Genomic DNA, 461,373 nt, shown 5'->3' with positions numbered 1-461,373 from the left:
AAGGAAATCCTCTGACATTCTTTGCAGGAAAATATGGCCAGATTACTGCACCACAACTAACTTAACATAAAAGGGGAGGGCAAACGATGGAGACGATTTATATCAAAAGTTCAATGGATCAATCAACATTCACTGAAATGGAAGCTTGTGTTTTGGCTCTCGGTTTTTTTGATGGCGTTCATATCGGTCATCAAAAAATTCTTGAAACAGCAAAACAAATTGCTTTGCAAAAACAATGCGCCTTTGGTGTTATGACGTTTTATCCACACCCAAAAGATATACTCTTTCCTCATATGGAGCCAATGACTTATTTAACTCCGCTTCCTTTGAAAGAAGATCGATTTGAAAAGCTGGGGGTTGAAAAGTTATTTGTTGTTGAGTTTAGCCCTGAGTTTGCCCGTCTTTCTCCTAACGATTTTGTTGAACAATACATTATTGGACTTGGATGTATACATGTTGTAGCAGGCTTTGATTATCATTATGGCTATAAAGGACTCGGTAATATGAAAACGTTAGCGGAGTATAATCCCGGAAGTTTGGGTGTAACGACTGTTCCAAAAATCCAACATTCTGATGAAAAAATTAGTTCCACAGCAATCCGAAAATTGCTTGATGAAGGTCATGTGCAAATGATTCCTATGTATCTTGGTGATTATTATGAAATTAATGGGGAAATGAATCAAAGTTCTCTTTTTAACAAAAAACATCAGTTTCTTAACTTAATAGTAAAAAAGAGATACCGAATGCCTAAACCTGGTATTTACCATATTCAAGTTGAAATAGATGGCACTCATTATGATGGAACTTGCCACCAAATAGCTAGTAATGGGCAACACACTTCATTGTTAATACAATTAAAAGATTGTTCTGTATTCCCATATAAGAAGCGGATAAAGGTAAAGTGGCTAAGCTATCAATATGGCAAGCAGAATGAGTCATACGACATGAATGAATATATGAAAAAAGATGAGCTAGTGATCTAATTAATAGTAGGCTATAACAGAAAGGAGTAGACTATGAATTTAAAAGTACAAGCAAGAAAGAAAAACTTATATATTGATGGTCAATGGCAACAAGCCACTGAACAGGCATCTCTAACATCTCCATATTCTGGAGATGTTATTGCATATATTCCTAAGGCTAATGACAAAGAAGTGAATGAGGCAATTGAAGCTGCAGTTCGTGCAAAAACAGTCATGGCGAAAATGCCAGCTCACGAACGTGCAGCTATTTTGGAACGTTTGGTAGCTTTGTTAGAGAAACGTTTAGATGAAGCGGCAGAAATTATCGCTTTAGAGGCAGCTAAACCAATTGCTACTGCAATCGAAGAAGTGAAACGGACAATACAAACGTATAAGTTTGCAGCTGAAGAAGCAAAGCGAATTCATGGAGAAACACTTCCATTGGATGCTGCACCAGGTGGAGAAAAACGAGTAGCATATACGGTGCGTGAACCTATTGGAGTTATTGGAGCGATTACTCCATTTAATTTTCCGATGAATTTAGTTGCCCATAAAGTAGGTCCTGCCATTGCCGCAGGAAATACAATTGTATTAAAACCAGCAAGTCAAACGCCACTATCTTCTTTCTTTTTAGCAGAGTTGTTACAGGAGGCCGGTTTACCGAATGGAGCTCTTAATGTGATTACTGGAAGCGGAAGAGTCGTGGGAGATAAAATCGTGACCGATGATAGAATTGCAGCCATTACATTTACCGGAAGCCCAGCAGTTGGGATTGGTATTCGAAACAAAGCAGGACTGAAGCGTGTGACATTAGAACTGGGTTCAAATGCAGCGGTTATTATTGATAAAGGGATCGATATAGATTCAATTATTAATCGTTGTGTGAGGGGAGCCTTTTCTTTCCAAGGTCAAGTATGTATATCATTACAACGCATTTATATTCATGAAAGTTTGTACGAAACATTTGTGCAAAAATTCGTTGAAGCAACTCAACAACTCAAAATTGGTGACCCGTTAGATCCACGTACGGATGTTTCAGCGCTTATTTCAAAAGAAGATGTGGAACGTACTTTAGATTGGATTCATGAGGCGACACAACATGGAGCAGAAGTAGCAACTGGGGGAATCGCCAAAGGAAATATTCTATTGCCAACGGTCATATTAAATGCAGCGTCTTCTTTAAAAGTTTCGTGCCAAGAAGTGTTTGCTCCAATTGTTATTATCAATAAAGTTCAGACAGTAGAGGAAGCAATTGAACAAGTAAATGATTCGCGATATGGTCTTCAAGCAGGGATTTACACGGATAATGTTCATACAGCGTTAACTGCAGCTGAAAACCTTCATGTTGGAGGCGTAATGATTAATGATATTCCAACGTTTCGTGTAGATAACATGCCTTATGGTGGTGTGAAGGAAAGTGGAATGGGAAGAGAAGGAATAAAATATGCTGTAGAAGAAATGACAGAGCTAAAACTAGTGGTTTTTAATAGAAATTAAAAATTGAAGAATTAGAAGCATGTAAGAACCCTATTGAATTATTAGGAAAGAGGTGCTATCAATTTGGAGCTAGTAAAAGAACAGCGTAGTGTAAAAAAAGACATCGAACAACAAGATAACAAACAAATAGATTATGACAAAATTTCCACTTCAGAGGATTTTAAACAACTACTTTTAGATAAGAAAAAGTTTATTATTTCATACACAATTTTTTATTTGGCTTATTCACTAGCTTTACCATTCCTAGCCTTGTTTACAAATATTTTAAACGTTCAAGTAATAGGAGACATTACGTTGGCGTGGATTTACGGTATTTCAATTATCTTTATGTCATTTGGGGTATGCAGTGTTTATGTAAAGAAGTCTGCTGAATTTGACGAAAAAGTAAAGCAAATCATAGTAAAAGAGGGGCTGTAGACATATGGGATGGGACATTATTCTTCTTTTTGTACTCATGTCAATAGGGGTACTTTTCATTACGTACTATGCTTCCAAAAAAACAAAAACGGCAGGTTCTTTTTATACAGCTGGAGGTGGTCTGACTGCTAGGCAAAATGGACTTGCTTTAGCTGGAGACTTTATGTCTGCATCTACCTTTTTAGGGTTAATTGGAGCCTTTTCTTTAACGGGATATGACGGATTTTTCCTTATGTACGGTGCCCTCGTTTCGTTTCTTGTCATTTTATTTTTAGTTGCTGAACCATTAAGAAATCTTGGGAAATATACGTTAGGTGACATGATTACTGCTCGATTTAAGTTTAAACAAGTACGAGGTGTAACGGCCTTCAATACGATTATTATTTCAGTTTTTTATATGCTTGCACAGCTCGTAGCTGCAGGAGCTTTATTCAAATTATTATTAGGTATTCCGTATAATATTTCAGTCCTTATTGTTGGTGTGGCTATGTTAGCCTTTGTTTTATTTGGAGGAATGACCGCAACAAGCTGGGTTCAAATTATTAAAGCCATTCTTTTAGTAGGCGGAACCTTTATTATGTTTGTCATGGTTATGTGGAAATTTAATTTTAATTTTATTGGCATTTTTACAGATATGAAAACCGCCACTCCTTTTGGAATTGATTTCTTAAATCCAGGTTTAAAATATAAAAACGGTTGGGATGCTGCTTCTTTAACACTTGGGCTCATTCTTGGGACAGCAGGTCTACCTCATGTATTAGTTCGCTTTTTAACTGTACCTAATGCCCAGGTTGCCAGAAAGTCAGTTGTTTGGCTTATGTGGATAATGGGCATGTTCCATATTATGGTCATTTTCCTTGGGTTTGGCGCAGCGAAGCTAGTTGGAACTTCGAGTATTATAGAGGCTAACCCAGCAGGGAATATGGCAGCGCCATTATTAGCAAAGTATATTGGCGGAGATTTTATGTTTGCTTTCATTTCTGCGGTTTCTTTTGCTACTATACTTGCAGTGGTTGCTGGAATTGTAGTTACGGGAGCAACAGCATTTTCCCATGACTTTTATAACGAAATTTTAAAAGACGGGAAAGCAACTGAAAAACAGCAAATGTTTATGGTACGTCTTGCTTCGATTGTCATCACTGCTATCGCCATCGCCTTATCACTATTTTTGCAAAATTTTAATGTTGCCTTTGTAGCCTCAATTGCTCTTACATTAGCAGCGAGTTCGAATTTACCAGTTATTTTATTAACTATTTTTTGGAGAAAGTTCAACAAAACGGGAGCAATCTTTGGGATGCTTATAGGCTTAATTAGCACGATTGGTCTAGTAATGGTAAGTCCAAATGTTTGGAACCCAGAACCAGGTGTAGCCCTATTTACTGGTCATCCTATTTTCCCTCTAGCATCACCAGGAATTCTTTCGATACCGTTAGGTTTTTTAGGCTGCTATATTGGTACCCTTATAGGGGCCCGTAAGTCAAAAAATGCAGCAGATAATTTTCCAGAAATCATCGTTAAGTCAAATATAGGTAATGATGTTAAAGGTGTAGTTAATCATTAGTGATCTTTTACAAGTTCAATAATCATCAGAAAAATTTACGAGTTTATCTTCATTCAGCAGAAGACTCCCACCTCTATAGGTGGTGAGATGAAATGCGATTTTGGTACCTTTGCAGTGGGTGTCCAAACACCTACTGAAATAGAGGAACCCAGGCTAAGAACTTCACATCCTGTGAAAAAGCCTGAGTGACCAACATCGTGTTGGCCTAAAGCCTCCGGCGGATGTCACGGATTTTCAAAGGAGGCCTGCACGATGTAGGTCAGTTAACCGTTGTCACAGGAAGTGACGTTTTTAGGTTAACTTCCTACAAATGGCACAATTCAAAATCCGGACGCTATTACGCCAAGGCGAAATTGATAAGAGGAGTGAATCGTTATGAGTAAGGCAATTATTAAATTTAGTGAAACCCTTCATACAAAAGAGGTGGAAGTAGATCCTCAAAGCAATACAATTATTCTCGGTGATCGAAATGTAACCTTAGAGCAGTCTTCTTTGGAGGCGCCAATATCGGGTACAGTATATGGGGCTTTATTAAATTATAGGGGCGAGCTTGAGGCATTAGGTTCATCTTTAACGAAAGAACCATATAAAGAGCCTCCCAAAGCGCCTGTGTTATATATAAAACCGGTAAACACGATTACTGGATTTAAATCTTCCATTCCATTACCCGAGGATACATCTCAACTGCAAGTAGGTGCCTCATTAGGCATTGTCATTGGGAAAAAGGCTACTCGTGTAACAGAAGAAAAAGCTTTAGATCATGTATTAGGATACACCATTGTAAATGATGTAAGTATTCCACATGAGAGTTTTTATCGACCAGCTGTTAAACAAAAAGCGAGAGATAACTTTTGCCCTGTAGGTCCATGGATTATCGAACGCGATGCAATCTCTGACCCTAATAAGTTAACGATTACTGTATTCGTTAATGATGTATTAAAACAAAAGAATACAACGGCCAATTTAATTCGTCCTGTATCACATCTAATTTCTGAAATTTCGGAATTTATGACGCTGTATGAGGGAGATGTTTTACTAGTTGGGGTACCTGAAAATCCTCCGCTTGTGAAAGAGGGAGACCTGGTACGAATTGAAATCGATGGAATCGGTTATTTAGAAAATACAGTTAAATGAGAATCTCATTGTTTGGTAAAGGAGCGCGATTATTATGAAACATGCACGTGTAGTATTTCAGGATGTTATTCATCACGCAATTGAAACAAATGATGGTCACCTGAAACTAGATAATGGACAAATTGTTTCTGAAGAGGAAGTTGTCTGGCTACCACCTGTACAACCTAGAACTGTTTTTGCTTTAGGGCTAAATTATGCAGACCATGCAAAGGAACTTGCTTTTCAAGCACCAACAGAACCTTTAGTTTTTCTAAAAGGTCTTAATACTTTTATTGGTCATCGAGGTCAGACTTACCGACCAGCTGAGGCTACCAATATGCATTATGAATGTGAACTTGCAGTTGTCATTGGTCGTTCCGGGACAAACATTAAACAAGAAGACGCTTATGATTATGTTGCAGGATATACCGTTGCAAATGACTATGCCATCCGTGATTATTTAGAAAACTATTATCGTCCGAACTTAAAAGTAAAGAATAGAGATACTTGTACACCAATCGGTCCATGGCTAGTCGATGCAAAAGATATTAACGATCCTATGAATCTTACTTTGCGTACTTATGTAAATGGAAAAGTGACACAGGAAGGCACAACGAAAGATATGATTTTTAGTATTCCGCAATTGATTGCATATTTAAGTAGTTTTATGACATTAAATCAAAACGACATTATCCTTACAGGTACGCCTGAGGGCTTAGTTGATACAAAGGTAGGGGATGAAGTCATTACTGAAATTGAAGGTGTGGGACGACTAGTAAATACTATTATTAGTGAAAAACAGTTCTTAAGAACAGAAAGTAAGAACGCCATTTTTAGTAAGTGAAAGGGATGAAAACATGCCGCATTTTATTGTTGAGTATACCGATAACATAAAGAAAGAAGCAGACATTCCAAATTTGCTAAAAAAAGTGAATGATGTTTTGATTAGCCGTAGTAATCTTTTTCCGACTGGAGGCATTCGATCAAGAGCAATTGAACTTCAAGATTACCGAGTAGCAGATGGAGCAGAAGATGATGCATTTGTTCATGCTATATTAAAAATTGGGGCGGGAAGATCGGCTGAACATAAGAAAGAAACTTGTGACGAACTTTTCGAAGTAATAAAGGATCACTTTGCTGATCTATTTACTAGTCGATATCTAGCATTATCGATGGAATTGATTGAATTCAGCGAGGAAGGAACTTATAAATATAACAATATTCATAAGCGTTTTAAAAAGTAAGAAGGCAGTTAGCCCTATCTAGTTTTGTTTTAATTATCATTTGATAATGGTAGTTCCGCTTTTTACAATAAAAAACAATTAACAGCACCTACAATTTAGGTTACATCGCGTTAAGTATAGATTTTATTTCAGGAAGGGGACTTTAAATGACAAAAAACCAGGCTTTAGATGTGAACTGCATGGAATGGGCAAGTACACTAAACAAAAGTTATATTGGGGGTCAATGGGTAGAGGGGGGAAGTAAAAGAACGTATGCAATAAAGGATCCATATGATCAATCGACTATTACATCTGTAGAATTAGCGAATGTTGAGCAAATAAAAGAAGCATATCACAAGGCAAAAGCTGCACAAAAGAAATGGGCTAAATCTACTCCAGAACAACGAAGAGAGGTTTTAACGAAAGCATTAGACTATTTAGAGAAAAATAAAGAATATATTTTGGCATTAATTACACGGGAAACAGGTGGAACACTACTTAAAGCTCAAATTGAGTTTGGCTTCGGGGTTAGTGACATTAAAGATTCTATTAATATGGTAGATGAAATATACACACCAAAAAATTATGCATCTACTACACCAGGAAAGGTTAGCCGTGTATATCGATTACCTTTAGGTGTTATTACGTCCATCACACCTTTTAACTTTCCATTTAACATGGCAACAAGAACAATTTTCCCTGCCATTGCTCTCGGGAACAGTGTTGTTCATAAGCCAGATCTCCAAGTTGGAATAGTTGGTGGGCAAGTTTTTGCAAAGGCTTTCGAAGAAGCAGGACTTCCTGCAGGAGTGTTTAATTCAATTTTAACCGATCTTCAAGAATCAGGAGATGAATTCCTGTTAAATACGAATTCTTCGTTTATCAGTTTTACAGGATCAACTGCAGTAGGAAAACATATTAATAAGGTAACAGGCGGAACATTAAAACAAATGGCATTAGAACTAGGAGGCAATAATCCTTTGGTAGTTTTAGGAGATGCCGACGTAGAACAAGCAGTGAGAGTCGCCATCTTCGGAAAATTTTTGCATAGTGGCCAAATCTGTGCGATTATAAACCGAATTATTGTTAATCGAGATATTTATGATGAATTTGTTGCTAGATACGTAGAAAAAGTAAAGGGATTAACAGTAGGAGATCCCAAGGACCCTAACACAATTATTGGACCTGTTATAAATGAAAAACAAGCTGATAAAATTATGGATTTAGTTAATAAAGCAAAGGAAAGTGGATTAAAAGTTGCCGTAGAAGGTGACCGTACAGGGAATGTTATTTCCCCATTTGTATTTGTTGATGTACCTAATGATTCATGTCTTGCATCTTGTGAAATCTTCGGTCCTGTTGCACAAATTATTCCGGCTGAAAATGATGAAGAGGCCATTCGTTTTGCGAATGACACGGAATATGGATTATCCTCTGCCATTATAACTAGTGACTTAGAAAGAGGAGAAAAATTAGCCCTTGAGATCGAATCTGGTACAACACATATAAATGATATGCCTGCAGTGTTAGAAGGAAATGTTCCATTTGGTGGAGTGAAACAAAGTGGAATTGGGCGTTTTGGATATGAATGGATTGTAGATGAGTTTACTGTTGCGAAATGGGTATCTGTACAGACGAGTAAATTAGATTATCCGTTTTAGGATGGCAGCAAGATTTATAAACCTGTTGTTAGAAAAGCCTGTAACCTTCAGTGGATAAGGAATACAGGCTTTTAAAATAGTGATCGATAATATTTATGAATGGGAAAAGCGCTTTTAATAGCTGTTTTAAAATTTTCCCGCTAAAAAATAAGAAACTATGGGGGAGGATGATTAATTATCGAAATTTTCCGATAGTTCCGTTGAGTATTTTTCCTTTTTTTACACTAATTTATGAACGTTCGTAAAGAGGTGGCATATGAAATCTCTACTAAGTAAGAACAAGTTAGGTAATCCAAGAAGAAATTTCTGTAAATCGTTGATTCAGCTGTTATTCGAAATTAACTGAGGAAATTATCACATATTAAGCATCGATTTGTAAGCGTTTACGAATTTGTATTAAAGGTGGTATAAAATTGATTAATCCTTTAAATTCGAAAATAATTAGTTACTTGCCGTCTCAGCCTGACTTTGAATTTCAAACAGATTACTATACTGAACAAAAAGTTAGAATGAAACCAAATCAACCATCTATTCTGTTTTACCAATTTAAAATGGGAGGGGTAAGTAATCAAATTTCTGTTATCCCGGATGGGTGTATCGATATTCTCATTAATTGTGATCAGCATTACGGTAATATTTGTGGAAGCGTTACTAAAAGTAGAGTGATTAACCTTGTCCCAAACAGTACATACTTTGGTATTCGTTTTCTGCCATGCCTAGATATTAAGACACTAAAATTCGGTATAAAAGACCTTACAGATAAAGAAATTTCCTTAAATGAAATGTTTCCTGTAAATACGAATATTTTAGAACAGGTAGTAACCAATGAAAGTTTTATGGAGAGAGTCAATATATTCAATGAAATATTGGAAAGTCAAATTTTTGAGATTGATAAATCATCAAAACTAATAAAACAAGCATTATATAATATATACGTGACAAGAGGTAATATTACCATAACTCAACTTGCAGATGAAGTAGGATATTCAACTAGATATTTAAGAAAACAATTTGAAGACCATATTGGTATTTCCCCAAAATTATTTAGCCAAATAGTAAGATTTCAATCATCCCTAAATATGCTGCTGAGGACAACCCACTATACGTTAAATGATGTTATTCATGAGAATGGTTATTATGACCAAGCCCATTTAATTCATGAGTTTCGTAATTTTGGATGCATGACACCTTATCAATTAACTGGACAAAAAAGTTGCCTGAAAACGAGCTAAATAATGTTTGTAAAGCTAAAGAAGCTGGGATATAACAAATAACTCTTTGCGAAAGCCGAATTCTTTTAAATAAATGAAGGAATATATTAGAAAACCCGAACAATGGCAAAACACCGTATGAGTGTCTTGTAAATTTGTTCGGGTTTTACTTTAGTAGTTAAAATACTATTGTCCCAGCCCCTTTTTTAAGTGCATTCAATATGCGCATAATTAGTGGTTGAAAATTTAGAATGTTCCGATTCTTACAATATGAAATTATCATAATCTGATAATCTGTAATTACTATAAAGAATGCTTATTTTTCCTACTACAGTTCAAAGGAAAAATCGGCAATCAACAAAACAAAAGAGGGGAGTCAGATAAAAGACGAAATACGAACTGTTTATTAGTGGTAATGGGTTCAGATTGTGTTAGGCAGAACGTAAATGTCGTATTACCCGAGGCCTAACCAGAAGTTGTGGACCTTACAGACAAAGCTGCTAGGAAAGCTTTAGACGGATGCCCTGGAAAGAGCAAACGACACTGTTTAGGGCGCTAGCATTTGGGGTTTGGATCAAAATGAGTTAAAGTGTGGCATCGAATGGCCCGTGTTATAAAAGTAGAAACAGTTATGTATACAGTTTTTTAAACCATACAACATCTTTCGAAGGGATGAAACAAATGGTTTCGGACGTGAAGTAGGAGTGCCGGCTATGGACAGTTAGACAAAGCATACCTGAACTGGTATGGAGGGTAAATTACAAAATTATAATATGCCAATGGGGGTAGGGATTATAGAAACACAAAAATCAATAGAGAACATTCAAATTTTATCAGATGGGCAAAGTCTAAAAAGAAGTTTAAAAATGCGAGATTTAGTTATTTTTGGTCTTGGCTTTATGGCACCAGTTGCAGCGATGTCAATGTTTGGAATTATCACATTGGTATCACAGGGCCATTCTGTCCTGTCATATGTTCTTGGTTTTGTTGCAATGTTATTTACGGCGTATAGTTTCGGTAAAATGGTTGAAGCTTACCCAGTTGCAGGCTCAACCTATACCTACGCCCATAAAGCGCTACACCCTAACATAGGATTTATAGCTGGATGGGGAATGCTCCTAGATTATTTGTTGATACCTATGCTAACTTTTTTGATCAGTGCAAGTTTTGCAAACGCCCTTGTACCAAGCATCCCGGTTTGGGGTTGGGTTCTCATCTTCGCTATCCCAATCGCGTTTGTAAATATAATTGGCATTGATATAGCTACTAAGTTGAATTCAGTTTTAGTGCTCCTCATGATTATCGCGGTGATTGCCTTCGTTGTCTGCGCAAGTCACTATATTATAATGGGTGATTTAACTTTAATAAACTATAAGGCAATTTATGATAGTGAATCATTTTCAATAGGAGCAGTTATTGGCGGGGCAGCTATTGTTATTGTCGCTTACTTAGGTTTTGATGCTATTACAACCTTGGCTGAAGAGACGAACGTAGGGGGGAATAAAATTGGTTTGGCCATTTTGTTTACCTGTGTCATTCAAACGGTATTTTATGTTTCCGTAACTTATTTAGCAGTGATTCTTTTAGGAAACTATTTAGCTATTGATAATCCCGACACAGCCTTCTTCAACGTTTTAGAGACTATAGGGGGAGGGTTCCTTCAGACATATATTACACTTACGATTATCGCATCTGGAATTGCAAGCGCCTTAGCTAGCCAATCAGCTTCAAGTCGTCTGCTTTTGGGGATGGGACGTGACAATGTCATCCCTCAAAAATTTTTTAGCTATATCCATCCAAAGTATAAAACACCGATTAATAATATTTTATTAATGTCAATAATCGGAATTATTGGTGCAGTATCTTTGAATTTGCAAATTGTATCCGACTTAGTTGCATTTGGTGGATTATTAGGATTTGCTTTCGTGAATATTTGTGTAATGAATCACTACTATTTAAAAAATAAGCAAAAAAATATCGTTAAATATTTGATTATTCCGTTAATTGGAATGTCGGTTTGTCTTTATATTTTGTGGGGGCTTTCAACAGCTGGAAAAATGGTTGGATTTATTTGGATGGGAATTGGTGTTTGTTATTTAGCGATAAGATCTATGTATTCAAAAGAATCCAAGAAACTCTTAACAGATATAGAAGGGCAGAATATTAGTTAAATAAAGTAACAATCTTTCTACTCATTCAGAAAATATCGTGAGCAAGGAGAGAGACACAAAGGATATAAAAAAATGCGGCTATTTATATACCCTATTGAGAGCCTGCTAGAGGATGAAAACGTAACTTCAATTAGTAAAACAAAATCTCTATTCTTGGAAAAATTTATTGATATCGCAACTTAGGAAAGCTTCATTATATTTGTCTATTAAAGGAGGAATAAAATATGCAATACGTTACAAAGCGAAAAAACCTAAGTAAATTGGAATTATCAGAACTTGATAAAAAACATTATTTGCATCCAACTACACCACCGAGAGCCCATTTTTTATCAGGGCCATCAACAATCTTTACAGAAGGTAAAGGAATTTATCTGAAAGACATAGAGGGGAAAGAGCGTATTGATGGGGTATCGATGCTTTGGAATGTTAACCTTGGCTATGGGAATGAAGAGCTTGCTGAGGCAGCAAAACAGCAGATGTTAAAACTTTCTTACAGCTCCTCATTCAGCGGACAATCCAATGAACCCGCTATCCTTTTAGCACAAAAAGTGGCCTCATTAGCACCTGGCGATCTGAATGTTTGCTTCTTCACATCGGGAGGCTCGGAATCTAATGATACAGCATTTAAACTGGCCCGTTTTTATTGGAAAGTAAAAGGCCAGCCAGAGAAAACTAAAATTATTTCTCTTGAACAATCATTCCATGGGGTTACAGTAGGTGCCACAAGTGCTACCGGAATCGAGGGATTCAACAAATTTACGACTTCCAATGCTCCGAACTTCCTTACAGCTGCAGCGCATGTTTTGAATGCAGAACTTGGTGACAAAAGTGATCCAAATTACTCGCGTTCTATTCGTGGGATAATTGAATCAGAAGGATCCGACACTATAGCCGCTGTCATTTTGGAGCCAATCCAAGGTGCAGGCGGGGTAAGATTCCCTCCTGACGGATACCTTCAAGCTGTTCGCAAACTTTGTGACGAACACAACATTTTGCTTATTGCAGATGAGGTGATTTGTGGGTTTGGAAGAACCGGAAAGACCTTTGGTGTAGATAATTGGAACATTGTTCCGGACTTTTTATGTGTTGCAAAAGGAATCTCAAGTGGCTACGCTCACCTAGGTGCTGTAATTATGAGAGAGCATGTAAGAGAAGCATTTATTCAATCAGATGAAATGATGTTCCATGGATTCACCTATAGTGGACATCCGATGGCTTGCGCGGTTGGCTTAAAGACACTTGAAATATTAGAAAGAGATCAAATTGTTGAGAATAGTAGGCTTCGTGGTGAAGAGTTATTAAAAGGACTTAAGTATCTCGAAAGAAATTATAAACATATAACGAATGTCAGAGGTCTTGGTCTACTGGCCGGTATTGAGCTAATTAAAGATCCTGAAAACGGCATCCCATTTGACCCTACGGTACATGCCGCAGCTCTATATACTGATATATGCATGGACTTAGGGCTGCAATTACGTTACTTCGATTGGAAGGGAACAAATACGGTTGCTCTTGCTCCACCGCTTATTATTACAAGCCAACAGGTTGACGAGATTATTAACAGAATGTCTGAGGCTTTTAAAAGGTTCGAAAAACAAATTTAATTCACCCTAGCAAAAGCTAATAAAACTATCTCAAGAATAACAGATAATAGAAGTAGATCATTATTCAATTATAGGACACTTTTCCTAAGTATAGGAGTGTCCTTTTTCATGTATTTTATAAATACAAGATTCAGTAATTTATATGATTTGATTCTTCCAATATGCGCGTATGAGAAAGACTCACCTCGGACAGCATAAATTCTAGATTAATAGAATTCGACAGCGGATCACCAGTAATGGTCATGTAAACCTAAACGATAAAGGGTCACTAGGCAGGAAGCGACCCTTTAAAGAGGTGAGAAAGACTAATAGTTTTGTACGGATGCTAACAGTTTTCATTATTTATGAAAGTAGCGCCGATAATAATTAGAAGAATGAATAGAACAACAATCAGCGCAAATGATGAACCGTAGCCACGGCCATAGCCACCATAACAGCCACAGCCTACGTTTCCATAGTATCCCATAATAAAATCCTCCTTTCTACACTATATAATATGTAGGCTGTAGCGAAGGAGTGGGGTATTCATCCAGTCACAATAGGCATTAAAAATTTATCAAGCAAGTAATATTTTAGTGGGGTACGACAATAAAAAAGGTCACTTGGGATTGGAGTGACCCTTCATACTAAAGGAGGATAATTGCTTTACATGAAGTAAAAGTTATTTTGCATAGTGAATAGCCTGAGAAATAAATTAAAAATAAACACTGTAATGAAAGAAGATACTGTACCTTAGCTTCTGCTAAAAGAAGCTAAATTTCTTATTTATATTATCTGAAATTGCAGCACCCAAGCTACTAATATAGGAATGGGGATAGCATGTTCAGTTGTAAAACTTCCACTTCATCCAATTAGAAATTTTAAACAATAGTAATTCCTGCACTTGCAGTACCAAGAATAAGGTCAACGGTAGTATCTCCTGGTAACGAAGAAATATAAAATACCATTAATAATTGGTCACCTGGAGCTACTGGTACTGGTGGAATATTAGCGGATGCAAATACTAACAGACCTAAAGGTATAGGTTCTGTAATTGTTGGCGCTAAATCAACGCTAGCACTTGTACCTGTAAAACTATTACTTCCTATAGGGGCACGAAAAATTTGAGCACGGATTGTGACAGATCCTGATTCAACCTGTCCCCCTAATGCAGTATATGAAGCTGAAATAGCAGTAATATTTCCTGCACGTGGGACGGTGAAGGCTTCAGTTAAAAGTCCAGTTAAATTAATTGTATTATTTGCAATAGGTACAAGGTCTATAGCAGTACCAAACCCTATAAGACTAGCAAGATTATTGCCGAGTATATTTTCAACTACAGTTTGTGTATTTCCAGAGGAAAAGGGAATGATTGAACCGCCGTTGTTTTCTTCGCCGTTTTCGATTTCCGAATTTATACAATTAAAATTTTTAGCCACAAACGGTCCAAAGTTATCACATTCTTTTCTCGTTGATAAACAATTACAATTATCTTTATTAATACACATAAATTTTTCTCCTTTCATCGCTATGATATGTCCGAGAAAGTACGGGAGAAGGGCTATTAACTTGATAATAATATTGTTGTAATACATATCTTACGGTAGGTTATACCGAATTAAATGAACATGAAGATGCCCCTGTAGTTGCTACTTTGTTATTTGTAGGGGCATAAGAATGTTGAGCGATTCTGTGGAGAATAAAGCACACAGAGAACGTCCAGTAAAAATACACAGACATATAAAACCCCTTATATGATTTTCATGAGCTACTCCAAACTGTCTTATGCCATTTTGAAATTAGTGATGGTCTTCCACAATATAAAAATAATAGACGGGTATTTTAGATAATTGGCTACTTTGGTAAAGTATCTTTATACTGAGAGTTAGTATTTATGTAGAAAGGTTTGGTTTTGTGATAAAGATACTTCCTGCTAAAGAAATTTACCTGAAAGGTAATAATCACGCTGTATTACTTTTACATGCATTTACAAGCCATACTAGAGATATGAAGAAGGTTGCTATTGAATTTCATAAAAAAGGTTATACATGCTATGTACCACTTTACCGAGGACATGGGTGTGCTCCAGAACAGTTACTACAATATAATGTAAATTATTGGTGGCAAGATGTTGTGAATGCATATCAATTTTTAATTAGCGAGGGATTCCAAAAAATTTCTGTTATAGGTTTGTCTATTGGCGGGATATTTACATTGAAACTTGCACAGATTGAAAAAATAGAGCGAGCAATTGTATTATCAGTACCGATCGATAGGGAGCCAGAACGACTAAAAAAAAGAATTATAAATTACGCATACAATTACAAAAAAGTAGAGGGGAAGTCTTCATTTCAAATTTCTCAAGAAATTGCTATGTTTAATCAAATGCCCTTAGATACATTAATTGTATTTCAACAATTTATTAAGTCTACCATTCAAAATCTTAATAAAATATTAGTTCCAATTGCCATTTTTTATGGTGAACAAGATGATGAATTGTACACACATAGCGCTAATGTTATTTATAATAATGTCAATTCAAATGTAAAAAAGATAAAAGGTTATAAAGAATCCAAGCATTTAATGACATTAGGTAAAGATCAAGAACAACTAGTAAAGGACATTTTGGAATTTTTTAATTGTTAAAGTGTAATCTCTATAAAAAGACCACTTCAAATGATGTCATATCCTAAGCTGTATGTAGAAAATATATGGAAGATTAAAGAGGGGGCTACAACGTCTTAAAATGGTATTTCCTCTAAGGCGCAGTTTTTCGTAAATAAAATGAAGACCCCCTTTTTCCATTTTTAATAATTATTTGCACCGAATTTTACTTGCACATTTGCATCCTCGCATTCTTTTTTTACTAGATAAATAATTTCATTTGCTCGAGATTTTGATAATTTATTGGCCACCACAGTTACGGAAATGTTTGCTCCTTCTATTCGTACTAAAGCATCGGGAAAGCCTAATGATTTGATTTGCATCTCAAGTAGTGCCTCTGTAGATTCTTCCTTAAGGAGAGTATCGATTTCCATAGACGCTGTATTTTGTTCGTCAACAAAATACTCACCTGACGTTATTTTTTGCGTTAACTTTTGGCGAAGTTGATTTCTTTCGTTACTAACTTGTAGACGAGTTTCTTCAAATAAAGGGCTAGATGAAGATACTTCCTTCGAAACAGTCTGTATTGCAGCTTTTTGATCAGCTTCTGCTGTCGAGGTAATAGCCTCTTTTGATTGTTTTGGTGAATCCAACAAAGAAAACATTGAAATAACCGCTACTAGAGTTAATAATGCAAGAAACCAAGACGATTTTTTTTGTAAGTGCATTCATTGTCACTCCCTCAATAAATCTAGTTAAAAACCACTATGCAACTTTTCAATGTCTGTTTTATAAGAAATTTATTTATAAATATGCTAACAGTTAAACGAAAACAACTCGAAGCAGTTTAAATAGTGAAATGAAGTTTGGTCGCATTTAAAATAGGGGTCCGAGGAAAACATCTACTGTCAACGACAAATAAAAGGGTACTAGAAAATTATGATTCAGTACCCTTAATTGATCATTTTTAATTTAACTAGAAGAATAATAAGCCAAATAAAGAAAGGAGTAGAGAAATTCCAAGAATTGTCCCAACAATTTTCATATGTCTTTTTCGCCCCATTACAACAATTGCAACATATTCACGAACCATTGCGTTGGGCCAATAATAAAAAGCTGTTTTTGAGCCGATACCTTGGCTATTCAAGCCAGCTTGTCTAGCGTATAGACCAGAACGGAAAAGGTGGAAATTATTCGTTGTAAAGATGCTGTTGTATTTACCATCTGGTTTTAACGTATCCATAATCCGTTTCGAAAATAACATATTTTGATAGGTGTTTACAGAACGATTTTCTTGCACTGTATGCTCAAGGGGAATGCCTTTTTCAACAGCATATTTTTGCATCGCTTCCGCTTCAGGTAGATTTTCATCGGGACCTTGTCCTCCAGAAAAAATAATGGTTGGTGGTGCGTTAACTGCTGCTTGTTTCTGATAAAAATCAATAGCTTTATTAATTCTACTTGCAAGAAGTGGTGGTACTTTATCGTTAATTAAACCACTGCCTAGCACGATGATAAAATCTTGGTTATACTTTGGTTTATTAAACTGATAGAGAAAATATGCAGATAGAAAGTTGGATAAATGAATCAAGAAATAACAAGCAATAAGCGATATTCCTCCAAAAACAGGCTGAAATATATTAGATAACAAACTAGATGGACTAATAATAGGCATGACAATAAATAATAAAATAATAATAGCTACTATTAATGTTAAGGAATTTGCTAGGCGTCTTCCTTCTCTTTTCATTAAAATTCTTGCATTAAGAAATAGGCCGAACATTAAAGCTACAATTCCAAAAGGTATCAAAAAGAAAAGTGCTATTAAAGGAATAATAACTAAAAGCTTTATAGTATTGTTTTCAGATGCTAAAGAAACAATCGTACAAAATAAAAGAAATGAACAGAAAAAAATATTAAATAAAAAGCCATTTACTATTTTTCTAGGATCTTTCAAGTAAGAATACAAAAAAATAAAAAATAGGATAAGCGGAATAATCCCGAAATACATAAAAAACCTACACCTCGCCTATATAGTATTGATCGTTTTATTTTTAAACTCCTATATATATATATTTTTGTAAATACGGAATGATTCTTCTAAACTAGAATGGGGATCAAGAATTTACATATTTAAGGGGTGAACTAAATTGATAATTATGGAAACAGAAAGGTTAGAATTGCGAGAATTACATGATGATAATATGTCTGTCCTTTACGCCATTTTTTCTGATGCTGAAACAATGAAGTATTATCCGTCTCCATTTAATTTAGAACAAACAAAAAATTGGATTTTAAAAAATAAACAAAGATATCAAGAAGATGGATATGGCTTATGGGCAGTATATTTAAAAGAATCGAATGAATTAATTGGAGATTGTGGCCTCGTTAAACAAATAGTAGATGGAAAAACTGAAGTGGAAGTGGGCTACCATATTCATAAAAAATATTGGTCTAAAGGATACGCAACTGAGGCAGCTAAAAGTTGTGTGGAATATGGATTTTCACAGTTAGGACAAGATAAATTAATAAGTATTATTGATCCTAAAAATGGACCATCAATTCGTGTGGCTGAAAAAAATGGTTTTATGAAGGAAAAGGAGACGTTTATTTTTAATAAAATTCATCATATATATTCCCTACAACGATCAGAAATTTAACTTCCCTTCAGTAAATTTTTTGTAGCGTAAGTGAAATGACAGTTACAAAAATTTTTTTAGAATCGAAAGCGAAGCGACAGCAACACCGACTGAGTGACCTCCTGCTGATGCTGCGCTTTCTGACAAAAACATCTGTTCATTAATTTTCATTCTTCGTTTCAAATAGTTACAAGGAAATTTTGTAAGACTATGATAGATCCTTTTTTAAATAGTAGTGTTTATAATCCCTCCCGACATTGTCCAATGTACCGTAGATTTGATATCCGTGATTTTGATAAAAATCTAATGCTTGAAAACTTAAAGTATCGACCTTTATAAAATCACATTTGTTATTTAAAGCAATTCGTTCGATTTCTACTAACAATTTAGATCCAAGCCCTAATCCGCGAATATCCTCATCGATCATAAGTGTATGTATCTCTAACCAATTCCAACAAACTTCTCCCAAAATGCCACCACGGATTTGATCCTTTTCATCTGTAAGGAACAGGTTGATTTCTTGATATCTGCCTCTTAGATCTTTTGGGAAATGATTCAAATTGTATTCGTAAAGCTTAACATTAATGAAAGATTTTTTACGTTCATTTTTCTCTTGAGAAATGTTGTATTGCATTCATTTTTTCCTCCTCTGTTATAATGGGAAATTTCGTTACCAAACCAGATGATGGGTATTTTCATTAATAATGCTTCAGTAAAAAGTTTTGCTTCCCCAAAGCATCGTCCTTTTGAAAAAAGTTACATGCATTTAGCGATAAAACAAATAACCAGGTACTTTGAAAAACCTGGTTATTGGCATCATTCATTTATTTTTTCATTCTCCGGTTCTAGGTGAATCAGAATATTGGCTTGATGAAAATGGGTATTAATCTTTTCTTCAATACGATCACATAAATTATGAACGGTTTCAATGCTTTCATTTGATGCTACGACTAAATGGAAATCGATGTATTCTTCCGCCCCTGAACGTCTAGTTCGAAAATCGTGATACTCAATGTATTCATCTTTAAATGATTCAATAATTTGAATAATTTGCTCTTCCTCTTCCATCGATAATCGTGCATCCATTAAAGGAGGAAATGTTTCTTTCATCAGTTTGAAAGCTTCCATCATAATATAACTTGCTAATAATATTCCGATGATTGGATCTAAAATATACCAACCAGTTAAATGGACAATCAATAAACTCAATGCAACACCTAATGATGTATAGACATCTGTAAGTAGATGCAGTGCATTTGATTTCATGGCAACAGAGTTAGTATTCTTTGCAGTTCTATAAACAATTCTTGATACAAAAAAATTAATCAAGGCGCCAAATAACATGACTAGTATTCCTAAAACTGGGAGTTTTATTGGTGTGGGAGCGATAATTTTATGAATACACTCGTAAATAATCCAAATGCCAGCAACAAAAATTAAAAGTGTTTCAATTGTTCCAGAAATATTTTCAACCTTTCCGTGTCCGTAGGGGTGTTCTTTATCGGCTGGTTTACTGGAAATCCGTACGGAGAGAAAGGCAATAAAAGAGGCGAGTAAGTCTAGAAGTGAATGGATTGCCTCCGATACAATTGCAACTGATCCTGTGAACAATCCAACAATAATTTTTAATATGACAACAGTTGAATTACTTAAAACTGATAAAAATGCAATTTTTGATGAATTCACCAGAAATCACCTCCTGATAATATGATACCAAGTAAACTTTGAGTGGGTCTATAGCAACGTTTTTTCCTATCTCCGATTAAATAACTAGTGTGAAAAAAAGTTGTGTAAAGGAAAGATAAAACCATCTTTTTTAATGCAGTTACGTATGTTAAAGCGATAGAAGAATAATGACTATATTATGTGTAGATACGATAAGGTTTACTTAAAAAAATAAAGTGATAAATTTATTTAAATTGTTCGCTTTTTTGTCGTGAACTCCAGATTATAGACTATCCATTTTCTACCTTCGATATACTAAAATAGTAGTATCAAATTAGATTAGTAAAGAGGCGAAAAGTAAAGTGGATTATATTCAAATTACTAGAAATAATATTGAACAGGAACATATATGTTGCGCACTCGGTTCAAAGCAATACGAAGAAGCGGTAAAGGAAAAGAAAGAATGGTTGATGAACCGTATGGATGAGGGGCTAGTTTTTTATCGTTTAAACGCCCGGGCAAAAGTGTTTATTGAATATTTACCGGCAAATCAAGCTTGGGTTCCTATCGATGCACCGAATTATATGTATATCAATTGCCTATGGGTTTCAGGGAAATTCAAAAATCAAAAGCATGCTAGACAATTGATTGAAAAGTGTAAGGAAGATGCATTAGCGCAAGGTATGGATGGCATCGTCCATATAGTAGGAGAGAAAAAGCTTCCATTTCTAAGTGATAAGCGTTTTTTTGAATATTTGGGATTTGAAATGGTAGATCAAGCAGCACCTTATTTTCAGCTAGCTGTCTATAAATTTAACGATTATGCCGACGATCCTTCCTTTAAACCGCGGGTGAAAAATGCTTTATCGAATAACAGTGGTATTGTGATCTACTTCACTGCCCAATGCCCTTTTGCAGTTGGCGTTATAGATGATTTAAAAAAAATGGCTGAGAAAAGGGGCATTCCTTTTCATGCATATCAACTAAGGACGAAAGATGAAGCACAGAATGCACCTATCATATGGACAACCTTTGGATTATTTTACAATGGTCATTTTATAACACATGAAATACTGAGTGCCAACAAGTTCGAAAAATTTTTAAATACTTTATGAAAAGGGGATTTATCTCCTTTTCATGAACATTAAAATTAGAGCAAATAAACAAATACCTACAATAGAACCTACAGTAAACGACCAGGAAAAATAATCGAAAAAGATATATGCAATGAATAATGCCAGCACATAGCCGAGAGCAGTGCCCAGCAATTGTTTTTTGATATGCAACGATTCCACTCCCTACTGCGTCATAGTAAAAATACTTATTTTATATTTTATAGAAATATTAGGAAAATATCCATAATAATCAAAATAAAAGGAAGGTGAAATCAGTTTTGAAAATTAGACAACAAGTTGCAGAGCATTACAGACGGGGAGAACAATGTGATGGTTGGCATTTAGTGAAAAATAATATCTCAGTATTATTCATGAGCGTATGTTTGCTAAAACAGTAGAGGTAAATCATGATCACCATCATGCACAACAATTTTTCGTTGTACTATCTGGAACAGCAACAATGGATATCGACGGAGAGCGAATGGTGTTACAAAAGAATGAAGGAATTGCAGTGCCGCCCCTTAAACCGCCCTAGATGCCGTAGTGATTCGATTTCACAACCAAATAGCGAGGGGATCGTCTCCAACTATAAAGTAATTTTCATTCTTTTGCATGAGGAAGATATTTATTTTAATAAGTATAGTAAATGTTAATAATTGCAAAGGAGATGTTTTACGAATGAAGATTACAAAGGTGATACTATATGTGTATGATATACATAAAATGAAGGAATTTTACTGCAATCATTTAGGATTTTCATTAATACAGAATAAGGATAATTTTTTTGATATAGCTGTTGGTGAAAGTGTTATTACTTTTGAAAAAATACCGTATTTGGTAAAAAAACAATATCATTTTGCGCTAAATATTCCATGTAATTTATTTAAACAAGCGAAAAGCTGGGTAAAAGAATATGCAGAATTATTATTGTCAGAGGGGCAGGATGAAGTATATTTTGATACATTAAAAGCTTATTCTTGTTATTTTTATGATCCGGAAGGAAATATTATTGAGCTTATTTCAAGGCAGGAAGTAAATCCAAAACAGGATGCAGAGAATTTTTCACCCGAGCATGTACTAAATATTGCCGAAATGAATTTAACGACGGATGCTATTTATTTAGTAGCTGATCGTTTAAAAGAATACGGTATAACGCCAATGAATCATAACGAGATTCGCTCAAATGCTCTCACATTTATGGGGAATTATGAGGATGGAGCAAATTTACTGTTAGGACCAAGTGAACGTGTTTGGTATTTTTCTAATAAAAAAGCAATTGTTAGTCCTATTAAGATAGAAATTAATAAAAACTTGCAAATATGTATGACCGAAGACGGTGATTTTACCATTTCACAGCTTTAAAACACCATCAGACCATTAAATCTCCTTATAATTGTCATTGAATAAAAAAGTATTTTTTTCGAAAGTGACGCAATGGAATGGGAGAAAAATCGCTCAGAAAGCCCGATGCAGAAGACAATGATCAGGATAAGGAAAATCTCTGGAAGGTTTCATTTTGGAGTAGTTGCAAAAAATGCTATTAATCAATTATAAAGGAGTTAATTTTTTGAAAGCTAAAAGCATTAAATTATATGAATTTGGAAGCCCTCGGGAAGTTCTAAAGTTTGAAAATAAAACGATTCACCCCCCTCAAGAACAAGAAATTCTTGTTCGAATGCTGGCGCGACCTATTAACCCTTCAGATTTAATACCAATATGGGGGAGTTATGCTCATCGAATTTCTTTACCAACTATTCCTGGCTATGAAGGGGTTGGTATTGTAGAGGATGTAGGTCCGTATGTTTCTCAGGATCTTATTGGAAAGCGTGTATTACCTTTACGAGGAGAAGGAACTTGGCAGGAGATTGTAAAAACAAGTGCAGAATTTGCAGTGCTTATTCCAAATTCAATAGATGATTTTACTGCAGCCCAAATGTATATCAATCCAATGACAGCTTGGGTAACATGCACGGATATATTACAATTACAGCCAAATGATGTTTTATTAGTGAATGCCTGTGGGTCCGCAATTGGGCACATATTTGCTCAGCTAGCAAAATTGTTAGGTTTTCAACTAATCGCGGTAACGAGAAATAATAGACATACGGACGATTTAATTCAGCTTGGCGCTTCCTATGTAATAGATACTTCAGTAGCACCGCTCTATGAGAAGGTAATGGAACTAACAAATGGCAATGGGGCTAATGCCGCAATTGATTCTATTGGGGGAACAGCAGGTAACGATCTTGCCTGCTGTCTGAAAGCTGGAGGGAATTTTTTAGCGATTGGTCTTTTATCAGGTGTACAAGTGAATTGGCAAAGAATCGTTAAAGAGGCATATGTAAAGGCAAATATGTTTCATTTACGTCATTGGAACAAGCAAGTTTCGATAGAAAGATGGCAAAGTACATTTCATCACTTAATCAATCTAGTTAATAGTGGTAAGTTAAAAATGATGGCAGTGGATTCTCATTATGATTTATTAGACATTAAAAATGCGATAACTGCCGTTGAATCGTCTAAAAAAACTAAAGGAAAGATTTTTTTAACAAGTTATTGAAATGAACGAAGGGTAAGTTAATTTACCCTTCGTTTTTTATAAATGTCTAAACTACTTTGTATTCCGATGCGCTTGTTTTTAAAATAAATCAAGTAGACCACAATCCATTTCCATTTGTTCTCTGGACGTTTTGCAAGGGCTGTAGCGGTAAATAGAGCGGCCCCTAAATGAAGTACCTACTAATATACGATCTGACTTCACAACAGCACGTGCCGCCTCATAAGCTTTTCAGTTTCCACCCCGAGTACTTCATCAATTATTTCTAAATGAACATTCGATAGCGCGCGAGCCTCGTCAGCATCGGAGAAGCGGTGGTGATTTCAATGATATCTGGATTATCCACTGCTGCAATGGAATTAACAGCAGGCCCTATACCAATAATCTGAATAGCTTTATTTTTAGATTTTAAATATGCATCAGCTCCACTTATCGTACCACCTGTGCCAATTGCTGCTACAAAAATATCAATTTGTCCGTCTGTATCCTCCCAGACTTCAGGATTAGTTGTTAACTTATGAATATTTGGGTTGGCATCATTATCAAGCTGATTTAAAAATACAACATTTTCTTCTTGTTCAACGACTGTTTGTCGAAATACATTAATCGTTTCAACAAAGTCACCATCTGTTTCCTCAAAGGCAGTTACCATTTCTGGAACATCTGAAAATGGTACAACCTCTGTTCAGTTTAACTACCTTTGTTCGCTCTTCAGTTACACTATCCTGCATGTGAATTCGAAGCTTATAGCCTTTTGCAGCTGCATTTGCTGCTAGAGCAATACCTGTATTGCAACTAGTTGTTTTAATTATTGTTTTATCCTTTGTCAACACGCCACGAGCTTCAGCATCCTCAATCATCGCTTTAGCAACATGGTACTTCACACTATTAGCAGGATTAAAATACTCTAGCTTTACAATAATTTCGGCTTCTAGCTGTTGCTCTTTTTTGCTGGGATCATATCAATATAAATCCAAATCAACGATAAAATCACTAATAGAAGTATTAAATAATTTGAAAAAAATATTAATCAAAAATTATTCTTGGTTTAGTACTGCGAGAAATACGAATTATTCTTGACTATCTATGCGAAAGCGAGTAACTCGAAATACAAATTGATGTCTTCATAGAAAGTAATAGTGCATGATTATATGTATATTTGGAGGAATTTACTTTAAATTTGCTAATTAACGATATTTTGGAATAATAATTTGTTAAAATGTAAGCCTTGTATAAAAGTTGGTTAGAGTGGAAACCGATGACTACTTAAGACCAGCGTAAAAATGAGTTATTAAATTAGCTTGATGTTGTTTGGGAGATGAAAGTATGAAAGAGACAATTTCTTCAGTTTGTATTACAGCTGAAACAAAAATTAACATGATGAAGCAAAAGCCTGCTAATTATTTATTGTTAGCTATTTTCGGCGGACTTTTTATTGGATTTGGCATTTTGCTCATCACTACTATAGGGGGCTTATTAAGTCCAGCTGGGGTACCAAGTATGAAGATCGTACAAGGGTTATCATTTGGTGTGGCACTTAGTATGGTCATGATGGCTGGAGCCAATTTATTTACCGGTGATAATCTAGTTTTAACGGTTAGTACACTATCAAAAAAATCATCACCATTAGAGATGTTGGGCATTTGGACATTTAGTTACATAGGAAACTTTTTTGGTTCTTTGTTAGCAGCCGCATTATTTTTTTACTCGGGGCTAGCAGGCGGAGACATAGCAGCTTACATTGAAAAACTAGCTACAGCTAAGATGAGTGGTAGCTTCGTTGAACTTTTATGTCGAGGTATTTTATGTAATTTACTAGTATGCTTGGCCGTATGGTGCACTTATAAATTAAAAACAGAGACTGGGAAATTAGTGATGATTTTCTGCTGTATTTTCCCATTTGTTACAATTGGATTTGAGCATTGTATAGCAAATATGACATTGTTTTCTCTTGCGCTCCTCATACCTCATGGTGAACTAGTATCGTTTAGTGGAGCCATTTCGAATTTATTACCTGTTACAATAGGTAATATTATTGGTGGAGCTGTTATTGGTTTTGTTTATTGGGTAAATGGCAGAGATTAATAAATCACTAGATATTGCTAATGCAGTTAGTTTCATTGGAGTAAAATACTGGTGCCATGGTAATTTGAGAAGTGATTGTAAGGATCTGTTTATAATAGGAATATAAAGTGATACGATTATATCAAGTGAAATTAACGGATGAAAAATTAACAAATTCCATCTCTTAATACTTTGACTTTAAGATAAATCGTAGATAGAATGAAGGTAGAGTTGCTTATGTAACTCTACCTATTTTTATTGTGATTAATGCGTGAAATTAATAGATAATGTAATAAATATAAAAGAGAGGAGGAACTCAAAAATGGAACAAGAAGTCAACCAACATACGATTCTTCAAGCAATTTTAGAGCTTTCAAAGCAAATGCAAGACATGAAATCGGATCTTCAACAACAAATCGAAGCAGTTGAGAAGAGATTAGAAGAAAAAATCGAAGCAGTTGAGAAGAGATTAGTAGGAAAAATTGATGTAGGTGAGAAACGACTGGAAGAAAAAAACGAAACGTTGGAAAAAAGATTAGACAAAGTTGAACAAAATTTAAGTCGAAAAATTGATCTTGTAGATGCAAAATTTGATATTATATCATCGGATGTAATAACGACAAAAGCTGAAGTATCTATGCTTAAACAAGTAAAATAGTATTAAATATGCCCCGGCATAATTTCGTGACACACGCTACTGTATCCCTAAAGGTTACGGTATTTTTTTATGGTATAATGATGTCACAAAGGAGTGAAAACATTGTTAAAAACGGAAGTATTTGAACAATTAAAACAGGCAATGAGAGAAAAGAATGTATTAGCAAAAGGCGTACTATCGCTTTTGAAGTCTGCTCTAGATTTAGCTGAAAAAGAAAAGGGGGAGGCTTTATCGTCTGAAGAGGAAATGGCTATTATAAATCGTGAAGTGAAACAAACAAATCAGGCTTTAGAGGGTGCTCAAAATGCAGGGCGAGCCGACTTAATTGAAAAAGAGGAAGCAAAATTAGCACTTTTAAAATCATTTTTACCGAAGCAATTAACAGAAGAAGAAATTGCAGAAAAACTTGTGGCAGCAGGCATTGCGAAAGGAATGAACATGGGGGAAGCAATGAAAATTGCAAAACCTTTGTTAACTGGTCAGGCAGAAGGCGCTGTTATTTCAAAAGTTGTGAAAAGTTTAATTTAAAGTTGTTAGAAACAATCTCCTACTCTCAAGTGGTAAGAGATTGTTTTTTAGCTCCTGAAATTATTTTTGTTCCATGTTCGTGTCATATTGAAAAAAAATGAAAACAACTATATACTATTTATTAACCACCGGTCAATAAGGGGGATAATTATGTCGCCACGTAAGCCGTCAACAAAAGATTTGACGAAAGAAATGATTATAAATGAGGCTCATAAGCAATTTATCACCAAGGACTTTCACCAAGTATCAATGCGTAGTATTGCGAAAGAGCTTGGTTGTAGTCATGGGGCTATTTACTATCATTTTAAAAATAAAGCAGAAATATTTTATGCAATAGTAAGTGACTATTTTTCTGAACTAAATAATACTTTAGATGAAAATATGAACGGTCCTGAAGATCATAACATTAAATTACTGAATGTTTTTGTAGGTTATATGGCGTTTGGTTTAAATAATCAAAGTCAGTATGAATTAATGTTTATAATGAGGGATAGTGAAATTGATGGGCTTTCGCAAGAGGCAGCGAATCTTAGTTATGAAAAATTTGCACAAGCTGTACAGTGCTTATCAAGGAAAGAACTGCTGATTTCAGATATACATTCTACATTTATTGCTCTTCATGGATTTGTTACACATTATCGTCATTATGTAAAAAATTATGAGGAAGCGAAAGAAGCGGTGGATATACATGCAAAATTTCTTATTAAGGCTTTAACACATATTGAAAGTAGCTCTAGTAAAAAAATCTAGAGCTTCATTTAATAGTTATTTTGACCACTGGTTAATTAATAGGGGAGGTAATTTAATTTGCAAACAGCATTGGTTATTGGGGCATCTGGTGGTATGGGATATGCACTAGTAAATGAACTAGTAAGTCGAAATATACAGGTGAAGGCATTTGCTAGAAATAAAGAAAAGTTAGTTGCACTTTTTCAGCATCACAAAAATGTAGAAATCATTTCGGGTGATGTATTTAATGAACAGGATTTGATGAAAGCTTCAAATGGTGTAGATATTATTTTTCATGCTATTAGCTTTCCGTATCAAGATTGGGAAAAACTCCATATACGATGCGTAGACATGGTGATTAACATAGCAGAAAGGAGAGGAGCGAAAATTGCACTAGTAGATAATATTTATGCCTATGGAAGACAATCAACAAACCCTGTAATAGAGCAAGCTAAAAAGGAACCACAAACGAAAAAAGGGAAAATTCGTTTAATGATGGAAAATAAATTAAAAAACAGTAATATACCCTCGTTAATTGTTCATTTCCCGGATTTATACGGACCAAATGCAGAGAATACAATGCTCTATGAAACGGTAAAAAATATAGCACAAGGTAAAAAAGCTAATTTTGTAGGAAATATGCAGGTGGAAAGGGAATTCCTTTATACAGTTGATGGCGCAAAGGCTATGGTTGAGCTTGCTTTACGTGACGACACATATAATCAGAATTGGAACGTGCCAGCCGTTCATCCAATTACAGGGGAAGAACTAGTAAAAATTTTACGTGAAATTACAGGTTACAAAAAAGGCGTTCGTACAATTTCTAAAGGCATGATCCAATTTATTGGAGCATTTAACCCTAATATGAGGGAAGTGGTCGAAATGTTGTATTTAACCGAAGAACCAGTCATTTTAAGTGGGAAAAAATACGAAAAGGAAATAGGCCCTTTACCACGTACCTCATATCGAGAAGGGCTAGAACAAACGATTGCCTGGATGAACAAGAGGACATTAAAATTAGAGAAGAACTTTTAAGCGTTAATGAAAAAATCCGCATAATCTTCTAAAGGCAAAACTTCCTTTAGAAAATATAGCGGATTTTTGATATTCGTTATTGTTATAATTTGAATTTTTGTATGATATTACGAAGTTCCTGTGCCATCTCAGCTAAATTATTTGAAGACGCCGTAATCTCCTCAATACTAGCTGACTGCTCCTCGGAAGCGGCAGCTACATTTTGAATGTTTCCTGATGCTTGAACAGCGATTACACCAACTTCTTCTACAGAAACGGCAATGTTGCTAACCCCGTCATTAATATTGGAAATGATATTATTGACAGCATCCATTTCTTGAGTAAGAGAAGTAATATGCGAATATATTTCTTTAAAGGCTTCACCTGATTCATTAAACGTAATGGAGCTTTCTTCAAGGTTACTGTTACTAATTGCCATAGATTTTACAGCTTGTACAGACTCTTCCTTAATCGTTTCAATACGTGTTCGAATACTGTTGGTTGCCGCTAATGATTGGTCAGCAAGTTTTCGTACTTCTTCAGCTACAACCGCGAAGCCTTTACCATGCTCACCAGCACGTGCTGCTTCAATAGAAGCATTTAGAGCGAGTAAATTTGTTTGATCTGTAATCTCATTAATTAAGGTTACAATGTCGCCAATCTCATTTGAGTATGTGCTTAAACGTTCCACAACTTTTGAAGCCTCTTGAATAGCATTAGATGTGACAACCATCTTGTCTGTAGCACTTTGAATCGTTGTATTGCCTTTTTCTGAAATTGAAGAGGCACTAAATGCTTTAGTAGTGGCATCATTCACGCTCGATACAACTTCTGACATCTTTGTAGAGATTGTCGTAATATGACTTTCTACTTCTTCAATAGCGGAAGTTTGTTTATCTGATCCTGCAGCTACTTCTTGCATTGAAGATGTAATTTGTTGAATTGAGGCACTTGTTTGCTCAGAACCTGCCGATAATTCTTCAGACATAGCAGCTACTTGCTCAGCATTTTCGGCAATTTGTTGAATAAGTGAGCGTAAGTCTTCTGTCATATTTTCAATGCCTTCAGAAAGCTGGGCAATTTCATTAGAACCCTTTATTTGAAGAGGTTCAACGGCTAAGTCTCCTTGTGCCACCTTACCAACATAGTTAGTCATATTTTTAATTGGCTTTATAATGCCTTTACTAATGAAATAAGCCACAATAAAACCGAATATCAAAAACATCACGGTCATAATGATACAAGTCCAAAGAGTTTTCGTTTGAAGTTTAGAAATGAAGGAAGCGTCCATATCTAAACCAAAAAGAATATCCGTATCTTTAAATGGTATAAAAATGGATTTATGAATACCGTATTCATCTTTATAAATATCACTAGATTGAACGGTTCCAGTATTTAGCGCTTCATTCATGTCCTTAGTAAAAACATAGCTCTCTTGATAATCATCTTTCTTACTTAATGCCACAATATGTTCTTTGCCATTTGCACGTGAAAGAATGTAAGCATTTTGAATATCGTACTCGTTCATTGTTTCATTTAACTTATTTAATATTCCTTCATATTTATCTTTTTCGCCGTTATCTGCAGCTTTGACATCTTCTTTATCTATATCATCAAAAATTGTTTGAGATATTACCTCTAATGATGACTCAAATTGTGTAATAACAAAATTATCGATAATCTGATAAGACGAAATAAATAATACGATACTAAATATTACCGAAATAATAGCAATTGGAATAGTAAAACTAGCAATATATTTATAGAGTAAAGAGCTTTTAAATTTTTTGACTATACTCAACTTTAACATCCTCCAATACTTTCACTTTTTGTTGTAAAAAATGAATCATATCACTAATATGTTCTGTCTCTGTATAAGGAGAGATTGAAAAGAATTTTGCGGCAGCGACTGGAATTTGTTGTTTTGTATCGCTAGTATTGACAGTGCAAACTCGTGTAGTATCACCGAAAAATACTTCGTCGCGACCTTCTCCTATAATTTCAAATAAAGAAGCGTTAAGGCCATTAATATATTCAATCTGATCTTGTGTATAGCTACCTGATTGTTCAGCTTTCCAATTAAAGCCTTCAGGATACAAACGAAATGCTGTAACTGGTCCAATATTAGACTCATTGACTACTTGTAACATTGGCGTTTTCTCAGCTAACTGCGTACGGAATGCTAAATTTACACGCACATAATTTGCTAATATTTGTTGGTAACCTTCTTTACCAAACGCCTGTAATGCAGCGTAAATAGCAATTGAACTACCCATACGAGAGCATTCTAATGTATAACCTGTATGATAAGAACCATAGCCTCGGTTACCAACATAAGGTGTGTCGAAGTCCTCGATATCTAATAGTTGTAAATGCTTTCCTTCTTTTATTAGGAATAAGCTTGTTAAATAAGGCGTTTGACCAAGCTTTTGGAAGTCGAAGCAAAGACTATCTGCAATAGGTAGATATTGCATACGTTCTTTAATTTGTTCCAGTGCTTGTAAAACATTAGTCTCTAACTGAAGTGGATTTGCCTTAAAATCATAATCGTTGAAAAATGCGTAAAAACCACCTAAAGCTGAATCAGCGTGAATATGTATAGGTTTTAATGAATGTTTTTGTTCAAGGTCAGTTGTAACTTTTTTGATTGCTTGTACATCATCAATGGCAAACTGATCTGTAGCGCCTGTTGTAGCAACTACGTACACTGGAATACCACCATTTTCGATCACTTCAGTCATACGCATACGTAAATCTTCAATATCCATTGAATGGTCTTTGCCAGCTTTAATACGAATTAAATGTTTGCTACCGATGCCTACTGCTTCAATTGATTTTAATAAGCTGTAATGTGCATTTTCTGAAGCAAAGCAATATAAATTATTTGGTACGCCATCTTCTTTTGCGTTAGGGAATTGTTTAGCAATGGCAAGACGTAGCCCACTGAAAACAGCCCCTTGTCCACCCCAAGTTGTGTAACCAAAGCTTTGAGTATAGTCGTAGCCAACTAATTTCGACATCATTGCTACTACCTTTACCTCACATTCTGCGGCAGCAGGTCCGTATACATCCCATAGATTGTTACCGTTAAGCAGCGCATTTGTAAATTGTCCTAATATACCAGGAATGCTAGCCATCGGTAAAACATTTGTTACAAAGTTACGTGTATGGTAAGGATGTCCTTGCATCAATTGCGTTAAATCATTCACAACCTGATCAAGTCCGACACCTGAAGTTGGTACTTGATTTTCTTGCATTAACTCTTTATAGAAATTGTCAGAGCGCTCTTTCATTGGTCCAAGAGTTGTTGTTTTTGGGTTTTTTAACTCATCTAATGATGTAACAATTTTCTCTAATAGGGACAAAAAATTCTCTCTTTGTTCGATATTACCATCTTCGCTTTGGAATAATTGTTGGATTTTTTTCATGGTCATCATCCTTTTTAGTTCGTTTTTCCTCTATTTTTTAGTTAACAAAAATAGGTCGTTTTACTAAAATAATAATAACATATTATAACAAAAAATGAATTTATATTTTATAGGATAATTATTTTCAGTCATTTCCAAATAATCTGATTTAATGTGGGGTGAAATATTTGGAAAAATATTATAATAGATTATGTTCGTAAATGTTGAATTAAAAAGGTTTTTATGACTTTTTTAATAAATAGTTATAAAGCTAGTGCTATAAGGCGGCAAAAATCATTTACAATAAATACTATTTTAAAAATAATATTGATTTATTTAAGAGTGGTGAATGTTTTAATGCTTTATGACTATTAAGGGTAATAAATATCTATTAATCTATTTTTAGTTTTTCATGGGTGCATATCATCATAAACATGTCTTACAATACCGATAATTTTTTCACTGATAAACCATACTAATATTGAGGTGAAAAAATGTATAAATTGCTATCGCATAATGATTTAGATGGAGTAGGTTGCGGGATTTTAGCCAAGCTTGCCTTTCAAAATCAAGTAAAGGTTAAGTACAATTCAATTTCTGCGTTGGACCGCGAAATTGAGTATTTTTTAGACAATAACGATCAAGATACATTTTTATTTATTACTGATTTATCTCCAAACGAGGAAAATGAAAGGAGGTTAAACGACTATTATATCGCAACGGGCAAAGTTCAATTGCTTGATCATCATAAAACGGCTTTTCATTTAAATGATTATGAATGGGGTAAAGTATCGATAGAAGATGAAAAGGGCAATTTAACATCCGCAACGTCTTTATTTTATCAGTATCTTGTTATACATGGATTTTTAGAACAAAGGAACTCCATCACAGAATTTGTAGAGTTAGTGAGACAGTACGATACGTGGGAATGGGAAAAGAATGATAATCAGCAGGCACGTCGACTCAATGCACTCTTTTTTTTAGTATCCATCGAAGAATTTGAAGAAAAAATGCTTGAACGTTTACAGACTAGCGAACATTTTGACTTCGATGAATTTGAAAAGAAAATTTTAACAATGGAAGAGGAGAAGATAGAACGGTACATCCGTCGAAAAAAAAGGGAGTTAGTGCAAACATCAATAGGAGACTATTTTACAGGTGTGGTTTATGCAGAATCGTATCATTCAGAGCTTGGTAATGAATTAGGAAAAGAAAATGTACACCTCGATTTTATAGCTATATTAAATATGGGTGGCAAAAGAATTTCATTTCGTACGATTCATGACCACATAGATGTTTCGGCAATTGCAGCAGAATTCGGAGGGGGAGGGCATCAAAAAGCAGCGGGTTGCTCTTTAACAGATGAAGCTTATGAGCAGTACGTGGCACAAATATTTCATATAGCACCGATACCAGAGGATGCGAAACGAAATCGCTATAATTTAAGGTTCTCTTCTTTTGGGACAATGTATAAAAACCTTAAGGAAGAATTTTTCCTCCTATATTCAATAAGTGATTTTGATTGGGTAATTGAAAAAAATAAACTTCCATTGGATCAAATCTTTACAAGTTTTTATGAAGCAGAATGGTTTTTAAAAAGAAATTATCAAGCATGGTTAGTGAAAGATGAGTTATTTGTAGATTATTTAATGGAAGAAGTCAAAAAGGTTCGTCATCAAGAGTAGGATAAAGGATTTACGCACAGTTTTGTGTGTAAATCTTTTTTTACTCCTAGGAAGTTGGATGTCGATAAAAGGGAGATAAATCGTAAAATTCAAAAGTTGCGCGATAATTCCTCAATGTGTTCGGATAAAACTAAAATTATACATAGTGAAATCAGCCAAACCTTGACATCGTTAGAGGTTATATAATGTCCAAATGAAAACTACAATAAATAAAAAGCATTTGTAAAGACATACTTTCTTAAAATGAGGTGTACATGGTGTCCAATGATATGCTTCTTGTCGAGAATGAGCCTAAGGAAAATCGAGGGCGGAAAATATGGTTTATTGTTGTATTGCTTTTATTGGTAGCTACTTGTGTTATTGTTTATTATTTTTTGTTTAAGAAAGATTTAAATTTTGAAGCTTACAAAACAGTGATCGATAAAACTGCTGAAAATGGTCTCGGACGTTTAACGCTAAATGAAATAATAATTGATGATAATCAAATACTACTGAATGCTACCTTTAAGCCAGTAAAAGGCTTAAATTTCGACTACCAGACCTTTTTCTTTCCACAGGTTTTGGTGAATGGAAAAGAGTTCACTGTTAGAAATGGAGGACAGACTATCCAGCAATCTGATAAAACCTATACAATCTATAGTAGTGTGAAATTAAGTGAACTACCAGATGATAAAATATTAAACTTAGATATTCGTTATAACGACTGGAACGGCGAAAAAAAGATTGACGCGCCGTGGGAATTTCAAGTGGAAGCTTCACAAGAGCAATTACAAGAAGATAGAAAGGTCTTCCCTGTTGAGAAAAAAGTAAAGCTTTTAGATGGTCAGGAAATAACAATAGAGGAGGTTGTTTCTACACCAATATCAACAACGATATACTTTCATTCAGAGAAAAGCTTACTAAATGAAGCGTTGCATTTTAAAATCCAATCAGCAGCAGGGGAATCTTGGCCATTTAACGTAGCATATCCTTTGAATGAAGAGTATACAAAGTGGGGTGTTCGCCTCGATGCATTATATTTAACGGGAAAGAGCTATGAGCTTATTCCGGTAGCTGCAAATGGAAGTGAGCTTGGCTCTGCCATCAAGATTGGAGATTAAGAACAAACATAACGCCCATATTAAAACTTTACAATATCTTAAACCAAACGGTTGATTACCTCTAGTACTATAAATATAGACGACATGGAAAGTAGTTGAAAATAGTGCGAAGGTTATGGGAGATTTTTTTAGTTTCGCTTACATTAGGTTGTACATCTTTTGGTGGCCCCACTGCACATTTAGGGTATTTTCAAAATGAATATGTTCAGAAGCGTAAATGGTTATCTGATCATGACTACAGTCAGCTTGTTGCACTCAGTCAATTTTTACCTGGGCCAGCATCGAGCCAGGTAGGGATGGGGATTGGCTTATTAAGAGGCGGTTTATTTGGAAGTATAGTGTCATTTGTTGGTTTTACATTGCCGTCAGTTTTGCTACTTATGGCATTTGCGTATTTCTCTGTACATACAGAGATGGATATCGGGTGGATTCATGGTTTAAAATTGGTGGCCGTTACGATTGTTGCACAAGCTATTTTTGATATGTCAAAAAAATTAATCCTTAGTATTCGTCATCTTATAATCGCTTTGTTGGCACTGATGGCAGTGCTTTTGTGGGTCCATCCACTTGCTCAAGTGATGACTATTATTGTGGCTTCTTTTCTCGGCTATCAATTTTTAAAGAAAATCAATCATAAAGAGAACCCAGAAGAAACGGTTGTCCCTATTTCAAAAACGACAGGTAAATGTTTTTTAGCATTGTTTATTATACTTCTTGTTGGTTTACCAATTGTTAGCCCACTCATTCAATATGAATGGTTTACAATCCTTGAAAAGTTTTATCTATCAGGTGCATTAGTGTTTGGTGGAGGTCATGTCGTATTGCCTTTACTAGAGGCACAGTTTGTCCAAAGTGGGTTAATAAGTTCTTCAGATTTTTTAGCAGGATACGGATTGACACAGGCAGTCCCAGGTCCATTATTTACCTTTGCTTCCTACATAGGCATGGTCATTGCTGGAGTACCTGGGGCTATTATCGCTACGATAGCTATTTTTTTCCCGGCATTTTTGTTAATAATAGGGGCAATGCCTTTTTGGTTAGCTCTTAATCGTTTTGCCGGATTAAGAGGGGCTATGGCTGGTGCAAACGCAGCAGTTGTTGGAATACTAGCTGCAGCTTTTATTCATCCGATTGTGACACAGACAATTCAAAATGCTCTAGACATAGTACTTGCAGCCGCTTTATTATGGTGCTTGATGCGTTGGAAAGTTCAACCTTATTTGCTCGTACTAATTGGCATTTTCGTAGGAATTGTATGTTATTAAGGATATAAAAAAACAAAACCATTTATTGCATTGGTTTTGTTTTTTTTGTGTGAAATGAATGAAAGCTTTTTCGAATCGCTAGTTTCTTCATATAATGTTGTAGAGATTGGCGAGAAATTTAATGGTTAGCAGCGGCTGAAATATTGCCGTTACAAGCTTTAGAATTTTGCGGAAAATAGTGTGCTTGAGGAGTCCTTCAAGCATACTATTTTTTTGCGTTTCTTTACGATATTCTCTAATTGCTGTTCATACAGAAAGTGTCTCAAGTTCAAATGTTGTATATTGTAAAAATTCAAAAGATTGGTATTAACGCAACATAGTTTTGATTTAGTTATTTTACTAACTTGATTCATGGCGTTCCGTGCCGCTATTGTTTATAATGAGGAAATGGAAAAGACTAACGAGAAAGAAGGGATAGCTATGGCACGAGGTGTTTACATTCATATTCCTTTTTGTCATCAAATTTGTAATTATTGCGATTTCAATAAATTTTATTTTAAAAATCAACCAGTGGATGAATATATAGAAATGCTTGGCAAGGAGATGGAGCTTGCGACAAAAAAATATCCCGAGAGTTTTAAGCACATCGAAACAATATTTCTTGGTGGCGGTACACCAACAGCACTATCACCTAAACAAATAGATAGACTTCTTGAGCTTATTCGTACGTATATTCCGATGGACAATGTGACAGAATTTACATCAGAGGCCAATCCGGATGAGCTTTCAGAAGCAAAAATGCAGGCATTGTTTGACGGTGGTGTAAATCGCTTAAGTATGGGTGTACAATCCTTTGATCAAGAGTTGTTAAAGAAAATCGGTCGTACTCATAGCAACAATCATGTTTATGAAACAATTGCCTTGGCGAAAAAGGTAGGCTTCAGAAATATTAGTTTGGATTTAATGTACGGGTTGCCGGGTCAGACGATGGCACAATGGCAGGACACCTTAGAAAAAGCGTTCGCTCTTGAAATACCACATTATTCTGCTTATTCACTAATAGTGGAGCCAAAAACGATTTTTTATAATCAATACACAAAAGGGAAGCTTCATTTACCAACTGAAGATCTTGAAGCAGATATGTACGATGTGCTAATGAACCAGATGGAGGCGCATGGACTTCAACAATACGAAATAAGTAACTTTGCTCAATCTGGTTTCAGTTCTAAACATAATAAAATATACTGGGAAAATGATGAATATGCAGGCTTTGGTGCTGGTGCTCATGGGTATTTAGCGGGCCAGCGTTATTCAAATCATGGACCATTGAAAAAGTATATGGATGCAGTAAATGCAGGGGAACTACCAATAGTCTATGAGCATGTTGTAACAGAGAATGAGAAACGCGAAGAGCAAATGTTTTTAGGTTTGCGTAAAACAGAAGGAATTACACACTCTATATATGAAGAAAAATTTAACGAATCAATGTATAGAGATTACTCAAATGTCATAGAAAAGTTAGTTTCAGAAGGTCTTTTGGAACAGGATCCTAAAGGAATTCGACTTACGCGAAAAGGTCGCTTTGTAGGTAATGAAGTATTTCAACAATTTTTACTAGAAGATTGAGCGATATCATTGACATAAAATGTAGGATTTGATAACTTAATAATAGTATTAGCACTCCTCTTAGTTGAGTGCTAACAGAGGTGATAATCATGCTAACAAATCGGCAATTACAAATATTGCAAGCTATCGTAGACGACTTTATTATGTTTGCACAGCCGGTAGGTTCTCGCCAAATCTCCAAAAAGCAAGAGATTACATTTAGTCCAGCCACAATTCGAAATGAAATGGCGGATTTAGAGGAATTAGGCTTCTTAGAAAAAACGCACACTTCCTCTGGTCGAGTGCCTTCGGAAAAGGGTTATAGATTTTATGTAGATCATTTGTTGAATCCCCAAGGCATTAATTCAAGGGATATTCAGCAAATCCAATCAATTTTTAACGATCGCTTAGTAGAAGTAGAGCATATTATCAGAAAGTCAGCCAATATTTTATCAGAACTGACCTCGTATACATCGATTCTTTTAGGACCAGATGTTCAAAGACATCGAGTAAAACGATTTTCAATTGTGCCACTTTCTAGCGACACAGCAGTAGCGATTATCGTAACGAATAATGGGCATGTTGAAAATCGCATGTTTAGTCTACCGCCTAATTTTACCGCTTCTGATTTAGAGAAAATGGTTAATATCTTAAATGAACGACTAGTTGGTGTTTCATTAGAGGATATTCATAAAAAACTCGAAGCTGAGGTGTTAACTGTATTACACCAGCACGTTCAATCAGCGGATGATTTTATTCACGCTCTCGTGACAGCGACGATGCATAATTCGGAAAGTAAAATTTTCTATGGTGGTAAAACAAATATGTTCAACCAACCTGAATTCCACGATTTAAATAAAGTCCGAATGATTTTGGACTTAATGGAAACGACTAGCCAAGTGCAGTCACTCTTCCATCCTAATGAATCGGGCATTCACATTCGTATTGGTTCAGAAAATAAACAACTAGAAATGGAAAACTGTAGTGTCATTACGACCACTTATTCTATTGGTGAAGATCAGCAAGGGGCTATAGCAATTATTGGTCCAACACGAATGGATTATAAACGTGTTGTTGCTTTACTAGACGTAATGCGCTTGGATTTAACACAAGCCTTTACGAAGAATCGTAGTGATTGATAATGAGGAGGATAAAAGTGACGGAAAAAACTGAAAGCAAAGACCTTGTACAGGATTTACAAGCTGAAAATGAGGTAGAAGAAACAGAAGTAGTAGAAGAACAAAAAGCCGAATTAACAATCGAAGAACAGTATGAAGCAAAGCTAGCTGAGTTACAAGCAAAGCTAGACGACGAGGAAAATCGTCATCTACGCTTACGTGCTGACTTCGATAATATTCGCCGCCGCAATCAACTTGATCGTGAGGCTGCTGAAAAGTATCGCGCGCAAAGCTTACTGTCTGATTTATTGCCAGTAATTGATAATTTTGAGCGTGCCTTACAAGTTGAAGCGACTTCTGAAGAAGCTGCTTCCATCGTAAAAGGTATTGAAATGGTGTACCGTTCTCTGATAGAAGCTGCTGAGAAGGAAGGCTTACAAATTATTAAAGCTGAAGGTGAGCAATTTGATCCTAATGTTCACCAAGCTGTCATGCAGGAGCAAGATAGTGAAAAAGAGACAGGTGTTGTCTTACGCGAGCTTCAAAAAGGCTATATGTTAAAGGATCGTGTATTACGCCCAACAATGGTATCTGTAAACGAATAGGCTTAGTACTATTTAATTAATTACATTTAGTTAGAAAACGCATTATTTGCGTTTAAATAATAGGAGGAAATTTTTATGAGCAAAATTATCGGTATTGACTTAGGAACAACAAACTCTTGTGTTTCTGTACTTGAAGGTGGAGAACCAAAAGTAATTCCAAATCCAGAGGGGAACCGTACAACACCATCTGTTGTCGCGTTTAAAAATGGCGAACGTCAAGTTGGTGAAGTAGCGAAACGTCAATCAGTAACAAATCCTAACACAATTATTTCTATTAAATCTAAAATGGGTACATCTGAAAAAGTTAAAGTGGAAGATAAAGAATATACGCCACAAGAAGTTTCTGCAATGATTCTTCAATACTTAAAAGGCTATGCTGAAGACTACTTAGGTGAAAAAGTAACAAAAGCAGTAATTACTGTACCTGCTTACTTCAACGACGCTCAACGTCAAGCTACTAAAGATGCTGGTAAAATCGCAGGTTTAGAAGTAGAGCGTATTATCAACGAACCAACAGCTGCTGCACTTGCTTATGGTTTAGACAAACAAGATACAGATCAAAAAGTATTAGTATTTGACCTTGGTGGTGGTACGTTTGACGTATCTATTCTTGAATTAGGTGACGGTGTATTTGAAGTATTAGCAACAGCTGGTGATAACAAACTAGGTGGGGACGACTTCGACGATGCTATCATCGAGTATCTTGTAGCAGAATTCAAAAAAGAAAACGGCATTGACCTTTCTAAAGATAAAATGGCTATGCAACGTCTTAAAGATGCTGCTGAAAAAGCGAAAAAAGACTTATCAGGTGTAACATCTACTCAAATTTCTTTACCATTCATTACTGCTGGTGAAGCTGGTCCATTGCACTTAGAAATTGCTTTAACTCGTGCAAAATTTGACGAAATTACATTACCATTAGTAAACCGTACAGTAGGTCCAGTACGTCAAGCATTATCTGATGCAGGTCTTTCAACATCTGAAATTGACCAAGTAATTTTAGTTGGTGGTTCTACACGTATCCCAGCAGTACAAGAAGCTGTACGTAAAGAAACTAATAAAGAGCCACACCGCGGTGTAAACCCTGACGAAGTTGTAGCGATGGGTGCTGCTGTTCAAGGTGGCGTTTTAACTGGTGATGTAAAAGACGTAGTTTTACTTGACGTAACTCCACTTTCATTAGGTATCGAGACTATGGGTGGCGTATTCACAAAATTAATCGACCGTAACACGACGATTCCAACATCTAAATCACAAGTATTCTCAACTGCAGCGGACAACCAACCAGCAGTAGATATTCACGTACTACAAGGTGAACGCTCAATGGCGGCAGACAATAAAACTTTAGGTCGCTTCCAATTAGCAGATATTCCACCAGCACCACGTGGTGTACCACAAATCGAAGTAACATTCGATATTGACAAAAATGGTATCGTATCTGTTAAAGCGAAAGACCTTGGTACAAACAAAGAACAAACAATTGTGATTCAATCTGATTCTGGTTTAACTGACGAAGAAATCGAGCGTATGGTAAAAGATGCTGAAGCAAATGCTGAGGCGGATACTAAACGCAAAGAAGAAGCAGATCTTCGCAACGAAGCTGACCAATTAGTGTTCCAAGTTGACAAAACAATTGCTGACTTAGGCGAACAAATTACAGAAGATGAGAAAAAATCTGTTGAAGATGCTCGTGATGAACTGAAAAAAGCGCTTGAAGCTGGCGAATTAGAAGGCATTAAATCTGCTAAAGAAAAACTAGAAGGCGTATTACAGCCATTAGTTATGAAAGTATATGAACAAGCTGCAGCAGCTGCTCAAGCAGCTCAAGGTGGCGATGCTGGTGCAGATGCTGGCGCTGGTAAAAAAGATGATATCGTAGACGCTGATTTTGAAGAAGTAAAAGACGATAAATAATAGTAAGTAACACAGTTAAGTGAAGAAGCCAAAGACCGCTTGCGGCTTTGGCTTTTCTCTTTATCTTAGATATATCCACTTACATTTAATCGTCTAGATGCATAGGTTATGAATGAGAAATGTGAAAAAATATATATGCAACATTTTTAATGAATATTTAATAATAAAATAGAGGCAGTTTTTTTAACTGCGTGATACAATAGATTTTATGCAAAAAGAGCGGAGTGTGAATCATGGAGAAACGCGATTACTACGAGGTGCTTGGTTTAACGAAATCGGCTTCTAAAGATGAAATTAAAAAAGCATACCGTAAATTATCAAAACAATACCATCCTGACCTTAATAAAGAGCCGGGTGCAGATGAAAAATTCAAAGAAATCGCTGAAGCTTATGAAGTTTTAAGTGACGATCAGAAAAAAGCACGCTATGATCAATTTGGCCATGAAGATCCAAATGCAGGCTTTGGTGGTGGCTTCGGAGGCGGCGGCTTTGGCGGCTTCGAGGATATTTTCAGCTCATTCTTTGGCGGTGGCGGTCGCCGTCAGGATCCGAATGCACCACGCAAAGGTGACGACCTTCAATATCGTATGAATATTACATTTGAAGAAGCAATTTTCGGGAAAGAAACAGAAATCGAAATTCCTAAAGATGAATTATGTGATACTTGCCACGGTTCGGGTGCAAAACCAGGTACTAAACCTGAAACATGTTCAACATGTAAAGGTGCGGGTCAAGTAAATCAAGCTGTAGATACACCTTTCGGCCGTATGATGAATCGTCGTACTTGTTCTACATGTCATGGTACAGGTAAAATCATAAAAGAAAAATGTTCAACTTGTCGTGGCGAAGGGAACGTTCAGAAACGTAAGAAAATTAAAGTGAACATTCCAGCAGGTGTGGATGACGGTCAGCAAATCCGTGTGTCTGGTCAAGGTGAGCCAGGTATAAATGGCGGCCCGGCGGGGGATTTATATATTATGTTCCGCGTTCAAGGACATAAAGAGTTTGAACGTGATGGCGATGATATTTATTACGAACTAAAACTGACATTCCCACAAGCAGCTCTTGGTGATGAAATAGAAGTCCCAACGGTTCATGGAAAAGTAAAACTACGTATTCCTGCGGGAACACAGTCAGGTGCACAATTCCGTCTAAAAGACAAAGGTGTCAAAAATGTACATGGCTATGGTACGGGGAATCAATATGTAACAGTAAAAGTTATAACGCCAGAAAAATTAACGGAAAGACAAAAGCAATTACTACGTGAATTTGCGGAAATCAGTGGTGACATTCCTGAAGAACAAGGAAGCTCACTATTCGATAAAATTAAGAAAAAATTCCAAGGTGAATAATTAGAGGAGCTGAAGAGCTACGTGAAGTGGTCAGAATTATCCATTCATACAAAAAATGAAGCGGTAGAAGCAATTTCGAATATTTTGCATGAAGCAGGGGCAAGTGGTGTAGTTATTGAGGATTCTGCAGAATTTGCGAAGCCACGAGAGGATCAGTATGGTGAAATTTATGCGCTAAATGAAGCGGATTTTCCGAGAGATGGTGTTATTGTTAAGGCGTACTTATCGGAGTCTAGTTTTTTAAATGAAACAGTCGAAGAAATTAAGGCGGCTATAACAAATTTAACGAACTTCAACATCGATATTGGTGAAAATGTTGTATCGATTGTAGAGGTTAACGAGGAAGATTGGGCAACAGCATGGAAGCAATATTATCATCCTGTAAAAATTTCTGAACGCTTTACAATTGTGCCAACATGGGAAGAATATGTACCAGTAGCAACAGATGAATTAATAATTGAATTAGATCCTGGTATGGCTTTTGGTACAGGAACACACCCTACAACTGTTATGTGCTTACAAGGGCTTGAGAAGGTTGTAAAAGAGGGCGATACGGTGATCGATATCGGCACGGGTTCAGGCGTTCTATCAATTGGTGCAGCTTTACTAGGAGCTAAGAGCGTACATGCACTTGATTTAGACGAAGTAGCTGTTCGTTCAGCACAAGAAAATGTTGCATTAAACAAAGTAGATGATAAAGTATCTGTATTCCATGGAAATCTATTGGATACAGTTAAGGAACCAGCTGATGTCGTTGTGGCTAATATTTTAGCAGAAATTATTATGTCCTTTACTGACGATGCATTTTCAGTTGTTAAACCGGGTGGATTATATGTCACTTCAGGCATCATCGGTGCGAAACGTGATGATGTAAAAGCAGCACTAGAAGCTTCAGGGTTTGTAATCGAAGAAGTATTACTAATGGAAGATTGGGTAGCGATCATTGCCCGTCGACCACAATAAATTGATTGAGGAAGCGCCAAATCGTGAGCCGAGTGCTGGCGATTTGGCGTTTTCTCTTCTGCTATAAAGGAGTATGGTAACATGCAACGCTATTTTATTGAGACGACCATTGAGGAAGCACGTATTAGTGGCGAGGATGCGCGACATATTGAACGAGTAATGCGTATGAAAGAAGGCGACAAAATCGTTGTCGTTGCACAAAATACCGCTCATATATGTGAAATTATAGCCTTCGACGCCGATGAGGTACACGTTCAAACTACAGGTGAAATTATTCCTTCTCCAGAGTTACCTGTTCATGTAACAGTGGCATGTGGTTTGCCAAAGGGCGATAAACTAGAACTTATTACGCAAAAGGCAACGGAGCTTGGAATGTTTGCCCTAATGCCATTTGAAGCAGAGCGTTCCATCGTTAAATGGGATAAAAAGAAAGGTGCCAAAAAGCAAGAGCGGCTACAAAAAATTGCAAAAGAAGCAGCTGAGCAATCCCATCGTACACATATCCCAGAAATTTATGAACCAATCTCTTTTAAACAGCTACTGGAACAAGTTGGTCATTTCGACGCCGTATTTATAGCAGATGAAGAGGATGCAAAAGCACAGCAACGCACAAGATTTGCAGAGAAGTTAAAAAAAGTGTATGACAAGAAGTCGAAATCCGTTCTTATTATCTTTGGTCCAGAAGGTGGCATTGCTAGAAAAGAAGCAGATGCACTGCTTCAAGCTGGTGCCCAAACGATGTCATTAGGACCCCGCATTTTACGTGCAGAAACAGCGCCACTATATGCACTGTCTGCAATATCTTATGAATTTGAATGAAATAGGCATTTAACCTTGTCAAAAGAGCCTTTTCAAACAATGGCTGTGCATAGTTAAACTGCAATATAATGACGTGTAAGTGCAGTCAGGTTTGAGGAATAGGAAAAGACGACAAGGACTGTTTTTTATTAATAATCCTAACAAAAAGAGCCGATTCAAAAAATTTGAATCGGCTCTTTTACATTGTAGTCTAAAACAGACTCGTTAGAATGGTTTATGGGGTAGATTCTCCCTATTATCATTGACATTCATTTTATTTTAGGAACTTGGCAGTTAGTTATTTTTAAAAGAAAGCTCTAAGAAATAATGAAGCATCTCACTTAATTATTTCTAGTTGTACTTCTATCATAAATTATATTTTTCAAAACATAGGGCATTCACCTTTTTGTATAGTTTAAGGTTTCGTCGTGACAAATATACGATTTTAAAGCTCGTTTTTTATTGTTTTAACTCTCGTGATGAACTGAGGTAAATATCTTAATAATAATTATTTATTTTTGTAATTTCTATAAATCTATTCTGCAACCTTAATTGCTACAGGTTATTTGTTTACATGAAGAAAGTGAATATTCAGCGATTTAACTGTAGCATTCAGATGAGGACCGAGTTTAAAGAAAAGCTTTAAAACACAAATTAGATTCAACTCATTTTTATTATAAGTAAATAACTAGTATACAAGTCCATATATAGTTTTAAGTTCTTCATATTCTAATATAGAGCGCTCCTAATACTATAAAAAATGAAAAGAGGGAATTTTTTTGAGTGATCCATTAGATTTTCAAGTTAATCAAGTCGAACCTTGTCCAGTAACATCAACAGAACAAATTCCATTAACTACTGAAGTTACTCCAATAGTCGCTACACCGTTAGTGACGCCAACTGTTAAAGTTCCGGTTGTACTTGCAGAACCAACACTTCAAATTGCTGTGGAGGCGGATATTACGCTTACTCCTGCAGCAACTGAAATCAAAAGAGTGAAAAAAAACGTATTCCTAAATCAAGTGAAACTAGTGCCTGTTGCTTTTGCACGTATTGGCACTACTGACTTTTTTGCGGTAACAAGAGCCAAATTATTTGTAGCAGGACATATTCGTAAAAATATAGAATATGCTACAGCAGCATGTAACGCGGCACTCCAAGATAGAATTGCCGATGTTCCGTTTTCAGGTTTTACAGACCTTACGTTCCCACAAACACTTGGAGGCCCTACTCCGATTTTAGGAATTTCTGAGTTTGCCGAAGCGAACTTCCTTAATGAAACTACGCAAATGGATGCTCGATTGGATAAAGCATTCTTCCAAAATCTAGTTAAATACAATGAACAACCATTTGGCGAGTTAGTAGCTGCAAACTTCTTTGAACTTGATTTTTCACCAGTTATGGCAACACCAGAAGGCACTTTCGACACATTACGTGAAAAAATCGTGCTAGAGCTTACAGTAAAAGTACTGCAAGTTCAACAAATTCGTCTTGGAGCAGGCACTAGTGTTATAACTCCTGTTCTTACAGGGCTTACTCCTCCAGTTAGTCCTCCAACTCCTACGCCAACTCCGACTCCTCCTTCTAATCCTTGTTGTTAATCTCGGATTTAGAGGAGCAAAATAGACAAGAACGGGCATTTCGTAGGCACTAAAAAAACCTTAAATGGCAGTTGAAAGTTCGGATAAATCCAACTTTCAACTGCTTTTTGTATTAAAAATAGTGGATAGATAAAATTTTGGGTGCTATCGTCTCTCAAACATATGGGTATCTTAATTGCTACCTGAAAATTTGGAAAGTACTCTGTGACAAAAGAAAAAATAAAGCATAAAATGGATTGTAACTAGTGCAATACCTAGATCAAAATAAAAGTAGCTCATAATCGTTTGACAATATTCAAAAAAGGGGGACATTCATTAAACTTTACACATCTATAAATATATTCGAGCAAAAATGGAAGAAAAAGTGTTTAGCTGTTTTATCCTGAAGAAAACGACTTTTGAACATGTTCCCCTATCGTAGAATTTTATGGATCAAATGTTTCACAATAAACATTATTTGGGAGTGAATAAATGCAAACTCCATGGATTAACTATAAAGTGATGAAAGAGATAAGTTCCGAACAAAAATATAATTGTCAAATTGAACCCATCGAAATGGATCAAGCATCCCAACAGAATCCTCCTTATTCCGATTTTATAAATGATTTACTTGATATAGACAAAGAAAGTGAATCCGGCCTCGCACCACATGTCATTCCTTCTGAAACGAATGTAGGGGATGAAATGGATAATCCTCTTGATGCAGACGATGTAGAAGAAACCAAGCCTGTGGAAGAAATGAATGATCCTTTTGATCCAGAACATATAGATGAAACCAAGTCCATGGAAGAGCAGGATGTTGTAGCTTGTTTAGATTCCGTCATTCCTCCTGAAACGAATATAGAGGATAAAATGAATGATCCCCTAAATATAGAACCTTTGGAAGAACAGGATTTTGCATCACATGTAGATTTCGATTGTGAACTATCTAATCCTTCTGAAACGAATGTAGGGGATGAAATGAATGATTCCCTTGATTCAGACGATGCAGAAGAAACCAAGCCTGTAGAAGAACAGGATATTACAACCCAACTAGACTCTAAACGTGAAACTTGTAGTCCTTGTGAATCCGATGTTGGGAAGAAAATAATATGTCTTATCGATTCAGAAGAAATGGGAAATAGCAATTTTACAGATCGTGTTCATGCATTTCCTCGGTCAGTACAAGGGGAAGTACATTCTAAAACGAAAAAAAGCCCATTCTCTACTCATGTAGAAATTGATGATTTTCTTCATGCTCCTATCTGTGGGGAGGTTGTTAAAAATACATTTGATTTTCTTGAGCCAAACAATCATCTTACTCCGCAATTTGAAACGAAATTATTTAGTACTACAACGGATTATCCTGAACAACCTGATTGTCGTTTAGTTCACTCAAAAATTAATCAAATTACATTTTTAATGAAAACTGATACTTATGATAAAAATAATCAGAAGAGTAATCCGTCTAAATCAGTTGTTGTTCCCTTACATAACACACAATCAACTAAAAAAGGAGAAACCGAATATCACTCTTACAATTCCGGTGACTTTATGCACATTAGAGCGCCAGTTGTAGTTGGGGAATATAAAATAGAAATATGCCTTGAAGAGAAGATCGTATTTGAAAAAGGAATTGAGGAGGTTAAAGATATCTCGAATGAGGTAGTTTTAACCAATTGTAGATTCGTTCCTCATCAATTTTCTCAATCATTAGGTAATGGGACATGTTCAGCATTGAGGGGGAATTTATTTATTGAAGGTTATATTCATCAGAGTATTGAATATACAGTATCCCATATTGGGAATGCAGTACTTGCACAAAATGAGTCATTAATTCATTCAAATCAAATGTGTCAAAACATAGTATTAGAAATAATCATTCATTTGCTACAAGCACAAAAAATTCGAGTGCCTAAGATCTAAAGGATGCTTAAGCATATATCTCTGCTCAAAAAACTCTTTTTTAAAAAAACTAGTGTATATGTCCATATATGGATTAAATCCCGACATATTCTAGCGATATGAGTACTCTCATAAAAAAAAAGAAAAGAGGGAACATTTTGAGTGAACAATTAGATAATCAAGTAAATAACGTTAGTAAAGGTGAACCTTGTCCAGTGGCGTCAACTGAACAAATACCATTAACTAGTGCTATTACTCCAGTAATCGCTACACCGGTTACGGCTCCAACTATTAAAGTTCCAGTTGTACTTGCAGAACCAACAGTTCAGATCGTTGTGGAGTCGGATATTACGCTTACTCCTGCAGCAACTGAAATCAAAAGAGTGAAAAAAAATGTATTCTTAAATCAAGTAAAATTAGTACCGGTTAGCTTTGCACGTATTGACAACACTGACTTTTTTGCGGTAACAAGAGCTAAATTATTTGTAGCAGGACATATTCGTAAAAATATAGAATATGCTTCATCTGCATGTAATGGGGCACTTCGTGATAGAATTGCCGATGTTCAGTTTTCAGGTTTTACAGACCTTACTTTCCCACAAACACCTGGAGGTCCTACTCCGATCTTAGGAATTTCCGAGTTTGCCGAAGCGAACTTCCTTAATGAAAAAACGCAAATGGATGCTCGATTGGATAAGGCTTTCTTCCAAAACCTGGTGAAATATAATGAACAACCATTTGGCGAGTTAGTAGCTGCAAACTTCTTTGAACTTGATTTCTCACCAATTATGGCAGCACCAGAATGTACTTTCAGCACATTGCGTGAAAAAATTGTACTGGAGCTTACTGTAAAAGTTCTACAAGTTCAACAAGTCCGCCTTGGAGCTGGCACTAATGTAATAACTCCTGATCTTTTCGGACTTACTCCTCCTACTAGTATATGATAATCTCTAGTTTTTAGAGGAGCAGAACAAATAAAGGTAGTTCTCTTTAAAAAATGTATCTGGAAAAACAACAACTATGTAATATTTAATGAGCACTAATAAAAATCCAATATTTGAGTAGGCAGTTGAATGTTAGGTTGCATCTAATGTTCAACTGCCTTTTTTAATTTTATACCCAAAGGAATTAATTTCTTACAAGGGTGGATTAAGAGGACAGGAATGATGTAGGGAATAGCAGGGCCTTAAAATAAAATGGAGCAAGGAGGATTTTGGTTTAGTGGAACAGCTTATGATCAAGCAGGTACTCAATACTATAGTGCCTGTTTTTTTATTCGAAAAAATAAGCTTAGCCAAAAAGCTAGGCTCATTATATTTATTTGTGCTATTATAAGACACGTTAATAATTTTATTTATTGTAGTGTACTCTTGAAAGGATGATATATATTATGAGTAACGAGCGACCGAAAATCGTGAGTTTCCATACTCTAGGTTGTAAAGTGAATCATTATGAAACAGAAGCGATTTGGCAGCTATTTAAAGAAGAAGGCTATGAACGTACGGAGTTTGATCGTCAAGCAGACGTTTATGTCATTAATACATGTACAGTTACAAATACAGGGGATAAAAAATCACGTCAAGTTATCCGTCGTGCTATTCGTCAAAACCCAGACGCTGTCATTTGTGTAACAGGATGTTATGCTCAAACATCTCCAGCTGAAATTATGGCGATTCCTGGTGTTGACATTGTTGTAGGTACACAGGATCGTACAAAATTAATTGGCTACATAGACCAATATCTTACTGAACGCCAACCAATTAATGCAGTCCGCAACATTATGAAAAATCGCGTTTATGAGGAATTAGATGTACCGGCATTTACAGACCGTACACGTGCATCTTTAAAAATACAAGAAGGCTGTAATAACTTCTGTACGTTTTGTATTATTCCATGGGCACGTGGGTTAATGCGTTCTCGAGATCCTCAAGAAGTATTGAACCAAGCTCAACAATTAGTGGATGCAGGGTATCTAGAAATTGTTTTAACGGGTATTCATACAGGTGGCTATGGACAAGACTTAAAAGATTACAATTTAGCTCAGCTACTACGTGATTTAGAGGCAAATGTGAAAGGCTTAAAACGTCTTCGAATTTCTTCGATTGAGGCAAGTCAATTAACAGATGAAGTGATTGAAGTTTTACGCGAATCAAAAATTGTTGTTAATCATTTACACATTCCAATCCAATCTGGCTCTGATACCGTTTTAAAACGTATGCGTCGTAAATATACAATGGAATTCTTCGGTGAACGTTTAACTAAACTACATGAAGCTTTACCAGACTTAGCTGTCACTTCTGACGTAATCGTAGGTTTCCCAGGAGAAACTGAGGAAGAGTTCATGGAAACATATAACTTTATACGTGATCATAAATTTTCTGAATTACATGTATTCCCGTTTTCTCCACGTACAGGTACACCAGCAGCGCGTATGGAGGACCAAATTGACGAGGACATTAAAAACGAACGTGTTCACCGATTGATCGCATTAAATGACCAATTAGCAAAGGAATATGCTTCTCGCTTTGAAGATCAAGTACTAGAAGTAATTCCTGAAGAATTCGTGCATGATGGAAGTGAAGAAGAGGGGCTATTAACAGGTTACACAGATAATTACTTAAAAGTAGTCTTTGAAGGTCCTGAAAGCCTAATCGGTCAGCTTGTAAAGGTGAAAATTGTTCAAGCTGGATATCCACATTCTAAAGGACAATTTGTTCGTGTTTTAGAAACTGTAAAATAAAAATAGTAACTATGAAGAGAAGCACCGTCCGAACTTTGGACGGTGTTTTACTTTTTTGATTGAAGAGATGTCGTTTATTAACTTATAGAAATCCCTTACTATAAAAGAAATTAGACGGAAACGTTAAAAAATGTTATGATGCCAAAGAGGTACGTACAACTTGTTGGTAGAGGAGAGTTTATTAAAATGGAACAAAATTTTGCGCGTATGATTGATCACACATTATTAAAGGCTGAAGCAACAAAAGAGCAAATCGAAAAATTATGTGCGGAGGCAAAACAATTTAACTTTGCTTCTGTTTGTGTAAATCCAACTTGGGTAAATTATAGCAGCGAGCTTTTACAAGGCTCAGAGGTCTTAGTTTGTACTGTAATTGGCTTCCCTTTAGGTGCTAACACGCCAGCAGTTAAAGCATTTGAGGCGAAAGATGCGATTGCTAACGGTGCTAAAGAGGTAGACATGGTTATCAATATCGGTGCGTTAAAGGATAAAAATTATGACCTTGTGCAAGCAGATATTGCTGCAGTTGTTGAAGCGGCGAAAGGCAATGCACTTGTAAAAGTAATTATTGAATCTTGCCTTTTAACGGACGAAGAAAAAGTAAAAGCATGTGAGTTAGCTGTGGCAGCAGGTGCTGATTATGTGAAAACATCAACTGGTTTTTCTACTGGAGGCGCAACAGCAGAAGATATTGCATTAATGCGTAAAACAGTAGGCCCAGATTTAGGTGTAAAAGCTTCTGGCGGTGTCAGAAGCTTAGAGGATATGAAAAAGATGATTGAGGCTGGAGCAACTCGTATCGGAGCAAGCTCTGGTGTTGCTATTATGAACGGATTAATTGCAGATTCTAATTATTAATAGTAATGAAAATCCTTATATAGTAAGGTATATGGGGCTGTTCGTTAAGAACTAGCCCCCTATACATTTAGAATTGAAAAACCCCATTAACCCCCACGCTTAAAATCCTTCAGCAATTTATAACAAATATTTAATCAATCGATCTATTGTTATTATTTCATCCACATCCCCCTCTTTTTAACTTATAGTAGATGATGTATTATTGAGAGTAATTGCAAAAATGTCTAGGAAGGAATATGATAAATTTTAGGTTTTACAATAAAGTTTTAATAGATAAAAAATATAGTTATTGGACTGAAATTTTTTCTTTATAGGAACTTTGTATAGATACGAACCGACTTCTTACATAATTTAGTAACATCGATAACATAAAGTATCGTAAAATCAACGGGTCAATCACGTTAACTACTATATTTTCGTCTGAGTTGCCTCTCAAATTTTTAACTTCTTTCAACAAATGTTTTGGCAACGAAAGCGAAGCATCAGTTACAAAAGTCAATGCGGAATTAAGTTACTTTTCAGCGTGTGTACAAACATCTGCTATTATGCCAAGGTATAATTGATTCATCATCCCGGTGTTTTAATAAGCAAAAATGGGGTAATATAGATATTTGATAAAAGTAACGAATTGTATTAAAAAAGGAGAAACTATCCGTGGAATTCATAAGCAGTTTTATAAGTCAATATGGATATATTGCTATATTTTTACTTTTATCTTTAGGGATAATTGGCTTACCTGTCCCAGATGAAATCTTGATGACGTTTGTGGGATATATGTGTCAAGATGGGCATTTAAACTATTTATTGAGTATACTTTTAAGTTTTCTAGGCTCAGCTACTGGTATGATCATTAGCTATTTAATTGGTAATAAATTAGGGAAACCTATAATATTAAAATATGGGAAATGGATTGGTCTCAATAATAAACGGTTTGTTAAAGTTGAACGATGGTTTCATCGTTTTGGACCATGGACAATAATTATCGGATATTATGTTCCAGGTATTAGACATGTTACAAGTTACATGTCTGGAATAACTCAGATGAAATTTAGGACTTATCTTGCTTTCGCTTGTTTTGGCGCTTTGACATGGGTCATTATTTTTATTTCTATAGGTTATTTCCTTGGTATAACTTTATAAAAATGCATAAGAGGTACAAAAAACAGCTCGCGTTTTCGAAATGCGAGCTACTTTTGTGTTCTTTGTACGCGAGTGCTTACTAAATGTCACTTCCTTCTGATCAAAACACTACTTTGAATAAAAATTTCATCTACCTCATATACTCCACTGATGTAATTGATTACAGAAGGGAGGATACAATGTTCACTCAATTTAAATATTGGAAGCCTTATATTAGTCCATTCGATCCATGTCCACCTATAAGGGTAAAAAGTTTTTCTACTCCACCCCAATTGTATATAGGTTTTCAACCACCTGGGCTACCACAATTTCAAACCCCTCAAGAAGCTCTTAGATCCGGCACATTATGGCCTCAATTATTTAGCCCCTATCCAAATCCCCAAAAAGGAGGGATGAAGAATGAGTAAAGAAATGCCACCAGAATTTTATAAGCTACTTGAAGAAATACAAGCAATTGATTTTGTAATAGTGGAATTAAATCTTTATTTAGATACTCATCCTTACGATTATGATGCTATCCAGCAATTTAATGAAAACACTGAAATAAGCATGCGACTTAAGGTTGAATTTGAGCAAAAATTTGGTCCGCTTATGAATTTTGGGAGAAGTTATTCAAATTATCCTTTTAATTGGATAGATACACCTTGGCCATGGCAAGTTTAACTTTATTAGCAAATGTTTGGGTAGCGAAAGCAAAGCGGCAGCTATAAATGTTTGGGTAACGAAAGCAAGCTATAAATGTTTTGATATTATGCCTAGGTATAATTGATTATAAGTAACTAGGAGGAATTTTTTTGTGGTATTACGAAAAGAAGCTCCAGTATCCAGTAAGGGTGAGTACATGTAACCCAACGTTAGCTAAGTATTTAATTGAGCAGTATGGTGGTGCGGATGGAGAATTAGCAGCGGCACTTCGATATATGAATCAGCGCTATACTATCCCTGATAAAGTGGTTGGTTTGTTGACAGATATAGCTACAGAGGAATTTTCTCATTTGGAAATGATTGCTACGATGGTTTATAAACTTACGAAGGATGCCACTCCAGAGATGCTGAAAGAGGCAGGTCTTGGAGAACATTATGTCAATCATGACAGAGCATTATTTTATCAGAATGCAGCTGGAGCACCGTTTACGGCAACTTATATTCAGGCTAAAGGGGATCCGATTGCTGATTTGTACGAGGATATTGCGGCTGAAGAAAAGGCACGAGCGACATATCAGTGGATTATTGATTTATCAGATGACACAGATTTGAATGATAGCTTGAAATTTTTACGCGAACGAGAAATCGTCCATTCTCTACGTTTCAGAGAGGCGGTAGAGATTTTAAAAGACGATAGGGATAGTAAGAAAGTCTTTTAATTGCCTCCATCCATTATTTTTGTAAACGACAGCCAATCGATAGGTACAAGTGTTAGTGTCTTTTCAATGGAAGTTCAAACCGCTACTGACATAGGAGACTCAGTCTAAGAATGCCGCGTCCTGTGGAAAAAAATCGTGCAAGGCAAAGCACAATGTCCACTATAGACGGTTTGTTTATCTAGGTGACAATGACAAATGTTTACTGTCCGAAAGCAAGGCGACAGCGGCGATCAAGCCGAAGCAATAATCGATAAAATATAGCCAGGCTGTTTCAGGGGGAAATTACCTTTTGGCGCAGCCTTTTTTAAATTTATGCTTTTTCTATTCAATATTTGAAAATACAGTGAGATCCTTTCTATGCCCAATCATAACTAATATATCTTTTTCTTCAATAATTTCATCTGGAGAGGGTAAAATGGTAATATTACCGTCTCGAACTATGGCGATAACACTGACATTATATTTAGCCCGAATGTCTAAATCCCGTAAATTATGGCCAGCCATGTTAGAAGGAATCATAATTTCCTCTATACTGTATTCTTTTGACAATTCAATGTAATTTAGCATATTCGGTGAAAGTAGCTGATTGGCTACACGTTCCCCCATATCCCTCTCAGGGTAAATAACCCATTCAGCACCCACCTTATCTAAAACTTGTCCATGTCTTTTTCCAAGAGCCTTTGCAATTATTTTTTTGATACCTAGCTCCTTTAATAAGGAAACAGTTAAAATACTGGATTGCATATCAATACCTATAGCAACAATGACACAATCGAAATTTCTTATCCCAATGGAGTTAAGAGCTTTTTCTTCTGTCGTATCGGCAACTACTGCATGTGTAACATATTGTTCGGCATCTTCAACTCTTTCCTCGTTAATATCGATCCCTAAAACTTCGTGCCCAGCTTCATACAATTTGCGTGCTACACTAACGCCAAACCGACCAAGACCTATAACAGCATATTGTTTGATAGACATTGTACACATCGCTCCTTAATCATCGTTATCCAATCATAATATTTCCTTTTGGATGACGGAAAGCCTCTTTTTTCCGTCGATTTGTAATGGCAAAAGCAATTGTTAAAGGGCCTAATCTTCCGATAAACATCGTTAATATGATAAGAAGACGGCCACCAATTGATAGCTCGGGCGTTAGCCCCATTGAAAGTCCAGCTGTTCCAAATGCAGAAGTGGCCTCAAATAAATACATCATAAAACTATGACGTTGTTCAATGATACTTAAGACAATGGTAACAAGTACGACAATCATCATCCCACACATTGTGACTGTTAAAGCTTTTAAAATTGTTTCATGAACGATTCTACGTCTAAAAAGCACAACATCTTCTTGCCCTTTTAATTGAGACCACATCGTAGCAACTAAAACAGCAAAAGTCGTTATTTTAATACCGCCAGCTGTTGATCCAGAACCGCCTCCGATGAACATTAGCCAAATGATTAAAAATAATGTTGAATGTGTTAAATCACTAATAGGAAGGGTATTAGAGCCAGCAGTTCTTGGTGTAACCGCTTGGTATAATGAACCAAGAATTTTGCCCCATCCAGATAGTTGCCCAAAGGTTTTACTATTTCCGTATTCAAATAAGAAAATTAAAAGTGTCGAGCCGACTGTTAAAATAAGCGTTGTCGTTAATACAATTTTTGTATGCACTGAAAGTCGTTTCGTTTCACGGTATTCATAAAGTTCATTTATAACAATAAACCCTAAGCCTCCAATCGTAATAAGTGCACAAATAGTTATTACTACGAAAGGATCATCTACGTACTCTGTTAAGCTCTTAAACCCACCCATTAAATCAAATCCTGCATTATTAAAATTCGATATAGCATGGAAAAATCCGAAATAAATGGCCTTACCTACTGGCATATCGAATGAAAAACGAATAGATAAAATGACACCACCTATAAATTCAATCAGTGCGGTAAATAACAGTATCCTTTTAACTAATTTAACTAGACCAGCAATTGTAATGTTATTAAACGCTTCCTTTAACAAAAGCCTTTCTTTTAAAGAAATTTTTTTCCCTAATAGCAAAAATAATAACGTCGCGAACGTCATAAAGCCCAATCCACCAATTTGGATAAGAAACAGAATAACTAATTCCCCAAATATCGAAAATGTATCACCGGTATCTACAACAACGAGTCCTGTTACACAGGTAGCAGAGGTCGCAGTAAATAAAGCATCTAAAAATGAAAGACCTTTACTATCGACAGTTGCAACGGGGAGCATTAACAAAAATGTTCCGATTGAAATGATGACGGCGAAGCCTAGCACAAGTATTTTTGGAGGATTTAATTTATTTTTAAATGTTTTCATTTTTATCTCCTCATTAAACCTTTCATTAAAATTCTTTCAGCAGATGTCTAAACATCCGCTGGAAAAGAACAGCACGCCCTGTGGCATTTATCTACAAGTTATCGCTTCTGCTCAAAAACATCTGTAGCTGTCGCTTTGCTATCGCTACAAAAAACATCTGTAGCTGTCGCTTTGCTTTCTCGCACATCAACAGGTCTAAGCTCAAAGCTAATTCCGGACGCAATTATGCCGAGATATAATTGATCACTTTGTATGTTTATGGTGTCCAAAAGCAAGCTGAAAATTCTTAAGGTAATAAAACCAAAAATTCATCGGATTAATTCGTACACTTTCTATTGACCATTTTTAGACAATACGTTATAATTCTTTAGTACACAGCAAATGGTTATTTGCCTATTTGTGTATTGACGTGTGTTCGGAGGGAGGGAAAGAGAGATGTCAAAAACTGTCGTTCGCAAAAACGAATCGCTTGAAGATGCTCTTCGCCGCTTCAAACGTACTGTATCAAAAAGTGGTACAATTCAAGAAGTTAGAAAGCGCGAGTTCTACGAAAAACCTAGCGTAAAACGTAAAAAGAAATCAGAAGCTGCACGTAAACGTAAGTGGTAATTTAATTTCCCATTAAAAATCCCTACGTTCATAACACGCAATTGTATGATTCACTGAGCAGACAAAGATATACCTGAAATTAATCGCATGTCGGTTAATTTCAGGTATTTTACTTTAAACACTCAAATTTACGTACATATTGAAGAAGCCGAATGTGATCGCTGAGATTCATTCGGCTTTTATGTTATATTCTGATTGTATAAACGTAAATTAATAATTCACGGTATAATAAAATTATTAGGATTTTTGAAACTTTTCGGTTAGTTAGTCGTATATACAGGAGAGAAGCATGTTAGAAGGGAGGGAAAAAGATGCGGAGACGAAGAATCCTCAGTTATTTAATAGTTATTTGGATGACATTTTTGTTAGCGTTTCCATTAACGTCGGCTTTTGCAAGTAGTAAGGTGTACCACATACCTATTCATAATGAAGTAGAACGAGGACTTCACGCATTTTTAGAACGAGCTTTTAAAGAGGCGGAAGAAAACTATGCAGAGGCGATTATTTTAGACATTCATACGCCCGGCGGTTTCGTGAATGCGGCAGGTGATATTGCTATGCTTATGGATGCAACGGATATACGTACGATTGCGTATATTAACAAAGACGCGCATTCTGCAGGTGCCTTTTTAGCCTTACATGCGGATGAAATCTATATGGTGCCAAATGGAACGATCGGGGCGGCTGCAGTGATTGATTCAGCAGGAAATGCAGCAGACTTAAAGGCTCATAGTGCATGGGTTGCTCAAATGGAGGCAGCTGCAGAATCGAAAAATAATCGTAAGCCGATTTATGCACGAGCGATGGCTGATGCATCTGTTGATTTACCAGATTTTCGAGCAGGAAAAGGGAAATTATTAACTTTATCTGCTTCGGAGGCAGAAAAAGTTGGTTATTCTAATGGAACGGTTTCGAATTTCCAGGATCTTTTAAAAGCTACCCAACTAAATGGTAGTGATATCATTCCAGTTGAACCTACTTTTGCTGAAAAACTGGCTCGATTTATTACGAATCCGATTATAGTTCCGATTTTATTGTCGATTGCAAGCTTGGGACTTGTAGTTGAGCTTTATTCGCCAGGTTTTGGTGTTCCAGGTATAATGGGATTGTCAGCACTTGGATTATTTTTCTTTGGTCATATGGTGGCGGGTTTAGCAGGTTATGAGACATTACTTTTGTTTATTGTAGGCTTAGCGCTTATTATAGCCGAGTTTTTTGTCCCCGGAGGTATTGTTGGTATTTTAGGTGGTGTGCTAATATTACTAAGTCTAATACTGGCAGGTGCAAACATGATGCAAATGATTATAGCGATTTTCATTGCGCTTGTTGTAGCGATAATAGGAATGGTGATCCTGATGAAATTTTTTGGTAAAAAATTGCATGTTTTAAACAAGCTAGTCTTGATGGATGCGACAACAACGGAAGAGGGCTATGTCTCTAACGTGAATCGCACAGAGCTACTTGGAAAAGTGGGTAAAGTGATTACACCACTTCGTCCGGCGGGTACAATGCTATTTGGTAGTGAACGCATTGACGTAGTATCGGAAGGTGGCTATGTTGATGTTGAGAAACATGTAGAAGTTATTAAAGTAGAGGGCTCACGTATTGTTGTGAGACAAACAGAAAAAGAGATGGAGGAATAACAAATGGGTATTGATTTTGCATTAATAGGTCCAATTGCGGGGCTAGTCTTATTATTCATTGTTCTCGCGGTATTCTTTACCTTTGTACCAGTGGCGCTGTGGATTTCTGCACTTGCTGCAGGTGTCCGCGTTAGTATTTTTACATTAATCGGTATGCGATTACGTCGTGTAATTCCATCACGAATTGTAAATCCGTTAATTAAAGCACATAAAGCAGGTTTACCTGTTACGATCAATCAACTTGAAAGTCACTATTTAGCAGGTGGTAATGTTGACCGTGTAGTAAATGCGTTAATCGCGGCTCATCGTGCAAATATCGAGTTAACATTTGAACGTTGTGCGGCAATTGATTTAGCAGGTCGTGATGTATTAGAAGCTGTACAAATGTCTGTAAACCCGAAAGTCATTGAAACACCATTTATTGCAGGTGTAGCAATGAACGGGATTGAAGTAAAAGCGAAGGCACGTATTACAGTGCGCGCAAACATCGAGCGTTTAGTCGGTGGTGCTGGTGAAGAAACAGTTATTGCCCGTGTAGGTGAGGGGATCGTTTCTACAATTGGTAGCGCCTCTAGTCATACGACAGTTCTTGAAAATCCTGATATGATTTCTCAAACTGTATTAGCAAAAGGCTTAGATTCTGGTACAGCATTTGAAATCTTGTCGATCGATATTGCAGACGTTGATATCGGCAAAAACATCGGTGCTGAATTACAAATTGAACAAGCACAGGCAGATAAAAACATTGCCCAAGCGAAAGCTGAAGAACGTCGTGCAATGGCTGTAGCGAACGAGCAAGAAATGATTGCACGCGTACAAGAGATGAAGGCAAAAGTAGTAGAAGCAGAAGCTGAAGTACCGCAGGCGATGGCCGAAGCTTTACGTTCGGGTAATCTTGGTATTATGGATTATATGAACTACCGCAACATTCAAGCAGATACAGCGATGAGAGATTCCATTTCTAAAGTAAGCTCAGATAAATCAGAAAAAAATGAACCTAACGAATAAAAAACGGAAAGGAGCAGTACTAATAAGTGGAACAATTAATTATATTTGTGATAATTGCCATAGTCAGCTCTATTTTCGGTAAAGCAAAAAAGAAAGAACAAACAACACCGATGCCTCCTTTTAATAAGGATTCACATGTTGAGCCTCCTGTTAAAACAGAGATGACTTCAGACCGACCTGCTTCTAAACCACAGAGCTTTGAGGACTTTGCACGTGAATTTTTAGGTGAAAGGAAAAATGAACAGCCTAAAGTGGAAGAGCCGAAAAAAATTGTCGAAGAAACAGGGAATAAGGACATTCCAAGCTATGCAGCTCCGCCGTTAATCCCAACTGACAAAGTGAGTCGTACTTCGAATCGAGAAAGTATCGGTCGATTAGCAGCTGGGAAAAAAGCTGCGGGAGTAGCTGAATCGCAATCTGCTTTTCAATTACCAACATCAAAAAAATCATTAATGCAGGCTGTTGTAATGGCAGAAGTTTTAGGTCCTCCTAAAGCAAAAAGAAAATAACTAGCATGTCCTCCTTTTTCGATGCATATATTGCCGAAGAAGGAGGCATTTTTTATGAGAAAACTATTTCAATTAACGCCACTACTTGAATTATTACAATATGATACATTAAAAATCATTGGCCCATATCGTTTTCTACATGCTGATGCTTCATCATGCTCTTTTATTTATGCAGACTATCATATTACTGTGCGTGGGAAATCAGTGGAAATTAATGCTCTTAAAGAAGAAATGCTTCATCTTTCTGTAGAGGATTTGCAGGAGCTTCATCTGAAAATGACAAAGGATATGGGTGTGAGCGATAATGTGGAATAATCGGCCAATTATCATACGTATAAAGCGCCATGAAAATGTTCATCCTTTTATTCAAGCATTGCATGCACAACATGTGCCATTAAAGCGGATTGTCTTTCGTGAGCAAGAGGTTACTTTTGAAACAACGATGCATTATTTACCAAAGATACGCCGTGTACGTAGTCGATACCGACTGAAAATGGCTATCTACTATGCAGATGAGCTTCAAGTTTTTCGAGCGCAGCTTTGGACTTTACTTGGTCTAGCGTTGATGATAGTAATACCATTGCTATGTGCACAGGTTATTTGGCGTATTGATATTAAAGCGGCAACGCCTGAGTTAGAGGAACGTCTAGGAAAGACCTTTCAAGATACATTTCAACTAGAAACACCTATTTCTAAAAAAGACTTACCCTCAGATGCTGTTATTCGTCAGAAGCTATTAGAAGGGCATCGGGATCTTTCATGGGTGCATATTGAAAAGCATGGTGGACGTGTAACTTTACGGCCTCAGGAATCCCCGAAACAAACTAAACAAACGAATGAGAAACTAGCGACGCATTTAGTGGCAACAAAAAGTGGTGTTATTACGAATTTTAATATTCAAAATGGTGAACGGAAAATTTCAGTCAACGATACTGCTTACGAAGGTGATGTTCTTGTCAGTGGCGTAATTGAAAGTGGCGAAGATCAAGTTTTTGTTGGAGCAAAGGGAGAGGTCTACGCTGATTATTGGCTCGAATGTTCATTTAAAATTCCAACAAAGCTAACGATGGAAACGCTACAACAGAAGCAGTGGCGTGTATTAGTGAAAGGCATTCATCAAGAAAAAGAAAAAGTTGACTATGTGCAAAAGAAAGATTTACCAAGCTGGCTCGATCAGTATGTGTCAATTGTTGAAGAGCAGTTCACTAAAAAAGTGCAAGTGGAGCTTGATGAATCCAAAAAAGATTCACTACTCTTACCATTACTTCATGAAAAGGTAATACGTTCATTACCTGCGAAAACGGTTATCAAAAAAGAAAACCTTTTACAGGTAAAGTGGGGGAATGGTACAGTTGAAGGGAAAGTTCTATTTTTAGTCAATGAAAACATTGCCAGTCCAATACAAGGCCCACAAGGAGAATGATTATGTCAGAACATTTAACTGTATTACAAGTGGATAATCCAAACGAAGCGGTTATGCTACTCGGAATTTCCGATGCAAATATGAAGTTAATCGAAGAGGCACTACAAGTCCACATTATTACACGTGGTGAACAAATTCAGCTTGCTGGTGAAGAGGATGCAAAGGAACATGCGACATTCCTTTTACATGCTCTTCTAAAGGTCATTCGTAAAGGAATTAATATTGATCAGCGTGATGTTGCAACTGCTATTGAAATGACACAAAAAGGAACGATTGAATATTTTGCAGAACTTTATGATGAAGAAATTGCACGCACGACGAAAGGAAAGCCTATTCGTGCAAAAACAATCGGTCAACGTGAATACATACAAGCAATCCGTCATAAAGACGTTGTTTTTGGTATCGGTCCTGCTGGTACTGGGAAAACGTATTTAGCGGTAGTCATGGCAACGCAGGCGCTAAAAAATGGGCACGTTAAGCGTATTATTTTAACACGCCCTGCAGTAGAAGCAGGAGAGTCTCTAGGCTTTCTTCCGGGGGATTTGAAGGAAAAGGTAGATCCTTATTTACGACCTCTCTATGACGCTTTAAACGATATTTACGGGACAGAACAAACTCAAAGACTTATTGAACGAGGTACAATCGAAATTGCACCTTTAGCGTATATGCGAGGCCGTACATTAGACGATGCCTTTGTTATTTTAGATGAAGCTCAAAATACGACACATCAGCAAATGAAGATGTTTTTAACGCGACTAGGCTTTGGCTCAAAAATGGTCATTACCGGCGACAAAACACAAATTGACCTCCCGAAAAACACGGAATCTGGGTTAATCGTAGCAGAACGTACGTTAAAGTATGTAAAATCAATACATTTCCAAATTTTAGAACAAGGCGATGTTGTACGCCACCCAATCGTAGCAAAAATCATCAAAGCCTACGAAGAACAGCAACTTTAATAGGACCGCTAGCGGTCCTATTAAAGTGTGCACCGAAAGTGAAGTGAAACGGAACGACAGGTGCAACTGGGTTTTAGAAAGTCAGCACCGAAAGTAGCGGCTGTATAAAATTAAACAAACATGAAAATATTTGGAAAATGGAAAAATTTGTGACAGCTATACAAATTGTATAGCTGTTTTTTTGCTTTCTTATACATTTTTCGGGAAAATTGTTTTTTGAATTGGTATTATAGTAGATAGATAGAGGAGGTGCCGGATGGAGAAACAATTAAAAAAATTTACAGAACTTATTGGCTTCCGCTACTTTTTAATTGTCGTTCTCATCTTAACAGGAGCCCTACAATTTGCTTTTATGTATGGCAATGTTAAAGGTGTTACATATGATTTTAAACCATTACAATTAGCGCCTGAAACAGTACGATCTACTAAAACGATAGAAGATACTTATAAAACACAGCAGGAACGAGAAAAAGCAGCAAATGCGGTTGCGCCAGTCTATCAATTTTCTGCGGATGTTGCTAAGCAGCGAGCTGCGATTGTAACGTCTTTATTTGACTATGTTCTTGACGTAAAGGCGGATGTTGAGAGTAGCAAAGAACCTATTCCAATTGCCGACCAAGTATCGAAGCTCCGCAAAAAGTTTGAATCCATAGATTCAGAGCAAATGCCGATTATTTTTACCGATTCACAGCTAGAAGGATTGTTAGTACAAAGTGAAGCAGATTTAAAAAGAACTAGTACGCAACTTTCAAAATCTGTGCAGGAATATTTGCAAAAATCTATTCGATCAGAAAATGTATTTGCGGGTCAAAATGATTTTGAGACAAAAATTCGTGGACAACGTGGCTATCCAGATAAAATATTTAATACGGTAGTTTTAATTGGACGGACGAGTATTATCGAAAACGAAACTGTAAACGAAGAACAAACGAAAATTCGAAAGGATCAAGCGAAGGAATCGGTTGAACCAACTCGAATTCTTCAAGGGCAAATCATCGTACAGGAAGGTCAAATTATTGATAATGAGGCATTTCGTCAATTAGAACTTCTAGGTATGGTGAGTAATAAAGCATCGATGAAACCGATTGCAGGGCTGATTATTTTAATACTTTTGGAAATGACGTTTATGTTTGTGTTATTTGAACGTTCGGATACAGATGAGCACAAAAAACGTAATGCCTTGTTGGTGACAGTAATTGTTTATGGTTTATCCATCTTGCTGATGAAATTTATAAGCCTAGTATCAGGTGGTTTCGATGTTACGGTTGCCTTCCTTTTCCCAACAGCTTTGGCAACAATGCTTGTACGGCTCTTAGTGAATGATCGTGCTGCGGTACTCATTACGGTTATGACAGCGGCATCTGCAGGTGTTATTTTTCAAGAGGGTTATTCATCTGTTATGCAGATGGAAATTACATTGTATATAATTTTTGGAGGCTTTGCGAGCTTATTCTTTTTAGGTAGTATGGAAAAGCGTTCGCATATTCTACATGCTGTAGGTGTTATAGGGCTAGTAAATATGTCGTTTATCGCATTTTATTTACTAATGACACAATCTACTTACGGCTTGTCAGAGTTATTGTATTACTTTATAGCGGCATTGATATCGGCTCTATTATCAGGTGCTCTTACAATGGGTCTGTTACCATTCTTTGAATCAGCATTTAGTTTATTGTCGTCGCTGCGTTTAATTGAATTATCAAACCCAAACCATCCGTTGCTGAAAAAATTACTAATGGAGGCTCCAGGAACATATCATCATAGTGTAATGGTGGCGAACTTAGCGGAGGCAGCATGTGAGGAAATTGGAGCAGATGGATTACTGGCTCGTGTAGGATGCTATTATCATGATATTGGTAAAACGAAGCGTCCTGCCTTTTTCATCGAGAATCAAATGTCTGGTATTAACCCACATGATTCATTGCCCCCAGAAAAAAGCGCGGAAATTATAATTGCGCATACAACTGACGGAGCTGAAATGCTAAAACGTTATAAGATGCCACAGGAAATTATCGATATTGCCTTGCAGCATCACGGATCTAGTCTGTTAAAGTTCTTCTACTTTAAAGCGAAGGAAGAAGGAAAATGTTTAGATGATACAAAGTACAGATATCCAGGTCCGAAGCCACAAACGAAGGAAGCGGCAGTGATTAGCGTTGCAGATAGTGTTGAGGCAGCGGTGCGATCGATGAAGGAACCGAATGCAGAGAAAATTCAAAAGTTAGTACGCGCTATAATTGATGATCGAGTACAAGACAATCAATTTGATGAATGCGATATTTCAATAAAAGAGTTAAAATGTATAGAGCGAGTACTTTGTGAAACGTTGAATGGAATTTTCCACTCACGAATTGAATATCCAAAGGCAGATAAGTAGGAGGATCTATGATTTTAACAATTGATTTTACAGATGAAACAAATGAAGTGGCTGCTGAGCATATGGAGCTTGTTGAAAAGCTTTTGCAGCATGCTGCGAAAATAGAGAATATGGAGCCGGAAACAGAAGTGTCAGTAACGTTTGTTACAAATGATGCGATTCAAGAAATCAACCGAGAATATCGTGACAAGGATCAACCGACAGATGTTATTTCTTTTGCCTTGGAGGAGTTAGGTGAGGGAGAAATAGAAGTAACATTTGAAGGGATGCCCCGTGTGTTAGGAGATATTATTATTTCAACAGATCGTACGAAAGAACAAGCAGAAGAATACGGGCATACTTTTGAGCGGGAATTAGGCTTTTTAGCGGTTCACGGTTTCTTACATCTACTTGGCTATGATCATATGGTGCCAGAAGATGAAAAGGTGATGTTCGGTAAGCAGGATGAGATTTTACAAACTTTCGGCTTAGGACGAGAATAAATGAATGTGCGCAAATTCGTACGCTCCTTTGGGTATGCCTTTAAAGGTATCATGACAGCCTGTACCGAGCAAAATTTCAAGTCCCACTTGCTAAGTGCAGGAATAGTTTTGATTGCTGGCTATTTTACGGATTTATCACATATTGAATGGTATATAGTGTTGCTATTAATAGCACTAATGTTAGTGCTTGAAATGATTAATACTGCAATTGAACGAGTAGTGGATTTAGCTTCACCTAATATCCATCCGCTTGCAAAGCAGGCTAAAGATCTTGCAGCAGGCGCAGTACTTGTATTTGCGATATTCAGTGCTATAATCGGATTACTCATATTTATACCAAAATGGTTTTGATAGTACAAAAAATCATTAATCGGTCATGAAGTAGTAACAGTTGTGCTGAAGAAATATGATTTATTCAATTACGCCAAGGCGAAATGGATTTGTAGGGGAGAACATAATGACAATTGATATGCATGCATTACTAGAAGAATCAAAAAAAGCGCGTGAAAAGGCTTATGTACCTTATTCAAAATTTAAAGTTGGCGCGGCGATTTTAACGAAAAATGGAGAGGTTATTCATGGTTGCAATATTGAAAATGCTGGCTATAGTATGACCAATTGTGCTGAACGTACAGCCTTTTTCAAAGCTGTGTCAGAAGGTATTTATGATTTTGAGGCGATCGCTATTGTAGCTGATACGGATGGGCCATGTGCGCCATGTGGGGCTTGTCGTCAAGTGATGATGGAATTTTGCAAACCATCTATGCCTGTATATTTAACAAACTTAAAAGGTGATGTCACGGTAACGTCTGTAGGCGAATTACTACCGTTTGCATTCACAACGGAGGATTTAGAGAATGCTGGAAAATAACAATGGCTATAAGTCAGGTTTTATCTCCATAATCGGTCGACCAAATGTAGGGAAATCAACATTTTTAAACCGTGTTATAGGTCAAAAAATTGCGATTATGAGTGATAAACCACAAACAACACGAAATAAAGTACAAGGTGTACTAACAACAAATGATAGCCAAATGATTTTTATAGATACACCAGGAATCCACAAGCCAAAACATAAGCTAGGGGATTTTATGCTTAAGGTTTCTAAAAATACTTTGCGTGAAGTGGATGTTATTATGTTCATGGTAAATGCAGAGCAGAAACTTGGGAAAGGTGACGAATTTATCCTTGAAATGTTGGCGGGTAATCCAACGCCTGTCTTCCTAGTGATTAATAAAATCGATCAAATTCATCCTGATGAATTAATGGGGATTATTGAAAGTTACAAAGAGCGTTATGACTTTGCTGAAATAGTTCCGATTTCCGCATTACAAGGGAATAATGTTGAAAATTTATTAGCAACATTAACGAAGTATTTACCAGAAGGCCCACAATATTACCCAGCAGATCAAGTAACAGATCATCCTGAGCGTTTTATTATTTCAGAGTTAATTCGTGAAAAAGTGTTACATTTAACGCGTGAAGAAATACCCCATTCCATTGCTGTTGTTATTGATAAAATTCGCCGTGATGAAGAAAATGAAGATAAAATTCGTGTAGCAGCAACAATTATCGTGGAAAGGGATTCTCAAAAAGGGATTGTCATTGGTAAACGTGGAGCGCTATTAAAAGAAGTAGGGATACGTGCAAGAAAAGATATTGAAATGCTTCTTGGTTCAAAAGTGTATTTAGAGCTTTGGGTAAAGGTACAAAAGGATTGGCGAAATAAATCAACACATTTACGTGACTTCGGTTTCCGTGATGATGAATATTAATAGGAAAAGCTGTTAAGTTCCAAAGCAACTTACCAACATTCCTTATCGCTGTAGTTTTAAATGGAGCTGTCCAATAATTATTGGAGAGCTCTATTTTCACTTCTTTCAGCAGATATTTTTTTGTAGCGAAAGCAGAGCTACAGATATTTGGACACCGCTGAAATAGAGGAACGCAGTTTAAGGATGCCATATCTTGTAGCAATATAGCTGTGCGAAAGCGAACGACTGTGCAACACATGACTGAGCACTAAAGCCTCCGGACGCAATAATGCCGAGGCATAATGGATTGCGAAGCTTGTAGAAAGGAGGAGGATCGATGCTTCATAAATGGGAAGGAATTGTCCTAAAGGTGCGTGCCTATGGGGAATCAAATAAAATTGTAACATTACTAACAAGAGAAGCGGGAAAAGTTGCAACAATGGCTCGTGGAGCGAAGAAGCCTTCCAGTAGACTAGCATCTGTGACACAGCCATTTACGTATGGCATGTTTATGGTACAGCATCATACCGGTATGGGGACATTGCAACAAGGAGAGCATCTAAACTCAATGCGTCATATTCGTGAGGATATAATGGCAACGGCCTATGCAAGTTATATAATGGAGCTTGTCGAACGTGTAGTGGAAGAGGGGAAAACAGAGCCACTTGCATTTGATGTGCTCCTTCAAGCATTACAAGCAATTGAGGAAGGTTACGACCCGGAGGCCATTACATTGTTCGTTGAATGGAAAATGCTACCCTATACAGGTGTGCAGCCTATATTACATGCTTGTGCTGCTTGTGGGGCAGTAGACGGTGAATTTGCATTTTCTTTTGTGCAGGGAGGTTTTTTGTGTCATCGTTGTTATCATCATGATCCTTATATCATTCGATTAACACCGACTCAGCTTAAGCTTATCCGAATGTTCTATACTGTACCAATTGACCAAATTGGGAAATTAGAATTAAAAAAGGAAACCAAATATTTTATTAAAAAAATAATTACAACAATTTACGAAGAACAAACAGGAATTCGTTTTAAGACTAAAAAGTTTATTGAACAGCTTGAAAGAACGCCTGAATTTCAGTTAAGAACGAGTACCGATCAAGAAAAAAAGCCAGAAGACCATTAATTATGATCTTCTGGCATTTTACCTTTTATATTACAATATATTAATATTCTTCTGGATCTTCCAAGAACTCGTAAGAAGCAGCCCATTTATTAGCGATTTTTAGAAAATCAATATATAGATAAGCAGTTTCACCATTTTTACCTGTTATATGTAAAATAGATGTACCTTCTGCTAATGGTGTAACATTTACTTTCTTATCCTTTATTGTCGCTTTCACAGCAGCTGGCTCAGAATTAAATTTTTCTAAGGCAACATGTGTTGGCTCGAACGATAGATCGCTACTTGAAAACGTTAACTCATCTGTAACTTGATACAAATCAATACTACGCACGAAATCATATGTATTGACATCAGCAGCCATTGTTTGTTGTTGAGTACCGTTAGTGAAAGTAAGCATATATTGACCATTTTTAAAGATAGAAAGTGTAGCAGAATTATTCGTTGATTTAAAATTATATAATTCAGGAGATAAAGCTTGACCATCTGCAGTTTGAATACTTACCTTAGTAGGAACAAATTTTAAATTACTTTCCATCAAGTCTAGCGGTAAGTTTTCTGCATAATCCTCTTCTTTCACTTTTTGAAGCGTTGTTTGTAGCTTTCCGTTTACTTTCTTCACATTTACTAAGTAATAGACCTCGGTAAATTCTTCCGTATCCTCTTTAAAGCCCGTAATAACTAATTTTCCTGTGCCTTCTTTAAGCGGTTTAATTGTAATGGACTCTGTCATATAATCTTCTTCATCTTCAACCCATGTAAAGATATCCTCTGCAGGGTTAATGCCGCCATAAGAAGCAAAGATATAGTCTTGCTTAAATTGGCTAGCAAAAATTGTGACGTTGCCTTGAGCTTTTTCAGCACGTACAACAAAAAGTGCTAACTGGGAGCGCTTTACATTAGTTTGTGGTCCGAAGGTAGTAGGCGTTGTACCTTTTGTAATGCTATTGGCAAAAAGTGTTTTTATATATGGTTCGTATTCGCTACCTTCGTCGACATCATCGAAAGGAATGTAAATGCCGTTTGTAATTGGTAATTTAAAACCTTTCACAATCATTTTTGACATTTGTCCACGTGTAATATTTTTAGTTGGGTTGAAATAGCCATTAGTTCCGCTAATAATACCTGCATTTGCTAAAGCAGCAATCGCGCCGTAATTTGGATCGCCGGGTTTTATATCCTTAAAATTTGGATTTTTTACATGAACCGTATCTAGCTTTAAAATACCAGCTAAAATTTTCGCAGCTTGTGTACGAGTAATTGAATTCTCAGGTTTAAAAGTGCCATCGGGGTAGCCTGATATAATGCCACGTTGAGCTAAGTTAATAATAGCTTGACCTTCTTCAGATGACACATTTTTCACATCAGAGAATACCGATGCAGCATGTGCTGGGGGTGCAATGACAATAGCGCTTGTTGCTAGTGCTGATGCCATAGCGATGTGATAAAAACGATTGCTTTTCAAAAAAAATTCCTCCAAAGTACATAAAAAATTTTTATAGCTAGGACCATTCTGTTAAATAGGTTGGAATCTCCATGGATTGTTAAATTATTGTTATTTAACATTTAAGATTAACTATAATACTTTATTTATATCAAAATGATGAAGATGAGAATAGAGGGAATTATATGATGTTAAAAATTAACATGGATAAAATGCTTGTTCATCAACAAATATTAGATATCATTTCCTTATCGATTGGGACGTATTTTAGGTGAGATAAAATATATAAATGATTTCAACGTTTCCTAATGTAAAATTTTCTTGAATGGAAATCTAGTAGTATTAGGACAAATAATATTTGTGATATAAATTTAACTATAAATTATAAAAATATGCTTTTAGTTCTATTGTATAGGATTTTATATCTTTTTTATGGTTGTTAATAGCTGTTATTAAAAGAATGAATTGGATATAAATTACCGAATTTTGGTTAGTTTTTTAACATAAACATAGTAATAACGATTCATTTGTATACCATAAACTAGTTGAAAAGCCATTTTAATCTATGATATTGTAAAAATAGATGATCTTTAACTTCTTTCAGCGTATGTCCAAACATCCGTTGAAAGAAGTTAAAGCCTCCAAAACGCAAGTATGCCGAGGCATAATTGATGAACAACGCAGTCTATCGAAGAAGGAGGGAGTCACATATTGCTTGGATATTGCATATGTGGCAGAAAATATGCTAAGAAAAGTGACGTTAAGTATTGATGAAGTTGAAGCCAATGATATTTTAGCTGAAGATATTTTTTCTGATTATTGTTTACTCGCTAAAAAAGATTTAGTTTTAACGGAACGAATTATTGCTTTACTTAAGCTTAGAAAAGTAGACGAACTATCTGTATATTTACCAACTAATTCAGTCCGAATTGTTCATGATTTAAGTATGCAGCGTACAAAGGATTGCTTGGATATATTTGCACCACTACTCGATAAGAAGGATGACGTAGAGGAGTATAAAGATAAGGTGAATAACCTTTTTATGACTACATTAGAAAATGCTGTGCATGAATTGCGCTATGGTCAAATTTTAAAAAGTATCCAAGATACTACTTATGTACAAGGTGTTTTTGCACAAATTTTAGAAAAAAAACATCGCTATGAATTACTTATGCGCTTAAAGGAATGGGATGAGTATTCCTTTGTTCATTCATTTGATGTTTTCGTTTTAGGAACTATCTTTGCACGTTATTTAGGTTTAACGGATATTGTAACGCTAGCAAGGGGTTATTTGTTCCATGATATTGGGAAGGTGTTTATCCCGCAAGAAATACTAAATTTAAAACGAAAATTATCAGAAGATGAGTTTGACATTGTTAAAACTCATACGACTAAAGGTTATGAATTGCTCTTAGAAAATGGGGAAGAGGATATTGCCTATTTAGCACGTGATCATCATGAACGCTTTGCCGGTAAAGGTTATCCGAATCAGCTTTGTGAGGATGATATGCGTGAAGGAGTTCAATTACTGCAAATTATAGATGTTTATTCAGCTATGACATCAAAGCGTGTATATCATTCGGGATATGCTGCAACAGATGCATTAGCTGTTTTATATCGTGATCGACATTTATATAACGAGAAATTTATGCACAAATTTGTAGAGTGCTTAGGGATTTATCCTGTTAACTCGGTCGTTCAATTATCAAATAATCGAAGTGCACAAGTAGAACTTGTCTATGATTTATTCCCCACGTTGCCTAAAGTTAAGTTGTTGGATGAACAAAAGTCAATGATTTTACCTTTAAATTATAATGTGAAAATTGCGAAAATGATTGATTATCGTGCGAACAGCTTTGAAGAAATTTTTAATTTATTTATAGAACAATTAATTCGTTGTGACGAAAATGGCTTAAGAGTCTACTTTAATAAATTAATAGATCATTTACATCCTAAAGAAATTATTTTAAAAATATTTTTACCTGCCTTTCGAATTCTACGTTTATTAACAAGGGAAATTCAAACAGATGTGAAAAAATACAGGAACTCTATTACTATATTAAAGAAACTGTTAGAAGAGCAATTACATATATTGTATATGGATTATCAGCATGAGAAAACAACAATCTTAGTTGTGGAAACTTCACTACGTGAAAATTTCTTTATTAAACTTGTGCAAAGTATTTTGTATATTGATAAAATTGTGCCGTTCTTTATTAATCCAGATGATGACCTGAGCATTACGCAATTAATGGAACATTGTAACGTAAATGTAGCGTACTTTATTGGGGAAGAGCTGACAGTTGATAAGAGAGTTCGCACGATGCGAGAAGGAACATTCCTTTTTTATTCGCTTGTAGATATTGAGGAACTACTTATTAGCTTACTAGGCATGAATATGAAAAGGTTTTCATTTGAGGAGAAAATGCAAGAGCGCTTGTTTTCATTATTAAAGACATAAGGAAGAGGGAGTCGCTTAAAATGCGACTCCCTCTTTATATACTGATGAATTTTAGAACTGAAGATGTTTTTCGATGTATGCTTTCACATCTGTAATTGGCATACGAACTTGATCCATTGAATCGCGATGACGAACTGTAACTTGACCATCCTCTTTTGAGTCAAAATCGTAAGTAATACAGAATGGTGTACCAATTTCATCTTGACGACGGTAACGTTTACCGATTGATTGTGACTCGTCAAAGTCAACTGGGAACGATTTACGAAGCTCTGCCCAAACATCTGTAGCTTCATCCGAAAGCTTTTTAGAAAGTGGTAGAACTGCAGCTTTAAATGGTGCTAGAGCAGGGTGGAAGCGTAACACTGTACGCTTATCATCGCCTTCAAGCTCTTCCTCGTCATAAGCATCGCAAAGGAATGCTAATGTTACACGGTCTGCACCTAAAGAAGGCTCGATACAATATGGAACATAACGTTCGTTTGATACTGGGTCAATGTAAGTGAAATCTTCACCAGAATGCTCCATATGCTGTTTTAAATCGAAATCTGTGCGATCCGCTACGCCCCATAGTTCGCCCCAACCGAATGGGAATTTAAATTCAATGTCAGTTGTAGCATTTGAGTAGTGAGACAATTCGTCTTCTTCATGATCACGAAGACGCATAGAATCTTCCTTCATGCCTAAATTTAATAACCAATTTTTACAAAATTCTTTCCAATATGCGTGCCATTCAAGGTCTTCTCCAGGCTTACAGAAAAATTCAAGTTCCATTTGTTCAAATTCACGTGTGCGGAAAGTGAAGTTACCTGGTGTAATTTCGTTACGGAATGATTTACCGATTTGTGCAATACCGAATGGTGTACGTTTACGCATTGAACGTTGTACGTTTTTAAAGTTCACGAAAATACCTTGTGCTGTTTCTGGGCGTAAATAAATTTCGTTAGTAGAAGATTCTGTTACACCTTGGAATGTTTTAAACATTAAATTAAATTGACGAATATCTGTAAAATCAGCTTTACCACAATCCGGGCACACTACGTCATACTTAATCATCGTTTCTTTCATTTGATCAAATGTCATACCATCAACAATGATTTCATCGCCTTTTGCGAGCGCAGCGTCCTCGATGATTTTGTCAGCACGATGGCGCGCTTTACATGCTTTACAATCAATCATTGGGTCATTAAAGTTGCCAACGTGACCAGAAGCAACCCAAGCTTTTGGGTTCATTAAAATTGCAGCATCTATTCCAACATTGTGCTCTGATTCTTGGACAAACTTTTGCCACCACGCTTTTTTAACATTGTTTTTTAATTCAACACCTAGTGGACCGTAATCCCAAGTGTTTGCTAAGCCTCCGTAGATTTCAGAACCAGGGAAGACAAAGCCGCGATGCTTCGCTAAAGATACGATTGTTTCCATTGATTTGTTTGCCATAAAAAATAGCCTCCTTCATAGTTTTCACAGAGTGAACATTGATTTTGTTTTAGCGAATTTATGCAATTCGCTAGAGATTTTTTTAATTTAGGTAGGACTAAATTAAAAATAGCACCCGTCTCCGGGCACAATGAATGCCCAGGGACGAGTGCTAAAACCCGCGGTTCCACCCTGATTGTTTTAAACGCGTTGTTTAAAACCTCTTTTCAAAAAAGTTAGCTCAAGGAGTGCCTTTTCTCTGTTACTATGTAGACTTTCACCATCTTCTACTCGCTTTAAAGTGGAACAGATACTTTTTTCCTATCATCGCCTATAAAACGCAAATCGCTCGAAAATACATTTAGAGCAAGCGTATGTGTCAATATTGTAGCATGTAGTTCTTTTCTTCGCAATAATTATTAAAATAGTATATAATAATTGGAGCATAAGTATAACACTATTAGATTTGAGGCGGTGAGTCCAATCGAACTCAATAAACGTCAGGAAGACATTTTACAAATTGTGAAAGAAAACGGCCCAATCACAGGCGAACATATTGCAGAACGTCTCAATCTGACAAGAGCAACTTTAAGACCAGATTTAGCAATACTCACAATGGCGGGCTTTTTAGATGCTAGACCTCGTGTTGGCTATTTCTATTCAGGTAAAAAAGCATCCGTTACGTTAACGGATAGTATTAACAATTTAAAAGTGAAAGATTTCCATTCAGGGCCAGTTGTTGTACCGGAAACAATGACTGTTTACGATGCGATTTGTTTCATGTTTTCAGAGGATGTTGGAACACTCTTTGTTGTAGATAAAAATGAGTTTTTAACAGGGGTACTTTCTCGAAAAGATTTACTAAGAACAAGTATTGGCACGCAGGATTTAAACAAAATTCCTGTACATATAATTATGACACGAATGCCAAATATTTCGTACTGTGAAAGAGCAGATTCTTTAGTTGTTGCAGCGAATAAACTAATAGAACGAGAAGTTGATTCGCTACCAGTAGTAGAGCCACAAGAAGGTGGTTTGAAAATCGTTGGTCGTCTTACAAAAACAACGATTACACGAGCTTTCTTATCGCTGGCACAGAATGACTAAATAGTTGAAGGAGAGCAGCATGAAAAGACTACGGGTTTTTGTTGTATCTGATTCAGTCGGTGAAACTGGTGATCAAGTAGCGAAAGCGGTTATTAGCCAGTTTCGACCTAGTTTGGAAAACACAGTAATTCGCCGTTTTCCTCATATACAATCAGAAGAGCTCATTCGGAAAATTGTATGCCTTGCAGCGAAACAGAATGCATTTATTGTATACACGCTTGTTCGCCAGGAGATGCGATCGTTATTACATGAACTGTGTGAGCATGAAAATGTCTATGCTGTCGACATCTTAGGGCCTGCTTTAAAAACAATGACAACATTTGTGGAAGAATTCCCATTAGAAGCACCAGGAATTGTTCACCAGCTAGATGATGATTATTTTAAAAAAATAGAGGCTATTGAATTTGCAGTAAAATATGATGATGGTAGAGATCCACGTGGTCTTTTACAGGCTGATATTGTGTTAGTCGGTGTTTCACGTACCTCTAAAACACCTTTATCACAATATTTAGCACATAAACGCTATAAGGTGGCGAACGTACCTTTAGTACCAGAAGTGGAGCCACCAGAAGAACTATTACAAATTGATCCGAAAAAATGTTTTGGTTTAATTATTTCTCCTGATAAATTAAACTCAATTAGAAAAGAGAGACTAATGTCTCTTGGGTTGAATGATGATGCTATCTATGCGCAGCATAATCGAATATTAGAAGAAATCCAACATTTTGAAAAAATTGTCGCTACAATCGGTTGTAAGGTTATTGATGTGACAAATAAAGCTGTTGAGGAAACAGCGAACGTCATTATTGAGCATATCTCGAACTGTAAATAAGCAACGTATGATATAAACCACCTCATGTATAGAGGCGGTTTTTTTGAGTCGGTTTTGAAAATAGTATAGATAAAAACTAATTTTTGTTTTATAATAATAAAATTGTGGTAAAAATATTTATTAAGAGAAAAATCCTATTTTTTTGTCGAGAAATAAAGGATTTTTAAATCGGATAGCGAATTGTGTTTTAGAACGTAATTTAAAAGATGGTGATAAGATTTGGCAGGGAAGATTCCTGAAGAAGTGATTGAACAGATTCGCTCACAATCGGAGATTGTTGATGTCATAAGCGAATACATGCAGCTTACAAAGCGTGGGCGCAATTGGTTTGGGCTCTGTCCATTTCATGGAGAACAAACGCCATCTTTTTCTGTGTCATCAGACAAACAAATTTTCCATTGCTTTGGTTGTGGTGCAGGCGGTAATGCTATTACTTTTGTTATGGATATAGAAGGTATTTCTTTTCCTGACGCTGTCGTGAAACTTGGTGAACGTGCTGGCATACAGTTAGATATTGGGCCAAGTTTACCTGAAGTAACGAAAAAGGTATCTAAAGCGGAAGAAAGGATGAAAGAAGCTCACGCTTTTGCAGCAGATTTTTTTCATCATTTACTGTTAAATACTGAAGATGGTGAAGAACCTTTAAATTATTTGCTAGAAAGAGGATTTACAAGGGAACTTATAGAATCTAATAGCATTGGATGGTCTCTTCCAAGCTTTGATGCATTAACGATATTGCTTGAAAGAAAAGGTTATAACTTACAAGAAATCGCGGAAAGTGGTTTAGTAATCAAGCGTGAAGGGGAAGAACGCTATTTTGATCGTTTTAGAGGGCGTATTATGTTTCCCATTCGTGATGAGAACGGAAAGATTATAGCATTCTCAGGACGAATCCTTGCATCTACTGGTGAAGAGGCAAAATATTTAAATAGTCCAGAATCACCAATTTTTCAAAAGAGTGAAGTGCTATATAACCTAGATAAAGCACGAACCTCGATTAGAAAAAATCGTCAAGTAGTATTGATGGAAGGGTTTATGGATGTTTTAGCAGCAACCTCTGTAGGTGTAACGAATGCTGTAGCAACAATGGGCACTTCGCTTACGAATCAGCATATCACAAAGCTAAAGCGCTTAGTAGAGCAGATTACGATTTGCTATGACGGTGATAATGCCGGGTTTGATGCGGCGAAAAGAGCAGCACAGTTACTTCAAACGGAACGTATGAAAGTCAATATTGCGGTGTTACCAGATAAGCTAGATCCCGATGAATACATTCGTAGTTTAGGTGGACAAGCCTTTAAAGAACAAATTTTGGAAAACCCTCATGCGTATATTGCTTTTATGATGATGCATGCTAGACGAAATAAGAACTTTCAGTTTGAAAATGATACGCTTCAATATATTCAAGAAGTTCTTGAACAACTGGTAGGTAGATCATCACCAGTTGAACGAGATTTGTATATAAGACAGCTATCGAAAGAAACAAACATCTCGGAAGAAGCGATTTATGCTCAATTCCGAAAGCTAGAGGCCAATCAGGTTCGTTCTGCAAAAGTAGAAATACCTGTTCAAACGCCTTCGATGCCGGTCACTCAGCAACATAAGCCTATGGACGCAGCTGAACGTGCCGAACGTTTATTACTGGCTCATATGCTTCATAATATAGATGTAGTGGACAGGGTATTACGTAGTGAGCAAAAAGATCCATTTGTACGAGATGCTTATATGGCAGTTTTTGTTCGCTTAGTAGGATTTTATGAGGAATATGGTCATCCTGATTATCAGCGTTTTGTTGAGATATTAGATGACGCTGAATTACGCAAGATTGTAATGGAAGCGGCATTAGCGGAAAGAGATCCCGACCAAGCAGATGCAGAGGTCACAGACTCCATACGTCAGCTGCAAAAATATAGAATTGAGCAAGAAATTCAACAAAAGATGCATGAGTCAAAGGAAGCGGAGAAGATGCATGAGTATGCGCGTGCACTTGAAATCGCCCAACAGATTATTCATTTAAGAAAATCGTTATCGGCGATTTAACCCGATTCGGTTGTTTAGAAGGAGGAAGGTTTATGGCGGACAAGTCAGAACGTTCAAAAGAGGTAGAAGTAGAAATTACATTAGATGAAGCAAAAAAAATACTACAAGAAAAAGCAAAAACAGAAGGTGAAATTTCTATGAAAGAAATTTCAGAGAAATTAGCGCCTTATGAATTGGAGAACGAAGAGATTTTCCACTTTGCTGAGGATCTTGAAAAGGCTAAAGACATTCAAATCATTGGAAAAGAAGAGTTTGAAGAAGAAAGCTTAATGAAAGAAGAAGCAAACGAAGAGACTTTTGATTTAAATGATTTGAGTGTACCACCAGGTGTTAAAATAAATGACCCTGTACGTATGTATTTAAAAGAAATTGGTCGAGTTGATTTACTTTCTGCCGAGCAAGAAATTGCCTTAGCTGAGCGTATTGAGCAAGGTGACGAAGAAGCACGTAAACGCCTAGCTGAAGCGAACTTACGTCTTGTTGTATCGATTGCAAAGCGCTATGTTGGCCGTGGAATGCTATTCCTTGATTTAATTCAAGAGGGGAATATGGGTCTTATCAAGGCTGTTGAGAAATTTGACTACCGTAAAGGTTTTAAATTCTCTACTTATGCAACATGGTGGATTCGCCAAGCGATTACACGTGCAATTGCGGACCAAGCACGTACAATTCGAATTCCAGTGCATATGGTAGAAACCATTAATAAATTAATTCGTGTACAACGCCAATTACTACAAGACTTAGGTCGCGAGCCATCTCCAGAAGAAATTGGTGAGGAGATGGATTTAACACCTGAAAAAGTACGTGAAATTTTAAAAATTGCACAGGAACCAGTATCTCTTGAAACACCAATTGGAGAAGAAGATGATTCACATTTAGGAGACTTTATTGAGGATTCAGAAGCTCAATCTCCATCTGACCATGCAGCTTATGAATTGTTAAAAGAGCAATTAGAGGATGTGCTAGATACATTAACTGACCGTGAAGAAAATGTCCTTCGCTTACGTTTCGGTTTAGATGATGGTCGCACACGTACATTAGAAGAGGTAGGGAAGGTATTTGGTGTAACACGTGAACGTATTCGCCAAATTGAAGCGAAGGCTCTTAGAAAGCTACGTCACCCTTCTCGCAGCAAACGTTTAAAAGACTTCTTAGAATAAAGACAAACAGTTGGGCTATCTAATTAGTAATGACTAATTGGATTGCCCTTTTTTTAGGCTACTATTATATTCGCATGAAATAGGAGAATACGTGTGAACGTAAGTAAATACCCACGCAAAATTTTCATCATTTTCCCTAGAACCTACTAAACATAGTAAATATTTTTTCGATAAATGTTATAGCGAGTAATTATCATGAGTCAATCTTGATTTTTTTTGCTACTTTATACAGATGTGTTATTAACAATTTTAAGATAAAATTGGAATAACAACCATTATTAAGCAATGTTTGGAGTATACACTATGACAAATCCTCGAAAAAAAATAATTTTAAATGAGATTTTGTTTTGGAAGCAAAATAAGCTATTACCAGAGCATTACTGTGATTTTTTAGCGGCTCTATATGCAGAGGGGTCAGATATAGAGGAGTTAGAACCAGTACATCATAAACAGGCTATATTCCCTTCAGAAAAGAGAAGGCTACTACTTATAATTGCAGGTATATGTATTGCAATGATTACGTTGCTGTCTATTTATTTTACAATATCGTCCTTAATGATAATTTTAACGGTTGTCGTTGGCATAGCTGCAGTGATATTATTTTTGACGGCATTTCGAATGGCAAGAAAAAATGATCTTCTAGCCCCTGTTTTTCATTTGTTAGGTGCTATTTTATTATTTAGTATGTCTATTCGAATTTACACTACATATTTTAATGGCAATAATAGTGCATTGTTTTGCTTGATTGCAGCAAACTGTGGGGTTTGGCTTTGGTCAGGTTTAAAAATGAAGCTACTTTATTTTACGGTCTCAGGTGTCCTAGGTTTTCTGGCATTGATTAGCTACTATATCATAAACGTTTGATTGGAACTCATTTTGTAAAATAGTTTCGCTGACAAAGACAAGAATCTGTTTGCTTTCCAATAGCTAACGGATTCTTTTTTGTTTTAAAATTAGGTCTGTAATGGAGCCTACACTATGTTGATGAAGACTATAATCGTATAGCTTATTTAGCGAATGGATGATTACATAAAGAAATTTTGATTTTCTTGGTATATGACTGTGCAAAGAGAGGAAAGATAACAGCGTGGAAGGAAATCGTTCATAAGTCCAGATATTGGGGATTTCAAGACATATTTTATCCAATAGTTACAGAAATGTCGAAATTGTTACAAACAAAGGAAAACTTAGCGAATAGGCTTTTCGTTTTATGGTTAATGAAGTACAATATTAGATGTTGACTGATTCTATATTATCATAGAAGTAGATTTACAATGAGGAGGGGAAACATATGAAAAACAATCCAGTCGTTCCTTACATCTTAATTTTAGCATTTGGTATTGGTCTTATTTTCTTTATGTCTTTAATGGGCGCAGAGAACAAAAAGGAAATCACTGCTGAAAAAGAGGGTGGTGGCGAAAAAACAGAAGCTACTGATGACTCTGCATTAGTACAATCTTGTGTTAGTTGTCATGGTACTGACTTAACTGGTGGTATGGGTCCAAATCTACACGGCAAAGATGAAGCTCGTATCGTAGATGTTTTAACAAACGGAATCCCAGGAACTCCAATGACGCCTGGTATGAAAAACGAAGCGGAAGCGAAAGCAATCGCTAAGTACATTTCAACTCTAAAATAGTCTAAAAAAGTAGCTGTACTGAAAGCGTTTAATCGTAATCGGTACAGCTACAATTTATTTATTTTCATTTCAGTTAATGAAAAATGGGGTTGCTCAAAATTTGAGTCAACTCCATTTGTTTTTTTTCACGACATCATACATACTAAGAAAGAACACTATTTAAGACAGGCGGTAAAAATAAATGAACGCACAAAAATTATCAAAGCGATTAGAAACAGTAGCAAAATATGTACCCTCTGGTGCAATTGTAGCCGATATTGGTAGCGACCATGCATATTTGCCATGCTACTTAATTCATAAAGGTATTGCTTCTTACGCAATAGCAGGGGAAGTTGTGAAAGGACCATTTGAATCAGCAGTTGGACAAGTGCAAAAAGAAGGCTTAACAGAAAAAATTACAGTACGGCTCGCGAATGGCTTAGCGGCTGTCGAAGAAGCTGACCATGTAGATACAGTTACGATTGCCGGAATGGGTGGACCTCTTATTGTTTCCATTTTGGAGAAGCATCCTGAAAAATTGCAAGGGGTAACAAGGCTTATTTTGCAACCAAATATTCATGCTAAAGTGATTCGCGAATGGGCATTAGCAAATAATTGGGCAATCCAGGACGAAGAAATTTTAGAGGAAGACGAAAAAATTTATGAAATTCTTGTTTTGCAAAGAAGCACAATGACGTTATCGGAACCGGAAATTTTATTTGGTCCGAAATTAATGCAACGAAAATCACCATCATTTATAAAAAAATGGTCACGTGAAAAAGAAAATTGGCAGCGTGTATTAAAGTCCATTGAAGGGGCAGATCAAACACCTGAAATTGAAGAAAAACGTGCTGAGTTAATAGCTCTACTCAATTTAGTGGAAGGGGTTCTATGAGATGAAAACAGTTAACGGTCAGGAAATTATACAATTGTTCGAATCATGGTCGCCTAAAAAACTAGCATGTATGGAAAATGACCCAATAGGTCTTGCGATCGGTACATTAAATAAACCTGTCAGTAAAGTATTAGTCACATTAGATGTTAATGAAGCAGTAGCTGAGGAAGCTATTGCTCAAGGATGTGAGCTAATAATAGCGCATCATCCACCGATTTTTAGACGACTTTCAAATATTCGTACGGACAATCCAGCTGGGCGTTTATATGAAAAGCTACTAAAAAATGATATTGCCGTTTATGCTGCACATACGAATTTAGATGTAGCTGAAGGCGGTGTTAACGATTTACTAGCGGATGCTCTACAGCTTGAAAACCGTTCTATTTTAGAAGAAACATATGCGGAAAATATGTTGAAGCTAGCAGTTTTTATACCGATTACAAATGCCACTGATTTACGTGAGGCATTAGCAAAAGCTGGAGCAGGTCGTATTGGAGATTATGAAGCGTGTAGTTATACTACATTAGGAGAAGGGCGTTTCCGTGCACTAGAAGGTGCAAATCCACATGTGGGTTCTATTGGTGAATTACATGTTGAAGAAGAAGTGAAGGTAGAAGTTGTATTTCCGGAATCTATAAAAAATCGTGTATTAAAGGCAATGTTAAACGCACATCCATATGAAGAACCAGCTTATGATATCATTCGCTTAGACCAGCAAACGAATGTAATGGGCTTAGGACGAGTTGGTTATTTACCACAAGAAATGACGCTTCATGAATTTACGCAATTCGTTAAACAGCAGCTAGACGTACCCGCTGTCCGCGTTGTTGGTGATTTACAGTCGAAGGTGAAAAAAGTTGCGCTTGTCGGTGGCGACGGCAATAAATATATCTATTCTGCGAAGCGAGCTGGGGCAGATGTATTTTTAACAGGAGATATGTATTTCCATACTGCACAGGACGCTCAAGCAATTGGTCTACAAATCGTAGATCCAGGACATCATGTGGAGAAAGTGATGATTGCAGGAGTAGCTAACAAGATGGCAAGAATGTGTGAGGATAAAAAATACTCTGTTGAATTTGTACAATCTACTATTCATACAGAACCTTTTTTATTCGTGTAAGAGAGGGGAATATCTATGGCGAATGAAAGACCTGCTGGCAATAAGGCCGGCAAGTTATGGATGATAGTTGGTTTGCTGATTGCTGTGTTTGGGGTAGGATTGACATTGATGACGAATACGATGAATGCCAAAAAAATTGATACTATGACAGAGCAATGTGAAAAAGGCGGTGGAGAAGCCATCGTCTCAAAGGAAAAGAATTTCCTATCAACAAACTATTCATTTAAATGTAAACAGTAAGAATAACAAGGCTGAATTATTGTATTTAATATAATTCAGTCTTTTTGTGTAGAAAACAAAACGCTTAAGGAAATCTTTGTGAATGTTGTGCTCTAAAAATGAGGGTGATTTCCATTCCAGGCTACTCGCTCTCCTGTGGGCGAGCGTCGAGCCGTCCTCCGCTAAAGGAACGAAGGCTAAGTGCGTCACATCCTGTGACAATGCCTTCGTGACCAACATCGTGTTGGCCTCAGGGTCTCGCCTGTCTCGCTTTCCCACGGGAGTCGAGTAGCCTTCCACCCAATCAGCAATAGCGTATAACTTTTATAAATTTTATTTATTTCAAAAGTGAACACTATTACTATTCACCATAATCAAACAGAAAAGGCTTATAACAGTGACGCAATTGTAAACCTATTATTGCTAACGCTAAGATTTCGCACAAAGATGCCGTCGCTGTTTCGTTGTATCATTATTAATAAGAGCAACATGCCAATAGATACATGCTAAATGGTTGATTGTAGTGGAGGCTGGGCGACTCCTTGGGGATCAGCAATAGAGGAACGAAGGCTAAAAGCATCACATCCTGTGATAACGCCTTCGTGATCAACATCGTGCTGCTTTCGCTACGTTGCACTCACGCTTTCGCGCAAAAAACATCTGTTGGCCTGAGACCCTGGAGCGAGCTTCGCGAGTGAAGCGGCTCACCGGACGCCCCAGGAAGCTCTGCTCTGCGCGAAAGCGAAGCGGCAGCAACAAAGCGCCCAGCCGGAACGGAAATCAACCCCTCGTTTTGCCGAAGAGCCAAACATAATTTATTGTGAAACTTTAATATAATTGACATAATACGGAATATGAAGACTGAATTATAGTATTTAATATAATTCAGTCTTTTTATGTATGCATGAATTAATTTTAGAGTATTATGATAGGTGAGTATAAATTGCTATGAGAGGGGATTTTTGGGTTGTTTATTCGTTTAACAAAAGAACAACAGGAAACAATAATCGCTGATATTCAACGTTTTTTCTACAATAATCGTGATGAGGATATTACAGAATTTGAAGCAGAAAGAATATTAGACTTTATAAAGGAAAATATTGCTCCACATATTTATAATGCGGCAATCTCGGATGCAAAATATGTCATAGAAAGACAATATGCATCGATTGAGGATGAACTTGCAGCATTAGAAGCATTAGAAAGACCAATTAAAATAAAATAAGTTAATCCGAATTAAATAACTGGAAATTTTTATAAGTATATGATATTTTTATCTTGGATTAAAGATAATTTAATTCGAAGTAAAAAACTGGTTTCATTAACCTTGTACAACATGGCTAAGAGAACCGTTTTTAGTATTAAATGAATGATTCGGTCACAATTAGAGGGATGAATGAAGGAGGAACAACATGTTGAAAATAGGGGTAATTTTAGGGAGTACGCGTGAAGGTCGTTTAAGTCCACAAGTGGGCGAATGGGTAAAGGAAGTCGCTGGAAAACGCGGTGATGCGGAATATGAAATTATTGATATTGCGGATTATAAACTACCACTTCTAGGTGAGCCAGGTGGAGATGCTTCAGGAGCAGCTACATGGTCACAAAAAGTTGCTGCATGTGATGGCTTTGTTTTTATCGTTGGAGAGTATAACCATTCTATTACTGGGGCATTAAAAAATGCATTAGACTACTTACGCGTGGAATGGAATAATAAGGCGGCAGGTATTGTTTCTTACGGTTCTGTTGGTGGTGCAAGAGCAGCTGAACATTTACGTGGAATTCTTGGTGAATTGTTAGTAGCGGATGTTCGCGTCCATCCTGCTTTATCCTTATTTACTGACTTCGAAAACGGCACGGTCTTTAAACCGAAGAATGTGCAAATAGATTCAGTCAATCAAATGCTTGATCAACTTATTCCTTGGGCAACAGCATTAAAAACAATTCGATAAAAGCTTTAGCAATATGTACTGTAAGGAGTGCATATTGCTTTTTTTATGCATTTGTTATTGCATGGTTTAAAACAAAAAGAATAGGCATTTGTAAATAAAGGGTTATTAATAAAATGATTTTTACTGATGTTTTGCGTGTTTATGACCATTTTTAGCTGATTACAGCATAGGGCTACCCGAGTACGCTGTCACTCTGCTTCTCCCGAAGAAAGCGAGTAGTCCTTAGCGGAAATCAGCGCTTAAAATTAATAAAAATGGATAAAGATGATACATGTCTGCATAAATCAATGATTACTAGCAGGAGATTTATATTGTTGCACTAAAAGTTTTTATGATATTCACAGATTAAGAGAATTATCTAATTTTGTCGAAAAATACAGTATAATAATCTGAATTATCTTTCTATTTAGAAAATAGTGTGATATTATTAAAAAAATTTCACTTATACTTTAAAAATTGCAGTGTAATTAAAAAAGAGGTGGCTATTTGGAAGAAATACATCAAATCATAAAAAAAACGAGAATAGAGCAAGACATGACGCTAAAAAACTTAAGCGAAAAGACTAATCTATCGATTAGCTTTCTGTCACAAATTGAAAGAGGTTCCTCATCATTAGCTATTACTTCTTTAAAAAAAATAGCTGATGCTTTTTCAGTACCTATCACTTATTTTTTTGAATCGGTTTCAAATAATACGTATGTTGTGAAGGAGGAGGATCGCAAACCTTTTAAACTAGAAGGGTCTTCAGTAGAGTATACGCGTCTCAATGGTAATTTTAGTGGTCGAAATCTTGAGCCATTACTAGTAAAGCTTGCTCCAGGTCAGATAGAAAAAAATCAAGAATCAATTCACCCCGGTGAAGAGTTCTATTATGTCCTAAAAGGTGCAGTACTTTTTAAGGTAGGTGGACAGGAATATTTTCTTCGAGAAGGTGAGACGATTCATTATCCTTCTGAAGTACCACATACATGGGAAAATCCTTTGAATGAAGAAAGTATTGTTTTATCTGTTTTAACGCCAGTAATTTTCTAAAAAAATAATAAGGAAGGTTGGGTGTATGAAATGAGAGTTGCAACAGATATAGGGGGTACATTTACTGATTTAGTATATGTGGATGGGCAGGGGAACTTTGGCTATGAGAAAAGTAATACAACGCCGCCATTTTTTGAACAGGGAGTCATAGATGTCATTCAAAAAAGTGCTATTAATCAAACACAATTAGAAATGTTTATCCATGGTACTACGGTAATCATTAATGCATTGACAGAGCGTAAGGGAGCCAAAACGGGGTTAATTACAACAAAAGGTTTTAGAGATGTATTAGAAATTGCACGTGGAAATCGGCCAGATTTGTTTAATGTCAAGTACCAAAAGCCACAACCGTTTGTAGAGCGTTATTTACGTAGAGAAGTAACTGAGAGACTTAATTATAAAGGACAAGTATTAGAAGAGATAAATGTTACTGAGCTTGAAGAAATCGTGGACTACTTTAAGAAAGAGCAGGTAGAGGCGATTGCCGTCTCCTTTTTACATTCTTATGTTAACAATGAACATGAAAAAACGGCAGTGCAAAAAATTAGGGAATTATGGCCAGAGATACAAGTAACTGCTTCAAGTGAAATTACACAAGAATGGCGTGAATATGAACGAACAAATACGGCAGTATTGAATGCTTATGTGCAGCCAACTGCTACAACATATATTGATCGTCTTGAGCAAAAATTACAGGAAACAGTGAATATTGAACAAAGCTATGTTATGCAATCAAATGGGGGGACAACAAAGTTTGATAATGCAAAGCGTTCCCCAATAAACATGGTGGAGTCTGGCCCAGTTGCTGGTATTTTAGGTGCAGCTGTACTTGGTGAAATATTAGATGAAAAAAATATTATTGCTTTTGATATTGGGGGGACAACAGCGAAGTGCTCTTTAATTGAAAATGGCGAAGTGAAGGTTTCAACAGATTATTATATTGAGAAAGATAATCGTCATGCAGGCTATCCGATTAAAACTCCTGTTGTTGATATTGTAGAGATTGGTAACGGTGGTGGCTCTATTGCTTGGATAGATAGTGCAGGCTCTTTAAAAGTGGGACCACAATCCGCAGGCGCTTGTCCTGGCCCAGTTGCCTATGGACAAGGTGGAACAGAACCAACAACAACCGATGCCAATTTATTAACAGGTAGATTGACGCCGGAAAATTTTGATTTTAATGTCAATCTCGATAATGTTAAAAATGTAATTGAGAAAAAAATAGGGAATCGGTTTAACATGTCTGCTGAAGAAGCTGCACTCGGGATAATTCGTATTGCGAATTCTAATATGCTAAATGCACTAAAGTTAATTTCAATTCGGAAAGGTCATAATCCTCAAGACTTCACAATGATTGCATTTGGTGGAGGTGGTTCGATGCATGGCCCTGCTTTAGCACTTGAATTAGGCGTTAAAAAAGTCATTATTCCAATTGCATCACCTGTATTTTCTGCATGGGGAATGCTTATGACAGATTTACGCCACGATTATATACAAACATATATTAAACGAATGTATGAACTTGATTTAGTAGAAATGAATAAAGTATGGGCGGAGATTGAAAGTAATGCTATTCAACAATTTGAAACTGAGAGTATGAGTAAGGACAAAGTGTTTTTTCAACGCTTTGCCGATATGCGCTATTTAGGTCAAGAACACACTGTTAAAGTGCCTGTAGATGGTGGTCAATGGAATCAAGCAACAATTGATGAAGCGATTGCAGATTTTAATCATTTACATGAGAAAAATTTTTCGTTTAAATTGCCGGAAGCAGAGACAGAAATTGTCAATATCCATGTGACAGCTTTTGGTAAGGTTCATAAGCCGAAGCTGAAGACAATAAATCGTCATAGTAGCTTACAAGATGCTTTGCTAGAACAACGTGATGTTTATTATGAGCAGGATGGTTGGGTGAAAACAAATATTTATGATCGCGAGTTATTACCGATTGGAGAGAAGATAAAAGGTCCAGTTATCGTAGAAGAAAAAGCTGCAGCTACTGTGATTTATAAAAGTCAGTCGCTTTATATAGACGCTTATGGAAACATCGTTATTGAAAAGGAGGAAAAATAATGTTTACATTGAACACGCAAATGGATCCTTTTACATTAGAAATTGTGAAAGATGCGCTGCTATCTGCTGGAGATGAGATGTTCGTTGCTTTGGCTCGAACTTCTATGAGTCCTATTATCTATGAGGTTTTAGATTATGCGAGTGGCTTAACAGATGCAGAGGGTAATTTGCTAACACAGGGTAATGGTGTTACAGGTTTCATTGGTATGCTGACTTTTATGGTTAAGGAAACGTTAAAAAAATATCCAGGTGATAAATTAAAGGAAGGGGATATTATTATTATCAATGACCCTTATCAAGGAGGGGGTTCCCATTTGTCAGATGTCGGACTCGTTATGCCGATCTTTTATCAAGGGACATTGATTGCTTTTTCTGCGAATAAGGCCCACTGGACAGAAGTTGGAGGTAAGGACCCAGGTTCGTTTACCAATGACTCGGTAGATATTTTCCAAGAAGGTCTTCAGTTTTCGTGTATAAAACTCTATAACGAAGGTAATTTAAACGAGGCAATTGTCGAAATTATTCGGTCAAATGTACGATTTCCAGACCTGTCGTTAGGAGATATGTTTGCCCAAGTTGCTGCTCTTAGAACAGGTGAAAAACGCGTCAAAGAATTATGTGATAAACATTCAGTAGAAACTATTTTAGCAGCGATTGATTATCATTTAGCACATGGTGAATTGATGGCAAAACAAGAGCTCGTGAAGCTTCCAAAGGGTGAATTTTATGCGGAGGATTTTATCGATACTGATGGCATAGGAAATGGACCATTTCCTATTAAAGTTAAGGTAACCATTACAGATGATGAATTTATTTGTGATTTTAGTGGAAGCTCGCCACAAGTACCGGGTCCAGTCAATTGTTCTTATACTGGATTAGTATCAGCTGTACGTGGCATTTTTTTAGCTATTACAAATCCAGCTCAAGATGTTAATGATGGTGTATTTAAGCCATTAAAAATTATCGTTGCTCCACAATCAATTATGTCTGCCGAAAGACCAGTACCTGTTTCCAATTACTTTGAAACATTGCTTGGTAGCTTAGATTTAGTATGGAAGGCGTTAGCTCCACACATTCCGAGTCGATTAACAGCTGGTCAATTTTTATCGGTTTGTGCAGTGACATTAAGCGGTACACACCATGATACAGGAGATCCATTCTTAATCGTTGAACCATCTGTAGGTGGATGGGGTGGTGGAAATGATGCAGATGGTGCATCTGGACAATTCTGCTTTTCAGATGGTGAAACTTACAATGTACCAATAGAAGTAGCAGAAACACGCTATGGCGTATTAATTGATGAATATAGCTTAAGAGAGGATAGAAATGGAGCAGGTGCTGGAGAATATATTGGTGGTAAAGGGGTAATTCGTTCCTATAGAGCAATGACAGATAATCAAGCGGTGACTGTAACATTTGGACGGAATAAATTTTTACCATGGGGGATTGATAATGGCAAATATGGTTCACCAAATGAGTTTTACATTAAAAAAGCATCTGGTGAAATTGATGGTCCATATGGTGTATACCCAAGATATAAATTAAATAAAAACGATGTAGTTCAATTAATAACTGGTACTGGTGGAGGCTATGGAAATCCGCGTAATCGCCCAGCTGCACAAGTAGCGCACGATGTTAAAAATGGCTACTTTTCGAAGGAGGAAGCGGAAACATTCTTTTGTGTTCGAGTAGATGAAACGGACTATAGTTACGAGGAACTGCCAAAACGAAATGCTTAGTATAAGGAGAACTGCCATGATAATTAAAGAGATTATGCAAGAAGATATTGTTCAGCAAAATTTATTTCAAGATCAGTATAAAGAAAGCGAAATTAAGTTTGGCTTCGTCAAAATAAAACCTGGTGAACGATTGCCATTATCGGGAACTACATCACATATAGAGAATGAGTACTCCTTTATTGTGAGAGGTTCTCTAACAGGAGAATCTGGAGGGAAAAACTATCGAATTTCTCAAGGGGAGGCATCCTTTATTCCAGCTGGGGAACCGCATTGGTGTATGAATGATAGTGAAGAAACAGTGGAGCTTGTTTATGCATTATTAGATATTAAATAGATTGAATATTCTGATTTATAAAGAAAGAATCAAACATACTAAAATAATAGCATTGGATAAAGTAAGGAGGTTAAGTAGAAATGGAAAATGAAGTGAATTCAGAAAAAACATCAATGCTTGGTAAAGACCCAGCATTAACAGCAATACCAGAAACTGATCGTCAGCATTGGATTACACCAACCATGATTTTTGGTGGCCTGGAGTTTACAATTCCAGTTTTAATGGTAGGAGCTAGTTTAACAGCAAGTTTTGGGTTAAGCAAAATTCTGCTAATTTTGATTATCGCATTATTTGGTTTTCAATGGTTAGGTAATACATTACAAGGCTATATCGGGGCTAAAACAGGTCTTCCATCTTCCGTAATAGCAAAAACAAGCTTTGGTACTATTCAAGCTAAATTAATCGTTGGCTTAACGATATTTGTAGTTTCTCTTGGATGGTGGGCCTTGCAAACGGCTGTTGCTGGTAATGCAGTTGCTGCCATGTTTGGAATCGACTATAAGCATAATTGGATAGCTTGGGCAGTGATCACGACTATAGCAGGTCTTTCTTTTGCAGCACCTTCAATTATCGGTTACGGTTCTATGAAATGGACAGATTATTTAGCTGTTCCATCAGGATTGCTATTAATTGTTGGTGGCATTTACTTGGCGCTAAAAAATACAGGATGGGAAACAATTTCATCTTGGAATCCTGAACAGTCGATGACTATAACAGCAGCAATTAGTCTTATAATTGGCGTAAATGTCTCGCAATGGGTAATTGCATCCGATTATACACGCTATGCAAAGCCATTATGGAAAGATAACTTATTAATTCCAAGTGGTATCGTTTTAATCGGATTCCCGTTATTTATCGTAGGTGCAATCATGTCTGTTGGAGTGGGCGATGCTGATATCGTTAATGTCATGATGAATCTAGGTTTCCCAGTTTGGGGGTTCTTCATTTTATGGTTAGCAACTTGGACATCACAGCTTGTTAATAATTATAGTATGGGTCTAGCATTAGCAAACGTTTTAAATGTTACTTCCGGAAAAGGACGGGCTTTCATTACATTTGTTGGTACAATTATTGCGATTATTATCGCGCTGATGGGGATTCTAGATTACTTCACAGATTTCCTATACTTAACTGCATTACTTTATCCAGCAATTGCGGGAGTAATGTTTGCTGACTTTTTCTTTATTCGCAATAAGCAATGGAAAGAAATTAAGGGCTGGAACTGGGTGGCTACGATTGCTGTAGTTGCAGCAGTGGCTGTAGGCTACTACTCCCAATATGTTAATCAAATGGGCTTACCTGCAGTGCAATCTTTAATTGTTTCTATGATTGTCTATTTAATAGCTATGAGAGCGAAAAAGCAATTAGCGCCAGATGAATTTACAGGTTTCATAATTGAACAAGAAGTAAGGAAAGCTGAGTAGAGAATTAAACACCTTTATCTTGTTCTAAAACTAAGAATTAGTGCTGAGGCAAAGAGTCTCTGCGCTAATTCTTTTTATTATATTTTATATAATTATTTTATATAATCATTTTAAGAATAATGGAACTTTCCTCGGTGAATTCGTATCCATTAATGTAAGGAAATTGGATATTAAATAAGGTATATTATGGACGTTTGAAAGGCTGGGCACGTTAGTTTTAGCGTAGCCAAGCTTTGCTGTAAAACTTAAATAAAGAGAGGAAAAGTAGCTTGCCCAATCCATTGGACTAACAGAGGAAGCGATACATCCTGAATTACCGATAGTCTATGGAAGTACGGGAATTTGGACATTGCTAGTACCTATAAAAAATTTATCTTACTTTGAAAAAATGACTCCACAAACTACAGATTTTCCGGATGTCCTTAAAGAAATGCCAAAAGCATCCGTGCATCCTTTTTGCTTAAAGGCATTTGATAAGTATGCAGATATGCATGCACGACATTTTTCATCACCTTATTCTGGAACAATTGAAGATATACCTACAGGTACAGCCTCTGGTGTAATGGGAGCATATTTTGCAAATTATATCGATCGGAAACTCAATTGCCAAAAACATTTATTGTAAACAAGGTCAGGAGCTTGGGAAGGATGGGCGTGTCCATGTATATGTAAAAAACGATGAGGGGAACCTGAATATTTCGATAACAGGTACTGCTGTACATGTGAAGGAATTAAAAGTGCATATTTAAAAAGGGGCCGCTTACTTTATTTTTATTGTTTAGGAAGCAGCCCTTTTTGATATGCCATCCATTTCATTAATGTTTTATTTCTTCAATGACTTTTTCTTTTAAATCTGCATCCATAGAGGAAAGTTTAACGTTATTAGTGAGACGTTCTTGTAACTCTCTTTCTGTCATAATACCGCGTTCCTCTAGAATTTGAACAAGTAAATCTAGCGTCATTAAATTTTTAATGTCTGCTGCTTTTGTATCCATGTTAAATGCCTCCAAATGTATAGTATTTCTACCTCTTTAGTGTACTCCTTTTATAGAAGAGCTGCGTAAAATGGTCAAAACAAAGCGAATTTATTTCGTGTCCCGGAAGATATTGATTGATTCTAGTAGTAGTAAAAGGCATAAAAGAGCTAACTTTTACGGGAAATCCGCGACAAGTAAGCACAAAAACTCCTAATATTAGGAGTTTCTTTGTTCATCATCTATTTAAACCGTATGTTATGTATACAATCACTTAATTACTCATAGAGAATAATGCCTGATACAGAGTTGCTAGCAAAGCAACAAAGAGAGTATCGTCAGAGTTAAACAGTTTAAAAGCTATACCAGTACGCACAAGCTCAGTTTCTAGATTACTAGCGCTTGCTATTTTTTCATCATTACAATATAAATAGGCGGTTGAAGTAAAATCCCTTTCAAAGCGAAAAGCGAGTCCATCCATTGTAAAAGAGTAGGAAGATTCAAGTAATTGAACCGTCTTCCGTTGTATCGGTAAAATGGATCCATCTGGCATAATAAGCTGATGGCTAACACCCTTTGTTAGTAGTGTAGATTGCACTTGAAAAAGTGGTGCTCCTAACGTAGTGCGTGATTCGTAGCGATGTGGTAATGACTGTTGTGCAGCAACTAGCATAACAGCATTGATTACTTTTCCAACGGATGAACGTTCCACCTTTTGTAGCACACAAACAGTCTCATGTTGTTCATTCACAATAGGAATATTTGAAAAGCTTTCGAAAGCTTTTGGATAGGTAAGGGTAAATGTAGTCATAAAAAAGCCTCCAATCTACTTACTATACGGAGAAGCTTTACGCTAGGTTTCATCTTCAATAAAAATTTTGATAGTTAAAGAGGTCCATTCAAACGGTTTAAAGGTCGGATCATTTTTATTAACTACATGGTAATTAAAAGATACTAATTTTGCAAATAGCAGTAAATGATCAAAAGTTTATAAATCAGGTCGGCTAGATTACAAAGGAATGGAATAAGTTCGCGTATAAGTAAGACACTAATAACAATATCAAATCCATTGAACAAAAAGACTATAATACTTTAAATCAATTAACATAAGAAACGTATGATGACGATGATATGCAAATGAATTACATCTATGATCAGGTTGGTAATCGTCTTTCAAAAACGGTGAGTAAAGCAGGTACATACCAATATAATGGAGCTAATTAATTAGTATATGTGAATTATCAGCAGTCGTATAAGCCGATGATGATGGAAATTTAATAAGTGATGGTGTATATTCGTATGAATGGAATGCGTTTGATCAGCTAACGAAAGTAAAAAATAATGCCGTCATCGCGGAATATCTCTATGAAAAAAGGTTTATTTTAATATAAGGGGGATTAAGACAATGATAGAAGACCTACTATCAGGATTAGTGCCACAAGGAAGTAATGCATTAGATACCCAGAAAATTGATAAACATATTAATTATTTATTAAGTGAAAATTGGTTTAAAGAACTATATGAAAACGAAAAGTATAGACATTTATTATATACGAATCGAAAAGTTAGATCCTATTTAGAAAGTAAAAGAAGAGTAGAAAAATTAATAGTGAATGATAAAAAAAGAAAAAAATTAATAGAATTAATGGCGAATCAATTGAAAAATTAGAATAATGCAGTTTCGAAAAGTTAGATTGACTTTTTATGCAAGCAACAAATGGTGTACATTAATGGAATATGGAGTTTAACACTGAAAAAGGCTGGCCGATAATGTGAATTTCCTCACTACCGGACAGCCTTTCATTTTAATGTTGAGTTGTGACTTCTCCTGCAAGAGCACGTTTTTCTTGCTCTGTATCGAATTCTTTTTCCATTTTTGAAACGACAACTGTTGCTACACCATTACCAATTAAGTTTGTAACGGCGCGAGCCTCTGACATAAAGCGGTCGACCCCGATTAAAAGGGCAATCCCTTCTACTGGAATCATTGGGAATGCTGCTAATGTTGCTGCGAGTGTAATAAAGCCAGAGCCTGTTACACCGGCTGCACCTTTAGATGTTAGCATTAAAATAGCTAGTAATGTAATTTGATGCCAAACATCTAAATCCACTCCATAAGCTTGTGCGATAAAAATAGCCGCCATAGATAAGTAGATGGACGTACCATCTAAGTTAAAGGAGTACCCCGTTGGAATAACAAGCCCAACAACTTGTTTAGAGCAACCATAGTTTTCTAATTTACGCATCATCGAAGGTAGGGCAGATTCTGATGATGATGTTCCAATAACGATAAAAATTTCATCTTTAATATATTTAATAAACTTAAAGATACTGAATCCAAAGTAACGTGTAATAAGACCAATGATGACTACGATAAAGATAAACATTGTAATATAAACGGAAAGCATTAAAAATCCTAAGTTTCCTAGTGATTTAAGTCCGAAGTTTCCGATTGTGTAGCTCATAGCGCCAAATGCACCAATCGGGGAAACTTTCATGACCATATTAACAATTTTAAAGAATATATCTGCAACTTGTTCGAAAAATTTAATAACTGGTTTAGCGGGTTCACCAATAGCTGCAGCAGCTATGCCGAATAAAACAGCGGAGAATAAAACAGGTAATAACTCGCCATTTGCAAGTGCTCCGACAACATTATCAGGTATAATTTGCATGATAAATGCACCAATTCCATGCTCTGTAGCGGCTGCTGCCTCTGTATATTGGGAAACATCTGCACCGTTCGCAGCAGCTGTATTAAAGCCTTTACCAGGTTTTACGATATTGACAACGATTAAACCGATCGCTAATGCGAAAGTAGAGACAATTTCAAAATAAATTAATGCCTTCCCGCCAATTTTACCAACCTTTTTTACATCGCCCATACTACCAATTCCAATAACAACTGTTAAGAAAATGATAGGAGCTATTAACATCTTAATTAATTTAATAAAAATATCTGCTAATATTTTCAACTTCGCTCCGAATTCAGGGAACGTAGCACCTACAATAATACCTAGCACAATAGCAATCAGGACTTGTACTGTTAAGTTTTTAAAATTTATACGCATAAAGTTCTCCCCTAACACTGTTTATGAATATTATGTGAACGCTTTCATGAAGTTATCTTAGCTGAAATTTTCCGACAATAGTTTTTATGACCGTAAAGTTTCTATTGTTCATTTTGTTCAATTTTAGTTGGGAGATCAATAAAACTAGTGATATCAAGGGTTTTAACTGTTTTATAGTAGTTTTGTAATTTTAGAAACTATTATAATACACAAGAAAAAATCCCCACGCTAGTGAGGATTTTATCATTAATGAACAAAAGTATGAATCGCACAGTAATACTTTAAGGAGAAACAATTTTTTCAATTTCCGATAAAACATCATTTTCTTGTACTTTGTTTCTATAAAAATCATAAACAGGCGCTAGTTTGTCCTTAAAGCGTTGGCGTTCCTTATTACTCATCGTATAGATTTCAAAGTTTTCCTGTTGCTTAAGTTTTTGCAAATCTTCTTCGTTCATTTCTACTGCTTGTTCAAACTGCCAGTCTGTTGTTTCTTTCATAGCCTCCATTATCTGTTGTTGGATAGCTGAAGGTAAGGATCTCCAAAATTTGTCATTCATTAAAACAGCGTATCCTAAAATACCGTGCTTAGTTAATGTCATATGTTTCTGCACTTTATAGAAACCTTTAGAATAAATATTTGACGCTGTATTTTCCTGAGCATTAATCGTATTCGATTCTAAATCAGTAAAAACCTCGCTAAAAGAAGTCGGGATTGGTGTAGCCCCAACTACCTCGAATTGCTTTTCAAGGGTTTTACTTGGCATTGTACGGACACGTAAGCCTTTTAAATCCTCAAATGTATGAATAGGGTGATCGACAGAGGTTAAATGTTTAAAGCCATTATGCCAAAAGCCCAGTCCTTTAATATGAAAAGGCTTAAGCTCTTTTAACAATTGTTCACCGATCGAACCTGTCAGTACCTCATGTACTTCATCATCCGTATTAAAAAGGTAAGGTAAATCAAGAACCTGCCAATTTGGTATATAGGATGTCATCTTTGAGAAAGTAGGGATAATCATTTCTACTTGTCCATTTTGCAAAGCCTGAAACTCATTTTCATCATTAAACAAGGAGGAGTTTGGGTAAACGTGTACCTTCACCTTGCCATTTGTTTTTTTCTCAACAAGCTCGGCGAATTTACTTGCCGCCTGTCCTTTTGGTGTATTCTCAGCAACAACATGACTTAAATGAATCGTAATTTGCGTATTCAAACCTTTTTGCTCATCGTCATAGGGAAGAGGCTTGGCGAATAGTAAGCCTTGTTGAACACCAAATGCTATCGTTAACAATAAAACAGTTGCAATTGTACCAATAATAAATTTTTTCATCTATTACACCTAATTTATTCGTATTTTCTGATGTTTTTGTTATTCTAACATATGGAGTAAGTTAAAATATAGTAAGAGGGAGGCGTACATCTTGAAATTTCAAAAAATATCGATGAAGAGAAAAATTATGTCTCTGACTTTTTTTATTCTCATGCTCTCCTTTAGTATAGGTGGAACATTTTTGCTAGGGTTCGTCATGACTGTGCAAAAGGATAAGCTTGGAGATCAGGCTTTACTTGTGGCAAAAACAGTATCACAGCTTCCCGAGCTAAAAACTTACATATCGAATAAAAATTTTAACGAGGCTACGAAACACATAAATCCTGTAGTGGAGGAAATACGTGATATAAATGGCGCACAATATATTGTTGTATTAGATATGGAAAGGCGTAAATACTCACATCCAAATACAGGGGAGATTGGGCAAATCTCGGAGTCAGGAGATCTAAACGCTGCGTTTTCTGAGCATTATTATACATCCATTGCACATGGTGAACATGGAGATATGGTACGAGCATTCGTCCCAATCATGAGTAAAGAAGGTAAACAAATAGGCGTAGTAGTAGTAGGCTATAGTGTTTTAACTGTGCCAGAGTTGCTACAATCTATTCAAACAGAATTAATGATTACTATTTTATTATCTTTGTTCTTTAGTGCATGGGGGGCTCATACATTAGGGCTTCATATGAAAAAGCAAATGTTTGGGTTAGAGCCCCACGAAATTGCTAAAATGTATGTAGAAAGAACCGAAACATTTAACGCGATGCATGAAGGGATCATTGCTATTGATAATGATTTGACAATCACAATATTTAATGAAAAAGCATGTGATATTTTGGGGGTTCACAAAAAACCTTCAACATTAATAGGGAAGAAAATTTTTGACGTTTTACCTGATACGCGATTACCGGAAATATTGGAGTTAGATCAACCCATTTTTAATCGAGAGCTCTATATTAATGAAAACAATATTATGAGTAATCGTATTCCAATACAAGTTAATGGAAAAACGGTTGGGGCTGTAGCCATGTTTAAGGATCGTACAGAAGTGAAAAAGCTTGCAGAGGAACTAACGGGTGTTAAGGCATTTGTACAAGCATTACGCGTACAAACACATGAGCATAAAAATAAATTGCACACAATTGCTGGTCTATTACAACTTGGACATCATGAACAAGCACTTTCTTATTTAACACAAGTAAAAGAAGAACACGATGAAATTACAAACTTTCTAAATGAACGGATTAAAAATGAAAATATTTCCGGGCTATTGCTTAGTAAAATTTCCTATGCAAAAGAACAGGGAATTCTACTGGAGATTGATAGGGAAAGCCGTTTGACAACATTTCCTAACAATTTAGATCATCATGATTTCGTTATTTTATTTGGTAACTTAATCGAAAATGCTTTTGATGCATTAAGGGATGTACAAATTGAAGAAAAAAAAATTCATGTTTCTGTTGATGAAGATGAGGACGTGCTGGCAATATTAGTAACGGATAATGGTATAGGCATGACGAATGAAGTCAAGGCACATATTTTTGATAATGGCTATTCGACAAAAGAGAATAAAGGTCGAGGCATTGGACTTTTTTTAATACAAGAAATTGTACAAAAAGGAAAGGGAGAAATCGAAGTCATAAGTGAACCGAATAAAGGAACAAGCTTTTTAATAACTTTTTACCATACTTAAGAGGCTCATTAACAATGCTGGACGACTCATGATGTCCCTAAGAAAGCGCTTGGTTGGATGAAATCAATTCTGTGAGTAATGAGTTGAAATAGCAGCGAGAACTTCTATGGGAACAGTGTGGCGCTCTCATGGATAGCTTCTTTAAGTAAAAATTTGCACATATAGAGATAGAACAAAGTGTATGGAGGACTAACAGTGACACAAACAAAGGTTTTATTAATAGAGGACGATCCAATGGTGCGAGAGGTTAATCGCCAATTTATTGAAAAGATAGTTGGATTTGAAGTAATTGGACAAGCCTCAAATGGAGTTGAAGGGATTGCGCAAATTCAAAAACTTAAACCAGAATTAGTATTTATGGATATTTTCATGCCAGAGCAAGATGGCGTGACAAGTTTACGAAAAATTCGTGAACTCAAGTTACCGGTAGATGTAATTACAGTAACAGCTGCTAATGATATGGAAACTGTAAAACAGGTCTTACATCTTGGCGTCTTTGATTATATTATGAAACCTTTTTCATTTGAACGAGTGCAAGGAACGCTTGAAAATTATTTGCGCTTCAAAAAGCAAATGCAATCGGAGCGTGAAATAACACAAGGAGAGCTGGATGAGTTATTCCATTATCACGGGGGACATAATGAAGCTCAGCAATCAAACGTCTTACGGTCAGAAAAAAGTTTACCTAAAGGTTTTAATCGCGCAACGCTAGAGAAAGTGGTGCACTATTTGCACTCTGTAGAAGGAGCATCAGCAGAAGAAGTAGCCAGTGGTGTAGGTATTGCGCGTGTAACAGCAAGAAGATACTTAGATTATTTAGAGAAGCAAGAGGAAATTACGATGGATGTGCATTATGGTGGTATTGGTCGTCCAGTCAATTATTATTTTAGTAAATAATGAGAAATCCTGATTGTCAACATAGACAATCAGGATTTTTTTCTACTATAGATCGTCTAGACTAAAGCGCTACTTCCTCGAGGTCGTTTCGATTGTCGTGCAAACTGGTGAGCGTTTACTGTTGCTTCTGGCTCTCCGGTGCTTGTCGGATGTAAACGAGCACTTTAGCGCATTGTTCTTAGTAAGGCATAATTTTATCAACAGGCTTTGGCGATTTAATTTTAGGTAAAATTTTATCTAATGTAACTGTACGCTCAATGATATGTGTTGATTCATCATTTTCATCGAAATGCTCAAGGAATGAAATAACCTCTTTTACAATGGGTGTTGGCGTAGAAGCACCTGCTGTAACAGCGACAGCATTAATTCCTTTTAACCATTCAACTTTTAGCTCAGAAACGTCAGCAATTCGATAAGATGGTGTCCCTGCTATTTCAACTGAAACTTGCGTTAAACGATTCGAGTTATTAGATTTTGGGTCACCAACAACAATAAGTAAATCTGCCTCCCCAGCTTGCTGAGCAACTGCCTCTTGGCGGACCTGGGTTGCCAAACAAATTTCCTTATGCACTTCAATATGTGGGAATTTCTCTTTTAAACTATCCATTAAATGAGCGACATCCCATTGACTCATCGTCGTTTGATTTGTTACTAGTAATTTATCATTCGTTAAATTTAATGCATCAATATCAGTAGATGATTGCACTAAATGCACATGATCAGGTGCAACCCCAATTGCTCCCTCTGGCTCGGGATGGCCTTTTTTACCGATATAGATAATATCATAGCCATTTGCTGATTTTTCACGAATTAAATCATGTGTAACCGTTACGTCAGGACATGTAGCATCAATGGATACTAAGCCTTTTCGCTTTGCAATTTCACGAATTTCAGGTGAAACACCATGTGCTGTGAAAATAACAGTGCCAGTTTCAACTTGTTCGATAATTTCTAAACGATTCTCGCCATCTAATGTGATGATGCCATCTTCTTCAAAGGCATCCGTGACATGTTTATTATGCACAATCATACCTAAAATGTAGATAGGTCTTGGTAATGTTTTATCGAGTGCGGCGTTTCGAGCGATGACCATCGCATCAACAACACCGTAGCAATAGCCACGTGGATTAATTTTTAATACTTGCATGGTTGTGACTCCTTTCAAGCTTACCTATCTACATTATAACGGACAGGGACGGTGAATACAAAGAAACCTTATCTACATAGGCGGCTGGAATATACGGGGCTTTGATGGAAGTGGTTCAGCAGGAGTAAATGATCTATTTTGTCGAGACGCTTTTCGACTTTTAGTAGAACCAGATCCGCTAGCCGCTGCTTCAGCTGCTACTGCTCCAGCCCCTGCGGCAGCTCCTGCAGCAGGAAGACCTTGAAATCCTTTATACAATTTTAAAAGTGACGGAATATTTTTTACCATTGGCATTGCTTGCTGAATGTAAGGTGTATATGTTTTCGCGGAGTTAAATAAATTATTCGCCTGCTGCAAAAATGAACCGATTTTTGAAGGTTCCTGCATTGGCATTTGTCCTCCAAATGAACCTATTCCACTGGACATAGGAAAGCCACCGGGAATTCGTGGCTGATTTGGGAAGCCTCCAGGCGGGAAAAAGGACTGCGGTGGCATTTGTGGAGGTGTTGGCATTTGCATTGGCATTTGCATCGGCATTTGCATCGGCATTTGCATTGGCATTTGCATGGGCATTCTCATGCCACCAGGATACATCGGGAACTGTGGTCTAAATACCATAACGATCTCCTTTCGATAGTGATTTAACATTGATGACATACTTGATTATAAATATGATATGCAGATGGGTAAGCTAGCGTTCGACACGCACAAATAAATAACTAGATCCGTTGTAAATGTTTTCACTGTATCCTGTAATGTTTACTTATTTCATCTATTGTAATAAATGATGAAAAATTCTTGAAAACTACACATTTTTTCATTTTTCCGGTCGATAAGAAAGGTATAATATTTTGTTGGTAAATCATTACGTGGCAAAAATGGTGATTTCGAAGTTAGTTTGGTAAATATGTTACATTAATGTAAATAAATTGTTAAAATATTTTCTATCAGACTAAACTATTAGAGGTTAAAAATAGGAGGTATTTTGTGTCAATTAAAGTAAGAAGTATAGTGTCGTTTGGCCTTATCGTAGTATTAGTTTTAATTATGGGGGTATTTCAGCAACAAAATGCTAAATCTCAACTGGAACAAGTACATTTGATGAAAGAAAAAACACTTCAAACGACGTTATTAGCAGATGAGATGAAGTTAGCAGTTGTACAGGTTCAGCAGTATTTGACTGATATTAGTGCCACAAGAGCACTCGATAATTTAGATGATGGATTTGAGCAAGCAGAAAAATATAGCAAAATCTTTTATAAAGATTTGGAACAAGTGAAAAAAATGCATCAGGAAGACCAGGAAAGATTAGATGCGATTAAAATAGCGTTTGATGAGTATTATAGTACGGGTCAGAAAATGGCTCATCGTTATATTCAAGACGGGCCTGAGCAAGGGAATAAAATGATGCTTGAATTTGATACTACTTCAGTTGAGATTAATGACAAAGTAGATTTGTTTCAACAAGAAAATATTACAGACATGCAAAATTCTTTAGCACATGTGGATAAGCTTATTAATAATAATAAACAGTGGTTCTTATGGATGTTCTGCATTATTTTATTGATTTGTGTAGTAGTTGGGATTATATTTGTGCGTTCCATCGTTGTCCCTGTAAATAAGCTAACTTCTGCAGCAAGGGTCATTGCTAAAGGTGATTTATGTCAAAAGGATATCGAAGTTAAAACGAAGGATGAAATTAAAGATTTGGCCGATTCTTTTAATTTGATGAAGTCTAATTTACATTCACTAATACATAGCATGACGGCAAATGTTGTGCATACATCATCAGCGGCTGAAGAACTAGCAGCAAGTACAGAAGAAATTTCAAATTCCTCACATGATATTGCAAACCTTGTAGAGAGAATGGCGATTAGTGATACCCAAGCGGCTGTTACAGGTCGTGAAAGTTCGATAGCAATGGATGAAACCGCTCAAGGTGTTCAACGTATTGCTGAGGCTACTCAAATGCTTCATTCTAAAGCAGTAGACACACAATCTATTGCAAATGATGGTGAAAAAACGTTGCATATTGCAGAAAACCAAATGTCAATTATCCAACAATCTTCAAATACAACAAATGAACGTATTAAGAAGCTAAGTACGCAATCAGCTGAAATTGTTAATATTACGAAAGTAATTACTGACATTACTGAGCAAACAAATCTTTTAGCATTAAATGCTGCGATTGAGGCGGCTCGTGCAGGAGAACATGGTAAAGGCTTCGCGGTCGTAGCAGATGAAGTGCGTAAATTAGCAGAGCAATCCAAAGCTTCTGCCAATCAAATAGTAGATGTAATAGCACTTATTCAGCAAGAAACAAAAGAAGTAGAAAATGCCGTAAATGTAACAGTATTGAATGTAGACGAAGGTGTCACATTTATTCAGAATGCCCAAAATGCCTTCGATGGGATTTTAAAGGCGATTAGTGATATGACATCTCAAATCGAGGATGTATCTGCTTCTACGCAACAAATTTCTGCGAGTACTGAAGAAGTGACAGCATCGGTCAATGAAATGTCCTCTTCTTCCAAGCATGCTGCACAACAGTCTGAAACAATAGCAGCGACAATAGAAGAGCAAACTGCGACTATTCAAGAAATTAACGCTGTTGCTAAGGCATTAAGTGAAGAAGCGGTGTCCGTGAAGGAAGAAATCAATAAATTTAAAATATAAGGATCATTACCCAAATGTGTAGTTTATTTCCGTTCAACTGAACGCTTTGCTTTCGCGTAGAGCAAAGCTTCCTGAGGGTGTCCAATGAGCCGCTTTCACTCGCGTTGCACGCTCTAGGTTCTTGGATCAACAGATGTTTAAAGCGGAGCGGCAGCAGTAACAAACGATGTTGGTCGCGAAGGCGTTATCACAAGATGTGATAACGCCTTCGTTCTGATCCTCAAGGAGTTCAGCCCAGCTTCACTATACACAGTAACAAATGTCATCACTAACTTTTGGTGATGAAACATTTAAAGTACGTTTCTAATACTTAGGCTTTAGAAGAAAGCACTTCATGTCTAAAAGCTCACAAAAAAGTGAGGTAGTTCCAATGGAATTTTCCATTTGGAATTACCTCGCTATATTTTATTTATTTAGTATTAAAATCTTCCAATTTGGTAGGAGGGACACAAACGTTAGAGGAACAACTCTTCTGTAATGAGCATGATGCGCATTTGCCCTTTTTCTGCTTCTTAATGCTCTTATATAAAGTAATACCAGCATAGCCAAATATAATACTACCGATTAAGATATTAATTAATAAAGTCATCCTCTACACCTCACATCAATAAATTCCCAATACCATAAATCATAAGTGCAATGAGATAAGCTACAACAAATGGATAGATGGTTGCAAATAAAGTCCATTTCACAGACTGTGTTTCCCTTTTTATTGCGCCTACTGTTGCTAAACAAGGCATATAAAGTAATACAAAGGCCAAGAATGTATAAGCACTTAAAGCAGTAAAATGAGTTGTCATTGTAGCGGATAATACACCTTCACTTACACCATAAATAATCGCCATTGTCGAAACAATTACTTCTTTTGCCAGGAATCCAGCAATAAGGGATGCACCGGCTTGCCATGTTCCAAAGCCAAGAGGGATAAACAGCACACCAAAAGCGCCCCCAATAATTGCTAAAAAGCTGTCATCCATATTGACATTAGCACCATGTGGTCCAAGATAAGAAAGAAGCCAAATAATAACGGAGCCAGCAAAGATAATAGTACCAGCTTTGCGGAAAAAGCCTTTCCCTTTTTCCCAAGTGGAACGCCAAAGTGTTTTAAGTTGTGGTACATGGTAGGCTGGTAACTCAACGAAAAATACGGAAGTTTCATTTTTTAAAATCGTCATTGATAATATTTTTGTTACAATAAGCGCTATGACAATACCCATAACATATAGCGAGAATACTACTAATGATTGATGTGCAGAAAAGAATGCAGCACCGAACAAAGCATATACAGGTAGCCTTGCTGAGCAGCTCATAAACGGCGCAACAAGAATTGTTAATAGTCGTTCTCTCGGCTGTTCAATTGTACGCGCAGCCATTACACCTGGAACATTGCATCCAAAGCTTACAATCATCGGAATAAAGGCTTTCCCGTTTAGACCGAAAAATTCCATAAGGCGATCCATTACAACCGCAATTCTCGCCATATACCCTGAATCTTCTAATAGTGAAATAAAGAAAAATAGGACAAAGATTTGCGGAATGAAAACTAAAACACCGCCAACACCTGCAATGATACCATCACATATTAAATGAACAATAAAAGGAGCTGCACCAATAGCTTCTAAGCCATGAGTAACAGCATCTGAAAGAGGGCCACTTACAAAGCCATCCAGGAAATCCGAAAGAGGGGTACCAATCCATGCAAACGTTGCTTGAAACATTAAAAACATAAGCGCTAGGAAAATCGGAACACCTAAAATTGGATGTGTTAGAATTTTATCAACTTTCTCTGACCATTGAGTTTCACTTTTCTCTTGTATAATTACTTCGCTATTGATGGTAGAAATATATAAATCACGTTTTTTAGCAATCGCTTTATTTACTGGTTCTCCTATTTGCTTCTCTAAAGCATCTCGCATAGAAGCTAGCTTTTCAAAGTATTCCTTGTCTTGCAAATAAGCGTCAACAGCGTCATTTCCCATTAAAAATTGAATCGTACACCATCTTCTTTGTTCTTCAGGAACATGCTGTAACAATGCTTCAATTTTTGAGATACCTTTTTCAATGACGTCATCATAGGCTAATGTAAAACGTTGTTGAGTACGATCTGAGGCTTGAATAGCAGCATAAATACCTTCGACACCTTTACCCGTACGAGCACTTATTGGAACAACAGGTACTCCTAAAGAACTTTGTAATTTCTCGACATCAATTGAGATGCCTTTCTTTTTCGCTACGTCTATCATATTTAAACAGATGAAAACAGGCTTTCTAAGTTCAAGTATATCTACTGTTAATTGCATATTTCGTTCGAAATTTGAGGCATCGATAATATTTAAAATTCCATCTACCTGATCCTCCAGTAAAAAGGAAGTAACAACACTTTCATCCTTTGAAATAGGGTTAAGCGTATAGACACCAGGTAAATCAATTATTTCTTTTTGTAATTTTTTTACTTGTCCTACTTTTTTTTCAACGGTTACGCCACTCCAATTGCCAACATATTCATATGAATTTGTCAACGTATTGAACAATGATGTTTTACCGATATTCGGGTTTCCTATTAAAGCTAATCTACTCATACTTGTTCGACCTTTATATCCATTAAATCTTTTTTTCTAAGCCCGATTTTTTGTCCTTGACATTCTAATATACAAGCTCCAGAAAACCATCCTTTTTGGATCATACAAACCTGACAACCTTCTTTAATACCAAAAGCGTTTAAACGTTTACATAAAAGAGTGTCAATTTGCTGTAGATCTTTCACTTTAACTTTTTCACCCAATTGAACAGCGTGAAGGTTCATAAGATCTACCTACTTTCTTGTCAGTGATAATCATTATCAAATAAATAGTATCATTTTTTATCCAGTCAATCAATAATAAGTTTGCCGTCTAAAGTAATATTAGAATAGCTATGCTTCATCGTGACAACGAAGCATTCTGTACCCAACGCGGACATGTGTTTGGATGAACTTTGGATTAGCTGGATTATCCTCTATTTTCTTTCGAAGAGTAGCCATAAAAACTCTTAAACTCGGAACATCCGATTGAAGTGCGTTATGCCAAACTTCCTTTAAAATAAAATTATGCGTTAAAACTTTGCCGACATGCTTTGATAAAATAACTAAAAGCTTATATTCAATAGGTGTCAAATGTACTTCTTTGTCATGTACAAACACTGTATTTGCCGCGTAGTTTATTTGTAAATGGCCATTTACAAAGATAGAGGGTTCATTTTCTAGCTGATGCTCAAATGACATTCTTCTCAAAGCTACTCGAATTCGGGCTAATAGCTCTTCAACACTGAAAGGCTTTGTAACATAATCGTCTGCACCGGCATCTAAAGCATTGATTTTATCGTGCTCTTCGCCGCGTGCACTAACTACGATAATAGGTGTTTGAGTCCAGCTTCTTATTTTCGTAATAAGCTCTACACCGTCTATGTCTGGTAGTCCTAAATCCAAAATAATAACGTCTGGATTCATGGCGAGAGCCTTTTGTAAAGCACTATTACCATCTCTAGCAATGTCAAATTCATATTGCTGAGTAGTTAATGTCATTTTAATTAAATTGCCAATGGCTATATCATCTTCTACTACTAGAATTCGTTTATTCATCGAAATTCATTACTCCTTTTTAGTTTCATCACCATAAACGTGTCGTTGATTTCAATACCGACTCGTGCTTTTTGGGGCATTCGCTTAGGATAGCCTCTGTGGCACTATGTTCTACTCCAATCAACTTATACAAACGCTTAATAAATATTATCGCTAACCTTTGGTAAAGGGCTTTTTTTCAGTGAAAAATTAAAAATTGTTCCTTTTGGTTTATTATCCGAAACTGTTATTTCACTTCCGTGTAATTTTAATATAGTTTGACATAGCGCTAGGCCTAAGCCTAAGCCTCTTCGACTATCGCTCCGCTGTACTTTTCCGGTAGTAAATGGCTCAAAAAGGTTGTTTTTTATAGAATCGTCAATGCCAGGGCCATTATCTGCAATGCTAAAGTTTACGAAACGTTCAGATTCTTTGACCATTATAGTAATAACACTGCCTGAAGGTGTATAGGTCAATGCATTATCAATAATATTAATTAGAACTTGAATAATCAGTCGTGCATCCATTACAGCAAATAAAAATTCTGGTTCAATTTGATAGGATATTTCATGTGTATTGTTTAGACGAACGACATGCGTTAATGCCTCTTGAATAATATCTTCTACAAGTTCCAATTGCATCTCCATTGCAAATTGTCCATCTTCTAACTTAGACACAGCAAGTAAGTTTTCAACCATTTGTACAAGCCATTTCGAATTTTTATAAATATCCTCATATATTTTGCTTTTTTCATCCTCTCGAATTTGAGATGCACTAGATAGTAATATATCTGCATTACCGGAAATAGCAGTTAACGGTGTTCTTAAATCATGAGAAACTGCGCGCAAAAGGTTTGCTCGCATTTGCTCCATTTCAGCTTCTCTAGCTACTTCTGCATTGAGTTTTTGTAAATACCATTTATCAAGTGCGAATGAAAAATCATTCATAATGGCATGCAAAATATTACGCTCAAATGCAGGTAATGGTGATTGCTTAGACAGTGCAATACCGATAACGCCTTTAACACTCCCGTTTGAAATAACCGGTAAATAGTAGGCATTCACTTCAGGAAATATGTCAGTGGAGACGCCTGCGACATGCTTATTATTGATAACCCAGCTTACTACACCATGCTCATTCGGATTGTCAAAGAGGGATGCTATCTTCTTATTTTCAATACTAGATATGCTCTCGGTACGGAAAAAAATAGAGTTCACAATTAAGTTATTTTCTATCTCAAAAAATTGTACTGGTTTTTCTACTAATTTAACGATTTGTGACATGCCTTCAATAATAATTTCTTCTATTGACTTAGCATGTTGAAGTCTACGATTTGTATCAAGGAGCACCTCCATTCGATAAGATTTACGAACAGCGACAATGGTTTGCTCCTTTATTTTTTTCGTTAAGCTACTCGTAATCACTCCTGAAAGGAACATGATCACAAAGGTCATCGGATAATCACGATGATAGGCGTTAAATGAAAATCGCGGTTCTGTAAAAAAATAATTAAAAAGTAGTACTGCTAGGATGGAGCTAATAATGCTCATCATCCATCCCGATGACCAAATGGCAAGAATTAAAACACCTAAAATGTAGATAGTGATAATGTTTGAGTCGCTAACGCCAATTGTGAAAAAATATAGCCCTACAACTGATACTATGCCAAATACAACAGCCATTTTTAATAAGTCATGCCATTCAAATGACAGCTTATTTTTTACAGTAGGGAAGTAGAATTGTTCGTTTTCCTGATCAGGGACTATATGTATGGCTAAATTCGGCACAAATTCGTTGAGTCGATCGCTAATTTTGGTGTTTGGTCGCCACCATTTTTTTCTCATGCTAGTTCTACCGATGACTAATTTTGTAACACCACTAATTTGTGCATAGTTAGCAAGGGCGACAGCTACATCATCTTCCTGAACAATTACGACATGGCCCCCAAGCTGTTCAACAAGCTTTATATGCTGCTGAAGTCGTTCAGAATTTGCGTTACTCCTGTCGTGCTCCTGAACGTTTTGAACGTAAAGAGCTGTAAATTTCCCATGTAATGCCTGTGCTAATCGCGCAGTAGTTCGAATAACTTTGGCATTCGTAGGAGAGCTACTAATACCCACAAGTAAATGCTCTTCGATTTGTACAGGATGCTTTATAGATTCGTCGCTGTTTACTTGCTTATAGTTAATCGTATCTGCAGCTCTTCGTAATGCAATTTCTCGAAGTGCTACTAAATTTTGTTTGCGAAAAAAAGATTGCAACGCTTTTTCAGCTTGTTGTTTTACATAAATTTTGCCTTCTTGTAGGCGTTGAATTAACTCATCTGGTTCAATATCGACAATTTTTATTTGTGCAGCTTGATCAATTAAATAATCGGGAATACGCTCTTGAACCTTTATTCCGGTTATTTCTTCTACTAAATCATGTAGGCTTTCTATATGTTGAATATTTACGGTTGTATAGACATGAATGCCCTTTGCCAGTAATTCCTCTACATCCCCAAAACGTTTCTTGTGACGCATCGTTAGAACATTGCTATGTGCCAATTCATCTATAATGACAATTTCGGGTTTGCGCTTTAGTACTTCATCAATATCTAATTCCTGAAAAGGTTTCCCTTTATAAATTATTTTTTTCGTAGGAATTTGCTCAAGTCCTTCGAGTAAAGCTAACGTATCTGGACGAGGATGTGGTTCTACATAGCCAACTACCACATCTTTACCAAGTTTTTTTGCTTGATGTGCTGCATCTAGCATTGCATAAGTTTTACCTACGCCAGCAGCATAACCGAGAAAGATTTTTAACTTCCCTATAAATTGTTCTTCCTGTTGAAGCCTCGCTAAAAACGTCTCTGGAGTTGGACGTGTATTTTCCATCCTCTTTCACCTCAATTGTATTATAGCGTTATCTTCCATTAAGAAAGTATTAAGATTTTTCCTCTTTATAGTTTCTTAATAGAAAAAGAGATTTCCTAACACTACATTAATTTGAAAGTCAGTATGATGAGAGCATCCAAATAAAGGAGGGTGCACGATTGATGGACTTTTATATGATTGGCTTACTCATCATAAGCTTTGCGAGTCTATATGCATTAACAGCTTGGTGCTTTAGGTTAGTCGGTGAAAAGTAAGGAGGAATAAAAAATGTGGATTGTTATGGGGATTGTACTTGTATTCCTTTTCGGTTATCTAGGGCATGCATTACTTTATCCTGAAAATTATTAATAGGCTTGTAGGAGGTATTGCGGTATGTGGCAAATCGCCATCGTATTAATTATTTCTTTACCAATCGTTATTTTAACCGGTCATTATTTATTTCGGGTGACGATGCAACAAAAAACATGGCTTGATCCAATAATGGACAAATTTGATGGATTTATTTATAAAATATGTGGCATTAAGCAAGTAGATATGACTGGTAAACAGTATGTACTTTCATTAATTTTGTCGAATGCCTTTATGGTGTTTATTGGATACTTTCTTTTACGAATTCAAGCTATGTTGTTTTTAAACCCAAATGATATTGACAATATGGAAGCAACACTGTCATTTAATACCATAATTTCATTTATGACGAATACCAATCTTCAGCACTATAGTGGCGAATCAGGACTAAGTTATTTATCACAAATGCTAATCATTATTTTTATGATGTTTACATCTGCAGCTACTGGTTATGCAGCTTGTATGGCGTTCTGCCGTCGTCTTGTTGCTAAAACCGACACGATTGGTAATTTCTTTGTGGATTTTGTGCGTGTTATCACACGTGTGTTAATGCCTATAGCTATTGTTGTGGCCATTATTTTAGTCTCTCAAGGTACACCACAAACCTTGAGTGCGAATAAAACTGTACAAACAATAGAAGGTAAATTACAAGATATTGCACTTGGACCTGTAGCTTCTCTTGAATCTATCAAGCATGTTGGAACAAATGGTGGTGGCTTCAATGGGGCGAATTCAACAACACCTTTTGAAAATCCAACGGTCATTTCTAATATTGTGGAGATGCTTTCTATGATGCTATTACCAGGTGCTTGTGTAGTTGCCTTTAGTTTAATGGTTGCATATGGAAAAAGGAAAACGATCTTTGGAAAGCAAGGGCTCGCCATTTTTGTGGCAATGAGTGCGCTGTTCCTAGTTGGATTGGTGACAGTATATGTTGCGGAGAGAGCGGGTAATCCAATCATTCATGAGCTCGGAATGGCACAGGACCTCGGAAGTATGGAAGGAAAAGAGATGCGCTTTGGGGTGGCACAATCTGCGTTATTTACGACAGTGACCACTGCTTTTACAACGGGGTCTGTCAACAATATGCATGATACATTAACGCCGCTTGGTGGTCTTGTACCGATGTTTAATATGATGCTAAATGTTGTGTTTGGAGGCAAGGGAGTCGGCCTGATGAACATGATGATGTATGTGTTATTAACAATTTTTATCGCCTGTTTGATGATTGGTCGAACTCCTCAGTTTTTAGGTAAGAAAATTGAAGAGAAGGAAATGAAGCTAATTACACTTTGTATTCTCATCCATCCTGCTATTATTTTGTTATTTTCAGCGCTTGCAGTACTAACACCGTCAGGAGTAGCAGCCATAACGAATCCTGGTGCACATGGGTTATCTCAAGTTCTTTATGAATTTGCATCTGCCTCAGCAAATAATGGCTCAGGTTTTGAAGGATTAGCTGATAACTCAACATTTTGGAATGTGACGACAGGGCTTGCTATGTTCTTCGGACGTTATTTGACGATTATTATTCAACTAGCAATAGCGTCCCTACTAGCGAAAAAAATGATTCACAGTGACTCGATAGGGACATTGAGAACAGATAATACTATTTTCACATTTTTACTTGTTGCTATCGTTTTAATGATTGGTGCTCTTACATTTTTACCGGCATTAGCACTTGGGCCAATTACGGAGCACTTACAACTTTATTTTCATTCAGCTTAAGACTCCGCCTCTGAATGTGGTGAGATGAATGCGGATGTGGTTCCTTTTAAATTACTACTGAAATAGAGGAAAGTCTAAAAACGCCACGTCCTGTGGCAATTTATCTGCGCGAAAGCGAAGCGTCAGCGGCAATTACGCCAAGGCGAAATTGATTTTTAATAAGGAGAGACACCTATGGAAACAGCTAGAAAAGGTTTGCTTACGGGCAATATGCTAAAAAGCTCGATTATAGACGCTTTAAAAAAATTTAGTCCATTATATATGCTGAAAAATCCTGTTATGTTTGTAGTAGAAGTAGGGTTTATGTTTGTGCTTCTATTAACCCTCTTTCCGAATATGTTTGGTAGTGAAGTGGTAGAACATGCTCGATTGTATAATGCAATCGTCGCTAGCATTCTTTTTGTAACTATTCTATTTGCAAACTTTGCCGAGTCGATTGCTGAAGGGCGAGGAAAGGCACAAGTTCAAACGTTAAAAAACACAAAAACAGTTACACAGGCTCGTGTTTTACTTAGTGATGGCTCTGAAATACTTAAACAGGCGCATGAACTAAAAAAGGGCGATATTGTTTTAGTTCAGGCAGGTGAGGTTATTCCAAATGATGGTGAGGTTATGGAAGGCATTGCGACAGTAGATGAATCGGCGATAACAGGTGAATCTGCGCCTGTTGTAAAGGAGCGGGGAGGAGATTTTTCATCAGTTACAGGTGGTACGACGGTTACGAGTGATTGGTTGATGATCGAAATTACTTCGATGCCTGGAGAATCATTTTTAGATAAAATGATCACACTCATCGAAGGAGCCAGTCGTAAAAAAACGCCAAATGAGATAGCACTCAATACACTTTTAGTAAGTTTAACGATTATTTTCTTATTAGTTGTTGTGACGCTCTATCCAATGACAGCTTATTTAAATGTACCGATTTCCATCGCAACATTAATTGCCCTTACAGTTTGTTTAATTCCTACAACCATTGGTGGATTATTGTCGGCAATCGGTATTGCAGGAATGGATAGAGTTACTCAGTTTAATGTGATTGCGATGTCTGGAAGAGCCGTAGAGGCGTGTGGAGATGTAGATACATTAATTTTAGATAAAACCGGAACTATTACTTATGGAAATCGCATGGCAGCTGAATTTCTCCCAGTAATAGGGGTGGAAAGTAAAGATTTAATGCAAGCTGCATGGCTTAGTTCTTTAACAGATGATACACCTGAAGGAAAGTCTATTTTGTCACTTGCTTGTGAATTAGGCGTGAATATAGACGGTGAAGAAGACATTATTAAGTCAAGTGAACATATTCCCTTTACCGCACAAACTCGTATGAGTGGTTTGGATAGGAAGGATGGCACAAAAATTCGAAAAGGAGCCTATGATACGATAAAAAAAGAGAGCCTAAAAGCAGGTCATAGCATTCCTACAAATTTGGAACAGCTGATTCAACAAGTATCTTCTGTTGGTGGGACACCACTCGTAGTAGCGTTGAACAATAAAATTTTAGGTGTCATTTACTTAAAGGATGTCGTGAAGGCCGGACTCAAGGAACGCTTTGAACAGCTTCGAGCAATGGGTATTAAAACGATCATGTGTACAGGAGATAATCCACTAACCGCAGCAGCCATCGCAAAGGAGGCAGGGGTGGACAGCTTTATAGCAGAAAGTAAGCCAGAAGACAAAATTCAAGTGATTAAAGATGAGCAGGCACAAGGGAAAGTAGTAGCTATGACTGGTGACGGGACGAACGATGCCCCTGCATTAGCACAAGCTAACGTAGGTCTTGCCATGAATTCGGGAACGAATGCAGCAAAGGAAGCTGCGAACATGGTCGATTTAGATTCAAATCCTACTAAAATTATTGAAGTTGTAGAAATAGGAAAACAGTTGCTCATGACGCGGGGGGCATTAACAACTTTTAGTATTGCAAATGATATCGCAAAGTATTTTGCTATTATTCCAGCCATGTTAATGGTCGCAGTACCAGAGATGGGTAAATTAAACATTATGAATCTCAATTCGCCATCTAGTGCAATTATTTCTGCTTTAATTTTTAACGCAGTGATTATACCACTATTAATACCTATTGCAATGAAGGGTGTAAAGTATGAGCCGATGAGTGCTACAAAGTTATTAAATAAAAACTTACTTGTTTATGGTGTAGGTGGAATTATTGCTCCCTTTATTGGCATTAAATTGATTGATTTACTAGTGGGACCACTATTCCATACGTTTGGCTTATAGGAGGAAGGTACATGCAGAAATTTTTTGAGAACTCAAAGCAAGCATTACTCATCACAATGACAATGTTCGTGTTATGTGGTTTTATATACCCATTTGCAGTAACTGCATTAGCTCAAGGGTTATTTCATCATAAAGCAAATGGAAGCTTAATAGAAGCGGGTGGGGAAGCTGTTGGTTCAGCATTAATTGGTCAAGCTTTTACTGCCCCGGAATATTTCTGGGGGCGTGTTTCATCTGTTAACTATAATGTCTATACGAAAGAGGATACGATACCAGATGAAAATGGCCAGGTGAACTATAGTGGTGTTAGCTCTGGAACATTTAACTATGCACCATCCAACCCAGCGTTAAAGAAACGGATAGAAGCAGATATCGAGAAGTTTTTACTAGCAAACCCATCGGTAAAACGACAAGACATACCTGCTGATTTAATGACCGCTTCAGGCTCAGGTTTGGATCCACATATTAGTGTGAAGGCTGCAGAAATACAAGTCGACCGAATTGCCCAAGCAAGTGGGCTTGCGAAGGATGACATTGAAGAAATTATAGAAGAAAATACAGAAAAACGTACATTAGGTACTTTTGGAGAAAATAAGGTGAACTACCTAATGGCCAATTTAGATATTATGAAAAAAATGGAGAAAAAAGAGGGTTAACAAAATTAAAAACAGGTAGAGAAAAGATTCTTCGTTTTCTCTACCTGTCACTCTATATATTAAGCTTGTGAATTGACAAGGATTTTAATATGGTTTTTTTCTTTCATTAGTGCCTCGAAGCCTTCTGTCACGACTTCATCAAGAGCAATTCGTTTCGTTACAAGTTTTTCAGCAGGGAAGTAACCTTGTTTCATTAATTCCATTACGGCTGGGAAAATATCGCGATATGCAATGATACCTTTTACAGAACGCTCTGTTAGTACGATATTGTTTGGCAGAATAGAAGCTGCAGTTTCCCAAATTGACACGATAATTGTTTCTCCTTCAAATGTTGTAGAATCAATAGCTTGCTGTAATACTACAGGAACACCTGTTACTTCAAATGCGACATCTACGCCACCATTTGTTAATTCATGGAGACGAGCAACTGCATCCTCATCTTTAGGATTAATAACTGCCGTAGCGCCAAGCTCTAATGCTTTAGCAGCACGCTCGGCAGAAAGCTCCACCGCATAAATTTCGGCTGCTCCAGCTGCACGTAATGCTTCGATTACAAGAAGACCGATTGGCCCAGTACCGAAGACAGCTGCTGTATCGCCAGCTTTTAGTTTACTTTGACGAACTGCATGTAATGCTACTGCCGCTGGTTCAACAAGTGCACCTTGTTCATAGGAAAGACCCTCAGGCATTTTGTGTACCATTTTTTCATCTACCATTGTATATTCAGAGAAACCACCACCACCGCCAGAAAGACCGTGGAACCCTAAGTGTTTACAAATATTGTATTTCCCTTTTTTGCAAGCTGCACATTCGCCACATGCAAGAATAGGTTCTACAACTACAGGATCTCCAACTTGAACTTTTGTCACATGTTCTCCAATTTCTACTACTTCACCAGAGAACTCATGTCCCATAACAATTGGCGCAATATCTTTACTTACATAGTGAGGTTGTTCCACTGGTATGAATATCGGACCGGCTGCGTACTCATGTAAATCACTGCCACAAATCCCTGTCCAATGTACTTTAATTTTTACTTTTCCAGGTGAAATTACTGGTTCTTCAATGTTTTCTACACGGATGTCTTTTGCTTTATACCATCTTGCTGCTTTCATAATAAGTCAACCTCCTCTAGTATCTTACATTTTTATCGTAACATATGGTAATTCCTCAAGGCATTGGTTAACAATAAATTGACATAAAAAATACTAATTTTTGGCTGTTTCCAACAGCATTATAGTGCTTTGAATATAAAATTATAGGTTGAGTCACTTCGATTGGGTACTCTCACGGGCTTGATTTCAATTCCAGCGTCATAAGTACGAGTAACTAACAGCAGCAAAATAGTATTAAAGCTATGGTAAACATATGAATAAACGTGATTAAATTATAATGGAAGCAAACTATAGAAGTTTCGCGAAATGGGAATGTCGAGGTCTTACGATAAAATTACGACAATGTAATCAGAACGTAGCGTTTGTCACAGGTCTTAGCGCTTTTTTTATTGCATATTTACTGCATTTCGAGTAACTTTGATAAGGGCTTCGCTACAGCTATGATAAAAATATAAAATTATGTTCATGCTTAGATAATAGGACGTTAATATACCTAAAAGTTGAATCATGATACAATGGGAAAGATGTTAGGAGGAACGAATTATGTCAAAATATACTGATTATAATTTTCAGCCATTTTTGCAGGACGCAATTGCAAGACTTGGCTTTACAGAACCAACGCCGATTCAAAAGGAAATCATTCCGCTACTATTAAAAGGAAAAAGTGCAATCGGACAAGCACACACAGGGACGGGAAAAACACATAGTTTTTTAATTCCGATTGTACAACGAATTAATGCTGACAAGCAGGAAGTACAAGCTGTTATTACTTCACCTACACGTGAGCTTGCGCAACAGATTTTTGATGCGTTAAATCAATTAATAGAAGGAACAACTATTCAAGCGAAATTATTTATTGGGGGTACGGACAAACAACGCTCCATTGATAAGTTAAAAACACAACCACAAATTGTTGTCGGGACGCCAGGACGTATTCGTGATCTCGTTGCAGCGCAAGCGTTATTTGTGCATACGGCGCCAATTTTAGTTGTTGACGAGGCAGATTTAGCCTTCGATATGGGCTTTGTAGAAGATATCGATGGTTTTGCTTCTCAAATGCCAGAAAAGCTTGAAATGTTTGTGTTCTCAGCAACAATTCCAGAAAAGCTTCAGCCTTTCTTAAAAAAATATATGGAAGCACCAGTTCATATCCAAATGAATGATAAACGCCCTGTCGCAGAAGGAATTGACTTTGTACTTGTACCAGTGCGTTCTAAATCACGTAACAAACGTTTGTTGGAAGTCATTGAAGGAATTAATCCGTTTTTAGCAGTAATTTTCACCAACACACGTAAAACAGCAGAGCACGTTGCTGGCTACTTAAATGAAAATGGGATTCGCTGTGGTCAAATTCATGGTGACTTAAGCCCACGTGATCGTAAGAAGATGATGAAGCAAATTAGAGAATTGGACTATCAATATATCGTTGCAACTGATCTTGCAGCACGTGGTATCGACATTCAAGGAATTTCACATGTCATTAACTACGAAATCCCAGAGGACTTAGAATTCTTTATTCACCGTGTGGGACGTACAGCCCGTGCAGGGAATAAAGGAACTGCTATCACATTGTTTGAGCCATCAGATGAGGATGCAGTAGTACGTGTCGAGAAAATGGGTATTCCATTTGTTCAAAAAGATGTGAAAGATGGCGAATGGACTGAACTGAAAGATCGCCATGCACGTAAAAATCGTGTGAAGCATGAAAATGAAATCGATGCGAAAGCGAAATCATTAGTGCGTAAGCCGAAAAAAGTAAAACCAGGCTATAAACGTAATATGAAATGGGAAATGGAAAAAATTAAAAAGCGTGAACGTCGCTTAAAAGCTCGCGGTAAAAAATAAGGAGGCTTTCAAATGCTACTTGGATCACATGTTTCAATGAGTGGAAAAGAAATGCTACTCGGATCAAGTAAGGAGGCCCTTTCATATGGGGCAAATACCTTTATGATTTATACAGGGGCACCACAAAACACTCGTCGTAAGGCAATTGCTGACCTTAATATTATGAATGGTTTATTACACATGAAAGAGCATGGTATGACGAATATTGTTGTCCATGCTCCATACATTATTAATATTGCGAACACAGAAAAGCCTGAAACTTTCCGTTTAGGTGTAGATTTTTTACAATCTGAAATCGAACGTACAGCGGCGTTGGAAGCAACACAAATTGTGTTGCATCCGGGTGCCCATGTAGGTGCTGGAGCAGACGCAGGAATTGCCAAGATTATTGAAGGTTTAAATGAAGTACTGTCACAGGATTACCCTGTACAAATCGCATTGGAGACAATGGCGGGGAAGGGAACTGAATGTGGCCGTTCCTTTGAAGAACTTGCAAAAATTATAGATGGCGTAACACATAATGAACGTCTTTCAGTTTGCTTTGATACATGCCATACTCATGACGCTGGATATAACATTGTAGAGGATTTTGATGGCGTCTTAAATGAGTTTGATAAACTAATAGGTGTTGATCGTATCAAAGTCCTGCATATCAATGATTCAAAAAATGTCCGTGGTGCAGGAAAAGACCGTCACGAAAATATTGGCTTCGGCCATATTGGCTTTGACGCATTAAAAAATATTGTGCATCATCCACAATTAATGGAGATTCCTAAAATCCTAGAAACTCCATTTGTTGCTTTAAATAGTGATGCCAAATCAAAATCGGCTCCTTATAAGCATGAAATTGAAATGCTTCGTAATGGAGAGTTTAATCCAGCATTAATCGATGCTCTAAGAGGATAGAATAAAAAGCCCGATATCAGCGTATTCTGCTGATTTCGGGCTTTTTTTATCTCCATGGTGATGAGATAAATGCTGATGTAAACCTTTATTCAATGGGTGTCTAAACACATACTGAAATAGAGGAACGCTGTCTAAATTTGCCACGTCCTGTGGCAATTTAACTGTGCGACAGCGGCAATGCCTACTGCGCGAAAGCGAAGCGACAGTGGCAAATGCCTACTGTAGTGAAAGCAATACGACAGCTACAATTACGCCAAGGCGGAAATGATTATTTCGTAAACAATGCAATTAGTTGTCTGGAACGCTTTCTACCTAAAACAGCTTCTACCTCTACAAGAATATCTTTTGGAATACCTAAAAAGAGCCACGTAAATGAGAATTGCTCCAAATAAGGACGGAGTTTTCTTACTTCAGAAGTAGTAATTTCAAATCCTTCAGCACGTGCAATCGCAACAACTTCCTTATCACTACTTTGTGTTAATTGCTGTAAAAATTGAATACTCAAAGCCAATCCTCCTTTGTTTAGTTTCTTGAACAAAATCACTCTTGGGAGTCGTGACAGTTATGAAAACCCTTCACATTAAAAGTGTTAGAATCAATGCCTGTTACAAAATAGCGCGGTTCAAATCGAGTCGGACGGAAATCAACCACCTCGTTATGGTGATGATTTTATTTTCTTTACAAAAACTGTACTTTCATTTATACTTACAACTTGTAAATCGTAATGATTTTGAATTAGAAAGAAGAGAACATACATGAAAAAATCATTAATTGACATTAAAAACGTGTCATTTCAATATGACTATACGCAAGTATTAAAAAATATCTCTTTTCGTGTAGAAGAGGGAGATTTTTTAGCACTTCTTGGTCCGAATGGTTCAGGGAAATCTACATTATTAAAAATTATTTTAGGATTACTTAAACCAATGTCTGGAGAAATAAAGCTATTTGGTGTACCAAGTTCAACTTTTAAGCATCGTGAATGGATAGGGTATGTGTCACAAAAATCGAATGCCTTTAATTCGGGTTTCCCAGCAACTGTCCAAGAAGTAGTGAAAAGTGGATTGTCGAAAAAATTAGGATTATTTAAAAGACCTGGACGAGATGCCAAGGAAAAAGTGTTAGAAGCATTAAAAGCTGTTGGAATGGAAGCATTTATCAATCGTAATATTGGTGAGTTATCTGGTGGGCAACAGCAACGTGTCTTTATTGCAAGAGCATTAGTGAGTGAACCGAGGTTGCTAATTTTAGATGAACCAACTGTCGGCATTGATCATGAGAATGTGCAGTCATTTTATGATATGCTGGCGAAATTGAATCGGGAACAGGGAATTACAATGATTCTTGTTACACACGATGTTGATACAGTGTCGAATCGTATCAGTCATGTGGCATGTTTAAATCAAACTATACATTTCCACGGTTACAAAAATGAATTTGATACAATTTCACATGATGCGCTAGATGCTTGGTATGGCCATTCTGTGAGAAAGATTCACTAGAAGGAGAAGGCATAATGATTGAAGCAATTTTTAACTATGAATTTTTACAAAATGCCTTTTTCTCTGGGCTATTAATTGGCATATTGGCACCGCTATTAGGTGTTTTTATTGTCGTTCGCAGGCTTTCACTTATTGCTGATGCTTTGTCACATGTGACACTGGCGGGAATAGCAGGAAGTTTATATATCAGTCAATCTGTTACAGCATTTGCGATGCTAAATCCGATTTACTTAGGCATACTAGCCTCTGTCAGCGGTTCAATTTTAATTGAGCGTCTTAGACGATTATATAAGCACTATGAAGAGCTTGCTATTCCAATTATTATGTCTGGTGGCATTGGTATTAGTGCTATTTTTATCTCGCTTGCGAGTGGCTTTAGCACGGATTTAATGAGCTATTTATTTGGTTCAGTGTCAGCTGTATCACGTCAGGATTTATGGGTAGTAGTTGGAATTGCTGCCGTTGTCATTATCTTTTTATTTATATTTTTTAAGGAACTTTTTGTTTTATCTTTCGATGAGGAATATGCAAAAGCTAGCGGTCTGCCTGCACGTTGGATTCATCTCTTGTTTATGATCGTTACAGCGCTTGTTATTGCTGCAAGCATGCGCATCGTCGGCATTTTACTTGTATCATCACTTATGACGTTACCAGTGGCTGCTGCAATGCGGCTCGCAAAGGGCTTTAAGCAAACAATTATTTATGCAATTGTCTTTGGCGAAACGGCTGTGTTAATCGGTTTAGTTAGTGCTTTTTATTTAGATTTAGCACCCGGTGGTACAATTGTCGTTACTTCTATCTTAATTTTGTTGCTTGTAATACTAGTGAAGAAAATAGTGTTTAAAATGGCTACAAAACGGGAGGAGGTAGCGCAGTGAATGTTTCAAGAGCGTGGGATATTTTAAAAGAAAACGGCTTTAAAAAAACAGATAAGCGTGAGTTAATATTAGATATGTTTGCAGCAACAGATAAATATTTAACTGCTCGAGATTTATTAGATGTTTTGAAAAAAGATTTTCCAGGTATGAGTTTCGATACGATTTATCGCAACCTTTCAACGTTTGTGAAGTTAGGAATACTGGAGGAAACTGAGCTATCTGGGGAACGAAATTTTCGTATGCATTGTGAATCTGAACATCATCACCATCATTTTATTTGTATGGATTGCGGCAATGTTAAGGAGCTAAATCTCTGCCCTATGGAAATGCTTGGAGAAAAGCTACCAGACTATGAAATTGAAAATCATAAATTTGAAATATATGGTAAATGTCCGGAATGTAAGCATGAAACTTTGTGAATTCTGACCTGACAAAATTTGAAGAGAGGGGTAGTTCCGAATGAGGATTCAGTTGGAACTACCTCTTTTATTGAATTTTTTTGTACAAGAACTTTTCCGACTAGTATTGCGCATCACTTTAATAATCTATGATATTTGAGTGAAAGGAGATTGGTAATATGTCCGTTAGGCATTTAAAAAGATGTATTTCCTTAAATAATAATAAAAAGACGAATGATTACGTTAAGTAAATCATTCGTCGATTTTTTATCTTTATTCAGTAAAAGGGGTCCAATCTTTGAAGATGAATGGCGAATGTGCGGTCCCTTTTTACTAGGATCCAAACACTTACTGAGATAGAGGAACGAACGCCACGTCCTAGGCGAAATTGATTATTTTTGATGTTTTTGTTGGAATTCTACCATAAAGTCACGTAATGCTTCACAAGCCTCTAATGGTACAGCATTGTAAGTAGAAGCACGGCAGCCGCCTACAGAACGGTGTCCATTAAGTCCAACAAATCCAGCTGCTTTTGCTTCAGCAAGGAATTGTTTTTCAAGCTCTTCATCAGCAACACGGAAAGTGATGTTCATTAAAGAACGGCTTTCAGGTGTTGCATGACCTGTATAGAACCCATTGCTATTGTCAATAGCATCATAAATTACTTTTGCTTTTAATTCATTATGCTTGGCAATTTCAGCAACGCCGCCTTTTGATTCTACCCATTTTAATACTTCACCTAACATATAGATACCAAAAGTTGGTGGTGTATTGTATAAAGAGTTGCTGTCAGCATGCGTTGAATATTTAAGCATTGTAGGAATATTTTTATTCGCTTTCTCTAGTAAATCTTTGCGAATAATGACTACTGTTACACCAGATGGACCAAGATTTTTTTGAGCCCCTGCATAAATAAGACCAAATTTACTTACATCTACTGGTTTAGAAAGAATATCACTAGACATATCCGCAATTAATGGTACATTACCTGTTTCAGGGAATTCCTTCCATTGTGTACCGTAAATCGTATTGTTAGAAGTGATATGTAAATAGGCATCATCTTCATTGAATTCGAGGTTTGCTAAAGTTGGGATATTGCGGTATTTATTTTCTTTTGTACTAGCAGCTTCAACAGGTGTACCAAATAATTTAGCCTCTTTGAAAGCTTTTTCAGACCATGATCCTGATAATACGTAGCTTGCTTTTTGATCTGCTTGTAGGAAGTTCATAGGTATCATAGTAAATTGAAGACTAGCTCCACCTTGTAGGAAAAGGACTTCATAGTTCTCTGGGATAGCATAAAGCTTTTTCAATAAAGCAATTGCTTCATTATGTACTTCGTCGAAAATGGCACTACGGTGGCTCATTTCCATAATTGACATGCCTGAGTCACGGAAGTTTACTAATTGTTGTTGGGCTTTTTCTAATACCTCTAGTGGTAGGGCAGAAGGGCCTGCGTTAAAATTGTATGCTCGTTGTGTCAAAGTGGTACACTCCTTGTTTGTTTTATAAGGTCAAACCTTAATCAGTTTAGTCCTTACTAATTGGTTAATGAATCTATCGGGCTTTTACAATCCGTTCATAGTCATCTAGCTAACTTTTTTAATGTAAAGATAATAGAATAGGCGGATTACTGACCGTTAAAAGCACTTTACTGGATTATAACTCAATTTTCAAGAGAAAAAATAAAATTCTCGCTATTCGAGCAGAATAATGACAGGCTCGCAACAAAATGTACACAATTGAGTTAAAATTCACAATAGCGTTTTAGCTTTAAATACGAACAAACTGAAATGTAGTCGTACATATATGAGTTAATATTTCGTGATTTCCATATTGCTAAAACGGTGTGATAATAAAATGTTCGTGTTTGTGTAAATGAAATTTCTTCTGTTAAATAAGCACTCGCTTGCACATTCCACCCCAGAAGGACGCTTTCCGAGCCTAAGTTCTTATAGGGTAAAGATGGATACATTTACAGGCAGAGAGGAACACACTAATTAAGTTAAATGGACGAAATATCGCTAACCGTGAACATAAACCAAGTAACTTTAGGTATAATGAATTGTGAATACTGCTATAAGGGGTGTTTTAAATGTTTACAATAGAAGAAGCGTGTTTAGTTGTCGTCGATGTACAAGGGAAGTTAGCGACAATTGTTGACGAAAGTGAAGCGGTAATTGAAAATGTGGCCAAGCTGGTACAAGCTATGCAAGTATTAGAGGTACCTATTTTATGGCTCGAGCAAAATCCTAGCCGTTTAGGTGGGACAGCGTTAAATATTGCTCAGCATATTCAAGGTCAACAACCTATAGCTAAAATGGCTTTTAGTGCATGCCAGGAACAAGAGTTTGTCGATGCAATGAAGGCAAGTGGTCGTTCTCAATTTATTGTGACAGGTATCGAAACACATATTTGTGTCTATCAGACGGCCATACAGCTAAAAGAACAAGGGTTTGAGGTTGAAGTTGTTGCGGATGCAGTGTCCTCTCGTACTAAGGCCAATAAAGAGATAGGGCTTGAGAAAATGAAGGCACTTGGAATTTTACCAACAAGCGTGGAAATGATTTTATACGAGTTATTACAACGTGCAGATCATCCACATTTTAAAACGGTGCTACAGCTCGTTAAATAACAAAAAACTCATCAAATGATGAGTTTTTTTGTTATTAAGCAGGCATATCAGTCGGTGTTGGTTTTGCATAGCCTTCTTTATATGTGTCATCAATTGTTTGACGAATTTCTTTCAGGCTCATACCATCTTTATGCATTTTTGCAGACTGTACAGCAATCTCTAGGCAAACGAGACAACGGGTACCGTGATCATCCCAAACAATGGTGCCATCCTTACGTTTTTCCTCAATAAAGCAGTTTAAATTGCTTTTATGTCCAGCTGATTCACCACATCCACAATAGCATGGCATCCATTCTAAAATGTCAGTAGACTGACCAGCAACTTGATACACTAAGCGAATATCTTCTGATTTATTGTTTAAAAACGATGGTAAAATATCAGAAGATGCAGTTTCCTCCTGAATATCTCCGGAAGCATGTCTATGTTCTTCATGTGAAACTTCTTTTTGCGCTGCATTTTTTTCAACAACCTGTTTATCTTCACCACAAGCACTCAACACTAATAACGACAAAGTAAAAATAGATAGTAGTTTTTTCAACAAAAGCGCCTCCTACATGTTTACAATACTTCCATTATAACATTGTTCGTTTTAGGATTTACAAGAAGCACTAGTGAAAATTAATGAAAAATATCTAATCCGCGTGTTTTGTTCATTAAAAGTTCCATTTTCTCACTCAGTAATTTTTTCATGAAGAAACCAAATAGTATGAAAATGAGCCAGAAGAAAGATAAAAAGGCAAGATCAATCCAAACCTTTGACCAAATAATACCACCAACTGCCTCTCGCATCATCCCAATTGCATAAGTGAACGGCAGAAATGGATTTATCATTTGGAAAAACTTCGGAAGTAATTCGACAGGATATGTGCCACCGGAACCTGCAATTTGCAATACTAACATGACAATGGCTAACGCTTTTCCAACATTTCCGAATACGGATACTAGCGTATAGACAACTGTAATGAACACTAAGCTAATAAATAGCCCAAATGGAATAAAGAAGTAAGGAGCACTAATTGAACCATCTAAAATAACAATATCGCCAATTGTTATAATGAGCGTTTGAATAAATGAAAAAGTTGCAAATGTTAATAAACGTCCAAAGTATATTTGGCGAATACTATATTGAGTATTGTCGTGAATATCTACAGATAATAGAGAAATTAATAATAAACAACCAACCCAAACGGAAAGCACAGTGTAAAACGGTGTCATAGCTGTTCCATAATTAGCAATTGGAAACATTCTATGTTCCTCAAGTTTAATGGGCTCCTCAAAAAAATCTCGCTCAGCGTTAACGTCGTTTTTCAATAATTGAACGATTTCAGAAATGTCAGCTTCGCTTTCTAATTTTCTCAGCTTGTCTGCAAGAGCTTTAATTTTTGTACTTAATGCAGGAAAATCTGATTGTACTGTACCAATGGTCTTATTAGCTGTGGCTAACATATTTTTAGCATTTGTTAAACGATCTGTTGCTTGAGGTAGTATACTTTTTACTTTTGTTAACATGGTTGAAGCATTCGTTAAAGTATTTTTCGCAGAAGTCAGTGTCGTATGAATTTGTGGCTCTAGATGATCGTTATAATTAGTAAGGAATTGATGAAGATTGTTCGAAGCATTTTGAGCAACACTTTGAACATCAGCAAGATCTTTTTTTATCGTTTCGACATCAATATTATTTAATTGCTGTATTTTAGTTGAGGCGTCCGCTAATAAAGTATTTAGCTGATTTAATGCTGTTAAAGAGCTTAAAGAATAATCAGTAAAACTAGGATTTGCCTGTAAATCTCCACGTATAGCTTCAAGTTGTTCAATAATTTTATTGTTAGTTAGCAAAGTCTTAACATCTTCAGAATTGCTTTGCTGTAGCGCCGTCAGGATGTTTTGCACCTTGTTTTCAAGCTGCTTTCGAGTCGAAGCATCAGCTTGTGTTAATTTTTGAAGTGCTTCAAGTGTTTGGATGCTAGTATTTACTTTCTCACGAGATGCATCTAGTTGGTTTTTTATCGTATCCTTTATTTGTGCAATGGCAGCTGTATCTATATTAGCATTTTGTAGCTTCCCTATAATATCTGTAAATCGTTGAGCAATATTTTGCACAGATTCTAGATCTTTCTTTACGATAGGGGACAGCTGGTTGAATAATGTATCTGCTTCATTAATCAATTTTAAACCTGAGTTGATCGTTGTTAGACCATCATTTGCTAGTTTTTCAACCTCAGGAACTTGCGTAATCGTATGATTCAGTAATGTCTCAGCTTCTTTTCCGCCATTAGCAGTTTTCGCTAAAAACGTTCCGATATCTGGAAGATGATGTTCAATCGTAAAAATGTAATTTTCGAATTTTTTAAAATCTGGAATTTCCTTTTCCATCTCAACACCGACCGTATTAAAAATAGAAAAAAGTGTTCCATTAACGGTTGAGATAAACTCGCTAGATACTTGTTGCGTCAGGCCACTAGCACCTTTACTTGTGATTTTAGGTGCAATTGGATTTATTTTTTCATTTACATAATAATCGATATGCGCTTTAGTAGGCACTTTTGATAGTATGGAGGTAAGTTTTTGAGAAAAATCACTAGGGATAACTATAACCGCAAAATAGTTCCCGTTTTTTAAATAATTAAGTGCCTGTTCATGAGAGGTAAATTCCCAAGTAAAGTTTTGATTGCTACTTAAATTGTTTACTACCTCGTTACCGACATTAATATCTTCTCCTCTAACATTCGCTCCTGTGTCTTCATTGACAATAGCAATCTTCATGTTGGATGTATGAGCATAGGGATCCATAGATGCATAAATATTGAGCCAAGCATAAAGAGAAGGTAAAAAAATGAGCCCACCAATAATGACAGCAACTACCCAATTTGTTAAAATATTATGGATATCACTTTTATAAATTTGAAAAATATTTCGGATAGTGTGTTTCATATTAACCACTCCATATTCGTATTGAGCATTATATATGTATGTTTCCAAATTTGGGCCAAATTATGTTTGAATTATGGAAAAACTTATTTTCAAAGACTTATTAGTTTACTAGGTTTTAAAAACACTTTATAATCAATTGCGAATACACTAAAACTAGGGTTTTTTAGTGTGGAAAGGGAGGAATACATTTTCGTGAAAAAACTACTAATTATTGGCTCAGTAATTGTTTTGTTATTTGCAGTAATTATTGTGCTAACAAATGTATCGAACAAAAGTAAGGTAGCAAGTGGAAATAATCCTTACGGTGACAAAAAACTGAAACAAGAAACAATTGATCAATTAGATGATAAAAATTACCAAAATATTATGTTGCCAGATGAGCTTGAAAAAAAGATAAAAGCGGGTGAAGATGTAAATGCTTATTTCTTCAGTCCAACATGTGTGCACTGTAAAGCTTTTACACCTAAGTTAATGCCGATTGCCAAAGAGCTTGGTGTTGATATTGCTCAATTAAATGTTTGGGAATATCAAGATTTATGGGATAAATATCATATTAATGCGACACCAACTTTTATTCGTTTTGAAGGTGGTAAAGAGGTTCAACGCTTTGAAGGTGCCTTACCAGATGAAGATTTACGTACATTTTTAAATAAAGAAGTATTGAAAAAATAAGTAAAGCTGAGACTGTATCAAAAGTTATTTTTGATCAGTCTCTTTTTTATTCTTTATAGGAAGTGTATTGGCAAAGAAGAAGCGGCAGTTACTGAAGTTTTCCACCTCTATTGTTGGAAGAAGTAAAAGCCTCCAGCCAATTTTGGGGGCAATTATGTCGAGGCATAATTGCTTTTTGTAGTGTATACTAAATATACTGAAGAGTTGTACATTGGAGGAATATTAAATGACAATGGATGATTATTTTTATAATGGTGAACTAATGAAGTGTTATGAGGCGGCTAAGCAAATTACAGATGAAAATGAGAAAGCGTTAGCTGATAAATATATTAAATTATTAGAAGAGTATGATTTTGCTTGCTATCCAAAGCCTGCATTGGATGTTGAAACTCAACATGCTGAACGAGCGGATGAAAGTTATCCTGAATCGGATAGCGTAGTCGAAATTCGTGCGATCAAAGATGAAACAGAGTTTACAAAGCGTATTAAAGAACTTGAGGATGTAGCAACAACAGGTACCCCAATTGAAAAGGCACAATCATATTTTACACAAGGTGAACTGTTTTTGTTTGCACATCATTATAATGAGAGTGTCCATTGTTTTAGACAAGCTGTAAAAGAAAACCCTAACAAGGCGTTATATTGGGGCATCACGGGTCAAACGATGCACCGCTTTGGATGGATGCCATTCGATGCACTTGGTTACTTAGAGCAAGCTATTAACTTAGATTCGAAAAATGCGCGTTGGAAATGGAATAAAGCACTTGTTCTTATTCAATTAGCGAAAGATTTGCAGATGGCACCGTTTATGGCAAATGCTGCAATTACATTAGAAGAGGCCATAGCTGATTGTGGCGAACATCAGCGTTCCTTAAAAGATGCTATCCAAAATACAATCGATAATATGGATAGCTATGTATTTTCCTAGTAGATAGAAGATGTCTCAAAAGCTGGAGGGCACTGAAAAACTTACGTTTTCATAAAAACGAACCTTTCTCAGATAAAAATAAGGCACTTCTTGTTCAAAATTGAACAGGAAGTGCCTTATTTCTGTCTTATTCCTTATTTATTTTCGTTTAATAGCTTTAATATCCGTTTTAAATTGACAGCGAATATCGTTGTAGCACCTTGAATTTCCATGCCAAATAGACCCGCAGTCGATGCCGTATCGTACCCGTGTCCGTTTTTTAACTCACTCTTCGCTACTACTTTGTAGCGATTTGCGGCTAATTGCTTAAATGCTTCCGTATTTTGAAATGCCTCTTGTTCGGCATGTGTATCCGACTTAATTGTGACAGAATATGTTTTACTTTTTGCGCCTTCTTTATAACAGCCATCTCTCATTGGACATACTTTGCATTTTTCAATGTCAAAATAATATGTCTGACTTTGACTCATACTCGTTCCTTTTTTACCCGTGCGTGCTTTTCTTGTCGCGAGATGACTGGTCTTACAAACAAACATTCCAGCGTCTTTATTAAACTCAAACTTGTCTTCTTCTTTTCGTGGTTCTTGTGTAAGAATAGGATTCAACTTTGCCACAAGCGCGATTTTCTCTTCTTTTGTATATTCGATATTGCCTTTTCAGAGTAAGCTGCGTCTCCAATAACCGTATTAATTTTCATACCTGCTTTTGTGCTTTTTTCAATTAACTCTTGAAGATATTTTCCATCGCTTTTTTCACCTGTTGTAATGACAGCTGCTGTAATATTCGTTCATCACTCAACGCGATATGTGTCTTATACCCGAAGAAAGAAGATGTACTTAAACATATGAATTGGAGGAATGGCATTTCGTCCATTGTCTAAACAATATTTTGTTTTTAACTCTTCTAAAATGAATGAAAAATCAACAAGTTCATTGATTTGGCGAAGTATATTATCTTTTGGCACAACAATATCGTAGATCGCCATATATGGACTAAAATGAAGGGTTTCTTGATTTGAAATCATCGGGGGGCACCACCTGCACATTAATTCTTTTATTATAAAGGAAAGCGTGACTAAAATAATAGTGTGATACATTGCGTTGTTTGGAGAAGCATCGCTCGACTCCTGCGGGAAAGCGAGACAGACGAGACCCCGCACGAAGCGAAGCGTAGGAGGAGGCTCGGCGCTCGCCCGCGGAAAGCGAGCGGAATGCTTCGGAAAACAACAGTAGAGTCACAGTGCCAAATGAAAAAAGCGAGGTATTCAACGATTTACTCGTTAAATACCTCGCGATGTGAGAAGATATAGACTTTTTCAGTGCCCTCAAAAGCTGAGGCATCTTTTTTTTGTAACGATAAGCCCAGATTTAATAAATAGTATAGGATGAAGAACCCCCCCTATTGATTAAAGTTTCCCTTAATTTTATTTTTAGTCCTGAATTTTTATTCTTCTTTTTGGTTAAAAAGTCAATACTTCATAATAGTTTTATAGTATAATTATCCTAAATCCATCTATAAAGCAGTAGATGGAGGAAATTATTTAGAGCTTAAGAAGGGAGTTATGATGTGGAAATTTAATGAGGATTTTTCATTTGTGAAGCAGGGTAATCAATTCATCCTATTATCAATGATTTTAATAATCGTAATGGGTTTGGGTAGCGATAAATTTTATGGGATATTTGGAGAGAACAATTATGTAACGATTCATTTAATGATGGAAATGCTCATAACTGTAGTGACAATGTCTATTTCCATTCAGACATGGTTAATTACGCCGTATATTTTATCGAACAGAGTGCTCTATATTGGGGCATTATTTTTAATGATTAGCTTATTAGAAATGGCGCATGCACTTTCCTATAAAGGAATGCCATTTTTTATTACAGAAAGTACGCCGTATGCATCAACATGGTTTTACATGTTTTGTCGATTACTATTATCGATTGGTTTTCTCATTATTTTTTTTATAAAGGAAAAGGAAATAAAATCAAGTTATCGTTGGTTTATTTATAGCTTGCCATTTGCCATAATCATTTGTTGTTTTGGCGTTCTCTATGGTCCAACGCCAATTTTGCCCCCACTTATAATGGAAGGTGAAGGTCCAACTGATTTAAAAAATATTTTACAATATACAGCTGTTGCGCTTCAGTTGGTGATTATGGTTCTATTACTTAAAAATTTTAAGAAAGCACCTAAAATTATATTTTTTTTATTATGTAGTTCCATTTATTTAATTATGAGCGATTTTCTTTATACAATTTATCAAGATGTTTATGATATTAAAAACTTCATTGGACATATTTTTGAGTTAGGTGCTTCTTATCTTTTATTTAGAGCTATTTATTTTTCATCTATCGAAAAACCTTTTCAGCAGTTAGTTGATACACAAGAGCATTTAGAAAAATCTCGCGAAAAGATGCATCATATGGCTTACCATAATGAGATTACGAATTTACCAAATGAACGTTTTTTAATGGAATCATTAAAGAAGGATTTATACATATCTAAATCCCAAAAGGCAATTCTTGCGATTGGTATAGAAAGAATTCCTGCGATTAAAGCGTCTTTAGGTAGTACATATGCAGACCAAATGATATGTCTAATCGCGCAAAGATTGAAAAATGTTTTACCAGAGAAATATTTACTGTGCTTGCTGAGAGAAGATTATTTTGTCGTTTATATTGATGAGGTGAATAATACCCATCAATTGACACAGCTTAGTCAGCAGCTTCAATATGTCATGGAAGAATCATTCCAAATACAACATTTTTCTCTCAATAGTCAATTAAATATTGGTGTTGCTTTATTTCCAACAGATTCTTATAGGGAAGAGGAACTTGTTAGATTTGCACTCTATGCTATGCATGAAGCGCAGAAATCTCCAACTCGTCTACGCTTTTATGAGTCCTCAATATCTAAAGAGACGACGGAGCAACTTTTATTAGAAAATGATTTACATGATGCATTAGCGAATCAAGAGCTTTTTTTAGACTATCAACCACAACTAGATTTACATACGGGCCAAATTAAGTCAGTAGAGGCTTTAGTCAGATGGCAGCATCCAAAGAAGGGGTGGATTTCGCCGGGAGTCTTTATACCAATTGCTGAGGAATCGGGATTAATTATTCCTATCGGACAATGGGTACTAGAAACAGCCTGTCAACAAGTAAAGGAATGGGAGGCAGCGGGATTGCCACCGATTAAAGTAGCGGTCAATCTGTCATTAGGTCAACTTTTTCAACAAAATTTAGTTGAGATAATTCATCATGTTCTTGAGAAAACACAATTAGAGCCGAAATATTTGCAGCTAGAGATAACAGAGAGTATGACCATCAATATAGATCATATGACGACGATTTTACAAAAATTGAGGGCGCTTGGGGTTACGATTGCAGTAGACGATTTTGGGACAGGCTATTCATCATTATCTTATTTAAAGGATTTTCCTATAGATTGTTTAAAAATTGATCGATCTTTCGTTCAGAAAATACATTCGAACTCTACAGATAAAGCATTAGTTGACATGATTCTCTCTATGGCAAAGCATCTACAGTTAAAGGTAGTTGCAGAAGGAATAGAAGAGATTGAACAGCTGACTTATCTATTAGACGGTAAATGTGATACTGTACAGGGCTTCTTATTCAGCAAACCTGTACCTCCACATATATTTCAGGAGAACTATCAAACGCTTCACAAAAATGCAAAGTTTATTTTAAATTCAATTGCTACATCTAAAGTATAAAATGTTCATACAACATCCTTGCTTCATCTTATGGCGAGGATGTTTTTTAGTTCGTTGAAAAAAGTATGAGAGCCTACATGGCAGACCTATACGCTACCCGTTTCTTTCTATTCTACAATCATGGTATGATAGTGAGGAAATGATTTGTAGACATAAAGGACGGGTTTTTTCATGGCACAAGAAGTGGCAAATAAATTTATTGAAAATGTATGTAATCATTTAGTGCGCAATATGAATATTACGAAGGTTGAGGAGCACTTTAAAGAAGTAATAGAGATGCAGCGTAAATCAGCACAGTCTCAAATTGATTTTTGGGATATGTTAATGATGAATATGCTGTATTTTACTGAAAATGAGCAAATTTGGGAAAAGGAATTTTTGAAGATGCTCGAAAAGAAAGAATGGTTAAAGACCACTGTACTTGAAGAAGAACTATTGATGCATCAAATGCGAATTCGTCAGCAAGTTGCAGAACAAATGGATGCCGCTAAAGAATTGTTTCATAAGCAGTATACGACAGACAATGTGACAGAGGAAGATATTGTTTATGATTATGCTTATAGCTCTGCTGGACATTCAATGCGCGTAGATTTATTAACGGTACTTGTCTCAACTCCAGAGCAATCAAAAGTGCTATTTAACGCAGATCCACAAGAAACGATTCGTATAATTAATGGCTATATTGCTTATCACACTGACGGGATTATAAATAAAACAAAATTACTATAATATGACTCATTACAAAAGTTGAAATATTAGTTGTCTTGTATATAAGTCGATCGCAGTACATTGAGCAAACCGATAGAAGAACACGTTCTATTATTACGATTTCGTACATAAAAACATTGTGTTCCAAGTGTCTGCTCGTACGTCCCAAAAACTATTTATGATAACGAAGCAATCCTGTTTTTGTCTAACTATTTTTTGCAGTATAATAAGGTGACACTAAGTTCACCTGAAAGGAATTTTTGCATGAATACACCATTTACATTTAAACATACACAACCAACGAATATGGATCCAAATAGAAAATATCCAGCCATTTTTTTATTGCATGGAATGGGAAGCAATGAAGATGACTTACCACAATTAGTGCAGGACTTTAAAGAGCAATGTCATATCTTTAGTTTACGAGGACCTATTACGCAAAAGCCTGGCTATGCTTTTTTCACAATCCAAGACATCGGTAAACCAGACCGTGAAATTTTCGATAAAGTATTAGTGGCGCTACAACGATTTGTGTTAGAGGCAATTGATGAATATCAAATCGATCCACATAAAGTGTACATGCTTGGATTCAGTCAAGGAGCAGTTTTGGTACAGTCACTTGCTTTTGCAATGGGTAATTTAATTACAGGAATAGTAGCTTTAAGTGGCTACACGCCAAAATTCGTGACAGAGGAATATGCAATTCGCCCAATCAATCACTTACATGCATTTATTTCTCATGGGGATTATGATTATGTCATCCCGTCGCAATGGGGCGCTGAAAGTAAAGAACTATTTGAGCAATTTGGAGCTACTGTGACATTTAAGCAGTATCCAGACGGTCACGGTGTTACACCAGAAAATCTACAGGACCTAACTGCATTTTTAGCACAGGAATTACAAGATAATATTCAATAAAATGAAAAGCCGAGACACGAATGATGTCTCGGTTTCGTTTTATTTTTTAGTAGATCAATCAAGCTTTATTTTGATAAGCTTCGATCTTTATTAGTCACTGCAGCGACTGCATCGTGAATCGTTGTTTCAAAATGATTGCTTTGTAATGAAGATACACCTTGAATAGTTGTTCCTCCCGGTGAGCATACCTGATCTACAAGTGCCCAGGGATGTTCCTGAGATTGTATTATCATTTTGGCACTGCCGAGTACTGCATTTGCTGCAATATCAAGAGCCATGCTTTTGGGCATTCCTTCACGAACAGCGGCACGTGCTAACGCGTCAATATACATATAGGTGAATGCTGGTGATGCACCACCGATCGTTGTAAATATGGAAAATAGGTGTTCAGGCACCTCGATAATTGTACCAACTGTTTCAAACAATGAAATGACAGACTGTAGCTGTATATCTGATACTTGTTCACTTGCTGTAAAGCAGCTTGTAGAGGCACCGATAAGTGCATTAATGTTTGGCATTACACGAATAATGGGGGTAACTTCAGATAGATAACCCTGAAAATATGAAATATTTTTACCTGCAGCAATGGAAACAATGACATGGTTGTCTTGTAAATGCTTTTTCACCTCTGGCAAAACATCTGGTAACATTTGGGGTTTGACACCGAGGATAATGACGTCACTATTCGACATAATATCTTCAATAGAGCTTGCGGCTTGAATACCGTAAGAGGTTGTTAATTTTGTTGTTTTTGCTTTGGTACGATTATAGCCATAAATAAAAGTAGGATTAAAATCTCCGCTTTTACACATTCCTTTAATAATGGCCGTTGTCATATTTCCAAGGCCGATAAATCCGTATTTCACGTGATAGACACTCCTTTATATAGTTAAAAGCATACACCTTAGTATAGAGTAGATTGTTTTACTTGAATAGTAATATGCAAAGAATCAAGCCAATTAGGTTCAAATTCATGTCAGTCGGTGGTATCATAGAAGATGTTGTGAATGAACGTGTACCACTATGTTCTTTAAGTAAAATATAAAGAGTAAGAAAATCATGTACTTTATGTGAACATTGAGACAGACTCTATCTAAAAGAGGTAGAATAATAATTTGATATGTCTAACTTATTTCAGCGAAATCGGCAGTTACAATTGTTTTTTGTAGCATCCTATAGATGGTGATAAATGCAGGTGTAAGTGCCAAAATCCGCTGAAGATGTCAAGGAATCGGTAAGGCGTTTTTAGTGTAAGCACAAAAGCAGATTCCGGACGCAATTATGCCGACCCATAATTAATCGCATGCAAAATTTGTCGCTTTCTAATGGTAAAGCGTGTAGAAATTAAGAGAGAAAAGGAATTAAGATGAATGGAACAAAATCTAAAAACGGAGCATAAACTACAATCTTCCAAGAAGTCCTCGCGCTCGTCTATTTTAGCGCAGACAGTAAAAACAGGGATCATTAAATCCAATTTAATTCCTATGTGGGCTGGTTTAACGCTAGGTATGTACAAAAATAAAATGACTTTTGTAGAAAATATACCTGAAATTATTTTCGCAACGATTGGCTCAGCGCTCGTTATTGGTGCTGCTGGAACATTTAATAATGTGTATGACCGAGACATTGATGCGATAATGCCTCGTACGCAAAGTCGACCAACTGTAACTGGTGAAATGTCAGCTAAAACAGCGTTAACTTTAGCTTTTGCTATGCTTATTCTCGGGGCAGCTGTGTTGGCACTTGCTTCACCATTAGCTGCAGGATTTGGTCTCTTAGGGGTATTTTTATATGTAGTACCTTATACAATGTGGACAAAACGTCGCACGATTTATAATACGGAAATAGGGAGTATAGGCGGGGCAGTCCCAGCTTTAATTGGTTGGGCAGCTGTTTCTTCTGATATTACACATCCTGCGATACTTGGCCTATTTTTAGTTATGGTTATTTGGCAGATGCCTCATTTCTATGCCATTGCCATTCGTAAGCATGCTGATTACGAAGCAGCCGGTGTTCCAATGCTTCCGGTTGTGAAAGGAATGCGTCGTACTTATTATCAATCGAACTTTTATTTAATCTTATTGATATTATCAAGTTTTTTATTTGGCACTTTAAGTGTTGGTATTATGCTTGTTGCTCTATTGCTAAGCATTGCATGGCTTGTGATGAGTATTTACGGCTATCATAGTAATAAAGATCAAATAAAGTGGGCGACAAAAATGTTTGTTTTCTCACTTATCCATATGACAATTTTATTTACAACAGTGATTGTGTACTCTTTAGTAGGTGTTATTTTTAAATTGTATTAAAACTTTTGTCTTTATTTTAGCACGAAAAGCCAACAGGTTATTCTACACTTGTTGGCTTTTCCTTTTCCACCGATATGATTTGATGACTTGGCCATTCTAATGCGTGTAATTGCCCTCCAAAAACAGCTCCACCATCTATACCGATGATATTATTTTCGCCAAAATAGACACTGTAATCTGTTGGATTATGGTGAAGTCTATAGGTAGGTGTATGGCCAAAGATTACAGTTTTTTCGCCTTGATAACCTACATGAAACTCTTCACGAATCCATAAAAATTGCCAGGGATCTGTTTCTGCCAAAGCTAGGCCAGGAACTACACCGCCATGTACAAAAATGGCATCCTCTAATTCGATATAAGTATCAAAGGTTTCGATAAGCTGTAAATGTTCTTCGAGCTTTGGTAAAGATTGAATAAAGCTAGGTAATGTCTCATTTTCAATGACTTCCTTAAAATCTTCTAACTGATAACCATAGCTTGCAAGAGTTGCTTCACCACCGCAAAGTTCCACCCAATGATTCCACGGCTTAGGTTCGCCAGAGCGACAGGCTTTTAGCATAATGGCTTCATGATTTCCTAATAGCACACGTGCACCTTGTGCTTGCAATTCTCCGACTAGGTTTAAAACACCACAAGATGCAGGCCCACGATCAATATAATCACCAAGTAAAAATAACTGATCTTGCACAGTATCATAATTAGCTTTTAATAATAATTCTTCAAAAAGTTCTAATTCCCCATGTATATCACTAATTGCTAGTATTCGATCCATAAAAGAGCATCCTTTCCAGTATTAGAGAAGTTATTATTTAGTATTTAGTATAGAGAATAGTGTTAGAAATTTCGACTAATGAAACTTTTAACCAGAAGTTTAGTTGTCATGTTATTACGCCATACTATCGGTTTCTAGTTATACTTTATCATATGACGAAGTGATTTCATTTCTGTATTCATTCGTCTAGGTCTGGAATAACGAAGGGAGAGAATTTGCTATTATATTATAGTAGAACTAGGAGAGGAGAGAGTGAGAATGCAAGAAAGTAGTACAACAAAACAGGAGATGAATATTGAAGAAAACGGGCGCCATCACTGGCAGTATTGGCAGGATCCTAGTACTTCTGCGCATAACGTAGAGGTATTTGGATGTAATGCTTCTACGTTATGTGCGAATACAGTACAATAATTATTCTCGGAAATTTTCCCATGATTGCCTAGCTATTGACTCGTCGAATGTTGATAGTAGTCGATAGTTGTTTGTATCTAAAATTCGAAAATGCTGACTAATGACATTTTGTTGTAGACGATAACCTTTGTACTCGCTAAGATTTTTCCACCATATGTATCCACCCATCGTCTTTTCCTTAGGATATAATGTTCCGTTATTAGCGATTAAGTCGACAACCTCAAGTGGGTCCCCGCCAAGCTCATGCTGTAAAATGGAGCTTTCTCTGCATAATGCACAAACTGCCACCGTTGTAGTCCAGCCAGTATAAATACGACCTTTTTCAATTTGAACAAGTGTTTTTTTAGAAAGTCCTAGTAAATCACTCATCTGATCCTGTGTTAAATCTTTTTCGGTACGGATTAATTTCAGTTTTTCCGAAATAAGTGTGATTAATTGTTCACGATTCATCCAAACACCCTTTCTTTCAGATCATTAAATACCATTATACATGAAAGTGGTAGGAGATGTTTTTTGTTACGAGGGTGACTATAGTTAAATAATGGGGAAAATGCTGACTATTTGAATCGTAAAAACAGACTATCCGCAATTTATTGGACAGTCTGTTAAATATTTAAATCTCGTATTTTTTCGTGTCAGAAATAACGCGGAAATGGATACCTTTAATTTGAGCGCTTACTTTATGACGTAATGTATCAATATCTACTAGCTTTTCATTTTCATTGACACATTCTGCAATCTCTTGTAATAGCTTCGTAAATGCCTCTTTGAAGAGTAAACGCATATTATCAAAATCTAGGCTACGAAAGTTTCCGTCAATATCAAATGCCTCCACTGAATTTAATTGCTTGGAAGCACCAGCAAAACGATCATCGTATACTGTGTAGTTTTCATCGGTTACTACGATAATATATAATACTTCACCTGTAATTGTTTTTAATTCAATGTTAGTTTTGTGTTTTTTGACGTCAGTAATGATATGAATACCGTCCGAATGATATAGTTTAAACAATTTCATATGTATTGCCCCCTGAAAATAGAATCATATCCATATATTTATTATATATGGATATGCCTAATAATGGAATAAGAAAAAAGTATTTGGAAAAACTAGAATGGTCCCATTTGAATGATCCTATGGAGATAAAATTGTTATAAACTATTAAGAAAACCATATCAGTCAGAATAGGCCTCTAATACAGTAGGCACAATATTGCGAAGGGGACGAACTTCGATGTAATGAATACGATGGCCTTGCTGCTCATAAATACTAAATATATATGGGGCCAACTCAATATTTTTAGTTGCTTTAATGCCATTATTGACTGTTAAAAACCAACCGCCCAATGTTTCGACTTCATCTGCTTCAAGTGTTACATTTAATAGTTTTTCAACATCTTCAATGAGCATTTTTGCGTTTAAAATATAGTGATTATCACTTACTTTTCGGATTTCTGCAATTTCATCATCATCAAACTCATCGCGAATCTCACCTACTATTTCTTCTAAAATATCCTCGACTGTTACAAGCCCTGATGTCCCGCCGTATTCATCCATTAAAATAGCCATATGAATGCGCTCTTTTTGCATACGTACAAGTAATGCTTGAATAGGAATCGTTTCAATGACTCGTATAACAGGATTAATGAAATCTTCAAGAATTAATGAATCATCTGTAAGTTGCTCAAGCAAACTGTGTGTAAACAATTCCTTAACGTTGATAAAGCCTAAAATATTATCACGATCACCATCATAAACAGGATAGCGAGTATATTTTTCAGCGGCGATAAAATGAATCATATTTGTAAAAGATTCATTTTTTTCAATGCCAACAATCTCTGTTCGAGGAACCATAATTTCACGAGCAATACGTTCATCAAATTCAAAGACATTATTCACAAACTTTAGCTCTGTTTTATTGATTTCACCACTTTCAAAGCTTTCAGATAGCAGTAATCGTAATTCTTCCTCTGAATGTGATATCTCATGCTCTGAAGCAGGCTTCATACCAATTAGGCCGATTAATACTCGAGCTGAGCCGTTCAAGAACCAAATAAATGGATACATCACTTTATAGAACAACATAATAGGTTTGGCAAAATGGAGTGTAATCGTTTCAGCCTTTTGAATCGCAGCAGTTTTTGGTGCCAACTCCCCGACGACAACATGTAAAAATGTAGCGATGGCAAAAGCACTACCAATTGTAAAAATCGTCATATACTTATCTGAAATGCCTATCATGTTAAATAGAGGGTGTAGCATAAATTCAAATGTTTTTTCTCCGACCATCCCGATACCAAGCGCTGTTACAGTAATACCAAGCTGACAGGCAGATAAGTACTCGTCTAAATGATTGACAACATACTTTGCAGATACGGCTTTTTTATTGCCCTCCGCAATTAATTGGTCAAGCCTTGATGAACGTACTTTTACAATAGCAAACTCCGTTGCTACGAAAAAGCCAGTTAATGCTAATAAAATTGTAAAAATCGATAAGTTGAGTATGGTCTCCAAATAGTCGTTCTGTATGAACAGAACGTCACCTCCTAATTATGAATAAGTAAAAGTAAAGATTGCATGAGTGCAATACTTTCGGGTGAAACATTTTTTTTAATTTTTTCAATATTTTTGTTGTCTTGTTTGTTTATTTGTTCAAGTAAAGAAGTTACATCCTGCTCTAGGTCTTGCATTTTTACACGTAGCATTTGTACATCAATTTCTTCATGTGGAGCGATGTTTAGTTCATGTTGGATATCAATAAGTGAAAGACCTTGCCGTTTGCGTTGCTCGATATAATGAAGTCTTTCGATCATTGCAGGAGCATAGTAGCGATAATTGGATGCAGAACGTTCGGCTTCTAATAAGCCGATGTTTGTATAATAGTCGATTGTTCTTTTTGTAATGCCTGTTTTTTCTGCAAGCTCGCCAATTTTTAATCTCTCTGTCCCAATGCAAACACCTCCAAACCATCACGTGATACTTTGATTATAACTTGTTGGCTTTAAAAGTTTCAATTAGGAGAGTCCGATATTTCAAAATTGTAAGATTTTTTTCGGTGGAGGGGCTTATTGCTGAAGAACATCGATTCGACGTTTGTACATCTACTGTTGGCTGTTCCCTCGTTACCGAAGTTTCGCTTTCGCTAGAAATTAAAAGTGGTTGGAGTGAGGCTAAGGCGACTCCTTTGTGTTCGTCGGATGCCGGTTAGGTGAAGAAAAATTGGAACATCACATCATTCCGTTCGTCTTACTATAGATTGGATTATTAAGATTAAAAGGAGAGGATAATGTGTTGTATGAATTTAATCGTAGAGTATGAAAAGAAATGTATGCAATAGTATCTATCGCTTACATTGTTATTTTTTGCTCATGTGTCTTTTAAATGATTCGATTCTTTTGCAGCTTCTTATTCTTCTTTTGTCATTGTATCTATAGATAATTTTATTTCCTTCGCCTCTAAATGCCACCGGGCGAGATTATTTTAGGTGCAGGTGTTCTATTTATATTTTGGACATCAACAATACAATTTTTTATGATGAGCGTTAACAGTCGTTTTATATTCAACGATCTTTTAGAAAAAAATAAAAAACAAGCTCATATATTAAAATTTGCTACCGATAATTTACATAATGTCAATCGTTACAGTGAATATGGAGGTTATTATGAAGAAAGTATTCAAGCTCATCACTATATTGCTCGCGGTAGTACTTGTTTTTTTTCTTTGCCTACACTTACTTATCGTGTCTCAAGGCAAAAATACTGCGATAGAAAATGCAGATTACCTCATTATTTTAGGTACACGATTATCGGGGGATCAACCGTCTAGTCTGCTGTACGAGCGCATTACGACCGCAGCTGCATACTTAAAAGAAAACGAAAATACAATGGCAATCGCTTCAGGTGGTCAGGGGCAGGACGAAATTGTGTCTGAAGCTTCTGTCATTAAAGAATCATTAATGCAATTAGGTATTGATGAACAACGAATCATCACTGAATCCAATTCTACTCGTACTCTTGAAAATTTTCAGTATTCAATGGATTACATAGACAAAGATTCCACAGTTGTAGTTGTAACTAACCGATTCCATCTATATCGAGCCGAATCCATTGCTGAAGATTTAGGACTTAACGTTACCGGCTTACCAGCTGCAACACCATCAGAATTTCGTATTAAGTACTACTTTAGAGAATATTTAGCTATCGTGAAGTATTATTTAGAAAAAATACATATCCTCACCTAGCATCACAGAAACAGCCCTAGAACAAGCTGTAACTAGTCAATAACACCAACAATTAAACAAACAATTTTCGATTCGCAATATATTAGAACAAAAAGACAGAATTTAATCTAGACGTTTTGTAGATTAAATCTGCCTTTTTTTTAAACAATCTTTGAAAGAACAGCCTTGTTTAAAGGCTACGGAGCTTATTTTTGTAAATATGTATCATATAGGTGATGAAGAGCGTCCTCGCCAGTCATTTCTAGAATCGTTTCGTCATTAAAAATAAGTGTTACATTTGTGAGAGCGCTATCAATTTTATTGTTGTTTATAGTGCATGTTACCTTTACTACACCTGTTTCTGCTAGTTGTTTTTTCTTCGTATCATCCCACGGTTGCTCAGAAAATAGTGGTGCTTTCCAAGTGCCTCTCACATGAAGCTCACTTTTTTCAGCGTCATAATCCCAGCGTACGTCACGTAAAATAGTTTTAAATAGGTCATTAACCGTAAAAGATGTATCTTTATAGTTAATGGCAATTGCTCGTACAGCATGTACATCACGACTAACTGCACTGGCTGCATTTTCTGCTGCTGAATTTATGCCTGAAACCGCGTCTTTAATTTCTGATAATCGATTATCACAGCCAGTGAGCAACGCGCAAAGACATGTTATACAAGCTACCTTTGTCATCCATCTCACAAGTAGTCCCTCCAGTTTTGTAAGTTGATACTACTATATTAACGAAAAGAAAACTATGAAAAAAGGGCATGGAGGCGGCAGATTGTGACGGTTTTGCAACTATGCGAACTCCGCTAGAATATTCGAGGAATTGGAAGTTTAAGTATCTGAAAATTCAGTGAAAAAACTAAGGGAAGGGAGCAGTTTGCGATGAAGATTAATGATGAATTACTTGAGCGATTAGGAACTTATTTTGTTTACCATGCTGTTTATGAAAATTATGGCATTACCTTTGAAAATTTTGTGGAGCGTTGGTTACGAGGGATACTTGATGTATAAAGAAGAAGAGTCGTGTTCAATACATGAACACGACTCCATTTTGTTTATTTAAAATAATTTGTGATAAAATGGTTGGCTTCTTGCCAGTTATAAACACGTACAACATTGTCCGGAACAGCAAGACGATTATACGGAGTGTCAAATAATACAACCGGTATTTTTAATTCCTCTGCAAGCATAACCGCATTATCATGCTTATCTTCAAAAAATGCATCTACACCATGTTTTTTTGCTACAGAAATTTTATCATGACTACCGATGAGTTCGATATGATCATACGGAATAGATTGTGATTTAAACCAATTTACCGTAACATCTGATACATTCTCACCACGAGCAGAGATGTAATAAAGTTCGTAGTTTTCTTTCCACGTATTTAAAATATCTTTCGCATCTTTAGCTGCCTCAGAAACTTCATACATAAATGGTTCATTTTCTTTAAACCATGTATTAAATGCTACACGATCAACAGGATGAGGAAATGCTGATAAAAAATCATATTCGCACACATCGTCGAGTGTAATATTTATATTGTATTGTTTATTAATATGTGGAATGAGAGTACTAGGACATGTTACTGTTCCATCGATATCAATACCAAAGCGAGGCTTTTTCATACTAGCACCTCCTTAGGCGTTCGCTTTTGCTGCTTCTTCAGCAGCACGTTTTTCTGCCATTTCAGCTGCTAATTTATCGATTTCTTTTTTCAACTCTTCTACCATTGTTTCTTCAGGCACTTTACGAACAGTTTTGCCCTTCATAAATAGTAAACCTTCACCACGAGCACCAGCAATACCGATATCGGCTTCACGTGCTTCACCAGGACCGTTTACCGCACAACCAAGAACAGCTACTTTTAATGGTACATTAAGTGTAGAAATATATTCTTCTACTTCATTGGCAATTGAAATTAAATCAATTTCGATACGACCACAAGTTGGGCAAGAAATAAGTGTTGCCATATTAGAAGCAAGACCGAATGATTTTAATAGCTCACGTGCTACTTTCACTTCTTCGACAGGGTCTGCAGATAGTGAAATACGTAACGTATTACCAATACCTTTTGATAGGATTGCGCCAAGGCCAGCCGCTGATTTTACAGTACCCGCAAATAATGTACCTGATTCAGTAATTCCTAAATGCAGAGGATAATTAAAGGCTTTAGCCGCTTTCTCATAGGCCTCAATCGCTAGATTTACGTCTGATGCCTTCATTGATACGATAATATCGTGGAAGTCCAAGTCTTCCAAAATTTTAATATGGTGAAGGGCAGATTCTACCATACCGTCTGCAGTGGGATAACCATATTTTTCTAAAATATGACGCTCTAATGAACCAGCGTTTACCCCGATACGGATAGGAATACCTTTAGCCTTAGCTGCATTAACAACAGCTTCTACTTTTTCCTTACGCCCAATATTACCTGGGTTAATACGAACTTTATCGATACCATTTTCAATTGCTTTTAATGCTAATTTATAGTCAAAGTGAATATCAGCTACTAATGGAATATTAATACGTTTTTTAATATCTGCTATCGCATCAGCTGCACGTTCATCTGGTACTGCGACGCGAACGATTTGACAGCCTGCTTCTTCAAGACGAAGAATTTCTGCGACTGTTGCTTCAACATCATGTGTTTTTGTTGTACACATACTTTGAATGAATAATTCATTACTACCACCTATTGTTAAATTACCGACACGCACGGGACGTGTATTTGTACGGTGACAAATTTCACTCATTAACTTTCTCTCCTTTTCGGGCCATACTTTCGACCGTCACTGACATTTATTTTAGCAGTGTAAGAAAATAAGGACAAGGAAGAAACGTTAACTTTTCATTTTCCGCATTTGTTTTCTAATTCAAATGACAGAGGAAGCTTAATATTTTCACCAGGAACAAGAGCCTGTAATTGTAAATGTGGATTTAATTCATAAAATAGTTGCAAGCGTTCAGGGAAGGTCATTGGTACTTTGGCGGGATGAAGTGCAAATAAACTATGAATCGAATCGCCTTGAATAGTCTGTATAGTAATATAATTTGGCTCTCGCTGCTTTTCACAAAGGGCTTTGTCAGTATCTTTCGGATAAATGGCAGCAAGGTGTAATGAACCTTCTGTTAAATCTACTTTCACAACAAAAGCAAAAATAATAATGATAGCTGTTAACACAAAAGCACGCAAAAAATCCCCTCCTTTTCTACACTATATTTAGAAGAGAGGGGATTCATGCACATTATTTTATGTTTGGTTGTTGTGGATATTTTGTGATGGCTACGATTAGTAGAGTTACAGTTAAAAATAAAGAAAAAACAGAGATAATTGTACTGTTAATCGGTAAATAATCTGCTAGCATGCTTATTAGAATTGCCCAAGTCATGGCAAATGTCGTAGTACGCCAAATATGACGGTATTCACCGCGACGCTTCATGACTTTTAAAATCAGTAGACCTGCTAAGGCATAGAGAGCAATTTGTGCAAAAATAAGCATCGTTGTAAAAACAAAAAGCATAATGAATGTCACGGGATACAATACCCATTTAACACCTTCTATGTATTCAGTAATACCATTTAAACTATTCATATCAAATGTATCAACAGACATTCCGGCCGTAAAACGACCAAAAGAGAAAACTGTAACGACAGTAATTAGCAGAAAAGTATATTGAATGACTTTTCCGATAGGTAATAAACGATAGGCAGCAAGTTTTTTTGGATGAATTAAGCTATCGATAAATAGTTGTGAGTGTTTCATAAGCATATCTCCTCCAATCGCTATTCTACCATGTTCAACTTTGACAAGATATGAAATAAGTAATAATAACTGAGAATACGATGATGAAATGTTAATATTGTGTAAAGAAGTTAAAGGTTTTCTTTACTTTTTCTAAACTATCATTTAAAGATTAGGAATAGGGAAGTAGAGATGTAGGAATTGGAGCGAATACAATTGACAATAGATTGGCAAAGCATACTGTTTCAATTTTTAGGCGGTTTAGGAGTCTTTTTATTTTCCATTAAATTCATGGGGGATGGGCTTCAAAAATCAGCAGATGATCGATTGCGTGAATGGTTGAATCGTTTTACAACAAATCCTTTAATGGGTGTGTTAGTGGGCATAATTGTGACGATTTGTATCCAGTCGAGCTCTGCAACTACGGTGATTACTGTTGGGCTAGTGAGTGCAGGTTTTTTAACATTACGTCAAGCAATCGGCGTCATTATGGGGGCAAATATTGGCACGACCATAACCGCATTTATTATTGGTATTAATATCGGCATATATTTTTATCCGTTATTGGCGCTAGGTGCAGGGTTGTTATTTTTCTTTAAGAAAGCGACGTATCAGTATATCGGGCAAATATTGTTTGGCTTTGGGGGATTATTTTTAGGATTAGAGTTAATGAGTGCAAGCATGCAGTCACTCCATCAATTAGCGGACCTAGCATCATTAACCCTTCATCTCAAGAATCTGCCTATTGTAGGGATTTTTCTAGGGGCAGTTTTTACATTGCTTGTCCAAAGCTCAACAGCAACTGTTGGTGTGTTACAGGGCTTATATGCGGAGCATTTGATTGGCTTAGATAGTGCTTTACCAATTTTATTCGGTGAAAATATTGGCACGACCATTACAGCAGTATTAGCTTCACTGGGTGCTTCTATATATGCTAAGCGTGCAGCGGCGGCACATGTACTATTTAATATTATAGGAACGATCATTTTTATGGTGTTCTTTACACCGTTTATACATTTCGTTCAGTGGATTAGTGGTCTGTTCCATTTAGATGCGAAAATGCAAATAGCGCTTGCGCATGGCTCATTTAACATCATTAATATGATGATTCAGCTGCCATTTATCGGAGGGTTGGCTGCACTTGTCACGAAGCTAGTTCCTGGGCATGATGGAAATATTGATGTGACAACGAAGCATTTAGATCCATCATTCATTGATTCCTCTCCGGCGATTGCACTCGGGCAAGCGAAGGAGGAAGTGTTACGTATGGGAGAGCATGCACTGCATGGTTTAGAAGAAACATTTTTATATATGAAAACGGGTGAAGCTGCCCATATTCCTACAGTTTTACAATTAGAAGTAGCGCTTAATCATTTAGATAAGGAAATCACGAATTATTTAGTGATGGTGTCTAAGCAACCACTTTCTCGAGCAGACTCAGTAAGACACCATACACTGCTAACAAATGTACGAGACATTGAACGGATTGGCGATCATTTTGAAAATATTTTAGAGCTTTTACAATATAAAGATCATCATGAGGTAAATTTAAGTAAATCAGCACGACAAGATTTAATAGGCATGTTTAGCTTGGCGATTGAAGCTGTACGAAAGAGCATAGCGGCTCTGGATACAGCCAGTTTGAGCTTGGCGCAGGAAGTAACGGAGCTCGAAAGCTTGATAGATGATATGGAAGATAAACTAAAGCAAAAGCATATTGCGCGCTTAAATACGTACGAATGCAATGGAGCGGCGGGAATCGTCTATACGGATATTATTAGTAATTTAGAACGTATTGGAGACCATGCTGTAAATATAGCTGACTCTATTTTAGGAATTAGACATTAGATTAATTGCGCCTTGACGTCATTGTAGCTGACGCTACGCTTTCGATACAGGGAAGATTTGTAGCTGAAGTTGCGCTTTCGCTACAGAGAAGATTTGTAGCTGAAGCTGCGCTTTCGCTACAGGGAAGATTTGTAGCTGAAGCTGCGCTTTCGCTACAGGGAAGATTTGTAGCTGAAGCTGCGCTTTCGCTACAGGGAAGATTTGTAGCTGAAGCTGCGCTTTCGCTACAGGGAAGATTTGTAGCTGAAGCTGCGCTTTCGCTACAGGGAAGATTTGTAGCTGAAGCTGCGCTTTCGCTACAGGGAAGATTTGTAGCTGAAGCTGCGCTTTCGCTACAGGGAAGATTTGTAGCTGAAGCTGCGCTTTCGCTACAGAAAATATCTGTAGCTGAAGTTGCACGTACGATACAAACGAAAATAACTGAAACCTATAGCTTTGTAAATCCGTAAAATAGGCAATGCACGATAAAAGGAGAGAATTTTCATGGAAGTTGTTGGTTGGATCTTAGTGATTGCCTGCTTTATCATTTCATTCGTTGGATTGGTATACCCGATAATTCCAGGTGTGATTTTTTTAATCGGTGGTTTTTTAGTATATGGATTATTTTTTTCATTTGCGGAGCTAAGCTGGTTGTTTTGGGCGACTGAAATACTATTTGTTGTCATTTTATTTATTGCTGATTCTGTGGCAAATGCCTTTGGTATTAAAAAATTTGGTGGTTCAAATGCTGGTATGTGGGGGAGTACCATTGGTTTATTAATTGGACCGTTCGTCATTCCGGTAGTAGGTATACTAATCGGTCCATTTTTAGGAGCTGTTATTGCAGAATTAATCGTGGAGCGTCGTACATTCAAAGAGGCTGTGAAAAGCGGTGTTGGCTCTCTTGTTGGCTTCTTAACATCCACACTCGCAAAAGCAGTCATTCAAATCGTTATGATTGTCGTGTTCTTTATAGCGGTTTTCGCTATTTAAATTCTTTCAGCCGGTGTCCAAACATCCGTTGAGAGAAATTAAAGCCTGCGGTGGATGTCACTCCTTTCCAATTCCGGATGCAATTATGCCAAGGCATAATTGCTAAAACAACAGGGTAGTATAGTAATCGTATTGGCTTTTCAGTCAAAAGGCTGAAATCTTTAATTTGAAGTATTTTTCGTTGAATGGTTTGACCAATTTTGATAATCTAAGAATGTATTAATTATTTCTTTATTTTAGGGAGGAACTTAACAATGGCTTACGAATTACCACAATTAACTTACGCTTATGACGCATTAGAACCACATATCGATGCAAAAACAATGGAAATTCACCATTCTAAACACCACAATACTTATGTAACAAACTTAAACGCGGCAGTAGAAGGCACTGAATTTGCTGAAAAAGACATTAACGATCTTATCGCAAACATTGATGCTCTTCCAGCTGACAAACAAACTGCTGTACGTAACAACGGTGGTGGACATGCTAACCACTCATTATTCTGGGAAGTAATCGCTCCAGGCGGTTCAAAAACTCCAGTTGGCGAAGTTGCAAAAGCAATCGATGCTAAATTCGGTTCTTTCGATGCATTCAAAGAAGAATTTGCAAAAGCTGCTACAACTCGCTTCGGTTCAGGCTGGGCTTGGTTAATCGTCGATGGTGACTCAGTTGCTGTTACATCTACTCCAAACCAAGACTCTCCAGTTATGGAAGGTAAAACGCCAATCCTAGGCTTAGACGTTTGGGAGCATGCTTACTACTTAAACTACCAAAACCGTCGTCCAGATTACATCGGTGCATTCTGGAACGTAGTAAACTGGGATGTAGTAGAAGCTAAATTCCAAGCTGCAAAATAATTAATCTTTATTAAAAGGCTATGTCAAAGGTGATAAGTCACCGAGGCATAGCCTTTTTTGCTGCTTTTTTAATATAAGTTGGAGGTAAATGCCCCAATACGCCAGTTGGGCTGAAGGGAAGGGAACTATTGCCCGAACTTTGGAGTGCTCACCCCACAATAAAAAACTATTTTTCTAGCAATCGTTAAAAAACAGAAACTTTTTATCTTAAAGTGCCGTCAAATAAATGATGTTTTCCATCATTAATTCTCAAGTGCATGCTTTCCTGTCGTATCTTCGAATGGTAAACTAAATATCGTGTATTTAAATTGTAATTAGATGAGGAGGGGAATACATATGCGCAAAGCACCGGGAAAAAATCGCGCGACGAGTGTTAAAGCAAAACATCACTCTAATTTAACATTTCGTATGAATGTCCTTTTCTTTGCTATATTTCTAGTATTTTCAATGCTAATTTTTAGACTTGGCTATATGCAAATTGTAAAAGGGGAAGATTATGTACGCGAATTAGAGCGTAAAGAGGAGGTAGCTGTCAATACAAGTGTGCCAAGGGGACGAATGTATGATCGATATGGCCGTATTTTAGTGGATAACCAACCGGAAAATGCCATTACGTATACAAAAATGTCAACGACAACAACAAAGGAAATGGTAGACATAGCCGAAAAGCTGGCACAATTGATTGAGCAGCCAACGAAACGTGTTACATTACGTGACAAACAAGATTTTTGGATTATAAAAAATAAAGACGCTGCCTATGAAAAAGTAACAGATAAAGAAAAAAAGAAAATTAGGGCACAAGAAAATGTAACGGAAAGTCAAATCAATGCGCAAATAGATAAACTTGTTCGTGAACGAATTACAAACGAAGAATTATTACAATTGACAGATAAGGACTTAGAAGTACTAGCAATCTACCGAGAGATGGCATCCGGATACAATTTATCACCGCAAATTATTAAGAGTGAAAATGTATCTGCCGATGAATTTGCGCGTGTCTCTGAGCGATTAACTCAATTAACAGGCGTTAACACAACAACTGACTGGAAGCGTTTGAAATTATCTTCACTTGCTATTTTAGGACGCACAACAGTACCGGCAAAAGGGATTCCAAAAGAAAAGCTGAATTATTATTTAGCTCGTGATTATTCACGAAATGACCGTGTTGGCGAAAGTTATATTGAAGCGCAATATGAAGATTTACTGCAAGGACAAAAGTCAGTTGTTAAAAATATTACGAATAAAAAAGGGCAGGTAGTCGATACGGTTACGACTTATGAAGGCGAGCCTGGTAAAGATTTAAAACTGACACTTGATAGTGAGCTACAATTAGAAACAGAAAAAATTGTTGAGCGGGAATTGCTTAAATTAAAATCCCAAGGCGGTTCGTATTTACTTGATCGTGCCTTCTTAGTAATGATGGACCCGAATACAGGTGATATTTTAGCGAATGTTGGTAAGAAGATTGAGAAAAATCCTGAAACAGGAAAATATGAAGTGGTCGATTATTCATATGGTACATTTACAACAGCTTATGAGGCGGGGTCAGCAGTTAAGGCAGCAACTCTTCTTACTGGTTATAATCAAGGAGTTGTTTCAATGGGTACTACAATGGGAGATGAACCTATTGTATTAGCTGGAACTAAAGCAAAAACTTCAATCTTTAACCGAAGTGGTTATATTACGCTAAACGACTTAACAGCTTTAGAACGTTCATCAAATGTTTATATGTTTAAAATTGCTATGCTTATTAATGGAACACCATATAGCTATAAGATGCCACTTCGTTTAAAAGACGATACATTCCCGAAAATGCGTAATAATTATGCGCAATTTGGCTTAGGTGTAAAAACAGGTATTGACTTGCCGAATGAATTTAGTGGTGTACAGGGTCCATCTGGTCCAACGATGGGTGGTAAAACACTCGACTTAGCGATTGGACAATATGATACGTATACACCTTTACAATTGGTACAATATATCTCGACAATCGCAAATGGCGGCTATCGTATTCAGCCACATATTGTGAAAGAGGTGCGTGAGCCATCAAATGATGGACAACATTTAGGTCAATTAGTGACTGAAATAGGTCCAACAATTTTAAATTGTATCGATAATCCTACAGAAGAAATAGATTATGTAAAAAAAGGATTACGTCGAGTTTATACAGGTTCGCAAGGTACTGCGCGAGCACAATTTGCAAATGCACCTTATACAGCAGCAGGAAAAACAGGAACAGCTCAGGTAGTATACTATGGACCTTTAAGACAGTATTATGGTACTGATACACTTACCTTTACTCATGTTGGATTTGCCCCTTATGAAAATCCTGAAATTGCCTATGCTGTTGTTATTCCATGGGCGACGACTAACACAGGTGCACATTTAACTAATAATAATGTTATTGCTCGAGAATCTCTAGATAAATATTTTGAGTTAAAAGCAAAATATCAAGCTGAAAAAATGACTGATAGTAATGTAAAACAACCAATTTTACCAGCTATATCAAAAGACAAAATTGGTGAAGATGAGCAAAAATAAGAGAAACCGCTAGCGCATTTATATGCCTAGCGGTTTTTTTGTATCGTTTGAAACCCCCTTGCTATGCGAGGGGTTCTAAAGAGCCTCTAACTATGGAGAAAAAAATCCCAGCCGTACAATGAATTCAGGTCTGGTCAACCAAGGGGATTCAAATGGATAATAAACACGGAAAGAAGAGCCAGAGCGACGGAAAGAAGAGCCAGAGCGACGGAAAGAAGTGCAAGAGCGACGGAAAGAAGAGCCAGAGCGACGGAAGGAAGAGCCAGAGCGACGGAAGGAAGAGTCAAAGCGACGGAAAGAAGAGCCAGAGCGACGGAAAGAAGTGCAAGAGCGACGGAAAGAAGAGCCAGAGTGACGGAAGGAAGAGTCAAAGCGACGGAAGGAAGAGTCGAAGCGACGGAAGGAAGAGTCGAAGCGATGGGAAGAAGAGCCAAAGCGACTAAATGATGTTTTCCATCATTAATTTTCAAGTGCTTGCTTTCCTGTCGTACCTTCGAATGGTATACTAAATATCGTGTATTTAAATTGTAATTAGATGAGGAGGGGAATACATATGCGCAAAGCACCGGGAAAAAATCGCGCGACGAGTGTTAAAGCAAAACATCACTCTAATTTAACATTTCGTATGAATGTCCTTTTCTTTGCTATATTTCTAGTATTTTCAATGCTAATTTTTAGACTTGGCTATATGCAAATTGTAAAAGGGGAAGATTATGTACGCGAATTAGAGCGTAAAGAGGAGGTAGCTGTCAATACAAGTGTGCCAAGGGGACGAATGTATGATCGATATGGCCGTATTTTAGTGGATAACCAACCGGAAAATGCCATTACGTATACAAAAATGTCAACGACAACAACAAAGGAAATGGTAGACATAGCCGAAAAGCTGGCACAATTGATTGAGCAGCCAACGAAACGTGTTACATTACGTGACAAACAAGATTTTTGGATTATAAAAAATAAAGACGCTGCCTATGAAAAAGTAACAGATAAAGAAAAAAAGAAAATTAGGGCACAAGAAAATGTAACGGAAAGTCAAATCAATGCGCAAATAGATAAACTTGTTCGTGAACGAATTACAAACGAAGAATTATTACAATTGACAGATAAGGACTTAGAAGTACTAGCAATCTATCGAGAGATGGCATCAGGATACAATTTATCACCGCAAATTATTAAGAGTGAAAATGTATCTGCCGATGAATTTGCGCGTGTCTCTGAGCGTTTGACTCAATTACCGGGCGTTAACACAACAACTGACTGGAAGCGTTTGAAATTATCTTCACTCGCTATTTTAGGACGCACAACAGTACCAGCAAAAGGGATTCCAAAAGAAAAGCTGAATTATTATTTAGCTCGTGATTATTCACGAAATGACCGTGTTGGTGAAAGTTATATTGAAGCGCAATATGAAGATTTACTGCAAGGGCAAAAATCAGTCGTTAAAAATATTACGAATAAAAAAGGGCAGGTAGTTGATACCGTTACGACCTATGAAGGAGAGCCTGGTAAAGATTTAGTCTTAACACTAGATAGTGAGTTAACGGCTGCAACTGAAAAAATTGTTGAGGAAGAGTTGCTAAAGTTAAAATCACAGGGAGGTTCCCGTTTACTTGATCGTGCCTTTTTAGTAATGATGGACCCAAACACAGGCGATATTTTATCAATGGTTGGTAAGAAAATTGAGAAAAATCCTGAAACAGGGAAAAATGAAGTCGTCGATTTTTCATATGGAACCTTCACAACAGCTTATGAGTCTGGATCTGCAGTTAAAGCAGCAACATTACTTACTGGGTATAAATTGGGAGTCATTCAGCCAAGTACTATATTTGGAGATGAGCCGATTCAATTACTGAATACTAAAAAGAAATCTTCTATTTTTAACCGTAGTGGCTATATTACAATGGATGGTTTAAGAGCCTTGGAGCAATCTTCTAACGTTTATATGTTTAAAACAGCTTTGCTTATTAATGGAACGCCATATAGCTATGGGATGCCACTTCGATTAAAAGATGATACATTCCCTAAAATGCGTAATTCTTATGCACAATTCGGGTTAGGTGTAAATACAGGGATTGATTTACCTAATGAATTTAATGGGGTACAAGGTCCAACTGGTCCAACCTATGGGGGTAAAGCACTCGACTTAGCGATTGGGCAGTATGATACGTATACACCGTTACAATTGGCGCAATATATCTCGACAATCGCAAATGGTGGCTATCGCATTCAGCCACATGTTGTGAAAGAGGTACGTGAGCCATCAAAAGATGGGCAATCGCTAGGCCAATTAGTAACAGAAATAGGACCAACAATTTTAAATCATATTGATAATTCATCAGATGAAATTAACTATGTAAAACAAGGGCTACGACGTGTTTATACGGGCGCAAATGGTACAGCAAAAAGACAATTTGGAAATGCACCGTATACAGCAGCGGGAAAAACGGGGACAGCAGAGGTAGTTTATTATGGACCATTACGTGATTATTATGGTACAAGTACGATTAACTTAACACATGTTGGCTTTGCACCGTTTGATAGTCCTGAAATTGCCTACGCAGTTGTTATTCCATGGGCAACGACCTACACGACTCAGCATTTATCAAATAATAATGAGATAGCTCGTCGTGCTGTCGATAAATATTTTGAGTTAAAAGCAAAATATAACACTGAGAAAGTGACTGAAAGTAATGTAAAACAACCGATTTTACCAGCTATTTCAAAAGACAAAATTGGTGAAGATGAGCAAAAATAAGAGAAACCGCTAGTGCATTTATATGCCTAGCGGTTTTTTTACAGTTTTAGAGTATAATTGACTACCCGCGAAAAAACACGGTATGAAAGATCACCATCTCATACCGTGTTTTATTAATTTTTATATAAAAGGCCTATTGTACAGATAATTGTTGAATAGCTAATTCAAATTGTTGTTTCGGCTTTAATCCATAAAGCTCTATATTATTACAGAAATAAGTCTCTACCATAAAATCAACGGCTTCCTGTAGAGTATATTCACGATGTTCCATAATAAGTGTTAAATACGTTTTAAAGTAATCGGTATTTTGTACTTTTGTATGTTTAATCACAAAGTCAAACTCCTCTTAGATTATTTCCTGACACAATTGCTTATTATAGCATCTTTCCAAAAGGAAGCAAGTTTATCTGATGATTAAAGGAAAACGGCTATTAGACCTACATCGGTAAAAACGCCATGCGTGTGGCATTATCGAAATCGCGACAATGTGTCAGATCTAGTGGAGCCTAGGCACACTTCAAAATCTGGATGCATTGTTAACCTGGCGACAGCTACAATTGTAAATTCATCTTTACAATCGTTTACAAAGCATTACATTCCTTTACGTCTCTTTTACGAACTGTTTATACGACTTCAACATTTAGTCATTATAGTAAAGATTGTAAGACAAATAACTATAAAAATGTTAGTGACGGAGGCAAATGAGATGAAAAAGTGGAAGTACTTAACGATGACAGCGGTAATGGGTTCAGCATTAATGCTTGGGGCGTGTGGTAGTGACTCTGCACAAAATGGAAAAAATGCAGAAACAAATGCACCAGCGAGCTCAGGACAAGACGCTGCAGACAAAAAACTGCAAGGGGCTGTAGCTGGGGATGGTTCATCAACAGTTGCACCAATTATTGAAGCAGTTGTTGAAGAATATGCAGGGACTCAACCGAATGTCAAAGTATCGGTAGGTGTTTCTGGTACTGGTGGTGGCTTTGAAAAATTCATCGCAGGTGAGACAGACTTTTCAAATGCATCTCGTCATGTAAAAGATGAAGAGAAAGCAAAACTAGAGAAAGCAGGAATTGCTTTTACAGAGCTTCCTTTAGCATATGATGGCATATCTATTGTCGTGAATCCTGAAAATGATTGGGCGAAGGATTTAACTGTTGAGCAATTAAAGAAAATCTGGATTGAAGATGGTAAAGCTAAAAAATGGTCTGATATAGATCCATCTTGGCCAGATGAAAAGATCGTGTATTATTCACCAGGCACTGATTCAGGAACGTACGATTACTTTGATGAAACGATTTTAGACGGTGCTGATCTAGCAAAATCAGCAACATTATCAGAGGATGATAACATGCTAGTTCAAGGTGTAGCAGGTGACAAAAACGCAATCGGCTTCTTTGGCTACGCTTATTACCTAGAAAATAAAGATAAATTAGGGCTTGTAAAAGTAAATGGCGTCGAGCCAACAAATAAAACAATTGAATCTGGTGATTACGCACCGCTTTCACGACCACTATTTGTATATGTGAAAAATAGTGCTATGAAAGAAAGCGAAGCAGCATATGACTTTATCAAATATACACTTGAACACGCAGGAGATATGGCAGAAGCAGTAGGTTATGTCAGTCTACCAGAAGATAAATATAGTGAGGCTTTAAAAACTTTAGAAGGCTTAAAATAAGTAGACATGCATAGAGGGAAAGAGATGTATGCTCTTTCCCTCTCTTATTTGAAAGGAGCACCCAATGGTTTCTCAAAAAGAAAACAAGACTTCATCTGTGCAGCAATTAATTGCAAATTCGCGCAATAAAAAAATAAAGAAAATAGTGGAAAAAGCAATGCCAACCCTATTATTTTCTGCAGCTCTTATCTCTATATTGACGACATTTGGCATTGTTTTCACCCTTATTTTTGAAACGTTTGAATTCTTTAAACGTGTTTCGATTACGGATTTCCTATTTGGTACACAGTGGCTACCGTTTTCAGGAAAGGAACCATTATTTGGAGTTTTACCTTTAATCGCTGGAACATTGAAAGTCACACTTATTGCAGTTGTCGTAGCAGTACCATTTGGCATTGCTTCTGCAATCTATTTAAGTGAATATGCAAGCGAAAAAGTAAGACGTACGGTTAAACCTATTTTAGAAGTGTTAGCAGGTGTACCAACGATTGTTTATGGCTTTTTTGCATTAACATTTGTAACGCCGTTGTTACAGCAAATCATTCCAGGGCTGAAACTTTTTAATGCACTTAGTCCGGGGATTGTTGTAGGCATTATGATTTTACCAATGATAACGTCACTTTCTGAGGATGCGATGTCATCTGTCCCGAACAGTATGCGTGAAGGAGCGCTAGCTCTCGGAGCAACAAAGTTTGAAGTAGCTATAAAAGTAGTATTACCAGCTGCATTATCAGGCATTATTGCTTCAGTTGTCCTCGCTATTTCCCGGGCAATTGGAGAAACGATGATCGTATCACTTGCTGGTGGATCTACACCTAAATTCGATCTAGATGTGACAGACTCGATTCAAACGATGACTGCGTATATAGTACAAGTTGCAACAGGTGATGCTGGCTATGGTACGACAATTTATTATTCGATTTATTCAGTAGGATTCACATTATTTATCTTTACTTTAGTGATGAATTTACTTGCACAATATATTTCGAAACGCTTTAGGGAGGTTTACTAGCATGCGCTATATTGATGACACGGTCGTCATGAAACGAATGACAAAGCGTATTATATTCAATAAAGTTTGGAAGTTTTTCTTCTTCTTAGCAACGACCTTTGCATTAGTGACACTAGCTATTTTGCTTTATCGTATAGTAACACAAGGTGTCGACTATTTATCAATCGATTTTTTAACAAATTTTGCTTCGCGTTTTGCAGACAAAGCGGGCATTAAGGCTGCTTTAATTGGTTCACTTTGGCTGATGGCAGTTGTTGCGCCAGTGTCGATTATTATAGGTGTAGGAACTGCGATCTATTTAGAGGAATATGCAAAGAAAAATAGACTAAACGACTTTATTCGTATGAATATTTCCAACCTAGCAGGTGTACCGTCCATTGTTTTTGGTTTACTTGGGTTAACAATTTTTGTTCGAATGTTGGGACTAGGGAAAAGTGTTTTAGCAGCCGGTTTAACAATGAGTTTATTAATTTTACCAGTGATTATTGTTGCGGCGCAGGAGGCTATTCGTGCAGTGCCGAATGAACAGCGCGAAGCTTCTTACGGTATGGGCGCGACCAAATGGCAAACGATATTGCATGTTGTGCTACCAGCAGCTATTCCTGGAATTTTAACAGGAAGTATATTAGCGATGTCTCGCGCGATTGGTGAAACAGCACCACTTGTTGTTATTGGAATTCCAGTAATTTTACAATTTTTACCTAATGGTCTGTTAAGCCAATTCACAGCTTTACCAATGCAAATTTACGATTGGGCAAAACGTCCGCAAGAGGCATTTCAATATGTAGCGGCAGCGGGTATTTTAGTTCTTATGACAGTGCTTTTACTGATGAACTCTATTGCCATCTTTATTCGAAATAAATTCCAAAAACGTTATTAATGAGGTGACCTTATGGTACTGGAAATAAAAGAGGAAAATTCAATTGTTAAATCGATTCATACGGCGATAAAGCCATTGACTGATGCTGCTAAAACAGTAGTATATGATACACGTAATTTAAATTTATGGTACGGTGATCATCATGGTTTAAAAGATATCAATTTAAGCATCTACGAAAATGAAGTAACAGCTATAATTGGCCCTTCAGGCTGTGGTAAATCTACCTATTTAAAAACGCTAAATAGAATGGTAGAGCTTGTACCGAGTGTTCGAACATCTGGTGAAATAGTATATCGTGAGCGCAATATTTTAGATAAAAGCTATACTGTTGAGGAATTACGCACTCGTGTAGGTATGGTGTTCCAAAAGCCAAACCCATTCCCGAAGTCAATTTACGATAATATTGCATATGGCCCACGTATCCACGGCATAAAAAATAAAAAAATTCTTGATGAAATCGTTGAAAAATCATTGCGAGGTGCGGCAATCTGGGATGAAGTAAAAGATCGCTTAAATCAAAATGCATATGGTTTATCAGGTGGTCAGCAACAACGAATTTGTATGGCGCGTTGTTTAGCGATCGAACCAGATGTTATTTTAATGGATGAGCCAACATCTGCACTTGATCCGATTTCAACATTAAAAGTTGAGGAGCTTGTACAAGAGCTGAAAAAGGATTATTCAATTATTATCGTGACACATAATATGCAGCAAGCGGCAAGGATTTCTGATCGAACAGCATTTTTCCTACATGGAGAGGTTGTTGAGTACGATAAAACAGACGTTATCTTCCAAACACCAGCAGATCAACGTACTGAAGATTATATTTCAGGTCGTTTCGGTTAAGGGGGGAGACTAGATGGTAGTGCGCGAACGTTTCGAACAGGAATTAAAAGAAGTCCAAGAACAGTTTATCGAGATAGCCAATAGTAGTATCAATGCTCTTAAAATAGCATTTGAAGCATTATTAAATCAAGATTTAGAGGCATCCTTGAAGATTCTTGAGGACGATATCATCATCAATCGTCTTGAAGAGGAAATCAATGACCATATTATTTTAATGATTGCTAAGCAGCAGCCTGTAGCTACTGATTTACGTCGTCTTATGGTGCTAGTCAAAGCAGCATCTGATATGGAAAGAGTAGGGGACTATGCAGTAAATATTGCAAAAGAGACGATTCGTATCGGCAAAGAACCACTTGTCTTCCCTACATCAAATTTGCAAACGATGTGTAACAAGACAGTTGAAATGCTAGAAAGTATTATCAAAGCTTTTACAGAGGAAGATACTGTTCATGCCAAGGAAATTGCTGAACTAGATGATTACGTCGATGATTTATATGGAGCGACAATCACGCTATTGATGCGCGCCGGTGCAGAAAATCCAGCACATATTTCTCAAATCACACATTTAACCTTTGTTTGCCGATATTTAGAGCGCTCAGCTGACCATGCAACAAATATTGCTGAACACTTATTTTATTTAGTCAAAGGTAAACATTATGAATTAAATAATTAGTAACAGAAGAGCCAGTTATAGGCTCTTTTTAATTTGTCGACATAAAGTGTATCAAAAAAACAAAGGTTGATTTTCACTCTTAGTTGGCGCTTTCCGCTGGCTTGGCCTCAACCTCCTCGTCACTTCGTTCCTGCGGGGCTTTCTGCTCAAGCTCATCCCGCTAGAGTCGCCACTCTCCGTGAATCAACAGTTCCTATCGACAGTATGAGTAAATATAAAACTTTATTCATTAGGAGGAACGTTTGTTTTACGGTCTGATAAGAGCCAATTATAGGCTCTTTTTTTCATAGTGTTGAAAATGTGCGAAAGCGGAGCGCTCAGTCGGAACGGAAATCACCCCTCGCCTTGCTGAAAAGCCGTATTTTAATAATACTAAGTAACAGCAACATTTTATTAAAAATAGCGTCAAAATACTGCAAGCGTTATTGTATTGTCAAAAAATTATTTTGGTTATACTATAGACATTATCCGAAAAATTGTGTTGAAGAGGTGCTGCTTGTGAAAGACGCTGTAGAATCACTCTTAGAGAAATTTGATCTGGCATTCACGTCAGAACAATGTGACTTTTTTCGTTTTCTATATGAAAACTTACATCTTGAGGAATTAAGTAACATCGAACAACATTTTTTTATAGATTTTTTTTACAAGAGTGAAACATTGCGAAGTATGGCAGCATTTGCACTTGAATTGGCAGATATCATGCATGAAATTTATGAAAATATACCAGCTGTTGAGCATGCCGAACGATTGGCCAATGGAAAAGAGCAGCGCTTGTATAATGAGCGAAAGTGGCATATAGCTAGGCGTCGAAAGCTTAATCGTCAAACCATAAAAAAAGGAAATATCCTATATGTTCCGTTTGATGAATATAAAAAAGAAACAGGTCCAATTATTATCTGCCTTGAGCAAACAACGGGTATGGCGGCATATTCTGACCTTTGTAAGAGCATAATTTTACCGTTATTTATGAGTGCGCATCGTGAACGTCGAGATTTATATATCGTTCCATATGACTGTCAAGTTCATGTACATTTTCGATTTGAAGGCGGCCATTTAAATTTATCCGATTTTAAGGGTTTTATAAATTATAGGGCAAAGGGAGAAGCGGAAATTCTGCCTGTGCTCCATTTTGTAAAGGGCTTGCTCCAAGAAAATCAACATTGTACAGAAGCAGATATTATTATTTTTACAGAAGGCACTCCTATTGATGGGCAGCATCTTGTTGAAAAGCAAGCAAAGGCTGTACTTGAGGAAATGAAGCGTAAGTACCATGCTGAATTTTCGGTCATCGTTATGCATGAACATAATTTTAATGAGCAGCAATTTTGGTTTGCTAATAAGGCTTTTTTTGCGGATGATGCAATTCAATAAAAACGGAGCTGATCGTCATTGCTGATCGGCTCCTTTTCTGTGAATATACATAGTAGTTAGAGGAGAATGAAATATGAATTCATTGAAATGGATATTACCTAATATTTCAACCCCAACGTGGATGGAAATTATTATTGCCGTTGCACTTTGTGTAATTGGTTGGCTTTTTCAGCAGTTTGTTATAAAGAAAATTATTAATCGTACTGTTACATTTTTGAGAAATCGTCAGCGTTACTTTCAGGCAACAGTACTCGCACAATTTAATAAAGCGATTCGCTATGCATTTATGTCTGCAATAATTGTACTCAGCTTATCAATTTTATTAGAAATCTTTTTATTTACACATGTAGCAACTAAAAATTTTGTATGGTCTATTATGGTCTTTTTTGCGTTCAAAGGCGTATACGATGTTTTAAATTATTATACAAAGCAGCCACTGCCGTTGAATAACGATGAAGAACCAAATGTTCTATTACCTTTTTTCCTTCGTATAGGAAAAGTGCTCATTATGATATTGGCAATGTTTACGATTGCTTCTTTTTGGGATTTTAATTTGAATGGCTTTTTAACCGGGATTGGCTTAACTGGTGTCGCGATTGCTTTTGGTATTCGAGATACACTAGCACATGTTTTTGGTGGGATGTCAGTCGCATTAGATAACCCCTTTCAAATCGGCGATTGGATAGCAACGGAGGACCAAAAAATTGAAGGAACTATCGAAGATATTAATCTTCGAAGTACTTTAATTCAAACGGGGGATAAAGGTCTAGTATATGTACCTAACTCCTATTTGGTAAATCGACCAATCTATAATTTATCGAGACGAGAAAAACGAAAATGTGAGCAATTTTTATTTGTAGCTGCTGAAAATGAAGAGGAAAAACTACGAAGTGCTTTAAGTACCATTCAAAAGGAAATTTATTTGCATGCTCAAACAGAAAAAGAAATGATTCATGTATTTATAGATGAGTTTTATCCAACCTCGTATCGTGTCCTTGTGCGTTTCTATGTAACAACAAATGATACGGCGGAGATGCTAAATGTGCGACAAGATATTTTATTTGCTATACGTCAAATCTTTCAAGAACTAACTATTATACTAGCAAATCCAGCTGAAGATGAATGGTTTCGTAATAAAAAATAAATTGAATTGTTAGTTTATTTGCTTTACAATGAATACATGTTATCAGCTTTGATGAAGAGTAGTAACTATTATTATTTGTTATAGAGAGCTAGTGCTTGGTGGAAACTAGTACAAATAAATAGTGAATGGACTTCGGAGCTCTAATCCTGAATAAAGTATGGATTAGCGTCTGCCTACGTTACAGGGTATAGAGTGGGTCTTTTAACTCCTTCAGCGAGTATTCAAACGTCAGTTGAATGTAATTATGCTGGGGCATAATTAATAAAGACCAATGAAGGTGGCACCACGGCTTTTCCGTCCTTTTGCGATGGAAAGGCCTTTTTATATGGTTTGGCTGAATGAATAGTGTTTTACACAGTTTCAAATTCCGGACGCAATGTTTATAGAAGCGAAAGCGTCCATTTCGCCGAAGCCTAATTGATTATTTTGGTGTAGAAGAGCAGAGCAAAGAAGAGGAGAGAAAGAGTATGACAGTTGAGCTTAGAAAGTTTGCCATGAAGGTATTACAGGGTGATATGATGACGCCAATTTCCGTTTATCAATCACTTGAAGGGGAGCATAAGATGCTTTTCGAGTCGTCTGCCAAGCATGAAGAAAGTGGACGTTACTCATTTATAGCCGTCAATCCAATTGCAGAATTGATTGGAGATAAGAATGGTTATTCTTTTTCCAAAGGTGGAGAAACAGAAAAATCGAGTGCCAATGTATTAGAAAAATTACAGCAAGTTATGCCGTTTCATCAGGCGCAATACCCGTTTGCCTTTTTTGGAGGAGCAATTGGTTTCTTTGGTTACGAAACAGCATTTTATTCAGAAAAAATAGGCGAATACTTACAGGATGATTTAGAAATGCCGGATGTCCATATTTTTTTCTATGATACATTCATTGTTTTTGATCATTTAAAGCAAGAGATTACATTAGCGGCAATCGATTTATTTGATGAAGGGCGTTCTCTTGAAGCGATGGAATTGGCTATTTCTATGATAAAGGAGCAGCTATATGCTGGATCAACATTTGACGATACGACGTTTGGAAAGCTAGATTTCAGACCAATGATCGCCAAAGAAAATTTTGTAGCATTGGTTGAATGTGCCAAACAGCATATTCGTAAAGGCGATATTTTTCAGATTGTTTTATCACAACGCTTCACTTCACCATATACAGGTAACCCTTTTGCTTTATATCGTCAATTACGTACTTCTAACCCTTCACCATATATGTTCTATATGGATTTCGGCACGTATACCATTTTAGGAACATCTCCTGAAAGTCTCGTTAAGGTGAAAGAGCGAAAGGTAACGACCAATCCTATAGCTGGTACGAAGCCAAGGGGTAAAACTGTGGAGCAGGATAACGTGATTGCGGAAGGTCTCTTAAATGATGAAAAAGAAATCGCTGAACATCGGATGCTGGTGGATTTAGGGCGAAATGATCTTGGACGTATTGCCAAAGTGGGTTCAGTAAAATTGATGAAATATATGCATATTGAGCGATATAAACATGTTATGCATATTGTATCAGAGGTTATCGGAGAATTACATGATGATGTACATGTTTTGGATGTTCTTCGAGCTTGCTTACCTGCTGGTACAGTATCAGGTGCGCCGAAAATTCGTGCTATGCAACTTATCAATGAGCTCGAGCCTGTGAAGCGTGGTGTCTATGCAGGTGCGGTAGGCTATATTTCTGCTACAGGTGATATGGATTTAGCTTTAGCCATTCGAACAATGGTCATCAAGGATCATCGTGCCCATGTACAGGCAGGTGCTGGTATTGTTTACGATTCAGTGCCCTTGTCTGAATACGAAGAAACGTTAAATAAAGCTCGAGCGTTATTGGAGGTGAAAAAATGATTTTACTGATCGATAACTATGATTCATTCACATATAATTTATTTCAGCAAATACGAATGCTTGGGAAAAATGTAAAAGTAGTACGGAATGATGAAATAACAATTGAAGACATTCAGAAAATGCAACCTGAAGCCATTATTTTATCACCCGGCCCAGGTAGGCCGATTGATGCAGGAATAACAGTGGATGTCATCAAAGAGCTTTATACGAAGTTTCCGATTTTGGGCATTTGTCTTGGACACCAATCGATAGGGCAAGCATTTGGAGGAAACATTGTTCAAGCTAAAAATATAATGCATGGAAAATTATCACCTATTCAATATGAAAAAGCAGGCTTATTTGCTCAGTTAGACGGTAAAATCGAAGTAATGCGTTATCATTCTCTCGTCATTGAGCAAAGCACGTTACATGAGGATTTTAATATTTTAGCAAAGTCTAGTGATGATAGTGAAATTATGGCAATTCAACATAAGGAGTACCCACTCTTTGGGCTGCAATTTCATCCAGAATCCATTGGGACAAAAGATGGCAGTATCATGATGCGAGCTTTCATCGAACAAATTTCATAAATGAAACAAAAGAGGCTGTCATCGAAAATCAGTAGTTGTGATTTTTGATGACAGCCTTCTTTATTAATCGAATCGTACTATTATTGCTTTTTCCCGGTAATTAATTTTGCAATTTCCTCTAAAGACATCGAAGAATTGACTTCGTAAGAGCCAATTTGTAAGCTTCGCGCGTATTTAGGGTTAGCAAGTAGCAGTTCCATTTCAACACTATTGTCAATAATACCACCATCTTCAAGCTTTTGCGCCACGATATATGGTGTGATACCACTGTAAATTTGGAGTGACATAGTTGTAGCTTTTGCCGGTGCACCTGCTGATTTTTGATTTTCTTTAGCCGTTGTTTTAGGAGTATCTGTCTTCGTTTCCTTTGAAGGTTGCTTAGCGTGTTCCTTTAATAATGCAATTTCTTTATTTGCCTGGTCGAGCTTTTTTTGCAACTCCTCAACATTTTCTGCATTTGGGGAAGCTTTAGTTGGAAGACCGATATTGAGATCGAAACGCGCCGCTAAAGCTAGCAAAGCTCCGACAAGAAAAAGCGCAATACCAAATGCACGGATAGCGGACATTTTCATGAATTACCGACCTCCGTTTGCAATTACTTGGCGGACTTGCTCTTCAGTTAAATTTGAACGAATACTGATATCTGCTGTAGATAGACCCTGCTTATTTAGTTCAAGCACCTGACTTACAATAATTTGATGTATAGGTTTCGTTTTTGGTGCAGCCTGTCCTGTTTTCGATGCCTGAGCAGCCTGTTGAACAGCTTGCATAACTTGTTGAACTTTTGGGTTTGGTATCGCGTTATTTTGTGCTGGCGGTGATTTAACCTGGAACTCTGGCTCTAATAACAGTTCTTCCTCAACAATTTTCAGACGACGTTTTAAATTATTTGTTTCTTGAAAAATAGAGATGGATAGCTCCTCTACATCTTGTTCGACCTTTTTCGCGCTATTTTTGAAAAAGAACGAAGTAATAATTAGAAGAATCCCTACAATCATAAGTATGATGGATAAATCCAATAGTTTCACCTCATTAAGTATGTAATTATAAGGTATTTTACCATATGCAAACTTAATATGAAATGAAGCTAGATTTTTTTTTATTTTATGTTATAATGGGTTAGTCGTATAAATCATGCTCAAAATTTAAATTCTTGATATAGAGTGGGAGGGTTAATAATGCGCGTAAACATTACTTTAGCTTGCACAGATTGCGGCGAACGTAACTACATTTCTAAAAAGAACAAGCGTAACAATCCAGAGCGTCTTGAACTTAAAAAATATTGCTCTCGCGAGAAGAAATACACTCTTCACCGTGAAACTAAGTAATCGCTCATTAAGCCAAAACCACTTGTGGTTTTGGCTTTCTACATTTTAGGAGGTAGCTTAGCATGGAAAAAACAACTTTGCGGAACGAGGTAAAGGAAGCTCTTGCAAAAATTAGCGAAGTAGCTTACCGCGATCAATCAAATGCTGTAGTTAAAAAAGTGCTACAGGAACCATATATAATAGAAGCAACTACAATTGGCATTACTATTTCCAATAAGCCAGAAGTCGACACAATTCAATTAATTGAAGAACTATGGCAACTTGGTAAAAAAGTCGCTGTGCCTAAATGCAACTCAAAAACAAGAGAAATGTTTTTTTATGCCATTGACTCGTTTGCCCAGCTAGAAACTGTGTATATGCATTTGCGTGAGCCAATTCCAGAGCAGTGTGAGTTTGTTGACGCAAATGAAATGGACGTCATACTTGTTCCAGGAGTTGTTTTTGATAAGCTCGGCTATCGTATAGGCTATGGCGGTGGTTATTATGATCGCTATGTATTAAACTATACAAAGGGTAAGCTCATGTCTTTGTTATTTAATGAGCAGCTATATGAACGTGTACCTACAGAGGCACACGATTGCCCAGTAGATATCATTGTGACACCGACAAAACGTATTGACTGTGTAACACAACGAGGAGCGAACAAAAATGGATAAAATGTTAGATATTTATGAATTATTAAAAACATATGGTACTTATATTTACACACGAGATCCCATTGGTGATTTGATGTTAATGGAGGATGAAATTCGTGAGTTGTATAAAGCGAATGTACTAGATATTAAAGATTACCAAATGGCATTATTACTAATTCGACAAGAAACAACAAAGCTGCGCATGAAAGAAAATAATAAGTAATGTTTTAAATATAATTTATTTGTGGTATTGTAAAGATAATGTAATATGTATGTAATATTCTTAAAAAACAGTGGTTTTCCACTGTTTTTATGATTTACGAAACTTTTTACAAACGAAAACGTATATATTACTATCCGGCCCATTTACGAACAAGGGGCACAGTTTTTCCTAAAATATATCTATTGATTATCTGTAAAAAATGGATTAAGATATATTTTGTTTCAGTAACAAATTGTTAAAAATATTATTTTTTTGTAAGAAAGTAGGGAGGATGTTAAGGATGAAATCAATAAAGTGGCCTAAACATTCATTTATGATACTAGCAATCGTAGCAACTTGGATAAAAACGGTCATTGTTTATCACACAAGCTTTGAGATGAAAATCGAAAATGCGATGCAACAATTTATTTTGTTAATTAATCCATTAAGCTTCGTGCTATTTGCTTATGGTATATCGTTATTCTTTAAATCGCCAAAAGTTAAAAGTCGTTATATAATAACTATCAGTGTTATCTTGTCAATCGTCTTATACGGCAATGTTGCGTTCTATCGCTTCTACAACGACTTTATTACGTTACCGGTATTATTCCAAACAAATAACTTTGGGGATTTAGGAACTTCAGTAGCAGCGATTGTTAGCCCTTGGGATTTATTATATTTCGTTGACGTACTTATTCTTATTTTAGCTAATAAATATTTGCCTATGATGAAAGATGCAGTAAAAGTAAACGTGGAATTCCGCCGTGCGTACTTCGTATTAGCGATTGCTGTGTCGTTCTTAAACCTAGGATTAGCTGAAACAGAGCGTCCACAATTGTTAACACGTAGCTTTGATCGTGAATTACTTGTAAAAAACATCGGTACTTATAACTACCATTTATATGACATTTATATTCAATCAAAATCTTCTGCTCAACGTGCATTAGCGGATGGCAGTGAATTAGTAGAAGTGAACAACTATATTCGTTCTAATCAAGCAGCAGTCAACCCTGAAATGTTTGGTAAATACAAAGGTCGTAATTTGATTGTTGTATCAATGGAGTCTTTACAGAACTTTGTGATTAATAACCAAATGGATGGTCATGAAATTACACCGTTCTTAAACTCTTTAACAAAAGATAAAGATACGTATTATTTCAGCAACTTCTATCACCAAACTGGATTAGGGAAAACTTCTGACTCGGAGTTTATTTTAGAAAACTCATTGTTCGGCTTAGGTCGTGGTGCGGTATTCTTCACACATGGTGGAAATACGTATAACTCAATGGCTGAGCGTCTTGGTGATAATGGCTACTTTACAAATGTCATGCATCCGAATAATAAATCATTCTGGAACCGTGACATAATGTATCAATCATTACACATTAATAAATTCTATGACATAGATTCATATAAGATTGGCGAAGGGCAAGCTGTTAACTGGGGTATGAAAGATATCCCATTCGTAGAGCAATCTGCAGCATTAATGAAAGATATGCCACAGCCGTTCTATTCTCGACTAATTACTTTAACGAACCATTATCCATTCACATTGGATCCAGAAGACGTAATGATTCCTGAATACACTTCAAACTCAGGTACATTAAATCGTTATTTCCAAACAGTTCGTTATATGGATGAAGCACTTAAAGACTTCTTCCAAAGTTTAAAAGATCAAGGTGTATATGATAACTCTATTATTGTCATGTATGGTGACCATTACGGTATTTCAGAAAATCACAACAAAGCGATGGCTCAATATTTAGGAAAAGATAGCATTACACCATTTGATAATGCAATGCTACAAGAAGTACCTTTATTTATCCATATTCCTGGATCAGGTGATGGTAAAGAAATGACAGAGATTGCTGGACAAATGGATTTACGTCCAACAATTCTACACCTTCTTGGCGTTGAAACGTCAAAAGATATGCAACTTGGTGCAGACCTATTCTCACCAGAGCATGAAGACTTCATTGTTTTCCGCGATGGTCGTTTTGTAACAGATAAATATTTATATGCTGGTGAAGCTTGTTATGACAAAGCAACTGGTGAAGAAATTGATGGTGAGCCATGTCAGCCATACGCTGATCGAGCTACGAAAGAACTTGAAAGTTCGGATGCCATCATTAACGGTGATTTACTCCGCTTCTATGACCAAAAGACAGGTAACTTGAAGCAAGGAGCAGCCAAGTAACAACAAGAGAGATCTCATTTAATGGAGGGCACTGAAAAAGCCCATATCTTCTCACATTGCGAGGTATTCAACGATTTAATCGTTGAATACCTCGCTTTTTTCATTTGGCACTGTGACTCTACTGTTGTTTTCCGAAGCATTCCGCTCGCTTTCCGCGGGCGAGCGCCGAGCCTCCTCCTACGCTTCGCTTCGTGCGGGGTCTCGTCTGTCTCGCTTTCCCGCAGGAGTCGAGCGATGCTTCTCCAAACAACGCAATGTATCACACTATTATTTTAGTCACGCTTTCCTTTATAATAAAAGAACTAATGTGCAGGTGGGTGGAGGAGGCGGTGGTGGAAATACAGGTGGCGCTGGTGGAGGCGGTGGTGCCGGAGGTCAAGGCGCCGGTGGATCTAGTTGCTTTAGGAGAGCTATATCAGTACAGCCAGGCAACCAATACAATATAGTTATTGGGGTTGGTGGTGTCGGTGGTGGTGGAGGTGCTGAAGCAATAACTCATGGCGAAAGAGGATCTACTGGTGGTACAGGTGGTACAGGTGGAGTAACATCGTTTGGTTCTGTATTTACTCTAATCGGTGGCAATGGTGGTGCCGGAGGTCAAGGCGGTATGGGTAATACTAATGGTAATGCTAGTGGTGGCAATGGTGGTGCTGGTGCTATTGGAAGCACTGGCACTAGTTTCTATGATTCTGTAGAAGGAGTTAAAGGAAATTCTGGAGGTGCTGGTACCTCTTATAATAGAGGTGCAGGAGGTATTGGAACTATAGAAAAATTCAGAACCCCCCTTTTCTATTTCGGACCTGGCGGCGCAGGTTCTGGTGGAGGCGGTGGAAATGGTGGTCAAGGAGCTCAACCAGGTAGGATTGATGGTGATACTGGTTTAACTGGTAACGCTGGTAAAAATGGACATGTACTTGTGGAATGGTGAGGTGATAATATATGAAATTTGCACAAGTTTTGTACAATAAAGCGTATTGGATTTTTGAAGCAGAGGGAAAGCCAGACTTTGCACCTGATATTGTTCTAGTTGATATTACAGGACGAGATGATATTCAAGAGGGTTGGGACTATAACAAGGAAACAGGCGAATTTACAGCACCAGTCATAGTTGAACCAACACCAACAGAACCACAGATAGATGAAATACAAGCTAAGATTTTAGTTAATACAGAAACGCTTATTTCTATGAAAGAGATGGAGGTATAAGCATGAATAGCCTTACTTATCGAGCTTGCAAAAAGTTGGCAGAACGAGAAAACATGACAGAGACGCAAAAGAATGAATTGTTAACAAGCATGGATTTATTTGTTCTGACAAAACGTATCACGCAAAACGAATATAAAGAGTTATGTACATTAATAGACGAACATCAAAACCAAGTAGAAGCATCAACTGTTTAAAAACCTTTTTATTTTCCAATCCTTAATCCCATAAGGAGTGATTGATATGGAAAATAGATTTTTTATAGGGGTCTTTAACGGCTTAATATTAAGTATTATTTTATGGACTTCTATTTTTGGATGGATACGAATAATTAAAAATTTACTATAAAAACGCAAGCAGAAGCTTAGCGTTATTTTTTATGCCTTCCACAGATGATTGTGGAGGGCTTTTATTATGCAGAAATAAGGAGTGACAATATGGGAGGAATGGATTTGGATTATTTAGAAGTAGCACATTTATATTTATTTGGTGGGGTGAAATTCCTACACCTGTTGTTATTGTTAATGGGATTAGACATTTTAACAGGGATTTTTAAAGCCATTAAAAATGGTAACCTGTGGAGCCGTAAATCACTTTTTGGCTACGCTCGTAAGTTACTAGTTTTAATCGTTGTAATCACAGCAAATATAATCGATCAAGTGCTGTCGTTAAATGGAACACTCACATTTGCGACGGTACTTTTTTATATTGCAAATGAGGCTTTGTCCATTGTAGAGAACATGGCGCAACTTGGAGTATTAGTGCCTCAACAGTTAGCAGAGAAGTTAAAAGTCATTGAGAATCAATCAGAAGAGAAATTTTCGAATGAAGTTCTAAATGAATTAGCTGGTAAAAACGTTGATAAAGAATTAGAAAATAAAAAGGACGGTGAAAAGTAATGGTTAGCGTAACGGAAACATGTCGAGATTTAAGCGAATTAACTGTAGCTGCACAATTAGCATGTAGACTTTTATTCCAGGAGTGTGTAAAAGCCGGAATTGATGATATTTTTATTACAGAAACATATCGCTCGCAAGAACGACAAAACTATTTATATGGACAAGGTCGAACACGTCCTGGTTCCGTTGTTACTTGGACACTTACAAGCAATCATACATCAAGAAGAGCGTGGGATATTGCTGTAGCACCTCCGAAAAATCTATATGATATTAAGACTCTTTCTAGAGTAGGGGCAATTGCTAAAAAGTTAGATATCACATGGGGAGGGTATTGGACAGCAAGTACCTATGATGCACCTCATTTTGAAATACCTACTACTTGGAAAGTACCTTCAGGTTACAAATTAGAAGGTACTGTTATTGTACCGAGCAATAGCAAAATAAAAGTCCAACTAATCGTTAAAGATAAAGAACAAGCTGTGGAAGGCGTTAATGATGGTAAGTTGTATCGAGTTCAATCAGGAACATATACTACACAAGCTCAAGCGAATGCAGCTAAGCAAGCGTTAGGTAAATACAACATTGCTAAATCTGATTATGTACGAGTTGTTCAGGATGATAACAAGTGGCGATTTATTACTGGCACATATGCTACACAGGCAATTGCTAATAATGCAATTACTGAAATGAAGCGTCTTGGTATTTTATCGTATGCTGAGTCAATTCAAGAATAATTATAAATCCCAGGCACTCAATTAATTTTGAACCTGGGATTTTTTTATTTCCAAAAACTTTTTCTTGCCAAAATACAAACATCTGTTCTAATATAATTACAAACAAACGTTCTTATTTGAGGAGTGTAGAATGATGAAAGAACAACTAATTAAAGCAATGCAACGCAATCAATTTGTGAATATGATGTATTTGGCTAAGTCGGGTGAAGTATCAAAAAGGCGTATCAAAATCATTAAGATTGTTGGTGATTCGTTCCAAGCATATTGTTTTACAAGGCAAGCCAAACGTACATTTATGATTGATAGTGTATTGGCGGTTGTTCCAGTCTTCTACAAGGAGCGAGAGGTTGTATGATTAGCTTTGAACAAAGGCGACTAATGCACAAATATGTAGTTTATGATATGGCTGTTCAGTCGTTACAGCGTGACTATAAAGTGATTGAAAACCTTAAGTTGAGCAAAGTATATTTACCAATTCTTGATAAGCTTTTAAAAGACATTTCACAAGAATGTTACAATGCTAAAAGGCTGTTGGCCAAAGATAAAATAAGAGTCGTGAAGTGGGTAAAGGTCGATGAATACTTTAGTGATTTAATTATTGCCACCGCTGGAGAGGACCAAGTATTTACCTATGCTAATATGGCTCTGAAAACACAGGTAGAGAAATTACTTTTAAGTCATACAAACGAAGGCACTGATTAAACGAGTGCCTATTTTTTATGTAATGAAAAAAGCCACTCGTTTGAGTGACTAAAATTTCATTATTGTTTAATTTGATATTCTTGTTTGCCTAATTCTTTACCACCAAGACCTTGATTCGCTACTAACGTAACTGGTGTCTCTAAATCATCTAGTTGATAAGCAATAGCATTTTCTACAGTTCCATCTTTTTTAATCTTTTCTAATTGAGTATCTCTAAATCTACTGTCTGGTAACAATCCAACTTCTAATTTATTGATAGCATTTGGATTGTTATCTTGAATTACTGAAAAGACTACAAACCATGCGTCCATTGGATCAATACCTTCATCAATTAAATTTGTTGTTTCATACCAGATTGCGAATACAGGTTTTTCCCCATGTTCATTTCCTTTTTCACCAACTGGAATCACTTTAGTTTCGGTAATTTTTATTTTTAAACTCTCTAATTTTGCCTCGTTATCTTTAAAATAAACCTCTTTATCAACTGTTTTATCGGTAGAAGCAGTTGTTTTTGTTTCCTCTTTAGGTTTATCTTCCTTAGATGAATCTGCTCCGCAACCAGCCAATCCTAAACTCAATACTAATGCTGCACTAAAAATTAATTTTTTGTTCATATATAAAATCCTCCCTCTATATTTCCATTTTAGGAAATTATGATTGAAAAGTACATAATAAAAAACAGACAACTGTGATTAGTTATCCGTTTCCTCATCATCTACTATCATCATTAGTTCGTTCATGTCTGTTATCCCAAATGCGTTCACTAGTTCATCAATTGAATGTTTTGTGTAACTTTTAGTTTTGTTGTTATACAGCTCACTTATTGTACGAGCTGAAAGTGTAGTACGCTCCGCTAGATCCTTCTGTTCCCACTCACGTTCTGCAAGTAATACCCTCAATCTTAGTTTGACCTTTTTCACCATTCTACTCACCACCATATTTATTTATTCGTATTTAAATTATAAAATACTTCTTTCGATTACGCAATTTTTATTTGACTTACGAATTTCGTAAATGTATTATGTATTTATAGAATTAAATCGTAATTGATAACCGAATTGCGAAATTGAATAACGAAAGAAGGTGAAAATACAAATGGCATTCGAATACCTAGCACAATACATAACATTCAACTCAGTAACAGATATGGATAAGAGTGTGGAGGACCACATGGCGGTTCATTATTATGATTTAACAGAATCGGAACGTGCCATCATTTTCAAACTTGCTTCACACAGTTTAGAGCATACAGGAGTATGTCATTTGAAAGCTGCAACAATTGCTACATCATTGGAGATCAGTACAAAGACTGTTTATCGCAGCGTAAAGAAATTGGTTGAGTTAGGTATTATCGAAAAGTTACCAGGAACAAAATTAAACGGCATAAAAGGTGCTAGTATTTATCGCATTTTACCTTATGTCCCATCGAGCGTGTCCCAACGAGAGACAGTCGATGAAGCTAGTAATGACGCGGTTTGCCGTCCACAATCTGAAAACCAAGCATTTAATTCTTTTAATCTTTTAAGTTCTAAACAAGCAAATAATATTATGAGTCTTGAAAATGAATTGGCTTTGCAAGCTGAAGAGAAAAAAGAATACATGAATGAGTATCAGCAAATGCTATTTGATTTCATGCACTCACTGCCATTAGCAGATAACTTAAAAGATGAATTGCACAAAGTTGTATTAGCTACTCAAATTCAAAGTACAACTGACTTCATTAAAGCTAAGAACGTACTATTCAAAATTGCTATGGATATTAAAGAAGGAATATTGACGGTTACAAGTACATTAAGAGCCGTATTTGTAGGGGCTTATAACAAGGCTGTGGAGCGATTAAGTAGTAAGTCAAATAAATCTTCATCTATAGAAGAAACTCCATTTAAAGAACGTCCTGTGCCTTTCTACAATTGGTTGAAAGAACGTGATGGCCATTCACAATCAAATACAAGTCCGACAATCGATAACTGTTTGTTGTGGTAAAGGGGATATATCAATGACACACTTTGAGTACATGCAACAGCAAGGTCAATTAACGATTTATGATTTACTGGATCAATACGAAGAAATGAAGTTTAAAAAGCCATCCACAAATGTTAATAAGCCTGTTGATAAAAAGATGTATATCGAGCCTCGTAGGAGGGTGTATATTGTTCGGTGATATTTATGCCCATTTCTATACCCGATATGGTGCCTAATTGAATGCCATACGAGTATTGAAGTGGGCATATATGAAATGCTGTTGTATCAATAGTTTGAGTGCTATTTTTAATTGCTCGATGTAAGCAACTCTTACTACGTAAGATAACCGTGACGCTCATTAATTTAAGAAAGGATGAAAGTGTGCTGTTTGAAATTTTAACAACATCGCTAATGGGTGGAATTGCTTTAAAAGCATTTTCGAAACATAAAGGACTTTCTTCTAATGATTCCGGGAAGATTCAGCGGATCATGTCGCTGTCCGGATTGAATGTCCGAGATGGTAAAGATACATTAACCACACAACTTGTTAAGAAAAAACAGTTTGAATGGGGATGGGAATATAAGTACCGTATTCCTTTAGGTCGTTCATTCAGTGATTATGAAGCCAAGCAAAAGGTATTTGAAGATGGATTGAATAATCGTCGCAAAAATGTAACCTTCAATGACTTACGTCAATTAAGATTAGACAGCGATCTTCTTCTGCAACTAAAAAAACTGTGGAAGGCAAAGCTGACTGAACAAAAGGAAATTGAGCTATCCTACGATGGATTATTAATCGTTAGGGTGTATGATAAGCCATTGGCAAAAGAAGTACCATTCATTACAGGTGAAGGTTGGAGAGTGCCAGTAGGTGTCGCCAGAGCAATGAACGAGTTTAAGTATCATGACTTTGAATTGGTGCCACATCTAGTCCTTGGCGGCGCTACACGATACGGCAAAAGTAATTTCATTAATTCTACGATTTGTAGTTTGATTACTTCGCAATCTGATTATGTTCACTTTTATTTAATCGATCTAAAAGGCGGAGTGGAACTATGTGACTATGAAAATATAAAACAGACCATTTCCATTGCATACGAGCCGTATGAGGCCCTCCACACTTTACAGATGGCATATGACAAGATGCGCGATATTCAACGTCAATTAAAGCGATTAGGAAAGAAAAACGTACAGCAGGCAGGAATCAAAGAACGTTACTTTGTTGTCATTGACGAGGTAGGGGAGTTAAACGCTTCTGAATCTGTTACACGTGATGAAAAATTATTAAAGCAAGAATGTCAAACAATCATGAGTCAAATAGCAAGGCTAGGCGCTGGACTTGGATTCCGTTTAGTCGTAGCTACACAATACCCCGTAGGTGATGTAATTCCACGACAGGTTAAGCAAAATGCAGATGCAAAGCTATGCTTTAGAGTACAGTCGGCAGTTGCTTCAAGGGTTGTACTGGATGCAGAAGGGGCTGAGTCATTACCTATGATTAAAGGCCGCGCTATTTATCAAACAGCCGATAAACGAGAAACACTACAAACTTTACTAATAACACCACAAATAATCCACGATACTATTCAACCTCACATTATTGAGAAAGGGGAGCGCGTTGAAGAAACAGCTATCATCGAGAGACGAGAGCATACTGTTACTTTTGAAGAAGTTTGATTTTATGACGCGTGATCAACTCAGTAGATATTTCAATTTAGGAAAGAAGCGAAATACAAATAGGGTCCTCCACAATTTATCAAGCTATCTATCATCCATTCGGGATGGTTACGAAACGATTTATTACCTCAACAATTTAGGCCGTCTATATGTTGAGTGTGATAAGGTCCGTAAAAAAGGTGGGCATGTACAACACACCATCATGCGTAACGAATTCTGGATGTTTTACAAATGTCCGAGGGATTGGAAGAATGAAGTGAAAATATCTGATGGTACTACAAGTATCATTGTGGACGGCATGTTTTCAAGAAATGGATTTCAACACTTTCTTGAAGTAGATAACCTACAAACCATGAAGGAAAACCGTGAAAAGATTAAACGATACAAATTGTTAATGGATAGCCTGGTTAAACAGATGGGCTATTATCCAACTGTTGTTTGGCTTACCACAACTGAGTTAAGACGTAAACAACTAGAAGAATCCTGTGGAGGGCTAAAGTGCAAGGTGTACACAATAAACGATATTCATTGAGGAGGAATATAGATGTTTAAAAGACGTATTAAAACTGAGGTAGTACCTGTAAGTGAGTACACGGATTATTCGGATCGATTCGAAGGTGATGAAAAATATGCAACTTTAAAACATGTAGCCATTGCTGCATCGGTACCAGCAATTACTGCTGTTGGTACAGGATTATTTATGTTCAATAAATTCAATGCTACTTATCCCTCCACAAACATACCTATAAACGTTCCTATCCAACAACCTGTATTAGAACCAGTAATGGCCCAAATGCCTTCCACAATTCCTATTACTACTATTCCTCAACAGACTGGAATAATTGCAGATAAATCATTAGAAATGTTAGCTACAATTTTAGATCCAATGATTCAAGTAATGGTAGCAATTTCTTTCCCTGTTGCTTCAGTGATTATGATTGGAGCTTGTTTCTTCTTTATGTTCGGAAACAGTGAACGTGCTTGGAATACAATTATGAACGCTGGATTAGGTTATGTATTGATTCAGATGTCACCTTTATTTTTGGAGATACTTAGAACAATTGGTAAGGCTGTTTAATAGAAAAGACCACTCCGTGATGGGTGGTCTTAATTATTGTTCTTTTATATAGAAGAAAAGCGATATTTTAATACATTCATTGAAACGTTAAATAGTTTAAAAATATACTTTTAGTGTATTAATTTTAATAACAATCCCTAATGTTACGAAACATTTTGCCACCGTCGATGAGAAGGGCTGTAAAGCGTATATCTCTATGGTGCAGGGGCAGGTAGAGGCATATCGCGTAGATTTTATGACTTATCCAACAATTGAAAATCTGGTGGAAAAAGGTTATTTAAAGAAGGGTGAAACGACCTGTCCTAATAAAGAAGAGATAATGATTACTAATGATGGAGAGGTACGATTGATTTCTTCTAATAATGGCTCTGGTAACTGATGGATACTATAAAAAGTGAGCGTGGTGTTACGTTTGTTGAAATGCTCAGTGTATTATTCATCGTTATGTGTTTGTCAGCGATTGTCATAAAGTACTCGGTTAAAGCTGAGGAGACTAGGGAGATTGAGCGATTTTTCACACAAATTCAATTAGATATACAATATATACAAACGTATAGTATGCACAAAAGAGAATACATTTCGATAAAGTTTGAGGGCTCATCAAAAAGATATATCATTAAAAAGGATTTTTATACAGAATTATATGAGCGACCTTTTCCAAAAGGGGTTGAGGTCGTTCTTTCTTCAAGTTCAATTAACACGATTATATACAATTACAATGGAAACGTCATGACCCCAGGGACTGTTTATTTTAAAACGCCTCAAGGTACTAAAAAGGTTGTGATTACGTTAGGACGAGGGAGATCGAGAGTTGAATGAATCTGGTTATTCATTTGTAGAAACGATTTTATCAATAGTCATTGTTATGTTATTATGCACGACCTTAATACCGATCAGCTACATGATGAAGTCGACTCTTTATAACAAGAAGTTAGAAGTTATCGCAGCTGAAACCGCCTATGAAGGCTTAAAGCGTTATCGCTACTTACAGCAAACTGAAGGCACTAATACCGTTGAAAATGTAGATTTCCAATGGTCTATGAATGGACAGGGGATATGTGTAAGTTTTCAAAACTTACGGGAATTACGTAAAAAATGTATACAACTGACAGGTGAAGTCGATGAATGAACGAGGCTATACATTAGTAGAAGCGATATTTCAATTAGTTGTTTTTGTGCTTATTGCACACCTTGTTGTGTTCATTATGCTGTGGTTTGCAGAAATGAAAACAACCGTACTATCTGATGAACAATCGAAGTGGGAGCTTTTTGTTTATGATTTGAATATGTATTTAAATGATATTTCTTCATTTACGATTCGACAAGACCAAAAGAGAATAACCTTCCAGAAAGGGAATACTATTCATAATATTGATTGTTATAGCAATTTAATTCGTGAACAAGTAAATGGTGGTCATGTACCAATGCTAATTGGTATTAACAAATGTCAGTTCCAATTTGAAAAAGATATGTTAACAGTAGCTGTTGAACTTCCAAGTGGTATCAAAAAGGAGCGAACTTTCTATGTTCCAGTTATTGAAAAGTGACAGAGGGGCTATATTTTTAATCGCAATTGCATTATTATTTTTTGTAACTACTTTTGTTCTAACGTATTGTACGTCTTATGAGATTCAGTTTCGAACATATAATGACCTAGAAAAGCTGAATATTCGAGCTACGATAAATTTATTAGGACAAATTTTGTCAGACAGTGTAGAATCGTAGTTATAAGAAGGTGATTCGAATGCGAAAAATATATTTAGTTGGTTTTATGGGCTCCGGCAAAAGTGCGTTAGGAAGACGTTTAAGCTATTTGTTAAAGATGCCTTATTATGATATGGATCATGAGATCGTTCGGCAGCAGGGAATGACAATTCCACAAATATTTGAAAAATACGGAGAAGTACGCTTTCGAGAAATAGAAACAGAATTTTTGAAAAATTTCCGGGACGAAGCTTGTATTATTTCAACAGGTGGTGGCGTTGCAATCAATGCTGAAAATCGAAAAATAATGAGACGCAGTGGGCTCGTGTTTTTTTTAGATGCGACATTCGAAGATATATACAAACGAATACAGCATGATCAGAACAGACCAATTGTACAAAGTTCAACGAAAGAGGAGCTAGAGAAGCTGTATCATTACAGAAGAAGATTCTATCGTGAAACAGGACATATACAAGTGTTAACAGAGGGCAGAACACTCCGCCAAATTCTTGAGTATTTAGTATTCCAAGTCAAAAGGTTGAAAGGCGAACATTAATTAAAATAAATTATTTAAACGTTCGTGTTTTTATATAAATTAAAAAATGATTGCCTTTTCAATGCAATTAATGTTAGGATATAGACAAATAAGTAACTAAATGTTCATTGAATACTAAATAGTACCAAGATGAATCTTGGGCGGATGATTGTGCGGGGAGAGCACGTGTAGACGTCACCGAAGGAGCAAATAACAAAATGTTATGAATCTCTCAGGTAAAAGGACTCGTACAAGACGCAACTCTGGAGAGAGCTGTAGTACTACAGCCACCAAAGGGGAAAGCCGGCTGTTTGGCATTGTAGGTATGCGAGCCAGTCTGGTGTAACTTTCAGGTTTAAGGACAGAGAATCCCGAAAAGGGGTTCGTCTGTCTTTTTTTATGTCTAAATGTTTTGCCTAATGTTGCTAGTTCTTTTTCCTTAATTGAATGAACAAACAGGGGAAGCATGATTGCACTTATAAAAAGCAGACGAACTACTACCAGTAAAAAATGTAACTACCATTAAGGGGGCAAAAATAATGACGAATGAATTAAAGCGTACACCTCTATTTGAAGAATATGCAAAGTATGGTGGTAAAACAATCGACTTTGGCGGATGGGAATTACCAGTGCAATTCTCTTCTATTAAAGAAGAGCATGATGCAGTACGTAATCGTGCTGGCTTATTTGACGTATCACATATGGGTGAAATTTTAGTAACTGGACCTAATTCACTAGAATTTTTACAAAATCTTTTGACAAATGATATTTCAAAAATTGCAGTAGGTCAAGCGCAATATAATGCAATGTGCTATGAAGATGGTGGCGTTGTCGATGATTTATTAACGTATAAATTAGCAGACAATCATTATTTATTGTGCGTAAATGCGGCAAATATTGAAAAAGATTATGATTGGATGATGGAAAATCAACATCAATATGATGTAACGATCGACAATCAATCAGATGCTTATGCACAAATTGCCCTTCAAGGTCCATTAGCAGAAGAGGTTCTTCAAACGTTAACAGACACTGATTTAAAAACGATTAAATACTTCCGTTTCCAAGCAGACGTTGAAGTTGCTGGTCATAAAGCATTAGTATCTCGTAGCGGTTACACAGGGGAAGATGGTTTTGAATTATACGGATCTCCAGAAGATATTAAAGCTTTATGGAATGCAATTTTAGAGGCTGGAAAAGACAAAGGCGTTGTACCAGCAGGTCTAGGTTGCCGTGATACACTTCGTTTCGAAGCAGGTCTTCCATTATACGGGCAAGAGCTATCAGCCACAATTTCACCTCTAGAGGCTGGTATTGGGTTTGCTGTGAAGTTAAATAAAGAGGGCTTTAATGGTCATGATGCATTAGCGGCACAAAAAGAAAATGGACTGTCACGTAAAATTGTAGGTATTGAAATGATTGATAAGGGAATTCCTCGTCATGGCTACAAAGTGTTTAAGGATGGTAAGGAAATCGGTGAAGTGACAACAGGAACACAGCTTCCTTCCTCTAAACGTAATGTTGGTCACGCATTAATTGACAGCCAATTCGCAACTATTGGAACTGAATTAGAAATCGAAATTCGTGGTAAGCACTTAAAGGTAGTAACAGTTGAAACACCGTTTTACAAACGTTCAAAATAAAAGTTGAAAAGAGGGACCTACATTTATGAAACATCGTTATTTACCAATGACGGAGCAAGATAAACAAGAAATGTTAGACGTAATTGGCGTATCCTCAGTTGATGAGTTATTTGGGGATATTCCAGAAAAAGTACGTTTTAAAGGCCTATATGATATTAAAGATGCAAAATCTGAATCAGCTTTATTAAAAGAATTAACGGCACTTGCTGCGAAAAATAAAGATACAAATGCTAACGTATCGTTTTTAGGTGCAGGCGTATACAACCACTATAAACCAATTATCGTGGACCATGTTATTTCTCGTTCAGAGTTTTATACAGCGTATACTCCATATCAACCAGAAATTTCACAAGGGGAATTACAAGCAATTTTTGAATTCCAAACGATGATTGCAGAGCTTACAGGTATGGATCTTGCAAACTCTTCTATGTATGATGGAGGAACGGCATTAGCGGAAGCGGGGATGCTAGCAGCTGGACATACGCGCCGTAAGAAAATTTTAGTATCTGAGGCAGTTCATCCTGAGTATCGCGATGTCGTTGCTACATATGCATACGGTCAATCCATTGAAATTGTTACTGTTCCACAAAAAGATGGTGTAACAGATGTAGAAGCTTTAAAGGAACTAATGGATGACAATACGGCAGCTGTTATTGCACAATATCCTAACTTCTTTGGCCAAATAGAGGACTTACAAGTAATTGGTGATATTGCACATGAAGCAAAAAGTTTATTTGTCGTATCTGCAAATCCACTTTCACTAGGGGTTTTAACACCACCTGGTAAGCTAGGTGCTGATATTTGTGTAGGGGACGCACAGGTCTTTGGAATTTCTGAAGCATTCGGTGGTCCGCACTGTGGTTTCTTTGCAGTAACAACGAAGCTAATGCGTAAAGTTCCAGGTCGTCTTGTTGGTGAAACAGTAGACGGTGAAGGACGTCGTGGTTATGTTTTAACATTACAAGCACGTGAGCAACATATTCGTCGTGATAAAGCAACATCTAATATTTGTTCGAACCAAGCGCTTCTTGCACTTGCCGCTTCTGTAGCAATGACTGCTCTTGGTAAGCAAGGTGTTCGTGAAATGGCTATGCAAAATATTGCGAAAACTCGCTATGCTAAAAATGCCTTTGAAGCTGCAGGCTTCACAGTAGCATTCCAAGGTGCACACTTTAACGAAATCGTTGTAAAGACAAATAAATGTGTGAAAGAAATTAATAAAGGCTTAATTGAAAAAGGTATTATCGGTGGTTATCCTTTAGGTCAAACATATGACTCTCTTAAAAATCACGTGCTAATCGCTGTAACAGAATTACGCACGAAAGAAGAAATTGATGCACTTGTTGCGGAAATGGGGGCTCTTAATGCATAACGAAAATCAATCACTCATTTTTGAAATTTCCAAAGAAGGTCGCGTAGGTTACAGCTTAGAAGCACTTGATGTACCAGAGATTGATCTCGCAGATTTACTGCCAGCAAACTTAGTACGCGTGGAAGCAGCGGAATTACCAGAAGTATCTGAGCTTGATATTATGCGTCACTATACAGCACTTTCTCGCCGAAACCACGGTGTGGACTCTGGCTTCTACCCTCTTGGTTCTTGTACGATGAAATATAATCCTAAAATTAACGAGGCAGTTGCCCGAATTTCTGGTTTTGCAAATGTGCACCCATTACAGGATGAGTCAACAGTTCAAGGTGCAATGGAGCTTCTTTATGATCTACAAACTTCATTAGTTGAAATTACAGGTATGGATGAAGTGACATTACAACCAGCGGCAGGTGCACATGGTGAATGGACAGCATTAATGATGATTCGTGCTTTCCATGAAGCAAACGGTGAAGGTCATCGTAATAAAGTTATCGTTCCTGACTCTGCTCACGGTACAAACCCAGCATCGGCAACTGTTGCAGGCTTTGAAACTATCACTGTTAAATCAGATGAAAATGGTTTAGTAGATATTGAGGATTTACGCAAAGTAGTTGGTGCTGATACAGCGGCATTAATGCTAACAAATCCAAATACACTTGGTCTATTTGAAGAAAACATTATCGAAATGGCAGAGCTTATCCACTCTGTTGGCGGTAAAGTATACTATGACGGTGCAAACTTAAACGCAGTTATGAGTAAAGCACGTCCTGGTGATATGGGCTTTGACTGCGTACACTTAAATTTACACAAAACATTTACAGGTCCTCACGGCGGCGGTGGCCCAGGTTCTGGTCCAGTTGGTGTAAAAGCAGATTTAATTCCATTCCTTCCAAAACCAGTTTTAGTAAGAACAGAGGAAGGAACATATCACTTCGATTACGACCGTCCACAATCAATCGGTCGTGTTAAACCTTACTACGGTAACTTTGGTATCAACGTACGTGCATACACTTATATCCGTACAATGGGTCCAGATGGCCTAAAAGCTGTTACAGAATACGCTGTACTAAACGCAAACTACATGATGCGTCGCTTAGAGCCATTCTACGATCTACCATATAACCGTCATTGTAAACATGAATTTGTATTATCAGGTCGTCGTCAAAAGAAACTTGGCGTTCGTACTTTAGATATCGCAAAACGTCTGTTAGACTTTGGCTACCATCCACCAACAACTTACTTCCCGTTAAATGTGGAAGAGGCGTTAATGATTGAGCCAACAGAAACGGAATCAAAAGAAACATTAGATGCATTCTGCGATATAATGATCCAAATTGCAAAAGAAGCAGAAGAAAATCCATCAATCGTACAAGAAGCACCACATACAACAGTTGTATCTCGTTTAGACGAAACACGCGCTGCTCGTACACCTGTGCTTCGCTACCAAAAAGCATAATTAACTACCATAGCGTCCAATGAGTATTTAAGTACTTGTTGGACGTTTTTTTCTATTCTTTTTTTTGATAGCAAAGTGGCGGGGAGGAGACAGAGCGATGGAAAGAAGAGCTGGGGTGACGGAAAGGAGGTTGAGAGTGACGGAGAGAAGGCCAAGGTGACGGAAAGAGATTAGAGCGACGGAAAGGAGGGCTAAGGCGACGGATGGAAATTAGAGTGACGGAAAGAAGGGCCAAGACGACGGAAAGAAATGGGAGTGACGGAAAGAAGATCCGAAGAGACGGAAAGAATGGTCCAAGCGACGGAAAGAAAGTCGAGAGCGACGGAAAGAAGGGCCAGGGCGACGGAAAGAAGTTAGAGTGACGGAAAGAAGATCCGAAGAGACGGAAAGAATGGTCCAAGCGACGGATAGGAATCAGAGCGTCGGAAAGCAGGACCAAGGTGACGGAAAGAAATTAGAGTGACGGAAAGAAGAGCCGAAGAGACGGAAAGAATGGTCCAAGCGACGGAAAGAAAGTCGAGAGCGACGGAAAGAAGGGCCAGGGCGACGGAAAGAAGTTAGAGCGACGGAAAAAAGAGCCGAAAAGACGGAAAGAATGGTCCAAGCGACGGAAAGAAAGTCGAGAGTGACGGAAAGAAGGGCCAAGACGACGGAAAGAAATGGGAGTGACGGAAAGAAGATCCGAAGAGACGGAAAGAATGGTCCAAGCGACGGAAAGAAAATCGAGAGCGACGGATAGAACAGGCGAAGCGATGGATAAAACCATCAAAAAGATGGATAGAACCAGCAATGTGGCAGGAAAAAAGAACGCAACGGTTTCACATTGTGCCTACCCCCACTATTCGATGTAAATCTATTAAAAGATAACTATTTAATAAAAGGGTGTATATTGATATACTTACATTAATTTGTATTTTAGTTAAAATAACGAATCATAACTTAACATGGTGGATGCCTTCGTGACATACTTCGTGCTGTTGCACAGCCTCATCGTTATTGGTCTGCTAAAATCCTGAAGCCGCCGCCGCGTGCTATAGGTTTGTTAAATCCTGTTGCGCTGCCGCGTCGTTAACGGTGGGCTAAAACCCTGAAGCCGCATTCGAGTCGCAATCGCACGGAAAAACCCTGAAGCCGCATTCGAGTCGCAATCGCACGGCTAAAACCCTAAATCCGAAGCCGAGTCGCAATCAATGCAGAAAAACCCTGTTGCGGTCGCTACGGCAGCACTACGCTTTCGTGCAAAAATTATCTGTTGATCCGAGACGCTACAGTGAAGTGAATTGGAAGCCTACAGTCGGAACAGTAATCAACTACACGTTATGAAGGTGATCTAAAAAAATTATATTTCATATTAAAAATGTAATAAATTGTTCATAATTCAAATGTTGAAAGGGATGATAGAACGAAAATGCAAGCGACTGAAGTTGAGTTGGGCTTACCGGCAAATAGCGTTTTGAACGATACATATAAAATAAAAGAAGTTATTGCTAGTAGTAAATTGTCCTTTGTTTATCGTGCAGAAAATACTTATGAAGGGAATCAGGTAATTATTAAGGAGTTCTTTCCAAATGATATAGCTTTACGGGATTTAGATAATAAAACAGTCGTTAATCGTTTACCTTCATCAAAGGAGAAGTTCTGGAAATTAAAAGCTATTTTTCTAAATGAAGCGTTAATTATGCAGCAAATAAATCATCGTAATTTGGTCAAATATATGGACCACTTTGAAGAAAATGAGTCGATTTATATCATTATGGAGTATTATGAAGGAACGTTATTGGATCAATATTTAAAGGATTATCCCATTAATGAGAGGGATCATTTATACACTACTATTTTTCTCCCTCTTATTGATGCTTTAAGCTATTTACATAAGAAAGGCATACTCCATCGTGACATTAAACCAAATAATATTTTGATTGATTCTGAAGGTAATCCATTCTTACTAGATTTTGGTTCTGCGACTTTTTATAAAACAGATGAAAATTATCAAATATTTACTAGTCCGGGATTTTCTCCGCTTGAGCAATATTCGACTATATCTGAGCAAGGTGTATATACAGATGTTTATAGTTTAGCAGCAACATTTTATTATTCTCTGACAAATGTTATTCCACCTGATATATCGCAGCGGTTGATAGAGGATAATATTAAGAATGTAAGAAAATACAATCATAAGGTGAGTACTCTTTTATCTCAAACTATCATGTGGGGGCTGGCCGTGCAAGCGAAGAAAAGATGTTCTTCACTAAAATATATGAAGTTAGTCATTACTATTGAAGATATTGTCAATAGGATAAGGAACTATTTTAAGGAAAATAATTCAAACTGACCAATAATTTAGGTGATGTGATTCTATATTATCATTTTGTGGTTAAAGGTAGGTGCTTACGAAGCAGCATATGGAGTATTAAAAATACGCTATAGGCTGTTTTTTTTAGTAAAATAAAACGAATACAGACACTTTTTTCGTTAAAATATCATAAATTTCTCGATGCTTATTTTTTACCATACACCCAATTAAATACATTTATTTTACATAATATTCATATGTAAATATTGACAATAAAATTAGATATTGTATAGTTACTTTGTGATACATAATGTCTTCAGTGATGTAGAAGTAGGAGGTAAGAATACAATTCTAGTTTTACTAACTGTAAATTCTTTATCTTACGTTACCATTTTATGACTAAATAGTGAATTTTTAATTGTTACTCGCTGAAGATTATGCTTACTCGAAATTTGTTACAAAAGGGAGGGATGGCTGTATAATCATACGGCCGACTGAATGGAGATTATTAGTCAAACAAACAGAACCATGCTCTTTGAGGAAATTAATCCTGAAAAAATGGATTTAATTACGCTGGTTGGAGATGTAAAAGGGATTGACAGCCTTAGTGATGAAAAGATCAAAGAAATGAATGAATATCTTCTTGTCAAAAGCTTCGATGAATTTTTAGACAAGTTTTCTCCAACGGTTTATTCATTCTACAATGCTGCGAACCAAAAGGTTATGTATACATTAAAAAAACCAGAAGGAATTCAAGATGACTGTATTTCTGAAATAGCCATTGACCAAAATAATGATTTTTTAAAAATGCTATTTACACTTATCGATACGAAAAGAAGTCAGGGCATTGCGAATGTTGATTTTAAGTTTGAAAATTTGCTTGATATGATCTCTCCTAAAAAGGTTATGGACGATATTCGACAAGTCCGAAAAGAAATCCATTACCTATACGGTGAATATGACAAATTAGATGACGACGATCCAAAAAAATTGGATACAGGGGACAAGCTAAACCTGATGTTTGAAGTAGCGAGTCGAAATTACAACAATGTCATGGCGATGCTTCCTTTAGCAATTGAAGATATTAAAACAAGACTATTGCTAGGTGTTAATCAGGATGAAGATGAATCTGAAAAATTACAAATTGGGACACTATCTATCGGTGATAATGGTGAATTAAAAATCATTGAGGCACCTCAAAATAATAGCTCAGAACTAATGGTTATTGAAGAAAATAGTAACTATGGTTTGAGCACAGTTTTTGAAGAGGATTATGAGGCGATTACAGAATCACCATCCTCCTATGTTAAAGATTTAGTCGTTAGAACTTTCTCTCCTTTGCCAGCTGTGAAGGCAGAATTTGATGTAGAGACAGAAGTACAAAATTACAATACATACTTAGAATTCTATAAGGATGCTAAGGATGAATTTGTAAAAACAGTGAAGCCATTAGTGGAAAAGCTATTGGGCGTAAAAATGTACTTTGATCAATATACAACTAAAAATAAAGGTATGCAGCCTTCGTTACTAGTAACGAACACAAAGTTAGATATGCTCGTTAAAAGTAATAACCTACCACGATTACGCACGTATTTAAACACAGTTAACTCCAAAAATGACTTTACAGATACGGTTTGGTATGGAATTGTTCCTTCTCTGGAACTAGAGGCATCTGGAAAAATGAAAGTAAGCAGAGCTAGATTTAAAGGGAACGATAAAGTGGCTAAGCAAGAAGGCAATACAATGGAGTCGTTATCAATTCTTTTAGATACTGTGAAAGATTATAAAGTACAGATCTTCTTCAACTTCATGGCGGAAGAAGAAACGACATTTAATGGAATTGCTACTGCAGGTATCGATCGCCTAATCGATAAATGCTCGGTGCTTGTTCGAAAAGATTATAGTGAGTTTGCGATACCATGTTTACCGAACTTCACGATTATTCCTAAAGATAAATCTGGTGTGATCATTGATACAAGAATGCAGACAACAGAAAATGGAGCACGATTATCTAAAGAGAAAGAGGATATTCTAAAGCTTTGGATAGAGGGCGTCTATGTAGGTGCTAGCTATGTGGCAGCAGGTATCGTTTCAGCTTATCAATGTCCAGAATATTTGAAAGACTCGTTCAGAAATGTTCAAAGAAATTATCCTGGTGTACGTTTCGATATCGAAGCGGGTGATAACTCACTTAAAGCCGTTACAACAATGGCAAAAGAAATCTCAGGATTTACTAATAACATTAAAGATGCTATTAACAGCAGAAGCTTTGGCTTTGTATTCTCTTCTGAAAATGCGCAGCTGCAAGATAAAGATATTAAACGTATTACTGTGTATAAAGCTAGAAGTTTAGCAATGGAAGAAGATGGATTTGATTCCATCTACAAAACACAAGTTAGTACGTATATTGAGAGAATTTTACGATTCCAATCAGGTGACTTTAAGCATGAAAATATCGTTCGATTCTTTAGTAATAATCCAAGTAGCCAAAAAAGCAAATGGCTTCAAGAGAAAGGCTATGTAAACTCCATTATTCACGATGGAGATGACATCGGCTACATTATCGATGAAAAAACAAGCACATGTCAGATTGACCTAGTGTTTAACGGTAATGTGAAGAATCTTGAAGTTATGATTACAAAGGCAAGTAGTGCTGTTAAGGCCTAACAAGTTTACACATACACTAAAAAATTTTTTAAGTCGTATGTTTAAGATTTTTTCATAAATCTTTTAACATAAATAGAATCCTCCATTAATTGTAAGGTGAAAACATTACATATTTCTCTATGCTGCATGTATTTTGCATTAGGCATGGAGGAATGTATACAACTAGTTATACACTTCACCTAAAACGATTTTTTGAGATGATTCAAACAAATTTTAGGAGGTACTGAGAATGGGTTTTGTATTAAAAGTAGAAGGATCAGAAGCAATTGAATTAGGGTTAGATAGCATTATGTCTGTTCAGTATGAAACAGATACGCCAAATGATTCTAACGCACGTTCAACAGATGTAGGGGCAACTTTAAAAGTAAGAGGTAAAATCCTTACTGCAACTGATGGTGATAATTCTGATGATACGATGAAATTAGGATTATGGTCATTAGTACCAGCTGAAAAAGCTGACTGTTACCGTAAAGTAACATTAGAAGTTATTTCTGCTGATCAAGTAGTACGAAAAATTCATTTCCCAAATGCTTTCGTTGTTGACTATTCAGAACAGTATGGTGACACAGAAGGTATTGGTGAATTTTTCTTATTCATTAAGCAAAAGAAAGACAAAACAGACTTGGCGAAAATCGAAGGCGGCTACGCTGTTTAAGATTGTTGCTTGATAGAACTCCACATTATCTAAGGGACTTTCATAGTTCCTTAGATAATTTTGAATAATCCTAATACTGGGGATGAAAAACATGAAAACGCATTATGAAACTTTAGGTGTCAGTAGAGATGCTACACCCGAACAAATAAAACTCGCTTACCGAAAGCTTTCAAAAAAACATCATCCAGACGTGAGCGGTGGAAACAAAGAATCTGAAAAGATTTTTTTAGCAGTGACAGAGGCATACAAAGTACTGAAGGATCAGGCTTCAAGAGAAGCATACGATGCTCAACTAGATGGGGCTGGTCAAAGTTGGCGTAATGGACAGACGTATGAAAAACAATCTACACGCCAACAAGCTACTGAAAAAAAGCCAGATTTTAATATGGGCAATATTGAAAAAAACTTTGAGCATTTTTTTGGCTTTAATCCTAAAACGAAAGAAATGGGATCTACCCTTAACAAGAATGCCAAGAAGAATCCACTAGATACAACAGATTTATTTGAACGTTTTTTTAACAAGTAAAACGAAGCCATAGCTAGTATGAAGGAGTGTGATACCATGTATGGTCAAAATTCAACGGATACATACACTGAAAAAGCAAAGAAACAAATGATTATAAAAGTTATGGATATCATTATTGTCATCATCGCCTTCTTTTTCATTTTATACGTATTTGTCATGAATCAGAATTTTATGTTGAAAACAATTATTGGACTTATGTTGGTCATACTAGCAATTGTTTATGGCTCTGTTAAGTATGAAGCAAGAGATAAAAAAGATGTTGTGACAAACAAGAAAATTCGAAAATTAGTTCTCCTCAATGATCGAGGAGCTGAAATAGATGAATGGGAGATAGATGACCAAACATCATTACTTATTGGGAAAAGTTCAGCTGACAATAAGGCAGATATCGATTTAAGCGGTACAGAATATGAATCGCTTATCAACTATGAACATGCCGTATTAAACAATGTTTCTGGCGTATGGTACATAGAGGATATTGATTCAGTAAATGGTGTTGGTATAAAAAAAGCTCATAAGCGCGTTAAAAATAGAATTCAACACGAAAACCCTTACCCAATCGGTAATGGAGACATGATATACATAGCAAATACGCGAATTTTAGTGAAATAGAGACAAGTAAATTCGTAACATAGACGGGGGATAGCGAAAATGAGTTTGATTAGATGCACGAATGGTCACATGTTTAGTTCAAGAAGACATAGAAATGTTTGTCCATATTGCAATGTAATGGTGGAACAGGAGCAAAGACCAAGCGGTCAGCAAGTAGCTGTAGCTGAGGTAGATGATAAAACAATGCCATATCTCGGAGAAATGGATGGCATTGATCCGGTAACGGGATGGTTAGTTTGTATTGAAGGGCCACAAATGGGGCGAGACTATCGGATTTTATCGGAAAAAAACTTTATTGGTAGAGCAGAAGATATGCACATTCGCATTGTTGGAGATAATTCGATTTCTCAGCGAAACCATGCAGTCATTGTTTATGATCCTAAAAAAAGAAACTTTTATCTACTTCCAGGAGATGCATCAGGCTTAGCTTATCTGAACAATGAAGCGGTTTATACGCCAACAGAGCTTGCGGCGTATGATGTTATTCAGTTAGGCAGAAGTATGTTTCTTTTTATTCCCTTATGTGGTGTTCATTTTGAATGGGAAAACAACAACAGTGAGGAATGATGACAAATGGATCCGAAACTACTGCCATACATAATTTCGCTTATTTTTATCGTTGTACTCGTTGCCTTATTAATTATTCGAAACATGCTTGCGCAACAAAATGAAAAAAACAAAATAGAAATCGGAAATGGACAAACGATTGGCAGACGTGATGAGCAAGATGATTATTTCTCTACAGCTGAAACGAATAATGGAACAATTGCTGTCCTAGCAGATGGTATCAGTGGTTTAGCCAACGGTAGGATGGCAAGCACTGTTGCTGTCAATACATTTATAGAAGAATTCAAAAAGCTTAGCGGTCTAAATACGCTAGAAAAATTTTTTAAGGAGGCCGCTTTTGCAAGTAATCATATGATTGTCGAAAATTTAAATGGCTCGAATGGTGGGACTACATTAGTGGCAGCCGTTATTGATGATAACGGATTTCTTCACTGGGGAGCCGTTGGAGATAGTGTCATAACTATTTTTCGAAATGGAGAATTCAAGGCAATCAATCAAAAGCATATTTTTGAATCAGTGTTAACTGAGCGATATATATCTGGTGAAATATCTCAGCTTGAGGTGCAGGAAAATCCTTTGAAAAAGAGACTTATCAATTATTTAGGGTATGAAGGCTTTAAAAATATGGATATAGGAAAAAGTCCGATCCAGCTAAATAGAGGAGACAAGGTATGTCTATTTAGTGATGGAGTCTATGATACTTTAACAGAGGTTGAAATGGAGAAAATTCTTTCTCAGCAAGCGACTCCCTATGATATTGCTCAAGACATTATTAAGGCCGTTGAACAAAAACGCTTAAAAAATCAAGATAATGCAACCATCGTTATTTTAGAAAAAACATGGTAATCATTTTACTTGTCGTCTTTAAATGAGTCAGTAAATAAGGAGGAGTAATCATGAGAAAGGAAAATAGCAACTTTAAAACAAGCTTTTTATCCGAAGCGGGCTCATTTTTGCAAAATAAAGATTACTTTGCCTATACAGAGCTGGACGATGTAGCCTGCTGGGTAGCTATAAAAGGGTTAGATTCTGATCAGGAAATAAGTAGTGCAGAGCTTGCTGTGAAGGCAATTTTAGAAAAATTTATGGAAAAGCCATCCATGTCTAGAAGAAGCATTAAAAAATATTTGAAAAATGCGCAAGACATACTTCAAGCTCAAAGCTTAAGGGTAAGATTGAAGGCTAGTATTGTCATGGTCGTCTCAGATTACTCTAAGATGATTGTGGCAGTTGCCGGAAATTCGAGGCTGTATCATTTCCGGAATGGTACTTTAACGTATAAAAGCACGGATCAAAGCTTAGCGCAAGAGATCGTCAATACTAGGAATCGTTCGCTCGATATTAGCCAGCATGAGGAAAGAACTAATTTATTAAATTATCTTGGTAAACCAAAAGATTTTCAGCCTTTTGTTTCAAAGAAAATGAAATTAATGGATGACGATGTACTAGTGCTTTGTACAGCTGGCTTTTGGGAAGATGTCAATGAAATTGAAATGGCCGATGCGTTGGAAGAAGCAAAAGAGCCTGAACAATACATTGATTTACTAGAAGAGATACTGTTAAGTAGGCAAAAGAAAGTCGTCAATAATTACACAATCGCAGCTATATTTGCGAACAAGGTTTATCAGGAAACAAATAAGAAAAAAATGAAATACATCAAAATGATTGCAGCTGCATTAGTGCTAGCTTTGGTCGTAGGTGGAGGCACGATTTTTTATCAGGTGAAGCAAGCTAAAAAAATGGCTGAATTAACCGTAGAGATGAAAGATCATGAAAAGAGCGGAAACCAGTATTTTCAAGATGGAACTTATGATAAGGCACTGTTGGAATATAGTGAGGGCAGAAATGCGGCGAAAAAATTGAAGGATCCAATACATAGAAATTTACTAGCTAAAAAATTAAGGGTTACCGATTTGATTATCAACGGAGATAAAGCAGCGGAAGAAGGTAAATTTAACGATGCGCTTGAGCAATATGAAAAGGCTAAAAAAGAAGGAAAGCTTATTAAAGACTTTGGGAAAGAAGTAGTTGAACAAAGAATCGCCAATATGGATACTATTGTACAAATTGCTGAAGCTGTAAAAGATGGAGATTTCCGATTCGAGGCAGAGGATTACAATGGGGCTCTTGAAACGTATCAAAAGGCAAGAAAAAAAGCCCTGACAATTGCCTATACGGGCGAACCTGAAATAAAGACAAAAATAGAAGATACAGAGGCTAAAATTGCTGAATTGAAAAAGGCCCAAAAGGAATTAAAGGCTGAAGGCTTAGAAAAAAGTGGAGATCAGAGCTATGCACGTCAAGAGTTTGGGAAAGCGATTGAATATTATACACTTGCACAGGAAATTTATCAGGAGACAGAGCTGCTGTCGAAGGTTTTAGGTCTTGAGCGAAAGGTTATGAATGCCAATGATAAATTGAATCCACCTCCTCAACCGCAAACTGCTGATAATGCAGCGCCGCCTACGAATGAAGGAACAGCTGCCGGTGAGCCATCTAATGCTGAAGTGATGAAAGAGGGAAAATAAATTGATGAAAGAGCTCATGATTGAACGGTTACGCAAAATAGAGGATTTAGAGCAACGTCAACTGCTAAAGGATATTGTCAGTGGCGTTTTTGTAAATTTAATCGATTATCAGAATGACATGAACAATAGGCTCGAGGAGCGCATATTCAACGAAATGGATGATGTTGAGAATAGGTTTGATATTTACGTGACCCTAAGTTCTAAGGAGGATGTTGACCCTATTCATGAATGCTTATTCCCGATGCGATCAGCTGATTTAGAAAGTAAATCTATCAATATAAAAAAAATGCTTGAAGCGTTTAAAAACAAGGAATCTGCAGAACTGTTCACATTATTTCTAGAATGTGATTCCATGCAAATTCAACAGTTACTTGCAAAGCAGCGACTCTTTAGTGGAAAGCTCGTAACGACAAATGGACAAGTAGAAATAAAGGTTAGCCTTACCCAAAATACGGATTATTTACAAGAGATGAACAAGCTATATCCGCTTTTCCAAATAAATGGCCTACCATGGAAAACGATTAATCATCCTTTCGTTTATAAATTTTTTAATATCAATTTAGTAGATTGTCCACCTTTAGATGAGAATGCTGAAATTACTGAAATAATTGTTGATTTAGAAGAGTATGAGGACAAAAAACGCCTAAATATGGTTCCGTTATGGAATATTGAACGTCATGAGGTCAAAAATGTCGGTTTTCCCATCCCTGCAATTGATAAGGTGAATTATGAGCATGTCCTTTCCATACGTAAAATCGGCAACGAGCATGGCTATCTTGTTGAGGCCGATGAGGAAAATGTTCGTTACGTTAAACGCTCAGACAATGAATTAACAATTGTCTCACCCCGCGATAAGTCGGGGGTTTGGCAGCTAATCAAAATTGCAAAAATGGCAGATGAGAAAATTGGGAAATTACATTATGAGCTTGTATCAAATAGAAGAATTGAGCATTTTATACACAAATTTGCTAACAAGTATACGGCTACTGTTAAAACGAAGGGCGAAATTACACGTATGATTAATTCCTTCGAGGCTGCTAACAGCTTTGAGCTTGTTGATATCGAAATAGTGGACGCCTATTCTGGAACAAGCTTTACTCATTCTGTGAACACTTTCTTAACGGAAATGATAGGAGAAAATAATCATAAAAAAACGATGCTATTAAAGTTTAAGGCGAATGAGGAGAGAAGCTTTATTGCAAACGATATTTTGAGCTTCCTCGTATCAGAAGTACAACGACATTTCTTCGAATATGAATGTGTAGGTGTTTGGCTATGAACTATATTTGGGATTTGCTTATTAAAGCTGAGGATGAAGGTCTTTCTAAAAAGGATATATATTTTCATCTTGCCGAAGCCTATTCACCATATATGGAGCTTAGTCCACAACTATTAAATGCACAGTATGTTGAACAGCATGTTGAAGTAAATCCGTATTATCGTTATTACGGCATTTTTAATGGTCTGTTCCATCCAGATAATTCTTCAGATTTAGAGTTTAGAAATTATCTTTTAGATACCGTATTGCATTTTTTAGCTGAAATTGATCGTATGCAAGGCATGAATAAAAGAGAGTTCTATATTCGTTTTATTTTAAGAGAAATCGAAGCGAATGTATGTGGAAAATTGGTACGCGACAATATGCATGCCTTTACGAAAAAGGAGCAAGAAATAGTTGCACTAAATATGCTCAGACTTTATCAGACAGGTGAAGAAATTTACTTATTAAAGGATACGCTGAAAAGGCTCTTTAAAAATTGCATGATTTATGTGAAATCGGAGGAGCAGGATGAGCTGCTTGTATACATCCGTCAAAAGCAGACAGAACAGAATGAGCGAAAGGTCCGGCTTGTCCAAGAAATTTTCCTGCCAATAGGTTTTCATATGGAGGTTTATTGGCGATATCACTTCGGCATTATTGATGCAGAGGAAACAATGAAGCTAGATCGAATAGCTCTTTACTAAATAGGGCAGAGGAGGCATTCCAATGACAACTAAATATTCATATAAGCTGTATGCCAATAAGCGTAATACAGACAAGAAATATATGACCTATACACGAGTAGAATTAATGGAAATGACAACCTTCCAGCTTAGAAATATTTGCTATAAGGAAAAGCTTGTGACCGGGCTTATTAATACACTGACAAGAGATGAGTTAATCGACAAGATTTTAAGATATCGTGGCTCTGAAGAAAACCCTCTTATTAGGGAAAAAAAGGATGGTGGCTTTGAACGAGTAGAAGCGGCTATGCAAGAGTATTTAAAAACACCGATGTCTGACAATGGTGACATTAAAATTCCTGCCAAAATGAGCTTATATAGTGGGATGAAAATCGATAAACCCGATCAGTATTTCGTTGAAACAGGCGGCTTTCTTGTTGAATCCAATGTACTACTAGTCAATGAGCAGCTAGATCTTTGCGGCATTCTTAATATCCTTAAAGACGACGAAGTCCCAAATCAATATTATTTCGCAGCTGATCAAGCAATTGGTATTCGGAAGACAAATAATAAAAACTACAGCTTTATTTTTTTAAGAAAGCAAGATTCCGAATATATCTTTAAGACTTACTATCAGGAAACCCCACTTCCGCCAACAAATCTTCATTACTATAAGGTGCCAATACCAGATTTAGAAATAAAACAGCTGGAAACAACTAATGCTATTCTTGCTATTGATTTCGGAACAACAAATACAACGGCTGGTGTCTATTTAGAGAGTGATTATGTGTCCTCTCCTTGTAGTCATGATTTATTAAATAACAGAATTCAGCTAAATAGCATTAATTTTGTACAATTTCCAGATCCACTTCATCAAAACGAATGGATTGAAGTAGTACCGACAGTCATGACTGTGGCAGATTGCTCCAATGCAGATCAAGTAGGCTATCACTTTGGTTATGAAGCATTAAAAATGATGAAAAAAAATAGCTATACATCATTGGCTACGAAATTCCAAGGTATTAAACGCTGGGTTAGTAATTATGCCAAGCTGGAAGAGGTGATGGATGCTAACGGGAATACGGCACTTGTTCCACGGAGCCAAATTATAAGAGAGTTTATGCTTTATGTTATTCGAATGGCAGAGCATCAATTTAAATGTCGCTTTAAGCATTTACATATTTCCAGTCCTGTTAAGCTGAAAACACAATTTTTAGATATGTTTCGTGCGATTTTACCTGAATATCAGATTGAAACGGAGCATGCTCTCGATGAAGGAATGTCGGTTCTTTATAATACGATTGCCAATCAAATAGAGAATAATAGTTTTCTCGATGGCAAGGAATATAAAGCACTCGTGATCGATTGTGGTGGCGGAACAACAGACCTTTCTTCCTGTAAGTTTCGGATAGAGGACGGACATATTTCTTACAAAATTGATATTCATACTACCTATGAAAATGGGGATACGAATTTCGGAGGCAACAATATTACGTATCGTATTTTCCAATTTATGAAAATCGTCTTTGCCAATTATTATAGTCGAGGAAAGAATGATTATGATATCGATGCATTAATCGATATTCCAGGTAAGGATATTTATCGATTTGTAGACGATCATGGTGTGGAAGCAGTGTACGAGCAATTCGAAAAAGCCTTTGTAGATGCCGAAAATATTATCCCTACGCGCTTTAAAGAATATGAAAATCGCACACGTGATGAATACCTACGTGTCCGCAATAATTATTATTTCTTATGGGAAATGGCAGAAGAGATGAAGAAGGAGTTTTTCCGCAAAACAGGTATATTAAGAAGTCGTTTCTACGCGGATAGCGATATGCAGCACGATAGTGATTTAAATGTCACAGCAGTAGACCGCTGGTGCCTGTCGTTGGTAGAAAACAATCAATTTAAGGAAGTTTATGATTTCCCAAATGTCTTTTTCAACATTAAAGAAATCAATCATCTCATAAAGGCGGATATTTATGATATCGTGCGAGAGTTTTTAGAGGAATTTTATGAGAATGGCATACTAAGTGACTACTCCATCATTAAATTAACGGGACAATCCTGTAAAATAGACGCATTTCGCGAGGCTTTAAAGGAATTTGTCCCAGGACGCAGCATTGAGTTTAGACAAAAGGCAGAAAATATTGGGAAAGTTCCAGAGTTAAAGCTTGCTTGTTTAAGGGGAGCACTTCGTTATTTAAATGCTAAGAAAATCGGCATGATCGAAACAGAAGTGACGAATCATGCGCCAGTTGTCCCTTATGCTGTCAGTGCCTTTACACATAATCGTCAGGAAAAATTACTCATTAGTAGCTTAGAAAGACTGAATCAAATTCACGGTACGATTTCTCGCCCATGGGGTGTAAAAGAAGTTGAGTTTTTCCTAACGGGTAGTGACAATCACACATCGTATAAATACACGTACTTTAATCGTCAGGAGGAATATGTGCCTGTTCTTTATGAGAATATCGCGATGCATTATCAAGATAAAATCCCACAGGACGAGACGGACTCCATCACGAATGGAGAAGTAAAGTTCTTCGTCTTTGCAGGCGAAGATCATTGGGGCTTCCATGTAGTTCCTGTAGCAAGGAAAGACGAGCAGCTGTTTATCGGTAGCAAGGAATTCTTTGCCTTTGAGACCGATTTGTCTGAGCTAGATTTCTTTGATGGATTAAAGTAAAGCAGCCTCCGGCGGATGTCATGGAATCAGCTTTGTATAACACAAAGCTGATTCCTGGACGCATTGTTTGTCTGCGCGACAACGGCAAATGTTTTCTGTGCGAAAGCGAAGCGACAGCAGCAAATGTATTCTGTAGCGATAGCGGCAATGACGCCGAGACATCATTGATCAGTGAAAAACAAGAAAAGAGGTGGGTGACAGCTTGTTTGCCAATCAATATCCACATTTTCAAAAAGGCCGCATTTTAAAGCGAGAAATGCTAGAAAATTTGCGAGATTACCCAAGAGAATTTTTAGATTTATATTTCCAAGATTATTCGAATGGCATTATTTCCGGTGCCAGAATTATTGTAGCAGATACAAGCCTCATCATTACAAAAGGCATTATCAAGCATAATGGAAAGCTTTATATGCTGCATAGTAGCTATGAGCTTCCTTATGAAGCAACAGGAAGCGAAACAATTTTAAAAGTACGATTTGCTGAAGAAGTGAATGAATTAGATTTTAGAAGCCTCACGACAGAGATTGTGCTAGATGATTCACTAGAGCTTGCACATAATGAGCTAGAGTTAGCGCGCTTTAAATTAAAATCCGGTGCCAAACTGCGTTCAGAGTATATTGATTTTCTTGATTTTGCGACAGAATACAATACGGTCAATTATCTTCACTGTCAGTATGCAGGTTTTCAAAAAAGCACATATCATCCAATCATTTTGCACTATTTTGCACGAGAGCTGTTAAAAAATCGGCCAGTGAATCCGTATGATATAGCCTTTGCTTTAGAGTGCTTAAATCAAGAGCGCGTTCAACGAGAAGCAATTGATTTCTATATTTGCAATCGGCTAGAGCTTGATTACCAAACATTTTCTAATAGTCAAATTCATAAATACTTGAACCGTATTTTATTAGAATCAAAGCGCGGTGGTCGTATGACAGGGCACAGTCAAGGGCGACCTAAGCGCATGATTGTTGACTAGCTACTGGTCTGCTGAAAAAACGTTCATGAAACGGAAGGTGAATGGGTTGAAATTTTTAGATGAAAAAATTATTGCTCTTAGAAATGAAATGCGAGAGCAAGAACAACATGAATTAGCTCAAAAGCAAGCTGCTTTGAAAGAGGAGCAAGCGCCGCCTGAGGAGCCTTTACAGGAGGAACAGTCTGAGCTACAAGCAATTGACCTTTACCAGGATTTTGTCAATATAGATGAGCAGGAAGTGCCGGTCATTGATCAGCGTGTGATGGATGGAAAAATTTCGTTCCGAATGCCGAAGCTCTTTTCAATCATGCCAGCTGAGTTAGCCTCATTAAAATACCCGTCAGAGCGCAGACCAAATATTATTTATACGGATGAATCATCTACTATCAATTTAGCCTTCAACAAGACATCACATTCCTTATCTGATGAAGGTGTAGCTGAGTTTCAGGAAAATATGATTGACGTTCTTGAGCAAGCTCAGCCTGCAGCACAATGGTTTGATACAGATGTGATCAAAATAGATGACAAAACAGTTGGCTTTATTGAGGTCATGACACCTGCTATTGATGGCGAGATTTTTAATTTAATGTTCTTTGTATCGATTGATGAGAAAGCACTTATTGGTACGTTCAATTGTACGGAGGAGGATACTGAGACTTGGCGTCCTATCGCTAGAGCGATGATGGAAACGATGCAATTCGCTTCTAACGGAAGGGGAGGCGTATTACGATGAGTGGATTAGTAACTGCCTATCATAATATACAAATATTGCCATTTAAACTAGTGAGCGTTCAAGATCTTACACTCACAAAGAAAATGAATGAGCACACAACTTTACACTTCACAGGCATTGTACCTGAGGAAGTTCGAGATCAGTACGTGGAAATGACAGAGGTTTATTCATCCATCGAAGTGAATCAACTCGATCATTTAGGTGCACCTACCCCTTTATTTAAGGGGGTTATATTAGGCGTCAAGATACATGCGGTTAGAGGGATATACTACATGGAAGTCGAAGCTGCCTCCAACACCTACTTCCTTGATATTCAGAAAAAAAATCGCTCCTATCAAGATAAAGAGCTAACCTATTCATCTCTATTCAAGCTCATGAGTCCTTATTATCCTGGTCTCGATGTCATCGATGAGGCTACTAAGGGAGGGAAATTAGGCAAGTTTACTCTACAGTACCGAGAAACCGATTGGGAATTTTTAAAACGTCTTGCCTCCCGCTATAACACTGGACTAGTTCCTGCTGCTACTTTTGATAAGCCAAAGTTCCATTTTGGTGTCCCTGCTGGTCATGCAAAAGGAAAGCTAGAAGACTATCATTATACGACAAGAAAAAAACTAGCAGATTATCTTCTCTATACATATAACGGTAATCAAGGTATGGGAGAGCATGACTTTTTATACTATGAAGTGGAAACCGATAAGGTACTTGCTATAGGAGACTACGTAACATTTCATGAGCAAACACTCTATGTTTGTGAGGCCTCTACGTCGATGAAGGATGGCTTACTTAAGCATTGTTATACACTTTCAACGAAGAATGGTATGAACAAGAGTGAAATATTCAACGATGAAATTTCTGGTGTCTCTATTGAAGGTAAAGTGTTGGAAGTTGCCAAGGATCATATTAAAGTCCATCTAACTATTGATGAAAAACAGGATAAAGGTAAAGCGCATTGGTTCCTTTATGCAACGCCTTTTACAGCTGAGGGGCATAGTGGCTGGTATTGTATGCCTGAAGTGAACGACTTTGTTCATGTGTATTTCCCTTCGCATCGAGAAGAAGAGGGAATTGCTAGCAGCTCGATTCGAAAAAATTTAAACAGTACCGCGACTAATAAGCTAGATGATCCTTCGACGAAATATTATAGAACAGCCTTTGGCAAAGAAATTAAGATGAGCCCAACAGAAATTGTCATTACAGCACAGGATAACGATATTTTTATCCGTTTAAATGAAGCGAGCGGTATTGAAATTTTTAGTAAAAAGGAAATTAAGCTTATTTCCGAGGCAGACATTTCAGTCAATGCAAGCAAGAAAATTCTGTTGTCTGCAGAGGAGGAAATTTCATTAAAATGCAAAGAAAGTAAAATAACGATGGATGGCAGTGTGCAAATTTTCGGGAAAGAAGTAAAGGCCAATTAGAAAGAAGGAGACACAGATGCAAGCAGAGGGAGTTTTACAGCATTTTTATGAAACGGAAGTAGAGAAAAGACGGTTGACCCATCTCTTAGCATTAGAGGATTTTTTCCAATCCTCAAAGGATGAGCTTGCTGAAGAATTTAGAAAATCCTTCCAAATCATTTGTCAGCAGCTACAGCAGCAACAATCCCTTCAACAGAAAGGACCAATTGGACATATTACGTTTTCCATGCTGCGCACAGAACTACTGGAGGGACGCCATCATTATCTAGTAGAGGGGACAGATGAGGATTGGTTCTTTGACGTCCGACCTATTTTAACGACCTATGATGCAAGCTGGGCTCTAAGCTTTTTAGAGCAATTCGTTGAAGAATTATATGTATACAGCAAAACGTTCATGGGAGCTATTTCCCAAGCGGATATTGAGCACATCAAGCTAAAGGAAGCGACTCATTTTCATCAATATGTTATTAGCCTTGCTAGATATGCATTACCAGACATTATTAGATGTCCAGAATATTTAGCACTTGATCGGGATGATGCTGTAGAAATTCGTATAGGTGAATTTATGGACGTCAATGAAGTTGTCTATAGTGAGGACTTCTCATCGAAGGATAGTGAAGAAATCAAAGCTTGGCTGGCTCAAAAATTAGAGGATGAATATTCGTATGAAGTATTTAGCAAATTAAATCTAGCTGGTGGCAACTATGAAAACTTAGATATTCGATATGCCTTTTTCCAGAAAACGAATTTAGCACAGAGCCAAATGCGTAATTGCTTACTCATTGGCGCCAATCTTAGGAATAGTAAACTAATGGACGTTGATTTAAGCTTCAGCACGATTCATGAGGCTGATTTTAGCAATAGTCAATTGCAAGGTGCTAACTTCCAACAAACTCAGGGAGCAAGCGGACTAACTAATCGACAGCAGTGGGAAATGCCCGGCTATCTCCCAGTGAACTTTACTGGTGCTAATTTAGAGGATGCTGATTTTGAGCTAGCTAATTTACGAGGTGCTTGCTTTATCGGGGCTAACGTCAAGAATGCTCATTTCGAAGGAGCTAATTTAGAAAAAGCTGTGTTCTCGAAGGAAGCACGGGAGCATCTGAAGCTAGATCCATTCCAAATAGAGAGTGTCATTTGGAAATAGATGTCGTGAAAAAGGAGAAACAAGATGAACTATTTTATTCTATCTCAGGATGAGCGTATCTCGAATGCTGTAGAACCAGTTGGACTATCAAAAATTATTAAAAAAGAACTATTAACAGTGGAAAGAATGGAGGAGCTAGAGGAGCTAGATCGTCAATTTCCTGTATTAGATAAAAGTGAAAATGACTATATCGATTTTATCGAAAAGCCAATTGCTCTTTTAGCTGATCCAGTAAAGCAGCTAGTAGAAAAATATGAGCCACGCCTACCGTTTAAACCAGTTGTTCTCGTAGATATGCCGAAATTAAAACAGACGTTATATTGGCTTTCCATTCCTCCAAAAGTGGCCTGTCTTTCAGCACAAACCGAATTTCATCTAGATGGAACGCTAAAAAAGCTCGTTATTGATGAGACTTTAGCCGCACCATACACTTTCTTTCAAATTGAAGGGATAAAAGAGGATTATATCATTGTCAATATTGAGCTCGCAGAAAGTATATTGCGCCGTTCGTTTCGAGGTATTCGATTACGCAAAGTGCAAACGGAAGGCAAATGGAACGAGCTCCTTCCTTCAAGGTAACTAGCGTAGCAAGAAAAACATTATTTATACAGTTTGTTTGAGGAAGGCAATGATAAGTCGACGAAATCATTAATTAGTTTGTAATTTCGGCATTACCTATTATTTCGCTTTTGAGTATGCAAAAGTGAAGCGATGTGAATGGACGTTTCTGATAGAAAGGGTGATTTCTAATGGCGGATGAAATGCAGACAAAAGGCGATGAGCAGCGCAGTTATGTAGTTGCTGGCGCCCAATTATCATGCTCACAGGGCGACCAAACAAGCATTTTAAAGATGCCAGTAAGCCATGGCGTGTATACAAAAAACAAGGCACAGATGAACACAATGGATTATAAACCCAATGTTAACATCCAGCCCTTTGGTTTATGTCAAACATTATCAAATCCTACAGTGGCAGCAGCAACAGCGGCTAATAATGGTGTTTTGAAACCGATGCCCTGTACTCCAGTGGTTACGATGCCATGGATTAATGGAAAATCTGATCAGTTGATTGAGCGTTTTCCCGCACTTACCAATCAATCTACGAATATGTGCCTATATTGCGGGACGATAAAGGTAGAAGATGATGGTCAAGAATAAGCCATCATCCCTGAGGAAAGAAGGGTATTCATGTGAACACGTATGAGGAAGTAATTGGATACGGAGAGCTTGAGCTTGTATCCCCCTATGAGGTTCAGACGTTGCATGATCTCAGCTTGACCCAAACTGTGAATGACCATGCAAGGTTATCAATTACGGGATTTATCCTGGAGGAGAAGAAAGATCGCTGTATGCAGATTGCCAGCAGTTCAGATCAAATAGAGCTCTATGAAAAGCGCAATGGACAGCGTGTACGGCCGCTTTTTAAAGGGCAAGTATCCGAAGTGGCAGTTCGTATGGTGAGAGGCGTGTACCAAATTGAGCTAGAAGCGGTGTCATCTACATTTACCTTGGATTGTAAACGCAAAGCTCGCTCTTTCCAGCATGACAAGATGACGTATAATGCCATGCTCAAGCAAGTACTTGCTAACTATCCAGGTGCAGATGTTATTGATACTGCATCGAAATCTACTCCTCTAAAGCAATTTATATTACAATATAGAGAGACTGACTGGCAATTTCTAAAGCGCATGGCCTCTCGTTTTCGATCAGTACTCGTACCAGCAGTAGATGCCGATAGACCTAAGCTATGGTTCGGTCTGCCGGAAGGTCGATTAGAAAAACTGTCAGCTACTAGCTATACAATCACCAAGGATCGCTCCAAGTATTTACATACGCTGCAAAATGACATTGAGCGACCAATAGAGGAGCGGGATACAGTTTCCTATGTAATCGAGTCCAAAAAAACATTAGCACTCGGTGACCGTGTCCAGATCCAAAACAAGAAGTTAGTTGTGGCCAAATCCATAGCACGCATGCAACAAGGTGTCCTTACATATGAATATCATTTACTGCCCGAGTCAGGCATTCATCAAGAAAGACTAAATATTCTTTCCCTGTCAGGCATAGCAATTGAGGGTAAGGTATTAGAGGTCAAGAAGGATCAAGTCCGCTTACACTTATCTATTGATGAGGCTCAAAAAAAGGAAGAAGCCACCTGGTTCTCACTTGCTACGCCGTATACAGCAGAAGGACATAGCGGCTTTTACAGCCCACCAGAGGAAGGCGATAGCGTTCACCTTGCCTTCCCGACGCATCGGGAGGAAGCAGCCGTTGTTCGTCACAGTGTACGAAAGAGCGGCGACTCCAACCCAAAAACAGCCGATCCGAGAACGTCCTACTGGGGCACACCAAAAGGCAAGGACATCAAGATAGACCCACAATCGGTGACGTTTACCGCACAGGAAGGCGCCGTTTTCCTAAAGCTTAATCAGGGCAGCGGAGTAGAAGTACATAGTAAGCATCCGCTTACATTAAAAGCCAATGATACAATCACCTTTGCTGGGAAAAGCATTTCCATGAGTGCTACAGAATCCATGCATTTAACCTGTGGCTCCAGCAGTCTCGTTCTTGACGGCAACACCGATATGCAAGGGCAGATTGTGACAATGGAAGGCTCGAACAAAGCACCTGTGTCCATGTCCAATGCACCAGAAGACGGAGCAGACCTTGAATCTGCCCTAGACGTCATGGGCAGTATCCCTGTTGGTGGGGGTGGTGCTTAATGGCGAAGAAGGGGAAAAGTAAGAGTATAGGTTTTTTTGGAGCGATAGGCAGCCTCCTTGGCTGTATTCCCGCTGTTAGAAATGTTAAAAAAGCAATAGGAAAGGCCTTCAAAAAGAAAATCAAAAAGGCGAAAAATAAATTAAAATTAAAGAATCTCTTCAAAAAGCTTAAGAAGAACTTTAAGAAGAAGAGAGGAAAGGTTTTTACAAAGGCCAGGAAGCTTAAAAATAAATTATCCAAGAGAAAATTGTCCAAGATGTTTAAAAAGGCTGTGAAAAAAGCAGTACTTGCACAGAAAAAAGCTGATAAAAGGGCTACTACAAAGGGCGGAAAGGCGTCAAAAGCTGCTGTCAAACAAGTCAAAAAGTATGAAAAGGCCCAAAATCTTAAACTAGTTTCTTTGGGGTTGAATTGTGTTCCTATTTTTGGAAATATCAAAGCCTTATATGAAATGGGCACGGGAAAAGACTTAATTACTGGGCAAACTAAACAAACTGGGAAAAAAATCATAGATGAAGCAGAACTGGAGAAATACTTAAAAGAACGACAGTCAGTTTCAAACGGAGATAGAAATTCAGTACATGCTGGAGAGCCCGTTACAACACTTGAGGACTTGCGTAGAGTCATAAGTGCTCCTTCAACAGTATATCCAGATGGTCTAGCCCCAATTACAGTAATAAGTGCCAATATGGCTTACGCTTTGCTAATCGAAGATATTGTCAAATTCGGAAATCCAAACTCTACGCTTCGAGAACAAAATGAAGCAACTCTTTCACTTCTCAGCCCTTTTGGTAAGGCTGGAAAAGCAAAAAAAGGTGTGGAAACCTTGAAGGATTTAGAAAAAGGTCTTGAAGCAGCTTATGATCTCGCCAATAAAACAAAAAAGGTGAAGGAAGTACAACATACTCAGAAAGAAATAGAGCAACTTGGAGAGTATTTGAAGAAGATTGATAAGGGTACGGGTAAAGTTGATTTGACTAAAACAACTAACCCTGAAGATTTCTTAGATGAAGTAATGAAGCGACAAGGGCTAGATGAATTACCTGGAAGATTCAAAGAAAAGTGGGTTGATGGTGATTATAAATACGAGATAAGAGCTCACGAAGCTGAAACTCAGTATGGAAAATCGGGAAGTATTTATAGAGTGGGGAGACAGAAGCCTGGTAACGGAACAGAATATATGGATTCTAATGGGAAATGGCACCATGAAAGTACATTAAAGGAAACGCATAAAGATGGGCGGCCGAACCCTTTATTTAATGAAGAGGCTGCAAGAGATACGCATATTCAGTTAAATAGATAAGGAAGTGATAATATTGAGTGAACAAAGATTTTTTATGAATGAAAATGAAGTACTTCAAGTAATAACGCGAATCAATGAATATGCTTCTCAAGAGCTATGGATGGATTTTGATGTTGCTTTATCAAATGGATGGGATTTAACAATTATAGGTCGGTTGGATAATACCACAAAGAAGGTTAATATTGAGATTAATTTTGAGCAAGTCCACTTTGTTTCTCTGCCTTTTGGCTGGAAAACAGATACATCATATCCCGTAATTAGATTAGCTACTGAGGAAGAAATAGAGAATTTAACAGATAAATTTGAAGTGGATAAAGGTAATTATATTTTTAAGTTCATTGCTGAAGGTTTCGATAGTGAAAAATATTACTTTGTTGGAGCGAAAAAAATCTCCTGTCTATTGCTTGATAAGCAGACTAATGAGTTAAAATAACATATCAAGTTTAATCTGGAAGATTTATTGAACAATAAGAACAGGGATAGCGAGAAAAGAACGAAAATTGGGCGAGACCTTTTAAATGGAAAGGGTAGTATAAATATGGAATAACAAACAAACTAACGAGAATGACAAAGCTCGTGGTGATAAACAAGGAAATAATAGTTTTTTAATTGTATACAGTAAAAGATATCCTTGAATTTGAATTAATAACTCATGAAGGCTAGACCATCAAGGAGTGCTATTTTAACAATAAAGCAATAAGAGCGAGAATAGGCGAGATGACAATTTGTTTACAAGGACCACTGTATGGGTGGCATAAGCAACAAACATACGAGATTAAACAAGCTAAAGGGTTTAAACGTTACACTTGCCATGTGGTAAAAAAGATGTCATACTGTCAATACTAAAATAACTTATAAAACTTGCAAATATTAATAAACTTATAAAATTTATAAACTTAAAGCACTTGATTGTCTATAACAGGCGACAAGTGCTTTTTTTGCATGTTTAGTTACGTAAATTGAAAAGATTATGATTATTAATTAATGTACTAAGTGTTAAATTTTAAACAAGTACGAAAATACAAGGAGAAGAACAGGCGATGGAAATAGAGGTTTCGATAGATAAGTTTGTAATAGATTATAAGGATGTACCACATTCAGCATTTTTACGTGTTTATATGGTGGGAGTGCAGAAATATAAAGTGAAAGTGAAGATATATAGTGGAACATATAGCTATGAATTGCACATATGGAAAAGTGACGATGTATACATTCATATATATTTTAAAAACTTTAGAGAAACAGAAGGACACTTACATACCCTAAGGATTGAAACAAGGCCAGAGCATTACTCGCATTTCAGAGAAATACTAGAGATGATAGGGAAGCGGGCAAGCCAAGTAGAATTTGTGAGCTGTGATGTAGCGTATGATATACAAACGGGGTTAGAAAATATAGTGGTGATACCGACAGACGCACGGAGGAATATGACACACTTTGATACAACACGGTATTTTGGTAGAAGCGACCAACGTAAACGGAATGGTTTTTGTAGGGTTTATGATAAACGGCTAGAACTAGCAAGGAATAAAGGAATTTATTTAGCCTATGAATTAAGCCGAATAGAAGTGGTGTACAAGGTAAATGAGCAAGTATTGCTTAAAGATCTAATGAAACACCCGCCGAAACAGAATGAACATTATTTTGCGGCTGTAGTGATAGATTGGCAAATACTTAAAAACAAGCAACGAGAACGGGTAGCTAGCATGCGAGATGGAAGAGATATGTATACACAGTATATACGGAGGGAAATAAAAAAGACCCTTACGAATCAGTATCGATTGGACTTCGACGAATTAGCAAGGGTGGAATGGAAAAGATTGATAGAAGAACCAAGTTCAATAGTTCTGCGAGTGAGTTAATCGTTTATCTCCAATACAAGTAGGTCTTGGATAGAGACATGTAATGTGTCGCACAAAGCTGAAAGAGTACTTATATGCAGACGTTGTATGGGTTGTGTACATAAATCATTGACGGTATTAGGACGCAATGAGGTTTGCTTGGCCAGTTGCCGACGGCTCATTTGTTTTTCAATTAAAATTTCATTGAGACGTAAACGAATAGTAGAAGACATAATAAAAACACCACCTCTTTTTTTGATTGTAACGGTTACTTATAGTGTACGACCCTACTAGAGAAAAAACGACTGTAAAATAAAGGGTTGTGCATAATTTGGGTAAGGTCGTACAGTATGTTGTAACGGATATACGTTACACACAAGTTATCCGCAAAACACGGGTAAGCGTTACAGGGACTTTAATTGCTGTAACGGGAGGGGCATTATGAAAGAAAAAGTAGTTGGTTATGTACGAGTTTCAACAGAAGGGCAAGTACGTGAAGGATATAGTTTAGCATATCAAGTAGAAGAAATTGAAAGGTATTGTGACGAAAATAAGCTACAACTGCTACACATATACGAAGATAGAGGACTCAGTGGAGCGACAGTTGATGAAGATGGATTAACTATTGAGCGAGAAGGCTTGCAAGAGCTATTGGCAGATATAGAATATCACCAAGTGAGCCAAGTAATTGTATTAAATACGTCTCGTTTGTGGCGCTCTGATATGGCAAAAGTATTGATACAAAGAGAGTTGAAAAAATATAACGCAGATGTGAAAGCGATTGAGCAGCCAAATTACAGCATATACACACATGAACCAAATGATTTTTTAGTGAATGGGATGTTGGAGCTATTAGACCAATATCAACGATTAGAGATTGCATTGAAACTAAGTAGGGGCAGAAAGAAAAAAGCTGAACAAGGTGGCTATGCAGGTGGTGGTGTCATGTTTGGTTATACAGTACAGAAAGGGCGAAAAGTATTAGAAGTGGATACGGAGAAAGCAATCGTTGTACGGAGGCTATTTGAATTAAGACATTTTTTTAAACATTGGTCACTATCTAAATTGGCAGAACAGCTCAACATGGAAGGCCATCGAACAGAGAAAGGGAAACGATTTACAAAAGTGCAAGTGAAGCGCATTTTAGATCGTGAGAGCTTTTATCGGGGAATTTATACATATGGACAAATACAAGCAAATGGCAAACATGAGGCTATAATTTAAAAAGTTACTTAAAAAAGGGGCTCATTTACTTATATAACCTCATATAACGGTGAAAATGGATAGGCTTTCGTACCAATGCGCACCAGTTGGTGAACGCTCGAACTAAGGTTGCCGGCATTTTCATTCCATTGAATAGGAGGATAAGTTAATGCACGAAAGACAGAAACATTTTTATGTGGGAGTAGATTTACATAAGCAACACCATGTGGCGGTTATTATTAATTGTTGGCAAGAAAAACTAGATGAAATAAAGTTTGAAAATAAACCGTCTGCTTTTTCAACATTTTTACTGGATATTTATAAACATATGGAGGATGGTTTGACACCTATTTTTGGTTTAGAAGATGTTGGGGGCTATGGGAGAGCGTTAGCTAAATATTTAGCAGACCATGAGCAAATTGTAAAAGAAGTGAATCCAGCTCTTTCATATGCTGAACGAAAAAGCCATATGACCACACAAAAAAGCGATAGTTGGGATGCAGAATGTGTAGCCAGAATTTTGGTGAACAAACTAGAGCAGTTACCAGATGCTAAACCACATGATTTATATTGGTCGATACAACAGCTGGTCAGTAGAAGAAATGCCTTAGTAAAGGCACAAGGTGCTTTAAAGAACCAACTGCATATTCAATTAAGTCACGACTATCCAAGCTATAAAAAGTTTTTTTCAGAAGTAGATGGAAAAACAGCATTGGCATTTTGGGAGCGATACCCGTCTCCACCGTGTTTAGATGGTGTAAGTGTTAATCAATTGACCATATTTTTATTAGAAGCCAGTAGTAATACATGTTCGGTGAAAAAAGCGAGTGAGATTTTAAAGTTGGTGAAAGAGGATGGAAACACAATAAGAGAACACCAAGAAACACGAGACTTTCTAGTAAAGAGCATCGTCAGAGACATTTCATTTAAGAAGCAGGAAATGCGATATGTGGAACGAGAATTAAAAGGGTTAATGAGTTTACTAGACGTTCAATTAGACACGATGCCAGGCATAGATCTCGTGACAGCTTCGGCTTTAATTGCAGAAATAGGTGATGTACGCCGTTTTCCGAATGCCAACAAATTAGCACGATTTGCGGGCATTGCGCCAGTTTACTTTGGCTCTGGTGGGAAAGGAAGGGAACAAAAAAGCAAGCAGGGAAATCGGGCGCTACACGCTTTATTTTACAACTTAGCTGTACAGCAAGTACAGGTGGCAAAAGGAAGTAAGCTGCCAAGGAATCCAGTATTCCATGCATACTATCAACGGAAGCTAAAAGAAGGCAAAACAAAGGGACAAGCATTAGTTTGTATCATGAGAACGCTTGTAAACATTATTTACGGCATGATGAAGCACAAAATAGCCTATGAATTGCCGAAAATAAAAGAGAAAGAAGTAGTTTAATAAGGTTTTTAGATAGGATGTTTTTTATAAGTAGATTTTAAGATTACAACATAGGGTACGGATAAAGTTATCAGTAATGGTAAAGTTACAGTTAAAACAATTGAATCAAACCCAAGAGCATTTAGTGGTAAGAGTGTAAATGAAATTGCCGAGGTTTTAAAGAGCGAAGGTTATGATGTTACAATAAAAGTATCTACTAAATCTCGATCTGGTGCACAGATAATTCAAATTAATAATCATGGTAACGGGAGAAATATAACACAAGTACAAGTATCACCTGGTGGAGGGAGACATGGGGATAACCCTTATGTAAAAATCAGTACAAGTGACGAAGGTATAATTAAAATTGTAGATGGAAAAAAGGACACTTATAAAACTGATGGAAAAGAGAATGCTAATATTATTTTTACGGAGAGGTGATATATTTGATTGATTTACAGGCGCCTATCGTTCCTTGGATTGGAATGGGAAATATAAAGTTGTATAGTCATATTAATGATTTATATTCATTAATTGAGCAACAATGTAAGCAACCAACACTTTTAGGAAACTTTTTAATAAGATACGAAATAGATAATTCAATTGATTTATGGTTTAATTTGTTAAACGGTAAAATATTTAAAATAACTACTTTAGAAAATTATAAAGGTACTTTATTTAATAAAATAAGTGTAGGAATGCATATTGATGAAGTTATTAAGTTAGAACCAAGTTTTATATATGATGAATTTGAAGAGGTGTATTGTAGCTCTAAAGGAGTTTACATTGAAACAGACCCTGTGAATAACACAGTATTATGGATTTCAGTATTTATAAAAGAAATAGATGATCCAGATTTTATAAGAGGGGGATGGTAGAAAACACCTTTTAAACCTTGATTGGCTATATTGTCACCTTCGAGAAGAAGAAGGAACAATAAAGATTAAAGATTAAAGATTAAAGATTAAAGAATGGACCCAATGAACAATAATTGTTTGAGAATCGAGACTTCATGAAGGCAGAGCCATCAAGAGGTGCTATTTTAGCACTAATGTAATAAGAGCGAGAATAGGCGAGATGACATTTTACTTACAAGGGACCACTTATGGATGTCATAGGGACGAAACCCACGAGATTAAACAAGCTAAAGGGTTTAAAAGGTACACTTGCCATGTAGTAAAAAAGATATCATACTGTCAATACTAAAATAACTTATAAAACTTGCAAATATTAATAAACTTAGAAAATTTATAAACTTAAAGCACTTGATTGCCTATAACAGGCGACAAGTGCTTTTTTGCATATTTAAATACGTAAATTGAAAAGATTACGATTATTTAATTAGTGTACTAAGTGTTAAATTTTATACAAGTACTAGCATACAAGGGGAAGAACAGGCGATGGAAAGAGAGGTTTCAGTAGATAAGAATAGAAGGAAACATGAAAAAAATAAAACTATACTTGGAATATCAGTGCTATCCAATGTGTAATTACGATTGGGCGAAAACAAAATAACTCTTTGAGAGTTTATTACCTTGACTAGCTTTATGCCTTTCAAGGTTTTTTCTTAACCCAAAGAAGTTTGTGGTTAAAAAGTAAGCTGATATTTGATTCGAAAACTCATGAAGGCTGGGCCATCAAGGAGTACTCTGTAAACAGTGGTCTAGGAAGAAAAGTGTGAGAATTAGGCGAGATGACATTTTACATGCAGGAGGTAGTTTTGTATGGAATAGTGACTAAATAAACGATAATGACAAAGCTCGTGGCGATAAACAATGGTTAATGTGAGAGGGAATTATTTGCTTTATATAGTCAAATATTTTTAAGGTTGTATTTTTACTAGAGACGGTCGTATAATACTCGCTATTCGTTAAAAGCGTTACGAAAATTACAATTTATGTAACGGGAGGTTGAGAAATTGAACGTTGTTGGGTATATACGAGTCTCGACTCAAGGGCAAGCAAGAGATGGATATAGCTTGAGATATCAAGTAGATGAAATTAAGGCATATTGCAAGGAACAAGGCTTGAACTTGGTCCATATTTTTAGAGATGAAGGAATAAGTGGTGCCAAACTGAATGAGGAAGCACTAGAAATAGATAGGGTGGGCTTACAGGAGATGTTGGCTCACCTTTCGTCTGTCCAAATAGGTTATGTGGTTGTACTGAACACAAGCCGATTATGGAGGTCAGATATTGTAAAAGTACTGATACAACGAGAACTAAAGAAATATAGCTGTGATATTAAAAGTATTGAACAACCATTTTACAGTATCCATAAGAAAGACCCCAATGATTTTTTGGTAAACGGCTTAATGGAGTTATTAGACCAATACCAACGGCTTGAAATTGCGCTGAAACTAACGAAGGGAAGAAATAAAAAAGCAAAGGAAGGAGGATATGCAGGAGGAAGGGCGACGTTTGGTTATATAAAACATAAAGGTGAAAATGAACTAAAGGTACATGACGGTCAAGCACGTGCAGTAAAACGAGTATTTGAGCTTAAGGAACTACATAAGAAATGGTCCCTTTCTAAGTTGGCAGAAGCATTAAATAAAGAGGGGTATCAAACAACACAAGGAAAAGCATTTACGAAAGTGCAAGTGAAACGAATTTTAGACAGAGAAAGTTTTTATCAAGGGATATATACATATGGACAAATACAAGCAAATGGGAAACACCAAGCAATAATTTGAAATACTTAAAAAAGGTGCTCATTTTCTTATAAGTTCTTATGTAACAGTGAAAATAGATAGGCTTTCGTACCAATGCGCACCAGTTGGTGAACGCTCGAACTAAGGTTGCCGGTATTTTCATTCATTAAAAATAAATAGGAGAATGTATGATGCACGAAAAACAGAAACACTTATATATTGGAGTGGATTTACATAAGCATCACCATGTAGCGGTGATTATTGATTGTTGGCATAAGAAGTTAGGTGAAATAAAGTTTGAAAATAAACCTTCTGCTTTTCCAACATTTTTACTGGATATTTATAACTATATGGAAGATGGTTTGACACCTATTTTTGGTTTAGAAGATGTTGGGGGCTATGGACGAGCATTAGCTCAATATTTAGTAGACCATGAACAAATTGTAAAAGAAGTGAATCCAGCTCTATCATACCGTGAACGCAAAAGCAAGATGACCACACAAAAAAACGATAGTTGGGATGCTGAATGTGTAGCTAGAATTTTGTTGAGTGAACTAGACCAGTTACCTGACGTTAGACCCCATGATTTATATTGGTCGATACAACAACTGGTCACTAGAAGAAATGCATTAGTAAAGGCACAAGGTGCTTTAAAGAACCAACTGCATATTCAATTAAGTCACCACTATCCAAGCTATAAAAAGTTTTTTTCAGAAGTAGATGGAAAAACAGCATTGGCATTTTGGGAACGATACCCGTCTCCACCTTGTTTAGAGGGTGCAAGTGTTAAGCAATTGACCACTTTTTTATTAGAAGCCAGTCACAATACATGTTCGGTGAAAAAAGCGAGTGAAATTTTAAAGCTGTTTAAAGAGGATGGAAACACAATAAAAGAACACCAAGAAATACGAGATTTTCTAGTGAGAAGCATCGTTCGAGACATTTTGTTTAAAAAGCAGGAAATACGCTATGTAGAACGAGAATTAAAAGGGTTAATGAATTTACTAGACTTTCAACTAGACTCTATGCCAGGAATTGAACTCGTAACGGCTTCTGCATTAATTGCAGAAATAGGTGATGTATGCCGTTTTCCAAATGCTAACAAATTAGCGCGTTTTGCGGGTATTGCGCCTGTTTACTTTGGCTCTGGTGGGAAAGGAAGGGAACAAAAAAGCAAGCAAGGAAATCGGGCGCTACACGCTTTATTTTACAACTTAGCCGTACAGCAAGTACAAGTGGCAAAAGGAAGTAAGCTACCAAGGAATCCAGTATTCCATGCATACTATCAACGGAAGCTAAAAGAAGGCAAAACAAAAGGACAAGCATTGGTTTGTATAATGAGACGGCTTGTAAACATTATATACGGCATGATGAAACACAAAACAGCCTATGAATTACCGATAATAAAAGAGGAAGAAGTAGTTTATTGAGGTTTAAGATAGATTGTTTTTTTATTAGCGGATTTTAAGATTACAACATAGGGTACGGGTGATGTTGGTAAGGGAGCCAGTGTAGCTGATGATATTTTTAAACAAGGCAAAAAGGTAGTTGATAAATTTAATATTGATGACGCATATGTCAAACCAAAGCATTTATCAACAACTAAAGGTAATGGAGCAAAGTTTTTAGGAGATTCTAAAGGTGCTGCCGAGCAAATATTGAAGGATTCAATGAAAAATGGAACAGTCCAGTCAATAACAGATAATGGATTAACTAAAATGGGAAAACAAAGTTACTCAGTAATAATTGACGCTGGAAAAACTATAGGAACAAAGGGAGAAAACTTAATTAAAGTTGTATTATCAGAAGATGGAGGCATGTTATCAGCTTATCCAATAAAATAGAAAGGTGAGATTATTATGAATGTTTTAGAAGGATTTTTGCAGGCAGAAATTAATACACAGGAATTATACGAAGATATAATGTCTTTTATAACTTCATATCATATCAGATGTGGAGAATTTGAAGGGAATGAATATATAATAAAAAAAATGGATCAAACAAATTTTATTTTATTTCCGGAATATATAGATGCAGATGGTGAAAAAGAAATACACGGAGCAATATCAGTTTATAGAAACAATTTAATCAAAGAGATTAATGACTGTGCTCAGGTTAAAGGAATACAAGTAATTGATGTAAATTAGTAGTTACTAAGAAATGATTACAGTTCGAAAACGTAGTCTCATTGAAAAGAGTAACCCTCTTTAGTAAACTTTCATGAGTGTACCCCATAGGGTGAATTTCCGAATAATCCTATTTAACTAATTAAAAGTCAGAAAAAATTATAAGGATTTTAGAAATATTAAATAATAATGGAATTCAAACGCTAGACGAAGCTATTCTAAATGTTGTAGTGCTGAATATTTCATTAGAGTTAAAAGAGGAAGACGTTACAAGATTTAATTGTCTTTTTGAGGATAGTTATTGAGTTGTTAAACCTTGACTGGCTATATGCCTTTCAAGGTTTTTTCTTAACTCAAAGAAGTTTGTGGTTAAAAAGTAATCTGATATTTGATTCGAAAACTCATGAAGGCTAGACCATCAAGGAGTGCTATTTTAACAATTAAGCAATAAGAGCGAGAATAGGCGAGATGACAATTTATTTACAAGGACCACTTATGGGTGGCATAAGCAACAAACACACGAGATTAAACAAGCTAAAGGGTTTAAACGTTACACTTGCCATGTAGTAAGAAAGATGTCATACTGTCAATACTAAAATAACTTATAAAACTTGCAAATATTAATAAACTTAGAAAATTTATAAACTTAAAGCACTTGATTGTCTATAACAGGCGACAAGTGCTTTTTTGAGTGCGATGGATCGAGGGATATCAGCGGCAGGTATCTTGGGTGGTGGATATGCTAAAACAGCTGGAAAAGGTGGAAAGGCTACATTAAATCTCTTCTCCAACGGCAAAAACGCGACGAATGCAACCGAAGCAGCTGCTAAATCATCGAAAAATGCGGCATCAGCTAAAGGTGATATTCCTAAGGATACGGGTAAAGATAGTACACCAAAAGGTTTTGAAAAGCAAGCTAAATCAGCAAATGATATTAGTAAAAAAGCCAATGAAGGAAAAATTAAATATGCAAGTAACTATCATGGTAGACTTGGAAAAGAAAAAGAATTGGAAATATTATCTAATCCTGATTCGGTTTATGTTGCAGGTAATAATTCACAGAACCTAATTTATATGAAGGGAGGAAATGTAGTAATAGTTGAAAGCAAAGGCAGTTCAAAAGGAAATACAATTACAAGTTATGGACCTGATGGAGCAAGAGGAGAAAGTGGTGCTGCAATCTTTGGTGGTAAGCCCACAGACCCAGGAAAGCCCGTCACACATGACGCAATTGTAAATGGAACTATTCCAACTCCAAGTGGGGGGACCATGCCACCTGCTACGCAAATATTACCATGAAAATATGAAAATAAATATTAATAATAAACAAATTATAAGTAATACTTATGTAAGATGGTACTTATCGAGTCAAATTATATGGATTGGTAAAGAGAAAAATTACAACGAAATTGAAGAATTAAAAAATATAAGTTATGGAAGTTTTGAATGGCTGTGGTCTAATTCAGATACTGTATTATTTAATAAGGAAGATTTGAATTTTATAGGTGCAGTAATAAAGTTAAACGAACCAGTAATAGTAAAAAGCGGAAAAATGGATAAAGTCTTATTAGAAGAGAGAGAGGGGAACATCGAAATAAGTGAGGAAAGGAATTTCAAATGTAATTTATCGGATTTTACCGAGTACTATATTGAAGAGGATAATTTACTATCCTATTCTGAAAAATGGGACAGAGCAAACTTCTCTATTGAAGTAAAGATAACCTCAGATTTTTCTGTTTTTTTACAGAATAATGAGATGGTGGGAATTTTGATTTATAATGCTAGTAATCATTTATTACCAGATGAAGTTTACCAAGTCGATGCAAATGAAAATATTGATTCGAACTTATGTATAAAGCTAGGTAGATTTTTTGAATTAATTGAAAAAATCGATAACGATGATTTAACTCAACATGAAGAATTAGAATTAAAAGAAGTATTTTTAGAAATTTACGAAGAAGTATTGCCCTATAATGAACTAAGTTATGTTGCATTAAAAGACACTATAGAAAATGTAGTTGACTATTTGTAATGTTGGAAAAATTACCATTATACTCTATGATATTGGATGGGATATAAGTCCTTGTATTTGAATTAATAACTCATGAAGGCTAGGCCATCAAGAGGTGCTATTTTAACAATAAAGCAATAAGAGCGAGAATAGGCGAGATGACATTTTACTTACAAGGACCACTGTATGGGGTGGCATAAGCAACAAACACACGAGATTAAACAAGTTAAAGGGTTTAAACGTTACACTTGCCATGTGGTAAAAAAGATGTCATACTGTCAATACTAAACTAACTTATAAAACTTGCGAATATTAATAAACTTAGAAAATTTATAAACTTAAAGCACTTGATTGTCTATACCAGGCGACAAGTGCTTTTTTTTGTACTTGCTCCTCTAAGTTCTCATTCTAACAATATTAATATGAAAAATCTCTAACTTGATATAGAAATAGAAATTTAAGAACCATGTATACCTCAACTATTGCTCTTCAAATTTTGTATTCGCAAATCTAGAAAATGCTAATGTTTCTTATGCAAATCTTTAAAACAGAGTAACTGTATTGAAACTATATTTAATAATGCAACGTTGTAGGAGCACATTTAAATAAGGTAGATTTCCGCAATGCTAACCTTCAAAATGTAGATGTTAGCGATTTGACTTTTGAAAAAGTGTTGTTTAAAGCAAACTTAGAAGCTATACGAGGACTAGATGATGCTTTTATTGAAAGCATCAATATAGGCTCCCTTGAAGAACCATTTTTTCTAGAAGAAGCTAAACAATAGTTACAAAAAAATGTCAAGATAAATAATGTTTTGAAGGAGGAGATTTAGTATCACAAGTAGTATTATAGAGGACTTTTTCACATCCTTAGAGAAGGACTCTTATCCAATGAAACCTTGCAGTAAGGATGATATATCAAAATTAGTAGAATTGTCTCCAACTCGAACACTTCCTAAAACTTATTTGGATTTTATGAATAAAGCTGGTAATGGAATTGAATTTTTAGTTGGTACGGATTATTCCACGAAGTACATTTTCGATTTAAAAGAGTGGGCTATTGAACTTTTGGAGGAAGATAATTTCATAAAAAAACTCACAGATAATCAGTTTATATTTATGATGCATCAAGGATATATATTCTGGTTTTTTAATTTAAATGAGGGGGACGATCCAGCGGTATATTATTATGATGAAAGTGTAGATTTAGATGATTTTAATAAGGTCAGTGATACTTTATCAGATTTTTTAATCTTCCTATACAATCGATAGAAGAGTCTAAATAACATAAGGATTTTAACATAGGCGACAAGAGCTTTTTTGCATGTTTAGATACGGAAATTGAAAAGATTACGCTTATTAAATTGTGTACTTTTCCATTCTTACTATCAATGGACTAAAAGAAAAGCATTGGTTTGTATAATGAGACGGCTAGTAAACAATTCACGGCATAATGAAGCACAAAACAGCTATGAATTGTTGGTAATAAAAAGGAAGAAGTAGTTTAATAAGGTTTAAGAGAGATTGTTTTTTATTAGCAGATTTTAAGATGACAACATAGGGTACGGGTAATACTATTCTGACTGAACCTTCATTGCCTAATGGGAGTAAGCCAAAAGGAGAATACACAAATGGTAATTCACATGGTGAAGAAAGAGAATGAAACAGCAGATTTCTTGGCAAATAAGGGCTATGAAATAAAAATGTTAAATGAAGTAAATTGCGGTAATGGTCACGTTATAAAAGCAACATCTAATCCAGATTTTCTCATTGAAGGCAAAGTATTTGATTGTTATGCTCCAACACCAAATACGAAGACAGATAATATGTCCTTAGGACCATAACAACTAAAACAAAAACACAGGCAGAAAGAATTGTTCTTAATGTGGATAATTTTCCACCTGAGAAAATTCTTGAAATTACTGAAGGTATTCAAAGAAAAGCTAATCCAAATGGAGATTTGAAAAACTTAAAAGAATTACTTATTGTGAACGACGGAAAAATTACACGAGTATTTGGAGAGGAGAAATAAATGGATTACGAATTGTTTTTAAGCTCTAATTTAAGTTGTAAATCCCTGGCGGAAATTATTCGAAGTATAATAGTTGAATCTGTGAACGAAGAGATAACTGTTCACAGTAGTGAAGAAGAAATAGTTATTGGGATTAAGTATTTTTCATTAGCTCTAGAAATTGAGGATATATCTGACATAGCTTTTATTAGAAGGCATTACGATTTAGATGTAAATGTATGCATTAGAGTTCAATTATTTGGTAACACTTTCTATCAAGGAATAGAAGTTTTGTTTAAAGTTATTGGGAATCTTATGAGACAAGTTGGCGGAAATCTATTGTTTTTAGAAAACGGTTCGGATCAATTACTTAGAAAAGAGAATGGTCAGTTAATTGTCAATAGTGATTTAGATCAATACCAAGTAAAATATTTAACCAAGAGTTTGCTTAGTTTTCTTGAACATTCTTACATTAAAGAAAAATTGGCAAACTAGGCATTAACGAATATAACCATTATAAAAGGAGTTAACATCTACCTGATGATAATTTAAGAATTATAGATGTACATGTGAAAATTCCCTCTTAATCCCAGGTAACGACTCGGGAGAAGTTTGTCTGTTTTCTGAACCATCATTTTTTGAATCATGTTCGAATGTGAAACATTTACATTTTTTAGGCTTAATAAAAATACCTATGGAAAAATTAAAATATCAGATGCGTGGGTGAAAACAAAATGAAAACAAGATTAGAAAAATTAATTATCTCGTTAAATTTTACAGAAGCTAAAGCTTTAGTAGATAGTTTGAATAAAGTTGAATTAGAAAATTATATGTTGGAATTATGCTATGAATCAGAGAACATCATATATTATTCTTTTGTTTTTGATATGTTAAAAAGTAAGGAAACTTCATTCCTTCACTATATTGCTTCAATTATATTATCTCAACCATTAAGTCATTTAGAGGGAGCATATCAGGCAGCATTTTATCATGCGAAAAAAGCAGTTGAATTGGATGAAGAAGATATAGAACTTAAAGAATATTTATTATTTTTTAATGACATTCCCGATAAATTACTAAGTTATCAAGAAGCTAAAACAATAGCTGAAGAAATAATAAACTTAAATCCTAAAAGTAAGGTAGCAAAGCAATACATTTAATATGAACAATTTTGAAGATTGCAATTGAAATATTTAACCACTAGAGATAATAGTAAGTTTAAAATTACATAAGTTTGGATTGAAATGATAGGTGGTCAAGGTAAAAAGCTAGGTCTCATTGAAATAAGATTTTTGAGTTTGATTTAACAGGATGCGCTTTAAATCAAGCATATTTGACTGCTTGTAAATTTGACGATATAAATCTTAGAAGTAGTGATATGTCCTAATCATTGTTATGCTCATCAAATTTTATGTAAATGCTTATTTTATAAAGCAGATTTATTTTACGCAAATTTCAAATGCAAATGCCCGAAATGTTAGTTTTGCTAAAACAGATTGTTCTAAAGTAACTTTTTAAACGCCGATTTAGAGAATTCAAAGCTAATAAATAAAGAGGTTTTAATTACATTATAACTGAACTGGTTTTAGCAACCTAGCTTAATAAAAGGTTTGGTATGAATTGTTTCAAAATGGGGGATTAACAATGTTTGAAGAAAAAGTTAGAGCAGTTTTAGGTGCACGAGCATTACTAGATGATAATGACCCAAGAATTGAGCAAAAATGGCAAGAGCTAATTGCTTTACTAAGTGAAAATGAAAACTTGACTTTGCATTTTTTACAAGTTTGTACAAAAACCGAACTTTCATTTTTAAGTGAGGTTTTTGAAGAAGTGGCATATAATTTGCAAAGTAAAAAGTATATTGAACTACTATATCGCCTAAATCTGAGATACCCAGACTTAAATTTAAAGAGAAGTATTGAGATTGCAGAGGAGTACATGGGTTAAATTCGAGGCATCATAGTTTTTGAATCCAATAAGTTAACCGGGAAATGCTTAATCTAAACTAGTTTTGCATTAAAAGATTACTATAAAATTTACGCTTCATATGGATTAAATGGATGGATTCTTTCCAAAAGTGTGCTCTTTGAAGAATAAAATAGATGAAGAAGTAAATATTCATGATGGTTGCAATGTCCATGAAAAGCGATTCTAAAAAATTTTTGGTTGGGCAGCCACAGTAACTTCTAGCCCTATCAACTATAAGCCTAGTAAAACCAATACAAGTAATTATAGAATATTTCTGAATGTACATTAAAGTTTGATTTCATACCCTTCTTCTTTAGAAGGACGAATTTTATACAATTAAGTTGGATTATTTGGTATCCATAGGGGAGTTAATGTGATCATTGATATCAGAGAAATTATCGCTAAATTAGAGATGCATCGTCTTTGGATTGAAACTATTGGGGAACAAGGAGAAAAACTGGATATAGATGAGATTGATTTGCGGAATGTGGATTTGTCCCAATATCCACTTGATCAAGAGTATATAACAGATTGTATCTTTGATGGCATGGATTTAATTAATAAGGATATCTCGTCATCTTTACTATGTTCATCAACTCTTATATCTGCAAATTTAGAAGGAGTAGATTTTTGTAAATCTAATGTCTCGTATGTAGACTTCACAAATGCCAATATGAAAGCTGCTAGACTTGCGGATAGTGAATGTATTGAAACTGTATTTGCTAAAGCAGATCTATCAGACGCTAATTTAGTAGCTGGTCTTTTTGATGAGGCGGATTTTCGTAATGCAGTTTTATTAAATGCCGATATACGATTAGCAACGTTTGAAAGTGTATCGCTAAACGGAGCTATATTAACCGGAATTCGTGGAATAGAAGAGGCTTTTATAAAAAGTATCAATATAGGAACCCTAGAAAAACCAATAATTCTAACGGATGAAGAAGCTAGGAAATGGTTGCACAATAAAAGTTTAAATAATAAGAAAAACATTTGGTGATATAATCAAACCACTTAAAAAACGGCAAAAAAAATTTCAAAGGCTATTCAAACTTATATTATGAGTTAGGAATAAGCCTTTTTGCATACAAAGAAAAAAAGTAGAGAAAAAGAAACTTGGCAAGTACAAGCAGCAGAAAACGCCGAGTTATTAAGCTGCAAACCCCTTGTTTAGCTCGTCAAAAGATAAGGAGATTACGTTAATTGGTTGCATTTTTCGTAAAGAATGAGCTATTTTATTCCAAATTTATCTGGAGAAAGTGAAGTAGAAGTACATATATTTTGTTGATAGTCGTGGTAATTTAGTAACAGATATACAGGGTAATAAAAGGAGTGGAAACGTGAAACTAATTGGTAGCAAGACGGAACACGATCTAAGAAAGATACTTGTAAAATCTAATGAATTACTTTTCAAGAGTGAAGAGAATAAAAGATTACTTGAAGTGGTAAGAAGTTTATATCCAGAAATGAAAGTAGCTTATATTATTGATTGGATACCTGAACAAGGTGAGGATATTTATAAGTTATTAATTGATAATAACATTATCTTGGAGATTCAGTTAGATCAAAATAACGCAGAAATAAAACCAATTATTGAATTTAAATCTATTACTCAGTATTTACAAGGTCTAAGTAAGCAGAATCAAATTAAGTTAGGAGTGGCCCTTGATTTAGCAAGTAAATATTTGGATAATATGAATAGTTAATAATAAGTACTTGATTTTGAGTGAGACAATAAGAAAATGATTTGTTTGAGAATCGAAAGCTTTTGAAGGTGGACCATCAATGAGTACTCTATAAACAGTGGTCTAAGAAGAAAAGTGTGAGAATTAGGCGAAATGACATTTTACATACAGGAGGTAGTTTTGTATGGAATAGTGATTAAATAAACGATAATGACAAAGCTCGTGGTGATAAACAATGGTTAAAATGTGAGAGGGAATTGTTTACTGTATATAGTCAAATATGTTTAAGTTTGATTTTACTAGAGACGGTCGTAAAATACTCGCTATTCGTTAAAAAGCGTTATAAAAATTACAATTTATGTAACTGTAGATTGAGAAATTAAACGTTGTTGGGTATATCTGAGTCCCGACTCAAGTGCAAGCATGAGACGGATTATAACTTGAGATATCAAGAAGATGAAATTAAGGCATACTGTAAGGATCAAGGCTTGAACTTGGTATATATCTAGAGATAAATGAGACGACTTGTAAACATTATTTAACTTAAATGGATTTAAAAGGAGCGCAGAGGGATTTAGTTGGTGACCTGTTCCAAAACCAGATGTAGGTTATTATGATCATGCTCAAGAAGTTTCTGTTTTTGATGGATATCGAGGGATTTGAACAGAAGTTGGGAAGGGATGCTCAAAAATCCTAATTTAGATAATGAACTTCGATAACTTTACTCGTTACAATAAAAAAATTGAAGATATGTTTGCCTTCGATGTCTGAGTCTATCTACCTAAATAATGATTTGAGTAATGTATGTGATTAATAGAAAAATGAAATTAAAAGAGTTTTTGACTAATGAAGAATATGAAGGTGTAATACAAAATGCAATTCAATATTCTGATATATCACTTCCTGTATGGTACTTAGAAATTACTGGGAAGTGTCTATGTGAGTTATCAAAATTTGATTTGATCCGTTGTATTAGACAAGATGTTTTTAAAGATTTAGCAACGTTTGAAATTATTGAAAGGATTGATGAACAGAACACATCTTTCTATGCTGACATTGATTCAATGGAAATGATGGAAAAATTAGCATCTATTAGTCCAGAAATGCTCTTAGCACATAAGAGTAGATTAGATAGAATGATTGAAAATGTTGAAAAGAACAACTTAATAGATTTTGCAGATATTTGGATGTTCGATGAACAGAAGGAAACGTTTCAAGATTATATTAATATAATAAAAAATAAAATAAAAATTTAAATGATATTTTGTGAGAGGGCTCCCCAGTACCGGACGGTAATGTAACTAAATATACACTTACGGACCTGATGGTAAAATTGTCAAAGAGGTACGTGTTACAGGAAAAGAACACGGAGATATTCCTAGACGAAACGTTAAAGAGCCAAAATACAATACTAATCCGGGAATTTTTAGAATGCCATGATTACAGCAAAAGGACATAGCCTTTACAGCTTACTACATTTTTACGAAAACAACTGCCAATCCCAAAACGACCTAAACCAAAGGAGGAATAGAGTTGGCATCATACGTTTTATTACTAAAAGAATATGAAGATAATGAAACTGTGGTTTACAGATTCGGGCCTAATGAACATATTATGGGGAAAATTGAGTTAAATAAATTCACTAGGAAGTTTTCCGAGTTAGAAGTTATACCAGATTTTGCATCTAAGTTCTATTTTGATAGAGCTGCTCAAAGATTGACAGTTTGCCTAGTTAAAGAAGGTGGTGTGTTCCCGGATAGAACAGCTTTTGAATCATAGCAATTAAAATTTGATATTAAGGACGTATAAGATTAGTTTAAATTTTCTTGCATACGAGAAAAAGCTCGTTACGATAAACAAGGGTATAAAAATTTTATGGAATAATCAGATTTGAATTAATAACTCATAAAGACAAGCTATCAATAGTTGCTATTTTAATAAGGGCGAGAATAGGCGAGATGACATTTTACTTAAAGTGCTACTTATGAATGTAATATGCAATAGATTAAATAAGCATAAGGATCTATACATTACACCTGCCAAGCGTTAAAAAAAAGATGTCATATGAAAATAATAACTTATTAAAACTTGCAAATATTAATAAGCTTAAAAAATATATGAACCTAAAGCACTTGATTGCCTATAACGGCGACAGGTGCTTTTTTGCATTTTCATTAGTGTACTAAGTGCTTATACCCCAATGATTAAAGTTCCACTTTATTCTTTTCTCAGACAGTATATCTAACTACTAAATTTAAAATAATCCCGATCTTCGGGATTATTTTTTTGTTTATTCCAAATAATAGAACTTATGGATGTTGACTTTTTATCTACGGTTTATTAGCATATTTAATGATGAAAATAACCAATTAATGGTTATATTGCCATATATGTATTTATTACTGGAATATTACTGAAAAAAATTAAATTAATAACAAAATGACCTAGGTAATCGGAGTTATTTAATAGGAAAGCGAAAAAATATAAGGTTATAAGATGGAATGAATACAGAATCGATATGAAGGAGCGAAAATAATGAAATTTATGGATGAAGAAGTTATCGAGATGACGAAACATGCAAGGCAGAAGAAACGAATGGAGAACATCGAAAACCAATTATTACATACTGATATTGTGAAAGCGATTAAAGATGGTCAGCTCATGATTGAAGATGAAACGATTGAGTTTAAAGAAATGAGTTTTTATGAGGGTCAAATCAGGATGTGTATGCCAGCAACATTTGATGTGATGGAGCTTGAATTAATGGATATTAAATATCCATCCAGTCGTAGACCCGATTATATTTACACAAGTGAAAGTACGTCCATCAATGTCACGCTAAAAATTATGGAACAACAGGTAAAAGAAGAGGAATTAGAAGACTTCACAGAGGCTATGAGGAACATCCTTCAAAAAACGCAGCCAACTACAAAAATGTTGGATATTGGCATGAATGAAGTGAACGGTTTTCAAATGGGCTACTTTGATTTCATTTCGCCAGCGCTAGATAACAAGATTTATAATTTAATGTTTTTATTTATAGTGGGCGAGAATGTGACGATGGGCTCGGTTAATTGTTTGAAAAAAGAGATGGATATTTGGAAACCAATTGCTTACGGCATGATGGAATCTATCGTTGTTGAAAACAAATTATTAGATGGGGAAGGTGTTGTTGAATGAATAAGGAAACAGCCTTGACGTATAAAGATATCATCGTGATGCCCTATAATATTCGCGTCAATCAAATTGAAATTACGCAGCAAATGAATGAGCATGCTACATTGCATTTAACGGGCGTGATTCCAGATGAACTCGAAGATTCCTATGTATATATGACCGATGCAGAAACGGCTATTGAAGTCGTGCAAATCGGTAGTGGTGGACAAACTATTCCTATTTTCAATGGGCTGGCATTAGATGTACAAGTGAAATCGGTTTTGGGCACCTATTATTTGGAGGTTAAAGCCGTTTCGCATACGTATGTGTTAGATGTGAAGAAGAAAAATCAAACCTATCAAAATGCGAGTATGCCCTATAGTGAATTAATAAATGCATGTATTGCCGATCAAAAAGGTGCAGATTTCATGGATTATGCCTCAAAGGGCGCTACTATTGGCCGCTTTACGATGCAATATATAGAGACGGATTGGGAGTTTCTTAAACGAATGGCATCGCGCTTCCATACAGGTCTGGTGCCAGATACGGTTCACCCGGCTGCTAAGTTTTACTTCGGTGTGCCGTTTCAAGCTGGGGGTACGCAAAAAATGGAGGCCATCAATTATCGAGTTAAAAAGGCGATCGGCAATTTCCTTGTGTCCAGTAAAAATCATCTCGACGGTATTACTGATAGTGACTACATGTACTATGAAGTAGAATCGTTCCAACCATTCAAAATAGGCAATGAAGTGACGTTCCAATCAAAAAAGTTATTTGTCTATAAAATCTACTCAACTTTAAAAGATGGCTTGTTCAAGCATATTTATACGTTAACACCTCAGAACGGCTTCAGTGTCCACACTACTTATAATCAAGCTATTATTGGCGCCTCTATTCAAGGCAAAGTAATCGATGTTGCGGGGGATAAAATTCGTATTCATGTCGATTTTGACGAGGGGCAAGATAAAGATACAGCGTATTGGTTTCCGTATTCAACGATCTATGCATCAGAAGATAATACAGGCTGGTACTTCATGCCAGAGCTTTCTGATAATGTGAGAATCTATTTCCCAGGCAATCGCGAGGATGAAGGGATTGCGATTAGTTCTGTGTCAAAAGCGCCACCACAATCTAGTTCGATGTTAGCAGCAACGAATCCGCCTAGTCCAGGAGGCGGTGGAAGTGCTAGTGGCGGAGGAGGCGGAGGGTCAAGGCCTGCACCACCCGAGGATAGTCGCCAAGACCCAGCACGGATGGCCGATCCAGATGTTAAAACGCTCAGAACGAAGCACGGCAAACAAATTCTACTTGCACCGGATCGGATTGTCATATCTGGTGGAGGATTAATGATTTCGCTTATGGATGATAATGGGATCTCCATCATAAGTGATAAAAATATTACTTTACAAGCAACAGATAAAGTCGCCATCAATGCGAAGCAAATTATGATTAATGCGAGCGAGAAAATAGAGATGACTTGTAAAGATAGTTCCATCAAGATGGAAGACAAAATGGAGATTAAAGGAACAGAAGTACGAGCAAATTAGTGAGGATGTGGACGCATGAAACGAGAAGAAGCATTACAGCATTTTATGGATGAATGCGTGTCAGTTCATATCAGCCGATTACAACAGAAGGTTGATCGCCAGTTTCGCCAAGAGAAGGAAATCTTATTAAAACCAATTATTCACTCACTTGAACAGCTGTTTGCAAATATTAGAGAGCAGCAGGGGCAAGGGAGGTTAGCGCCAGTTGCCTTTATTCATTTTTCATTGCTGCGAACATCATTACTAGATAACAAGTGTACGTATTTGCTAGAAGCGTATGGAGAAAAATGGTACTACGATTGGGGCGAATGTACGGCACAGTATGAAGCGGAATGGCTTAGTGAGGCGATTATAGATTTACACACAACGCTTGAAAAAGAAAGAAAGCCATACCTCTACATCCAAGCAGCTGATGTTCGAGGAATTATTCAACAAACTGTGATTCTGTTTCATCAGTATATTATTCAATTGGTGCGCTATCTCTTCCGCTATCAACAAGACAACGTACCTGAAATAGACTTTCAACGAGCCGCGTACTTGCGATTTCGTGTCGGGGAATATAAAGGATTTAGTGAAGACGTCGGGGTCATCGATGACCGGGAACGAGTGGAACAAAATCTTCTCTCATGGTTAGAGAAAAACGAGACGGATAAATCTTATACATTTGAAAATTTCTCGAGCCTACCATTACAGCAAAAATATTTCGACCAAATGGATTTTTCTTATGCGAATTTCAATGGCAGTGACTTAGAAGGGGCTTCATTGAAACAAAGTGTTTGCATCGGTACTAGTTTTGTAGATTGTAGCTTAGCGAATGTTGATTTTTCATATGCGACCATTCAAGATGCTGATTTTCGTAATGCCAATTTAGCAGGCGCTAATTTTACGCATGCACAAGGAAAAACAATGATGCTTCCCGATGATGAAGTAGCGTGTTATTTAGGTACTGATTTCAGTCATGCGAATTTGGAAAATGCAAAATTTGAGTTTGCGCAGATTGCAGGCGCCAATTTTACAGGTGCCAATTTAAAAGGAGCTACTTTCTTTAAACGCGATCAAGAGAAGTGTCAATTTAGCCCAGACCAGATAAAAGACATTCATTGGATTCATTAACGTGAAATCAATAGCAATGATAGTTGCAGGAGGAAAAGATGGAATATTTTATTGTTCGGCAAGATCAAAGTATTACAAATCCAATCATTCCTTTCAAGACAGACCTCGATGATAACTTTGTCTGTTCATCTGTTTTCGGGGAAGTAATAGAAAAAGACAATGCGATATATCTGGATTATTTAGAGAAGCCTCGAAGAATCGTGTCAGATGATTTGAAAGGATTGCTTGTGAAATACGAGGATAACTTAGAATTTACAGCCATAGTCTTTACGGATGTGAAGAAAGGAACACAGCGCGTACATTGGCTTATGGATATTGTGAAGAAGAACTGTATTTCCGATGAGACGATTTATTATCCAGACGGACAAATAAAGGAGCTCGTAATTGACCCGAAGAAGGTGGAACTAGATTGTATTTTTCAAGTCGACGGTAAAAAGGAATCGTTCACCATCGTCAATTTAGATGTAGCAGAAAGTATGCTACGACGACCATATCTCGGAATTCAATTGCAGCGAGTAAAACTACAAAGTCGATAGATCATTCTACTAAATCATGGCTCATTATCCAAAGTTGTGGATGAATGCCATTTATATAAGTTGATGGGAGTGGAGACTGGGCGACTCCTTGGGGATTAGCGATATAGAGGAACGAAGGCTAAAAGCATCACGTCCTGTGATAACGCCTTCGTGACCAACATCCTGCTTTCGCGCAAAAGACATCTGGTGGCCCGAGACCCTGGAGCGAGCAACGCGAGTGAAGCGGCTCATCGGATGCCCCCAAGAAGCTCTGCTCTGCGCGAAAGCGAAGCGTCAGCGGCAAAGCGCCCAGTCGGAACGGAAATCAACTACACGTTATGATGATCAGCTAAATCATTCCAAAACATTGTCGTAGTTTGAAACAGTGTTCAATCGATACGAAAGGAAGGATATTTAATGGCTCAAGTTGTAGAAAGTTTGGAAACAGAAGGTTCGGAACAGGAGCAATTTAGTTATGTCGTACATGGCGCCATCATTTCCTGCGAGCATGGTAGCCACCTCAATTATTTAAATTTACCGCAAGACCATGGCGTTTTTATTAAAGAGAAAGCCGTCATGAATGTAGGGGATCGAAACCCTGACAACATCCCAACCTTTGGTGTTTGTTTACAGTTGCAAAAGCCATGTACACCAACATGCTCCATTGATTGGATGGAAGGCATGGAAAATGTCAATATCGAGGGAAAGCAAGCGTTATTAAGTCGCTGCCATACCCAATGCTCAGCAGGTGGAGGCAAAATCGAAATTATTCATGACGGTCAAGAGGAAGTAGAGATACCGAAACAAGGTTTTTAAAGACGAGGTTGATGGAAAGGAGGTAAGTAATGAAATCGCTAGAAGAAAAGGAAGTACACATGATTAGTACGTATGAGGATCTTGTGCTCGAATGGAATTATCCGCTTATTCATTTAGATAAATTAACGATCAAACATAAGGGCAATGACCATGCGAGATTGTACTTTACGGGAATGATTGCTGAAGAGCAAGCGCGAAAGTATATTCAGCGAGTCAATCATACAGATGAAGTAGTTGTGAAGTTTGGACGAGACAGTGCCGTATTGTTCTCAGGGAGAATAGAAAACGCGGAGTTGCAGGCAGCTCAGGGGGTGCACTATGTCTCCGTTGAGGCTGTATCATTTACAGCAAATATGGATATTGCGAAGCGCTCACGTTCTTTTCAAGATGCCAATATGACGTATGTGCAGTTAATAAATAACATCGTGAAAGCCTATCCTAATGGGGATTACATCGACCAAGCTTCTAACGGTCAAGCCATTGGTAGTATTGCGATTCAATACTTAGAAACAGATTGGGAATTTATTAAAAGAATGGCCTCCCGTTTGCACGCCGTTGTTTTTCCTGATTTAAAAGGAAAAGGTGCTCGATTTTGGCTCGGTACACCTCAAAGTAGGAAAAGCATAACGATCGACCATCTGCCTTCTATACTACGTATGGACGTTGATGCGTATCGTTTGATTACAGAAAACGATGGGACGGATGTAAGTGAAGCCGATTATACATTTTGTGAGTTTGAAAGCACGGAACCCCATGAGTTGGGCACGTTGGTGCAATTCAAGGGAAGCTCCTATATCGTAACGGCTAGGGAAACCCTTCTTGAGGGGGGCGTGCTGAAGTTTCAATATACTGCCCAACCAGAGAAAAGTATTCGTCAGCGGTTAGTACGCAATCTAGATCTAATTGGTGCAGCATTTACAGGAAAGATCATTGATGTTACGCAAAACACCGTTAAAATTCATTTAGATATAGATAAAAGCCAGGATCAAGGAAAAGCACATTGGTTTGCCTATTCAGCAGATGCCAATGGTGTTATGTATTTAATGCCCCAAATAGGTGCACGTGCTCAATTGCATTTTCCAAGTGCGGTTGAAGAAGAAGCCATCGTTATCAGCTCCGTGCGTGTTAATCCCGCCACACCAGAGGGAGGACAAAAGCAGGCGAAGAAAATGGCGGACACTACCGTTAAATCATTGGCGACCAATGTTGGGAAAGATGTGACATTAGGTGTTGGTGATATTACCTTTAGTGCAGTAGATGGTGTCTTAGACTTAAAAATGGATGATGGAGATGGCGTAACATTTCAAAGTAACAGTACCATCATGCTAGCAGCCGATGAAACACTCGAAATAAGTGGGATGAAGGAGCTAGCCGTAGAAGCTGAGGAATGGATCGCGATATCAGCGAAGGAACAAAGCCATGTAATAATGGCCGCTGACACCCAATTAATTAGTACGCTCATTGAGCAAGAAGGTATAGAAAAGCAGAGTCAGCCACCGAAGTTAAATGAAGAAGCCATCGAAGCTATGAGTAAAGTTGACTTAATTTTCCCGCAAAAGGCTGAAGAGAAGAAAGAGAAAAAAGGCTGGTTTAGTAGTTTATTAGATGGTGTAAGTACAGCGCTGGATATCGCTGGGTTTATTCCTGTCATCGGTACATTTGCGGATATTGCGAATGCAGGAATTAGCTTGGCAAGAGGGAATTACATGGATGCAGCCATGAACTTAGTAGGTGCAGTCCCGTTAGTTGGTGATGCCGCCAAAGCTGCCTACAAGGTCAAAAAAGGGGCAAAACTCTTAGATAAAGCTGGTGATGTTGCAAAAGGAGCAGATAAGGTAATAGATGCTTCAAAAGCTGTAGCAAAAGGGATGAAGGCAGCTTATCCGAAAATATCTAAAACGTTAGATGCAGTAAAGGGACTAGCGGAACTAGCCAACAAAGCATCTAAGGGTGTGAAGACGGCCGCAGATAAAGTCATCTCATCGATGGATGAATTGCTCGCTGTGTCGAAGGCAGTAGACGGAATGAAAGCTGTGGCCAAAGCCGGGCTAACGAAATTTAATCATGGAGTCTTAAAGAAATTTAATTGTACACAAGGGTTAAGTAAAAAATTCTGTAAAAGAGGATTTGAGCCTGTTGATTTAATTACAGGGCGTATGATTTATGAAGGCATCGACTTTGAACTACCTGGACCGATCCCCCTTTCATGGGAGCGCGCTTGGTACAGTGATAGTAGCCGCATTGGCTTAACAGGTCATGGTATGCACTTTACATACGATCTAGCCTTAGAGATTTTTGAAGAAGATGACCTGATTGGGATTGTAGTAACGGATGGTCGTGCAGTAGGATTTCCAATTTTACCAATAAACTTGCCGTATTTTAACAAACGAGAAAGAATGACTTTAACCAATACAGGCGAGGAGTATCATTTGTTTGAGCATGATACACGATTGATTTATGTATTTGAACAAACTACAAAGACGAAATACCGATTAAAAGAAGTAAGAAATGAGCAAGCGCATCATATTCAATTTGCGTATAACCTTAAAGGCTACCTATCTCAAGTAACGGACAGTGTGGGAAGAGTGCTTGAGGTTACTACTAATGAAGCAGGCAGAATGACAGAAGTCGCTTTACGCAACCAAATGAGTCGTGAAGTCTTAGTCCGCTATGATTACAATGATGGACAAGATTTAATCGAAATCCAAGATGCGTTAGGGCAAAGTACGCATATAAAATATGTGAATCACTTAATGATGCAAAAAACAGATCGTAATAAAAATAGCTTCTTCTGGCGCTACGATGGGCCAACTACAGGTGCAAGAGTCATCAAAACATGGGGAGATGGCAATGTCCTTGCAGGGGAGCTTTCATATCACGATGGCTATAATGAAATTACGAATAGCTTAGGTCATAAGAGTTATTATTATTTCAACGAAGATAATCTCTGTACGAAAATTGTTCATCCAGATGGTAGTGAAGTTAGCTATGAATATAATGGGGACTTTGAATTACTGCAAGAAGTAGATGAAGATGGTCGTGTCACGTCATATAGCTATGATGAGTGGGCAAATCCAGTGACGATTACTCTTGCAGATGGCAGTACCGTATCCTCTCTGTATGATGAGAAAGATAGGTTAATTCAGGTAGTTAACGCTGAGGGCGGAAGTCGTCAGTGGATTTATAATGAAGATAGTACATTACAGGCAAATATTATAGAAAATGGAACAAAGACTGAATTTTCCTATAATGAGAATTATTTAATTGAAACGGTGACAAATGCACAAGGCCATGTGGTAAGCTTAGCTTATGACGCTGATCTGAATCTAAGTCAAGTAACATTGCCAGACGGGACAAGTTCAACATGGGAATATGACCGTCGTGGTAACTGCACAACAACGACCAATCCGCTAGGTGCCACAGAGAAGTTCGTATATGATAACTTGAATCGCCTAGTACGTGCAAATCTATCAGATGGTAACGACATTCAATTAAAGTACAATGCCTATGATGATGTTATTTTTGCAAGGGATAACCATACACAAGTAGCCTTTGATTATACTATTCTTGGTAGCTTAATATCCCGAGAACAAGGTGGAAAGAAAGTCAAATTCACCTATGATACAGAGGAGCAGTTGACTGCTGTCATCAATGAAAAAGGCGAAGCGTATCAGTTTGAACGTGATGAAAAAGGGAATATCATCAAGGAAATCGGCTATGATGAGATGGAAAGAACGTATGAGCGAAGTCTGGCAGGATTGGTTCAGCGAATTCAACGACCAGGTGATCGTTGGACAGCGTATCAGCATGACAATTTAGGGAATGTCATTCGAGCTGATTATTATGATGACACTTGGGAAACGTTCGGCTATGACAAAAATGGCTTGTTGATGGAGACCGAAAATGAGCATGTGAAAGTAAAACTAGAGCGAGATCCATCTGGACAAGTAATCAAGGAATGGCAGAATGACCATTGGATTGCGAGTAGCTATGATGAATTAGGCAACCGTTCACAGATTATGAGTAGCTTAGGTGCAAAAATCGATGTCACTCATAATGAAATGGGAGATGTGTCACAAATCACAGCCTCTCGCTCAGCGCAAGCCCATTGGACAGCATCCATGCAGTACAATGAACTTGGTCAAGAGATTGAGCGAATCTTACCAGGTGATGTCATCAGCAAATGGCAGTATGACGTTACTGGTAGACCAACACACCATCGAATAAGTAGTCAGGGCCGTCATACTCGAAGACGCGTGTATAATTGGGACGCCAATCATAGATTGCGAAGCATGGTAAACGAGCTAACAGGTGTAAAAGTTACCTATGGTTACGATGAATTCAGTAACCTCGTTTGGTCCAATCAAGGTGGTCAATTTGATTTCTTACACCGCAGTGTCGATGATGTCGGGAATCTGTATGAAACAAAAGAAAAGACAGATCGTGTCTATGGCGCCGGAAGTAGATTGCTTGAAACGAAAGAGGCTACATTCTCTTATGATGAAGAAGGTAATCTTGTTCAGAAGGTTGGGAAGAACGGTGATACGTGGAAGTACGAATATTACGGCAATGGCATGATGTCGAAGGTCATCAAGCCAGACAACACAGAAGTTACTTTTAAGTATGACTCGCTAGGTAGACGAATAGAAAAGTGTTCAAACGAAAAGATAACGAAATTCATTTGGGATGGGAACACTATCCTACATGAGTATTTCTCACAGAATATTTCAGATATATATGAAAATCTAGATGAGTATTCTTCACAGGATAACGCCGAAATAGTAGATAATCTAGTCACATGGATATTTAATGATGGGTTCGTACCTTCAGCTAAAATTACGAATGAAGGTAATTACAGTATTATTAGTGACCATCTAGGAACGCCTGTAGAAGCTTATGATGAAGAAGGTAAGAGGGTTTGGTCAGCAGAACTTGATATTTATGGAAGAGCAAAAGAATTTACCGGTGAGAAAAACTTCATTCCATTCCGTTATCAAGGGCAGTATGAAGATATAGAAATAGGATTGTATTATAATCGATTCCGATACTACGACCCAGAACAAGGGAACTATACTCAAATTGACCCGATTGGACTTGCTGGTGGGAATCCAACTTTATATGCATATGTAAATGATCCAAATACGTGGATTGACATATTTGGATTAAGCAAAGGTTCTACAGCACTAGACAAATCCTTAGGAGGAATAAAGGGTGATGGAATGCAAGCACATCATCTTATACCTGAGTTAACATGGGACCGATATGCCACTTTCTTAGATAGTGTTGGGTTACCTAGAACAATGAGAGATCATTATACAAATGGATTATTAATGTCGGATAGTGCTGCAAATGCAAAAAATCATGGGCAAAAACTGTACCATAGATCAAGACATCGTAACTATACAAAAATGGTGGAGAAAAAGTTAGATAGAATCCAACGAATGTATAAAAATAATGAAATAGATGCAAAACAAGCAAAACAATATACTGAATCTCTACAAAGAAGTCTAAGAAAGAAAATTACTTCTGGAAAAATAAAAACTAAATCACCTTGTGGTAGATTATCTTAAATGAAGGAAATGGGGTTCTTAAGATGGAAAATATTTTTGCGATTTTTGAAAAGGAGGACAAATTTTGTCCGACTTTACTAGAGGGTATATTGCATACAGAATTCTTTGAAAAAAATCCTTTTGAAGCAAGAGACTCTGATGATGGAGAATGGAGAACCACTAGAAATATTGTAACAGAATTACCTAAAGAGTTATGGTTTGTTTCTAAGGATAGAGGTTATGAGTTCGATTTAAGATGGGATAGTGAAGGTTTTTTCATATCATCAGAATTTATAAATCTATTATTAAAATTTGGAATCAACAATTTTCATTACACTAAATTGCATATGGTGAACAAACATAAAAAAAGCATATCTTCAAAGGAATATTATTATGTGCGATTTTATGATAGGTTAGAAGATGTAATAGATATGGAAAAATCAAATATTGAATTTTATAAGCAAAATGGGCGTATAAAAAAAATATGGGATTTACAACTGAAAAAATCGAATATTCTTTCAGATGTTTTTCTAATAGATAATACTAAGATTTTAAATATATTATTTTGTTCAGAAGAATTTAAAAATGAAGCTGAAAAACTTAAATTGAAGGGCATAACCTTTGTCCCGTCTAATGAAGCTGATGTGTATAAACCTTAATATTGTAGGATTATTATTAGAAACAAAGATTACGAAAATAACAAAAACTGTAAGGTATAACTTATTTTTTAGTTAAAGTTGTATCTTTATTGATTGAGTGTTTAAAATCTGAAATTAATACTTGGTGGTTATACTTGGAATAAAATTTAAACCTACATTTAAGGAGTAGCATGAATCTAGAAAGCGGATTTTATTGCTACTCCTTTTTGGAATAAAATTTATTACAAAATTTTTTCAAAGTTAAGCAGATGTTCTTTAAAGTTCTATAATTCCGATGATTTCCCTTCTCTTTTTGGAATTGCAACTTTAATAGGAGAGGAAGTCTAGGAGACAGCATTATAAAAGGTGATTGGAAACATGAATCAATGTTGTTGCTATGTTTAAAAGACTTTATAAATGACAAGTTAAGTTATAAGGGAAAATAAAATCTGGAAAAGTCCTAAGGGGGAAAGAATTATGCTAGGAAATTGGTTAGTTAATGAGGATAATCTTAAGGTTCGCAAACTAAAAAATGAAGAAATGGATGAAATAAAACGCTTATCTGTTTTGAGTCAGAAAAAATTAGAAATAATAGATATTGATGATTATTTAATGTCACTCGACAATATTGAATCAGCGTTGTCTCATTATAGAGATAATAAATTTACAGACGAAGAAGTTGAAGAAATAGCATTTGAAGTTGGTTCATTATATGGATCCATTATAGAAAAAAAATACGGTTGGAAGTGGAGGCAGATAGAGAAAAATGATAATAGGGGCTATTGTGTAGTCTCTGAAGATGAAAAGTATTGTTGTCCTGTGCATAACTATATCTATACCATCTTGACTGATGCAGAGAAAAGTAACAATGTTAAGTTATTGTTTAATATGCTGGAAGTTATTCATAAAGAGAAGAAGAGTGGCTTGTATAATTTTATCAGTTAAGAGCTTAATACGATACTATTAGTATTTTCTTTTATTTTCAAAACATATGTAAAGAAGAATTTAAAAAATCTCCTTTACATATGTTTTTTTTGTTAAGAGAGGAATTATTTCGAAATATACAGTAGCAATTTCTAGCAGATGAATCTCCGGGTATAAAACAAGCTAAAGTTGGAAACCAACTGATAAAAGTTGATCTAGGTACTAATCGAGTACTTGCCATGCTAAAGATGGAAAGACTTTTTCGTTTTATAAAGCACTTCCTGAATTCGTTGTAGAGGATCTTTTTACAGATGCAGTTAATTACGCGCTTGAAAAAACAAAACTATCAAAGTCAGAAATGATCATGGGATAATACTAAAGAATATACTTGAATAGTGCTGTTTACTACGATTATATTATTTTCTTGATAATAATGTATTTATTAAGATTTAAAAACAAATGTAAAGAAGCGAAATAAGTACTTTCTTTACTTTTGTTTTTTGTTTATTTATTTTCTATTTTGATTTTGGAATAGTTTTTTTGCCACGAGAAATCAAAAATCGATAGTATGCATTAATATAGAGATTACATGAATTTATCTAATATTTGGTAAAAGGTGTTTTTAGATAATTTAAAAAAGTAGCTGGATAAGTTGCACTAAAAAAGTGTATAAAAACAGTAATGATTACATACGTTCTGTTCGAGATAGCAAATCTTTCAGATGTTAACGATGTTCAATTAAAGTACAATGCCTATGACGATATTGTTTTTGCGAAAGATAACCATATGCAAGTAGCCTTTGATTACACAATTCTTGGCAGTTTGATATCCCGAGAACAATGTGGGAAGAAAGTCAAATTCACCAGATACAGGGGAGCAGTTAACCGCTGTCATCAATAAAAAGGGCGAAGCGTATCAATTTGAACGTGATACGAAAGGAAATATTATTAAGGAAATCGGATTTGAGGAGATAGAAAAAACGTATGAGCGAAGTCTTCAGGGTTGGTTATGAGAATTTAACGACCAGGTGATCGTTGGACAGCGTATCAACATGACAATTTAGGAAATGTCATTCGAGCCGATTATTATGAAGACATGGGAAACGTTTTGCTATGACAAAAATGGTTCGTTAATTGAGACCGAAAATGAGCATGTGAAAGTAAAACTCGAACGAGACCAATCTGGCCAAGTGATCAAAGAGTGGCATAATGACTATTTCATTGCGAGTAGCTATGATGAAATAGGCAACCGCTCACAATAGTTGAAAGTATTACCTAAAATCGGGATAAACGAAGTAGAGCTATAAGTTTGCAATGAAGACAGCTGAGGTTCTAATACCAGATGAAATACCTAAAAGTGCCGTTATATCCATAAAAAGGGAAGGTGTTATTAAATTATGAAAATAGATTATCAAAGTGAAATTGACAAAATTAGGAATTCTTTAAAGAACTACTACAAAAACTACTACAATAATCAATTCAAAAGTGAAGTGGAAGATTACATTGAAAACAAAAAGAACAAAGAACTAATAAAAAAATTAATAATTCAAGTTTATAATGATAGTACTCTTTTTGATGCAGACAGAGGATATATAATAAAAGTAGTGTTAGAACTTCTGGCAAAAAATACAGGTTGTGTAGAAGATGTAGAGATTGCTGAAGATATTCTTGATAGTCTTTTTAATGATATGAAAATACTAAGCCAGGCAGATATTGATAATTTTTATGAGCAATATTCAAGCAGAAGATGGGATTAAGGACTGAAGGACTGGATCATTCTCAAAAAAGTAGACGTCAGTTTAGAAAAGTAAAACGAAGCCCATGTACAAATAGAAAATAGACTCGCCATGACTTTTTATGTCCGAGACTATTTTCTATTAATTTTGTTTTAGCGATGAGTATTTAATATTGAAAATTAGGTCTTTTGGTGAACAATGAGATTGCGCTTATTGTAAGAGCGAAAATGTCAACATTATTAACATTCATGAACTAGCAGATGATTTTGAAAAAGTAATGGATTACTATCAAGTAACAGAACTATATCAACATTCTCGTTTACCAAAGATTGACGCCCGGTTGCTAAAATAAAAACTAAATAAATTATGCTAATGAATTCTACTGACGGGATTGCCTCTAAGGTGCCAGCATAGAAGGATAAAAGGCAAAAAGAGCCGGAAAATCATTAGGGTATAGAAAAGCAAAGAGGGGCTGTCAATTAACAATTAACAGCCCCTAAGTTCATTATCGAGAACTAACTTAATTGCAGTTGATGATCACCTAACCTATGCATTTTTAGATTCCTTTTTAATACCTAAATAAGTGAATGACCTCCAAACATATTCAAGTGGCCCGAAGCGGAATTTGGATAACCAAAGCTTACTAAAAATCACCTGGAAAATAAAAATGACAATCGCAATGATGATAGCTGTCGTTAAGTGGAGTTTTCCGTATACGCCAAATGCAAATGGTCCAAATAACAATGTACATATAATAGATTGTCCGATATAGTTTGTGAATGCCATTCTCCCAGGGAACGCTAACCACTGTATAGCTTTCTTTCCTTTCACCGTATGATAAATAAAGATCAAGCTAATAGCATAAAAGATAGTTAGGAATGGTGAGCTAATATATTGAACAGCAGAAAAATTTTCGAAAAGGAATGGTAAGATCCAGCACAATGTTCCCCCAAAAATAAATGTAAGCAACCACGTAATGAAAAAGCCTTTTCGATATTCTTCAAAACGGTGAAGCCATTTTTTCTTCGCAACAGCCGCTCCGAATAAGAACATTAGTAAGTACGGAAGATTTGTAAATAAATAAAATATAGGGTTGCCTAGAGAAAGAACATATAATCCATTACGCATTGTATAATAAGTTCTTTCCATAAAATTAGCATTCATTAATTGTTGAATACTTCCATTTTGATGGGCATCTATTGTAAATTGCATAAGCTGACGACTTTCCTCTGACATGGTCATTGACATCATCGTAGAATCGGAGGATAGAGCCCCTAACGTAAATAATCCAAAATATAAGCTATATAAAGTTACGCTAATGATTAACATAACATTAGGTTTTAACTTATGCAGGAAAAGGAGTAATAATCCTAAGATTGCATAGTCTGTTAAAATATCTCCGAACCAAATGAAATAAGCGTGGATACAACCAAAAATAAAGAGCGCAATAAGTCGTCTAAAATAAATTCCCCAAAAGTTTAGTCGCTTTGCGGCGGCTCTTTCCTGCATAATGACCATGCCAAAACCGAACAACATAGAGAACAGCATGACAAATTTTCCATCGACAAACATAGTAATAATAGTATGAACGGTATAATCGGCTTGATTCCAAAAAGAAGTCCATTCATTTTTAAAACTTAGATCTTCCTGCATATAGGCCGGATAAAGGAACCAAACAATATTGGCTAATATAATTCCTAATAATGCGAACCCCCTTAATACATCAAGTGTTTCAATCCGCTCTTTGGCAGAGATGGGTGAAAGCTTTTGCTTCATATAATCATCCTTTTCATGGTTATTTTGTTCTTTCAACAAATGGCTATTGTTGAAAAAACCTTTGTTAATGACTATAAATAATAAATATCAAGATTTTATAAGGAAATTAAGGCATTGTAATTTATAAATCGAAAAGTTAGGGAGGGAAATTGAGGATATTAGGGAGTATCCTAAAAAGCCGTTTCCCTTTACTAAAAATATTCCAACTTTACTGTTGGATGGTAGAAATTTATAATAGCGTTATAACGAAGTATTGCGAAAATTAGTACATTTTGTGAAAATGCTACGTAATCTATTATTTTTTAGTATTTTATAGAAAATATTGTTGAAAGTATGTAAAATGATGGTACAATGAAGTTGTAGTTACATTAATGGTTATTAATTCCTTGGAAAAGAATTAGTAAGATCAGTTTGAATATATTCATACTTTAAAAGATGTAACTATGTGTAAAAGGTAATAAACAAACTAATGAAATGAGGAGATTTTATGATTAAAATGATTCAATTTTTAGAGCAAAATCCGTCGATGGTAACTTTGTTAAAAGAAAAAAAAGCTTCTCTAGTTGGTGTTACTGAACTTGAGCAGAAAGCAATCATAACATCCTTTGACGATGAAGAGATATGTTTGGAAAGTGGCTTTTGGCACTAAACTTTTTAAAAAATAATTGGCTATGGCTTGCTATAAGTACTTACCTCATATTTGGGAGCTATTTGCTATATGTTACTTATAGCACGCCTTATTTGGGAATTAAATTGAAAGAAGAGAATGGACAATGGCTAGTAATAGAACCATATTTTAAGGAGTGGGCAAATAAGCAAAATATCTCAGCAGGGGATATTATTTTAGAAGTTGATGGTAATAATATTAATGAATTAAATATTATTAAATATGATCCTGTAATTAGGGTAGCTAAAGAGTTAACGTTGGAGAAACAAGAAGATAGACGGTTAATTCATATACAAATAAAACCATTTGACATTCCTGAACAACTTTTCTATATATTTTTTTTACCAGCATTTTATTATTTATTAAGTTTAATTATTTCTCTCTATTTATACAAGAAACAAAAGAACTCGAGTCTAATAAATTTACTTATTCTTTTTATTCTATCTGTATCTTTAGCCTATGTTAGTATTGGTGCATCAGGAAGATTAGATAGTGTTGGAACAGTTGTGAATCGAAGTAGTATGCTACTTTGTCTTGTTCTTTTGATTCACTTTTTAAGAAATTATTTTTTATTCTTGAATTTAAAATGGTTATTAATTTACAACATTAAAATACTATATATACTACCTTTAATTATAGTTTTTCTTAGTATTTTTAGCATCGTTTTCCCCTCTACAAATACTTTATTCTCTAACTTTACCTTGTGGTTATTTTTTATTTTATTAATAATAATTCTTTGTATTTTGGGGATAGGTTATTCAAAATATAAGACCCCACAATTGAAAATTTTTTTACTAAGTATTATTATCCCATTCTTACCATTCCTTTTTTTGTTTGCTATACCTGAGATTATTTCCCATAAATATATACTTTCTGCCGAAATATGCTCCTTATTCTTAATGTTCATACCATATAGTTTTATATGTACACAGCTCACTGAACGTATATTTGATATGGAATATTTTATTACCCGTTTACGCTATTACTTTAATTTTTCATTTGTTTTTACGATTTGGTTATTAGTAGGTCTGTATGTAATTACAGATTTGTCTATTTCAAGAATGGCGGAGTTATTCTTTTTTGCCTTCTTATCATTAATAGCACTTTTCTACATTAAAGAGAAAATAGATTATCATAAGCGAAAAATTCTTTTTTCAACAAAGGGGGATTATATCCATCGATTGTATACGACAGTTGATAGTATTGGTAGGGTCGTGAAGATTGAAGATTTGCTGGATAAATTTGTTCAAGAAATTGCTTTACACCTTGAGATTAAACATGTTTACGTATTAACCTATGATTTGCAAACGCATCAAGTTACTTCCACAAGTACATCAAAAGAATATACCCAAAATCAAATGGACGAAATATTACTTGAAAATCTCCGCATGGGGGATGTAAAGAAAACGGAGCATTTTTATATAGCTTTTATCCACCAAGATGTAAATTATAAAAGAATACTAGTCGTAGACCATAATAAATCGATTTATTTAAAGGATGAGGAATTATTATGGCTTGAATTATTACTTTTATATGTAAATAATTTTATTGAAAACACGAAAATGGTGGAGGATCTATTAGAACAGTTAAAGCATATGAAAGAGGCTGATAAAAGTCAGCTACCATGGCTCAATAAACTACTTTGGCTACGCTTTGAACAAGAAAAATATCAATTAGCGCAAGAGCTTCATGATACGGTTTTACAAGAGCAGCTTCATATTGCTCGAGAAATGGATGTATGTATTCATGCGAAGAGGACAACGGATATTCAGGTGAACCTTACTAAGATTCATGATCATATGATTGCATCGTTGAATGATTTAAGAGGCTACTGTGAAAATTTGAAGCCACCATTATTAGATACACTAGGCTTAAATGCTGCGCTTGAAAAGCTTATTCAAAAAGTTCATAAACGTGCGGATTTTGTTTTAGTTTACACAATGGATCGTCTCTATTTAGAAGATGAGCGTTTAAACTTAATGATTTATCGGCTTTTTCAAGAGTTGTTAAACAATGCATTAAAACATTCGTATGCCAATACTGTCGAAATTCATTTGTTAGAAACAGCAGATGGCTTTGAAATAATTTATTCAGACGATGGTGTAGGCTGTAAAATGGATGGCATTATTGTTTCTGATTCAATGGGAATCAGGGGGATGCAAGAGAGGGTACAGGCATTTAATGGTCAGTTTTCTATCAATACCAATGTAGGAGAAGGAATGTCCATTCGAATTAAAATAAAAGAAGGAAATCATACCCATTCCTATGACTGCGATACTTATAATAGAAGGTCAACCCCTAGTAGAGGATAATATATGAATAGAAAGAAAGATATGAACGATGTTAACACCTCCTAATCTTCTCGTCGAAATTACAGCACGAGTTGGATTGGGAGTTTTTGTATTGAAGTAGAAAGAAAACGCAACAAAATGAAGGGCTGGTTTCTGCAAAACAACTTCAAAATATGCGAATTTGGTAACTTATCAGGTAAAAAATTTAAAGTATGATTAGTCATTCTAGTAAGGAGAAATGCACATGCTATTAGAAGAACGGTTAAATAATTGGGTAAATTCTTTTAATCGAAATGGTTATTTGAATGGTACTTTATTAATTGCCTCTAATGAGAAGATTCTTTTAAACAGAGGGTTTGGTATGGCGAATTGGGAGCATAGTATCCGAAATGTACCAACAACTAAATTTCGTATAGGGTCACTTACGAAAGCATTTACGGCGATGGCTATATTTCAATTGCATGAAAGGCAAAAATTGAATATAGATGATGGGGTAGGAAAATATCTACATGATTTTCCGAATGGTCAACAAATAACGATATTTCATTGTTTAACGAATAGCTCCGGAATACCTAATTATACTAATACGCCTGATTTTTGGTTTCGCACAATGAGATTGCCATCAACATTAGATCAGCTTATTGATTCCTTTAAAGAAAGGGAATTAGAGTTTGAACCTGGTAGTAAATTTGGCTATTCAAATTCAGCGTACGCGTTGTTAACGGCTATTATTGAAAAAGTTTCAGACATGTCTTATGCAGATTACATACAGCAGCATATATGTCACCCATTAGGTATGGATCATACAGGCTGTGATAATGGGGTGAAGCTTATACCAGGTTTAGCTTCTGGTTATTCATTTTGGGAAGAGCCCATTCATGCAGCGTATGCAGATATGTCATTTCCATTAGGTTCCTACGGTTTATATTCTACAACAGAGGACCTATTTATTTGGGATCAGGCATTAACATCATCCAAATTACTTCGCAAAGAATTAACAGAGAAAATGTTGACTCCAAATCTTGGATCCTATGCGTGTGGCTGGATGGTCTCTGAAGTAATGGGGAAAAAATGTGTGCATCATTTTGGAGATATTAGCGGGTATTCAAGTGATTTCCTTAGATTTGTCGATGACCAAGTTACGATTATCTTTTTAAGCAATATGAATGTTACACCTGTCATGCACTTAAGTAGAGAGATTGCAAAGATTGTTTTTGATAGAAATGTATCTTCATTGGCCCCTGCAGTTCCGGTAACGTTCACAAAGAATGAATCTATCGAGGGGCAATATTTAATGGAAAATAAAGTACTTACTATTTCTATTAAAAATGAAGAGCTTTATTTAACGGTCCCTAAGATGTATGGCGCATTATATAAATTTAAGCTTATACCAATTAGTCATGATGCTACGAAAACTGCTTTTTTAACCGAGATGATTTATGAACGATTGATCTTTTATTATTCATTATCAGGCGAAATAGAGCGCATAGAATACATCGATTGTTATGAAAAAACTTATATGCTTCATAAGCAATAGATGGAATATTATATTTTGAAACTAGAAAGAGACATCCCAAATCATAGTTGAGATGTCTCTTTGATGTTATTCATTATATGCGTTTAGCGTGAACACGAAGATACTTTTCGACATCATTGTAAAGTCCTGATTGATTTGCGTATTTCACATAGTTTTTGGCAGTGCGTAACCATTCTAATGTAGATGGCTGTACCTCTTCTAAAACGTGTAATAAATCATTAGTGGTGATAGGACGTTCATCACCGGTTGCTAAAATTTCAGCAAGTACATTTTCAGTAGCTAATTCAATCGTATTTTCAATGTCTGCACCTGAGAAAAACTCAGTTTGAGCAGCTAGTGTTTCGACATCTATTTCTTCAGCATATCTGCCCGCTAGCTTTAATTTAAAAATTTGCTCTCTCGCTTTTTTATCTGGTGGCGCGACAAAGATGAGACGGTCGAATCGACCAGGGCGCTTTAAGGCGCTATCGATATCCCAAGGGGTATTTGTAGCAGCCATAATAAGTACTTCATCTGTGCTTGTATCAATTCCCTCTAACTCTGTAAGGAATGTGTCGATCATTCCTCGAGTATATTCAGAAGCTTTAGACCGACTCATACCAATCGTGTCTACTTCATCAAAAAACATAATACTTGGCTTTTGAAAACGTGCCTTATCAAAAGCCGCTTTTAAATTTTGTTCACTTTCACCAATATAGCGATTTAATATGTCTGTAATATGAACAGGATAGAAATTAGCCTTACATTCACCAGCGGTTGCCTTGGCAATAAATGTTTTTCCACAACCAGGGGGACCATAGAGCAGTACACCGCCGCCTACTTTTTTTCGAAACTTAGCAAATAGACCTTTGTTATAAAATGGGCTAATAATACGTAAAGTAATGGTCTTTTTTAAGTCATCCAGCCCAGCAACATCCGTAAAAGTGATTTGTTCCTTCCCTTTTTTTACTGCTTTAGGGGCTTTACCATCAATAATTTTTAACCTAGGTGTAAAATCTATTATTTGATGCGTCTCGGTTTCTTCACTTTTGTCTTCTCTTTCAAGCAATTCTTCTGCTGAAGCGGCAATGTCTTCAGTAGTCTCAATCATTTCATCTGACTTCGTTTGCTGAATTTGCAAACTCGTTTTTGTTAATTCATTTATGATTTCCATACGTAGTGTATCATCTGTACAGAGAGAAATGCCTGTTGAATACGATTGTATCGCTTCTAGCCAACGATCGTTTTCAGCAAGCTCTTTTCCAAGCCAGTAATGTGCTTGAGGGTCAGTTGGGCTTTGTTCCACCATTTGCTGTAACCATTTAATTTTATCCATATGTATAACCCCTTATTTTTCTTAGTCCCTTAGCCAATGGAACTGATATCCATGTATAAAGTGCAAGTATTACATAGCATTTTAAAAACAGCATGGCTATACTATCAAACCCTAGTGCTAATAATAAAAAGGTTAGCCCAATCCCTACAAGCCAAATGATAGCTGGCCCCCCTAAACGCTCTATAAAACGATTAGGCGCTAGCAGAGGGTGGGTTGTAATTTCCATCTCTTCTAATAGAGCTAGTAATGTTTGATCCTCAGGATTTAAAAGAAAGGCTTGTCTGTAATATTCTTTCGCTTCTTTTTCGTTATTTCGGAAGGAGGCATTTATTCCGAGGTGCAACAATTTTGCTACTTCACTATCTGCTGAATTCATATATTGTTCTAATGCAAGGATTTGTTGTTCTTTACTTCCATGTACACCTTGTAAAATAAAGTTTCTCCGTAATACATATGAATTGTCCGGATCTAATTCTAATGCTTTATTGATTAATAACTTTGATTTATTACGATATCCTGTTTGTTTCATTAAAACAGCATAGCCTGCATGTGTTTCTGCATTATTTGGATTTAAACGAAGTGATTCAAGAAAGGCTTTTTCTGCTTCTTGCCATCGCTCGGTTTCCATGTATAGATGGCCGAGAAAATAAAATATGATTTCCTCATCGAATCCTAATCGCATCGCTTCATGAAATTGTTTTTCAGCCTCGTCAAATTTGTTTATTGCATAGTTACTGTAAGCTAACATATACCAAAGCCGGCTATTTTCAATATTGTCATGTAATTCCTCGTTAATAAGCTCAATAACCTGGGGATATTTCCCTATATAAAAATAATGCTCGATAACTTCAAAGGATGGTTCTTCATATTCATCATATTCTTCAAATTCACTCATAATATATCTCCTTTCCTATAGTGCTAGTAAGAATAACGTAACCAAAGCATCGATTAAGCCCGAGAAGATGATTGCGGCAAATCCTGGTCTCCATAATGATTCAGCACTACCATCTACTGCTAAATGTTCTTTATACGGCTTGTCTAAAAATGCGAAGAAAATGAAAAAACAGGCAACCCCAAAAAGTCGACCAATAAATTTAATATATTTTTCATCTATGGGGATGACTTGTTGACCAATTGCGTAAACGACCGCAAGCTTCGCAATAATAAGTACAATACTAATAATCGCTAACAGCTGTATATCTTTTTTCTCAATTTTTAGCCATTTAGCGTTTTGTATACCTAGTATGGTAATGGCAAAAATACCACCAAACGCAGCAACAAAAAATAGATTACTAATCTCATAGCTTCTTGTCCTGTCTACTTCATTGTTTGTTAAACTAGGTTCATATAGATTTTCCATAATTCCATCAAGCTCCTGTTTCCTATTAATATCCTAATAATAGTTGTATTATACATATGTTTCTTTAAACTGGAAACACCTTCTTTGCAGGATTGTCATGCTCCTAGATTCTTATTAAAATGAATCAGATTCTATAATCAAAAAAATATTATTTTTGTAATTGGAATAGGAGAAAATGCACGTTTTTAGAATTATTCAATAAAATGAAGAGAATTATTAAAAATGTAACCGATATAATTCAATAGATGATAGAGGAGGTATGTAAATTTGAATAAAAAATTATTTTTGACAGCAGCAGCTATCCCGGTAGCTCTTATTGTACCAACAGTTGCAGGAGCGGCAGCCAATACCGTTTCCATCACAGGAAATAATATAGTGAATGAAACGTTAAAAGCTTCTATTGAAAACTTACCAGCAAATTCAATTGTGAATGGTTATCAGTGGTATTATGTAGATGGTTCTAACAATTCAACGAATAAACCAATCTCTGGTGCTACAACAGCGTCATTTACAATACCAGTTGATGCAGCAGGCAAAGCAGTTTTCGTGGAAGCGACTACAACTAATGGCGATAAGTATAAGAGTGAACCCCGTTCGATTAATGAACTAAAACTGTCAATAACTGCTCCAAGAATTGATAGTAGTTCAAATTATGCAGTACCTGGTGAATTGGTACAAGTCGCAGGTGCAATAGTAACCGATGATGCCGGAGCAAAGTTACAAAATAGTCAGATTACATATAGCTATCAATGGTTTTATAAAGTTGGTGAATCCTTCACAATTATTGATGGAGCAACTAACGACACATACAAAATTCCTAATGATGCTTTAGAAAAAGGCATGAAAGATATCATTGTTAAAGTAAAGGCAAAGGTAGGATCTTCTTTCGTGGAATCTGATGTTTCTGCTGTGAGATCAGTATCGAATGAACCTTCTGATTCAATGGTTGAAGACATTAAAACTTTACTAATAAATGACAACAAATATAACTTGACAAGTCTAGAATCTTTTAAGTCAGCTGTCACTGCATTGGAAAGTCAATATCAGGCACTATCAACTGCAGCAAAGGCGAATGTGAAAAATTATGATGTATTAAAGAGAGCAGCTGCAGATGTAGAGTTAATTAGCAAGTTAAATGAGAAAGTAGATAAGGTAAAAGAGGTTAATGAAAAAGACCTACCAAAATATTTAAAAGAAATCGATGAGGCTTATGATAAGTTTGATTTATTACAACGTAGCTTAGATCTAAATGATGCGCTATACAATAGCATTAAAAACATTTTGAAAGATCCGACAGATATCGAAGAATTTAAAGAAGTTAGAAGAATTAATCAGGCAATTGTAGCATTATTAACATATGAAAATTCCTATGTGAAGTATGTACCTACTAGCTTAGAGTCTTTACAAGTAGCAGTTGAAACAATTGAAAAGGATATAGCAAAATTATCTCAAAATTACCGAGCAACTGTGCAAAATCAAGCAATTTTAAGTGATGCTAAAGCAGATATAAAAAAGGTTGAACAATTTATTAAACTTTTCGATAAGCTGTCAGAAAAAGATGCACCTAGCAAACAGGTGACTACAGCAAAATCAATACGTACGTCTTATGAAAAGTTAACTTATAAACAACTTCAACTTGTACCAGCAAAATATATGTATACATTACTGCAAGCAGAAAATGCGGAAAACAGTCAAATAGACAAATTAAATAGTGAGATCGACAGTTATGTAGGCGATGTGATTGATAGTTACCCAATTGATCCTTCAGTAACTACTTGGCAAAGTCATGTAAATAATGTAAACCGTATTATTAATGAATATAAGGGCTTAACGAAAAATTCAGCGGCTAAAATTGTCGGATATGATAGCATTGTAACCTTGCAAAAAGATTTTAAAGCAGCTGAAAAAATTATTAAGGATATGGACGCCTATCAAAAACTTTCAGTAACGCCAGGTGTAGCTGAAAGTAAGTTGAAAACGAACTACACGAATGTATTGAAAGCATATAATAAGTTAACGACTCTACAACAATCACTTGTGTATAATGCAAATGATTTTTTATTAAATACACCGACTATTACCGTTAATACAAATGGTAAGGAACCTGCTGATAAAGCTGCTGCATTAGCTTTAAAGGCTGATGTTGATAAGCTTGCTGATGTAACGAAATATACATTTGTACAATTTGAATCTGCTGTTAATGCAGCAACAACAAAATATAAAAACCTATCTTCCGCTGGTCGAAAGTATGTAACAAACTATTATTTATTAACAGCGGCTAGTAAAGATCTTTCTGGTGTGAAGTCATTCCATAAAAAAGTGCAAACCGCAAGAGAAGAAAAAGATGCTACGAAACAAGCGAAAAAAATTCAAACAGTTCAAACTGCTTATGCAAAACTACCTGCAAATCAACAGTTTCTGGCAAAACAGCAATATGAAGATTTGCTCAATAATCGTTTAGAAGATGGCAATGCACCAGATATCACTAAATTAAATAATGAAATTGCAAAAATCGTCTCAAATGATACGTATACAGTTTCAATGGAAAAAATTAAGGAGCTTTCAACGCAATATAATAAGCTAAGCTCTAGTGATAAAAAACGTATTACGAATGCTACCATCTTAACAACAGCAGTTTCGGATGTAAAAAAAGTTGAATCATTTATGAAGACGTATGAAAAATCATTTCATAGTAACCCAACAACTGTCATCAAAGCTTTTGCTAAGCTTACATCAAAACAAATGAGTTTAGTTAGTCCAGAAATAAGACAATCTATAATTGATCAAGATAAAAATCAACAACAGTCTAATGAAATTGCTTTGAAATTAGTTGAATCCATTAATTCATTGCTAGTAAATGGTGAATATATTGATGACTTGGAGACGAAAGTAAAAGAAATTCGTACAGCATATGATGGTCTAAGTGCTTCCGAAAAGAGCGTCGTGAAAAACTATTCTAAGCTAACTCAGGCCGAGAGTGATTTGAAAAAGGTAGCAGAGGTTCATGCTCTTTACGTACCAGCAACAAACGATAATGCAGCAGCTCGTAAAGCTTGGCAAACTGCATACGGTAAGCTCTCAAAGAAATTAGAACTTTTATATCAAAAGATGTATACAAACGATTTATAAAAAATAGTTTAAACCAAAACCCCGGATAAAGAAATTTATTCGGGGTTTAAATGTGTGTGCCTGGAATGAAGATGTTGATAATAATTGTCAAGACCTTAATATTGTGTAAAATTCTATACAAAGTTTTTCAACCCTGATTTTAGTTTTCTTAAATTTTACATCTTACGTTGGAATTCGCCGCCAAAACTTGAGTTTCGCCGCCAACCACACAAAGAACGCCGCTAAACCATAGAATTGCGCTGCCAACCAAGCAAAGAACGCCGCTAAACCATAAAGTTTCGCTGCTAACAAGCTTTTTCGCGGTTTTATCAGCGATGTTTGCGGTTTTATCAGCGATGTTTGCGGTTTTATCAGCGATGTTCGTGGTTCTATCAGCGATGTTCCCGTTTCTATCAGCGATGTTCGCGATTCAAGCAGTGGAAGATATGACCAAAAATTAAAAGTTAGGTGATAAAACGAGAACGTTAATCAATAAAATTCAAAAGTTGGGTAATAAAACATAAAAGTGTTCCGATGAAATTCATAAGTTGGGTGACATTATGTTAAAAGTATATATGGATAAGTGATTAGAGAGGAAAATGTTTCAGGCGAAGGCTAGTATTTTCGATGATGTCGATTTCTATCTTATTTGACTTACACCTCTCTAGCAAACTAGCAGCAGCTGTACCACACATCTGGGTAGAAGTGTATGAGATGCCGTTGAGTTAATGAATGATAGGGTAAACTATTTTTACGTGAGCATATCATGTCAATAGCGAGGATGTTTTATGCGGCACAAAATGTCGCGAATCATATGCAAAGGTGGTAGAGGTTTTATAAAATTTATCAAAAATATTAAGGCGCAATGACTGAAACATCATTAGAAAGCACCTTTATGGGGGCAGCGTCATATTTTTATTCCAAATAAAACATTGTATAATCGATGCAAAAACTAATACTTGATTGAGAAATGCAAACTTATGAAATAGACTGCTGTTGATTAAATTGAAATCCAACACATCTTGAAGAAGAAGGAACGTCAAGGATGAGGAGACTTATGAATTGCTGGTTCCAGAAGGCTAAGCATCCAAAATTTTAAAAAAGTATTTAAAAATTTATACCAAATAGAGTCTTCATAGGGTAAACTATGGAGGCTCTGTTTTTGCCTATTATTAAGTTTTTTTCTTAATAAAGTGTATTTATTGAGTAGTTATGGCGTAAAAATGCCGTTTTTTGAAAGGAGATCACAAAATGCCGACAGACCATATCAATCATCATAATCACCTTGCGGCAGAATGGGTGAAACAGTTTCGTCCTTATGCGAAAGAGGGACAATGCGCAAGCTATATTCCCGCTTTAGCGGAAAAAGAGCCAAATCAATTAGCGATTTCGATTATCGGTACTAATAATGTGGAAATGAAAGCTGGAGACACAACTGAACTATTTACGCTACAAAGTGTTTCAAAAGTCGTCACCTTTATATTAGCGTGTATGGAACGGGGATTACCTTATGTTTTAGAACGAGTAGATGTTGAACCTACAGGTGACACCTTCAATTCCATTATTCGACTAGAAAGCCATCAGCCTGGAAAACCTTTTAATCCAATGATTAATGCAGGAGCGATTACAGTATCCTCTATGCTTGACGGTAGTTCTCCACAAGAGAAGGTTTCGAAAATCCTTCAATTTTTAGAACAAATCGTTGGCAAGGAATTAAAGGTTAATGAAGAGGTTTATCAATCTGAGTGGCAAACTGCCAATCGAAACCGTTCATTAGCCTATTATTTAATGGATTCTGGCTTTTTAGACTGTCCTGTAGAAGAAGCATTAGAGGTTTATTTGAAACAATGTGCTATTGAAGTAAATGTTTCAGATTTGGCGATGATTGGTTTAGTTATTGCCAATGATGGTTATCATCCTTTATTAAAAACACAGCTATTTCCTAAACAAGTAGCAAAATTAGCGAAGGCATTGATGGTTACTTGCGGGATGTATAATGCTTCTGGTAAATTTGCAGCATTTATCGGGTTACCTGCAAAAAGTGGTGTCTCTGGCGCAATTTTAGCGGCAGTGCCAAGTCACGCGGGCTTAGATTCACCTTTCCCTACTGGCTGTGGTATTGGCATTTATGGACCAGCAATTGATGACATCGGGAACAGTGTAGCTGGAGTGCATTTACTAAAGCATATTGCTACCGAGTGGAATATGAATATTTTTTAAGCCATTCAAAAAGATGACTTCATAAATGGAGTCATCTTTTTTGATTATGTTGTTAATTTGCAATAAAAAGCTCTGATTACTTTCTTTTCATTTTATAAATAATCATTAGTAGAATAAACCAAATTGGTGTTAATAGTAATGCGGTACGCGTTGCCTCTGAAATGAACATGACTACTAATAAAAATGCAAAGAAGGCAAGTACTAAATAGTTCACGAACGGAGTAAAAGGTGCCTTGAAAATCGATGCTTCATGAAGTGCACGGTTTTTACGTTTATAAATAATATGAGAGATTAATATAATACTCCACACCCATATAAAGCAAATAGCACTAATCGTAGTCACAACACTAAAGGCATTTTCAGGCATTAATTTACTTAGTAATGCACCAGCGGAAACAACAATTGCAGAAACAACGAGTGCGTTACTTGGCACACTGTTTTTATTGAGCTTTGCAAACTTTGGCGAAGCTTGCTTATTGTTTCCAAGATTAAAAAGCATGCGGCTAGTAGAAAATAAGCCACTATTACCGGCTGAAGCAGCAGATGTAAGAACGACAAAATTAATAATACCTGCAGCAATTGGAATACCAGCTAGTGTAAATACTTGTACAAATGGGCTACTTGAGGCAGACATTTCATACCAAGGATTAATGCATAAAATAACAAATAACGCTCCTACGTAGAATAATAAAATGCGTAATGGAATTTTATTAATGGCAGAAGGAATATTTTTTTTAGGGTTGGCCGTTTCTGCAGCAGAAACGCCTACTAATTCGACACCGACAAAGGCGAAAACAACCATTTGGAATGCCATTAGGAAACCGTATAGGCCGTTCGGGAATAACCCGCCATGTGTCCAAAGATTTTCAACTGTCACTGTGCCAGAGCTTGTTTGAAAGCCTGTAAATAACATGATTAGGCCAATAACAATCAGTGCCACAATAGTGATGACTTTAATAAGGGCAAACCAAAATTCTAGTTCACCAAATAGTTTTACAGTTAACAAATTCAAAATTAGTAATAGTACTAAACACCCGATTGCAGGCACCCATTGAGGTATATCAAACCAATAATGTGTATAAACGCCGACTGCAATAATATCTGCCATAGCGGTCATGATCCAGCAGAACCAGTATGTCCATCCCGTGATGTAACCTGCCCAAGGACCTATGTATTCGGATGCAAAATCGGTAAATGATGTATAGCCAGCATTCGATAATAATAATTCACCTAATGCCCGCATAACAAAAAATAAGGCGGTTCCGACAATGAGGTAGGCAAAGATGATGGAAGGTCCCGCTAAAGCAATCGCTTTACCTGAACCTAAAAATAAACCAGTACCGATTGTTCCACCGATCGCTATGAGCTGCACATGGCGATTTTTTAATTCACGTTTTAATTGTTGTTGTTCCACGTTGATCCCCCTCAAAGATACGTAAAAACTATGACTGGAAAATAAAAAAGAGACTAGTAATGACACTAGTCTCGTAAACGACAGAATAACAAATACCGATTACGGATGTTATAGGTAAATAAAGAAAAACATTCGTATCGTATAGCTTTCGTGTTGAAAGTTGATATTACTCCTCTGTCCTTTTGCCTGAGATAGTGAACCCTTCGGCGACGCAAAATGCGCTCTCTCCAGAACTGCTCCTGCTATAGTGTTATCCATAGCATTCATAGCTTATATTGTATGTCTGTATGACATTATTTTAAGATATTATAAATCCTATCAGTGCCTAGTTAATTATTCAAGGATAAATTTTAAACATTTTCAGAAAAAAAGAAGAATGGAGTTCATCTAGGTAAATACTTTACGAAAAATAGTATTTTTAGACATACATTAATAAATAAGTATATTACGTCACGTCGTTTTATTCTTTTCTAAAGAATTAACTTGTCAGACGTTAAACAATATATAATATAGTAGAAACTCAGAATTTTTTGCAAAAAGAAACCATCTCATAGTCATCTGAGATGGTTTACATTTTGTTTAAAACAAAATTGATATAGGTAAATACAAATAAATTTACTTTATGTCATGAGTAGATTTATGTCTTATTGATTTTTTAATTTTGTTTTTTGGACTTTATTTTACCTGTCCAAGTACGGAAGCCGCCTTGAAGTTGGTAAATTTGGTTGTAGCCACGTTTTTTAAGAAATAGAGCAGCACGTGAGCTACGGCCTGTATTTTGACAGTATAAATATACTGGTAAATCTGGGCGAATTTCTTTGTGACGTTGACGTAGAGTAGTTGAAGGAACATTGCGTGCACCAAGGATGTGACCAGCATCAAATTCTTTTTGTTCACGTACGTCAATAAGCTGTGCTTTACGATAGCCTTCAATAAATTGTTCTTGTGTTAGGTTTGTTACGGCTTTTTTTAGTCGTAGGGCATTTATGCCGATATAAGCAATTACAACTACTAAAATAACACCGATTGTGATAAGTATGTTCAACAAAATTTCTTACCCCTTTCTATCTTCTTTATTATTATAAAAGATGCGCTAGCGATAGTCCAATGAGTTTGATAAAATAAATTACATTGTGGCTAGAATTAATCTATCTTTTGTCTATGAATGTTTTAGTGAAAAGCCACAGAATTATCCACTATTTTCTTGGTTTAGTGTGGGGGATTGCTTAGATAAAGAATTGAATTAAACGAAAAGTGTCAAAATTTAAGAAGCACTATTTTTGGCTCATCATTAAGAGTAGGATGAAATTTGTTAAAATGTATGCCCTATATAGGTTGATTGGAGTGAAGGCGGGGCGATAAGACCCTGCAGCGAAGCGGAGCGTCAGCGACAAATGTTTTAACTGTGCGAAAGCGAAGCGTCAGCGACAAAGCGCACAGCCGTAACGGAAATTAACCACTCGCTATAGCAATGAGCCTTATTTTGTACACATTCGCATAATATTTGTAGGAGATGAAAATATGACAACTTGGTATTTTCTAAATTCAGGGAAATGTAGCCCTTCTTTTAATATGGCATTAGATGAAGCATTACTTGATTGGCATAGTGAAGGTTTAATTCCACCAGTCATTCGTTTTTATGAGTGGGAGCCAGCAACACTTTCGATTGGCTATTTTCAGCAGGCGAAAAGAGATATTAATCTAGAAGCGGTACGAGAACAAGGACTAGGCTTTGTTCGTCGCCCAACAGGTGGTAGAGCTGTTTTACATGAACATGAATTGACATATAGCGTCATTGTATCAGAAAGCTATCCTAATATGCCTGAAACAGTGACAGAGGCATATAGAGTGTTAAGTGAAGGTATATTGCAAGGTTTTCATAATCTAGGTATGGATGCTTATTTTAGTGTACCTGATACAGAAGAACAAAGAGCAGACTTAAAGAAACCAAAAAGCGCAGTTTGCTTTGATGCGCCAAGTTGGTATGAGCTTGTCGTGGAAGGAAAAAAAGTAGCTGGTAGTGCACAAACTCGTCAAAAAGGTGTTATTTTACAGCACGGAGCTATTTTACTTGATTTAGATCAAGAAAAATTATTGTCTGTCTTCAATTTTTCAAGTGAAGAAGCGAAGGATCGTATGCGTAGAAAGATGCCAGAGAAGGCTGTTGCTATCAATAACCTTGTTAAAGAACCAGTGACGATAGAACAATGTGTGACAGCATTTAGAGATGGTTTTGCAAAATCGTTGCAAATTGATTTAAAACCATTTACACTTTCTGAGGAGCAATTAGAATATGTACATGCATTAGAAGAAAAAAAATATGCATGTGATGATTGGAACTTCAAAAAATAAAAAATGGTATAAGAAAAATATTTTTTTATCGGTCAACCCTTGTAATAACAAGAAGTTCGGATTCTATTCGAAATTGCAAGAGTTGAATTGAAAAACTATATATAGTATCTTAATTAAAGAAATATACACAATATGTAGTGTTTAGCGACACTTGATATTGTGTATTTATTTTGTAAGGCAGAAAATAAGGGAGGCAAAATGATGGTACTAACAAATCATCAACCCGAAGTAAACAAATTTGAACAGTTAAACAAAGACATTGAACAATTTCCGCAGGTTCATCCTGTAACACCTGATATGCACATTACGCATAAGGGTGTATCAAGACTTGTGATGATCGATCGCTACTCGTTTAAGGATACGGAGAAGAAAACGTTAAAAGCCGGTGATTTTGTCGTATTAACAGTGAAGGCAGATCCGAAATTCCCTGCACGTGGTTTAGGGACAATCCAAAAGCTTGATATGTCTACGAAAACAGCAGAAATTTTGATTGAGGAAGATTACCGTAGTGCGTTAGATGATCCGAAAGAGCAAGAAACGGGTGTGATTACACGTTCAATTGACGTGCTAGAAAAGCCTCTTGAAATATTTTATGAACAAATCGCAAAACGAAATGCAACAGGACTTGCTGCTGTTGAAAAAACACAAGAGAAACGCCAAGAATGGTTTGAGAAGTTTTATGAGCAGTTAGTATCATTGAAATTCATTCCAGCTGGACGAGTTATTTACGGAGCAGGATCTGAAACAGATGTAACGTTCTTCAACTGTTACGTAATGCCATTTGTAGCAGATTCACGTGAAGGTATCAGTGATCATCGTAAGCAAGTAATGGAAATTATGAGCCGCGGTGGTGGTGTAGGGACGAATGGTTCGACATTGCGTCCACGTAACACTTTAGCACGTGGTGTAAATGGTAAATCATCTGGTTCTGTATCATGGTTAGATGATATTGCGAAGCTGACTCATCTTGTCGAACAAGGTGGTTCCCGCAGAGGTATGCATAATCTAGGTGCTTCTGCGTAAACAAACCTCGTGAATTGCTGGGAACTCTTTAACGGAAATATTGTCACTTTAATTGAGGTGGGAAATATGGATGTTTATAATGCGAAACAGCCACAGACTTGTTTAATATGTGGTTTTACAATAACTCATAATAAACAAGGAAGGTTTACGTCTCATTTGAAAAATGAGCATCATTTAACATTAGAAAATTATTTAATATCTTATTTTTATCCAGTAGAAATGGTGACCTGCCAATATATTTTATGTAATAAAAAGGTTAAATTGAGGCGTGGTGTTCCCAATCAATTTTGTAGTAGCAGCTGTCGAGGAAAAGGTGAGCCTTTAACTTGTGTAATTTGTGGAAAACTATTCGATGAAAAGCACCGGCAGACTAAAACTTGTAGCAAAGAGTGTGCGAGTAGGCTGCGATCACAAAATACAGGAAAATGGCACAATGAAATGCCAGATGAACAAAAGAAGGTTCATTTTGAAAATATCATTTCAAAAACAGCTAAAACTAGAAAAATGAATGGGACTCCTTCATGGAATAGCGGTAAGACTGGGATTTATAGTAAAGAAACTATTGAGAAAATTCGACAAGCTGCATTAAAACAATTGGAGAGAGAAACATTTAGAAAAACTAGTATTGAAAGAGCTCTCGAGGATTTCTTGGTCGAACAATCAATCCCTTATAAATATTCCTTTATATTTGAAGGAGCACAATTTGATTTTTTATTAGTAGGGACAAATATTCTAATTGAATGTGATGGCGATTTTTGGCATGGGAATCCAAAATTTTATTCCTCTTTTTATGAAGTTCAAAAGAGGATAAAAGCTAGGGATATCGATAAAAATCAAATTGCAGTGGCTCATGGATATACTTTACTCCGTTTCTGGGAAGATGAGATAAAAAATGATTTTGAAAATGTAAAAAAACGCATTATAAATGCACTGCTAGCTACAACGTAACTGGAAACGGTAAGCGTGAATGCTTGAAAATAGCAGTGGGATAAAGACAATCAGCAGCCAAGCCTCTTTCAATGAGGAAGGTTCAACGACCATCGAAAGCACGCTAAGATAGCGGAAGCGAGTAGAGTAGGAGTGAAGCCACTCCGAAGTGCGAGGACATCTATTAAGATGTAAGATATGGTCTCAACTTCTATGGTGACATAGAGAGTGGGTGTAGCGAACCCGCGTAAGGTGAATCGGCACAAATGATTATGCTGGCAGATTGGCATCCTGATATCGTGGAATTTATTATTTCAAAAATGCAAAATCCACGTATTCTACGATACCTAATCGAAAATACAACGGATAAAACAATTATTCGTCTAGCAAAAGAAAAATTAAACTTTAAGCCTCTTTCATTCCAAGAGGAAGCGATGTATCAAGGTATTGTTAACTATAAAGGTATCGAAGGCTTAGGTGGTTTTGATACAGCTATTATTCGTGAAGCGGAAAACAAACTGCGTGATGGTGGTACTTATACGGTTCACAATCCAGAGTTTTTAACTGGTGCAAATATTTCTGTAACATTAACAAAAGAATTTATGCAAGCTGTAGAAAATGACGCTGACTTTGAGCTTCGTTTCCCAGCTGTTGAAGAATATACAAAAGAAGAGATGGCTATTTACAACAGTGAATGGCATAAAGTTGGAGATGTGCGTGAATGGGAGAAAATGGGCTATAAAGTACGCACTTACCGCACGATTAAAGCGAAGGAATTATGGAATTTAATCAACGTTTGTGCAACGTACTCTGCAGAGCCAGGTATTTTCTTCATCGACAACGCTAATGACATGACTAACGCAAAAGCTTATGGTCAAAGCGTTGTAGCGACTAACCCATGTGGGGAACAACCACTTGCACCATATTCTGTGTGTAACTTAGCAGCTGTGAACTTAGCACAGTTTGCGAATAAAGAAAATCAAACAATTGATTACGAAGCACTACGTGAAACAGTTCGTGTTGGTGTTCGTATGCAAGATAATGTTATTGATGCTACACCATACTTCTTAGAAGAAAACCGTGTACAAGCTCTTGGAGAGCGTCGTGTTGGCTTGGGCGTAATGGGCTTAGCGGACTTACTCATTTATTGTGAGAAGGAATATGGCTCAGAAGCAGGTAATGAACTAGTTGATGAAATCTTTAAAACGATTGCTGAAACTGCGTATGAGGCGTCAACAGAGCTTGCAAAAGAACGTGGTAGCTTCCCATTCCTTGTAGGCGCAACAGAGGAAGAGACAGCACGTTTACGTAAAGCATTTACTGAAACAGGCTTCATGCAAAAAATGCCTGCACATATTAAAGGGCAAATTTTAGCAACTGGTATTCGCAACTCGCATTTACTAACAGTAGCTCCAACTGGTTCTACTGGTACGATGGTTGGCGTGGCAACTGGTCTTGAGCCATACTTCTCGTTCACATATTACCGCTCAGGTCGTCTAGGTAAATTTATCGAGGTAAAAGCAGAGATCGTACATGAATATTTAGAACGTCATCCAGAAGTGAATGAGAATGACCTTCCTGAATGGTTCGTTACGGCGATGGAGTTAAAACCAGAGGCGCATGCTGATGTACAATGTATCATCCAAAAATGGATTGATTCATCCATTTCAAAAACGGTAAACGCACCAAAAGGTTATACAGTACAGCAAGTTGAAAAAGTGTACGAGCGCTTATATAAAGGTGGCGCTAAAGGTGGTACGGTCTATGTAGATGGTAGCCGTGATTCACAAGTACTGACACTAAAAGCCGAAGAAAATGATATGGATCAACTATCATTCGAGGAAGAATTAGTAGAAGTACCAACGAAGCGTCCTGTTGTATTAGTAGATACGATTCAAGCGTTAGAATCGACAACAGTTATCGGTTCGGATGTAGGGAATACTTGCCCTGTATGCCGTAAAGGAACTGTAGAGGAAATCGGTGGCTGTAATACATGTACAAACTGTGCTGCACAGTTAAAATGTGGCCTATAAAATAAATGAAAAAGTGTCTATTGTTGATTTGAAATAAAGTCGTACCGTTTATAAAAAAGATGTACCGTTTAAAATAAAGTTATACCGTTTGTAAAAAAGTTGCACCGTTTTACCCCTTTGGATAATATTAATCTAAAGGGGTGTTTTTATGTCAAAACGAACTAGAACATCTAAAGCCGAAAAGTGGATTAAAGAAGGTCGTGGCTCTGGAGTTGGAGTGGATTATAAACCATGGTTAAACATTCAAAATGTGTCTTCGAAAGGTCGGTCAACACGTTTAAAAGGTATTAAAACAAATAGACAGCATGAATTTCTATCAGATTTGGAACGAAATTACTTTTATTTAACTGAATATTCGGATTCTGTTGTTGATATTCGAGAACAATTTCCTTTATTGCCGTTGGAAGAAACAATTGTCATTGCAGATGAATTAGGTCTTAAACATCCTACAGACCCAAAAACAAATGAGCCAGTTGTGATGACACCGGATTTTTTATTAACAGTAGATAAAGGTGAAGGTTTAGCAGAAATCGCAAGTAATTAACTTTGTTATTTTAAATTATTATCATCATTTCAAGTATTAAAAAACTCTAATAATTCGCATCTAACAAATTTGAAAAAGGTTTCTATACATATATGTAGACTTGAAATAAAGTAGTGACGATGAAAAAGTTGATTTATATTTTTTGAATAGTTTTAATCAAGCATTAATTTCATATGTAAATGAAACCTACCCATTTTGTTTAAACTTTAATTTTAAATTGAGCAGATTTTTTCTGTATAAAATCAATGTTCTTAGCATGCTTTTAATCAAACTTTATTTTAAACCAACACTATAAATAAATATAAAAAGTCCAATTTCTCATTATTTAAATTGAGAAATTGAACTTTTGTAGTTACTTCGGAATAGCGTCTATTAAAGGAAAAAGCATTTGCGCTATGTGTGATCCATTAAAGTATCCCCGTAAGGCGAAGTTTAAATGATAAACATTAAGGAGTGTTATTGGTTTTACTAAACGAAAGGCTTTCTAAACGATCGATCAATTGTCGCAGGCCTGTTTCGTCAGTGGCATAATGCCTAACATCCTCTCCTAATAGTTTGTCTGCCTGTTCTCTTGTAAACGTAAAGGTATTAACTATTCCATCGTTTTGGTCTGGGCTGTCAACAATCGAATAGGTTATAATATCGACATTATCAATCATACTTAAGAGGATAATGGAATTACGATAATAAATTTCGCTATTTATTTCAGCCTCATCTATCCCGGAAACAGAATCATTTATATAATTGATAGTTACCCCATAAGGCTGAGTCGTTGTTTGAAGTGCAATCCCGTTCCATTCAAGACCTGTTGGTTCGGGCATTCCACTGAGGAGACCGCCTACCTTACTAGTGTTACCTACATAAAGCGTTTTGTTCTCCATTAGCTTTTCTATATTATATCCAGAATATAATGATTGCAAGGGTCCCTGCTGCAAAGGCTTGGGATTGGCTGTACATCCTACAACTAAAGTTGCAATAACGAGCATATAGGCTGCAATCATCCTTTTAGAAGGTTGGCGGTAAGTAAGAATATTTTTAATTCTTGCCTTCACATTGCTCTCTCCAAAAGCAAGTGGACTACCGGTTAGTCCCCCTTTTTTGCTAACAGAAAGCGTAAGCAATGAGGTTGAATAGCTTCCTTTAATCTGATGCCCCATTTTGTTAACGACACTTTCATCGCAGGACATCTCCATATCTTTACTCATAAGCGCATAAGATAACCACATTAGCGGATTAAACCAATGAATGATAAGGAGCATAAATGCAAAAGGTTTTATCAGATAATCACGTCTCATAATATGAATTTTCTCATGTAGTAAAATGTAAGACAGCTCATGATCACTCATGCCGATTGGGATATATATTTTCGGTTTCAGAAAACCGCAAACAAAGGGTGTGTCAATCTGGTCAGTCTCATAGATATTATCCTTGACAAGTGTTGCCGTTCGGACCTTAACTAATATTTTCAAATACGACAGAATGCTAAAAAGCAAAAGAATGACTATACCTGTAATCCAAATTAAACTTCCAATCCACACGATGATTTGCATGGGGTTTGCGCTCGCCATCGGGGTAGCCACTGGAAGGGATGAGTTTATAAAATGGCTTATCTCCTTAATTCCAATATCCACAACTGGATTTTCTTGGATCCCAATTTCTTGGGGTACAAATTCCATGATACCTGTGCCAGTTTTCTTTTGGAACCTTACAAAACCTAACACACTTAAGCTTGAGGTAAAACTAACAGGGGTGATCAGTCGGATGGCTACGGCTACCCATAGAATATAAGAGAATATTTTAGGAGCTCGTCTCAAAAGAAATCTCACCATGATAACCGCAAGTGCAACAAAGCTTGCAGTAATGCTCATATTAAGGATTACAAGAAACAGGTTCATGATTTAGTTGCCTCCTCAATAATCCGTTTCAACTCTTCGGCTTCCTCATTAGAAATCCCCTTTCCACCTAGAAAAGCAGTTAGAAACTGCGGTAAGGATCCATTGAAGGACTTTTCAACAACCATCTGACTTTCATATTTCTGTGCGTCCTCTTTTTTAACAATTGATGTGACCGTTGCTTCCTCGTTTTTAAGGACTCCCCGTTTACATAACTTTCTTAAAACAGTATAAGTCGTGGACTTTTTCCAGCCAAGTACTGCTTGGCTTAGCTTTACAAGATCAGTAGAATTAATAGGTTCGTTATCCCAAATCAGGCATGTAAATTTGTATTCGGCATCGAACAATTTATACGGCTCCATTCTGACCACCCTCCTTATCAGGTTTATTGAGATAAACTTCTTGTTGATTAGTTTATTGTAATAAACCCATCTTGTCAATAAACTGAAGTTTTTAACTTTACTACTTTTTATAAAGCGGAATTTTTATACCATGTAACGAAACTCGTCCTTTTCAGAACACGCTCCTTTTTATTTATAAGGGGCGTTTTTTACCGTTATCGATTTCTATCAATACCTAGTGACGTTAATAACAGAATTGCCAAATTTACCGATTCACCAGCAGCCAGCGATTTAAATTACATGCCTTGTTCGAAAAAAATCCAAGCCACATGTGCAAACTAGCCATGTATCCGAAAAAAATTAGGATAGATGGCCATTCATCGTGTGTACCGAAAAGGTTGCCCTTTTTTATATTTAGGGTTTACTTTCCACTAGAAATTGAAATACTAAATTTAGACTGTTGATTACCGAATCGTTCCAATGTCTCCTCGAATTTCATTCCAACTCTTTTTAATAGTCCACAAGATGCCATGTTAAGTGACTGAGTTTCAGCGACAATAGTGGTTAAGTTTAATGCACTAAATCCATGATTTAATACTTTCATAATCACTTCTTTTGCATAGCCTTGACCCCAAAACTCAGGTAAAAATTGATACCCAATCTCTGTATTAATCCCATCATGATACGTATCAAGGAAAACAAAACCTATAAATTCTTTACTATCTTTTAAAAATACTGTCCAGTGGAGGGAGCTATTTTTTGAATTTAATATTTCATAGAATCTAATTTTATATGCTTCTTCGTCGATAATACCTCCTAAGTATTTTCTCACTAGCTCGTTTTCATATAATTTTTTAATGTTTTTATAATCATTTTCGGAAATTACGTGTAACTCACATCTCTCAGAGAATAACAAGTAAATCTCTCCCTTCGATAATTATTATTCTTTTCCTGGTAATCCACCTATGAAAAATATGTGCTCTACTTACAAAATCATATAAAACATACATCCTTTCTTATTTAGTCTGCCATCACATGGTATGATGTGGAATGCTTACCAGGTCAAGGGGCATTTATAAAATTTTTTGTATGCGTTAATATGTAGTGGGAAGGGAGAGTGTATGATGACAAATATAAAAAAAATCGCAGAACTGGCGGGGGTCTCGGTTTCTACTGTTTCTCGTGTTTTAAATAATCATCCGTATGTAAATGAACAAAAACGAAAAGAGATATTAGCAATTATCGAAAAGTTAAATTACACGCAAAATTCGAATGCGATTCATTTAGTACGAGGAAAAACAAATGTTATTGGAGTGCTTCTTCCATTTATAAATAATCAATATTACAGTGCAATTATAGAAGGTATTTCAAGAGAGGCTGTAAAATATAATTACAATATGATGCTCTGCCAAACGGATAATAGCGCGGATAAAGAAATTGAGATTTTGAATATGTTAAAGATGAAAAAGTTAGACGGAATCATTATATGTTCGAAAGTCAATGTTTGTAAGGAAATTGAAAAGTACTCAAAATTTGGCCCAATTGTGACGTGTGAAGATACAGCATCAAGCACAATTTCTAGCATTTATATTGATCATTACAAAACGTTTGCACTAGGAATGAATTATTTAATAGAACGGGGACATACACGAATTGGTTACTGCTTTGGACGAAGTAATAGTTTCAACAGTCAAAATCGAAAACAGGCGTACCGGGACGCTTTATCCTCTATTCATGTTAGGACGAAAGAGGAGTGGGAGTTTGTAGACTGCTTTACAATAGAGGACGGGACACGTGTTGTTCAATCACTGCTTCATATGAAAGAGCGTCCAACAGCCCTTCTCGTATCTTGTAATCATATTGCAGCGGGTATTGTAACAGCCGCCAAAAAAAGCGGCCTTTATATTCCAAGTGATTTAACGATTATTGGTTGTGATGACCAGCAAGTTGCAGAGATACTAGATATTACAACAATTGCTCATTCGAGTGTGGAGGTTGGTGCAGGTGCATTTACAATTTTACATGACCAAATTGCGAGTAGAGAAAAAGAAGTAAAAAGAATTGAGTTATTTGCGAAATTAACGGAAAGACTGACAACATAAGGAGTAAAGCACAATCTTCATTAAAGTGATTGTGCTTTTTTCGTAGGCTGATGAAAGCCACTTTTTGAATTTTCATTTGTATAATATGGTCAATCTATACGGGATAAAGGGGTTCTAAGCATGAGACAGAAATTTGTGAATGTAGATTTTAAATAAAGTTGTACCGTTTATAAAAAAGATGTATGGTTTAAAATAAAGTTCTACTGTTTGTAAAAAAGGTGCACCATTTTGTCCCTTTTTGATGTAAGAATTCTAAGTGAGTTTTAATCAAACTTTTTTATAAAAAATAACTCCTTCACAAAATTAAATCCATACATTTTGATTAATCTTTTTTCAAAATGTATGGGTTTCTTCTATTGTAAAATCAGTATTTGTAGCACGGTTTTAATTAAACTTTATTTTAAACCAACATCTATCTCGTCAAAAAGACGGATAGGCATTTTTTTATCTTCATTTAGACAAACGTTAGCTACGGAAGTATCTCGGAGGGGGGCTTAGACCTAAGTACAAAGCCGATTCTGGACGTAATTATTCCAAGGGATTGCCTCCATCAAGACAGAAGTTCTTACTTGACGTATTTAGTTATTACAATAACAATATTTCAATTATGTTCTCGTTTGTATTCACCTACAATGATTTCACGCGTGATGACGCGTGGGGGAGTATGTCTTTCAAATAATTTGCACTCGTCCTTTCGTTTGCTGATGATCTAATAATCTAGTTTATTTGTGTATAAATTAATATCTGTAGGGACATGGGGAAATAAATCTGAACATACTGGTTATGGATTTAACACAGGCTCAATTAGATACAATAAATTCAAAAATAACTAATGGAGATTCTTGGTCAACATTAAACAACTGCTCTAGCTTTGCTGTAGATGTATGGAATTCAGTTTCTTCTACTAAAAGTGCAGGCTCAACAATAAAAACTCCTACAACTTTGAGAGATAGTATCAAGAGTAAAACAGGATATGTGAGTGGACTAGGTTTTACACATACGTATAAAGTCTATTATGCAAATGGAACAGGATCACCCTCACAAAGTACTCAGTGGAATTAAGTCTCTATTAAACTATAATAACAATTATAAATTTAGGGAAATCGAGGTGGGGATTGTATGAAAAAGGGCTTAATTATTACCTTAATAATAATTATTTTAGCTGTAGGAGGTATAGCCATGATTTTTTTTACGACAACGGTATCACCTGAAAGTATTGCAATAAGTGAGGTTAATATAGGAGATGAGAAAATTTTAATTAAAGGAAGTATTGCTGAAAGTGGTTCCTCTTATTCTGGTGAGAAAATATGGAAAAAGATGGTGTACTCTATACAAAAGAGAGATTATGGGGATTTTTCGGAAGTAGTTTTAATAAAAGATAATAACAAAAGAACAATATGGTCAAAATAATTAATTGAGTTAATTTCATAATTTTAATCCCTTAAAATATCAAGGGTTCTAAAATAAGCGACCAAACTAAAACCATATTTTTTAATGAGGGGGATGCCCTAAGATGTGGGGCAAACAAAAAATTTGAATTTTTTAGTAGGATTTTCAGGAACTCTCTCGAAATATTTAAGTATAAGGGGGAGAGTGTATGTCTAGTTTACCAATTATAGTAGCTCCGATGTTTTTAGTTTCTAACCCTAAGATGGTTATTGAAGCTAGTAGAGCAGGGGCTATCGGTTCATTTCCATTATTAAATGCAAGACCCGCTTCAGCATGTGCTGAGTGGCTAGAAGAAATAAAAAAGGCGCTACCTACTGAACATTGGGCAGTCAACTTTATATGTCACCCTGTAGCGAATCCGCGTTTTGAGGAAGATTTACAGTTAATTGAACAATTCCAGCCACCAATTGTCATTACTTCATTAGGTAATCCTAAGAGAGTTATAGACATTGTTCACGGCTATGGAGGAAAGGTCTATGCAGATGTTGCGAACGTTAAACATGCCGAAAAATCTGCGGCAACAGGTGTAGACGGACTTATTCTTGTTTGTGCAGGTGCTGGTGGGCATGGCGGGCAACTGAACCCATTTGGCTTTGTATCTGCGGTTAAGAAATTCTTTACGGGAACGATCATTTTATCAGGCTCCATTTCTAGCGGTGCAGACGTATTAGCCGCTCAAATAATGGGAGCAGACTTTGCCTATATGGGTACTCGTTTTTTAGCTTGTGATGAAGGAAATGCGCCTGAGGAGTACAAAAATATGGTGATTGACAGTGATACCTCTGATATTTTATATACCGATGCTTTTAGCGGTGTCCATGTAAATGTGTTAATTCCATCTTTATTAAAGGAAGGTATTGATCCAGCAACATTGAAGCCGAGAGAGGACATTGATTTAACACATCTAGTAAATGTCAAGGCATGGCGAGATATTTGGTCTGCCGGACATGGCATCACAAACATTGTCAAACGCGAGTCCGTTCGTGAAATACTTAAAACTTTGGAAGTAGAGTACGAGAAAGCAAAACAGCAAATAATTGCTGTACAGTCATTATAAAAAAAGGGGCAAGTCCAACTAAATATGGACTTGCCCCTTTAATTTAAAATGGGGGTTGATTCATCCACCTAAATAGTGGAACTCTGTGGCTAAGTGACCAATATTAGCTGGCCTAAAGCCTCCGACAGATGTTACAGAATTATGCCGAGGCATTAATTAATCATGATTCAAAGTAGCAGCGATTTCTGGTTGTTGCTCAACTTGAAGCAGCATATTGAAGGAAGCGATAGCTACTTCTACTTGTTCATCCTTAGGCTCGCGTGTTGTCAGTAATTGTAGCCATAAGCCTGGATAGCCAAGGAAGCGTAACACAGGAATATTACGGCATGCATTTGTCGCTTGAAGTACTTCAAATGATATACCAAGAACAACGGGAATTAAGAGAATACGGTCCAAAATGCGTAACCAAAGTGGATCAGTTGGTACGAAGAAATATAAAAACATGCCTACAAACACAGTGAACAGCATAAAACTACTACCGCAACGATAGTGTAAGCGTGATTGTGCTTGCACATTTTCCACTGTTATGTCCATACCAGCTTCATAGCAATTTATCACCTTATGTTCTGCACCGTGATATTGGAATACTCGTTTAATTAGCGGAGTTAAAGATATAAAATATAAATAGGTAAGTAGTAAAAATAGCTTAATGCCGCTTTCAAGTAAAATTTGACCGGTTTTACCCTCTATCCATTTAGAGAAAAAATCTGCAATAAATACAGGAATTAATGTAAAGGCAAATTTACCGAATAAAAAGGAAAGGATACCTACAACTGCAACTCCTAAAATCATTTGAAGTCTCGAGCCTTCCTCTTTATGCTCTGCTTCTTCGCCAGGTGTAACGTCGTAACGGTCTCCTGAAAATTGCATATGGCGAGAGCCTAAACCAGCTGATTCAATCAGTGCGACAACGCCCCGTACTAATGGAATTTTTTTAAGCTTTTGTAAAATAGGGTTTTGAACTTTTTTAAAATGATAATAATCAATGGAATCATCGTTACGGCGAATAGCAGTAATCGTATGTTCCTTTCCTCCGAACATTACACCTTCTAATTGTGCTTGTCCCCCGTATACAGGTGAATTGCTCAAGGCTAACACCACTCTCTTTATATATTTCAACTGTACCATTGTACTAAATTTAGTGAAAAACCTCTAGAGTTACGCATAGTAAAATTTTTATATGGTTACACTAATCGTACAGTTTAGGAAATGATTAACGCTTGAACATATACTCGTGGTACAAGTTAGGAGGATTTTACTTGAAAGTAGCTAGTATAACATCGCTCGTCAGCGCACTCGTTTTAGCATTGTGTTTAAAGGGACTTCAATACTTTCATCTTATTAAATGGAATCCAATAGGTTTTTATAAAAAATGGAATATATTTGAAGGTAGCTCAAAACTATTTCAATGGAGCTTTCTCATCCTCGTCTTATTTTTAATTGGATTTTTATTATTTATTACATTGAGATATGTCTATATTATCCCAGCTGTGCTATCTTCCTTTTTACTTGGCCTTTTTTTGTCCATGACATTAGAATGGATTGTTCTGGATTTGCCTTTACAATCTTCTTCCTTTAAAAAACTGTCGATCCCTTTCATGGTCATTGTTATTTGTCTTTTACGTTTCTTGCTGGAAACTGCGAATTTTCATCAAAAGGAGCACACAGCACAAAAAGGAAATTAGTTGCTGTATGCGCCTTGTATGATAAAATAATGGCAAGTACATAGAAAGAGGCGAGTATGCGTGAAGTTATTATGTTTGAATGGACCTAATTTAAATCGACTAGGTAAACGAGAGCCACATATTTATGGTTACGAAACATTGGAAGATGTGAAAAATAATGTTCAGAATCTTGCGGCGTCTTTAGGTGCCACTGTCGAGTTTCGTCAATCTAATCATGAAGGGGTACTTGTTGATTGGGTACATGAAGCAGAGGACGAAAAATATGATGGTATAATCTTTAATCCCGGTGCATATACCCATACAAGCATCGCGTTACATGATGCAATTGCAGGTATTTCTGTGCCGGTTATAGAAGTACATATTTCAAATATCCATAAACGTGAGGCTTTCCGTCATCATTCTTATCTCGCTCCGGCATGCCTTGGTCAAATCAGTGGACTAGGTACGAAAGGCTATGAACTGGCACTACGCACATTTATTGAGAGGGAGAATTGATTATGATGAAATTACAAAAGCTTCGTAAGGCACTTCAAGAACAAAATATTGACGGCATTTTAATTACAAACGAGTACAATCGTCGTTATATGACTGGTTTTACAGGAACAGCGGGCGTAGCGATTGTGTCTCAAAATGATGCTGTGTTTATCACGGATTTTCGGTATACAGAGCAAGCAGCTGCGCAAGTACAGGACTTTCGAATTGTAAAGCATGAGGCGACGATCATTGAAGAAATTGCAACACAAGTAAAAAATATGGGTATCAAATTATTGGGCTTTGAGAAAGATACTGTTAGCTATGGCACATATGAGCTGTATAAAAATAAAATTCAAGCTGATTTAGTGCCGATTTCTGGGCTAATTGAAAAAATTCGCTTGATTAAGACGCAACAAGAGATTAATATTATTAAGGTTGCGTGTGAAATTGCTGATCACGCATTTACACATATCTTAAACTTCATCAAGCCTGGTAAAACAGAGCTTGAGGTTTCGAATGAATTAGAATTTTTCATGCGTAAACAAGGAGCAACTCAATCCTCGTTTGATATAATTGTTGCGTCTGGTCTTCGCTCAGCTTTACCACATGGCGTTGCAACGAATAAAGTGATTGAAAAAGGCGACTTTGTCACATTAGACTATGGAGCATTGTACAATGGCTATATCTCGGATATTACACGTACTGTTGCAGTAGGCGAGCCATCTGAAAAATTAGTGGATATGTACAACGCAGTACTTGCTTCCCAGCTTTTAGCACTTGAAAAGGTTGGCCCTGGTTTCACAGGGATTCAAGCGGATGCGATTGCGCGTAACTACTTAACAGAAAAAGGATATGGCGCGGCATTTGGTCATTCATTAGGACACGGGATTGGTCTTGAAGTACATGAAGGCCCTGGCTTATCAATACGTTCAGAAGCGGTGCTAGAGCCAGGTATGGCCGTAACGATTGAACCAGGAGTTTATTTACCGGGAATCGGTGGTGTACGTATCGAGGACGATATTTTAATCACAGAGACAGGTAATGAACTGCTTACTCATTCGTCAAAAGAACTTATTATTTTATAAACTATGGAGGAACACAAATGATTTCAGTAAACGATTTCCGTACAGGTCTAACAATTATTGTAGATGGCCAATTATATCGCGTGTTAGATTTCCAACACGTTAAACCAGGTAAAGGTGCTGCGTTCGTACGCTCTAAATTACGTAACTTACGTAACGGTTCAGTAAATGAAAAAACTTTCCGTGCTGGTGAGAAAGTTGAAAAAGCACAAATCGATAACCGTAAAATGCAATACCTTTATGCACAAGGTGACGATCATATTTTCATGGACTTAGAATCATATGAGCAAACTGAACTTTCTTCAGCTGCAATTGAATATGAATTAAAATTCCTAAAAGAAAACATGGAAGTTCACATTCAATCATACCAAAGTGAAATGCTAGGTGTTGAATTACCAAACACTGTTGAGCTAGAAGTAACAGAAACAGAGCCTGGTATCAAAGGTGATACAGCTTCTGGTGGTACAAAACCAGCAACTCTTGAAACTGGTCTTATTGTACAAGTGCCATTCTTCGTAAACCAAGGTGATAAGTTAATCATCAATACAGAAGAAGCTTCTTACGTTTCTCGTGCGTAATAAATAAAAGCATTCAGCCTACTCTTTTGAACAAAAGGGTAGGTTTTTTTAACTTCTTTCAGCGGGTGTCCCAAACATCCTTTGAAATAGAGGAAGTCAGTCAAAACACGTTGCTGCCGCTGCGTTTAGCTACACTTGCGCGCCGCTCATATTGGATACATATATTTTCGTGGCAAAGGATAGTGAAATAGCAACCTCTTTGTATAAAAAGAGTTTTTATTATTTGATATGTGGTCATATTTGGAAAAGTTGTTTACAATAATAGTAAGGAGTGAATGCAATGTTACAAACAATTTTTGAGACCACGTCTCCAATAATACAGGCTCCAATGGCCGGTGTAACTACGCCAAAATTTGTTGCTGCCTGTGCAGAGGAAGGGATTTTAGGTTCGATAGGAGCAGGCTATTTAGATGGGGAGCAAACAAAAAGTTTTATTCAGGAAGTTAAAAAGCTAACGAAAAAGCCATTTGCTGTTAATTTATTTGTACAGGAAGAGCCGCGTATTGATGTCGATGTACTTCAAAAAGCTCGAATGGCTTTACAACCGTTTTATGATGAGCTTGGACTTTCACCTGTACAAAGTGTCACGTCCAAGGAAGTATTTGCAGAACAAGTACAAGCTGTTCTTGATGAAAATGTCGCCATTTGTTCCTTTACGTTTGGCATTCCTTCAGCAGAAGTTATTCAACGTTTAAAGGATAACAATGTTTATGTTATTGGTACAGCTACTACATTAGAGGAAGCAAAGCGTGTAGAACAAGCAGGGATGCAAGCAGTTGTCCTTCAGGGTGGTGAAGCTGGCGGTCACCGAGGTTCCTTCACTGAACCAATGCAATTAATTGATTTGCAAGATTTACTGGAGCAAGTAGTAGGACAAATTGCCATACCGATTATTGCTGCTGGGGGCGTTGTCACAAAGGAAGATGTAAGTAAAGCACTAGCGAGGGGTGCCCAAGCGGTTCAAATTGGTACAGCCTTATTAGTAGCGGATGAATGTGAAATTTCACCACTTTATAAAAAAGCCTTGCTTGAATCGAAAGCGCAGCAGACAACGATTACTCGTGCTTTTTCTGGTAAACCAGCAAGAGGCTTAGCCAATGCTTTTACGGAACGTATGAAAGATGCTGTTGTAGCACCTTATCCATTGCAAAATGATTTAACTACTACTATTCGTAAAGAAAGTGCAAAACAGGGCAAAGCCGAATATTTATCGATGTGGATGGGTGAAAAGAGCTATTTAGTGAAACAACCAGGTACTGTGAACAGCATTATTGCCAAGCTGCTGTAACTTCTTTCCGATTCCGGATGAAGTGATGCTAAGGCATCTTTAATTTCATAAAAATACTAAGATCTCTATACGTATGTATGGAGGTCTTTTTTTGAGTGTAGCAACATATATTGCTGTACACGAGGGGGCGTATGAAATGGAATTACAAGACGTATTAAGAGTCGCTGGAGTGGGACTAGTAGTTGCGCTTCTTCATGTCTTCTTTGATCAAACAGGTAAAAAAGAATTTTCATTTTTCCTATTTTTCATTGCCTACTTATATATGACAGCGGAATTACTGCGATTTTTACGTCTATTTTTCAATGAAATTCTTACATTCTTTCAATGGCTAACCTCTTCCGGGTAGTGTAAATGGAAATTGTCATTGTTGCTGTCGTCATGCTGCTTTTATTATTGCTTATAAAAGAAGTCATAAAGCCACTCCATGCGCTGATTAGTGTAATGTTTTCGTTTTTGCTGTTTGGTATGTTGTTTTCTACACTCCTATTGCCATTCATCAAGCAATTGCTTGAGACATTAGCTTTTTTGCCATATGCAAAAGCAATTGTAGTAAGTGCCAGCCTTTTCTATGTAGGGCAATGGGTGTCTTTTTTACTTGTGGAACAAAGCTATAAAGTACTCGGGCATATTGTCTATGATGGGGTCAAGATTGTTATTTTGTTGTACTGGTTTAAGGAATTTTTGGCTGTTTTACAGGAGGTGTCGGCCATTTTACAACGGCTAAACTAAGGGGCGAAGACATTGCTAGAGCAAATAGTTTCGTTTTTAACTGATCCATTTTTTCTATTGCTGAAGATGACGCTTATTTTGTGTGGCTATGTCATTATTATTTTGATCGTTAATATGATTTTACCAGAGTTTGAAAAAGGGACAAGGATACTTTTTTTTCTTATTGTACTGGCAACTATCGGACCAGTTGTTGTGAGCTCATTTAATTTAATAGACGAAATAGCACAGGGGCTTGCGCATATATTTACTGCATTTTATCCCATTCTTACTTCAAGTTTTCTTTTATCTAGCAGTATTACAGCGATTGCTTCTTGGCAGCCTTTTTTACTTTTCTTTGTACAAGTCTTAACGATTATTAGTAGTAAATGGCTTATTCCAGGAGTGCTTTTTGCCATTGTGTTTGATGTCTGCAGTGTCATTGTTAAAGAAATTTCGTTTACGAGAATTGCCGAATTGATTCGTTTTACCATTATGAGCATCGTCTCGGCATCTGTAATTTGTTACATCATTTTAATGTCGGCGAGTGGGGTGGCTGCATTTAGTGTCAACGCAGCTGTTGCAGAGCCTGTGAAAAAATTAATAGAGGAAAATATTCCGGTTGTTGGTTCCTTTATAGTAGATAGTTTTTCGATGTTCCAGCATATGACACAATTTTCCTCTTCTATTACTAGTATTTCTGCTTTTATAGCGGTTATTACCGTGTCGTTCATTCCAACAGTTCAGCTTGTTGTCAGTGCGTATTCATTGAAAATGTTAGCTGCTATTTTAGAACCAATTGCTTTTGACGATATTTGTAAACTACTTGATCATGTTAGTAAGTCTCTATTTACCTTATGTGCTGTATCATTTCTAATTGCTTTTTCATTTATGTTTTCTTGTTTATTCCTCATCGTTTTTGTGCAAGTTATGGCTGGGGGGAGATAGATTGATTCTTTTATTAGCGATGCTCTTTATCTGTCAGATATTTGTGTTTCTAACAGATGATAAAGAAATAATTTCACTTACAAAGCTTGTTATTACGTTAGTATTTTTGCAATTGCTATTAAAGATTCCATTTATCAATTCATAGGAGGAAACAAGCGTACATACACTTGAAAAAGAGAAGATGAAAGGAGGCAATGTACAAGTGATGTGGAAAAGAAACGAAAAAAAACAACGTCATTTATAGTCTTAATGCTTATTGCTGCCTCCGTGGGAATTTTCATCATTTTACCAATGTATCAAACGGGTACAACGAATGGGCAAGTAACATCGATGAACAATGAAGAAAAACTTGAGCAGACACTAAAGGCTATGAAAGGTGTTGGGGAGGTTAAAGTCTATTTTTATTACGGAGATATGACAGCTGAGAATGATGACAATAAACTATTCAGTCAATATTTTCGAGGAACTGAACAAGGTACGAAAGAAGTAACAGGGATGCTAATTGTTTCAGAAGGAGCATCAGATATCTTTGTGAAAAATGAAATTCGTGCTGTTGTTAGTCAAGTAATGCAATTGCCGATTCATCGAATTATTATCGTTCCAATGGAAAATAAGGAGGAAAAGTAAATGCGCGTACGTAGAAGAACAGTTTGGTTTATGACATTATTAAGTCTAGTAGCGGTAATCTCAGTGTATTATTTGGTTGATCCAGCAAAACAATTTAATGGACTAACTATTTTCACAGATGACGCATTACAGCAAACTGCGGTAACGGGTATGACTGATCAAGAAGCAACGAAAGAGGGAGAGACGAAGGAAGTATCTTCGCCAAGTCATTTATTTGAAGAAATGCGCATGCAAGTTAGTGATGAAAGAAGCCAGCTTCGTTCGCAATTAGAGCAGAAGATCGGTTCAAAAGATTACACAGCAGAAGAAAAAAGTAAGGCGTATAATGACATGGATAACCTAATTAAACAAGAATCCTCTGAAGCAATGTTAGAAATGCTTATTAAATCTTTAGGTTACTCTGATGCGTTTGTACGAGCAGATGGTGGGAAAGTACAGGTAACGGTTATGGCGGAGGAGCTATCAAAAGCTCAAGCAAATGAAATTATTTACTTGGTAAAAACAGAGATGGAAGGCGCAAATGATGTCCAAGTAAAATTCAGTGCGAATAACTATTGAAAAAATAGGAATTTTCCGTTTATTTAAAACTATTGTTATATATCAGTATAATGAAAAGGCTTTCGTTTATTAAAGGAAAGCCTTTTATTTTGTTCATATTTACTTAATTTGCATGAAAGTATTTCAAATTGTTCGAAAAAAATATAAAATAGTGTTTGTAGTAGATTTTATTTCATAAGGAGAGTTAGAAATGTTCAAAATTCAAGAAATTCGCGAAATTATTAAATTGGTAGATTCTTCTTCGATTGATGAGTTCGTTTACGAAGTAGATGGCGCAAAAGTAAAATTAAAAAAGAATGGTGTTGTTGTTACTGATACTGTAGCACCTAAAAAAGAAGTAGTTGCACCTGTTGTACAACAGTCTGCACCTGTAGCAGCACCTGTAGCACCAGCTACTCCAGCAAAAGCTGAAGAAGCACCAGCTGCAGCACCAGCAAATAACGACCCATCGTTACATAAAATTGTATCACCGATGGTTGGAACGTTTTATCAATCTCCAAATCCAGATTCACCAGCTTACGTTAAAGTGGGGGACAAAGTTGGTAATGAAACAATCGTATGTATCGTAGAAGCTATGAAACTATTCAACGAAATTGAAGCAGAAGTTCAAGGGGAAATCGTTGAAGTACTTGTTAAAGACGGTGAATTAGTAGAATACGGTCAACCATTATTCCTTGTAAAAGCTGAGTAAGGAGTGCACAACCATGAAAAAAGTTTTAATTGCAAACCGCGGCGAAATCGCTGTGCGTATCATTCGTGCTTGTAAGGAGTTAGGCATTCAATCTGTTGCCGTATACTCAGAAGCAGACGCTGACGCATTACATGTGAAATTAGCAGACGAAGCATATTGTATCGGGCCAAAGCTATCAAAAGATTCATATCTTAGCTTCCCGGCTTTACTGAGCGTAGCAGAAAAAACGGGGGCAGACGGTATCCACCCAGGTTACGGTTTTGTATCTGAAAACGCTGACTTCGCTGAGGCTTGTGAAAACGCAGGCATTAAGTTCATTGGACCTTCATCTGATTCTATTAAAATTATGGGTATTAAAGACGTTGCACGTACAACAATGGAAGCAGCAGGTGTTCCACTAGTTCCGGGTACTGGTATTGTTCCAGATATCGAAACAGGTAAAGAATGGGCTGCTAAAATTGGTTACCCTGTGATCATCAAAGCAACTGCTGGTGGTGGCGGTAAAGGTATCCGTGTAGCTCGTACAGAAGAAGACCTTGTAAAAGGCATTGAAATTACGCAAAAAGAGGCTGCTGCAGCATTCGGTAACCCTGGCGTCTATTTAGAAAAATTCATCGAGTACTTCCGTCACTGTGAAATCCAAGTATTAGCGGATGGCTATGGTAACGTTGTACATTTAGGTGAACGTGACTGTACCGTTCAACGCCGTATGCAGAAATTAGTAGAGGAAGCTCCATCGCCAGCGCTATCTTCTGAGCGTCGTGCTGAAATGGGTGCCGCTGCCGTTAAAGCTGCACAAGCTTGTAATTATGAAGGTGCCGGAACAATCGAGTTTATTTATGACTATCAAGAAGATAAATTCTACTTCATGGAAATGAATACTCGTATCCAAGTAGAGCACCCAGTAACTGAAATGATTTCTGGTGTAGATCTTGTACAACAACAATTAAAAATTGCATCTGGTGAAAAACTTCCTTTCACTCAAGATGATATTCAATTAAATGGTTGGGCAATTGAATGCCGTATTAACGCAGAAAATGCTTATAAAAACTTTATGCCATCAGCTGGTACTGTAGATACTTACGTAACTCCAGGTGGCTACGGTGTACGTATTGACTCTGCTGTATATGCTGGCTATACAATCCCTCCATACTATGACTCTATGGTTGCAAAACTAATTGTTCATGCCAATACACGTGAAGAAGCGATTGCGAAAATGAATCGTGCGCTTAGCGAATTCGAAGTATCTGGTCCTGGTATCAATACAACAATTCCATTCCACCAAGCATTGATGAACAATGACGTGTTCAAATCAGCACAATTCAATACGAAGTTCCTTGAAGAGAATGATGTTTTGGGGACAAGCAAGTAAGGTGTAGCAACTTGCGCAATAGTTGTGCGATTTTTATCAGCTAAATAGAGGAATAAAACAAAACGGAATTTCCGATTTTAGACCCTTTAACGAAACTGAATCGTTAGGGGGTCTTTTTTGTGCGTAAAAATAGTCAGCGTACAGGTATTTTCGATATAGAAAATATCGATCCAAATAAAAACGAAATGAACTGCTAATAACAACGCCAACAATTATGATTGACGTTAATTTATGTGTTTAAAGCTATCGTATTTGTGCATATTCGGCGCCAATCATCGTTAAAGAACAAATGCGCTTACCGGGCACACAAACAAACGATTAAAGAATACGTGTGCTAACAATGGCCGTTGAAAGTTAGGGGCGCCAAGGTTTTCGTTTGTTTAATAAAATTTTGAAACAGTCTTACAGTATTCTTCTAACTCACTTAATGTAAATAGTAATGTAATAGGGAAATCATTTGAAGTTTCTTTTGAATATGTTAAATGAACAACAGCATATTTATTTAGCTTTTTAATCCAAAAAATAATATCATCATTATCTTCTCTTCTAGCCATTGCTACAGCTTCTTTTCCGTAGAGAATGTGTTTTTGTGAAAGTTCTTTCTCTAACTCTTTCGTTAAAGATTCAGACATACTTGTTGAAATCAACCACCAGGGATCGTTTATAAAACTTTTTAATTTTTCTTGCATTTTAGATGACCACTTCCAATTCATTAATTTTCTAAACTTAATTCAACGTTTTATTTTAATATTCCTTCTTGTGACTAAATAACCACACATCGATTTACCTTTAAATGACCGCCTAAATCAATGGTAAGACAGCGTGGATTCACCGAGGGAAATCTGAAAACTGTATTTCTCGGGTATAAGTAATGAGGAAGCATTACGCCTTTATTTCGTCTTTATACGTAGTTAAAACCGGTTTTACATCGCCAGTCGTATTTATCATCTTATGTGTTTCGACGCTTAAACAAACGGAATTATAAGGGGGATTAAATGGAATGAATATTGCAGTCAGTATTGTTAATATCCAACGCAAACTACTCGAACGGACTGGGCGTAAAACAGACGTATATTACAGCGAAGGTCAAGGCGCTTTATATGTATTCATGGGAGAACCTTTAACGGTCAACAACGTAATTTACGCAGCGTCCGAAATCGAGCTAATGATGGACGTTATTTAAGATGGGAGTGGGCAATTTTTCGGAATCGTTAAATATGCACGAAAACCAAGCTCGGCGTTTTTGAAAATAAACAATCGTTTTAGTTTAACGGACACCGGTGCTCGGTTACCTCTCGAATTTAGCCTTTTATGAAGTATGTAATTTGGATATGTTATAATCAAAAGTATGAAAAATCTATACTGACGGTGCAGTGTTCAATGAAAGAGGGGACAGATAATGGATAATCAATATGTCGTAGGCTGGGGTACATTAGCGTTGATCAATGCTGCACTTGCACAAGGAAAGAATAGAACGGGGTTTAATTGGTTTTTACTTTCTCTTGTGTTAGGTCCATTGGCAACACTAATTTTATTATTTGTTGATAAGAGACAGTAACTACATATTCACAATAAAGTGAGAAGCGACTGGATATTCTCACGTATTCAACAATTGGGGTGTTTTTGACCTTTACGATGTAATTAACGAAGAAGCAATGTTTTGTACGATTCAAGAAAAGAAAATAAAGGGAAAATGGACTATGGAAATGAACTTAACGTAGATAATGGCGCAAGAAGACAAGGGATTATCAAAGATAAAAAGTAATAATAATGAAGGGGAAGAGGATCTTTATTGTTCATCTTTCCCTTCATTATTATGGCGGTTGTTATTTTACTCAATAATGATTTTTTCGGCAATTCCTTCCCCAAATCCCTTTTCATTAGGAACAGCGGTAATTTCAGAAGCCCATACAGATACTGTTAATCCAACACGTACAGTATAAATTTCATCCGTAGTAAACCATACTTTTCGTATTTCTGGTCTTTCTTTATCAACTACTAAAAATCTGTCACCTTCTATTTGTACAACTTCTCCTTTAATATTTGGGCCAATATCGTTACTATCTGTGGAACATCCAACTAAAAAAAAGGTAAAAATAAATAACATAATTAAAGCTTTAGAAGTTTTCACCGAACTCCCCTTCCTTTCATATAGTATTTTTCATAAATTGTACACTTTAATGTATGTTCCTTCTTAATTGGAAACCCCGAATAGATACCATACGTTGTCTGTTAAGGGGAATAAGATTAAAAATATGATTATTTACTTACTAATAAAGCATCTGTAGAACTTGAATAGATGGAAAATGTATTAGTTGAATCTGAATATAGACTTATAACATCGTTGATCCTTGTCATAAGACCTGTTAAACCACCACCACCGCTATGAATTCCCACTACTCTATAGGTAGTAGGGTCATAAGTAATTGCACCGCTATCTCCTGTTTGAGAATAGTCAACCCCGCTTAAAGGAGTTATTCTAGCTACATTTCTTGTTCCCGGTGCTAAACCATTGGGATCAATATATGTTGTTTTTAATGTAGATATATTTCCACATGTTACACCTGTTGTAATTCCTGATTTACAAACGAATTGACCTTGAATAGGTGTGCTACTTCCAGTCACTCGTCTATCATAATCATCTTTATTTTCTGCAAGCTCATAAAAATAATTTGTTGCATATCGTGTAATTGTGCTTGCAGTTGTAACACGGATTAACCCTACGTCTATATTGGAATAATGCCCTCTGCTATGAACAACACCGAGAGTAGCAGTATCTTGTTTGACATAAGTATTGTTGGAATCGAGACAATGTGCAGCCGTTAATACAAAGTAATTTGTTCCTTTCTTTCCTATCCCCGCTGTAAATCATAAGCATTACGTATTTGGATTCCTCCACCTAATTTTGTCCAATTTCTTGCTCTTGCTAGTTCACCATAAAGATTCATTGATTTATCATGTGATTTTAATTGAATTAAATCTATAAAATTATTTTGATTTAGGTATGATAAAATTTTTTGTTCTTCATCTGTTTTTAAATCTTCTACAGAAACAGTTATTTTTTTGTCAATCAAATCAAGGTCTGTAATTACAGATTTATCTTCAATTAACCTTTGAACAGCTAGTGCTACTTCGTCTTGAATTTGTTCTAACTCATTAATACTATATTTTACTGATTCAAATTTAATTAAATTATCTTCATCTATAACCTGAAGAGAAGCCTTAAGAGTATTTAATTTTTCATCTGAAATGCCTGTTAATCCAATAATTATTTCACCACTATTTGATAGATATATAGTGCCTTTATCGGAGAACGCTTCGTAACTTCCGAATACTTTGTCGAGAATATTAAAAACATCGTTCATTTCTGTTGCTTGTGTTACAAGTTTCTTTTGAACTTCTAAAGGGTATTGTTGGATAGTGTTTTTTGTACTTGTGTCTAACTTACTAAAGTTACTCAAATCTTCTAGCTTTTTTGCATAAGTAGACCTGACATTGGTGTTAAGTAACAATAAAGCAAAGACAAAAACTAAAGGTACAATAAAAACTTTGTATTTTGTTATCATTTTTAATTCTCACTCCCTTTTAGTAGTATTATCTTGAATTTAAACATAATTATTTAATATTGTAAACTAGTTAACAGAAAATTCTGTTAATTTATTAGGGGGAGTGGGAACTAAAAAAATGAAAGGAATTTTCTTCTATCCTAATTGAAACTATTTAGTTCTTTTTTGTTCATGATATTTTTGGAAAATATGATTTATGAAATTGATTCATATATAGTGAATTATAGCTTATTATCATTATGGATTATTGAAAGTCGTATGTGATAAAAGCCAGGTTTCCTGGTGCAAAATGGCTAGTAGGGAGGATTGGACTCTAATTTTGGTTAATTTACTAAGAGGGAGGGTGAAAAATATATTTATGAGGTAGCGACTGTTTTCACTTTTCGTTTTTATCGAGTCGTTATTGAATTTATCGATATTACCTGTCCAAAATAAATTAAATCGGCTTTACGAAGCCAAACCTTCCTTTTTATAGTATAATAAGCGTAAGTACAGCATTTGTTTGTGATGTGTAAGGGAAAGGATGATATTTGTATGGCAGAGAAAGTAGGACAATCTTTCGTACAACCAACGCCTTCTGGAAAAGAAGAACTTGGGAAAATCGAAGTAGCAGCGGAAGTAATCGAGGTTGTTGCTGGAATAGCAGTAAACGAGGTAGAAGGAGTCGCGGCAACTCGTGGTAATATTGCTACTGGCGTAGTAGAACGCTTCGGTAAAAAGGTGCACAATAAGGGCATTAAATCGGGTGTTACTGAAACTGGTGAGATTGCCATTGATGTATTTTGCTCTGTAAAATACGGCTATACAATTCCGAAAGTGGCGAAGGAAGTACAAACGCAAATTCGCCAAGCGATTTATAATATGACAGCACTTGAAACAGCAGAAGTGAATGTACACATTACAGGTATTCACTTTGAAAAAGAAGAAGTAGCCGTACAAGAATAAAAAAGAAGGGTTGCCTATAGGGCAATCCTTCTTTTTACGTTTGTTAACGGAAATTGATTAGCAGTGATTAGTATCGCTACTTTATTATATTTCAATATGCTTTGGCTTTCTCCAGAACAAAGCAAGAATTACGCCGATTGTTAAAACAATTGTCGCAAAGTAATATGGGTAGTTTAAATTTATATCGAACATTATCCCCCCTAAAATAGGACCAAAGATATTCCCAAGACTTGTAAACATGGAGTTCATGCCACCGACAAATCCTTGTTCATTACCAGCAATTTTCGATAAATAAGAGGTAACGGCAGGACGGATTAAATCGAAGCCGACGAAAATAAAGAATGTGACAAATAAAATTGCGAAATAGTGGCTAACAATGGTCATAGCAAATGTTAAAACAGCAGAAAGGATGAGTGAATAACGGATAAGATTAATTTCGCCCATTTTCTTTGTCAGCCAATCGAATAACACTAGCTGAGCAAGGGCCCCGACTACTCCACTCCCTGTAATAATAATCGCGATATCTGAAGGCGTAAATGCGAATTTATGATCCACAAATAGGCTAAATAACGATTCAAATGCAGCTAAACCAAAGGACAGTACGAAAATAAGGATGAATGGAATAAGGTATAGTGGGCTGAAAATACGTTTCACACTGCCTAAAATTGATGGAGCAGACTCTACATCATCTGAAGCACGTGTTGGCTCTTTTAGTAATAGTATTGACAAGATAGCTGCTAAAAATCCAAGTATACCTGCAGCGTAAAATGGTATGCGTGTTCCGAATTCGGCCAAAAATCCACCGATCCCAGGTCCGATAATAAAGCCAGTACTAATCGCTGCACTCATAAAGCCCAGTGCCTTTGAACGTTGTGTCAATGTTGTAATATCAGCGATATAGGCAGTTACCGCCGGCATGATAAAGGCAGCACTTACACCACCTAGCATACGCGAGATAAAGAGTATTTCAACTGTGCGTCCGAGCCCGAATAGTAGCTCTGAAAAACCGAATATAAAAAGACCCGCAACGATCATAATTTTTCGGCCAATAGTATCCACCATTTTACCAGCAATCGGTGAAACAATAAGTTGCGTAATAGCAAATGCTGCCACCATATAACCGACAACAGAGCCTGAAATTTTTAGCTCATTCATGATTGTTGGTAGCACCGGTATAACTAAACCAATGCCTAAAAAGGCAATGAATAAATTCGATAATAAAATACTTAAGGTTAAAATTTGTTTCTTGTTCATTTTGTTCTCCTTCAATTTTTCCGATAAATGAATCTGAATCTACTAGAATATTTCCATGTAATACAATAAACCCTATAGTAACTATAGGGTCAAAAGATTTGTTTCAGTGTGGCAGTATTAGGTCGCAGTTATACAAGTTGACTCAATAAATCTCCTTTGATGCTCCAAGGGCAGTGTAGTTGGTATTCTCCATTAATAATTCCTAAAGAAGTTTCGTATGGCATCAAAACGAATTTTATGTTTACAATTCTCGCAATAAAATAAGTGGGATTTACGTTCTTTGTATTGCTTATATTGTTCCTCACCTTCATATAGCTTGAAAGTTCTTTTACAGCTTGTACAAATAACTTCATAATGCATAATGACCACCTCGGAAAATGAGATTATTTTCCTTGATTATAACATTCTTGTTATTTAAACATTAATAATGGATTTTCATTTTTTAACATTAAATTTCATAAAGTTGATTAAAGGGTGTTAAAATAAGCAAAAACTTGCTTGAAAAAGGTATCAGATTATTGAAAACTTGCTTGAATTCGTGTTTCTCGTACGAATTTATGCTATTATAAACCTTAATGCCACTTAAGAAGGAGAGCTTTACATGAAACGACATGAGGCACGCGAAAAAGCGTTGCAAGTTTTGTTTCAGCTAGACAATACTGAACTAACAGTAGAAGAAGCAATGGCCCATATTAAAGGTCAACCAACAAACGTCTTCTACGAAAAGATTGTTACTGGAACAGTTGAACATTTAGAGGAAATCGATGCTACTTTAGAGCAGCATCTTGAAAAGTGGTCACTTGCCCGTTTACCAAAAATTGAAAGAACGGTTTTACGTCTAGCTGTATACGAAATTTTATACATGCCAGAAACACCAAAAAGAGTAGTACTTAATGAAGCAATCGAGTTATGCAAAACATTTGGCGACGATGGCTCGTCGAAATTTGTTAATGGCGTACTTTCTAAATTTACAGAACAATAAAATGTGTTGAATTGGAAGGAGTAACTAAGGTCTATGTCAAGTGCAATTATTAATGGTAAAGAAATTGGTCAAGAAATTCGTAATTCAGTAGCAGAGCGAGTAACGCGTTTAAAAGAGCAAGGATTAACACCAGGCTTAGCGGTTGTTTTAGTAGGAGACAACCAAGCCTCGGCTACATATGTGAGAAATAAGCAAAAATCTTGTGAAGCCATTGGAATGTTTTCTGAGTTAATCAAACTGCCAGAAGAAACTACACAGGATGCATTATTAGCACAAATTGAATTATTAAATAATCGTGAAGATATTCATGGAATTTTAGTACAATTACCACTCCCTAAACATATTGATGAGGATACTGTTATTGCCACAATTGCTGTGGAAAAAGACGTGGATGGCTTCTCACCAGTAAGTGTTGGGAAAATGATGCTTGGCCAAGAAACATTTTTGCCTTGTACACCGTTTGGCGTAATGAAACTTCTTGAATATTCAGGAATTGAAATAGCAGGAAAGCACGCGGTCATCGTGGGTCGTAGTCATATCGTGGGGAAACCAATGGGGCAACTACTACTACAAAAAGATGCAACCGTTACATATACGCATTCCAAAACACCAAACCTACCTTCATTCACTAAACAAGCAGATATTTTAATTGCGGCAGTTGGACGTGCAAACTTTATTACGAAGGAACATGTTAAAGAAGGCGCAGTTGTTATAGATGTTGGCATTAATCGTGATGAAAACAACAAGCTTTGCGGTGACGTAAACTTTAGTGAGATCGATGGTATTGCTTCTCACATTACACCAGTACCAGGCGGTGTAGGACCAATGACAATTACTATGCTACTATTCAACACAGTTCAAGCAGCAGAAAATAAGCTTGCACAAACAGTTAAGTTATAATTTTGAATGACTCTTTATAAAAAGCTATCTCAATTTATTGAGGTAGCTTTTTTGTATTGTTTATTTTCTGAGTATTTCAAGAACTTTTGTATTGTTTTTAACGTCTAATATAACGTTTGGGTCATACATATGAATAGGGAGGTTTTTATGGAAAACATAGATTTAATACTGATCATTAAACATATTATTATCGGTCTTGTACAAGGGTTTACAGAGCCAATTCCTGTATCATCTAGCGGACATGTTATGATTGCAAGTGAAATTCTTGGTCTCGGTGAGCAAGGTTTTACTTTTGCTATTTTAACAAACACAGCTTCATTACTGGCTATTGTTTATATTTATCGACAGGATATTGTTCGACTCGTTACAAATTTTTTCCTGTATCTGAAAACTCGACAGAATCGTTATAAAGCTGATTTTCGTTTCGCCATATTCATAGTAATTGGTTCTATTCCAGCGGGCGTATTAGGTGTTTTGTTAAGCGATGTTATTGCGGATAATGTTAGTATGACAACGATAGCACTTATGCTATTTGTAACAGGTATTGCTCTATGGCTAATCCGTAATATGCGTGGTAAGAAAAGGGATGCGGATTTGACTGCGAAAGACGCCATCATCGTAGGTCTTGGTCAAGCTGTAGCATTAACACCTGGTATTAGCCGTTCAGGAGCAACCATTATTTCAGCCATTGCAGTTGGTATGAAACAGGAAACCGCTTTACGATTTTCCTTCATGCTCTATATTCCTGTAAGTCTTGGTGGAGTTGTCCTTGGAATTTCTGATTTTTTAGATGAGCCAAATAAAGGTGCATTAGCAATTCCTTATGCTGCGACATTTATTGTGACATTATTTATGACTTATTTTGCAATGCGTTGGTTTATGGGCATCATGAAAAGTGGCAAGCTTAGCTACTTTACATATTATTGCTTTCTTGTAGGGACGCTTCTATTAATATTTTATTAATGTAAACGCCTCATAATTTTATGAAGTTGTGAGGTTTTCTTGTTTGTTAAGAAAATGAAATGGTAGGTATTCGACTCCTATCCGTCGCTCCGTGGGTTCTTACCGTCACTTGGCCTGTTTTATCCGTCGTTTCGCTTTCATTCTGCTCTTTTATCAGCGAATCTGGCTCTTTCAAGTTTTAGCGGCGTTTCTTGTTTTGGTTAGCGGCGGAATTTCGTGTTTTAGCGGCGTATTCCAACATAAGCTGGACAATTTCACAAAACTAAAGTCAGAGGTGAAGAACAGTTGATGCTTTATCAGCGATTTTGGCTCTCTTATCAGCGATGTTTGATGCTTTATCAGCGATTTTGGCTCTCTTATCAGCGATTCTGACTCTTTTATCAGCGATGTTTGATGCTTTATCAGCGATTCTGACCCTTTTATCAGCGATTCTGGCTCTTTCAAGTTTTAGCGGCCGTCTTCCTTTGGTTAGCAGCGCAACTCACACTTTTAGCAAAGAATTCCAACACGGACAATTTGACAAAACTAAAGTAATACCGTCGCTCCGGTGGTTATTCCCGTCACATGGCTTGTTAAATCCGTCGCTTCAGCAGATCAATCCGTCGTTTCATTTTCATACCGTCGCTCCGGTGGTTATTCCCGTCACATGGCCTGTTAAATCCGTCGCTCTGACAGGTCTATCCGTCGTTTCGCTTTTATACCGTCGCCGGGGTTCTTCCCGTCACTCGGCCTGTTAAATCCGTCGCTTCGGCAGATCTATCCGTTGTTTCATTTTTATACCGTCGCTCCGTGGGTTCTTCCCGTCACATGGCTTGTTAAATCCGTCGCTTCGGCAGATCAATCCGTCGTTTCATTTTCATACCGTCGCTCCGTGGATTCTTCCCGTCACATGGCCTGTTAAATCCGTCGCTTCAGCAGATCAATCCGTTGTTTCGCTTTCATACCGTCGCTCCGGGGATTCATACCGTCACTCGGCCTGTTTTATCCGTCGCTTCGGCAGATCAATCCGTCGTTTCGCTTTCATACCGTCGCTCCGTGGGTTCTTCCCGTCACATGGCTTGTTGAATCCGTCGCTTCAGCAGATCAATCCGTCGTTTCATTTTCATACCGTCGCTCCGTCGTTTCAATCCGTCACATGGCCTGTTAAATCCGTCGCTCTGACAGGTCTATCCGTCGTTTCGCTTTTATACCGTCGCCGGGGTTCTTACCGTCACTCGGCCTGTTTTATCCGCCGCTTCAGCAGATCAATCCGTCGTTTCATTTTCATACGTCGCTCGGTCGTTTAAATCCGTCGCTTCATTTTCATACCGTCGCTCTAGCGGTTCAATCAGCCCCCCTGTAGATAAATCCGCCCTCCGGGAAAACGCTCAATGAAAACGCAACTCCACCGCTTATTTCGTCGAAAAGACATACTTTATCTAATATGAAATCTTAAGATATGTTATAGTAAGGTTTTCAATTCTATCCAAGACAGTCGTTTTTTCAACCGAAACTGTATTTTGGCACGTCATGGGCAATAAAAAATGTTATGATAGGTGTAGTTTTGTGAAAAACTTGATTTTAGTAAAGGAGCCGGGAAAATGTCATCTGCTTCTTATTTAACTGTAAAAGCATTAACAAAATATATTAAACGGAAATTTGATGCTGATCCGCATTTACGTGAAGTCTATGTAAAGGGAGAGCTATCCAATGTCAAAATTCATCAATCAGGGCATATTTATTTTACATTAAAGGATGATGGAGCACGAATTGCGGCTACCATGTTTAAAACAGCAGCCACAAAATTAGCGTTTGAACCAAAGGAAGGTATGCAAGTATTTATCCGTGGAGATGTAAACGTTTATGAAGGCTACGGTACATATCAATTATATGTACAGGAAATGCAACCAGATGGAATAGGTAGTTTGTTTGTTGCCTTTAACCAACTGAAAGAGCAGTTACAACAAGAAGGGCTTTTTAAACCTGAGTGGAAACAACCAATTCCAAGGTTTCCAGAAAAAATCGGTGTTTTAACGTCGACAACAGGCGCTGCCATTCGAGATATCTGTACTACATTAAAGAGACGCTATCCACTTGCTGAAGTTTTTATTTATCCAACCCTTGTACAGGGAGTGCAAGCAGCGCCGAATATTGTTCAAAATATTGAACGAGCAAATAACGATGCGAGTTGCGATGTACTGATTGTAGGGCGTGGCGGTGGATCGATTGAGGATTTATGGGCTTTTAATGAGGAAGCTGTTGCACGAGCGATTTTTGGAAGCCGTATCCCTATTGTTAGCGCAGTAGGTCATGAAACCGATACGACTATCGCGGATTATGTAGCTGATTTGCGCGCTCCGACACCAACTGCAGCGGCTGAAATGGCTGTACCTGATCAACAAGAATTATTTCAACGGGTGCTTACACAAAAATCACAACTGCATCAAATCGTAAGAGCGCAACTTATGGCAGAACGCCAGCGTCTAAATAAGCTCCAACAATCTTATCCGTTGTCAATGCCAGAACGCCTATATCGACCATTTACTGAAAGGCTAGCACAACTTGAAACGGGATTACAAAAAGCCATGCAGGTCGATTTGATGAAGAAAACAGCGCGGTTTCAACAACTACATAGTGCGGTAGAGCAGCACTCGCCCAAAAAGGCATTAGCTTTCCATCAACGAGAGCTAGAAACTCACGTCCAACAATTAACTCGTGCTGCAACTCATTATGTAACGAAACAAAAACAACAATTTGAAGCAACTGTCAGAACTTTAGAAGCATTAAATCCACTTGCCATTTTAACAAGGGGCTTTACGGTAGCTTATAAAGATAATCAAATGTTAAAATCAGCAGTTGATGTAAAGCCGCAGGATCAATTAACACTTTCCTTCCATGATGGAAAGGTTATTGCAGATGTGGTTAAGATCTTGCCGAAAAATGAGGGGGAATAATTGTGGCAGAGAAACAACAAACTTTCGCAGATGCAATGACGGCACTTGAGGAAATTGTCCGTCAGTTAGAGCAAGGTGATGTACCTTTAGAAAATGCGATTGATTTATATAAACAAGGTATGGAGCTATCACAATTTTGCCATAGCAAACTGCAACATGCTGAGGAGCAGTTAATTTCTATTGTCCAAGAGACAGGTGAGACTACGGCATTTGATCCACTAAAGGGAGAGAACTAAAAAATGAACGAGCAATTAAAACATTTTATTGAAAGCAACATACCTCAAGTTGAAGCTGAAATGTTTGCACTAGTTGAGAAAATTGATGCACCGGCCAATTTAAAAGAATCCATGCTTTATTCATTAAAAGCTGGAGGTAAACGTATTCGCCCACTTTTCGTATTGGCTGTTCTTGAACTTTACAATAAGGATTTGAAGGATGGTTTAACGGTAGGATCTGTAGTTGAAGTTATCCATACGTATTCATTAATCCATGATGATTTACCAAGTATGGATAATGATGATTTCCGTAGAGGAAAGCCAACAAATCATAAAGTTTATGGTGAAGCATTAGCGACACTTGCAGGCGATGCATTGAATACACTTGCGTTTGGCATTTTAGCACGCATGGATGTATCAGCTGAAAAACGTATTGAATTAGTCAATCTGTTAAGTAAAGCAGCTGGTGCAGAAGGTATGGTTGGGGGTCAAGTACTCGATATGGAAGGTGAGAAGCGTCAGTTAAACATAACTGAGCTTGAGCATGTCCATATCAATAAAACGGGCGCTCTTTTACGATTTAGTATTGAAGCGGGAGCAGTTTTAGCTGATGTAATGCAAGAAGAACGCGAAACTTTAAAGGAATATGCGCATCATATCGGTCTTGCCTTCCAAATTCAAGATGATATTTTAGATATTGAGGGTACTACAGAAGAACTAGGTAAAACTGCAGGTAAAGATGTAGCAAGTGATAAAAGCACATACCCAGCTCTATTATCTTTAGATGGGGCAAAAGAAAAGCTTGCTGAGCATTATCAGCATGCCATTAACGCACTAGATAAATTGGAAGTGGATGCCAGCTTATTACGTGAGTTTGCAGCCTATATTGTACATCGTAAAAACTAGGGGAAAAACAAGGCGTTAAAGGGACATAATATGCTAGAATAGGTGAAGGCGTTTGCCAATGTGCAAACAATAAAGTGTTCGTACTTTTAGCATATTAATAACACTGTTATAATAGTGGAAACACAATTACGGTGAATAATTTATTGAAAAGGTGTGTGAGAAAGGTGGATTTAAATAATATAACTAGTCCAGCCTTTTTAAAAAACTTAGATAAGAAGGGTCTTGAGCGACTTGCACAAGAAATTCGTACCTTCTTAATCGAAAAATGTTCTGTCACGGGTGGTCATATCGGACCGAACCTAGGTGTTGTGGAGCTAACGATTATGCTCCATAAAATGTTTGACAGTCCACAAGATAAGTTTTTATGGGATGTTGGCCACCAAGCTTACGTGCATAAAATTTTGACAGGTCGTGCAAATCAATTTGATACATTACGTCAGTTCAAAGGGCTTTGTGGTTTTCCAAAGCGTGTGGAGAGTGAACATGATGAGTGGGAGACAGGTCATAGCTCGACATCTTTGTCAGGAGCCATGGGTATGGCAGCAGCGCGAGATATCAAAAAAGAAAAGAGCTTCGTGATACCAATTATTGGAGATGGAGCTTTAACAGGCGGTATGGCGCTGGAGGCATTAAACCATATCGGCCATGCTAAAACAAATATGATTGTCATTTTAAACGATAATGAAATGTCAATCGCTCCAAACGTCGGAGCTCTACACAGTGTACTGGGGCGTCTTCGTACAGCTAAAGAATATTCAAAAGCTAAAGAAGAGCTAGAATCGCTCATTAATAAGATCCCGGTGCTAGGCGGTAAGCTTGCTACAACTGCAGAGCGCTTAAAGGATAGCTTAAAATATTTAGTAGTATCAGGTGTGTTCTTTGAGGAGCTAGGCTTTAAATATCTTGGTCCGATTGATGGACATGATTTCGATGCTCTTGAGTCAACATTATCACAAGCTAAAAAAGTGAAAGGGCCAGTGCTCGTTCATGTCATTACGAAAAAAGGTAAAGGTTATAAACCTGCTGAAGACGATACAATTGGTAATTGGCATGGGACAGGTCCGTATAAAATTGAAAACGGTGCCTTTGTAAAGTCCGAGGTGAAAGGTCCAGCGTGGAGTAGCCTGATTGCTGAGACTGTCCGCAAAATTGCTCATGAGGATAAACGTGTTGTCACGATTACGCCAGCAATGCCAGTAGGTTCAAAATTACAAGGGATTCAAAAGGATTTCCCAGAACGTTTCTTTGATGTAGGGATTGCTGAACAACATGCAGCAACGATGGCGGCAGGTTTAGCGACACAAAACATGAAGCCGTTTTTAGCCATTTACTCAACATTCCTGCAACGTGCCTATGACCAAGTACTACATGATATTGCACGTCCAAATTTAAATGTCTTTATAGGAATTGACCGTGCAGGCTTAGTTGGCGCGGACGGTGAAACACATCAAGGCGTATTTGATATTGCATTCCTTCGTCATATACCAAATATGACAATTATGATGCCAAAAGATGAAAATGAAGGTCAGCATATGGTGAAAACAGCCATTGACTACGATGGTGGTCCAATTGCATTACGCTATCCTCGAGGCAATGGTATAGGCGTTCCGTTAGATGATGAGCTTATGGCGTTACCAATTGGTAGCTGGGAAGTGTTACGTGAAGGGAAAGATGCAACGATTTTAACCTTTGGTACGACGATTTCTATGGCAATGGAAGCAGCCAATATTTTAGCGCAGCAAGGTGTTGAGATAGAAGTAGTCAATGCACGTTTCATTAAACCAATGGATGAGGATATGCTTCACCGTATATTAACAAGCCGAAAGCCAATATTGACGATTGAAGAGGCGGTACTACAAGGTGGTTTTGGTAGTGGTGTATTAGAATTTGCCCATGACCATGGCTATTTAAGTGCAATAATTGATCGTATGGGAATCCCTGATCATTTTATTGAGCATGGTAATGTAGATCAGCTTCTCGCTGAAATTCATATGACGGCTGAGGATACAGTGGCACGTCTGCATGTGTTACTTCAACAAAAACAGCAAGTAGGTTTAAATAAATAATGACAAAACAACCAAAAGAACGTGTAGACATTTTACTTGTAGAGCGTGGACTATGCGAAACACGAGAAAAAGCAAAGCGCTCTATTATGGCAGGGCTTGTTTTTTCTAATGAAACTCGCATCGATAAGGCGGGGGAAAAAATTGCTATAGATGCACCACTACAAGTAAAAGGCTCTGATTTAAAATATGTTAGTCGTGGCGGCTTGAAGCTTGAAAAGGCGCTACAAATTTTTGATATGTCTGTAGAGGGGAAGCTAATGCTTGACATTGGCTCCTCTACAGGAGGATTTACAGATTGCGCATTACAGCATGGTGCAAGACATTGCTATGCATTAGATGTTGGTTCTAACCAACTAGCATGGAAGATCCGTTCTGATGAACGTGTAACTGTCATGGAAAAAACAAATTTCCGCTATACGACAGCGCCAGATTTAACAGAGGGCTTGCCAGACTTTGCTACAATTGATGTTAGCTTTATTTCACTATCGCTTATTTTACCTGTCTTAAAAACTTTGTTAATGCCAGGTGGCGATGTAATGGCATTAGTGAAGCCTCAGTTTGAAGCTGGGAAAGAGAATGTCGGTAAAAAAGGCATTGTTCGTGATAAAAAAGTACATTTAGAAGTTTTAGAAAAAACTGCTGCAATGGCGACAGAGGTTGGCTTTGTCGTTAAGGATGCTTCGTTTTCACCAATTACAGGGGGCGAGGGAAATATTGAATTTTTATTCCATTTAGTGAATCCTATCGGTGATGAAGAAATTCCTGCATATACAGCTTTTAATGCACTCGTTGAAGAAGCGCATAGTGCACTAAAATAACACGTGCTCATTTACAGAGCCGTGTTTTTTCTTGTGCTTTTATGTTTAAAATGGTAGTGTAAATATACAAATATTCAACTATTTATAAGAGGTGACCGACATGAATAAAGGACAGAGGCATATACGAATTCGGGATATTATTGCCAATCATGAAATTGAAACACAAGATGATTTAGTCGATTTTTTAAAGGATGCAGGCTATAATGTGACACAAGCAACAGTATCACGTGATATTAAAGAGCTTCATCTTGTGAAAGTACCTTTGCAGGATGGACGCTATAAATATAGCTTGCCCGCAGACCAACGTTTCAATCCAATACAAAAATTACACCGTGCGTTAGCCGATGCTTTTGTCAGCATTGATGGTGCATCACACTTTTTAGTTATGAAGGCTCTTCCTGGTAATGCCAATGCTATTGCATCACTACTTGACCATTTAGATTGGCCTGAAATTTTAGGTACTATTTCTGGAGACGATACTATTTTAATTATTTGTCGTAACGAAGATGAGCGTGAAAATACAAAAAATCGCTTATTAGAAATGCTGTAAAATAGCAGGGTAATTTGATACAGAGGTGACAATTTGTGTTAAGAGAGCTTAGTATTCGAAACTTTGCCATCATTGAGGATTTAACAGTTAGTTTTTTAGATGGTTTAACAGTTTTAACAGGTGAAACGGGTGCAGGAAAATCAATTATTATCGATGCCGTGCATTTACTTGCTGGTGGCCGAGGCAATTCCGAATTTATTCGTCATGGAGCTAAAAAGGCTGAATTAGGTGGTTTATTTCAAATTTCAAGTTCGGGGCATCCTGTTTATAAGAAACTTGAAGAGGCAGGCATAGAAATAGAAGAAGATACCATTATTTTGCGCCGTGATTTAAATGATACTGGAAAAAGTGTTTGTCGAGTAAACGGAAAACTTGTGCCGTTGTCTGTACTACGTGATATTGGGTCTAGCCTTATCGATATTCATGGACAGCATGAAAATCAAGAACTTATGGATGAGAAACAGCATATTTATTTACTTGACCATTTTGCTGAGGAACAACTGACACCTATTCAAAATTTGTACAGTTCTCAATACGAAGAATATCGTTCATTAAAAAAAGAATTAGCTTCGATTTCGATTGACGAACAGTTAATGGCACAACGTATTGATTTGTACCAATTCCAAATGAAAGAGCTAGAGGATGCCAATTTAAAACTTGGCGAGGAAGATGAGTTACTGGATGAACGTCGCCGTTTAATGAATTTCAATAAGATTTTCGAACGCTCGAGTGCGGCATATGAAGCTATTCAGGGTGATTCTAAAGGCCTTGACTGGATTGGCAATGCGATGGGTGCATTAGAGGATGCTGCGACAATTGACGAGCAATTTAAAGAAGCTTCAGAATCTGTCACGACTGCCTTTTATGCATTACAGGATGCTGCTTACCAGGTCAAAAATGTATTGGATGAATTAGAATTTGATCCGGCTCGATTAAATGAAGTTGAGCAACGTTTAGCCTTAATACAAAATTTGAAACGTAAATATGGTTCAACAGTTGAAGAAATATTAGCGTATTACGATAAAATTAAAACAGAGTTAAATGAGCTTTTAAATCGAGACGAAATTTTACAAGTAAAAGAACGAAAAGTATCGGAAATGGAAGCAGTATTAAATGAACTTGCTGCAGAACTTTCTACTGTTCGAAAGGACGCTGCACATAATTTAAGTGAAGCTATTATGGCCGAACTACGTGAATTACATATGGAAAAAGCAAAATTCATTGTTAATTTTGATGAATTGCCTTACTTTGATGCAAATGGGAAAGACCAAGTAATTTTTTATATTTCTACGAATGTAGGCGAGCCGCCAAAATCTTTACCGAAAATTGCTTCTGGTGGAGAATTATCGCGTATGATGCTTGCGTTAAAGACGATTTTCTCATCCTCAAATGGCATAACATCTATTATATTTGATGAGGTAGATACTGGTGTAAGTGGTCGTGTAGCACAAGCAATCGCAGAAAAAATTGCTGCAATATCTGTTAATTCTCAAGTTTTATGTATTTCGCATTTACCGCAAGTGGCTGCGATGGCCGATCATCACTATTTTATTAAAAAAGAAGTCGAGCATGATCGAACATTTACGTCATTGCTGGAAATAGATACGAACGCTCGTATTGAAGAAATCAGTCGCATGATGTCTGGAGCGGAAATTACAGATTTAACTTTGCAACACGCCACAGAGCTCTTAAAAATGGCGAATGCACGAAAAAAACAAATGAGATAGCAAAAGAATCCAGAAACACTGTTGTTTCTGGGTTTTTTCTTTTTGCGCAAATATTTACCGCTTATAAGAACGCCACAAAAACACATAGTAAAAAGACAAAAATAAAAAGGAGGTGTCGTATGTATCGTCGTTGGCGTCAATTTGTCATTTTGCCTATGCTCATCGTTTTATTATTCATGCCCGTAAAGGCTTTTGCCGCAAAAAAGCTAATTCCGATGGGCGAAGCAATTGGTATTCAACTTCAGCTATCACATGTATTTGTAGCACATGATGTGCTGTTAGCTTCCAATCAGTGGATGAAAGGAGGCGCTGTAATTGAAAAAATAAATGATATTACAGTAAAAACACTTGTAGATGCCAAAAAAGCTGTTGCTCGGCAAGGACAACAGAAATGGACGATAAAAAGTGAAGGAAAAGAAATGACACTTGATTTACAGGAGCAAGAAGCAGAACATGTTATTTCCTTTCTAAAAGATGAAACAGATGGAGTAGGAACATTGACATACATTGATCCAGAGACAAAAAATTACGGTGCATTAGGCCACCAAATCGTTGATTCAACGTTACAAGAAGCCCCTATTTTCCATGCTGGCTCCATTTTTTTAGCTTCGATTCAACAAATTCGTAAAAGCATACCTGGTCAGCCTGGCTATAAAATATCCTCCATTGAAAAACAACATAATCGATTAGGAAGTATCGATAAAAATACAGTTTATGGAATTTTCGGCCGTTGGGAAGACGGTTATCAACAAAGTTTGCCTAAAGCAATTGAAATTATGCATGAAAAGGATATAAAAACAGGGAAGGCTGAAATCTATACTGCAATTGAGGGCAGTAAGGTAGAAACTTTTTCAATTGAAATTACCAAGGTTGAAAATGAACGCCTTGAATTTATAGTAACTGACAAAAAACTCATTGAAAAAACAGGTGGTATTTTGCAGGGGATGAGTGGCAGTCCTATCATTCAAGACGGTCGTTTTGTAGGTGCGGTTACACATATGTTTGTGGAGGAGCCAAAAAAGGGAGCAGCGCTTACAGTAGCAGAAATGTTAAAAAAATCATCTTAAACGAAGGAGCTGCCAAAAAGGTAGCTCCATTCTTTCATAAAAATATTTTGTTCATCAAGTATTTCGTTTATTTATGAAGCGATTAGCGACACTTTAAAAAAACTGTAGTTTTATCTCCGTTTTTTCACTAAAATAAAGGATATAAGCATTCGAAGCTTTGCAGGTATTTATCATAACTTGTCGATATAAAAAGAAAGTATCGGACTACATACTCATTTTTGGAAATTGAAAAGGTTTTTAAAACAAAAATGTCGAAAATTCCAAAGTGTGCAAAAATTGCATTAGGGGATAGGTGACGCTTTGGGGTAATTCAAAGCACAGTTCAAAAGGAGGAATTTAAATGACAAAGGTTAAAGTAGCGATTGCAGATGATAATCGTGAGTTGTTAAAAACGATGGAGCAGTATTTTCAAGGGCATCCTGAAATTGAAATAATTGCAACTGCTTCAAACGGGAAAATTTGTTTACAAATGCTAGAAGAATTCACACCAGATATTTTGCTACTAGATATAATAATGCCGCATCTTGATGGGTTAGCTGTTTTAGAGTCGATGTATCAAAATGAACGAATGTCATCAATTCAAGTGATAATGTTAACTGCTTTTGGCCAAGAAGATGTGATGAAACAGGCTGTAGACTTAGGTGCATCCTATTTCATGCTAAAGCCATTTGAATTTGATCAATTGGTTCAAAAGATCTTACATTGTGCTGGGCAGAAGGCTACACTTCCTAAAAAGACAAGTGTTTTACAACCAGCGGCACCTCAAAAATTGAATCAACATCAATTAGATAGCACGATTACAGCGATTATTAAAGAAATCGGCGTTCCTGCTCATATTAAAGGTTACTCTTATTTGCGAGAAGCTATCCAAATGGTGTTCGAAGATATCGAGTTATTAGGCTCTGTGACGAAAATTTTATATCCAGAAATTGCTAAAAAGTTCAATACAACGCCATCACGAGTTGAACGTGCAATTCGTCATGCCATTGAAGTCGCGTGGAATCGTGGCAATTATGAATCGATTTCGTCGATGTTTGGATACACGGTACATCATTTAAAATCGAAGCCGACAAATAGTGAATTCATCGCCATGATTGCAGACAAGATTCGCATTGATATGATGGCGAGTTAAGCCGAAGGGATTAAGCAAAATAGAGGTTAATATATTATAAATTTATTTACCGATCAATGACTTTTTGAACCTTTAAATATAAGCGGGTAAGTATTAACGCACACTCATTTGTTGAGTTTACGGAAATTCGATTGATGGAGGTGTGTTTTTTTGCGAATTATACAAGGGTTTGAAAGTATTCTTTAACTTTTTTAAATCTTAACTTGAGATAACAGTTAATCCAATGTAAACAGTAGAACAGATTAAGCCAAAGCATAAACAGAAAAAACTGCTTCCAAATTAAATTAATGCTTGGTGCTTACAATCTTACAAATTTCAAAACAAAATCAAAATCTATTCTTGTCAAAAATACTAAGTAAGGACATAAAATAAAAAATATCAGTCGTTTTAAGACGTTGGATACAACTTTGAGATAGAAATTTCAAATTCATCATATCTATTTCCTACAAGCAGAGGAACAAGATTATTATGTAATAATTTTGAAGCTACAGTGAGAGTTTAAGTGTTGGTTTATCTATTTATCCAAATTTAACTACGAAATAACGTTGCGAATGTTACCTCATTGAAGAAAATTGTGATTTTGTGTATATCGCAACCTAATTTTGAGCTAATTGTTTAACTGATCCAGTGAGCCACTTTACCCTGTCTGTCTTTTCCGGAAGAACACCTCGGCTAGTGGCGGGCATGATACCCTGGTGCGGGTTAAATTACTGATACAACGGCTTGAATTATGCCCGTATTTAAAGCCCACAGAAAAATATGCTGTGAAATTTAACTTGTCCACTGAAATGGACTGACTGTTCAATTGTGAAGTGGCTCACTTTTCATTTACGAAATACAATTTTGCAACGTTGAGTAGAATTAGAAAGCTTTGAGATTGTGAAAACAGTTAAAATTGAAAGCGATAAAGTACAGGACAAAAAACTGTATAGATAACTCGACTAAGCGAGTATAAACAGGCATTAGGCTTAGTGCGTTCTCATATTGTCCTAGTGACGATGTGAGAAATTGCTATGGAAAATAATAGAAAATCATTGAATAAAAAAGTCGTTAGTGCAGGGAACACTAACGACTTTTTAATAAATATAACTACTGTAAAGCAAGCAAAAAGCGTACACACCAATGTAAAGCTATTTTCAGCATATTCGAAAAAAGATTCAATGTCTAGATTTATCTAAGTGTGCTAATTTTCGGTAGTCGAACGTGAAAGTCTAGTAAAATGTTTTCAAACTAAACTTGACAGGTTTGTACAATAGCATAAGTAATAATTATCGTTTGGACTCTATGTAAGCGTTCCTTGTTTCTGGTCAGGAGTGGAGGTCTGAGTGGCTAAGCTACGCTACGCAGAACACATCATACAATATAATGTAAATATGTTCCATAAAAATAGTGGGATAAGTATTTCAGGCTAGCTAATTGGAATTATCGGGGGCAGAAGCGGATAGTAGATGTGTAGAACTGAAATTCAGGTTTAAGCAGGGTAAAAGTAAAAGATACGGGTTCAACGAATGTGGATTAATGGAGCTATGAAGTGTGTCTGCCTTTTTCCTTGAAGTATATTTATAGATTTCTTGAAAATAAGGCAGTTACTTTTGAACGATTGACAAGCATTAAAATAATCTTAGGGCGTAAATGTGTACTAAATTGGTACAGTATTTAGACCCTAGTCTATAAGAAATGTACCAATTCGGAACAGTTTTTGGATAAGAGCGTCTAAAAAGTATACTTAATTGGGACACATTATAACAAGTTTAAAGAAAGAAACTATTGTAAAGAAATAAATAGGGTTAAAGAAAAAACTATTGACGGGCTTGCGTCCTAGTTTACTTGCATAGATTAATTTTGATTGAACAAATGAGTTTTATGGATTTCCAAAATATATTCTTTATTACAAGACGATAAAAACGAAATTAAGTCAGAAGGAGAGCAGTTAATTCTAGTGATTCGATGGCGAGGATGAGTACCATTCTCTCGGGGGAAGTAGTGTAAGTACCTATTTTGTAGATGTTTTTTTTATAAAAAAAGTATTACTAATATTTTTGTGATAATAATATTTTGATAATTAATTTCGGGAAAAGAGTTGGTGAAATAATATATAATGAGAACTAGAGAACGATAATTACGATAAATTAAAAGGAGTATTTTTAATGGATTTAAAACAAAAAATTGAACAACACAAATTAGGCAAATATGACTTAGCAACAGAGCTGATAAGCATGGGCGCAAATATTAAATATGATTTGTCCTTTCATTTGGTGACAAAGTATATGTACAGTTACATGAAGACGAAACGAAAAGCAAAGGCAGAAGTTGCAGAGGATTATATAGCAATCTATATCAATTCGCTACAACAACGATACGCAAAGTATGTGTACAAAAAGTATCTGTCAAATATTGAGAGAACACATGATGGCATGAAAGCCACAGACTATATTTATTACTATTTGTCACAGATTGGCGAGTATTATCACGTTGATGACTTTGATAAGATACCTGATAAATTGTTGAAGCAAGTAGAACATGAAGAGTTTTATGAGTGCTTTAACGACATATTAAGGGTATTACCGTATGTCAAAAAAGAAAAAGCTGAAAAGATTGCTGAGACAGTTGAGCCTTTAAAAAGAGTGTTAAATGAAATTATCCCTAAAGTCGATACAACGAAAACGGACAAAGAGATTGTAAAGTATATCAATCATGGTATTAACAAAAAAATATATCGTGAGATTGCTAAAGCAACAGGTACTAGAGAGTTTAATATAGATGGAGAACGTTATTTTATCAATCAAAGTGATATGAAGTTACTCAAGAATCAAACAAACTTTCGTAAAATATTTAAATTTGATTTCTTAAATTTGTCGGAAAGGCAAAAGGAATTTACAAATGGGTTGCTAAATCACTTGCAACTGGCTTTGGACAGCAAGCTGACAGATGTATTTACATTTAACCAAAATGGCGAAATTATCGATTTTAACAAACGCCACTTTGCTAGATTGATGGGGCTGGAGGAAAGCAACTTCAAAAAAAGATTAAAGCGTGTTCAGGATAAGTATGACTCTTGGAGATGACCTGAATTCAAAAGTCACACTTTTCGCGTATAAACTGTTCCTTATAAGAGGAGAATTTTCCTCTTGAATTTTTGATTTGTTGAGGTTTTACTAGAGCCTTAGTATAATTTCGGTAATAATCAAAAAATTGATAACTACTGAACGTATTTATCACCATTGTTTGAGGGCTACTAATTGTAGTCCTTTTTTATTGGTCATTATTCAAATCTTTAACTGAGCATGTTCATATTATCTATTGAATGAGTGACAGCTTGGAACACGACCTGTTAAGTCTTATGAGCGCTAATGATTCATTCTGCTAATTCAGATGGAGATTTTTAATGAGTGGTATACTCATAACGCTCAATATGACGTTCTAAGGGTCTATATGGAGTGATGGACAATTAAGCCATGGGCAGTTGCTTATTGGCTTTTTTAGTTTGTAGAAATACGGAAAATATCAAATCAGAAGGAGATTATTAATGGAAAATTTACAAACAGCAGAAGCCATTGAAAGAGAATCTATTGAGGTTACTGAGGGAGTTGAAGTAACTGAACAGGAACAGAATGTAAATCCGTTGGAACAAGAAAAGCAGGAGCTACAAAAAGAAACCAAGCGTTTAGAGCGAGAAAAAATTGAATTAGAAAATCTAAGATTACAGCTACAGCTTGAAGAACGAGGGTTTGGTTTTGCAAAGGAATTTGTAGAGACGTTTGGTCTTGCTAAAACGCCAATAGAAAAAGTTGACGCTCTAACAGAGTTAATAAATGAAGTAAAACTTGATATGGGCTTTAAGCCTAAGGAAGTTGCTAAGCAAGATGACTATACAGCTCACAAGAAAAATGGTGACGCTAAAGGCATGATTGCTAGTAAGTTCACAAAAATATTTAAGTAAAACAAATTAACGGGAAGAAGGAAATTATTAATGTTTAAATCACAATCATTTACAGAATCAGAACGCGTTTCATTAGCAAATGAGATTGCAGTAATTGGGGTTCAGGCAACACCATTTACATCATTACTTATGGCTAAAGGCAATATTGAAAAGGCACTTAGCACTGTGTACTCCTGGCGAGAAAACTCACTATCTAATGATGAAGATATTTCAGCGGTTGAAGGAGCAGACACAACAGTATTCTATGAATCTGCTAGAGCGGAACTAAGTAATATCCTTGAGATTTTCAAGAAGGGGGTTCAGGTATCAGGTACAGCAGAAGCAATGCAATCAACTCAGTTCTCAGCAGAAGTTGCTGACCGTTTACTAGAGTTAAAAGTTAACATGGAAAAGAAATTTATTAATGGTCTTAGAGCAGATGGTTCAAAAACACCATTTAAACGCCAATTATCAGGTCTAATTGAAATGGCTGATGCTACTAATGCTGTAACAGCTCCGATTGATGAAAATGCAATTAAGCAAGTTATGCGTAATCTTTGGAATCAGGATTTAGCAGAAGGTCAAGTATATGCCTTTGTAAATGCTGATATTAAAGAAAAAATTGACGCTATCTATAAGGATAACTACTCTTACAACCATGTGACAACATCATTTGGCTTACTAGTAGATGAAATTAACACTAATTATGGTTCAGTTAAATTTGTTTTATCAAAACATGTTCCTGCTGACAAAGTTGTGTTCTTCAATGACACTTATGTTGATGTAGCATATTTGCGTGAGCCACACTTTGAACCACTTGCAAAAACAGGTGATTCAGTGAAAGGTCAAGTAATTGCAGAAGCAACTTTAAAGGTTGGTTCAAAGAAAGCAATTGCAGTATTAACACAGGGTTAATAATCCCTTAGACACTCTCAGAAATGGGAGTGTCTTTTTCAATTCATTTCATGAAAATTTTTAACTAGAAGAAAGGAAGTAAGACCTTGACACAAATAGAGCTGTTCTTAATGCGTAGACGGAAGCAAATTAGGCTATCTGATATTGCTAGGCACATTGGTTGCTCAATCGCTTTGCTCTCAAAATATGAGAATAACAAAGTAGCTATGGAAGCAAATAAAGTACAGAAATACAAAGAATTTATTCTGAAAAACTAAGTGTTCAAATAAGCAGATAGGAGTTTATAAAATGACAAACTTAACTGAAAAAGACTTTTTCTTTTGCTTCACCAAGAAACTTTCAATCTATCTAAAAGAAGAGGGAATTTCTTATATCATAAAAGCTAGAAGCATTAAGGATAATGCGATTTACACAGTATATCAGAAAACTGATGAACTACAGCGAGCATTAGATAAATATAAGAAAATTAACTAGGTAGTTACCAAGAAGGTGACATCTTTTATAAAAATACAATCACACAGGAGTTTTTACATGATGGAATTTATTATGATTAACAATCAACTTATTTCAGATGGAAATGAGTTTCAACTAACACCGCAGGAGCTATATGTCTATTCGTTACTTTCAATAAGTAGGGACTATAGAGAGGATATTTATATTTCAGCTTCATTGCTTCATGCCAAAGGACAAATTGAACTTGCAAGCAACAAAAAGCGAGCAGTTAAAGCAATCAAAGATACTCTTATTTCTTTGAGAGATAAGAAGGTCATTAGATTTACTAGTATTGATGGTGAGCTTGTGGATGAATTTAATGCTAATGAGATTCTTATTGCTGAATTAGTGGAATTTGAAGATATAAGCCATACACAACTTAAATTTGATGTGTTCAATGAACTTACAGACATTCGCCAATTATATGTATATCTTGCTACCTATAGATGGGCTAACAGTGAGAATGGTATTTTTACTTGTTCTAAATCACGTTGGGCGATGATTTTAAATTGTTCAGAGTCAACAGCAGTCCAAGCTGTAAATGAAACAATTGAAGCAGGTCTAATTCACAAGAATATTGGTGATTACAACGATACAGGTAAGCAAAATACCAACCAATATAGAACAACACCTTTTGAAGATGATGAAATTACACATCATTCGTTTAAGAAAAATTATGCTGAAAAAGTAGTTGAAGAAGAAACAGACCTAGAGCATATCACTGTAGAACAGTTGAAGGAAACAGAGCAGCGATTCAACAAATTTAAAGATAAAAATGGTGAAGATGTATTCCCTATTGAACAGGATTATGTTGCTGTTTTAGACCTGCGAAAACAAAAAAGAGAAGTAGGTTTAACTGACATTGAAAAAAGAGTCTTGAGAGCAGGGGAAAACCGCATTAAGAAACTGAAAAAACAAGACTATTTAATAGATGAGTATGGCAATGAGTTTAAAATTGTTGATAGACATATTGAAAATGCAAAACTTTACATCCAAAACAGGGATGAAATGAACACTGAATATCACTAAAAGAGAGGACTGATATTTATGGATATTTACAAAGCACTTGAAGCAGTTCCATACAAGAAAAGGGAATACTTTAAATGGAGGTTTGACTTATATGTTAATCGCACTGAAGAACTCTCAGAAGAAGCATTGTGTCAAAAATTAGATGTGAAAACATTGAACCACATGAAGAAGTGGGAGAAATCTTCTGAGTATCTGATGTTGACTAATTTGTATCTTGAATCACGCATGGCGAATGATTTAGAGCAAATTTATCAAGTCACAGCAGAAAGAGCCACTGAAGGTGATGAAAAGGCTATTAAGCTTTTATTAGACCTTCAAAAGCAGGTCAGAGCATTTAATAAAGAGTTTAAGGCTACTCAGGTCTATGTGCCACAAGAAAGCAATGCTTATGATGAATTGGTGATGTAGCACATGGCAACTAAATCAAATAAACTTGAAAAAGTTCTTAGTGAGTTCCCACTTTTTGCTAAGAACTTTATTTTTATTACAGACAATGAAAATCAGGTCATTAAATTTGAAATCAATGAAGCACAGCAAGAAATTGAAAATCTTATGCTAGGGAATCGCTTTGTTGTGATTGGTAAAGCAAGGCAAGCAGGTATTTCAACATTTGTGCTAGCTAGGGCATTATGGAGAGCAGTAACCAAGCCTAACGAAAATATCTTAATTGTGAGTTATAAGGGTGATTCAGCAAAAGCGCTTTTTGAAAAGTTGAAGCAAATGAATGACGCTGTTCCAAGAGAAAAATTCCCTAATGTATTCCCGAAGGTTCGCAGGGATAACAGAAGCGAGCTATTGTTCACTAATGGTTCAAGAATATCAAGTGTTACAGCGGGGAACAAAGATATTGGGCGTGGTTCAACATACACCTATGTTCATTTATCTGAGTTTGCTTTTTATGCGTCACAGGAAACTCAACTACTCTCGGTTGAACAATCCCTTGCAAAAGGAGCTGAGAGCCAATTAACAATTGAAACAACCTCCAATGGTACAAGCAACCATTTCTACCGCCTGTATATGCAAGCCCTCAAAGGTAAGTCTAAGTATGTTCCTTATTTCATTCCTTTTTACCACAAGCTATACAAAAAGCAATTTGCCCATGATTATGATGAAGCCGAGTGTTGGTATAAAGCGACCAATGGTGGCAAGCGTCTTGCTTCTGATGGCTTAGAAGAAGATGAAGTAGCCCTATATACAGCGGGGGCTACCTTAAGGCAATTAATGTGGAGAAGATGGAAGGTTCAGGACATGGAAAATGAACAGCAGTTTATGCAAGAGTACCCCTCAAACCCCTTTGATTCTTTTGTTTCTACAGGTAGAAGTGTATTTGATCAACATAAGGTATTAACTAGGCTTTCTTATGCAATTGAGCCGTTACCTAAAAATGAGGTGCTGTCAGAAATACCTGAGAGCGTTCGAAAATACATTGGTAAAGGCTTAGACCTTTTCAAATATCCTGAGCGCAATATGAAATATTATTTTGGAGTCGATACAGCGAGTGGCTCAGGAAATGACTACTCAACAATTACTGCATTTGATTCAGAAGGACATCAAGTCATAAGTTTCTACCATAATAAGATTGCAGTCTATGAATTTGCTCAGGTCATTTATGACTTGGGGATTTTTTATAACTATGCCTTTTTGACAGTAGAACGCAATTCATATGGTTTACCTGTTATTGAACGCCTACGCAAAGAGCGTGGCTATCTTAATATGTATAAGATGAAAACCTTTGATGAACGAGGAAAGAAGAAGTTGCAAATAGGCTTTATCACTTCTGAAAAAACAAAGGCGATAATGATAAGTGATATGAAAGAGCAATTTGAGCTTGGACTTATCAATATCGAATGTAAGACAACCTTACAGCAAATGCAGATGTTCGTTGAAACAAATGGTCGCTTAGGAAATAAGCGAGGAAATAGTGAATTGCACCACGATGATAGCGTTATTTCAACAGCATTGGCTATTCAAGGCATGAAAATAAATAAATGGTATGTATAGGAGAATCGCAAAATGGAAGCATTTAAAAAGTATCGTGATAGTTTAAACATAATTGAGCAACAGTTGTCCAATGAAAAGAATAAGTTAGGTTTTGAGAATGATCTCATAGAAGGCGATTAAAAGAGTGTTAGAAGGAGATTGCTTTTTCTTTAAGAGCAATGTACCTAAAAGGGATTCCTTTTGTTCCTGTTGAAACTATTGAATATAAGCGGAAGCAATTGGCTCAACTAGAGAAAGGTATTCGATAGTATTCAAATCCTTTTGATTTAAATTATTCCTATACCATTTGCTATTAAGGTAAAGAGAAAGTGATATATGAAACAAATTTTGGTTAGAAGGATTCACAATAAAAATATAATTGTATTAGTATAAGATGAACAACAATAAAGAATTAGTTTTAGATTGCATTAGGATATTTCTTTCAATAGTGAGGATATAATTAAGTACCAATTGGTAAATGTATAATTAAGATGAAGATGTTTGAGAAGTAAAATTATACGCTAAGCATATAAGGGCGCAGACAGAACAGAGATTTTTATCAAACTTAAAGTGTATCAAGATAGAGATTGGTACGAGAGATAGAAGTTTCAGCCATACTCATTCAGGGTGTGGCATTTTATTTTTAATAAGAAAGGAAAAAGAAGATGGACTTATATAGATTTTTACAATTAAAGCACAAAGGTAATCCCACTTGGTTCTTAGAGGAAATAAACTCTTATGACAACCAAGTGCGTTTGCAGGATGTGTTTAGTAAGAAAAAATATTTAGATGGTCAGCACAAGATACTACAACGTGATTCATTTAAGTACAATGGTCAGTTAATTGAGCCACGCAAGATTGTGATTCAGTTGGCTAAGACTATTTTGAACTTCCAAACGCAATACCTGTTGAAGAACAGTGTTAATATCATTGGAGTTGAGAAAATGGTTGAGCAATTTTTGAAAGTAAATAAGCTAGGTCGCTTTGATGATAAGAATGTTATTATCCTAAACAAATTAATCAAGTTTGGTCAGGTAGCTGAATACCTTTTCATTAATGCTAAAGGGAGAATTGATTCAAAAATTATTGACGCAGAGGATGGTACACCTGTGTTCAATCATCATGGGGAAATGATTGCCTTTGTTGAGCATTATGTCTTTGATGGTATTGCTTATTATACAATTTATTCTGATAAGTTAGTCCAAGAATGGTCAAATGAAGGTGGAGAATTAAAGCTAGTTGCTCAGTATGCTAATCTAAGTGGCTTACCTGTCCTATACAAGACTAACAATGAATTTAGTGATACAGAAGGTCGCTCAGAGTTAGATGATTATATGGGGATATTGGATAACATGGAGGATGTATTATCTAAGTATGTTGACAGCATGTATAAGTTTATGAATCCTATTCCTGTTGCGGTTGGTCAGCAACTTAAAGACTCGTTGCCTACTAATATTGTTGGTGGAGGCTTAAACCTTGATGATGGTGCTGACTTCAAAATGGTAACTAACCAATTAGATTCAAAGTCTTTTGAATTAGTCTACAAGACGCTACAACAGGCTTTATTAGATGTAAGTTCAACGCCTGCTGTTTCCATGAACAAAACTGATGTAAGCAATCTATCCGAGGTGAGTATTAAGTTGCTGTTCTCATTAGCGGATACGAAAGCAGGATTAAATGAAACATACTTAAAGCAGGGCTTTTATGAGCGTTGGGAAAAGGTTTGTAAGCTGTTGAGTTACAAAGGGGTTCATATTTCAGAAGATGATTTTATGACGCTTGAGTTTAACTTCCAATACAACACTCCATCTAACCATGCTGAGATTATTGATAATATGAGTAAGCAACATGCAATGGGCGCTTTAAGCGCTGAAACAATTCTTGAGCAATCACCTTACGTGAATGATGTTGCACTTGAGATGAATCGAATACAAGATGTGAAACCATTTGAACAGGTAGAACACAGTAATCATGATGGCTCAAGTCACCTTGCTGAAAAGGTATCATAAAGATGGATAAAACAGGTGTCTATATTTAAAGGAAATCATAAAGATTTTTATTATATGTAGGGCATTTTTATTTGGTGAATAATAGTGTTTTTTCGGGTGTGAAGAGTGGGAGAGAGTATGTCCAAATTTTCACGCCTGTTACAACAGTTGTATTGGAGGTGAATGAACAATGGAGAAAATGAGTTTATTCACTATCCTAGCATTGACAGTAACATCATTATCCTTCCTTATTGGTGGGTGGCATGTATCATTGACTGTTCTTGTTGCGTTTATGGTTATTGATATTGTTACAGGCGTAATGGTGTCATTTGTGCAAAAACGTCTATCCTCAAAGGTTGCTTTTGTCGGCTTCTTGAAGAAAGCCACTATTATGATTGTAATAGTCTTAGCGAACCTATTAGACGTACTTACAGCGTCAGGTGTGCCAGTCTTTAGAACAATGGCTATTTACTTCTATATCGGCATGGAAGGGTTGTCTATAACTGAGAATCTAGTTAGGATAGGTGTACCGTTGCCTAAAGGGATAAAGGAACGGCTGATGCAGTTAGCGAATGAGGAAAATGAACAAAAATATTAATGTATTAAATCGTTGTTTTTTTTGCAAGATTTTTCAATAGCCTTACAGATATGTAGATGGAAGAAACCTTGATGTATCAATGTCGAATAAATAGCATTTCTGTAAAATTTAAAGAATGTTGTTGTATCAGTGTTTATTACTTATTCCAGTTTACATAACTAAGGTTATTGGAAGTTGAAATTGAATATAAAATGAATTAATTGGAGTGATTATCGAAAATGAACAATTTACAGCGCTTACAGTTGGAAACAAAAGGTATAGACCTTGAGCAGAATGAGTTGATGATGTATCTTGCTGAAAACGGTCTTGATGCTTATTCAGAGTACAATTCGCATTCTATGACAGACAAGAAGGCAATCTATTCTACTGCTCTCGGTATGCTTGAATCAGTAGCTAACAATCCAACACTGATGAAAGCCGTAAAAATAGATGATATGACAGTCAGTGAGTTCCACGAGAACCTAATGAAGCGTATTGACCAATTAAATTATAAGGTTAGAACCATGAGAACTGAAAATAATAACTCAGATGTGTTCATGCTGTATGTGTAGGTGGTGGGTAAGATGAAACTATTTGACGCTCAGACACTCTCAGAAACGTTTTCAGGGCTTGTTCAACCATACATGAAGAATGAGTTGACTGTTACACCAAGCACAATAGAGGGCTTTATGTCAAATGCTACGCTGTCAACTAACAGCACGTTTTACTTTCATTCCTTGAACGAATTCAAGCGTGGCGATTACTTTACTATTAACGATAGTTACTACCTTGTGACAGGTGATGTAGTAGTTCAGAGAGGGTTCAAATATAAAGCCCTAGTGGAATATTGCAACTATGTCATTGAGCCAACTACTACTGTAAAAATCAAAGTAGGAACTGACGCTATGGGTAGACCAATCTACAAAACAGAAACAGTTGTAGATCGCTCTGAGCCTGCTGTGATTAGCTATAAGGAAATGACAGTGGATGAAGATTCCATTGTAACGGCTACTAAGACGCTTGTTATAAATGTACAAGATAACGCTAAGAACCGAAAGGGATTCCAAGTGAATAGTACACTAGCAATTCATGGGCGAACATATAAAGTAATTAACGCTGAGATTGTGAAGGTTGGGCTGATAGAGTTAAAAGTTCAGTCAGAAGATGTATTACTTCCACCTTTAGGTGGTAAATAATGATACCCCTATTTGAGTCTCTTCTATATATACCTTACCAATTTTCACACGCATATAAAAAATATGAAATATTACTCGGTAATTATGTATATTATGGCGATATATAGTTATTTTACAAAATTCAGGAGTGGTGGTTCTGGAAGAAAGAGGAATAGTTCGGAAGTCACTAGAGGAAAGATTCAATGAACAGAATAAGAATAAGCAATTAAAAGTATCATATACACTTATAGGTTTTATTGGCGCTATTGTATCAATTAGCATGGACTTTTATAAATTGTTTATTTATGAAAACAATGATAGTGACAGTTATTATATTAGCTCTAGTAAAAATGTCTATGTTGGAGGTGATGCTTATAGCTACATTCTCAACGGTACATATGCAACTTTTATGTTAGTAGGTAGTATTTATGGGATTTGCCTGTTCAATGTTAATCTTAAAGAGTATTAATGAGAATAAACTAGGAGTTTAACTTCAATGAAGAAAACTACTGTATGCGTGCTTTTTATTAGTGATTACAGCTATTTTTATTAGCGCCTGTGGAAATAAAAAGCAATGCACCTGAAAATGTGCGTGAGGATGTATGGAATCATGGAATACAATTTGCTATCTTTATGAAAGATACGATTAATGAAGAAATATCGAAGGATTCCATGAAGCTTTCGAAGATTACTTTACAACTTATAAAGAAGATGCAACAGAAGAAAAAATATTAGATGCTTGAAAGCTACACAACTTATTTATGGTGTGACTAAGGCGATTTTTCAAAGTGGAGGTAGTTTTGCCACTGATGGAGGCTTTAATGAAATGTATAAACATGTAGAAGAAGCGATAGGGGTTTCAAATATAGAATATGAGAATTAAGCTAAAGAAGTAATGAAAAAGACGCTTTCAAAATACGAATAGATATTTCATTAAGAACATTAAAAAGGTAGGGCAGTTGCCAAACCTTTTTGTTTAGGAAAGTTTTATCTTATGGGTAGTAATCAATTTGGTAGGTATAGTGGTATTATAATTTATAATAGAAGGTAATATATATAATGATGAAACTTAATTGAGGTATAATTGCCTCTTTTTTATACAATAGAAGAAAGTAAATTAAACTACCAATAAATTTATAACTATAGTCATAAATATAATGAAACTTTAGTTAAATAAAGTGTTTGATAACCTAGATATATCAACATTTCATTTTTTTATTTTTTTATTATTCCTTTAGACAAATAGCAAATTCATCGCCATGATTGCAGACAAGATACGCATCGACATGATGGCGAGTTAATCTCAGCTTATCAAGGTTTGTAATGTTTGTCTTAGCTAAAATGACCGGTAAATCTATATTAGATAAAGCTTAAACAGCGAAAATTATAACGCCTGCCTTTTTAGACAGTTTACGCCGCCTGTTTGGGGGGCGTATTTTTTATGTTTATAAGTCCATTTTTAATCAAGATAGACCGTTATATGTTGGATTGTTCAGTAAATTCGGGTAACTTTGGAATAGATGACGTTTAAAAGCGTCAAGGTAGAGCGTGTACGAGTTTATATTCGTTCAATTGTAGAAAGAGGAAAGTTTGAGGTTAGTGCTGTTGAAATGCTTGTAACGTGCCCGAAACGAATAGATGTTCTCCGGTTATAAGTAAAAAAAAGTTGGATTGTGGTAAAAACCTAAAAGAGTTCACTTTTTTCGATTGCCATCGCTGTTAATATCAGTTTTAAAGAATAACTACAGCTTTTGAATTTATGGAAAATTAATCTCATATTTTAAATGAAGAAGAAACATTTGGAGGAGGTATTAAGATGGGTTTATTTGATGGGATAATAGGTAATGCGAGTGAAGTAAATCTAGAAAAATTACGGGAAGAAGTTAAAGATTTATTAACACCTCACGAAACAATTAAACACGCTTATAAAATTATAAGAGACACTTTTATTTTTACGGATAAAAGACTTATTTTAATCGATAAACAAGGAGTAACTGGGAAGAAAACGCAATATCATTCAATTCCATATAAGAGTATTCTTCATTTTTCAGTCGAAACTGCGGGAACGTTTGATTTAGATGCAGAGTTGAAAATTTGGGTTTCAGGTAGTGAATTACCGATTCAGAAAAACTTTAATAAATCAACTAACATCTATAAAATTCAAAGTGTGTTAGCGGAATATGTATTAGGCAAGTAATAAATATAACTTCTTTCAGCAGAAGTCATATCCAAATACCTGTACCTGTCGCTACCAAAACACTTGCTGAAAGAAGTTAAAGCTTGTGGCGGTTGTCACGGAATCGGAAAGGAGTTCTTGGTGAAGCAAAGATTCCAGACGCAATTATGCCGAAACTTGTCAACATACTGTGGGTCGTCTATCTTAGCTTGAATGTATATAATTATATTGGGTGATAACATATGAAAAGTGTAAACTTACAGCTTGACGAAAATAACTCGTTAGAAATAACGCAGATAGAAGAAAATTTATTTGAGATGCGACTTGGAATGAATGGAAGCATTAGTGTGTACTATATGACACGTGAACAGCTCCTGAATTTCGATCAACTTGGCGCTCCTATTCGCATTGAGGCTTTTTTAGAGAATGACTCGTAACTATATTTCAAACCTATTTGAGTAGTTGATAAATGGTTTTCAAGACACTTTCATATAAGTATTGTAGGCCTAATGTAGGTTTTTGAAAATTAAGACAGATACATTAGTATTATTTCAATTTATTAAAGATTTTGTGAATTCTTTGGTTATTAACGGTGGATTTATTCAATTCGTGAAAGGGAATTTTAAAATTTGAGTAAAAACATACCTTTTTATAGTATAAACAGACTAATTATGATGTTAAAATTAAAAGTATATAAAAATATATTACTTACAAAGTATGGGTAAAATCTTTCTTGGTAGTGACAATTGTCTCTAAACAAATGTAATTAGATTGTATATACTTACTGTTAGAGGGAAGGAGGAGGTAACTTGATACTAGTTCGAAATGATAAATTCGAAATAACCGAAGAAAATGGTAAGGTCTATATGATTACTTACAGTGCTGGCTATCCATTAAAGGAATTTGATAGTATTTTACGTAGTCATCCCCGACTTAAATTATCAAATTTTTCAATTTTAAAAAATGTCTTAGCAACAGAAAACAATAGCCCTGTTGAAATTGGACGCTGGCTTCCAAATGTTGAAGCAGAAATTGCACGAGATAAAATGTCTGCCTCGATATTTGTATATGAAACACATGATTATATACAAGAGAATAAAGAGAAATTAACTCAACAAATTCTGGAAACAATCGAGAGCGAAGGAATTGTTTATGGAATATTAGATTTTGATATTTCTAAAATTGATCCAGGAAAAGCATTTTTAATTGCACAAGGCACACCACCTGTAGCAGGAACAGATGCACAAATTACATACTTACCTAAACCAGAGAGAAAGCCAGTAATTCGCGAAGATGGGAAAGCTGATTATTATGACATGAACTTTATTTCTGAAATTTCAGAAGGTTCTTGGCTAGGTGAAAAAATCCCTGCAACATTAGGTAAACCGGGGAAAAATGTACTAGGAGAAATTATGGCTGCTGTACCAGGTCGTGATTTTCCTATACGATACGATAAAAAGTCAGCTTATGAAGTAGAAGAGGATGGGAAAACTGTCATCCGTTCTAAAATAGCTGGTGTATTAGATGATGTTAAGGGTATGATCGGTGTTAATAGACATTTGCCAATTAATGGAGACGTTGGCGTTGAAACAGGGAATATTGAATTTAATGGCTCGTTAAGTATAAAAGGAACAGTTACATCAGGCTATACAGTCATTGCTACTGGAGATATTTCCATCGAGGGTGCTGAAAGTGTAAGCGGTGCCAAACTTATTAAATCCATTGAAGGAGACGTTTATATTCGTGGAGGGATTTTTGGTTTAGGATCAACTGTTGTAGAGGCAGGCGGAAATATTTTCGTTAAGCATGTCAATGAAGCAAATCTAGTTGCAGCGGACAGCATTCATATAGGATTTTACGCATTAGGATCACAACTCTCTGCGCATTCAATTTTTGTGGACGAACGAAAAGGGAAAATTATTGGGGGCCGTACGGTAGCTAAAAATACAATCGTCACTGCCATCTCAGGAAACCGTTTAGAGCGTCGGACGGACTTAATCATTGAAAGCGTTAATAAACAAGAAAGATACTCTATGATGCAAGAGAAGGCTACACAGCTTAAATCGCTACAATCAGAAATCTCTGAGCGCGAGGGGAAAATTAAAAGCTTACTGCCTTTCCTTGATAAAATGTCTAAGGAACAAATAGCTACATTTGAGGAAACAAAACAAAGTTTAACAAAATTGAAAGCGGATGCAGTAACAATCGATCATGAGGTTAAGCTCATAATGGATGAGATGCGTCATGCTGGAAAAGAAGAAATTATTGTGACGAAGGAAGCTCATCCAGGTACCTATATTCAAATTGGCAAAAAATCATCCTTATTAAGTAAGGTGACAAATGGTAAATTTCTTCTCGAATTTGGTGAGTTAAATGTCTAGGGAATCATTCATTCCTGTATTTGCACATCGGGGGGCTTCAGCGTATACACTTGAAAATACTTTGAAGGCTTTTGAAAAGGCTTTAGAGCTAGGAGCAGATGGGATTGAATTAGATATCCAGCTTTCAAAAGAAGGTATTCCAGTTGTGTATCATGATCCACAGCTGTCAAGATTGGTTGGCATCAATAAGCATGTGAACGAATGTACGATAGAAGAGCTAGTAAGCTTTAAACTTGGAAAGCCTTGGAGGCGATTGTTTTCAACTTTTAAAATCCCGACGTTTGATGTCGTTTTAGCTTGGGCAAATTCACAACAGCTACCCCTTAATATCGAATTAAAATCTACAATTCTTAATAATAAAAACGCACTTATTCAAATGCTTCATGGGCTTACTTTGCCAGTTGGCAGTCATTTTTCATCGTTTCACTATGAGCTACTGGAGATTGTAAAACAATATAAGCCAAACTATGAAACAGCACTTATAGCAACAAAAAAATTAAAGTGGGATTTGCTTAGTGATTACAAAGCTATTGACAGTGTTCATATGCATAAAAGGTACTATAAGCCAAGATATTTGGAGGCTTGTGTAGCGAGTAATAAAGCATGTCGTTATTATGCAATCGATGGGGATGAAACATTTTTATTGAATCCGCATCCTTCTGTAATTGGTTGGATTTCTGATTTTCCTGATAAAGTAATTGCGAAACAGCAACGATAATCATTCTGATGAATGAAGATAAAAATAGCTATCCAATAAGTTTTTTGAACTTAAAAGGATAGCTATTTTTATTTTTTTTGAAAGCGCGGAGCCACTTTTCCATTTTTTCGATCGCGGTGGAGTAAAAATCCTGCGAAAAAGCCAAAGCCTATAACAAAAAGAATAATGCCAACGACGAATTGTAGCCATAAAAATGGGAAAGGTGAGATGAGCTTACCAAATAATGTATCACGCATAAATTTAATGCCACCTGCAGCCATAAGACCTGGAATAAGCATTACAATAAATGCAGCTAAACGAGCCATGCATGTCCCCCCTTATTCCTAATTTTAATTGTACCTGTGGATATTGGAATGTCAAGGAAGCTATGTAACTGATGTACCCAAAAACTAGTAAAGACTAATAGAAAAGTTGTAACTGAATGTTTAGAAAATTCTTACTTAAACAAGAAAATGTAATAATAGTTGATAAATTGTGAAATTGTGAGTATTGTAAAAATAAATGGAGCATTATTATCCATTGTTAAACAATTTTAAATTCTTTCAGCTGGTGTCCAAATACTAGCTGAAAGAATTTAAAGTCTCCGGCGGATGTCGCGGAATCGGAAAAAATGTGCAAGCATAAAGCCGTTTCCGGACGCCATTATGCCGAGGCATAATTGATATACTTATTATACTGAATTGGAATGGGCATTTGGGGATGCACTTTCAAAAGCAAAGGGGCGAGTTTTCATGGAAATCTTCAAGTATATGGAAAAGTATGATTATGAACAATTGGTATTTTGCCAAGATGAAGCATCAGGGTTAAAAGCGATTATCGCTATCCATGACACAACACTTGGGCCAGCACTAGGCGGGGCACGTATGTGGACATATGCATCAGAGGAAAATGCGATCGAGGATGCATTACGTTTAGCACGAGGGATGACCTATAAAAATGCTGCAGCTGGTTTAAACCTTGGCGGAGGAAAAACGGTTATTATCGGTGACCCATTTAAAGATAAAAATGAAGAAATGTTCCGTGCACTAGGACGTTTCATCCAAGGGCTTAATGGTCGCTATATTACGGCAGAAGACGTTGGTACAACAGTGACAGATATGGATTTAATGCATGAGGAAACAAATTATGTAACGGGAATTTCTCCGGCTTTTGGTTCATCAGGAAACCCATCTCCAGTAACTGCTTACGGGGTATACCGTGGTATAAAAGCAGCGGCAAAAGAAGCCTTTGGATCTGATTCACTAGAGGAGCGTACTATTTCTGTACAAGGTTTAGGCAATGTAGCCTACAAGCTTTGCGAATATTTACATAATGAAGGTGCAAAACTTGTTGTTACAGATATTAATCAAGCGGCAATTGATCGAGTTGTGAATGATTTTGGTGCGACTGCTGTAGCACCAGAGGAAATCTATTCACAGGAAGTTGATATTTTTTCACCTTGTGCATTAGGAGCGATTTTAAATGATGAAACGATTCCGCAACTAAAAGCAAAGGTTATCGCAGGTTCTGCCAATAATCAGCTACAAGATTCTCGCCATGGTGATTATTTACATGAATTAGGGATAGTGTACGCACCTGATTATGTGATTAATGCGGGTGGCGTAATAAATGTAGCGGATGAATTATATGGATATAACCGTGAGCGTGCGATGAAGCGTGTGGAAGGTATTTATGATAGTATCGAAAAAATCTTCGAGATTTCTAAACGTGATGGCATTCCGACATATGTTGCGGCTAATCGTTTAGCAGAAGAACGTATCGCTCGAGTATCGAAGTCTCGTAGCCAATTTTTAAAAAATGAAAAAAATATTTTACACGGTCGTTAAAAACCGTTTATTCGTTTAAAGAAGTCGCATTGTCGACTTCTTCTAACTTTATAGTAGCTTAATAGTTTAAATAACTATAAACGGCAAGGTCAGATCATTTTTCTTAGTACCAAAGGAACAAGAGTTTTCTCAAAAGGGGGAATCCGTATGGCTCAAAATTATGATGTTGTCATTTTAGGCGGAGGTACAGGTGGCTATGTTGCAGCAATTCGAGCTGCACAGTTGGGCTTAAAAACAGCTATTGTTGAACGTGAGCGCCTAGGCGGAACATGCTTGCACAAAGGCTGTATACCGAGTAAGGCCTTACTTCGAAGCGCAGAAGTGTATCGTATGGCAAATAAAACAGCTGCTGAATATGGTGTTGATATTGAAGGCGCTACATTGCAATTCGACAAAGTGCAGGTAAGAAAGCAAACGATTGTTGAGCAATTGAGCCAAGGTGTGAATACACTGATGAAAAAAGGCAAAATAGACGTTTATCAGGGAACAGGTCGAATTTTAGGACCGTCCATTTTCTCACCAATGCCTGGCACTATTTCAGTTGAAATGAATAATGGCGATGAAAATGAAATGCTCGTTCCAACAAATGTGGTCATTGCCACCGGATCAAGGCCAAGAGGAATGGCAGGACTAACAATTGACGGTAAATATGTGATGAACTCTGATCATGCACTGGAAATGGAAAATTTGCCAAAGTCATTATTAATAGTTGGCGGGGGCGTTATTGGAATTGAATGGGCCTCTATGCTTTGTGATTTTGGGGTTTACGTAACGGTCATTGAATATGGGCCATCCATTTTACCTACAGAGGATACGGATATTGTAAAAGAGGTAACTAAGCAGCTTGAAAAAAGAGGCGTCCGAATTGTGACGAACGCCCGCTTAGATACAGGGACCTTTAAAATTGAAAATGATAACGTTTACATTTCTGCGAAAGTCGATGATAAGGATGAATTATTTGAGGCTGATAAAGTACTGCTTTGTGTTGGGCGTGAAGCAAATACACAAGGTATTGGATTAGAAAATACAGAAATAGAAGTTGAAAATGGGTTTATCAAAGTCAATAATTCGTATCAAACGCAGGAATCACATATGTATGCCATTGGGGATGTTATCGGTGGCTTACAATTAGCTCATGTTGCTTCGCATGAAGGGTTGTCTGCGATTGAGCATATTGCAACGGGGGAAACAGAGGCGCTAAATGTTCTAAATGTACCAAAATGTGTGTATTCTTACCCTGAAGTTGCGAGTATTGGCTTAACAGAGAAGGCTGCTCGAGAGCAAGGTTATTCATTGAAAGTCGGTAAGTTTCCATTCAAGGCGATTGGAAAAGCGCTAGTTAATGGAGAGACAGATGGCTTTGTGAAAATGATTGCCGATGAAGAAACGAATGATATTTTAGGTATTCATATGGTAGGACCACATGTGACAGACTTAATTGGAGAAGCATCACTTGCTAAATTATTGGACGCAACGCCTTGGGAAATTAGTCAGGCTATTCATCCACATCCGTCACTAAATGAGGTACTAGCGGAATCAGCATTAGCAGTGGATAATCGCGCCATTCATTTTTAATTTAGTGAAAGTGAAACGTCGGGAAAGGGTGTTCGTATGCAAAGTGTTCAAATTAAGCATGAGGATTTAGGTTTATCAAAAGAAGATGTACTTGCAATGTTCGAAACGATGTTAATGGCGAGAAGGTTAGATGAACGCATGTGGTTATTAAACCGTTCTGGGAAAATTCCATTTGTTATTTCTTGTCAGGGACAGGAGGCAGCACAAGTAGGGGCAGCCTTTGCTCTTGATAATAATAGAGATTATATTGCACCCTACTATCGAGATATGGGAGTTGTTTTACATTTTGGCATGACACCAAGAGATTTGATGTTATCCGCATTTGCTAAAGCAGAGGATCCAAACTCGGGTGGGCGTCAAATGCCAGGTCACTTCGGGCATAAGAAAAATCGTATTCTAACAGGCTCATCGCCAGTTACTACACAAGTTCCGCACGCGGTAGGAGTTGCTCTAGCAGGCCGTCTACAAAAAGAAGATTTTATTACTTTTGTTACGCTAGGTGAAGGCTCTTCAAACCAAGGTGATTTCCATGAAGGTGCGAATTTCGCAGGAGTGCATAAGCTGCCAGTAATTATAATGGTAGAAAATAATCAATACGCAATTTCTGTGCCTGTAGAACGTCAATTAGGCTGTGCAAAAGTATCAGATCGCGGTATTGGCTATGGTATGCCAGGTGTTACTGTTGACGGGAAAAATCCGTTACAAGTTTATAAGGTTGTGAAAGAAGCAGCTGATCGCGCGCGTAGTGGTGAAGGTCCGAGTTTAATAGAAACAGTGACTTATCGCTTAACGGCCCATTCTTCAGATGATGATGATCGTCAATATCGAACTGCCGAGGATATAGCAGAAGGAAAGGCAAATGATCCAATTCTGTTGTTTGAAAAGTACCTAACGGATGTAGGCGTTATGACAGAAACACTACGTGCTGAAATAGAAGAACGTGTCATGGCAGAGGTGAATGAAGCAACAGATTATGCAGAAGCTGCTCCGTATGCAACACCAGAGCATGCTTTGAAATATGTATATGCACCAGCGGACGGAGGTGATGTGTAATGGCAGTGATGTCTTATATTGATGCGATTACATTAGCGATGAAGGAAGAGATGGAACGTGATGAGCGTGTTTTCATTTTAGGAGAAGACGTTGGTCGTAAAGGCGGGGTTTTCAAAGCAACAGCAGGTCTTTACGAGCAATTTGGTGAACATCGTGTACTTGACACGCCTCTTGCCGAGAGTGCCATTGCAGGGGTTGGTATCGGTGCTGCGATGTATGGGATGCGCCCGATTGCTGAGATGCAATTCGCTGATTTCATCATGCCTGCCGTTAATCAAATTGTTTCTGAAGCAGCAAAAATCCGTTATCGTTCAAATAATGATTGGTCTTGCCCAATGGTTATACGTGCACCATTTGGTGGCGGGATTCATGGAGCGCTCTATCATTCGCAGTCTGTAGAGGCACTTTTTGCAGGAACACCAGGCTTGAAAATTGTTATACCATCAACACCTTATGACGCAAAAGGCTTGTTAAAAGCAGCAATCCGCGATGAGGATCCAGTATTGTTTTTTGAGCATAAGCGTGCCTATCGACTCATTAAAGGGGAAGTACCTGTCGACGATTATACATTGCCCATTGGTAAGGCAGATGTGAAGCGGGAGGGGGAAGACGTTACTGTCATTACGTATGGTTTAGCTGTCCATTTTGCATTACAAGCAACTGAGCGCCTAGCAGCAGATGGTATTTCAGCACATATTCTTGACCTACGTACGGTATATCCACTAGATAAAGAAGCGATCATTGAGGCGGCAAGTAAAACAGGTAAAGTTTTACTTGTTACTGAAGATAATAAAGAAGGGAGCATTATGAGTGAGGTTGCAGCAATTATTGCAGAGCATTGTTTATTTGAGCTCGATGCACCAATTCAGCGCCTTGCAGGACCAGATGTTCCAGCTATGCCATATGCACCAACGATGGAAAAATATTTTATGATCAATCCTGATAAAGTTGAGCGTGCAATGCGAGAACTTGCAGCATTCTAATATAAAAGGTTCATCCACTCATGTGGTAAATAGAAGCTTTGAAAAGCTAAAATAACTGTGATTGTTTATCTACGCGTCATAGCCTAAAGCTTATTTATTCACAGGTATTTCAAGACTCTTCATCAAAAGTTCGGGATGACATTTCTTAATTCGTTATGTCATGTATATAAGTTGATTGGAGTGGAGACTGGGCGACTCCTTGGGGATTAGCGTCACAGATGAGACCCTGGAGCGAGCAACGCGAGTGAAGCGGCTCATCGGACGCCCCCAGGAAGCTTTGCTCTGTGCGACAGCTACAAAGCGCCCAGTCGGAACGGAAATCACCCCCCGCTTTATGATGATGAGTATTTTATAAATATGATAGTAATTTGATAGATCCAATTACACCTAGGCATAATATTGATGGGAGGAATAGATGATGGCTATTCAAAATATTACAATGCCACAGCTCGGCGAAAGTGTAACAGAAGGTACGATTGAAAAATGGCTTGTTAAGCCAGGTGATACGGTAAAAAAATATGATCCATTAGCAGAAGTTGTAACAGATAAAGTAAATGCAGAAATCCCGTCTTCTTTTGAAGGAGTTATTACGGAGCTACTTGTAGAGGAAGGGCAAACGTTACCAGTAGGTGCAGTCGTTTGTTCCATTGAAATAGCAGGTGACAGTGAGTTACCTCCTCCTCCTCCGAAAAAATCAGCGGTCAGTACGGCAATTTTAAATGCAGGTGTACAAAAGAAACAGGAGACACAGCAGTCAACTACAGCTACAAAAGCATTGCAAAAAACAGTTCGACAGGATAAAGTGCGTTATTCACCAGCTGTTCTCCGACTTGCACAAGAGTATGAAATTGCCCTTGATAAAATCACAGGTACTGGTGAAGGGGGACGTATAACAAGAAAAGACTTAATGCAACTGATTGAGGCAGGAAATGTACCAACTTCTCTAGTGGAAACACCTCCTGCAATCGATTCTGCCGTACCACAGTCAGTACCTGTTGTAGCACCAACATCACAGGAGAATACGAAACTAGCCACATCTGTACAACCAATTCAAGTAGGCGATATTGAAATTCCGGTCACAAAGGTACGCCGTGCGATCGCCAATAATATGGTACGGAGCGTTCATGAAGTGCCACATGCATGGATGATGATGGAAGTAGATGTTACGGATTTAGTAGCATATCGTGATAACATCAAGACAGAGTTTAAACAAAAAGAAGGCTTTAATATTACGTATTTTGCTTTCTTCGTAAAAGCAGTTTCTCAAGCTCTAAAGGAATTCCCAATGATGAATTCCATGTGGGCAGAAGATAAAATTATCCAAAAACATGACATAAATATTTCCATTGCAGTCGCAACAGATGATGCATTATTCGTTCCTGTTATAAAACACGCTGATGAAAAATCAATTAAAGGTATTGCTAAAGAAATTAATGAGCTCGCAGTGAAAGTTCGTGCAGGAAAACTGACAATGGATGATATACAGGGTGGTACATTTACGGTCAATAATACAGGTGCATTCGGCTCTGTACAGTCGATGGGCATCATTAATTATCCACAAGCGGCTATTTTGCAAGTGGAAAGTATTGTAAAAAAACCGGTTGTTTTACCTGGTGGAATGTTCGCTGCACGAGATATTGTGAATTTATGTTTATCTTTAGATCATCGCGTTCTTGATGGACTTGTCTGTGGTAAATTCCTAAATAGAGTAAAAGAAATACTCGAAAATACAAATAAATCTTCAACGTCAGTCTACTGATGACTTCTCGGAAACCTGTTATATAACGGTTTCCGATTTTTTTTTGCTTTCCGAGTCGCAATTTGTCATGTAGAATAACAAATAGAAACTACTAAGGGGGGAAGCTGATTAAGCGTCCGCATGTCAAACAACATGAAAAATATTGAATTTGAAAAGCCGTCCTATTCAGAATGGCAAGATGCAGCAATCAAGGCTTTAAAAGGGAAACCATTCGAGTCTCTTTTAACGAAAACGAGTGAAGGTATTACATTAGAACCTCTTTATACCCAAGAAAGTTTAGTAGCAAAACTTGGTGAAGAACTTGATAAACAAGTTGCTACAATCCGTTCCCTACAAAATAACGAAGCATTTCAAGTGGCACAGCAAATATATGCTGATACTAGTGAAGCATTTTTTGCACAGCTTGATGATAGCTTAGCTCGAGGCAATGAAGTAGTAACAATTGATAGCCGTGTAAATTTCGAATGGACTGAAGAAGTATTGGTACAATTAGGGACTTATTTCTCAGAATATTCGTTTAAAATTGTAGTTGAAAATTCAAATGATCCATTATTAGCAGTGTTCGACAAAATAGCAGTTAATCAGCGAGAAACTGTCAAAGGTTTCATCGTATCTAAAAATCCTATCTCTTTAAATAATTTCCCGAGCGTGCGCTCAATCGGTGCGGATACGACGGTTTATCATAATGAAGGCGCAAATGCTGTGCAAGAGTTAGCCTATGCACTTGCATTAGCCGCAAAATACGCAACACAAGAAGAAAGCTTTGAAACGTTTGCGAAGAAATTTTATGTATCTTTTGCAATCGATACACAGTTCTTTACAGAAATTGCAAAACTCCGTGCTTTTAAAGTACTTTGGAAAGCGTTCTCATCCGCTTATGGAGTATCTAATAGCGTAAAAGTTCCAACTATTGCTGAAACTTCATTAAGAAGCTTCTCGAAGCTGGATGTTTATGTAAACTTATTACGTTCAGCGAATGAAGCTCTTTCTGGCTTAATTGGCGGTGCGGATGTCTTTACAGTTCACCCTCATGATGCATTAACGAAGCCAACCGATCAATCGGTTCGTATTGCACGAAATGTATCGTTAATCTTAAAAGAAGAAACAAATGTTTTAAAAGTTATAGACCCAGCTGGTGGTTCTTACTTTATTGAGTCATTAACAGCAGATTTTGTGAAGCAAGCTTGGGCATTATTCCTAGAAATTGAAGCAGCTGGAGGTATTGACGCTTACACCGCATCTGGAAAGCTTACGGAGGAACTAGAAAAATCCTATGAAGCTCGTATCAAAGCGGTACAAACGCGTAAGCAATCATTAATAGGTACAAATATTTATGCTAATCCAGCAGATGTACTTGAAAGCGAAACAAATCCAGTGTTTGCAGAAATTAAGCGAATTGCTATACCTTTTGAGCAATTACGTGCGGTAATGACTACGGCAAATGTGAAAACGGGAATCTTATCATTAGGTACACTTAAAAGTTCAAAATCACGTGCTGATTTCGTGTCAGGTTTCTTAAACACTGTAGGGCTAGTACCAGAAAAAAGCGAACCAGTTGCTACAGCTGAAGAAGCACTAGCTTGGTTAAACGCTACAGAAGCAACATATGTGGTAATTGCAGGTAATGATGACGATACAAAAGAATTAGTACTAGCAATTTTAGCGGGCAAACCAGCTAACGTAATTGTTGACGTTGCCGGTAAATTTAAAGACGAAGAAGAAGCTTGGTTAGCAAATGGCTTAAACGGCTTTATTTTCGCAGGACAGAACATCATCGAAAAATTAAATTCAGTGTTCGCTAGCATGAAGGAGGTCCAACGATGAGCAAGCCAAATTTTAGTGCAGTTGAAATCGAAAAAGTTTTAGCAGTTGAAGCGCCTCAAGCGTCAGAAGAAAAATTTATGACGAATGAAGGTATCGAGATTAAAGATGTATACACAAAAGAAGATATTAAAGAGGCAAAACATTTAAACGATGTAGCAGGTATTGCACCAAATACGCGCGGTCCATACCCTACTATGTATGTTGCTCGTCCTTGGACTGTTCGCCAATATGCTGGTTTCTCAACAGCTGAAGAATCAAATGCATTCTACAAACGTAATCTAGCAATGGGTCAAAAAGGTCTTTCTGTTGCCTTTGACTTAGCAACTCACCGTGGCTATGACTCAGATCATCCTCGTGTAACAGGGGATGTTGGTAAAGCTGGTGTTGCGATTGACTCTGTAGAAGATATGAAGATTTTATTTGATCAAATTCCTTTGGATCAAATGTCAGTTTCTATGACAATGAATGGTGCTGTATTACCAATTCTTGCATTCTATATCGTTGCTGCTGAAGAGCAAGGCGTTACACCAGACCAATTAGCGGGTACCATTCAAAACGATATTTTAAAAGAATACATGGTTCGTAACACATATATTTATCCACCAGCAATGTCTATGAAAATTATTGCAGATATTTTTGAATATACAGCGAAATTTATGCCGAAATTTAACTCAATTTCCATCTCTGGTTACCATATTCAAGAAGCGGGCGCAACAAATGACATCGAACTTGCATATACACTAGCAGATGGTCTTGAATATGTTCGTACTGGGCTAAAAGCTGGAATCGATATTGATGCCTTTGCTCCTCGTCTATCATTCTTCTGGGCAATTGGTATGAATTATTATATGGAAGTTGCAAAAATGCGTGCTGCGCGCCGAATTTGGGCACAAATGATGTCAACGTTTAATCCGAAAAACCCTAAGACATTAGCACTTCGTACACACTCACAAACATCTGGTTGGTCTTTAACAGAGCAAGATCCATTTAATAATGTGGCACGTACACTAATCGAAGCGAATGCGTCTTCAATGGGGCATACGCAATCCCTTCACACAAATGCACTTGATGAAGCGATTGCTCTACCAACTGATTTCTCTGCACGTATTGCACGTAATACCCAGCTGTTCCTACAAGAAGAAACGGCAATGACAAAAGTTATTGATCCTTGGGGCGGTTCATACTATGTGGAAAAATTAACAGACGAAATTACAAAATCTGCATGGGCATTAATTGAAGAAATCGAAGAACTAGGCGGTATGGCGAAAGCAATAGAAACAGGTCTTCCAAAAATGAAAGTCGAAGAGGCTGCAGCAAAACGTCAAGCGAAAATCGACTCTAAAACAGAAACAATCGTAGGTGTAAATAAATATCGTCTAGAAAAAGAAGAACCGATCGACATTCTCGACATTGATAATACATTAGTTCGTCAAAAGCAAATTGAACGTTTAGAAGCAATGAAGGCAGCTCGTGATGAAGCAGAAGTACAAAAGCATCTAGCTCGATTAACGAAAGCCGCGCAAGATGGTGAAGAAAACTTATTAGCGATAGCTGTAGATGCAGCCCGTGCTCGTGCTTCTTTAGGTGAAATTTCTGATGCAATCGAAGTTGTGTCAGGTCGCCATAAAGCAGTCATCCGTTCAATCTCTGGCGTTTACTCTGCAAACTTCTCAGATGAGGAGCAAATTGCTGAAATGAAACAAATGACAGAGGAGTTCCTTGAAAACGAAGGTCGTCGCCCACGTATTTTAGTGGCGAAAATGGGACAAGATGGACATGACCGTGGTGCGAAGGTTGTAGCAACAGGGTATGCTGACTTAGGCTTTGATGTAGATATTTCACCACTATTTATGACACCTGCAGAAGCAGCTCAAATGGCTGTGGAAAACGATGTTCATGTCATTGGTGTATCTTCATTAGCAGCTGGTCATAAAACACTTGTTCCTGAATTAGTAGCAGAGTTAGAAAAACTGGGCCGCGAAGATATCATTATTATTGTTGGAGGTGTTATTCCAGCACAAGATTATGAATTCCTTTATGAAGCTGGCGCAGTCGCGATATTTGGCCCTGGTACAGTTATTCCTGTATCGGCACAAAAGATTATTGAAGAGATTTATAAACGTTTAGGCTATGAGGAAGTGTCTGAATAATGGACAAAAACAAAGGAATGCCTGAAAGTGCGCTATTTGTTATGGACGGAGTAGAGGCAACTCACGACGGGATGCAATATGGTACACCGAAAAAGTTCCGCAAGAAAAAAGCAGACAATTTAAACATTCAGGAGCTTGCACAAGAAGTGCGTGCAAGCTCTCGTACACACTTGTCAAAAGCTATTACACTCATTGAAAGTTCAAATGCCACACATAAAGTGCAAGCACAAGAACTTCTTCAAGAGCTTCTACCACATACAGGAAACAGTGTCCGTATTGGGATCACAGGCGTTCCTGGTGCCGGAAAGAGTTCGTTTATTGAGGCTTTCGGAACGATGCTTTGTGAGATGGGGAAAAAAGTGGCAGTCCTTGCGATTGATCCAAGCTCTTCTTTATCGGGAGGAAGTATATTAGGTGATAAGACTCGAATGGAGGAGCTCGTGAAAAAGCCTAATGCATTTGTTCGTCCCTCTCCATCAGCTGGTACCCTAGGGGGTGTTCATAAGAAGACACGTGAAACGATGCTTGTTTGTGAAGCGGCTGGCTACGATGTCATTTTAATAGAAACAGTCGGTGTTGGACAAAGTGAAACGTATGTCCGGGGTATGGTTGATTTCTTCTTGCTATTAGTTTTAACAGGTGCTGGGGACGAGCTACAAGGCATGAAAAAGGGCATTATGGAATTAGCGGATGCCATTGTTGTTCATAAGGCTGATGGTGATAATGTTCGTCTTGCTAAAAAAACGGTGTCTGAGTATAAGCAAATTTTACATTTCTTACAGCCGGCAACCCCAGGATGGATGTCCACAGCAATGCCGGTAAGCTCATGGGAAAAACGTGGTCTCGACAAAGTCTGGCGTACAATAGGGGAGTTCAGACAAATCGTTGAGGCAAATAATTACTGGTCAATTAGACGCCAAAATCAGACGAGAGATTGGTTCCAATCGATGATTACCGACCATTTAATCGATATGTTTTATGGTAATCCAGAACGTAAAGCACAGGTACAACTTTTAGAACGTCAAATTTTAAATGGACAGTTGACAGTCACACAAGGTGTAGATCGTTTGTTTAGCGACGAACAATCATAGAAATAATATTACCTTTGTTATGAGCAACTAGGTGCACAAATTCGTCACTAACTGCTATGATAGGAGATGTATATGCGCCAATATCTAAAGCTATTAGTTTAAGATGATGCGAACTTGAAAGGAGCTTATCGCTATATGAATATGGATTACGATTTATTTATGCAAGAAATTTTAAAAACAGCACGTGCAGAAATTGAGGGTGCTGGTTATGAGCAGCTTCGCACGCCAGAAGCTGTTGAAGAGGCGTTTGCTCGTCCAGGTACAACTTTAGTCATGGTAAACTCAGTATGTGGCTGTGCAGGAGGTATCGCACGTCCAGCAGCAGCACAATGCGTACATTACGATAAACGTCCAGACCATCTTGTAACGGTATTTGCTGGTCAAGATAAAGAAGCAACTGCAGCTGCTCGTTATCACTTCGGTGAAGATCATTTACCATCTTCTCCATCATTTGTGTTATTAAAGGATGGACAAGTAGTAGCAGAAGTTGGACGCTATGAAATTGAGGGACATGACCCAATGTCTGTAGTAACAAACTTACAAGCAAACTTTGAGGAATATTGCGACGAACTTTAATTTTATTCTTAGAAGTTAAAAGAGAAGCTATTCTATAAGTATGTTGCCCCGCAGCTACAAAATATCTGCGGTGGCTTACTACTTGGCCATGCTAATTGATCCTCGATTAGCATGGTGTTATAGCTTCCTTTTATTTTTCAATATACCTGGCCAATTGACGTTCAAAATATTTGTAATATTGGCTAAATGAATAATCTAAAATTCGAAATCAATAAAATTAACAGGTGTGTTGATAAGCAATATTGGGCATTATTATTATTTGTGGTGAAATCCTTTATTTTTCTTGGACTACTTCAATTGTCGCTCGTCGCCAAAAGTTGTTGATGACATTTGTAAAACGTATTCAATGAATATTGTTGATTGTAGTGGAGGATGGGCGACTCCTTGGGGATCAGCGTCACAGATGAGACCCTGGAGCGAGCAACGCGAGTGAAGCGGGACGCCCCTAGGAAAGCGCCCAGCCGGAACGGAAATCAACCACACATTATGGTTTGAGCCTACGTTTGTGAAATAAGGCTAATCAACACGTATGTAAAATTAGAGTACTAAAAGATAGGAGGCAGTCGACTTGAAGAAGTTTTCAATCGGCTATCGTACATTAAAAACGGCCTTTGGTGCAGCAATCGCTATTGCCATTGCCCAATGCTTTGAATTAGCTTCTTATGCATCTGCTGGTATTCTAACAATATTATGTGTACAGCCAACGAAGAAAAAATCTCTTCATGCTGCTTATACACGATTCGTCGCAAGTATTATCGGTATGCTTTATGCATTTTTGAGCTTTGAGCTATTTTCCTATCATCCGCTTACATTAGCAGGTATGCTGATCGTTTTCATACCAACCATTGTATCATTGAAGGTTGCAGATGGTTTTGTCTCTAGTGCAGTAATTATCATGCATATTTATGCAGCCAAAAGCTTTTCATTGGCACTAGTTTCTAATGAATTCGCATTAATGGCAATTGGATATGGTACGGGAATAGCTATAAATATGTATATGCCAGACATTCAAAAGGAATTAAATTACTATAGAGTTAAAATTGAGGAGCTTTATAGTAAGATTTTTTTAGAGATTGCCAACTATTTAAGAGAAGGCGATACATTGTGGAATGGGCAGGAAATTATTGACGCCATTAAAGTATTAAATAGTGCAAAATCCCTAGCATTTAAAGATGTTGAAAATCATTTTACGAGACGTGAAAATGACTACTACGTATATTTTGATATGCGTGAACAGCAGCTAGAAATTATCGATAGGGTTCTTCCGAAAATAACAGCACTTCCTGTTATAGTACAAGAGGCAGTAATCGTCGCTGACTTTTTAAAAGACCTCGGTGAGCATGTTCATTCAGGAAATACGGCTAGTCATTTTAGGGAGAAGTTAGAGCAGGTAAAGTTAGATTTCGCCCAATTACCTTTGCCGAAAAATCACGAGCAATTTTTAGCACAAGCGGCTCTCTATCAATTTATTGAGGAAATGGATCGCTATTTAGAAATTAAGCAGTCTTTTAAGGGCTTAAAGGTAAAGAAAGAGCGCCCGCAGTAATGCGGACGCCTAGCTTTCCATTACACTAGCATTGATAAGCCGAATGCTAGAGATGAAATTACCATGATTGCTATCATCGTATAAACGACAATTTTTTGAAATTTTTTATTACTCATATGCTCGTTCGCTCCTTCTTTTCTTATAAATAGTTTAGCAAATCTGAAAAATTTCTCAAGTAGTAGAGTTTTGACGAAAAAGTCTGTAAAATAGATTATGTACCATAACAGAAGGAGATGTCACCATGGAGAGAGTAGATCATATTGGGATTGCAGTCCGCGATCTTAATGAACGCATTACATATTATACAGAAACTTTAGGCCTAAAGCTGCTGAAAGTGGAAGAAGTAGAATCTCAACAGGTTCGTGTTGCATTCATTGATGCGGGTAATGTAAAAATTGAGTTATTAGAACCGATGAGTGAAAAAAGTACTATTCACGGATACATCGAAAAACGTGGAGAAGGTATCCATCATGTAGCTTTCGGTGTAACAGGTATTCGTGAGCGTATGGCTGAGCTTCGTGAAAAAGGCGTCCGTCTTTTATCTGAAGAGCCAGGACCAGGTGCTGGTGGTGCAGAAGTTGCTTTCATGCATCCGAAATCATCTTTCGGTGTGTTATATGAATTATGCGATAAAAGTGGAAAAGGGGATAAGTGATCAGTATGGATATGTTCGACAAAATTAATGACTTGTATGACCGTAAGACAGTAATTGAACTTGGTGGCGGCTATGAGCGCATCGAGAAGCAACATGATAAAGGCAAATTAACTGCTCGTGAGCGTATTGAATTATTACTAGACGAAGGTACATTTTTCGAGATCAACCCATTCATTACACACCGTACAGTAGACTTTGGCATGGACAAGATGGAAGGTCCTGGTGATGGTGTAGTAACTGGTTTCGGTAAAATTAATGGACGTCCAGTATACTTATTCTCTCAAGATTTCACAGTATTTGGTGGAGCACTTGGTGAAATGCACGCAAAAAAAATGGCAACAGTGATGGATTTAGCTGCAAAAAATGGTACACCATTTATCGGTATTAATGATTCAGGTGGCGCTCGTATTCAAGAGGGTGTACTTTCACTTGATGGTTATGGTCATATTTTCTATCGTAATGCAATCTACTCTGGGGTAATTCCTCAAATCTCAGTTATCATGGGACCATGTGCTGGTGGGGCGGTATATTCTCCAGCAATTACAGACTTCATTCTAATGGTTGATAAGACATCTCAAATGTTTATAACAGGACCGAAAGTTATTGAAACAGTAACAGGTGAAAAAATCTCTGCTGAAGATTTAGGTGGTTCAAAAGTAAACAACGCTGTAAGTGGTAATGCACACTTCCGCGCACCATCTGAAGAAGAAGCTATTGATCAAATTAAGAAGCTATTAAGCTACTTACCACAAAATAATAAAGAAAAAGCACCTCGTCAGGCACGTCCAGAGGGTGATGACTATCGTCCGGAAATCGTGGATACTGTACCGATCGAAACAACTCGTCCTTATGATGTACGAAAAGTAGTCGAGCAAATAGTGGACGAAGGTTCATTTATGGAAGTTCATGCAGAATTTGCGAAAAACGTTGTAGTTGGTTTTGCGCGTATTGCTGGGGAATCAGTTGGTCTTGTATGTAACCAACCTAAAGTATTAGCAGGTGGATTAGATATTGACTCTTCAGACAAAGCTGCTCGTTTTATTCGTACTTGTGATGCTTATAATATACCAATCATCACATTTGAAGACGTTTCTGGTTTCTTCCCAGGCGTTAAACAAGAGCATGGCGGTATCATTCGTCACGGAGCAAAAATCCTTTATGCATACTCAGAAGCAACAGTACCAAAAATCACAGTGATTCTGCGTAAAGCATATGGTGGTGCGTACGTTGCCCTTAACTCTAAATCAATTGGGGCAGACTTAGTATTTGCTTGGCCTAATGCAGAAATTGCTGTTATGGGTGCGGCAGGTGCAGCTAACATTATCTTCGCGCGTGAAATTGCAAAATCGGAAGATCCAGAAGCAACACGTGCAGCGAAAATTGAAGAATATAAAGAGAAATTCGCAAATCCATACGTGGCGGCATCTCGAGGTATGGTAGACGATGTTATCGATCCACGTGATACACGTATTAAGCTAATTCAAGGGCTAGATATGTTATCGAACAAACATGAAACACGTCCAGAGAAAAAGCACGGAAACATTCCTCTATAAAAATTGTACTAGCCTAGTATCCTTTGGGATTTCTAGGCTTTCTTTTTACGAATATTTGATAATAAAAGATCTGTTGAAAATAACAGATAATTGAAACATTTCCTGTTTTCATTCGTACATATATATAAGAGGAGTTGAGATGGATGGAATGGAAACAATTACAAAAAGAGCAAGAAATGATTCATGCACAATTAAGAACTGCTAGTAGGTTAAGTGAACAAAAGGATTTAATTGAAAGGCAAATCGAGCGTGCACAACAGGAAATTTACAAACATTCTAAAGCACTCAATCAAATTCGTTTGAAACTCGATAAGTTAGAAGGTTTTTCTTTTATGAATATGATTCGTACGTGGGCAGGGCAACAAGATGAGTTACGTGCAGAAAAAATTGATGAAGCAGCAATTCTTGAATTGAAAATAAATGAAGCAAAGAAGATGGAACTTGATTTGACAGATGATTTACGGCACATAAACAGTAAACTTACTCAAATTAACGAACAAGAGTTGCATGAAGTTAAAAAGCAATTAAATGCTAAAAAGAAAGGCTATTTACAAATACATGCGCCTGAACAGGCAAAAAGGCTTGAACAATTAGCGCACGAAGAAATGTTAACGAAACAACTTATTTTAGAGATAGGGGAAGCGGAAGAAGCTGGTGAAGCAGCGCTTACTAAGCTTGGACAAGCTGCAGAATCCTTGCATTCTGCAAGTGGTTACTCAGCATGGGATACGTTTTTTGGTGGGGGTCTCATTGCTACACATTTAAAGCATGATGCACTTGATGAGTCCGAAAATTATCTCCATAATGCTCAAATTGCATTACAGCGCTTCCAAAATGAACTACTGGATGTACAAGATATGTCAACGAAATCGTTAGCAGTTGAAACAGATGGATTTGTAAAATTTGCGGACTATTTTTTTGATGATATTTTTTCAGCTTGGTCTGTCCATTCTAAAATATCTACCGCAAGAGAGCAGGTTTCTCGTGTACAAGATGATGTTCATAATACGATCTTGCGTCTACAGGATAAACATAATAAGGCAGATGGCTATTTGCAGTCCTTACATAAAGAAACAGAAGCGATTTTTCAAAGTAATCTGTGAAAAGACTCTCCCTTTAACGGTAAATTAGTAATAACATAAAAAGCAGAAAAACGCTCAGATTATTGAGCGTTTTTTGTGTAAAGCCCCCGTTTGACTGACGAAGGTTATTAAGTATCTCCGTAGTATTCTGCAAAATGCAAAAATCCAAATTTCCTCACAAGAAAGTTTCTTAATTCGCCATGAGTAGCTTTTTCGATTGGAGGATCTGTTAGGGTGAAGGCTTTGGCATTTAATGCAGCAAATTTATCTTTATCTACTGCATTATGTTCTTTATCTTCAATAATCTCTGAAGAAATTGCGACTTTTGGATAACCCATTAAAAATATATGTGTTCTTAATGCCATACTTGGTGTCGAATGCAACAATATAAATACAACCAACAAAGAAACAAGAATTATCACTTTTTTCTTCAAGTCACCGCTCCCCAAAATTGACGTGAATAATCTATAAAATATTTTAACATAAATTTTTCATTTATCTTCCTAGTTAGCTAAAAATTACCTGTCTATAATTTGCGAATTGAATGGAACAGGATAATTATTGCCATCAATTGAAAAACAATGTAATCGTTTTATTTTACCAAACGCAGCAGTATGCTAAAATATAGAAGATAACTATGACGTGGATAAACACGTAAACTAAGGGAGTCCTACAACATGACAAGTCGTTTAGTAGAAGAGTTTTTTGAGCTCGTACAAATCGATTCAGAAACAAAACATGAAGAAGTAATTGCGCCGATTTTAATCGACAAATTAACAGCACTCGGTTTTACAGTAGAACAAGATGATGCACATACTCGTAACGGGCATGGAGCAGGTAATATACTTGCTACGCTAAAGGGTTCATTAGATATTGACCCAATTTATTTTACTTCTCATATGGATACAGTTGTCCCAGGTAAAGGGATTAAACCATCTCTTCGTGAAGATGGCTATATCGTTTCAGATGGTACAACGATTTTAGGTGCGGATGACAAAGCAGGTCTTGCCGCATTATTTGAAATGGCTAAACGCTTAAAAGAGCAAAATATTGAACATGGTGATATTGAATTTATTATTACAGCTGGCGAGGAAAGTGGGCTCGTTGGCGCTAAAGAGTTAGATCCATCTAAAATTAAAGCGAAATACGGCTTTGCTGTAGACAGTGATGGCAAAGTAGGAGGCATTGTAACAGCGGCTCCATTCCAAGCAAAAATTGCTGTTAAAATAATTGGGAAAACAGCACACGCTGGTGTCGCGCCAGAAAAAGGAGTGTCTGCGATTACGGTTGCTTCCAAATGTATTGCACAAATGAAGCTAGGTCGATTAGATGAAGAAACAACAGCTAATATTGGTCGCTTTGAGGGTGGTCAGGCAACAAATATTGTCTGTGACGAAGTAACGATTCTTGCGGAGGCTCGTTCGATCGACAAAGCGAAGCTAGATGCCCAAACGAAGCATATGCAGGAGACGTTCGAGCAAGTAGCTGCTTCCTTAGGTGCGAAGGCTGAAGTTGAAGTGAAGCTAATGTATCCTGGATTCCGTGTAACAGAATCAGATAAAGTTGTGCAAGTGGCAATGGCAGCTGTACAAAACATCGATCGTACACCAAAGCTTGGTATTTCAGGCGGAGGTTCGGATGCTAATGTTATTGCGGGCTTCGGCATCCCTACAGTAAATCTTTCTGTTGGATACGAGGACATTCATACAACAAATGAAAAAATCCCAGTCGAAGAATTAGAAAAATTAGCAGATTTACTTGTTGAAATTATTAAAGAGTCTGCGAAAAAATAACTACAAAAATCGAGGATGTGACCGCATGGAAAGTGTAAAGGCAGTAGTTTTTGCTTGTGGTACAGAGGAATACGCAGTACCCGTGGAACAAGCGATTTCGATTGAAAAGTTAGAGCAAGTAACACCGATTCCTCACTTGCCTAATTATCTTCTAGGCTTCACAAGAATTCGTGGCGAGCTTGTCCCTGTGCTTGATTTTGAACGTATTCTTTATAATCGTTCTTCTAATGCTGCAACAGCACGAATTATAGTATTGAACACGGATGTTGTGAATTATGGATTACTTGTAACAGAAGCTCGTGAAATTCTTGATTTTGATGAGTCGGTATTAAAGCAAATGGGACTTGTTAATTATTCAAAAACACGCTATTTTACAGCTGTGGCTAATCTTGAAAATCGTATGATCACCTACGTTGACCCGAAGGTACTTGTGAATTCATTAGAAGGTATACGTGAAATAATAGATTATTTACACAAAATGCTTGAAAATGAAAAAGAAAACGTAGAGGCATAAGTTTTTGTATGATTAATATTTCATAGTTAATATTGGGGACAGAATTACATATATGTGATTCTGTCTTTCTTTTTAAGTAGCTTACCTCTGCCGAAGCTTAAGACTTATCACCAAAACGTGTCGTTGATTTTCGTTCCGACTAGCTCTTCTATCCACGATTTTTCAATCGCTACAAGTTAGTAACATATATTACTTATTTCTAATTATAGTAAAAATAACCTGTGTTCATATGTACATATTTGAAAGTTATCAATAAAATTATGCGATTTACCTACTGACATATCCATACTAACATCGTATTATGTATGGTAAGAAAACTACTGTAAAAGGCAAACTTCACCGAAAGGGAAGGACGCAAAGCCATGAGTCTAAACACTATTTTAGTGCATGATTGTCAGGTTGCCAGGTTCTGTTCTATGAGCCTCGGCCAATAGAATGGAGATGTAATATATGGGAAGTCATTCACTATCAAAAGCAATCATTGTTTTTATAGTAGCAATTGTAAGTACGCTAGGATTAACAATGGGAAAGGTAGACGCTATGGCCATGCAGGATAGGGCTACTTGGTTATGGGACACGACAAAGATTGTTGAAGATGAATCAGGGGTACTTTTATTTTTAGAAAGCAAACAAGTTAATAAATTATATTTACAAATTAATAGTGATATAGCAAGTAATTATTACAAAAGTTTTATCGATAAAGCTACGGCAAAAGGGATAAAAGTATATGCGTTAGATGGTTCTGCAAGTTGGGTTTCAACAGAGGGCTATAAAATGCAGGATCAGCTATTTGATTGGTTACAAACATATAATGAAAATGCAGCAGCAACAGAGCGATTTTCTGGCGTTCATCTTGATGTAGAGCCCTATTTAAATAGTGGCTGGAGCTCGAATCAAGCGAAAACGATTGAATCCTATCAAGCGCTTGTTACTAGAGCGAAAGGGGATACCGATCGATTACTATTGCCATTGGAAGTTGATATGCCATTTTGGTTTGATGAAATTACTTACAAAAACCAATTCGGTAAAGGTTTATTAGCTGACTGGGTAATTGACCAAGTGGAAAGTGTTTCAATAATGGCTTATCGAGATGCTGCTATAGACATTATTAATATCGTTGAATATGAAATTAATTATGCAAAAAAAGTAAAAAAGTCAATTGTTATTGGTGTGGAAACAGGAGCCACTGATGAAGGGAATAATATTACCTTCTATGATGATGGAGAAGCCTATATGAACAAACAGTTAGCACAAGTTCAACAACATTATGCCAATAAAAAAAGTTATAATGGTTTTGCCATTCATCATGTTGATAGTTGGATGAATATGCAGCCGTAAAAAAATCCTCTCCAGCATTAAGTTGGAGAGGATTTTCTTTGCCTTATGAAAGGCGGCCGCTATAGTCTTCGAAATTAAATTCACGAATGACTTTAATGCCTTCTTCATCGTTATAAGAAACGATTGATGGAAGATTTACGCCATTAAACATATGATTTTTTACCATTGAGTAATGTGCCATATCTGTAAATACTAGACGATCGCCTGGTTGTAAAGGCTGTTCAAATGAATAATCACCAATTACATCACCAGCTAGACAAGTAAGCCCGCCTAGACGATATGTGTAAGCTAGCTCATTTGGTTGACCAGAGCCAATAATCATTGGGCGGTATGGCATTTCTAGAACATCTGGCATATGGCAAGTTGCCGAGGTATCTAAAATTGCTAGGTCCATACCGTTTTTCTGTACATCGAGAACAGTTGCTACTAAATAGCCTGTATTAAGTGCAACAGCTTCACCTGGCTCTAAATAGACGAGAAGGTTATACTTGTCTTGAATGTAATTAATGATATTCACAAGCTTTTCAACATCATAATCCTCACGAGTGATATGGTGACCTCCACCAAAGTTTAACCATTTCATTTGATGTAAAACATCACCGAATTTTTCTTCGACAACTTGTATAATACGCTCTAACGTATCTGAGTTTTGCTCACACATTGCATGGAAGTGTAAGCCATCGATACCGTCAAGCTGTGACTTGTCGAAGTTGGCTAATGTTGTGCCAAGACGAGAATTTGTGTAGCAAGGGTCGTAAAGTGCTGTTTCAATTTCAGAGTACTCAGGATTGATACGAATACCGCATTCAATTGTTTTACTAGCAGACTTTACTTTGTCCTTATATTGATTCCATTGGTTAAATGAATTAAACACAATATGATCAACATAGCCAAGAAGCTCGTCCATTTCATGTTCGACGTAAGCTGGTGCATAGACATGAACTTCTTTGCCCATTTTTTCATAGCCGAGTCGAGCTTCAAATAATGAGCTAGACGTAATACCTGCTAAATATTCACCTACTAATGGGAACGTGGAATGCATTGAAAACCCTTTTAAGGCAAGTAAAATGCGGCAACCTGTGCGATCTTGAATTGATTTTAAAAGTTCTAGATTTTTTGTTAATAATCGTTCATCTACTACGTAAGAAGGAGATGGAACCTTTGAGAAATCAATTGGCTTCATCGACTTAATTCCTTTGCATCTAACTCTAGGTCAAGTAATTCTGGATTATGGCTTTCTTGCCATGGTAGACCCCATTTATTTAGTGCATCCATGAATGGATCTGGATTGAAATCTTCGACATTCCAAACGCCAGGTTTACGCCATTGACCGTTCATCACAAGCATTGCACCAATCATTGCTGGTACACCTGTTGTGTAGGAAATTGCCTGTGAACCAACCTCGTTATAGCATTCCTCATGGTCACACACATTGTAGACATAATATGTTTTTTCTTTACCATCTTTTAGACCGCGAATGATACAACCGATATTCGTTTTTCCTTTTGTACGTGGTCCAAGTGATGCTGGATCAGGTAGTACAGCTTTCAGGAAGTGAATTGGTTGAATCATTTGTCCTTCAAATTCAATAGGCTCAATAGAAGTCATACCAACATTCTCTAATACTTTTAAATGTGTTAAGTATTTTTCAGAGAATGTCATCCAGAAGCGGATTTGCTTTAAGCCTTTAATATTTTTAGCAAGTGACTCTAGTTCTTCATGGTATAAAAGGTAAATATCTTTTGGTCCGATTTCTGGTAAGTTATAAACCTCTTTTTTCTCAAGTGGTGCAGTTTCAATCCACTCGCCTTCTTTCCAGTAACGACCATTCGCAGTAATTTCACGAATGTTGATTTCTGGGTTGAAGTTTGTAGCGAAATGGTAACCGTGGTCACCGGCATTTGCATCCACAATATCTATGTAGTGGATTTCATCAAATTCATGTTTTTGTGCATGAGCTGTAAAAACGCCCGTTACACCTGGATCAAAACCGCTACCAAGTAAAGCAGTTAAACCAGCTTTTTCGAACTTCTCTTTATAAGCCCATTGCCATTTATATTCAAATTTTGCCGTTTCAGGTGGCTCGTAGTTTGCAGTATCCACATAGTGTACACCTGTCGCTAAGCAAGCATCCATAATCGTTAAGTCTTGATAAGGTAGTGCTACATTAATAACAACTTCTGGTCCGAAGGCTTTAATTAGCTCAATAACCTCTTCCGTATTGTCTGCGTCTACCTGTGCGGTATGAATCTTTGTTTTTCCGCCATCTAGTTTTTCTTTTAGAGCGTCACATTTTGAAACAGTTCTACTTGCGATACAAATCTCCTCAAACACGTCCGAATTTTGAACACACTTGTGTACCACAACGCTGGCTACTCCGCCAGCTCCTATAATCAATGCTTTACCCAATTGTCTACCCCCAAATTCATATAAGTATTGTCAAACAAGCTGATTATACAGAAAATTGAATTACTACTCAATCATTCTTTTTAAATTTTCTACAAAATTTTTTATTTTTCAACAATAATGTAACGTATTCAGAGGGGAATGCCACGAAAAAAATGCATTTCGTGAAAAAAATTCCCTTAACTCTGATGTAGAAAAGGGAAAATCATATTTTGTTCAATGGCAGCGTTTGGGGAAATCTGAGGGGACTTCAAGTAGTCTAAAACCACCCGAGTTATTTAAAAAAACGATTCGATATTTGTTGTTTTTCATCCCCCCATAAATAAAAAAAGATCAGTAGTAAAGTGCTTAAAAACCCCATCACAAGGGCATATGTGCTGATGGCCACATCTACTTGACTTTGCATAGCGTAAATGAAAATAGCTCCTAGTGTTAACAAATTTCCAATAATAAGCGATACAAAATGAAATCGTTTATTCATAGCACAAGCCCTCCAATATACATGTTTTTCCAAAAAAAATCACTTCAATTATCTCACAATTCAGAACTTTATCCAATGCTTTTTTTATCTGGGGATTGACTAAGAGTCGGAAAAGCATGAGTTAGCTGCGGAAAGGCAAGAGTTAGCGTGGGAAATCCAAGTCTTAGCGTCGAAAAGCATGTCCAAGTGTCAAGTCCTTAATATTGTGTAAAATTTTATACAAAGTTTTTCAACCCTGATTTAAGTTTTCCTAAATTTCACATCTTGCGTTGGAATTCGCCGCTAAACCATAAAGTTTCGCTGCCTAACAAGCTTTTTCGCGATTCTATCAGCGATGTTCGTGGTTCTATCAGCGATGTTTGCGGTTCTATCAGCGATGTTCGTGGTTCTATCAGGGATGTTTGCGGTTCTATCAGCGATGTTTGTGGTTCTATAGGCGATGTTCGCGATTCAAACAGTGGAAGGTATGACTAAGCGTCGGAAAGTATCCCTAAGCGGCAAAATGCATGACAAAGCGGCGAAACCCCGTGCAGAGCAACGCGAGTATCGGACGCCCCCGAGAACGAACATAGTCGAAACGGAAATTAACCTTTATAATCAACATTAAATTAAAAGAATTATAGAAAAATTTTTTCTATTTCGTTTGTTTTAGATTTAAAGATGGTAAAATACCTATATTACTTTTCTTTTGGTGAAGGTGAGGATTTTAATAGTGATTAAACAGTTTGATGAGCAAGTCCAACAGATAAATGAATTATTTTTAAATGGTCATGTGAAAGAGAGCTATCAATTAGCCAAAGCAATGTTAGCTAATAATGCGTTTACAGAACATGAATCATTTCCAACAATTCAACAGCATGTCGCATTGCTGGAAGCGAACGGTTATGCAAATATGCCTATTCCTTCCGCTGAAAAAGTGAAGCAAAGTGTTGAACGAGCAGATGGCTCCTACCCAGAGCGTGATGTCCTCGCTGCCTATATTGGAAGTGAGGATGAACAGCAATTCGGTAAAGTAGTAGATGAATTATTAGCTGGATCGGTCGAGGCACAAGCGAATGCTTACTATACAATGGCTGAATATTTTGCTCTTGCGAAGGAGCATGATAAAGCACTTGTACAATATGCGGAAGCGATAAAACTACAGCCAAATAAAGCTCTATATTGGGGAGCGTTCGCACAGTTTTTGAGTCGAAATGAAGGCAGTCCGTATTTGGCACTACGTCTTATTGAAGAAGCTATTCAGTTAGATGGCATGAATCCTCGCTGGTATTATATTCAAGGAAATATTTTTTTACAGCTAGTCGCAAGTACAAAAAATTTAAGCTATTTACCTGCTCTAGAAGAAGCATGGGACAGGGCTAAAAAGCGTTGCTCTGCCAAGCAAGTGGGTTTGAAGGTGGACATTGCGAAAGCTAATGACGTGCTAGCGCAATGGAAAAAGCAAATGTTGTAATCATGTTTTTAGTAGAAAAAAGCTCAGATAAGACTAAAAAAACTTAAATAGCAAATAAGAATAGGTGTCCCAATAATATCATACAAATAAATTAGTAAAGCATCAGCATATAAAAAATGAATATTTATTAGCAAAAATGACCTTTTGTGTATTTTTATGCTATAATACAAGTATAAACGGACGTATGAAACCTATTTTATTACATGAAAGAAGTGTTTAGTTGAGTCTATATGTAGCGTATGTATTGGTAGGACTTGCGATTGCCATGCCTGTTGGGGCTATTACAGTAGAAATGACAAAGCAAGGACTAAAAAATGGCTTTATGCATGGTTGGGCTGTCGGTCTTGGTGGTATGACAATTGATTTTGTATTAGTTTTTGCATTGTATATGGGATTGGCTTCCATTTTAGCAATGCCTATCATTCAAATTCCTATGTGGATTATAGGAGCGGGCTTTTTATTCCTTTTAGGGCTGGACTCTATAAAAAATGCTGATCATGATATTACGCTTGCAGGAGAGAAAGTGACAAAATCATTTTTTACTTCTTATCGCAATGGTTTACTAGTTGCAATTTCACCTGGAAATTTAGTATTCTGGGTAAATGTTTTCGGTGTTGTACTAGCTAAATCATATGGGCAAGGACAGTCAGCAAACTTTTTAGTGATTGCGGCAGGGGTCTTAAGTGGCATATTGTTGCATGATATTGGCTTGATGACCATTGTTTCAGTTACCCGTAAAGCGATGAGTCGTAAGGTCATTAAGTCGCTCACGATGGTTGCAGGCGTTTTATTAATAGGCTTTGCCGGGTATTTTATTTATGAATTTATACAAGCTATTAAGAGTTATATATGAAAAGTGCGATCCAATACGATCGCACTTTTTCAATTATCCGTATTGCCCGTCAGTAAAAGATGATAGTCTCACTATGCTGAAATCTCGGTATTTTCATGGATACAAACTAAAATTTCTTCTGCTACTTGATGTGCTAAAGAAAGCTCAGAAGTGAAGCCTACACATGAACAATTCATTTCCCCTAAAATATAGCAATCTTCGCCAGCTTCGTTTGTATCAAGCATGAAATCGGCAGTCCATATAAGTGGTAAAGCATAATTGCCCAGTAAACTAGTTACGTGTGGTAGCTGAGTTAAAAAGTTTTGGACAAGCTCTTCCCAATCCTCTGGTGCATCATAGCGATATTGCGCACCCGAGAACAGTGTCGCACTAAATGCGTCCGCGGAATTTGCCGGTTTTTTATGTACTACGTTAATTGGTTTATTTCGTAACATAAATAAGCGGATTTCGCCCTCAGTAATACGAGGAAGAAAGCGCATATCAATGAGCATGCCATTTGGACCAGTAATATAGCGCTCACAGAACGTCATGAAATCACTTAGTTTCCAATATTCCACATGATTATCCCGTGCTTCTGTACATTTAATCTCCGCATCAAGTGGTACTTCTGTAATTCCCTCAGCAAGAGGTTCAACAAGTTTTACTCGCCATATACCTTCTCCTGTCGATCCACGATTTTGTTTTAGGACGCGTTCAGTAATAGCAAGAGAGGTAGGGAACTGCGCTTTAAATGCTTCAATTGTATAATATGCAAATGTATCATCAGGCACTAAATTCGTTGAGGCCAGTTTTGTTAATGCATCTTTAGAACCATAACCAATCATTGCATCAGGGTGTGGCATACCGATGACACCTGCATGACAAAGTTCACGCAACATATCGAAGTACTCTTGTTCATGCTGTAAGTTTCCTGGATTAATACGTGATACATAGGCAATACCATGTTCTTTGACGTAATGAAAAATTTCCTCTTTTTTTGTTACATCAAAGAAAATGACTTCTGCATCCTGTCCACGTTGTTTTAGTGCATTCACCATTGGCATTGTATCTTGTCGGTAGCCGTCAGGGCCTTTATCTGTGCCACCACGGACCTCGAAAAAAATAACCTTTTTATCCATAAAAATCCCCCCTTGAATGATGATATTTTCAGTATAATAGACAGCAAAGGAAAAAAGATATATATAATATGTAAATTTTATGTGGGAATTCATAGTTTATAAAATTTGTATAGGAATTTATGACTAATGATTTCGAAATTATCCTAAATTGGTTAAGGCTTCCGCACGATTCTTTTTCTGAAAAACTGTAAGATACAAGATCATGCCGAGAATCAGCATTGTCCCAATAAACTGAAAGCTCCCAAAGGCAATTTTAAGCCAGAAAACACTTGTAATAACGGCTGTTAGAGGCTCAAGACTACCAAGTAAACTAGTTTCTTTTGGCGATAAATAATGTAAACTTGCAATATAAAACCAAAATGCCAACATTGTCCCGAAAATTACGATAAACAGAAAGTAAGCGATTGTAGAAAATGCCCAGTTTGACAGATCAATTTGCCATGGCTGATGGAAAAGACTCATCACAATCCCGCCAATAAGCATTGACCAGCCTACAACTAACAATGAATGAAACTGCTGTAAAAGCGAAACGGCATATAGCGTATAAAAAGCAGCTGAAAGACCAGATAATATCCCCCAAAATACGGCCATCGTTGGAACAGAAAGTGTAGACAACGAGCCATTTGTTAGTAATAAAAAAGTACCAATAAGTGTTAGCGTCACAGCTATTCCATCCTGCCTTGTCAATTGACTGTGCTTCGTGATTAAATAATAGGCCATAATAAAGAGTGGTGCTAAGTATTGCAATAATGTTGCTACAGCAGAGTTGCCTATAGCTATGGACATCATATACGTATATTGAACGGCCAGCATTCCAAGTAAACTAAATAAAATTTGTCTAAAAGCATTGTGCTTTGTTCGCCACATCACAAAAATAGACGCATGACGATGCGTAATTTTATAGGCAGTTATAAGTAAAAGGCCAGCTAAAAGAAGACGACTAGAAACAAGCCAGCCAACCTCTATATTTTCCTGCTGAAAAAGCTTTTGTGCGACCGTACCCCCAATACCCCAAAAACTTGCCCCTAGAATGACAAGAATATAACCAAGTGTACGATTTTTTTGTGCAGATTGATTCATCTTAAAACATCTCCTAAACTATCAATATAAAGAAATTATAAGGAATATTTAACAGAAGAAATATCGATTTAGTGACTTAAAAATATCAATATATTGAGGTGAACAAAGTAATGGTGTTAACACATATCAAAATTGCGAAAGATTTACAAGAGCTAACGTTACATGGGACGAAGGAATTTCCAGTTGCCTTATATGAGACGGTTATGCGATTAGATAGTCTGGATTTTTTACCGTTACATTGGCATAAGGAAATTCAATTTGTTTATGTGAAAAGCGGTCGTGTGGAATACCGAGTAGGAGCAGATGTCTTTGTACTTGAGGAGGGAGAGGGACTATTTGTCAATGCATCAGGTTTACACGAAGCAAAGCCGTTTCAAATAGAGCGGGCTACAATTTTCTGTATTAATGTGGACCCATTGCTATTAGGCGGACACAAGAGCAGTATTTTTACTACTAAATATGTGCTGCCGTATATAACGAGCAATAGACTGCCCTATGTAAAGCTATCAGATCAGTTGGCGCAAAAAGTTGAAATAGTGGCGAAATTACTGCAAGAGCAAGCCGTATTTTATGAGCTAAAGGTATGGAGAGAGTTATTAGCCATTTGGGAAACTATTTTGTCACAATCAATGCTAACAGAAGAAATACTTGATCCAGCAATGATTGTCCAGCATGAACGAGCGAAAGATATGCTTGATTATATCCATGCTCATTATCAAGAGAAAATTTCTTTAGAAAATTTAGCCGCACATGTATTTTTAAGTCGTGCAGAATGTAGCCGTTTTTTCAAAAAAATGGTCGGCATCACACCATTCACATATTTACTACACTACCGTCTGCGCAAAAGTATGGAGCTATTACGTGATAGTGAGGAATCGATCACCACAATTGCTACAACAACAGGCTTTAGTACAGTAAGCTACTATATTGATAAATTTAAGAAATATACAGGGTACTCCCCACATGTTTATCGTAAACAATTTTTTGATAAAAGATAGCGGCGTATAATTGTTCGAGGCAAGGGGATATCTGTAGAAAAGAAGCAAAGATGTGATATATTTTTGAAAATTATCGGAATAGACCATACTGTTAATAGCTGAACTTATTGACAATGATAACCATTTAAAATAAAGTAAAGTTAATAATAAAGTTACCTTTACTATTAACTTTACTTAAAGGATGGATTGAGTGATGACAAAGGATAAAGAACTTATATATATGCTTGTGGAGGAAATAAATGAAGCTATTTATTCAATGGATAGCCATTTCATCAAGTTACATCAAAACTTAATTAGTGATGAATTATCCCCTAAACAAATAATTCTTTTAGATTTTATTAAAAAAAATTGTCAAGTGACGATTGGACAGATTGCGAGTTATATGAATATAACTTCAAGTGCTGTTGGACAATTGGTTAGTAAACTTGAAGAGCAGCAATATGTATGTCGGAGCATTAATCCTGAAAATCGACGTGAAATATTTGTAAGTCTTGATACTTCAGGCATTACATATTTTGACAGAGAAGAAGTAGTAAAACGATTTATTATTTCGAGATATTATTCCAAGCTTGAATTAAGTGAGGTCGTGCAATTAAAAGAGATTGTGCAGAAGCTCAATCAAATTGTATTAAAGGAAGGAATTATCCATGAAATAAATGATAAAGGAGAGATGTAACATGGTTGCATTAAAGAACAAGCAAAATATATGGCTAGCATGTTTGTTACTCGTACTTGCCAGCAATTACACGCTTTATAACACTGGACTTGGTGTATCGATTTTACCAACTGAAACAAATGGAGTTGTTATTGGCTCATTAATTGATTTTGTTCTTGTTATACCTGTTTTATTTCTGCTGTATAAAGGAAAGTTTTCTATAAAACAAGCGGTTATTTTAGCAGCAGCTGGTTGTATTGCAGCCCGTTTTATTATCCCAATAGAACATCTGCAGCCATTTGTAGCCGTTACTTGGACTGGGTTTGCGATTGAAGGTACACTTCTATTATTAGAAATTTTGCTAGTTGCAACGCTTGTTCGTTACATGCCAAGGATTCTAGCGGATGTACGATCAACTACTATTCCCGATTTGTTCTCATTTCCAAAAGCAGTTGAAAAACATGCACCGAAGCATCCTATTATTCAGATGTTTTGTGCAGATTTTGTAGTATTTTACTACGCTTTTGCTAGTTGGAAGAGAAAAGAGCGACCTGGTTTAACCTTGCATAAAAACTCGAGCTATATTGCATTTATCATTATGCTAATCCATGGGACAGTTATTGAAACAATAGGGATTCATTGGTGGCTACATGAAAAATCAATCGTTCTTTCGATTTTATTACTTATTTTAAATGTATACACTGTTCTATTTTTTATAGCGGATATGCAGGCCATTCGTTTAAACCCTGTCCATGTAACATCTGATACATTATATTTGTCTTTAGGATTGATGAAACGAGCAGAAATTCGCTTTGAGCAGATTGAAGAACTTATTGAGGATAAGGAACAATTGGAAAGAAAATTATCCAAGGATACAATTGATTTTATAGCACGTGATTTTGAAGCGGCATATCCACAGTTTATTTTAAAAATGAAGGAGCCTGTGGAAGTGACTTTCATGTTTGGCCTGAAAAAACGTTACAACAGTGTAGCCATTAAAGCTGACCAAGCACAGGAATTTAGAAAAATGCTTATCCAAGGAATTGAAGATAATAAATAATAAACAACGGGTGCTAGCAAACAAAGCTGGCACCTGTTTAATTTAGACATTAGGTCGGGTTGATTTATATACGTTGATTGCCCGGGAAAGCGCCTATTTGGAGTAGGAAATGTTTCTGATTTCGGGATTTCCAGAAGAGTATCGTTTAGCGTTTACTGATAGGGGACATTCCGGTGGCTAAAGATATATGGAAAAGAAGCAATAACCCACCTACTTAATCTAGATGGGCTATTGCATTTAATATGTCTTCACACACCGCTTCCCAAAATTGTTGCTGTACAGAATCGCAATACACATATAGCTCTTTATTTTGGACATGCTCATATAGCTCAGAAATCGCTTCTTTATGAAAATGGAGTCGATGATTTAATGCTTCTCGTTCTTCCTCAATACAAAACGATTTATACATTTCTGCGAGACGTTTAAGCTTTGCTAATTTTTGTTTCGTTCCTTCGTATTGTGTTTGATGAAATCGTCCTGCTGCGGTAGTCATAGAGATCTTTGCCCGATGCTCGGTATTTAACGTTCGCAATTCTTCCTGACGAATAGCCACACGATACCAAAACTCATAGCGAATAGGTAAGTCTTTTAGCTCGTATGTGAGCAAGGATTTTAAAATATAGCTAACATGCTCATAAGAGTCTATAGTCTTTTCTGATTCTTTAAACATACCAAACATACAGTCACCCCCGTTTAGTTTAATACTACGAATGAAGGGTAAAATCCTTTAAATTTCCTGTAATATTCATGTAAGTAATGAAACAATGAAAATCTCTGGATATTAATAGAAAACAGCTAAAATACAAGCTTAAGTTAGTGCGTTTACAAAAAAATAAATCTTGCTACATTTACTTATGTAACAAGACTTAAAAAGTTGAATGATAAAATTAAATAAAGTTTATTTTTTGAGGTTTAGTTTTTTTTATTATTCCCGCTACTAACAAAATCCATAGTGAACTGTTTCCAACAGAATGGGTTACAAAAGAGGCCCATGTTGAATTAGTAAACTGGGCGATCCATGGAGCAATAAGCATGCTAGGAAGCATATTGATAAAATGCCACTTCAAACAAGCATGAATAACCCAAGCCCAAAGTAATCCATTTACTACCCAAGCCCAGTTTCCGAAAATCTCTTGTTGAATAGGAAGGAAAAAACCTCTCCACATTATTTCTTCACTAAGCATAGCAAAAAGGTGTAACGGAATAAATATGGTTATCATTTTTTTGTTAAAACGTCTACTATGTAAATAGTTGACCTTCGTTCCGACTGGGCGACTCCTTGGGGATCAGCAATAGAGGAACGAAGGCTAAAAGCATCACATCCTGTGATAACGCCTTCGTGACCAACATCGTGCTGCTGTCGCTACGTTGCACTCACGCTTTCGCGCAAAAAACATCTGTTGGCCCGAGACACGGAATAAATATGGTTATCATTTTTTTGTTAAAACGTCTACTATGTAAATAGTTGACCTTCGTTCCGACTGGGCGACTCCTTGGGGATCAGCAATAGAGGAACGAAGGCTAAAAGCATCACATCCTGTGATAACGCCTTCGTGACCAACATCGTGCTGCTGTCGCTACGTTGCACTCACGCTTTCGCGCAAAAAACATCTGTTGGCCCGAGACCCTGCAGCGAAGCGAAGCGGCTCATCGAACGCCCCCAGGAAGCTTTGCTCTGTGCGAAAGCGAAGCGACAGCAACAAATGTTTTTTCTGTGCGAAAGCGAAGCGACAGCAACAAATGTTTTCTGTAGCGAAAGCGAAGCGACAGCTACAAATGTTTTTTCTGTGCGAAAGCGAAACGACAGCAACAAAGCGCCCAGTCGGAACGGAAATCAACCACACGTTTTGGTGATGATCCAAAATATTTTTCCATGTCCAAGTATTTCCCTCTAAATGATACAGGAAATAAACTCATTACAGGAAACCATAGAAAGAACTAAAAAGCATAAATCAATGGTACACCCTTTTTAATGAATAGCGGTGTTCCGTAATAAACACCATAGTATACTAACGAACCTGTTATGCCGAAAATGAGTAACTGCACCAGATAGGACATTTGAAGTCTCCTTTTATAAAGAGGATATATTTACAAATAACATATAAGCACAAATTGTAATATTTTTCTATATATTTTTTTCGTCAACCAGCACTAGATTTTGCCATACGGTAAGAATCTAGTGTTTTTATGATGAAAAAAACGGATAAGTTATCACAAAATTCTCTATCTTTTGCAAAGAAAAGGGCTGTTTTTGAAGAAATATGGAAATAGCATTTACAAAATAAAAATAAATGTGTTAACTTAAAAAATGTAAACAGTTAACTTAAAAGAGGGGGAGGGTTAACGATGCAACATTTTTGGGTGGTTGGTACAGATACAGATGTCGGTAAAACGGTTATCACTACATTACTGATGCGTCAATTACAAAAGCATGATTTACAAGTCACACCTTATAAGCCCGTGCAAACTGGCGAGATAAATGAGAATGGGCATGGCTATTACTACGATACAGCAATGTATGAAAAGTATTCATTACAAAAACTAAAGCAAGAAAATTTAAATGGCTATTCGTTTAAGGAAGCTGCATCACCACATTTTGCTGCACAACTGGAGGGGCAGCAAATAGATGTGGCATATTTATTACGGCAAATGCAGTTGTTACAGGAAGCATACGATGTCGTGATTTGCGAGGGAGCAGGGGGGCTGTTTGTCCCGTTAGATATATATGGAGAAAATACGCTTCTTGATGTCATCATTCAAAGTAAGCTTCCAGTCGTACTTGTCACGCGAACAACACTAGGAACGATTAACCATACATTGCTTACACTCGAGGCGTTACATGCTCGTAATGTTGAAGTTCTTGGCATTGTATTTAACGGAGACACAGGTAGTCAGATGGAACAAGATAATGTCAATACAATTCTACAACATCATGATTTGCCATATGCGACGATCCCAAAGCTTGGGGATATTTCACGGATTGTTGACTATTCTATTTCTCACACTTCTTTGCTTGAAAGGTTGGTCAAATATGAAACAAGCATTAACTGAATTGCAGACGAGAGATTTACAGCATGTTTGGCATCCGTGCTCACAAATGAAGGACTATGAGCAATTTCCGCCAATTGTTATTCAAAAAGGACAAGGGGTATGGCTTTACGATGAAAATAATAATCGCTATTTAGATGCCGTATCTTCCTGGTGGGTCAATTTATTTGGACATGCGAATCCGCGTATAAGTCAAGCATTAAGCGATCAAGCGTTTACATTAGAGCATACAATCTTTGCGAATTTTTCACATGAGCCTGCCATTAAGGTGGCAGAAAAATTAGTCGCTTTAACGCCAGATGGTTTAAATAAAGTATTTTTTGCAGATAACGGCTCTTCTGCAATAGAAGTCGCATTAAAAATGAGTTTTCAATATCATATGCAGACGGGAAAAACGACGAAAAAGCGTTTTTTGGCTTTAACAGATGCTTATCACGGTGAAACACTTGGTGCCTTATCTGTTGGTGGAGTAGGGCTGTATAACGAAGTGTATCAGCCGCTTTTATTGGATACAGTACGTGCACAAGGACCGGATTGCTTCCGATGTCCTTTTCAAGAGAATCCAGGAAGCTGTCAAGCCCAATGTATACAGTTTGTTGAAGAGGAGCTTAGTCAGCACCATGAAGACATTACAGCTATTATTATTGAGCCACTCATTCAAGCAGCTGCAGGCATGAAAATGTATCCTCCACTATACTTGAAGCGATTACGAGAGCTTTGTACAAAATATGATGTGCATTTTATTGCAGATGAAATTGCAGTTGGCTTTGGACGAACAGGGACATTATTTGCCTGTGAGCAAGCGGGTATTGCGCCAGATTTTATGTGCTTATCAAAAGGTTTAACGGGTGGTTATTTGCCACTATCTGCAGTTTTAACGACTGATAATGTCTTCAACGCATTTTATGATGATTACGGTACAATGAAAGCGTTTTTACACTCTCATAGCTATTCCGGTAATACACTTGCTTGTCGTGTAGCCTTAGAAGTTTTGACAATGTTTGAAGAGGATCATGTGATCGATATGATACAAAACAAGGGTGAACGGATGCGAGAGTTAGCTATGAATGCATTTGGGGAGTTGCCGTTTGTTGGGGAATATCGACAAGTAGGACTAGTTGGTGCCATAGAATTAGTCGCCAATTGTGAAACAAAGGAACCGCTACCGAGTGAGGAACGAATCGGTTATCAAATATATAAACGTGCGTTAGCAAAGGGCTTACTCATTCGCCCTCTCGGCAATATATTATATTTCATGCCTCCATACATTATATCGGATGATGAAATGCGTTTTATGATTGATACAACAAAAGAGACGATCATGCAATTTTTTAAGGAGCGGGAGGGAGTAAGTTGTTCAAACGACAATCAACACTGTCACTTGTGATGATTGCGATGTTTGCCGCTTTAACCGCAATCGGTGCATTTATTAAAATACCGCTACCAGTAGTGCCCTTTACATTACAAATAGTTTTTGTATTTTTAGCAGGCAGTTTGCTCGGCAGTCGCAATGGATTGCAAAGTCAGCTTGTCTACATAGGGGTTGGTTTAGTTGGTTTGCCAGTTTTTACGCAAGGTGGAGGCATCACTTATGTATTGCAACCAACATTTGGCTTCCTTATCGGTTTTGCACTGGCCGCTTTAGTAATTGGTTTCATGATTGAAAGAGTGGATACGCCAACGAAAAAACATTTTATCGGTGCAAATATTGTCGGGCTTTTTATTATTTATGCAGTAGCAGTTCCATATTTATATGTGTCATTGAATTTTTGGTTACATATGAAAACGAGCTGGTCACATATTTTCATAGTTGGCTTTTTAAACAGTATTGTTGCAGATTTTTGCTTAGCAATCGCTTCTGCATTTTTGGCCGAGCGACTTTACAAAGTATTTAATTCAGCAAGGACAATAACTTCTTTCAGCAGAAGTCTCCCACCTCTATGATGTGAGAGGAATGCAGAGTTAAGTTATTTTCAGCAAATATCAAACATGAGCTGATATAGCCTCAGGAAGATTTCACGCAATTATACAAGTAGAGAGGGAGATGTTTAAATGAATTGGTTACAGTTAGCAGAGGAAGTTATTGCAGGGAAAATCATTAGCAATGAGGAGGCTCTTGCTATTTTAAATAGTGAAGATGATGAGCTTTTAAAGGTAATGGACGGTGCCTTTGCTATTCGTAAGCACTACTATGGGAAAAAAGTAAAATTAAATATGATTATGAATGCTAAGAGCGGTTATTGTCCAGAGGATTGTGGCTATTGTTCACAGTCATCTAAATCAACTGCACCGATTGAAAAATATCCATTCATTACGAAAGAGGAAATTTTGGCAGGGGCAAAACGAGCATTTGACAATAAAATTGGCACTTATTGCATCGTGGCAAGTGGTCGTGGGCCAACCCGAAAGGATGTCAATGTTGTAAGTGAAGCTGTTACAGAAATTAAAGAGAAGTATGGCTTAAAAGTATGTGCCTGTCTTGGCTTATTAAAAGAAGAACAGGCACAGCAATTAAAAGAGGCAGGGGTGGATCGTTACAATCATAACTTAAATACATCTGAACGACATCACTCCTATATTACTACGTCTCATACGTATGAAGATCGTGTTAATACGGTTGAAATTGCGAAAAAGCATGGAATATCACCTTGCTCAGGTGCCATTATCGGTATGAAGGAAACAAAGGAGGATGTCGTGAATATTGCGCGTGCACTTCATCAATTAGACGCGGATTCCATTCCGGTTAACTTCTTAAATGCGATTGATGGCACGAAACTAGAAGGGACGAAGGAATTAAATCCACGCTATTGTTTAAAGGTTTTAGCGTTGTTCCGTTATATAAATCCAACAAAGGAAATTCGTATTTCAGGTGGTCGTGAAGTCAATCTTGGGTCACTTCAGCCACTAGGCTTATATGCAGCAAACAGTATCTTTGTTGGGGATTATTTAACAACTGAAGGACAAGAAGCAAACAGTGATTATCGTATGCTTGAGGATTTAGGCTTTGAAATTGAATTAACGGAAAAACAAGCAGCAATTTGCTAACTAAACTTATGGAATGAAATCTACTACTACTTAATTATCATCGAATTGGAAAGTCGTATGTGCATCGTGGAAAAGGCGTACATACGGCTTTTTTTGTTGGACGGATAAAATCGTAGAAATGCTCAGGTAGGGTAAAGTGCTCGGGTTCGTCGGGGAAATGCTCAGGTGGGCGATAAAAGTACTCGGGTTCAACGGGAAAATGCTCAGGTACCAAGAAAAGTGCTAACATTTGCTGAAAACCTGATTGGTATATAAGAGATCAAAAGTTACGGATGCTAAAACGAAAAGAACTGTTTTTATGCCTTAAAAAATCAGATTTTCACAAATTGTTCAATGAAAGCGTTTTGAAATTGAACAGTTTGTGAAGGGCTTCACATAATACTTTATTTTTGAAAAAATCGGCGTAAAATAAGAATTAAGTAAGGGATTGTTATAAAACGGTTTGAAAAAAGTATCACGGTTTTAAGTGGTTGTTATATTACAAAAAACGAATTAGAGGGGAGAATTTAGCATGTGGGTTATTACAGTTTTTGATAAAAAGGACGTTCGGATTTTTGAGTATACAAACAAAGATGAGGCGACAAAGGCTTTAGCGAAATTTAAGAAACATGCAGTGTTAACATATACAAAATAATTTTACATGAAAGTAAGCAACCCTTTTCGACGCTATAGCGCACGAAGCGGGTTGCTTCTTACGTTGCACAGATGTTCTTATAACACTATTCACGAATAAAAGAGCCATCGAACTAATTAGGCCAAGCTGATTATGATGATATTTATAATAATGTAGTTTCAATAATATCATCATCGTGTTGTTTTACGTTCTGTGATAAAATTTTCTGTCAAAGACTATAGATGGCTTTGAACATAATTTGCATGATAGTATGTAAACTTTAATGAAATTATTTATCTGTTGGGGAAGAAGTTAATATGATGAGAAATAAGCAAAGATGGTGTGAAAATTTCACACCATCTCCAATAACTTTTAAATGACTTTATAAAATGCTACCTAAGCGTTTAATACCTTCTCGGATGACTTCAGGTGTTGCATTCGTATAGTTTAGGCGCATTGTATTAACATCAGTTTTTGATGTATAGAAAGGATCGCCAGGTACAAAGGCTACTTTTTGCTCCATCGCTTTATGGAAGACATCTACTGATGAAGTTCCATTGTTCATTGTAGCCCAAATGAACATTCCACCGTCTGGTCGTGTGTAGTCCACATGTGCTGGGAAAAACTCTTCCATTGCATTTAGCATAGCATCTGCTTGATTTTTATATAACGCTATAATTTTCTGAACGTGTTCCATATAGTCATTGTTTGCTAGATAATCATAAATGACATATTGAGCGAAAATATTTGTGTGCAGGTCAGTTGCTTGCTTGGCTGTTTCGATATGCTGCAGTAATTCTTTATTTTTTGTAATGATAAAGCCAAGACGCATTCCTGGTGTGACCGTTTTAGAGAAAGAACCTAGCAAAATACTATTTTCTAATTTACCAGCACCAATGTACGGTAGTGGCTCACCTTGGAAGCGTAATTCTCCATATGGATCATCCTCAATTAACGCTACATCCTTATATTTTGCCATGATTTCGCAAATTTGCTGACGTTTTTCTCTAGAATACGTAAGGCCTGTTGGGTTTTGGAAATTTGGAACTGTATATACGAATTTTACATTTGGCTGTTGTAGTGCATTCTCTAACTCTTCTAAGTTTAATCCATCATTTTCGAGTGTTACACCATAGAAAGTTGGCTCACTTAATGTGAAGGCTTGAATGGCACCTAAGTAACCGGGCTCCTCGATGACGATACCATCACCTTTGTTAATAAGTACTTTCCCAATTAATTCAAGAGCCTGCTGTGATCCAGTTGTAATAAATACATCGTCAGCATGGATATCTAGTCCGTGCACACGTTGATATTTTGCAGCAATGTACTCACGTAAAGGCGCATACCCTTGCGTAGAAGAGTATTGGAAAAGACGACTGCCATTTTCCGTAATGGCATGGTTCGCAGATGCCTTTAATGCTTCAATTGGGAAAGAGATTGGGTTTGGAAGCCCCCCTGCAAAAGAAATGACATCCTCAGAATCAGTTACTTTCAAAATATTTCGGATGAATGAGGACGGGGTATTTAAAATCTTTTCTGAAAATTGCATAATTTTTCATTCCTTTTTTCTGATTTTTTAAAAATTATATCATTGCCATCATATGCATACAATATTATCATTGTATGCAAGACAATGAAATATTGTATGCAAAAATTGAGAGAGAAGGAGCTTAGCTTAGAATATGCCAGTTAATTCGTTTGAAGAATATCCAATGAGTTGGAAACCGGACATTAGTAAAAGTTCGGCTCCATTATATATAGCAATAGCTGAACAGCTGGAACAAGATATTAAGGATGGAAAATTATCGCCAGGCACCAAGCTACCTCCTCAGCGTGAGTTAGCTGATTTTTTAGATGTTAATTTAAGCACGATCACGAGAGCTTTTAAACTTTGTGGTCAGAAGGGGCTTATCTATGCTTCAATCGGAAATGGTACATTCGTTTCATCTGATGCAGCGACAAACAAAATGTTATTACCAACAAATAAATCTTCTCAGATGATTGAAATGGGCCCTGTATTGCCAGAAAATCATGCGAATGAGGATATTACACGTTATATGAAAAAGATGATGAATGATCCTCATTTTAGTAAATTATTTCAGTACGGACGACCGGAAGGAAATGCGTGGCAAACGGAAGCGGCAATGAAGCTTTTGGAAAAGGTCAATTTTCAAACAGATCAACCTGTATTGCTTGGAGCGGGGGGACAAAATGCGATTGTTGGCACGTTAGCTGCGTTGTTTCAGCCAGGAGATCGAATTGGTACAGATCCCATTACATATGCAGGTATAAAAACAGCTGCAAATATGCTTGGTATTCAATTAGTGGCAATCCAACAAAGAAACGGTGAAATGACAAGGGAGGGGTTATTATACGCTTGTAAAAATGAGCATATAAAAGGTCTTTATGTTATTCCAGATTTTCATAATCCAACTACCCATACAATGTCATTGGAGACAAGAAAAATGATTGCGGAGGTTGCGAGGTGGAAAGGCTTAATCGTCATTGAGGATGCGATTTATAGTTTTCTTAAGGAGAAGCCGCTTGCACCAATAGCGTCCTATGCTCCAGAAAAGGTTATTTATATTGCTAGTGTATCAAAAACCATCTCACCTGGCTTACGACTATCCTATATCGTTACACCGCCAGCGCTACGAAAAAAAATAATGGAAACACTGTATAATATAAATATTTCAGTGTCTCTCATGATGGTGGAGCTTACAGCAAGGATGATTCATGATGGCGTTGCACAGACAATTTTAGAGAAGCACCGATTGTATGCCAAGCAGCAAAATGCCCTTGTCGATCAATATTTAGGGGAATATAACATTTTAGGAGAAGAAGAATGTATTTTCAGATGGCTTATACTCCCCGAAAAATTCACCAGCATTCAGTTTGAATTACTAGCAGCAAAAGCTGGTGTGCAAGTGTATGCAGCCGAACGTTTTGCTGTAGGAAATGCGAAGCTAGTAAATGCAGTTCGTTTGGCCATCACTGCACCTGAAGATCAGCTTGAACAAGCACTCATCATTTTGAAGGAATTACTTGAAAGTGATGGTGACTATACATTTGTTGATTAATGTAAGGAAAGCTTATAATAGAAGTATCAAACAATAGCGTATAAAGGACGTAAATGAATAGTATTTATGTGCATGACCCTAGTCTAAAAGGTAAGCCAAAGTAAATGAGGAGATAGAACATGAATAAAGGAAGAATCATTTTACATATCGACCTTAATTGCTTTTATGCCTCTGTTGAACAAATATATGATCCCTCATTAAAAGGGAAACCCGTAGCCATTGCAGGTAATCCTAAAGAGCGTAGAGGTATTATTATTACGTGTAGTTACGAAGCAAGAGCGAGTGGTGTTTATACAACTATGAATGTCGGAGAGGCGCGGCGAAAGTGCCCAGAGTTAATAATACTTCCTCCTAATTTCGAACGGTATAGAGCTGCGTCCAAATCATTTTTTAATTTGTTGAAAGAGTATAGCGACATTCTCCAACCAGTTTCGATCGATGAAGGATATTTGCAACTTCCAATAGTAGATGGCCAAAATGTACTGCAACACGTACAAAATATGCAAAATAGAATCTGGAACGAATTGCAACTCCCTTGTTCTATCGGGATTGCACCGAATAAATTTTTGGCGAAAATGGCAAGTGATATGAAAAAGCCAATGGGTATTACAATACTTCGAAAGCGTGATGTTCCAACAATATTGTGGCCGATGAATGTCATTGAGATGCATGGGGTTGGCAAAAGTACAGCGGAGAAATTGGGGAATTTAGGTATTCGAACAATTGGACAATTAGCTATAGCTGATGAATATGTATTAAAGCAAAACTTCGGTATTAATGGTTTACGAATGAAGCAAAAGGCAAATGGTGAAGATGATAGGCCTGTTGATCCAGAAGCTATATATGATACGAAAAGTGTAGGGAATTCAACAACACTTTCTCATGATACGACTGATAGAGATGAACTATATAAAGTAATCGCAACACTTTCTGAAAAGGTAGCGGACAGATTAAGGGCCAAGAAGCTTGCTGGCGTTACAGTAAGTATCATGATCCGTTCAGCTGATTGGGAAACTTGTACACGAAGTAAGTCCATCAATAACGCGATTCATGCAAAAGAGGATATCGTTGAGCATGCCTGGTATTTATTTAATAAGCATTGGGATGAGGAACCTGTACGATTACTAGGTGTTACCGTATCGAATGTTAGTGATATTAAAGAAACGACACAACAGCTAACGTTATTTAACTTTGAAGAGCATGTAAAAGATGAACCCATCATTAAACTGGTAGATCAAATCGAGCAAAAGTTTGGAAAAGGAACAATTTTGCGGGGTTCAGATATTGCCAAACCAGTAGGGAAATATCAAGCAAATACGAGTTTTAGTAAAGACTTTTGGGATGAACATAAGTAGAATAAATGATCAAACTTTAAGGATCAAACAGAAAACCGTCATTTCGATTTTAACCTTTTTTTTGAAATGGCGGTTTTCTATTTGTATTCAGAATCAAAGTAGCTTATTTAAGTGGAAATATTATATGTTCGTAGAAATTTCATTTTCCTTTTGTTTATAGTCTTCGCGACGATTTTTGATGTTTTGTAATACACTATCTAGCACATTCTGTTCAGCTAGCGTTTGATAAAGGACATTTTGTACCTCTGCCGCTTCCTTGTTTTCTTCTTGGTTACTTAGAAATTCACTGTATGTTCCCATATATTCATGATAATCAATATTAGAAAGTGTCTTAGCAGCAATTTGGTTGTGTTTAGTTAACGCAGAAGTAAACTGTTTACGTGCCTCAGCTGGTTGGGCAGGTATTAGTTTGATTTTACCTTTTGTATCTGAGTCTCCTGTGAAATCAAGGAATTGATAATCGAACGCCAATGGTTTAGCAAGAGCGATATGAGCGTGAAGAGCAACAGCATGGTCAGGAAGTCTTTCAGTTATCTCACGAAGGATATCGTTTCCTTTGTCAAGATAACGACTGCCATCGAATGCAAGAACACGGCCTACTTCTTCAGAGAAATAGTCTTGAGCAAGGAATTCTTGATCGTAGCCTGTAGGTGGTAAAACTCGAAGTCTTAAGTTATTTGATACGATGTTATGGCCGTTTATTTGCATAGCTACTTGAATGTTATAAAATCCTGGGTCATCGATTAACCAGCCATTTTTCCCTACAGACGCGAAAATCGTTTCGTACAGTGATTCACCAGGCATTATTACCTTGTTCTCTTTGTTCCACAAATATTGAACATGAGGTAGTAGTCGTCGTCCTTGTTTTCCATCTTTTTTAACGAGTACAGTCATTCCGTATAAATCGGACAATATATGTTTATTGATGGACTGAGGTTGATTCGAAGTATTCGTTAGTTTGATTTCAATAACTGTAGGTTCTAACCATTGGAATATTGGTGATTTACGGTTAACCCTCAATTCAAGATTAAAAGAAGGGTGAATAGACATGTTTGGTTGCTCAAAACCATGATCTACAGCCCAGTCAGCATTACCCATTTGTACGAAGCGCTCAGGTGCATGTCGCATAAACAACAGTTCTTGATCACTAAAACGATACTCAAAGTTTTTAAAGAACTCTTTGCCACCAGATTTACTATCATAATTGTAAGGATAATTCATAAAGCTTAGAGCCTTTGGTTCTGGGATAAGAGGGCGCTCCAAAGGTTCCCAAGGATAACCTAGGTGTTTTTGCCAAGAGTGCAGCAGATTAAAAGCATGTCCCATCTCATGGCAAGCACACCAAAAACGATAGCGCTGTACAAAAGCTTCAGGAGCAGGGTCACCTTTAGGTGGATCGGCAATAAATGAATTATTAAAAATGGCAGTCCCTTGACGATGATTAGGACCTATGCTATCAAACATAATACCGCCTAGACCATGGCCTTCTTCAGCTTCCGAATTTGCAAAGAATGTCCACATGGACCATTGGGGCTTATTATCAAAGTGCGACCAGTATACTTGCATGGCATCATGCATCTCTTGAGTGTTCCACTTTTTATCAGTCCCTGCATAGTCTTTGGAAACAATATTATTACCATCTGATATTTTCACATCAAACCCAGTGCGTTTGAAAACCTCTGAAATTGACAAAGTTTCATCCGGCAAAGATGCAGGCTTGTCTGGATGAGCGTGAGTTTGATAGGTAGTAACTGGCGTTGTATCTTCTTCAGCATCAAATTCAAATTCCACAGGGTGGAAGTAAGGAGATTGAAACTGGAAAGTGCTAGTTCTGTCTATCTCCCCTCCGATTAGAAACGCAACTTCTGCAGTATGCTGTTCAGGTAATGAACCGCGTGTTACTTGTATTTTTACATTTGTATAAGGAAATGATTGGTTGTCGTCTAAATATTTATTTCGAATATTGCCTGTCCATGTATCTGGACCATTCGCTGTTAACTTAGCAATCCAATGAATAGTAGAAGACTGGTTTGAACTAATAGTGCCACTTGCTACCATTTGTGGGTAGAATCCGTCGACATCGATGCGAAGTTCCTCACGGATTTGCTGCTCACTCCATACATATAAGCCACTAATTGGTGCGAGGGGAAATTCTCCTAAACTGGAAGGGGTAATGGCTTTTACTTTTGGTTCGTTCGTTTTGTTTTGATCCATCTGTATTACCTCCATGTTTATTATTTTTTGTCTTTCTTCCTCAATCCCAAGAGCCACAATGCTATGTTAAAAAATGTAAAAGGTGTTTCAAATATTATATATGCAGCAGAAACTATAAATATGACACTATAAATAATAAAATTAATACAGTGGATAAAATGAGAGAATAATCTAATTATTTCCCAAGAAATACAAGAATGAAGAAAGAAGGTGTGGTCATGCATTTTAAAGAGTACGGAGATATACATAAGCCGCTTATACTGTTGATTCATGGGGGTGGTGTTGGAGGGTGGATGTGGGATAAACAAGTCCAATACTTTTCCGATTATCATTGCGTTGTACCAGAATTAATAGATAACGTGGCTAAAAATAACTCTAATTTTTCAATTGAAGATAGTGCTAAAACCCTTCTATCATTAATAGAAGAAAAAGCAAAAAATAAATGTGTCATAGTAGTTGGTTTTTCATTAGGAGCTCAAATTGCTATTCAAATGGTTAGTCTAAAACCGCAATTAATAGACTTTGCCATCATCAACAGTGCTTTAGTGACACCATCCACAGTTGCAAAAAAATGGATTAGACCAATGATTAAATTAACTTTTCCCTTAATAAAAAATAAATCCTTCGCCAAGCTTCAAGCTAAAACATTGTATGTAGATGAAGAATATTTTGAGCAATATTATGAAGATAGTTCAAAGATAAAAGTAGATAACCTAATAAAAATATTGCAAGAAAATATGTCTTTTGCCATCCCACATGATTTTTCAAAAGCTCGATGTAAAATCTTGGTAACTGTCGGTGAGAAAGAGAAAAGCAACATGAAAAAATCTGCGATCCATCTTGTGAATAGCAATCCCAATTGTCAAGGTGTTGTGCTATCGAACATCGGCCACGGTGTCTCATTAGCGCATCCTGAGTTCTTTAACCGTTTTGTAGAAGAGTGGATGAAGGATGGTAAGTTACCAGAAGGGAAGGTTATCAATTATTGCATCGATTAATATTTCCTCAAACAGGCTATTGATGGAGAATGGAATACTACAACAAATGAATAAGTGGTAAAATGTAGTAATGTGTTAATTTCAAAAATCTGACCTAGGGAGAGAAGCGCAGATGGGGAAGAAGAAAAAAACCTTACCGAAAAATTTTGATGAACTAATTAAAGTAGGTGATATATCAGCATTAAAAGAGGTATTTTTGCAATGCGAATTAGATGCCCGTGGCGGTTACAGTAAATCAACAGCTTTGAGCTTTTTCAATATACCGAATGAATTGATCCGCTGGCTTGTGGAACAAGGTGCTGATATAAATGCTAGTGACAGTTACGGAAGAACAGCTCTACATAAACATGCAATAAGTAGGCGCGGTAATATTGATTTGCTGCTTGAATTGGGTGCAGATATAGAGGCCATTGATTATCAAAATGAGACACCTCTATTTGCCGCAGCAGATTCATTTAATCCAAATGCAGTTTACACATTAATGGCCAAAGGCGCAAATCTCAGCGCAAAAAATAAGATGAAACAGACGCCCTTAGAAAAAGCTTTGGCAATGTGTAGAAACATAGATATTGTCAATATGGCGAAAATTGCCGATATTTTGCTTAACGCTGGAGCGACTGAAACGCAGAAAATGAAAGATTCTATTAAGCGAATTGGCAATGACTTTGAGTTTCACAGAGAAGGCTTTAATAAAGAATATTTGAATCAAACAGATGAGGCACTTTTACGTCTATATGAGCTATTTGATGTTCCTCCAGTAGGGAAACGAAAGACTCACGATGGCACCTCTCCAATAGCAGTATCAACAAAGGGATGGCAGGCGCAACATAATGAACTTTGGAATTTATTAATTCCTTCACAAGGACATGCGAAAACTGTACAGGGTGAGGTTATCCGTATTACAGGTAAAATATCATACGAAATTTTAGATAACGGCAGTATCAACTGGGATAATCAATTTTGTAAAATGCTTACCAGTTTAGATCATTACTTTAGCTTGGGTACGCCATTACATCCTGCTGCACTTCAGGAGACCAAAATATTAGCGAAAGAACTTCGCAACGGCAATGGTAGAAATGAACCTGTGAGACTATGCGAACTGGCAGTGCATTGGGTACTCAGCAATCCTAATCCAATTACTTTGGAACAGCCCGACTATAAGCGATAAACTTATGTACGACTTAATCAGCGTATATAATAAACATTTTAATGCACTATACATCCTTTTTTCTAAGTACACATCAGCTATGAAGAGGGATGAAATAAAGGGGGTTAATCAAACATGGCGGAACGCATACCATGCAAGACGGAAGACTGCAACGCAACAATTTTGCCGAGTACAGCAGCCAAAACAGGCGGTATCTGCATGCCCTGCCATCAGGAGCAAGAACGAAGTGACGGAAAGTAGAGGCGAAGTGACGGAAAGAAGAGCCAGAGCGACGGAAGGAAGAGTCGAAGCGACGGAAAGAAACTAGTTGGCTCGAACAAACTAAAACCATATTTAAAACTCGGTCCATTCAGTATGGGTCGAGTTTTTTTGCGATTATTACAAATGTTATTCAACTAACAGAGGCAGGATAGAAGAATGGAAATGCATGATGTGGGAAATAATGTAGTTCTCTTATGCAAATAACAATTCAAAATAAAATCAAAACAAAACGGAGGTAAAAAATGGATGTCCTTGATTGTATCATTATAGGTGGAGGTCCTTCTGGGTTAAGTGCTAGCTTAACTTTAGGAAGGGCTAGGAGAAACATTGCACTAATTGACGATAGAACGAATAGAAATAGAGTGACACAAGCATCACATGGATTTATTACTCGTGATGGAATAAAACCACAAGCGTTTAAAGAAATAGCTTTAAAAGAGTTGGAGAATTACCCCTCCGTATCATATTTTACTGCAACAGTTACTGAAATTATTAAGGATATAGGTAATGAGCGATTTACTGTCAAAACATCAACTAGTCAGGAATTCGTTTCAGAAAAAATAATACTCGCCACTGGTATTCAAGAAATATTTACTATACCTAGTATAAGAAAGTTTTATGGGAAAAGTCTATTTAGTTGTCCGTATTGTGATGGTTGGGAGCAAAAAGATAAGCCATTAGTGGTTATTGCAGAAAAAGAAGAGCATGTACTGCATTTGACTATGTTAATTTATAATTGGTCGCAGGATTTGGTTGTCTTAACGAATGGAGTTCAATTATCTAAAGAAGGTAAAATGGAGTTACAAAAACACAATATTAAAATTATATCGGACAAGATAAAAGACTTAATAGGTAATGACGGTTACTTACAAAAAATAGAGTTTGAAACAGGAGCAACAATTATAAGATCGGGTGGTTTTGTTGCCCCATCTTATTATCGCCCAAACCATTTTGCTGAGAAGCTTTGCTGTGAAATTCACGAAAATGGAAAAGTTATAACAGATGGTGTTGGTAGAACAACCCAAAAAAACGTATATATTGCAGGGGAAACCGAAAGATCTAAACCATCCTCTTTAATGATTTCAGCTGCTAAAGGTAATAAAGCTGCTGTTTCAGTAAATACTGATCTAACGATGGAACGCTTTTGATTACGCATTACGTCATAACACCTTCTGCTTCAACTAAATAGGAACTTTACTAATATAATTAAACACATCAGCGCCAATGAGTTGTCACATATACTTCAAACATTAGAGTTACTATAAGTAATTACGAAGAACGGATTATGATTTTAGAATTCGTTTTTTCTTGTTACCTAAAAAGGATCGACGGTTTTTTTGTTGAAGTTATTGAACTCGTGGACATTCATGACAAAATCCACCTACTTTAGCAGGTGGTAATTTAAAGCACTCTTATCTTAACTGATGTTAAAGTGAGAATCTTATTTTGACTTATTATGCATTATCTACCGAGTATTTTAACTTGAACGCCATAACTTAAATCACATTAATCATTGAAAATGCTTGTCATTTTCATTGCAACCTCTTCGGTAATCGCAAGAAATCGTTTGGAAATTGAGGTCATATAACGATCCTTAAGTGTAATTATATTAAGTTTTGTTTGTAACACTGGATTTGCTAGTGGTCTAAGTACCGGTAAATCAGGAGAATTAAGTAGCTTGAAACAGCTAGGTACAAAACAAATCCCTGCGCCTTTCATTACCATCATAAGTGTTGGTAATGTTTCTGTCCCCCAGTAAATGACATTAGGCGTAAATCCACTTTTTTGACATGCCTCGATCACATCATCAGCAACACCTGATCCATAAGATGTTGTATTTAAAAGAAATCGTTCGTTTGTCAAGTCTGCAATATCAATAGAATCTTTTTCACATAGATGATGGTTGGGTGGAAGAGCTAAAAGTAAAGGTTCTGTTAGTAATATTGAAGTATCGATGTCCTCAGCTCTTACTGAAGTTCGGACAATTCCAATATCTATTTTATGACTTCTTAGTTCTTCTAAAATATATGATGTATTACCCTCGCGAACATGTGTAACTATGTTAGGAGTTTCCTTTTGAATTTTTTTTAAGACATTTGGCAAAATAAATAGATTTGCTGAAGTAGTACAACCCAATTTCACCGTACCTCTAATTCCTTCATGAAACTCGACTAATTTCTTCTCCGTATTCTCAGATAAATCAAGTAATTCTTTTCCTTTTTCATATAAAAATTGTCCACTTGGTGTTAATTCAAGAGATCTACCTAAACGATTAAACAAAGTGACATTTAATTCTTGTTCAAATTTTCTAATTAAAATACTTAAGGGGGGTTGAGTCATTTGCAGTGCAGTAGCAGCTTTTGTAATGCTACCTTCCTCAACTACTGTAATAAAACAATGTAAACGATGAAGGTTCATTTTGATATCTCCTCCTTTTAGTATTCATAAAATATATGGAAGCCATATAAATATTATAATTTACATTATAAAAATGTAAAGATATACTATTTTCATAATTAAGAATAGTTCAAAAATTCAAACTGAATTGTATTTAGTTGATACGAGAGTGTATCCATCCAATCGCAAATTATTAAATTATAAATGGAGGTTTTATCAATGACAACTAAAATTACTCAACAATCAAAAACTGTAGAGTTAGCTAAACTGGACAAAAAGCACTTGCTACATCCAGCTACAAATCCGAAGGCTTTAATTGACAATGGACCGCCTATTATCTTTGTTAAAGGTAAAGGCGTTACAGTTACAAGTACGGATGATGTGGAATACATCGACGGGATGTCAATGCTTTGGAACGTCAACTTAGGGCATGGGAATCAAGAACTTGCAGATGCTGGGAATAGTCAATTATCTACCCTCGCGTATGCATCATCATTTAAAGGATTCTCAAACGAACCATCCATTCTACTTGCTAAAAAATTAGCTGAGTTAGCACCAGGAGATTTAAATAGTGTATTCTACACTTCTGGTGGGTCAGAATCAAATGATACAGCAATTAAATTAGCTCGTTTCTACTGGGAGCTTAAAGGAAAATCAGAAAAAAGAAAGATTATTGCGCTAACGAATGCTTATCACGGTGTAACAATTGGAGCGCAAACAGCTACTGGTCTTGCAGCATACCACAAGTTCGCATCATCAAATATAGACGGAGTTGTTCGTGCAACAGCCCACCTATTAAACAGTGAGTTAGGTGATAAAAGTGACCCGAACTATGCAGATTCTATCCGTGGAACAATTGAAAGAGAAGGTGCTGAGGCAATTGCGGGAATTATTATTGAACCTGTGCAAGGTGCGGGCGGAGTTAATATTCCACCAGAAGGTTACTTAGAAGCAGTTCGTAAAATCTGTGACGAGTACAATATCCTTTTCATAGCAGATGAAGTTATTTGTGGATTTGGTCGTACGGGGAAAATGTTTGGTGTAAACAACTGGAATGTTGTCCCTGATATGATGTCAATTGCAAAAGGAATTACGAGTGGTTATTCGCAACTTGGCGGGGTCATGATGAATGATGAAATTAGAGAAACAATTGCTAACTTTGATGCTGTTATCCCACATGGTTTCACATATAGTGGACATCCGACTGCTTGTGCGATTGGACTGAAAAACATTGAAATACTAGAGCGTGATAATATTATTGACCACGTAAACGAAATGGAGAAAGAACTTAAAAAAGGTTTAGATTACTTAGCTGAAAAGCATAGTATTGTAACAAATTGCAGAGTAATTGGTCTGTTGGCTGCATTTGAACTTTATGAAGATCCAACAAGTGGGAAATTGTTTGATCCAACTGTTTTCCCAGCAAATGCGGTAGTTGACGCATGTTTCGATCGCCAATTAATAGTAAGAGCGCTTGGAGCATATAACCAAATTGTAGCAATTGCGCCACCGCTTATTATTAACAAGGAGGAAATTGGAAAAATGATTCAAATTATAGACGATGCGATTACTGCTTTTAAAAATACACGCAACTAAACTATTCCTATAAAGTAAGTTGAGTAGTGGTGGTTATAGTAAAAAAAGGGGGGTTCTCTAGTGCTTTATATAAACGGTGAATGGCGGGATACAGGAAATAAATTAGATGTAACAAATCCTGCGACAGGAGAAATAATTAGCACTGTTGCTACAGGTAGTAAAACTGAAACTAAAGAAGCAATCGAAAGTGCGAAGAGAGCATTTGAATTATGGGGTAAGACAACTGGAAATGAGCGCAGCAACTACCTGTTACAAGTAGTTCAATTGATGAAAGAAAAATCAACAGAATTAGCTGAAACAATTACACTTGAAAATGGTAAGCCTTTACCAGATGCTACTCGTGAAGTAGCAGGTGCGATCGGCTATCTAGAATGGTATGCAGAGGAGGCTAAGAGAATTTATGGGGAAACAATTCCTGCATCTGCAGCTGATAAACACTTAATGGTAATTCGCGAACCTGTTGGGGTATGTGCAGCTATTACACCATGGAATTTCCCGTTATCGATGATTACAAGAAAAATTGCACCTGCACTTGCTGCAGGTTGTACGATTGTTTTAAAACCGGCTGACTTAACGCCTCTTTCGGCGATAAAAGTATTCGAATGCTTTCATGAAGTTGGACTACCGGCTGGCGTTGCAAACCTGGTAATTGGCCCAGCTGAAGAAATTGGAAACGAGATGACGAGTAACCCAGACGTTCGTAAAATCACTTTTACTGGCTCGACGCGTGTGGGGAAAAAACTTATCCGTGATTCGTCTGATACAGTGAAGAAAATATCAATGGAGCTTGGTGGACACGCACCGTATATTGTGTTTGAGGATGCTGATATCGACGCAGCAGTTAATGGTATCTTAGTGTCTAAGTTTATTAACTCAGGTCAAACTTGCATCAGCACCAACCGGATTTACGTAGCAGAAACTGTAGCAGATGAATTCTCAGAAAAGTTAGCTGACAAGGTATCTAAATTAGTTGTAGGAAATGGATTAAAAGAAGGCGTAAATCTCGGTCCAGTAATTAATAAAGTGGCTCTTGAAAAAGTGAAAGGTCAAGTAGAAGACGCTGTGAAACATGGTGGTAAAGTAATTGCGGGTGGTAATGTATGTACATTAAATAATGGTAGCGGTTACTTCTTTGAGCCCACAGTTATTCAATATGCAAGCGATAATATGAAGATTACAACAGAAGAAACATTTGGACCAGTTGCACCAATTTATACATTTAAGACGGAAGAAGAGGTAGTTGCAAGAGCAAACCATCCTGAATATGGTCTTGCAGCTTATTGTTATACGCGAGACATTGGTCGAGGCTTGCGAATGATGCGTGCTTTAGAGTTCGGAATTGTTGGTATTAATGATCCAGCTCCAGTGGTTGTACAAGCTCCGTTTGGTGGGATGAAGGAAAGTGGAATGGGAAAAGAAGGCGGTTGGTACGGACTAGAGGAGTACCTGGAGAAGAAGTTTGTATCGATTTATTTAAAATAATAAAAAATGTTATTAGGTAACTAAATATATCAGGCGAGTTGATTAGGGAAAAATACGTTTAATATTGCGTGATAAATGGATTTTTTTGTTACTATTTTGCTGATATATTTCCATTTTAACTGATTGTAGCGTAGGGCTACTCGACTCCCGCGGGAAAGCGAAACAGACGAGACCCTGCACGGAGCGAAGCGGAGGAAGCGGCTCGGCGCTCGCCCGTAGGAAAGCGAGTAGCCCGTAGCGGAAATCAGCCTCTTCGAATGTATAAAAATGAGTAATCAACACACCTGTAAATATATTGTAGTAGACTTATCTACATTCTCCATGTCTCCCATACATTCTTTAGAAACTATGTATGGGAGACAGTCTACACAATTAATAAAGTAATAAACTTTAATTCCAATAAAATAAGAGGGTGAATTTATTATGTCTCAAGTAAATTTAAAAAATAATGGACAAGAAATAGTTGTCCGCAATATTTTAAAAGAGGATCTTGCTGAAGTTGCCGCACTTTCTATGAAGTGTTTTGGACCTGATATGGCATTAAAATATGAGCATTTTGAAAGTCAGATTGAGTTGTTTCCAGAAGGTCAAATTTGTCTAGAATATAACGGTAAAATTGTAGGAACCGCCTTAAGTCTAATTGTAAATTTTGAAGATTACGGAGATAGTCACTCCTATTTTCAAATCTGTGATTTAGGATTTATTCGAAATCATAACCCTAATGGTAGAAACCTATATGGTATTGAAATTGGCGTACACGAAGATTTTAGAGGGTTACAATTGGGACGTCATTTGTATGATGGCCGAAAAAGAATATGTGAGAAACTTAACTTGGAAAGTATCTTAGTAGGAGGTCGTATACCTTATTACTATAAATATGCTGAGCAGATGAGTGCAGATGAGTATGTACTAGAGGTAATGAAAGGGAAAATATATGATCCTGTTTTAACATTCCAATTGAAAAACGGATATGTATTAAATAAAGTAATGCCAGGCTATTTACCTGGGGATGTTGAGTCATTAGAATATGCAACACTTTTGGAATGGAAAAATCCAGTTTACAAGCTTAAATTAGTATGAGTCTTTTGTCCGTTATGTTCGCCTATTTTAATAGGCGAACAGTGGATGCCCATTGTTAATTGCGATTATTTAACTTCTCTAGTTATGTAAGCGCTTTCAATTGATTGTTATAAGAGTTCCATTAGAAGTAAATCTTAGGCAAAGGGAGGAGTTATAGTGGTTATCGCTGATAAAGTTATTTCGAGTGAAGCAGTATTTACAGGTTTAGAAAATGAAGCAAAGCCAGCTGCTATTGCGATTAAAGGTAATAAAATCATTGCGGTAGGTTCGATGGAGGAAATAACACCATTTATAGGTTTAGACACGAAGGAATATCATTATGGCAACCAACTCATTATGCCAGGATTTCATGATGCGCACCTTCATCTCATGTTTGGTAGTCTTTTCTCGCATGCAAGTATCAATTTATCGGATGCTCATTCGGAAGAAGAGGTTGCTAGTTTAGTAAAACAATTTTCGGAAAACGTGCATGCTGATGAGTGGATTATAGGCTATGGATGGGATCATACAAATTGGGCGGAGAAAGGCTTGCCGACACGTTTTTCTTTAGACAAAGTAGTTCCTAATCACCCAATTATTCTTTTTCACGCAGAAGGTCATTATTCGTGGGTTAATAGTTTGGCACTTGAAAATGCAAGGGTTACAAATGAAACTGAAGACCCTCCTAATGGTACGATTCAAAAAGATGAAAATAATGAAATCACAGGTATTCTTCTTGAAACAGCAATGAATTTAGTTGTGGATATTGCTCTCGCGTTTCCAGATAAACGGAAAGAAGAATTGTTTGAAGAGTTCTTAAAAAAATCAGCTCAATTAGGTATTACATCAGTAAATGATTTGTTTGCAAGTAGTTTTGATAAGTTAAATAGTTTCGATATGTATAAGGCATATGATGAAGCTGGAAAACTTACGACTCGCATTCATCTTTACCCTGAGTTAAATGATGATATAGATAGAGCGATAAGCTTGCGTGAAAAGTACAATTCCGAAAAATTACAGCTTGCAGGACTTAAGCAGTTTATTGATGGCGTTGTAACTGGACATACCGCATACATGTTAGATCCTTACTTAGACAAACCTACAACACGTGGGAGTACTGCTTTTCCTGTAGAAACGATCAAAAATTGGGTGACAAAAGCGGACAAAGAAGGATTTCAAATTCGCTTCCATACAATAGGTGATGGCGCAGTTAGGCTTGCTCTAGATATATTTGAAGCAGCAAGGATGAAGAATGGTGTGAGAGATTCACGACATGCGCTAGAGCATATTGAAGTGATTCATCCGACAGATATTCAGAGATTTAAAGAATTGGGGGTTGTTCCATCTGTACAGCCTTCTCATCTAGCATTGATGCCAAAAGAAAGTCATACTTTGCGTGTCGGTAAAGAGAAAGACCCTTATACGTATTTATGTAAAACGTTATACGATGCAGTCGAGTATATTGCTCTTGGTACAGACTATCCAATAACAACATTAGATCCTTTTAAAGAAATTTTTCATGCGATTACGAGACTAGACTTTACTGGTGATTATGAGTGGAATAGTCAAGAGCAGCTAACACTCGCAGAAGCGTTGAAAGCGTATACAAAAGGTTCAGCTTACAGCACATTCAGAGAAAAAGATTTGGGTACATTAGAAGTTGGAAAATTAGCAGATATTATTGTACTAGATAAAAACCTCTTTGAAGTAGAACATAAAGAAATTCTTCAAACGAAAGTTTTGTTAACAATTATGGATGGTAAAGTTGTTTATCTTTATTCAGCAGAAGACTCCCACCTCTATAGGTGGTGAGATGAATGCGATTTTGGTACCTTTTCAGTGGGTGTCCAAACACCTACTGAATAAAGATAAAAGCCTCCGGCGGATGTCACGGATTTTCAAAGGAATGAATTGTGCGGGCACAATTCAAAATCCGGACGCAATTACGCCAAGGCGTAATTGATAGTGAATCAGTCTACGATCCTACTATTTTAGTTAATTGATCATTTTACCGGGAACATTTTTTTATTACTATTCGGGGAGTGAAAAAAATGAAACATTCAGTTAATTTGTCTAGATCGCTTTCTTTAACGTCTGTTGTTGTTACTGGGTTGGCCTTTATGGCTTTAACTACAGTGTTTAGCACATACGGCATAGCCTCTCAAATATCTCATGGTATGGTCGCTGGATCGTATGTACTTGCATTAATTGTGATGATGTTTACGGCTCATAGTTATGGTCAAATGGCAAAAGCGTACCCTATTGCGGGATCTGCCTATACCTATGCGCAAAAAGCGATTAATCCTCATGTTGGCTTCTTAGTGGGATGGGCAATTTTAATGGATTATCTCTTGATCCCAATGGTTAACTTTTTACTATTTGGTATTTTCTTCTCAGCTGCAATACCTGAAGTTCCACAGTATGTTTGGATACTTACATTAGTAGTTCTTGTGACGTTTGTAAATGTTAAAGGTGTAAAGTTAAGCGCAAATGTCAACATGATTGTAATAGGCTTATCGGTATTATTTCTAATTGTCTTTTGCATCTTATCAGTTAAATCAATAGTAACTGGAACCGGGACTGGCATTTTATTTAACCTTGATCCCTTTTTTAATACCGAGGAATCATTTAAGTATATAGTTGCTGGTGCTGCACTATTATGTTTCTCTTTCCTCGGTTTTGATGCAGTTTCTACTTTTTCAGAAGAAGTAAAAAATCCGGAGAAAAACATACCGCGTGCAATATCTTTAGTAACAATAATTGGTGGATTATGTTTTGTAGTCGTATCTTATTTTGCCCATAATGTTTGGCCAGATTATACGAGTTTTAAAGATGCTGATTCTGCTTCCTATGAAATTGCTTTCCTAGTAGGCGGGAATGCCTTACAAGCAGCATTCCTAGCAAAAACTGCAGTGGTTGTATTTGGTTCCGCGTCCGCTTCTCAAGCAAGTGCTGCACGTGTATTATACGCAATGGGAAGAGATGGACAATTACCTAAAAATTTTTTTGGAAAACTAAATAAAAGAACGAGAACCCCGGTAAACAACATTTTATTAATTGGTCTTTTATCATTATCTGCGATGTTTTTAAGTCTAACCTTTGTCGCGTCTTTCATTAACTTTGGCGCCTTACTTGCATTTACTGCTGTGAATTTATCCGTTGTTTTTTTATATTACGGTAAACGAAAAGAACGCTCCTTAAAGGGGACTATCTTCTATTTGATTTTTCCATTAATCGGAGCAGTACTTACAACTTGTTTGCTTTTCAATCTAGATGTTTATTCGATTACTCTTGGTAGTGTTTGGTTAGGAATTGGTGTTATTTATTTATTATTTATGACAAAAGGTCTTAAGCATAAACCACCAGTGCTCAATGCAGTTCAGATTGATTAGTCGCAGTTTAAAACATTTAATGAAGCAGCTAAAAATATGTAAAGGGGATGGATGAATGACAGATAACACTACGCTTAAAAGGTCATTAGGTGTTTGGTCAATTGTTGCACTGGGATTAGGATATATGACGCCTACAGTGGTCTTTGATACGTTTGGAATTGTATCAAAATTAACAAATGGTGTAGTACCAATGGCGTATTTTGTCGCCTTGTTAGTAATGGTATTGACAGCGATTAGTTATGGAAAAATGGTACAGGTATTCCCGGCTGCTGGTTCAGCATATACATACACCCGGGAAACAATGGGGTCTCACCTAGGATTCCTCGTAGGATGGGCATCGTTATTAGATTATTTATTATTACCTTTAGTTAATGCATTAATTATTCGAATATATATGGAATCTCTGTTTCCGAATGTACCTGTTTGGATTTGGGTTTTTGCTTATGTCATTGTAGTTACTGCAATTAATGCTTATAGTATGGAATCAACATCGAGCTTAAACTTTATACTCGTTGTTTTCACGATTTGTTTAATAGGTATTTTCATAATACTTGCTTCTGTACAACTTTATCACGGTATGGGGAATGGTACTTTATTCACGATTCATCCACTATCACATGAAAATGTGAAATTAATAGCCGTTTTAACTGGGGCAACAGTAGTAGCTTTCTCGTTTATCGGTTTCGACGCAATAACAATGTATACGGAAGAAGCAAAGGATACATCAACAGTTCCTAGAGCAATCCTTCTAACTGTTTTAATCGGTGGGGGCATTTTCTTTATTGCTTCTTATTTTACTCAAGCATTATTCCCGGATGTTTCTGTGTTCGAAAATGTAGATGATACATTGCCGGAAATTGGTTTGTATGTAGGAGGGAAGTTATTCCAACTGCTCTTCATTGCAGGAGCATTCGCTGCTACTGTAGCTTCAGGACTTGCATCTCATGCAAGTGCATCTCGTTTGCTGTTTGTTATGGGCAGAAATGGTGTACTTCCTAAAAAAACTTTCGGATACTTACACCCTAAATTTAGAACGCCTGTTTTTACGATTGTTTTGACGGGAATCGTATCATTATTTGCAATAGGGCCAAATTTAGAATTAATTGCTTCAGTCATTAACTTTGGGGCATTAATTGCATTCACATTCGTTAACCTTTCTGTTATTGTTCATTTCTATATTCGTCAGAAAAGGAGATCAGGCAGTGAAACCTTTAAGTACTTAATTATGCCTTCTTTCGGAGCATTAGCTACTGGAGTTCTTTGGTATCATTTACACGCTGATGCATTTATAGGTGGAATCGTTTGGCTTATAATCGGAACCATTTACATGCTGTTTATTACAAGATTCTTTAAAAAAGAACTTGGAAGCATGGACTCTATTGATGACTTGGAGTCATTAGATAAAGAGATTTTTAATGAAGATAAGATTAAAGTCTTGAATTAACTATTTAGAGGATGAGAATCTCTTAGATAATCTTTCTCTTTTTAATGACAGAAGAAGTAAATAGAGGAGTGATGGCTTTGAAAGAAAAAATTCGACTGTATATAGAAGAAAATAAAGAAGAATTATTTAAAACAATTCAAGATGTCGTACGTATAAAAAGCGTTGTTGGTAATGAACAAGAGATGCAATTATACATGAAAAAAAAATATGAAGAACTTAACTTGATTTTGCATGAGATTGAACCAAAATATGAGAAGGTTTCAGCTCATGAAGCGTTTATTGATTCAGGTATTCCGTTTGAAGACCGAAAAAATATTATCGGAATACATAAAGGTGTCTCCGATGGTAAGTCATTAACGATTCATGGGCATGTAGATGTTGTTTCACCAGAACCATATTCAAACTGGACGATGGACCCATGGAGTGGAGATATTATTGGAAACAAGTTATACGGTCGAGGCTCTGCCGATATGAAAGCAGGACTTATTTCAAATTGGTTCGCATTGAAAACATTAATTGATTTAGGTTATCCAATTGCTGGAGATGTTCAGCTACATTCAGTAATAGAAGAAGAAGCTGGTGGTGGAGGCGGAGCTTTAGCATGTTTGGAGGAAGGCTTCGTAACAGATGGGTACATTTCGACAGAGCCACATAATTTGAATATGACAATAAGTCATGGGGGGATTATGTATTTCCGAGTGTACGTAAAGGGAAGAACAGCGCATGCCGGTTTAGCGCATGAAGGCATAAATGCTATTTCAAAAATGATGAAAATCCTTAGTGCGCTGGATGAATTAAGCGAATGGCGTGCTAAAAATGTTAAGTTTGATTTATTTGAAAAGGGATCTGGACAGTCCGTTCACTTAAACTTAGGTGTACTAAAAGCTGGGGACTGGGTATCAACAGTTCCAGGGGAAGCGATCCTCGAAGGAAGAATTGGTTTTATCCCAGGGGAAACTCGCGAAGAAATTAAGCAACTAGTACAAGACACGATTATGAAATCTGTCTTAGGCGATGAGTGGATGGCTAAAAATCCACCTGTTATAGAGTGGTTTGGATGGTCAACGGAGCCATGGTACCAAGACCCTGAGAACCCTTTTGTAAAATTATTCATCGAAAATGCAGAAGATGTTATGGGACATAAAGTCATTATGGTTGGAAGAGCTGGAGGAAATGATGCACGGTTTACGCAGTATTACGGAAAACAAGGATTGTGCTTTGGGCCAATTGGAGAAAATATGCATGGACCAGATGAATGTGTTCATTTAGATAGCGTAGTAGAAGTAACTAATGTTTTGGCAAATTATATTATTAAGTGGAGCGAGAGTTAACTTTTGGGAATATCCATTGGTAGCTAAATGATTAGGATGTTATGGAAAAAGGAAGCAGGCTTAATGCAATTGGTATTAGATTTAAAACAAAATCTAGCATTAAAAATGACACAAGAAATGCAACAATCTTTGCAACCCTATAAATGTCGTCTTTTGAATCGCATGACTATTTATCTTTATTCGGCAGAAGACTCCAAGTGAGAATTATTTGTACACTAAAAAAACTTTTAATCGGGAAATTATGAGTGTGGAAAATTATTTGATAAAAAAAATCTCTCTTAACAATTAAATTGACGAAGCAATTCCTGTATCTTTAATTGTTTGAAAATTAAATCAATTTATGTCCGAGATGTAAGTAAATCACATTTTAGTAGTTGGCAAGCGTATTGTTTAAAAACATTTAAAAGAGAGGATGTATTTTTATGAAAAGAAATTATTCTGTTGAAGAACTTAAAGTGTTAGACCAAAAGCATTTTCTACACCCTACTTCACCAGTAAAGACGGAAAATGGACCGGCATTTATTTTTACAGAAGGAAAAGGTGTGTATCTGTATGATATTACAGGTAAAAAAGTTATTGATGGAATGTCTTCACTTTGGAATGTGAATGTCGGACATGGTAGAACAGAACTTGGTGAAGTAGCGAAGGAACAAATGGATAAATTAGCCTTCAGTTCTTGTTTTGCAACGTTTAGTAATGAGCCTGCTATTCTATTAGCAAAAAAGTTAGCAGAATTAGCGCCTGGTGATTTAAATACTACATTTTTTACGTCCGGTGGTTCCGAATCCAATGATAGCGCCTATAAATTGGCTCGCCATTATTGGATATTAAAAGGGGAAAGTTCTCGAAAAAAAATTATCTCAAGATCGAGATCGTATCACGGGGTGGCAATCGGTGCTACAAGTGCGACGGGTTTAAAAGGATTTCGTGATTTTACAAATTCTAATGCACCGGATTTTCTATTCGTAGATCATTTCTCCATACAGGCTTTACGTGAATTGATTGAAACTGAAGGTCCAGAAACAATTGCTGCTTTCATCACCGAGCCAGTACAAGGTGCAGGGGGGGTGCATGTTGCACCGGATAATTATTTCAAAGAAATTCGTGAAATTTGCAATGAATACGGTATTTTGATGATAACTGATGAAGTTATCACAGGATTTGGTAGGACGGGTAAGTTCTTTGCGATGGAACATTTTAATGTGGTACCGGATATGATGTGCTTTGCAAAAGGTGTTACTAGTGGATATGCACAATTAGGTGGTGTAATGATCTCAGAGAAAATACACCAAGAATTTTCTGAGTTATCAGAAGGAACTATATTGCATGGATACACTTATAGTGGTCATCCAATGGCCTGTGCAGTTGGGTTGAAAAACATTGAAATTATAGAGAAAGATAATTTAGTAGCAAATGCAGAAATTCGTGGTCAAGAGCTATTAGCAGGGTTAAAAGTATTACAAGCGAAGTATCCATTTATTGTAGATGCAAGAGGTTTAGGTTTAATGGCAGGTATAGAAATCTCTTATGAAGGAAGACTCCTCGCTCCACAAATAGTGACAGAGGCTGCAAAGTTGGGATTAATATGTCGCTCTGTTGTACTAGATGCTCAAGATATTGTTGTATTTTCACCACCATTAGCAATAAGCCAAAAGGAGTTAAGAGATTTATTAGCTATTCTAGAAAAAGCGATTCAAGAAGTAGAGAGTCAGGTATTGGCAAATAAGTTGTAATACGAAAGGTGAGGTAATTATATTGAGGAAAAATTTATTTATCAATGGGGATTGGATAGAAGCAGCAGAGTATACGGAATTATGCTCTCCATATAGTAGCGAGGTTATTGCAGAAATACCGAAGGCAAATGCCGAGGAAGTAGAAGCAGCTTTAGTAGCTGCCGATGCTGCACGTGAAACGATGGCGAATATGCCATTGTATAAGCGTGCGATTATTCTTGAAAAATTAGCTTCTTTATTAGAAGCGCGTGCTGAAGAAGCAGCAGAGTTAATAGCACTAGAAGCAGCCAAGCCTATTTCAACCGCCAAAGCTGAAGTTCAGCGTACGATTCAAACGTATAAATTTGCTGCTGAAGAAGCAAAGCGAATACACGGAGAAACAATTCCTGTGGATGCTGCCCCCGGTGGTGACGGGCGCATTGCCTATACGGTTCGTGAACCATTAGGCATCGTGGCAGCTATTACACCTTTTAATTTCCCAATGAATCTAGTAGCTCATAAAGTAGGGCCAGCAATAGCATCAGGTAACACGGTTGTATTAAAACCTGCAAGTCAAACACCATTAACTTCCTATTTTATTGGTGAATTATTAGTTGAGGCAGGATTACCGAAGGGTGCGTTAAATATCGTTACTGGTGCAGGGTCTTTAATTGGTAACAAATTAGTCACGGATAATCGCGTAAAAAAGATTTCTTTTACAGGTAGCCCCGCTGTAGGTATTGGCATACGCAATCAAGCAGGTCTTAAGAAAGTAACGCTTGAATTGGGTTCTAATGCGGCTGTTATTATCGATGAAAATGTTAATATTGATAAATTAATTCCACGTGTCGTTTCCGGTGCATTTGCATTCCAAGGGCAGGTATGTATTTCAGTCCAACGAATCTATGTTCACGAAAAAATGTATGATTTGTTTGTAGATAAATTTGTAGCAGCTACAAAAGAGTTGAAACTTGGTGATCCCCTAGATCCTACAACGGATGTTTCAGCCTTAATTAGTCCACAAGATGTAAAACGAACATTAAGTTGGATTGAAGAAGCAAAGGGGCAAGGGGCAATTGTTGCAACTGGTGGAGAATCTGAAGGGAATATCTTACAACCTACCGTATTATTAAATGTAAAACCAGAGCAGAAGGTTTCCTGTCAGGAGGTATTCGCACCAATCGTATCTATTATGAAGTTTACATCTATTCAAGAGGCATTTGATCAAGTAAATGACTCCAAATATGGTTTGCAAGCTGGTATTTATACAGATAATATCCATGTTGCTTTACAGGCAACGCAAAAACTCCATGTAGGTGGTGTCATTATAAATGATATTCCTACATTCCGTTTAGATCATCTACCATATGGTGGCGTAAAGGAAAGTGGTATGGGAAGAGAAGGGCTGAAGTATGCAATTGAGGAAATGACAGAAATGAAACTTGTAGTGATAAACCAAAACTAAAAAAATAGGTAGGAGGAAATATAATGATAATTGGTGTACCTAAAGAAATAAAAAATAATGAAAATCGAGTAGGAATTACTCCAGCAGGTGTTGTGGCGTACAAAAAAGGTGGTCATGAAGTAATAATTGAATCGAGTGCAGGGCTAGGTAGTGGATTTACAGACCAAGATTATTTAGATGTAGGCGCTCAAATTACTAAATCAACTAAGGAAGCTTGGGATGTTGATATGGTGATTAAAGTGAAAGAGCCGATTCAGGAGGAGTACAAATATTTTAAAGAAAATCTAATTCTCTACACATATCTACATTTAGCGCCAGAGCCAGAATTAACGAGAGCTTTGCTTGAAAGTAAAGTTACTGGAATTGCTTATGAAACAATTCAATTAGATTCAGGTGCCTTACCATTGTTAACGCCAATGAGTGAAGTTGCAGGCCGAATGTCTGTACAAATTGGTGCACAATTTTTAGAAAATTCCAAAGGAGGCAAAGGAGTTCTCTTAGGTGGTATTCCTGGTGTTGCACCTGGAAATGTAGTGATTGTAGGTGCTGGAGTTGTCGGGACGAATGCTGCGAAAATGGCAGTAGGATTAGGTGCAAACGTAACAATTTTAGATGTTAATATTACACGCTTAAGCCAAATAGATGATATGTTCCAAGGACGTGTTCGTACACTTGCATCAAATACCTACAATATCGCTGAAGCAGTAAAAACAGCAGATTTGTTAATTGGTGCTGTGCTAATTCCAGGTTCACGTGCACCACAATTAGTTTCAAAAGAAATGATTCAAACGATGCAAAAGGGATCTGTTGTAGTGGATGTAGCGGTAGATCAAGGGGGTTCTATTGAAACAATTGATCGTATTACTACTCATAGTAATCCTACTTATGAAGTATACGGTGTTGTGCATTACGCAGTTGCGAATATGCCAGGTGCTTGCGCGCGTACCTCAACGATGGGCTTGTCAAATGTAACTGTTCCATACGGTTTGCAAATAGCTAATAAAGGCTATCGCCAAGCCGCTTTAGATAATCCTGCTTTAGCGAAGGGGATAAACGTAGTAAATGGAAAAATAGTATATAAAGCGGTAGCTGATGCACATGGATTACCATATACGGATCTACAAGTAGAATTAGCAGCAGACTCAACTTCGGCGTTAGCAGTTAAATAGAATAAGAGAAATAATGTCATTTGAAATGAAAAGAAGGTGAAAATTGGTAGAGAGCGTAATCTACCAAGCTTTCACCTTCGTTACGGATATTCCGTCGCTTTGCCACATCCTACCGTCGCTCGGATTTCTTTCCGTCGCTTTGCCACATCCTACCGTCGCTCTGGCTCTACTTTCCGTCGCTTTGACTTTTTCTTCCGTCGCTTTGACTTTTTCTTCCGTCGCTCGGATTTCTTTCCGTCGCTTTGCCACATCCTACCGTCGCTCTGGCTCTACTTTCCGTCGTTTTGCTTCATCCTACCGTCGCTCGGATTTCTTTCCGTCGTTTTGCCTCATCCTACCGTCGCTCTGGCTCTACTTTCCGTCGTTTTGGCTCTTCCTTCTGTCGCTCGGATTTCTTTCCGTCATTTCGCCACATCCTACCGTCGCTCTGGCTCTACTTTCCGTCGTTTTGCTTCATCCTACCGTCGCTCTGGCTCTACTTTCCGTCGTTTTGCCACATCCTACCGTCGCTTGGATTTCTTTCCGTCGCTTTGCCACATCCTACCGTCGCTCGGATTTCTTTCCGTCATTTCGCCACATCCTACCGTCGCTCTGGCTCTACTTTCCGTCGCTTTGACTTTTTCTTCCGTCGCTCGGATTTCTTTCCGTCGCTTTGCCACATCCTACCGTCGCTCTGGCTCTACTTTCCGTCGTTTTGCCTCATCCTACCGTCGCTCGTATTTATAGGGAATTACTGCACGCATTTGATACTCGTGTAATTGGGTAAATGGGTTCAAAATCATACCCGGCATCCAAAATAATAGTCGTAAAATGCCCTGGAAATAGGTTTTCTACTTTCTTTAAAAGAGGAATCGCTGCTTTACTGACAGATGTCATGAGGCGAGAGGCGATATATTGACTCTTGGTTGTCACTACGAGATGCCCTTTAAAGTCAAACCAAAACGTATTTTTGCCGTCACTGTTCAGCGAAAGCGTAGTGCTAACGTAGCGGCAGTAACAAAGCCCAGCTGGAACGGAAATCAACCACATGTTTTGTTGAAGAGCCAGGGTATATAAAAACAGTAAGATATTAGGTATAATTATTATTTAAGAAAAGAAAAATTATGATTAAATTAAATCTAGTATAGAAGGGGGGCAAACGTGAATTGACAAATAATAATAAAACGGTTATCCGTTCAATGGATATTTTAAATTTATTTATCGATCATACTGAGCTGACATTTCAAGAAGTAATTGAGTTATCAGGAATCCCTAAAACCTCTGCTTTCCGCATGTTGAAATCTTTTGAGGAAATGGAGTTTTTAGAGAAGGGAACTGATGCAAAATATCGGTTAGGCATTCTTTTCCTTAAATTTGGACATCTCGTATCAATGCGCCTAGATGTGCGGAAAATTGCAGAACCAATTATGAATGAGCTACATAATGATGTAAAAGAAGCGATTAATTTAATCGTTCGTGATGGTGACGATGCTGTTTATATCGAGAAAATAGATACGAAGCAAAAAGTTCGACTCTACACAGCAATTGGTAGAAAAAGTCCTCTTTATGCAGGAGCATGTCCTCGTGCTGTATTATCCTTTTTACCGGATGCAGACATAAAGGAATACCTCGAATCGGTAGAACTTAAATCATTTGCAAAGGGGACGATTACAGAAAAGGAAAAGCTTTTTGAAACGATTGTGCAGGCTAGAGAACTTGGTTATACAATCAGCCATTCAGAATTAGAAAATCATACATCTGCTGTTGCAGCACCGATTTATGATCATAAAGGAGAAGTCGTTGCAGCCATGAGTATTGCGGGACTAGAAACGAATTATCGAGGGGAAAACGTTGAAATCTTCGTCGATAAACTTAAGAAAGCTACCGCAGAGATTTCTAAACAATTGGGGTATGAGCCGCTATAAAAAATGGGTAGTCTCAAAAGTCATTTGAGATTACCCATTTTGCGTTGGAGTTGATAATTTATGGATGACATTTTTTAAAATATATGCACTGTATTTTAGTTGATTGTAGTGGAGACTGGGCGACTCCTTGGGGATCAGCGTCACAGATGAGACCCTGGAGCGAGCAACGCGAGTGAAGCGGCTCATCGGACGCCCCCAGGAAGCTTTGCTCTGCGCGAAAGCGAAGCGTCAGCGGCAAAGCGCCCAGTCGGAACGGAAATCAACCACACGGTTTGGTGAAAAGCCTAATTTTTAGGGAATATTTTTATCTAAATAGGCTATAACCTTTTTAAATGGAGCCCAAATGCTAATTCATTTCGTTTTCTTTCTTGATGTATTAATGCTAATTGAGCTTCTTCAAGAGAGACCTCTTTAAAGTAGACTCGACTATTTGCTTGCATTTGTGCTAATGATGGTAAATCGGCAGAAATCACTTGAGCTATTTTAGGATATCCACCAGTAGTTTGACGATCTGCCATTAAAATAATAGGTTGCCCACTAGAGGGCACTTGAATCGTTCCAAATGTAACCCCCTCGGATAATAATTCAAATGGCTCTTTTAATTGAATAGACTCTCCTTCTAATCGATAGCCCATTCGATCTGCGTGGGTTGTGATAGTGTAAGGCGTTGAAAGGAATTTTTTTAAACTTTCCTCATCGAAATGTTCATATTCAGAGCCCCTTATGAAGCGGATTGTTTGCGTTTTTTTAAATGTAACAAATTGTGTGTAATCAGCTGACCAAGAAAGGAACGTTGGTTCTTTTTTTAATTGGTTAAAAAGATCTTCTCCTAATTCTGATCGTCTTTCTAATTCAATGACATCATTCTTCAGCAATTTTCTTCCGTGAAATCCTCCAATCCCAGCACGTATGTAGGTGCTTTTACTGCGCATCACTTTGGGCACTTGCATTCCGCCACTAAACGATACGTAGGCTCGGCAACCACTAATCGCAGCATTAAATTTTAAAACAGAGCCTTTTTGAATGAAAAGTGGTCGCCACATTGGTGCTTCTTTGCCGTCTATCGTCGGTTGTAAATTGCCACCTGTAATAGCGATCAGTTCATCCGTTTCAAATAAAAGGGTTGTTCCATATAGTGTCACCTCAAGAGCGCCTTCTCCTTCTGCATTTCCAACAAGTAAATTCGCAATTCGTAAGGAAATTGAATCCATTGCTCCTCCGACGATAACACCAAACTTTTGTAGCCCATATCTTCCTAGGTCTTGGATGGTTGCCAGTATACCTGGCTGTAATACTTTTATGCCCATGTTTTCATCTCCCCGTCGTTTTTATATTCTTCCAACGAAATTGGGACAAACTGAATTCGATCACCCGGTTGTAATAAGGTTGGGGGAGACTGTTCAGGTAGAAACAAACGAGAAGGTGTTCGTCCGATGATTTGCCATCCCCCTGGAGTTTCTAATGGGTAAATACCTGTTTGATTTCCTGCAATTCCAACAGATCCCGGAGTAATCGATAACCGTGGAGTTTCTTTACGAGGTGTTGCAATTTGTCTGTCCATTCCTCCCATAAACGGAAAACCTGGAGCAAAGCCTATCATGTAAACAAGATATTCTACAGAAGAGTGAATTTTAATAACTTCATTAGGTGTTAAACCATGATAAGAGGCTACAAAGTCTAAATCTGGCCCCATTTCACCACCATATACTACAGGGATTTTTACGACACGTTCCTTTGTTGTTTCAATTATGTGAGATTGATTCATTAAAGAAAGAATTGTTGCTTTCACCTTTTCGTAAGGCATGTCGCCTTCTTTTCCTATATTTGAAAAGTATACTTCAATCGGATTGTAATAAACCGTCACATTATTATAGGCAGGTACAACTTCGATGAATCCTTTAAATGGATTTCTCTCTAATAAGTTCAATATATTTTTAACTTTGTTGTGATTTGCCTCACTGATTCCTTCACCTACATGTATAACTAGTGCAGAATCACTCAAAGGTCTTATCTGTACATTCTCTTTTAAATTCATCATAAAAACCATCTCCTGAAGTTTCGTAATTCGGTATGCAAGTTTTAAATAACGGATTATTATTATTATATTTAAACAATAAACGAAAACAAGTTTAATTTAAATGAAAATTTCAAAAAAAAAATTCTTTCTCAAAATTTTAAATTTATACTTTTCAGTAATAATAAAATATGATAAGATTTTTTTAAATTTCAAAACTTAAGTTCCGAATATCGGTACAAAATATTTGTAAACGTATTCAGTGTAACTATTTTAGTGGGAAGAAAATGGGGGAAGAAGATGTTTCGAGTTGATTTAAACTGTGATTTAGGGGAAAGTTTTGGTCGTTATCGACTTGGAGAGCAAGAAGAAATCTTAAAATATGTAACTTCTGCTAATATTGCTTGTGGATTCCATGCTGGAGATCCAACAGTCATGCGAGAGACAGTTAAGCTAGCCATTGCTAATGGTGTGAAAATCGGGGCACATCCAGGATTACCGGATTTAAATGGCTTTGGACGACGTGAGATGAACATCACACCACAGGAGGCCTATGATATGGTCATTTATCAAGTTGGAGCATTGCAAGGTTTTCTAACGACTTACAATGAAACGATGCAGCATGTTAAACCACATGGAGCACTTTATAATATGGCTGCTAAAAATCCAGCGATTGCTGAGGCAATCGCACAAGCCATTTATGATATTTCACCTTCACTTGTGTTATTCGGTCTCTCAGGTAGTGAATTAACAAAAGCCGGAGAAAAAGTAGGGCTTCAAACAGCCCATGAAGTGTTTGCAGATCGTACCTATCAGAAGGATGGTTCTTTAACATCTCGTAAACAACCTGATGCATTGATTACCGATAAAGAACAAGCTGTGAATCAAGTTGTGAGAATGGTGAAAGAGGGAATTGTGCTGTCACAACAGAAAATCGATGTCCCATTACAGGCAAATACTATTTGTATTCATGGGGATGGGGAACATGCTGTAGAATTTGCAGAATATATTCATTCAAGATTAGCAGATCATCAAATATCAGTACGTGCAATCAGGGAGGGGTAAGCCAATGGTAGCAAAAAAATCGGAAGTTAGTGAAGCGGGAATCGAGCAAGAGAAAAAAGGTAAATTTGTTAAGAAAACAGCAAGTAAAAGTGTGTTAATTGGAGCTGCCTTTTTAATGGCTACCTCATCTATTGGACCAGGTTTTTTAACTCAAACGACAGTATTTACACAGCAATTAGCGGCTAGCTTTGGATTTGTCATTTTAATTTCATTAATTCTAGATATTGTTGCACAGGTAAACGTTTGGCGAATCATTGCTGTTTCTGGCTTGCGTGGGCAAGAAATTGCCAATAAGGTGTTACCTGGATTAGGTGTTATCCTTGCGATTATGATTGTTACAGGTGGTTTAGCATTTAATATTGGGAACGTTGCTGGAGCTGGATTAGGGTTAGATGCAATGCTTGGCGTAAATCCAATTATGGGTGCCATTGTAAGTGCGCTTTTTGCTATTTTTATATTTATCTATAAAGAAGCAGGAAAGGCAATGGACAAGGTTGCGCAAATTGCTGGCGGTGTTATGATTCTCCTCATGCTATTCGTTGCTTTTAAAACTTCACCACCTGTAGGAGATGCGATTGTGAACACCGTTTGGCCTAAAGAAATTAGCTGGTTTGCGATTGTAACTTTGGTTGGTGGATCAGTTGGGGGTTACATTACTTTTGCTGGTGGTCACCGCCTTTTGGACGCTGGCATCAAAGGACAAGAATCCTTGCCAGAAGTAACAAAAAGCTCTGTGACAGGGATATTGATTACTGGCGTAATGCGTATTGCTTTATTTTTAGCTGTTCTTGGTGTTGTTTCAAAAGGTTTAGTTATTGATCCTGCAAATCCACCTGCATCTGTATTCCAATTAGCTGCGGGTAATATCGGTTATCGTATGTTTGGTATGATTATGTGGGCTGCAGCGATTACTTCTGTTGTAGGTGCAGCTTATACATCCGTTTCATTTATTCGTTCATTCCACCCTAATATTGAGAAATATCATAATTGGGTGATTATAGCATTTATCGTCATTTCAACAACAACTTTTGCCTTGGTTGGAAAGCCTGTTAATGTGTTAATTTTGGTAGGTGCATTAAATGCACTAGTTTTACCATTATCACTTGGTATTATATTAGTTGCTGCACACAAAAAAGAAATTGTTGGTACATATAGGCATCCACGTTGGTTAACTGTCGCTGGAGCAATGGTAGTTGTTCTTATGGGATATCTCAGCATTGTTACACTATTTGAAGAAATTCCAAAAATTTTTAGTTAATCTAACAACCAACCATCCATCCATGAGCATCTTTTCATGGATGGTTATTTTATAAGGAGTGAATGGATGATGACAACATATAGTGCTTTAGAGCCGAATGAAATTCGTAAACTTATTCGCAATCAAGAAATTTCTGGACCAACTTCAGGCATGTCGATTGGGTTTACACAAGCAAATTTAGTGATTTTGAAGAAGGAGTATGCGTTTGACTTTCTATTATTTTGTCAGCGGAATCCAAAGCCATGCCCATTATTAGATGTGACAGAACCTGGGTCATTTATACCTTCAAAAATTGCTAAAAATGCAGATATTCGCAAAGACATTCCGAAATATCGTATTTATCAGGATGGTATTTTAACGGAAGAAGTTTTAGATATTACAGATTATTGGGAAGAGGATATGGTAGGTTTTTTAATCGGGTGTAGCTTTACATTTGAAACACCTCTTCTGGAAGCAGGTATTCCAATAAGACATATTCAAGAAAATTGTAATGTGCCAATGTATAAAACAAATATCGCGTGTGAAAAAGCAGGTGTATTTGAAGGACCAACTGTTGTCAGTATGCGTCCTATGACACCTGAAAATGCGATTCGTGCAATCCAAATTACTTCGCGTTTTCCAAATGTACACGGTGCACCAATTCATATTGGTAGTCCAGAACAAATTGGGATTACGGATATTTCAAAACCAGATTTCGGTGATGCTGTGTCCATTAAGCCAGGGGAAATACCAGTATTTTGGGCTTGTGGCGTAACCCCTCAGGCAGTAGTAAGGGAAAGTAAACCCTCTATTATCATTACCCATGCACCGGGTCATATGCTAATCACTGATATTAAGGAAACAAGCTTGAGCATACTTTAAGGTATAATTGAAAACATTTATAGCGTGATGAGGTTAGGACAATATCAATTTCAGAAATCGAAAAAGCTGGTAAGATTTTACGAAGAGTAAAATTTCACCAGCTTTGATTTGTTAAGTGGATGGCTAAAATAACAATGAAGTGGATGGTTCATTACAATTGAAATCATATTAATATATACTTTTTTATTAGGAATTATATTGCTAAAAGAAGAAAGTGCAAGTTTGAACTAATGAGGTGTATATAGTTGGATTGGAAACCTGATAGAAAAGCGAAAAAAGCAATCTATAAACAACTCGCACAATTTATTGAAAAGGGCATTGCAGATGGTACATTTCCACCTGATAAACCATTGCCATCAGAGAGATATTTAGCGAGCGCTCTACATTTAAATAGAAGTACTGTCGTTCATGCTTATGACGAATTAGAATCGATGGGGCTAATTGAAAGGACTAGAGGAAGCGGTACTACCATTAGTAAAGATATATGGGGTATAACAAAAAAGCGGATTCCTAGCTGGAATAGATATATTGAGGCGGGTTCTTTTTTACCTAGTCAACCTGTCACGCAAAAAATAAGAAAAGAAGCTGTTGAACATCAATTAATAAATTTAGCTTCCGGTGAATTGTCAGAAGAACTTTTCCCAAAAAGATTTTTAAACGAAATAACGTCAACACGTTCTTTTATTGGAAGCCTTGGATATGATCATCCACAGGGCAATGAAATTCTTAGAACTACCATTGCAAAACACGTAAAAGAAAGTCGAGGAATCGAAACTGATCCTTCTTCAATACTGATAACATCAGGAGCGCAACAAGCATTACATTTAATTGTACAATGTTTGTTAAAGCCTGGAGATGCAATAGCAATAGAAGATCCTTCGTACAATTATAATTTGCCAATTTTTAGATCAGTAGGTATACAAATACACTATCTACCTGTCGATAAGGACGGAATAAACCCAGAAGATTTGGAGTCATTATATAAAAAACATCGAATAAAAATGATTTTTTTAAATCCATATTTTCAAAATCCAACGGGCTCTTTATTGAATAAAAAGAAAAAAGAAGCGATTTTAGACATATCCTCAAAGCTTGGAATTCCAGTAGTAGAAGATGATCCTTATAGTTTAACAGCTTTTTCAGGAGAGAAAATCGCTACCCTTAAATCAATGGATAGGAATGGCAACGTATTATACATTAGTTCTTTGTCTAAAATTGTTGCCTCTGGATTAAGAATAGGGTGGATTATTGGTCCAACATCGGTCATTGAAAGATTATCCGATGTGAAACAACAAATCGACTTCGGTCATTCTAGCTATACACAATGGGTAGCGAATGATTTTTTAGAATCAGACAATTTTCATATTCATATAAAAAGGTTGATGAAGGAATTAGAAAAAAGAAGGGATAGAATTATAAAAAGCCTTGATACTTATTTAAAAGATCTAGTTGAATATTCTATTCCTCAAGGTGGTATTCATATATGGTGCAAAATACTTAAAAATTATAATGAAACCCAATTGCTTGAAGAATCCATTAAAAGAGGCGTCATTTATGTTCCTGGTTCTACAATGGGATCCAAAGATGGTTTTGTTCGTTTTACTTTTGCCAAGGAAGATGAAGATTCAATCGATGAAGGAATCAAAAGGTTTGCAGAAGCCCTTAGTATATAGTTAAATGGATGGTCAAAAAAGCATCGAATTGGATGGTTATAAAAAATAGAAATCCCTTATCATGAAGAGGTGGATGATAAAACATCGATATAGCCTATTACTTTACATGAAACAAATAACATAGTAATTGCTATTAAATTTTTTGAAAGAGTTGGTATGCTATGACATCAGGTTTAATTATTACACTAGTGATTGGATCTATTCTTAAATTGTTGATGAGCCCTCCCAGTATAGCTGTGGGATGGGGGGTAAGTAAATTTGAACTTCATAAAAAACTTGATTCAAAAGATGTGACGGTAACATTTAATGGAAAGAATTTAGAAGAGGAAGAAAAAAATAAATTTACAGACTATTTTAATAAAGCTTCCTTTTTGAAAAAACATTATATATTTCCAGGTAATGAAAAATTATTTTTACAACCAGAGTCTAATGTTACTCCATTTATTATGAACGTAAAAAGAGGCAAAAAAGATGTTAATTTCTTTGTTTTTAGTTACGACAATCACGTGGATGTAGTTAAGAAGTACAAGGAGAAGGTTGTTTCATATAGTATTAGTTCTGAACATCTTCAAAATTTCGTAGCTTTAACTACAAATGCAAAACATTAAAATATGGTTTTCGAAAATTAGGGATTCGGTCACTGACGTTGAATCCCTTTTTAATACCCTGAAACTGACTTCCAATTCAATTAAATGGAGGATTTTTTTTTGACAAAAAAGTCGGGATTATAGTGCTACTCACTCAGCACTTAATACTTGATGAAAAACTTCCTTTAATCTTCTTTAAACTAGGGCTTTACTTCTATGCGAATTTAAGCTCCATTTCAGCAGGTGTCTAAACACTCGCTGAAATAGAAGAACAACAGGCTAACAACCTAAATCGTGCTGTTGTTGTTGTTGCTGCCGCTTCGCTTTCGCACAAACAAACCATGTTGCTGCCGCTTCGCTTTCGCACAAACAAACCATGTTGCTGCCGCTTCGCTTTCGCACAGACAAACTATGTTGTTGCCGCTTCGTTGGACTACGCTTTCCCCAAAAAGACATTTGTTGGCCAAAAGCCCCAGAGGGAATAGAAGTAAAAATAGAAGAAAACTACTAATTTTTGGGATAATTCATGATTCGTTATTCATCTTCCTAAAAGTTGGTAGTATAATTGTAGAAGCATGCATTCATAAAGGGGAGAAATTGATGACAGCTCAACAACAAGCAGCTATGCAATCCATGATCGACTGGCTAGCAGATGAACACGAACTTGGGCAAGAACCTAAGAAAATAGAAATTGCAGCAGAATTTGATTTATATGATATGCACTACTATATATTCAAGTATAAAAAAACAATACTCGGCAAATGGCTCCTTGGCGTATGTGGAGGCTATGAGGACCCTTCTGACACTGAGCATTGCGGCCATATATTCAGCGAGATGCAACCTTATGACCCTGCGACAGCAGAGCAAGAGGCTGTAAAGATGGTAGAATTAATCCGTGAATACTGGATGCAGCGGGCTGCAGCATATGAAGCTACCCAATCCATGGAGGACGAGACGGACACGCAAGAGAATGGATCTGGTATTTTTAACGGGTTCGTCCTGCTTAACTCTGCAGAATGTGATATGGATCAGATAAAGGCCAACCTTTTGAATGATTGGAACATCACCTGCTCGTTAGTAGAGGATGAGGAGAACGCCGAAGAAACAGAGGATGGAACCTTAGTCTTTGAAGTGGACGACTGCATGTTAGCGGTTAGTTTTGTCGAAGCTCCTGTACCAGATGGTGAGGCGGAGTATTATGCCCAGGGCAATTATATGTGGAAGGAAGCCGTGGAGGTTACGCAAACCCATGTAGCTCAAATCATCCTGGCTGCATTTACTCGCTCCGGTTCCCCGCTGGACAGTGGCAGGCTATACACTAAGTTGGCGGCCAGTTGTTTAAAGCTTCCTAACGCAATAGGGATCTATACATCTGGCACCGTATTCCAACCTGAACTTTTCCAGGATATGGCTGAAATCATGAAAAATGACGATATGTTTCCTTTACTGAATCTTGTCTATTTCGGCCTCGTCGGAACGGAAACTGGGGTAGATGGCTATACTTATGGGCTTAAGTCCTTTGGCAAGGATGAAATTGAAATCTTGGACAGTCAAGCATCCCCAGCCGAACTGCGTGATTTTTTGATTACGATTTCCGGATATATTGTAGAAGAGAATGTCACTTTAAGGGATGGAGAAACGATCGGCTTCTCACCAGAGCAAAAGCTGCCGATTTCCCGTTCCGAGGGAGTTTATGTCGATGGGGATACTCTCAAAATCAAATACTAGTCGCATATCTAAAAGACACCGTAGTAGGTGTCTTTTTTGCTGCATAATCAAATTAACTAATCGCGATATTTTCTAGTGTCAAGGTATGAATGACATACTTACTCGTGGCCATTGTGCACGGTCTCCGAACTTGCTCTTTAGCATACAGAACCTCCAAACTCATTTAAAATAATGGGGATATAATTCTTTATGCTGCCATATCCAGTTTTTCATCTCAAAAACCATTTCCTCATAGCTAGGTACAGTAAATGAAAAATCTTTTCGAGTGTTGACAAGGGTTTTATCTATGTTTACGAGCTCATATGGTCGTATGATGACTTTATTTTCCTTGAAATGTTTATTGAATAATTGCAGAAGGTCAAACTTTGAAATACTGCTATTGTTGACGAGGTGATAGAAGCCTGTTGTCCCTTCAATTGCTGCTCGTTCAATTGCCTTTGCTAATGTAAGGGTGGTAACTCCCGTCCATATTGCACTTGTATAGCCATTAATAGTATCATGCTGCTTCATAAACCAATTGAAGAGACCAATACCATCTTCCTTCAAATCCGGACCAATGATAGAGTTGCGAAACGTTAGGTGTTGAGTGCTTTCAATTTCTCCTAAGCCCTTCGTACGATCATAAAAAGTTTCTCCGTCGAGAAGGCTTTTTTCATGATAGGGAGCTGTTTTTCCTGAGAACACACAATCCGTACTCAAATGAATAAGCTTGGTTTTCCTGTTTTTTAATAAAGATACAATGGCATGAGGCAAATAACTATTGAGATATATGCTTTTCTCACGGTCGGTTTCACAGGCATCATTTAAAACGCCGATACAATTGACTACAACATCGTAGTCGTCTTCTAGTAATAGGGCTCTTAAAAAATTTACATCAGAAATATCTCCCGTAATATTATTTCCATATGAAAAGGCTGTTCGTGAATAGGTAGTTACATCATGCCCTTTTGAGCATAAATAGAATGAAATCGTGTGGCCAGCCATTCCTGTAGCTCCAAGAACTAAAAATTTCAAGGTTTTCCTCCCATCCAATTATGTAATTCTTCTTGAACAAGAGGGAGCTTTAATAATTTTTCTTTTATTTCAGCGACGGACAGTATTTTCGTATTAGTAGAGTTATATTCATCGGTTAGCGTAATTTTAGGAGAACCCTCATCAAGATATTTCCCATAATTTAAATCTCGATTATCTGCAGGGATTCTATAAAAATTCCCCATATCGAGTGCCTTTGCGGCTTCTTCCTTTGTTAATAACACTTCGTAAATCTTTTCACCATGCCGTGTTCCGATTATTTGTATCTTATTTTGTGCCTGAAATATTTCTAGTAAAGCCTGTGCTAAATCCTCAATATATGCAGCCGGTGATTTTTGTACCATAATGTCTCCGTTTTCAGCGTGTGAAAAGGCATATAAAACTAGTTCTACCGCTTCATCAAGACTCATCATAAAGCGCGTCATTTTTGGATCTGTAATAGTTAAAGGATTACCAGCTTTAATTTGTTCGATAAATAAAGGAATAACAGAGCCGCGTGAAGCCATGACATTGCCATACCGTGTACCGCAAATCAATGTTTGATCTGGATGGACCATTCTTGACTTAGCAATAAACGTTTTTTCCATCATGGCCTTTGATATGCCCATTGCATTTACTGGATAAGCAGCTTTATCAGTAGATAGGCAAATAATTTTTTTAACACCGGTTTGAATAGCAGCTGTTAAAACATTGTCGGTGCCAATGATGTTCGTTTTAACTGCTTCCAGTGGGAAAAATTCACAAGAGGGGACTTGCTTTAGAGCTGCAGCATGAAAAATAAAATCGACGTCATACATCGCATTGTAAATGCTTTGGATGTCACGTACATCGCCGATAAAAAATTTGATTTTTGGATGTTGATAGAGTTTACGCATATCATCTTGCTTTTTTTCATCTCTTGAAAAGATGCGTATTTCTTTAATGTCGGTATTCAAAAATCTCCTTAATACCGCATTACCAAAAGAGCCTGTGCCACCAGTTATGAGAAGAACTTTATCTTTAAACATTGTATTGTTTCACACCTCTTACATGTATGGAGTACTAATTTATTTTAATCCTCTTCGATGTAAATCATATTCAGAATTTTCTCTTGGGAAGTTATACCAATATGCCAATTCATTTGTATATTTGCTGGTCGGATTTTTATCCATTAAGGCACAATTAAAATCCCAATCCCCGGCAATATCTTTTCTTATGGTAAAGGTTGCATCACCTATAAAACTTCTTCGAATAATTTTAAATTGTCCAGGTAAAGTATATCGATTAGATTCATCTTTTATAAATGTGTAGCCAGCCTTTGTTAACATGTTGTAGTAGTAAATATCAAACTGACCATCTACTTGGGCTAAGACGTTTCCAATAGCGGGTAAATAGTGATCATCACTATCAATGATAGCTATATAATCACCTGTAGCTTCGGCGATACAACGATTATAGGCTACACTAGCACCCAAATTAGTTGGATGGTTAATGATTTTCAAGGCAGGGCAGTTTTTTTGATAGTCCTTTAATAGGGCTACAGTATTGTCGGTGGAGCCATCATCGCAAACGATAATTTCATAGGCGTATTCTTTCGGGATACTTTCCAACATTGTTAATATCCACTCTTCACTATTATAGGCAGGTGATAAAAAGCTGATTTTCATGTATAACCCTCGATTCTTTTATTGTTAGTAAAAAATGTTCGATAGGCGTAAGCAGAAGTTTTAATGCTGTTAGCTTTGATTGACATAAAGGATTCTTTATTACAATATGCGTTGCAAGAGCTGTTCTATAGGCAATTGTTTAGATTCGTTGTTATTTAAAAGAGAGAAAGCACATTGAAAATAAGGTGATTTTACTAGTGTATTCACGGTGCTTATACTATTCTTTTCACGTTATTAAACGAGACATCATAATTTAATAACAGCATTGCATTTTAATTTCCTTCAGCAATTATTTTTTGTAGCGTAAGCGAAGCGACAGTTACCAGAATTGCTCTACTTCTAAAGGTGAGTGAGATAAAAGTGAATGAACCTGACCTGCTGAAAGAAGTAAAGCCTCCGGCGGGTGTAACGAAATCGGCTTTGTGCAAGCATAAAGCGATTTTGGACGCTTTGTTTATCTGTAGCGACAGCTACAATTATGCCGAGGCATATTCGATAAGGGGGGGATGTTATGTCAAAAAAGATAGCCTTCATATGTAGCGTGGAATCGTATAAGCTTTCCGACGCACATATTTTCAAAGATTTGTGCCTTGTTCCGATTTTGTTAGGTGAATATTTAGGCTATGATGTTAGTATTTTGACGACGGAAATGAATGAGATATTATTGAAACAAAATTTTCCTGCTGTTACTTTTCAACATATTCCGTTTGAGGATGACTATGTTGCTAATATGAATACCTATTTAATAGAGCATGCAAAGGACATCGATATTGCATTTGTAATAGGACCGTATCCATCGTATTTATCGATATTAAAAACCTATAAAAAATTTAATCCGAACGGAAAAATTTATATGAAACTAGATGTTAATCGTTTTTGGTTAAACCGATTAAAAACCTATCCTTATTTTTCAGAGTTACTCCAGCTTTGTGATGTACTTTCCTCTGAATGTGAATCCATTCAAAACGCTATTCATGAATTTTTAAATTTAGATATTAAACGTATTCCTAATGGTTTTTATGAGCTATTTCAAACAGAGCCGGTTTCATATAAAGAAAAAGAAAATAGAATACTAACGGTTGGCCGATTAGATGCTCCCGAAAAACAAATTCTTTTAGCAGTTAAAGCATTTTTAGCTGCACAACTTACAGATTGGGAATTTCGATTAGTAGGTCCCATGTCAGAGGCGTTTAGACAGGAGCTGCTGAACGTACTTGATGGAAACCCATTTGCGGCACAGGTCATTATTTTGGGACCGATTTATGATAAGGTGCAATTGGAGGAGGAGTATAGAAAGGCTAAAATTTTTTGCCTTACCTCTTTAGTAGAATGCTATGCTCATGTATTTGCTGAGGCTGCAAAGAATGGTTGTTACATTGTTTCGACTGATGTAGATGGGGCTTTGGATATTACTCATAATCAACGCTATGGAACAATTCATCCGACACATGATTGGGAAGGTGTTGGGCAGACATTGCAGCAAGTAACGAAACAGGAAGCTTTACTAGGGGATACGTGTGAACATCTCCAAGCATTCGCAAGGGCGGAATTAAATTGGCAGCATATTGTGCAAAAGGTGGCACAATATTTAGGGGAAAAGCCAAGTTTAAATTAGGTCGAATAGAAAGGGTAGATCATCTCTATATAAAAAATCCCCTAGATTTTTCATTATCTAGGGGATAATCCTGCATTTGTTTGAAAATTCAAATCTTGCAGCTATTACACTACCTTCAACTGAAAAGTCTATTGTTCTTTAAAGTTCGTTTTTCAGCCCAAGGGTATATCTTATTTTATTTCAAGTGTATATGGTTCAGTACTAGCTTTACCGTAATATTCACTTACTTCAATATAGTAAGTGCCTTTATCCAGTTCGACTGTACCTACTTCAGCATCTCCAGCTCCGTAAAGATCTAAAGTTTCTACTGTTTTACCTTTTGCATCAATAATACGGATGACACCATCTAGTGCTTTTTCTGTTTGAAGAGAGAAGGACACATTGCGTTTGCTGTCGTTATTAAATTCAAAATAGTCCTTATCACCAAATGGAACACCAGCATTTAAATATTGAGTAGCTACCCATTTATCATCTTTTTTCGTAAGTACAGTTGGTTTTGTCGGTATACCATTTACTAACTTAGAATCTGCATCCTCATCTTGTTTTTTATGATCAAACAAAGTTAAAGTATATGGCTGGATTGATACTTGTCCTACATTGCTTCCGTTAAGAACAATAAAATAACCGTGATCTTTTTTAGCTTTAAAAGAAGTATTTACATCTGTTGTTCCCCCAAGACCAAGTAGCATTTCAAGTAGGTCTTCACCTTGCCCAAATGGAATTTCTGTCGCCATTTCTTGTGGATCAATTTCCATATTACCATTTGTATCTTCTATAATGGAGCCTGAAAATTTCAAGTCATTTTGAAGTTCATTAGGTAATTTAGCTAGCTGTTCTTTAGTATATGGTACAGAAGAAATAAGAAGACTCATGACTTCATCTTTCCCCTGTTGTTTATAGTAGTAGAAATCAGTATCATCTTGATAAATGAGATGATCTTTATAAGTAATACCAGGTTTTATCGTTGTTGCAGTGGTTGGTGTGTTATTACTTCTATTATCGTCTTCTGGAATTGCTGCCATTTTACTAGTTTTAAGTGTATATGGTTCAGCAGAACGATCACCAAAATTCATCACTTGTACTACATATGTTTTGTCCTTTTTCAATGCAATTGCCTTTGCATCGTTTGGATCACTTGCTGATCCAAAAAGTAGACTGAGTAACCCCATATCATTCGTTAATGAAGAAACTGGGATTAATTCATTTGTTTCCTCATCATATTCGAATACAGTACCGGCTGGAGATTGGTTTAAACCTTTTTGAATTCGGAAACCATATACGGCATCTTCTTTAGCTGTAAATGCGAAGTAATCTTGATCATCTTCTGTTTGGAAGTATGCTTTTTGATCTTTACCAATATCAAAACGAATTGCTTGGCTCATGATTTGGTCAACATTTTCCGGTTGTCCCATAGCATCTGGATTCATGAATATATTCATAAAATCATTTAGTTGATTACGTTTCTTTGCTTTATACTCCGTTAAAGGTAAAATTTCCTTTTGTACGTTATCTTCTTGCATTCCGCCATTTGATGAAAGTCCGTCTTCATCCTTAGGAAGGGTAACGACTTCACCTTTTAATGTGTAAGGAATGATGGATTCACTAACAGTTTGCTCAGTTTCAATACCGCCGCCAAAGAACATATCAAGTGAAAAATTCATACCGTTTTCATTAGATACGCTTATTACATACTCTTCCTCAGGTACAGCATCGACAACTAAGTTGACGCCATCGCCTTTATCCGTGCCGTAAGATGCTCGGATTGGGTAGGCCTCATTTAATCCTTCAGCATCTTCCTCCTCTGACGGAACATTAACTAAATCTTCTTTTAGATAAAGCTCCATAGAAGCAGAAACACCTGGAATCCCAGCTAAATCAAATTTCAGTGTCGTTGGTTCATTCACTGAAAATGTAAAATAATCTTTATCACCTAGATGATCTTCAGAAAGTAGGGTATAGTTTTTCCCGGCTGTACTGAATGGGAATTTTTCAATCTTCGCCATATGTTCCATATCTAATGCATCAATTGGTAATTTTTTAGTTGTTTGGGCCGTGAATACGTAGTTTGAATCACCTTTCGAGCTATAGCTGCCATTATGATCTTTAACGCCAATAAGAAGGGTTCCTTTTTGATCTGCTTTATATAGGTATCCTTCTTGCTTGCCTACACGTACATCATTGACTTTAATTGGTTCTACTTCTTTTTTATTACCTTCAGGGTAGAAGTATAAATCAAATGCATAATCATATTTGGCTGCACCTTTTAATGTCAGTTGAGTATACTCATTTGCATCTAGCTCCACCTTGTACCATTTCTTTTCGTCTGGTAACTTGAATTCACCTTTTTCAGTATTTACTATATCTTTTTTAAGGGCTTTTGCGTTTTTCAAGCGCTCTTCTTTTGTTTCAGAATACTGTTTTGGTAGATTATTAATATTAAACTGTAATGCTTTCACAGGATCTACAAGGCCATGTCCATATGTCAGATCATAGCCCTTTTCACCTAAATCCTTTGCGGTCATTTCGAGAATAGCCTCTATTTCATAAGGCTTTAAATCTGGATATTTTGATTTTAGTAGGGACGCCACACCTGCAACAACAGGAGATGCCATCGATGTTCCACTAAATTTTACAAAGGATGATCCTTTTTTCTCATCAAGAACTGTACTGTAAATGTCTTCACCTGGAGCTACAAGATCAACCGATGGACCATAGTTTGAATAGCCTGATAGCTTGTTTCGATCATTTGTAGAGCCTACACTAATAACGCCTTCGTAAGAAGCAGGGAAGGAGTAATTGTCTGTCGATTCATTTCCAGCAGCTGCTACAACGGTAACTCCTTTATCAATGGCTTTCTGAACGGCTTCCTCCACTAATGGAGAATCACCATAACCGCCAAGGCTCATATTGATAACATCTGCGCCTTGCTCAATGGCGTAAAGGATTCCTTGTGCAATAACGAAATCACTAGCGCCATCTTTTCCGTTGAATACATCAATTGGAAGAAGCTTGGCATTTGGATTAATCCCATGTCCTCCAATACCATTATCTTTTGCCGCGCCAACAATTCCTGCTACATGTGTTCCGTGCTCATTAGGATAAGATGTATTGGCAGGTGCTGCTGCATTATATGGTGGTAGTACTTGAGATTTTAAATCTGGATGTTTAAAATCCACACCACCATCGATAACAGCTACTTTTACATCATTGTTGCCAGCTAATTCTAGTGCTTTATCAATTTGAAGTAGACTCAAATGGTACATATCCTGTTTCTTTGGATCTACTTCTGTGCCAAAGGAATGATACACGTAGCTTGGAGATACTTTTTTAACTCCTTTTTGTTTCACGTAATATGAAACTGCTTTTTCTAAATCTGTTCCTTTGTTCAGTTGGATAACATCGTATCCTAATGAAGGAATAGAGCGGATCACTTTTGCGCCAATTTTTTTGTGCACATTCTTATCAAGACCGGAATGTTTGACGATAATCGTATCCTGACTAATCCATTCTTTTTGATTCTTAGATGTTTGATCCTTATTGCTAGCTACTTTCACTAACTCTTGGTTCTTTGCTGTTTTTTGTGGCGCTTCAGCAAAGGCAGAAGTAGCAGGAACCATTAGTGCTGCAGATGCTACTAAAGCAACTGATTTTTTCTTCCAGTTTTTCAACTGTTTTCCCTCCTTGAGTGTGCCAAATATTTGTGACATCTATACTAATACGAATGACTGTTAGAAAAGTTTCGTAATAAGTATATATTTTTCCAAAAGCACCATTCTATATTTTACCATATTTATCCCGTTATAAAAATATGTAGAAGAGAGGTCGAAACATTTTACTCGATTTGTGAAATGGGAGTAGGAGCACAGATTCAATTAACTATGAACAAATTATCTTAAAGCTGCTCAAGAAGTCTGTGCAAATCTGCCTTCGAACGAGGCATTTTAATGTTTGTTTTAAATAACTTTTTCTTTTGCAAGGCAACGGCCATTTCAAAGACCCATGGTCGTTCAAGATGGGCTCTTTCAAGTAAATCATCTTGGAAGAACATAGAAACTGGATCTCCATTATAAATAATTGTCCCAGCTTCCATCACGATTATTTGATCTGCCCATTCATAGGCTAATGCAATATCATGTGTTGCCAGTAAAATTGTTCGTTCACCGTTCTCTAGCGTTTCTAAATACTGTAAAACTTGTGCACTATAATAATTATCTAGTCCAGCTGTTGGTTCATCTAATAATAAAACGGATGGTTCCATTGCAAGTACTCCGGCCATTGCGACACGTTTTTTCTGTCCAACACTTAAAAAATGGATCGGTTTATCTAGCAATGCTTCGACTTCGGTTTGAGCGACGGCCCACGCAATTTTCTCTTCAATTTTTTCAGTTGTCCAGCCAAGATTCAAAGGACCAAATGCAATATCTTGCTTAACTGTGCCAGAAAAAAGCTGATTGTCGGCATCCTGAAAAACAATACCAACCTGTTGGCGTAATTGTTTTAATGCTTTTCTACTATAGTTCAGGTCATTGCCACAAAAGGATATACTTCCAGCGGTAGGCTTCAAAATACCATTTAAATGCTGAAATAACGTTGATTTTCCAGCTCCATTATGACCAAGTAAAGCGATTTTTTTCCCCTTTGGAATTTGAAGTGTAATATCTGTTAGTGCATAAGTTCCATCTGCATAAGCGTAGGATAAATGTGTTAAATCAAAGTATAAATCTGTCATCAGAAAAAACCTCCATAAATGATGAGCAGTATAAAAATAGTAGCAATACCTACCCAATTTTTTGTGTTATAGATAACATCGTTTTGCCAATAAACAGTTTCGCCACCACGGGCTTCCATCGCATTGTTTAGTTCACGACTGCGTTGGAACATCTCAACAAATAAAGCTGCAATTAACATTGATACCGAACGAAGCCACTGCATAGGGGAGCTGTATCCTAGACGAGCCTGCTGGGCAAGATGAATTTTTTGCATACTATCTAAAAAGATAAAAATAAAACGATACGTCAGCTCTACTAGCTCTACAAATAGAGTTGGAATTCGCCATTGTCGTAGCACGTAACAAATAGAGTGGACTGATGTTGTGAGAATTAAAAAATACAAACAGCTAATGCTGCCAAGGACGATGAAAAAAAGCTGTTGTGCTGTCACGAGGCTCGCTCTGCCGATAAAAATCGTCCAACTATTAAGTGAAAATGACCAAATATACGCTGGTAACGTGCTAGTTGTTGGCACTATAGAAATTAAAATTGACACTAAACTTGATAGTAAAAAAAATCCGGGAAGCAATAGCAATTTAACATAATATTTAGCAGGGATTTTTGCACCTAAAATGATAAAAGCACTCATCACAAAAAATGTAATGAGTGAAATTCGTTCATCTCTCATGATAAGCGACAATATAAGTAGTCCAAGGGATAACGTCATTTTTTCTAGCGGATGAACAGTCGCTAATTTATTTAAATAAGCATACTTATCAATGAGTAACATCGCTTAACCCTCTTTATGTTTGCCGCGCATTAAGCCAATGAAATAGCCGATAAATCCAGCGCCAATAGCAGCTTGTAATGCGAATAATAAGCTTTCGATTTCACCACTTGGTGGCGCCCATAAGCTTTCAAACCATGGCTCGTAGTTAGCATCAATTTCACTAATTGCTGCCTCCGCTTCACCATCAGCCCCTTCGAATTCTGCACCTTTTTGAATAAATAGGGGGATAATCGCTAGGAACACAACAATGGCTAAGAGCAGTAAGTTTTTTTTCATGTTAGTGTGCCTCCTTTGTTGAGAAAACACGTAGAGCCTTTAATTCACTCACATTGTATTTTTTTAGGAAGTTCATGACGATCACTGTTAAAATTCCTTCACTAACAGCAAGAGGAATTTGAGTTAATGCAAAAATACCAGCAAATTTTGTGAATGAAGCCATAAAGCCTCCGACCTCAGAAGGGAAGGCAAGAGCTAGTTGCACTGAAGTGACAACATATGTACCTAAATCACCAAGCATTGCTGCTAAAAAGACGGCTACTGAAAATGATAATCCCATTTTTTGTGAGCCCTTAAATACATAGTAAGCGATTATAGGGCCCATAATGGCCATCGAAAAGGTATTTGCCCCTAATGTTGTAAGCCCGCCGTGTGCTAATAGTAAAGATTGGAATAATAATACGATTGTCCCGATGACACTCATTGCTAATGGTCCAAAAAGAACTGTTCCAAGTCCAACTCCAGTTGGATGCGAGCAACTCCCTGTTACAGAAGGAATTTTTAAGGCAGATAGTACAAAGGCAAAGGCACCCGATAGCCCTAATATCATTTTTGTTTCAGGGTTTTCTTCAATGGTTTTTCGAATAGAACGTAATCCTAAAATAATAAATGGAATCGATACGACCCACCAAAAAATCGCCCATTCAATTGGCAAAAAGCCCTCCATAATATGCATCGCAAATGCACGATTTGGCACGAATAAAAATGCCAATAAGAAATAACTAAGCTTCCAACCTGAAAATTTCATGAATCTCTCCTCCTGGCTTTAAAATATTTCGAATTAGTATGCGATCGATCCAATGTGCCTTGGCGTAATTGTAGCTGCCGCTTTGCTTTCGCTACAGAAAACATTTGTAGCTGCCGCTTTGCTTTCGCTACAGAAAACATTTGTAGCTGCCGCTTTGCTTTCACACAGAAAATAATTCGTCCGGATTTTTGAATTGTGCATTCCTTTCAAAGTCCGTGACATCCGCCAGAGGCTTTTCTTTTCATTCAGTAGGTGTTTTAGCCCGGTTGGAACCATATCTGTACGAATCTACCACCTTGAGATGGAGTCTCTGCTGAATGAAAAAAGCACTTCTCCGATAATGGAAAAGTGCATAGCTAAAAAAGCAAATAAAATTCTAATCTGCTAAGCCGCACACCCATCCTCGTAGGTTGAAACGATCACATTTTTTTCGGCAGGTCTCCTGGCTTTAGTTCAACGTTTTATAGGTCTTCCCATCCTTTGGACAGTGACTTTTTCTATAAAACTCCCTAGTACAGTGGCGGGACCGCGCCGGACTTGAACCGGCTTCCCTTTTAAGCGAAAAGCTGAACAATTCGCACCGATAAAAGATGAAGTTGTGAGATTTCACGACAAAGTGTAACATGAATTTCCATATTTATGCTATGATTTTTATGAAAAAATTTAAAATTAATAGTCTATGTCGAAAATTTAGATAAATCAAAAAGAAATGTCGCGTTTTTCTCTAGAATTTTAAAAAAATTGTCACAAATTAAGAAAGTAATATTGAAATTTTTAAAAAATAAGCTATGATAGAAACAGTTTTCAATTACATGAAAATTCTTTCAGCGAACATCTTTTGTAGCGAAAGTGAAGCGTAAGCTACAGAAGCCTCCTACCTGTATAGATGGTGAGATGAATGCTGATTTAAGTTCTTTTCAACGGGTATCAAAACACCTGTACCTGCTGAAAGAAGGTAAAGCCTCCGGCGGCTGTCACGCAATTATGCCGAGGCATAATTGATATATTAAAAAATTCATATAAAACGTCCATAAGTGCTTGATTATTTTCAAGATAATAGGGAAATCGGTGAAAGTCCGATACAGCCCCCGCTACTGTAATAGCTGATGAAATCGTGGATGCCACTAGTGAAAACTAGGAAGGTGCGAAAGTAAAAGGAAGCTTAAGTCAGGAAACCTGCTTATGTGATGATGCATGCAAACTTTTCGGAGGGAGAAGTTGAAGCGAAAGCGAGTACCTGTATATATTCGTTTTTATTTGGCTTCTACTAAACCTTTACTCTTCGTCTAGAGTAAAGGTTTTTCTTTTTCCTAAAAGCAAATGAGGGGAGAACGAACGACTATGACAACTTGGAATTTAGAGGGCATGAAAACACATCTTTTTATTTGTAATGGTAGTAGCTGTATGAAAAAAGATGCTGAGGATATTACACAGGCGATCCGTGACGAAATACAGGTGCTGGCACTTGATCAGGAAATACATACGACAAGAACTCGCTGTAATGGCAGATGTAAAGATGCTTGTGTTGTCATTGCATATCCTCAGGGGAATTGGTACCGTATCCCGACAACAGAGCATGCGAAGGCACTCGTACAAAATTTAAATCATGAATCGTTACATAATGAGCATGTCTTTACATTGCGTGAAGGCACGCTACACCGTACAGCACAAACAACAGCCATTAAAGGTATTGAAAAGGTGAAAGAGGGGTAACAACATGGCGCAAAAAGGTAAGATTTTCGTAGTTGGCTTTGGCCCTGGAGACTTTAAACATATTACGACTCGTGCTGTAGAGGCACTGCAACAAAGTCATATGATCATTGGGTATAAAACGTATGTTGAACTTATTCAGGATTTAGTTAGTGCAAAGTCGATTATTAGTACTGGTATGACGGAGGAAGTTTCACGTGCACAGGAAGCGGTACGTCAAGCAGAGGCTGGAAGTATCGTATCGGTCATTTCCAGTGGAGATGCCGGCGTATATGGAATGGCAGGATTAGTGTATGAGGTATTAATCGAGCTAGGCTGGACAGAAGCCACTGGTATCGAGGTAGAAATTGTTCCAGGTATTTCAGCTATTAATTCGTGTGCGAGTTTACTAGGTGCTCCAATTATGCATGACGCCTGTACCATTAGTTTAAGTGACCATTTAACACCTTGGAATTTAATTGCAAAAAGAGTAGAAGCGGCAGCGATGGCGGATTTTGTTATTGCGCTTTATAATCCAAAAAGTGGACGTCGTACGAGACAAATCGTAGAGGCGCAACGAATTTTATTAGAATATCGTTCGCCAGATACACCGGTTGGCCTTGTGAAAAGCGCATATCGCGACCGTCAAGAAATTACGATGACGACTTTAGCAGAAATGCTTGAACATGATATCGGCATGTTAACGACAGTTATTATTGGGAATTCAACAACATTCTTCTACGACAATAAGATGATTACGCCACGTGGCTATCAGCGGAAATATACACTTGGTGATGAAAAACAACCGTTACGACCACATCAACGACTCAAGGAAGAAAATGAACCATGGGCGATGAATCAAGAAACTGGAACAGCGCGTAATGATTTTGCAACAGATCCTAATACCAATCGTATTAAGCCCAGTTTAGCTATTAGACCGGAACTAAAGCCTAAAAAATCGTCACTTGAAATGGCAACAGCAGCTCTTGCTTTGGTGAAGGGTACGAGCGCTGTGAAAGTAACACCCAAGCTCGTTCAACAAAAAATCGAATCTGTTTTTGAATTAGCGGTTAGTCCTGGGGTAGCCAATAAGTTCTTTACGCCGCAACAAATGATGACATTAGCTGAAGTAGTTGGTGAGGAAGGGACGATGGAGTATACACCAGACCATCAAATTCATTTGAAAATTCCAACGTCTGAGCCTGAAGAAATTACAACAAAGCTCCGTGAAGTTGGCTTTTTACTTGCACCACTTGGTGACGTACTTTCGTTAAAGGCTTGTGACTTCTGTTATGGCGAAAAGTTCGATTCGATTCCATATGCGGAAGAGATTCAAGAAAAGCTTGGGGGTATGGCGTTACCGAAAACATTAAATATTGGTTTTAATGGCTGTGGTATGGCGTGTTATCGAGCAGTATTTGATGATATTGGCATTGTTTATCGTAAAAGTAAATTTGATGTTTTTATTGGAGCTAAGCCGGTTGGTCGTACAGCACATGCGGCCCAGCCTGTTGTTGAAGGGTTAGAGCCTGAACAGCTCATACCACTTATCACCGATATTATCGATGAATATAAAGCAAATGCGCATCCAAATGAACGTCTGTTTAAATACTTCAAGCGTGTGAAAAAGATCCTACATTTTACGTATCAGGATATGTCTTCAAAAATAAAAGTAGAGCCAGCTCCATGCGGCGACTAGTGAGGGGTAATGAAATGAAAGCAATTTTATTTGTCGGCCACGGGAGCCGTTTAGAAGCAGGAAATGAAGAGGTATGCGCGTTTATCGAGCAAATGACACCTCGTATTGATGAACGTTTTTTAGTTGAAACATGTTTTTTAGAGTTCGCTTCGCCGAATATTGAGGAAGGTATTACGAACTGTGTGAAGAAGGGTGCAACAGAGGTGCATGTTATTCCGATTATTCTTCTTCATGCTGGACATTCAAAACTACATATTCCAGCAGAAATCGAACATGCACGTGAGCATTATCCAAATATAACGTTCACATATGGTCAAACAATCGGTATCCATGAAGAAATATTTGCTATATTAGAAGACCGTTTAGCTGAAATCGGCTTCAATGCTGAAGAACAACATGAAGATACTGCTATTTTATTAATTGCACGTGGTGGCAGTGATCCTGCTGCAAATGGTGATTTTTATAAAATTACACGCTTGTTATGGGAAAAACTCCCGGTTAAGTATGTAGAAAGTGCCTTTATGGGTGTCACTGATCCGCGTGTTGAAGAAGGAATTGAGCGTTGTGTGAAGCTCGGTGCTAAAAAAATTATTATGCTACCGTATTTTTTATTCACAGGTATTCTAATGGAACGTATGAACGGTATGTGTAAGCAATTTAATGAAAAATATCCGGACTGTGCTATTCAAATTGCTAACTATTTTGGCTATCATGAGCGTTTACAAAATGTACTATTAGAACGTATTGAGCAAGCTGTAAATGGCACGTCAACAGGTATGCAAGATTTAGAAAATTATCGTGCTTATGCAGCAGTACATGGACATACGCATCATCATCATCACCATCATGACCACGATCATGAACATGATCATCACGACCATGATCATCATCACCACCATGAAGAGGAGCCAGTGAAATGATTTTCATGTTAGCAGGGACGAGCGATGCTAGAAATCTAGCACTTGAAATCCAGTCAGCGGGTTATGCTGTAACAGCAACGGTCGTTACTGAATCAGCTGCTTCTAGCCTTGCTGAAGTAGGCCTTCCTTATTTAGTCGGTCGTTTAACGGCGGATGAAATGGCAACGATTATTACAGAGCGAGGATACCGTTTAGTGGTAGATGCCTCTCATCCATTTGCTGAAGAAGCTTCAAAAAATGCTATGGTGGCAGCTGAGCAAGCAAATGTTCCGTATATTCGCTATGAGCGTGCTCATGAGCAATATGCACATCCGTTAATTACGATTGTGAAAGATTACGACGAGGCTGCCCAGTTAGCAGCAAAAAAACGTGGTGTCATTATGCTAACGACGGGCAGTAAAACACTAGCAACCTTTACAAAGGTATTACATGGTTTAGAAAATACACGAGTAATTGCGCGTATGCTTCCTCGACTCGATAATATGGAAAAATGCGAAGCACTTGGTGTGGCGCAAAGAGATATTGTTGCCATACAGGGCCCTTTTTCAAAGGAATTAAATGAAGCACTTTTTCGTCAATATGATGTGACGTTGATGATTACGAAAGAAAGCGGCAAGGTTGGCTCGGTGGATGAAAAGCTAGAGGCAGCCCTTGCATGTGGCATCGAAACGATTTTAATTGCAAGACCAAATATAAAATACGGACAGCAATATTCTACATTTGAAGACATACTTCAAGCTGTACAAAACACACTTTAGGAGGCAATCCAAATGGACTTTAAAACAGATTTCAAACCATTAACAGTAGACCCAGATAAAATTTACGATTACAGTTTCTCTATTATTGCAGAGGAAATGGGCGAGCATAATTTTTCAGAGGATGAGTGGAAAGTTGTACGTCGCATCATTCATGCTTCTGCAGACTTTGAATTAGGGCGTAGCGTAATTATTACACCGGGAGCAATTGAGGCTGGTATTCAATCAATCCTTGCTGGCCGCCATGTTATTGCAGATGTGCAAATGATTGAAAGTGGTTCAGGGAAAAAACGCTTCCAAAAGCATGGTGGCGATTTACACTGTTATATCGCTGATGAAGACGTATCAATTGAGGCGAAAAAACAAAACACAACACGTGCAATTATTTCTATGCAAAAGGCAGCTAAATTACACGAAGGTGGTATTTATGCAATTGGGAATGCCCCAACAGCATTGCTAGAATTAATTCGTTTAATTAAAGAAGGCTTAGCGAAACCAGATTTAATTATCGGTATGCCAGTTGGCTTCGTATCAGCTGCTGAATCGAAGGAAGAGTTATTAAAACTAGAAGGTATTCCGTATATTACAAATGTTGGTCGTAAAGGCGGTAGTACAGTGACGGTTGCCGCATTGAATGCTGTCTCACTTTTAGCGGATGAACAGGCGAAAAAATAATGGAGCGGAAGCCTAAAAAGGATCCTAAAGACATGCGTCACGGTTATACAACGGGGTCCTGTGCAACTGCAGTAACGAAGGCCGCTTTACTCGCCTTAATTACAAATGAAGAGCAAGAAACGAGTACGATTCATTTGCCAATTGGACGAGATGCAACCTTTACGATAGAAAAATGTACATTTCAGCATGACGCTGTTAGCTGTGAAACGATTAAAGATGCTGGTGATGATCCGGATGCAACACATAAAGCACTCATTGTTGGCACAGTAAGCTGGTCAGATATACCAGGCATTCATCTGGACGGTGGAGTTGGTGTCGGGCGTGTAACAAAGCCCGGCTTACCAGTACCTGTTGGAGAAGCAGCTATCAATCCTGTACCACGGAAGATGATTCATAGTACTGTACAAGGTGTACTTGATGAATTTCAAATTAAACGAGGCGTTAACGTAGTTATTTCCGTCCCTGAGGGGGAGGAAATTGCGAAAAAAACGTTAAATGGGCGACTTGGTATTATAGGAGGCATCTCTATTTTAGGCACAAGGGGAACCGTCGTGCCTTTTTCGAGTTCTGCCTATATGGCCAGCATTGTCCAAGCAATTAGTGTTGCAAAAGAGGCTGGTTGTAAGCATTTAGTCGTCACGACTGGTGGACGTAGTGAAAAGTATGCGATGGCACAGTACCCGCATTTACCAGAGGAAGCGTTTATAGAAATGGGCGATTTTGTAGGCTTTACATTAAAGCATTGTAAACGACTTGGTATGGAGCAAGTATCGCTTGTTGGGATGATGGGGAAATTTTCAAAGGTGGCACAAGGTGTCATGATGGTGCACTCGAAAAGTGCTCCTATTGATTTTAACTTTTTAGCACAATTAGCAGTGGATATAGGTGCAGATGAAGAAACTATTACGAACGTACGAGAGGCAAACACTGCTTCCCAGGTTGGAGAAATTATGGCAGAAAAGGGCTATGATGCATTCTTCCACCACTTATGTGAAGCTTGCTGTTATTCTTCATTACATCATATTAAAGGCGGATTAACGCTATCCACATCGATTTATTCGATGCAGGGACAATTATTAGGAAGGGCTGATGACATTGCATCGATCGATGAAATTGATTGGGATCGGGGATAACGGGCAAGAAAGCTTACTACCGCAATATGTACAGTGGATTGAAGACTGTGAGGTACTTGTTGGTGGGGAGCGTGTCCTAGAATTTTTCCCGAATTTCACGGGTGAAAAAATGTTAATAAAAGGTGGTCTTTCGGCGCTTGTCGAAAGATTATCTGCAGAAACAAGAACTACAGTTATTTTAGCGTCAGGTGATCCATTATTTTACGGAATCGGTGGTTATTTAGCGAAAAAGCTAGACATTGACGTGTATCCATATATGAGCTCTGTGCAGCTTGCTTTTTCAAAGATGGGGGAAAGCTGGCAGGATGCTTATGTTACAAGTATTCATGGGCGTTCCATGAAAGGCTTAGCACAACGCATTGATGGTAAAAAGAAAGTGGCGTTGCTAACAGATGCAGAGAATAATCCGAATGAGTTGGCACGTTATTTAAAGCATTTTGGCATGACAGAATACCGTGCGTTTGTGGCAGAAAATTTGCAGGGCACAAACGAAAAATTCGGCTGGTATTCGCTTGATGAATTAGAAGTGACTGATTTTTCTCCGTTAAATGTTGTCATTTTACAGCAAACTTCAGTACCGAAACACTATGTACTTGGTATTGATGATGCAGAATTCTCACAGCGTAAGCCAGACAAAGGGCTGATTACGAAAAAAGAAATTCGTGTCTTAAGTTTACAAGCGATGCAGCTACAAAAGGATAGCGTCGTTTGGGATGTTGGCACATGTACGGGTTCGATGGCCATTGAGGCCGGCAAGCTTGCGCCAGAAGGTCAAATATTTGCCGTGGAGAAAAATGCTCCCGATTTAGAAAATTGTCTGCAAAATCAGCAAAAGTTCCGTGTAGATATGACAGCTATTCATAGTAAAGCGCCAGCAGGACTTGAAAATTTCCCTGATCCGGATGCGGTTTTTATTGGCGGCACTGGAGGAGAAATGGTGGAGTTATTACAATTGTGCTGTACACGCTTAAAGCCAAAAGGTCGTATTGTCTTGAATGCTGCAACAATTGAAAATTTATATAAAGCAGTCGAAGCGTTTAAGTCTTGTGGCTTTGCTGTAGACATATTGCAAGCACAGCTTGCGCGCAGTAAACCAATATTAGATATGACACGTTTTGTCCCATTAAATCCTATTTACATTATTTCTGCATATCGAAAGGAAGAAAATCATGAGTAATCTTGGTATTTTATATGGCTTGGGCGTAGGTCCTGGCGATCCAGAGTTAATTACAGTTAAGGCATTCCGTGTTATTCAAGAATCTCCTGTTATTGCCTATCCGAAAAAACTAAAGGGTAGTAAAAGCTACGCACATCGTATCGTAGATGTCTACATTAACCCGGAAGAAAAAGATATGCTTGGCCTAGTATTTCCAATGACAAAGGATGAGGCTGTATTAGAACGCGAATGGACGAAATCAGTGGAACTTGTCTATGAGAAATTAAAAGAAGGTAAGGACGTCGCATTCGTAACAGAAGGTGACCCATTATTATATAGTACGTTCATCCATATGATGAAGCTTATGCAGGACATGCACCCTGATGTTGAAATCCGAACAGTTCCTGGAATTTCTTCGTTCAATGGTTCAGCATCACGACTTGGGATTGCATTAGCAGATGGCGATGACCGTGTTGCCATTGTCCCTGCCCATGATGACTATGATGCCATGCGTGAAGCGATTGAAAGTCACGATGCAGTGGTGTTTATAAAAGTAGCGAAAGTTATTGATTTAATGCTTGAGGTGCTTCGCGATTTAGATTTACTTGATAAGGCATCGGTCGTAACAAAGGTAACATCTGACGAGGAAATCATTTGGGATGTACGGGAGCTAGATGGTGTCGATTTAGAATATTTAACGTTAATGGTGGTGCGTAAATAATGAAAAAAATATATATTGTCGGCGCTGGTCCTGGTGATCCAGATTTAATTACAGTAAAAGGCTTACATATGCTACAAACAGCAGACGTTGTCATGTATACAGATTCATTAGTGAATGAGGACCTAATTGCAAAGGCAAGACCAGATGCAGAGGTTATTCGCACAGCAGGTATGCATTTAGAGGAAATGGTAGCGGTCATGGTAGATCGCGTTAATGCAGGTAAAGTTGTAGCTCGTATGCATACAGGAGACCCTGCGATGTATGGAGCAATCATGGAGCAAGTTGCTCTATTAAAAAAGGAAGGCATTGGCTACGAGGTTATTCCTGGTGTTAGCTCTGTCTTCGCTTCAGCAGCGGCAATCGGGGCAGAATTAACCATTCCTGATTTAACACAAACACTTATTTTAACGCGTGCCGAAGGACGTACACCTGTTCCAGAATTTGAGAAGCTACGCGATTTAGCGAGTCATCACTGTACAATTGCCTTATTCCTGAGCGCAACGCTAACAAAGAAAATAGTAAAAGAATTACAAAATGCTGGCTGGACCGATGATACACCAGTAGCTGTTATTCAACGAGCTTCTTGGCCAGATCAAAAAATCGTCCGTACAACATTAATTGAACTGGATGAAGCGATGCGTGTGAACGGTATTCGTAAGCATGCGATGATTTTAGCTGGCTGGGCCTTAGATCCGACTATTCATGATAAAGATCAATATCGCTCCAAATTATATGATGCTTCCTTTACACATGGCTTTAGAAAAGGTGTGAAAACAAGTGATTGAGTTACAAGAGGGCGTATTGCCAGAAGTTGACCAACGAAATCCTTATGCAGTTGTCGCCATTACAAAGCACGGTGTTCAAATCGGACGTCGCTTGCAGCATACTTTTGCTGCGAGCGACTTATATTACATGAGTAAATTTGAGCAGGGCGATGAAGAAGAAAAGCATATTCAGATGTTTACTGGTACTGTGCGTTTACTGCTGCCAACTCTTTTTAAGCAATATAAAGGCTTAATTTTAATCATCTCACTCGGTGCAGTTGTACGCATGATAGCACCGATTTTAAAGGATAAAAAGACTGATCCAGGTGTTGTCGTCATTGACGACCGTGGTGAAAACGTGATTAGTGTGTTATCGGGACATTTAGGTGGCGCCAATGAGCTGACACATGAAGTAGCTGCAGCACTTGGAGCAAATCCTATTATTACAACAGCCTCAGATGTGCAAAAGACCATTCCGGTTGATTTATTTGGTGCTCGTTTTGGCTGGGTTTGGGATAGTGCCGATAAACTGACACCTGTCAGTGCCTCTGTTGTCAATGAGGAGCACGTTGCAATCGTTCAGGAAACGGGAGAACGTGACTGGTGGATGCGTGACACAACGATGCCAGAGCAAATAAAAATTTATCCGTCAACATATGATGCGATTGAAGCGAAACCACATGCGACATTGCTCATTACTGACCGCATCATTGACCCAAAAGAAGAAGTGCTTCTAGAAAATGGTGTTATTTATCGACCAAAATCGGTGGTGCTTGGCATGGGCTGTAATCGTGGGACAGCAGTGGAAGAAATTGAGCAAGTCATTGATGAAACCCTTGCAGAGCTGAAGCTTTCGAAAAAAAGTGTGAAAGCGCTATGCACGATTGATTTAAAGAAGGATGAGCAATGTTTCTTAGAAATAACAAAGAAATACGATTGGGAATTTGTAACATATTCACCGGCGGAATTAAATGAAATTGATTTCCCTTCACCATCAGAAACCGTTTTTAAATATACAGGAGCATACGGGGTGAGTGAGCCTGCAGCAATGCGTTATGCGCAGGTGGAGTCACTTGTATTAGAAAAGAAAAAATCGGGCAATGCTACAATCTCTGTTGCTAGATTAACATTTTAAGGAGGAGGAAGCCTATGCAAACGAATCGCTTTGTACTTGCTGGTACTGGTAGTGGAGTTGGTAAAACAACCTTTACCATTGGACTAATGAAAGCGTTACAAGAAAAGGGCAAAATTGTGCAAGGCTTTAAATGTGGTCCCGATTATATTGACCCTACTTATCATACTGCTGTTACAGGACGTGCATCACGTAATATCGATAGTTGGATGTTTTCGCATGAAGCAGTGCGAGATATTGTCGCACGTGCAAGTAAAGATGCTGATGTTTCCATTATTGAAGGAGTTATGGGCTTTTATGATGGCAAAAGTCCGCTATCGAATGCTGGCTCTGCAGCAGACATTAGTGTTGTCACTGAGAGCCCCGTTATTTTAATTGTCAATTGTGCAAGTATGGCACGAAGTGTAGCGGCAGTTGTGAAAGGCTTTCAATTGTTGTCGGATCAACCGAATATCGTTGGTGTCATTGCTAACCAAGTCGGAAGTGTCGGTCATTATGAAATAGCGAAGGCTGCTATTGAGCAGGAATGTGGTATTCCTGTCATCGGCTATTTAAAGCGTGAGGAAGGGATTGATATTCCTAGTCGTCATTTAGGACTAGTCCCTGCCATCGAACGAGGGGAACTAGATACATTTTTTGATAAGCTAGGCGCTCTAATGGCTGAGACCATTGATTTAGATCAATTGCTTGCATTAACAAAGGCTCCTGTTCTACAAGAATCAGGGCAAATTTTTAATGAACAACCTTCGCAAAATATTTGCATTGCCGTAGCAAAGGATGCAGCTTTTAACTTCTATTATAAAGAGAATTTGGATCTACTACGTGCAAAAGGAGCTGAGCTGCAATTTTTCTCCCCACTTGCAAATGAGCCTGTTCCAGCTGAAGCAGACGGATTGTATATCGGTGGAGGCTTCCCAGAGGAATTTGCAAAGATTTTGGCGGACAATTCAGTTGCCAAAAAGTCTATTCGTGAAGCAGTTGCCAAAGGTCTACCAACATTAGCTGAGTGTGGTGGCTTCATGTATTTGACGGAGGCTATTACGAATAGCAATGGTGACCGTTATGATATGGTTGGTGTTATTCCAGGAGAAGTAGCGATGCAAGCGAAGCTAGCGGCTCTCGGCTACCGTGAAATTTTTGGCACACCAAATAATTTTTTAATTGGGTCGGATGAAGAAGCAAAGGGGCATGAATTCCACTATTCAAAATATAGTGGCTCGCATAATACGCCGGCCTATGAAACGAAGGGCCGTTTTGGTAACAAACAAGAGGGCTACCAAGCTGGAAATTTAGTAGCTGGCTATACGCATTTTCATTTCGTATCTAACCCAAAGCTTGTTGACAATTGGTTAACAGCTTGTAAGAAGGTGAAAAATCATGACTAATTATTTTCCTATTCACATCAATATTGAATATAAAACTGTAGTAATTGTTGGAGGGGGACACGTAGCAACACAGAAGATAGCTTCACTGCTTCCAGCTAAAGCTAATATTGTCGTTGTTAGTCCAACTCTAGATGAATCATTACTGCCTCTTGCCGAGTTAGGGCAAATTACGTGGCGTGAAAAAGAATTTGAAGCACGTGATTTAGATGATGCATCACTCATCATTGCGGCTACAAATGATACGTCAGTAAATGAGGCTGTACAAGAAGCGGCACAACATTGGCAGCTCATCAACCGCGCAGATGCACAGGCTGAAAGCGATTTTATAACGCCAGCAACAGTGCGCCGTGGTCCCTTAGTGTTAACAGTTTCAACGTCAGGTGCTAGTCCTGCATTAGCACGTAAAATAAAAGCTGACCTCGAAGAGCAATTTGATGAGGTTTATGACGACTATGTATGCTTCTTACAGCAGGCACGTTTAATGATTGCGGCTCAGTTTGACAAGGGCCCACAAAGGCGCACCGCCTTACAAGCATTACTTGAACCGAGCCTACTAGAATGGACACGTAATGGAGAGATTGAGAGACGTGAAGCATTTTTACAACAAATACTGATGGGAGAAGCGCAATGAAAGACGGAATAGTGTATTTAGTTGGAGCTGGACCAGGAGATCCAAAGCTCATTACAGTGTACGGGCTCGAGTGTATTCAAAAGGCAGATGTCATTGCATATGACCGTCTTGTGAACCCGAAATTACTAGAGTTTGCCAAAAAAGATGCCGAGCTTGTGTTCTGTGGTAAATTACCTGGGAAGCATCATTTCATTCAAGATGAGATTCATACATTACTTGTCGAAAAAGCGCATGAAGGCAAGATTGTCACACGTTTAAAAGGTGGCGATCCATTTGTTTTTGGTCGTGGTGCAGAAGAAGCAGAAATTTTAAAAAATCATGGTATTGCTTATGAAATTGTTCCAGGTATTACAGCTGGAATTGCTGCCCCAGCATATGCGGGCATCCCTGTAACACACCGAGATTTTGCGACAAGTTTTGCGCTTGTAACAGGTCATGGTCGTGAGGAAAAAGGACAGGACTTTTTAAATTGGCCCGCACTTGCAACAGGCATCGATACAGTTGCCTTTTATATGAGTGTTGGTAATATTGCTTATATTTCTAGAAAGCTCATCGAAAATGGTCGCAAGGCAACTACTCCAGTCGCCGTTATTGAATGGGGAACAACAGAGCAACAGCGTACCATCACAGGTCAGCTTGATGAAATAGCTAGCATTATTGAACGAGAAGGCTATCATAATCCTTCCATGATTGTCGTTGGCGAAGTCGTCAATGTACGCGAGAAAATTCAATGGTTTGAGGAACAGGGACTAGCCTTTACATAAAGGAGTAAAACGTATTTAAGCATAAGGAGGAATTACATCATGACAGTAATCGAGGCATTAAAAAATCGTCGTGCGATTCGCAATTACACGACACAGCCTGTTGAAAAAGAGAAGATCGAGCAAATTTTACAAGCCGCAACTTATGCTCCAAATGACCGTATGCGTGAGCCTTGGCACTTTTATGTTATTCAAGACGATGCGATGAAACGCTACGAGGAAATGGCGAATGCCTATTTGCAAGAGCGATTCCCAACAAAACCAAATTTAGTGGAAAGTTCGTTAAAGGTTGTTCAAACAACGCCTGTGGCCATTGTTGTGACAGCAGATATTGTAGAGGACGATGCTGATGCGACAGCAGATAATGTTTTTGCTGTATGTAGTGCTATTATGTCTATGTGGCTTGCTGCAGAAGAGCTTGGGCTTGGTTTTGTATGGCGTACACGTGGTGTAGGGCTTGTTCATGATCCACGTATGCATGCATTCATTGGCGCTGATGAATCACAAAAGGTAGTAGGAACGATCTTTATTGGCTACCCAGAAGAACAGGAGCTTAAAGACAAGAAACGTACGTCATTTGAAGAAAAAACAACATGGCTTTAAGGGAGGCATGAAGAATGGCTAGAAAAGGCTTGTTTTTAGTGTACACGGGTGAAGGGAAAGGCAAAACAACTGCTTCTCTTGGTGTCACATTGCGAGCAGTTGGTCGAGGCCTGAATGTACGCTATATGCAATTTATTAAATCACCAGAGCGTACATACGGAGAGCAAATTGCTCTTCGTAAGCTTGGCGTAGAAATGGAGCAAATGGGAATTGGCTTCACTTGGACAAAAACACCAGACGAGCATCGTGCTGCATTAGCAAAAGCATGGGAAAAAACAAAGGCTGCCTTGCAAGACGACAGTATCGATGTACTCGTATTAGACGAGCTCAACAATGCGCTGGCTATAACAAAATTTCCAATCGATGATGTGCTCCCATTAGCCGAAGTCATTGAAGCCATTCAGCAGCGTCCATCTACAATGCATTTAGTCGTAACAGGACGTAGCGCGAATCCAGCGCTAATAGCAATGGCCGATTTAGTATCAACAATCGATGCGACAAAGCATTATTATGATGAAGGCATTCCAGCTGTAAAAGGTCTAGAATTCTAATTCTAATTAGAGATTCTCACTTTTGTGAGAATACCTGTGGAACGTGGCAATACTCGCGCTTCGGAGGAAATACCCACAGAACGGGGGAGAATACCGGAAGCAAGCTGAACCCCGTGTATCAAGGTGATCTTCGCACGTTTGTGAAAATGCTCGCAGAACGTATCAGAATATTCTCGCTTTGGAGGGAATATACACGAAAGCAAGAAAAACACACGCGCAAGGACCCTGACTTCTCCCCTGCTTCAACTATAAAAAAGGAGGGAAAAGACTATGCCAGCAAAATCTATCATGGTTCAAGGAACGGCATCTGATGTAGGGAAAAGTATGATTTGTACTGCGCTATGCCGTATTTTCTCTGATGATGGGCTAAAGGTAGTACCGTTTAAATCACAAAATATGGCTCTTAATTCGTTCGTAACTCAAGACGGCGGAGAAATTGGCCGGGCACAGGGTGTACAAGCAGAGGCAGCACGAGTTGTCGCAACTACGGATATGAATCCTATATTGCTAAAACCAAAGCAGGATATGGTATCGGAAGTAATTGTTCATGGCAAGCATTTTTTAAATATGGACGCCAAAAGCTATCGCAATCAATTCGTACAAGAAGCGATGCCGATCGTTGAAAAATCAGTACGAACTTTACAAAATACATATGATGTCATTGTCCTTGAAGGTGCGGGTAGCCCTGCAGAAATTAATTTGAAAGACCGTGATATAGCAAATATGCGCATGGCTCATCTAGCAGATGCCGCGGTTGTGCTAGTGGCTGATATCGATCGAGGTGGCGTATTTGCATCGATAATTGGCACACTCGCATTACTGGACGATGCAGAACGTGCACGTGTGAAAGGGCTGATTATAAATAAATTCAGAGGGCTACGAGAATTACTCGATGATGGCATTGAATGGGTAGAACGTGAAACGGGGATTCCTGTCCTTGGCGTTATACCATATGTAGATGTCAATATTGAGGCTGAAGACTCGCTAGCATTGTCTTCATTACGCTTTAAAAAGCCAAAGCAAGGGGAGTTTGGCGTAGATGTGGCAATGATTCGACTGCCGCGCATTTCAAATTTTACGGATGTTGATCCATTTTTTGATGAGCCAGAGGTTGGTGTGCGTTTAATCGGCAATGTCAAGGAGCTTGGAACGCCCGACTTACTTATACTACCTGGAACAAAAAGTACAATCGATGATTTAGCGTGGCTAAAGGAACAAGGCTTCGATCATGCGATAGCAAATTTACGCGCACGGGGGACAAAGATTATTGGCATTTGCGGCGGCTTCCAAATGCTCGGTGAAACATTATTGGACCCAGATGCAGTAGAAGGTAATGGGGATTCAGCGCGAGGTCTAGAATTATTACCGATGGAAACGGTTTTTGTTGGTGATAAAAAAACAGTGCAGATGACAGGAACAAGAGGCCGGGATACGTTTACTGGCTATGAAATTCATCTTGGACGTACGAAAATTTTACGTGATGAAGCATCCCCATTTTTACAGCTTGCAGATGGGCGAGAAGATGGTGCAGTAAGTGCTGATGAGCAAGTGATCGGAACATATTTCCACGGTTTATTCCATAATCGCACTTTTACACGACAGCTTGTCAATGACATTCGCGTGAAAAAGGGGCTCGCTGCTTTAGCAAGTGATGTGAAAAGTGACGCAGAACGTAGAGAGGACGCTTACAATATGCTTGCAAAGCATGTGCGTGCTAATCTCGATATGAAAAAAGTATACGAAATTATGGATATAGAGGTACCTGTATGACAAGAAAAGGACCATTAGCTATTAATTATGAGGCGTTATGGCAGGAAGGTATGAAGGACTGGCATGGTCAAATGCCAGAAAGAATGGTCAATGATCAATTAGAGGAGCAGTTTTGGGCGCAGTCAATCGCACGTAAAAAGAATGGACAAACGGATCCTTATGCTGCAAAAATTTTTCAAGAAATTAAAAAAAGTGTTCAATCTGAGGACTCGGTATTGGAAATTGGTCCAGGTTGGGGGAATTATACGTTTCCACTAGCTGATCATGTGCGAAAGCTAACATGTGTAGATAGCTCAGAAAGTATTCTTAGCTATTTAAAAAATTGCATGGAGGATAAGCAACATGTTTCCTATGTTCACGCAAAATGGGAAAACCTTGCTGAAGATGAAATAGATGCGCACGATATAGTCATAGGTGTTAATTGCTTTTATCGTATGTATGAAATCAAATCAGCACTTTACCATATGAATCGTCTAGCTAAAAAGCGTGCAATTATTGGCATGACGACAGGGCCGATTCAACCTCACTATGAAATTTTATACAAAAAGTATGGCTACGATATTAAATTTCCACGAAGAGATTATATAGAATTTTTAAATTTGCTCTATGAAATGGATATTTATGCAGATTGCACAATCATTCCTTTAGAACGAGTGTATGAATATGAAAGCTATGAGCAGCTTATCACAACACAAAGTAAAAAAATAATAAATAACACTTTTAATAGAGAGCATGTTGAAGAATCGATCTTGCCGTTTCTGGAGGAAAAGAACGGGCGTTATTATTATCGTCATGATTTTCATGCAGCACTCGTATCATGGGAGCCGAAATAATTATGAAACCTTTGGACAAAACTAGTGACCAAAGGTTTTTTTTATTGGAAGCGATAGGGTACAATAAAGCGATATAGAAATAGAAGTGAGGTGGCATATGTGCAACTACATTTTTTAGGAACAGGCGCAGGAATGCCTTCAAAGGAACGAAATACAAGTGCCCTAATGGTAAAGCTTTTGGATGAAGTGGGGGAAATGTGGCTTTTTGATTGTGGGGAGGCGACCCAACATCAAATTTTGCATACATCATTAAAGCCACGTAAAGTAACGAAAATATTTATTACACATTTACATGGCGACCATATTTTTGGATTACCTGGCTTTTTAAGCTCTCGTTCATTTCAAGGCGGGGATGAGCCATTAACGATATTTGGCCCACAAGGTTTGCAGCAATGGATTGAGCAAACTTTAGCCTTGTCAAAGACGCATTTAACATATTCATTACAATTTGTGGAAGTTCATGAAGGTATTATTTATGAAGATGAACATTTTACAGTAAGTGCAAGTGAATTACGCCATGTAGTTCCATGCTACGGCTACCGTATTGAGCAGAAGGATTTGCCTGGCGAACTTTTAATGGAAAAAGCACAGGCTCTTGGTGTGCCAAAAGGTCCTTTGTTAGGACAATTAAAAGCAGGGCAAGATATTGAGCTAGCGGATGGCACCGTTGTATATGCGAAAGATGTTGTTGCCCCATCTAAAAAAGGCTTTACGCTTACTATTTTAGGAGATACTAAATACTGTCCAGAGGCTGTTTCATTAGCTAATGGAGCAGATATTGTGATTCATGAAGCGACCTTTGATGATACTACGACAGATTTAGCAGCGAACTACGGACACTCTACAAATGTCGAAGCGGCCAAGGTGGCACAACAGGCAGGAGCGAACTATTTATTGCTAAACCATTTAAGTGCCCGCTTTTTACCACATGATTTACCAAAATTTTTAGCAGATGCACAGGATGTTTTCCCACAAACCTTCCTGACATCCGATCAATCTGTATTCTCTTGGAATAACAACATATTAACTTAAGCAAAAACTGAAAGTACCCTTTAGATGACGTTTCATTTAAAGGGTACTTTTATCTTTATTGAGCGAATGTTTTTCTGTGCGAAAGCGAAGCGCCAGCAACAAAAGTTTTCATAGCGAAATACACCCAATATTTTGAGTTCAGCCATTTTTTAGTACGAATAATTAACGATATAATTCGATAATTTGACTGGCTATATATTCGGAGCTAAAGTGAACCCCGTTTCTGAGCCACCACATGATAATGCCAAGTATTGAGGATGCGAGAATATCCATTGATAGAGTTGTATTAGCTCCTTCACTTTTACGTTGGATGACAATCAAATCCTTTAATGTCCTATGCATTTTTTTAATGAAACCAGGGTGCTCAAATAAAACAGCTAAAATTTTTCTGTGCTTATAAAAGTAATCTAAAAATGTAATTAATTGTTCTTGATTATTTAAATTATCAATTTGTAAAGAAGGAGAGATCTCCGACAACAAGTCGTCGAACATATCGTAAACTACTTGCTTTAATAAATCATTAATATCTATAAAATGTAAATAAAACGTTGCTCGATTTAGCTCTGCACGTTGAGCTATTTTTTGTACTGTAAGTTTCGAAATATCTGGGTTTTCAATTAATATATCTACGACAGCTTCTTTAAATACCCGTTTAGAGCGAATAGCTCGTGGGTCTTGCTTTTTGTGTGTGGTCAATTTAATTCTCCTTTATCTATTAAATACAAATTTAATGAATAGTATTTTTAACTTTGTTGTTTAATTGACAGTTCTTAAAAAATTGTAAATAGGAATCAAAAAATAAACGTGTTATTATCTATTTTATTGACATAGTGTTAATAAAACAAGTAGAAAGAGGAAGAATGTCATGTCGGAATCGATCAATAAAAAAGTACTATTAACAGTTTTAATTTTTGGGTGTTTTTTATCTACACTAAATCAAACGCTGTTAAACGTTGCATTAAGTAATTTAATGGACGTATTTTCTGTTTCTGCGACAACCGTTCAGTGGTTAGCTACTGGTTTTATGTTAGTAAACGGGGTGCTAGTCCCTATTACAGCATACTTAATGAAACGCTTCTCAACACGCCAATTATTTATAAGTTCAATGCTGTTTTTATTAGTTGGCTCTATTTTTTGTGCAATAGCTCCGAACTTCACTACTTTACTAATAGGTCGTATGATTCAAGCAATAGGGGCAGGAATTATTATGCCATTACTAATGAGTATCGTGATGTTTATTTTCCCTCCTGAAAAAAGAGGTAGTATGATGGGGTTAATTGGGCTTGCTATGATTTTCGCTCCAGCTATTGCACCAACATTAGCAGGTTTTGTAATAGATAATTATTCTTGGCGTTGGTTATTTATCGGCATCATTCCATTTGTCGTAATTATTTTATTTATGGCAATGAAATATTTAATGAATGTTTCAGAAACCTCAAAGGCAAAGTTAGATGGTATCAGTGTTATTTTATCTACAATTGGCTTTGGTCTTATTTTGTATGGTTTTAGTAATGCAGGAAGCCATGGCTGGGATGATAAAGTTGTAATAAGTACTATACTTGTAGGGATAATGACTACGGCAATGTTTTGTCTTCGTCAAATGAAATCATCTGATCCACTTCTTAACTTATCCGTTTTTAACAATAAATTATTTACACTCACGTCCATCATCAACATTATTGTTACAATGATGATGTATGCGGATATGATTTTATTACCAATATATTTACAAAACGGAAGAGGGTTTACAGCTTTAGATGCCGGTTTATTATTATTACCGGGTGCACTTGTAAATGCCTTTATGTCTCCAGTGACAGGAAAAATGTATGACCGCTTTGGAGCAAAGCCGTTATTTATTATCGGTTTGATTTTTGTTATTCCGTCAATGTGGGTTGTAACGGATTTATCAGAAACTACAGCCTATAGCTTTATCATGATACGTACTATTTTTCTACGTATAGGGTTGAGTTTTATCACAATGCCATTGAATACGGCTGGTTTGAATGCCTTACCGAAGACACTTGTCACACATGGTACAGCAGTGAATAATACATTACGTCAAATTGCAGGCGCAATTGGATCTGCTGTCGTTATTACAATTTTCACAGCACAAACGACAAACCATGCGAAAACATTGCTAGTAGAAACACCAAATGCTACGGCTGAAGGTATTCGTACACTTGCTTCAATTTTAGGTTCAAGTGATGCCTATTATTTCATGACAATCTTAGCGATCATTGCATTTGTGTTAACTCTATTTGTGCCATCTAAAAATAAGTTTAAACAACAAGCATAATGATTAAGCATGCAAAGAACAACTTTAAAAGGCTGGGACATAACTATTAGCTCTTTGCGAAAGCCGAATTCTTTCAAATAAATCAAGCAATCTATTTAGAAAACCCGAACAATGGCAAAACACCGTATGAGTGTCTTGTAAATTTGTTCGGGTTTTACTTTAGCTAAAAAACTTTTGTCCCAGCCCCTATGTTTTTATTCGTAAAGTTTGTTGCTTTTTTTGATAAAAATTTGCTTACATTTACGAGCAAATGTTCTATAATATGGATGTGTACATATAAGGAGTGTTATGCATGAGACCTATTCTTACAAAAGAAATTAGTAGTCAAGATTTTATGGATTTTTATTGGTTAAAAGAAGAATTGCAATCATTTTGTAGAGATAATGGCATAAGCGCGTCGGGCTCTAAGATTGAGATTTCTGATAGAATTGAAACTTTTCTCCGGACAGGAAAGATAAAAAAGCCACAAAGAAAGTCAAAAGCTAATAATAAACCTCGAACTAACAGTGAATTAAGTCTTGATACAGTCATTACGGAAAATCATCGGTGTAGTCAAGATGTGAGAGCATTTTTCAAGATGGTAATTCCAAAATTTCATTTTTCTACCTATATCCAAAACTACATTAAAAACAATATTGGAAAAACGTATCGTGATGTTGTGGACGCTTGGTATGAAGAAGAAAAACGCAAAAAAGACCCATCACACCAGAAAAAAATTCCACCCCAGTTTGAATACAATCAATTCATTCGAGACTTTTTCTCTGATTCAAAAAATAAAGGGAAAAGTCGTGCAGAAGCAATTGAAGCTTGGCATAAAATTAAGAAACTCCCTGGAAGTAACAAATATATACCTGAAAATTAGTCTTTAAGTTGAGATAATTTTTAGTGGAATTAGCATTTTTTTGCTATTTGCAAATTAGCGAAACCAATACGTCATTCTCTATTAGTAGGTAATTTAAGAAAACAGACCATATAATTAAGTAGTCTCTACCTTTGGAAGTTAGTAATAGTTAGAATGGAAATTTGGAATATAGAAGAATTATAATGCGATTAATAGTTAATTTTTGTATAATTGATTAAAGGGGAGTGGTTTAATATGAATCAGCAAAAGATGCCACCAGCACTATTGCGTTTAATTGTTATTTTTCCCAATGTGCTGAGCTATTTATTATTATTTGGACTAATTATGTTTGTTATCTCCAATTATGACACATTAAAAGCGACGGACAACTTAACGGTTTGGCTTATTTTTATTATAGTACTTGCACCGGCCGCTGCCTACACAACATTTAGTATCGTCAAGAAAATTCGTTCTGGACAAATGTAAGCAATAACAACACGTGTATTCTTTAGTTTAACTAATGGATACACGTGTTTTTTTGAAGTCTTGATTGTCAAATTGTTAAAGTTATTGCTGATAGTAGAAGTCAAAACTCTAAATCCTCCAATTTAGAAAATGGCCCCCACAATTATTTGGGAAAAAATAAGAATACCGTTTAACTTACGATGATTTGTGAAAAAAGTGTGGCTCATTATCCTCTAGAAAATTGGGGCAAGGAATTGCAATTTTATGAGAGAATCCAAGTAGTGCTAATGGGGAAAAATAGATTTAAATACATTGTCTATATAAATAAGGATTATAGAAGATTAGTCAATTACAATTTGAATACGCTTTTTAACTTGGAAGAAAACAGCCATACTGTTAGCAGCGTTAGAGCCTATATTAAGTAAGTGTGTATGTTGAATTCAAGGCGAATAAAATAATTCCATAGAGAGAAACTAAAAATACAAGTTTTTTCATGTTAAATTTGAAAAGCGGGGTGTTTTTTTATGGATCCAACAAATTGCGATTTTTCACCAATGAAACAAACATTAAAGGAAGAGCTTTTGCAGGTCATACATTCACTACAGCAAAGTGTAGAAGCTATGGATACGGATACAAACTGTCTTCTTGGGAATTTTGAAAAAATAAAAGAGAAATTTGTAACGATTGAAATGAAGGCTGCTACGTTTTATTTGAATTGCTATCTTTCGCCGTTTACTGAAAAATATCCTGAGCTTTCGCATAGCGTACAAAATATGTCTAAAAGAAGACACGGCGGACTAATTGTTATTGAACGAGAGGATTCAGTAGCGTCTATTATACAGCCTGGTATTCATATTGGTGCAGAAGTAACGCATTCCTTATTAGAATCTATTTTTTTTCCTGGAAATCCACTTCATGATGGCGCCGTTTTAATAAGCCAAAATCAAATTAAATCAGCAGCAAATGTACTGCCACTGTCAGAGAGATATACGGGGGAAAAGAAATTAGGCACAAGGCATCGAGCAGCATTAGGGTTAAGTGAAGTAAGTGATGCGCTTGTCATGATAGTGTCTGAAGAAACAGGGAGAATTTCCTTTGCCTTTAAAGGAAACTTATATCCAATTACGACGCATGGCATTATATAGTGTGAGCTTCACACTAAAAAATATCTTGAATTCAAGATATTTTTCTTGCTTGTACATCACTTGCGTGGTAAAGTGACAAATGAGAGGGGGAGAAAGCGATGCGAAAACATACGCTCGGAACAGTGACGTGGATTCGGATGATGCGCTTTACAAATCAAAGTAATCAGCTATCCAATGAGTTTTTAAAGCGCTTTGGTTTAACGACTGCACAATTTGATGTCCTCATCCAAATTAAGACATATGCACCGTTAACGCAATCCCAATTAGCTGAGAAAGTGATAGTGACGCAAGGTGGTATGTCTAGGATGCTTGCTCGTCTTGAAAAAGATGGACTTATTGAACGTAAGCAAAATTGGAAGACTAAAACAATCTCACTAACAGCAAAAGGTGAGCAGATGATTGATATGGCAACACCAAGTCAGCTACAATTTCAATCTTCATTTTTTGAAGAAGTATTAACAGAAGAAGAACTGAAAACTTTAAATACACTAATGTCGAAAATAGAGAAGCATAGTCGTGATAAAAAATTACCACCAGCGTGATTTTTTTACACAATCACTTGCTTAGTCAAGCGAAAACAAGGAGGAAACATTCATGAACAAATTAAGTGGACATCATCATATATCAATGCTAACAAAAAACGGTAAACGTAATAATGATTTTTACACAAAACTTCTCGGCTTACGTCGTGTAAAGAAATCAGTAAACCAAGATTCACCTTCCATGTATCACTTGTTTTATGGAGACTTAACTGGAGCACCAGGTACAGAATTAACATTTTTTGAAATGCCTGTAGCAGGTCGGACAGTGCGCGGAACAAATGCCATTACACGTATTGGATTACTAGTGCCAAGCTATGACAGTCTGCAATATTGGAAAAATCGTTTTCAACAGTTAGAGATTGAGCATAGTGAAATAACAACTTATGCAGGTAAAGATGCATTGTTTTTTGAGGATCATGAAGGGTTAAGAATGGTGCTGTTAAACAATCATGGTCATGAAACACCAGCTCATTGGCAACCATGGGACGGCTCTGATATCCCTGCAGAACATCGTATTTTAGGGATGGGTACAGTTGAAATGACAGTTCGTTACTTGCAACGGACAGTAAGCTTATTAAAAGAGCTATTTAATTACACAGTTGTAACAGAAAGTGAAAAAGAAGCAGTATTGCAATCGATTCCTGGTGAAGTGCTTGGAGAAATCGTCGTTCAAGAATTAGAAGGACCAAGTGAGAAACCTGGACGTGGTAGTATTCACCATCTTGCACTACGTGTTGGAACAGTGGAGGAATTGCAACAGTGGGATCTTAAAATTAAGGAGCAGGGCTTTGATAGTACTGGCATTGTGGATCGTTATTATTTCCAAAGTCTTTATTTTAGAGATCGTAATGGCATTTTATTTGAAATGGCAACAGATGGCCCAGGATTTACAGTTGATTCGGCAATAGAGGATCTTGGTAAAGAACTTGATCTTCCACCATTTTTAGAAGAAAGACGTGCAGAAATCGAAGCTATTTTAGAGCCGCTAGATTAAGGAGAGATATTCATTATGGATAAATACCGTATTGATCAATCGAAAGGCATCGAATTTGGCCTATATTCATTAGGGGATCATATTCCAAATCCATTAACAGGTGAACGTATTTCAGCTCAACAACGAATCCAAGAGCTAATTAAAGCAAGTCAGCTTGCAGAACAAGCGGGTATTGATGTCTTTGCTGTTGGCGAAAGTCATCAATCGTACTTTACGACACAGGCACACACAGTTGTTTTAGGAGCAATCGCACACGCTACATCAAAAATTAAATTAGCAAGCTCCGCAACAGTCCTTAGTGTCTCTGACCCTGTACGCGTATATGAAGATTTTGCAACGATTGATTTAATTTCAGATGGACGTGCAGAAATAGTCGCAGGGCGTGGCTCTCGTGTTGGAGCATATCAATTACTAGGTATCGATTTAAAGGATTATGAAGAAATTTTTGAAGAAAAATTAGCGTTATTGAAAAAAATAAATGACAACGAACTGGTCACTTGGGAAGGGCAATTCCGTGCACCACTTCACAATGCGCAAATTTTGCCACAACCTAAAAACGGGTCATTGCCAATTTGGCGAGCTGTTGGTGGACCACCTGCTAGTGCCATTAAAGCAGGCTATCTGGGCATTCCGATGATGCTAACGACATTAGGTGGCCCCGCAGCTAACTTTAAGCCATCAGTAGATGCCTACAGAAAAGCAGCAGAGAGAAGTGGCTTTGATCCGAAAGAGTTACCGATTGCTACAACAAGCCTATTCCACGTTGCACATACGACGGAAGAGGCACTACAAGGGATGTATCCCCATTTAAATGGAGGATTCCAAGCAATTCGTGGCGCAGGTTATCCAAAGCAACAATTTGCGGAAGCACCGGATACAAAAGACGCCTTAATGGTCGGAAGTACGGAGCAAATTATTGAAAAATTACTGTATCAATACGAGCTCTATGGCATGCAACGATTTATGGCACAAATTGATTTTGGCGGTGTGCCATTCGATAAATTAATGGAAAATATTGAAATTATTGGGAACGATATTCTACCTGTGATCAAAAAATATACCACAAAATAAGGAGGGCCAGACGACTCCAGAAAAACGATTAGCCGAAACGGAAATCACCTCCTCGTTTTGCCGGAGGGCCATACTTTATGACGCTACATGTGATTAAATCTCATGTAGCGTTTTTTCGTGTTAATGTTTAGTTGTGGTTGGACCACTTGAACCATCGCGCATGACCATCAGGGCGTTCCAGTTTACGGATAGATGCTATTTCTCCTTGATCCATAAAATCTTGATGCAGTTGTATATCAAATAAATTGTTATAACAATGATAGAGAGGGCGTTCCATACTGATCTCTTTTAATTGCTTAATTAGTTCAAGGCGTAACTCCATTGGGATTTGATTGGCCACATGCGTATGATAAACAACTAATTGCGCATCTTGATTTATATCTCTACTAATTTCTTTTATCAGTTTGATAGCATCTCCTTTTATCAATTCTAAATCAAGTTCTTTTAAAATAGGGAGTGCTTGATGTAATAAAAGTCTACGTTCTTGATGCTCTGGCCAAATTAATGCTTGGAGCCATCGAAGCTCTTCCTCATTATGAATATCAATAGGATTTAAATCGATCCCAATACGTTTACAAACAACAGGTGCATTTGTAATGGAAGCTGGAAGCGTTTCTCCTAGATTTTCTGAGGACAAAACGAAAGCACTATTTGAATGGTTTATATGAAGCTGTTGATTATAGCAGTAATTATATTGATCCATCCCAAGTTGAAGTCCTGCACTTGCCCCGATTTCTATTAAGGCTAAAGGTTTTTGATGGCTTTCATAAATCTCTGTCATCATCGGATAAAGGTAAGTACAGCGGCGAATCTCATTAGTCTGAACTAGTTTTTCTTGAAATAAAGTCTGCAATTCATCTGAATGGGATAATACGAACGCTTTAAAAACAGGATACACTTCATTTGTTGGCTTTGGTGTTGTCGTTAAGGATGGATAAAAATTAACTAAATCGTCTTTGGTTGATGACAGTAAATACTGAACGCCAGCTAATAATAAATTAGGTACAGGTTGTCCTTTTGGGATAACTGCGGCAACTTTCAATATTTCATCATCATCGGCAATCTTATTGGCTAAATATTCATATAGTGGACTTGAATTTTCACATTCATTTTTGGCAAAAGTACGAAATTGCTTACTTAATTTAGCTAACATACAATTCTCCCCTTTGTTAAAAGTAAACGAGCTAATTTTAGTGTATTATTATTGGATAATTTAGTAAATTAAATATAGTTAATGAAGTTGATTAAAAAGATTGATCTTTCAGCGGGTGTTCAAATAGCCGCTGAAAGAAGTTAAAGCCTCCGGCGAATGTCACGGAATCAGGAAGGAGTTCTTTGTGCAAGCACAAAGCCGATTCCGGACGCAATTATGCCGAGGCATAAACGATTGAAAGAGGAGAGCGTTTGGATTATAAATGGATACAGTCTTTTGTAGTTGCCACTAAAACTTGTAATTTTCGAGTAGCCGCAGAAGAACTTCATTTATCGCTGCCAAGTATTACAGTTCATAGGCATCAGCTAGAACAATAGGGTGATAGTTAATAAAATTATTTAATGTTTATTAACATGAATTCCCATATAATATTAATAGGGATAATTTAACTTTTTTTCAGCAAAGAAGGTAAAGCCACTGGCGGATGTCACGAATCGAAAAGGAGAAGAGACGGAAAGGCCGAGCAGAACGACGGAAAGAAAAGGCGAAGCGACGGAAGTCACGAGCAGAGTGACGGATGGGAAAGAAGGCGACGGAAGGCCCGAGCAGAACGACGGATGGGATAGAAGGCGACGGAAGGCCTGAGCAGAACGACGGAAAGAAAAGGCGAAGCGACGGAAGTCACGAGCAGAACGACGGATGGAAAAGAAGGCGACGGAAGGCCCGAGCAGAACGACGGAAAGAAAAGACGAAGCGACGGAAGGTCCGAGCAGAACGACGGAAAGAAAAGACGAAGCGACGGAAAGGCCCGAGCAGAACGACGGAAAGAAAAGGCGAAGCGGAAAGGCCCGAACAGAATGACGGATGGAAGAGCAGGCGACGGAAGGCCCGAGCAGAACGACGGAAAGAAAAGGCGAAGCGACGGAAAGGCCCGAACAGAATGACGGATGGAAAAGAAGGCGACGGAAAGGCCCGAGCAGAACGACGGAAAGAAAAGGCGAAGCGACGGAAGGCCCGGGCAGAACGACGGATGGGAAAGAAGGCGACGGAAGGTCCGAGCAGAACGACGGAAAGAAAAGGCGAAGCGACGGAAGTCACGAGCAGAGTGACGGATGGGAAAGAAGGCGACGGAAGGCCCGAGCAGAACGACGGAAAGAAAAGACGAAGCGACGGAAAGGCCGAGCTGAGCGACCTGCATCCTGCTGCTGACACTACGCTTTCGCGCAAAAAATATTATGCAGGCTTAAGCGCTAAGCCGATTCCGGACGCAATTATGCCGAGGCATATTTATTAAAGGTGTGGTTGTAATGAGAATTTTAATGGTTGAGGATCATGAAGATGTAAATGCAATGTTAACAGAATTGTTTGAGCAAGCAGATTATCAGGTAACAAGTGTGATGGATGGAATAGAAGGACATCGAGCATTTCTACAAAATGAGTTTGATATTGTGCTTCTTGATATTATGCTTCCCTATAAAAGTGGTGATGAATTATTAAAAGAAATTCGCGCTATTTCGGATGTACCTGTTGTTATGATTTCAGCAAAAGATTTAGTGTCAACAAAAATTGATTTGCTTCGTTTAGGAGCGGACGATTATATTACGAAACCTTTTGACCTTGGTGAGGTTCTCGCTCGTATTGAATCGATATTACGTCGTGTTAAAAAAGCTACACCAATGAAGCAGCTGCAATACAGGGATATAGTGCTGGATGATGTCGCTAAGCGGGTTACAGTGAGGGGTGAAGAGGTCTTACTAACTGCAAAGGAATATTTACTGCTCGAATTGTTTATGGCAAACCAAGAAAAAGTATTTACGAAAGCAAATTTATATGAATCCATTTGGCAAGAAGAATATTTAGGGGATGAACATATTATTAAAATTCATATTAGTAATCTTCGACATAAATTAAAGACAAAAAATCCACAAGCAGATTATATCGAGACGCTTCGTGGGCTTGGCTATCGTTTACGTCCATAAATCATCCGTAATCTATACGTCATCTTTACTTTATCTATACCTTTCATGAGTAATCTATGAATATGAAAGGGAGGTGCTTAATATGGGAGAAACCATATTAAAAACAAATCAATTAACGAAAACATATAAAAAGCATACAGTACTTCACGACGTATCAATCGAATTAAAAGAAGGACGTATTTATGGGCTAATTGGTGAAAACGGTGCGGGAAAAACAACCTTAATGAAAATTGTTTCAGGAATTAGTTTTCAAACAGAAGGTTCATTTGAGTTATTTGGAAAATCATCTGACAAGGAAATACAGCAGCAACGAAAACGGATTGCTAGTATGATTGAACAACCAGCGATTAGCCCTGATATGACCGCAAAAGGAAACCTTAAATATCATCGTTTAATGCGAGGGATTCCGAATGAGGAGCTAGAAGATGAAATACTGCAATTGGTTGGATTGACGAGTACAAACAATAAGAAAGCTAAGCATTTTTCACTCGGCATGAAACAACGTTTAGGCATTGCTATTGCGTTATTAACTAATCCAGAGCTATTGATTTTAGATGAGCCAGTGAATGGGTTAGATCCTATAGGTGTTGTTGAAATTCGTCAGCTTTTAACACGTCTTTGTGAAGAGCGACAGATGACAATTTTAATTTCGAGTCATAATTTACCGGAACTTTATCAAACAACAACTGATTATATCATTATTCATAAAGGGAAAATTATGAAACAAATGACGCAACAACAGCTCGACGAAGAATGTAGACATTATATTCGCATTGGTTGTATAGCTCCCGAACAATGTGCACATGTATTAGAAACAATTCTTAAAACACAAAATTTTCAAGTCATGCCAAATAAAACGATTAAATTGTATGATTTCTTAGAGAATCTTGGGGACGTATCAACCGCCTTATTTGAAAATGGGGTAACACTTACGGAATTTAGTCTACAAGGAGACACATTAGAGAACTACTTCCTTACGTTAATTGGAGGTGAGCGCCATGTTTAATTTAGTACGTGCTTACCTCTATAAAACAACTAAATCCAAAATATTTTGGGTCTTACTGGCTCTTACAACATGTTCTGCAACAGCAATGTTTAGTATTGCTTATGCTATAGGCAATAACTCAATAAATGACAGCATCAGCAACGTTGGTTTTTTACTATCTGATATGAATATGATGTCAATAGTAGGCGCAGTACTTGCCACTACACTTATTTGTTCAGATTTTGATACAAAAAATATCCATCATCCGATTATAAGCGGCTTTGCAAGAATCCAAATAGTCATCAGTAAAGCGATTGTTTTTTGGATCTTACTTATTGTTCTTGTAAGTCCTTATATCATCGTGACAATAATTGGTTTATCAATGGACAGCACATTTAGTATGGGCGGGAAAGCAGCAGGTTTTTTAAGCATTCTAACGGCGACTACTAGTGGTAGCTTTGCCGATTACGTAACAATAATGAGCACTATGACTATAGTCTATCTTGCGCAGTTAACGACTTGTATTTTACTGGCGTTTGCCTTCAGAAAATCGGTGCTTGTAGTAGCTGCGTATTACATGATGTCCATGTTCTTTGGGCAGGTTGCTAGTTTTCAGAATTCATTTAAGATGGTAGATAAAGTATTGTCCTTCACACCCTATTCAGCGGAGTATCTTGCGATTAATGTAAGCATGAGTAAAGGTGATTTAATTTCGGCCGTCTCCATTTGTGTCGTATTTATAGTAGTCATTATATATGTAACATTCATGACATTTAGAAAAGCAGAAATCAAGTAAGGAGATGGTAGGGAATGTGGATTGTGGCAATTGTAATCATTGTAGGATTACTATTTTATATTTTTTATATACAAAGGCAACTACAATTGATGAACGTACAATTGTCACAACGTCTACATGAGCAATATACACAGCCAATTAGCGTAGAGCTATTAAACAAAGAAATAAATCAACTAGTGGCAAATATAAATCGCATATTAATAGAATCACAAAAATCAAGGTCGTATATTAAGCGGGAAGAAAAATACTATAAGGAAATGATTTCAAACATTTCGCATGATTTTCGTACGCCGCTCACTGCGATAAAGGGCTATCAACAAATGCTTTTAAAAGAACCTTTAACAGAAAAGCAGCTTGCAAAGCTTGAAATCGCACAAAAACATGTTGGAAGACTAGAGCAATTATTAGCAACATTTTTTGAATATTCCTATTTGCATAGTAATGAAGATAAGCCCAAAAAAGATCGTATTAATATAGCAAACATAGTATTTGAAGAGATTGCTGGTGCCTTTGTACAATTTGAACAAAAAGGAATAGCCGTCAACTTACCAAATTTTGAGCCGCTCATTATTCACTCTGATGAAGAAATGCTTTTACGCATCGTACAAAACTTAGTACGAAATAGTTTCATGCATGCGCAAGGGGATGTAACGATCAAGATGTGGTTAGAAGAAGAACATGCATATATCCGTTTTCAAAATCCGATTGATGAAAATAGTCAACTAAATCCTAACCAACTCTTTGATCGATTTTACACAACAGACAATTCCAGACGTAAAAACACTGGACTAGGGTTATCTATTGTCAGGCTGCTAGCAGAAAAATTAGGTGGAAGTGCAACAGCCAAAATAGAAGAAGGCATGATTGAGTTTTTAGTGTGTGTAAAAAAGGATTTGAAATATAAGTAGCCAAGTAGTTTAGTGCATCTTGGCAATAAGCGATTTTTGCACTTTAATCATCGAGTTCGCGGTTCTATCAGCGATTCTTATACTTTTATCAGCGATGTTCAGGGTTCTATCAGCGATTCTTCCACTTTAATCAGCGATGTTCAGGGTTCTATCAGCGATTTTTGCACTTTAATCAGCGATGTTCGTGGTTCCATCAGCGAAACTTGCATTTCTATCAGCGATTTTTAGCGGGAAAAACAATGTTATAACTGTTGTATGGATATAAAACCATTGATAAAAAGCCCCTCCTAAGCACTCAGTTATCGTGCTAGGAGGGGCTTAGATTATTCTTATTTTTGGAACAATACATTAACCACTCCTTAGTGGTTATTACTCATGCGAATTAACCTTGCTGCGTTCACTCGCCGGATCCTGTTCTGGTTGTTCCTGTTGCTGCGATTGTGCCGGTTGTTCCGACTGTTCCGATTGCAGCTCTGACTGCTCTTTCTTCAATCCCAGTTTTTTGCGAATAAAGGCCCAAATCGCGCCTACAGCCAGCACAAGCACGATCCAAAATTTCTTCAATAGTGGGAGAATTATAGCAAAAAAGCCCACTTTTTTGGCAACCGCTAGACCCGCGCCTCCAAGAATTAATCCAGTCAAGCCGAAATCAGCTACCTTATCGGTTTTGCTGTCAAAATCCTCATACCGTTGTCCCTTCTTTAGGTTAAACTGCGACAGGATTTTGTTGTTAAACACTATACGATCCTTCTTCAAATTCTCCGGATCTGAGACGAGTATCGCCGAGATATAGCCTTCACGCGATAGAAGTCTCACATTGTAGTTAATAACGCCGTTATTCTGATTATCATGTGCCAATAAAGACCATGACAAACTGTGTAAGTCGTTGTCGTAGAACGGAGGAACATCCCATTTGTCAACGAATAACTGATTTTCAGGACTTGATTCTTTATTCATTTCTTTCGTGCCTTCTTTGTAGCTTTCCAGCAAAGCGTCAGCATCGATATCTTTTTTTTCGTCATCTTTTATATGTCCAGATTTTGTATATTCGAAATAAACAGCCCAATTCTGTTTTTCATCCTTTGGGAAAATCACACCGATTTCTTCCCCGTTCGGTTCCATTCCGCTCTGCGTTATGTACTTTTTCGTATTTTCGGCATCAAGAAAAATAAAATCGCTACCTAATTGAAGTTCCGCTAAATTGGTTCCTACATCGACTTTCTGTCCACCTTCTACCCATTTCAGCTCCTCTTCGGCGTATGCAGGAATCGCACACGCCATCAAAATAAGTGTCATAACAGTTACTGATTTTAATAGTTTTGCAATCAACGATTTCAAAAATAGCTTCCTCCCAAATCTGTGTTCTTACGCTGCGGACGACTTGTCCTTATTTCCTTTAAATAAATGAATGCCTACTAGGACAGCGCCGATACCTGCAAAAGCAATTTCAACAAAGGTTTCCCCTCCGCCAAAAATTTTGCCAAAAACGGTAAATAGTTTGAATTGAATACCGAATTGCGGTAGTATGAATGCCCCTAACCCTAAAATTAAAAAAATAATACCAGTACGTAACATAACTAACCCTCCCCTTAATAATGGAAAATACTTTTGTAGATTATCATATAACCCAAAATGTGGCAACGATGTAAATAGTCATATGTGTTCTGTAGTAATTATGAATCATTAGAAATAAAAGGATATTTCTAATGATTACGGATTTTCTATTTAAAAACGATTTACAAAAGTAACTAATATTTAAGGATATTGAATTATGCAGGCACAATTCAATATCCGGTCACATTGTTTATCTGTCCGAAAGCGAAGCCGCAGCACAGTTACGCCAATGCAAAATTGTTACCAAATTTTCGGGGTTGTTAGACAATAATTCGTTTTTATTGCTTTGTCTTTATGTTAACCTATTTTTAATTATAGTTATCGCACAAGACAGAAACTGGTAATACGTGTATTGAGGATGCCTAAAATATGCGATTGAATTTCATCAGTCATACACGGTTTAGTAGAAGTAAAGGGTGAGAAAAAATGGCCTAAAATACAATTGGAAGGTGCTGGTGAAAAAATTGATCTTTCGCTATGTACTTGGTCAGGTGTTCTCGGAAACGAAATGATTCCTATGTATATTCTTCAAAAAAGTGAAGAAAAGGTAGGAAATATAGAACCGATTATTAACTACAGTTTCTTTTTAATAATGGAACTGGGTTAAATGTTTATCCTTAACAATGAAGGTATCGATGAGGAGAGGTCGATTAGCGTATAAATTGAAATTCGGGAAACCAGCTTTAATAGAAGATATCGTTGAAATATTTGATTTTGGTGAGGACTTAAAGTTTGTAGAAATCAAAGAACAGTTGGTTACTATATTATCTTGTTTAAAAGTTTAATAGGTTAGTTTTGTTAGTTGAAGGAGATTTTTCACTATATATAATCTAAATTTTTTGGGGTTGCATTATGGAAAGCTCTTTTTTCAAAGCATATGCGGGGAGGTATTAAATCCTTCTTTTGCATATTTTTTTTTACATCGGCTTCAGAAATGTAAAATGCTTTGAAACTTTGGTTTTTGATTCAGGGACTTCCTTTTAAGAGAATTACAATCTAAGTAATTTATAGTATTATTAGTAAAATGGTTGTAAGCATTTGGGAGGCTGGATAAGGACTATGTCTTGCTATAAATATAATCAATCAAGAAAAAATGACATGAAAATAGTACTAAGGAGTGAAGAGATGTTTATAGAATGTTCTACTCAACTAACAATAAGCGATTTAAACGATGTAGAAACTAAATTGGGATTTAATTTACCAGAAGAGTTGAAAGAACATTATTTACAATTTAATGGTGGGATTCCAGTTAAACCTTGTTATTATGCGCAAGATATTGACCTTGAAACGGAAATTGCCGCATTTTCTTCAATGAAATATAAAAATAGCTCAACTTTACTAGAAGAAAGCTACCTAGATTTTATAAATAGGGGTGCACTTCCCAAAAAATATCTTCCGTTTGCAAATGATTGGGGTGGTAATTTATTTTGCATGGATCTAGAAACCGGTAATGTCGTTCTTATCTGGATGGACTTAGGGGAAGTTACAGAAAGATGCATTAATTTTTTATCAAACAGCTTTGAAACCTTCATAAATAATCTTGAAAAATGTGAGGATGAATGCTGCGAGGATGCTTAATTCTAGAAGAGGAGTAAGGAAAGTGTATAATCTCTCTTCTTTGTCTCCCTATGTAAGGAAGGAAAAATCGCTGGAAGCCCCATCGCAAGGACTTTGATAGATTTTGTTATGATGACCGAAAACCTGCCTTTAACTCATAAAATATGGAGGTATAATGAGAACCAAATTTATTGATACAACAACAGTTGGGTGTAATAGATGCTAGAGATGCGTTGATTTTAAAAAAGTTAATAATGGATCGATATCCAAGAGAAGTTGAACTTTCGTTAAATTTAGCAACAGCGTTGGCATCAAATACCTCCACAGAAGAACGATACATTGATATTTCTTTCATTTTTAAACTGTAGTCAAGTTTGGACTTTGTGGTCTGGATTATTTTAACGAAAATTTATTGGATACGTGCTTTTGTGAAGTGATTGATTCCGACTTTGAAACAGGAAAAGACACTGTTTGAAAAGGGATTTAAGCATTATTTTCTTGAATGTTACGATGAAGTTATTGAAGTTGTGGCTCAAGAATACAATCTTATTTTGTCGAATGGAATTATAGAATAGCTGGAAAAAGATAAAAGCAATTGGTAAGGACGCTAAGTGAAAATCTAGAATTAATTAATGGAGATGATTAATATAAATAATGGAAGCACCAATTAAAAGAGACTCGTGCTTTATAAAATTTTATAATAATTAGAAAGCTTTTTCTACGAGATGTTTTGTGATTTTTCCTCCACTGAACATTTTGCACATGATACGAAGGGAAATAGCATTATGGAAATCGGCTTTGATGAGCTAACATTTAAGGGGGTTAATATAATTATTAGATAGCGTGTATTAATGATGGTCTAGGGAACAGAATTAGATACGCCTTATAGAGACATGTTGCAAGTGGGTGTATAAGAGAATCTTATAAATACTTTGAAGAGTAAGTCACATTTAAATTGGAGGAAATCCATGCCGCATTTGCAACTGAAAAAAATTATGGAATTAAGAAAAACAAGTAATAGAATATGTTGAAATACATAGTTAATCTGTAGAAAGTACTAAATGCAAAGGGGGAAATCCGAATTAAGTTATTTGGATAAATAATATGGAGAATAAAAATAACATATTAGTTGGGCGAAAAGAAAGTATTATATTTCAACTAGACAAGAACCGAAATGTAGGTAATGGATGGTTTGGTGGAAATGCTCCAGCGTACTTCGATGATAAAAGTGAACTTTTTAGTGAAACTGAATTTGAATATCACTTCTATCTTTGTTTTGTAAGTCCACTAGATAAAAATAATATGATTTCTATCTTTATACCAAAAGAGTACCAAAATCGTATTTCAAAAAATATTTATCCAAACTGCTCATTGCTCGTGTTCGAACATCCAATTTCGAAAGAAAGTATGTCATCTACTTATACCGAATTTGGAATAGTTAAACACTATATATCAGAAGGTATTAATGTGAGTGAAGAACAAGCTTTCGATACACCTTTTTTTATTAAATATGGAGGAAATCCCTTCCTTATTCAAGAAGAAGAATATTATATCACAGAATTAGAAAAAGATAAATATAGTTTCTTGTGTCAAATTGATGAGGACGGTTATCCAGATGGGGTATTCGATTCAAGAACTAGTCTTCCATTTGGGTTTGGTGCTGTGTATTTGTATGCAATTGTGACGGAGGATTCGATAAAGACTCCAATAGTAGGATATTGGCAATATTCATAGTTGTTAGAGATAGGGTTCAAACAGGATGTAAAAATAGAGGAGTCTATTCCATGATTGGGTGTTAAATGAGATGTATGTAAGTATATAAAAATTTGGAAATGACCATGTTACGGGACAGATTACGCTGGATTGGAACGAAGAGGGAAACATATAGAATTATGATTTTAAAGGTATATACATAGAAAATAAGGATGGTATTGAAAAAATGTCAATTGAAGTTATTTTTAATGATGTGGAAAATGAATCTAATTTGGCTCGTCTTGGCGGATATAGCTTCTTACCCGAAAATATTGATTGGCCATTAAATCCAGATGGAGATAAATTAACACTTGTACTTAGTTTACCTACGAATTTTCTTAATGAAACTTTAAATGTAAACTTACCAAAAGAACAGCTGCTATCTGTTTTTACAACTTATAAGAGGGATGATTACTTTTTAGATTCAATCACTTTTCATGGAGATCAAGAAGAGTTGAAAAATATTAAAAAAGGATATACAAAAGTTTTATTACATAAAGCTGGTGATATTCGAAATGAGTCAGATTATCTAATACCAGCACAAAAGTTCATTTTGGGAGAAGAAGTAGATTTAGAAGAAGTTGAAGAGGGAAATTTAGATGATCTAGAGATTTACTGTGGTTCGTTGATTGGTAATAAACCATCTTTGTTACAAGTAGAAGATATGGGTTTGGATGATTATCAATTTTGCCTACAAATTTATGGTGGTGACTTTCCTGAAGGATTCCAGGATGTGTTTAGCCTTAGTGACTCGGTCGGATATTTGTTTTTAAATAAAAATGTTGATCAAAAACATGCAGGTGTTTTTTTTACACAATGTACTTAAGAAAAGAAGGAAGTAAACTAAAATGAACAATAATACTAAAGGTAACATTTAGAATTTCTGAATAAAGATATTTTATTTGAAAATTCTTGGTAGGGGATATCGGCTCCAAAGATTAACGAAATTGTATCTGATGAGTTTCCAAGGGGAAAAAGATTTTATAGAGTTTTATCTTGCTAAAAATAGAGGGGTGTTTACTAAAGGGGCATATATTTACCTTAATTATTTTTATAAACTAGCTAACGATTATTTCTAGATAGAGGTTAGGAGTTTTTTCATATTCTGTTAACCGATGATGAAGGGGATTCTTAATATACAATGTCCATAAAAAGAGCAAAAGATAGAAGGATTGATTATTACGAGGATTTTGAGAACTTCCCTCTGTTTCATATCCCTTTTGCTGATAATCATGCAGACAATGATTTTTGGATTGATTTCCAAACAGGAGAATTAAAATATATGGATTACGAAGAAAGTTAGATCCTGATGATGCAATCGTTGTTGCAAACACATCAGGGAATTGATGCCTGCTATTTAAATTTTTTTAGTGGAGGGTTACGATGAATTTTATTAATAATAAACAGAAAATTGCTCCGTTTTTTTGGGTGGATCATGATAGGGACTCTGCGTCGTTATGTTTAGATGTTGGGGAATATAAGAAAGAAATTTTTGATACTCGATCTGATGAGGGATTTGAAGGAGGAGGTTATGATTGGGAATCCTTGGCGATTGTCTTTCTTGAAGAAAAAATGCCTGAATTAAAAGGTATTGTCAAGTTTAATTCAGAAGCTAGCTTGTTTTGTGCATATTCCTTCGATAAAGAAGCATTAGAGAAGTTTGCTATTTCATTTAAAAATACATGTGAAGATGAATCGTCTATTACGGATTTATTTTCTCGTGCAGAATTGGATTAAAGGAGTTTAAACAAAATCCTGTTTATTAACATGAAAACAGCTTGTTAGCATAAAGCAACAAGCTGTTTTTTTATATGTTGATGAATAGTCGCTATACCGCTATTTTTCACCAACCACGTACGTATTGCACTGGAGGTTTAACTTCTTCTCTTAAATCTTTAGCAGCATGAAGTGGCCAATATGGCTCACGCAGAAGAACACGCGCTAGGAAGATTAAGTCAGCACGATTATTTTGTAAAATTTCCTCTGCTTGAATAGCTGTCGTAATAAGCCCGACTGCTCCAGTTGGAATATCAGCACCATGCTTAATTGCTTCAGCATGCGTTACTTGGTAGCCTGGAAAAACATTAATATGTGCTTGCACGACACCACCTGTAGAAACATCTACTAAATCGACTCCCTGTGATTTCATCCAACGACTGAAGACGATGAAATCATCCATTGTTGTACCATCTTCTGCATAGTCCTCAGCGGAAACGCGTACAAGTAAAGGGCCTTCCCAAACACTACGAATAGCATCGATGACTTGACGTAATAATCGATAACGATTTTCTTGGGAGCCACCGTATTGGTCATTGCGTTTATTCGTTGCTGGTGATAAAAATTCACTTATTAAGTAGCCATGTGCCCCATGGATTTCAAGAACATCAAAGCCTGCCTTAGCTGCCCGGACAGCTGCTTGTTTAAATGCTTCTACAACATATTCAATGTCTTCCAGTGTCATTTCTGTTGGCGTTTTAAAAGCATCGCTAAATGCAATAGCTGATGGCGCAAATATTTCTCCATCTACAGTTGCTTTACGTCCAGCGTGTGCCAGCTGTATGCCAGTTTTTGCTCCGTATACTTTCATTCCTTGAACTAATTGACTTAAACCTTCAATATGAGCGTCATCCCAAATACCAAGATCGTTACTAGAAATACGACCCTCTGGTACAACACTTGTAGCTTCGACAATAATTAAACCAACTTGACCAGCAGCCCGCGTTGCATAATGTACTTGGTGGAAAGGTGTGACAAGTCCATCATCCTGTGCCGAGTACATACACATCGGCGCCATCACTACACGGTTTTTTAAAGTGATATTTTGCAATTGATAAGGTTCGAATAATTTAGCCAATTTAAAGCCCCCTAATCCCTAGTGATATACTTTATTTTGGCACACATTATTTACTATTTGCAAGTAATCGAGATCGAGCTTCAGCTTCTTTAATGCATGCTTCAATGGCTTCATTAAATTGATATTGCTCTAGAGCTTTAATTCCAGCTTCTGTTGTACCGCCCGGACTGGTTACTTTTTGGCGTAATACATCAGGCTCGTCGACGGATTGCTTTAGCATTTCTGCAGTACCAGCAAGTGTTTGCGTCATTAATAGTCGTACTGTATCCTTCGAGAGACCGACCTTTGTACCAACCCGTTCAAATGCCTCCATTAAATAATAAATATAAGCTGGCCCACTCCCGGAAAGGGCGGTTACAGCATGTAATTGATCCTCATCTACCTCAATAACTGAACCAATCGCCTCTAAAAGCTGTAAGAAAAGAGCGCGTTGTTCTGCTGTCACTTCGTCATTAAAGGCAATTCCGCTCGCAGACATCCCAATAGTAGCAGAAGTGTTAGGCATAACGCGTGCGACTGGACGAGCACCTAAATGTTCTGTAATAGTAGTAATGGCAATACCAGCTAAAATAGAAAGAACGGCTGATTGCTCTGTAATTTTAGGCTTTAGCTCACGCATCGCTACAACAGCATCTTTTGGTTTCATCGCTAGAATGATTAAATCAGCCTGCTGATAAATAGCATCATCAAAATTGCTATTTACATTATATGTGTCGTGTAAAAATTGTAAGCGTTCCTTGTCTGTGCGATTGGTGACGTAAATTTCTTGTGCTGTAAATACCTTTTGTTTAATCCAGCCCTGAATCAATGCCTCTGCCATAGAGCCTGCACCAATAAATAGTATTTTTTTCATGATAAAACCTCCAGTTCTCGAAATCAATTTACCTTGGCGCAATAGTAGCTGCCGCGTTGCTTTCGCTACCAAAATATCTGCTGAAATGAAGATAAAAAAAAGCGCTCCCGTCCTTATAAAGAAGGACGAAAACGCTATTGTTTCCGCGGTACCACCTTTGTTTGCCAATTGGCACAACTCATAGCCCTTTTATCGCAAGGGAAACGGTTATGTTTTCATAACTGCTCAGAAGTAGGTTCGGTAATGGGAGCGGGTGATGTCACTTTCAGCAAATGTAACACTCTCTAAGACACCTTCACCAATTACGTACTTGGCTTCATCAACGCACAAAAATAATTAGATTATTCAAAATTATATTAATAATACGTCAACCTGTCAACAGAAGGGTGACGAAAAGAAGAAAAACTTGTAAAATAGAATGAATAGGTATTCACTAGTTGCATTAAAGGGGGAAACAGCTTTTGTCTATACACAAAATAGAAATACCAACACCCTATGAAGTAGGAGATGTGAATGCATTTATTGTAAAAGGAGATGCATTAACCATTTTTGATGTTGGTCCAAAAACAATGGAAGCCTATGAAGCACTTAAAAGGGGTATTCGAGCAATGGGCTTTGATATGCGAGATATTGAACAGGTTGTGTTAACCCATCATCATCCAGACCATGCAGGTTGGGTGGATGCCTTTCCGAACGCAGAAATTGTAGGGCATGCCTATAATGATAAATGGCTTCGTCATGACGAGGATTTTTTACGTTACCATGTGCAGTTTTACAGTGAGCGCTTATTTGAGCACGGAGTTCCTCAAGAATATATCCAGCCGAGTGTCCATGTCCGCCGTGAAATAGAGCTTGTAGGTGAACGACCTTTAACACAAATACTTAACGATGGAGATGAAGTGCCAGGACATCCAGGATTAAAGGCTATTGAAACATTAGGACACGCACAAAGTCACTTAATATTCTGGGATGAAAAAACTCATGATGTAATAGGTGGAGATTTATTGCTTGCAAAAATAACGCCAAATCCATTAATTGAGCCACCACTAGACCGTACATTAGGACGTACTAAATCGTTACTACAATATAATGAATCACTAGAAATTTTACGTCGATTACCCGTAAAAAAGATGTATACAGGACATGGTGCTGAGCTAGAGAATATTCCTGATTTAATTGATAAACGACTAGAACGGCAGCATCAGCAATCTTTGAAGGTTTGTGAATTATTTGGAGATGAACCATTAACTGCTGTACAAGTAACGAAGCGCTTTTATCCAGCTGTTTTTCAGCGTCAGTTTGGTCTGACGTTGTCCAAAACGCTCGGCTATTTAGATTACTTAGAGGCTAACAATTTCATTACATCTACAAAAACGGAAGAAGGTATCTATTTATTTCAAAGGAAGTAGGTTTAAATATGAACATGAATAAAAAGACCATCTTCGTTACAGGTGCAACAAGTGGTGTAGGATTGAAAATTACAGAATTATTAGTAGCACAGGGTCATACAGTTTATGCAACAGGACGCAATGCGGTTGCATTAAAAGCATTAGAACGCGTAGGCGCCAATGTGATTCAAGCAGATTTAATTAATTTAGCTACAATCGATGAAGTATACGCACAACTACCGCCTCTGGATGTAGCTATTTTATCTGCAGGGGTAGGTAAATTTGGCAATGCAACAGACTTAGCAGATGAAGCGATTAGACAAATGGTAGAGCTAAATGTCAGTGTACCGATGTATTTAGCAAAACGTCTAGCAGAACCTATGATACAACGTCAGCAAGGTCAATTAATCTTCATCGGCTCACAGGCAGGAAAGGTAGCGACACCTAAGGCTAGTGTTTATGCTGCTACAAAGCATGCGATTGTCGGTTTTACAAATGGGCTTCGCATGGAACTTGCTCCGTATAATGTTAAAGTTACGGCGATACATCCAGGTCCAATCGATACACCATTTTTAGATAAGGCGAGTGATGAAAGTGGCTATCGCGAGTCTTTAGGAAGATTTTTACTTACAGCTGAAGAAGTGGCACAAGCAACAGTAAAAACGATTGAACGACCAGTTCGAGAGGTTAATTTACCAAGGGTCATGGGGTTAACAAGCAAACTGTATGCAATGGCACCTGCAACTGTTGAATTTTTAGGTAAGTCATTTTTCAATAAAAAATAGGTTAGTCAATTATGCCTCAGCAGAATTGTAACTGTCGTTACTGAAAATAATTACTGAAAGAAGTTAAACTGTAAACGTACTCAAGTTGAGTGTTTACAGTTTTTTTATGGACCTTCATTTGCATCGGACGCCCTCTGGGAAATCAACCACATGTTATAATGATGAACTTTCAAAAACCACCTATTTATTGACAAAACATTTTATTTAGATTAACATTTAAGTTAACTAAAATATTAGGGCTGATAAAGATGACTGAAAATATAAAACAAATAGTCGATGACATTAATCAATATACTTATGAAATGAATGTAAAATTAGCGAAGGCACAAGAAGCTCTATTTAAAGATGATTTATCGATGAAACAAACGATGGTAATCGATTATGTACACAAGCATAAAAAATGTACAATGGGCGAAATTGCGCACTATATGGAAATCTCCCCAAGTGCTGTGAGTCAAATAGTAGCGAGACTTGAAAAAGAAAACTACCTTAAACGCGATATTAACTCAAATAATCGCAGGGAAGTGGTTGTTCTGTTAGCTGAAAACGGAGAGGCGTATTATCATCGCGATGAGCAAATTAATAAGCTTATTCTTGATAAAATTTATAGTAAAATGCCTGTGGAAAATTTAGAACAATTGCGTAGTTTAATCCAGCGCTTATATCAAATTGTTGAGGAGGAAATTGAAAATGGATTGGAATAATGTAAAAAAACAGCTTGAAAATACGTTTAATGGTACTGTTTTACTTGCACAAGATGAGACAATTATATTGCAAGGTGCTTATGGAGAAGCTTCAATAGAAACACACGCGCCCATGGGACTTCATCAACGTTTTAACTTAGCTTCTGTATCAAAGCCGATTACAGCATTGGGAATTTTACTTTTAGTACAAGATAAGAAAATAACATTTGATGATGATATTAGCCAATGGTTTGATAATTTACCTTATACAAATATTACTGTGCGCCACTTATTACACCATACATCAGGTTTGCCTGATTATATGGCATTGTTTTCAAATTGGGATGAAACAACAGCTGCCACAAATGAAGATGTTCTGCAGCTATTAATTCAATATGCACCACCTCGACTATTTGTAGCAGGTGAGAGAATGGAATACTGCAATACAGGTTATGTCCTATTAGCTCTTTTAATCGAGCGTGTGGCGAATAAAAGTTTTACTGAATTTATGGATGAAGCTATATTTAAACCTTTAAATATGATGCATACAACTGTAACGTCCACTACTTTTACAAAACAATTTACGAATGAAATTGCGCATGGCTACGTGTTTGATGTGTATTCCGGGCAATATGTGGACCCTTCAGAATTTGATGAAACGAAAAGTACTACTTGTTTAAATTATATAACTGGCGATGGCGGAATCTATTCAACAGTAGAGGACTTATGGAAATTAGGGCGTTCTGTTATTCAAGCACAACTTTGGGATGAAGCTTTACTTGAGCAAGCCTTTACGCCCTCAGCTCTTACAGCAGAGCAACCTTTTTCTTATGGTATGGGCTGGATTATTTATGAGGATGAACAACTGGGGAAATGTGTATGGCACAGCGGTGGATGGCCTGGGTATGCCACTACATTTAAAATTTATCCACAATCTAAGACAATCTTTGTATTTTTACGCAGTAAAGAACAAGAAGTGGATTATGAAATAGCTATTGGTGAAGCGATTGAAAAAGCGGTAATAACACATGAATTCCATTTACCGAAAAAGCCTGAACAATATAAAGCTGTGCATTTACCAGTCGAAATTTTACAGAGCTATGAAGGTAAATATCAACTCCAAGAACAACCTGAACATACAGTGGAAATAGCGTTACAAGAGGACAATCGCTTATACATTTTCCTACCTTCTACAATGCCACTCGAGTTACATGCGATAAAAGAAGATGAATTTTTCTTACGCAGTTTAGGCATTCTCGTAACGATAAAGCAAGATATATTAACGGTTAATAATGATGGTCAAAAAACGATCGCTAAAAAAATAACCGACCACGTACTTAAAGGTTAATAAAATATTTTGTAGTTTAATAATTTTAGAACAAATAAAACCGTTGTGCATAATGAATTCACAGATTGTAGATGTTAGCTTTTTTAGTTTCTATAAAACTGAATTGTAGTCTTAACAATGAGTACTTTGTGACAGGTACTGAACAATCGAGTTTCGTTTTCCAACTAAACTACACATAAATTAATATTTATCTTTTTGTTGTCATGAGAACTCATTTTACACAATGGGTTCTTTTTAATAGCGTTTAAAAACAAAGAATTATAAAAGACATGCAAGATAAGTGAAGCGTTTAGTTGGAATGAAGGATGGGCGACTTCTCGGGATCAGCTTCACATATGAGACCTTGAAGCGAGCAACGCAAGTGAAGCGGCCCCATCTGGAAATCAACTCCCCGTATTGCAGAACAGCCATTTACTATCCCGAAATTAATACTATATACATTCATGTTGCGCGTAAAAAGTCGTTTTTTCGAGTAAAACTATTCATAGTTTGTACAAGCGCTTAAAGTGTTGTAATGACACACTTTTTACAATAAACATAAAAGTCTATAAATTTATAAAAATACACTTGTTTTTATTTTTATAACATGATACTATTCGTGTATAAAGTTTTAAATGAATGTATAAACATACATATCTAATAGATTAATTGGAGGCGCGTTTTATATGGCGAATAAAAAAGTAGTATTAGCATATTCAGGAGGTCTGGATACTTCTGTAGCAATTCCGTGGTTAAAAGAACAAGGCTGGGACGTTATTGCAGTTTGTCTTGATGTTGGTGAAGGGAAAGACCTTGAGTTTGTAAAAAATAAAGCTCTTCAAGTAGGAGCAATTGACTCATATATGGTAGATGCGAAGGATGAATTCGCTGAAGAATATGCATTAATCTCATTACAAGCTCATACTTGGTATGAACAAAAATATCCACTAGTATCGGCACTTTCTCGTCCATTAATTTCTAAAAAACTAGTGGAAATTGCAAACCAAGTGGGTGCGGACGCAGTAGCTCATGGTTGCACAGGTAAAGGTAATGACCAAGTTCGTTTCGAAGTTTCTATCAAAGCGTTAAATCCAGACTTGGAAGTTTTAGCACCTGTACGTGAATGGGGCTGGAGCCGTGATGAGGAAATCGAATATGCAATGAAACATGATGTACCGATTCCTGCAACATTAGATTCACCATTCTCAATCGACCAAAACTTATGGGGCCGTGCAAATGAAGCGGGTGTAATGGAAGATCCATGGGTATCTCCACCAGAAGAAGCATATGGTTTAACAGTTTCTGTGGAAAACGCTCCAGATGAAGCGGAATACGTAGAAATTGAATTCGTTGCAGGTAAACCAGTATCGTTAAACGGTAAAGAAATGAAGCTTGCCGATTTAATTCAAGAGCTAAACGCAGTAGCTGGAGCACACGGTGTTGGTCGTATCGATCACGTTGAAAACCGTTTAGTTGGTATTAAATCCCGTGAAGTATATGAAATTCCAGGAGCAAAAGTTCTATTAACGGCTCATAAGGAACTTGAAGACTTAACGCTTGTAAAAGAGTTAGCACACTTCAAGCCAGTCATTGAGAAAAAATTATCTGAATTAATTTATGATGGTTTATGGTTCTCGCCATTACGTGTAGCACTGGAATCATTCCTTGCTGAATCACAAAAGTTTGTGAACGGAACGGTGCGCGTGAAGCTTTACAAAGGTCATGCAATTGTGGAAGGACGTAAATCTCCAAATTCACTTTATAGTGAAAAGCTAGCAACATATTCTAAAGAAGATCAATTCAACCATGCTTCAGCAGTAGGCTTCATCGAATTATGGGGTCTGCCAACAGTGGTTAACTCTTCAGTAAATAAAAAATAATCTTTTGACAGCAGGGTGTAGTGTAGCATTAAACGCTGTACTACACCTTTTTTAAAAAGAGTTTAAGGAAAAGGTGAGCTGTTATGACAAAACTTTGGGGCGGGCGTTTCCAAAAATCGGCAGAAGCATGGGTGGACGAGTTCGGCGCATCGATTGGCTTTGACCAACAGCTTGTTCTAGAAGACCTTGAAGGTAGCGTAGCACATGTTACGATGCTTGGCGCAACAGGAATTTTACCAGCAGCTGACGTAGAGACCATTCTCGATGGCCTTGCACAATTACAAGAAAAAGCAATCGCAGGGGAGCTTGAATTTACAGTTGCCAATGAAGATATCCACTTAAATTTGGAAAAAATGCTCATTGATTTAATTGGTCCTGTAGGTGGTAAGCTGCACACTGGCCGTAGCCGAAATGACCAAGTAGCAACGGATATGCATATTTTCTTGAAAAAACGTGTGAAGGAAACAATTGGTTTAATTGAGATATTCCAAAAGACATTGCTTGAAAAGGCTGAGGAGCATGTCAAAACAATTGCTCCAGGCTATACACATTTACAACGTGCGCAACCTATCTCATTTGCCCATCACTTGATGGCCTATTTCTGGATGTTAGAGCGTGATAAACAACGCTTTACGGAGTCGCTTAAGCGTATTGATATTTTGCCTTTAGGTGCAGGTGCCATGGCAGGTACTACTTTCCCAATCGATCGCTTAAAATCCGCAGAGCTTTTAGGCTTCAGCGAAGTTTATGCGAACTCGATGGATGCAGTAAGTGACCGTGATTTTATCGTTGAATTTTTAAGTAATTCATCATTATTAATGGCTCATTTATCTCGGTTTGCAGAGGAAATTATTTTGTGGTCGACAGATGAATTCAAATTTATCGAATTAGATGATGCCTTTTCAACAGGTTCTTCTATTATGCCACAAAAGAAAAATCCTGATATGGCGGAGTTAATCCGTGGAAAAACGGGACGCGTTTACGGTAACTTAATGGGCTTATTAACGGTTCTGAAAGGAACACCGTTAACATACAACAAAGATATGCAGGAAGATAAAGAAGGTATGTTTGATACAGTTCAGACAATTCTTGGTTCATTAAAAATCTTTGAAGGTATGATTCGTACAATGACTGTCAATACAGAGCGTTTGCATCAGGCGGTACACGCTGACTTCTCCAATGCTACGGAGCTTGCAGATTATTTAGCAACAAAGGGTATGCCTTTCCGTGAAGCACATGAAGTGACAGGAAAACTTGTATTCACATGTATTCAACAGGGCATTTACTTATTAGATTTACCGCTTGCAGACATGAAAAAAGAAAGTGAGCTTATCGAAGCAGATATATACGATGTATTAGCACCTGAAGCTGCTGTTCGTCGTCGTCATTCTTTAGGTGGAACAGGATTTGATCAAGTACTTACCCAAATTGAAAAGGCAAAAGCCTGTCTCGTGTAACTATAACTTAGCGTGCATGTCCTTGTGACTTTTGCATAGATATTCATTAAAGCTGTCCAGTGAGGCACTATGAAAAAACATTTTCCTTTTTCGTTAGAGCCAGAGGGTGAAACGGAAAAGAGACCCTTACATAGGTGAAGGACAATCCCCAATTCTGGAGACGCGGAATTGGGGTTTTTGTGTAAAGAAATAACAATGGGGGGATTGTCAATGAATGAGCGTTTTACAAAGGGGTTAGAAACAATTAAACAGTATGTAACAAAGGAAGAAGCGGCACGAATGATTGAGGCAGATGTGCTAGCTGACATAGCACCAGATTTACGCAAAATGATTATTGAATTTGCCTATGGTGATGTTTATTCACGACCAGGGCTAGATGCAAAGAGCCGTGCACTTGTTGTCATTACAGCGGTAGTAACTCAAGGTGCTGCCCCACAAACAAAAACCCATATTAAACGTGGTCTACATGCAGGTTTGACACAGACAGAAATTGTGGAAGCATTATTACAATTAGTACCATACATTGGTTTTCCGCGTGTCCAAAATGCTTTAATCATTGCGCAACAAATCTTTCAAGAAGAAGCTTAGGAGTTTTAATTTTATAACATTGCATATTACATGAATAAACATTTATGAAACGGTTCATATTAAGAGCGGAATCACTTATTAATCTAAAATGATTGGGAGGATGTAGAATGAGTAGTCAAACACCCAAAGACCAGGAATCTCAGGAAAGTCCGCCACAACTGTATAGGGTGAGCTTCTAAAATCTTATGAAATCAGTGAGGCAGAGGATATTCTGTTTTGCTGTTGTTAAGAAGAAGCAAAAACCGATACAGATCAAATCAAATAGAAATAAGTGTTCATGGGATCCAGAATTTTTCTGGGTCCTTTTTTATTTCGCATTTTAGAGAGAATTTGACTTTATTAGAAATCTGTATTACTCTTTGTATAACAGATTTCTGTTTGGTGATAAGCGATACAGATGGGAGGGGTAAAATGAATATTCATTTAGATCCAAGCAGTGAATTACAGCTCTATAAACAGTTAGCGAATCAGTTAATTGAGCTGATTGCTAAGGGAAAGCTAAAAAATGGTGATACTTTACCTTCAGTTCGTTCAATGGCTGCAGATTTAGGGATTAATGTCAGCACGGTTAGTAAGAGCTATCATGAACTTGAAGAAAAAGGTTTAATCGAATTAAAGCCGAAAGCAAAGGCAATCATTATCGGTGGTCAAAAAAAAGAACTGCAAGAGACGGAAGTCGAAAAAGTAGAAAATGCATTAAAACCAATTTTGGCAGAGGCCATTGCACGGGGTCTCGAAAAAGATCAAATGACAAGTTTGTTTCATCGAATTTTAAAAAAATGGAAGTAGGGGAAATATGCTTTTTATATTAAGCATTTTTATCTTTGTAGGTGTACTGGAAACTGTAACACCATATTTAGCGAGAAAAACAACTGTCTTTGGTGTATCTATTCCAGAACCTTATGTGCAACATCAACAATTACTTATTTTTAAAAAACATTACAGCATGATGGTCGGGAGCATAGCAGTTGCATGTTTTATAGGTCAAATTTTACTACTGTTTACGTCCATTCAAGAAGAGCAATTTGTTTTATTATCCTTTGTTTTGCTGTATGTCGTGCTTCTCATAGCAGCTGGATTTTATATGTTTTATCATATAAAAACAAAAAATCTGAAAAAACAAGAAAATTGGGAAGCACATGTAAAAACTGTTTATGTGATGGATTTATCTTTTCGAGATCGAGATGAAGTACTTTCACCTACATTTTTCGTATTACCGATTATTATCACTTTAGCATTGATTACTTTTACCTATATGAATTACAATGCCATCCCAGATGTTTTTGCTACCCATTGGAATGCAGCAGGTGAGGTAGACGGTAGGACTGAAAAAACATGGCTAGCAGTTATTGTAATGCCACTTATTTTACTAGGGATACAAATTAGCTTTTTCATCATCAGTATCGGTATGAAAAATGCCAAAATACAATTGAGTGCACAAGCAAAAGAAGCTTCAGCAAATCGAGAGCTTAACCAGCGTAAATATGGTAGCTGGTACTTAGCAGCGATTAATTATAGTATGACATTTGTTTTTGTTGTTTTACATTACACGACAGTTATTTTAAAAAATCAAACAGCTCCTTACTTTTTCCCGCTTTTTATTGTTTTTATGTTCGTCTTTTTAGGGGGACTTATCCTGTTAATTTGGAAGTTAAGTAACAGTAATGAGCGCTTTGATGATTTACAGACAAACGAAACAGCTGCAGACGATGATCGATACTGGAAATGGGGGATTGTTTACATCAATAAAAATGATCCTTCACTATTAGTGCAAAAGAAATACCGCGTTGGTTGGACTGTGAATTTAGCGAATAAATGGAGCTATATCATTTTACTTGTAATATTTTTACCGATCTTATTAGTCATTTTCATTTAGAGGGAGGATTTTATGAAAAAACTATTATTTTTTTGTTGTACACTTTTATTATTAGCAGCATGCGCACAAAAGGAGGACAACACAAAAGGTAAAGAGATAAAGGAGGACAATAAAATGAATGAACAGCTAGTAGGTAAATGGGAAGGGAATATAAAAACGCCAAACGGAACGCTTCCGATTATCGTCGATTTGCAGAAAGATAGTGGGACATTATCAGTACCAGCGCAAGGATTATCCAATTATCCATTTAAAAGCATCAAATACGATGGTGATCAAGTGAGTGTTTCGATTAATTTAAGTGGCTCGGCTGTTGTCATTAACGGAACATTAAAAGATGGGCAAATTGCAGCAACGTTTCAACAAAATGGTGGCAAATTCCCACTTGTCTTAAAGCCATTTAAAGAACAACCAGTTACGTATGAAACGTCTAAGATTCCTGTTAAAGATGGTGCGTTAACAGTGGCTCTTCAAAAGGCAAGCAAGGAGCCATCTCCAGTTGCGCTTATTATAGCAGGCTCTGGTCCAACTGATAAGGATGGAAATTCAGCAATAGCTGGTAAAAATGATAGCTTAAAAATGATAGCGGAAGGGTTAGCAAAAGACGGTATTACTACTGTTCGCTATGATAAACGTGGACTTGGCGATAATCAGTCCCTTTTAATTAAGGAAGAGGATATTACGATTGACCAATACGTAGATGACGCAGTTCAAGTGATTAATACCCTTTTAGCCGATAAAGCGTATTCGAGTGTTCATATTATTGGACATAGCGAAGGCTCACTGATCGGTTTACTAGCAGCACAAAAAACAAAAGTAGAGTCCTTTGTTTCTATAGCAGGTTCTGGTAGACCAGCCGATGAAATTTTGTTAGAGCAATTAAAAGGTCAATTATCGCCAGAGCTTCTAAAAGAATCAACAGATGCTCTTGCAGCCTTGAAAAAAGGCGAGCTAGTAAAGAACGTTTCTCCAGATTTACAGTCACTCTTCCGTTCTTCAGTTCAACCGTATATGATTTCATGGTTAAAATATAATCCTGCAAATGAGTTAGCGAAAGTCAATAGTCGAGTTTTAATTCTTCAAGGAACAACCGATTTACAAGTAGTTGCAACGGATGCGGAAGCGTTAAAAAAAGGTAAGCCAGATGCCAAGCTTGTATATATGGATGGAATGAATCATGTGTTAAAAAATGCTCCAGCAGATCGTACGGAGAATTTAGCGACATATTCAGACCCATCATTACCACTTCATAAAGAATTACTGCCAGCCATTCAGCAGTTTATTTTGAATGGAGGTAGAGACTGAGCTAGCCAAGGTAGAAAGGTGAATACTGCGCGAAGTGGAGAAATACTCGCGAAAAAAAGTAATGCTCACAATTAGTATCAATTAGTATCTAACAAAAGAAGTATGCTCAAATCAGAGCATACTCTTTTTTGGCTCGGGATGTTATTTGTTAAATCATTTACCATATTTTTATCGTACGATATAGTAATAACTAAGCGGGTTAATCGAATTCAACAATATTTGAAAAGAAGGTTTTATTATGTATAGCATTGGGAAATTTTCGAAACTGTGTAATGTTCCTATAAAAACGATTCGTTATTATAGCGATCTTGGATTACTCGAACCATCCTTGATAGATGAAGTAACAGGCTATCGTTATTATGATTACGATAAAATGAAAGAGCTAAATACTATACAGGTACTTAAACATTGCCATTTTTCATTAAACGAAATTGAACAGATTATTAAAGGGGAAAGTGATAAGCAAGATTTAGAGATAAGATTAAATAAAAAAGTTCAGGAATTAGAGCACCAACAAAAAGTAATCGCTGAACAACTTCAAAATATTGTCCAAGTGAAAAATTCAATTAGGAACACTGAGACGTTTAATCCAAAGTCAAAGCCAACATTATCAAGTTGTTACATAGAAGAACGTCCAAACATACAGGTGTTTTCTATCCGTGAAAAGATACATATTATAGAAATGGATAAGCTAGTTCAAAAATTATTTGAACGAATATATGCGTATCAATTTGAGATAGACGGGGCGCTTGTTGCAATTTTTCACCAAAGGGACAGGAACCAAAATATAGCAGATGTTGAACTACTGTTACCAGTAAAAGCAACTCAACAAGGGGAGTATATTAAAGTAATATCAGAAGGCAAGTATGCTTGTATAAATGTAACGGGACCGTATTCAGAGTTACATTTTGGCTATAGTCGCTTGCAGGAATGGTTGACTGAGCAATCTCTTCGGGCAGCAGGGACATTTATGGAGCAGTACATAAAAGGTTTAATCCCAACTGAAGTTGTAAATCCAATTAATATTAAACCAAATATTGAGCTACATCCAAATGAATTTTTGACAACAGTATTTGTGAAACTAAGAAACTAGCTAAACTCTCCAGTAGCTGGAGACTTTATTCTGTATTTAGCAAGGTAAGAAATGTCTTGCTACTTAAATATAGAATGGGGTATATCGATGAAAACAAATACAGGACAGTTTGCATTTCTTAAAGGTAGTTCATATGAGATTGGACAACAACAAGCGCGAGAGTTTCAAAAGAATCCTTTTGCAAAATCACTATTCTTTACGGAAAATTTAACTGCTGACAACGCTTATTTTGAAATGAAAGCACAAATAGAGCAGTATTGCCCAGGTTTAAATAAGGAATTAGAAGGCTTTGCAGAAGGCTTTGGCTATACGCCTGAACAACTAAATTTTTATCAAAATGCATGGTTAATGCCTGGGGGATGTAGTTTAGGGGCTATTTTACCTGGAAAGATGGCAGATGGTAAAACATATGTTTTAAGAAATTATGATTTATCGCCTGATATTTCGGATATGCGCTTATGTACTACTCGTGTTAAAGGGAAATATGCTCATACAGGATTTTCAGTTTCGACATTCGGTCGAAGTGAAGGTTTAAATGAGAAGGGGCTATGTGTTGCATATGCATCTTGTGGCATGCCCATTGGCAAATATCCTGGAATGAGACCACCAGCAGTACCTGGATTACAGTTTATGGTTATTGTTAGAGCGCTGTTAGAAAATTGCGGAAATGTAGAAGAAGCAATTTATATGGTTAACACTATGCCCGTAGGAACGAATATGAATTTACTTATTGCTGATGCGAATGGCGATGCAGCTTTGATTGGAACATATGACGGAATAAAAGAGGTTAAACGTGCAGAACTAGATTATCTTATTGCAACTAACCACGGACTATTTTCCACAATACAAGAAATGGAGCCTGGCAAGCTCGAGCATTCTCAATTAAGATATAATATTTTAGAGGAGAAATTTAAAGAAAGTGGAAAAAGACCTATCGATGAAATCCGAGGACTTCTTTTAACAGAGTTCCCTAAAGGATTGTCTGTCCATAATTACAAAGAAGGCTTTGGAACAGTACATTCAATTTTGTTTAATCTTACTGATTTGCAAATGGAATTTTCATTTGGCTCACCATTACAAAATCAGGTAAACAAGATAGACATTGGTGAGAATTTTGCGAAAACGCAAACATCTGTTGAATTTAATAATAAAAGCTATGGAGCAGAGTTTTGGAAAATCATAAAATAATAAACAACAAAAAAACTGTTCTTGATTTTTAATAATTTTATAACAATTTATTTAAAAAGCTGAACTAATTCGGATTAGTTCAGCTTATATTTGTGAGGTCTTAAATTTGAGAAGGGTTAAGCGTAGATGAAAAAGAGTGGGATGGTAGTGATATTTTCTACTGTAATAACTGGTACGGTAATTTAATTATTACTGAAGCTGTTTACAATGTTTTAAATGAATCCAACACTCAAAACGTTAGGTTTATTAATTTAAGGGAATTTAGTAATGATTATAGAAGGAGTTTGAAATGAAAAAATTAATTTTTATGATAAGCTCAATAGTATTAATGGGTCTATTAAAAGTAGAAACTAGTTATGTAATATAAATAGTCTTTGATATGCCACTTGGCTATACCTCTTTGACAATAGTGCCCATTGTTGCGGCTGTATTTATATACTCTCCAAATTTTGTTGCAATAAATTTTATAAACTAATTAATTATGCCTCGGCAAAATTGTAGCTGACGCTTTGCTTTTGCTACCAAAACATTTTCTGAAAGAAGTTAAATTTATCACTGCCGCAATTTTACGGTTGTGGTATTTTTAATGAGTAAATTACTATTTATTGCCCATTTTAAGGAAATATTTAGATTAATTTGGAGGTTAGTGTTTTGAGGGTTTTAAAAAAGTTTCCACAGCCAAACACAATAAAAGGTCAGCTTCATCGAGCACTTGTATGGATCACTTTTATTACTGGTCTATGTATTTTTATTCCAACGCTTTATATTGAATATCAACAAACCATTCAACATCAAAATGAAAAGATGGCGCATTATTTGGATGCTCAATCCTATTTTTTTGAAAGCTGGTTAGCAGAGCGATCCAGTGATATACATACAATAGCTAATTTTGATTTTGTCAAGGACTATAATTTTCAAAAATCACAAAAATTTTTTCAAGATTTTAAAGAAAAAACAAATTTCACAGACTTAATATTCGTCAATAAAGAGGGCATCGTGCAAGTTGATACAGTTACTAAATACAGTAAAAATGGTGTTAGCATGGATGTTAATGACCGAAAGTATTTTCAAGTTGCTAAAAAAACGAAACAACCATACATAACAGATATTTTAATAAGTAAAGTTACAAAGCAGCCTATTATTGCATTTGCTTCACCGATTCTTAATGCACAGCAACAATTCAATGGTGTAGTTTTTGGCGCAGTAAATTTAGATATCATCAATCAACTGCTGCAAGAATCGAGAGTAGGCTTTTTAGGTCATGCTTATATTATTGACCAAGAAGGTACTATGCTCTCTGAATTTAACAATAAAAGACAACGGTCTTCAGGAAATTATTTAGTTGATGACCATATCCTAAACGCAGCTTTAAAAAATAAAACAAGCGGCCTCGAGCTTTATAAAGACGCGAATAATAAGTGGGTTCTTGCTAAAAGTAAGCCTATAAATGGAGGAAAATGGTTTATTATATCAGAAATTGGTCTACTAGAGGCATATACACCATTATTCAATAGAATTTTATGGATAACCATTTGTTTAGTTGTAGGATCATTTTTTATGATAAAAATGATGTTACATCTCTCTAAAAGAATTGAAGAACCTATCCAGCAGCTTCTAACAGGTGTTAGAAAGGTAGAACAAGGTTTTTATGAATATCAAATAAATGACCAACAGCTGACACCATACGCGCAAGAATTTCAGGAGCTTTGTGCGTCCTTCAATGAAATGAGCGACAAAGTGAGAAAAGATACTATTTTATTGAAAGAATTATCGATTACCTGTCAGTTGACGAAGCTGTATAATCGTCGTTATTTGATTGAGCAGGGAGAGCTTGCTTTTCAGAAATGTTTAGAAGAACAACACCATTGTTCATGTATAGCGATTGACATTGATTTTTTCAAAAAGGTTAATGATACCTATGGACATTTAATCGGTGATGAAGTGCTAAAGCATGTCGCAACCATCATTACCAATTCTGTGCGAAGAATCGATATTGTTACAAGGTATGGGGGAGAGGAGTTTGTCATTTTATCTCCAAATACTACGTTAGAGAGTGCAGTGAAAATTGCGGAAAGAGTTCGGCAACAAGTTGAAGAACATCCTTATATTGCGGATTTTGAGATCAATGTGACAGTGAGTATTGGCATTGCAGGATACGGTGATTCTGAAAATATTTCAACATTTTACGAGCTACTTGACAAGGCGGATCAAGCACTTTATATTGCAAAGGAAAGCGGTCGAAACCAACTTAGGATATGTGATAAAACAGGTATAATTGATACAAGACAAATGCTTTAACTTCTTTAAGCGATATTTTTTTGTACCGAAAGCGTAGCGACAGGTACAGAGTCTACCAAACCCTGTTCTTTCGCATAAGAAACATCTGTTGCTGTCGCTACGTTAGCACTGCGCTTTCGCACAAGAAGCATTTGCAGGCTAAACACAAAGCCGGTATCGGAGCCAATTATGCCGAGGCATAATTGATAAAACTAAATTAGGAAAGTGGTATTTATATGAAGGAAATTATACTAAGTAAATTAAAAGAAATTGAAAATGAGTATCAAGTGAAAATTTTATATGCTGTAGAATCTGGTAGTCGTGCTTGGGGATTTCCATCTAAGGATAGTGATTATGATGTTCGTTTCATATATATACATGAACCTCAGTGGTATCTTTCAATCGACCCTCAAGGAATTGGCGCAAAGAGGGATGTTATAGAAGTACCAATCAATGATTTGTTGGATATTAGTGGATGGGAAATAACAAAAGCACTAAGGTTATTTCGCAAAAGTAATCCACCTCTTTTAGAATGGTTACGAAGCAATATTATTTATGACCAACAATATTCATTTATTGACAATGTACGATCATTAGAAAGAGAAGTATTTTATCCAAATGCAAGCTTATATCACTATTTAAATATGGCGAAAAACAATTATCGTGAGTATTTACAGAGCTCAGAAGTAAAAATAAAAAAATATTTCTATGTCCTAAGACCAATCTTAGCATGTAAATGGATCGAACAAAAAAATACGGTTCCACCAATTGAATTTCAGGAATTGTTAAATGAAATAATTTCTGAGGGCCCTTTAAAAACGGAAATTCAGCAACTTTTACAGAGAAAAATGGCAGGTGATGAACTAAAGATGGAGCCGCGAATTGACAGCATCAATGAATATTTAGATAAAGAAATACTGCATATTGAGACATACTGTAAAAATCTTCATGTTAAAGTCGATGATCCTACACAAAAATTAGATGCGTTATTTAGAAGTACATTGCAAGAAGTTTGGGGATAATGGTGATGTGAAATTGAATAATTATTAATTGTAAGGTCATACTAAAAAAGGTTTCACTTATGAAGTCTATATTGATGAGGAGGATGGCAAATGAGTAGGTTCGAACAATTAGACCCAAAATCTCAGAAAATCCACCGCAACTGGTCAAGGATTAAACGCTCAAAATCTCAAGTAAATGGTGAAACGGAGATTACCCTCCATAACCGTATATTGAGAAGTGAAGCAAAAGCCCGTCAGTTTTAATCAGCTAGAAAAGTAAGTGTCATCAAGCCCAGAAAATATTCTGGGTTTTTTATTTTCTTAAAATTGTAAATTTATCCAACTATTATTTTATATATAGTCTTTAACACAAATAAAGAGGGAGTCATTTTTATTATGAAGATAACGTCCTATACTAATACGGTTAATTTTCTCCAATATACGAATGTTTAAACTAAGGGTGTAAATTCTCAAACAGTAAAAAAGAACAGGATGCTATAACAATCGGAACGGTAAAAAGGAGAGTGGATTAATGACAGAAAATATCAAAATTAGGGTTGCTTCTCAAGAAGATGCTGAAGCCTTGTAAATGAATATATAGATGATATTTTAATGTACAAGATAGTAGTGAAAATTTGAAGGGAAATCCTTACATGAAAAAATATAATTTCACACAAAAATTGGCTAACCGAATTACTAATTATCAATCGATAGATGCTTTTTATAGGAAAATCATGAAAACAGAGGAGCCTACAAATATTGGCTTCATGTATATAGAGCCTGGTGGTGTCGTTGGGATGCATAAGGCGCCTGTACCACAGTTATTTATTGTAATTCAAGGTGAAGGATGGGTTTGTGGTGAGGATCAAGAGAAAGTATTTATAAAAACTGGAGAAGGTGTTCTTTGGCAAACAGGCGAAGCATATGAATCTGGCAGTAATTCAGGGTTAACAGCACTTGTCATCCAATCAGAGCAAATCAATCTTGCAAAGATGACATAAAAAATGTGTAACGGGGTAAGTTAAAGCTCCATTACACTAAGTTATATTTAACCCTAGTTTAACTGTTTTTAATAAATGACCATTAAATAGCTCATCAAACTCCTCCAATTTCTTAAAGCCCTTCGCTTGATAAAAGTTCATGCCCTTTGTGTTTTCCTTTTCTACACAAACTAATAGTGATGTTAAATCTGGAAGCATTTTGATCCCTTCCTGTAATAGGGCTGTACCAATTCCTTTGCCCTGAATTTCTGGAAGTAAATAGATGGAGTAAAGTGCTGCTTCCCCCTCTACAACATTTGAAAAATTTGCAAAGCCTACTAGTGATTCTTCAAGTATAGCAACTAAAAATAGACTTTTTTCTAAACGACTTAGTAATCGATCACTACTATAAGCAGCTTGTAAAAAACGATCTTGAATCTCAATTGGGATAATTCCCTTGTATGTTTGATGCCAACTCTTTTTGGCAATTTCTTGTACAGAAATGATGTCATTCTTTTGCATATGCCGTATAATTGATATCAATACTTTTCACCTGCAATTCCAATTTTTCTATTTATTGTAACATTAAATGACGCGAAAGGAGATGACTTCATGCAAGTTGTTGAAAAGGCATTTGGCTATATTACGAGAGAGCATGAGGGTCAGTTACAAGTGCTAGTATTTGAGCAAAATACAGAAGGAGCAGGAATTCAAATTCCTAAAGGCACGGTAGAGGAAGGGGAAACGCCACTAGAAGCAGTAACGCGAGAGATGTTTGAAGAGACAGGTTTATCTTTTTTAGAAGTAAAGGGGTTAATTGCCCAGGATTATTTTAATCATCACTCAGGGCTATTACAAAAACGCTATTTTTATCATTTAACGACAAATGAAGAACGAGATTCCTGGGAGCATTGTCCGACAGGTGTAAACGAAGCAGGCTTAGAATTTTCATTTTACTGGATAACGAATGAACAAGAAGTAACTTTGGTGAAGGGACATGGAGATTATTTATATAGAGTGTTAGCTCGTGTGAACAACTGATTGTTCAGCACAAACATATTAAAAAGGTACATTTAATGAACAAAACCGCGTTCCGTAAATCGGAAACGCGGTTGTTTTGTGGTTATAAAACCTTTGCGACAACTACCTCTAATGCTTGAGCGAAATCGGCGATTAGATCGTCAACATGCTCAAGTCCTACTGAGAAACGTAAAAGTCCATCAGTAATACCACGTTTTGCACGCTCTTCAGGCTCCATTGCTGCATGACTCATTTTAGCAGGGTAGGATAAAATGGATTCAACGCCACC

The 461,373-nt window shown here is 36.8% G+C and carries 443 protein-coding genes, 5 pseudogenes, 5 riboswitches and 1 other annotated feature (2 of these 454 running past the window's edge); of the genes and pseudogenes, 350 read left to right on the top strand and 98 right to left on the bottom strand.

From position 1 onward, the window contains the following. The 12 genes from MY533_RS15005 to MY533_RS14950 form a co-directional block, all read left to right on the top strand. On the top strand, positions 1 to 65 hold the final stretch of the coding sequence (locus tag MY533_RS15005; protein ID WP_248716599.1) for a flavin reductase family protein. 409 nt of this gene lie to the left of the window's left edge; only the last 65 of its 474 coding nucleotides appear in the window; the start codon falls outside the window, past its left edge; the stop codon is at positions 63 to 65. Positions 66 to 86: 21 nt separating this feature from the next. Further along, on the top strand, positions 87 to 983 hold the full coding sequence (locus tag MY533_RS15000) for a cytidyltransferase (protein ID WP_248716598.1): 897 nt from the start codon (positions 87 to 89) through the stop codon (positions 981 to 983). A gap of 33 nt (positions 984 to 1,016) precedes the next feature. Beyond that, on the top strand, positions 1,017 to 2,459 hold the full coding sequence (locus MY533_RS14995) for an aldehyde dehydrogenase family protein (RefSeq protein ID WP_248716597.1): 1,443 nt from the start codon (positions 1,017 to 1,019) through the stop codon (positions 2,457 to 2,459). A 63-nt stretch (positions 2,460 to 2,522) separates the two neighbouring features. Beyond that, on the top strand, positions 2,523 to 2,876 hold the full coding sequence (locus MY533_RS14990; RefSeq protein ID WP_248716596.1) for a DUF485 domain-containing protein: 354 nt from the start codon (positions 2,523 to 2,525) through the stop codon (positions 2,874 to 2,876). 4 nt (positions 2,877 to 2,880) lie between these two features. Continuing rightward, on the top strand, positions 2,881 to 4,437 hold the full coding sequence (locus MY533_RS14985; RefSeq protein WP_248716595.1) for a solute symporter family protein: 1,557 nt from the start codon (positions 2,881 to 2,883) through the stop codon (positions 4,435 to 4,437). Between the two features lie 375 nt (positions 4,438 to 4,812). Then, positions 4,813 to 5,571, top strand: coding sequence for a fumarylacetoacetate hydrolase family protein (locus MY533_RS14980; RefSeq protein WP_248716594.1), 759 nt, complete (start codon positions 4,813 to 4,815; stop codon positions 5,569 to 5,571). A 34-nt stretch (positions 5,572 to 5,605) separates the two neighbouring features. Continuing rightward, positions 5,606 to 6,394 (top strand): fumarylacetoacetate hydrolase family protein, encoded by a 789-nt coding sequence (locus MY533_RS14975; protein WP_248716593.1) that lies wholly within the window; start codon positions 5,606 to 5,608, stop codon positions 6,392 to 6,394. Positions 6,395 to 6,407: 13 nt separating this feature from the next. Next, positions 6,408 to 6,794, top strand: a complete 387-nt coding sequence (locus tag MY533_RS14970) for a 5-carboxymethyl-2-hydroxymuconate Delta-isomerase (protein WP_248716592.1) — start codon at positions 6,408 to 6,410, stop codon at positions 6,792 to 6,794. Positions 6,795 to 6,973: 179 nt separating this feature from the next. Next, positions 6,974 to 8,434, top strand: coding sequence for an aldehyde dehydrogenase family protein (locus MY533_RS14965; protein WP_248719222.1), 1,461 nt, complete (start codon positions 6,974 to 6,976; stop codon positions 8,432 to 8,434). 413 nt (positions 8,435 to 8,847) lie between these two features. Then, positions 8,848 to 9,666, top strand: coding sequence for a helix-turn-helix transcriptional regulator (locus MY533_RS14960; protein WP_248716591.1), 819 nt, complete (start codon positions 8,848 to 8,850; stop codon positions 9,664 to 9,666). 725 nt (positions 9,667 to 10,391) lie between these two features. Continuing rightward, positions 10,392 to 11,816 (top strand): APC family permease, encoded by a 1,425-nt coding sequence (locus tag MY533_RS14955; RefSeq protein WP_248716590.1) that lies wholly within the window; start codon positions 10,392 to 10,394, stop codon positions 11,814 to 11,816. Between the two features lie 224 nt (positions 11,817 to 12,040). Continuing rightward, positions 12,041 to 13,420, top strand: a complete 1,380-nt coding sequence (locus MY533_RS14950) for an aminotransferase family protein (RefSeq protein ID WP_248716589.1) — start codon at positions 12,041 to 12,043, stop codon at positions 13,418 to 13,420. 325 nt (positions 13,421 to 13,745) lie between these two features. On the opposite strand, the gene MY533_RS14945 is transcribed toward MY533_RS14950, so the two are convergent. After that, the gene (locus tag MY533_RS14945) at positions 13,746 to 13,886 is read right to left on the bottom strand and encodes a YjcZ family sporulation protein (RefSeq protein WP_248716588.1); all 141 of its coding nucleotides are present in this window, start codon (positions 13,884 to 13,886) and stop codon (positions 13,746 to 13,748) included. Positions 13,887 to 14,280: 394 nt separating this feature from the next. Beyond that, on the bottom strand, positions 14,281 to 14,907 hold the full coding sequence (locus MY533_RS14940; protein WP_248716587.1) for an exosporium glycoprotein BclB-related protein: 627 nt from the start codon (positions 14,905 to 14,907) through the stop codon (positions 14,281 to 14,283). Positions 14,908 to 15,313: 406 nt separating this feature from the next. On the opposite strand from MY533_RS14940, the gene MY533_RS14935 reads away from it, so the two are divergent. Next, positions 15,314 to 16,045: an alpha/beta hydrolase gene (locus tag MY533_RS14935; protein ID WP_248716586.1), complete on the top strand. Its 732-nt coding sequence runs from the start codon at positions 15,314 to 15,316 to the stop codon at positions 16,043 to 16,045. Between the two features lie 161 nt (positions 16,046 to 16,206). Here the strand turns inward: MY533_RS14935 and MY533_RS14930 are convergent, their stop codons facing one another. Beyond that, a complete protein-coding gene (locus tag MY533_RS14930) occupies positions 16,207 to 16,731 on the bottom strand; it encodes a SpoIIIAH-like family protein (protein ID WP_248716585.1) in 525 nt (174 codons plus the stop codon). Between the two features lie 248 nt (positions 16,732 to 16,979). Further along, the gene (locus tag MY533_RS14925) at positions 16,980 to 18,014 is read right to left on the bottom strand and encodes a YdcF family protein (RefSeq protein WP_248716584.1); all 1,035 of its coding nucleotides are present in this window, start codon (positions 18,012 to 18,014) and stop codon (positions 16,980 to 16,982) included. 139 nt (positions 18,015 to 18,153) lie between these two features. Between MY533_RS14925 and MY533_RS14920 the strand changes: the two genes are divergently transcribed. Then, a complete protein-coding gene (locus tag MY533_RS14920; RefSeq protein WP_248716583.1) occupies positions 18,154 to 18,663 on the top strand; it encodes a GNAT family N-acetyltransferase in 510 nt (169 codons plus the stop codon). 187 nt (positions 18,664 to 18,850) lie between these two features. Here the strand turns inward: MY533_RS14920 and MY533_RS14915 are convergent, their stop codons facing one another. Then, positions 18,851 to 19,276, bottom strand: coding sequence for a GNAT family N-acetyltransferase (locus MY533_RS14915; RefSeq protein WP_248716582.1), 426 nt, complete (start codon positions 19,274 to 19,276; stop codon positions 18,851 to 18,853). A gap of 182 nt (positions 19,277 to 19,458) precedes the next feature. Continuing rightward, on the bottom strand, positions 19,459 to 20,328 hold the full coding sequence (locus MY533_RS14910) for a cation diffusion facilitator family transporter (protein ID WP_371873265.1): 870 nt from the start codon (positions 20,326 to 20,328) through the stop codon (positions 19,459 to 19,461). Positions 20,329 to 20,669: 341 nt separating this feature from the next. On the opposite strand from MY533_RS14910, the gene MY533_RS14905 reads away from it, so the two are divergent. Further along, entirely contained in the window at positions 20,670 to 21,422 is a 753-nt protein-coding gene (locus MY533_RS14905; protein WP_248716581.1) for a GNAT family N-acetyltransferase, read from the top strand. A gap of 9 nt (positions 21,423 to 21,431) precedes the next feature. Here MY533_RS14905 and MY533_RS14900 read toward each other — a convergent pair whose 3' ends face one another. Further along, on the bottom strand, positions 21,432 to 21,593 hold the full coding sequence (locus MY533_RS14900) for a hypothetical protein (RefSeq protein ID WP_248716580.1): 162 nt from the start codon (positions 21,591 to 21,593) through the stop codon (positions 21,432 to 21,434). A gap of 208 nt (positions 21,594 to 21,801) precedes the next feature. On the opposite strand from MY533_RS14900, the gene MY533_RS14895 reads away from it, so the two are divergent. The 3 genes from MY533_RS14895 (at position 21,802) to MY533_RS14885 (ending at position 23,982) form a co-directional block, all read left to right on the top strand. After that, positions 21,802 to 21,957, top strand: a complete 156-nt coding sequence (locus MY533_RS14895) for a cupin domain-containing protein (RefSeq protein WP_248716579.1) — start codon at positions 21,802 to 21,804, stop codon at positions 21,955 to 21,957. A 143-nt stretch (positions 21,958 to 22,100) separates the two neighbouring features. Then, a complete protein-coding gene (locus tag MY533_RS14890) occupies positions 22,101 to 22,784 on the top strand; it encodes a VOC family protein (RefSeq protein WP_248716578.1) in 684 nt (227 codons plus the stop codon). 205 nt (positions 22,785 to 22,989) lie between these two features. Beyond that, positions 22,990 to 23,982, top strand: a complete 993-nt coding sequence (locus MY533_RS14885; protein WP_248716577.1) for a zinc-dependent alcohol dehydrogenase family protein — start codon at positions 22,990 to 22,992, stop codon at positions 23,980 to 23,982. A gap of 262 nt (positions 23,983 to 24,244) precedes the next feature. On the opposite strand, the gene MY533_RS22190 is transcribed toward MY533_RS14885, so the two are convergent. Both MY533_RS22190 and MY533_RS22185 read right to left on the bottom strand, forming a co-directional pair. Continuing rightward, on the bottom strand, positions 24,245 to 24,631 hold the full coding sequence (locus MY533_RS22190; RefSeq protein WP_256469438.1) for a pyridoxal-phosphate dependent enzyme: 387 nt from the start codon (positions 24,629 to 24,631) through the stop codon (positions 24,245 to 24,247). Beyond that, positions 24,615 to 24,863 (bottom strand): pyridoxal-phosphate dependent enzyme, encoded by a 249-nt coding sequence (locus tag MY533_RS22185; RefSeq protein WP_371873264.1) that lies wholly within the window; start codon positions 24,861 to 24,863, stop codon positions 24,615 to 24,617. The genes MY533_RS22190 and MY533_RS22185 overlap by 17 nt, the downstream gene beginning before the upstream one ends. Positions 24,864 to 25,305: 442 nt before the next feature. On the opposite strand from MY533_RS22185, the gene MY533_RS14875 reads away from it, so the two are divergent. The 5 genes from MY533_RS14875 (at position 25,306) to MY533_RS14855 (ending at position 28,993) form a co-directional block, all read left to right on the top strand. Next, on the top strand, positions 25,306 to 26,064 hold the full coding sequence (locus tag MY533_RS14875; RefSeq protein WP_248716576.1) for a formate/nitrite transporter family protein: 759 nt from the start codon (positions 25,306 to 25,308) through the stop codon (positions 26,062 to 26,064). Positions 26,065 to 26,365: 301 nt separating this feature from the next. Beyond that, positions 26,366 to 26,701, top strand: coding sequence for a hypothetical protein (locus MY533_RS14870; RefSeq protein ID WP_248716575.1), 336 nt, complete (start codon positions 26,366 to 26,368; stop codon positions 26,699 to 26,701). A gap of 102 nt (positions 26,702 to 26,803) precedes the next feature. Continuing rightward, positions 26,804 to 27,229 carry a GatB/YqeY domain-containing protein gene (locus MY533_RS14865; RefSeq protein ID WP_132356853.1) on the top strand — a complete coding sequence of 142 codons (426 nt, stop codon included), beginning with the start codon at positions 26,804 to 26,806 and terminating at the stop codon, positions 27,227 to 27,229. 150 nt (positions 27,230 to 27,379) lie between these two features. Further along, a complete protein-coding gene (locus MY533_RS14860; RefSeq protein ID WP_248716574.1) occupies positions 27,380 to 27,979 on the top strand; it encodes a TetR/AcrR family transcriptional regulator in 600 nt (199 codons plus the stop codon). Between the two features lie 57 nt (positions 27,980 to 28,036). Next, a complete protein-coding gene (locus MY533_RS14855) occupies positions 28,037 to 28,993 on the top strand; it encodes an SDR family NAD(P)-dependent oxidoreductase (RefSeq protein ID WP_248716573.1) in 957 nt (318 codons plus the stop codon). 82 nt (positions 28,994 to 29,075) lie between these two features. Here MY533_RS14855 and MY533_RS14850 read toward each other — a convergent pair whose 3' ends face one another. Together MY533_RS14850 and MY533_RS14845 are read right to left on the bottom strand one after the other, a co-directional pair. Beyond that, complete coding sequence (locus tag MY533_RS14850) at positions 29,076 to 30,782, bottom strand: methyl-accepting chemotaxis protein (protein ID WP_248716572.1); 1,707 nt, start codon at positions 30,780 to 30,782, stop codon at positions 29,076 to 29,078. Continuing rightward, entirely contained in the window at positions 30,751 to 32,400 is a 1,650-nt protein-coding gene (locus MY533_RS14845) for a pyridoxal phosphate-dependent decarboxylase family protein (RefSeq protein WP_248716571.1), read from the bottom strand. Before MY533_RS14845 ends, MY533_RS14850 begins: the two co-directional genes overlap by 32 nt. A gap of 473 nt (positions 32,401 to 32,873) precedes the next feature. Between MY533_RS14845 and MY533_RS14840 the strand changes: the two genes are divergently transcribed. The 19 genes from MY533_RS14840 (at position 32,874) to MY533_RS14750 (ending at position 54,311) form a co-directional block, all read left to right on the top strand. Beyond that, on the top strand, positions 32,874 to 34,064 hold the full coding sequence (locus MY533_RS14840; RefSeq protein ID WP_248716570.1) for a DHH family phosphoesterase: 1,191 nt from the start codon (positions 32,874 to 32,876) through the stop codon (positions 34,062 to 34,064). Between the two features lie 254 nt (positions 34,065 to 34,318). Next, on the top strand, positions 34,319 to 35,164 hold the full coding sequence (locus tag MY533_RS14835; protein WP_248716569.1) for a DUF4179 domain-containing protein: 846 nt from the start codon (positions 34,319 to 34,321) through the stop codon (positions 35,162 to 35,164). A gap of 104 nt (positions 35,165 to 35,268) precedes the next feature. Then, the gene (chrA, locus tag MY533_RS14830; RefSeq protein WP_248716568.1) at positions 35,269 to 36,429 is read left to right on the top strand and encodes a chromate efflux transporter; all 1,161 of its coding nucleotides are present in this window, start codon (positions 35,269 to 35,271) and stop codon (positions 36,427 to 36,429) included. Between the two features lie 420 nt (positions 36,430 to 36,849). Next, on the top strand, positions 36,850 to 37,995 hold the full coding sequence (hemW, locus tag MY533_RS14825) for a radical SAM family heme chaperone HemW (RefSeq protein WP_248719221.1): 1,146 nt from the start codon (positions 36,850 to 36,852) through the stop codon (positions 37,993 to 37,995). A gap of 89 nt (positions 37,996 to 38,084) precedes the next feature. Next, on the top strand, positions 38,085 to 39,113 hold the full coding sequence (gene hrcA, locus MY533_RS14820; protein ID WP_132356846.1) for a heat-inducible transcriptional repressor HrcA: 1,029 nt from the start codon (positions 38,085 to 38,087) through the stop codon (positions 39,111 to 39,113). Between the two features lie 17 nt (positions 39,114 to 39,130). Next, the gene (grpE, locus tag MY533_RS14815; protein ID WP_132356845.1) at positions 39,131 to 39,697 is read left to right on the top strand and encodes a nucleotide exchange factor GrpE; all 567 of its coding nucleotides are present in this window, start codon (positions 39,131 to 39,133) and stop codon (positions 39,695 to 39,697) included. A 75-nt stretch (positions 39,698 to 39,772) separates the two neighbouring features. Beyond that, entirely contained in the window at positions 39,773 to 41,611 is a 1,839-nt protein-coding gene (gene dnaK / locus MY533_RS14810; protein WP_132356844.1) for a molecular chaperone DnaK, read from the top strand. Between the two features lie 233 nt (positions 41,612 to 41,844). Further along, positions 41,845 to 42,963 carry a molecular chaperone DnaJ gene (gene dnaJ, locus MY533_RS14805; protein WP_132356843.1) on the top strand — a complete coding sequence of 373 codons (1,119 nt, stop codon included), beginning with the start codon at positions 41,845 to 41,847 and terminating at the stop codon, positions 42,961 to 42,963. A 21-nt stretch (positions 42,964 to 42,984) separates the two neighbouring features. Further along, positions 42,985 to 43,926 (top strand): 50S ribosomal protein L11 methyltransferase, encoded by a 942-nt coding sequence (gene prmA / locus MY533_RS14800; RefSeq protein WP_248716567.1) that lies wholly within the window; start codon positions 42,985 to 42,987, stop codon positions 43,924 to 43,926. An 81-nt stretch (positions 43,927 to 44,007) separates the two neighbouring features. Continuing rightward, positions 44,008 to 44,745 (top strand): 16S rRNA (uracil(1498)-N(3))-methyltransferase, encoded by a 738-nt coding sequence (locus MY533_RS14795; RefSeq protein WP_132356841.1) that lies wholly within the window; start codon positions 44,008 to 44,010, stop codon positions 44,743 to 44,745. A gap of 758 nt (positions 44,746 to 45,503) precedes the next feature. Beyond that, on the top strand, positions 45,504 to 46,325 hold the full coding sequence (locus MY533_RS14790; protein WP_132356840.1) for a CsxC family protein: 822 nt from the start codon (positions 45,504 to 45,506) through the stop codon (positions 46,323 to 46,325). 471 nt (positions 46,326 to 46,796) lie between these two features. Further along, a complete protein-coding gene (locus MY533_RS14785) occupies positions 46,797 to 48,230 on the top strand; it encodes a BC_2427 family protein (RefSeq protein WP_248716566.1) in 1,434 nt (477 codons plus the stop codon). A gap of 137 nt (positions 48,231 to 48,367) precedes the next feature. Next, positions 48,368 to 49,153 (top strand): CsxC family protein, encoded by a 786-nt coding sequence (locus MY533_RS14780; protein ID WP_132356838.1) that lies wholly within the window; start codon positions 48,368 to 48,370, stop codon positions 49,151 to 49,153. Between the two features lie 446 nt (positions 49,154 to 49,599). Beyond that, complete coding sequence (gene mtaB / locus MY533_RS14775; RefSeq protein ID WP_248716565.1) at positions 49,600 to 50,949, top strand: tRNA (N(6)-L-threonylcarbamoyladenosine(37)-C(2))-methylthiotransferase MtaB; 1,350 nt, start codon at positions 49,600 to 49,602, stop codon at positions 50,947 to 50,949. 186 nt (positions 50,950 to 51,135) lie between these two features. Next, the gene (gene deoC, locus MY533_RS14770; RefSeq protein ID WP_132356836.1) at positions 51,136 to 51,807 is read left to right on the top strand and encodes a deoxyribose-phosphate aldolase; all 672 of its coding nucleotides are present in this window, start codon (positions 51,136 to 51,138) and stop codon (positions 51,805 to 51,807) included. 654 nt (positions 51,808 to 52,461) lie between these two features. Further along, positions 52,462 to 52,947, top strand: a complete 486-nt coding sequence (locus MY533_RS14765) for a DedA family protein (protein WP_248716564.1) — start codon at positions 52,462 to 52,464, stop codon at positions 52,945 to 52,947. A gap of 179 nt (positions 52,948 to 53,126) precedes the next feature. Then, on the top strand, positions 53,127 to 53,354 hold the full coding sequence (locus tag MY533_RS14760) for a spore coat associated protein CotJA (protein ID WP_132356834.1): 228 nt from the start codon (positions 53,127 to 53,129) through the stop codon (positions 53,352 to 53,354). Continuing rightward, positions 53,347 to 53,610: a spore coat protein CotJB gene (locus tag MY533_RS14755; RefSeq protein WP_132356833.1), complete on the top strand. Its 264-nt coding sequence runs from the start codon at positions 53,347 to 53,349 to the stop codon at positions 53,608 to 53,610. Before MY533_RS14760 ends, MY533_RS14755 begins: the two co-directional genes overlap by 8 nt. Positions 53,611 to 53,741: 131 nt before the next feature. Then, complete coding sequence (locus MY533_RS14750) at positions 53,742 to 54,311, top strand: manganese catalase family protein (RefSeq protein WP_132356832.1); 570 nt, start codon at positions 53,742 to 53,744, stop codon at positions 54,309 to 54,311. Positions 54,312 to 54,632: 321 nt separating this feature from the next. Here the strand turns inward: MY533_RS14750 and MY533_RS14745 are convergent, their stop codons facing one another. Then, positions 54,633 to 55,289: a potassium channel family protein gene (locus MY533_RS14745; RefSeq protein WP_132356831.1), complete on the bottom strand. Its 657-nt coding sequence runs from the start codon at positions 55,287 to 55,289 to the stop codon at positions 54,633 to 54,635. Positions 55,290 to 55,314: 25 nt separating this feature from the next. Continuing rightward, on the bottom strand, positions 55,315 to 56,652 hold the full coding sequence (locus MY533_RS14740; protein ID WP_248716563.1) for a TrkH family potassium uptake protein: 1,338 nt from the start codon (positions 56,650 to 56,652) through the stop codon (positions 55,315 to 55,317). A 435-nt stretch (positions 56,653 to 57,087) separates the two neighbouring features. Between MY533_RS14740 and rpsU the strand changes: the two genes are divergently transcribed. The 13 genes from rpsU (at position 57,088) to recO (ending at position 68,548) form a co-directional block, all read left to right on the top strand. Beyond that, positions 57,088 to 57,261 (top strand): 30S ribosomal protein S21, encoded by a 174-nt coding sequence (gene rpsU, locus MY533_RS14735; RefSeq protein WP_004227078.1) that lies wholly within the window; start codon positions 57,088 to 57,090, stop codon positions 57,259 to 57,261. Positions 57,262 to 57,572: 311 nt separating this feature from the next. Beyond that, positions 57,573 to 58,904, top strand: a complete 1,332-nt coding sequence (locus MY533_RS14730; protein WP_248716562.1) for an NfeD family protein — start codon at positions 57,573 to 57,575, stop codon at positions 58,902 to 58,904. 3 nt (positions 58,905 to 58,907) lie between these two features. Then, entirely contained in the window at positions 58,908 to 59,912 is a 1,005-nt protein-coding gene (gene floA / locus MY533_RS14725; protein WP_142509866.1) for a flotillin-like protein FloA, read from the top strand. Positions 59,913 to 59,938: 26 nt separating this feature from the next. Further along, positions 59,939 to 60,421: a hypothetical protein gene (locus MY533_RS14720; protein WP_248716561.1), complete on the top strand. Its 483-nt coding sequence runs from the start codon at positions 59,939 to 59,941 to the stop codon at positions 60,419 to 60,421. A gap of 54 nt (positions 60,422 to 60,475) precedes the next feature. Further along, entirely contained in the window at positions 60,476 to 60,736 is a 261-nt protein-coding gene (locus MY533_RS14715) for a hypothetical protein (protein WP_049663771.1), read from the top strand. Then, the gene (locus tag MY533_RS14710; protein ID WP_248716560.1) at positions 60,726 to 61,844 is read left to right on the top strand and encodes a sporulation protein YqfD; all 1,119 of its coding nucleotides are present in this window, start codon (positions 60,726 to 60,728) and stop codon (positions 61,842 to 61,844) included. Before MY533_RS14715 ends, MY533_RS14710 begins: the two co-directional genes overlap by 11 nt. A 2-nt stretch (positions 61,845 to 61,846) precedes the next feature. Beyond that, positions 61,847 to 62,803 (top strand): PhoH family protein, encoded by a 957-nt coding sequence (locus MY533_RS14705; RefSeq protein ID WP_248716559.1) that lies wholly within the window; start codon positions 61,847 to 61,849, stop codon positions 62,801 to 62,803. 256 nt (positions 62,804 to 63,059) lie between these two features. Further along, a complete protein-coding gene (locus MY533_RS14700; protein WP_248716558.1) occupies positions 63,060 to 65,180 on the top strand; it encodes an HD family phosphohydrolase in 2,121 nt (706 codons plus the stop codon). An 8-nt stretch (positions 65,181 to 65,188) separates the two neighbouring features. Beyond that, entirely contained in the window at positions 65,189 to 65,662 is a 474-nt protein-coding gene (gene ybeY, locus MY533_RS14695; RefSeq protein ID WP_132356823.1) for an rRNA maturation RNase YbeY, read from the top strand. After that, entirely contained in the window at positions 65,663 to 66,013 is a 351-nt protein-coding gene (locus MY533_RS14690) for a diacylglycerol kinase family protein (RefSeq protein WP_248716557.1), read from the top strand. It abuts the gene before it with no gap. Between the two features lie 106 nt (positions 66,014 to 66,119). Further along, a complete protein-coding gene (locus MY533_RS14685) occupies positions 66,120 to 66,533 on the top strand; it encodes a cytidine deaminase (protein ID WP_142509859.1) in 414 nt (137 codons plus the stop codon). Next, complete coding sequence (gene era / locus MY533_RS14680; RefSeq protein WP_248716556.1) at positions 66,520 to 67,437, top strand: GTPase Era; 918 nt, start codon at positions 66,520 to 66,522, stop codon at positions 67,435 to 67,437. The genes MY533_RS14685 and era overlap by 14 nt, the downstream gene beginning before the upstream one ends. Positions 67,438 to 67,753: 316 nt before the next feature. After that, entirely contained in the window at positions 67,754 to 68,548 is a 795-nt protein-coding gene (gene recO, locus MY533_RS14675) for a DNA repair protein RecO (protein WP_248716555.1), read from the top strand. A gap of 40 nt (positions 68,549 to 68,588) precedes the next feature. Here the strand turns inward: recO and MY533_RS14670 are convergent, their stop codons facing one another. Continuing rightward, on the bottom strand, positions 68,589 to 70,010 hold the full coding sequence (locus MY533_RS14670; RefSeq protein ID WP_248716554.1) for an S-layer homology domain-containing protein: 1,422 nt from the start codon (positions 70,008 to 70,010) through the stop codon (positions 68,589 to 68,591). A gap of 694 nt (positions 70,011 to 70,704) precedes the next feature. Here MY533_RS14670 and MY533_RS14665 point away from each other — a divergent pair. Continuing rightward, on the top strand, positions 70,705 to 72,450 hold the full coding sequence (locus MY533_RS14665; RefSeq protein ID WP_248716553.1) for an HD-GYP domain-containing protein: 1,746 nt from the start codon (positions 70,705 to 70,707) through the stop codon (positions 72,448 to 72,450). 51 nt (positions 72,451 to 72,501) lie between these two features. On the opposite strand, the gene MY533_RS14660 is transcribed toward MY533_RS14665, so the two are convergent. Continuing rightward, entirely contained in the window at positions 72,502 to 73,887 is a 1,386-nt protein-coding gene (locus MY533_RS14660) for a glycine--tRNA ligase (RefSeq protein WP_132356817.1), read from the bottom strand. Between the two features lie 453 nt (positions 73,888 to 74,340). On the opposite strand from MY533_RS14660, the gene MY533_RS14655 reads away from it, so the two are divergent. From MY533_RS14655 to MY533_RS14575, 17 genes are all read left to right on the top strand, one after another. Further along, a complete protein-coding gene (locus tag MY533_RS14655) occupies positions 74,341 to 74,973 on the top strand; it encodes a transcriptional regulator CcpN (protein WP_248716552.1) in 633 nt (210 codons plus the stop codon). A 19-nt stretch (positions 74,974 to 74,992) separates the two neighbouring features. Further along, a complete protein-coding gene (locus MY533_RS14650) occupies positions 74,993 to 75,805 on the top strand; it encodes a pyruvate, water dikinase regulatory protein (RefSeq protein ID WP_248716551.1) in 813 nt (270 codons plus the stop codon). A 219-nt stretch (positions 75,806 to 76,024) separates the two neighbouring features. Beyond that, positions 76,025 to 77,845, top strand: coding sequence for a DNA primase (dnaG, locus tag MY533_RS14645; RefSeq protein ID WP_248716550.1), 1,821 nt, complete (start codon positions 76,025 to 76,027; stop codon positions 77,843 to 77,845). A gap of 32 nt (positions 77,846 to 77,877) precedes the next feature. After that, the gene (gene rpoD / locus MY533_RS14640) at positions 77,878 to 79,005 is read left to right on the top strand and encodes an RNA polymerase sigma factor RpoD (RefSeq protein ID WP_049663796.1); all 1,128 of its coding nucleotides are present in this window, start codon (positions 77,878 to 77,880) and stop codon (positions 79,003 to 79,005) included. Between the two features lie 303 nt (positions 79,006 to 79,308). Then, a complete protein-coding gene (locus tag MY533_RS14635; protein WP_248716549.1) occupies positions 79,309 to 79,869 on the top strand; it encodes a hypothetical protein in 561 nt (186 codons plus the stop codon). Between the two features lie 427 nt (positions 79,870 to 80,296). Next, positions 80,297 to 80,644, top strand: coding sequence for a c-type cytochrome (locus MY533_RS14630; RefSeq protein ID WP_132356812.1), 348 nt, complete (start codon positions 80,297 to 80,299; stop codon positions 80,642 to 80,644). Positions 80,645 to 80,825: 181 nt separating this feature from the next. Beyond that, positions 80,826 to 81,518 (top strand): tRNA (adenine(22)-N(1))-methyltransferase, encoded by a 693-nt coding sequence (locus MY533_RS14625; RefSeq protein WP_248716548.1) that lies wholly within the window; start codon positions 80,826 to 80,828, stop codon positions 81,516 to 81,518. A 1-nt stretch (position 81,519) separates the two neighbouring features. Further along, positions 81,520 to 82,641: a Nif3-like dinuclear metal center hexameric protein gene (locus MY533_RS14620; RefSeq protein ID WP_248716547.1), complete on the top strand. Its 1,122-nt coding sequence runs from the start codon at positions 81,520 to 81,522 to the stop codon at positions 82,639 to 82,641. A 15-nt stretch (positions 82,642 to 82,656) separates the two neighbouring features. Then, positions 82,657 to 82,881 carry a hypothetical protein gene (locus MY533_RS14615; RefSeq protein WP_248716546.1) on the top strand — a complete coding sequence of 75 codons (225 nt, stop codon included), beginning with the start codon at positions 82,657 to 82,659 and terminating at the stop codon, positions 82,879 to 82,881. Between the two features lie 946 nt (positions 82,882 to 83,827). Next, on the top strand, positions 83,828 to 84,085 hold the full coding sequence (locus tag MY533_RS14610; protein ID WP_248716545.1) for a DUF2164 domain-containing protein: 258 nt from the start codon (positions 83,828 to 83,830) through the stop codon (positions 84,083 to 84,085). 187 nt (positions 84,086 to 84,272) lie between these two features. After that, positions 84,273 to 84,809 (top strand): NADPH-dependent FMN reductase, encoded by a 537-nt coding sequence (locus MY533_RS14605; RefSeq protein WP_248716544.1) that lies wholly within the window; start codon positions 84,273 to 84,275, stop codon positions 84,807 to 84,809. Positions 84,810 to 85,295: 486 nt separating this feature from the next. Beyond that, a complete protein-coding gene (locus MY533_RS14600) occupies positions 85,296 to 85,841 on the top strand; it encodes a helix-turn-helix domain-containing protein (RefSeq protein ID WP_248716543.1) in 546 nt (181 codons plus the stop codon). Positions 85,842 to 85,871: 30 nt separating this feature from the next. Continuing rightward, positions 85,872 to 87,914: a hydantoinase/oxoprolinase family protein gene (locus MY533_RS14595; RefSeq protein ID WP_248716542.1), complete on the top strand. Its 2,043-nt coding sequence runs from the start codon at positions 85,872 to 85,874 to the stop codon at positions 87,912 to 87,914. Next, a complete protein-coding gene (locus MY533_RS14590) occupies positions 87,914 to 89,653 on the top strand; it encodes a hydantoinase B/oxoprolinase family protein (protein WP_248716541.1) in 1,740 nt (579 codons plus the stop codon). The genes MY533_RS14595 and MY533_RS14590 overlap by 1 nt, the downstream gene beginning before the upstream one ends. A gap of 16 nt (positions 89,654 to 89,669) precedes the next feature. Further along, on the top strand, positions 89,670 to 89,987 hold the full coding sequence (locus MY533_RS14585; RefSeq protein WP_248716540.1) for a cupin domain-containing protein: 318 nt from the start codon (positions 89,670 to 89,672) through the stop codon (positions 89,985 to 89,987). Positions 89,988 to 90,067: 80 nt separating this feature from the next. Beyond that, entirely contained in the window at positions 90,068 to 91,411 is a 1,344-nt protein-coding gene (locus tag MY533_RS14580) for a purine-cytosine permease family protein (protein WP_248716539.1), read from the top strand. A gap of 280 nt (positions 91,412 to 91,691) precedes the next feature. Continuing rightward, on the top strand, positions 91,692 to 92,036 hold the full coding sequence (locus MY533_RS14575; RefSeq protein WP_371873357.1) for a PhzF family phenazine biosynthesis isomerase: 345 nt from the start codon (positions 91,692 to 91,694) through the stop codon (positions 92,034 to 92,036). Positions 92,037 to 92,226: 190 nt separating this feature from the next. Here the strand turns inward: MY533_RS14575 and MY533_RS14570 are convergent, their stop codons facing one another. Beyond that, complete coding sequence (locus MY533_RS14570) at positions 92,227 to 92,406, bottom strand: hypothetical protein (RefSeq protein ID WP_132356806.1); 180 nt, start codon at positions 92,404 to 92,406, stop codon at positions 92,227 to 92,229. 253 nt (positions 92,407 to 92,659) lie between these two features. Next, positions 92,660 to 93,196, bottom strand: coding sequence for a tubby C-terminal domain-like protein (locus MY533_RS14565; protein WP_248716538.1), 537 nt, complete (start codon positions 93,194 to 93,196; stop codon positions 92,660 to 92,662). Positions 93,197 to 93,790: 594 nt separating this feature from the next. On the opposite strand from MY533_RS14565, the gene MY533_RS14560 reads away from it, so the two are divergent. Continuing rightward, positions 93,791 to 94,054 carry a hypothetical protein gene (locus MY533_RS14560; RefSeq protein WP_248716537.1) on the top strand — a complete coding sequence of 88 codons (264 nt, stop codon included), beginning with the start codon at positions 93,791 to 93,793 and terminating at the stop codon, positions 94,052 to 94,054. A gap of 136 nt (positions 94,055 to 94,190) precedes the next feature. On the opposite strand, the gene MY533_RS14555 is transcribed toward MY533_RS14560, so the two are convergent. Both MY533_RS14555 and MY533_RS14550 read right to left on the bottom strand, forming a co-directional pair. Next, a complete protein-coding gene (locus MY533_RS14555; protein WP_248716536.1) occupies positions 94,191 to 95,456 on the bottom strand; it encodes a dicarboxylate/amino acid:cation symporter in 1,266 nt (421 codons plus the stop codon). A 281-nt stretch (positions 95,457 to 95,737) separates the two neighbouring features. After that, on the bottom strand, positions 95,738 to 96,787 hold the full coding sequence (locus tag MY533_RS14550) for a TRAP transporter substrate-binding protein (protein ID WP_248716535.1): 1,050 nt from the start codon (positions 96,785 to 96,787) through the stop codon (positions 95,738 to 95,740). 151 nt (positions 96,788 to 96,938) lie between these two features. Here MY533_RS14550 and MY533_RS14545 point away from each other — a divergent pair, with 151 nt between their 5' ends. Both MY533_RS14545 and MY533_RS14540 read left to right on the top strand, forming a co-directional pair. Continuing rightward, positions 96,939 to 98,480, top strand: coding sequence for an ATP-binding protein (locus tag MY533_RS14545; protein WP_248719219.1), 1,542 nt, complete (start codon positions 96,939 to 96,941; stop codon positions 98,478 to 98,480). Between the two features lie 195 nt (positions 98,481 to 98,675). Next, the gene (locus MY533_RS14540; RefSeq protein ID WP_132356800.1) at positions 98,676 to 99,377 is read left to right on the top strand and encodes a response regulator; all 702 of its coding nucleotides are present in this window, start codon (positions 98,676 to 98,678) and stop codon (positions 99,375 to 99,377) included. A gap of 178 nt (positions 99,378 to 99,555) precedes the next feature. Here MY533_RS14540 and MY533_RS14535 read toward each other — a convergent pair whose 3' ends face one another. Then, positions 99,556 to 100,524: a 4-hydroxy-3-methylbut-2-enyl diphosphate reductase gene (locus tag MY533_RS14535; RefSeq protein ID WP_248716534.1), complete on the bottom strand. Its 969-nt coding sequence runs from the start codon at positions 100,522 to 100,524 to the stop codon at positions 99,556 to 99,558. A gap of 72 nt (positions 100,525 to 100,596) precedes the next feature. Continuing rightward, complete coding sequence (locus MY533_RS14530; RefSeq protein WP_248716533.1) at positions 100,597 to 101,142, bottom strand: YqfQ family protein; 546 nt, start codon at positions 101,140 to 101,142, stop codon at positions 100,597 to 100,599. Between the two features lie 369 nt (positions 101,143 to 101,511). On the opposite strand from MY533_RS14530, the gene MY533_RS14525 reads away from it, so the two are divergent. Then, a complete protein-coding gene (locus MY533_RS14525; RefSeq protein ID WP_248716532.1) occupies positions 101,512 to 103,200 on the top strand; it encodes a methyl-accepting chemotaxis protein in 1,689 nt (562 codons plus the stop codon). Between the two features lie 409 nt (positions 103,201 to 103,609). Here the strand turns inward: MY533_RS14525 and MY533_RS14520 are convergent, their stop codons facing one another. The 5 genes from MY533_RS14520 to MY533_RS14500 all read right to left on the bottom strand — a co-directional run bounded on the left by MY533_RS14520 (position 103,610) and on the right by MY533_RS14500 (position 109,671). Further along, positions 103,610 to 103,789, bottom strand: coding sequence for a FeoB-associated Cys-rich membrane protein (locus MY533_RS14520; protein WP_132356796.1), 180 nt, complete (start codon positions 103,787 to 103,789; stop codon positions 103,610 to 103,612). A 10-nt stretch (positions 103,790 to 103,799) separates the two neighbouring features. Further along, complete coding sequence (gene feoB, locus MY533_RS14515) at positions 103,800 to 105,779, bottom strand: ferrous iron transport protein B (protein WP_248716531.1); 1,980 nt, start codon at positions 105,777 to 105,779, stop codon at positions 103,800 to 103,802. Continuing rightward, positions 105,776 to 106,003: a FeoA family protein gene (locus MY533_RS14510; RefSeq protein WP_142509835.1), complete on the bottom strand. Its 228-nt coding sequence runs from the start codon at positions 106,001 to 106,003 to the stop codon at positions 105,776 to 105,778. The genes feoB and MY533_RS14510 overlap by 4 nt, the downstream gene beginning before the upstream one ends. 108 nt (positions 106,004 to 106,111) lie before the next feature. After that, positions 106,112 to 106,816 carry a response regulator transcription factor gene (locus MY533_RS14505; RefSeq protein WP_248716530.1) on the bottom strand — a complete coding sequence of 235 codons (705 nt, stop codon included), beginning with the start codon at positions 106,814 to 106,816 and terminating at the stop codon, positions 106,112 to 106,114. A gap of 137 nt (positions 106,817 to 106,953) precedes the next feature. Continuing rightward, complete coding sequence (locus MY533_RS14500) at positions 106,954 to 109,671, bottom strand: sensor histidine kinase (RefSeq protein ID WP_248716529.1); 2,718 nt, start codon at positions 109,669 to 109,671, stop codon at positions 106,954 to 106,956. A gap of 372 nt (positions 109,672 to 110,043) precedes the next feature. On the opposite strand from MY533_RS14500, the gene kdpA reads away from it, so the two are divergent. From kdpA to kdpC, 3 genes are all read left to right on the top strand, one after another. Then, positions 110,044 to 111,747 (top strand): potassium-transporting ATPase subunit KdpA, encoded by a 1,704-nt coding sequence (gene kdpA / locus MY533_RS14495; protein WP_248716528.1) that lies wholly within the window; start codon positions 110,044 to 110,046, stop codon positions 111,745 to 111,747. A gap of 174 nt (positions 111,748 to 111,921) precedes the next feature. Next, on the top strand, positions 111,922 to 113,985 hold the full coding sequence (gene kdpB / locus MY533_RS14490; RefSeq protein WP_248716527.1) for a potassium-transporting ATPase subunit KdpB: 2,064 nt from the start codon (positions 111,922 to 111,924) through the stop codon (positions 113,983 to 113,985). A gap of 11 nt (positions 113,986 to 113,996) precedes the next feature. Continuing rightward, positions 113,997 to 114,641 (top strand): potassium-transporting ATPase subunit KdpC, encoded by a 645-nt coding sequence (kdpC, locus tag MY533_RS14485; RefSeq protein ID WP_248716526.1) that lies wholly within the window; start codon positions 113,997 to 113,999, stop codon positions 114,639 to 114,641. Between the two features lie 59 nt (positions 114,642 to 114,700). Here the strand turns inward: kdpC and MY533_RS14480 are convergent, their stop codons facing one another. Next, on the bottom strand, positions 114,701 to 115,756 hold the full coding sequence (locus tag MY533_RS14480; RefSeq protein WP_248716525.1) for a 2,3-butanediol dehydrogenase: 1,056 nt from the start codon (positions 115,754 to 115,756) through the stop codon (positions 114,701 to 114,703). Between the two features lie 543 nt (positions 115,757 to 116,299). Between MY533_RS14480 and MY533_RS14475 the strand changes: the two genes are divergently transcribed. Together MY533_RS14475 and MY533_RS14470 are read left to right on the top strand one after the other, a co-directional pair. After that, entirely contained in the window at positions 116,300 to 117,601 is a 1,302-nt protein-coding gene (locus MY533_RS14475; RefSeq protein WP_132356787.1) for a DEAD/DEAH box helicase, read from the top strand. Between the two features lie 12 nt (positions 117,602 to 117,613). After that, a complete protein-coding gene (locus tag MY533_RS14470) occupies positions 117,614 to 118,507 on the top strand; it encodes a deoxyribonuclease IV (RefSeq protein WP_132356786.1) in 894 nt (297 codons plus the stop codon). Between the two features lie 268 nt (positions 118,508 to 118,775). Here MY533_RS14470 and MY533_RS14465 read toward each other — a convergent pair whose 3' ends face one another. Continuing rightward, positions 118,776 to 119,012 carry a Nif11 family protein gene (locus MY533_RS14465; protein ID WP_053484617.1) on the bottom strand — a complete coding sequence of 79 codons (237 nt, stop codon included), beginning with the start codon at positions 119,010 to 119,012 and terminating at the stop codon, positions 118,776 to 118,778. Positions 119,013 to 119,262: 250 nt separating this feature from the next. On the opposite strand from MY533_RS14465, the gene MY533_RS14460 reads away from it, so the two are divergent. From MY533_RS14460 to MY533_RS14450, 3 genes are read left to right on the top strand one after another with little or no spacing between them, the layout of a single operon-like run. Beyond that, entirely contained in the window at positions 119,263 to 120,009 is a 747-nt protein-coding gene (locus MY533_RS14460; RefSeq protein WP_248716524.1) for a metal ABC transporter ATP-binding protein, read from the top strand. A 14-nt stretch (positions 120,010 to 120,023) separates the two neighbouring features. Continuing rightward, positions 120,024 to 120,887, top strand: a complete 864-nt coding sequence (locus MY533_RS14455) for a metal ABC transporter permease (RefSeq protein WP_132356784.1) — start codon at positions 120,024 to 120,026, stop codon at positions 120,885 to 120,887. Continuing rightward, positions 120,884 to 121,306 carry a Fur family transcriptional regulator gene (locus MY533_RS14450; RefSeq protein ID WP_132356783.1) on the top strand — a complete coding sequence of 141 codons (423 nt, stop codon included), beginning with the start codon at positions 120,884 to 120,886 and terminating at the stop codon, positions 121,304 to 121,306. Before MY533_RS14455 ends, MY533_RS14450 begins: the two co-directional genes overlap by 4 nt. 371 nt (positions 121,307 to 121,677) lie before the next feature. Here the strand turns inward: MY533_RS14450 and serC are convergent, their stop codons facing one another. After that, positions 121,678 to 122,769 (bottom strand): 3-phosphoserine/phosphohydroxythreonine transaminase, encoded by a 1,092-nt coding sequence (serC, locus tag MY533_RS14445; RefSeq protein ID WP_132356782.1) that lies wholly within the window; start codon positions 122,767 to 122,769, stop codon positions 121,678 to 121,680. A gap of 611 nt (positions 122,770 to 123,380) precedes the next feature. Here serC and MY533_RS14440 point away from each other — a divergent pair. Beyond that, positions 123,381 to 123,920, top strand: coding sequence for a hydrolase (locus MY533_RS14440; protein ID WP_248716523.1), 540 nt, complete (start codon positions 123,381 to 123,383; stop codon positions 123,918 to 123,920). A 34-nt stretch (positions 123,921 to 123,954) separates the two neighbouring features. Here MY533_RS14440 and MY533_RS14435 read toward each other — a convergent pair whose 3' ends face one another. Together MY533_RS14435 and MY533_RS14430 are read right to left on the bottom strand one after the other, a co-directional pair. Further along, positions 123,955 to 124,458, bottom strand: coding sequence for a PCYCGC domain-containing protein (locus MY533_RS14435; RefSeq protein ID WP_248716522.1), 504 nt, complete (start codon positions 124,456 to 124,458; stop codon positions 123,955 to 123,957). Positions 124,459 to 124,538: 80 nt separating this feature from the next. Beyond that, on the bottom strand, positions 124,539 to 126,851 hold the full coding sequence (locus MY533_RS14430; protein WP_248716521.1) for a YhgE/Pip domain-containing protein: 2,313 nt from the start codon (positions 126,849 to 126,851) through the stop codon (positions 124,539 to 124,541). A 192-nt stretch (positions 126,852 to 127,043) separates the two neighbouring features. On the opposite strand from MY533_RS14430, the gene MY533_RS14425 reads away from it, so the two are divergent. Next, the gene (locus tag MY533_RS14425; RefSeq protein WP_248716520.1) at positions 127,044 to 127,523 is read left to right on the top strand and encodes a thioredoxin family protein; all 480 of its coding nucleotides are present in this window, start codon (positions 127,044 to 127,046) and stop codon (positions 127,521 to 127,523) included. A 226-nt stretch (positions 127,524 to 127,749) separates the two neighbouring features. Further along, complete coding sequence (locus tag MY533_RS14420; protein WP_248716519.1) at positions 127,750 to 128,451, top strand: O-linked GlcNAc transferase; 702 nt, start codon at positions 127,750 to 127,752, stop codon at positions 128,449 to 128,451. 134 nt (positions 128,452 to 128,585) lie between these two features. Here the strand turns inward: MY533_RS14420 and MY533_RS14415 are convergent. Further along, a pseudogene (locus tag MY533_RS14415) lies at positions 128,586 to 129,475 on the bottom strand (transposase). A 537-nt stretch (positions 129,476 to 130,012) separates the two neighbouring features. On the opposite strand from MY533_RS14415, the gene MY533_RS14410 reads away from it, so the two are divergent. The 3 genes from MY533_RS14410 to MY533_RS14400 all read left to right on the top strand — a co-directional run bounded on the left by MY533_RS14410 (position 130,013) and on the right by MY533_RS14400 (position 133,819). Beyond that, positions 130,013 to 132,193, top strand: coding sequence for a bifunctional diguanylate cyclase/phosphodiesterase (locus tag MY533_RS14410; RefSeq protein ID WP_248716518.1), 2,181 nt, complete (start codon positions 130,013 to 130,015; stop codon positions 132,191 to 132,193). Positions 132,194 to 132,364: 171 nt separating this feature from the next. Next, positions 132,365 to 132,922: a hypothetical protein gene (locus tag MY533_RS14405; RefSeq protein ID WP_248716517.1), complete on the top strand. Its 558-nt coding sequence runs from the start codon at positions 132,365 to 132,367 to the stop codon at positions 132,920 to 132,922. Positions 132,923 to 133,165: 243 nt separating this feature from the next. Continuing rightward, positions 133,166 to 133,819, top strand: a complete 654-nt coding sequence (locus MY533_RS14400) for an alpha/beta hydrolase (protein ID WP_248716516.1) — start codon at positions 133,166 to 133,168, stop codon at positions 133,817 to 133,819. 65 nt (positions 133,820 to 133,884) lie between these two features. On the opposite strand, the gene proC (MY533_RS14395) is transcribed toward MY533_RS14400, so the two are convergent. Beyond that, positions 133,885 to 134,685 carry a pyrroline-5-carboxylate reductase gene (proC, locus tag MY533_RS14395; RefSeq protein ID WP_248716515.1) on the bottom strand — a complete coding sequence of 267 codons (801 nt, stop codon included), beginning with the start codon at positions 134,683 to 134,685 and terminating at the stop codon, positions 133,885 to 133,887. Between the two features lie 504 nt (positions 134,686 to 135,189). Here proC (MY533_RS14395) and cyoE point away from each other — a divergent pair. Continuing rightward, a complete protein-coding gene (cyoE, locus tag MY533_RS14390; protein ID WP_248716514.1) occupies positions 135,190 to 136,128 on the top strand; it encodes a heme o synthase in 939 nt (312 codons plus the stop codon). Positions 136,129 to 136,165: 37 nt separating this feature from the next. On the opposite strand, the gene MY533_RS14385 is transcribed toward cyoE, so the two are convergent. Continuing rightward, entirely contained in the window at positions 136,166 to 136,900 is a 735-nt protein-coding gene (locus MY533_RS14385; RefSeq protein WP_132356771.1) for a metallophosphoesterase, read from the bottom strand. A 258-nt stretch (positions 136,901 to 137,158) separates the two neighbouring features. On the opposite strand from MY533_RS14385, the gene MY533_RS14380 reads away from it, so the two are divergent. Continuing rightward, positions 137,159 to 137,311 carry a hypothetical protein gene (locus tag MY533_RS14380; RefSeq protein ID WP_248716513.1) on the top strand — a complete coding sequence of 51 codons (153 nt, stop codon included), beginning with the start codon at positions 137,159 to 137,161 and terminating at the stop codon, positions 137,309 to 137,311. Here MY533_RS14380 and MY533_RS14375 read toward each other — a convergent pair whose 3' ends face one another. The 4 genes from MY533_RS14375 to MY533_RS14360 all read right to left on the bottom strand — a co-directional run bounded on the left by MY533_RS14375 (position 137,312) and on the right by MY533_RS14360 (position 140,241). Then, complete coding sequence (locus MY533_RS14375) at positions 137,312 to 137,761, bottom strand: helix-turn-helix transcriptional regulator (RefSeq protein ID WP_248716512.1); 450 nt, start codon at positions 137,759 to 137,761, stop codon at positions 137,312 to 137,314. A gap of 163 nt (positions 137,762 to 137,924) precedes the next feature. Further along, positions 137,925 to 138,329: a hypothetical protein gene (locus tag MY533_RS14370; protein WP_248716511.1), complete on the bottom strand. Its 405-nt coding sequence runs from the start codon at positions 138,327 to 138,329 to the stop codon at positions 137,925 to 137,927. Positions 138,330 to 138,487: 158 nt separating this feature from the next. Further along, positions 138,488 to 139,825 (bottom strand): hemolysin family protein, encoded by a 1,338-nt coding sequence (locus tag MY533_RS14365; RefSeq protein ID WP_248716510.1) that lies wholly within the window; start codon positions 139,823 to 139,825, stop codon positions 138,488 to 138,490. Positions 139,826 to 139,857: 32 nt separating this feature from the next. Further along, positions 139,858 to 140,241: a MerR family transcriptional regulator gene (locus tag MY533_RS14360; RefSeq protein ID WP_256469533.1), complete on the bottom strand. Its 384-nt coding sequence runs from the start codon at positions 140,239 to 140,241 to the stop codon at positions 139,858 to 139,860. Between the two features lie 731 nt (positions 140,242 to 140,972). Between MY533_RS14360 and MY533_RS14355 the strand changes: the two genes are divergently transcribed. Beyond that, positions 140,973 to 141,551 carry a YdcF family protein gene (locus MY533_RS14355; RefSeq protein WP_248716509.1) on the top strand — a complete coding sequence of 193 codons (579 nt, stop codon included), beginning with the start codon at positions 140,973 to 140,975 and terminating at the stop codon, positions 141,549 to 141,551. Positions 141,552 to 141,736: 185 nt separating this feature from the next. On the opposite strand, the gene MY533_RS14350 is transcribed toward MY533_RS14355, so the two are convergent. Then, positions 141,737 to 142,222, bottom strand: coding sequence for a hypothetical protein (locus tag MY533_RS14350; RefSeq protein WP_248719217.1), 486 nt, complete (start codon positions 142,220 to 142,222; stop codon positions 141,737 to 141,739). Between the two features lie 198 nt (positions 142,223 to 142,420). Here MY533_RS14350 and MY533_RS22180 point away from each other — a divergent pair, with 198 nt between their 5' ends. Further along, positions 142,421 to 142,549, top strand: a complete 129-nt coding sequence (locus MY533_RS22180; RefSeq protein WP_256469430.1) for a hypothetical protein — start codon at positions 142,421 to 142,423, stop codon at positions 142,547 to 142,549. Between the two features lie 44 nt (positions 142,550 to 142,593). On the opposite strand, the gene MY533_RS14345 is transcribed toward MY533_RS22180, so the two are convergent. The 4 genes from MY533_RS14345 to MY533_RS14330 form a co-directional block, all read right to left on the bottom strand. Next, positions 142,594 to 143,166 (bottom strand): 5' nucleotidase, NT5C type, encoded by a 573-nt coding sequence (locus MY533_RS14345; RefSeq protein ID WP_248716508.1) that lies wholly within the window; start codon positions 143,164 to 143,166, stop codon positions 142,594 to 142,596. 12 nt (positions 143,167 to 143,178) lie between these two features. Then, entirely contained in the window at positions 143,179 to 144,294 is a 1,116-nt protein-coding gene (gene ispG, locus MY533_RS14340) for a flavodoxin-dependent (E)-4-hydroxy-3-methylbut-2-enyl-diphosphate synthase (protein ID WP_132356763.1), read from the bottom strand. A gap of 95 nt (positions 144,295 to 144,389) precedes the next feature. Further along, on the bottom strand, positions 144,390 to 144,734 hold the full coding sequence (locus MY533_RS14335) for a hypothetical protein (protein ID WP_248716507.1): 345 nt from the start codon (positions 144,732 to 144,734) through the stop codon (positions 144,390 to 144,392). Between the two features lie 52 nt (positions 144,735 to 144,786). Continuing rightward, positions 144,787 to 145,305: a DUF1189 family protein gene (locus tag MY533_RS14330; protein ID WP_248716506.1), complete on the bottom strand. Its 519-nt coding sequence runs from the start codon at positions 145,303 to 145,305 to the stop codon at positions 144,787 to 144,789. A gap of 195 nt (positions 145,306 to 145,500) precedes the next feature. On the opposite strand from MY533_RS14330, the gene MY533_RS14325 reads away from it, so the two are divergent. Further along, complete coding sequence (locus tag MY533_RS14325; RefSeq protein WP_132356760.1) at positions 145,501 to 147,132, top strand: Na/Pi cotransporter family protein; 1,632 nt, start codon at positions 145,501 to 145,503, stop codon at positions 147,130 to 147,132. 33 nt (positions 147,133 to 147,165) lie between these two features. Here MY533_RS14325 and MY533_RS14320 read toward each other — a convergent pair whose 3' ends face one another. Continuing rightward, complete coding sequence (locus MY533_RS14320; RefSeq protein ID WP_248716505.1) at positions 147,166 to 147,531, bottom strand: hypothetical protein; 366 nt, start codon at positions 147,529 to 147,531, stop codon at positions 147,166 to 147,168. An 84-nt stretch (positions 147,532 to 147,615) separates the two neighbouring features. On the opposite strand from MY533_RS14320, the gene MY533_RS14315 reads away from it, so the two are divergent. The 5 genes from MY533_RS14315 to MY533_RS14295 all read left to right on the top strand — a co-directional run bounded on the left by MY533_RS14315 (position 147,616) and on the right by MY533_RS14295 (position 154,263). Beyond that, the gene (locus MY533_RS14315; RefSeq protein ID WP_248716504.1) at positions 147,616 to 148,104 is read left to right on the top strand and encodes a DUF456 domain-containing protein; all 489 of its coding nucleotides are present in this window, start codon (positions 147,616 to 147,618) and stop codon (positions 148,102 to 148,104) included. 254 nt (positions 148,105 to 148,358) lie between these two features. Further along, positions 148,359 to 148,964 (top strand): superoxide dismutase, encoded by a 606-nt coding sequence (locus MY533_RS14310; RefSeq protein ID WP_248716503.1) that lies wholly within the window; start codon positions 148,359 to 148,361, stop codon positions 148,962 to 148,964. A gap of 336 nt (positions 148,965 to 149,300) precedes the next feature. After that, a complete protein-coding gene (locus tag MY533_RS14305; protein ID WP_248716502.1) occupies positions 149,301 to 151,505 on the top strand; it encodes a peptidoglycan D,D-transpeptidase FtsI family protein in 2,205 nt (734 codons plus the stop codon). 152 nt (positions 151,506 to 151,657) lie between these two features. After that, positions 151,658 to 151,948: a hypothetical protein gene (locus MY533_RS14300; protein ID WP_248716501.1), complete on the top strand. Its 291-nt coding sequence runs from the start codon at positions 151,658 to 151,660 to the stop codon at positions 151,946 to 151,948. A 110-nt stretch (positions 151,949 to 152,058) separates the two neighbouring features. Further along, a complete protein-coding gene (locus MY533_RS14295) occupies positions 152,059 to 154,263 on the top strand; it encodes a peptidoglycan D,D-transpeptidase FtsI family protein (RefSeq protein WP_248716500.1) in 2,205 nt (734 codons plus the stop codon). A 133-nt stretch (positions 154,264 to 154,396) separates the two neighbouring features. Here the strand turns inward: MY533_RS14295 and MY533_RS14290 are convergent, their stop codons facing one another. After that, a complete protein-coding gene (locus MY533_RS14290) occupies positions 154,397 to 154,594 on the bottom strand; it encodes a hypothetical protein (protein WP_248716499.1) in 198 nt (65 codons plus the stop codon). Positions 154,595 to 154,969: 375 nt separating this feature from the next. Here MY533_RS14290 and MY533_RS14285 point away from each other — a divergent pair, with 375 nt between their 5' ends. The 9 genes from MY533_RS14285 to MY533_RS14245 all read left to right on the top strand — a co-directional run bounded on the left by MY533_RS14285 (position 154,970) and on the right by MY533_RS14245 (position 164,292). Continuing rightward, the gene (locus tag MY533_RS14285; RefSeq protein ID WP_132356754.1) at positions 154,970 to 155,944 is read left to right on the top strand and encodes a PstS family phosphate ABC transporter substrate-binding protein; all 975 of its coding nucleotides are present in this window, start codon (positions 154,970 to 154,972) and stop codon (positions 155,942 to 155,944) included. A 64-nt stretch (positions 155,945 to 156,008) separates the two neighbouring features. After that, positions 156,009 to 156,956, top strand: a complete 948-nt coding sequence (pstC, locus tag MY533_RS14280) for a phosphate ABC transporter permease subunit PstC (RefSeq protein WP_248716498.1) — start codon at positions 156,009 to 156,011, stop codon at positions 156,954 to 156,956. A 1-nt stretch (position 156,957) separates the two neighbouring features. Continuing rightward, on the top strand, positions 156,958 to 157,836 hold the full coding sequence (gene pstA, locus MY533_RS14275; protein ID WP_132356752.1) for a phosphate ABC transporter permease PstA: 879 nt from the start codon (positions 156,958 to 156,960) through the stop codon (positions 157,834 to 157,836). A gap of 12 nt (positions 157,837 to 157,848) precedes the next feature. Beyond that, complete coding sequence (pstB, locus tag MY533_RS14270; protein WP_248716497.1) at positions 157,849 to 158,682, top strand: phosphate ABC transporter ATP-binding protein PstB; 834 nt, start codon at positions 157,849 to 157,851, stop codon at positions 158,680 to 158,682. Between the two features lie 13 nt (positions 158,683 to 158,695). Next, entirely contained in the window at positions 158,696 to 159,355 is a 660-nt protein-coding gene (gene phoU, locus MY533_RS14265) for a phosphate signaling complex protein PhoU (RefSeq protein ID WP_132356750.1), read from the top strand. A 498-nt stretch (positions 159,356 to 159,853) separates the two neighbouring features. Continuing rightward, positions 159,854 to 160,726, top strand: coding sequence for a vWA domain-containing protein (locus MY533_RS14260; RefSeq protein WP_248716496.1), 873 nt, complete (start codon positions 159,854 to 159,856; stop codon positions 160,724 to 160,726). Between the two features lie 73 nt (positions 160,727 to 160,799). Beyond that, a complete protein-coding gene (locus tag MY533_RS14255) occupies positions 160,800 to 161,870 on the top strand; it encodes a mechanosensitive ion channel family protein (RefSeq protein WP_248716495.1) in 1,071 nt (356 codons plus the stop codon). A 39-nt stretch (positions 161,871 to 161,909) separates the two neighbouring features. Next, positions 161,910 to 162,175: a binding site (T-box leader), on the top strand. 162 nt (positions 162,176 to 162,337) lie between these two features. Next, positions 162,338 to 163,723, top strand: a complete 1,386-nt coding sequence (gene trpE / locus MY533_RS14250; RefSeq protein WP_248716494.1) for an anthranilate synthase component I — start codon at positions 162,338 to 162,340, stop codon at positions 163,721 to 163,723. Beyond that, entirely contained in the window at positions 163,720 to 164,292 is a 573-nt protein-coding gene (locus tag MY533_RS14245; RefSeq protein WP_248716493.1) for an anthranilate synthase component II, read from the top strand. Before trpE ends, MY533_RS14245 begins: the two co-directional genes overlap by 4 nt. A gap of 80 nt (positions 164,293 to 164,372) precedes the next feature. On the opposite strand, the gene MY533_RS14240 is transcribed toward MY533_RS14245, so the two are convergent. Both MY533_RS14240 and MY533_RS14235 read right to left on the bottom strand, forming a co-directional pair. Further along, the gene (locus tag MY533_RS14240; protein WP_248716492.1) at positions 164,373 to 164,864 is read right to left on the bottom strand and encodes a hypothetical protein; all 492 of its coding nucleotides are present in this window, start codon (positions 164,862 to 164,864) and stop codon (positions 164,373 to 164,375) included. 3 nt (positions 164,865 to 164,867) lie between these two features. Beyond that, complete coding sequence (locus MY533_RS14235) at positions 164,868 to 165,320, bottom strand: hypothetical protein (protein ID WP_337993628.1); 453 nt, start codon at positions 165,318 to 165,320, stop codon at positions 164,868 to 164,870. A gap of 150 nt (positions 165,321 to 165,470) precedes the next feature. On the opposite strand from MY533_RS14235, the gene rpmG reads away from it, so the two are divergent. The 11 genes from rpmG (at position 165,471) to MY533_RS14180 (ending at position 172,192) form a co-directional block, all read left to right on the top strand. Further along, the gene (gene rpmG / locus MY533_RS14230) at positions 165,471 to 165,620 is read left to right on the top strand and encodes a 50S ribosomal protein L33 (protein ID WP_008408521.1); all 150 of its coding nucleotides are present in this window, start codon (positions 165,471 to 165,473) and stop codon (positions 165,618 to 165,620) included. A 62-nt stretch (positions 165,621 to 165,682) separates the two neighbouring features. Beyond that, positions 165,683 to 166,276: a 5-formyltetrahydrofolate cyclo-ligase gene (locus MY533_RS14225; RefSeq protein ID WP_248716490.1), complete on the top strand. Its 594-nt coding sequence runs from the start codon at positions 165,683 to 165,685 to the stop codon at positions 166,274 to 166,276. Beyond that, positions 166,269 to 166,478 carry a YqgQ family protein gene (locus tag MY533_RS14220; protein WP_132356742.1) on the top strand — a complete coding sequence of 70 codons (210 nt, stop codon included), beginning with the start codon at positions 166,269 to 166,271 and terminating at the stop codon, positions 166,476 to 166,478. Before MY533_RS14225 ends, MY533_RS14220 begins: the two co-directional genes overlap by 8 nt. A gap of 280 nt (positions 166,479 to 166,758) precedes the next feature. Further along, positions 166,759 to 168,654, top strand: coding sequence for an LTA synthase family protein (locus MY533_RS14215; RefSeq protein ID WP_248716489.1), 1,896 nt, complete (start codon positions 166,759 to 166,761; stop codon positions 168,652 to 168,654). A 307-nt stretch (positions 168,655 to 168,961) separates the two neighbouring features. After that, positions 168,962 to 169,582 (top strand): hypothetical protein, encoded by a 621-nt coding sequence (locus MY533_RS14210; protein WP_248716488.1) that lies wholly within the window; start codon positions 168,962 to 168,964, stop codon positions 169,580 to 169,582. Between the two features lie 11 nt (positions 169,583 to 169,593). Beyond that, on the top strand, positions 169,594 to 169,860 hold the full coding sequence (locus MY533_RS14205) for a hypothetical protein (protein WP_248716487.1): 267 nt from the start codon (positions 169,594 to 169,596) through the stop codon (positions 169,858 to 169,860). Positions 169,861 to 169,862: 2 nt separating this feature from the next. Then, complete coding sequence (locus tag MY533_RS14200) at positions 169,863 to 170,054, top strand: hypothetical protein (protein WP_248716486.1); 192 nt, start codon at positions 169,863 to 169,865, stop codon at positions 170,052 to 170,054. Between the two features lie 249 nt (positions 170,055 to 170,303). Then, the gene (locus MY533_RS14195) at positions 170,304 to 170,756 is read left to right on the top strand and encodes a phage holin family protein (RefSeq protein WP_371873356.1); all 453 of its coding nucleotides are present in this window, start codon (positions 170,304 to 170,306) and stop codon (positions 170,754 to 170,756) included. Then, positions 170,756 to 171,490, top strand: a complete 735-nt coding sequence (locus tag MY533_RS14190) for a M15 family metallopeptidase (protein ID WP_248716484.1) — start codon at positions 170,756 to 170,758, stop codon at positions 171,488 to 171,490. The genes MY533_RS14195 and MY533_RS14190 overlap by 1 nt, the downstream gene beginning before the upstream one ends. Before the next feature lie 133 nt (positions 171,491 to 171,623). After that, positions 171,624 to 171,845 (top strand): transcriptional regulator, encoded by a 222-nt coding sequence (locus MY533_RS14185; RefSeq protein WP_248719216.1) that lies wholly within the window; start codon positions 171,624 to 171,626, stop codon positions 171,843 to 171,845. Then, complete coding sequence (locus MY533_RS14180) at positions 171,842 to 172,192, top strand: YhjD family protein (RefSeq protein ID WP_248716483.1); 351 nt, start codon at positions 171,842 to 171,844, stop codon at positions 172,190 to 172,192. Before MY533_RS14185 ends, MY533_RS14180 begins: the two co-directional genes overlap by 4 nt. A gap of 59 nt (positions 172,193 to 172,251) precedes the next feature. Here the strand turns inward: MY533_RS14180 and MY533_RS14175 are convergent, their stop codons facing one another. Together MY533_RS14175 and MY533_RS14170 are read right to left on the bottom strand one after the other, a co-directional pair. Continuing rightward, on the bottom strand, positions 172,252 to 172,806 hold the full coding sequence (locus MY533_RS14175; RefSeq protein ID WP_248716482.1) for a DUF5067 domain-containing protein: 555 nt from the start codon (positions 172,804 to 172,806) through the stop codon (positions 172,252 to 172,254). A gap of 78 nt (positions 172,807 to 172,884) precedes the next feature. Continuing rightward, on the bottom strand, positions 172,885 to 173,115 hold the full coding sequence (locus MY533_RS14170) for a helix-turn-helix domain-containing protein (protein ID WP_248716481.1): 231 nt from the start codon (positions 173,113 to 173,115) through the stop codon (positions 172,885 to 172,887). A gap of 172 nt (positions 173,116 to 173,287) precedes the next feature. Here MY533_RS14170 and MY533_RS14165 point away from each other — a divergent pair, with 172 nt between their 5' ends. From MY533_RS14165 to MY533_RS13995, 35 genes are all read left to right on the top strand, one after another. Further along, positions 173,288 to 174,175, top strand: a complete 888-nt coding sequence (locus MY533_RS14165) for a helix-turn-helix domain-containing protein (RefSeq protein WP_248716480.1) — start codon at positions 173,288 to 173,290, stop codon at positions 174,173 to 174,175. 13 nt (positions 174,176 to 174,188) lie between these two features. Further along, on the top strand, positions 174,189 to 174,353 hold the full coding sequence (locus tag MY533_RS14160; protein ID WP_248716479.1) for a hypothetical protein: 165 nt from the start codon (positions 174,189 to 174,191) through the stop codon (positions 174,351 to 174,353). Positions 174,354 to 174,535: 182 nt separating this feature from the next. Then, the gene (locus tag MY533_RS14155) at positions 174,536 to 175,831 is read left to right on the top strand and encodes an FtsK/SpoIIIE domain-containing protein (protein ID WP_248716478.1); all 1,296 of its coding nucleotides are present in this window, start codon (positions 174,536 to 174,538) and stop codon (positions 175,829 to 175,831) included. Between the two features lie 4 nt (positions 175,832 to 175,835). Continuing rightward, entirely contained in the window at positions 175,836 to 176,363 is a 528-nt protein-coding gene (locus MY533_RS14150) for a replication-relaxation family protein (RefSeq protein ID WP_248716477.1), read from the top strand. A 12-nt stretch (positions 176,364 to 176,375) separates the two neighbouring features. Beyond that, the gene (locus MY533_RS14145) at positions 176,376 to 176,909 is read left to right on the top strand and encodes a hypothetical protein (protein ID WP_248716476.1); all 534 of its coding nucleotides are present in this window, start codon (positions 176,376 to 176,378) and stop codon (positions 176,907 to 176,909) included. A gap of 196 nt (positions 176,910 to 177,105) precedes the next feature. Further along, a complete protein-coding gene (locus tag MY533_RS14140; RefSeq protein ID WP_371873262.1) occupies positions 177,106 to 177,288 on the top strand; it encodes a competence type IV pilus major pilin ComGC in 183 nt (60 codons plus the stop codon). Continuing rightward, positions 177,288 to 177,728, top strand: a complete 441-nt coding sequence (comGD, locus tag MY533_RS14135) for a competence type IV pilus minor pilin ComGD (RefSeq protein ID WP_248716475.1) — start codon at positions 177,288 to 177,290, stop codon at positions 177,726 to 177,728. Before MY533_RS14140 ends, comGD begins: the two co-directional genes overlap by 1 nt. Then, the gene (locus MY533_RS14130) at positions 177,721 to 178,038 is read left to right on the top strand and encodes a hypothetical protein (RefSeq protein ID WP_248716474.1); all 318 of its coding nucleotides are present in this window, start codon (positions 177,721 to 177,723) and stop codon (positions 178,036 to 178,038) included. Before comGD ends, MY533_RS14130 begins: the two co-directional genes overlap by 8 nt. Next, positions 178,031 to 178,456: a competence type IV pilus minor pilin ComGF gene (gene comGF / locus MY533_RS14125; protein ID WP_132356731.1), complete on the top strand. Its 426-nt coding sequence runs from the start codon at positions 178,031 to 178,033 to the stop codon at positions 178,454 to 178,456. Before MY533_RS14130 ends, comGF begins: the two co-directional genes overlap by 8 nt. Before the next feature lie 197 nt (positions 178,457 to 178,653). Beyond that, a complete protein-coding gene (locus tag MY533_RS14120; RefSeq protein WP_248716473.1) occupies positions 178,654 to 179,169 on the top strand; it encodes a shikimate kinase in 516 nt (171 codons plus the stop codon). Between the two features lie 144 nt (positions 179,170 to 179,313). Then, a riboswitch (glycine riboswitch) is annotated at positions 179,314 to 179,406 on the top strand. Positions 179,407 to 179,687: 281 nt separating this feature from the next. Continuing rightward, a complete protein-coding gene (gcvT, locus tag MY533_RS14115) occupies positions 179,688 to 180,791 on the top strand; it encodes a glycine cleavage system aminomethyltransferase GcvT (RefSeq protein WP_248716472.1) in 1,104 nt (367 codons plus the stop codon). A 25-nt stretch (positions 180,792 to 180,816) separates the two neighbouring features. After that, positions 180,817 to 182,163, top strand: a complete 1,347-nt coding sequence (gcvPA, locus tag MY533_RS14110) for an aminomethyl-transferring glycine dehydrogenase subunit GcvPA (RefSeq protein ID WP_248716471.1) — start codon at positions 180,817 to 180,819, stop codon at positions 182,161 to 182,163. Then, positions 182,156 to 183,619, top strand: coding sequence for an aminomethyl-transferring glycine dehydrogenase subunit GcvPB (gene gcvPB, locus MY533_RS14105; protein WP_132356726.1), 1,464 nt, complete (start codon positions 182,156 to 182,158; stop codon positions 183,617 to 183,619). The genes gcvPA and gcvPB overlap by 8 nt, the downstream gene beginning before the upstream one ends. 203 nt (positions 183,620 to 183,822) lie before the next feature. After that, the gene (locus tag MY533_RS14100; RefSeq protein ID WP_248716470.1) at positions 183,823 to 183,981 is read left to right on the top strand and encodes a hypothetical protein; all 159 of its coding nucleotides are present in this window, start codon (positions 183,823 to 183,825) and stop codon (positions 183,979 to 183,981) included. Between the two features lie 1,046 nt (positions 183,982 to 185,027). After that, complete coding sequence (locus MY533_RS14095; protein WP_248716469.1) at positions 185,028 to 185,951, top strand: serine/threonine-protein kinase; 924 nt, start codon at positions 185,028 to 185,030, stop codon at positions 185,949 to 185,951. A gap of 459 nt (positions 185,952 to 186,410) precedes the next feature. Then, entirely contained in the window at positions 186,411 to 188,579 is a 2,169-nt protein-coding gene (locus MY533_RS14090) for a transcriptional regulator (RefSeq protein WP_248716468.1), read from the top strand. A gap of 229 nt (positions 188,580 to 188,808) precedes the next feature. Then, on the top strand, positions 188,809 to 189,234 hold the full coding sequence (locus MY533_RS14085) for a membrane-associated protease 1 (protein WP_132356721.1): 426 nt from the start codon (positions 188,809 to 188,811) through the stop codon (positions 189,232 to 189,234). 91 nt (positions 189,235 to 189,325) lie between these two features. Then, positions 189,326 to 189,760 carry a J domain-containing protein gene (locus MY533_RS14080; protein ID WP_248716467.1) on the top strand — a complete coding sequence of 145 codons (435 nt, stop codon included), beginning with the start codon at positions 189,326 to 189,328 and terminating at the stop codon, positions 189,758 to 189,760. A gap of 36 nt (positions 189,761 to 189,796) precedes the next feature. Further along, entirely contained in the window at positions 189,797 to 190,372 is a 576-nt protein-coding gene (locus MY533_RS14075) for an FHA domain-containing protein (RefSeq protein WP_248716466.1), read from the top strand. Positions 190,373 to 190,411: 39 nt separating this feature from the next. Continuing rightward, complete coding sequence (locus tag MY533_RS14070) at positions 190,412 to 190,939, top strand: FHA domain-containing protein (RefSeq protein ID WP_142507236.1); 528 nt, start codon at positions 190,412 to 190,414, stop codon at positions 190,937 to 190,939. Positions 190,940 to 190,945: 6 nt separating this feature from the next. Continuing rightward, positions 190,946 to 191,785 carry a PP2C family protein-serine/threonine phosphatase gene (locus MY533_RS14065; RefSeq protein WP_132356717.1) on the top strand — a complete coding sequence of 280 codons (840 nt, stop codon included), beginning with the start codon at positions 190,946 to 190,948 and terminating at the stop codon, positions 191,783 to 191,785. A 50-nt stretch (positions 191,786 to 191,835) separates the two neighbouring features. Then, positions 191,836 to 193,467 (top strand): serine/threonine protein phosphatase, encoded by a 1,632-nt coding sequence (locus MY533_RS14060; RefSeq protein ID WP_248716465.1) that lies wholly within the window; start codon positions 191,836 to 191,838, stop codon positions 193,465 to 193,467. 4 nt (positions 193,468 to 193,471) lie between these two features. Beyond that, positions 193,472 to 194,746, top strand: a complete 1,275-nt coding sequence (locus MY533_RS14055) for a normocyte-binding protein (protein WP_248719215.1) — start codon at positions 193,472 to 193,474, stop codon at positions 194,744 to 194,746. Then, positions 194,737 to 195,432, top strand: coding sequence for an iron-dependent peroxidase (locus MY533_RS14050; RefSeq protein WP_248716464.1), 696 nt, complete (start codon positions 194,737 to 194,739; stop codon positions 195,430 to 195,432). The genes MY533_RS14055 and MY533_RS14050 overlap by 10 nt, the downstream gene beginning before the upstream one ends. Before the next feature lie 22 nt (positions 195,433 to 195,454). Further along, positions 195,455 to 198,103 carry an acetate and sugar kinases/Hsc70/actin family protein gene (locus MY533_RS14045; RefSeq protein WP_248716463.1) on the top strand — a complete coding sequence of 883 codons (2,649 nt, stop codon included), beginning with the start codon at positions 195,455 to 195,457 and terminating at the stop codon, positions 198,101 to 198,103. A 202-nt stretch (positions 198,104 to 198,305) separates the two neighbouring features. Continuing rightward, a complete protein-coding gene (locus MY533_RS14040) occupies positions 198,306 to 199,079 on the top strand; it encodes a DNA and RNA helicase (RefSeq protein ID WP_248716462.1) in 774 nt (257 codons plus the stop codon). A 37-nt stretch (positions 199,080 to 199,116) separates the two neighbouring features. After that, positions 199,117 to 199,812: a hypothetical protein gene (locus MY533_RS14035; RefSeq protein ID WP_248719214.1), complete on the top strand. Its 696-nt coding sequence runs from the start codon at positions 199,117 to 199,119 to the stop codon at positions 199,810 to 199,812. After that, the gene (locus tag MY533_RS14030) at positions 199,809 to 201,233 is read left to right on the top strand and encodes a hypothetical protein (protein WP_248716461.1); all 1,425 of its coding nucleotides are present in this window, start codon (positions 199,809 to 199,811) and stop codon (positions 201,231 to 201,233) included. Before MY533_RS14035 ends, MY533_RS14030 begins: the two co-directional genes overlap by 4 nt. A 16-nt stretch (positions 201,234 to 201,249) precedes the next feature. After that, complete coding sequence (locus tag MY533_RS14025; protein WP_248716460.1) at positions 201,250 to 202,380, top strand: pentapeptide repeat-containing protein; 1,131 nt, start codon at positions 201,250 to 201,252, stop codon at positions 202,378 to 202,380. Between the two features lie 24 nt (positions 202,381 to 202,404). Continuing rightward, entirely contained in the window at positions 202,405 to 202,959 is a 555-nt protein-coding gene (locus MY533_RS14020; protein ID WP_248716459.1) for a serine protease, read from the top strand. 170 nt (positions 202,960 to 203,129) lie between these two features. Next, on the top strand, positions 203,130 to 203,537 hold the full coding sequence (locus tag MY533_RS14015; protein WP_142507228.1) for a DUF4280 domain-containing protein: 408 nt from the start codon (positions 203,130 to 203,132) through the stop codon (positions 203,535 to 203,537). Between the two features lie 32 nt (positions 203,538 to 203,569). Next, entirely contained in the window at positions 203,570 to 205,102 is a 1,533-nt protein-coding gene (locus MY533_RS14010; RefSeq protein ID WP_248716458.1) for a contractile injection system protein, VgrG/Pvc8 family, read from the top strand. Continuing rightward, entirely contained in the window at positions 205,102 to 206,406 is a 1,305-nt protein-coding gene (locus MY533_RS14005; protein ID WP_248716457.1) for a pre-toxin TG domain-containing protein, read from the top strand. Before MY533_RS14010 ends, MY533_RS14005 begins: the two co-directional genes overlap by 1 nt. Before the next feature lie 13 nt (positions 206,407 to 206,419). Beyond that, positions 206,420 to 206,839, top strand: a complete 420-nt coding sequence (locus MY533_RS14000) for a hypothetical protein (protein ID WP_248716456.1) — start codon at positions 206,420 to 206,422, stop codon at positions 206,837 to 206,839. Between the two features lie 607 nt (positions 206,840 to 207,446). Further along, on the top strand, positions 207,447 to 208,268 hold the full coding sequence (locus MY533_RS13995; RefSeq protein WP_248716455.1) for a replication initiation protein: 822 nt from the start codon (positions 207,447 to 207,449) through the stop codon (positions 208,266 to 208,268). Here the strand turns inward: MY533_RS13995 and MY533_RS13990 are convergent. After that, positions 208,265 to 208,480, bottom strand: a complete 216-nt coding sequence (locus MY533_RS13990; RefSeq protein ID WP_081977956.1) for a helix-turn-helix domain-containing protein — start codon at positions 208,478 to 208,480, stop codon at positions 208,265 to 208,267. The genes MY533_RS13995 and MY533_RS13990 overlap by 4 nt on opposite strands. Positions 208,481 to 208,688: 208 nt before the next feature. On the opposite strand from MY533_RS13990, the gene MY533_RS13985 reads away from it, so the two are divergent. The 32 genes from MY533_RS13985 to MY533_RS13845 all read left to right on the top strand — a co-directional run bounded on the left by MY533_RS13985 (position 208,689) and on the right by MY533_RS13845 (position 239,298). Further along, positions 208,689 to 209,471 carry a recombinase family protein gene (locus MY533_RS13985; protein WP_248716454.1) on the top strand — a complete coding sequence of 261 codons (783 nt, stop codon included), beginning with the start codon at positions 208,689 to 208,691 and terminating at the stop codon, positions 209,469 to 209,471. A gap of 148 nt (positions 209,472 to 209,619) precedes the next feature. After that, entirely contained in the window at positions 209,620 to 210,855 is a 1,236-nt protein-coding gene (locus MY533_RS13980) for an IS110 family RNA-guided transposase (RefSeq protein WP_248716453.1), read from the top strand. Positions 210,856 to 211,280: 425 nt separating this feature from the next. Then, positions 211,281 to 211,712, top strand: coding sequence for a hypothetical protein (locus tag MY533_RS13975; RefSeq protein WP_248716452.1), 432 nt, complete (start codon positions 211,281 to 211,283; stop codon positions 211,710 to 211,712). 1,040 nt (positions 211,713 to 212,752) lie between these two features. Then, a complete protein-coding gene (locus MY533_RS13970; protein WP_248716451.1) occupies positions 212,753 to 213,529 on the top strand; it encodes a recombinase family protein in 777 nt (258 codons plus the stop codon). A gap of 149 nt (positions 213,530 to 213,678) precedes the next feature. Further along, positions 213,679 to 214,917, top strand: a complete 1,239-nt coding sequence (locus MY533_RS13965; RefSeq protein ID WP_248719213.1) for an IS110 family RNA-guided transposase — start codon at positions 213,679 to 213,681, stop codon at positions 214,915 to 214,917. Positions 214,918 to 215,157: 240 nt separating this feature from the next. Next, the gene (locus MY533_RS13960) at positions 215,158 to 215,331 is read left to right on the top strand and encodes a hypothetical protein (protein ID WP_248716450.1); all 174 of its coding nucleotides are present in this window, start codon (positions 215,158 to 215,160) and stop codon (positions 215,329 to 215,331) included. Positions 215,332 to 215,346: 15 nt separating this feature from the next. Continuing rightward, positions 215,347 to 215,634 carry a hypothetical protein gene (locus tag MY533_RS13955; RefSeq protein WP_248716449.1) on the top strand — a complete coding sequence of 96 codons (288 nt, stop codon included), beginning with the start codon at positions 215,347 to 215,349 and terminating at the stop codon, positions 215,632 to 215,634. A gap of 666 nt (positions 215,635 to 216,300) precedes the next feature. Next, positions 216,301 to 216,912 (top strand): hypothetical protein, encoded by a 612-nt coding sequence (locus MY533_RS13950; RefSeq protein ID WP_248716448.1) that lies wholly within the window; start codon positions 216,301 to 216,303, stop codon positions 216,910 to 216,912. Next, positions 216,851 to 217,645 (top strand): hypothetical protein, encoded by a 795-nt coding sequence (locus MY533_RS13945; protein WP_248716447.1) that lies wholly within the window; start codon positions 216,851 to 216,853, stop codon positions 217,643 to 217,645. The genes MY533_RS13950 and MY533_RS13945 overlap by 62 nt, the downstream gene beginning before the upstream one ends. A 634-nt stretch (positions 217,646 to 218,279) precedes the next feature. Next, positions 218,280 to 218,408 (top strand): hypothetical protein, encoded by a 129-nt coding sequence (locus tag MY533_RS22175; protein WP_256469424.1) that lies wholly within the window; start codon positions 218,280 to 218,282, stop codon positions 218,406 to 218,408. Between the two features lie 106 nt (positions 218,409 to 218,514). After that, positions 218,515 to 218,895, top strand: a complete 381-nt coding sequence (locus tag MY533_RS13940; RefSeq protein WP_248716446.1) for an SMI1/KNR4 family protein — start codon at positions 218,515 to 218,517, stop codon at positions 218,893 to 218,895. A 359-nt stretch (positions 218,896 to 219,254) separates the two neighbouring features. Then, positions 219,255 to 219,467 (top strand): CdiA C-terminal domain-containing protein, encoded by a 213-nt coding sequence (locus MY533_RS22170; RefSeq protein ID WP_256469423.1) that lies wholly within the window; start codon positions 219,255 to 219,257, stop codon positions 219,465 to 219,467. 41 nt (positions 219,468 to 219,508) lie between these two features. Further along, positions 219,509 to 219,655, top strand: coding sequence for a hypothetical protein (locus MY533_RS22165; protein ID WP_244887268.1), 147 nt, complete (start codon positions 219,509 to 219,511; stop codon positions 219,653 to 219,655). Then, on the top strand, positions 219,656 to 220,129 hold the full coding sequence (locus MY533_RS13930) for a hypothetical protein (RefSeq protein WP_248716445.1): 474 nt from the start codon (positions 219,656 to 219,658) through the stop codon (positions 220,127 to 220,129). Positions 220,130 to 220,368: 239 nt separating this feature from the next. Further along, a complete protein-coding gene (locus MY533_RS13925; RefSeq protein ID WP_248716444.1) occupies positions 220,369 to 220,794 on the top strand; it encodes a hypothetical protein in 426 nt (141 codons plus the stop codon). Positions 220,795 to 220,922: 128 nt separating this feature from the next. Next, entirely contained in the window at positions 220,923 to 221,021 is a 99-nt protein-coding gene (locus MY533_RS22355; RefSeq protein ID WP_371873355.1) for a pentapeptide repeat-containing protein, read from the top strand. Positions 221,022 to 221,278: 257 nt separating this feature from the next. Further along, on the top strand, positions 221,279 to 221,581 hold the full coding sequence (locus tag MY533_RS13920; protein WP_248716443.1) for a hypothetical protein: 303 nt from the start codon (positions 221,279 to 221,281) through the stop codon (positions 221,579 to 221,581). 394 nt (positions 221,582 to 221,975) lie between these two features. Then, positions 221,976 to 222,599, top strand: a complete 624-nt coding sequence (locus MY533_RS13915) for a pentapeptide repeat-containing protein (protein ID WP_248716442.1) — start codon at positions 221,976 to 221,978, stop codon at positions 222,597 to 222,599. A gap of 340 nt (positions 222,600 to 222,939) precedes the next feature. Beyond that, positions 222,940 to 223,305: a hypothetical protein gene (locus MY533_RS13910; protein ID WP_248716441.1), complete on the top strand. Its 366-nt coding sequence runs from the start codon at positions 222,940 to 222,942 to the stop codon at positions 223,303 to 223,305. Between the two features lie 785 nt (positions 223,306 to 224,090). Beyond that, positions 224,091 to 224,540: a hypothetical protein gene (locus tag MY533_RS13905; RefSeq protein WP_248716440.1), complete on the top strand. Its 450-nt coding sequence runs from the start codon at positions 224,091 to 224,093 to the stop codon at positions 224,538 to 224,540. Between the two features lie 277 nt (positions 224,541 to 224,817). Continuing rightward, entirely contained in the window at positions 224,818 to 225,063 is a 246-nt protein-coding gene (locus MY533_RS13900; protein WP_248716439.1) for a hypothetical protein, read from the top strand. Between the two features lie 756 nt (positions 225,064 to 225,819). After that, positions 225,820 to 226,464, top strand: coding sequence for a hypothetical protein (locus MY533_RS13895; RefSeq protein ID WP_248716438.1), 645 nt, complete (start codon positions 225,820 to 225,822; stop codon positions 226,462 to 226,464). Then, positions 226,461 to 227,987, top strand: a complete 1,527-nt coding sequence (locus tag MY533_RS13890) for a phage baseplate assembly protein V (protein ID WP_248716437.1) — start codon at positions 226,461 to 226,463, stop codon at positions 227,985 to 227,987. The genes MY533_RS13895 and MY533_RS13890 overlap by 4 nt, the downstream gene beginning before the upstream one ends. A 15-nt stretch (positions 227,988 to 228,002) precedes the next feature. Then, positions 228,003 to 229,100, top strand: a complete 1,098-nt coding sequence (locus MY533_RS13885; protein WP_248716436.1) for a pentapeptide repeat-containing protein — start codon at positions 228,003 to 228,005, stop codon at positions 229,098 to 229,100. 38 nt (positions 229,101 to 229,138) lie between these two features. Next, positions 229,139 to 229,636: a hypothetical protein gene (locus tag MY533_RS13880; protein ID WP_248716435.1), complete on the top strand. Its 498-nt coding sequence runs from the start codon at positions 229,139 to 229,141 to the stop codon at positions 229,634 to 229,636. 396 nt (positions 229,637 to 230,032) lie between these two features. After that, positions 230,033 to 230,431 (top strand): DUF4280 domain-containing protein, encoded by a 399-nt coding sequence (locus MY533_RS13875; protein ID WP_248716434.1) that lies wholly within the window; start codon positions 230,033 to 230,035, stop codon positions 230,429 to 230,431. Between the two features lie 29 nt (positions 230,432 to 230,460). Next, positions 230,461 to 236,001, top strand: coding sequence for an RHS repeat-associated core domain-containing protein (locus MY533_RS13870; protein ID WP_248716433.1), 5,541 nt, complete (start codon positions 230,461 to 230,463; stop codon positions 235,999 to 236,001). Positions 236,002 to 236,024: 23 nt separating this feature from the next. Next, the gene (locus tag MY533_RS13865) at positions 236,025 to 236,639 is read left to right on the top strand and encodes an Imm43 family immunity protein (protein WP_248716432.1); all 615 of its coding nucleotides are present in this window, start codon (positions 236,025 to 236,027) and stop codon (positions 236,637 to 236,639) included. Positions 236,640 to 237,095: 456 nt separating this feature from the next. Next, positions 237,096 to 237,563, top strand: coding sequence for a hypothetical protein (locus MY533_RS13860; RefSeq protein ID WP_248716431.1), 468 nt, complete (start codon positions 237,096 to 237,098; stop codon positions 237,561 to 237,563). An 820-nt stretch (positions 237,564 to 238,383) separates the two neighbouring features. Then, positions 238,384 to 238,554, top strand: coding sequence for a hypothetical protein (locus MY533_RS13855; protein ID WP_248716430.1), 171 nt, complete (start codon positions 238,384 to 238,386; stop codon positions 238,552 to 238,554). 75 nt (positions 238,555 to 238,629) lie between these two features. Continuing rightward, on the top strand, positions 238,630 to 238,803 hold the full coding sequence (locus tag MY533_RS13850; protein WP_248716429.1) for a hypothetical protein: 174 nt from the start codon (positions 238,630 to 238,632) through the stop codon (positions 238,801 to 238,803). A 135-nt stretch (positions 238,804 to 238,938) separates the two neighbouring features. After that, on the top strand, positions 238,939 to 239,298 hold the full coding sequence (locus MY533_RS13845) for a hypothetical protein (protein WP_248716428.1): 360 nt from the start codon (positions 238,939 to 238,941) through the stop codon (positions 239,296 to 239,298). Positions 239,299 to 239,823: 525 nt separating this feature from the next. Here MY533_RS13845 and MY533_RS13840 read toward each other — a convergent pair. After that, positions 239,824 to 241,053 (bottom strand): DUF418 domain-containing protein, encoded by a 1,230-nt coding sequence (locus MY533_RS13840; protein WP_248716427.1) that lies wholly within the window; start codon positions 241,051 to 241,053, stop codon positions 239,824 to 239,826. A gap of 487 nt (positions 241,054 to 241,540) precedes the next feature. On the opposite strand from MY533_RS13840, the gene comX reads away from it, so the two are divergent. From comX to MY533_RS13825, 3 genes are all read left to right on the top strand, one after another. Further along, entirely contained in the window at positions 241,541 to 241,702 is a 162-nt protein-coding gene (comX, locus tag MY533_RS13835) for a competence pheromone ComX (RefSeq protein ID WP_132356698.1), read from the top strand. 92 nt (positions 241,703 to 241,794) lie between these two features. Further along, positions 241,795 to 244,032, top strand: coding sequence for an ATP-binding protein (locus MY533_RS13830; RefSeq protein ID WP_371873259.1), 2,238 nt, complete (start codon positions 241,795 to 241,797; stop codon positions 244,030 to 244,032). A gap of 223 nt (positions 244,033 to 244,255) precedes the next feature. Further along, a complete protein-coding gene (locus MY533_RS13825) occupies positions 244,256 to 245,548 on the top strand; it encodes a serine hydrolase domain-containing protein (RefSeq protein WP_248716425.1) in 1,293 nt (430 codons plus the stop codon). Between the two features lie 73 nt (positions 245,549 to 245,621). On the opposite strand, the gene MY533_RS13820 is transcribed toward MY533_RS13825, so the two are convergent. From MY533_RS13820 to MY533_RS13810, 3 genes are read right to left on the bottom strand one after another with little or no spacing between them, the layout of a single operon-like run. After that, entirely contained in the window at positions 245,622 to 246,863 is a 1,242-nt protein-coding gene (locus tag MY533_RS13820; protein WP_248716424.1) for an ATP-binding protein, read from the bottom strand. Continuing rightward, a complete protein-coding gene (locus MY533_RS13815) occupies positions 246,856 to 247,758 on the bottom strand; it encodes a tetratricopeptide repeat protein (RefSeq protein ID WP_248716423.1) in 903 nt (300 codons plus the stop codon). The genes MY533_RS13820 and MY533_RS13815 overlap by 8 nt, the downstream gene beginning before the upstream one ends. Before the next feature lie 15 nt (positions 247,759 to 247,773). Beyond that, entirely contained in the window at positions 247,774 to 248,223 is a 450-nt protein-coding gene (locus tag MY533_RS13810; protein ID WP_248716422.1) for a hypothetical protein, read from the bottom strand. Between the two features lie 267 nt (positions 248,224 to 248,490). Here MY533_RS13810 and MY533_RS13805 point away from each other — a divergent pair, with 267 nt between their 5' ends. From MY533_RS13805 to MY533_RS13800, 3 genes are all read left to right on the top strand, one after another. Beyond that, positions 248,491 to 251,352 (top strand): hypothetical protein, encoded by a 2,862-nt coding sequence (locus tag MY533_RS13805; RefSeq protein WP_248716421.1) that lies wholly within the window; start codon positions 248,491 to 248,493, stop codon positions 251,350 to 251,352. 314 nt (positions 251,353 to 251,666) lie between these two features. Beyond that, on the top strand, positions 251,667 to 251,792 hold the full coding sequence (locus MY533_RS22160) for a hypothetical protein (RefSeq protein WP_256469419.1): 126 nt from the start codon (positions 251,667 to 251,669) through the stop codon (positions 251,790 to 251,792). A 790-nt stretch (positions 251,793 to 252,582) separates the two neighbouring features. Next, complete coding sequence (locus tag MY533_RS13800; protein WP_248716420.1) at positions 252,583 to 253,551, top strand: glutaminase; 969 nt, start codon at positions 252,583 to 252,585, stop codon at positions 253,549 to 253,551. Between the two features lie 76 nt (positions 253,552 to 253,627). On the opposite strand, the gene MY533_RS13795 is transcribed toward MY533_RS13800, so the two are convergent. Beyond that, positions 253,628 to 254,965, bottom strand: coding sequence for an amino acid permease (locus MY533_RS13795; RefSeq protein ID WP_248716419.1), 1,338 nt, complete (start codon positions 254,963 to 254,965; stop codon positions 253,628 to 253,630). A gap of 164 nt (positions 254,966 to 255,129) precedes the next feature. After that, a riboswitch (glycine riboswitch) is annotated at positions 255,130 to 255,206 on the bottom strand. A 414-nt stretch (positions 255,207 to 255,620) separates the two neighbouring features. Further along, a complete protein-coding gene (locus MY533_RS13790; RefSeq protein ID WP_132357268.1) occupies positions 255,621 to 256,010 on the bottom strand; it encodes a rhodanese-like domain-containing protein in 390 nt (129 codons plus the stop codon). A 476-nt stretch (positions 256,011 to 256,486) separates the two neighbouring features. Between MY533_RS13790 and MY533_RS13785 the strand changes: the two genes are divergently transcribed. The 5 genes and pseudogenes from MY533_RS13785 to MY533_RS13765 form a co-directional block, all read left to right on the top strand. Next, positions 256,487 to 257,317, top strand: coding sequence for a lipoate--protein ligase family protein (locus MY533_RS13785; RefSeq protein WP_248716418.1), 831 nt, complete (start codon positions 256,487 to 256,489; stop codon positions 257,315 to 257,317). 201 nt (positions 257,318 to 257,518) lie between these two features. Beyond that, positions 257,519 to 258,313, top strand: a pseudogene (locus MY533_RS13780) (ribonucleotide reductase N-terminal alpha domain-containing protein); the annotation flags it as partial. A 93-nt stretch (positions 258,314 to 258,406) separates the two neighbouring features. Further along, positions 258,407 to 259,288, top strand: coding sequence for an endonuclease domain-containing protein (locus MY533_RS13775; protein WP_248716416.1), 882 nt, complete (start codon positions 258,407 to 258,409; stop codon positions 259,286 to 259,288). 239 nt (positions 259,289 to 259,527) lie between these two features. Then, positions 259,528 to 261,300: pseudogene (locus tag MY533_RS13770) on the top strand (vitamin B12-dependent ribonucleotide reductase); the annotation flags it as partial. A gap of 148 nt (positions 261,301 to 261,448) precedes the next feature. Further along, positions 261,449 to 261,835: pseudogene (locus MY533_RS13765) on the top strand (TnsA endonuclease N-terminal domain-containing protein); the annotation flags it as partial. A gap of 455 nt (positions 261,836 to 262,290) precedes the next feature. On the opposite strand, the gene MY533_RS13760 reads toward MY533_RS13765, so the two are convergent. From MY533_RS13760 to MY533_RS13750, 3 genes are all read right to left on the bottom strand, one after another. After that, positions 262,291 to 263,739, bottom strand: a complete 1,449-nt coding sequence (locus tag MY533_RS13760; RefSeq protein ID WP_248716415.1) for a M56 family metallopeptidase — start codon at positions 263,737 to 263,739, stop codon at positions 262,291 to 262,293. Then, on the bottom strand, positions 263,736 to 264,098 hold the full coding sequence (locus MY533_RS13755) for a BlaI/MecI/CopY family transcriptional regulator (RefSeq protein WP_248716414.1): 363 nt from the start codon (positions 264,096 to 264,098) through the stop codon (positions 263,736 to 263,738). The genes MY533_RS13760 and MY533_RS13755 overlap by 4 nt, the downstream gene beginning before the upstream one ends. A 400-nt stretch (positions 264,099 to 264,498) precedes the next feature. Beyond that, entirely contained in the window at positions 264,499 to 264,993 is a 495-nt protein-coding gene (locus MY533_RS13750; protein ID WP_248716413.1) for a GNAT family N-acetyltransferase, read from the bottom strand. Positions 264,994 to 265,201: 208 nt separating this feature from the next. Between MY533_RS13750 and MY533_RS13745 the strand changes: the two genes are divergently transcribed. The 4 genes from MY533_RS13745 to MY533_RS13730 all read left to right on the top strand — a co-directional run bounded on the left by MY533_RS13745 (position 265,202) and on the right by MY533_RS13730 (position 268,685). Continuing rightward, positions 265,202 to 266,179: a LacI family DNA-binding transcriptional regulator gene (locus tag MY533_RS13745; protein WP_132357265.1), complete on the top strand. Its 978-nt coding sequence runs from the start codon at positions 265,202 to 265,204 to the stop codon at positions 266,177 to 266,179. Between the two features lie 783 nt (positions 266,180 to 266,962). Continuing rightward, positions 266,963 to 267,241: a hypothetical protein gene (locus tag MY533_RS13740; RefSeq protein ID WP_248716412.1), complete on the top strand. Its 279-nt coding sequence runs from the start codon at positions 266,963 to 266,965 to the stop codon at positions 267,239 to 267,241. Positions 267,242 to 267,298: 57 nt separating this feature from the next. Beyond that, positions 267,299 to 267,589, top strand: coding sequence for a hypothetical protein (locus MY533_RS13735; protein ID WP_248716411.1), 291 nt, complete (start codon positions 267,299 to 267,301; stop codon positions 267,587 to 267,589). 187 nt (positions 267,590 to 267,776) lie between these two features. Continuing rightward, the gene (locus tag MY533_RS13730) at positions 267,777 to 268,685 is read left to right on the top strand and encodes an NAD(P)H-dependent flavin oxidoreductase (RefSeq protein ID WP_248716410.1); all 909 of its coding nucleotides are present in this window, start codon (positions 267,777 to 267,779) and stop codon (positions 268,683 to 268,685) included. Positions 268,686 to 268,841: 156 nt separating this feature from the next. Here MY533_RS13730 and MY533_RS13725 read toward each other — a convergent pair whose 3' ends face one another. Next, a complete protein-coding gene (locus tag MY533_RS13725; RefSeq protein ID WP_132356681.1) occupies positions 268,842 to 269,774 on the bottom strand; it encodes a DUF1385 domain-containing protein in 933 nt (310 codons plus the stop codon). 170 nt (positions 269,775 to 269,944) lie between these two features. On the opposite strand from MY533_RS13725, the gene MY533_RS13720 reads away from it, so the two are divergent. The 13 genes from MY533_RS13720 to accC all read left to right on the top strand — a co-directional run bounded on the left by MY533_RS13720 (position 269,945) and on the right by accC (position 278,693). Beyond that, positions 269,945 to 270,370, top strand: coding sequence for a hypothetical protein (locus MY533_RS13720; protein WP_248716409.1), 426 nt, complete (start codon positions 269,945 to 269,947; stop codon positions 270,368 to 270,370). Positions 270,371 to 270,430: 60 nt separating this feature from the next. After that, entirely contained in the window at positions 270,431 to 270,865 is a 435-nt protein-coding gene (aroQ, locus tag MY533_RS13715; RefSeq protein ID WP_053483682.1) for a type II 3-dehydroquinate dehydratase, read from the top strand. A gap of 2 nt (positions 270,866 to 270,867) precedes the next feature. Further along, a complete protein-coding gene (locus MY533_RS13710; RefSeq protein WP_132356678.1) occupies positions 270,868 to 271,929 on the top strand; it encodes a M24 family metallopeptidase in 1,062 nt (353 codons plus the stop codon). A 17-nt stretch (positions 271,930 to 271,946) separates the two neighbouring features. Further along, positions 271,947 to 272,504, top strand: a complete 558-nt coding sequence (efp, locus tag MY533_RS13705) for an elongation factor P (RefSeq protein WP_248716408.1) — start codon at positions 271,947 to 271,949, stop codon at positions 272,502 to 272,504. A 280-nt stretch (positions 272,505 to 272,784) separates the two neighbouring features. After that, a complete protein-coding gene (locus tag MY533_RS13700; RefSeq protein ID WP_248716407.1) occupies positions 272,785 to 273,792 on the top strand; it encodes an NAD(P)H-dependent flavin oxidoreductase in 1,008 nt (335 codons plus the stop codon). A gap of 136 nt (positions 273,793 to 273,928) precedes the next feature. Continuing rightward, positions 273,929 to 274,138, top strand: a complete 210-nt coding sequence (locus MY533_RS13695; RefSeq protein ID WP_012295089.1) for a hypothetical protein — start codon at positions 273,929 to 273,931, stop codon at positions 274,136 to 274,138. 5 nt (positions 274,139 to 274,143) lie between these two features. Beyond that, the gene (locus MY533_RS13690; protein WP_248716406.1) at positions 274,144 to 274,521 is read left to right on the top strand and encodes a hypothetical protein; all 378 of its coding nucleotides are present in this window, start codon (positions 274,144 to 274,146) and stop codon (positions 274,519 to 274,521) included. A gap of 12 nt (positions 274,522 to 274,533) precedes the next feature. Continuing rightward, positions 274,534 to 275,445, top strand: coding sequence for a stage III sporulation protein AE (locus MY533_RS13685; protein ID WP_132356674.1), 912 nt, complete (start codon positions 274,534 to 274,536; stop codon positions 275,443 to 275,445). Between the two features lies 1 nt (position 275,446). Then, positions 275,447 to 275,590, top strand: coding sequence for a hypothetical protein (locus tag MY533_RS13680; RefSeq protein ID WP_166672062.1), 144 nt, complete (start codon positions 275,447 to 275,449; stop codon positions 275,588 to 275,590). 62 nt (positions 275,591 to 275,652) lie between these two features. Next, positions 275,653 to 276,072, top strand: coding sequence for a hypothetical protein (locus MY533_RS13675; RefSeq protein WP_248716405.1), 420 nt, complete (start codon positions 275,653 to 275,655; stop codon positions 276,070 to 276,072). Beyond that, a complete protein-coding gene (locus MY533_RS13670; protein WP_248716404.1) occupies positions 276,073 to 276,630 on the top strand; it encodes a SpoIIIAH-like family protein in 558 nt (185 codons plus the stop codon). It begins immediately after the preceding gene. A gap of 190 nt (positions 276,631 to 276,820) precedes the next feature. Beyond that, entirely contained in the window at positions 276,821 to 277,321 is a 501-nt protein-coding gene (gene accB / locus MY533_RS13665; protein ID WP_248716403.1) for an acetyl-CoA carboxylase biotin carboxyl carrier protein, read from the top strand. Between the two features lie 13 nt (positions 277,322 to 277,334). Continuing rightward, positions 277,335 to 278,693 carry an acetyl-CoA carboxylase biotin carboxylase subunit gene (accC, locus tag MY533_RS13660; RefSeq protein WP_132356670.1) on the top strand — a complete coding sequence of 453 codons (1,359 nt, stop codon included), beginning with the start codon at positions 277,335 to 277,337 and terminating at the stop codon, positions 278,691 to 278,693. A gap of 380 nt (positions 278,694 to 279,073) precedes the next feature. On the opposite strand, the gene MY533_RS13655 is transcribed toward accC, so the two are convergent. After that, positions 279,074 to 279,382: a hypothetical protein gene (locus MY533_RS13655; protein WP_248716402.1), complete on the bottom strand. Its 309-nt coding sequence runs from the start codon at positions 279,380 to 279,382 to the stop codon at positions 279,074 to 279,076. A 311-nt stretch (positions 279,383 to 279,693) separates the two neighbouring features. On the opposite strand from MY533_RS13655, the gene MY533_RS13650 reads away from it, so the two are divergent. Next, on the top strand, positions 279,694 to 279,876 hold the full coding sequence (locus tag MY533_RS13650) for a hypothetical protein (protein WP_132356669.1): 183 nt from the start codon (positions 279,694 to 279,696) through the stop codon (positions 279,874 to 279,876). Between the two features lie 216 nt (positions 279,877 to 280,092). Further along, positions 280,093 to 280,251, top strand: coding sequence for a hypothetical protein (locus MY533_RS13645; protein WP_248716401.1), 159 nt, complete (start codon positions 280,093 to 280,095; stop codon positions 280,249 to 280,251). A 273-nt stretch (positions 280,252 to 280,524) separates the two neighbouring features. Here the strand turns inward: MY533_RS13645 and MY533_RS13640 are convergent, their stop codons facing one another. The 3 genes from MY533_RS13640 to MY533_RS13630 all read right to left on the bottom strand — a co-directional run bounded on the left by MY533_RS13640 (position 280,525) and on the right by MY533_RS13630 (position 282,259). After that, on the bottom strand, positions 280,525 to 280,824 hold the full coding sequence (locus tag MY533_RS13640; RefSeq protein WP_248716400.1) for a hypothetical protein: 300 nt from the start codon (positions 280,822 to 280,824) through the stop codon (positions 280,525 to 280,527). Positions 280,825 to 280,952: 128 nt separating this feature from the next. Then, entirely contained in the window at positions 280,953 to 281,549 is a 597-nt protein-coding gene (locus MY533_RS22350) for a trypsin-like serine protease (RefSeq protein WP_371873354.1), read from the bottom strand. Continuing rightward, complete coding sequence (locus MY533_RS13630) at positions 281,546 to 282,259, bottom strand: hypothetical protein (protein ID WP_248716398.1); 714 nt, start codon at positions 282,257 to 282,259, stop codon at positions 281,546 to 281,548. The genes MY533_RS22350 and MY533_RS13630 overlap by 4 nt, the downstream gene beginning before the upstream one ends. 534 nt (positions 282,260 to 282,793) lie before the next feature. Here MY533_RS13630 and MY533_RS13625 point away from each other — a divergent pair. Further along, entirely contained in the window at positions 282,794 to 283,204 is a 411-nt protein-coding gene (locus MY533_RS13625; protein WP_132356667.1) for an Asp23/Gls24 family envelope stress response protein, read from the top strand. Positions 283,205 to 283,288: 84 nt separating this feature from the next. Here the strand turns inward: MY533_RS13625 and MY533_RS13620 are convergent, their stop codons facing one another. After that, positions 283,289 to 284,458: an MFS transporter gene (locus tag MY533_RS13620; protein WP_248716397.1), complete on the bottom strand. Its 1,170-nt coding sequence runs from the start codon at positions 284,456 to 284,458 to the stop codon at positions 283,289 to 283,291. A gap of 128 nt (positions 284,459 to 284,586) precedes the next feature. Further along, positions 284,587 to 284,811: a hypothetical protein gene (locus MY533_RS13615; RefSeq protein WP_371873257.1), complete on the bottom strand. Its 225-nt coding sequence runs from the start codon at positions 284,809 to 284,811 to the stop codon at positions 284,587 to 284,589. 248 nt (positions 284,812 to 285,059) lie between these two features. Here MY533_RS13615 and nusB point away from each other — a divergent pair, with 248 nt between their 5' ends. The 28 genes from nusB to MY533_RS13475 all read left to right on the top strand — a co-directional run bounded on the left by nusB (position 285,060) and on the right by MY533_RS13475 (position 316,067). Beyond that, positions 285,060 to 285,440: a transcription antitermination factor NusB gene (gene nusB, locus MY533_RS13610; RefSeq protein ID WP_248716396.1), complete on the top strand. Its 381-nt coding sequence runs from the start codon at positions 285,060 to 285,062 to the stop codon at positions 285,438 to 285,440. A 33-nt stretch (positions 285,441 to 285,473) separates the two neighbouring features. Then, on the top strand, positions 285,474 to 286,340 hold the full coding sequence (gene folD, locus MY533_RS13605; protein ID WP_248716395.1) for a bifunctional methylenetetrahydrofolate dehydrogenase/methenyltetrahydrofolate cyclohydrolase FolD: 867 nt from the start codon (positions 285,474 to 285,476) through the stop codon (positions 286,338 to 286,340). Positions 286,341 to 286,487: 147 nt separating this feature from the next. Next, a complete protein-coding gene (locus tag MY533_RS13600; protein ID WP_248716394.1) occupies positions 286,488 to 287,303 on the top strand; it encodes an undecaprenyl-diphosphate phosphatase in 816 nt (271 codons plus the stop codon). Between the two features lie 1,580 nt (positions 287,304 to 288,883). Further along, positions 288,884 to 290,236 carry an exodeoxyribonuclease VII large subunit gene (gene xseA / locus MY533_RS13595; protein WP_248716393.1) on the top strand — a complete coding sequence of 451 codons (1,353 nt, stop codon included), beginning with the start codon at positions 288,884 to 288,886 and terminating at the stop codon, positions 290,234 to 290,236. 2 nt (positions 290,237 to 290,238) lie between these two features. After that, positions 290,239 to 290,472: an exodeoxyribonuclease VII small subunit gene (gene xseB, locus MY533_RS13590; protein ID WP_053483717.1), complete on the top strand. Its 234-nt coding sequence runs from the start codon at positions 290,239 to 290,241 to the stop codon at positions 290,470 to 290,472. 3 nt (positions 290,473 to 290,475) lie between these two features. Beyond that, positions 290,476 to 291,357, top strand: coding sequence for a polyprenyl synthetase family protein (locus MY533_RS13585; protein WP_248716392.1), 882 nt, complete (start codon positions 290,476 to 290,478; stop codon positions 291,355 to 291,357). 164 nt (positions 291,358 to 291,521) lie between these two features. Then, the gene (gene dxs, locus MY533_RS13580; protein ID WP_248716391.1) at positions 291,522 to 293,423 is read left to right on the top strand and encodes a 1-deoxy-D-xylulose-5-phosphate synthase; all 1,902 of its coding nucleotides are present in this window, start codon (positions 291,522 to 291,524) and stop codon (positions 293,421 to 293,423) included. Then, positions 293,423 to 294,241, top strand: coding sequence for a TlyA family RNA methyltransferase (locus tag MY533_RS13575; RefSeq protein ID WP_248716390.1), 819 nt, complete (start codon positions 293,423 to 293,425; stop codon positions 294,239 to 294,241). The genes dxs and MY533_RS13575 overlap by 1 nt, the downstream gene beginning before the upstream one ends. A 100-nt stretch (positions 294,242 to 294,341) precedes the next feature. Next, the gene (gene ahrC, locus MY533_RS13570) at positions 294,342 to 294,791 is read left to right on the top strand and encodes a transcriptional regulator AhrC/ArgR (RefSeq protein ID WP_079561797.1); all 450 of its coding nucleotides are present in this window, start codon (positions 294,342 to 294,344) and stop codon (positions 294,789 to 294,791) included. A 35-nt stretch (positions 294,792 to 294,826) separates the two neighbouring features. Further along, positions 294,827 to 296,518 (top strand): DNA repair protein RecN, encoded by a 1,692-nt coding sequence (gene recN / locus MY533_RS13565; protein ID WP_248716389.1) that lies wholly within the window; start codon positions 294,827 to 294,829, stop codon positions 296,516 to 296,518. Between the two features lie 119 nt (positions 296,519 to 296,637). Beyond that, on the top strand, positions 296,638 to 297,585 hold the full coding sequence (locus MY533_RS13560) for a SpoIVB peptidase S55 domain-containing protein (protein ID WP_132356657.1): 948 nt from the start codon (positions 296,638 to 296,640) through the stop codon (positions 297,583 to 297,585). 340 nt (positions 297,586 to 297,925) lie between these two features. Beyond that, positions 297,926 to 298,717 carry a sporulation transcription factor Spo0A gene (gene spo0A / locus MY533_RS13555; RefSeq protein WP_132356656.1) on the top strand — a complete coding sequence of 264 codons (792 nt, stop codon included), beginning with the start codon at positions 297,926 to 297,928 and terminating at the stop codon, positions 298,715 to 298,717. Between the two features lie 2,147 nt (positions 298,718 to 300,864). After that, positions 300,865 to 301,782 carry a hypothetical protein gene (locus tag MY533_RS13550; RefSeq protein WP_248716388.1) on the top strand — a complete coding sequence of 306 codons (918 nt, stop codon included), beginning with the start codon at positions 300,865 to 300,867 and terminating at the stop codon, positions 301,780 to 301,782. Positions 301,783 to 302,243: 461 nt separating this feature from the next. Further along, positions 302,244 to 302,657 (top strand): hypothetical protein, encoded by a 414-nt coding sequence (locus MY533_RS13545; protein ID WP_248716387.1) that lies wholly within the window; start codon positions 302,244 to 302,246, stop codon positions 302,655 to 302,657. Positions 302,658 to 302,687: 30 nt separating this feature from the next. Next, entirely contained in the window at positions 302,688 to 303,551 is an 864-nt protein-coding gene (locus tag MY533_RS13540; protein ID WP_248716386.1) for an SU10 major capsid protein, read from the top strand. A gap of 288 nt (positions 303,552 to 303,839) precedes the next feature. After that, positions 303,840 to 304,025, top strand: a complete 186-nt coding sequence (locus MY533_RS13535) for a DUF5659 domain-containing protein (protein ID WP_132356652.1) — start codon at positions 303,840 to 303,842, stop codon at positions 304,023 to 304,025. Between the two features lie 57 nt (positions 304,026 to 304,082). Next, positions 304,083 to 305,072 (top strand): hypothetical protein, encoded by a 990-nt coding sequence (locus MY533_RS13530; RefSeq protein WP_248716385.1) that lies wholly within the window; start codon positions 304,083 to 304,085, stop codon positions 305,070 to 305,072. Between the two features lie 18 nt (positions 305,073 to 305,090). Further along, entirely contained in the window at positions 305,091 to 305,480 is a 390-nt protein-coding gene (locus MY533_RS13525; protein ID WP_248716384.1) for a hypothetical protein, read from the top strand. A 3-nt stretch (positions 305,481 to 305,483) separates the two neighbouring features. Next, positions 305,484 to 307,073 (top strand): terminase large subunit domain-containing protein, encoded by a 1,590-nt coding sequence (locus tag MY533_RS13520; protein WP_248716383.1) that lies wholly within the window; start codon positions 305,484 to 305,486, stop codon positions 307,071 to 307,073. A 644-nt stretch (positions 307,074 to 307,717) separates the two neighbouring features. Next, complete coding sequence (locus tag MY533_RS13515) at positions 307,718 to 309,061, top strand: phage portal protein (protein WP_248716382.1); 1,344 nt, start codon at positions 307,718 to 307,720, stop codon at positions 309,059 to 309,061. Positions 309,062 to 309,230: 169 nt separating this feature from the next. Continuing rightward, on the top strand, positions 309,231 to 309,638 hold the full coding sequence (locus tag MY533_RS13510) for a phage holin family protein (RefSeq protein ID WP_132356647.1): 408 nt from the start codon (positions 309,231 to 309,233) through the stop codon (positions 309,636 to 309,638). Between the two features lie 218 nt (positions 309,639 to 309,856). After that, a complete protein-coding gene (locus MY533_RS13505; RefSeq protein WP_248716381.1) occupies positions 309,857 to 310,189 on the top strand; it encodes a hypothetical protein in 333 nt (110 codons plus the stop codon). A gap of 12 nt (positions 310,190 to 310,201) precedes the next feature. Further along, positions 310,202 to 310,813, top strand: a complete 612-nt coding sequence (locus MY533_RS13500) for a hypothetical protein (RefSeq protein WP_248716380.1) — start codon at positions 310,202 to 310,204, stop codon at positions 310,811 to 310,813. 130 nt (positions 310,814 to 310,943) lie between these two features. Further along, positions 310,944 to 311,261, top strand: a complete 318-nt coding sequence (locus MY533_RS13495) for a hypothetical protein (protein WP_248716379.1) — start codon at positions 310,944 to 310,946, stop codon at positions 311,259 to 311,261. 1,347 nt (positions 311,262 to 312,608) lie between these two features. Next, a complete protein-coding gene (locus MY533_RS13490; RefSeq protein ID WP_132356642.1) occupies positions 312,609 to 312,989 on the top strand; it encodes a PH domain-containing protein in 381 nt (126 codons plus the stop codon). Positions 312,990 to 313,210: 221 nt separating this feature from the next. After that, the gene (locus MY533_RS13485; RefSeq protein WP_248716378.1) at positions 313,211 to 313,405 is read left to right on the top strand and encodes a hypothetical protein; all 195 of its coding nucleotides are present in this window, start codon (positions 313,211 to 313,213) and stop codon (positions 313,403 to 313,405) included. A gap of 372 nt (positions 313,406 to 313,777) precedes the next feature. Beyond that, positions 313,778 to 315,349 carry a flagellar assembly protein A gene (locus tag MY533_RS13480; RefSeq protein WP_248716377.1) on the top strand — a complete coding sequence of 524 codons (1,572 nt, stop codon included), beginning with the start codon at positions 313,778 to 313,780 and terminating at the stop codon, positions 315,347 to 315,349. Beyond that, complete coding sequence (locus MY533_RS13475; RefSeq protein WP_248716376.1) at positions 315,342 to 316,067, top strand: glycerophosphodiester phosphodiesterase; 726 nt, start codon at positions 315,342 to 315,344, stop codon at positions 316,065 to 316,067. The genes MY533_RS13480 and MY533_RS13475 overlap by 8 nt, the downstream gene beginning before the upstream one ends. 68 nt (positions 316,068 to 316,135) lie before the next feature. Here the strand turns inward: MY533_RS13475 and MY533_RS13470 are convergent, their stop codons facing one another. Then, positions 316,136 to 316,372, bottom strand: a complete 237-nt coding sequence (locus MY533_RS13470; protein WP_132356638.1) for a DUF2627 domain-containing protein — start codon at positions 316,370 to 316,372, stop codon at positions 316,136 to 316,138. 426 nt (positions 316,373 to 316,798) lie between these two features. On the opposite strand from MY533_RS13470, the gene MY533_RS13465 reads away from it, so the two are divergent. From MY533_RS13465 to MY533_RS13420, 10 genes are all read left to right on the top strand, one after another. Further along, entirely contained in the window at positions 316,799 to 317,893 is a 1,095-nt protein-coding gene (locus MY533_RS13465; RefSeq protein WP_132356637.1) for a Leu/Phe/Val dehydrogenase, read from the top strand. 147 nt (positions 317,894 to 318,040) lie between these two features. After that, positions 318,041 to 319,468, top strand: coding sequence for a dihydrolipoyl dehydrogenase (gene lpdA / locus MY533_RS13460; protein WP_248716375.1), 1,428 nt, complete (start codon positions 318,041 to 318,043; stop codon positions 319,466 to 319,468). Positions 319,469 to 319,504: 36 nt separating this feature from the next. Next, positions 319,505 to 320,521: a thiamine pyrophosphate-dependent dehydrogenase E1 component subunit alpha gene (locus MY533_RS13455; RefSeq protein ID WP_248716374.1), complete on the top strand. Its 1,017-nt coding sequence runs from the start codon at positions 319,505 to 319,507 to the stop codon at positions 320,519 to 320,521. Then, entirely contained in the window at positions 320,521 to 321,504 is a 984-nt protein-coding gene (locus MY533_RS13450; protein ID WP_248716373.1) for an alpha-ketoacid dehydrogenase subunit beta, read from the top strand. The genes MY533_RS13455 and MY533_RS13450 overlap by 1 nt, the downstream gene beginning before the upstream one ends. Before the next feature lie 418 nt (positions 321,505 to 321,922). Beyond that, complete coding sequence (locus tag MY533_RS13445; protein ID WP_248719212.1) at positions 321,923 to 323,263, top strand: dihydrolipoamide acetyltransferase family protein; 1,341 nt, start codon at positions 321,923 to 321,925, stop codon at positions 323,261 to 323,263. 132 nt (positions 323,264 to 323,395) lie between these two features. Further along, positions 323,396 to 325,087: a methylmalonyl-CoA mutase family protein gene (locus MY533_RS13440; RefSeq protein ID WP_371873254.1), complete on the top strand. Its 1,692-nt coding sequence runs from the start codon at positions 323,396 to 323,398 to the stop codon at positions 325,085 to 325,087. Then, a complete protein-coding gene (scpA, locus tag MY533_RS13435; protein WP_248716371.1) occupies positions 325,084 to 327,237 on the top strand; it encodes a methylmalonyl-CoA mutase in 2,154 nt (717 codons plus the stop codon). The genes MY533_RS13440 and scpA overlap by 4 nt, the downstream gene beginning before the upstream one ends. Beyond that, entirely contained in the window at positions 327,237 to 328,328 is a 1,092-nt protein-coding gene (meaB, locus tag MY533_RS13430) for a methylmalonyl Co-A mutase-associated GTPase MeaB (RefSeq protein WP_132356631.1), read from the top strand. The genes scpA and meaB overlap by 1 nt, the downstream gene beginning before the upstream one ends. Positions 328,329 to 328,463: 135 nt before the next feature. Continuing rightward, entirely contained in the window at positions 328,464 to 328,904 is a 441-nt protein-coding gene (locus MY533_RS13425; RefSeq protein WP_053483738.1) for a BrxA/BrxB family bacilliredoxin, read from the top strand. Positions 328,905 to 329,472: 568 nt separating this feature from the next. Further along, entirely contained in the window at positions 329,473 to 330,450 is a 978-nt protein-coding gene (locus tag MY533_RS13420; protein WP_248716370.1) for an aromatic acid exporter family protein, read from the top strand. A gap of 20 nt (positions 330,451 to 330,470) precedes the next feature. Here the strand turns inward: MY533_RS13420 and prli42 are convergent, their stop codons facing one another. Then, a complete protein-coding gene (gene prli42, locus MY533_RS13415) occupies positions 330,471 to 330,566 on the bottom strand; it encodes a stressosome-associated protein Prli42 (protein WP_156304613.1) in 96 nt (31 codons plus the stop codon). A gap of 125 nt (positions 330,567 to 330,691) precedes the next feature. Between prli42 and mce the strand changes: the two genes are divergently transcribed. The 3 genes from mce (at position 330,692) to MY533_RS13400 (ending at position 333,761) form a co-directional block, all read left to right on the top strand. Beyond that, the gene (gene mce, locus MY533_RS13410; protein WP_132356629.1) at positions 330,692 to 331,105 is read left to right on the top strand and encodes a methylmalonyl-CoA epimerase; all 414 of its coding nucleotides are present in this window, start codon (positions 330,692 to 330,694) and stop codon (positions 331,103 to 331,105) included. A gap of 5 nt (positions 331,106 to 331,110) precedes the next feature. Further along, positions 331,111 to 332,658 carry an acyl-CoA carboxylase subunit beta gene (locus MY533_RS13405; protein WP_248716369.1) on the top strand — a complete coding sequence of 516 codons (1,548 nt, stop codon included), beginning with the start codon at positions 331,111 to 331,113 and terminating at the stop codon, positions 332,656 to 332,658. A gap of 143 nt (positions 332,659 to 332,801) precedes the next feature. Beyond that, entirely contained in the window at positions 332,802 to 333,761 is a 960-nt protein-coding gene (locus tag MY533_RS13400) for a coiled-coil domain-containing protein (RefSeq protein ID WP_248716368.1), read from the top strand. Between the two features lie 107 nt (positions 333,762 to 333,868). On the opposite strand, the gene MY533_RS13395 is transcribed toward MY533_RS13400, so the two are convergent. Then, the gene (locus MY533_RS13395) at positions 333,869 to 334,174 is read right to left on the bottom strand and encodes a hypothetical protein (RefSeq protein WP_248716367.1); all 306 of its coding nucleotides are present in this window, start codon (positions 334,172 to 334,174) and stop codon (positions 333,869 to 333,871) included. A 243-nt stretch (positions 334,175 to 334,417) separates the two neighbouring features. Here MY533_RS13395 and MY533_RS13390 point away from each other — a divergent pair, with 243 nt between their 5' ends. From MY533_RS13390 to MY533_RS13380, 3 genes are all read left to right on the top strand, one after another. After that, positions 334,418 to 335,533, top strand: coding sequence for a M20/M25/M40 family metallo-hydrolase (locus MY533_RS13390; protein WP_248716366.1), 1,116 nt, complete (start codon positions 334,418 to 334,420; stop codon positions 335,531 to 335,533). 25 nt (positions 335,534 to 335,558) lie between these two features. Further along, the gene (locus MY533_RS13385; protein WP_248716365.1) at positions 335,559 to 336,047 is read left to right on the top strand and encodes a chemotaxis protein CheW; all 489 of its coding nucleotides are present in this window, start codon (positions 335,559 to 335,561) and stop codon (positions 336,045 to 336,047) included. A gap of 318 nt (positions 336,048 to 336,365) precedes the next feature. Then, a riboswitch (cyclic di-GMP riboswitch) is annotated at positions 336,366 to 336,454 on the top strand. 43 nt (positions 336,455 to 336,497) lie between these two features. Beyond that, entirely contained in the window at positions 336,498 to 337,385 is an 888-nt protein-coding gene (locus MY533_RS13380) for an amidase (protein WP_248716364.1), read from the top strand. A 43-nt stretch (positions 337,386 to 337,428) separates the two neighbouring features. Here MY533_RS13380 and nspC read toward each other — a convergent pair whose 3' ends face one another. From nspC to MY533_RS13365, 3 genes are all read right to left on the bottom strand, one after another. Beyond that, the gene (gene nspC, locus MY533_RS13375; protein ID WP_248716363.1) at positions 337,429 to 338,568 is read right to left on the bottom strand and encodes a carboxynorspermidine decarboxylase; all 1,140 of its coding nucleotides are present in this window, start codon (positions 338,566 to 338,568) and stop codon (positions 337,429 to 337,431) included. Next, on the bottom strand, positions 338,565 to 339,794 hold the full coding sequence (locus MY533_RS13370; RefSeq protein ID WP_132356621.1) for a saccharopine dehydrogenase family protein: 1,230 nt from the start codon (positions 339,792 to 339,794) through the stop codon (positions 338,565 to 338,567). Before MY533_RS13370 ends, nspC begins: the two co-directional genes overlap by 4 nt. A 271-nt stretch (positions 339,795 to 340,065) precedes the next feature. Beyond that, positions 340,066 to 340,272: a hypothetical protein gene (locus tag MY533_RS13365; protein ID WP_132356620.1), complete on the bottom strand. Its 207-nt coding sequence runs from the start codon at positions 340,270 to 340,272 to the stop codon at positions 340,066 to 340,068. A gap of 712 nt (positions 340,273 to 340,984) precedes the next feature. Here MY533_RS13365 and MY533_RS13360 point away from each other — a divergent pair. Both MY533_RS13360 and MY533_RS13355 read left to right on the top strand, forming a co-directional pair. After that, complete coding sequence (locus MY533_RS13360) at positions 340,985 to 341,725, top strand: tetratricopeptide repeat protein (protein ID WP_248716362.1); 741 nt, start codon at positions 340,985 to 340,987, stop codon at positions 341,723 to 341,725. A 220-nt stretch (positions 341,726 to 341,945) separates the two neighbouring features. Next, a complete protein-coding gene (locus MY533_RS13355; protein ID WP_142507145.1) occupies positions 341,946 to 342,578 on the top strand; it encodes a LysE family transporter in 633 nt (210 codons plus the stop codon). Positions 342,579 to 342,649: 71 nt separating this feature from the next. On the opposite strand, the gene MY533_RS13350 is transcribed toward MY533_RS13355, so the two are convergent. Both MY533_RS13350 and MY533_RS13345 read right to left on the bottom strand, forming a co-directional pair. Then, positions 342,650 to 343,696 carry a Cj0069 family protein gene (locus MY533_RS13350; protein WP_248716361.1) on the bottom strand — a complete coding sequence of 349 codons (1,047 nt, stop codon included), beginning with the start codon at positions 343,694 to 343,696 and terminating at the stop codon, positions 342,650 to 342,652. Between the two features lie 138 nt (positions 343,697 to 343,834). Continuing rightward, on the bottom strand, positions 343,835 to 344,776 hold the full coding sequence (locus tag MY533_RS13345; RefSeq protein ID WP_248716360.1) for a DMT family transporter: 942 nt from the start codon (positions 344,774 to 344,776) through the stop codon (positions 343,835 to 343,837). A gap of 110 nt (positions 344,777 to 344,886) precedes the next feature. Here MY533_RS13345 and MY533_RS13340 point away from each other — a divergent pair, with 110 nt between their 5' ends. From MY533_RS13340 to MY533_RS13330, 3 genes are all read left to right on the top strand, one after another. Beyond that, a complete protein-coding gene (locus tag MY533_RS13340) occupies positions 344,887 to 345,774 on the top strand; it encodes an AraC family transcriptional regulator (RefSeq protein ID WP_248716359.1) in 888 nt (295 codons plus the stop codon). Positions 345,775 to 345,967: 193 nt separating this feature from the next. Then, the gene (locus MY533_RS13335; protein WP_248716358.1) at positions 345,968 to 346,450 is read left to right on the top strand and encodes a MarR family winged helix-turn-helix transcriptional regulator; all 483 of its coding nucleotides are present in this window, start codon (positions 345,968 to 345,970) and stop codon (positions 346,448 to 346,450) included. 1 nt (position 346,451) lies between these two features. Then, positions 346,452 to 347,489 carry a beta-carotene 15,15'-monooxygenase gene (locus MY533_RS13330; protein WP_248716357.1) on the top strand — a complete coding sequence of 346 codons (1,038 nt, stop codon included), beginning with the start codon at positions 346,452 to 346,454 and terminating at the stop codon, positions 347,487 to 347,489. A gap of 214 nt (positions 347,490 to 347,703) precedes the next feature. Here the strand turns inward: MY533_RS13330 and MY533_RS13325 are convergent, their stop codons facing one another. Together MY533_RS13325 and MY533_RS22345 are read right to left on the bottom strand one after the other, a co-directional pair. Then, positions 347,704 to 348,168: a hypothetical protein gene (locus MY533_RS13325; protein WP_248716356.1), complete on the bottom strand. Its 465-nt coding sequence runs from the start codon at positions 348,166 to 348,168 to the stop codon at positions 347,704 to 347,706. A gap of 208 nt (positions 348,169 to 348,376) precedes the next feature. After that, complete coding sequence (locus tag MY533_RS22345; RefSeq protein ID WP_371873253.1) at positions 348,377 to 348,709, bottom strand: CPBP family glutamic-type intramembrane protease; 333 nt, start codon at positions 348,707 to 348,709, stop codon at positions 348,377 to 348,379. Positions 348,710 to 349,835: 1,126 nt separating this feature from the next. Between MY533_RS22345 and bioD the strand changes: the two genes are divergently transcribed. The 5 genes from bioD (at position 349,836) to MY533_RS22155 (ending at position 354,216) form a co-directional block, all read left to right on the top strand. Continuing rightward, positions 349,836 to 350,540, top strand: coding sequence for a dethiobiotin synthase (gene bioD, locus MY533_RS13320; RefSeq protein ID WP_248716355.1), 705 nt, complete (start codon positions 349,836 to 349,838; stop codon positions 350,538 to 350,540). Then, on the top strand, positions 350,521 to 351,924 hold the full coding sequence (gene bioA, locus MY533_RS13315) for an adenosylmethionine--8-amino-7-oxononanoate transaminase (RefSeq protein WP_248716354.1): 1,404 nt from the start codon (positions 350,521 to 350,523) through the stop codon (positions 351,922 to 351,924). The genes bioD and bioA overlap by 20 nt, the downstream gene beginning before the upstream one ends. Further along, positions 351,891 to 352,481, top strand: a complete 591-nt coding sequence (locus MY533_RS13310) for a biotin transporter BioY (RefSeq protein WP_248716353.1) — start codon at positions 351,891 to 351,893, stop codon at positions 352,479 to 352,481. Before bioA ends, MY533_RS13310 begins: the two co-directional genes overlap by 34 nt. A gap of 108 nt (positions 352,482 to 352,589) precedes the next feature. Further along, complete coding sequence (bioB, locus tag MY533_RS13305; protein ID WP_248716352.1) at positions 352,590 to 353,582, top strand: biotin synthase BioB; 993 nt, start codon at positions 352,590 to 352,592, stop codon at positions 353,580 to 353,582. Between the two features lie 511 nt (positions 353,583 to 354,093). Continuing rightward, positions 354,094 to 354,216 (top strand): hypothetical protein, encoded by a 123-nt coding sequence (locus MY533_RS22155; RefSeq protein ID WP_255504965.1) that lies wholly within the window; start codon positions 354,094 to 354,096, stop codon positions 354,214 to 354,216. Positions 354,217 to 354,577: 361 nt separating this feature from the next. On the opposite strand, the gene MY533_RS13300 is transcribed toward MY533_RS22155, so the two are convergent. Then, positions 354,578 to 355,744, bottom strand: coding sequence for an aminotransferase-like domain-containing protein (locus MY533_RS13300; protein ID WP_248716351.1), 1,167 nt, complete (start codon positions 355,742 to 355,744; stop codon positions 354,578 to 354,580). 133 nt (positions 355,745 to 355,877) lie between these two features. Here MY533_RS13300 and MY533_RS13295 point away from each other — a divergent pair, with 133 nt between their 5' ends. After that, positions 355,878 to 357,275: an aminotransferase-like domain-containing protein gene (locus MY533_RS13295; protein ID WP_248716350.1), complete on the top strand. Its 1,398-nt coding sequence runs from the start codon at positions 355,878 to 355,880 to the stop codon at positions 357,273 to 357,275. A 119-nt stretch (positions 357,276 to 357,394) separates the two neighbouring features. Further along, entirely contained in the window at positions 357,395 to 358,630 is a 1,236-nt protein-coding gene (locus MY533_RS13290) for a DNA polymerase IV (RefSeq protein ID WP_248716349.1), read from the top strand. 120 nt (positions 358,631 to 358,750) lie between these two features. Here the strand turns inward: MY533_RS13290 and MY533_RS13285 are convergent, their stop codons facing one another. Continuing rightward, complete coding sequence (locus tag MY533_RS13285) at positions 358,751 to 360,844, bottom strand: hypothetical protein (RefSeq protein WP_248716348.1); 2,094 nt, start codon at positions 360,842 to 360,844, stop codon at positions 358,751 to 358,753. A 212-nt stretch (positions 360,845 to 361,056) separates the two neighbouring features. On the opposite strand from MY533_RS13285, the gene MY533_RS13280 reads away from it, so the two are divergent. The 3 genes from MY533_RS13280 (at position 361,057) to MY533_RS13270 (ending at position 364,419) form a co-directional block, all read left to right on the top strand. Next, on the top strand, positions 361,057 to 361,842 hold the full coding sequence (locus MY533_RS13280) for an alpha/beta fold hydrolase (RefSeq protein WP_248719211.1): 786 nt from the start codon (positions 361,057 to 361,059) through the stop codon (positions 361,840 to 361,842). 112 nt (positions 361,843 to 361,954) lie between these two features. Next, positions 361,955 to 363,010, top strand: a complete 1,056-nt coding sequence (locus MY533_RS13275; protein ID WP_248716347.1) for an ankyrin repeat domain-containing protein — start codon at positions 361,955 to 361,957, stop codon at positions 363,008 to 363,010. A gap of 503 nt (positions 363,011 to 363,513) precedes the next feature. Beyond that, on the top strand, positions 363,514 to 364,419 hold the full coding sequence (locus tag MY533_RS13270; RefSeq protein WP_248716346.1) for an NAD(P)/FAD-dependent oxidoreductase: 906 nt from the start codon (positions 363,514 to 363,516) through the stop codon (positions 364,417 to 364,419). 358 nt (positions 364,420 to 364,777) lie between these two features. Here MY533_RS13270 and MY533_RS13265 read toward each other — a convergent pair whose 3' ends face one another. Beyond that, positions 364,778 to 365,689, bottom strand: a complete 912-nt coding sequence (locus tag MY533_RS13265; protein ID WP_248716345.1) for a LysR family transcriptional regulator — start codon at positions 365,687 to 365,689, stop codon at positions 364,778 to 364,780. Positions 365,690 to 365,887: 198 nt separating this feature from the next. Here MY533_RS13265 and MY533_RS13260 point away from each other — a divergent pair, with 198 nt between their 5' ends. From MY533_RS13260 to MY533_RS13210, 11 genes are all read left to right on the top strand, one after another. Beyond that, the gene (locus MY533_RS13260; RefSeq protein WP_248716344.1) at positions 365,888 to 367,264 is read left to right on the top strand and encodes an aminotransferase family protein; all 1,377 of its coding nucleotides are present in this window, start codon (positions 365,888 to 365,890) and stop codon (positions 367,262 to 367,264) included. Between the two features lie 60 nt (positions 367,265 to 367,324). Then, on the top strand, positions 367,325 to 368,746 hold the full coding sequence (locus tag MY533_RS13255; RefSeq protein WP_248716343.1) for an NAD-dependent succinate-semialdehyde dehydrogenase: 1,422 nt from the start codon (positions 367,325 to 367,327) through the stop codon (positions 368,744 to 368,746). A 423-nt stretch (positions 368,747 to 369,169) separates the two neighbouring features. Next, positions 369,170 to 369,826 (top strand): GNAT family N-acetyltransferase, encoded by a 657-nt coding sequence (locus tag MY533_RS13250; protein WP_142507119.1) that lies wholly within the window; start codon positions 369,170 to 369,172, stop codon positions 369,824 to 369,826. A 156-nt stretch (positions 369,827 to 369,982) separates the two neighbouring features. Then, entirely contained in the window at positions 369,983 to 371,617 is a 1,635-nt protein-coding gene (locus MY533_RS13245; RefSeq protein ID WP_248716342.1) for an amidohydrolase, read from the top strand. Positions 371,618 to 371,856: 239 nt separating this feature from the next. After that, a complete protein-coding gene (locus MY533_RS13240) occupies positions 371,857 to 373,197 on the top strand; it encodes an APC family permease (protein ID WP_248716341.1) in 1,341 nt (446 codons plus the stop codon). A 55-nt stretch (positions 373,198 to 373,252) separates the two neighbouring features. Then, positions 373,253 to 374,641 carry an APC family permease gene (locus MY533_RS13235; protein ID WP_248716340.1) on the top strand — a complete coding sequence of 463 codons (1,389 nt, stop codon included), beginning with the start codon at positions 373,253 to 373,255 and terminating at the stop codon, positions 374,639 to 374,641. Between the two features lie 77 nt (positions 374,642 to 374,718). Further along, positions 374,719 to 375,972 carry an ArgE/DapE family deacylase gene (locus tag MY533_RS13230; RefSeq protein WP_248716339.1) on the top strand — a complete coding sequence of 418 codons (1,254 nt, stop codon included), beginning with the start codon at positions 374,719 to 374,721 and terminating at the stop codon, positions 375,970 to 375,972. Positions 375,973 to 376,394: 422 nt separating this feature from the next. Beyond that, positions 376,395 to 377,705 (top strand): aminotransferase family protein, encoded by a 1,311-nt coding sequence (locus tag MY533_RS13225; RefSeq protein ID WP_248716338.1) that lies wholly within the window; start codon positions 376,395 to 376,397, stop codon positions 377,703 to 377,705. A gap of 16 nt (positions 377,706 to 377,721) precedes the next feature. After that, complete coding sequence (locus tag MY533_RS13220; protein ID WP_248719210.1) at positions 377,722 to 379,149, top strand: aldehyde dehydrogenase family protein; 1,428 nt, start codon at positions 377,722 to 377,724, stop codon at positions 379,147 to 379,149. Positions 379,150 to 379,172: 23 nt separating this feature from the next. Beyond that, the gene (gene ald, locus MY533_RS13215; RefSeq protein ID WP_248716337.1) at positions 379,173 to 380,318 is read left to right on the top strand and encodes an alanine dehydrogenase; all 1,146 of its coding nucleotides are present in this window, start codon (positions 379,173 to 379,175) and stop codon (positions 380,316 to 380,318) included. 43 nt (positions 380,319 to 380,361) lie between these two features. Next, positions 380,362 to 380,934 carry a hypothetical protein gene (locus MY533_RS13210; protein WP_248716336.1) on the top strand — a complete coding sequence of 191 codons (573 nt, stop codon included), beginning with the start codon at positions 380,362 to 380,364 and terminating at the stop codon, positions 380,932 to 380,934. A 146-nt stretch (positions 380,935 to 381,080) separates the two neighbouring features. Here the strand turns inward: MY533_RS13210 and MY533_RS22340 are convergent. After that, positions 381,081 to 381,281, bottom strand: a pseudogene (locus tag MY533_RS22340) (IS5/IS1182 family transposase); the annotation flags it as partial. Positions 381,282 to 381,463: 182 nt separating this feature from the next. Between MY533_RS22340 and MY533_RS13205 the strand changes: the two are divergent. Then, entirely contained in the window at positions 381,464 to 382,222 is a 759-nt protein-coding gene (locus MY533_RS13205; protein ID WP_248716335.1) for an IclR family transcriptional regulator, read from the top strand. Positions 382,223 to 382,539: 317 nt separating this feature from the next. Here MY533_RS13205 and MY533_RS13200 read toward each other — a convergent pair whose 3' ends face one another. Beyond that, positions 382,540 to 383,529 (bottom strand): 5-oxoprolinase subunit C family protein, encoded by a 990-nt coding sequence (locus tag MY533_RS13200; protein WP_248716334.1) that lies wholly within the window; start codon positions 383,527 to 383,529, stop codon positions 382,540 to 382,542. Next, a complete protein-coding gene (gene pxpB, locus MY533_RS13195; protein WP_248716333.1) occupies positions 383,520 to 384,260 on the bottom strand; it encodes a 5-oxoprolinase subunit PxpB in 741 nt (246 codons plus the stop codon). The genes MY533_RS13200 and pxpB overlap by 10 nt, the downstream gene beginning before the upstream one ends. Before the next feature lie 276 nt (positions 384,261 to 384,536). On the opposite strand from pxpB, the gene MY533_RS13190 reads away from it, so the two are divergent. The 6 genes from MY533_RS13190 (at position 384,537) to MY533_RS13165 (ending at position 391,408) form a co-directional block, all read left to right on the top strand. Further along, positions 384,537 to 385,301, top strand: coding sequence for a LamB/YcsF family protein (locus MY533_RS13190; RefSeq protein WP_248716332.1), 765 nt, complete (start codon positions 384,537 to 384,539; stop codon positions 385,299 to 385,301). A 4-nt stretch (positions 385,302 to 385,305) separates the two neighbouring features. Then, complete coding sequence (locus MY533_RS13185) at positions 385,306 to 386,559, top strand: NRAMP family divalent metal transporter (RefSeq protein WP_248716331.1); 1,254 nt, start codon at positions 385,306 to 385,308, stop codon at positions 386,557 to 386,559. A gap of 69 nt (positions 386,560 to 386,628) precedes the next feature. Further along, positions 386,629 to 387,420: a putative hydro-lyase gene (locus MY533_RS13180; RefSeq protein WP_248719209.1), complete on the top strand. Its 792-nt coding sequence runs from the start codon at positions 386,629 to 386,631 to the stop codon at positions 387,418 to 387,420. A 245-nt stretch (positions 387,421 to 387,665) separates the two neighbouring features. Further along, entirely contained in the window at positions 387,666 to 389,093 is a 1,428-nt protein-coding gene (locus MY533_RS13175) for a MocR-like pyridoxine biosynthesis transcription factor PdxR (RefSeq protein ID WP_248716330.1), read from the top strand. A gap of 161 nt (positions 389,094 to 389,254) precedes the next feature. Further along, positions 389,255 to 389,701 carry a YfmQ family protein gene (locus MY533_RS13170; RefSeq protein ID WP_248716329.1) on the top strand — a complete coding sequence of 149 codons (447 nt, stop codon included), beginning with the start codon at positions 389,255 to 389,257 and terminating at the stop codon, positions 389,699 to 389,701. A 579-nt stretch (positions 389,702 to 390,280) separates the two neighbouring features. Then, on the top strand, positions 390,281 to 391,408 hold the full coding sequence (locus MY533_RS13165; protein WP_248716328.1) for a DUF4261 domain-containing protein: 1,128 nt from the start codon (positions 390,281 to 390,283) through the stop codon (positions 391,406 to 391,408). A 159-nt stretch (positions 391,409 to 391,567) separates the two neighbouring features. Here MY533_RS13165 and MY533_RS13160 read toward each other — a convergent pair whose 3' ends face one another. From MY533_RS13160 to MY533_RS13150, 3 genes are read right to left on the bottom strand one after another with little or no spacing between them, the layout of a single operon-like run. After that, positions 391,568 to 392,422: an SDR family oxidoreductase gene (locus MY533_RS13160; protein WP_248716327.1), complete on the bottom strand. Its 855-nt coding sequence runs from the start codon at positions 392,420 to 392,422 to the stop codon at positions 391,568 to 391,570. Then, positions 392,419 to 393,447 (bottom strand): polysaccharide biosynthesis protein, encoded by a 1,029-nt coding sequence (locus tag MY533_RS13155; protein WP_248716326.1) that lies wholly within the window; start codon positions 393,445 to 393,447, stop codon positions 392,419 to 392,421. The genes MY533_RS13160 and MY533_RS13155 overlap by 4 nt, the downstream gene beginning before the upstream one ends. Positions 393,448 to 393,486: 39 nt before the next feature. Beyond that, the gene (locus MY533_RS13150; RefSeq protein WP_132360003.1) at positions 393,487 to 394,086 is read right to left on the bottom strand and encodes a glycosyltransferase family 2 protein; all 600 of its coding nucleotides are present in this window, start codon (positions 394,084 to 394,086) and stop codon (positions 393,487 to 393,489) included. Between the two features lie 511 nt (positions 394,087 to 394,597). Here MY533_RS13150 and MY533_RS13145 point away from each other — a divergent pair. Continuing rightward, a complete protein-coding gene (locus MY533_RS13145; protein ID WP_248716325.1) occupies positions 394,598 to 395,701 on the top strand; it encodes a glycosyltransferase in 1,104 nt (367 codons plus the stop codon). 170 nt (positions 395,702 to 395,871) lie between these two features. On the opposite strand, the gene MY533_RS13140 is transcribed toward MY533_RS13145, so the two are convergent. The 5 genes from MY533_RS13140 to MY533_RS13120 form a co-directional block, all read right to left on the bottom strand. Beyond that, entirely contained in the window at positions 395,872 to 399,369 is a 3,498-nt protein-coding gene (locus MY533_RS13140; RefSeq protein ID WP_248716324.1) for a S8 family peptidase, read from the bottom strand. A 224-nt stretch (positions 399,370 to 399,593) separates the two neighbouring features. After that, the gene (locus MY533_RS13135) at positions 399,594 to 400,430 is read right to left on the bottom strand and encodes an energy-coupling factor ABC transporter ATP-binding protein (RefSeq protein ID WP_248716323.1); all 837 of its coding nucleotides are present in this window, start codon (positions 400,428 to 400,430) and stop codon (positions 399,594 to 399,596) included. Further along, positions 400,430 to 401,200 carry a cobalt ECF transporter T component CbiQ gene (cbiQ, locus tag MY533_RS13130; protein WP_248716322.1) on the bottom strand — a complete coding sequence of 257 codons (771 nt, stop codon included), beginning with the start codon at positions 401,198 to 401,200 and terminating at the stop codon, positions 400,430 to 400,432. The genes MY533_RS13135 and cbiQ overlap by 1 nt, the downstream gene beginning before the upstream one ends. 3 nt (positions 401,201 to 401,203) lie before the next feature. Continuing rightward, entirely contained in the window at positions 401,204 to 401,476 is a 273-nt protein-coding gene (locus MY533_RS13125) for an energy-coupling factor ABC transporter substrate-binding protein (protein WP_248716321.1), read from the bottom strand. A 1-nt stretch (position 401,477) separates the two neighbouring features. Continuing rightward, positions 401,478 to 402,224, bottom strand: a complete 747-nt coding sequence (locus tag MY533_RS13120) for an energy-coupling factor ABC transporter permease (RefSeq protein WP_132359990.1) — start codon at positions 402,222 to 402,224, stop codon at positions 401,478 to 401,480. A gap of 414 nt (positions 402,225 to 402,638) precedes the next feature. Next, a riboswitch (cobalamin riboswitch) is annotated at positions 402,639 to 402,824 on the bottom strand. 415 nt (positions 402,825 to 403,239) lie between these two features. Continuing rightward, positions 403,240 to 403,423: riboswitch (cobalamin riboswitch) on the top strand. 142 nt (positions 403,424 to 403,565) lie between these two features. Between MY533_RS13120 and MY533_RS13115 the strand changes: the two genes are divergently transcribed. The 18 genes from MY533_RS13115 to rnz all read left to right on the top strand — a co-directional run bounded on the left by MY533_RS13115 (position 403,566) and on the right by rnz (position 420,434). After that, complete coding sequence (locus tag MY533_RS13115) at positions 403,566 to 403,937, top strand: (2Fe-2S) ferredoxin domain-containing protein (protein WP_248716320.1); 372 nt, start codon at positions 403,566 to 403,568, stop codon at positions 403,935 to 403,937. A 4-nt stretch (positions 403,938 to 403,941) separates the two neighbouring features. Then, positions 403,942 to 405,612, top strand: a complete 1,671-nt coding sequence (gene cobJ / locus MY533_RS13110; RefSeq protein ID WP_248716319.1) for a precorrin-3B C(17)-methyltransferase — start codon at positions 403,942 to 403,944, stop codon at positions 405,610 to 405,612. Positions 405,613 to 405,626: 14 nt separating this feature from the next. After that, the gene (locus MY533_RS13105; protein WP_248716318.1) at positions 405,627 to 406,532 is read left to right on the top strand and encodes a sirohydrochlorin chelatase; all 906 of its coding nucleotides are present in this window, start codon (positions 405,627 to 405,629) and stop codon (positions 406,530 to 406,532) included. Next, complete coding sequence (gene cobK, locus MY533_RS13100) at positions 406,529 to 407,290, top strand: precorrin-6A reductase (protein ID WP_248716317.1); 762 nt, start codon at positions 406,529 to 406,531, stop codon at positions 407,288 to 407,290. Before MY533_RS13105 ends, cobK begins: the two co-directional genes overlap by 4 nt. A 12-nt stretch (positions 407,291 to 407,302) precedes the next feature. Next, positions 407,303 to 407,962, top strand: a complete 660-nt coding sequence (locus MY533_RS13095; RefSeq protein ID WP_248716316.1) for a precorrin-8X methylmutase — start codon at positions 407,303 to 407,305, stop codon at positions 407,960 to 407,962. Beyond that, on the top strand, positions 407,962 to 409,095 hold the full coding sequence (locus MY533_RS13090) for a cobalt-precorrin-5B (C(1))-methyltransferase (protein WP_248716315.1): 1,134 nt from the start codon (positions 407,962 to 407,964) through the stop codon (positions 409,093 to 409,095). The genes MY533_RS13095 and MY533_RS13090 overlap by 1 nt, the downstream gene beginning before the upstream one ends. Continuing rightward, positions 409,052 to 410,272 (top strand): precorrin-6y C5,15-methyltransferase (decarboxylating) subunit CbiE, encoded by a 1,221-nt coding sequence (cbiE, locus tag MY533_RS13085; RefSeq protein ID WP_248716314.1) that lies wholly within the window; start codon positions 409,052 to 409,054, stop codon positions 410,270 to 410,272. The genes MY533_RS13090 and cbiE overlap by 44 nt, the downstream gene beginning before the upstream one ends. Beyond that, positions 410,265 to 410,972, top strand: a complete 708-nt coding sequence (gene cobI / locus MY533_RS13080) for a precorrin-2 C(20)-methyltransferase (RefSeq protein WP_132359974.1) — start codon at positions 410,265 to 410,267, stop codon at positions 410,970 to 410,972. Before cbiE ends, cobI begins: the two co-directional genes overlap by 8 nt. Then, positions 410,972 to 411,757 carry a precorrin-4 C(11)-methyltransferase gene (gene cobM, locus MY533_RS13075; protein ID WP_248716313.1) on the top strand — a complete coding sequence of 262 codons (786 nt, stop codon included), beginning with the start codon at positions 410,972 to 410,974 and terminating at the stop codon, positions 411,755 to 411,757. Before cobI ends, cobM begins: the two co-directional genes overlap by 1 nt. Further along, entirely contained in the window at positions 411,750 to 412,871 is a 1,122-nt protein-coding gene (locus tag MY533_RS13070; protein WP_248716312.1) for a cobalt-precorrin 5A hydrolase, read from the top strand. The genes cobM and MY533_RS13070 overlap by 8 nt, the downstream gene beginning before the upstream one ends. 14 nt (positions 412,872 to 412,885) lie before the next feature. Then, positions 412,886 to 414,253: a cobyrinic acid a,c-diamide synthase CobB gene (locus MY533_RS13065; RefSeq protein ID WP_248716311.1), complete on the top strand. Its 1,368-nt coding sequence runs from the start codon at positions 412,886 to 412,888 to the stop codon at positions 414,251 to 414,253. Then, on the top strand, positions 414,246 to 414,884 hold the full coding sequence (locus MY533_RS13060; protein WP_248716310.1) for a precorrin-2 dehydrogenase/sirohydrochlorin ferrochelatase family protein: 639 nt from the start codon (positions 414,246 to 414,248) through the stop codon (positions 414,882 to 414,884). Before MY533_RS13065 ends, MY533_RS13060 begins: the two co-directional genes overlap by 8 nt. After that, positions 414,881 to 415,648, top strand: a complete 768-nt coding sequence (cobA, locus tag MY533_RS13055) for a uroporphyrinogen-III C-methyltransferase (protein WP_248716309.1) — start codon at positions 414,881 to 414,883, stop codon at positions 415,646 to 415,648. Before MY533_RS13060 ends, cobA begins: the two co-directional genes overlap by 4 nt. A gap of 39 nt (positions 415,649 to 415,687) precedes the next feature. After that, positions 415,688 to 416,248 carry a nitroreductase family protein gene (locus MY533_RS13050; protein ID WP_248716308.1) on the top strand — a complete coding sequence of 187 codons (561 nt, stop codon included), beginning with the start codon at positions 415,688 to 415,690 and terminating at the stop codon, positions 416,246 to 416,248. 14 nt (positions 416,249 to 416,262) lie between these two features. Next, complete coding sequence (locus MY533_RS13045) at positions 416,263 to 416,799, top strand: cob(I)yrinic acid a,c-diamide adenosyltransferase (RefSeq protein ID WP_142507080.1); 537 nt, start codon at positions 416,263 to 416,265, stop codon at positions 416,797 to 416,799. 270 nt (positions 416,800 to 417,069) lie between these two features. After that, a complete protein-coding gene (locus MY533_RS13040) occupies positions 417,070 to 418,569 on the top strand; it encodes a cobyric acid synthase (RefSeq protein ID WP_248716307.1) in 1,500 nt (499 codons plus the stop codon). Beyond that, positions 418,566 to 419,402, top strand: coding sequence for a class I SAM-dependent methyltransferase (locus MY533_RS13035; RefSeq protein WP_248716306.1), 837 nt, complete (start codon positions 418,566 to 418,568; stop codon positions 419,400 to 419,402). The genes MY533_RS13040 and MY533_RS13035 overlap by 4 nt, the downstream gene beginning before the upstream one ends. 99 nt (positions 419,403 to 419,501) lie before the next feature. Next, entirely contained in the window at positions 419,502 to 420,434 is a 933-nt protein-coding gene (gene rnz / locus MY533_RS13030; RefSeq protein ID WP_248716305.1) for a ribonuclease Z, read from the top strand. Between the two features lie 162 nt (positions 420,435 to 420,596). Here rnz and MY533_RS13025 read toward each other — a convergent pair whose 3' ends face one another. After that, complete coding sequence (locus MY533_RS13025) at positions 420,597 to 421,130, bottom strand: TetR/AcrR family transcriptional regulator (RefSeq protein WP_132359952.1); 534 nt, start codon at positions 421,128 to 421,130, stop codon at positions 420,597 to 420,599. A 169-nt stretch (positions 421,131 to 421,299) separates the two neighbouring features. On the opposite strand from MY533_RS13025, the gene MY533_RS13020 reads away from it, so the two are divergent. The 7 genes from MY533_RS13020 to MY533_RS12990 all read left to right on the top strand — a co-directional run bounded on the left by MY533_RS13020 (position 421,300) and on the right by MY533_RS12990 (position 427,788). Further along, positions 421,300 to 422,730: a DHA2 family efflux MFS transporter permease subunit gene (locus tag MY533_RS13020; protein WP_248716304.1), complete on the top strand. Its 1,431-nt coding sequence runs from the start codon at positions 421,300 to 421,302 to the stop codon at positions 422,728 to 422,730. Between the two features lie 292 nt (positions 422,731 to 423,022). After that, entirely contained in the window at positions 423,023 to 423,592 is a 570-nt protein-coding gene (locus MY533_RS13015; protein ID WP_248716303.1) for a DUF6434 domain-containing protein, read from the top strand. Positions 423,593 to 423,826: 234 nt separating this feature from the next. Continuing rightward, entirely contained in the window at positions 423,827 to 424,057 is a 231-nt protein-coding gene (locus tag MY533_RS13010; RefSeq protein WP_248716302.1) for an acyl-phosphate glycerol 3-phosphate acyltransferase, read from the top strand. 503 nt (positions 424,058 to 424,560) lie between these two features. Continuing rightward, positions 424,561 to 425,181, top strand: coding sequence for a sporulation-specific diadenylate cyclase CdaS (gene cdaS / locus MY533_RS13005; protein ID WP_248716301.1), 621 nt, complete (start codon positions 424,561 to 424,563; stop codon positions 425,179 to 425,181). Between the two features lie 98 nt (positions 425,182 to 425,279). Continuing rightward, a complete protein-coding gene (locus tag MY533_RS13000) occupies positions 425,280 to 425,723 on the top strand; it encodes a MarR family winged helix-turn-helix transcriptional regulator (protein ID WP_132359942.1) in 444 nt (147 codons plus the stop codon). Between the two features lie 52 nt (positions 425,724 to 425,775). Further along, positions 425,776 to 426,717 carry a ring-cleaving dioxygenase gene (locus tag MY533_RS12995; RefSeq protein ID WP_248716300.1) on the top strand — a complete coding sequence of 314 codons (942 nt, stop codon included), beginning with the start codon at positions 425,776 to 425,778 and terminating at the stop codon, positions 426,715 to 426,717. A 15-nt stretch (positions 426,718 to 426,732) separates the two neighbouring features. After that, positions 426,733 to 427,788 carry an LLM class flavin-dependent oxidoreductase gene (locus MY533_RS12990; protein ID WP_248716299.1) on the top strand — a complete coding sequence of 352 codons (1,056 nt, stop codon included), beginning with the start codon at positions 426,733 to 426,735 and terminating at the stop codon, positions 427,786 to 427,788. A 127-nt stretch (positions 427,789 to 427,915) separates the two neighbouring features. On the opposite strand, the gene MY533_RS12985 is transcribed toward MY533_RS12990, so the two are convergent. Then, positions 427,916 to 428,941, bottom strand: coding sequence for a DUF2332 domain-containing protein (locus tag MY533_RS12985; RefSeq protein WP_248716298.1), 1,026 nt, complete (start codon positions 428,939 to 428,941; stop codon positions 427,916 to 427,918). 940 nt (positions 428,942 to 429,881) lie between these two features. Between MY533_RS12985 and MY533_RS12980 the strand changes: the two genes are divergently transcribed. From MY533_RS12980 to MY533_RS12960, 5 genes are all read left to right on the top strand, one after another. Continuing rightward, positions 429,882 to 430,235 carry a hypothetical protein gene (locus MY533_RS12980; RefSeq protein ID WP_248716297.1) on the top strand — a complete coding sequence of 118 codons (354 nt, stop codon included), beginning with the start codon at positions 429,882 to 429,884 and terminating at the stop codon, positions 430,233 to 430,235. A gap of 13 nt (positions 430,236 to 430,248) precedes the next feature. Then, a complete protein-coding gene (locus tag MY533_RS12975; protein WP_248716296.1) occupies positions 430,249 to 430,920 on the top strand; it encodes a response regulator transcription factor in 672 nt (223 codons plus the stop codon). Positions 430,921 to 431,002: 82 nt separating this feature from the next. Then, a complete protein-coding gene (locus MY533_RS12970; RefSeq protein ID WP_248716295.1) occupies positions 431,003 to 431,926 on the top strand; it encodes an ABC transporter ATP-binding protein in 924 nt (307 codons plus the stop codon). Then, positions 431,919 to 432,701: a hypothetical protein gene (locus MY533_RS12965; protein WP_248716294.1), complete on the top strand. Its 783-nt coding sequence runs from the start codon at positions 431,919 to 431,921 to the stop codon at positions 432,699 to 432,701. Before MY533_RS12970 ends, MY533_RS12965 begins: the two co-directional genes overlap by 8 nt. Before the next feature lie 14 nt (positions 432,702 to 432,715). Then, complete coding sequence (locus tag MY533_RS12960; RefSeq protein WP_248716293.1) at positions 432,716 to 433,609, top strand: sensor histidine kinase; 894 nt, start codon at positions 432,716 to 432,718, stop codon at positions 433,607 to 433,609. Between the two features lie 369 nt (positions 433,610 to 433,978). Here the strand turns inward: MY533_RS12960 and MY533_RS12955 are convergent, their stop codons facing one another. Both MY533_RS12955 and MY533_RS12950 read right to left on the bottom strand, forming a co-directional pair. Next, positions 433,979 to 434,947, bottom strand: coding sequence for a DUF2167 domain-containing protein (locus MY533_RS12955; RefSeq protein WP_248716292.1), 969 nt, complete (start codon positions 434,945 to 434,947; stop codon positions 433,979 to 433,981). A gap of 27 nt (positions 434,948 to 434,974) precedes the next feature. Then, the gene (locus MY533_RS12950; protein WP_248716291.1) at positions 434,975 to 435,184 is read right to left on the bottom strand and encodes a hypothetical protein; all 210 of its coding nucleotides are present in this window, start codon (positions 435,182 to 435,184) and stop codon (positions 434,975 to 434,977) included. A gap of 674 nt (positions 435,185 to 435,858) precedes the next feature. Between MY533_RS12950 and MY533_RS12945 the strand changes: the two genes are divergently transcribed. The 6 genes from MY533_RS12945 (at position 435,859) to MY533_RS12920 (ending at position 440,269) form a co-directional block, all read left to right on the top strand. Beyond that, entirely contained in the window at positions 435,859 to 436,008 is a 150-nt protein-coding gene (locus tag MY533_RS12945; RefSeq protein ID WP_248716290.1) for a hypothetical protein, read from the top strand. Positions 436,009 to 436,348: 340 nt separating this feature from the next. Next, on the top strand, positions 436,349 to 436,801 hold the full coding sequence (locus tag MY533_RS12940; RefSeq protein ID WP_248716289.1) for an SMI1/KNR4 family protein: 453 nt from the start codon (positions 436,349 to 436,351) through the stop codon (positions 436,799 to 436,801). Positions 436,802 to 437,884: 1,083 nt separating this feature from the next. Next, positions 437,885 to 438,514, top strand: coding sequence for a hypothetical protein (locus MY533_RS12935; RefSeq protein ID WP_248716288.1), 630 nt, complete (start codon positions 437,885 to 437,887; stop codon positions 438,512 to 438,514). 205 nt (positions 438,515 to 438,719) lie between these two features. Further along, on the top strand, positions 438,720 to 439,358 hold the full coding sequence (locus MY533_RS12930; RefSeq protein WP_248716287.1) for a DUF1963 domain-containing protein: 639 nt from the start codon (positions 438,720 to 438,722) through the stop codon (positions 439,356 to 439,358). Between the two features lie 315 nt (positions 439,359 to 439,673). Beyond that, entirely contained in the window at positions 439,674 to 439,835 is a 162-nt protein-coding gene (locus MY533_RS12925) for a hypothetical protein (RefSeq protein WP_248716286.1), read from the top strand. A gap of 80 nt (positions 439,836 to 439,915) precedes the next feature. Continuing rightward, on the top strand, positions 439,916 to 440,269 hold the full coding sequence (locus MY533_RS12920; RefSeq protein ID WP_248716285.1) for an immunity 51 family protein: 354 nt from the start codon (positions 439,916 to 439,918) through the stop codon (positions 440,267 to 440,269). 106 nt (positions 440,270 to 440,375) lie between these two features. Here MY533_RS12920 and namA read toward each other — a convergent pair whose 3' ends face one another. After that, a complete protein-coding gene (gene namA / locus MY533_RS12915; RefSeq protein WP_248716284.1) occupies positions 440,376 to 441,386 on the bottom strand; it encodes an NADPH dehydrogenase NamA in 1,011 nt (336 codons plus the stop codon). Between the two features lie 46 nt (positions 441,387 to 441,432). After that, positions 441,433 to 442,239, bottom strand: a complete 807-nt coding sequence (gene proC / locus MY533_RS12910; protein WP_142507054.1) for a pyrroline-5-carboxylate reductase — start codon at positions 442,237 to 442,239, stop codon at positions 441,433 to 441,435. 461 nt (positions 442,240 to 442,700) lie between these two features. On the opposite strand from proC (MY533_RS12910), the gene MY533_RS12905 reads away from it, so the two are divergent. The 16 genes from MY533_RS12905 (at position 442,701) to MY533_RS12830 (ending at position 460,085) form a co-directional block, all read left to right on the top strand. Beyond that, positions 442,701 to 443,648, top strand: coding sequence for an MBL fold metallo-hydrolase (locus tag MY533_RS12905; protein ID WP_248716283.1), 948 nt, complete (start codon positions 442,701 to 442,703; stop codon positions 443,646 to 443,648). 8 nt (positions 443,649 to 443,656) lie between these two features. Next, positions 443,657 to 444,412 (top strand): SDR family NAD(P)-dependent oxidoreductase, encoded by a 756-nt coding sequence (locus tag MY533_RS12900; protein WP_371873250.1) that lies wholly within the window; start codon positions 443,657 to 443,659, stop codon positions 444,410 to 444,412. 248 nt (positions 444,413 to 444,660) lie between these two features. Further along, positions 444,661 to 445,116: a MarR family winged helix-turn-helix transcriptional regulator gene (locus tag MY533_RS12895; RefSeq protein WP_248716282.1), complete on the top strand. Its 456-nt coding sequence runs from the start codon at positions 444,661 to 444,663 to the stop codon at positions 445,114 to 445,116. Beyond that, positions 445,103 to 446,443, top strand: coding sequence for a serine hydrolase domain-containing protein (locus tag MY533_RS12890; protein WP_248716281.1), 1,341 nt, complete (start codon positions 445,103 to 445,105; stop codon positions 446,441 to 446,443). Before MY533_RS12895 ends, MY533_RS12890 begins: the two co-directional genes overlap by 14 nt. 665 nt (positions 446,444 to 447,108) lie before the next feature. Beyond that, on the top strand, positions 447,109 to 448,302 hold the full coding sequence (locus MY533_RS12885; protein ID WP_248716280.1) for an argininosuccinate synthase: 1,194 nt from the start codon (positions 447,109 to 447,111) through the stop codon (positions 448,300 to 448,302). An 83-nt stretch (positions 448,303 to 448,385) separates the two neighbouring features. Continuing rightward, entirely contained in the window at positions 448,386 to 449,759 is a 1,374-nt protein-coding gene (argH, locus tag MY533_RS12880) for an argininosuccinate lyase (protein WP_248716279.1), read from the top strand. A gap of 210 nt (positions 449,760 to 449,969) precedes the next feature. Next, positions 449,970 to 450,347, top strand: coding sequence for a carboxymuconolactone decarboxylase family protein (locus tag MY533_RS12875; RefSeq protein WP_248716278.1), 378 nt, complete (start codon positions 449,970 to 449,972; stop codon positions 450,345 to 450,347). 411 nt (positions 450,348 to 450,758) lie between these two features. Continuing rightward, the gene (locus MY533_RS12870) at positions 450,759 to 451,136 is read left to right on the top strand and encodes a GntR family transcriptional regulator (RefSeq protein ID WP_248716277.1); all 378 of its coding nucleotides are present in this window, start codon (positions 450,759 to 450,761) and stop codon (positions 451,134 to 451,136) included. Between the two features lie 7 nt (positions 451,137 to 451,143). After that, positions 451,144 to 452,223 carry a DUF1648 domain-containing protein gene (locus tag MY533_RS12865; RefSeq protein ID WP_248716276.1) on the top strand — a complete coding sequence of 360 codons (1,080 nt, stop codon included), beginning with the start codon at positions 451,144 to 451,146 and terminating at the stop codon, positions 452,221 to 452,223. 12 nt (positions 452,224 to 452,235) lie between these two features. Beyond that, entirely contained in the window at positions 452,236 to 453,525 is a 1,290-nt protein-coding gene (locus tag MY533_RS12860; protein WP_248716275.1) for an alpha/beta hydrolase, read from the top strand. 238 nt (positions 453,526 to 453,763) lie between these two features. Next, entirely contained in the window at positions 453,764 to 454,618 is an 855-nt protein-coding gene (locus tag MY533_RS12855; RefSeq protein WP_248716274.1) for a MerR family transcriptional regulator, read from the top strand. A gap of 87 nt (positions 454,619 to 454,705) precedes the next feature. Then, the gene (locus MY533_RS12850) at positions 454,706 to 455,806 is read left to right on the top strand and encodes a C45 family autoproteolytic acyltransferase/hydrolase (protein WP_248716273.1); all 1,101 of its coding nucleotides are present in this window, start codon (positions 454,706 to 454,708) and stop codon (positions 455,804 to 455,806) included. Positions 455,807 to 456,457: 651 nt separating this feature from the next. Next, a complete protein-coding gene (locus tag MY533_RS12845; RefSeq protein ID WP_248716272.1) occupies positions 456,458 to 458,104 on the top strand; it encodes a sensor domain-containing diguanylate cyclase in 1,647 nt (548 codons plus the stop codon). 215 nt (positions 458,105 to 458,319) lie between these two features. After that, positions 458,320 to 459,105 (top strand): nucleotidyltransferase domain-containing protein, encoded by a 786-nt coding sequence (locus MY533_RS12840; protein ID WP_248716271.1) that lies wholly within the window; start codon positions 458,320 to 458,322, stop codon positions 459,103 to 459,105. Between the two features lie 90 nt (positions 459,106 to 459,195). After that, positions 459,196 to 459,348 carry a YpzG family protein gene (locus MY533_RS12835; protein ID WP_082172689.1) on the top strand — a complete coding sequence of 51 codons (153 nt, stop codon included), beginning with the start codon at positions 459,196 to 459,198 and terminating at the stop codon, positions 459,346 to 459,348. A 389-nt stretch (positions 459,349 to 459,737) separates the two neighbouring features. Continuing rightward, positions 459,738 to 460,085: a cupin domain-containing protein gene (locus MY533_RS12830; RefSeq protein ID WP_248716270.1), complete on the top strand. Its 348-nt coding sequence runs from the start codon at positions 459,738 to 459,740 to the stop codon at positions 460,083 to 460,085. 36 nt (positions 460,086 to 460,121) lie between these two features. Here the strand turns inward: MY533_RS12830 and MY533_RS12825 are convergent, their stop codons facing one another. After that, a complete protein-coding gene (locus MY533_RS12825) occupies positions 460,122 to 460,586 on the bottom strand; it encodes a GNAT family N-acetyltransferase (protein WP_371873353.1) in 465 nt (154 codons plus the stop codon). 90 nt (positions 460,587 to 460,676) lie between these two features. Here MY533_RS12825 and MY533_RS12820 point away from each other — a divergent pair, with 90 nt between their 5' ends. Further along, positions 460,677 to 461,105: an NUDIX hydrolase gene (locus MY533_RS12820; RefSeq protein ID WP_248716268.1), complete on the top strand. Its 429-nt coding sequence runs from the start codon at positions 460,677 to 460,679 to the stop codon at positions 461,103 to 461,105. A gap of 82 nt (positions 461,106 to 461,187) precedes the next feature. On the opposite strand, the gene MY533_RS12815 is transcribed toward MY533_RS12820, so the two are convergent. Then, positions 461,188 to 461,373, bottom strand: the end of a protein-coding gene (locus tag MY533_RS12815) for an aminotransferase class I/II-fold pyridoxal phosphate-dependent enzyme (protein ID WP_248716267.1). 981 nt of this gene lie beyond the right edge of the window; 186 of the gene's 1,167 nt are visible here — the last part of the coding sequence; its start codon lies off the right edge, out of view; its stop codon occupies positions 461,188 to 461,190.

This window comes from Lysinibacillus sp. Ag94 (genome assembly GCF_023242215.1).
Taxonomy (GTDB): Bacteria; Bacillota; Bacilli; order Bacillales_A; family Planococcaceae; genus Lysinibacillus.
Note: the sequence above shows the minus strand (reverse complement) of the source record. Positions and strands in the feature narration are given on the sequence as shown.

Bases quoted from the DNA above. Each gene is read 5' to 3' on its own strand.
- MY533_RS14420 (WP_248716519.1), top strand. From the start codon at position 127,750: ATGACAATGGATGATTATTTTTATAATGGTGAACTAATGAAGTGTTAT.
- MY533_RS14285 (WP_132356754.1), top strand. From the start codon at position 154,970: ATGAAAAAGTGGAAGTACTTAACGATGACAGCGGTAATGGGTTCAGCA.
- MY533_RS12830 (WP_248716270.1), top strand. From the start codon at position 459,738: ATGAAAAAATATAATTTCACACAAAAATTGGCTAACCGAATTACTAAT.
- meaB (WP_132356631.1), top strand. From the start codon at position 327,237: ATGGACAAAAACAAAGGAATGCCTGAAAGTGCGCTATTTGTTATGGAC.
- MY533_RS13895 (WP_248716438.1), top strand. From the start codon at position 225,820: ATGAAATTTATGGATGAAGAAGTTATCGAGATGACGAAACATGCAAGG.
- MY533_RS13650 (WP_132356669.1), top strand. From the start codon at position 279,694: ATGAATATTGCAGTCAGTATTGTTAATATCCAACGCAAACTACTCGAA.
- MY533_RS14925 (WP_248716584.1), bottom strand. From the start codon at position 18,014: ATGTATTTCGGGATTATTCCGCTTATCCTATTTTTTATTTTTTTGTAT.
- MY533_RS13185 (WP_248716331.1), top strand. From the start codon at position 385,306: ATGGTAGCAAAAAAATCGGAAGTTAGTGAAGCGGGAATCGAGCAAGAG.
- MY533_RS13155 (WP_248716326.1), bottom strand. From the start codon at position 393,447: ATGTTTAAAGATAAAGTTCTTCTCATAACTGGTGGCACAGGCTCTTTT.
- phoU (WP_132356750.1), top strand. From the start codon at position 158,696: ATGGTAGTGCGCGAACGTTTCGAACAGGAATTAAAAGAAGTCCAAGAA.
- MY533_RS14410 (WP_248716518.1), top strand. From the start codon at position 130,013: ATGATGTGGAAATTTAATGAGGATTTTTCATTTGTGAAGCAGGGTAAT.
- cobM (WP_248716313.1), top strand. From the start codon at position 410,972: ATGAAAAAAATATATATTGTCGGCGCTGGTCCTGGTGATCCAGATTTA.
- MY533_RS14705 (WP_248716559.1), top strand. From the start codon at position 61,847: ATGTCAGAACATTTAACTGTATTACAAGTGGATAATCCAAACGAAGCG.
- MY533_RS13465 (WP_132356637.1), top strand. From the start codon at position 316,799: ATGGAAATCTTCAAGTATATGGAAAAGTATGATTATGAACAATTGGTA.
- MY533_RS13350 (WP_248716361.1), bottom strand. From the start codon at position 343,696: ATGGATAAAAAGGTTATTTTTTTCGAGGTCCGTGGTGGCACAGATAAA.
- MY533_RS14835 (WP_248716569.1), top strand. From the start codon at position 34,319: ATGGTGTCCAATGATATGCTTCTTGTCGAGAATGAGCCTAAGGAAAAT.
- MY533_RS14965 (WP_248719222.1), top strand. From the start codon at position 6,974: ATGGAATGGGCAAGTACACTAAACAAAAGTTATATTGGGGGTCAATGG.
- gcvPA (WP_248716471.1), top strand. From the start codon at position 180,817: ATGAAACATCGTTATTTACCAATGACGGAGCAAGATAAACAAGAAATG.
- era (WP_248716556.1), top strand. From the start codon at position 66,520: ATGCTGGAAAATAACAATGGCTATAAGTCAGGTTTTATCTCCATAATC.
- MY533_RS13550 (WP_248716388.1), top strand. From the start codon at position 300,865: ATGGATTTAAAACAAAAAATTGAACAACACAAATTAGGCAAATATGAC.
- MY533_RS13470 (WP_132356638.1), bottom strand. From the start codon at position 316,372: ATGGCTCGTTTAGCTGCATTTATTGTAATGCTTATTCCAGGTCTTATG.
- trpE (WP_248716494.1), top strand. From the start codon at position 162,338: ATGACAGTTGAGCTTAGAAAGTTTGCCATGAAGGTATTACAGGGTGAT.
- MY533_RS13015 (WP_248716303.1), top strand. From the start codon at position 423,023: ATGAGACCTATTCTTACAAAAGAAATTAGTAGTCAAGATTTTATGGAT.
- MY533_RS13880 (WP_248716435.1), top strand. From the start codon at position 229,139: ATGGAATATTTTATTGTTCGGCAAGATCAAAGTATTACAAATCCAATC.
- MY533_RS13225 (WP_248716338.1), top strand. From the start codon at position 376,395: ATGAAAAGAAATTATTCTGTTGAAGAACTTAAAGTGTTAGACCAAAAG.
- MY533_RS13530 (WP_248716385.1), top strand. From the start codon at position 304,083: ATGATGGAATTTATTATGATTAACAATCAACTTATTTCAGATGGAAAT.
- MY533_RS12865 (WP_248716276.1), top strand. From the start codon at position 451,144: ATGCTTTTTATATTAAGCATTTTTATCTTTGTAGGTGTACTGGAAACT.
- MY533_RS13180 (WP_248719209.1), top strand. From the start codon at position 386,629: ATGACAACATATAGTGCTTTAGAGCCGAATGAAATTCGTAAACTTATT.
- MY533_RS14060 (WP_248716465.1), top strand. From the start codon at position 191,836: ATGAGAAAGGAAAATAGCAACTTTAAAACAAGCTTTTTATCCGAAGCG.
- comGF (WP_132356731.1), top strand. From the start codon at position 178,031: ATGAATGAACGAGGCTATACATTAGTAGAAGCGATATTTCAATTAGTT.
- MY533_RS13885 (WP_248716436.1), top strand. From the start codon at position 228,003: ATGAAACGAGAAGAAGCATTACAGCATTTTATGGATGAATGCGTGTCA.
- rpoD (WP_049663796.1), top strand. From the start codon at position 77,878: ATGGCGGACAAGTCAGAACGTTCAAAAGAGGTAGAAGTAGAAATTACA.
- floA (WP_142509866.1), top strand. From the start codon at position 58,908: ATGGGTATTGATTTTGCATTAATAGGTCCAATTGCGGGGCTAGTCTTA.
- MY533_RS13400 (WP_248716368.1), top strand. From the start codon at position 332,802: ATGGAATGGAAACAATTACAAAAAGAGCAAGAAATGATTCATGCACAA.
- MY533_RS14690 (WP_248716557.1), top strand. From the start codon at position 65,663: ATGAATGTGCGCAAATTCGTACGCTCCTTTGGGTATGCCTTTAAAGGT.
- MY533_RS13455 (WP_248716374.1), top strand. From the start codon at position 319,505: ATGCAAAGTGTTCAAATTAAGCATGAGGATTTAGGTTTATCAAAAGAA.
- MY533_RS13385 (WP_248716365.1), top strand. From the start codon at position 335,559: ATGGAAAGTGTAAAGGCAGTAGTTTTTGCTTGTGGTACAGAGGAATAC.
- MY533_RS12990 (WP_248716299.1), top strand. From the start codon at position 426,733: ATGGATAAATACCGTATTGATCAATCGAAAGGCATCGAATTTGGCCTA.
- pstB (WP_248716497.1), top strand. From the start codon at position 157,849: ATGGTACTGGAAATAAAAGAGGAAAATTCAATTGTTAAATCGATTCAT.
- MY533_RS13010 (WP_248716302.1), top strand. From the start codon at position 423,827: ATGAATCAGCAAAAGATGCCACCAGCACTATTGCGTTTAATTGTTATT.
- MY533_RS13440 (WP_371873254.1), top strand. From the start codon at position 323,396: ATGAAAAATATTGAATTTGAAAAGCCGTCCTATTCAGAATGGCAAGAT.
- MY533_RS14870 (WP_248716575.1), top strand. From the start codon at position 26,366: ATGGAACAAGAAGTCAACCAACATACGATTCTTCAAGCAATTTTAGAG.
- MY533_RS13925 (WP_248716444.1), top strand. From the start codon at position 220,369: ATGAAAACAAGATTAGAAAAATTAATTATCTCGTTAAATTTTACAGAA.
- MY533_RS13340 (WP_248716359.1), top strand. From the start codon at position 344,887: ATGGTGTTAACACATATCAAAATTGCGAAAGATTTACAAGAGCTAACG.
- MY533_RS13170 (WP_248716329.1), top strand. From the start codon at position 389,255: ATGACATCAGGTTTAATTATTACACTAGTGATTGGATCTATTCTTAAA.
- pxpB (WP_248716333.1), bottom strand. From the start codon at position 384,260: ATGATGAATTTAAAAGAGAATGTACAGATAAGACCTTTGAGTGATTCT.
- MY533_RS14475 (WP_132356787.1), top strand. From the start codon at position 116,300: ATGTCAAAATATACTGATTATAATTTTCAGCCATTTTTGCAGGACGCA.
- MY533_RS13345 (WP_248716360.1), bottom strand. From the start codon at position 344,776: ATGAATCAATCTGCACAAAAAAATCGTACACTTGGTTATATTCTTGTC.
- accB (WP_248716403.1), top strand. From the start codon at position 276,821: ATGTTCAAAATTCAAGAAATTCGCGAAATTATTAAATTGGTAGATTCT.
- MY533_RS22155 (WP_255504965.1), top strand. From the start codon at position 354,094: ATGTGGGTTATTACAGTTTTTGATAAAAAGGACGTTCGGATTTTTGAG.
- MY533_RS13060 (WP_248716310.1), top strand. From the start codon at position 414,246: ATGACTAATTATTTTCCTATTCACATCAATATTGAATATAAAACTGTA.
- cdaS (WP_248716301.1), top strand. From the start codon at position 424,561: ATGGATCCAACAAATTGCGATTTTTCACCAATGAAACAAACATTAAAG.
- MY533_RS13710 (WP_132356678.1), top strand. From the start codon at position 270,868: ATGATGAAATTACAAAAGCTTCGTAAGGCACTTCAAGAACAAAATATT.
- MY533_RS14560 (WP_248716537.1), top strand. From the start codon at position 93,791: ATGATAGAAGACCTACTATCAGGATTAGTGCCACAAGGAAGTAATGCA.
- MY533_RS13990 (WP_081977956.1), bottom strand. From the start codon at position 208,480: ATGTCTTCTACTATTCGTTTACGTCTCAATGAAATTTTAATTGAAAAA.
- MY533_RS13045 (WP_142507080.1), top strand. From the start codon at position 416,263: ATGGCTAGAAAAGGCTTGTTTTTAGTGTACACGGGTGAAGGGAAAGGC.
- MY533_RS14520 (WP_132356796.1), bottom strand. From the start codon at position 103,789: ATGACTTTATTAATTAATATCTTAATCGGTAGTATTATATTTGGCTAT.
- proC (WP_142507054.1), bottom strand. From the start codon at position 442,239: ATGAAAAAAATACTATTTATTGGTGCAGGCTCTATGGCAGAGGCATTG.
- MY533_RS13265 (WP_248716345.1), bottom strand. From the start codon at position 365,689: ATGAACCTTCATCGTTTACATTGTTTTATTACAGTAGTTGAGGAAGGT.
- MY533_RS13040 (WP_248716307.1), top strand. From the start codon at position 417,070: ATGCCAGCAAAATCTATCATGGTTCAAGGAACGGCATCTGATGTAGGG.
- MY533_RS12920 (WP_248716285.1), top strand. From the start codon at position 439,916: ATGAATTTTATTAATAATAAACAGAAAATTGCTCCGTTTTTTTGGGTG.
- MY533_RS13325 (WP_248716356.1), bottom strand. From the start codon at position 348,168: ATGTTTGGTATGTTTAAAGAATCAGAAAAGACTATAGACTCTTATGAG.
- MY533_RS13535 (WP_132356652.1), top strand. From the start codon at position 303,840: ATGACAAACTTAACTGAAAAAGACTTTTTCTTTTGCTTCACCAAGAAA.
- MY533_RS12885 (WP_248716280.1), top strand. From the start codon at position 447,109: ATGGCGAATAAAAAAGTAGTATTAGCATATTCAGGAGGTCTGGATACT.
- bioD (WP_248716355.1), top strand. From the start codon at position 349,836: ATGCAACATTTTTGGGTGGTTGGTACAGATACAGATGTCGGTAAAACG.
- MY533_RS13875 (WP_248716434.1), top strand. From the start codon at position 230,033: ATGGCTCAAGTTGTAGAAAGTTTGGAAACAGAAGGTTCGGAACAGGAG.
- MY533_RS14145 (WP_248716476.1), top strand. From the start codon at position 176,376: ATGTTTAAAAGACGTATTAAAACTGAGGTAGTACCTGTAAGTGAGTAC.
- MY533_RS13540 (WP_248716386.1), top strand. From the start codon at position 302,688: ATGTTTAAATCACAATCATTTACAGAATCAGAACGCGTTTCATTAGCA.
- MY533_RS12840 (WP_248716271.1), top strand. From the start codon at position 458,320: ATGAAGGAAATTATACTAAGTAAATTAAAAGAAATTGAAAATGAGTAT.
- MY533_RS13630 (WP_248716398.1), bottom strand. From the start codon at position 282,259: ATGATAACAAAATACAAAGTTTTTATTGTACCTTTAGTTTTTGTCTTT.
- MY533_RS14500 (WP_248716529.1), bottom strand. From the start codon at position 109,671: ATGGAAAATACACGTCCAACTCCAGAGACGTTTTTAGCGAGGCTTCAA.
- MY533_RS22160 (WP_256469419.1), top strand. From the start codon at position 251,667: ATGTTTGCGGTTTTATCAGCGATGTTTGCGGTTTTATCAGCGATGTTC.
- cyoE (WP_248716514.1), top strand. From the start codon at position 135,190: ATGGAACAAAATCTAAAAACGGAGCATAAACTACAATCTTCCAAGAAG.
- MY533_RS12900 (WP_371873250.1), top strand. From the start codon at position 443,657: ATGAACATGAATAAAAAGACCATCTTCGTTACAGGTGCAACAAGTGGT.
- MY533_RS14405 (WP_248716517.1), top strand. From the start codon at position 132,365: ATGGCACAAGAAGTGGCAAATAAATTTATTGAAAATGTATGTAATCAT.
- MY533_RS13815 (WP_248716423.1), bottom strand. From the start codon at position 247,758: ATGAGTGAATTTGAAGAATATGATGAATATGAAGAACCATCCTTTGAA.
- MY533_RS14195 (WP_371873356.1), top strand. From the start codon at position 170,304: ATGGATTTGGATTATTTAGAAGTAGCACATTTATATTTATTTGGTGGG.
- MY533_RS14710 (WP_248716560.1), top strand. From the start codon at position 60,726: ATGTGGAATAATCGGCCAATTATCATACGTATAAAGCGCCATGAAAAT.
- cobK (WP_248716317.1), top strand. From the start codon at position 406,529: ATGATTTTCATGTTAGCAGGGACGAGCGATGCTAGAAATCTAGCACTT.
- MY533_RS14685 (WP_142509859.1), top strand. From the start codon at position 66,120: ATGACAATTGATATGCATGCATTACTAGAAGAATCAAAAAAAGCGCGT.
- MY533_RS14585 (WP_248716540.1), top strand. From the start codon at position 89,670: ATGATAATTAAAGAGATTATGCAAGAAGATATTGTTCAGCAAAATTTA.
- MY533_RS22190 (WP_256469438.1), bottom strand. From the start codon at position 24,631: ATGGTAACTGCCTTTGAGGAAACAGATGGTGACTTTGTTGAAACGATT.
- MY533_RS14985 (WP_248716595.1), top strand. From the start codon at position 2,881: ATGGGATGGGACATTATTCTTCTTTTTGTACTCATGTCAATAGGGGTA.
- MY533_RS12860 (WP_248716275.1), top strand. From the start codon at position 452,236: ATGAAAAAACTATTATTTTTTTGTTGTACACTTTTATTATTAGCAGCA.
- MY533_RS13955 (WP_248716449.1), top strand. From the start codon at position 215,347: ATGAATGTTTTAGAAGGATTTTTGCAGGCAGAAATTAATACACAGGAA.
- MY533_RS14785 (WP_248716566.1), top strand. From the start codon at position 46,797: ATGCAAACTCCATGGATTAACTATAAAGTGATGAAAGAGATAAGTTCC.
- MY533_RS14220 (WP_132356742.1), top strand. From the start codon at position 166,269: ATGGATAAAATGTTAGATATTTATGAATTATTAAAAACATATGGTACT.
- MY533_RS13865 (WP_248716432.1), top strand. From the start codon at position 236,025: ATGGAAAATATTTTTGCGATTTTTGAAAAGGAGGACAAATTTTGTCCG.
- MY533_RS13450 (WP_248716373.1), top strand. From the start codon at position 320,521: ATGGCAGTGATGTCTTATATTGATGCGATTACATTAGCGATGAAGGAA.
- MY533_RS13000 (WP_132359942.1), top strand. From the start codon at position 425,280: ATGCGAAAACATACGCTCGGAACAGTGACGTGGATTCGGATGATGCGC.
- MY533_RS13335 (WP_248716358.1), top strand. From the start codon at position 345,968: ATGACAAAGGATAAAGAACTTATATATATGCTTGTGGAGGAAATAAAT.
- MY533_RS14310 (WP_248716503.1), top strand. From the start codon at position 148,359: ATGGCTTACGAATTACCACAATTAACTTACGCTTATGACGCATTAGAA.
- MY533_RS13760 (WP_248716415.1), bottom strand. From the start codon at position 263,739: ATGAACCTGTTTCTTGTAATCCTTAATATGAGCATTACTGCAAGCTTT.
- MY533_RS13930 (WP_248716445.1), top strand. From the start codon at position 219,656: ATGGATTACGAATTGTTTTTAAGCTCTAATTTAAGTTGTAAATCCCTG.
- MY533_RS13700 (WP_248716407.1), top strand. From the start codon at position 272,785: ATGTTACAAACAATTTTTGAGACCACGTCTCCAATAATACAGGCTCCA.
- mce (WP_132356629.1), top strand. From the start codon at position 330,692: ATGGAGAGAGTAGATCATATTGGGATTGCAGTCCGCGATCTTAATGAA.
- MY533_RS12980 (WP_248716297.1), top strand. From the start codon at position 429,882: ATGACGGATGGAAAAGAAGGCGACGGAAAGGCCCGAGCAGAACGACGG.
- cobI (WP_132359974.1), top strand. From the start codon at position 410,265: ATGAGTAATCTTGGTATTTTATATGGCTTGGGCGTAGGTCCTGGCGAT.
- MY533_RS12985 (WP_248716298.1), bottom strand. From the start codon at position 428,941: ATGTTAGCTAAATTAAGTAAGCAATTTCGTACTTTTGCCAAAAATGAA.
- MY533_RS14120 (WP_248716473.1), top strand. From the start codon at position 178,654: ATGCGAAAAATATATTTAGTTGGTTTTATGGGCTCCGGCAAAAGTGCG.
- nspC (WP_248716363.1), bottom strand. From the start codon at position 338,568: ATGAAGCCAATTGATTTCTCAAAGGTTCCATCTCCTTCTTACGTAGTA.
- MY533_RS14595 (WP_248716542.1), top strand. From the start codon at position 85,872: ATGAGAGTTGCAACAGATATAGGGGGTACATTTACTGATTTAGTATAT.
- MY533_RS13200 (WP_248716334.1), bottom strand. From the start codon at position 383,529: ATGGGCATAAAAGTATTACAGCCAGGTATACTGGCAACCATCCAAGAC.
- MY533_RS13670 (WP_248716404.1), top strand. From the start codon at position 276,073: ATGCGCGTACGTAGAAGAACAGTTTGGTTTATGACATTATTAAGTCTA.
- MY533_RS13125 (WP_248716321.1), bottom strand. From the start codon at position 401,476: ATGAAAAAAAACTTACTGCTCTTAGCCATTGTTGTGTTCCTAGCGATT.
- MY533_RS14875 (WP_248716576.1), top strand. From the start codon at position 25,306: ATGAAAGAGACAATTTCTTCAGTTTGTATTACAGCTGAAACAAAAATT.
- MY533_RS13735 (WP_248716411.1), top strand. From the start codon at position 267,299: ATGAAAAAGGGCTTAATTATTACCTTAATAATAATTATTTTAGCTGTA.
- MY533_RS15000 (WP_248716598.1), top strand. From the start codon at position 87: ATGGAGACGATTTATATCAAAAGTTCAATGGATCAATCAACATTCACT.
- MY533_RS14015 (WP_142507228.1), top strand. From the start codon at position 203,130: ATGGCGGATGAAATGCAGACAAAAGGCGATGAGCAGCGCAGTTATGTA.
- MY533_RS12820 (WP_248716268.1), top strand. From the start codon at position 460,677: ATGCAAGTTGTTGAAAAGGCATTTGGCTATATTACGAGAGAGCATGAG.
- MY533_RS14930 (WP_248716585.1), bottom strand. From the start codon at position 16,731: ATGCACTTACAAAAAAAATCGTCTTGGTTTCTTGCATTATTAACTCTA.
- kdpA (WP_248716528.1), top strand. From the start codon at position 110,044: ATGTGGCAAATCGCCATCGTATTAATTATTTCTTTACCAATCGTTATT.
- MY533_RS13095 (WP_248716316.1), top strand. From the start codon at position 407,303: ATGGACTTTAAAACAGATTTCAAACCATTAACAGTAGACCCAGATAAA.
- MY533_RS13690 (WP_248716406.1), top strand. From the start codon at position 274,144: ATGGAAATTGTCATTGTTGCTGTCGTCATGCTGCTTTTATTATTGCTT.
- MY533_RS14755 (WP_132356833.1), top strand. From the start codon at position 53,347: ATGAGTAAAGAAATGCCACCAGAATTTTATAAGCTACTTGAAGAAATA.
- xseA (WP_248716393.1), top strand. From the start codon at position 288,884: ATGTCATCTGCTTCTTATTTAACTGTAAAAGCATTAACAAAATATATT.
- MY533_RS14380 (WP_248716513.1), top strand. From the start codon at position 137,159: ATGCAAGAAAGTAGTACAACAAAACAGGAGATGAATATTGAAGAAAAC.
- ybeY (WP_132356823.1), top strand. From the start codon at position 65,189: ATGATTTTAACAATTGATTTTACAGATGAAACAAATGAAGTGGCTGCT.
- MY533_RS13960 (WP_248716450.1), top strand. From the start codon at position 215,158: ATGAAAAATGGAACAGTCCAGTCAATAACAGATAATGGATTAACTAAA.
- MY533_RS14760 (WP_132356834.1), top strand. From the start codon at position 53,127: ATGTTCACTCAATTTAAATATTGGAAGCCTTATATTAGTCCATTCGAT.
- MY533_RS13980 (WP_248716453.1), top strand. From the start codon at position 209,620: ATGCACGAAAGACAGAAACATTTTTATGTGGGAGTAGATTTACATAAG.
- MY533_RS13365 (WP_132356620.1), bottom strand. From the start codon at position 340,272: ATGAATAAACGATTTCATTTTGTATCGCTTATTATTGGAAATTTGTTA.
- cbiE (WP_248716314.1), top strand. From the start codon at position 409,052: ATGACATTGCATCGATCGATGAAATTGATTGGGATCGGGGATAACGGG.
- MY533_RS12890 (WP_248716281.1), top strand. From the start codon at position 445,103: ATGGATTGGAATAATGTAAAAAAACAGCTTGAAAATACGTTTAATGGT.
- MY533_RS14890 (WP_248716578.1), top strand. From the start codon at position 22,101: ATGAAGATTACAAAGGTGATACTATATGTGTATGATATACATAAAATG.
- MY533_RS14570 (WP_132356806.1), bottom strand. From the start codon at position 92,406: ATGGATACAAAAGCAGCAGACATTAAAAATTTAATGACGCTAGATTTA.
- MY533_RS14080 (WP_248716467.1), top strand. From the start codon at position 189,326: ATGAAAACGCATTATGAAACTTTAGGTGTCAGTAGAGATGCTACACCC.
- comX (WP_132356698.1), top strand. From the start codon at position 241,541: ATGATTAAAATGATTCAATTTTTAGAGCAAAATCCGTCGATGGTAACT.
- dnaK (WP_132356844.1), top strand. From the start codon at position 39,773: ATGAGCAAAATTATCGGTATTGACTTAGGAACAACAAACTCTTGTGTT.
- MY533_RS13820 (WP_248716424.1), bottom strand. From the start codon at position 246,863: ATGGATAAAATTAAATGGTTACAGCAAATGGTGGAACAAAGCCCAACT.
- MY533_RS13585 (WP_248716392.1), top strand. From the start codon at position 290,476: ATGAACGAGCAATTAAAACATTTTATTGAAAGCAACATACCTCAAGTT.
- MY533_RS14225 (WP_248716490.1), top strand. From the start codon at position 165,683: ATGGAAAAAACAACTTTGCGGAACGAGGTAAAGGAAGCTCTTGCAAAA.
- MY533_RS14545 (WP_248719219.1), top strand. From the start codon at position 96,939: ATGCTCTCCTTTAGTATAGGTGGAACATTTTTGCTAGGGTTCGTCATG.
- MY533_RS13730 (WP_248716410.1), top strand. From the start codon at position 267,777: ATGTCTAGTTTACCAATTATAGTAGCTCCGATGTTTTTAGTTTCTAAC.
- accC (WP_132356670.1), top strand. From the start codon at position 277,335: ATGAAAAAAGTTTTAATTGCAAACCGCGGCGAAATCGCTGTGCGTATC.
- MY533_RS13620 (WP_248716397.1), bottom strand. From the start codon at position 284,458: ATGAACAAGAAACAAATTTTAACCTTAAGTATTTTATTATCGAATTTA.
- MY533_RS14480 (WP_248716525.1), bottom strand. From the start codon at position 115,756: ATGAAAGCAGCAAGATGGTATAAAGCAAAAGACATCCGTGTAGAAAAC.
- MY533_RS13520 (WP_248716383.1), top strand. From the start codon at position 305,484: ATGGCAACTAAATCAAATAAACTTGAAAAAGTTCTTAGTGAGTTCCCA.
- ald (WP_248716337.1), top strand. From the start codon at position 379,173: ATGATAATTGGTGTACCTAAAGAAATAAAAAATAATGAAAATCGAGTA.
- gcvPB (WP_132356726.1), top strand. From the start codon at position 182,156: ATGCATAACGAAAATCAATCACTCATTTTTGAAATTTCCAAAGAAGGT.
- MY533_RS12870 (WP_248716277.1), top strand. From the start codon at position 450,759: ATGAATATTCATTTAGATCCAAGCAGTGAATTACAGCTCTATAAACAG.
- MY533_RS13505 (WP_248716381.1), top strand. From the start codon at position 309,857: ATGAACAATTTACAGCGCTTACAGTTGGAAACAAAAGGTATAGACCTT.
- MY533_RS13380 (WP_248716364.1), top strand. From the start codon at position 336,498: ATGGGAAGTCATTCACTATCAAAAGCAATCATTGTTTTTATAGTAGCA.
- MY533_RS14160 (WP_248716479.1), top strand. From the start codon at position 174,189: ATGACACACTTTGAGTACATGCAACAGCAAGGTCAATTAACGATTTAT.
- spo0A (WP_132356656.1), top strand. From the start codon at position 297,926: ATGACAAAGGTTAAAGTAGCGATTGCAGATGATAATCGTGAGTTGTTA.
- MY533_RS14915 (WP_248716582.1), bottom strand. From the start codon at position 19,276: ATGCAATACAACATTTCTCAAGAGAAAAATGAACGTAAAAAATCTTTC.
- MY533_RS13425 (WP_053483738.1), top strand. From the start codon at position 328,464: ATGAATATGGATTACGATTTATTTATGCAAGAAATTTTAAAAACAGCA.
- MY533_RS14375 (WP_248716512.1), bottom strand. From the start codon at position 137,761: ATGAATCGTGAACAATTAATCACACTTATTTCGGAAAAACTGAAATTA.
- MY533_RS13945 (WP_248716447.1), top strand. From the start codon at position 216,851: ATGGAACTATTCCAACTCCAAGTGGGGGGACCATGCCACCTGCTACGC.
- MY533_RS14970 (WP_248716592.1), top strand. From the start codon at position 6,408: ATGCCGCATTTTATTGTTGAGTATACCGATAACATAAAGAAAGAAGCA.
- MY533_RS13870 (WP_248716433.1), top strand. From the start codon at position 230,461: ATGAAATCGCTAGAAGAAAAGGAAGTACACATGATTAGTACGTATGAG.
- MY533_RS14070 (WP_142507236.1), top strand. From the start codon at position 190,412: ATGAGTTTGATTAGATGCACGAATGGTCACATGTTTAGTTCAAGAAGA.
- MY533_RS12970 (WP_248716295.1), top strand. From the start codon at position 431,003: ATGGGAGAAACCATATTAAAAACAAATCAATTAACGAAAACATATAAA.
- rpmG (WP_008408521.1), top strand. From the start codon at position 165,471: ATGCGCGTAAACATTACTTTAGCTTGCACAGATTGCGGCGAACGTAAC.
- MY533_RS14400 (WP_248716516.1), top strand. From the start codon at position 133,166: ATGAATACACCATTTACATTTAAACATACACAACCAACGAATATGGAT.
- MY533_RS12825 (WP_371873353.1), bottom strand. From the start codon at position 460,586: ATGCAAAAGAATGACATCATTTCTGTACAAGAAATTGCCAAAAAGAGT.
- MY533_RS14625 (WP_248716548.1), top strand. From the start codon at position 80,826: ATGAACGCACAAAAATTATCAAAGCGATTAGAAACAGTAGCAAAATAT.
- MY533_RS13745 (WP_132357265.1), top strand. From the start codon at position 265,202: ATGACAAATATAAAAAAAATCGCAGAACTGGCGGGGGTCTCGGTTTCT.
- MY533_RS14795 (WP_132356841.1), top strand. From the start codon at position 44,008: ATGCAACGCTATTTTATTGAGACGACCATTGAGGAAGCACGTATTAGT.
- MY533_RS13560 (WP_132356657.1), top strand. From the start codon at position 296,638: ATGTATCGTCGTTGGCGTCAATTTGTCATTTTGCCTATGCTCATCGTT.
- MY533_RS14850 (WP_248716572.1), bottom strand. From the start codon at position 30,782: ATGTTAAAGTTGAGTATAGTCAAAAAATTTAAAAGCTCTTTACTCTAT.
- MY533_RS13645 (WP_248716401.1), top strand. From the start codon at position 280,093: ATGGATAATCAATATGTCGTAGGCTGGGGTACATTAGCGTTGATCAAT.
- recO (WP_248716555.1), top strand. From the start codon at position 67,754: ATGCTTCATAAATGGGAAGGAATTGTCCTAAAGGTGCGTGCCTATGGG.
- MY533_RS14530 (WP_248716533.1), bottom strand. From the start codon at position 101,142: ATGGTATTTAGACCACAGTTCCCGATGTATCCTGGTGGCATGAGAATG.
- MY533_RS14005 (WP_248716457.1), top strand. From the start codon at position 205,102: ATGGCGAAGAAGGGGAAAAGTAAGAGTATAGGTTTTTTTGGAGCGATA.
- MY533_RS13065 (WP_248716311.1), top strand. From the start codon at position 412,886: ATGCAAACGAATCGCTTTGTACTTGCTGGTACTGGTAGTGGAGTTGGT.
- mtaB (WP_248716565.1), top strand. From the start codon at position 49,600: ATGAGTAACGAGCGACCGAAAATCGTGAGTTTCCATACTCTAGGTTGT.
- MY533_RS14555 (WP_248716536.1), bottom strand. From the start codon at position 95,456: ATGCGTATAAATTTTAAAAACTTAACAGTACAAGTCCTGATTGCTATT.
- MY533_RS14505 (WP_248716530.1), bottom strand. From the start codon at position 106,816: ATGAATAAACGAATTCTAGTAGTAGAAGATGATATAGCCATTGGCAAT.
- MY533_RS13625 (WP_132356667.1), top strand. From the start codon at position 282,794: ATGGCAGAGAAAGTAGGACAATCTTTCGTACAACCAACGCCTTCTGGA.
- MY533_RS13800 (WP_248716420.1), top strand. From the start codon at position 252,583: ATGCCGACAGACCATATCAATCATCATAATCACCTTGCGGCAGAATGG.
- MY533_RS13250 (WP_142507119.1), top strand. From the start codon at position 369,170: ATGTCTCAAGTAAATTTAAAAAATAATGGACAAGAAATAGTTGTCCGC.
- MY533_RS14950 (WP_248716589.1), top strand. From the start codon at position 12,041: ATGCAATACGTTACAAAGCGAAAAAACCTAAGTAAATTGGAATTATCA.
- MY533_RS13135 (WP_248716323.1), bottom strand. From the start codon at position 400,430: ATGACAGATTTATACTTTGATTTAACACATTTATCCTACGCTTATGCA.
- MY533_RS13615 (WP_371873257.1), bottom strand. From the start codon at position 284,811: ATGAAGTTATTTGTACAAGCTGTAAAAGAACTTTCAAGCTATATGAAG.
- MY533_RS12925 (WP_248716286.1), top strand. From the start codon at position 439,674: ATGTCCATAAAAAGAGCAAAAGATAGAAGGATTGATTATTACGAGGAT.
- MY533_RS14345 (WP_248716508.1), bottom strand. From the start codon at position 143,166: ATGAAAAAGCCTCGCTTTGGTATTGATATCGATGGAACAGTAACATGT.
- MY533_RS13890 (WP_248716437.1), top strand. From the start codon at position 226,461: ATGAATAAGGAAACAGCCTTGACGTATAAAGATATCATCGTGATGCCC.
- MY533_RS13775 (WP_248716416.1), top strand. From the start codon at position 258,407: ATGGATGTTTATAATGCGAAACAGCCACAGACTTGTTTAATATGTGGT.
- MY533_RS13740 (WP_248716412.1), top strand. From the start codon at position 266,963: ATGGATTTAACACAGGCTCAATTAGATACAATAAATTCAAAAATAACT.
- MY533_RS22345 (WP_371873253.1), bottom strand. From the start codon at position 348,709: ATGATAACCATATTTATTCCGTTACACCTTTTTGCTATGCTTAGTGAA.
- cobA (WP_248716309.1), top strand. From the start codon at position 414,881: ATGAAAGACGGAATAGTGTATTTAGTTGGAGCTGGACCAGGAGATCCA.
- MY533_RS13150 (WP_132360003.1), bottom strand. From the start codon at position 394,086: ATGAAAATCAGCTTTTTATCACCTGCCTATAATAGTGAAGAGTGGATA.
- MY533_RS14995 (WP_248716597.1), top strand. From the start codon at position 1,017: ATGAATTTAAAAGTACAAGCAAGAAAGAAAAACTTATATATTGATGGT.
- MY533_RS14440 (WP_248716523.1), top strand. From the start codon at position 123,381: ATGTTTACAATAGAAGAAGCGTGTTTAGTTGTCGTCGATGTACAAGGG.
- MY533_RS14165 (WP_248716480.1), top strand. From the start codon at position 173,288: ATGGCATTCGAATACCTAGCACAATACATAACATTCAACTCAGTAACA.
- MY533_RS14100 (WP_248716470.1), top strand. From the start codon at position 183,823: ATGGAAATTAGAGTGACGGAAAGAAGGGCCAAGACGACGGAAAGAAAT.
- MY533_RS13755 (WP_248716414.1), bottom strand. From the start codon at position 264,098: ATGGAGCCGTATAAATTGTTCGATGCCGAATACAAATTTACATGCCTG.
- MY533_RS13920 (WP_248716443.1), top strand. From the start codon at position 221,279: ATGTTTGAAGAAAAAGTTAGAGCAGTTTTAGGTGCACGAGCATTACTA.
- MY533_RS13515 (WP_248716382.1), top strand. From the start codon at position 307,718: ATGGACTTATATAGATTTTTACAATTAAAGCACAAAGGTAATCCCACT.
- MY533_RS14245 (WP_248716493.1), top strand. From the start codon at position 163,720: ATGATTTTACTGATCGATAACTATGATTCATTCACATATAATTTATTT.
- MY533_RS14740 (WP_248716563.1), bottom strand. From the start codon at position 56,652: ATGAAAACATTTAAAAATAAATTAAATCCTCCAAAAATACTTGTGCTA.
- MY533_RS13300 (WP_248716351.1), bottom strand. From the start codon at position 355,744: ATGCAATTTTCAGAAAAGATTTTAAATACCCCGTCCTCATTCATCCGA.
- MY533_RS14215 (WP_248716489.1), top strand. From the start codon at position 166,759: ATGAAATCAATAAAGTGGCCTAAACATTCATTTATGATACTAGCAATC.
- MY533_RS14295 (WP_248716500.1), top strand. From the start codon at position 152,059: ATGCGCAAAGCACCGGGAAAAAATCGCGCGACGAGTGTTAAAGCAAAA.
- gcvT (WP_248716472.1), top strand. From the start codon at position 179,688: ATGACGAATGAATTAAAGCGTACACCTCTATTTGAAGAATATGCAAAG.
- MY533_RS14590 (WP_248716541.1), top strand. From the start codon at position 87,914: ATGTTTACATTGAACACGCAAATGGATCCTTTTACATTAGAAATTGTG.
- MY533_RS14065 (WP_132356717.1), top strand. From the start codon at position 190,946: ATGGATCCGAAACTACTGCCATACATAATTTCGCTTATTTTTATCGTT.
- MY533_RS14370 (WP_248716511.1), bottom strand. From the start codon at position 138,329: ATGAAATTGTTTAAACTATATCATTCGGACGGTATTCATATCATTACT.
- MY533_RS13165 (WP_248716328.1), top strand. From the start codon at position 390,281: ATGACAGCTCAACAACAAGCAGCTATGCAATCCATGATCGACTGGCTA.
- MY533_RS12965 (WP_248716294.1), top strand. From the start codon at position 431,919: ATGTTTAATTTAGTACGTGCTTACCTCTATAAAACAACTAAATCCAAA.
- MY533_RS14460 (WP_248716524.1), top strand. From the start codon at position 119,263: ATGAAAAAATCATTAATTGACATTAAAAACGTGTCATTTCAATATGAC.
- MY533_RS14315 (WP_248716504.1), top strand. From the start codon at position 147,616: ATGGAAGTTGTTGGTTGGATCTTAGTGATTGCCTGCTTTATCATTTCA.
- MY533_RS13270 (WP_248716346.1), top strand. From the start codon at position 363,514: ATGGATGTCCTTGATTGTATCATTATAGGTGGAGGTCCTTCTGGGTTA.
- MY533_RS14630 (WP_132356812.1), top strand. From the start codon at position 80,297: ATGAAAAACAATCCAGTCGTTCCTTACATCTTAATTTTAGCATTTGGT.
- MY533_RS14510 (WP_142509835.1), bottom strand. From the start codon at position 106,003: ATGAACCTTCACGCTGTTCAATTGGGTGAAAAAGTTAAAGTGAAAGAT.
- MY533_RS14090 (WP_248716468.1), top strand. From the start codon at position 186,411: ATGGAGATTATTAGTCAAACAAACAGAACCATGCTCTTTGAGGAAATT.
- MY533_RS12930 (WP_248716287.1), top strand. From the start codon at position 438,720: ATGTCAATTGAAGTTATTTTTAATGATGTGGAAAATGAATCTAATTTG.
- MY533_RS14025 (WP_248716460.1), top strand. From the start codon at position 201,250: ATGCAAGCAGAGGGAGTTTTACAGCATTTTTATGAAACGGAAGTAGAG.
- MY533_RS14860 (WP_248716574.1), top strand. From the start codon at position 27,380: ATGTCGCCACGTAAGCCGTCAACAAAAGATTTGACGAAAGAAATGATT.
- MY533_RS13850 (WP_248716429.1), top strand. From the start codon at position 238,630: ATGAAGACATGGGAAACGTTTTGCTATGACAAAAATGGTTCGTTAATT.
- MY533_RS12895 (WP_248716282.1), top strand. From the start codon at position 444,661: ATGACTGAAAATATAAAACAAATAGTCGATGACATTAATCAATATACT.
- cbiQ (WP_248716322.1), bottom strand. From the start codon at position 401,200: ATGTTACTCATTGATAAGTATGCTTATTTAAATAAATTAGCGACTGTT.
- MY533_RS13240 (WP_248716341.1), top strand. From the start codon at position 371,857: ATGAAACATTCAGTTAATTTGTCTAGATCGCTTTCTTTAACGTCTGTT.
- MY533_RS14350 (WP_248719217.1), bottom strand. From the start codon at position 142,222: ATGACAAAGGTAGCTTGTATAACATGTCTTTGCGCGTTGCTCACTGGC.
- MY533_RS14150 (WP_248716477.1), top strand. From the start codon at position 175,836: ATGACGCGTGATCAACTCAGTAGATATTTCAATTTAGGAAAGAAGCGA.
- MY533_RS13290 (WP_248716349.1), top strand. From the start codon at position 357,395: ATGAATAAAGGAAGAATCATTTTACATATCGACCTTAATTGCTTTTAT.
- MY533_RS13965 (WP_248719213.1), top strand. From the start codon at position 213,679: ATGCACGAAAAACAGAAACACTTATATATTGGAGTGGATTTACATAAG.
- MY533_RS14620 (WP_248716547.1), top strand. From the start codon at position 81,520: ATGAAAACAGTTAACGGTCAGGAAATTATACAATTGTTCGAATCATGG.
- MY533_RS14030 (WP_248716461.1), top strand. From the start codon at position 199,809: ATGAGTGGATTAGTAACTGCCTATCATAATATACAAATATTGCCATTT.
- MY533_RS13330 (WP_248716357.1), top strand. From the start codon at position 346,452: ATGGTTGCATTAAAGAACAAGCAAAATATATGGCTAGCATGTTTGTTA.
- MY533_RS13490 (WP_132356642.1), top strand. From the start codon at position 312,609: ATGGGTTTATTTGATGGGATAATAGGTAATGCGAGTGAAGTAAATCTA.
- MY533_RS13510 (WP_132356647.1), top strand. From the start codon at position 309,231: ATGGAGAAAATGAGTTTATTCACTATCCTAGCATTGACAGTAACATCA.
- MY533_RS14730 (WP_248716562.1), top strand. From the start codon at position 57,573: ATGCGGAGACGAAGAATCCTCAGTTATTTAATAGTTATTTGGATGACA.
- MY533_RS14975 (WP_248716593.1), top strand. From the start codon at position 5,606: ATGAAACATGCACGTGTAGTATTTCAGGATGTTATTCATCACGCAATT.
- feoB (WP_248716531.1), bottom strand. From the start codon at position 105,779: ATGAGTAGATTAGCTTTAATAGGAAACCCGAATATCGGTAAAACATCA.
- kdpB (WP_248716527.1), top strand. From the start codon at position 111,922: ATGGAAACAGCTAGAAAAGGTTTGCTTACGGGCAATATGCTAAAAAGC.
- MY533_RS14200 (WP_248716486.1), top strand. From the start codon at position 169,863: ATGAATAGCCTTACTTATCGAGCTTGCAAAAAGTTGGCAGAACGAGAA.
- MY533_RS14095 (WP_248716469.1), top strand. From the start codon at position 185,028: ATGCAAGCGACTGAAGTTGAGTTGGGCTTACCGGCAAATAGCGTTTTG.
- MY533_RS13485 (WP_248716378.1), top strand. From the start codon at position 313,211: ATGAAAAGTGTAAACTTACAGCTTGACGAAAATAACTCGTTAGAAATA.
- MY533_RS14605 (WP_248716544.1), top strand. From the start codon at position 84,273: ATGTTGAAAATAGGGGTAATTTTAGGGAGTACGCGTGAAGGTCGTTTA.
- MY533_RS14055 (WP_248719215.1), top strand. From the start codon at position 193,472: ATGAAAGAGCTCATGATTGAACGGTTACGCAAAATAGAGGATTTAGAG.
- MY533_RS14300 (WP_248716501.1), top strand. From the start codon at position 151,658: ATGGATAATAAACACGGAAAGAAGAGCCAGAGCGACGGAAAGAAGAGC.
- MY533_RS22180 (WP_256469430.1), top strand. From the start codon at position 142,421: ATGAAGATTAATGATGAATTACTTGAGCGATTAGGAACTTATTTTGTT.
- dnaJ (WP_132356843.1), top strand. From the start codon at position 41,845: ATGGAGAAACGCGATTACTACGAGGTGCTTGGTTTAACGAAATCGGCT.
- MY533_RS12945 (WP_248716290.1), top strand. From the start codon at position 435,859: ATGAGGAGAGGTCGATTAGCGTATAAATTGAAATTCGGGAAACCAGCT.
- MY533_RS14535 (WP_248716534.1), bottom strand. From the start codon at position 100,524: ATGCAAGTATTAAAAATTAATCCACGTGGCTATTGCTACGGTGTTGTT.
- MY533_RS13575 (WP_248716390.1), top strand. From the start codon at position 293,423: ATGACAAAACAACCAAAAGAACGTGTAGACATTTTACTTGTAGAGCGT.
- ispG (WP_132356763.1), bottom strand. From the start codon at position 144,294: ATGAGTGAAATTTGTCACCGTACAAATACACGTCCCGTGCGTGTCGGT.
- MY533_RS14845 (WP_248716571.1), bottom strand. From the start codon at position 32,400: ATGAAAAAAATCCAACAATTATTCCAAAGCGAAGATGGTAATATCGAA.
- MY533_RS13785 (WP_248716418.1), top strand. From the start codon at position 256,487: ATGACAACTTGGTATTTTCTAAATTCAGGGAAATGTAGCCCTTCTTTT.
- MY533_RS14180 (WP_248716483.1), top strand. From the start codon at position 171,842: ATGATTAGCTTTGAACAAAGGCGACTAATGCACAAATATGTAGTTTAT.
- pstA (WP_132356752.1), top strand. From the start codon at position 156,958: ATGCGCTATATTGATGACACGGTCGTCATGAAACGAATGACAAAGCGT.
- MY533_RS13295 (WP_248716350.1), top strand. From the start codon at position 355,878: ATGCCAGTTAATTCGTTTGAAGAATATCCAATGAGTTGGAAACCGGAC.
- MY533_RS14240 (WP_248716492.1), bottom strand. From the start codon at position 164,864: ATGAAAATGTCCGCTATCCGTGCATTTGGTATTGCGCTTTTTCTTGTC.
- deoC (WP_132356836.1), top strand. From the start codon at position 51,136: ATGGAACAAAATTTTGCGCGTATGATTGATCACACATTATTAAAGGCT.
- MY533_RS13940 (WP_248716446.1), top strand. From the start codon at position 218,515: ATGAAACCTTGCAGTAAGGATGATATATCAAAATTAGTAGAATTGTCT.
- MY533_RS13985 (WP_248716454.1), top strand. From the start codon at position 208,689: ATGAAAGAAAAAGTAGTTGGTTATGTACGAGTTTCAACAGAAGGGCAA.
- MY533_RS13390 (WP_248716366.1), top strand. From the start codon at position 334,418: ATGACAAGTCGTTTAGTAGAAGAGTTTTTTGAGCTCGTACAAATCGAT.
- MY533_RS12935 (WP_248716288.1), top strand. From the start codon at position 437,885: ATGGAGAATAAAAATAACATATTAGTTGGGCGAAAAGAAAGTATTATA.
- MY533_RS14945 (WP_248716588.1), bottom strand. From the start codon at position 13,886: ATGGGATACTATGGAAACGTAGGCTGTGGCTGTTATGGTGGCTATGGC.
- MY533_RS14615 (WP_248716546.1), top strand. From the start codon at position 82,657: ATGGCGAATGAAAGACCTGCTGGCAATAAGGCCGGCAAGTTATGGATG.
- lpdA (WP_248716375.1), top strand. From the start codon at position 318,041: ATGGCTCAAAATTATGATGTTGTCATTTTAGGCGGAGGTACAGGTGGC.
- MY533_RS14190 (WP_248716484.1), top strand. From the start codon at position 170,756: ATGGTTAGCGTAACGGAAACATGTCGAGATTTAAGCGAATTAACTGTA.
- MY533_RS13035 (WP_248716306.1), top strand. From the start codon at position 418,566: ATGACAAGAAAAGGACCATTAGCTATTAATTATGAGGCGTTATGGCAG.
- MY533_RS13405 (WP_248716369.1), top strand. From the start codon at position 331,111: ATGGATATGTTCGACAAAATTAATGACTTGTATGACCGTAAGACAGTA.
- MY533_RS14175 (WP_248716482.1), bottom strand. From the start codon at position 172,806: ATGAACAAAAAATTAATTTTTAGTGCAGCATTAGTATTGAGTTTAGGA.
- MY533_RS13525 (WP_248716384.1), top strand. From the start codon at position 305,091: ATGGATATTTACAAAGCACTTGAAGCAGTTCCATACAAGAAAAGGGAA.
- MY533_RS12975 (WP_248716296.1), top strand. From the start codon at position 430,249: ATGAGAATTTTAATGGTTGAGGATCATGAAGATGTAAATGCAATGTTA.
- MY533_RS13600 (WP_248716394.1), top strand. From the start codon at position 286,488: ATGGAAAACATAGATTTAATACTGATCATTAAACATATTATTATCGGT.
- MY533_RS14205 (WP_248716487.1), top strand. From the start codon at position 169,594: ATGAAATTTGCACAAGTTTTGTACAATAAAGCGTATTGGATTTTTGAA.
- MY533_RS14940 (WP_248716587.1), bottom strand. From the start codon at position 14,907: ATGTGTATTAATAAAGATAATTGTAATTGTTTATCAACGAGAAAAGAA.
- MY533_RS13840 (WP_248716427.1), bottom strand. From the start codon at position 241,053: ATGAAGCAAAAGCTTTCACCCATCTCTGCCAAAGAGCGGATTGAAACA.
- MY533_RS14650 (WP_248716551.1), top strand. From the start codon at position 74,993: ATGAAAAGACTACGGGTTTTTGTTGTATCTGATTCAGTCGGTGAAACT.
- ahrC (WP_079561797.1), top strand. From the start codon at position 294,342: ATGAATAAAGGACAGAGGCATATACGAATTCGGGATATTATTGCCAAT.
- MY533_RS13445 (WP_248719212.1), top strand. From the start codon at position 321,923: ATGGCTATTCAAAATATTACAATGCCACAGCTCGGCGAAAGTGTAACA.
- MY533_RS14550 (WP_248716535.1), bottom strand. From the start codon at position 96,787: ATGAAAAAATTTATTATTGGTACAATTGCAACTGTTTTATTGTTAACG.
- MY533_RS13500 (WP_248716380.1), top strand. From the start codon at position 310,202: ATGAAACTATTTGACGCTCAGACACTCTCAGAAACGTTTTCAGGGCTT.
- MY533_RS14330 (WP_248716506.1), bottom strand. From the start codon at position 145,305: ATGAAACACTCACAACTATTTATCGATAGCTTAATTCATCCAAAAAAA.
- MY533_RS14565 (WP_248716538.1), bottom strand. From the start codon at position 93,196: ATGACTACATTTACCCTTACCTATCCAAAAGCTTTCGAAAGCTTTTCA.
- MY533_RS14385 (WP_132356771.1), bottom strand. From the start codon at position 136,900: ATGGATCGAATACTAGCAATTAGTGATATACATGGGGAATTAGAACTT.
- MY533_RS14455 (WP_132356784.1), top strand. From the start codon at position 120,024: ATGATTGAAGCAATTTTTAACTATGAATTTTTACAAAATGCCTTTTTC.
- MY533_RS13120 (WP_132359990.1), bottom strand. From the start codon at position 402,224: ATGAAATTTTCAGGTTGGAAGCTTAGTTATTTCTTATTGGCATTTTTA.
- MY533_RS13845 (WP_248716428.1), top strand. From the start codon at position 238,939: ATGAAAATAGATTATCAAAGTGAAATTGACAAAATTAGGAATTCTTTA.
- MY533_RS12960 (WP_248716293.1), top strand. From the start codon at position 432,716: ATGTGGATTGTGGCAATTGTAATCATTGTAGGATTACTATTTTATATT.
- MY533_RS14580 (WP_248716539.1), top strand. From the start codon at position 90,068: ATGGAAAATGAAGTGAATTCAGAAAAAACATCAATGCTTGGTAAAGAC.
- MY533_RS12855 (WP_248716274.1), top strand. From the start codon at position 453,764: ATGTATAGCATTGGGAAATTTTCGAAACTGTGTAATGTTCCTATAAAA.
- scpA (WP_248716371.1), top strand. From the start codon at position 325,084: ATGAGCAAGCCAAATTTTAGTGCAGTTGAAATCGAAAAAGTTTTAGCA.
- prli42 (WP_156304613.1), bottom strand. From the start codon at position 330,566: ATGAGTAATAAAAAATTTCAAAAAATTGTCGTTTATACGATGATAGCA.
- MY533_RS12995 (WP_248716300.1), top strand. From the start codon at position 425,776: ATGAACAAATTAAGTGGACATCATCATATATCAATGCTAACAAAAAAC.
- MY533_RS13275 (WP_248716347.1), top strand. From the start codon at position 361,955: ATGGGGAAGAAGAAAAAAACCTTACCGAAAAATTTTGATGAACTAATT.
- MY533_RS14305 (WP_248716502.1), top strand. From the start codon at position 149,301: ATGCGCAAAGCACCGGGAAAAAATCGCGCGACGAGTGTTAAAGCAAAA.
- MY533_RS14430 (WP_248716521.1), bottom strand. From the start codon at position 126,851: ATGAAACACACTATCCGAAATATTTTTCAAATTTATAAAAGTGATATC.
- MY533_RS14355 (WP_248716509.1), top strand. From the start codon at position 140,973: ATGAAGAAAGTATTCAAGCTCATCACTATATTGCTCGCGGTAGTACTT.
- MY533_RS13475 (WP_248716376.1), top strand. From the start codon at position 315,342: ATGTCTAGGGAATCATTCATTCCTGTATTTGCACATCGGGGGGCTTCA.
- MY533_RS14715 (WP_049663771.1), top strand. From the start codon at position 60,476: ATGAGAAAACTATTTCAATTAACGCCACTACTTGAATTATTACAATAT.
- MY533_RS13190 (WP_248716332.1), top strand. From the start codon at position 384,537: ATGTTTCGAGTTGATTTAAACTGTGATTTAGGGGAAAGTTTTGGTCGT.
- MY533_RS13020 (WP_248716304.1), top strand. From the start codon at position 421,300: ATGTCGGAATCGATCAATAAAAAAGTACTATTAACAGTTTTAATTTTT.
- MY533_RS12940 (WP_248716289.1), top strand. From the start codon at position 436,349: ATGTTTATAGAATGTTCTACTCAACTAACAATAAGCGATTTAAACGAT.
- MY533_RS14085 (WP_132356721.1), top strand. From the start codon at position 188,809: ATGGGTTTTGTATTAAAAGTAGAAGGATCAGAAGCAATTGAATTAGGG.
- MY533_RS14140 (WP_371873262.1), top strand. From the start codon at position 177,106: ATGGTGCAGGGGCAGGTAGAGGCATATCGCGTAGATTTTATGACTTAT.
- MY533_RS13655 (WP_248716402.1), bottom strand. From the start codon at position 279,382: ATGCAAGAAAAATTAAAAAGTTTTATAAACGATCCCTGGTGGTTGATT.
- nusB (WP_248716396.1), top strand. From the start codon at position 285,060: ATGAAACGACATGAGGCACGCGAAAAAGCGTTGCAAGTTTTGTTTCAG.
- MY533_RS14255 (WP_248716495.1), top strand. From the start codon at position 160,800: ATGAATTCATTGAAATGGATATTACCTAATATTTCAACCCCAACGTGG.
- MY533_RS12950 (WP_248716291.1), bottom strand. From the start codon at position 435,184: ATGTTACGTACTGGTATTATTTTTTTAATTTTAGGGTTAGGGGCATTC.
- efp (WP_248716408.1), top strand. From the start codon at position 271,947: ATGATTTCAGTAAACGATTTCCGTACAGGTCTAACAATTATTGTAGAT.
- MY533_RS13995 (WP_248716455.1), top strand. From the start codon at position 207,447: ATGGAAATAGAGGTTTCGATAGATAAGTTTGTAATAGATTATAAGGAT.
- MY533_RS14955 (WP_248716590.1), top strand. From the start codon at position 10,392: ATGGAGGGTAAATTACAAAATTATAATATGCCAATGGGGGTAGGGATT.
- MY533_RS14895 (WP_248716579.1), top strand. From the start codon at position 21,802: ATGTTTGCTAAAACAGTAGAGGTAAATCATGATCACCATCATGCACAA.
- MY533_RS12835 (WP_082172689.1), top strand. From the start codon at position 459,196: ATGAGTAGGTTCGAACAATTAGACCCAAAATCTCAGAAAATCCACCGC.
- MY533_RS14045 (WP_248716463.1), top strand. From the start codon at position 195,455: ATGACAACTAAATATTCATATAAGCTGTATGCCAATAAGCGTAATACA.
- MY533_RS13115 (WP_248716320.1), top strand. From the start codon at position 403,566: ATGACAACTTGGAATTTAGAGGGCATGAAAACACATCTTTTTATTTGT.
- MY533_RS13695 (WP_012295089.1), top strand. From the start codon at position 273,929: ATGGAATTACAAGACGTATTAAGAGTCGCTGGAGTGGGACTAGTAGTT.
- MY533_RS13235 (WP_248716340.1), top strand. From the start codon at position 373,253: ATGACAGATAACACTACGCTTAAAAGGTCATTAGGTGTTTGGTCAATT.
- MY533_RS14170 (WP_248716481.1), bottom strand. From the start codon at position 173,115: ATGGTGAAAAAGGTCAAACTAAGATTGAGGGTATTACTTGCAGAACGT.
- MY533_RS14470 (WP_132356786.1), top strand. From the start codon at position 117,614: ATGCTACTTGGATCACATGTTTCAATGAGTGGAAAAGAAATGCTACTC.
- MY533_RS13145 (WP_248716325.1), top strand. From the start codon at position 394,598: ATGTCAAAAAAGATAGCCTTCATATGTAGCGTGGAATCGTATAAGCTT.
- MY533_RS14745 (WP_132356831.1), bottom strand. From the start codon at position 55,289: ATGTCTATCAAACAATATGCTGTTATAGGTCTTGGTCGGTTTGGCGTT.
- MY533_RS13810 (WP_248716422.1), bottom strand. From the start codon at position 248,223: ATGGAAAATCTATATGAACCTAGTTTAACAAACAATGAAGTAGACAGG.
- MY533_RS12875 (WP_248716278.1), top strand. From the start codon at position 449,970: ATGAATGAGCGTTTTACAAAGGGGTTAGAAACAATTAAACAGTATGTA.
- bioA (WP_248716354.1), top strand. From the start codon at position 350,521: ATGAAACAAGCATTAACTGAATTGCAGACGAGAGATTTACAGCATGTT.
- folD (WP_248716395.1), top strand. From the start codon at position 285,474: ATGTCAAGTGCAATTATTAATGGTAAAGAAATTGGTCAAGAAATTCGT.
- MY533_RS14700 (WP_248716558.1), top strand. From the start codon at position 63,060: ATGGAGAAACAATTAAAAAAATTTACAGAACTTATTGGCTTCCGCTAC.
- MY533_RS13050 (WP_248716308.1), top strand. From the start codon at position 415,688: ATGACAGTAATCGAGGCATTAAAAAATCGTCGTGCGATTCGCAATTAC.
- MY533_RS14635 (WP_248716549.1), top strand. From the start codon at position 79,309: ATGACAAATCCTCGAAAAAAAATAATTTTAAATGAGATTTTGTTTTGG.
- MY533_RS13285 (WP_248716348.1), bottom strand. From the start codon at position 360,844: ATGGATCAAAACAAAACGAACGAACCAAAAGTAAAAGCCATTACCCCT.
- MY533_RS13545 (WP_248716387.1), top strand. From the start codon at position 302,244: ATGGAAAATTTACAAACAGCAGAAGCCATTGAAAGAGAATCTATTGAG.
- hemW (WP_248719221.1), top strand. From the start codon at position 36,850: ATGGCACGAGGTGTTTACATTCATATTCCTTTTTGTCATCAAATTTGT.
- MY533_RS13860 (WP_248716431.1), top strand. From the start codon at position 237,096: ATGCTAGGAAATTGGTTAGTTAATGAGGATAATCTTAAGGTTCGCAAA.
- MY533_RS14185 (WP_248719216.1), top strand. From the start codon at position 171,624: ATGAAAGAACAACTAATTAAAGCAATGCAACGCAATCAATTTGTGAAT.
- MY533_RS14660 (WP_132356817.1), bottom strand. From the start codon at position 73,887: ATGGCAAACAAATCAATGGAAACAATCGTATCTTTAGCGAAGCATCGC.
- MY533_RS13090 (WP_248716315.1), top strand. From the start codon at position 407,962: ATGGAGCGGAAGCCTAAAAAGGATCCTAAAGACATGCGTCACGGTTAT.
- hrcA (WP_132356846.1), top strand. From the start codon at position 38,085: ATGCTAACAAATCGGCAATTACAAATATTGCAAGCTATCGTAGACGAC.
- MY533_RS14020 (WP_248716459.1), top strand. From the start codon at position 202,405: ATGAACTATTTTATTCTATCTCAGGATGAGCGTATCTCGAATGCTGTA.
- cobJ (WP_248716319.1), top strand. From the start codon at position 403,942: ATGGCGCAAAAAGGTAAGATTTTCGTAGTTGGCTTTGGCCCTGGAGAC.
- MY533_RS22170 (WP_256469423.1), top strand. From the start codon at position 219,255: ATGGTAATTCACATGGTGAAGAAAGAGAATGAAACAGCAGATTTCTTG.
- bioB (WP_248716352.1), top strand. From the start codon at position 352,590: ATGAATTGGTTACAGTTAGCAGAGGAAGTTATTGCAGGGAAAATCATT.
- comGD (WP_248716475.1), top strand. From the start codon at position 177,288: ATGGATACTATAAAAAGTGAGCGTGGTGTTACGTTTGTTGAAATGCTC.
- argH (WP_248716279.1), top strand. From the start codon at position 448,386: ATGACAAAACTTTGGGGCGGGCGTTTCCAAAAATCGGCAGAAGCATGG.
- MY533_RS14980 (WP_248716594.1), top strand. From the start codon at position 4,813: ATGAGTAAGGCAATTATTAAATTTAGTGAAACCCTTCATACAAAAGAG.
- MY533_RS13825 (WP_248716425.1), top strand. From the start codon at position 244,256: ATGCTATTAGAAGAACGGTTAAATAATTGGGTAAATTCTTTTAATCGA.
- MY533_RS12850 (WP_248716273.1), top strand. From the start codon at position 454,706: ATGAAAACAAATACAGGACAGTTTGCATTTCTTAAAGGTAGTTCATAT.
- kdpC (WP_248716526.1), top strand. From the start codon at position 113,997: ATGCAGAAATTTTTTGAGAACTCAAAGCAAGCATTACTCATCACAATG.
- MY533_RS13260 (WP_248716344.1), top strand. From the start codon at position 365,888: ATGACAACTAAAATTACTCAACAATCAAAAACTGTAGAGTTAGCTAAA.
- MY533_RS13105 (WP_248716318.1), top strand. From the start codon at position 405,627: ATGAAAGCAATTTTATTTGTCGGCCACGGGAGCCGTTTAGAAGCAGGA.
- rpsU (WP_004227078.1), top strand. From the start codon at position 57,088: ATGTCAAAAACTGTCGTTCGCAAAAACGAATCGCTTGAAGATGCTCTT.
- MY533_RS14075 (WP_248716466.1), top strand. From the start codon at position 189,797: ATGTATGGTCAAAATTCAACGGATACATACACTGAAAAAGCAAAGAAA.
- pstC (WP_248716498.1), top strand. From the start codon at position 156,009: ATGGTTTCTCAAAAAGAAAACAAGACTTCATCTGTGCAGCAATTAATT.
- MY533_RS14840 (WP_248716570.1), top strand. From the start codon at position 32,874: ATGTATAAATTGCTATCGCATAATGATTTAGATGGAGTAGGTTGCGGG.